The sequence below is a fragment of the Pedobacter aquae genome (genome assembly GCF_008195825.1).
Lineage (GTDB): Bacteria > Bacteroidota > Bacteroidia > Sphingobacteriales > Sphingobacteriaceae > Pseudopedobacter > Pseudopedobacter aquae.
Window position 1 is genome coordinate 2,824,863 of the sequence record NZ_CP043329.1, and the last position, 461,373, is coordinate 3,286,235.

Below are 461,373 nucleotides of genomic sequence, written 5' to 3' on the forward strand. Positions count from 1 at the left end.
AAGCTACCTCTTCATAAGGGTGCGCTTGCAACATAGCGGCTACAATTTTATGCTCTAAATGTGCAGGAATTAATACCTCTAAACGATACTCTTCCTCGGTATGTCGCTTATTTTTTTCGCCTAAAAACGGCTTAGCACTTTCATTGGCCTTATAATTCCCTTGCCCTGCTTGTTCAAAACTACACTCGGTATAATTGCCAATACTACCCGCACCAGCGGTAAACAGAGCTTCTTTTACTTGTTCTTTATGCTGCGTAGGCACAAAAACAACCAGTTTTTTTAAAAGTGCTTCTCTAGGAGCTAGTATTTGGGTATTTATTAAACCTAGCTTATCGGCTATTTTTTTATTTACACCATTGTAGACATGATCCAAATTGGTGTGGATGGCATAAATGGCAATATCATGTTTAATGGCTTTTATAACCACACGCTCTACATAATTTTTGCCATTAAATTTCTTCAGCCCTTTAAAAACGATAGGATGATGAGCAATAATGATATCACATTGCTCATCAATAGCTTCTTGCACAACGGCTTCTGTACAATCTAAACATATTAAAGCTTTTTTTATTTCTTGATGAGGATGACCAACTATTAAACCTGCATTATCATAAGCCTCCTGATAAGAAGCTGGTGCTATACTTTCTAAAAAAGTGCTAAGTTCTTTAATCTTCATAAGCACTAAGTTAGTTTTTTATGGCAAATCATCTGCAATAAAAGCTAGCGCTAATGCCTCGTAACATCAAATCAATAAAAATTACATGGCCGCCATGCCAACAAAATGACGACTTTCTAAAGCCATTTTATGGTTATACTCGTTTGCTAAGCTTTTATAATTGATTAAATCTACGATAGTACCTATAAAGCATAAACCTGCTGTAAGGAAATATAAAATGCCCATACCCATTTGGTTGGTTACAAAACGTTGTATACCTGCTATCCCAAAAAAGCCCAGAATAGTAAATAACAAAACGTGTTGCGGGTCGCGGCGTTTACCTGTATAAACCAATTCAAAGTTTCTTACTTGGTTTTCATTTAAGTCTTTCGTTATCTCTTGTATGAAGATCATTTCTTCAGTTGTAACGTTAGCTAGGTGAAAAAGGAAATTATGTTTCATTTGCTCCATTTTTTAAGGTTCAGAAAAATATGTTTTTCTAATTAGAGTATAAATGCGAACAATTATTACAACAAAAGCAAAAAAACCTAATGGATGCATTTTCCAGGATGCCGAAAACTGAAAATGTAACAGATAATAAATAGAGCGGCCTAAGCCACAGCCGGGGCAAAAACCTATCTCAAAATAGGCTAAAGGGCAAATAGAATGATGCTCTTGACTAGGATTTAAAAAGTATAAGGCAATAATTGCCGTAGAAAAAAATAAAAGCTCGAGCGGAATTTTTACTATTTGTTTAATCACTTTACAACTGCTTTGGCTTTGTCATTAATAGCAATGAGCTAGCTAAGGTAACTAAGAAACCTATAATTGCAGCACCAAAAATACGCTCCATATAATCAGAAGAAAACTCTAAGTTTAAAAAACTAAAATAAAGCGAGCTAAAAGCGCCTGCAATTAAACCACCAATAGCCATTATTTTAAAGCCTTCAAATACGCCCTCAAAAAAAGTTAAGCTATTGTTGTTTCTATTTTTAAAGCCTTTTATCCCTAAATATAAACCAATTATTGGGATAATAACAGAGGTGTATTCTAACCATCTATTATCGCTTTCTTGTACATTTTCTGGGTTTATACCTGCAAAATGCATGATGATTACCCATATAACCGAAACTACACCAATGATGATTCCTGATAGTATTGCGTTTTTCATTTTCATAATAAGATGTTTTAATGTTGAAAGGTATTGATAATTGAAGAAGCTAATTTGATGCCATTTACAGATTATAATTATGCTTTGGTATATTTGTAGCAAGAGATTGTAAAGTGAACATCAGAGAGATTTTAGAAAGATATAAGCAAGATAACCGGGTTGAGCAATTAACCCAGGCCTTACAGCAAAAGAAATCGCGTGTACATTTAAAGGGTTTAATTGGTGCTCAAGATGCTTTTATTGTGGCCGCCAATTATTTTCTTACCCATAGAAATATGGTTTTTGTACTGCCAGACAGAGAAGAAGCTAATTATTTTCAGGCCGATTTAGAGAACCTTATGGATAAAGATATTCTGCTTTTTCCATCGTCTTACCGCAAATCTTTTGATTTTACCCAAACAGATTCTGCCAATGTACTTTTAAGAGCTGAAGTATTGAACGAGCTTAACCATACACATGAGTATGGAAATTTAATTGTTACCTACCCAGAAGCATTAGCAGAAAAAGTTATTGATAGAAACGCACTTGAAAAAAACACGCTTGAAATTATCTTAAACAACAAACTCAGCATTGATTTTATCAACGAGTTTTTAATTGAATATGATTTTGAACGTACCGATTTTGTATATGAACCAGGACAGTTCTCGGTTCGTGGAGGTATTGTAGATATATTTTCTTTCTCTAACGAGTTACCTTATCGGATAGAGTTTTTTGGCGACCATGTAGAATCTATCAGAACGTTTGAAATAGAAAGTCAGCTTTCTGTAGAGCAAGTAAAATCTGTTACCATAGTTCCAAACGTACAAGCTAAATTTCTTACAGAAAGCAATATCTCTTTATTAGAATTTATTGATGACGATGCAGCTATTTGGTTTAAAGATGTGGTTTTCACTTTAGATACCATCAAAACCGGATACAAAAAAGCTACAGAACTTTGGAAAGCTTTATCAGCAAATGATAAGCAAACTAACCCAGACTGGCTAGACCCAAAGTTTTCTTTTACGGATGAAAAACTACTGGCAGACCAACTGAGCGATTTTCCTCTGATAGAATTTGGGAAGCAGTTTTTTTATCCGGCAACGCAAACAATCTTGTTTGATACTAAGCCTCAACCTTCTTTTAATAAAGATTTTAATCTGCTTATCCACAACCTAAAAGAAAACGAAAAGCAAAAAATAGAGAATTTTATCCTAACAGATTCTTCTAAACAACAAGAACGTTTATTTGCCATTATAGAAGATTTAGGCAAGCAAATTACCTTTACGCCTATCAATATATCTATCAGAGAAGGTTTTATAGATTACGAGCAAAAACTGGCTTGTTATACAGACCATCAGATATTTGACCGTTACTATAAATACAAGCTTAAAAGAGGCTATACTAAATCTCAAGCCATCACCCTTAAAGAACTTAGAGATTTAAAACCCGGAGATTTTATCACCCATATAGACCATGGTGTTGGTAAATACGGTGGCTTAGAAAAGGTTGAAGTAAACGGTAAAATACAGGAAATGATTAGGCTTATTTATGCCGATAATGATTTGCTGTATGTAAACATCAACTCTTTAAACCGCATTTCTAAATATTCTGGTAAAGATGGGCACATTCCTAAAATGAATAAATTAGGAACCGATGCTTGGGATAAACTCAAGAAAACAACAAAAAAAAAAGTTAAAGACATTGCCCGCGACTTGATAAAACTTTATGCCCTGCGTAAAGCACAAGAAGGTATGGCTTTCTCGCCCGATACTTATTTACAAAACGAACTGGAAGCTTCTTTTATTTATGAAGATACCCCAGATCAAGAAAAGGCTACCGCCGATGTGAAAAAAGACATGGAATCGCCACACCCAATGGACCGTTTAGTTTGTGGCGATGTTGGCTTTGGAAAAACAGAAGTAGCTATCAGAGCAGCTTTTAAAGCCGCTACAGATGGTAAACAGGTTGCTATTTTGGTACCTACAACCATTTTGGCTATGCAACATTACAAAACCTTTAATGAGCGTTTAAAAGATTTCCCGGTAAGGATAGATTATATCAACCGATTTAAATCTACCAAGCAAGTAAAAGATACTTTAGAAGCCTTAAAAGCCGGAAAAGTAGATATCATTATTGGCACCCATAAATTGGTGAGTAAAGATGTTAAGTTTAAAGATTTAGGCCTTTTAATTATAGATGAGGAGCAAAAATTTGGTGTTACCGTTAAAGAAAAATTAAAGCAGTTTAGAGCCAATGTAGATACGCTTACGCTAACTGCAACGCCAATTCCGCGTACTTTGCATTTTTCTTTGATGGGTGCTCGGGATTTATCTATCATCCAAACGCCACCACCAAACCGCCAACCTGTTTTAACAGAGCTACATGTTTTTAATGAGAAATTGATTAAAGAAGCTGTAGAGTTTGAGTTAGATAGAGATGGGCAGGTTTTCTTTATCCATAACCGTGTTGCAGATTTACGTCAGCTAGGTGGTTTAATACAAAAGCTGGTTCCAAAAGCAAGAATAGCTATTGCACATGGTCAGTTAGAAGGCGATAAGCTTGAAGATATCATGCTTGATTTTATTGAAGGAAAGTATGATGTTTTAGTTGCTACTACCATTATTGAGGCTGGTCTTGATGTACCAAATGCCAATACCATGTTGATTAACCATGCACACATGTTTGGTTTAAGCGATTTACATCAGATGCGTGGGCGTGTTGGCCGCTCTAACAAAAAGGCGTTTTGTTATTTGTTAAGTCCGCCTTTGTCTACCCTTACGCCAGAAGCCAGAAAGCGTTTAAGCGCCATAGAAGAGTTTTCTGATTTAGGTAGCGGATTTAACGTGGCTATGCGAGATTTAGACATCCGCGGAAGCGGAAACCTTTTAGGTGCAGAGCAAAGTGGTTTTATTGCCGAAATTGGCTTTGATATGTACCACAAAATCTTGGATGAAGCTATACAAGAACTTAAAGAAGAAGAGTTTAAAGGTTTATTTCAGGATGAAAAACCTCGTCCTTTTGTAAGCTTTACCCAAATAGAAACCGATATGGAACTGCTTATTCCTGATGAGTATGTAACCAATATCCAAGAACGTTATAATTTATATACCGAGCTTTCTAAAATGGAGAATAAAACAGCTTTAGATGCTTTTGAAAAAGAACTTCATGACCGTTTTGGACCACTACCAAGACAAGTGAAAGACCTACTCAGAACGGTAGAATTACAATGGATTGGAAAAGAAATAGGCTTAGAAAAAATCAGCTGGAAAAAAGGAACTTTAAGGGGTTATTTTATTACCGATAAACAATCTAAATATTTTGAAACCGATATGTTTGGTAGTATCCTACAATATGCGCAACAGCATCCACGTAAAGTAAACCTGAAAGAGGTTAAAAACACCTTGCGTATTGCTGTTGAAGACATCAAAAATATTGATGAAGCCATTTGGGCACTAGAGCAAATGAGAGACCCGGTAGTGATCTAGATTGACTGAATTAACGTAAATTGAGTCAGTTGATTGACTGAATTAACGTAAATTGAGTCAGTTAATTGACTGAATTAATGTTTTTTATTATCTTTGGGATATGAAAATTCAAAGATTAGCTGCTTTACAACTGGCGAAACGTATCCAGCAAAATAAAGTTTTACTGCTATTTGGTACTCGTAGGGTGGGTAAAACGCATTTATTAAAATCTATTGAAAGCTCTTTAAATATACCCTTCTTACACCTTAACGCCGAAGATACTGATACAGCAACGCTATTAGAAAATAGAAGTATTGCCAATTATAAAAGGTTATTAGGAGAGAATCGCTTATTAATTATAGATGAAGCACAAGTAATTCCAGAAATAGGCAAGATATTAAAGTTGATGATTGATGAATTTGAGGATTTAACCATTATAGCCACAGGTTCATCTGCTTTTGATTTATCAAACCAAACCGGCGAACCTTTAACAGGAAGAAGCTATACCTATTATTTATACCCTATAGCCCAAGCCGAACTTGCACAACATGAGAATATATTGCAAACAAGACAAAACCTGGAAGAAAGATTAATCTACGGCTCTTATCCTGAGATTTTCTCTTTAGATAGTCTTAAAGAAAAAGAGGAATATTTAAAAAATCTGGTAAACTCTTACCTTTTAAAAGATATTCTAAGGTTTGAGAACATCCAAAACAGTAATAAAATTTTTGATTTGATGAAACTTATCGCTTACCAAGTTGGTGCAGAAGTTTCTTTAGACGAGTTGGGTAAGCAGTTAGGCATGAGTAAAAATACCGTTGAGCGCTATTTAGACCTTTTAGCTAAAGTGCAAATCTTATTTAAATTAAGTGGTTACAGTTCTAATCTTAGAAAAGAGGTCACAAAATCCTCTAAATGGTATTTTTTTGATAATGGAATTAGAAACGCCATCATTAATGATTTTAGACCTTTAGCAATAAGGCAAGATACTGGCTTACTTTGGGAAAATTATTGTATTTACGAGCGTATTAAGATAAACCGCTACCAAAAAACAGATGCTGAGTTTTTCTTTTGGAGAACGTATGACCAGCAAGAAATAGATTTAATAGAAAAAGTAGGTCATAACATTCATGCTTTTGAGTTTAAATACAGCAACCACAAGAAGGTAAAAGTACCTGTCTTCTTTCAAAAAAATTATCCCGATGCTGAGTTTAACCTCATCCATCGGGATAATTATATAGATTTTATTGTGGCAGAACTACTTAAACCTTAAGTTCATACTTATAATGTTAGAGCTTAAACCATTGCTTCTGCTGTAGTGCCCGTAGCGTAGCTCAACCATGGTAATTCTTTGTAATTTTAATACGCCTGCCGGAGGTGCAAACCTTACACCTGCTCCAAAATAATTGCTATTAAATTTAGATAAATCGTAATCACTGGTATAAAAAGTATTAGACAGCTGATGCTGATTGATACCTGCAAAATATTCAGAAGCACTTTGCTGATAATATCTGTAAAACGGACTTACAGATGCAAATGGAGTAATTTTAACCACTGTCTCTAACTCGGCAGTACTAGAGTTTATTCCCCAATTATCTGTATAATATCTTGCAAAAGACCTAAGAACTATATGATCTCCCCAGAAATAATTTAGCCTAGCACCTATAGGTAATTTCAACCTATTATCGGGCAAAAATTCTGATTTTAATGTCCCTCTTGAACCATCTGGATTAAAGTTATTGATATCATTAAAATAAACCCTTTGGTAACGTGTAGAAAGTAAACCGCTTTGATAAGCCGGTTCAACCATAATTAAAACCTGTAAATCTTTACTGATAACCTGTGCTAAAGACAGTGCTGCACTAAAAGAATTTCGAGGGGCGTTATCGCCTTGCGTATAGCCTTCAAACCGATAATTAGACCGAAGTTCTATAGGCATAATAACCGCCCAAGTATCAAAAAAGGCCTGTAATTTTACAGAAAAATCGCGGTTTTTATCTTTGGATGATTTGGTATAATTTAAACCTCCGCCTATAGAAGTGTAATCATACTCGCCAGAGAAAGAGGCTGAAAAGCCAATGCTATTTCCTTTCTGTTCGTTTGCGATATTCCAGCTTAAAGAAGGGTAAATTCTTACATCAGAATAAGATGCTGAGGTTACGGTAGCCGGGTCTATGTTATCAGACGATGCCGAGGTATAAGTATCAAAACCTACTTCAAATGTATAAGTATGCTTTAAACCCGTTTTTCCGTAACGGGATAATTTTAAATCAAAGCTATTAGAAACATCGGTTAGTTTTTCTGTGCCAACACCACCCGTTACGGCAGAATTATTACCATCTTGACTGTAATAGCTGTTTACCAAGTTAGCCTCTTCAAACTTCAGCTTTCTTTTCTCAAAAGAAGCCTCTGATGACTTTATTTGAGCAAAACTTGCTACAATACTGAGGTAGAAAAATACAATGGTTAATGATATAAATTTCATATTTCTACCTTAATTACATCCACAACCACCACCACTTTTACCGCCATTTGCGCCAGAAGAGCCCTCGCGGTAGAGCTGAGCATTTTGTTCAAATTTTTCTGCCTTACGGGCTGATAGCTCCATCTCAGAATCATTCAATTTTATTTTCTCATAGGCCTTTACTGCCGTACATGAGCTCATTCCCGAAACATAAAATGCCGCAAGAATAAAAAGCAAAGCTATTTTTTTCATCTAACTGATATTGATATTATTAGAAGTATGCAACCTATTATCATCATCTATAACAATACAAGCCACACCTTTTAATTGGTTTATTAAATCTAAACCAACATGAACGCCCATAACCATAACTGGTGTAGCTAATGCATCGGCAAGCTCTGCTTGCGGACAAATGATACTTACGCTTTTTATCCCGCTAACGGGAAAACCAGTTTTAGGATTTATCGTGTGCGAGTATTTTCTTCCTTTTATAACAGCAAATTTTTCATAGTTACCAGAAGTAGCTATGGCCATATTACTGATGTTTAAATAAGAAAAAGCTTGTAGTTTTTGGTCGGGGTTTGCAATGGCGGCTGTCCAAGGTTTACCATCAATTTGGGCACCCCATGTTACTAAATCTCCAGAAGCGTTAACTATACCACTTTTTATGCCCAACTTTTGTAAAACTGATTTTGCTTTATCCGCCGCATAACCTTTTCCTATACCACCAAAGCCAATACGCATTCCCTTTTGCGTTAAAAAAACAGTTTGTTGGGCTTCATCTAGCATCACATTTCGGTAGTTGATTAAAGCAACTGCTTTCTTAGCCGTTTCTGCATCTGGTAAAGCCGTCATGTTTACATCAAAATTCCATAGACTTTTATCTATAGAACCATAAGTAATATCAAAAGCACCTTGTGTAATTTCCGATATTTTTAAGGCTCTTTTTATCAAATCAAAAACCTCTTTATCTACTTTAACAGGTTTAATTCCAGCAAAATCATTAATTAAATTGGTTTGACTATGAGCTTTAAAAGTGCTTAATAAATCTTCTATTCTACTTATCTCTGCAACTGCTTTTGCTATACAGTCGTAGGCTTCTTGCTCTTGGTGATGAACCACACTTATCTCAAAATGGTTACCCATTAATTTCATCTCCCTTTTAAAAACTTGGGGAGTTAGTATTTCATCCTCAGTTTTTAGCATGCTGAGTTTTATCTATCTGAGCGGTAAACTCTTGAGCATTTGCTTGGGGGAAACCATCCCATTTTTTTATGATTTTCCCTTGCTCGTCTAGCAATAGCGTAAGCGGAAAAACACCATCAGGATTATACTTTAAAGCTAAATCGTTATTTTTCTTAAGCTGTTCTGCTGGCAATTGATTTTTCTTTAAGCGAGGAAAATCTGCCCTAACAAGCACTAAATTTTCAGATGCATATTTTTGAAAGTCATTAGCTTCAAAAATCTCTTTATGCATACGGATACAAGGTCCACACCAATCAGATCCGGAAAAATTTAAAAGGATATATTTTTTTGATGCTACCGCTTTCTGCTGCGCTACATTAAAATCGTTCTCCCAAATATTTCCGAAGAAAAACATGGATATAAAGAGTGTGAGTATTAATTTCATTTTGAAAATTTTCTACCGAATTTAAGCAATAAAATGCCAACTAAAAGTGATTTTCATCACAGTAAGCATCTATTTATGAAAATTTCTTAAGAAAAAACTCTTAAAGTTGTGCCGTTTAAAGAAGTGTTATACCTTCTTAAAGCTACCGTAGCAGGCCCTAAATTTACAGCGCCATTTTCTGCAAACTGTGCCCCATGGTTTGGACATACAAAAAGTCTAGCATTTGAATTATAAGTTACTGATGTACCTTCATGCGTACAAGCTTGTGCTACAGCCAAAAAAGCTCCACTCATGCTTTTTGCTACAATGATCCGGTTGGTATAGATAAAGCCTCCATTATTATTTAAAGCGGCATTGGGTGCTGCTGTTAAATCGATAGTAAAATCTACTCCAGTTGGTGGATTGTTAGAGTTTGAAGGCCCTTCATTGTCTGATTTAGAACAACCAACGCAGCTAAAAACAACTGCCGATGCGGCGGTAAGGCCAATAGCAGATAAAAATTCTTTACGGTCCATAATATTTGGTTTTTAATTTCCTTAAAGAAACGTGAAAATTGAGCTTTGAGTTTTTAATTTTTCAAAATAATTACAATATTTTTTATAAAAAAAGCCAGTCAGCATTTTAAGCTAACTGGCTCCTTATCAAAAAGATAGTTTTAAGCTAACTTAAAAAAAGCTAAAGCATTTTTAATCCTGCTTATTGTTTCTGCTTTGCCAAGCATTAAAGCGATATCAAATACTTGCGGACCAAATTTTCCGCCTACCAACATCACCCTAAAAGGCAGCATAACTTCACCAACTTTTAAGTTTTTATCAGCAGCTAAAGCTTTAAACAAAGTCTCTAAACTAAGGCTATCTTGAAATTCAGTTTCTTCAAATTTTTCTATCAAGCTAGAGAAAAATGCTGCTTTTTCTTCGTTCCATTTCGGCTTTACAGCATCTTCATCATAAGCCGTTGGTGCAGTAAAAAAGAAAGCACTTTGCTGATAAAAATCAGGCAATAAGGTACAACGTTCTTTTACGGCATCCATAACTTTCTCTAAGTAAACATCTTCCGCAGCAATACCTTTTTCTGCTAGAAGTGGTTTTACATAAGGCAATAAATGGCTTGCTGTACTTCTCTTTATCCACTCGGCATTGTACCATTTAGCTTTCTCATAATCAAATTTAGCACCGCCTTTATGGATACGTTCTAAAGAAAACTTTGAAATCAATTCATCCAAAGAAAAAAGCTCTTGATCTGTCCCATCATTCCAACCTAGCATAGCCAAAAGGTTTATCATGGCTTCTGGCAAGAAGCCTACATCTTTAAAACCATCTGCTTTTTCCTGAGTTTTTGGGTCTATCCAATCTATAGCGTAAACAGGGAATCCTAATCTTTGACCATCACGCTTGCTTAATTTACCATGGCCATCGGGCTTTAATATCAAAGGTAAATGTGCCCATTCCGGCATATCTGCCTCCCAACCTAAATATTTCCATAATAAAATATGTACCGGGGCAGATGGTAGCCACTCCTCGCCTCTAAAAGCATGAGATATCTTCATCAGATAATCATCAACCACTACTGCTAAATGGTAAGTAGGCATACCATCGGCTTTAAGCAAAACTTTATCGTCAACATCGTTACTGTTGAAACTTACATCGCCGCGTATTAAATCGTTAAAATAAACCTGCTCATCCTTAGGCATTTTTATCCTAACCACATGTGGAGCGCCTTCTTTAATTAAACTTTCTGCCGCTTCATGAGGTATGGTTAAAGAATTTCTCATTTGCATACGATGGTTATGGTCGTACTTAAAGTTTTCTATAACCTGTCTTTTGCTTTCTAATTCTTCTGGTGTATCAAAAGCATAATAGGCATAACCGTCTTTTACCAATTGTTCTGCATAAGCCCTATAAATCTCTTTACGTTCGCTTTGTCTGTAAGGGCCATAAGCGCCACCAACATGCGGACCTTCATCTGGGTTTAATCCGCACCATTTTAAACAATTGATAATATAATCTTCTGCACCTTCAACAAAACGGGTTTGGTCTGTATCTTCAATTCTTAAAATAAACTCGCCTTGTTGTTGTTTTGCAAAAAGGTAATTAAACAAAATGGTACGCACACCACCTATATGTAAGCCTCCAGTTGGGCTTGGGGCAAATCTTACCCTAACTTTTTTATCCATAGCCTTTGAAAATTTAAGCAAATATTAATGCTTTTCTCAGAAGCCAAAGTTAAGAGATAAGCTTGTACAAACCAGCTTTTTTAATCATTAATCAGGATTTTTAAGTCCTAAACCTGGTTCATCGCTTAAAATATATTTACCGTTAAGAAAATCGGGTGTTTTAAAGGGATTATTGGTAGTCATGAAAGGCCCGTCTAAATCGGCCCAATCACATAAAGGAGCCAAAGCCGCCCCGGCTAATGTTGCCACGCTGGTTTCGCTCATGCAACCCATTAAGATTTTTAAATCATTTGCTCTTGCGATTTTTATCATCTCATAAGCTTCGTACAAACCAGCAGATTTCATCAATTTGATATTAATACCATGATAAACACCTTTAGCTTTTGCAACATCTGCTAAGCGTTGTATGGCTTCATCGCCGATAATTGGGATAGGACTGTGAGATGTAATCCAGGCATTTCCATCTATGTTGTCTTTGGGCATAGGTTGCTCTATTAACACAACACCTTGCTCTTTTAGCCAAAAAGCCATCTCTAAGCCTTCCTTTTTATCGGTCCAGCCTTGGTTAGCATCAACATACAAAGGTAAATGGGTAATATTTCTTATGGTTTGGATGATTTGCTTATCGTTCTCTCTACCTAATTTCACTTTTAATAGTTTGAAATCATATTGTAAAGCATCTTCTACTTTTTTGATAATCATTTCGGGCTCATCAATACCGATGGTGTAAGTTGTAGCTGGCATATGTTGTGGCCATGTGTCAAAAAAAGTATAACAGGGTTTTTGTGCCAACTTACCCGCCAAATCATACAAGGCAATATCAACGGCGGCTTTTATAGCTGGCATTCCGGGTGTTATATCATCCATATACTGATGAATAGCGGCAAAATCAAAAGGAAAAATAAATTTTGATAAATCTAGTTTTGACAAAAAAGAACTTGCTGTTTCTTCATTTTCACCCATATAAGGTACCATAGAAGCCTCACCAATACCTGTGTATCCTTCATGAAAAACCTCTACCAGCATGATGGGGGTACTGGTTCTAGAGAATTTAGCTATGGTAAAAGGAAATTTTAGTAAAAGATTAAAACTATTGTAACTTATTTTCATGTATTTTCGTCTAAAAATTAAATGTAAAAAATTACCTTTTAATTTAACCTTAAATGATTAAGAAATACTCTCTAAATATTGTTCTTATTCTGCTCATTACCATTATAGGCGCTTGTAGCAGTGGAAAAAAACTATTAGAACAGGGCGATTATGACAGAGCTGTTTACACTGCTGTTGACCGCTTAAAAAGCAGCCCAAGCAACAGAAAAGCCCGCCAAACCCTAGACGCAGCCTTTTCTTATGCCGTACAAAGGCATCTAAAAAGAATTGATGAAGCTAAAATGAGTACAACGCCTTTTAAATGGGAAAGTATAGCTAATGATTATAGTGCATTAAACAATTTAGCCAATACAGTTGAAAACTGTCCGGCTTGTTTAGCGCAAATTCCTAATACTAGAAAATTTATTAAAGAGCTAGATGATGCCCGTTTCTACGCGGCAGAAGAACGCTACAATGCCGGAAAAAAATTATTAGCACAAGGCACCAGAGAATCTGCCAGAGCAGCTTATGACAATTTTGACAGGGCAAACCAATTATTTCCTGAATATAAAGATGTAAGAAAACTTTTAGATGAGGCTTATTTGGCAGCCGTATTAAAAGTTATTGTTGAGCCTGTGCAGGTAAACTCTAGACTTTACCAATTGAGTAATGAGTTTTTTCAAGGTAAAATAGCAGAGTTTATGGCGGCTTATGAATACCGTAGTTTTGTTAAATTCTATAGCCCAGAAGAGGCTAAAAAAGTAAAGCTTAAAGCAGACCATTTATTAAGCTTAAGCTTTGATGATTTTGTGGTTGGCCAAACCTACGTGAAAGAGCGTGTACAAGATGTAAAAAGAGACAGTGTAAAATTAGGTGAAACCTCACAAAAAAGACCTGTTTATGGCACAGTAAAAGCGCAAGTTACTACTTTCGAGAAAACCATCAGCTCATCTGGCTTATTAGATTTTAGAATAAGAGACTTTAATAATGGCAGAATTATATCTCAAGAAAAAATGCCTGGAACTTTTATCTGGAGAGATGTTTGGGGTACCTTTAACGGCGATGAAAGAGCTTTAACAGAAGAAGAAAGAAGAATTTGCAGAAGAAGAGAAATTATGCCTCCGCCACCTCAAGATTTATTTATTGAGTTTACAAAACCTATTTACAGCCAATTAACTACCAAAATAAGAAGTTTTTATAACCGCTATTAATTTTGGTATAATTTTATATTTAAACTTGTAAAAAATTAACGCACATAAATAAACACACATATGGAATGGATTACTAATCCGGAAATCTGGATTTCACTTTTAACCTTAACAGTTTTAGAAATCGTATTAGGTATAGATAATATTGTATTTATATCTATTCTTGCTGGTAAATTACCGGTAGACCAACAAAAAAGAGCCCGCTCCATTGGCTTGGCTTTAGCCATGATTACTAGAATTTTATTGCTGCTTTCTTTAAGTTGGGTTATGTCTTTAACAGCTACACTTTTTAACCTTGCCGAATGGTTTGGCGTTAGCAATGATACTTTATTATCAAAATTTGCAATCTCTGGTAGAGATCTTATTCTACTTTTGGGGGGCTTATTCTTGATTTACAAAAGTACCACTGAAATTCATGAGAAACTAGAAGGCGATGAAGGAGACCATTCTGTAAAAAAAGTATATTCTTTTTCAGGCGTTATCATCCAAATATTAATCTTAGATATCGTATTCTCTTTAGACTCAGTTATAACTGCCGTTGGTATGGCCAATGAAATCATGGTCATGATAGCTGCTGTAACCATAGCCGTAATTGTAATGATGTTCTCTGCGGCCTCTATTTCAAATTTCGTAAATCAACATCCTACAGTAAAAATGCTAGCCTTATCTTTCTTATTACTTATAGGTTTCTCTTTAGTAGCAGAAGGTTTAGACCAGCACATCCCTAAAGGATATATTTATTTTGCAATGGCTTTCTCTGTACTGGTAGAAGTACTAAACTTAAAATCAAAGAAAAAAAGAAAACCGGTTGAGTTAAGAAATACGCCACACGAATAATTTTAAACCTCCTTTATGGAGGTTTTTTTTTGACATTCAGTTTAAAAACTTCTATCTTGATAGCTTGTTATTATACCGTCTGTTTATACAATCTGCATCCTTAACATATTCAAAATGTACAAAAAATTTAAGCTTTTACTCGTTTTGTTTAGCGTTGCTTTTATAGCATTCTCTTTCAAAACAGACTTATTTCAAGTTTCTAAGAATCTGGATATTTTCGCGTCTGTATATAAAGAACTTAATCTTAATTATGTAGATGAAGTAAATTCTGCCAAGCTTATCAGAACCAGTATTGATGCTATGCTGAATGATTTAGACCCCTATACAGAGTTTGTACCAGAATCTGAAATTGAAGATTACCGTATGAAGTATGTAAGCACCCAATATGGCGGTATTGGTGCAGCAGTTATTCATAGAGATGGACGTGTTTTTATATCAGACCCTTTTGAAGGTTACCCGGCACAAAAAGCAGATTTAAAAGCTGGCGATGAAATAATTGCTATTAATGACCAAATACTGAAAGGCAAAAATAATGAACAAGTAAGTTTATTGTTGAAAGGCCCAAAAGAAACTCCTGTTAAGTTAAAGCTAGCCAGAGATGGTAAAATTTTAGAAAAAGAAATTAAAAGAGCTGATATTAAACAACCCAATGTGAGCTATTATGGCATGATTGGTAATACAGCCTACATCAGATTAGATAAATTTCTAGAAAATTCTGCTCAAGAAGTTAAAGATGCATTGGTAGAGCTTAAGAAGAATAATCCAACAGGCTTAATCATAGATCTTAGAAATAATGGTGGTGGTATTTTACAAGAAGCTGTAAAAATTGTAAATCTGTTTGTAGGTAAAGATATTGAAGTGGTTTCTCAGAAAGGAAAAAATCCTGAAAAGAATATCAATTATAAGACCTTTTTATCGGCCATAGAGCCAGATTTACCTTTAGCCATTTTAATCAATAACAGGTCTGCATCGGCATCAGAAATTGTAGCTGGCTCTTTGCAAGATTTAGACAGAGCTGTTATTATTGGTCAGCGTAGTTTTGGAAAAGGCCTGGTGCAACAAACTTTTAATTTACCTTATAATACTTTGGTAAAAGTAACGGTGGCTAAATATTATACCTCGTCTGGAAGGTGCATCCAGGCTTTAGATTATACCCACCGTACAGAAGATGGTGTGGTAGAAAAAGTATCAGATTCTTTAATAAACGAGTATAAAACCAAAGGTGGGCGTTTAGTTTACGATGGTAGTGGTATTTACCCAGATATTCATATAGAGCCTTATAAGTTTCACCAAATAACGCAAACTTTAGTGTCTAAATACCATGTATTTGATTTTGGAAATGAGTTTGTAAAAAACAACCCTAGTATAGCAACTGCTTCAGATTTCAAATTATCTGAAACTGATTATAACACTTTTTTAACTTTTATAAAGGATAAGAATATCACCTACAAAACATCATCAGAAAGAGTTTTGGCTAACCTGAAAGAAGAAGTACAAAAAGAAAAGAAATTAAACGAAGTAAAAGCAGAAATAGAAGCTTTACAAAATACGTTAAGCAATAGTAAAAAAGTAGATTTAATAACGCACAAAGCAGAAATTATGCGAGTTTTAGAGTCTGAAATTGTACAACGTTATTATTATGAAAAAGGGCGTATTGTACAAACTTTCCAGTACGATGAAGAGATAAAAAAAGCAAAAGAGTTTTTTAACGATAAACAAAAATATAACGCTGTTTTAGCTGGTATGGGTAACTATAAAACCATTGGCAAGCCAGTAAAAGTTGTAGCTAAAGCTGATTAAAATAAAAGCGGCTAAAAATAAAATAGCCGCTTTTATCATTTATCTTTTCAATGGTTCTAATATTTCTATAGTTTTAAAGGATGTAAATTTAAAAGCCATACTTTTACTACTCTTTACTGGAATTTCATTGATAGAACCTGACACCCATTTAGGAGATAGAGCTAATAACCTTGTTATTTCCTCATCAAAACCAAAACCGCCAGGTCTTAATACTTTTATATCTGTTAAACTACCCTCTTTATCTACAACAAAATTTACTATCACCACTTTTTCTAAGTCTTTGTTTAATGCTCCTGCAGGATATTGTAAATTTTTATTTAAGAAACCCTCAAATTCTTTAGAGCCTTTAGCTGGCTCTGCCTGATTATGGTTTAATGTATAAACTACATCTAAATTTTCAGGTAAGGGAGGAATAACAAGTTTAATTTTAATATCAGGATTAGTATTTTCTAAAGAAAATACAACATTTAATCTTCTATTTACCCGAACTTTTTCTCCATTTCTAACTCCTCTTTTCCATTTCTTTGCTAAGGATAACAATCTTTTAGCTTCTTCTCCTAAGCCAGAGCCTTTTACATCTTTTACAACCAAAATATTACTTATACGTCCATCTTTCTCTATTATAAAATCTAATGAAATGGAGCCGGAGACATTATTACTTAGGGCATTCTTAGGATATTTAAGATTTTCTCTCATCAACTTTTCAAGTCCTTCTAAACCATCATCAGCATAATCTGGGTCTTCGTCTACCTGTACATAAACGTAATCTGTTTTGTTTTTAGCCTCTTTCTGCTGAAGATGAGTATCATTTGCTTTTAAGGGATAAGCAAAAGATAATAAGCATAAGCATGCTAAACATGCTATTGTTGTGGTTAATTTTTTCATAAATAGGTTTATAAATTTGTTGTTTCCAAAGAAACATATTGTTTTCTAAAATATCAATACATAATAGCTAAATTGCTTTTTTAAAAAATCTTATATGAAAATAACGTTTCATGGCGCTGCACAAACAGTTACCGGAAGTAAACATGTATTAGAGCTAGCTAATGGCAAAAAAATTCTTCTCGATTGTGGCATGTTTCAAGGGCATGGAAAACAAACCGGAGAATGGAACTTGCATTTCGGTTTTCAACCTTCTGAAATTGATTTCCTTGTCTTATCCCATGCACATATAGACCATTCTGGTTTAATACCACGCTTAGTTGCCGAAGGTTTTACTGGTGATATTATTTGCACACCTGCTACCAGAGAGCTATGTAAAATTATGCTTCAGGATGCTGCTAAAATTCAAGAATCTGACGCTAAATTCATCAATAAAAAAAGATTAAAGCTCAATAAAACTTTAGTAGAACCCCTTTATACCATGGAAGATGCTTTATTAGCACTTTCATTTTTTAAGAGGGTAAAATACAATCAGCCTTATACTTTAACGGAAGGGGTTGAACTATTATTTACCGATGCTGGACATATCTTAGGTAGTGCAGCCGTTCATTTAGACATCACAGAGAATAATAAAACCACCAAAATAACTTTTAGTGGCGATGTTGGCCGTTATAACGATTTACTATTAAAATCTCCGGCAGCTTTTAGGCAGGCAGATTATGTGATTCTAGAAAGCACCTACGGTGATAGTTTACACGATATGGCTATGCCAACAGAAGGCAGGCTTTTAGAGGTTATACAAGATACCTGTATCCAAAGAAAAGGGAAAGTTATTATCCCAGCTTTTAGCGTTGGGCGCACCCAAGAGATATTATATGCGCTTAACGGTTTAGAATTAAAAGGTGTATTGCCTAAGGTAAAATACTATGTAGATAGCCCTTTATCAGAAAAAGCTACTTTGGTGGTAAAAGCGCACCCTTGGAATTTTAACAACAAAGTACAAGAGGTCTTAAAACAAGATGATGACCCTTTTGATTTTGAGGGTTTATCTTTTATTGAAGATACCGAAGCTTCAATAGCTTTAAATGAAGACCAAACACCAATGGTTATCATTTCTGCATCGGGTATGGCCGAGGCTGGCAGGGTAAAACATCATATCAAAAACAATATTGAGAATCCAAATTGTACCATTTTATTGGTTGGTTATAGTGAGTCTGGCTCTTTAGCCGGACGTTTAAAAAGTGGGGTTAACCCGGTATCTATCTTCGGCGAATATTATCAAGTTAATGCTAAAGTTACCAGCATACAAACCATGAGCGCCCACGGAGATCAAAATGATTTAATCCGTTTTATTGAAAATCAGGATAAAAACCTCACTAAAAAAATATTTTTAGTGCATGGCGAGCCTGATACACAAGAAATTTTTAAGCAAAAATTACATGAAAAAGGCTTTCAGAACGTAGAAATACCCTATCGCCACCAAAGTTTTGAGCTTTAAGCCACAATTTGGTAAAAAATAGATTTTGAAGCTTGTTTCACTAATTGCAATTCAGGCAACAATCTTTATATTTGCGTTCCGTAAATTCAGATTTAAGACATAGTAATGAGAGTAATACAATACAGAGAAGCACTTCGTGAAGCCATGAACGAAGAAATGCGTAAAGACGATAAAATTTTCTTAATGGGCGAAGAAGTTGCCGAGTATAACGGTGCTTACAAGGTAAGTCAAGGTATGCTTGATGAATTTGGCCCGAAAAGAGTAATTGATACGCCTATTGCCGAGCTTGGTTTTGCGGGTATTGCTATTGGAGCTGCCATGAATGGCTTACGCCCAATTGTAGAATTCATGACTTTTAACTTCTCTTTAGTTGCAATAGACCAAATTATTAATGGTGCAGCTAAAATATTATCTATGTCTGGTGGCCAAATATCGGTGCCAATTGTTTTTAGAGGCCCAACTGGTAATGCTGGACAATTAGGTGCGCAACACTCTCAAAATTTCGAGAACTGGTTTGCTAACTGCCCTGGCTTAAAAGTGGTAGTTCCATCTAACCCATATGATGCAAAAGGTTTATTAAAATCATCTATTATAGATCCAGATCCAGTTATTTACATGGAGTCTGAAGTGATGTATGGCGATAAAGGCGAAGTACCAGAAGAAGAATACTATATTGAAATAGGAAAAGCAAAAGTTACCAAAGTTGGTTCTGATGTAACTATTGTTTCTTTCGGTAAAATGATGAGCAGAGCCGTACAGCCTGCCGTAGAAGCTTTAGAAAAAGAAGGTATTAATGTAGAAGTTATAGATTTAAGAACTGTTAGACCAATTGATTTTGAAACTATTTTAACTTCTGTTAAGAAAACAAACAGATTAGTTGTAGTTGAAGAAGCTTGGCCTTTGGCTTCTATTTCATCAGAAATAGCTTTCCATGTACAAAGAAATGCTTTTGATTATCTAGACGCACCAGTTTTGCGTATTACTTGTGCTGATGTTCCTTTACCTTATGCTCCAACCCTAATTGCAGCAAGCTTACCAAATGCTGAGCGTATTGTTAAAGCGGTAAAAGAAGTCATGTATATTAAAAAGTAATTTCTTTTAAGATATAAATACCAAAAAGCCGAGTTGTGAAAAACAACTCGGCTTTTTCTATGCATTTGGCTCCTAACTATTGTTTTTCCTTTAAGGTAATGATAACAACCCCATTCTTACCTTGCTCGCCATATTTATCTGTAGCACTTTTATCTTTCAAGACTTCTATTTTATCGATATTTTCTGGCTTAAGTTTTTTCATCTCTTCTTCCGATATTGCTTTTCCATCTAGCATAAATTGAGGTTTAGGATTATAGCCTGTTAGATTAAAAGAAATAGGTAAAGCAAAGCTTACTCTTACAGCTTTACCATTTTGTTGACCAGGCTCCCAATTTGGAGAAAGTTTTATAACTCTTAAAGCTTCTTCATCTAATTCTTTACTTACACCTCTTAAAATTTTAACATCACTTAAAGAGCCATCTTTTTCAACAATAAAATTAACAATAACCCTTCCTTCTCTTTTATTTGCTTTCGCTTCTGCTGGATATTGCAAGTTCCTCTGTAAAAATTCGGGGAATTTTTGAGGTCCGCCTTTAAACATCGGTAAAACATCAACATGAGTTAATGCATCTTCTTCATTTTTATAACCATACACTTTTACTTCTTTTAAAATAGGAGCGTTTAAAGCGGGTTCCTTAGCAAGCTCTTTTTTTATGGTATCCGCATTAAAAGAAGGAGCCATTTCAGCATCTTTTTGGGTAAGCTTAGGTGTATCTTTCGAATTTGCAGATAAAGGCTGTGTTGTGGTTTTATAAAGCGTAATTTCTTTAAAAGTAGGAATCAAAGTTTGAACTGATTCTTTAAATTCTATTTCACTAGTAATATTTTTTAGTGTTTTATTTTCATTGATGGTAGCAGAAGATAATATCAATGCTAATAGAAATAATGGTACAGACAAACCATACTTTAGGATGGCTGCTTTTCTTGATTTTTGTTTTTGTAACATCTGGATTCTCCTTTTTAATAAAGATTGGTTAAAAAATGTGTTGGTTAATTTATGTGGGTTTATACCGAAGCTCTCACTAAATATTAATAAAGCATATTCCTTTTTACTGCTTTCTGATTGTACAACTGCCTCATCAGCAATAAATTCATGAATTTGCTTTATAGCAACTTTATAGAAATATACTATTGGGTTAAACCAATTCATGATGCTGATGATCTCGAATAATAAAACGTCGGCAGTATGTAATTGCTTGGCATGTGTAAGCTCGTGTTTCAGGATTATATCTTTCTGCGGAAGGTTTTCATCAATCTTAATTTGATTGAAAAATGAAAATGCTTGCTGATGGCTATTTGCCTTCAAAAGCATCCACACTTTTAAAAGCCTATAAAGAAATCTTATAGCACAGCTAAGAACTCCGGCTAAGTAAATGAAAGTAATAGAAATGCTTAACGTATGGGCTTGTGTATTTAAGGGTGTAGCAAAACCTTCTGAAACTGCAATATAAACGCCAGACCATCCTTCCTCTACCTGCTCTGCAATAAAAAATTGGCGTATCCATTCTAGGTAAAACAATGGTATACCTAAAGAAAGTAAAGCCGAGCCTACCAAGTATATCCTGTTAAGCTGAAAAAAGGTTTCATTTCTTAAAAACAAGAAGTAAAATCCGTAAAACAACATCAAGTAAATATTGATTTGAATAAGATAGTTTGCCCAGTTCATCATTTATCGGTTTTAAGTTTTTCAATAAGTTTTAATATCTCATCTGCTTCTTTTAAATCAATTTTTTGCTTTTTCACAAAGAAAGAGAACATACTTTCTACCGAGTTTTCAAAATATCCGTTCAGTAGTTTGTCAGTAGCATAGTTTTTATATTCTTCTTTTGTTATTGCTGGTAAATATTGATGACTTTTACCAAAAGCTTTATGCTTAACAAAACCCTTAGTTTCTAAAATTCTGATGATGGTTGATACTGTATTATACGCCGGTTTAGGTTCTGGCAAATACGCTATCACATCTTTAACAAAGCCATGTTGTATTTCCCATATCACCTGCATAATTTGTTCTTCTGCTTTTGTAAGTTCTTTAAATTCCTTTTCCATATGATTTGCTAACGTTTAAACTAATATATAACTAATTTTTTAGTTATACAACTAAATTCTTAGTTAATACAAAACAACATTATTTAATATATTGAAAATCAATTCATTAAAATCATCATTATGATAACAGGCTTAATCATGACGGGCTTCAGAAAAATATCAGACCCATAAGATTAATACAAACAGACCCGAATAACAGCCAAAAATTTGTTTACATTTATATAAAACCAATGAAACCTGTTTGATATGCAAGAAATGAACAGACCAGTAAGAGTTTTAGTTGCCAAAGTTGGCTTAGATGGGCATGACCGCGGCGCAAAAATAATAGCCACTTCTTTAAGAGACGCCGGTATGGAGGTTATTTATACAGGCTTAAGACAAACTCCAGAAATGGTGGTAAACGCTGCCTTACAAGAAGATGTAGATGCTATAGGTGTATCCATATTATCGGGTGCGCACATGACTGTTTTTCCTAAAATCATCAATCTGATGAAAGAAAAAGGAATGGATGATGTTCTGGTAACAGGTGGTGGCATTATTCCTGATGAAGATATGCAAGCGCTCAGGAAAATAGGTGTTGGCGAGTTATTTCCGCCGGGCACCAATACCCTAGCCATTGTAAATTATATAAAAGATTGGGTTGTAACACACAGAGACTTTTAATCATGAAAAACTATCTTAACCTTCTTACAGACATACAAAACAGCATACTTTATCTAACCATAAATAGAGAAGATAAACTTAATGCACTTAATAAAGATACTTTAGCAGAAATACATGATTGTATTTTAGCTGCACTACATGATGAATCAATAAAAGGTATCATCATCACCGGAAAGGGTGAAAAAGCTTTTGTAGCTGGCGCAGATATTAAAGAATTCTCTAATTTTAATGCAGAAGAAGGCAAAAATTTAGCTAAAGAAGGGCAAGAAAAGGTTTTCGATTTAATTGCTAGCAGTAAAAAACCTGTTATTGCTGCCATGAATGGCTTCGCACTAGGTGGTGGTTTAGAATTAGCTATGGCTTGCCATATCAGAATAGCATCTCAAAATGCCAAATTAGGGCTTCCAGAAGTAAGTTTAGGATTGATTCCGGGTTATGGAGGCACCCAAAGACTAACAGAACTAGTGGGTAAAGGAAAAGCTTTCGAAATGATTTTAACTGCCGATATGATTTCTGCCGAAGATGCTGAAAAAGTAGGCTTAGTCAATTATGCGGTAGAATCAACAGATTTATTACCCAAAGCAACAGCTTTAATGCAAAAAATACTTAGTCGCTCGCCAGAAGCTATAGCAGCAGCCATAAAAGCGATAAACGCTTTTGACCACACCCAAAGTGGTTACCAAGCAGAAATTGAAGCTTTTGGAACTTGCTTCGTTACCCAAAATTTTAAAGAAGGCGTAGCTGCATTCTTAGAAAAGCGTAAACCAAATTTTCATTAATATGATTTTATATATTTTTTGAATTAATTTTCAGATAATTAAAATTAATTATGTAGAATTATTTTCCCATTTAAAATAAATATCTATATTCGCTTATAAGAATTTTACTAAAGCTTCTTATTCTGGTAAGTAAATACAGATATGAAAAAAATACTAATCGTTGATGATGAAGTTAACATTGGGTTGCTTCTCTCTAAATTCCTATCAAGGAACGGTTTTGAAATAAAGACTGCAACTTCAGGAACTTCAGCATTTGATATCCTCAGCAAAGAAACTTTTAACCTCGTACTTTGCGATTTTAGGTTAGAAGATACCGACGGACGAGAAGTATTAAAAAAAATAAAATTACTTTATCCAAGAACAGGTGTTATCATCATTACTGGTTATTCTGATATAAAATTAGCTGTAGAACTCATTAAAATGGGTGCTTACGATTATATTACTAAACCACTTTACCCTGATGAAATTCTAAACACCATCAATAAAGCTATTGAAACTCAACAAGCTTTAAATGAAGAATTAGACAACCCTTCTCCTGTTACGGAAGAAACACCTAAAACAAAAGAGGCTAAAAAAACTTCAGGAAGTTTTGATGAGTATGTTATTGGTCAAAGTTCTCCTGCTAGAGAGCTTATTAGGCAAATAGAACTTGTAGCCCCTACCAATTATAGTGTTATTTTAATTGGAGAAAGCGGAACCGGTAAAGAATCGGTAGCTAAAAGTATCCATATGAAAAGTAATAGAAGAGATAAACCTTTTATTGCTATGGATTGCGGTTCTCTAACCAAAGAGTTAGCAGGTTCTGAATTTTTCGGGCATGAGAAAGGCTCTTTCACTGGCGCATTATACACCAAAATTGGTCACTTTGAAATGGCAAATGGCGGTACTTTATTTTTAGATGAAGTAGGAAACCTGTCTTATGAAATACAAGCTGCTTTATTAAGAACTGTACAAGAAAGAAAAGTAAAAAGAATTGGCTCTACCAAAGAAATAGACCTTGATGTAAGAATAATTGTTGCTACCAATGAAAACTTAATTGATGCTATATCTAAAGGTAAATTTAGAGAAGATTTATACCACAGATTTAACGAGTTTGGTATTTACATGCCTCCATTAAGAGAGCGTGGTAAAGATATTTTAATTTTTGCCGAACACTTTTTAAATGCGGCCAATGCAGAGCTTAATCGTGATGTTAAAGGCTTTAGCGAGGAAGTAGAAGAGTGTATTCTTACCTATACTTGGCCAGGTAATGTTAGAGAGCTAAAAAATGTTATGCGTAGAGCGGTTTTACTAACCGAAGGAGATTACATCCTGCTTAAAGCTTTGCCTCTAGAAATTTCAACCTTCACCAAGTTATCAGCACTAGAAAACATTTTAGATAAACCAGCAGGTGGCGGAGAAGGCAGAAGAGAAAAAAAACTCGACCTAAAAAATGCTGCTTTAGAAGCAGAGTATGAAACTATTCTAAAAGTACTTAAGGAAGTAAATTTCAACAAAACTAAAGCTGCTAAACTGTTAAATATTGATAGGAAAACGCTTTACAACAAAATGAAAGCCATTAATCTAGAATAAATGATTACTTCTAACCTCTCATTTTTAAAATCTAGAAAAGGATTTGATATCCCTATACCCTATTTTCTTGCGGTATTTACCTTATGTATCATTCCTTTTTTGCTTTCGGTTTTACAACTCGATATAGATCTTCTTGGATATCATATCATCTCTTTTGAAAAAGCAAATGCTTTTAAAGACCTTCTTGTAGGTAAAGCATTTAATACCGCATGGATCTTATTTAGCGTTGCAACAGGCTTGTTTACTTGTATTTTAACTCTTATAGATTTTAAGGTAAAAAAAGACATTTCCGCACCTATTATTGGTATTGTCTTACTATGTACAGCTATTATAGATTTGCTACATCTCACAATTGCTTCTAATCTTATTAAGTTAGCTATCAATTATGATGACGCACTTTATATTACTTGGTTTACCAGCAGGCTATTACAAGTTACTTTCCTGATTTTAGGTACAGGCTTAATTTTAGTAGTTAAAACCAAAACCATCAGGAAAATTGAGCAGAAAGTTAAATTATTACAGGCTTTAACCCTTTTATTCGGACTTATAACTGTAGCAGCATTATATTTTTACTTACCGTAAAAACATTACCTAGTTTTTTTATTGCAAGTAATTCTTTCCTTATACATCCAACAGAATTAATTATCATAGGCTTATTCTTTTTATGGGGTTCTGTTATCATGCCTAACGTTATAAAGACATATCCTAGCATATTTTCACAACTTTTAGTTTTAAGTATGATACCTGCAATTTTTGCAGCTGTTCATATGTCTATTGCATCATTTCCTTTTGATGCTAATTATAATGTAGCGCAATTTTTAAGGCTCATCACCTATTTTATTCCCTTAACAGGAATTAGCTTAAACTATTCAAGAAGTATCTCTAAACAGCACCAAACCAATTTAAAACTCGATAGAGAAATTCAGGAAAAGAAAAAAATACAACAAAACTTAGAAAGCAGACAAAACTTACTTAAGTATGCCGAGTCTATGGCTAATATGGGTAGCTGGGAAATGCAAACTGCAACGGATAAAATGATTTGGTCTGATGCACTTTACCATGTTTTAAATTTAAATCCACACCAAACCCAACCAACTCTTGACGCTATTCTTGAGCTTTTTCAGGATGATGACAAAAACAACTTTAAACAAGCTATACAAAACTGTATAAAAACTCAGGGTTCTTTTCAGCTAGAATATCAAATTACAGATCATCAAACATCAATACAACGCTTTTTACAAATAAAAGGGCAGTATATCCAAACAGAAAATAAAATTATAGGTACCTGTCTTGATGTTACCAAACTAAAAGAAGCCACTTTTAAGCTAGAGCAAAATGAGGCTATTTTAAAAGAAGCAGAATCTATATCCCATAATGGAAGTTTTGAATGGAACCAAGGCTCTTCTTCTATCTTTTGGTCTGATGAACTTTACAGGATACACGGTTTAGACCCACAAAACATCAAATTAGATTTTGGATTTTACAAAACTTTAATCCACCCAGAAGACCTTAAAAGATGCGAATCTACGGTAGAAAAAGCCTTTGATTTGAAGCGTAACTTTGTTATAGAATACCGCATCATCAAACCAGATAAAGAAGTTAGATTCTTATATGGCACAGCAAAAATTATTATTGATAAAAAAACCGATGCCGTAAAAGTTTTAGGTACTATTCAGGATATTACAGAGCTTAAAAATACAGCCATACTTTTAGAAAAAACAGAAAGTATTTATAAAACTATTGCCAAAAATGTTCCAGATTCTGCTGTGATGATGTTTGATAAAGATTATAAATTAATCTTATTAGACGGCCCTATAGTAAAAGACTTAAACTTTAAAACACAACCACAAACCGGCATTTTCTTACCCGATTTATATCATGATGACCTTGCAGAAAAAATTAGAAAATCTCTTGATAAAGCATTCTCAGGTTTAGAAGTATCTTTTGAAAAGAAGAGAATAATCGTTTTTACAAGATAGATTACGTTCCGGTAAGAAACGTGGCGGGAGATATATTTAGTGTGATGGTTGTGAAGCATGATATTTCTGAAATAAAAGCCGCACAAAAAGATTTAGAGTCGAAGGTTGATGAGCTGAACAGGTCTAACCAAGATTTAGAACAATTTGCTTATGTAGCCTCTCACGATTTACAAGAACCATTAAGAAAAATCAGAGCTTTTGGAGACCGCCTACAAAACAAATATGCCCAAGAAATTTCCGAAGAAGGTTTAGATTATATCAAGAGAATGCAAAGTGCATCAGAAAGAATGCAAACGCTTATTGATGATTTGCTTACTTATTCTAGGGTTACCCGCGGAGATGAAGGTTTTGAAGAGGTAGATTTACATGAGCAAATACAAATGACATTAGAGAACCTTGAATTTGCTATAGAGAAAAAAGGTGCCACCATAGATATGATGGTGAACCATACCGTAAAAGCTATACCTGGGCAAATTAGACAGCTTTTCCAGAATTTATTTAGCAACGCTATCAAATTCAGCAAAGAAAATGTTGCTCCTGTAATAGAAGTAAAATCAGAAATAATAAGTGGTTCTTTATTGAATATGCCAGGGATTTATCCAAATAAAGATTACTGTGTAATTAAAATAAAGGATAATGGTATTGGTTTCGACCCACAATACGGAGATAAAATATTTGCGCTCTTCCAAAGGCTACATACCAGAAATGAATATGAAGGAACCGGTATAGGATTAGCTGTTTGTAAAAAAATAGTAGAAAAACACGATGGATTTATACAAGCCGACAGTAAACCCGGAGAAGGCACTCAATTTACCATCATTTTACCTTATCAGGCTTCATGAGTAAAAGAACCATAAATAGTGCTATTTGGATTGCCGAGGACGACCCTGATGATAGGTTGATGCTTAAAGAAGCCTTTGAGGAATTTAATTATACCAAACCTTTAGTTTTTTTTGAGGATGGAGAAAAATTATTGAAAGCCTTAAAAAGAAGCGCATCAAATGGAAACCAAATCTCATTTTATTGGATTTGAATATGCCAAAAATTAACGGACATGAAGTGCTAGCTTTTATCAAAGCTAATGAAAACACTAAAAACATACCCGTTATCATTTTCACCACTTCTAAAAGTGAGGAAGAAAAAAAGAAAGTTTAAAAATGGGTGCTCGTGATTTTATTACTAAACCCTATAAGTTTAAAGATATGCTAAAAATTACCGGAGATTTAATTAAATCATACGGATAAATGATAATAATATGAAACCTGTTAAAGTATTATTAATTGATGATGATGAGGATGATTACATCCTTACCAAGGAAATATTTAGTGATATTCCGCAAAAAGAAAAATATCAGTTAAGCTGGATTAACAACTATGAAGAAGGTATTAATGCCATGCTGAAGAGCCATTATGATATTTACTTGGTTGATTACCGCTTAGGTAAATACACTGGCATTGACTTGTTAAAAGAGGCCATTAAATCTAACGTTGGAGAACCTATCATTATCTTAACAGGAAAAGGTGATTCTAAAGTAGATGACGAAGCCTTACAAATTGGTGCGGCAGATTATCTTATCAAAGATAAAATAGACCCTTATACCATAGAACGCTCTATTCGATATGCTTTAAAACACACCTTAACTTTAAAAGCGCTAAAAGAGAGCGAAAATAAATTTAAAATTATTTTCGAGCGCTCTAAAGAACCTTTTGTTATTATAGATTCTTTTGGTGCTATTAGAGATATTAATGAAGCAGGTTTAAGATTTTTTAAATATACCAGAGAAGAACTTGAACTTATAAAAGGTGTCGATTTATACGTTAACCGTAAAGACAACGCCCAATTTGTTCAACAAATGGATGAAAAAGGCTCTGTTAATGATTTTGAAACTCAACTGATCACCAAAGAAAAAGAGGTAAGAACAGTAGCCATATCCGCTTTTTTGCAAATAGACCAACACGCTACACAAGAGCTTTATTACTGTATCATTCATGATATTACCAACAGAAAAAAGAAGAAAAAGCTATTGTAGATATTGAGAAACTAGCCGTAACAGAAAGAATTGTAAAAGGATTATCTAATGAAATAAGAAATCCTTTATCAAATATCAATTTATCTTTAGAACAGCTTAAGCTTGATTTAAATACAAGTGATGAAACCATCAATCTTTATTTAAACATCTTAAAAACCAATTTCGATAAAATAAATCTTCTAGTTTCTAATTTAGTAAGCTCTACGCAAAATAGGGAACTCCATATCCAAACCAAAGTTCTTAACCATATTTTAGAAGAGTGCATCATTAAAACTGAAGATGAATTGGTTAATAATTTTTTAAGGATAGATAAAGACTTTAACACAACAGATATTATGGTTGATGTTGATGAAGAGCAAATTATACAAGCCCTACAAAATATTTTCGTCAACGCTATAGAGGCCGGTGCTAGCTATATCTCTGTTAAAACAGCAGTTAAAAACAACGAAGTAGAAATTCTTATTTCTGATAATGGTAATGGTGTTGAACCTGAAGATCAAAAAAGAATATTTGAACCTTTCTTTAGTAATAAAGCTAAAAGTTTAGGTATGGGTTTAGCAAACACTCAAAAAATATTAATCAATCATAAAGGGAAAATAAGTTTGGATAATACCTCCATAAATGGTTCTACATTCGTAATTTCTATACCTGAAAGCAAACAGATTAATTTATGGAATTCCTTATAATTAAATTTTTTATTATTTAGCACATATAATCTAGAAATTTATTAACATTGCAAATTAAAATATTAGAGATGAGAAAAAACATTAAAAATTTTTTAGCATTATCAACGCTATTGGCATCTACCATTTTTATGGCTGTTGCTCAAGATACTAAAACTTCTACTGCAAAAACTTTTGGTGGCAGAGATCAATACAGAACTTGGTCAATAGGTGTTAATGCTGGAGCTTTAACCCCGGTTGTACTAACAGGCGGTTCAAATGACTTTATCAATTGGGATGCTAATTTTGGATATGGCTTAAGTTTAAATAAGCAAGTTGCACATTCTTTCAGCTTACAAGCTAATGCCTTCTTCGGCAATTTATCTGGTAATAACGCTGATGCACCAGGTGGTAGAGTAGGTAATTACAGATCTTTCGACACTCAAATTGGTTTTGGATTAGACTTAAGAGGCGTTGTAAACGTTGCTACTGTTGACTTCTTAAAAAGAGAAAATGCATTAAATTTTAGCGTATCTACGGGTTTAGGTTTATTAGGATATGCTCCTAGTTATGTTAACCAAACAAATGCAATTATTGATTGGAAAGGCATCTCTGGCGCTTCTGGCGATAAAGATTTTATAAAAAGTGCTTATGTACCTGTAGGTGTTGGTGCTAAATTTAAAGTTTCTGAGTTGGTAAGTTTCAACTTGGGTTATACCATGAGCTTCCTTGATGCAGACAATCTTGATGCTAACTATGGTAAAGAAAACTCAAAGGATAAATTTTCTTACACTTATGCTGGTTTAGAATTCTCTTTAGGTTCTAAAAGCAAACCAAATTTAACTTGGGCTAACCCAATTGCAACCATGTACGATGAACTTAACGATTCTAAATTACGTGAAGATGTTAATAAATTAAAGACTCGTACTTCTACTGCAGAGCAAGATGTACAAGATCTTAAAAAAGATACAGATGGAGACGGTGTTGCAGACCATTTAGACAAATGCCCTGGTACACCAGCTGGCACTAAAGTAGATGGCGCTGGTTGTGCATTAGTAATCCCTCAGGCTAAAGCAAAATAATCTTACAAAACTATCATAGAAAAGCTCCGGAATATATTTCGGAGCTTTTTTTGTATTAAAAGCTTTCATATATTTAAATATGTCAGTTTTTACTTATAAGCAAAGAAATTCCGTTGTTCTTATTGTATTATTACTTCTTGCTGCAGTAATACTGTACAGTTTAAGAGACCTATTTACCGCCTTCTTAGGTGCTATCGTTATTTATACCATTTTTAAACCTTTATACCTTTATCTGGTAAGAAAAGTAAAAACGTATGTGGCCGCAGGAATTGTAATATTATCATCATTTACCATCATCATCCTACCTTTTTTTGCGCTTAGTTATATGATTATAGATCGTGTAACATCACTTAAACAAAATCAATTTCAGTTAAAAGCTTTAATATCTAGGTTAGATGATTTTGTTGGTCTTCAGTTAAATCAGCCTCATTTGGTAGATAAATACGTTAATAAACTGTCTATATTTATTCAGGAGCTTTTTCCAACTTTCGTTGGAGGGGCATTTTTTATTTTTCTTGCGCTTACGCTGATGTATTTTGTGCTTTACTTTATGCTAGTAGAGATGGAAGCATTCGAAAATATTCTATTAAAATATGCCCCATTAAGAGAACATCATGCCAAGCAATTTGCAGAAGAACTCAAAAACACAACTTATTCTAATATATTGGGTCAAGGTTTAATAGCCTTAGTACAAGGTATGCTGGTAAGTATTTCCTTTTTTATTGTTGGGATAAACGATGCTATTTTTTGGGGAGTTCTAGGCATATTTCTATCCTTTTTACCCGTTGTTGGCGCACCACTAATAACGCTTCCCGCTGCAATTATTCTATTTTTAAATGGCGAAACAGGTCATGCTATTTTCCTTAGCATCTTCACTTTAACCATCCTTATCAATATAGATAACATCATCCGTTTTATCATCAATAAAAAAGTTGCTGATACGCATCCTATCATCACGGTAATAGGTGTTATCATTGGTATACCGATGTTTGGTTTTGTAGGTTTAGTATTTGGGCCTTTACTACTATCGTGGTTTATACACTTAGCAGCTATCTATGAAATTGATATTATAGCAACAGAGCGATTAGAAAATCATTTAGAAAACAAAAATTCAAATTCATAGCATTTCCAAAACATTTTGGCAGGATATTTTCTTGTAAAATATAGATATTCACTTTAAAAAAAATCATCATGACAGACAATTCAAAAACAGTTATAGCACTTTTAGCCGGATTAGCTGCTGGTGCTGCTTTAGGTTTATTATTCGCTCCAGAAAAAGGTTCTGATACAAGAGATAAACTTGCTGAATCTTTAAAAAACTTGGGAGATAGTATTAAAGAAAAAGCCGCCGAAGAAATTGATAATCTTACAGATTTAAAAGAAAAAATTGTAGGTAATATAAAATCTAAAATTAAGCAAACAGAAAACGAGTATGCTGATGATACAGAACATGCTTAGTTTTTAGCATCAAAATTTTTTAATGACAGACACACGTTGAGCGATGGAAGAATTAATTGAAAAAATAAAAGAGCATTTAAACACAAGAATGAAGCTTGCCAAGCTTAGCCTTGTGGAAAAAGGAGTTTTGCTCTTTGCTAATTTAATAACAGATGGTTTAGTTATCATATTTATTGTACTTGCATTCCTTTTCGTGAGTCTGGCATTTGGTTTTTACCTTTCTGAATTATTGGGTAATAGTTACGGGGGCTTCTTCTTGGTTTCTCTTTTCTATTTTTTAATGGCAGTAATTGTTTACGCTACTAAAGATAAGTATCTAGAAAAACCGATAATTAACAATATGATTAAGAAAATTTTTAAGAAACAAGAGGAGGAATAGCAGTGGAAACTCAAGTTAAAATAGAAAATCTTCAACAGTTAAGAGCTCAAATAAAAACATTACGCTTACAACAAGCAGAACAAGAACTGTATTTCTTAGAAAAGAAACAGAGTTTTCAAGATGCGATAAAATCTCCTTTTAAATTCTTAAAAAAATAGGCTCTTTCTTAGGTTTTAATGCTAAAGAACAGCAAGGTGTAGGCCCAAAAAATGCAGATTGGGTAACCTCCTTAGCAAGAATACTGGTTCCGCTAGTTCTTAATAAAACTTTGTTAAGAGGTAATGGCTTATTTTTAAAATCAGTACTTACACTTATATCGCAAAGAGCTATTAATCCTCAAAATGTTAACCAGTATAAACTGAGTAACTTGATAGACAAAGTAAGTTCTTGGATAAACTCAACTATAAAAAGCAAGAAGAAACAAGATGTTGATTATGGTATTCCGCCAGATAGCGAGACTTTTTAATAAAAAGGAGAGCTTTGATAAGCCCTCCTTTTTTTAAAATTTATATACCACCGTATTGATATTCATACCTGCACCTACCGAAGTAAATAGCACTACATCACCTTTAATAATCTCATGTCCTTGATATTTGGTTTTCAAAATCAAATCTAATAAAGTTGGAACTGTAGCTACAGAAGAGTTACCTAATTTAGCTATAGACATTGGCATCACATCTAATGGAGCATCCTCAATATCATATAGCTTAAAAAATCTTTTTAAGATAGCCTCATCCATTTTTCCGTTGGCTTGGTGTACCAATACCTTTTTTACATCATTAGGGTTTAAATTGGCTTTTTCTAAAGCTGTTTTCATTACTAAAGGAACATTCTTTAAAGCATATTCATATACCTTGCGTCCATCCATTTTCAAGAAAATATCAGTGTAAGCGTCATAATCTTCCTTACTGCTGCCTTCCATTCTTAAAAACCAAGCCTCATTTTGTGTATGCGTTTGAGCTTTATGTGATAGAATACCAACATTTTCTTCTGTTTCTAAAGCGCTTATGATAACTGCACCAGCACCATCGGCATAAATCATACTATCTCTATCATGCGGATCTATAATTCTTGATAAAGTTTCTGCACCAATAATCAGAACATTCTTAGCATCGCCAGCCTGAATATAATAATTAGCTTGTATTAAACCTTGAACCCATCCTGGGCAACCAAAAGGCAAATCATAAGCCACACAATCTGGATTTTGAATTTCTAGTTTATGCTTAATACGGCTAGCCAATGTTGGTACCATATCAGACCTGTTTGTACCGTACGAAATATCTCCAAAATTGTGTGCAACAATAATATAATCTAGAGACTCAGCATCTATCAAAGATGATTGTAAAGCATCTTGAGCAGCTAAAAAACCCAGCTCAGAAGCTGTTTGATTTGGTGCAGCATATCTTCTTTCTTCTATATCTGTTATGGTAACAAACTTTTTTATAATATCTGCATTACTACGATTGATACGTTGCCCATCTCGCTCAAAAAAATCATGATTAATAAAATCTTCATTTCTAACTACAACACCAGGTATATAGCTTCCAGTTGCAGTAATAACAGCTTTAATTGATTCGGTCATATGTAAATTTTGAACTATATACCAAATTAGTATAAAGTATCCGAATTAAGAAATGTTAATTGAAAAAGCTAATTATCAATTTGACTTAAAAGGTGTAAGATATTCCTGTATTAAATAAAAAGAAGAGTTTTCCATCCTCTGTATTATCAAAATTTTGAACTTGGTTTAAGGGCTTAATAAAATAAGGTGTAAAATTTAATTGTAGTTTTTTTATACGATAATTTAAAGGTATGGTAGCATTAAGAGCTAGTAATTGATATTTCCTTATTTCCTTTTGTTGCTCTTCTGTTACTGTTTCTGTGATAACACTTTCTGTAGGCGCTTGTGTACTACCAGGAAAGAAAGGTATTGGAGATGGCGTAGTACCGCCAGGATTAGTGATTTTTCTCTCACGTGTAGTTTGGCTGTAATAAGTTTGAAAGAAAGATTGTGTACCTGCTAATAAAGATAGGGTTGGACTTACTTTTAGGTTTTTAGCCAACTTAATATCTTTAAGCAATTCTAGGGTGTTTACCAAATCATTCTGGTTTTTTCCAAACTGATAACTTGAACCTAGAGAAACTTTAAAAAACTCAGGCTGATAATAAACTGTGGCATCTGTAGTAGCATTAAAGGCACTTAAAATAATGCTGCTGCCATCTTTAAAAAAATACTTAGTAAAAGAAAGTACCCCACCAAATTTTTTCTTCTTATCTAAAGAGAAAACATAGCCAGGCGTAATACTCAAACCATCTGCGGCAAAACTATTAGCAGCTGCATTTATGTAAGCAGCAGAGCCTATAAAAAACCTTTTGCTGATATTATATTAATATTTGGCAGCAATACAGGTACACTGCTAAAATCTTTTCTACCTGCGTATGTTAGGTTTGAAACATATTGAGCACCCACATTAAAAAAAATTTGGGGATTGCTTACAGAGTCTTGTATAGCAGATTTGCCCTCTAGGCCAGCGCCTAATAATAAAGAAAATAAACCCCAAAATTTAATACATTTAAGCATAACATAAAATAAGAGCTGCCAGAATTCTGGCAGCTCAAAATGATTATTTACGATTTACATTAACTCTAGAAGCACTTTCAGATGAAGTCTCTGTACTTACTTTTTTATTACCAACTTTTGCATTGCTTTTAGAAGAAGTATTCTTGGTTGAACTAACATTTAACTCTTTTCTAGAAGCGTTTGAATTTGTATTACTTTTTAAAGAAGTTTCATTATTTACTTCAACTGTAGCTTTAGCACCTTCTGCTCTTTCTTTAGCTTCATTAGCTTTTGCTAAACCAGCATCCCTTTTTTCAACTACCTTAGTAGATAAAGATTCGCCAGCTTTTGCGCCATTTTTAATTATTTTTTCCCCATTTATAGCAGATTGTGAAGAAGCATTTAACTCTGCCGTAGCACCAGCACTTTGCTTTGCTACTTCTGCATTTAAAGACCCTTTAGCCGCCGCATTTGCATCTACTGCCGTTTGTGCGGCTTTTTGAGCAGTTGCTTGTGTTTGCGTTGCGGTTCTGGTTGCTACTTCTGTGGTTTTTTCAACCGCTTTTTGTGTAGCCGCTTTAACACCAGATGTTGCAACTTGGCTTGCTACTTGAGTGGAAACACCAGCACCTACTTGTACTTGGGCTACTGCTACATTAGCACTTAATCCTATAACTGCTAATGCTAATAATTGAAATTGCGTTTTCATAATTCATTATTTAAGTTTAAAAATTGAGCTAGGCTCTTTAATTAACACTATATATTTGTGTAACAAAAACATATACATTCTAACTTACGCAATGCTTATGCCAATAGATTTTGAATAGCCAAAAATTCATTAAAAGCTTTACTTATTGTATATTTTTTTTATACAATTTGTATAGGAAAAAGGTCGTTAAAATAAGCTTATTTGCCTGTTATGGCTATTTTTAAAAAGATCAAGTCTTTGGGGTTTAAGCGTATTTTGGGGCATATATTTTTTAATTGCGATATTAAAAAGTCTATGAATTACTTCTGCTTCTAACCCATCTCCTGATATCCTTTTACCCCATCTAGAATCATTTAAACTTCCGCCATGGCAAGATTTTATTTGGTTTAAAACTTTTTCTGCTTTATCAGGAAAAGCTTTGAGTACCCAGTCTGTGAAAATTTCTCCTATTGCACCATTTAATCTTACAATAGTAAAAGAGGCCGCAGTTACACCATGTTCTGAAGACGCCTTAATTATATCCACAATCTCATGGCTGTTAAGTCCTGGTATAATAGGTGCAACCATTGCCCTTACTGGAATACCCTCTTTAACAAGTTTTTCCATAACTTTTAGCCTTCCCTTACCGGTAACAGTTCTTGGCTCTAACTTTAGGCGTATATCTTCATCTAAAGAAGTAATGGAAATATTTACATGCAGTAAATCATGCTTATTTAATTCTTTTAAAAGATCTAAATCCCTAAGGATAAGATTATTTTTAGTGATGATACTAACCGGATGCTTGTATTTTAGTAATACTTCTAAAAGCGACCGTGTTATTTTAAATTTTCTTTCTGCAGGCTGGTAGCAATCTGTATTTCCGGATAGTAAAATAACTTTAGGTTGGTAGTTTGGCTTATTTAATTGCTGTTCTAATAGCTTGGCAGCATCAGGCTTTATGATGATTTTACTCTCAAAATCTAAACCTGCATCAAAACCCCAATACTCATGCGAGTTTCTTGCATAGCAATAAATACAACCATGCTCGCAACCATGATATGGATTAACTGATGCTACAAAAGATAAATCTGGACTGTTGCTTTCGCTGATGATTTTTTTTGGGTATTCTTTGATGAATTCTGTCTTTATTTCATCAATAAAAGGTTCATCTAAACCTTCAATATGTTCTAAACTATATTTTAAATTTTGGAATTTATTATTGATATTTCCCTGCGCTCCACGACCTTTTAGGTAAGATTCTTCATTATTCAACATAACCTAAAAATACTAAAAATTTTAGTATTTTTAGATGGAAAATAAATTATTGATAAGAATCATCTAACAAGAAAATAAAAAGTTCTTTAGGGCCATGAGCGCCTATAACCAATGTTTTTTCTATATCAGCAGTACGACTTGCACCGGTAATAGTACTAATCATTGTTGGTAAGTTATTGCCGTATTTATCTTTTAATAATTTAAATCCGTCTTTTAAATCCATTACCAATTGTGAGGTATAAGCTATTACTACATGAAAATGCGGGTAAATACTTAATCTCCTACCAGCAGCACCTGCATTGCTTACTAATATAGAACCATTTCTGGCTATAAGTGCTTCGCATAAAGTAAAACCTACTTCTGCTAGTTCAAAATCTTTATCGCTTTCGTAAAATGGATACTCGTACTTTCTTAATAAATCTTGTAAAGGTTTTTCCCAGCAGTATATTTTACGCCACTTTTTCTCATCAGCTAAAAGCAAAATATTTTCTATGAGTTGTATTTCATCCTCACAAAAAACAAACTGACCGCTTACGTTTATAAATTGTTCGGCAAATACCACTTCTGGTACTTCATCTACCGGCGGATATAAAGGGAGATCTTCCAGGTTAGGATATGGATTATCTCTTTTCTCTAATAAAGCTTTTCTTATCTTTTTTAGTAATTTCTCTTTCGAGGTACTTTCCTTCATTTCCTATGATATAAGCTGCAAATTTAGGATATAAAAAATCCCCTGAAAATAGGGGATTTAAATTTATATTTCAGATGATTCTGATTTAAGTGGTTCTGTACTATCGCCAACAGGTTCTGGATGTATATTTTCTGCAATTACGCCTTGCTCACCACCTTCTTTACCATTTACAAATTCATCGTAAGTGGTTCTGTGGTCAAATGGTCTTTTACCTAAAATCTCTTCTAAATCACTTTGGAATAAGATTTCTTTTTCTAAAAGCTTTTGCGCCAATAGCTCTAAACCTTCTCTTTTCTCAGTAAGTAATTGCTTGGTTCTGTTGTAGATACCTTCTATCAATAACCTAACTTCAATATCAATAAGCTCAGCTGTTTTATCAGAATAAGGCTTGCTGAAATTATATTCATTATTAGGATCGTGGAAAGAAACATTACCTACTTTAGGGTTCATACCATAAATGGTAACCATGGCGTAAGCAAGTTTTGTAATACGCTCCAAATCGTTTTGTGCACCTGTAGAGATTTTATTAAAGATAATATCTTCTGCTACACGGCCACCCATAGTCATACATAAACCATCAGAAAGTTGCTCTGTAGTGTACAAGAACTGCTCTTTTGGCAAATATTGTGCATAACCTAAAGCGGCTACTCCACGTGGAACAATAGAAACTTTAACCAATGGGTCTGCATGCTCTAAGAACCAACCCGCTATAGCATGACCAGCTTCGTGGTAAGCAACAATTTTCTTTTCTTCCGGAGATATGATTTTATTTCTCTTCTCTAAACCACCAATCACACGGTCAATAGCATCTTGGAAATCTTGCATATCAATAGCTTCTTTGTTTCTTCTAGCTGCAATTAAAGCGGCTTCGTTACAAACATTGGCTATTTCTGCACCAGCAAAACCTGGAGTTTGTGCTGATAATTTTTTAGGATCTATCTCTTTAGCAAGTTTTAAAGGTTGTAAGTGTACTTTAAAAATCTGCTCTCTACCCACTAAATCTGGCTTATCAATAGAAATTTGTCTATCAAAACGACCCGGACGTAATAAAGCGCTATCTAAAACATCTGGTCTGTTGGTTGCTGCCATGATGATGATACCAGAATCGGTACCGAAACCATCCATTTCAACCAATAACTGGTTTAAGGTATTTTCACGCTCATCATTACCGCCAACCATACTATTTTTACCTCTGGCTCTACCAATAGCATCAATCTCATCAATAAAAATGATACAAGGCGCTTTCTCTTTAGCTTGTTTAAATAAATCTCTTACTCTTGATGCACCTACACCCACAAACATCTCTACAAAGTCTGAACCAGATAAAGAGAAGAAAGGTACTTGTGCTTCGCCTGCAACGGCTTTAGCCAATAAGGTTTTACCTGTACCTGGCGAGCCCACTAATAACGCCCCTTTAGGGATTTTACCACCTAAATTGGTGTATTTTTTAGGGTTTTTCAGGAAATCTACAATTTCCATAACCTCTTGTTTAGCTTCTTCTAAACCGGCAACATCGTTAAAAGTAACTGAAACCTGAGATTCTTTATCAAAAAGCGTAGCTTTTGATTTACCAATGTTGAAGATTTGACCACCAGCACCACCTCCGGCACCGCCACCCATTCTTCTCATGATAAATATCCATAATAAGGCAAAAAGAATAATAGGGAATATCACACTCCAGAACCATCCAGAAATTGGATTACTTCTAGTTTCTGGAAGAACATTCACTCTTTGGCCTTCTGGAATACCTTCTTGCGAAGCTTGTAAACGTTTCTCTAAAGCTTCAAAAGAACCATCTTTAAAGTAATACTGCGGACTAGTACCAGTTACAGAGAAATTAGAATTATCTCTAACATCTTTAAACTTGTCTTTTTTTAAACTGTCTTTTTTAATGTAAACTTCGGCAATGTAAAGGTCTTCTTGTTTGTAACCTACCAATTTATCCACATCACCGCTTCTTAGCATTTCTTGCTCGAATTTTTGGTAAGTGATTAACTTAGAATTGTTACCACTCATGAAAAACTGAACTGCTAAAATGGCTAGTATAATAATTCCGTAAATCCACATGATATTGAATTTTGGTGGTTTTGGAACTACACGTTTACCGGGAACTTTTTTTATTGATTTTTTATTTTGATCTTCTTTCATTTTCTTCTTGATAATACCTTTGTGGTTTTAGGCTCTTTGATAAAATTTAACTTCTGCGTCTCCCCATAAATCTTCTATACCGTAGAAAGCTCTTTTATCTGTTTTAAAGATGTGCACTACAACGTCAGAATAGTCTAGAATTACCCACTCGGCATGTACCAAACCTTCTTTTCTAATAGGTTCTTGACCACTTGCTTTGTAAACTTCTTCTTCTACGCTATCAGCTATAGCTCTTATTTGGGTAGATGATTCTGCATGACAAATCACAAAAAAATCTGCAACAGAACTGTGAATATTTCTAAGATCTAACCGCACTATTTCATTCCCTTTTTTTTCCTGAATTCCGTGGACTACGAAAGTAGATATATCAGTAGATGGGATTTCTATTTTATTTTTTACCATTAAAAAATTTTAGTTTTGAATTTTAATTAAAACATATTGCAAAATAACACTTTTCCATCACTATTTGTTGGACAAAATATTGTAAAATTAAAGGAGATTGATTCTACAAACAATTACCTTAAGGATTTACTTTCAAATTGCGAGCCACTTCAAGAAGGTACTGTTATAATGGCAGATACGCAATTTGCTGGAAGAGGGCAAAGGGGTAATGTTTGGCTAAGCGAAGCTGGAAAAAATCTAACCATAAGTATTCTTTTAAAACCTGTATTCTTAGCTGCATCACAACAGTTTGAACTTACAAAAGTTATTTCCTTGGGTGTTACAGATTGTTTAACGAAATTATTAGGTGAAGATTGTAAAGTTAAATGGCCCAATGATATTTATGTTAAAGACCAAAAGATAGGTGGTATTCTGATAGAAAACACCCTTAAAGGAGCTTTTTTAAAAGATAGTGTGGTGGGTATAGGCTTAAATGTTAACCAGAACATTTTTGCAGATGGGCTTAAAGCCACCTCTGTTGCTAATATTTTACAAATAGAATATCATCTTAACCAGTTATTATCAGAACTTTGTTACTATATAGAAGGTAGATACTTACAACTTAAAGCCAATAAAAAAGATTTACTTTATGCAGATTATATGAACAGGCTATTTAGGTTTAACCAGCTGTCAGACTTTATCATCAATCATGAAAAAGTGTCTGCCAGAATTATTGATGTTAACCCAAACGGCAAGCTCATCGTGAGCATAGCAGGAGATATTCAACCATTTGATTTTAAAGAAATCGCTTTCGTAATTTAATGTTACAATGACAAAAAAATTCTTATTCACCCTAAGCCTTCTGAGCTTAACCTTCATCAGCTGGGCTCAAATTTTAAAACCAGTAAGTTGGTCTTTTTCAACAGAGGCTATTAATGACAAAGAAGCTTATGTAGTTGCAACAGCTAAAATTGATAAGGGCTGGCATGTGTATTCTTTAAATATTGAAGAAGGCGGGCCTATTGCCACATCATTAACGTTAAGCCCTAGCAAAAGCTATGCGCTAGTGGGTAAAGCCACAGAAGCGCCAGAAGCTGAAAAAGCTTTTGACCCAAATTTTAACATGAACATTGCTTGGCATGAAGACCGAGCTGTTTTTAAACAAAAAGTTAAACTTAACACCCAAGAAGTAACTATAAATGGCGTTTTAGAATTTATGGTTTGTAATGATAAGCAATGTCTTCCGCCAGAGGAAATAACGTTTAAAGTTACAGCCTCATTAGCAGGTAAAGCCATTGCAAATACATTGGCAACGCCAACAACTACTCCAGCTACTGATAGCATAAGTACAGCAATATCCGCAATAACAGATAGCGCTGTTATCGATACTACTTCTCAGCAAGTTCTTGTTAATGCTATTGATATAGAACCTTTAGCACAAGAAGAGCAAAGTTTATGGGCTATCTTTTTAGCAGGTTTTATTGGTGGCTTTTTGGCTCTTATTATGCCATGTATTTTCCCTATGCTGCCTTTAACTGTTAGCTTTTTCACCAAAAAAGCAGGTAGCAGAGCAAAAGCAGTTACACAGGCTGGCTTATATGGCCTTTTTATTATTGTTATTTATGTAGTATTAGGTTTATTGGTTACTATAATTTTTGGTTCCGATGCTTTAAATGAAATGGCCAGCAATGGCATTTTCAACTTTGTATTTTTCTTGATGCTGGTGATATTTGCCATCTCTTTCTTTGGTGCATTTGAGCTTACCTTACCATCATCATGGGTAAATAAAGTTGATGAAAAATCAGATAAAGGAGGCTTAGCAGGATTATTCTTCATGGCATTTGCCTTGGCTTTAGTTTCTTTTTCTTGTACAGGCCCAATTATAGGGACTTTATTGGTACAAGCTGCCTCTATGGGAGAATTGATGGGCCCTGCCATAGGTATGTTTGGTTTCTCGCTTGCTTTAGCTATACCATTTACACTTTTTGCAGCTTTCCCATCCTTACTTAAATCTTTACCAAAATCTGGCGGATGGCTAAACAGCGTAAAAGTTGTTTTAGGTTTTATTGAGCTTGCTTTAGCCTTCAAATTCTTATCAAATGTAGATTTAGCTTACCATTGGGATATCTTAGACCGCGAAGTTTTTTTAGTACTTTGGATTGTTATTTTCGCATTATTAGGATTGTATCTTTTAGGGAAAATTAAATTCTCGCATGATAGCGATTTACCCTTTGTAAGTGTCCCTCGTTTATTTTTAAGCATTATAGTATTCTCTTTTACCCTTTACATGGTACCTGGTTTATGGGGTGCTCCACTAAAAGCCATTAGTGCTTGGTTACCGCCGCAAACCACTCAAGATTTTGACCTTTACACAAATAGCTTATCTTCGCCCTCTGAAAAAAGTAATGTAGCTAAAAAATACGCTGGCTTATTTGAAGCGCCGCATCATTTAGATGCCTTTTTTGATTATGAAGAAGGTATGGCATATGCGAAAAGTGTTAATAAACCAGTTCTTATAGATTTTACAGGACATAGCTGTGTAAATTGCCGTAAAATGGAAGCTAGTGTTTGGAGTGACCCTGAGGTATTAAACATCCTGAAAAAGGATTACGTTTTGATTTCACTTTACGTGGATGATAAAACAGCTTTACCAGAAGCAGAACAATACACTTCTACTTTTTCTGGCAAAAAAGTTAAAACTTTAGGCAATAAATGGAGCGATTTTCAAGCATCAAAATTTAAAGTAAACTCACAGCCTTATTATGTTATTGTGAATGATAAAGAAGAGCTACTTACCAAACCAGAGGCTTTTAACTTAGATATCAGTAACTATATCAGATTTCTTAATGAAGGGAAATCTAACTATCAAAACAAAAATTAAATGACAAATACCATCAAAAAAATAGGCGTTTTTACATCTGGAGGCGATTCACCAGGTATGAATGCAGCAATTAGAGCTGTAGTACGTACCGCTTTATATCATAATATAGAAGTTGTTGGTATTAGAAGAGGCTATGAGGGGATGATTAATGCCGAGTTTCAGGATATGGACCGTAAATCTGTTGCTAACATTATCCAGCGTGGCGGAACCATTTTAAAAACAGCCAGAAGTCAGGCTTTTTTAACTCCAGAAGGTAGACAGATTGCTTACAATAACCTAAAAAAAATAAATGTTGATGCTTTAGTTGCCATTGGTGGCGATGGTACTTTTACAGGTGCTAAAGTATTTGGCGAAGAGTTTGACATGCCAATTTTAGGCTTGCCAGGCACTATTGATAACGATTTATTTGGTACAGATTTTACCATTGGTTATGATACGGCTATCAATACCGTAATTAATGCGGTAGATAAAATTAGAGATACGGCAGAATCTCATGACCGTTTATTTATTGTAGAGGTAATGGGCAGAGATTGCGGTTTAATTGCACTAAGAAGCGGCATTGGTGTAGGTGCAGAATCTATTTTAATACCAGAAACTAAAACAGACATTAACGCTATTATCCATAGATTAGAGATTAGTAGAAAAGACAAATCTTCTAAAATTATTATGGTTGCCGAAGGTGATGACGCTGGTGGCGCTTTTGAAGTAGCAGAAATTATCAAAGCTCGTTTCCCTAATTATGACACCAAAGTTTCTATACTAGGGCACATCCAACGTGGCGGATCACCAACTTGTATGGATAGAGTTTTAGCAAGCCGTGTTGGCGTTGCAGCTGTTGAAGGTTTACTAAATGGCGAAAGAAGTCAAATGGTTGGTTTAATACACGGAAAAATTGCTTTTACATCTTTTGAACAAGCTATTAAACACCATGTTGAGGTAAATGAAAACCTATTAAAAATTGTAGAAGTTCTTTCTCTATAGCATAAGAAAATCATCATCAAAAAAGCCGTAAGATTGTACATCCTACGGCTTTTTTATGTTTTAAATATTTCTGTTTAGTTGGATACAAACTTTAACCCAATAATAGAACCTATAAGGGTGATGATAAAAAATATCCTCCAGAAAGTAGCAGGCTCTTTAAAGATAAAAATGCCCACCAATACAGTTCCTACAGCACCAACACCTGTCCAAACGGCGTAAGCAGTGCCAATGGGTAAAGTTTTGGTTGCCAAATACAGTAAGTACATACTGATAGATAGGCAAAGAAAAAAGCCCCCTATCCACCATAAAGCAACATTTCCTGATGTTTCTTTCGCCTTCCCTAAACAAGATGCAAAACCAACTTCAAATAAACCTGCAATAACTAATAAAAGCCAATTCATGCTTATTTTACTTTTGCTACTTTGATAAATCCTATAAAATCTGTTAGAATTTGTAAAGCCTCTAGCTGCATAAAATCAAATGTTTCTTCTTTTGCAGGTTTAGATTCGCCTTTCTTTAAAGCTGGCAAACCTCTGCTAACTCTTCTGGCATTTTCTTGCGCAAAACTTTTTTGCTCTAGGCTTTCACGTTGCTTTTTAAGTGCTTCTTCGTTTAAAGGAACAGAGTTTTCTTTATCTCTTCTTTTAAATTCTTCAATATCTTCTAACAAAAACTTAAATTCCTGACTGGTTTTCATTCTTTGTTGATGCATTGCTTTAAGCGAGCTAATATCTTTACTTAAGTCTTTAATTTTTGTGTAATTACTACTCTTAATTTCATCCCAAGGTAAGGCGGCAGGTTCTGCACTTTCGCCGTATTTATCCGCAGGGAAAATAGCCGGAAACTCGATATCTGGCGTTACACCTTTATGTTGCGTTGAGCTTCCGCTAACGCGATAAAATTTACCTGTTGTAAGGTTAATTTGACCACCTTTCTCGCCCAAATTAGGGTTTACCCTACGCATATCAATAGCAGATTGTACTGTACCCTTACCGTAGGTGGTATTACCTATTACAATACCACGACCGTAATCTTGTATAGCACCTGCAAAAATTTCTGATGCTGAGGCACTAAACCTATCTACCATTACTGCCAACGGACCATCCCATACTACACTTGGGTTATCATCGCTATCTACTTCTACTTTATTTCTTAAATCTCTAACCTGTACCACAGGGCCAGTAGTAATAAATAAGCCCGTTAAATCTATAGCTTCTACTAATGAGCCCCCACCGTTTGTTCTTAAATCTATCACTACAGCATCAACATTTTGTTGTTTTAAGCTGTCTAAAAGTAATTTCACGTCTCTTGTGGTTGATTTATAATTGGGGTCACCGGCTTGCATAGCTTTCCAATCTGCATAAAAAGCTGGAATTTCTATAATACCATATTTATAGCTTTTACCATCTCTGGTAACGGTTTTAATTGATTTTTTTGCAGATTGATCTTCTAATATAATTTTCTCTCGAACCATTTCTACAATTTTTGGCTTGGCAGACATGTCTTGCTCTTTAGACAAGATTTTCAGACGAACAATAGTACCTTTCTTACCTCTAATTAATGAAATGGCATTGTCTAATCTCCAACCAATAACATCTACAAACTCTTCATTACCTTGCGCTACACCAATAATCTTATCATCAATTTTTAATTGCTTGCTTTTATCTGCTGGGCCACCGGTAACAATGCTTTTAATGGTTACAAATTCGTTTTCTGATGATAAAGTTGCTCCAATACCTTCTAAAGATCTAGACATATCGATATTAAAATTGGCAGCGTTTGTCGGATTAAAATAACTGGTATGCGGGTCTATAGACTCGGTAAAGGCCGTCATAATTACCTGAAAAGCATCTTGATTATTGATTTTTGAAGATTGTGTAATTAAGTTCTCATAACGCTTCTTCAAAGATGATTTTATTGCCGTATCTGCTTTCTGTGTAAGTTTCAGATTTAAATAATCATACTTTACTTTTTTTATCCAATTGGCATCACTTTCTGCCATGTCTTTAAACCAAGGAGATTTTTCGCGACTAAACAAATAATCTTCTTTCTTAGTAAAATCAAAATTATTATTTAGGTTTTTGATAGAGAAAGTCATCCTTTCATTATACCTCTTTTGGTATACATTAAACATGTAAAAAGGTGCTGTTAAGTCGCCAGCTTTTAAATCATCATCAAAATTAGATCTAAACTGAGCGAACTCCGCAATATCAGCAGCTAAAAAATAATTACGATTAGGATCTAAACTTTTTAAGTAGTTATCATAAATAACACCACCTAAAGAATCATTCAAACTCAACTTTTTATAATTGAAACTGGTAACCAGCTCGGCAATTTCTTTGGTAATTAAAGCTTGCTGCTCATCAGGTTTTAGGTTGTTAGAACCCGGAACATCTTTTATAATTCTAGGTGTTGCGGTACAAGCTACGGTAGCCGCTATTAAAATCCCCGAAAAAACTCTTCTTAACATATCTTTTATCTTTTCAAATCCCGTGAGAGAAGTATTCATTACAACGTATTTTTTTGCAAAATAATGCTTTAAAGCTAAACAAAAAACATAGAATACAAAGCCTGACAATAAAAGGAAAAAACTATCATATCTACTTTAAATTTTAGCTTAAAACTGGTTAATATGCTATCTTGTACGATATTTGTTATCCATCTAAAAAAATAAAAAATTGGCTATAACAGACCCTTTAGCAGAGCGGATGCGCCCTACTTCATTAGACAGTTATACTGGGCAACAACATTTGGTTGGTCAGGGAGCTGTTTTGCGTAAAGCTTTAGAAAATGGAAATATCCCAAGCATGATATTTTGGGGTCCGCCAGGGGTAGGTAAAACTACCCTAGCTTATATCATTTCTAAAAGTTTAGATAGACCTTTTTTCTCTTTAAGCGCTATCAATTCTGGTGTTAAAGATGTGAGGGATGTGATAGAAAAAGCCGCCCAATACAAAAAAGGAGGTATTGTACCGGTTTTGTTTATTGATGAGATTCACAGGTTTTCAAAATCTCAGCAAGATTCTTTATTGGGTGCAGTAGAACGTGGCTTGGTTACTTTGGTGGGCGCTACTACAGAGAACCCTTCTTTTGAAGTCATATCGGCTTTACTTTCTAGATGCCAGGTTTATATTCTTAAAAATTTAACTGAGGATGATTTGCTTCAGCTCTTGAAAAGGGCTTTAGAAAATGATGAAATTTTAAAAACCAAACATGTTGATTTAAAAGAAACAGAAGCTTTATTTAGATTATCAGGAGGCGACGGTAGGCGACTGCTAAATGTTTTTGAATTGGTGATAAATGCTGCCGAAGATGATAAAATAAGCATCACCAATGAATTTGTATTGAAGCATGTACAACAAAACATGGCTTTGTATGATAAAACTGGCGAACAACATTATGACATCATATCGGCCTTTATCAAGTCTATCCGCGGAAGCGACCCTAACGCAGCTGTTTATTGGCTAGCCCGTATGATTGAGGGGGCGAAGACCCTTCTTTTATTGCCAGAAGATTACTGATTTTAGCCTCAGAAGATATTAGTAATGCTAATCCTAATGCTTTGTTATTGGCCAATAATTGTTTTCAAGCAGTAAATGTGATAGGCTGGCCCGAGTCTAGAATTATCCTCTCACAAACGGTTACTTATTTGGCAAGCTCGGCCAAAAGCAACGCTTCTTACGAAGCTATTGGTAAAGCACAGCAATTGGTTAAACAAACTGGAGATTTAACTGTGCCTTTACACCTCAGAAATGCACCAACTAAACTGATGAAAAACATTGGCTATGGCGAAGATTATAAATACGCCCATGCTTATGAAGGTAATTTTGCTGAGCAAGAATTTTTCCCCGAAGAGTTAAGTGGAACTACGCTTTATGACCCTCAAAACAACCCGGCAGAAATCAAGATTAAAGAACGCTTAAAAAGCTTGTGGAATAAACGCTATAAGTATTAAACATTATTGATAATTTTGCTAGCGCAAAACTGCCCGACTAGTGAAAAAGAGATTGAAAAGAAGTTACCGCGTTGCTAAATATGTTGTTTATAAACAAACCATTATAGACCCCATTGACCATTTTTGGACTTTTATAGGTGCTTTTTTGGGTATTGCTACCATAGGTTTTTTTCATAACCAAAAGTTTAACGATTTAGATAATGTTTTCCTGATAGGTTCTTTTGGTGCATCGGCGGTATTGGTTTTTGGTGCAACTAATAGTCCGTTGGCACAACCTAGAAACTTGGTTGGCGGGCATCTTTTATCAGCCGTTATAGGCGTGGTTATTTATAAACTTTTGCCAGATCAAATCTGGATTTCATCAGCCTTAGCTGTAGCCCTATCTATAGTGGCTATGCAAATGACTAAAACCATGCACCCGCCTGGTGGGGCAACGGCGTTAATTGCTATTATTGGCTCTGAAAGGATAAAAGACCTCGGTTTTAGCTATATTATTTCTCCGGTTTTAAGCGGTATTATCATTTTATTATTGATAGCCTTAATTGTTAACAACATCCCGAAAGGAAGAAATTACCCTTATAAACATTAAAATTTTAGGCTTTTTCTTCCCAAATAAGTGCCAAATGAATAATGGTTCTTACGGCTGCTTCCATATCCTGAACGCTAACCCATTCTTGCTTGCTATGGAAAGCATGTTCGCCTGCAAAAATATTTGGGCAAGGCAAACCCATAAAAGATAAACGAGAACCATCTGTACCACCTCTAATACTTTGGGCTTTAGGTTTTATCCCCGCTCTTTGGATGGCTTCTAAAGCATAATCACTCACTTTAGGATATTGTGCAATGATGTTTTTCATGTTACGATATTGCTCCTTTACTGTAAAAGTTACTTGAGCAGAAGGGTAGTTTTCTACTACTTTTAAAGAGATTTTCTTTACCAATTCCTCATACGTTAGTAGCATGCTATCATCAAAATCGCGGATAATAAATTCTATCACAGCTTCTTCAACTTCGCCTTTTATAGCTACGGGATGAATAAAACCTTGTTTACCACTGGTATGCTCAGGCGATAAATTTTTGGGTAATGCCGCTACGATATCGGCCGCTATTTTAATGGCGCTTTCCATTTTGTTTTTTGCAAAACCAGGATGAGCACTTACGCCTTGAATATGAACTGTCATGCCATCGGCAGAGAAAGTTTCATCTTCAAAAGAACCCAAAGTTTCACCATCAATGGTATAACCAAAATCAGCTTTAAGCTTAGCTAAATTTACATGGTCTACCCCCCTTCCAATTTCTTCATCGGGGGTAAATAAAACTTTAATTTCACCATGTTTAAGTTCTGGATGATTGACTAAAAAGTTAACTGCATCCATAATTTCAGCAAGGCCAGCTTTATTATCGGCACCTAGCAAAGTTTTTCCACTTGCCGTGATGATATCATTTCCAATTTGATGAGTTAAATCTGGATGTTCAGTCATTTTTAAGATAACCGAAGCATCATCAGGCAAAATAATATCTTCACCTTGATAATTTTTATGGATAATAGGTTTTACATTTTCGCCAGAGCAATCTGGAGAAGTATCCATGTGCGAGCAGAAAAATATAACCGGAACTTGCTTATCTGTATTAGAAGGGATACTGGCGTATACATAACCATTTTCATCCATTTCTGCATCTTGAAGACCTATTTCTTGTAATTCTTTAACCAATAATCTCCCAAGATTTTTCTGTTTTGCTGTAGATGGAACGGTTTCAGAATAAGGATTAGATTGTGTATCTATTTGAACGTATCTTAAAAATCGCTCTATAACTTGATAGCGTATATCCATTTTCATGATTTATATTTTGATAAGCCAATTTTTTGCAATATTTTTAACCTGATTGCAAAAAGCAGTATATCTGGTTACATTGCATAAAAGTATGATTTAAGATTCAAAACAATACTTTGAAAAAGATATTAACAATCATTTTACTTCTGAGTTCTCTTTCTGGTTTTTCCCAAGCTAACTATTTTCAGTTTGGAATAGGTTTACAAGGAGGAATTAGCACTGCTTATACTGGTTTAAGTTATGAAGGTGCTATGGTAATAAGCAATCCAGATGCAGATAAAAAATTAGGCACTAATAAATCTAGAACTTTTGGAGGCTCTTTGGATTATTATGTCACTCCGTTTATATCAGCAGGTTTGGAGTATAATATGGTACAGCTTAAAGACGGACCAGACCAATATAACAGACAATTTATTTCCGATTTCTCAAATATAGAACTAAGAGGTAATATAGCCGCTGGCCAGTTTTTTGATTATTCTTATAATCCGCTTATTTATGCTTTAAGAAATGTTAACCTTTCTTTAGGTATTGGAATGCTAAGTGGGAAAAATAATGTTGCAGAATACACAGAAACAGACAAATATCCTAGAAGACAACATGCAAATGATTTAGGTCAAAGCAAATTCAATACTGTACTAAATTTACCCATGACCATTGGCTACAGGTTTAATGTTTATGACGCTTATAATGTAGCTTTCTTACAAGTAGGCATCAATTACAAAATGGTTTTCACCTTTTCTGATGATATTGATGGTTTTAATGATAACCCAGCTATGTTCCAAAACAACTCTAAAGATGCCTACACAACTTTAGGTTTCTCTGTTAAGTATTTATTTGGACCAACAAAAATATTCTACAGGTAATTTTCATGAACATTGAAAGTTTAAGAAATTACTGCCTTAGTCTAAAAGGCACTACCGAGTCTTTCCCTTTCGGGGATGATACCTTGGTTTTTAAAATCGTAAACAAAGTATTTTTATTAGCTAGTTTAACAGAGCCTTGCAGCTTTAACGTAAAATGCGACCCAGAAAAAGCTATACAACTTAGAGAAAGTTTTAGCGAAGTTATACCCGGCTACCACATGAATAAAAAACATTGGAATACGGTTTATTACAACGGCAGCCTTTCTGATAAACAACTTACAGAAATGATAGACCATTCTTACCAATTGGTTCTAAAAAGTTTACCCAAAAAACAACAAGAAGAAATTAATAATCTTTAAATTACAGCATGTTAGATATCTTAAATGAAACGCCTGTAGCGGCCATCATATTTATTTTTACCATTGTTACCAGTATTTATGCTTTTAATAACGACGCTGTTTATGGTAAGTTTATGCTTCATCCATACAGTGTTGCAAAAGGAAAAAATTTATACCAACTTATTAGCAGTGGTTTTATCCATAAAGATTGGTCGCACCTGATATTTAACATGCTTTCTTATTATTTCTTTGCCTTTAACCTAGAAAAAATAATGGGGCATTGGCAATTTGGCTTATTGTATATGGTGAGTTTAATTTTAAGCGATTTACCAACCGTACAAAGGCATAAAGACCATTTCTGGTATAACAGCTTAGGCGCATCAGGTGCAGTTTGCGCTGTGGTTTTTAGTTTTATCGTTTTTGCGCCGCTAACCAAGATGATTATTTTCCCGCTGCCTATCCCAATACCAGCAGTTATTTATGGTTTCTTGTTTTTAATTTATACCTCGTATGCCGGTAGAAGATCTAATGATGGCATTAACCACGATGCCCATTTTTATGGTGCTATAACAGGAGTTTTAATTACCATTATTTTATACCCAAGAGCTATTGCTCATTTTATAAATAGTATATCGGCAGGTTTAGCCTCTTAAGTGAGTAAATAATAACTTGCTGCGGCAGCGCTTAATTGCATAGTAAGATTATCTAAACCATGGCTGCTAAAAGCCTCAACTAAAGTGGCTATAAAAGCACAAACCATGGCGTAAACTATTGCGCTATGCAATTGATACCCATAAAAGCGGTATATTAAAAAACAAATAAGTGCGCTTACTATAAAAATAGCTAAAGAACCTTCATAAGTTCTGGTAGCTTTTATACCAAACATACTTGGCACTTGATAAGAGTGCTTCCCCCATCTAGAGCCCACAGGTTCGCCAATAGCATCGCCCCAGCCACCTACCAAATAACCTATAAAAGCAAAACCAGGGAAAAATAAATTACTTAAAACACCGCCAATAGCTGTAGCAAATAAAGGTATGATAATGAATCTATCAGCATGAGGTTCATCTTTCTCTCTGGCTAATGCCTGATAGAAAAAACTGCTTTTACCCTTTAGAACGGCAAATATCACCCAAAGAAAAACGATAACACCCATTAAAACGGCTGCTGGCAACCCATAAAAGACTTGTAAAACGGCTGCCGCAGTAAAGATGAGGAAATGATAAATTTTACGTGAATAGGCTGTTTTGATATTGAACTTAGCTTTAAGTACAGAAACCAATAAAACAGCTAAAGCAACATAAGCAAATAGGTATAATCCCAAATGATAAATTAAATCTAATGATGGGATAAATTTTTCTATATCTGGTACATTCATAAATAGGCTATACCATTAAAGATAGAAATTATAGCTCGTTATTTTGATAAATTAATCTCTTCTGCCTTTATAAGTTCCTCATTTTCATTGAAAAGATAGCTTACTGGCCTTTCGGGATTTTTAATAATCTCTAGTAAAAGGAAATTCCAACGCTTCCAAAAATTCTCTAAAACTTGGCCGTAAGTTTTATTGTTCCATAAATCAAAAACTGGTTTTGCTTGCATGCCTCTTAAAGGCATCGCTTCTATATGAAACTCGTCTTCTACAGGCATAATATGGTATTCTGGCAACCTGTTAAACAAATAAGCCGAATAAAAAATCTTAGCACATAACTCTTCAAACTGAATAGGATGCAACTTAGCTCCTTCAATTTTCTCCCAAAGCTCTTCGTGGTATTTTTTATTAGCACCATTATCTTGTAAACAAAGGATGATACCAAAATCTTGCATTCTTAAAGAAAAAGTAAGCGTATTAATTTCATCACGATAGGAGAACTCTTCTTCGGCATTTTCTACTTCGCATATCCAGATACTCCAAGGTTTAAAGCCTTCTAATTTAACTGGCTTAATAACGGCCTGCAACATGCTGTGCAACATGCTAAACTTATGTATAAGCCCCTGCGACATGTGAAACTGCTCTCCGCTGGCTTGCTGCTGTCTTACGGCAATTTGCAATTCTTTGAAAATAATGCCATATACCGTTTTAGCAACCCACAAAAAAAGCTGTTGCTCATCTAATGCAGAAACCGCCTTATATCCATTTAAAAAAGCATTCTCAATAGTACTTTCTAATTTTTCAAAAGCCTCTGCTGTTTTTACGCTACACGGAATTTTAATATCAGCGTAGCTTACCATGCTTTCATCTAAAAGCTTAAATGGCCTTTCATCTAACTTGTATTTCCCAATAAGCCAAGGTGCAAAAACATTTAAGGTTTCTTCTGTTGAGTTGAGTTTATCCCCGCTAAGGAAACAAACAGAAGACTCAAATCGCATTCTTTGAAAAGGTTGGTACAATGGCTCTTGCATGCTGCAAAAATACAAAGCACACTTTAATTAATACTTACCCATACTAATTATTACAAAAAGCTGTTATTATTCATCATCTGTTCATACAGAATGGCTAAATTTGCGACAAATATTGTGGGTTTTGGAGGTACAGGAACAAAAATCAATTTATACATTACAATTTTCATTAGTTTGCCTAAGCTCCTTTCTCTTCTCGGCCAGCTTTAACATGCTTTTACCAGAACTACCTTCTTATTTAAGTAGCTTGGGTGGTGCAGAGTATAAAGGATTAATCATCGCCTTGTTTACCTTAACAGCCGGAATATCAAGACCTTTTAGTGGAAAATTAACAGACAAAATTGGCCGAATCCCTATTATGGCGGTGGGCTCTTTGGTTTGTTTCGTTTGCGGGTTTTTATATCCCATTTTAACTAGCGTTGCCGGATTTTTATTTCTAAGATTGATACATGGTTTCTCTACAGGTTTTAAACCTACCGCAACAGCGGCTTACGTGGCAGATTTAGTTCCCTCAACCCGATGGGGAGAAGCTATGGGTATACATGGTTTAGCTTTTAGCACAGGTATGGCTATTGGACCAGCTATTGGTAGCGCTATTACCTTGTATTATGCTATTGATATTCTATTTTACTGCTCTTCTTTATTCGCGTTACTTTCTATCCTGATTTTGTTTAATATGAAAGAAACTTTAACTACTAAAGAGGCTTTCAAGTGGACTTTCATGACCATCAATAAATCAGAAATTATAAACAAACAAGCCATGCCTGTATTTTGGGTAACGCTTTTTAGTTATGTAAGCTATGGCGCTTTAATAACGCTTATCCCCGATTGGAGTGGGCATATTGGAATCAAAAACAAAGGTTTGTTCTTTATGGTATTTACCATTGCGTCTTTATTAATGAGGTTTATTGCAGGTAAAGTTTCTGACCAATATGGCCGTAAACCAGTCTTAAGAGTTTCTATTATCTTACTTTGCGTATCGCTTACTTGGCTAGCCACATGGCAAACAACTATGGGTTTCATTACAGGTTCTATCATTTATGGTATGGCAACTGGTATGTTCTCTCCTGCTATTTCTGCTTGGGCTATTGATTTAAGTGATGATGATAAACGCGGAAAATCTGTAGCCACCATGTATATTGCCTTAGAAGCAGGTATTGGCTTGGGCGCTCTTTTTGCCGGCTGGTTTTTTAGAGATATCATCTCTAGAGTTCCCTTGGTATTTTATGGTGCTGCATTTTGTAATTTCTTAGCCTTACTTTATTTATTGGCTTATATGAAAAAGAGCGAAAAGTAATCTAACCGTCGTAATTTCCGTTATCAGTTTAAAATTATGCTTCATGCGCAACAATAATTTAAGGCTTATATTTGTTCATTGGCAAATCAAAAAAATCTTTAAGCAAAAGATATACATGAAGAAAATAATATGTTTAATAAGCTTAGCGCTGAGTTTTTCTTTACTTCAAGCACAAACTAAAGTCCCTTATATCAGTACCGTAAATGCCACTAACCGCTGGGTAGATTCTGTTTTTAAAAAACTTACCCGTAACGAGAAAATTGGTCAATTATTTATGGTAAGAGCACATACCAATTTAGGGAAAGCTTATTCAGATTCTGTTGCTAAAGTTATTGCCAAACAACATTTAGGTGGGGTAGTATTTTTTCAAGGTGGCCCAAAAAGACAGGCTTTACTAAGCAACCAATACCAAAGTTTATCTAAAAAAGTGCCTTTAATGATAGCTCAAGATGCCGAGTGGGGCTTGGGAATGCGCTTAGATAGCACTTTATCTTATCCTTATCAAATGACATTAGGCGCTATCCAAAACAATAATTTAATTTATAAAATGGGGCAAATGGTAGCCAAAGATTTAAAACGCTTAGGTGTTCATATCAATTTTGCCCCGGTTATGGATGTTAATAACAACCCTAGAAATCCGGTAATTAACTACCGCTCTTTTGGCGAAAATAAATATAACGTTGCCAATAAAAGCATTGCCTATATGAAGGGTATGCAAGATGCTGGCTTATTTACAACCGCTAAACACTTCCCAGGTCATGGCGATACTGATGTTGATTCTCATTACGATTTACCCTTATTATCTTTCAGCAAACAAAGGCTAGACTCGTTAGAAATGTATCCATTTAAACAAGCTATAGCCGCAGGTTTAAACGGTGTAATGGTAGCGCATATGAGTATCCCAGCCTTAGATAATACTAAAAATCTGCCTTCAACACTTTCTAAGCCCATCATTACCAATCTGCTTAAAAATGATTTAAACTTTAAAGGATTGGTTTTTTCTGACGCCATGGATATGAAAGGCGTAGTTAAATTTTTCCCTAATGGCGAAGCCGATGTAAAAGCTATTATAGCGGGTTTAGATGTGATAGAACTTTCTCAGGATTCTGAAAAAGCTATCCATCTCATTCGGAAATCCATCAGAAAACACCAATTAACTTGGGATGATATTGACCAAAAAGTAAAACGCATTTTGGCTGCTAAATACTGGATGAACTTACACCAATACCAAGCCGTAGACACTACAAAACTTGTGGAGGCTTTGAATAGCGCAGAATCTAAAGTTCTAGTACAAGAACTAACAGATGCTGCTGTAACAGTGTTAAAAGGTTCTGAAAACTTCCCTATTGCAACAGATTTTGTTAGGAAAATGGCTATACTAAGTATTGGGCCAAAAGACCCAACAACTTTTTCAGAAACCATGAAACGCTTTTTCCCTGATGCTACTTTATTCATCATCCCAAAAGATATCAGCCTAAAAGAATTAGAAACCGTAAAAACAGAAATAGCAAAATTTGGACAGCTTGTAATGGCTATTCACGATACCAGATTACGCCCAGCTGGCACTTTAGATTATCAAAATAATTTAAAGCTGTTTATTGCTGATATGACCAAATTTAACCCCATTACAGTAGTTTTTGCAAACCCATATACTTTAGCCGGTTTACCCGGAATAGAGCAGTCTAAAGCCTTGGTACTAGGTTATCAAAACAGTAAAGAAATGCAATCTTCTGCTGCAAGGGTCATTTTAGGAAAACTAAACGCTAAAGGGAAACTACCTGTTACCATAAATGCTTACTATAAATTTGGTGCTGGCGAGGTAAAATAAACCCTAAGCAAACATTTTGGCTTAGTTTTAATTCTTCTATACGAATGAGCCCGGGAGAAAAAATCATAAGCAATTGGTATAAGCAAAAAAAGTGGCAGCAATTTGCTTTTCAACAAGAAATGATGGATGCCTATTTAAAAGGCTATTCTGGCTTGTTAAATGCTCCAACAGGTAGTGGTAAAACTTTTGCCTTGTTTTTGCCTTTTTTGGCAGATTATATCAATCAATATCCAAACGATTACCAAAGCAGAAAAAATAATGGTTTGTTAATGTTATGGATAACACCATTGAGAGCCTTAACGAATGATATCCAAAAGGCCATGCAAACTGTGGTTGATGATTTGGGAATCCCTTGGAAAATTGCCGCCCGCACTGGCGATACCAGTAGTGCCGATAAGCAAGCCATCAAAAGGAAACCACCAGAAGTTTTATTAACCACACCAGAGAGCTTACACCTCATGCTGGCTCAAAAAGATTATCCCAAAACTTTTGAAAAAATAAATGTGGTTGTAACCGATGAATGGCATGAACTCTTAGGCACAAAACGCGGTGTACAAATGGAGTTAGGTTTAAGTAGGTTGAAAGGATTGATGTCGAGAGACGCAAGACCGAAGACCGATGATAAGCCCGGCTTTCCAACTTCTCACTTCGGTCATCAAACTTTAAAAATTTGGGGTATAAGCGCCACTATTGGTAATCTTGAAGAAGCTGCACAAGTGCTTTTAGGCGTTAACTTCCCTAAAGAGCAGCAAAAAATGGTGAAAGCTGACATTGATAAAAATCTCGTTATCACTTCTATCATCCCTCAAAACATAGAAAATTATAGTTGGAGCGGGCATATTGGCTTAAAGCTGCTTCCCGAGGTGATGGAGATCGTAGCCCAAAGCAAAACCACACTCATTTTCACCAATACCAGAGCGCAATCAGAAATATGGTATCAGGCTATATTAGATAAATATCCGGAGTATGCTGGTATCATGGCCATGCACCATGGTTCTTTAGATAACGATTTACGCAATTGGGTAGAGCAAGCTTTACATGCCGAGATTTTAAAAGTAGTGGTGTGTACTTCCAGTTTAGATTTGGGTGTAGATTTTAGACCCGTTGATACCATTATACAAATTGGTAGCCCTAAAGGAGTAGCCCGTTTTATGCAAAGAGCAGGCAGAAGTGGGCATCATCCAGGTGCAACTTCCAAAGCTTGGTTTGTGCCCACGCATTCTTTAGAATTATTAGAAGGCGCTGCACTTAAACATGCCATCAAACAAAAAACTTTTGAGAGCAGAGACCCCATTATTTTAGCTTTTGATGTTCTTATCCAATACTTGGTTACTCTGGCTGTTTCTGATGGCTTTAGAGCCGATGAAATTTATAAAGAAGTAAAAAGCACTTTCGCTTACGCTGATATTTTACCTCAGGAATTTGATGATTTGCTAGATTTTATCAGCAAAGGAGGTAAAACACTCTCCCAGTACGATGAGTATTTAAAAGTAGAATACGAAAACGGTTTGTATAAAGTAAACAACCGTAGAATAGCCATGCGACATCGTTTAAGTATGGGAACCATCACCAGCGAAATAAGCATGCGGGTAAAATTTCAAAGCGGCGGCAGTTTAGGCACTGTTGAAGAAGGCTTTATTGCTAAACTTAAAATAGGCGATAATTTTTGGTTTGCAGGCAGAAACTTAGAATTGGTGCGTGTAAAAGACATGACAGCCTATGTTAAAAAATCAACTAAAAAGAAGGGAGCTATAGCTACTTGGCTAGGGGGTAGAATGCCATTATCGTCGCAACTATCAGCTGTTTTTAGAGAGAAACTTGATGAGGTAGCCTTAGGTGTAGAAGAAGACGAAGAAATTATTGCTTTACGTCCGCTTTTTACCCAACAAAACTCTTTATCACATTTGCCTCAAAAAACCGAGTTTCTTATTGAAAAATTAGAAACCCGAGATGGACACCATTTATTCTTTTACCCTTTTGAAGGCAGGTTGGTACATGAAGGTATGGCATCTTTATTAGGTTTTAGATTATCAAAACTTAAAAATGCTAGCTTTTCTATAGCCATGAATGATTATGGTTTTGAGTTATTAACCGATGATGAAGTACTACTAGAAAAAGCCTTGGAAAACAATTTATTTAGCGATAAAAATTTAATAGACGATATACAAAACAGCCTCAATGCAAATGAAATGGCCCGCAGAAGATTTAGAGATATTGCACATATTTCTGGTTTAATTTTTACGGGTTTCCCGGGCAAGCCTATGAAAAACAAACATCTGCAATCTTCAACATCCTTATTGTTTGATGTATTTAGCGAATACGAAAAGGATAATTTATTAATTAGGCAAGCTTATAACGAGGCTTTAGCTTTCCAACTAGAAGAGTTTAGGTTAAGAGAAGCTTTACAGCGGATACAAAAACAAAAAATTGTGCTTAAAGAAATGGCACAACCTAGTCCTTTTGCTTTCCCTATTATGGTAGATAGGCTGAGAGAAAAAATGAGTACCGAGTCTTTAGAAGAAAGAGTGGCTAAAATGGTAGAAAGATTAAATTAATAAACCGTAATCATATCCAATTTATAATCTTTACCTACTCTTTTCTTTGGTTTACTTGGGTAAAACATATTTACAGTGATGATACTAGCCGGAAAAATTGCTGCCACTGCGCTAAAAGCTGTAATAGCTGGGTTTACATCTAAACTTTCTGTTAAAGCAATTGCCGAACCTCCTAAAACAGCATAGCTTAATAAAAATACGCCCAAAGTACCACCAAAATCACTTTTTTGTATGGCTGTAATATCTTTTACATTTAAAGCTAAATTATCTTTTGCGCCTTTCCTTATCTTTAGAAAAACAGTTTCTTTACTGATAGAATCTATCAAACCCCTTAAACCAGCCTCTTCACCTTTAAATTTATGCTCTAAATTTAGCTTATTTCTTGGGTAAGCTATCCTTACCATTTCACCCGCTTTTATCACAGTAGTTTTATTATTCTGGTGTGTAATCAGGATTTCATGTCTTTGAGAAAAAACTGTAGCAGAGCACATTAAAGCAAAAAGCGTTAAAAGAAGGCATTTCAAATTCATACAATAAAGGTAAAGAGAATTTTAAACGTAACACAGTAAAATAAAAAATTGATTACTAGCAAAATAGAATTTTAAATCTTACATTTGCGTCCCTTTACGTGTAAAGGGATATTGCAAAAATTTAATGTATTAAAAATGGCAACTAAAATTAGATTACAAAGACACGGTAAAAAAGGAAAACCGTTCTACTACATCGTAGTAGCAGATTCAAGAGCACCAAGAGATGGTAGATTTATTGAAAGAATAGGTTCTTACAATCCAAACACCAATCCAGCTACAATTGACTTGAATTTTGATCAAGCTGTTAAATGGGTTACTAGCGGTGCTACACCTACAGATACAGCTAAGGCTATCTTATCTTACAAAGGTGTACTTTACAAAAAACACTTAAACGGTGGTGTAATTAAAGGCGCTCTTACACAAGAGCAAGCTGATGCAAAATTTGCAGAGTGGTTACAAGGCAAAGAAGGTAAAATCGAAGCTAAAAAAGCAGGTTTAGTATCTAAAAAAGAAGAAACTAAGAAAGCTGCTTTGGTAGAAGAAGCTAAGAAAAGAGAAGCTATTGAGGCTGCAATTGCTGCTAAAAATGCTCCTGTTGAAGAAGCAGCTCCAGAAGTAGAAGAGGAAGCAGCATCAGAAGATGTAGCTGTTGAAGCTTCTGCAGAGGAAACTGAAACTCCTACAGCAGAATAATATTATTTTCTTTTAACAAGAAAGGGTGATTTGAATATTCAAATCACCCTTTCTTGTTTATGGGATACTTTGGTTATTAATTTACAAGCCTTCGCTTATATTTCTACTTAGCCTCTTCTTTAGCTTTCTTTCTAAAATAGCCTCTTAATAAAAAGTTGTGCTGTAAAGCTTCCAAATCTTCATCTAGCTTTTGGCTGCTGGTTTCTAAATTTCTCATAATTACTTTAAGCTGCTCGGCAGTTTGCTTATCATTTAACAATACACCTAAAGCATTATCATGAGCATTTAATTTTGCGGATGCTACTTTTAAATTCTCTGTAAGTTTAGAAGCTGCCGCTGCTGTTTGTTGAAACTCATTTACCGATGATTGTAATTTTGCAAATACAGCTGTATCGGTAAAAAGTTTATCGGCCAAGCCTCCTTTGGTATTCATTTTTGCAGTAAAACTATTAAGCTCTTTAGCCATTTTGTTGGTAGAAGCAGCTGTAGTCTCTAAATTAGCCACCATAGCTTTAAAATCTTTAGCAATTTGCTCATCGGCTAATAAAGCCCCGGCAGCACCTTTTCCTTCTACTAAGTTTCTAGCAAGAATCTTAAAATCTGAAGTAATATCTACCAAGTTCTTGTTATTGGTTTGAAGAGTCTTCATCATATCATCGGTAGATAAAGTTTTGTTAACCTGTAGTCTATCGCCATCCTCAACAAAAGGAAAACTAGGCGAACCTCCATCAATCACAATAATCTTGTTGCCTATCAAACCATCAGAGTTAATACTGGCTTTAGCATCTTTATGGATGTATTGGTGAGCCACTTCCTCTATACTTAAAAAAACCTGAACCTGCGAAGTTCCATAAAACTGAATTTTTTTAATGGTACCTACCTTAACGCCAGAGAACCATACGTTGTTCCCTACTTTTAACCCTTGAATATCATCAAAAACAACATTTACGGTAAAAGATTTTACGAAAGTTTTCTTCTGCCCTCCTAAAGTTAATATCCCGATAAGGAAAATGGCTAGGCCAAGAAAAATAAATATTCCAACGGTTACACCGCGTTTTCTGTCTGTTATTTCAGTCATTTTTACTCTATAAAATTATATTCATAGAAAGATTTAACTCTTTCATCATCTGTATTAAAAACTTCTTCAAAGGTGCCTACTTGGTTAAAATGGCCATCAAGAAGCATGGTTATACGATCACCTGTTTGCTTGGCACAAGTAAGATCATGGGTAATGATAATAGAACTGGTATGATACCTTTCTTGTACCTCGTTTATTAAACCATTAATTTCTAAGCATGTTATAGGGTCTAAACCAGCTGTTGGTTCATCATACAACATAATTTTAGGTTGTAATATCAAAGTACGAGCAATACCAATGCGCTTTCTTTGTCCTCCAGATAATTCAGAAGGCATTTGATTAATGGTTTGCCCTAAACTTACCGCATCTAAAACGGTTTCAACGGCATAATCTTTCTCCTTTTTAGTCAGATTTTTACGATTTCTCACCAAAGGAAATTCTAGATTCTCTCTCACCGTCATACTATCATAAAGAGCGCTATTCTGGAAAGAAAAACCTATATGTATTCTCAGTTCTTGTAATTCTTTTTCTTTTAATTGGCTTACTTCTTTACCCAAAACTTCTACCGTACCGCTATCCTGTTTCAGTAGACCCGATATAATTTTAATCAAGACAGATTTACCTGTTCCTGATTTACCTAATACCACAAGGTTTTCTCTTTCATACAAATCCAGATGAACACCTTTAAGCACATGGTAATCTCCAAAAGATTTATTTAAATCTCTGATGGTAATTACTTTATCTCTTTCTTCCGGATGCTCTATTCTGTTATTCTTATGCATTATGTACGGAATAAAAACGTGATTTGCGTTGCCAATACTTCTTCAATAAACACTAAAAACATACCAATAACTACCGATGAATTTGCTGCTTTACCTACACCTTCTGTACCTTTTGATGAGTTAAAACCTTGGTAACAACCAACCATACCAATGGTAAACCCAAAAAGGATAGCCTTTACAGTAGACGCAATAATATCAAGAAAAGTTATAGACTCTAAAGACGATGAAATAAAACCGCTAAAGCTCGTATCTTCAAACATGGCTACGTTTACAAAACTACCCAATAAACCTACCAAAGCTGTGTAAAATGTTAAAATAGGAATAGCGATAGTGGTTGCTAAAACTCTGGTTACCACTAAAAACTTAAACGGGTTGGTAGCAGAAACCTCCATAGCATCTATCTGCTCGGTTACTTTCATAGAACCTAACTCGGCACCAATACTAGAGCCCACTTTACCTGCCGATATTAAAGCGGTTAACAAAGGAGCTAATGTTCTCAATAAAGCAATACCAACCAAAGATGGCAACCATGATGTTGCCCCAAACTCTGCCAAAGATGGTCTGGATTGTTTGGTAAAAACAATACCGGTTATAAATCCTGTTAAAGATATTAAGGCTAAAGAGCGGTAACCAACTTGGTAACATTGACGCATAATTTCTTTACCCTCATAAGGCGGTAGAAGTACTTCTTTGAAGAATTTCATCACGAACTGATATACTAAATACAGTTCGTAAAACATGCTATGTAATTTTTGTACGAAACGAGATTTTGGTGCTTCCAATTATTCTAATTCAATTAAGCTGCGTAAAAGTATAGAATTATATCAAAAATGATGCTAAAGAGATGAAAACATAACAATTAAATCACAAAATATGGAAGTGTTGCTTTTAAGTTTAAGCTCAGGCACCTTTACATAAAGCCTTTGCTGATAGCTATATACACCCATTAGCGTAATTTATTTGCTAGAAATTTAGCATAGGCTAATAAATCCGGCTGTTTTTTTACTTTTGTAAGCAAAGGAAAAGATATGTCAGAGGAAAAATCATTAAATTTTATTGAAGAGATTATAGAAGAAGATCTTAGAAATGGCAAGCATGGTGGCAGAGTTTTAACACGTTTCCCTCCAGAGCCTAATGGCTATTTACATATTGGTCATGCTAAATCTATCTGCTTAAATTTTGGAATAGCCAAAAAATACAATGGCGCTACCAACCTTAGATTTGATGATACCAACCCCCTTACAGAAGATACTGAATATGTAGAAAGTATAAAGGAAGATGTAAAATGGTTAGGTTTTGATTGGAAAGAAGAGCTTTATTCTTCTGATTATTTTGACCAATTATATGATTTTGCGGTTGCCCTGATAAAAAAAGGATTAGCTTACGTAGATGATAGTACAGCAGAAGAAATTGCTGCTGGAAAAGGCACACCTACAGAAGCAGGAACTGCAAATATTTACAGAAGTAGATCTATAGAAGAAAATTTACAGCTTTTTGAAGAAATGAAAGCTGGTAAATATCCTGATGGTGCCAAAGTTTTAAGAGCTAAAATTGATTTAGCAAACCCAAACATGCACCTGCGTGACCCTTTGATGTACAGGATAAAACATGCGCATCATCATCGTACTGGTGATAAATGGTGTATTTACCCAATGTATGATTTTGCACACGGGCAATCTGATGCTATTGAGGAAATTACCCACTCTGTTTGTACACTAGAGTTTATTCCACACCGCCCATTATACGAGTGGTTTATAGCGCAATTGGATATTTTCCCATCAAAACAGTATGAATTTGCTCGTTTAAACATGAGCTATACCGTTATGAGTAAGCGAAAATTGATGCAGTTGGTAAACAACCAGATTGTTGCCGGTTGGGACGACCCGCGTATGCCTACCATTAGTGGTTTAAGAAGACGAGGTTTTACACCAGCATCTATCCGCAATTTTTGCGAAAGAATAGGCGTAGCTAAAAGAGACAACTTCATTGATTTTAGTTTGCTAGAGTTCTTTATCCGTGAAGATTTAAATAAAACATCGTGGAGAAGAATGGCTGTTCTTGACCCTATAAAAATGGTAATTACCAATTATCCTGATGGGCAAGAAGAAATTTTACACGGAGAAAATAACCCAGAAGTTGAAGGCCATGATGGTGAAAGAGCTATACCATTTAGCAAAGAGCTATGGATAGAGCGTGAAGATTTTATGGAAGAACCTCCAAAGAAATTCTTTAGACTTGGTGTAGGTTTAATGTGCCGTTTAAAAAATGCTTATATCGTACAATGTGATGATTTTGTTAAAGATGCAGATGGAAATGTAACTGAAATTCATTGTACTTATTTCCCTAACTCAAAATCTGGTGAAGATACATCAGGGTTAAAAGTAAAAGGAACCATGCATTGGGTAAGTGTAAAACACGCTAAAACTGCCGAAGTAAGGTTATATGACAGGCTATTTAAAGTAGAACAACCAGACGCTGAAGATGGTGACTTTAAAGATTATATGAATCCAGAAAGTTTAGTTGTGGTTAAAAACGCCTATATAGAACCAGATTTAACATTAGCTATTGAGCAATTACAAGAACACCCTGACAGAAGATACCAATTTATTAGAAAAGGTTATTTCTGTTTAGATAAAGAAGCTACAGCAGAACACCTCATTTTTAACAGAACTGTTGGTTTAAAAGATAGCTGGGCCAAAGAAGCCAATAAATAATCATAAAAACTAAGTATAAAGTGTGTAAATCAGCATACTTTATACTTTATACTTTATACTTTATTAATACTTCTTATACAGGTTATAAAGTATACATCTATCCCAAGTAGAAAGAATAGGAAATAAATCTGTCTTGGTAAAATGTCTTTTAAAAGCTACTATTGCGGCAGCCATATCAGTGGTATCATAACCAATTCTTTTTAAAGCAGCTTCTTCATCAAAATTTACAGGTGGTGGCATATCTGGTAAATCATACCATAAACCAAACCCATTCTTAGCTAAAACATCCCATGGAAATAATATACTTGGATCTGCCTTTCTTTTAGGTGCAATATCACCATGTCCAATAAAATTTGCTGTTGGGATATTATAATCCTTTTTAAGTTTAGCTAAAAGCAATAACAATGTATTTATTTGTGCCTCGGCAAAAGGTTCTCTACCATTATTATCTAACTCAATACCAATAGAGCAAGAATTCATATCGGTAATATTACCCCATTTACCAGCGCCAGCATGCCATGCTCTTAGCTCATCATTTAACATCTGTACTAAAAAACCATCTCTACTTATCACATAATGTGCACTTACTTGGGTGCTTTCCATGGTAAAGGTTTTAATGGTTTGCGCTAAAGAGTCTTGTGCGGTATGATGTATAATAACATAAAAAGGCTTACGAGCGCCAAAATTTACCGTAGGTATATAGGCAGATGGAATAGCATTACCTGCTGAATCTAATACCGTAGGTGCAGGGTTTACCACAATACTAGCGGTAACCTCTTCCATTTTTGCAGTTTGTATTTTTTCTGCTTGCTTGTATGGTTTTGGAGAGCAAGAGATAAATATGATGGCTGAAAAGAAAATGACTAAATACTTCATATGCTTAAAAAACGCGTAAATATAACATTTAGCTGTTTTATGTTTAATTATTTCGATTTTACTTTTTGGCAAGGTCTTAGCTTTATGCATACTTCAATAAAACCTTAAGAAAATGGAAAACAAATCAAAAATAGCAGCAGTATTGGTAGCCGGTATTGCAGCAGGAGCAGCAGCCTGGTATTTTTTAAAATCAGAAAACGGAAAGCAAAATTGGTCTTCTTTGGTAGATGGCGTTAAAGATTTTACAGACCATTTAAAAAATACAGCTTCTAAACAAGCCAGTAAAATAAATGATTTGTCTAAAGACACTTCAGATTATTTGTCTGCTAAAGCACATGAAGCTTCGCATTTCTCTGACAATACTTTAAACGAAATTTCTGCTAAAGTTGCTCAGGATTCAAAATCTTTATCTTAATGATTTTTAAAGGAGATATACTAAAATGTGTATCTCCTTTAAAATTTAAGCATAATCTTACCAATATGCTTGCTGCTTTCCATTAATTGGTGGGCTTTTATAACATCAGCGTAAGCGAAAACCTGATGAATAACTGGCTTCACTTTGTTATTTTCAAATAATGGCCATACATACTTTTCTATTTCTCTGGCTAAAAAGGCTTTAAATTCTGGTTCTCTTGCCCTTAAAGTACTTCCGGTAATTTGTAATCTCTTTTGCATTACTTTCAGAATATCTAGCTCGCCAACTCTATTTAGCATCGCATTGATATAAACTAAACGCCCTTCTACACTTAAAATATTGATATTTTTAGGCAGGTAATTCCCTCCTACCATATCTAAAACAACATTTACACCTGCTTCTTTTAGTAAAAACTCAAAATCTTGCTCTTTATAATTAATGGCAATATCAGCTCCTAAAGCTGTACAAGCATCACATTTTTCTTTAGAGCCTGCGGTAACCATTACTTTACAGCCAAATGCTTTGGCTAATTGTATGGCCATAACGCCAATTCCGCTAGAGCCGCCGTGTATCAAAACTTTTTCGCCAGCCTTTAATTTACCTAGTATAAAAAGGTTATACCAAACAGTAAAAACAGTTTCTGGTAAAGAAGCTGCTTCTAAATAGTTTAACCCTTTCGGGATGTTTAAACAATTTCCCTCTTTTGCAATTACATACTCGGCATAAGCACCGCCAGAAACTAAAGCGCAAATAGCATCTCCAATTTTATACTTGTTTACCGCTAAGCCACAAGCAACTACCTCACCTGCTAATTCTAAACCCAAAATATCAGCAACAGCCCCAGCCGGAGCTGGATACTTCCCTTGCCTTTGCATGATATCTGGTCTGTTAATACCTACAGCAGCAACTTTTATTAAAACTTCATCATCAGCCACCTGTGGTATAGCTCTTTCTTCTAAAGTTAAAACCTCTGGACCGCCGTATTGTTGGATAACTATAGCCTTCATAACATCTATAATAATGGGTTATTAGCAATAAGTTTTAATAATCTTATTGGTGTAGCCTTGCTTAGATATTCTTTAACTCCTGGATGCTCACACTGTTCCATTTCATTGATATCTGTTAAAGATATTTTATCATAAGCCATAGACCAATTTGGGAAGTAACGTTTTTTAGCTGGCCCTTCTATCACTACTTTTAAGGCTATAATTCTCTTATCTTTTTCTATGGCATTATAAATATGTTTTACAGCTGGTTTGTCTCCTTCTAGTAATTGTATAAAGGTTCCTTCAACGTAAAGAAGCTTACCTGTAACGTTATATTTAGCATTTTTCTCTCTTGCTTGCGCTAAAAGCTCATCTAAACTTGTGGTTGTAAAAGGCGTAAACTCGTAAGCAAAATAAATTAAGTAGTACATGGTTTTCAAAAATTGTAAAGGTAAAATTCTTTATAAACCCTTTTTTACACTATTTGGCTAAAAAAATAGTTCTAAAGCTCTTAAAGCATTCATTTTTATTGATGTAGCGCAAAAAAACTAAAAAAACTTATAAAAAATCATTTCCTGTGTAACAGATTAATGATTGGTTCCGTTATGTCCTATAACGTCTATCAGAAATTAAATTTTATAATGATGAGAAATTTTAGAACTATTAACAATCTTAAGCGATTGACTACAGCAAAAACTTTATTGGCAGCTGCCTTCTTGTTAACTTTAACTTCGTGTTTAAAAAACGATGATGATTATACGCCTCAACAAGTAGCTGCGGTTAGTATTTTCCATGCTTCGCCAGGTACGCAAGCTTTTAATTTTATAACAGACCGTGGCACCGGAAGCGGACCATTTACTTTTAGCCAAAGAACTTTTTACAATTTATATGCGGCGGGGCAACGCAGGATAAGCATTCGTAAAGTGGGTGGCACACAAGATACTTTAAGAACGGGAACAGTAAATCTGGAGACTGATAAATTTTACTCTATCTATGTAGTAGATGCTGCGCCAAATCCAAATTTTTTAATTATTAAAGACTCTTTAACTAGCCCGGCGGCAGGTAAGGCAAAAATCAGATTTCTTAATTTAAGTCCGGATGCTGGTGCTTTAAGCCTAACAACCGCTTCTGATAGCTTACTGTTTAACACAACGGCTTATAAAGTTCATACTGCTTTTAGTGATATTACAGGTAATAAAACCTATACTTTCAAAATTAAGAATAACGGTACTGATAAAGCTACTAGACAAAATGTAGAAATTAAGACCGGAAGAGTTTATACCATTTGGGCAAAAGGAATTGACAATACTACCAATGATACGCTTAAAACGGGCATTCAAGTGAGTGAACATTTAAGCGATTTTTAAAACCCTATTTTCTTCCTGTTTAAAGGTTACTTTAAAAAAGTAGCCTTTTTTTATGATTCCATTTTTGGGAAAGTCAAATAAAAGGTTGTTCCTTCTTGTTCTTTACTTGTAAACCAAATTTTGCCACCTTGCATTTCTGCAAATTCTTTACAAAGCATAAGCCCTAAACCTGTTCCTTTTTCTTTATGGGTTCCGTAATTTGTTTTTGTACTTAGCGTGAAAATAGCATCTTGCTCTTCTTTTTTAATTCCCATTCCTTTATCGGCCACACTTATCAAATACGCATCTTTTTCTGTAACCATATTTACGTAGATAATACCACCAGTAGGTGTAAATTTTATAGCATTATGGATAAGATTTCGCAAAATCAATTTTAGCATATCTACATCAGCATATATAGAAATTTTTTCTTCTAAAATAACCTCTAGGGTTATATCTTTTTTCTTGGCAAAACTTTTAAGAAAATTAAAGGTGAGCGTTAGCTCTTCTTCAATTAAAATATATCTTTTATTTACAATATTACCTTCCATCTGGTTTTTAGACCAATGCAGTAAATTATTAAGAAGCTCGAGAGAGTTTTTGGTTAAATCTAGCAAATCAGTCCTTATAACTTTTCTTTCTTCGTCTGTAAGTTCAACAGTATTCGCAATCTCTAAATATTGCTGAATATTTGCTAAGGGTGTACGTAAATCATGTGAAATGATAGAGAAAATTTTATCCTTTTCGTCGTTTAAAACTTTTAATGCTTCTGCCTTTTCTAAAACTATCTTTTTTTGAGCGATATAGCTTTTCTTAAGGTATAAAGTCCCTATATAAATCAAAGCTAAAGAAATTATATAGGTAGCAAACATATCCAATAACCTACTTTCTTCATTAACATAAGGGGTTACCATATCTTCGCCATAATAATATTCTAGCGTGGCAATAACAGTAACACACACCACATTAACAATTAGCCAATAAGGTAGTTTATTAAGCCTTGATATGGATAATAATAAAAATAAACTTACAGCGTAAAGTAATAGGCTAGGGCTATTTATGCCGCCATTATAAAAATAATTTACTGCAAGTATCAGGTTAATATTGATAGCAGAAATATCAATTGCAAGCGTAAACTTGTTTCTAAACCTACTGATACCATACGTTAAACATTGAATCAGAAATATTTCTAGCGTAAGTAAAAATGATGGTATGAGGTTATTAAAGTAATTGATTGGGGTAATTAAAATAAGAGCTGTAATTACAATCAAACTAAAGGAATGAAAAATTCTACTTTCTAATGAAAGATTTAAATTTTCACCTACCCACCAGCTCCAAAAAGAAGAAAATTTATCTTGTTTAATAAAATTTTGCATTAATATTTTATAAACATTATTTTTTGAAATTATTTTTTGCCAAATTTAAAAAATTAAATTTAAAAAAAGCCTAAACTCCCCATGCCGTGAGCATCATATTTCTGCTTCCTCCATCATCTCTATGTTCGCATAAGTAAATACCTTGCCAAGTACCCAAACACAATTTACCACCTGAGATAGGTATTTGTACAGATGCACCTAGCAAAGATGCTTTTATGTGTGCAGGCATATCATCAGCCCCTTCATAATCATGCAAATAATAAGGTGCATTTTCTGGCACCATGATATTAAAATGCGATTCAAAATCTTGTCGTACAGTAGGGTCGGCATTTTCATTTATCGTTAATGATGCTGATGTATGTTGCATAAAAACTTGCAACTGCCCAATTTCTATTTCCTGAATTTGTGGTAAAGCCGCTAAAACTTCTCTGGTAATTAAATGGAAACCTCTTGAAAAAGGTCTTAACCTTATTTGTTGCTGAAAAAATTTCATCCTTAAAATTATTGAAAATGTAGCAAATAAATAGCTACAAAATACCTGCCGGCTGTCAACATGTCACTAAAAAAGCATTGGTACAGCGCTTGATGAGGCTAGGTAAATCATAAAAATCAATCTAACAAACAGAGTTATGCAAGAAAAAGGAACCATTTCCATCCACACCGAGAATATTTTTCCGATTATTAAAAAATTCTTGTACTCGGATAATGAAATATTCTTGAGAGAATTAGTATCAAACGCTTCTGATGCTACACAAAAGATAAAAAGATTAGCCTCATTAGGGCAGTATAATGGCGAATTAGGAGAACTGCAAGTTGAGGTAGCTTTTGATGAGAAAAAGAAAACCATCACCATAAGTGATAATGGTTTAGGTATGACTGCCGAAGAAATAAAAAAATACATCAACCAAATTGCTTTTTCTGGCGCTACAGAATTTGTCGAGAAATTTAAAGACGCTAAAGACGCCAATGAAATTATTGGGAAATTTGGTTTAGGATTTTACTCGGCCTTTATGGTATCAGAAAAAGTAGAAATTCAGACACTTTCTTACCAAGATGGTGCAGAACCTGCTAGCTGGATTTGTGACGGAAGTACAGAGTTTGAGATTGCTAAAGGTACAAGAACCAGCCGCGGTACTGATGTGATTTTATACATCAATGCAGATTCTGAAGAATTTTTAAGCCAATACAAGCTTCAAGAAATATTAGATAAATACTTTAAGTTTTTACCAACCAAGCTTGTTTTTGGCACTAAAACAGAAAGCGAGCCAGATGGAGAAGACAAAGATGGTAAGCCACAATACAAATCTGTAGAGAAAGAAAACATCATTAACGGCGCTAAACCTATCTGGACTTTAGCACCTGCCGATTTAAAAGATGAAGATTACCTGCAATTCTATAAAGAGCTTTATCCTTTTTCTGAAGACCCGCTATTCTGGATTCATCTAAATGTTGATTACCCTTTCAATTTAACGGGCGTTTTATACTTCCCTAAACTTAAAAATGATGTAGAGTTTCAACGTAATAAAATCAAATTGTTTAGCAGACAAGTTTTTATTACCGATGAGGTAAAAGACATTGTTCCAGAGTTTTTAATGTTATTACATGGCGTTATAGACTCGCCAGATATTCCGCTAAATGTTTCTAGAAGTTTCTTACAGGCCGATGGAAATGTTAAAAAAATCAATAGCTATATCACTAAAAAAGTTGCCGAAAAATTGGCCGAGCTTTTCAAAAAAGACCGCCCAGCTTACGAGCAAAAATGGAACGATATTGGCATTTTTGTGAAATACGGAATGATAAGCGAAGAGAAATTTTACGAGAAAGCAAAAGACTTTGGCTTATTCAAAAATACCGATAACCAATACTTCACTTTAGAAGAATATAAAGAAAAAGTAAAGGCAGCACAAACAGATAAAGATGGTAATGTGGTTTATTTATACACGATAGACCCTGCCAAGCAAGACGCCTTTATACAATCTGCAAAAAAGAAAAATTACGATGTATTGTTGATGGATACCCCTATTGATAATCACTTCGTTAGCCATATAGAAAACAAGCTAGAAAAGGTTCAGTTAAAACGTGTTGATGCTGATGTTACTGATAAATTAATTGATAAAGGCGAAAAATTAGAGCATGCTTTAAGCGAAGACCAAACCAAAAAAGTTAAAGAGATATTTGAAAAAGCTATTAACAAACCGGCTTATCAAGTAAATATAGAAGCAATGAACCCAGAAGAGTTACCAGTTACCGTAACCATGGATGAGTTTATGCGTCGTATGAAAGATATGGCTGCTATGGGTGGTGGCATGAGCTTTTATGGTAACATGCCTGATAGTTATAAAGTTGCTATCAACGGAAATCATAAGCTAGTAAGTAAGATTTTACAAGCTGAAGATGAAAGTACACAAGCAGCATTAGCTAAACAAGCTTTTGATTTAGCTTTACTATCTCAAGGTTTATTAACCGGAGCAGATTTAACAGCTTTTGTAAACAGAAGTGTTTCTTTAATCTAATAGATTTCTAAATATATTATAAAAGCTTCTTTAGTAATAGGGAAGCTTTTTTATTTTCTGGTTAAGGATGTAAATTAACATGGCAGAGATTTTGTTTTACCTATTCAAATTTAACAGCCATGGAAACACAAGAAAAACATTGGGAATCTGGTCCTAACCAAGATCATTTAGATAAAAGAGTTAAAGAACAAGCAGAAAGGGCTCTTAAAGAATCAGAACGTCGTAAAGAAAATTTAGATGATAAAGGGGAAGGTAGCTATAAAGAAAAAAATGGCGATGAAGATGAGCAATATGAGGGTCTTAAGAACGAACCTAAGATAGACCAAAAGCCAACGCACCCACAAACTGAAGAATAAAAAAATCCCGGAAAAAGCTTCCGGGATTTTTCGTTTAAAAACAACTCTTATTATACATGAGTATGGTTATGTTATTTGGTTGATTTCTATTAACCTGAGTTCGATTATAAAAATAGGCTCACCTGCGAGGTTTTTTGTACTTCATATTTGATAGCCGGTTTTTTAGGAAAGAAGCTGTAAGCGATTAGTCCTGATAAAATATTAGTCAAAAAATTACCAAAAGAGCGATGTCTTGAATGCTCAATCTGGCACATATTTTTTAATTCATCATTGATGGTTTCAATCACCGAGCGCTTTCTTAGCATAATTTTATCTTTCAATTCCATTAAACAATTCTTCATATTGTTTCTGATGTTGGTAATTAGATGTAATCCGTCCACAAACAGCATGTGGGTCAGTTCTTTGGATAAGTATCCTTTATCGGCATATAGCTTACCCTTGACAGCCTGGATAAACCGTTCATTTTTAAGCGGTTCTCTGTCATCTACATTGCCTTGGGTAATGACAAAGTTTAGAATTTCACCCTTGTCATTAATAATTAGATGAAGCTTAAACCCAAAGAAATACCCCATGGTCGATTTACCTACGGTAGCAATATCCTTGAATACCCGATTGCGTTTGATACGTTTGTTCTTACATACCCGGATAGGAGTAGAATCAACAAAAGAGATCCCTGTGCATTCGCCCAGGCACATCGTTTTAAGAAAGATTGTCATGGGTAAAACGGCTGATTGCATCAGCTCTGTAAATCGATTATAGGAAACCGTTTGAGGAAATTCTGATAGCAGATGTTTCTGAACATACTGCTGGTAAAAGTGCTTCATGTTTCTAAAACTGCCCGAGTGAAAAAGAACCATTAAGGTAATGACTTCGCTATCAGACATCAGGGGCTTCCTTTTCGGAATGTTTCCTATCCTAAAAGAGCTAATATTGGCTGTAAAATGATTGCAAAACTCATCTGTTAAATAGAAAATTTCAGTAACTTTATCAATGGTAATATTCATGTTTTGTTTATCTATATACTTAAATTTCAGATACTTAAATATATAAAACACAACTGAATATTACCTCTTTATTCCTAAGATTTATTTATCATTTATCCTTTTATTATTAATCGAACTCAGGTTATTACTTTAGTAATCAGTTGCCAATTACCAGCAACTGATAAACCTTAACCATAATAACCATGAACCTAAAAAAATTATACTCCCTTTTAGTGCTGTTTTGTGTAAGTATTTCGGTTTTTGCTCAACCCATATCGCAAGATGAAAAAATGAAATGGTGGCGTGAGGCCCGTTTCGGTATGTTTATCCACTTTGGAGTTTATGCACAAATGGCCGGAGAATATAAAGGTCATCAGCAGGCTCGTGGTGGGGCCGAGTGGATTATGAACAGAATGAAAGTACCTGTTTCAGAATATAAAGAGGTTGCTAAAAAATTTAATCCGGTAAAATTTAATGCTGATGAATGGGTAAAAATGGCTAAAGATGCTGGGATGAAATATCTGATTATTACAGCTAAACATCATGATGGTTTTGCCTTATTTGATTCTAAAGCGAGTGATTGGGACATTATGGATGCAACGCCATATAAAAAAGACCTATTAAAACCCTTAGCAGAGGCCTGTAAAAAATATGGCGTAAAATTAGGCTTTTACTACTCGCAAGCCCAAGACTGGGTAAACCCAGGAGGTTCTGCGGCTAGAAAATTAATGGCAGAAGGTTGGCCTAATCCAGATAGCACAAAAATCAATAACTATACACAAGAACATGACGGCCATTGGGACCCAGCACAGGAAACCAAAACATTTGCGCAATACATTGATGAAGTTGCAGTTCCACAAGTAAAAGAATTGATGACCAACTATGGCGATATTGCTGTATTATGGTGGGATACACCCGTAAAAATGACTGATGACGCTGCCCTTAAATTACAGGAACAGTTGAAAAAACAAGCTCATATTATTACCAACGACCGTTTAAAACGCCCTAATTTCTCTGGAGATACCAAAACACCTGAACAGAAAATCCCTGATTTAAGCGAGCTAGATGGTAAAGATTGGGAAACTTGTATGACCATGAATGGTACCTGGGGTTTTAGAAATTCTGATACTAAATGGAAATCATCAGAAACCTTAATTCGTAACTTGGTTGATATTGCCTCAAAAGGAGGAAACTATTTATTAAATATAGGCCCAAAACCAGATGGTTCTTTTCCTGATGCCAGTATAGAACGCTTAAAAGATTTAGGTAATTGGATGAAAATTTATAGCGAAGCCATTTATGCTACAGAAGCCAGTCCGATACCAAGCCAAATTTGGGGTCGTGTAACCAGAAAAACACAAAACGGTAAAACTACCCTTTATCTTTCTGTATTTGAGTGGCCAAAAAATGGTGTATTAGTTATTAATGGTTTAGATCCAGAAGTGATATCAGCAGGAATGCTGCACAATGGCGAAAAACTAAAATGGGATAAAAATGGTGAGCAAGTGACGTTAAAAATACCATCTCAAGCACCGCATGCGGTAGCAAGTGTGTTAAAAGTTGAAGTAAAAGGCGAAATGAAAACTTGGTTTGAACAATCAGGAAAAGAGAAAATGAAAACGGGGGCTCTTGACTAAGTGGCTTTAAAGTGAAAAAAGTATCAAGCTGATTGGAAATTATAAAAACTTCAACTCCAATCAGCTCGATACAAAAATTTATTTAAACTTACCCATCAGGGCTTTTAGCTTATGCTGCATATCAGTTTCAGCATCTTTTTGCACAGGCTTTTTAAAACCCTCTTTAGTAACTGATTTTTGAACGATCGCTGGTTTATCTGCCTTCTTTACCGGGCTTGTATTACCCTTCATACTTAATGCTATACGTTTACGAGCAACATCAACCTCTGTAACGGTAACTTCTACCCTTTGCTGTACTTTTACAACCTCATTAGGGTTTTGTATAAACCTATCTGCCATTTGGCTTAGGTGTACCAAACCATCTTGATGAACGCCTATATCAACAAAAGCACCAAAATTTGTAATGTTGGTTACAATACCTGGTACTTTCATCCCTACCCTTAAATCTTCAATTTTATTAATCCCATCAGCAAAAGTGAAAGATTCAAATTGCTCACGTGGGTCTCGGCCCGGCTTAGCAAGCTCAGCTAAAATATCTTTTAGCGTTGGTAAGCCTACTTCATCAGAAATATACTTTTGTAGATTTATCTGCTTTCTAAGTGCATCGTTAACCAATAAATCTTCTACTTTACAGCCTAAGTCTTTAGCCATTTGCTCTACCAAAGCATAACGCTCTGGGTGTACTGCACTGGCATCTAGAGGATGTTCGGCATTTCTGATTCTTAAAAAGCCAGCTGCTTGCTCAAAAGCTTTATCACCTAAACGAGCAACTTTTTTTAATGATTCTCGGTTTTTAAAAGCCCCATGTAGGTTTCTATATTCTACAATATTTTGCGCCAATTGCGGCCCTAGGCCAGAAACATAAGCTAAAACTTGCTTAGAAGCTGTATTTAACTCTACGCCAACAGCATTTACACAACTTACAACGGTATCATCTAAAGAGGTTTGTAATTTGTTTTGGTCAACATCATGTTGATATTGCCCTACCCCGATAGATTTTGGATCTATTTTAACCAATTCTGCCAAAGGGTCCATTAATCTTCTTCCAATAGATACGGCCCCCCTTACGGTGATGTCATGATTAGGAAATTCTTCTCTGGCTACCTCAGAAGCAGAGTAAATAGAGGCTCCGCTTTCATTAACCATCACCACTTGTACATCTTTTAAACCTTGCTTACGTACAAATTCTTCTGTTTCTCTACTTGCTGTACCGTTACCAATAGCTATAGCTTCTACTTCATATTTGTTAACCAAGAAAACCAAAGTTTGCTCGGCTTCTTTTAAATTTCCGGCTCCTGTAAAAGGATAGATGGTGGTATTTTCTAGTAATTTACCTTGTTTATCTAAGCAAACTAATTTACAACCTGTTCTAAAACCTGGGTCTAAGGCTAAAACATTCTTTTGCCCCATTGGTGCCGCTAATAATAACTGACGAGCATTTTCTGCAAACACTTTTATAGCTTCCTCATCGGCTTTTTGTTTAGACAATAACCTAATCTCTGTTTCCATACCAGGCTTTAGCAATCTTTTATAACCATCTTCTATGGCTAGTTTTACTTGCTGAGATTTTGCATGGTTAGCCTTGATGAAAAGCTTCTCTAAGAGTTCTATAGCGTCTTCCTCTGGTGGCAAAATATCTAACTTCAAAACAAGTTCTTTTTCGCCCCTGCGGATAGCTAAAATACGGTGTGATGGAGCAGTTTTTAAGGGCTCTTCCCACTCAAAATAATCTTTGTATTTGATACCTTCCTCTTCTTTTCCTTTAAAAACTTCTGCTTTCAAGGTAGCTTTCTCCCAAAACAAATCTCTCATTTTAGCCCTCGCATCAGCATTTTCTGCTATCAGCTCTGCTATAATATCTCTTGCACCTTGCAAAGCATCGGCAACAGCCAAAACACCTTTTTCTTCATTGATATATTGCTCTGCTTCTGCCTCTGGGTCGTTTTTATCTTGCTCTAAAATGCTTAATGCTAGGGGCTCCAAACCTTTTTCGCGGGCAACCGATGCTTTGGTTTTACGCTTAGGTTTATAAGGCAGGTAAATATCTTCTAAAACAGCCATGGTAGCTGCTTCCATAATTTGCTTTCTTAAATCATCTGTTAATTTACCTTGCTCCTCAATAGATTTAAGAATAGCTTCTCTTCTTTTATCTAATTCTCTTAGCTGCTGTACCCTGTCTCTTATGGTAGCTACCTCAACCTCGTCTAAACTTCCGGTAAGTTCCTTACGGTATCTGGAAATGAAAGGTACAGTTGCACCTTCGTCTAATAAGGTTAAAGTTGCATCAACCTGTTTAGTACCAATACTTAATTCCTGCGCTACAAGCTGTATATGTTGGTCTCTCATGTAAATTTTATTAGTCTACGAAGTTGTAAAAAACTGTAGGTTGTGCAAAATAAAATTCCTAACAAAAAGCTATGCTTAGCGGTAAACAAGCGTATAGAAATTAATATCAAAAAAAATGGTCAGAATAAAAAAATCCTGACCACTATTGGCTTTTAACCTATTAATATCTTTTTAGTTGATGATAATCTTTCTAAAGGCTAGCTTACCTTCACTTTCTACTTTCATCAAATATATGCCTGTATTTAAGCTGCTTGTTTCAAGCTCTTGCTTTCCTTTTAAGCTCTTTTGGTTTAAAACCGATTTACCAGTCATATCAACAAGCTCTATATCATAAGTATCAGCAAAAATCACGGTTAAGGTATTTCCAGCTTCTATAGGGTTAGGATAATACGCAAAACCAGCAAACTTTGGATCCTCTTTAACAGAAGTAGAGAAGTAAGGAAAGTCATCTGAGTAGGTTTTACAGCCTGCTGCATTTGTAACTTCAACAGCATAAAGGCCTGTATTTTGAATTGGGAAAGTAGCTGTAGTAGCTCCAGAAACAGGGGTTCTATTAAAATACCATTGGTAAGTTAAACCAGCAACAGTAGGTGTAGTTAAAGCATTGCTATTTGCTGCTCTATTAATAACCGGTTTAACTGGCCTTGCAGCTGATGTTATAGTTCTCGTAACTGGAGTGCCATTACATGCTCCTCCGGTAGGAACTACTGTAATAGTAACATTTGTACTGCCAAATAAGATGGTATATTCTGTATCAGATACTCTGTTAAATGAAGCAGCACCAGTAATGGTCCAAGTGTAAGAAGTAGCACCTGTAGCACCAGTAATGCTATAAGTACTGATATTATCAAAACAACCTGATGAAGCACCAGTTATAGTTGCTGTACACTGTGCTTTTCCAGCACTGTGCAAGAAGAAAATCAAGAAAGCAGTTAGTAAATATTTCATCATAATTAGGAAATTTTCATGGTAAATATAAAAAAAATACATCGTTTATTACGTATCAATATCAATAAGGTTATAGAGACACATTCTAAAAACTATTTTTTTATTAATTTTACATAATGAAATTACCAATTGTTGCATACGGAGACCCTGTTTTAAAAAAAATCGCTACAGATATCAATCAAGATTATCCAGATTTAAATGTTTTAATTGAAAACATGTTTGAAACCATGTATGCAGCTAGTGGTGTAGGTTTAGCAGCGCCACAAATAGGTTTACCCATTAGGCTTTTGTTGTTGATGCTACACCTTTTGATGATGATGAGCCCGAATTAAGTAATTTCAAAAAGGTATTTATCAATGCCCGCATTTTAGAAGAAACTGGCGAACCTTGGAAATTTAACGAAGGCTGTTTAAGTATTCCGGATGTTAGGGAAGATGTAAGTAGAAAGCCTGAAATTGTTGTTTCTTATTACAATGAAAATTGGGAACTAAAAGAAGAAAGCTTTAAAGGCTTGGCAGCAAGAGTTATACAACACGAGTATGACCACATAGAAGGCAAGCTTTTTACAGACCGTATTAGCTTGTTGCGTAAAACGATGCTGAAAAATAAATTAGAATCTATCTCTAAAGGGGCTGTTAAAGTGGCTTATAAAATGAGATTTCCGTCTTTAAAGAAAAAAAGATAAGATTGGTGAATCTTATCTTTTGTTTCTCTCTTTATTACCTTCTGTAATTTGTTTAATAAGCGCTCCCCATGCAAATGGATTTAATAAAGGATTGGTTTGAACCATATTTTTATTGGTTAAACCAATGTGGTTGTTCTGAAAATTGAAAGACTGCATCTCTGTACCATCCCTAGGTAAAGCAACGTATAAATCTCTTAAACTTTTGCTTGATAAATTTTTCTTAGCTATTTCCAAATCATCATCGGCAAATTTCATGGTTAAGAAATCTCGCTTAAATTCATCAAAACTTGCCCAAGGAAATACCCTAACTGTAGGCAGCATGATATTGTCTGATTTCATTTTAATAACGGCTGTAAATTTCCTCTCGGTAAGATTTTTTGGTATAACTAATACCAGCTTTTTATAGCCAACAGAAGAAAACTGTATGCTATCTCCTTCATGTACTACAAAAGAGTAATAGCCTTTATAATTTGCAGAATAAGTTTTTTTCTCTGAGAGATTGTTAAGCGTTACATAAGGGACAACGGTATTACTATCAATGTCATAAATAACTCCAGAAAATTGCACCAAAGGTTTCCCCTCCTTTTGTGCAAAAGTAGCTGTAGCTAAAAGACAAAGTATGGCAATTAAGATATTCCTCATTATTTTAATAAAAATATTAAAAGCTTCTTAATTTATCTGTTAAATAGTGTTAAAGAAAAAAGCCTCTATCTTTTAACGATAAGGCTTTTTATATGTTTTAAAATAAATTGTAAAATTATTGAAGGTTTGCTGGTAATACGGCCGAAGGATCATCTATAGCGGTTAAGTTAATAGCCTCAACAGCAGTGATAGATGGAACAGCTTTTTTAACAGCTTGCTCTATACCGGCCTTTAACGTCATGATACTCATTGGGCAAGAACCACAAGAACCCAATAGTTTTAATTTAACGATATTATCATCTGTAATTTCTTCTACGGATACATTCCCACCATCGGCTTCAAGATACGGTCTTATGGTATCTAATGCTGCTTCTACTTCGTTCCTTAAATTCTCTTTCGGGTCCATTATTGATAATTTTTTATAAAAATAACAAAATCAAAAGGAAAATTATGCTTTTGCCATGTCATTTTTAATTGCCAATTGTTGTGCTACTTTTTGTGCAAGTTCTATATAGGCTTTTGCTACTAAACCCTTATCGGCTAAGATAATAGGTTCACCGCTATCGCCAGCTTCACTTACGCTTTGTACTAAAGGTAATTCGCCAAGGAAAGGGACATTATATTTTTCTGCCATTTTCTTACCGCCATCTTTACCAAAAACATAATATTTATTGTTTGGCAGCTCGGCAGGGGTAAAGTAAGACATATTTTCTACCACGCCTAAAATAGGAACGTTAATGCTATTCATCATAAACATGCCAATACCTTTAGTTGCATCAGCAACGGCTACTTGTTGTGGTGTAGTTACAATAACGGCACCAGCTATAGGGAAAGTTTGGGTAATGGTAATATGGATATCACCTGTACCGGGAGGTAAATCAACAATTAAATAATCTAATTCGCCCCAATCAGCATCGTTAAAAAGCTGCTTTACAGCGGTAGAAGCCATTGGCCCTCTCCATGGCACAGGCTGCCCTGGGTCTGTAAAAAAGCCAATTGATAATAATTTAATACCATACTTTTCAATAGGCTCTATACTGGTTTTTCCATTAACTTCACTTACATTGGGTTTTGCATCTTCTAAACCAAACATGATAGGTACAGATGGACCATATATATCAGCATCTATTAAACCTACTTTTGCCCCGGTTAAACTTAAACCAATGGCTAAATTTGCCGCCACGGTAGACTTTCCTACTCCGCCTTTACCTGATGAAACCGCGATGATATTTTTTATTTGAGCAGAAAACTGTGTTTTGGGTGTCGTTACACGACTTGTCATGTGGATGTTGAGTACCGCATCTTGACTAACGAAATGTTTAATGGCATTTCTACAAGCGTTCTCTAACATGTCTTTCATAGGACAAGCTGGTGTAGTAAGCACTACAGAGAAACTGATGTTATGGCCATCAATCACCAAGTTTTCTATCATATTAAGTGTCACCAAATCTTTCTTTAAATCTGGATCTTCTACATTTCTTAAAGCATCTAATACTTGTTCTCTAGTAAACATTGTCTTGTAATTTCTCGTAAAATTAACAAAAGGCTTATAATTAAAATTTTGTTTCGGCGCTGTTTTTGAGATAATTTGGCATCTTCAATTTTTATATCAAAAGATTTTTATACTTTTCTAAGTATTATATGAGGTTTTTTACGAGCAGATTTAAGCAATTCAAATACAAAAAAACAGTCATCATTACCCTATCAGTACTGTTTTTGGTATTTATAGCGGGTGGTGTTACAGCCTATTTAAAGCGTGAAGCTTTACTAGAAAAGGTCATTAATAAGGCGGTTAATAAGGCAAAATCTAAGTATAATTTAAATGTAAAAATTGGTTCTTACGCGTTTTCGGGCTTAAGTACTGTACATTTTAGTAATATTACCATTATACCAGAACAAAGAGATTCTTTAGCAAACATTGCTGATTTTACTGTGGGTATTAAACTTTTCCCTCTCCTTTTTGGGGATGTTAAAATATCTGAGCTAAAGCTTAACGATGCGCTTATTTCTTTGGTAAAGAAAGATAGCATCAGCAATTACGATTTCTTGTTTAAGAAAGATACCACTACAAAAACAGAGAAAAAAGAGCTAGATCTTGCAGACTTAGCCAATAAACTTATCCACCAGGCATTAGATAAAATACCTGATGATATGGCTATCCAAAACTTTAAAATAACCTTTAAAGAAGATACCACCCAACTAAGCATCTTCACAAAAACAGCCACCATTATTGATAACGACGTAAAATCTACCATCATCATCAATGATAATTTAGCCACTTGGCATGTAGATGGCACAGCAGAACCTAGCGACCAACAGCTTGATTTAAAACTGTATGCTAACAACAAAAAGGTAGAATTTCCTTACCTAGAAAATAAATATGGCTTAAAATTAAATTTTGATACCGTAAGAACGGTGATGAGTAGCGCAGAAAAATCAGGCTCTGATTTTGAGATCACTGGAAATTGGTCTGTTAAAAACTTATTAATTAACCACCCCAAAATTGCTGCTAATGATATTGTAGTACCTGATGGAAGTATAGATGCTAAATTGGTTATTGGGGAGAATAGTGTTGCGGTTGATAGCAGCTCGGTAGTGCATTTAGGTAATGCTACCCTTCATCCTTTTGTGAAACTAACTTTAGGAGCGCATAAAATTTACGAGCTTAAGCTAAAGGCAGAGGAGCAAGAGGCGCAAGAAATTTTTAATGCCTTTCCGCATGGTTTATTTGAATCTTTAGAAGGTATCCAAGTAAAAGGAAAATTAAAATATGGCCTTAATTTTTACTTGGATAGTAAAAAACCAGATGATGTAATTTTCACTTCTTCTTTAACCGCCAGCCCTGATTTTAAAATTACCAGATTTGGCAAAACCAATTTCCAGAAAATTAATAAGGACTTTGTTTATACACCTTATGAAAAAGGGAAACCTGTAAGAAATATCATCGTGGGACCGCAAAATCCAAATTTTGTGGCCATTGAAGATATTTCTCCGAATATTAAAAATGCTCTTCTAACTTCAGAAGACCCTTCATTTTACTCCCATAATGGTTTTGTTGAAGAATCTATCAGGCAATCTATTGCTACCAATTTTAAAGCAAAATCTTTTAAAAGGGGAGGTAGCACTATTTCTATGCAACTGGTGAAAAACATTTACCTCAACAGGCAAAAAACTCTAGCTCGTAAAATTGAAGAAATATTAATTGTTTGGCTGATAGAGCATGAAAATTTAAGCTCTAAAAACCGCATGTATGAGGTTTATTTGAATATTATTGAGTGGGGCAGAAATGTTTATGGTATTGGTGAAGCGGCCAACTATTATTTTGGTAAGCATCCATCGCAATTAAGCATTGGTGAGGCTATTTATTTAGCTTATATCGTACCTAAACCAAAATCTTCTTTATATGCTTGGCAATCAGACGGCAGCTTAAAATCTTATTTAAGAGGCTATTTTAACTTAATTGGCGGTTTAATGGTCAGAAGAGGCTATGCCCAACAAGACTCTAGTGTATATGGTTATTATGGCATAAGATTAAGAGAAAGTTTAAGACAACAAATAGCTCCTTCAGATACTATTCCGGATAGTTTAGCCCAGGATGATGAAAATAGCTTATTTAACCTCTTCAACATTAAAAAAGATTCTACTGTAGTACCTAAAGAGAAATTCTTGAAACAACTTTTTGAAGCTGATAAGAAAGATACTGCTTCAAAATCTCAGAGAGAAATAAGACAAGAACGCAGACAAAGAAGAAAAGAAGGCTTAAATAATTAGCTTTTTAAGCTCCTTAACTATAAAAGGGTATAATTTTTATTAATAAATAGGGTTCATATCATCATAAAACTATTTATTATGGAAAAACATACTTACCAAACTGGTATTATAGGAAACTGTTCTTACATAGCGCATGTACATAAAAACACCAATATCACTTGGTTATGCTGGCCTAGGTTTGATAGTTCTTTTGTTTTTGGAAGTATGCTTGACACTAAAAAAGGTGGAGAATTCTCCATAGCTCCTTCATCAGCATATACCTCTAAGCAATATTATTTAGAGAATACCAACATTTTGTGTACAGAAATCACGACAGAAAGTGGCAGGTATAAGGTAACCGATTTTGCACCGCGTTTTCAACAGTTTGAAAGGTATTTTAAACCTTTAATGCTGATAAGAAAGGTTCAGCTTTTAGAAGGTAATCCTCATATTAAAATAAAATGCCAACCGGTTTATGATTATGGTAAAAGTGAGCTTGAAGTTATTAGAGGTTCAAACCATATTGAATATACTGGTTGTGGCGAAAAGATAAGATTATCTACCAATGCACCGCTTTCCTATATTTTAGAAGACCAATATTTTATCCTTAAAGATACTTTATACCTTTTTTTAACTTTTGGAGAACCTTTAGAAGGCCCTATACAAACCACGGCAGATAGGTTTTTAAACCAAACTACAAGTTATTGGAGAACATGGATAAAACGTTCTTCTATTGGCGATTTTTATCAGGAGCAGGTGATAAGATCGGCCTTAGCCTTAAAAATACACCAGTATGAAGATACCGGAGCTATTATTGCTGCCAGCACTACAAGCTTACCAGAATTCCCAGGAAGTGGCCGAAATTGGGATTACAGATTTTGCTGGCTCAGAGATACTTATTATGTGATAAATGCCTTACACCATATTGGCCATTTTGAGGAAACAGAGAAATACTTTGATTATATAACAGATATTTCTTTTGAAGAAGGTTTACGCTATCAGCCGCTTTACAGTATATCCCGACAAAAAAATTTAGTTGAGAAAATTGCAGACCATTTAGAAGGCTATTTAGGAAATGGCCCGGTAAGAATTGGCAACCAAGCTTATGAGCATATACAGAATGATATTTATGGCCAAGCACTTATTTCTTTATTGCCTTTATATACCGATCATCGCTTTGTTTTTTCAGAAAGAAAAGATTCTGCTTCTTTAGTTGAGGTAGCTTTAAGAAGGATAGAGCATACCATAGATGAAGTTGACGCCGGCATTTGGGAGTTTAGAAATAGTGCTTATTTACATTGCTATAGTAACCTTTTCCAGTGGGCTGGTTGTAGCGCAGCCGCAAAAATTGCCAGAACCATCAATGATGAAGCCTTAGAAGAAAAAGCAGTTTCTTTGATGAAAAGAGCCGCAAAACATATTGAAGATTGTTATGACCCCGTTCGTAAAGTTTATACACATGCCGTTGGTAGTCCGCATTTAGATGCAAGCACCTTACAGCTGATTATGATGAACTATCTAGACCCACAATCTGAAAGAGCAAAAAACCATTTAATAGCTTTAGAAAACGAGTTAAAAACGCCAAATGGCTTATTTTATCGCTATTTACATGCCGATGATTTTGGAAAACCAGAAACAACTTTCTTGATATGTGCTTTTTGGTATGTAGAAGCGCTAGCTTGTGTTGGTAGGGTTGATGATGCCATAAGAGAGTTTGAAAAACTAATGAAATATGCTAACCACTTGATGCTCTTTAGCGAGGATGTTGATGAAGAAACGGGTAGCCAATGGGGTAATTTCCCACAAGCTTACAGTCATGTTGGTTTAATGAATGCTGCTTATAGGATTTCTAATAAATTGAATAGGCCTTTGTATTTGTGATTTTAAGGAATAATGTTACATAAAGGCTGATGAATATTTATATTTCAGGGTCTTTAGGGCTACTTTATACTTCAAGCAAGGAACAACCATTCATAAAAAACAGTCTAAACCGAAGCACATGAGCAACAATTAGTTTATTCGTTAATAGTTGATTAGGTTGTTAGTCCGAAATATCCAATATTTAGGTGTCTTTTTACTTTGTACTTTTGACTTTATACTTAAATAAAGCCTACAGCGAATATGGTTTTGCGTTCGAGTTTTCACTAACTTTTATAAAGCATTAACAAGCAAAAATAAGCGCTCCCTGTTTTTGAGTGTGGGTAAGGGATGTGCGGCAAAGGCTCCTGTGGGATTGTTCAGGACTTTATTCATTATTTTTATTCATTTTAAAAGGTATTCATGAATTCGCTAAAGCTTCATTTTGGTTCCTTTTGGTCCCTCAAAAGGAACGAGCCTCGCCGGCGATAGAGGCGGATAAATATTATCATTAAAGATTACTAAGCTAAGTGAAGCTTTTTGAAATGACATTTTCGCACAAGGCTTTCCGGCCTCATAGGCGGCCAACCCTATTTACTTTTTTCTTGATAAAAAAGTAAACAAAAAATCAAGGCTGATGAATATTTGTCGTTTCGTCTAAATAAATCTTTAGCCACAATCCTGAGTGGTGTGATTGTTTTTGCTTAATGAAAGTATTTACATCACCCGTCGGATTGTTTTCCGATAGTTCTCTATGAAAGTTTATGCAAAAGATTTATTTGCCTACACTTCCAAATCTTCATAGGCCGTCCTCGTTCTTCGGTAAATTTTGTTTAATTATTAAAGGTAGTCCCAAAATGTCTGCTCTAGGGGCTTTTTAATTTTAACTTTTGATTTTTAACTTTTTAAATCTTCCTACTTCCAGAAAGGAACAACCATTCATAAAAAACAAGCTATCCCGAAGCACATGAGCAATCCCCCAGAGCCGCAAAGGCAAAAAAACAGAAGCAGAAATTAAAAAATCTTGCACCACCAAGCCTATAGCGAATGCGGTTTTGCGTTAGAGGTTATGTGAACTTTCATAAATCACTTCCTAGCAAAAATAAGCGCTCCTTGTTTTTGAGTGAGGGTAAGGTATGTGCGGCAAAGGCTCCAGCGGGGATTGTTCAGGACTTTTGGTTCCTTTTGGTCCCTCAAAAGGAACGAGCCCCGCCGGCGATAGAGGCGGATGTTTATTGTTTTATAGAGATTGTGAATTAATTGGCTATTTCGCTCAGGGCTTTCCGGCCTCATAGGCGGCCAACCCTAGGCACTTTTTTCTTGAAAAAAAAAAGTTCCCAAAAAACGAGGAATGAGTTCATGAATGCTTAAGAAAAACCATAACCAAAAAATGAATAATTCAAGGCTGATGAATATTTGTCGTTTCGTCTAAATAAATCTTTAGCCACAATCCTGAGTGGTGTGATTGTTTTTGCATATTGAAAGCTACTACAACACCCGTCGGATTGTTTTCCGATAGTTCTCTATGAAAGTTTATGCAAAAGATTTATTTGCCTACACTTCCAAATCTTCATAGGCCACACTCGTTCTTCGGTAAATTTTGTTTAATTATTAAAGGTAGTCCCAAAATGTCTGCTCTTTAGGGGCTTTTTAATTTTAACTTTTGATTTTTAACTTATATAATACACACTCATTATTTTAAGTTTGGGATGTGCGTCAAAGGCTACTGCGGCAAGCAGTTACTACACTCTACACCACAAACTTTTTAAGAAAACTGCGTACATCTTCTACGCTATTGATGTAATAATTTGCTGCAGATACGCTGCTTCCTACTTTTATGGTGATGGCTCTTTGAGGGAGTTGCTGAAAGGTGTCTTCATCGGTATGGTCATCACCTAAAGCCATCATAAAATCAAAATCTTTATCTAGGATATAAGAAAAAGCGGCTTTTCCTTTATTGATATCACTACTTTTAATTTCTAAAACCTTGTTTCCGGCCAATACTTGTAAACCCATTTCGCGGGTAAGGTAACGTAAATTACTTTCTAGTTCATTAGCTCTTAACTCGCCCAAGCCTTTTTCTACTTTTCTAAAATGCCAGGCTAAAGAAAAACGTTTTTCTTCTATAAAAGAACCCGGTGTACGGTCTGAGTAGGCTTCTAACATAGACCTCACTTTAGTTTTCCAATTGTCAGATAAGCCGGGTATAGTTGCCCAATATTGGCCGTTTATTTTTTGCCAGGCGCCATGCTCAGCAATTAAATCAATATCTAAATGGCCAAACCATTGCTCTAGAGTTTCGTATTTTCTACCGCTAATAATGACCAGTTGATTACGAGCATCGGCATTTAAATCTTTTAAAAGTTCATACAATTCCTCATCAGGGTAAGCTTTATCAATCTCGGCTTTAAAGCCAACCAAAGTACCATCATAATCTAGAAAGAAAACCCTTTTTTGTGCTTCTTGCATTTGCTTTACAAAGGTTTCTTGTAGGTTAGCATTTACACTTTTTGCTTTTCTAATACCCTCTGCTACTTTAATATCTGCTAATTGATCCATAAATATCTTTACCCAATGGTGTATATCAAACTTGTTTACTAAATCTTTTAAAGCCAACATTCTAGATTTTTGCTCTTCTTCTGGCATTTCTATAGCTTGGATGATGGCTCGGTACATCTCGCCCAAATTATTAGGGTTAACAATAAGCGCATCGGCAAGTTCTTTAGAGGCCCCTGCCATTTCACTTAAAATAAGAACGCCCTTATCTTTTCTGCTTGCAATGTATTCTTTGCTTACTAAGTTCATCCCATCTCGCATCGGGGTAACCAAACAAATATCTGCCCGGCTGTATAAAGCCACTAAGGTTTCTACCGGAAAAGAGCGATAGAAATAATGGATAGGATGCCAAGATGATGTTCTGAAACGAGCATTGATGTTACCAACCATTTTATCAATATCATCTCTAAGCTCTTTATACTGTGCTATACTATCTCTTGATGGCACTACAATCATGTGTAAAGAGATTTTCTCTATATACTCTGGGTTATCTGTTAAAACTTTCTCAAAAGCCATGAGGCGTTGTAAAATGCCTTTGCTATAATCTAGCCTATCTACAGAAAGTATCACTTTAGAGTCTTTTAAAATCTCGTTATAATTGGCTATTTCTTCTTGTACTTTGCTGTCTTTGCTTAGGCTTTCAAATTTTTCAGCATCAATACCCATCGGGAAGGCATCAATTAAAACATTTCTATCTGCCACCTGAATGATGTTTGCTGTTGCATGAACAGGAATAGAACGTGTTGCCGAACTGGTAAAATGCCTCACATCATCGTAAGTATGAAAACCAATTAAATCAGCGCCAAGCATCCCATTTAATAATTCGGCCCGCCAAGGTATCAACCTAAAAAGCTCAAAAGATGGAAAAGGGATATGTTGAAAAAAGCCTATGGAAACATCTTTTAACTCGTCTCTTATTAATTTTGGGAGCAATAAAAGTTGGTAATCATGTATCCAGATGGTATCGCCGGGCTGTGCTATAGCCAAAACTTCTTGTTTAAATTTCTGATTTACCGCTTGATAATAATCCCAATATTTTTGCTCAAACTGGGCGTAGGTACTCATGTAATGGAAAATGGGCCAAAGTATTTCGTTAGAAAAGCCTTCGTAATAGTTCAAAATTTCTTCCTCGCTTAAAAAAACTGGTAATAGGTTTTCCTTTTGGAGAAGCGCTATTACTTGGGCTTTCTCCTCATCATCATTAATTTCTGTACCGCACCAGCCTATCCAAATATTATCGTCTTGTTTATAGACCGAGCCTAAACCAGTTGCCAAACCTCCTTCGCTCACTTTAAGGGTAAAACTGCTTTCCTCTTTAGAAATTTTTACGGGTAATCTGTTAGATACGATAATGGTTCTGCTCATAATATGAAAGGGATAAACTTTGAAAATCACTTTTAGAAAACAAAAACCATGCAAATGAAAATCACAACTGCAAATCCTCTAATTAAAATTTAGCATGACTATTGCCTATTTACCTCAAAAAACACGCATTTATGGAGAGTTTGAACACTTATTTAGGAAGAATATCGGGCTATATGCCAGACTATGTTTGGAATCTTATGGTTTTAATGGTTGCATTTTTAATGGGCTCCATCATTAAACAACTTATTCTTAAAGCCGGCAGTTATTACAAAAAAACGGATGGTTTTTCTTTCATTAAATCGGCCTTGCGATATGCTAGTAAACCTTTAAGTTTATTGCTTCCCATATTTGTTTTTAACTTGATGATTCCCTTACTAAAACTGGGGCCTGTTTTTATCAAAATCATTCATAAAAGTGTAGAAATTGCCTTTATTATTGTTTTCGCCTACTTGTTAATTAATATCATCAACATCATTCAGGATTTTATTTTACATTCTTACAGCCTACAAAAAGATGATAATTTAAGAGAAAGGCGCATTCTTACACAGCTGCAATTTATCAGGAAATTTTTTGTGGCTTTTATCATCTTACTTACCATAGCTGCGGTACTTTTTAGCTTTGAGGGGATGCGTAAAATAGGTGCTGGCTTGCTTACTGGTGTGGGTATTGGCGGTATTATTATAGGCTTTGCTGCGCAAAAATCTTTAGGAAACTTATTAGCAGGTTTTCAAATTGCTTTTACGCAACCTATCCGTATTGATGATGTTTTGGTAGTTGAAAACGAATGGGGTAAAGTAGAAGAAATTACGCTTACTTATGTGGTTTTACATATTTGGGACCACCGCCGTTTAATTTTACCTATTAATTATTTTATTGAAAAACCATTTCAAAACTGGACCAGAACCTCTTCTGATATTTTAGGAACTGTTTTCATTTATACCGATTATAATATCCCTTTAGATGCTTTAAGAGAAGAATTTATAAGATTGTTAAACCAAACAAAACTTTGGGATAAAAAGGTACAAGTGATACAAGTAACCGATGCTAAAGAGCAAACCATAGAAATTAGAGCTTTAATGAGTGCTAGCAATTCATCAAAAGCATTTGATTTGAGATGCTATATCAGAGAAAATTTAATTGATTTTATACAAAAGAATTTCCCTGATAGCTTACCAAAATTAAGAGCCAGCTTTAATGCAGAATCAGAAATCTCTCAAACTGAAAAAGCTTCATAATATCAGAAAACTGTCAAGAATTATTATAGATTATAAAATAAATGTTTAAACATGTATTTTTGTGTTATTAAATTTAAAACACATGAACGCACAAAATATTATTGATAAATTAAATTGGAGATACGCTACCAAAGCATTTGATGCTTCACGTAAATTAAGTGCAGAGCAGCTAGAACATTTATTAAGCGCTGTGCAACTTGCGCCAAGTTCTTATGGTTTACAACCTTATAAGGTATTGGTAGTTAGTAACCCTGAAGTTAGAGAAAAACTAAAAGCGGCAGCATATAACCAAACACAAATTACTGATGCTTCCGAAATTATTGTTTTTGCTACTTATAAAGACTTTAATTTATCTCATGTAGATGATTTTGCAAACAACATAGTAGCAACAAGAGGCATTACAAAGGCAGACATACAAGGTTATATTGATGTCATGAATGGTGCGGTAAGCTCTAGAGACCAACAACAATTACAAATCTGGAATACAAGACAAGCTTATATAGGCTTAGGTATTTTATTAGAAACAGCAGCTTTATTAGACATTGATGCTTGCCCTATGGAAGGTTTTAGTGTAGAACAGTTTGATGACATATTAGGTTTATCAGCTTTAAACTTAACCAGTGTTGTTGTTACTGCTGTGGGTTACCGTTCTGCAGAAGATGGCTACCAACATTACAAAAAAGTAAGAAAATCTAAAGAAGATTTATTTATTAAAATTTAAGGTTTTAAAATAGAAAAGGCGGATTAAAATCTGCCTTTTCTATTTTATATAGTTTCTGCAATATTATCTTAAAGTAAAGCCACCTCTACCCATAGTAGCGCCATCTGCATACAATAAAACTGTATAATTTCCTGGCTCAAAAGCGTTTCTATTTGTCCAATCTAAATTGAAACTTTTAGCCTCGCCGCTAAACTCTATAGCCGTTTTATAAGTGTATTGTAGCTCTTGGTTGTTAGCCATAAACATACCGCCTTCCCCAATAATTAAGTTTCCGGCTGGGTCCATCACTCGCATATAAATATCATGCATACCTTTAGTAGCAATAGGGTTGGTATTAATGGTAAATGAGATACGTATTTTTTGCGTAGAGCTTGCCTTGCTTACATCGGTTTCTCTACCGCTAGATTTTACTCTTAGAGGTATAATTTGAATGTTGCTTGCTTTTAAAGCAGCGCCTGCTTTTACTTTATTATTTAAAGAATCGTTTTGCTTAGATAAGTTCTCGGCAAATTTACTTACCGTAGTAACCGTTGTTTTCAAACTATCTCTTTCTACTGTTAAAGCTGCATTTTTTTGCTGAAGCTCATCAATATCAGTAGTGTATTTAGTAACAAAATACTTTAACTGCTTTACATCTTCGCGGGCTTTAGAAAGCTCGCCTGCAGTTAATTGTCCTCTGTTTAAAGCTTGCCTTAATTGGGCAATTTTTGCTCTAAGCTCTTCATCTTTAGCCTTTAATTCATCAGATAATTGCGTACCAGTATTGTTTGCCTGCTCAAGCTCTGTTTCTAGCTTTTCCAATTCTGTTTGTAAAGCAGTACGCTCATCACTTACTGTTACAACTCGGTTATCCGATTTATTCTTCTGCATGAATAAATAAACATTTAAGCCTACAAGGGCTACAATTACGGCAATAAGAAAGTAAATCTTATTGGTGTCTTTTTTCTTTTGTTCTTGAGTTTCCATTTTCTACTCTTTGCGTTTATTTTGGTTGTGGGTTGTTAAGCAAAAATTATTCCATCAGTATTGTTACAGCTTTTTTAAACGATAAAACGTAAAATTTCTGATTTTTCCCGATAAAATTTTTTCTAAAATAGCTTGTTTTTTCAGAACTACAAGTTTAAACATTAAAATAATGTAATCTTGCTACAGATTAAACGTTGGTAGTTTGTTATATTTACAATTTTGAATTTCAACTAATTTTCATGAACAAAATCTTAGTAGCAGCTTTATTTTTCTTCTCTTTCATAAGTATTAAAGTCCAATCTCAAATGGTATCTGGTCCTAAAAGAGAGTTTAGAGGTGTTTGGATTGCTACGGTTGTAAATATTGATTGGCCTTCAAAAGCTGGTTTAAGCACCGCTCAGCAGAAAGATGAGCTTATGAACATCCTTGATCAACATCAAAAACAAGGCTTAAATGCTGTGTTTTTTCAGGTAAGGCCAGCCTCTGATGCATTGTATGCAAAAGGTACAGAGCCATGGTCTATTTGGTTAACCGGAACACAAGGCAAAGCGCCAGAGCCTTTTTACGATCCCTTAGATTTTGCTATAAAAGAATGTCATAAAAGAGGGATGGAATTACACGCTTGGTTTAACCCCTACCGAGCAACTTTTGATAGCCAGTTTGATAAACTTCATAAAAACCATATCACCAATTTAAAACCCGATTGGTTTATTACTTATGGAGGTAAAAAATTATTTAATCCGGGTTTACCCGATGTTAGGGCATACATTACCCAAGTGATTATGAATGTGGTAAGAAATTACGATGTAGACGGAATCCATTTTGATGATTATTTCTATCCATACGGTGTAAAAGGACAAACTATTGATGATACAGAAGCTTACATTGCTTATAATAATGGGATAAAAGATATTGCCGATTGGCGAAGAGATAATGTAGACAAACTCATTAAAATGGTGAGCGATAGCATTAGAACGGAAAAGAAACATGTAAAATTTGGGATTAGCCCTTTTGGCATCTGGAAAAATAAAAAACAAGACCCAGAAGGTTCCGAAACTAACGGTGGAGATTCTTATTACGGCTTATTCGCCGATTCTAGAAAATGGGCAAAAGAAGGTTGGGTAGATTATATCAATCCGCAAATTTATTGGGCTTTTAGCACCATGGCGGCTCCTTACAATAAACTGGTAGATTGGTGGAGCAATAATGCCTACGGTAGACACCTCTATATTGGACAAGGCGCTTATCGCTTAAGCGATAATAAAGACATAGGCTGGCGAAACCCTACACAAATGCCTAGTCAGTTAATTTACAACCGCTTAAACAACAGGGTACAAGGCAGTGTGTATTTCAGCTCAAAATCTTTAAATACAAACCTCAAAGGCATATCAGACACCTTAAAAAACAACTATTATAAATATCCTTCTTTACCGCCTGTAATGCTGTGGTTAGATTCCATCTCGCCAAACCGCCCAGAAAACTTACTAGCTGTACAAACCAACAAAAGTGTTTTATTAAGTTGGAATTTACCTTCTAAAGCTAAGGATGGCGATGCTGCATATGGTTTTACCATTTACAGATTTGAAGATAACGAGCCCTTAGATATTGATAAAGCTTCGGCAATAAAAAAAGTGTTCTTTGGTGCTATTACTTCTTGGGAGGACCAAGATATTATTAAAGGAAAAAAATATACCTATGTGGTTACTGCTTTAGACCGCTTAAAGAACGAAAGCGAACATGCTATACCAGTAACTGTATCAATAAAATAATCATGGAAAGAAAAATTAGAGCTGGCCTAATGGCTTACGGAATGTCTGGCAAAGTATTTCACGCTCCGTTTTTAGATCAACATACAGGTTTTGAACTAGTTGCTATTGTAGAGCGTAGCAAAAATGAGGCTGTAAAAGATTATCCAAACATTATCCCATATAAAGAAAATGAAAGCCTTTTGGCTGATGATTCTATTGAACTTATCGTTGTAAACACGCCTAACTTCACGCATTACGAGTACGCTAAAGCTGCTTTACAAGCTGGTAAACATGTATTGATAGAAAAACCTTTATCTGTACTAAAAACAGAAGCAGAAGAGCTTTTTGCTTTGGCATTTAGAAAAAATTTACAGGTTTTTGCTTATCAAAATAGACGTTTTGATAGCGATTATTTATCTGTAAAAGAGGTTTTAGACAGCAAAAAATTAGGAAATATTGTTGAAGCCCATTTCCGTTTTGATAGATACCGCCCAGAGGTTAGTCATAAGTTTTTTAAAGAACAAGCTATGCCTGGCGCTGGTATTTTGTATGATTTGGGTGCACACATCATAGACCAGGCTATTAGTTTATTTGGTGTACCAGATGATTTTATTAAAACTTATGGCAGTAATCGCCCAGTTACAGAGGTTGATGATTACGCCCATCTGCATTTAAAATATAAAAATGGCTTAAACGTGTACATCAGTACCAGTTTATTGGTAGCAAACCCTTTACCAAGCTATGTTTTGCATGGCACTAAAGGAAGTTTCGTTAAAGACAGAACCGATGTACAAGAAGAACAATTATTGGCAGGTGTAAAGCCCTTAGATGCTAACTATGGTATAGAAAAACCAAATAGCGAGGGTGTTTTGGTTTATTTTGATGATGAAAATCAACAGTTTAAAGAATTGCTAAAAGCAAAGCAAGCAAGTTATATGCACCTGTTTGATCATGTATACGAAGCCATTGTTCATCAAAAACCATATTATGTAAAACAAAATGAGATTATAGCGCAGCTAAGCATCTTAGAAAAATAATTTTTGCGCATATAAACTTATTAGCCTATTTCAGGTTAATATTCTGAAATTCAACACTAACCAAACCAAAATATGAGAATTGCAGGAATTATTGCTTTATTATTTGTTTTCACAGAAGGTATAGCGCAAACTACCGTAAAAAGAGACCCTCAAATACAGCAAATGGTAGAAGAGGTATCTGCTCAAAACTTAGAAATACTGGTTAAAAAACTCGCTAGTTTTGGCACCAGACATACTTTAAGTGATACTACAAGTAAAACTACAGGCATAGGCGCTGCCAGAAATTGGATTAAAAGCGAGTTTGAAAAATACAGCAAAGCATCTGGCGGCAGACTAAAAGTAGATTTTGATACTTTTACCCAACCTGCCGACGGACGTAGAATAAAACAAGACGCTGTTCTTAAAAATGTTTTAGCAACCTTACCAGGCACAAATCCTAATGATCATCGGGTTTTTATCATTTCTGGTCATTATGACTCTAGAGCTTCTGATGTTAACGATGCCAAAAGCAAAGCCCCAGGCGCTGTTGATGATGCCTCTGGAACTGCTATTTCTTTAGAGCTAGCCCGCATCATGAGTAAACACCAATTTAGCGCCACTATTATTTTTATGGCTGCCGTTGGGGAAGAACAGGGTTTGTATGGTGCTGCCCATTTAGCTAAAAAATCTAAAGCAGAAGGCTGGAATATTAATGCCATGATTACCAATGATATTGTAGGAAACACTTATGGTAGCGAAACAGATTTGAAAGACAACCGCTCTGTAAGGGTTTTTAGCGAAGGTGTACCTGCTACAGAAACCAAAGAACAAGCTGCTTTAAGAACTTCTGTTGGTGGCGAAAATGATAGTCCGGCAAGACAATTTTCTCGTTATGTTAAAGAAATTGCAGAACGTTATGTAGACCAATTAGATGTTAAACTTATTTACAGAAGAGACCGCTATTTAAGAGGCGGAGACCATACGCCTTTTTCTTTAGAAGGCTTTACTGCTGTTAGGTTTACAGAAATGAATGAGAATTTTGATAGACAGCATCAAGATATTAGAACAGAAAACGGTAGAGATTATGGCGATTTACCAGAATTTGCCGATTATAATTATATCCAAAAAGTAGGTAGGATGAATTTAGCAGTATTAGCAAATATTGCTAAAGCACCCTCAGAACCTCAAAATGTGGGTATTTTAACTAGCGATTTAACAAACAAAACTACCTTAAAATGGGAAGCACCTAAAAGCGGCAATGCAGCAGGTTATTATATTTTAATGCGTGAGACTACTTCTCCTTTTTGGGAAAAGAAATTTTATGTAAGCACTACCCAGCATACTTTACCTTATTCTAAAGACAATTACTTTTTTGGTGTACAAGCTGTAGATACCGATGGGCATGAAAGTGCTATAGTATTTCCTAAACCAGTGAGGTAAAAAACATTTTTTCTATTTAAAGTAGCGGAGTCGAAGTCTCTCTTGTTTATCCTTCGACTCCACTACCATTGAAGTTTTTTAAGTATATTTCAAAATCAGGCATTCGCACAAGTCTTTCCAGCCTCTTGACCGGCCATGTCAAGTTACTTTTATTCAAAGTATTAGTTTTATGTTTTGGCCTTCATGAATGCTTCGCATGTTTCCGCAAAAAGTAACCAAACCCGAGCTAAGCGAACACATGAAAGCCTTTAAAAAAACAATAAGCTAATTGAATAAACTCTCCGCTGCGCCGCTTGCTTCTAAAGATTCTACTAGGGCTAATGCTGTAGATACCGCAACCGCCAAGGCGGAATTAGAAGTAAACGGTTATTATTACTTTGGCTCGATTTATCGAACTACTTAAAATAACGTTTTATCACCACTATTCTACTTCAAACTGTCTTTTCAATCCTCCAATTTGAATTTCAAATTCGCCAGGTTCAACAACTTTTTTATTATTGTCATTTATAAAAGCTAATTCTTCTTTTGTTATGGTAAACTTAACAGTTTTAACTTCACCTGCTTTTAAACTAATTTTCTCGAAAGCTTTTAATCGCTTTTTATCTGGTGTGATAGAAGCATATAAATCGCTCAAATAAACATCTACCACTTCTTTACCTTCTCTTGTCCCTGTATTGGTAACATCTACACTTACCTGTAATTTATCATTTTCTGTAATCTTTACAGCTGATAAACTTAAATTGCTGTATTTAAAAGTAGTATAACTTAAACCATGTCCAAATTCATATTGCGGATTATAATCAGCATCGTAATTATAAACACCTTCTACTACCGACCTACTTTCTGATGGTTTATGATTATAATTTACCAAAGAATTTGGGTATTTAGGATAGGTATAAGGCAGTTTACCCGATGGATTAACATCCCCAAAAAGGATATCAGCTAAAGCATCGCCACCAAAATTACCCGGTAAATAGGTTTGTACTATAGCAGGCATAGCGGGCTCTATTTTACTGATGATTCTTGGCCTACCTTCATTTAAAACTAAAATAATAGGTTTACCTAAAGCGGCTATTTTTTGAGCAAATTCTGTTTGTAAATCAGAAAGATATAAATCGCTTAAATTACCTGGTGTCTCGGTATAAGAGTTTTCGCCTAAGCATAAAACAACGGCATCAACATTTTTTGCTGCTTCTAATGCTTCTTGCATATTATCGGCATATTCCTCAAAGTATTTACCATCCATTTTATAGCTAAGTCCTGGAACATAAACTACCTGATGTTCTCCTATTTTATGCTTTAAAGCCTCTACAATGGTATTGTATTTTGATGCAAATTCTTCTACTTTTTCGCCTTGCCAAGAATAAGTCCAACCGCCATTTAATGTACGCATAGAATTTGCGTTTGGCCCGGTAACTAAAACCTTCATGTCTTTCCTCAGCGGAAGCGTATTATTGTTATTTTTTAATAAAGTAATAGATTCGGCTGCGGCCTGATAAGCTGCTTGCTCAAACTCCTTGCTACCAAATTTTGGATAATTCTTGTAGTGCGTAACCGGAGTTTCAAATAATCCCAATTTGTACTTCAACACTAAAATTCTAGCTACAGCTTCATCAATACGCGACTGCTTTACTTTCCCCTCTTTAACCAAGGCAATAAGGTTATCACAAAAAGTTTCATACTGATAGGCTATCATAGACATATCTATACCTGCATTAATGGCAAGCATGATAGCTTCTTTATGAGATTTTGCAATTTTATCTCTGGTATGTAGGTTTTCTATATCGCCCCAATCTGTAACAACTAAACCTTTAAAACCCAACTCTTCTCTTAGTAATTTGGTAAGTAAATTATAATTAGCATGAACGGGAACGCTATTTATCAGGCCAGAATTTATCATGATGGTATGAGCGCCAGCATCTATTGCAGCTTTAAAAGCAGGTAAATGATACTCTCTTAAAGCTTGTTCTGAGATATAAGCCGGAGTTCTATCTTTACCAGATAAAGCAATCTGATAACCTAAAAAATGCTTTAGGCAAGATGCCACATGGTAAGGGTTATTGATATCATTATCATCACCTTCATAACCTTTTATAGCCTCAATACCTAAAACAGTGGTAAGGTGTACATCTTCTCCGTAAGTTTCCCAAATACGTGGAAAGCGTGGGTCTGGACCTAAATCCAGAACCGGAGAAAAATTCCATGGGATGCCGCTGGCTCTGGTTTCATAAGCTGTTATTTGCGCTGCTTTTTTAATAAGCTCTTTATTTCTACTGGCTGCCTGCCCTATTTGCTGAGGAAACATGGTTGCACCTGCTGTGTAAGTTGTGCCATGTATAGCATCAATACCATAAATAACTGGAATGTTTAGCTTATTGCGAGCCGCTTTTTGTATCCCACTAATGATGTTGTACCAAACTTCTGGTGTTCTGGCTCTGTTGTTTGCAGTATTAAGTACCGAGCCTATTTTATACACCCCAAAAGCTTTGTCCATAGCTGCTTTATCTAAAACTACAGGTTCATCGCTGGTAAACCTATCTTTACCTTTGGTAATAACATCTAAAGTAATTTGAGCCATTTGCCCAACCTTCTCTTCTAAAGTCATTTTTGAGAGTAAAGACTGTACTTTGGTATCTAAAAGTTTATCCTCCTGAGCGTAGCTATAACAAGAGACCCCTAGCCAAAGCCAGAAGAATAATTGTGCTTTTTTCATAAAAAATTGTAAAAAGTATACTCTTTACGTTAAAACTACTGATTGTAAAGAGTATACTGTGTAAGAAGATAAGGTGTTATTTGTCTATCATTTTATAAACTCTAACATAGTCTATGTCCATAGCCGTAGGGAAAACATTAGGGTCTACCCCTTGTGCGCCACCCCAATTACCACCAACGGCAATATTGAGTAGTAAGTGGAACCTTTTATCAAAAGGCCAAGCTTTAAAACCTTGTCCGTTGTTTACAAATTCAAAAACAAGATCGTTATCAATATAACCTCTAACGGCATAAGGTGTCCAATCTACCCTATAATTGTGAAATGCTGTAGAAGCAGTTGGGATAACTTTAGAGTTTCCTTTTTGTGTATTGATGCTATGGTTAAAAGCCCCTGTATGTACGGTAATATGCACCCGGTTTTGGTCGTAACCAACATGCTCCATAATATCAATTTCACCAGAGTTTGGCCAATTTCCATAGGCAAAATCTGTAGGTAACATCCAAATTGCTGGCCATGTGCCTCTACCAGTAGGTAGTTTGGCTCTTATCTCAAACCTGCCATATAAAAAGTCGCCTTTACCTCTGGTAACCAATCTGCTAGAAGTATAAAGATTGCTTTCGCGATTTTCTTTTCTTGCAGTAATGGTTAATATACCGTTGGCGATATTTACGTTATCGCCAGCGGTATAATATTGTAACTCGTTATTACCCCAACCGCTGCCACCAATATCATAACCCCATTTTGTAGCATCAGGTTTACCACTTCCAGTAAATTCATCTGCCCAAACAGGAGACAACTCAAAAGTCCAGTTTTTGTCTTCTATAGCCTTTGGTGCTGTGGTAGGTGGTAAATCTTTCTTTTCTGTACAAGCCAAGGCCACCAGTCCGAGGCTAAATAAAACTATTCTGTCCATTCTAATCATCATCAATATTAATTAACTCTAACAAAAATAAATCAAACACTACCCCACTATTTCCATTTCCGGCTCTTAAAACCATCCTATTATCATTTATTTCTAGTATCCTGTAAACATTTTCACTAGGTCTATCGGTTATACCAATAAAAAGTTGTGCATTTACCGGAAGGTTAATTTGTGCTATACCAGCTCCACTTGGCACATTGGTAAAAGTAAAATTGGTGCTATAATTTCTTGGCGCTTGGCAACTACCAGGGTTTCCGGCCACAAAAGTTTCTGCACCAGCATTGTAAACAATAGAATTATTTTGACCGAAGGTATAGATATCATCAACTTGGCAAGGCGATAATGGACCACCACCAAAAAATCCGGTTGGGTCGCCATCATTAGGACCTACCGTAATAGGGCCTGGAACTTTGCTTGCATCTAATTTCCAAGATCTGGTAGCGCCACCTGTTAATAATAACTTCACATTATCTAAATCTGATGGTAATTGGAATTTAAACTCTATTAAATTACCATCTTGTAAAGTGCCTCTTAAAACCATTGTTTCATCGGTAATAGACCTAATCTCATAAGCATTACCCACAACTTGGTCTGTGGTGCCCATAAATGCTCTTCCACCGGTAACAGCAGGACCCAAAATTATTTTTGGTACAGTACCAGCCTTTGCTGCTAGTTTAAATGATGTAGCATTGGCAATAGCTGGCTGGCAAGAATAACCTGCTTGTACACTAAAGGTTTCACCGTTAGCATCGTATTTAAAAGTACCATCAGCTTGGAAAGTAAATTTATCATCAACTTGGCAACCTGCTGCTGGGCCTGCAAAAAATACTTGCGAAGCATCTGCTGATAAAACTTTAATAGCATCGGCGCTGCTGCTCCATGTCCATTTTTGAACGCCGCAGCTGGTCAATTTCCTAAATGTTTCATTGCTACAAGCGTCTTGTACGGTAATTACTCTTGTACTTTCGCTGCTACCGGCTTTACCTACCGAAGTAAGTTTTACCGTAAAAGTATTGCTGCTTTTATAAATGTGTACAGGGTTGGCTTCCGCCGATGGGTTACTACCATCGCCAAAATCCCATTTATAAATGAAAGCATCTTTAGAACCATTGGTAAAAGTTACTTTTTGTACAAAAGGTAAGGTATCTGGTACAGCGGTTATGGCCGCTGTAAAAGACGCTTCAGAAGGTGTGCCTTCTAATATATTATCAGACTCTTTACAAGCTGTCCAGAAGAAAGTTGTAAGAACGGCAGATAAGGTTATTAAAATATTTTTTTTCATAACATGTATCTTAAATGTTAATAATCATTTTGAGTTAAGTTTGGATTGATATCTCTCTCACTTTGCGGGATAGGCATAAACCTATGCTTAGCTGCAACATTTGTTTTACCTGCTGCCCTCATTACATCTATAAAGTAATTAGGGTTTGGATGACGCAATAAATCAAACCAACGGTGCATTTCAAAAGCAAACTCTACCCTACGTTCTTTGTAAATAGCCGCCAAATAATCAGCATCACTTAAACCAGCTGGTAGCGGATTCAAATTTGCTCTGGCTCTCACCCTATCAATATATTGCTTTCCTAAAGTTCGTCCGGCAGCCTCTGCGTAAATCAATAAGATTTCGCTATAACGCATTACCGGGATATTTTTAGACGCTGTCCAGCCACCATTATCGCCAGTTAAATTGGTAATAGGCACAAAATATTTCTTGGTGTTAAAACCATTAGGAGAGCCAATTAAAGAAGCTGGTTGTGTATAGTTTACTGCTCCTGATACAAATTTGTCGCCTGGCATCCACATGCTTGGTCTTCTTCTGGTGTCTCTAATTGTGCTAGAGTCTGCCGCATTGGTGCGCTCGTATTGGTTAAACAAATCTAAAGTTGGGATACTAAAACCATAACCAGAAGATTGTACTACGTTTTGTGCTCTTGGCCCCATAAAAGTGTTTAACACTTGTCCGCCACCAAAGAAAGTCCATTGGCCACCACCACTACGATATTGCACCTCAAATACAGATTCTTTACCATTCTCATTCTCTAATTTGAAGTTATCGCCATAATTTGCCCATAAATCATAACCGTATAAACCCGCATTATTAATAACCTCTAAAGCTTTAGCTGCGGCTTCTGTTTTATTGCCTAAGGTTAAATAAACACTAGCCAAAATACCTTTTGCAGAACCAGCGGTTGCCCTACCTTTATTAGCGCCTACATAAGTATTAGGTAAAAGCCCTTCAGCTTGTTTTAAATCGGCAATAATTTGAGCATAAACATCGGCTCTTGGAGACCTTGCTACAGTTCTTGCCTCTTCTAAAGAAATAGGATTGGTATAGAAAGGAACATCGCCAAACAACCTTACCAAATGGAAATAATAAACAGCTCTTAAAAAGTACGCCTCGCCTAAACTTCTATTTTTTATACTTTCGCTGATGCTTGGCACATTTGGAACTTTCTCTATAGCGATATTAGCTCTTTGGATGCCTAAATAACATTGCGCCCAATAGTTAGATAGGTTAGAATTAAACGGAGTTACCGTAAAATTATCAAGCTCAAGTTCTGATGCACCATCGCCACCACCGCCACCGCCAGTATCGGTATCATCACTCATGATATCTCCAAACTGCCACATTAAGTTATATAATCCTGTTAATGGCTGATAAACAGCATTTATAGCTGCAATAGCATCATTTTCTGTTTGATAAAAGTTTTCTGTAGTGATTCTATCGTTGGGATCAAGATTTAAAAATCTTTCTTACAGCTGATTAAAGTTGTTACCACAACCCCAATCATGATATATTTTAATTTTATTGTCTTCATGTTTTAATTTCTTTGAATTAAAAGCTTGCATTAATACCTAATAGGAATATTCTGGCTTGTGGGTAATAACCAATATCAACACCACCACCAACTTCTGGGTCAAACCCTGTATAATTGGTTACTGTTAATAGGTTTTGCACACTTCCGTAGATTTGCATTTTCTGGATTTTTGCAGTTCTCATCCATTTTGATGGTAAAGAATAACCCAATCTTAAGTTTTTGATACGTAGGTAAGAAGCATCTTCTACAAACCTATCAGAAACACGGTTATTTTGGTTTGGATCATTCTGGATAGCTCTTGGAATGCTGTTAGAAGTACCTTCACCTGTCCATCTGCCAATAAAATAATTAGAGTAATTACCGTTACTTACACCACTTTCTGTATACCATCTGTTAAAGTTTAGCACTTCATTTCCTTCTGCACCTTGTATAAACAAGCTCAACTCGAAATTTTTATAGGTAAAGTTGTTGGTAAAACCGTAAGTAAAAGTTGGGTTAGGATTACCAATATTGGTTCTATCCATATCGTTAATTACACCGTCTTTATTCACATCTACAAATCTAATATCGCCAGGAGCGGTACTAGTAGCTGGGTTAGTACCTGCTGTTTGTGTGGCATGAGCATCAACCTCTGCTTGGTTTTGGAAAATTCCATCGGTTTTAAAGCCATAAAAATAATTTACCGGGAAGCCTTGCTCTACTCTTAAAGAGCCACCTGGGATACGGGCAAAACCATTATTAATGGGCGATGCTAAACCTAAAGAAGTTAACTCGTTATCATAAGCAGATAATACTAAAGTAGTATTCCACTTGAAATTCTTTTTATCTACGTTTACGCTATTTAAGGTAAAATCTATACCCTTATTCACCATATCGCCTGTGTTAAAAGGAATAGGCTCATAAGTTCCTGAAGTTGTAGGAACAGGTACTCTAAACAATAGGTCTAAAGATTTTCTTTGGTATAAATCTAAGGAAGCCGTTAAACGGTTTTTATAAAACCCTAAATCTAAACCAATGTTAATTTGCTGATTTTTCTCCCATCCAATATTTGGGTTAGATAAAGCTGTTGGTGCAGCACCAGCAACTAAACCGCCACTACCTGTATTATCGCCAAAAGCATAACCAATACCACTGTTGATACCAGCCAAATAAGAGAAGCCTGGTATATCTTGGTTTCCTACTACACCAAAGCTAAATCTTAGTTTTAAATCACTTAGCCAAGTATAGTTTTTAATAAAATCCTCATCAATAGCTCTCCACGCTAAAGAGAAAGCTGGGAATATGGCGTATTTATTATCTGGACCAAAATTAGAAGAACCGTCTTGTCTTATACTAGCCTGTAAAATGTATTTCCCTTTATAATCGTAGTTTATTCTTCCTACATAAGAAAGTAACCTATTGGTGCCAAAACCATTAAAATTATAGGTTTCTGATAAATCTACAGGTCTAAAAATATTATCATTTAATACAGGGAAACCTAAAACGCTATATCCGGTTCTGCCGGCACCTAAAGTATTGAAGTTATTATCTTGAACGGTGTAACCAGCTAACAAGTTAAAACTATGGTCTTGAATTTTCTTGGTATAGTTTAAGGTAAACTCGCCCAAATAACTTGGGTTAAAATTGGTTTGGTCTGTTACGCCAGTTCTAATAATAGGACGACCACCAGTAGAAGGAATAGCTGGGTTATATCCTCTTAAGCTTTGGGTAACAAAATCTAAACCTAAGTTAGCTTTAAATGATAAGCCAGTTGCTATCTCATATTCTCCAAAAACACTTCCGGTTAATCTAAAACGGGTATTTAAAAACTGAGGAACTTCTAATTGATACACTGGGTTAGGCTCGTCAAAACCATCAATACCACCATTACCACCAGCATAAGTACCATCAGGGTTTCTTGGTCTAACGGTTGGTGGCGCTGTAAGTGCTAATAAAATAACACTGTTAAAAGCATCAAAAGTATTTGCAGGATCTTCTTTAGTACGCGAAAGCGCTAAGCTATTACCAATTTTTAACCTTTTACTAGCTTTTAAATCTCCGTTAAAACGGGCTGTAAATCTTTCAAAGCTGGTTTCCTCTATAATACCATCTTGTTGGAAATATCCGGTAGAGAAAGAATATTTAGCTTTTTCTGTACCGCCATTAATATTTACAGAAGCATTGGTCATGGCTGCACCTCTAAAAATTTCGTCTAACCAATCTGTTCCCTCGCCATATTCTTGTTGAACAGCTGTAGGGTCTGCAAGTTTTGGTAGCGGATTTAACAAACTAGCCAATCTGGCTTCGTTATTTAGGATAGCGTACTCTCTTGCATTTAGCATGGTTGGTAGGCGCCATGCTTGTTGCATACCGCGATATACATCAGCATTGATATTTACTACGCCTTCTTTTCCTCTTTTGGTAGTTATCATGATAACCCCATTAGACCCTCTAACTCCGTAAATAGAAGCTGCCGATGCGTCTTTTAAAACATCAATAGATTCTATCTCGCCTGGGCTAAAAGAGTTTAACACGTTGTCTGCCCCTTGGTCTGGTAGTGGGAAACCATCTAAAACTATTAAAGGATTATTGGTACCCGTTACAGATGATATACCACGTATTCTAATTCCGGCACCGCCTGTACCACCTGGCGCACCAGAGTTTTGTACTACTGTAACACCGGCAACCCTACCTTGTAAAGCTTGTGCTGCATCTGCTACTGGTGTTGCTGTAATTTCTCTGGATGATACAGACGAAATAGAACTAGAAACAGTAGCTTTTTGTTGGGTACCGTAACCTACTACAACAACCTCATCTAAGCTAGCATTGCTGGTTTGCAGCGTTACATTGATATTTCTATTCTTACCCACCAAAACTTCTTTTGTGGTAAAGCCTAAATAAGAAAAAACTAAGATTTGATTTTCTGAGCCAACCCGTAAAGCAAATTCTCCGCTAACATTGGTTTGAGTAGAAACAGTTTCATTTTTAATTTTGATACTAACGCCGGGTAATGCTTCGCCCTTTTCGTCAGTAACTTTTCCGGTAACGCGTAAATCTTGACCATACGTAATTGCACAGCAATACAGATAAAGCGTTAGAAAAATTAAGGTAATTTTCCCTTTCATAAAAAATTAGTTAAGTTGAATAATTTATTTAATTGGTTAATTGAGGTTAAGATTGGCACCTTAAACAACAGAACAAAAGTAATTTCAATTTGTGTACCATCATCATGATGAAGTACTATATAACCACTACAATATCCTTGAAATTAAGTTTTAGAGGTACTACAATAATACTACATCAGGGTGTTTGGCTATAAAAACATATTTGTTAAAATAGCTTTAAACACAATTTAAGGGGTTTGTATGTTTACAACTTCGTACTTCCTATTTAAAATTGAAAATAGATTTGTATCTTGATAACTATAACCTTATAAATCATACTTCATAAGCATTCATGAAGCATCTAACTTTATTTTTATTCATATTCTCTATATCTACTATAACCGAAGCTCAAATAGGGCTTCCGCAGATAAATAACTACAGTTCATCTTTTTATAAAGCAGGTACACAAAACTGGAAAATAGATCAAGACAGAAATGGCATCATGTATTTTGCCAATAATGAAGGCTTGCTCTCTTACGATGGGCGTTATTGGAAACTTTATCCTTTACCGCATAGAACCATTGTACGGTCGGTCAAAATACATCCCGATGGTAAAATTTATGTAGGTGGCCAAGATGAAATTGGCTATTTCTTTCCCAATGAGCATGGCGTTTTAAAGTTCCATTCGTTAAGAGAACTTATCCCAATGGCTGATAAGCAATTTGCTGATATCTGGAACATAGAAATCATTAACCAAGAGGTTTATTTTAGAACAAGACCTAAGATTTTTCATTTTAAAGATGGTGCTTTTAGAGTTTATAAAGCAGAAGGCGCTTTTGAGTTTATAGGCAAAGTTAAAGACCAAGTTCTAGCTCATGAAAACACTAAGGGTATATTATCTGTAAAAAATGGCGTTTGGAAAAACGTTTGCGAGCATCCAGATTTAAAGAGTGCTGTGGTTACAGCTATTCTACCTTACCAAAAAGACACTTTATTGGTTACCACCTTAAAAAACGGACTGTATCTTTTACATCAAAACCAATTATCTAAATTGGCTTCTAAAGATGATGCTATTTTTTACAAGCATCGTATTAACTGTGCTTTAGAAGTTAATAAAGACTGGTACGCCTTTAGCACTGCCTCTGCCGGTTGTTTTATCGTTGATAAAAAAGGAAATATTGTACAAAGATTTACCGTTTCTGAAGGCTTGCAAAGAAATAATATTAGAAGTATTTTTAAAGATAAAAGCCAAAACCTTTGGCTAGGACTTGATGATGGTATAGATTTTTTAACGTTTAACACCGCTATTAAATACATTTATCCAGACCCGCTAAAGCAAACTACAGGCTATGCCACCCGTATTCTTGATCATCAATTATATGTAGGAACTTCTAACGGTTTATATGTTTCGCCACTAAACCCCAATGTTAAAGATATTAGCTACAACAGCAATAAATTTAGCATCATCCCAAAGGTACAAGGGCAAGTTTGGAACTTAAATGTATTAAACAACCAGCTTTTAGTGGCCCATGAAGAAGGTACTTTTTTGGTTAAAAATAATAGCGTAAGCCAGCTTTACAATGCCCCAGGTACATGGATTTTTGAACCTACTTCCCCTTATTATCCTGCTAAAGAAATTATTGCCGGTACTTTTAACGGTCTACAACACATTGCTTATGATCAAGGGAAATTCATCAATAAAGGCACTATTAAAGGTATTGATGAGTCTTTGAGATTTTTACTTTATGATAATAGCAGCAATACTTTCTGGGCTTCTCATCCTTATCGTGGTATTTATAGGTTTAAATTATCTGATGATAAAACCAGCATCTTAAAAACTTGGATTTATGGTGCAAAAGATGGTTTACCATCTCCATTACATAATTATGTGGCAAGAATTAAAAATCGCATTGTAGTTGCCACGCTTCAAGGTATTTATGAGTTTGATGAAGCCCGTCAGAAATTCTCGCCTTCAAAGTTTTTTTCTCCTATTCTAAAAAAAACGTTTCAATATCTTAATGAAGACCAAGATGGAAACATCTGGTTTGTAAGCTATAAAAATGTTGGTGTGATAGATTTCCAAAGGAAAGAAAAGGGTAAAAATTATACCATAGTTTATTTTCCTGGGCTTACTTCTAAAGTTTTGGCTGGCTTTGAGAATATTTACATCCACAACAAAGAAAACATTTTTATTGGCTCTAATACGGGCGTTATCCATATCAATTATCCAAAATATTTAGCCAATATAAGACCCTTAAATGTTCTGCTTACGCAAGTAAAAATATCTGGTAAAACAGATAGCACCATCTTTGGAGGTTATTTTTTAAACCAAGATAAGATTGCCCAAAAACAAGATAAAAAGCAAAAACCAGTGCTTGCTTACAAGGATAATTCTTTACATTTCGAGTACTCATCTACCCTATATGAGCAGCAACAGAATATAGAATACAGCTACCAATTGAAAGGTTTTGATAAAGAATGGTCGGCATGGAGTTCTAAAAGCGAGAAAGATTACACCAATATCCCTCATGGAAACTACACCTTTAAAGTTAAAGCCAGAAACAATTTAGGAAACGAGTCTCCGGTAAGCACCTTCTCATTTACCGTAGAACCAGCTTGGTACCAAAGCAACTTATTTTATTTTATTTGCTTCTTACTTTTAGCTGTTGCGATTTATTTACTTATCCAAAGACAGAAAAAAATACACCTGAAAGAGCAAGAGTATTTAAAAAAGACCCACCAGCTAGAAATTGAGCATAACGAAAAAGAAATTGTAAAACTGCAAAACGAAAAACTTGAAGCCGATGTAAATTTCAAGAATAAAGAACTTGCCACAGCTACCATGCACCTGGTACAAAGAGGTAAATTATTAACCAAAATAAAAGAAGAGCTATTACCTATTGTAAAAGTTGAGGATGCTGAAAACGCTCCTGAAGAATTTAAGAGGATTTTAAGTTTATTGAATGAGGCTGAAAGAAACGACTCTGATTGGGAGCAGTTTGCCATACATTTTGACCATGTACATTCTAACTTTTTAACCAAGCTGAAAGAGAAATTTCCGGCTTTAAGCCCAAATGATTTAAAACTTTGCGCCTATTTAAAAATGAACTTATCATCCAAAGAAATGGCCCAACTTATGAGCATCACCATAAGAGCTGTTGAAGTAAGCAGGTATAGGTTGCGTAAAAAACTAAATGTTTCATCAGATACCAATCTGTTTGATTATTTAATGGAGGCGGCACATAGCGAATAGGCAAAGCTTTTAAAAAGAAACAAATAGCCAAAATATGCGTTAATTTATTGTTTGATTAATCTTATATAACATGAAATGTCCTACTTGTAATGTTAACCTTTTAATTACCGATAGAAGCGGTGTAGAAATAGATTATTGCCCAGAGTGCCGTGGCGTATGGCTAGACCGCGGAGAACTAGATAAAATTATAGAGCGTTCTGCCTCTTTTGAACGCCCTCCGCAGCAAAACGACAGCTATAAAACTCAACAACCAAACGATAACTATAGGACTCAACAACATCATGATTACAAACATCATGACTATAGAAAGAAAAAGAAAGACTCTTTCTTAGGCGATTTATTTGATTTCTAAAGCTTAAGATTTTCTAGAAAAATAAAAGAGCCATCTGCAAAAACAGATGGCTCTTTGTTTTACTTTAATCTCCTGTTATTTAGATAAATACATAGATTTCTCTTTGTATAACTGGATAAAATATGGGTCTTCTAAAGACTTAATGAAACGGATAGCTTCACCGGTTGATTTCATCTCAGGACCTAATTCTTTCTGAATTTCAGGGAATTTATGGTGAGAGAAAACTGGTTCTTTAATAGCATAACCTTCTAACTTTCTTTCTATGGTAAAGTCTTTTAACTTTTTAGTACCTAACATCACTTTAGTTGCGATGTTGATATAAGGTACATCATAAGCCTTAGCAATAAAAGGAACCGTTCTTGATGCTCTAGGGTTTGCCTCTATCACATAAACATCCTCATTTTTAATAGCAAATTGGATATTCATCAAACCTCTTATATCTAAAGCTCTAGCAAGTTTTTCAGTATACTCTTCCATTTTAGCAATTACTCCTGCTGATAAGTTAAACGGAGGTAGAACCGAGAATGAATCTCCTGAGTGGATACCAGCAGGCTCAATATGCTCCATTAAACCAATGATATGCACATCTTCACCATCAAAAATAGAATCTGATTCTGCCTCTTCTGCTCTGTCTAAGAAATGGTCAATTAAAACTCTGTTTCCTGGTAAATCTCCAAGTAACTTTACAACCGCTCTTTCTAAATCCTCATCGTTAATCACGATGCTCATGCCTTGGCCACCCAATACATAAGACGGACGAACCAATACCGGGTAACCTACTTCACTAGCTACTTTTATAGCTTCTTCAGCATCTTCTGCTACACCATAACGTGGATAAGGGATATTTAATTCTTTTAATAAATCAGAGAAACGACCGCGGTCTTCGGCAATGTCCATATTATCATAAGAAGTACCTATAATTTTGATACCTTTCTCATGTAACTTTTCAGCCATTTTCAATGCTGTTTGGCCACCAAGCTGCACAATTACACCTTCTGGTTTCTCTAAATCAATAATCTCTCTTACATGCTCCCAAAAAACAGGCTCGAAGTATAACTTATCTGCCATGTTAAAATCTGTAGATACCGTTTCTGGGTTACAGTTTACCATGATAGCTTCATAACCTTCTTGGCCAGCAGCAATTAAACCGTGTACACAAGAATAATCAAACTCTATACCTTGGCCAATACGGTTTGGACCAGAACCTAAAACAATGATTTTCTTTTTGTCTGATGGACGAGATTCATTTTCACCCTCGTAAGTAGAATAGTAGTATGGCGTTTGTGCCGGAAACTCTGCCGCACAAGTATCTACCATTTTATAAACTCGGTTTAAACCTAGTTCTTTTCTTCTATCGTAAACTTCATCTTCTGTTACATTACCTAAAATCCATGCAATTTGAACATCAGAGAAGCCTTTTTGCTTCACCGTAAGGAAAATATCTTTAGGGATATTGTTTAAGTTGTAGCGTTTAAGTTCTTGCTCTAAGGTTACCAATTCTTGTATTTGGTTTAAGAACCACTTATCTATTTTAGTAACTTTTCTTACTGATTCTATCGGCACACCCATTCTTAGAGCATCTTTGATAGCAAATAATCTATCCCAGCTTGGATGCTCTAGCTTGTGCATAATGTCTTCGATGTTGCGGTTTTCTCTGCCATCGGCACCTAAACCTGCTCTACCAATTTCTAAAGACTGACAAGCTTTTTGTAATGCTTCAATAAAAGAACGACCAATAGCCATGACCTCACCTACAGATTTCATTTGTAAACCAAGCTCGGTATTAGCGCCTTTAAATTTATCAAAATTCCAACGTGGAACTTTAACAATTACATAATCTATTGTAGGCTCAAAATAAGCCGAAGTTGTTTTGGTGATTTGATTTTCTAACTCGTCTAGATTGTAACCGATAGCCAATTTAGCAGCAATTTTCGCAATTGGATAACCCGTAGCTTTAGACGCTAAAGCTGATGAACGAGAAACACGTGGATTAATTTCTATCGCAATGATTTCATCGTTAGCTGGGTTTACAGAGAATTGTACGTTACAACCGCCTGCAAAATTACCAATGGCCCTCATCATTTTGATGGCTTGGTTACGCATATCTTGGTAGCAACGGTCAGAAAGTGTCATCGCAGGAGCTACGGTAATAGAATCTCCGGTATGGATACCCATAGGATCGAAGTTTTCTATAGAACAGATGATGATAACGTTATCTTTATTATCTCTCAATAACTCTAACTCATATTCTTTCCAGCCTAATACAGCTTGCTCTACCAAAACCTCATGCGTAGGCGAAGCTTGTAAACCATGAGAAAGTGCTGCATCAAAATCTTCTTTTTTATGTACGAAACCACCTCCGTAACCTCCTAAAGTATAAGAAGGACGAATTACCAAAGGGAAACCAATTTCTTGTGCCGCTTCTTTACCTTCTAAGAAAGAGTTTGCGATTTTAGATTTTGCTACCCCAATGCCAATATCAACCATTAGTTGTCTAAAGGCTTCGCGGTTTTCTGTTTTCTCTATGGCAGCAGTATCAACACCAACAATTCTTACATTATATTTTTCCCAAATACCACGCTCTTCTGCCTCTATAGCTAGGTTTAGCGCTGTTTGACCACCCATAGTAGGTAAAACCGCATCAATTTTACGTTCTTGTAAAATCTCTTCTATAGAAGCTACAGTTAAAGGTTTTAAATAAACATGGTCTGCAATAACCTTATCCGTCATGATGGTTGCCGGATTTGAGTTGATGATGGAAACCTCAATACCTTCGTCTTTTAAAGATAAAGCGGCTTGTGAACCAGCATAATCAAATTCGCAAGCTTGACCGATAATAATAGGACCAGATCCGATGATCAGGATGGATTTAATGGAAGTATCTTTTGGCATGTGCGTAAATTATTTGTGGGTTTTCTTACGCGATAAAAAAGAAAAACCCGACTTGTTTGTCGGGATGCAAAGATAGAAAAATTGTGCTTATTTATTATCTTTTTTTGTAATTTATGATGATGGTTGAATTACAAAATATAATTCTTGTATTTTCAATAGTAAGAAGACGCTTATCAAGCTAATATAACCTTTAAAATAGTATTATGATACACTAATATAAAAGTTAACTTCAAAACTTTTGTTGATGTTATTTTTAATTTTTGAATAATCAATTTAAAATGATATGCACCTCCTATAAAAAAAATATTGAAAGTTATTTATTAATCCTAATCACTTCCTTTTGTCTTCTTAACACTAATTGGTTTATCTATCCAACTCAAACTGCATACTATTTGTTTTCTTTTGGATCAGGTATAATACTTATTACAACTATTATAACTTTACTTTTCAAAAATAATAGTATAATCTATAATGCTTATGTTCTACCAATTCTACTACTAGTTTTATACTCATTTCTTCATGGAATATTGGTTAAAAATCAAGGAATCATTAGCTGGCATTATTACTATTTCACAATAGGTTGCTTTTTTATTGCTAGTTATATATTAGCATATCACAAAAGAGTTAATTTTAATACAATTGAAGTAGGTTTTATTATTTTATCGGTAATAGAAGCATTTGTTTTTTACAATTTATAGGTTATACAAAAAGTAATAGTATCTATTTAGATATTAGTGGTAGCTGGGTAAATCCTAATGTAACTGCAATGTTTATAGCACTTACTTTTCCAATTGTATTTTTAAGATATATAGAATGTTCTTCTAAGATAAAATTGCTATTTGGCTCTACTATACTAACTTAAGTTCGGGATAAGAAAGGGTAGATTAATTTAGGTTATTTTAAAATATAATTATCTGATTATAAGATAATTAAGCATATTTTATTATATTTAAGTACTTAAAGACAACATCATATGCTTACTATTGATAAAATTAATGAAATTTTCGTTAAAGTTGACGATTTCTGCAAAGAATTTGAAACTGAAATAGCTAAACACCAATTGGCGGCAGGCAATTATAAAATAAGAAACCGCAAATCTTCACTTTCAGATAGTGAAATCATAACCATTCTTATTGCCTTTCACAGTGGTCATTTTACCAATCTTAAACACTTTTATTTAGGGCATATCTTAAAGCCTCTGGCTTTGCACTGTCAAACCTGCTTAAGCTTGGGCTAGTTGTTGGTAAATCTTTTCCAAAGCGATCTTTCTTTACCAACTTTCCTAGGTTATAATTAAACATTTGTCTAATTACAACTACACTATCCAAACCGCCATCTAGTCCTCTCTTTTTAATGCTCTGCCATGAGTCCTGCGCCCAGCCCAGTGCTGTAGCCCTATTTAATTCTATAAGTAAACTTGTGTATTGTTCATCTTTCAATTGTGTTGTAGCCCCCTTTTTAGTATATATCTCAGGTTTAGATAAAGTATCTGAATTGCTTACTTTATCTCATTTGTCATACACGAAAATTCATTTAAGCTCAAGATCAACTGTTTCTGTGACTCTACATCAAGTCTCTCGTATGATTATAATGATTTATCAAATAAATTACATGTATGGTTATTAAAGTTAAAAAAGAAAAAACGTTATGAAGCACATAAAAAATAGCTATTGAGTTTCTTAAACAAACTCAATAGCTATTACTGTTGAAAACATTTATTCTTTTTTCAAAATACAGAGAATAGGAATGTAATATTCACCGCTTGGTTTATTAATTATCTCCCATTTTATTTCTGCTGCATTAATTATCGTGATTTTTGCTGTACCCGATGTATTACTAAATTGACTTATGAAGTTTACAATTATTTCTGTTTGATTATTAATAACACCGGTAATTGTTACCATATTCGGATCGTCAGGAGCATCTATTTTTTTCCCATTTTGTTGAATAGAAATATGGTTGCCAGATAAATTAAATCCGTTTTGATTTAGGTTAAGAATAAAGTCAGTACGGGATGTTGAGTCTCTCCAAACTCCTTGTAAATTTATACTTTGCGTATATGCATTCATATTAACAAAAATATGAGCGTAAGTAAAATGATTAGATTTTTCATGATTTTAGTCGCAATTAACATCGCCAGTTTTTACTTTAATTATTGACCTAAAAATTTAAAAAGCGGTTTCCTAAAAAATATATGTAGTAGAAATCGCTATTGTTTAATAAAAACCTGCACTCCTCCTTCGTCAATTACACTTAAAGAAAGATGAGTATTAGTAATTCCGTTAATTAAATAACAACTTACATCTGTATTATCGTTAATGTTGATTGTCTTTAAGTATCGTGTATGATTCTCAACTGGCACAGTTATGCCACATTGTGGAGTTGAATTAGATATGGAAAAACTACAGGTATCGGTTCCCGCACCAGTATAAATAGAATAAAGCGTACTATCATTCTTAAATTCTAATCTCCAAAGGTTATCGTTTTGTGAAACCCACGTACCTATTATTGTAGAGTCTTGTCTGATAATAGGAGACTTAAAAGTGCCAACAGTTAGGTTTTGACCCTTAAAGGAAACTAAACTTTGAGTTAGAATAAGAATTACGATGACGCTTTTTAATTTGTTTATTGAAAACCTTTTCATAAAATCATTTTTAATCATTACAGTCTATATTTATTTTTGCTAAATTATGTTTAGTTATTCTGTCACTAAGTCCATTTTTACCACCATTTACTTTTTTTGTTACAACTTCTACGCTTGTATTAGCATTTAATGATACTTTATCAAGAACTCTTTTTTGATAAAACCATAATGCACTAATAACAGCTAAAGTATGATTAGACACTAGTAAATTAGGATTATTAATTAGATTTATGTTAGGGTCATACTTCTGATTATAGTAATTCTGGAATTCTTGATAATTTGATTTACCTGTTAATTGGAATATACCTCTACCTCTAAATTTATAGCCATCACCGGAAACATTATTTCCTAATCGATTACCATATACAAAATTTGCTATTTTTTCTGGATCATTTGCATAATCATCAGGATTTTCTTTTGTAGGGTCTGTTCTTGAAAATCTGCTCGGCCAAGTATTAAGTAATCCTTGTGCTGAATAATTTAAATTCTCTGTAACCCCTAAATTGTTAAACCCACCTGTTTCATGTCCCGCTTGAGCCAAAAAATGTTGTAGTTCTTCTTTTGTATCTATTCCGAAATCCCCCATATATGTATTTAAAAGAGTATTTAACTCATTCATTGTTTGATCTGGAGCATTAGGAAATAAATTATCGAGGTCTTCTTTTGATGTGGGGCAAGGTGTGGGGCAAGAAGGCCTTCCTGTAGTACCTCCAATACAGCCACAAGGTGCCATATAAGCACCTGGTCCGTATTCAACACATGGGTTTTGGGGCTGCTCTCCACCATCATCACAAGTACCGTAATAATAACAATCATCCTCATCCTCTCCACAATCTCCAGTATTATAATTAGATGGATCAGAACATTCGTCTATTACTCCTATAAGCGTACATTCTTCTTCAAACCACTCTACCCATAATAATTCCTCATGGCATGTTCTTTCTGTCCCGCCTGGTAAATCTGGGTCATCTACTGTCTCGCATACCTCTATGTAGTGTTCTATATATTCTGTTACACAATGGTATAAACCTGTATCTTTAGTTTTTATTCCATTATCCTTTTTGGCTTTTGGCTTTTTTCTAAACTTACTAGATTTTTTTATCGATTTGCCGTCTTTTATCGTCAAAATAAAAAGTGTGTTCCCCTTTACATCTGCATATTGTATATGACCATTATAGTCTTTATCTATTTTAGTGGTAAGGTTATGACCTTATAAAAGAACTACTTGTGCTTGATAAACAAAAGACTTCAGGTAAATTCTAAAACTAATCCTCATTACCGAAGCACAAGCAGCTCTTTTCTAAACTTAGATCTAATACTTATTAGCTATGGTTTATTGGGCGGCATCATTGGCTTTTCATTTTTCCTTTGCTGTATAAGTCTAATCCGCTCTAAACTATCTTCTTTTGCTCCTCTTCTAGATTCTATAAATTTATCGTGAAATTTTGTAATAATATTTATATAATTTTTCTCTTTATTTACAATAACGTTTACAACATAGTTAGGACTAGCAAGAAGTGTTTTTAGGTCTTTACATTCTATTCCATCTTTTGCTACCAAAAAATCTCTGTATTCATTAGGAATCTTATACTTATCTAATAACTCTTTTATTGTTAAAAGTCTGGTTCCCGGCTTTATCTTCGCTAATATAACAAAATCAGCTTTAAGATTAGGATAGTTGTAACTTACCTCTTCTTTAGTTAAAATTTTTGTTCTGATTCATCCAGTCCTATCAAAAGGTCTCTTATAAAAATTGTTTTAGTTCCTGTTTGAACAATTACCCAAACATTAGCCTTATTTTTAAAAAACTCATTTTCTAGTTCTTTATTACTTATTTGTGCTGTACAGAATTGTGTTAATCCGCATAGTAATGCTAATATCATTATCTTTTTCATATCCTCAATTTATAAACTCAGGTTGTCTAATTATCGGGTTGTCTTTTTCAAAACAACCCGAATAATTGAATAACAATAACAGTTTACCCTATTGCTTTGTTAAAATAATATTGGTTGGTATATTAAAATCAGGTTCATCAGGATGTTTCAATCCTGGCATTTTCTTTACTTTCCATTGAGCTTGTAATGTACATGTATTGCCTGTTGGGTTATAACAGCCGGAGTTTAACACTTGTATTGTTACTTTACCATCAATAAACCCTCCTGCATTAGGTGTATTTACTACTGTATTATCATAGATAGTTCCACCAATCTTACAATCTATAGTCATATCTCCTGTACCTATTGCAAAAGGCCAATTATGCCCCGTATCTCCAATTCCTTTATTGGAATTATAAACAACGGAAACTTGATTGCCATTAGCATCCACAATAATTTTTTTATAATGCCCCTTGTAACCGTCTGCAACCTTCCATATATTCACTATAAATACTTCATTATTGTTTTGGTACTTCCAGATACCTGAAAGTATATCCTGTTGGCTAAATGCAATTGTTGAGTACATTAAAATTAGTAGTACTATCATTACTTTTTTCATATCCTCAATTTATAAACTCCTCATGTTTACAGAATTCGGGTTGCTTTTACAAGAACAACCCGAATTGCTTGAATTACTGCTTGGTTAAGATTACATCTGTAGGCACACTGTAGGGCGGTTCTGCAGGGTTATATAACCCTGGTCCTCTTTTTACAATCCATTTAGCTTGTAATGCACAAGAGTTTCCATTAGGGTTATAACAATTCGGGTTTAAAATTTTTATATCCAAATCACCATCAATAAACCCCCAGCATTTGGACTATATGCTACTGTATTGTCAGACAAAATTGCTCTAACTTCATGAGATGAGGATATATTTCCTGAGTATATGGTATACGGCCAATTATGGCCAGTATCACCAATCTCTTTATTGGAATTATACACAACGGAAACTTGATTGCCATTAGCATCTACAATAATTTTCTTATAATGCCCTTTGTAACCATCTGTTTCTTTCCAAATATTCACAATAAATACTTCGCTATTGTTTTGATACTTCCAAATGCCAGCTAGTATATCTTGGCTGTATGCTGTTATTGAATAAATTAAGCTTAATATTAAAATTATTACTTTTTTCATATCTTCAATGCTCAAACTTTTCAGTTTAATAAAAGTTCTAGTTGTTCTACAAAGACAACCCAAACTACTTGAATTACTGCTTTGTTAAGATAATATTTGTTGGCACACTATAAGGTGGTTCTGCAGGGTTATATAAGCCCGGTCCTCTTTTCACAATCCATTCGGCTTGTAACGCACAAGTGTTTCCATTGGGGTTATAACAATTTGGGTTTAAAATTTTAATTCTACAAAGCCCTTCAATAAACCCTCCAGCATAAGGGCTATTCGTAACTGTATTATCTTGAATTGATCCTCCAACCCTATAATCTTGGGATATTGAACCTGTGCTTATTGTAAAAGGCCAGTTATACCCAGTGTCTCCAATTTCTTTATTTGAATCATAAACAACGCTTATTTGATTTCCAGTGGCATCTACGATAACTTTTTTATAATGTCCTTCATAGCCATCTGTCACCTTCCATATATTCACAATAAATACTTCGCTATTGTTTTGATACTTCCAAATACCAGCCAGTATATCTTGGCTGTATGCGGTTATTGAATAAATTAAGCTTAATATTAAAATTATTACTTTTTTCATATCTTCAATGCTCAAACTTTTCAGTTTAATAAAAGATCGGGTTGTTCTATGAGGACAACCCGACCTGCTTGAATTACTGCTTTGTTAAGATGATATTTGTAGGCACACTATAAGGTGGTTCAGCTGGGTTATATAACCCCGGCCCTCTTTTCACCATCCATTCGGCTTGTAACGCACAAGTGTTTCCATTGGAGTTATAACAATTTGGGTTTAAAATTTTAATTCTACAAAGCCCTTCAATAAACCCTCCCGCATTAGGGCTATTTGTTACTGTATTATCATATATTGTTCCTCCTGTACTATAATCTTGACTTAAAGAGCCCGCACTTATTGTAGAAGGCCAATTATGACCCGTATCTCCAATTTCTTTATTGGAATCATACACAACAGAAACTTGATTACCATTAACATCTACAGTTATTTTTTTGTAATGTCCCCTGTAACCGTCTGTAACCTTCCAAATATTCACAATAAATACTTCGCTATTGTTTTGATACTTCCAAATGCCAGCCAGTATATCTTGGCTATATGCGGTTATTGAATAAATTAAGCTTAATAATACAATGATTACCTTTTTCATATCTTTAGTTGTTTAAAGTCAATAAATAATTAATTACAAGGAATGCGAGCGATGTCTCCATTAGATTGCTTCTCTACTTTGGTAAAGCTGTCTAAATTAGGATTAGTTTCAAAGATGGTTACACCCAGATTAGCCTCTTTTATAAAGTCTAAAAACTTACTTAGCACATTGGCATTATCTGTATCAGTTTGTTTTATCAAAGGGTCTGTCTTATGATTATAATATTTATCCCCGATTTTTTGAGCATTCTGTTGAGAACTAATCCACTTCGTTATGTTACCTCCCGAAGCAGTGCCACTATTATTCATAAAGTAAAAGAAATCCTCAAGCTTTGTTTTGTCTGTTATTGTGAGTGCATAGTTTGTTCCTTTGTATGTGGGTAAAAAAGCAACAAATTCACTGGCATCCAATTGTCCGCTGTGTGATAACATTGATAATCTTTGTAAATCACCAAAAGAAAATACTGAATAGGTTCCTCCTGCAACGTTAGAATGTGTGTGAGTGAGAGTTTTATATTTCTGTCCGCTAGGCAGGTCTGGCACCTGTACAGAAGCAGAAGCGGTAGTGCCGCTAGCCTCTTTAATGTTAGGGGTTGCCCCTTCTATAAGAGCAACACTTTTTTCATAACCTAAATTGAGGTTTTGCTGGGTGCCTAAATCTTTTGCTTTCTGCTTGTAGTTTGCATTTGCTGTTCCATTAATCATATTATTTACTTTGTCACATGGTTCAGGTGGGCATACTGCTCTTCCACTTGTCCCTCCAATACAACCACAAGGTGCTACAATAGCGGTTCCACCTACAACACCTGCACAGTCTGTTTGAGACGGCGGTGGTGGCGGTGGTGGTGGATTTCCTCCTCCACCATTATTATTACCACCTGTACCAGATTCACAAGAAGAAGGCTCCATACAACCGCAAGGAGTTATATCAAATGTGCCTCCTGGTACACCTGCACAATCAGGCAGTCCTTCATCTGGGCAGTTATACTCACATGGATATGTTGTTTGTGTACAATTTGCATCTATAACAGTACCATCGTTGCAATCTATTTGATAAGAACAGGTTTCCCAAACTTCTGAACCATCAGAATTGGTCATTAAATAAACAGGTGCGCCAGGATCCGCACAAACTTCTACCTCGGGAAATTCACCTTGTGCATAGGTTACGTTACTATAAAACTGAATGCTATTGTTTTTTAAAACAGGAGATAAACCTGTTATTAACAATAAGAATAAGATTATTTTTTCATTGGTGTAGGTTTATTGTTTAATGACTATTGATGACTTAACTATCCCATTATAACCTACCTTAAGCACATAAGAACCTGTTGCTACATTGGCTTGCAAAGTATGGCTTTGCTGCCCAGTAGGCATTTTCAAAGTTTCGGTATATAATACTCATTAAGTAAATAAAGGCTAACTCTATTTAAAAACATCAATAAAATGACTTCTTAACAGATAGCGTTTATGCGATCAATTGACAAAGACTAGAAGTATAAAGAACTCATAACTTATTTGAAGAAGTGAGTTCTTTATAATCTATTCTGATATATTAAAAATCATCTTTATATAAAGTTCAATCTGTCATAGTGACAATAATATAAGTTTATGTTTTTTCAGTTTAAAATAATACCAATATCCAAATTAAATTTATAACTATAAATACCATATCCGATCTACAGAAAAAGTTTAGGTATCATCGTTAAATGACACCTAAACTAGATATATAAGTTAAATTATTGAATACTTATTTCTGTTATAACATTTGAGTTATTGTAATTGAACACTAAGAAAGAGTCCGTTTTTAAAGCTTGATTATTAATAGAAATAAATATTTGATTGTCTTTTCTTGCTGAGAATGAAATGGGGAATAATGAATTAAGATAATTAATATTATTACCTACTTTAAAACTATTATTATTATTATAAATTATCTCAAAACTACTATCCTTAAGAATAATTACTCCCAGTTTATCATTAACAAACCAAAAACTATTTTCTAAATAATATGCTTTGAAATATTCCAAATCATCAATTTCAGATACCTGATTATTACTGGATGATGGATTTCCAAACACTGAAATGAATTGGTTTTTTTCAATAATTAAACTAGAATTATTGTTATTAACAGATTTTTTCAAAGTCATTGAATTAATGTCAATTGAATTGTATTCGTTAACTTGACATTTTACTGTTTGTTGAATAAAAACCACAAACAATATGCTATAAAATAAATTTTTCATATTTAATTAATTACAAGGTAAATTTATTGAACTCCCAAGATCATCAAATTCTGCTTCTAGGAAAAGTTCTGGATTAACTTTAATACCATTCATTTTTACTTGAACATGTACATGTGGATTTGGAACATTTTTTGCGTTGCCGGTTCTTCCACTCAAACCAATCTGAGTTTGAGAAGAAATAGAATCGCCAACAACTAAATTTGTAGAATTTAAATGTGCATACAAAATTCTTTTAATATTGCCATTTGGTAAATGTGTCTCAATCTCAACAAAATTCCCAAAATCATTTGGACCATTACTTTGACCTGGACTATGATCATTTACTATCCTAACCACCACTCCATCATCAATAGAATAAACAGGAGTATTTACTTCGGCATAGAGATCAGTACCCCAATGTGGCTTTGTTGTACCATCAATTCTTGTTCTAACATTAGCTCCGAATCTTCCTCCATTTACATTTACAGCATTTGATTTTGCAATTTTCATGTTCTTCAAGGGATTACCTTTCTTAGGTAATATATTTGGAGTTAATCCAGTAGTACCTCCTACACAATTGCAATATAAGTCAATATATGCAGTCCCACCTACAACACCTGCACAGTCTGTTTGAGACGGCGGTGGTGGCGGTGGTGGTGGATTTCCTCCTCCACCATTATTATTACCACCTGTACCAGATTCACAAGAAGAAGGCTACATACAACCGCAAGGAGTTATATCAAATGTGCCTCCTGGTACACCTGCACAATCAGGCAGTCCTTCATCTGGGCAGTTATACTCACATGGATATGTTGTTTGTGTACAATTTGCATCTATAACAGTACCATCGTTGCAATCTATTTGATAAGAACAGGTTTCCCAAACTTCTGAACCATCAGAATTAGTCATTAAATAAACAGGTGCGCCAGGATCTGCACAAACTTCTACCTCGGGAAATTCACCTTGTGCATAGGTTACGTTACTATAAAACTGAATGCTATTGTTTTTTAAAACAGGAGATAAACCTGTTATTAACAATAAGAATAAGATTATTTTTTTCATTGGTGAAGGTTTATTGTTTAATGACAATTGATGACTTAACTATCCCATTATAACCTACCTTAAGCACATAAGACCCTGTTGCTACATTGGCTTGCAAAGTATGGCTTTGTTGCCCAGTAGGCATTTTCAAAGTTTCGGTATATAATATTTTACCATCTATAGAAGTTAGAGCTATATTTAATAGGCTTTCTTTCTCTAATAAAATATTAAAGGATAAGCTATTGCTAAAAGGATTAGGATAAACCGTTAAGTTTTGGCTAATTTGTATGTCAAGTTTAGGTTGTTCAATTGTTAAGTTGGCTTTTTTTACCAAACTTACATACATAGGTTTTTCAGGCTCGTTATGGTAATTAGACCATAATTGAATATTACCGGCTAAATAGGTTGAATCTGATAAATTTAGCAATTGCAATTGAGCATTTTTAAAAACAAAATCAACTTCTTTTTTAGCACTGTAATGATCTAATTTACTATATGCTGTGTTTTCAAACAATAATGATGAATCAGTTAGTATAGCGTTTAGGCTTGTTTTAGTACCATCTTCATTCCAAAATCCTTTAATCTTCTGTTCAGCCTCATCATATTTTAATTCAATTTCTAACGCTTTTTTACCAATAACATGTTGCCCGCTCCAGTCATATTTTAAAAGATAACCACTGTAAATCCCTTCTATTTCTTTATTACTTTTTAAAGTATGCTTTACTTTTTCATAAGAGTTTTTAACTTCCATAACATTAGAAAGCTTAGTTTTTTTATTTGGATTTAGCACCTGATTATAACCATTAAATTCAGGTTCGGCTTCCATCAATTCTTCTTTAGCAAAATTATACCCTCTGTTTGCCGCATTTGAGATCCAATATTTGGCACTATCAATATTTTGTACAATACCATATCCATTTCTAAAACATAAGCCTAACAAATACATAGAACCTAAAGAGCCTTTTTTAATGCTTTTTCTAAATAATTTAATCGCTTCAGTATAGCTTTGTTGGCAACCTAAGCCCTTGTATAAGAGATAACCTTTCGCATAACTAGAGGTAACGGCATTTAATTCATCGCCTTTACTAAAACTTGCAAAAGCCAATTCAAAGTTTTGTTGCGTTCCCATTCCTTTACGGTACATAGTACCTAAATTATACCAAGCATTTGAATAACCACTTTCTGCAGCTTTTTTAAACCAATAAAAAGCTTGCTCCTGGTTTGCGTTAGTTCCTATTCCATCACTATATAAGATCGCCAATGTATTCATGGCTTTCGCATCCGTATTTTCTTGTGCGATTTGTTGATAGATTTCAAATCCTTTCTTAGGATTATAATTGTAGTGGTTTTGATCTAGATGCATTCTAGCCATACTTAAAGGGCTAATAACAGTTTTGTTTTTTTCTTGCGCTACCGAAGTAAGGGTATAAAGCATTACACAAAAAATAATTAATTTTTTCATATCTAAAGTTTTAGGTAATTATTTAAATGATAAGTAATTACCACGCAAATGAAGTTTTTGTCTCTTTTGGCTTATCTGCAACATTTCTAGCTTCATCAGCTTGCAACATTCTTAGAGCCTCTGGCTTTGCGCTGTCAAACCTGCTTAAGCTAGGGCTAGTTGTAGGTAAATCTTTTCCAAAGCGGTCTTTTTTAACCAACTTTCCTAGGTTATAATTAAACATTTGTCTAATTACAACTACGCTATCTAAACCGCCTTCAAGTCCTCTCTTTTTAATACTTTGCCATGAATCTTGTGCCCAACCTAGTGCTGTAGGTCTATTTAGTTCTATAAGTAAGCTTGTGTATTGTTCATCTTGTAGCAGTAATGGCAATACTTTTCTTTCATAGCCTCTTAAATCTAAACCAGCATCTTCAATTTTTAATTCTGCCATTTTCTTGCTGTGGTAAAGCAATGAATCTATTTGAACCTGACTTAATTTTAGTAATGATTTTGACCTAATTGCACTTGCAAACTTTGAGTTATCAGTACTCTCTAATATTTTATTACCAATTAAATTTTTATGGCTTAAGGCTTTTAGATAGGAATTACAAATAGAATCATGCTTATTAATTAAACTCACTAGATTATTCTGGGAAGCGACTGATTTATCAGTTTGTAATAGTGCTTTTTCAGTTTCTATTCTTCGGTTATAAAAAGCTTGATAGATAGTTTTGTAAGTTTTTTCGTCAAGTTTATACTTTTTACTAATTAAGGATAAGTGTGCCGTGGTTTCTTTCTTTGCGTTTTCATCTGCAAGTTGTAGATACTGGGCATTCATGTTTTTCGAAGGCACATTTTGTTGCGCCATTAGGTTAATTGGAAGCAAAGCTATGCTTGCCAATAATGTAATTACTGTTTTTTTCATGTTTAATTTTTAAAAGTTTATGTGATTAATGGTTTATTAATGTTTTTCTTTTACCACCATTGTCTTTCACCATCAGCGGTAATAGTAAATGGTCTTTCTTTACCTTGCGAATATTCAGGTACTAGCAGCATTAAAGCATTATTAGGTACATTTTTAAATAAAAGTTCGGTAGTGTTTTCAGTGGCTATTTCTTCACCAATTAATTTCCAATTGTTATCCCAATAAAACAGCTTATATTTTTTATCAATCCTAAAGAGTAGATATTTGTCTTGTTGTTTTATTGTAATGGTTCTAGTATTAATTTTATCAGGTTTTAGAATTTGTTGTTTCTGATAACCAGATGCTATTGGATAACCTGCTGGTATAACTTTATTATTGATATAGTAGGAAGGTAGAAAGACTGCTCCTTTACATAATTTTTCAAAAACCGCCTTATTGTTAAATACTCTTCCCCACCAAGTAGGCTGCCATTTAAAACCATTGAAGACACAGGCAAATGCAATTTTAGGTTTATTAAAAGATTCAAAAAGTGGAGTTTCTAAAGAAGCTGTTTGCCAATATTCAGAAGTAACATCAAGATAATTTTTCATTCGCATAAAGCCTTCTGGTATTTGATTTTGCGGTAAAATATTACTGAGGACATTCGCTTGTTTAGCATAGGTAATACGCACTACTTTTGAAGGTTCACGAGAAAAATTATCAATCTTTACATTATTGGTTGATACATCAAATGGAATAAGTTTTCCATTAATGTCATAGGTACTATTAAAAAAATGCCTGCCTGATGTAGTAGCCCACAATGGTATATGTTCTAGTGAGGCTGGATAACCTTGCGAGCGTAAAGTATAAACCATTAAATCACCTATGTCATCGCAATTACCTTTTTTTCTGTTTAAAAGTTGTATTGGTCCTAGCCTAGGTAAAGGTTCTTTTCTTTGTTCTAAATCCCAAGTATTGATGAACCAACTCCTAAAATCTGAAGCAAAATATTTAAGAGTTTCTTCTGTACTCTTGTTAGCTGCACTATCTTTAATCCAACTAAATTTGTTTTTGTAAACATCTCTCCATTGTTGAAGAGGCTCATTACTTACTCTATAAGGTAAAATATTATTACAAAACTCTTCAAATGATAGATTTTTAGCTTGCGGTAACTGCCAACTAATGAATGCATTATCTATATTATTAATAAGATAAGTAGCTTTAATGGTATCAATATCTAAATATTTAAAAGGTACAGGTTTAACTTTGCCATATTTAGGCTTAATAGCTTCAAATGCATCAACAGCAGCAAAAAAATTAGGGTAATCCATTTCATTATAATCAATTCGCTTGCCTGTACTATCTGCCCAATAATAATCTGCAGAATAGTGAATATCCATATTGATAATTAGGAAATATGCAGCCTTTAATTTTAGAGAATCGGCTTTGCTTTTGTTATAATTTAAAATAACTTTTTCAAGTTCGTTTCTATTTGCTTTTGCTTTTTGCAAAACCTCTTCAACCTCTTTTGGATAGTTGTTTTTTGTTTGTGAAAACAAAGTAATAGGTAAAATAAGAAAACACAGGTAGATAATTTTTTTCATGAAAGCTAAATGTTAATTGGTAAATATTTTAAAGATTTGATAGGTTTTGATTTGAAGCGAAAGCCGTATTTCTCTACAACTTTAAAGGCTTCATTTTGATATAATTTCGTGAGATGAGTCACTTTTAAAGGCTTCATTTTTAATATTTCTGTTGCAGTTTTATAAGCTTTATTCAACTGTTTTTCAGCCAGTAATAGTTTTAATAAATTATATTTATAATTCATTGTTTTAGGAGATAGAGAGCTAGCAAACTCATAATTCATTATTGCATCCTTTCTGTTTTTCAATTTTATATTACAGATAGCAGATTTTTCATAAATAGACGGATTGGAAGTTAATTTTTTTGCCGTTTCAAAATGAGCTAAAGCTTCTAAATATTTTTCTTGTGCTAGCAAAATGCTTCCAAAATTATTATGATAGCTTTCAGAAACCTTTAATTTTAGTTTTAAAGTCTCCACTGTTTCTTGTGCTTTTTTGTGTTTTCCTTCTTTTAAAAAGTCTGCTGCTTTCTTATTCTTTAAATGAGCCTTAGACTGATTTATGTGCCAAAAAAGGATGTAAAATGATACGATTAGTACAAAACCCAAAGCAGGTTTATCTAAGTGTTTTACGAATACCTTATTAGGTAATTTCACACTTAAAGTATTTTGACTTAGGATAGAGGCATAAAAACTAAAGAGTAAAAAGACAGGAATAGCATTTATCTCGAAATTAAATAGTGCTATTAATGAGAACATAGTAATTGCAGCATAGCTTGCATTTTGAGCTTCTAATGGTATTTTAGGTTCAGTATCTTCCTTATTTTCATATTTCCAGAAAGGTGTTGTTAATAATATAATTAACATCATAAGAAATAGTAGAAGATAAAGTAATCCACCCTCAATAGCTGTTTCGATGTAATCATTATAAGCCATTTTAACAAAATCAGCATTCTTAAGATCATCGCTCTCTATCTGCTCATTTCTTATCATCCATGCTTGTTTCAAGTTATATTCTCTCTCAAACATTCCAATTCCATAACCTTTAAATGGAGAGTCAAGAATCATTTGTGTAGAAATATTCCAAATTAGTTTTCGTCCATCGGCAGAATCTTTTTTATTCAAATACATGTATTTAACAATAGGTATCAACAAACCTATTCCTATAAAAAGCACTATTATGATATGTTTAGCCTTATAAATTTTAAATATTTTTAGAGTTAGTGTATAGAAAACGACTACCCCAAATCCAGCTCCTATTATTGCGCTACGGCATTTGAGTAATATTAGTGCAGTACAAATTAAAATTATGATTACACCTATCATTTTTCTTCTATTATTTTTATAAAAGCTGTAGATGTAGAAAACGGATGGTAAGCTAAGAGCTAAAAACATAGCTATTACATTAGGATTTTGTGATGTACCTGTAACAGTAAAATAGATGTTTTGGCTATCTAGTATTTTGAAGTATTGAAGTAAGCATATTATAGACTCGAATGTTGCAACAACACAAATTGCAAAAAAAATTATCGTAATATTTTGCCTATTTATTATATAAAATCCTACAACATAAAACATTAATGCAGATAATCTATATAAATTTTGATGCGTAAACACCTCACTAATTAATAGAGGATAAAAACACCATAAGCCAAAAACAAAGAAGGAGATATTGATAGCTGATACTTTATTGGTTTTGAAAATCAAAACCAATAAAAATAAAATTAAAGACAATACAGCACTTATCGTGAAACCATAATATGTAGATAGTGAAGAATATATGAAAAGTTTACTATCGATTAAGCATATGGCAAAAATCAACATAAGAGAAATAAAAAAGGAAACATTAGCTTTAATACTAATATTACTAATCGTAGGTTTTTTCAATTTAGGAGGTAGATTAAATTCCGCTAAACTAAAGCGGTTGAATATTTTATTTACAGATTAATTTATTATTTACAACATACACACAAATTTAATACAAAGAAATAAAAATCCATCCTGAACTATCCTGCTTTGCTTTTTACTTAACAATTAAAAAATTTAAATCATGATGATTTAATAATCAGCTTTTCTTTTGAAATACCAAAATCTTATCCCACTTTCGGGGGATAAGATTTTTATGCAAGTACTTCAAGAAATCATACAGCAGTTTAAAGCTATTGGCTACCTGGAATGGTTTGGGGTTATTACAGGCGCACTATGTGTGTATCTAGCAGCTAAAGAAAATATCCTAAATTGGCCAATTTCTATTTTAAGTGTTGTCACTTATATCTATATATTTTATGAGGCCAAACTTTATGGAGATACCATTTTACAATTCTACTTTCTTTCTACGGCTATTTACGGCTGGTATTATTGGAGTTATGGGCAAAACAAAAGCCTAAAATCTGAAAGGCCTGTCACCAAGCTCACTAAAAATGAATGGTTAATAGCTCTTAGTGTTTGGGTTATAGCCAGCTTAGTTTTTGGCTACTTATTAGCTGATTTTACCGATTCTGATGTGCCTTATATAGATGGCTTTTGTACAGCTACCAGTTTTATAGCGCAGTTTTTAATGACACGTAAAAAGTTAGAAAACTGGCTCATTTGGATATTGGTAGATGCAGTTTATATCCCTTTATACATTCATAAAGATTTAATGGCAACCGCATTACTTTACTTTGTTTTCTTGTTCATAGCTTTAAAGGGTTATTTAGATTGGAAGAAAAATTACAAAGCTTTATCAGCAGCATGAAGAAAAATATCATCAAAATAGCTATTGTAGGACCAGAGTCTACCGGGAAAAGCACCATTTCTAAAGGCTTGGCACAACATTACCAAACGCTTTGGGTGCCAGAGTATGCTCGTTATTATTGTGCAGCTTTAACAGCGCCTTGCACTTTGCAAGATGAAGTTAACATGTTTCATGGGCAAATAGCTTTAGAAGAAGCTATGGAAATGGCCTGTAATACAGGTTTATTAATTTGCGATACTACTTTCTTAACGGTTAAGATTTGGAGCGATTACCAATTAGGCGAAACTCCACAAATGGTTTTAGATGCTTTGCAAAGCCACAAATACGATTTCTATATCCTTTTAAAGAATGATATCCCTTGGGAGCCAGACCCACTAAGAGATTTTGAAGGTTTAAGCGATTATTTTATGGATGTTTGGCGTAAAGAGTTAAAAGCTTTAGATGCCAACTATGTAGAAGTTGGTGGTTTAGAGAACCGCTTGCAAAATGCTAGAGCAGCTATTGATGAATTTTTAAAAACTGTTAGAAAACACTAAAAACAAACAAAGCCTGCATGAAATTCATACAGGCTTTGTTTGTTAACAATTAAAACTTATTTGTCCTTAAAGTAATATGATGTGTGTGTACTGCTTTAAGGGATGATTAACCTTAATACTAATTTAAGAAATTTATGCCCTTACAAGCAAATCATTTAACCGATTTTATGAAAATAGTTTTCCACAATTTCTAAAATTTTAAAATATTTAATCGCGAAGCTTAATAAATAACTTTCCCGGTAGCTGTAACCAAAGAAGCTATTCTTACTGCATCAAAAATCCTCTCTTCTGTGGTACCTAACTTTATTAAAGAGTCTTCATGGGCGTTAACACACATTTCGCAACCATTAACGGCAGAGATAGATAAGCTTAACAACTCAAAAAACTCTTTTCCGGTTACGGGTTTCATCATAATTTGCATTCTGATACGAGCTGGAATTTGCGTATATTTCTCTTTTTGTGTAAAATGGCGGAAACGGTAAAAAATATTGTTTGATGCTAATAAGGAAGCACAAGAAACTGCCTCTGCCAATTCATCTGCTGTGGCGCCGTTTTGTGCAGCATAGTTTTTATAAAAATCAATTAAAATAGCATTTTGATTGTTTGCTGCCACACTTAAACCTATTAAGCCGCACTCTTTTTCTGATAAGAACTCTGATGTTAAAGTGCTGTTTAAGTTTAATTTTAAATCTCTTAAATACTTAAACTCTGTTTCATTTAATAGGGCTAATGCTTTATTATCTAAATTACTTAGGCCAAAAATAGCCAGTAACTCTTGTGTAGTCTCTTTCAAATTTTCCATGATTTTGATAATGAAATGTTTATGATGTGAAGCAACAAAAAAGCTGTTTCATAAACATAGTTTATCTCGTTTCCTTCGACTCCTTACTACTGACGTTAAAATACTTCAAAATCAGGCATTAACGCACAAGCTTTCCGGCCTCTTGACCGGCCATGTCAAGTTACTTTTTTCCGCAAAAAGTAACCAAAAACTCTCCGCTGCGCCGCTTGCTTCTAAAGGTTCTGCTAGGGCTAGTCCTGTAGATTCCGCAACCGCCAAGGCGGAATTGGGAGTAAACGGTTGTTAATGCTTAGGCTCGACTATCGAACTACCTAAAAACGTCATTTCATATTGATTTATATGAAATATCTATATAACAAGAAGTTATTAAACTTCAGAATGATACAACTAGTTGTAACAAAGCTGAGTTGGAAGCTGTCAAGAATAAAATCTTGACAAATAAGACAAAATAGTTTGTTTATGAAACAGCTCTTGAAAACCTATCTTAAGCGGTTAAAGTTTCTTGTCCTTTTTCCCAGTTACAAGGGCAAAGTTCATCGGTTTGTAAACCGTCTAACACACGTAAAACTTCTTTAACGTTACGTCCTACGTTTAAGTCGTTAACACAAACCCAACGGATAATGCCAGTAGGGTCAACAATAAAAGTTGCTCTGTAAGCTACTTTCTCATTGTCGTTAGTTAATATGCCTAAATCCTGAGCTAAAGTTTTAGAAGTATCTGCTAACATTGGAAATTTAAGTCCACGTAAATCATCGTGGTTATTTCTCCAAGCTAAGTGTACAAATTCTGAATCTGTAGATGCGCCAATTAAACGAGTTTCTCTGTCTCTAAACTCTCCGAAGCTTTTGTTAAACTCAGCAATTTCTGTCGGGCAAACAAAAGTAAAATCTTTTGGCCACCAGAACATTACTGTCCATACGTTATCATCATTCTCTAGGTAGTCTGAAGTGATGGTCTCAAATTCTTTGCCTTTTTCTAGGCTGGTTACTGCTAATTTTGAAAATGTTGGGAATTTCTCTCCTACGCCGATCATATATATATTTTTAAAATTTGAAGGCGCAAAGATAGTGCCTTAAATACCTAAAGGCAATGGTAAAAATATATATAATAACAATATAGGTATAGATAAAAGCTATAATATTTTAATGAAATTTCTTTTTGTTAATCTAGATTTTTTTATTCTCTAAACGGCTTTTTGCATCTAAAAGTAGTGTATGAAGTTTTCTCTCTAATTCCTTTTTGGGAGGTAATTCTGTCCAATAATCAGCCACCATAATACCATCCTTCTGCATATCGAGTAATTCTACTTGCTCATTACTTTTACCAGCACATAAAATTAAGCCTATTGGACTATTTTCATTTTCTTGTCGCTCATATTTATCAAGCCATTTTAGATACAGCTCCATTTGGCCCTTATATGCTGATTTGAATTTTCCTAACTTTAATTCTATGGCAACCAATCTTTGCAGTTTTCTATGGAAAAACAATAAATCTAGATAGAAATCTTCCCCATCAATAATCATCCTTTTCTGACGCTCAATAAATGCAAATCCTTTACCTAATTCTAAAATAAAAAACTCTAACTCTTTAATTATTGCGCTTTCCAAATCGTTCTCTAGATAACCATCTTTTAGACCCAAAAAATCCAGAAAATAAGGATCTTTAAAGGTGTTTTGTATTTCTGAGAAATTATCAGTTAATTGTAAACTAGCTAACTCATTACGTTCAAAAGCCTTACGTTCAATTTGATATTGTAAAGCCCTTTTGCTCCATTTCTCTTCTCTGATTTTTTGAATGTAAAAATTTCTCTGATCTTCTCCCTTCAGTGGTAAAAGTAACAGAAAATGAGACCAACTTAATTGTGTCACCAGTGGTGTCACAATTTGGTAATTTGGAAAAATATCAGCAAACTGCATCATCCTACGTACATTGCGTAAAGAATAGCTTCTTCCATATTCTTTCTCTAATGCTGATGCAATATTCTCGATAATCTTTTCTCCATACTCAGCTCGTTCATTTTTTAAAATATGATCGTTTATCTTATTGCCAATATGCCAGTAAGTAAGCGTAAGCATACTATTAACTTGCGCAACTGCTTGCTGTTTCCCTTTTTCTATGATGTAGACAATATCTTTAAAAAGTATTTGCGTTATTTGATTATTCATGATTTAATTAAATAAAACCAAGCTTATTTTATAAAAATCCCTTGCATATTTACCCCAATACTATAAGGGTTTAAATAGGTGTCAAAGATGATGGTCATCTCCTTTTTAGTGACGTAATTTTTCTCATTAAAATTGCTTTCTAACTCGTATTTCATTTTCCAGTTGGTACTTAATTCTCTATTCATATCGTATATTTCCCTTCCGGTGATGAAACTGATTAAAGAAATAGCATCTTTTAAGGTGAGCTCTTTTATAGGATTTTCTATAAACCATATCCTAGAACGTGGGTATAAGTCTGATAAAATAGCTTTAATATCTTCTGGCTTTACATGTTCTTCGGGATTAAATTTCCCTTTAGCAAAATCATGCTTCATCACATCTGTAGCGATAATTTTTTGTACCGCATTCCAAGCATATTCATTGGTATTGATATCTGTAACCGGATAAATTAAGCCTTTATAGTTAAATATCTCTCCTTGCGAAAGTCTCACATTTGCTTTTGCGGTTTCGGTATCAAAAAAAGGCCCGTAAGCAGAAAGCGCACCGCCTAGTTGTCCAATATTTACCCAAGTGGCTATATTCTTAAAATCATCTGCTTGCCAACCTACTAAGCCAGCTTGCGGAGAAACAAACATCAAATTATCAACCTCGGCACTAATGAAAACGCCCATAGGAAAATAATGTAGCATGGTACTGTCTTTACCAAAACCTGTTGCTCCGCTACTTCTGTAAAGTTTCAAAACTTGCTCGTAAGGTTTTTGAAGTTCTAGCGGGGTGTATTTACTTATGGTTTTGATATGCCCATCGCTTAATTTTACAATACCCGCTTTTAGTACTGGTGAAGCCTCGGCCTCAAAAAACGCATCTACCAATACTTCGGCTTTTATTTTTTCTATTTTACTACCATTTTTTTGGATGCTAATCTCCCAAGATTTACCCTTTTTAATCACTTTAACAATTTGCGTTTCTTTAAAGTAGCGTAAATTATTCACCTTACTTATGATACTTTCTAAAGCAATGCGTGGGTCGGTTTGTAAAGAGTCTAATTTTCTGGTATAAAGGTCTTTCCACTCTTTCCAAATACCAAAATTAAAAGCAGGTACATCCATACTAGGCGCTATGGCGCCAAGGCTAAAATTGTTGGGTTCTAGCAATATTACTTTTACACCGCTTCTGGCTGCTTGTATAGCAGTAGCCGTACCCGCAGCACTTGCTCCTAGTACTATAACATCGGTTTTATATTGTGCTAAAACCTGGGTAGACACCAGCATGAACACGATTATGATAAGTTTTTTTAGCATAAAATGATAAACGAAGATTTAACTATTAATTTTGTATGGTTAAAGCTATAAAAATTATTCTAAGCGTTAAGCTTTTAAGCCGTTTAGCTAAAGGTTGAATATAATTTGATATTTTTAACCTTTGATATATGGAAACCCAAAAATCTAAACTTTATTTTGCTTCTGATTTTCATTTAGGAGCTCCTAATGATGCCTCTAGCCGAGAGCGAGAAGCATGGATAGTGAGCTGGCTAGACCACATTAAACACGATGCCGCTGAACTATTTTTATTAGGCGATGTTTTTGATTTTTGGTTTGAATATGCCACCGCCGTACCCAAAGGCTTTATCAGGCTGCAAGGTAAACTTGCCGAGTTAAGCGATGCTGGTACGAAGATATACTTCTTTAAAGGCAACCACGACATGTGGGTGTTTGATTATTTTAAGAAGGAATTTGGTATGCAAATTATTAGCGATGAGCTATTTATAGAACGCCAAGGCAAAAAGTTTTTATTACACCACGGAGATGGCTTAGGCCCTGGCGATGTATCTTATAAGTTATTAAAGAAAATTTTTAGAAGTAAATTTTGCCAATGGCTTTTTGCTAGGTTACACCCTAATTTAGGAATTGGTATTGCCAATTATTGGAGTAGTAAAAGTAGGTTAGCTTCTTATAAAAAGGAAGGCGCTATTACCCAGCAACGTGAGGAAACTTTTATAAAGAGTTTTTATAAGCAACTAAAACATGATTATGGCAATTTTGACCATTTAGTTATGGGCCACAGGCATTTCCCTACCCAATTTAAATTGGATGAAGAAACCCATTATACCAATTTAGGAGAATGGGTAAATTACGCTTATTACGGTGTTTTTGACGGTGTGGAACTTAAATTGCTGGATTGGAAGAAGCATCATGAAAAATAAAGGTCTTTTAAAACTGCTGTTACTTTGCTGCTGTATTTTGATACTGGGATGGAAAAGTAATGCCCAAAGTTTTAAACTGATAAAACAGATAGATACCCTTGCTAAAATAGCCCGTGTAGATAATTTAGGGAATTTATTCTTGGTTACGCCTGCTAACGAGCTTATGAAGTTTAACCCTGATGGCCATTTTTTATGGAATTATACCAACAATAGTTTTGGTGATATAGACCAAATAGATATTACAGACCCTTTAAGGGTGATTTTATATTATCAGGCTTACCAACAAGTTGTAGTGCTAAACAATAATTTAAGCGAGATTAGCAGTTATTCTTTTAATAACAACCCCAACCAACAGATTGCACTGGTAGCATCGGCTAATAATAATGGTTTTTGGATTTACGACCAACTGAACCGTGAGCTTAAAAAGCTAAGTAATAATTTTATTGACGAGCTAAAAAGCGGCAATATTTACCAAAGAAATGGTATAGATATGAATGCTGTTTATATGCTAAGTAATGACCAATATGTGTTTATTAACGATGCTGGCGAAGGTGTAAGGATATTTGATAGGTTTGGTAATTACTATAAAATTGCTGTGATAAACCCTGTTAAAGCTTTTGAGGTAGAGGGCGATGAACTGATTTACCAGGAAGAAAATAAGCTATGGCGCTACAACTTCATGACTTTTAAAAAGGAAGAAATAAAACTACCGCTAACAAAAGCTGGAAGCACTTTTAGCTACCGTTTAAAGCGACTCTTCATATTAAATGAAAAAGGCTTAACTTTGTGGGCTTTAAATGCTAACTGAGTTTAATGCATTGTTTTGCGTTAGCTAAACCGGATAGCAGCGGAAACCCCACAGTGCGTGATGGGTTTAGCGCTTTGGAAAAACGAGGAGTTGCAGCGTATAGCCGGACTACCTAAACCCAAGTATTACAGGATTTGATTTTCAAAAAAAATGTTAGATAAATTAGAAGCTATAAAACTCCGCCGAGATGATGTGGAGCGGGAATTGACCAACCCAGAAGTTACGCAAGATATGAAGCGTTTTGCGCAGCTAAACCGTGAGTATAAAGAGTTGGGTTTAATTGTGGATGAGTATTATAAGTACAAAAATGTAACGAGTAATATTGATGCTAACCGTGATATTTTAGCTAACGAGAAAGACCAAGAGTTGCGTGAGATGGCTAAGGAAGAGCTAGATACTTTGGTACCTTTAAAGGATGAAATGGAGGCTAAAATTAGGTTGATGCTGGTACCTAAAGACCCAGGAGATGAGAAGGATGCTATTGTAGAGATTAGAGGTGGTACTGGTGGTGATGAGGCTGCTATTTTTGCTGGCGACTTATACCGTATGTATACCCGTTATTGCGAAGGTAGGGGTTGGCGTACAGAAACTTTAGAGGTTACAGAAGGCACCAATGGTGGCTATAAAGAGGTGATTTTTAAAGTTATTGGTGAGGATGTTTACGGGATTTTAAAATACGAATCTGGCGTACACCGGGTACAGCGTGTGCCAGATACGGAGACCCAGGGAAGGGTGCATACTTCTGCTGCATCGGTAGCGGTATTGCCAGAAGCTGAAGAAGTTGACGTGGAGATTAACCCTGCTGATGTGGAGTTACAAACATCAAGATCTGGTGGTGCTGGTGGGCAAAACGTAAACAAGGTAGAAACAAAAGTGCAGTTAACGCACAAGCCATCGGGTATTGTGGTGGTTTGCCAAATAGAGCGCTCGCAGTTGGGTAACCGTATTAGAGCGATGGAGATGTTGAGGAGTAAATTGTATGAGCGTGAGTTGGCTAAACATAATGAAGCTATTGCCAGCACACGTAAAACTATGGTATCAACCGGAGACAGATCTGCCAAAATACGCACTTATAACTACCCGCAAGGGCGTGTTACCGAGCATAGAATAGGTTTAACTTTATATAATTTACCAGCTATTATGGATGGCGATATAAAGGAAATACTTGATGCTCTGCAATTTGCAGAAAATGCTGAAAAACTGAAAGAGGGCTCTATTGCATAAATTTTAAAAAAGATTTTGCACTTCAATAGAAATACCTATATTTGCACTCCCGAACGATAAGAACGGGAAAAACGGAGTGGTAGTTCAGCTGGTTAGAATGCCTGCCTGTCACGCAGGAGGTCGCGGGTTCGAGTCCCGTCCATTCCGCAAAACCTCTTAGAGAAATCTAAGAGGTTTTTTGTTTTTATAGCATTTCCTGAAATGGGGATCAAGCGGGATCAAGCGTAAAAGTTGGGGAGGAGACATTAAGCGTATATTTTAGCTAGTCTAAAGAGGAAGAACTTGAAATTTCTTCCCTTTAAATTTTTTTGCTTTTCATAATTAACTCTAAACAGTATTCTTTTCATAATTTTTAATCGTCTATATTCTTTTTTTATTTGATTTTTTACATCTACTTATAGGCAAGCCAATCTTTATACTATCAAATTTGAAAATCTCTACAAAGGATTTTATTTTTTTTAATTAGGTTTTTATTACCTTTGATTATTATTTGAAATACGCTACAAAGTAAATGAAGGTAAAATTAGGTGATATTGCACAACTTCAGTTTGGTTTATATACCAAACCAACCGATAATGGTAATGCTGCTTACATGCAAGTGAAGTATTTTGATGATTGGGGTAATCAAACAAATGAAATTGACACTTTTATAGAAATCGACCAAAAAAATGAAACTCACCTATTAGAAGATGGTGACATTTTATTTGTCGGTAAAGGGATGAGAAATTTTGCTTGGACTTATAAATCTTCCTACGGACCAGCAATAGCATCTTCTATTTTCTTTGTAATAAAAGTAGACCAATCTAAAGTGTTGCCAGATTTTCTAACCACGCTTTTCAACACAGCTCAAACACAAGCATATTTTCAAACCATTGGTGCAGGTAGTTCTATTCCATCCATCAGAAAGTCAGAATTAGAGGTCTTTATGATACAGCTACCTACATTAGAAATGCAGCAAAAGATTATTAACATTCAAAAGCTCCATGATAAAGACATGGCGCTTTCTAGAAAAATTGTAACCGAAAAACAGAATTTATATCAAGCAGTAATTAAAAATTTAATCTATAATAATGAACAATAAACCAATTACCCAAAGCGAAATCAACAATATTGTTTGGAAAGCTTGTGACACTTTTAGAGGTGTGATAGACCCCTCACAATACAAGGACTATATCCTAACCATGCTTTTTGTGAAGTATGTATCTGATGTTTGGAAAGATAAAAAAGCTTTTTACAGTGAAAAATATAATAACGATGAAGTTAGAATACAAAGAGCTTTAAACAACGAGCGTTTTAAAGTTCCAGAAACTTGTACGTTTGATTACCTTTTTGAAAACCGTAATGAGGCCAACTTAGGCGAGTTAATCAACACAGCTCTAGAAAGTATGGAGGATGCCAACCGCAGTAAGTTAGAACGCGTTTTCAGAAACATAGATTTCAATTCAGAGTCTAACTTAGGGCAAACTAAAGACCGTAACAGAAGGTTAAAAAACCTTCTGGTTGATTTCTCTGCCTTAGATTTACAACCTTCTCACTTAGCAAATAATGATGTAATTGGCGATGCTTACGAGTACCTTATAGAAAGATTTGCTAGTGATGCTGGTAAAAAAGCAGGAGAATTTTATACGCCTTCACAGGTATCCACACTTTTAGCAAAACTATTAAACCCGCAACCTGGCGATAGAATGATTGACCCTACATGTGGTTCAGGCTCCTTACTTATTAAACTATCAAAAGAAGTAGGAAGCAATAACTTCTCTTTATACGGACAAGAAATAAACGGTAGTACTTGGGCATTAGCTAGGATGAACATGTTTTTACATGAAATTGATAATGCTACCATAGAATGGGGCGATACCTTAAACAACCCTAAATTATTAGAGGGTGATAGCTTATTGAAAGGCAACATTGTTGGTGCAAACCCCCCTTTCTCTTTAGATAAATGGGGTGCAGATAATGCTATTACAGATCAATACACTCGTTTCCATCGTGGTGTGCCACCACAAAGCAAAGGTGATTACGCTTTCATTTCTCACATGATAGCATCTACCTATCATGATACAGGTCGTGTAGGTGTAATTCTTCCTCATGGGGTTTTATTTAGAGGAAGCAGCGAAGGTAAAATAAGACAACAACTGATAGAAGAAAACCTATTAGAAGCAGTAGTAGGTTTGCCAGCAAACTTATTCTTTGGTACAGGCATACCAGCAACAATTTTAATATTTAACAGAGCGAAGGGCGAGAATACAGATGTGCTCTTTATTGATGCCAGCCAAGGTTATGAATCTGGCACCAACCAAAACCGCTTACGCATTACTGATATTAATAAAATTGTGGAAACCTATAAAGCTTTCCAACAAGCAACACCTTTAAGTACAGAACTGGGCTTAGTTATAGAAGATAAATTTGCTTACCGGGCTACACTACAAGAAATAGCAGAAAATGAGTATAACTTAAACATCCCTAGATATGTAGACACTTTTGAGGAAGAAGAAGAAGTAGATATCCCAGCTACCCAGGAAAATATTACTATTTTGAAAAAGGAACTTTTGGCAGTAGAAGGACAAATGGATAATTACTTAAAAGAATTAGGGTTTTGATATGGGCAAGCAAAAAAAGGTTGTAATTAACGTTCAAGGAACGGCAATAGGTATACTATCACAGCAAGAGCAGGATTTCATTTCTCTTACAGATATGGTCAAAAACTTTGATGGTGGTAGTGTGCTGATAGAAAATTGGTTAAAAAATAAGGACACTATTTTATTTCTTGGGGTTTGGGAGCAAATTAACAACCCTGATTTTAATTCCCTAGAATTCGAGGGAATTAAAAATGAAGCAGGCAGAAACAGTTTCTATTTATCAGCAAAAAAATGGATAGAAAAAACCAAAGCAGTGGGCCTTATTGCAAGTGCTGGTAGATACGGTGGAACATTTGCCCATAAAGATATTGCCTTTGAGTTTGGTTCATGGTTAAGCCCAGAATTTAAACTTTATCTTATTAAAGAATTTCAAAGACTTAAAGAGGATGAAAACTACAGATTATCTTTAGAATGGAATCTTAATCGTACACTTTCAAAACTCAACTATCGCATACATACAGATGCCATAAAGGCACACATCATTCCTCCGCAATTAAGCAAATTACAACAGGGTTTCGTATACGCTACAGAAGCAGATGTATTAAATGTGGCACTCTTAGGCAAAACCGCTAAGCAATGGAGAGAGGAAAACCCAGAAAAGGAAGGTAATATTAGAGATTTTGCCACCATAGAGCAATTGCTGGTACTGGCCAATTTAGAAAGCATGAATGCAGAGTTTATACGCATGAAATTACCACAAGCAGAGCGACTCATCAAATTAAACCAAATTGCCATCGCTCAATTAAAATCCTTGTCACAAAATAGGCAGGTAAAAAAATTGGATGAAAATACAAGCGTAAAGAAGAAGTTATGATTGTTATATTAAGCTTAAATCAACTTAAAATGGATGATTACTTAAAAGATTTAGGATTTTGAAACATCGGGGATACAAACATTTAATTCCATCTGATTGGGAAAACCTAACAATGGATGATTTAGTGAAATTCTCTGGTGGTAGTCAGCCTCCTCTAAGTTCTTTTGCTTATGAAGCACAGGAAGGATATGTTAGGCTAATTCAAACTAGAGATTACCGTACTGAAAAATATAAAACTTTCATAAAGAAAGAGTATGCAAATAAAACTTGTTTAGCGGATGATATAATAATAGGAAGATACGGTCCCCCAATATTTCAAATATTTAAGGGGATTGAAGGAGCATATAATGTTGCATTGGTAAAAGCTATACCAAATGAGAAAAAGCTTTTAAAAGACTATTGTTTCTATTTCCTCTCTAGGCCAGAATTAAGATTTTATCTCGAAGGATTATCTCAGCGTTCTGGTGGTCAGACTGGCATTGAAATGGATTGTTTGAAAAAATATCCTTTCCCATTACCTCCACGCCAAGAACAAAAAAAAATAGCCGAAATTTTAAGTACTTGGGATTTAGCCATAGAAAAAACTCAAAAGCTAATTAAAGAAATCAAGTTACGTAATAAGGGGCTTGCACAACGTTTGCTTACAGGAAAAAAACGCTTAAAAGGGTTTAAGGAGGAATGGGAAACAAATCCTTTAGAGTATTTCTTAGATTATACTCCACGTCCTGTTGATAAACCATTACAAAACTTTTTAGCTTTAGGCGTTAGGAGTCATGGCAAAGGCATCTTTCATAAACCAGATTTTGACCCAGATATGATTGCAATGGAAACGTTGTTCGTAGTAAAGGAGAAGGATTTGGTAGTAAACATAACTTTTGCGTGGGAACATGCAATAGCCATTGCCAGTAAAGAAGATGAAGGTGGTTTAGTTTCTCATAGATTTCCAACTTATACTTTCAAAGCAGATATAGCATCCCCAGTTTATTTTAAATTTTTAATTCTACAACCAAGTTTCAAGTATTTATTGGATTTGATTTCTCCTGGTGGTGCTGGTCGTAATAGAGTATTAAGTAAGAAAGATTTTATGAAATTAGAGATTAACTGTCCACCCTTAAAAGAACAGCTTGCAATTACTTCAGTACTTGAAACGGCAGATAATGAATTGAAATTATACGAAAACAAATTAGCAACCCTAAAAGAGCAAAAGAAAGGCTTAATGCAAAAGCTATTAACAGGGCAAATAAGAGTTAAAACAAATTAAATATCATGAGTAAAACCTTTAATTTCTATTGCGACGAAAGTACACACCTTCAAAATGATGGTATGCCATACATGATGATTGCTTACATAAGTTCTGCTCATAATCAGCTCAAGCAACATAAAGAGTATTTAAAGTATTTAAAAGCTAAGCATAAGGTAAAAGGCGAAATTAAATGGTCGAGTGTTTCGGGTGCGCATTACCCTTATTATGCAGAATTAATTGAATATTTCTTTGCTACAGATTTGGCTTTCCGTTCGGTAATTGTAAAGAAATCTCAAATAAATGAAACACTTCCTGGTTTTACTTACAACGATTTTTATTTTAAAATGTATTATCAGCTTTTACATCATAAAATTAATTTAGAATACACCTACAACATATACTTTGATATAAAAGATACCATTAGTCATAAAAAGTTAGCTGCATTAAATGATTTGTTAAAGCACAACTCTTCTATTCGTAATTTTCAATTTATGCACTCTCATGAGAGCAGCCTAATGCAATTGACAGACTTAATTATGGGAGCCATTAATTATAAATTACGTGGAGAAAATAAAGTGATAGCAAAGAATAAACTCATTGAGAAAATTGAGAGCCATTGCAAAACACCCATAACTCAATCTACACCTAAGCATGAAAATAAGTTAAATCTATTTCATATAGACCTAAAGTAATTAGCGATATGCCATTAAATTTAACTAAAACATACCCGCAGTTATTAGAACTTGTTCACATGAATGCCGCTCAGCGTAATAATTCCTTACAAGGTATTTTCGCCAGAGATATGGTAAATAATGCAGATTTTAAATTCAGAGAAAAGCAAATTCGGCCAACAAAAATAGAAGGGGAAGCCCCAATGCAAACCCTTTTTAAACACCTAACCTCTCGTGAAGATAAAGACGAAAAAGGAAATAAGTTAGGTAGCAGATCATTTGAAATGGCTCGATCAGAACGCTTGCATTGGATTAAACATCATATTGAAGAAAAAAGAATTACTAATATAGATGTTTTCAGTTTCCAAGATCGCATAGATAGAAAGGATGTAATCCGTACTTATATTTATGATTTAGAGCAAGAGTATATCATTATTTTAGAGCCACAACGTAGTGGTACAGATTATTATTTACTTACGGCATACTATTTAAATGAGCCTGGAGGTAAAAAACAAATAGAAAATAAAAGAAAAAAGAGATTAGAGGAAGTCTATTAAAACGCAAAACTCGGTACATATCTGGATGTATCGAGTTTCGAAACTCCTTTCTCCTATTATGGTAGAATGAGCAGTGCAAAGGTGCACATAGTTTTTGAGATTTGCAATACTATTATATATACACCTTTTATATTTTAATAAAAGCAATATTCACACCAAATTTTAATACAAAATGGAAGTACCATCATTTAAAGAAGACCATATTTCACAGCTTCCAGCATTAAAATTGCTGATGAATATGGGATGGAAATACCTATCTCCTGAACAAGCTTTGGCAGCCAGAGGCGGGAGAACATCTAACGTTTTGTTAGAAACTATACTAAAGCAGCAACTACAAGCCATCAATACTATTGAATATAAAAGTAAGGAGTTTACTTTTTCAGAGCTCAATATAAATAACGCTATTATATCCTTAAGAGACCTTCCTATACAAGATGGCTTTTTAGCTTCAAATAAAGCTTTTTACGAACTCATCACATTGGGTAGAAGCTTTGAGCAAACTGTATTAGGAGATAAAAAAAGTTTCTCTTTTAAGTTCATTGATTGGAAAAACCCTGCTAACAATGTTTATCATATATCAGAAGAATTTAGTGTTCTAAGGTCGTCAAGCAGCGAACATTATCGTCCTGATATTGTGCTTTTCATTAACGGCATTCCTATGGTAATTATAGAATGTAAAAGTCCTAAAATTAAAGACCCCATTAATAAATCAATAGAGCAGCATTTAAGAAATCAACAAGAAGACGGTATTCGTTCGCTTTACCAATATTCAAATTTGATATTAGGTTTAGCTACACATGATGCCAAATACGCTACCACAGCAACAGAAAAAGAATTTTGGAGCTTTTGGAAAGAACTATTTAAAACCAAAGCGGAAGAAACTGCTTGGGTAGATAATTTGCAGGCTTTAAAAAATCAGCCATTACCCTCAAATGAAAGAACCACCCTTTTTCAAGAAAGGTATAAAAATGCATGGACATACTTTAAAAATTTAGAGCAAGAACAGCAAAGTATTACAGAGCAAGACAAGTTATTGTATAGCCTTTGCCAACCCAAACGCCTTTTAGACTTGATGTTTAATTTTACTTTGTTTGATGATGGTATCAAAAAAGTAACGAGGTATCAGCAGTATTTTGCAGTTCACAATACTTTAAATAAAATAGCTTTAACTGATAATCAAGGCTTAAGAAAAGGGGGAGTGATTTGGCATACCCAAGGCAGTGGTAAATCTCTAACAATGGTAATGTTAGCACAATTAATTGCTACACATCCTAAAATAAAAAATCCGAAAATCATATTAGTAACAGACCGTGTAGATTTAGACAGTCAAATAACAGAAACATTCAAAAAATGCCAAATACCTGTTGAAAATGCACAAACAGGAAAGAATTTAGTAGAATTACTTTCGGGTACTGGCGATACGGTCATCACAACACTCATACACAAATTTGAAGCTGCGGTAAACCGAGCTAAAGAGGGTTTTGATTCACCAGATATATTTGTTTTGGTTGATGAAGGTCACAGAAGCCAATATGGTACTTTCAATATCAAAATGCAAAAGGTTTTTCCAAACGGATGCTTTATTGCATTTACAGGTACACCTTTAATGAAAAAGGAAAAGAGTACTGCAAATAGGTTTGGCGGATTGATTGATGTTTATTCTATAACTGATGCCGTTGCGGATGGTGCTGTAGTTCCTTTATTATATGAAGGAAGACACCATCTAATAGAAGTAAACGAAAAACCATTAGACAATTATTTTGACAGAGTTTCTGAACCACTTACACCTTATGGCAAAGCAGCATTAAAAAGGAAGTTTAGCTCAACAAACCAACTTAATAAAGCAGAGGAAGTAATTTATTCCAGAGCTTGGGACATATCAGACCATTATGAGCAAAATGTACAAGGTATCTTTTTTGGTAGTTTAAAAGCGAAAGGGCAGTTAGTAGCACCAAATAAAACAACAGCCATTCGTTACCGTAATTTTATAAAGGAAATAGGCAAAATAAGTTGCGAAGTCTTAATTTCTGCACCAGATGTTAGGGAGAATTATGACGATGCATTTGAGGAAAGTGATGATGTAATATTAAAATTCTGGAAAGCCATGATGGATAAATATGGCAGTTCAGAGAATTATGAAAAATCTTTAATCAACGCTTTCAAAAAACAAGACCATCCAGAAATCATCATTGTTGTTGATAAGCTCTTGACAGGTTTTGATGCGCCAAATAACTATGTGCTATACCTAACAAGGCAATTAAAAGAACACACTTTATTACAAGCAATTGCTAGGGTAAATCGTTTAGCACCAGGTAAGGAACATGGTTTAATAATAGATTACTATGGTAATTTAGAGAATTTAGATAATGCCTTAGATACTTATTCTGGAACAAATGATTATGACACTCTTGATTTGGAGGGTACTTTAACAAATATCGTTGAAGAAATTAAAAAGTTACCACAAGCGCATTCAGAAGTGTGGGATATTTTTAAAGGAGTAAAGAATAAATATGATGAACCAGCTTACGAAGAGTTATTGCAAGATGAAGCCATTCGTCATCTATTTTATGAAAAAGTATCTGCTTTTGCTCGTCTATTAAAACTAGCATTATCTAGTTATGAGTTCATTTCTAATACTCCAGAGCAACTGATTAATAAATATAAACAGGATGCTAAATTCTTTTTAGGGCTTAGAATATCTGTTAAACGTAGATACTTTGATGATTTAGAATATAAAGAATTTGAGCCACAAGTTCAGAAGCTTATTGATAAACATATCACCACAGAAGGAGAAATGCTTCGCATTACAGAATTAGTAAACATCTTCGATAAAGAACAACGTGAACTAGAGGTAGAGAAAATTTCAAGTAAAGCAGCCAAAGCAGACCACATTGCTAGCAGAACAATTAAGGCTATCAATGTTAAAATGAACGAAGACCCTATTTACTTCAAGAAGCTATCTAGGCTAATTCGTGATACAATTGATGATTACCATCAACACCGCATTTCTGAGGCAGATTATTTAAATAAAGCTAAATCATTTGAAGACCAATTTCATAATGGAAGACAAGATAACGTACCTGAAAATTTAGTGGGTAATGAAACAGGCATTGCCATTTACAATTTAGTGAATGAAATTTTTAAAGGCCATTTAAAAAGATCTGAAGATATCCAGAATATAGGTGCAAAAATAGCTGAAGAAATAGATAATGTAATTAAATCAATAGTCTTTGAAAATGGCAAACCAATCATAGACTGGATATATAAATCAGATATAGAAGGTAAAATTAGAATTGATATAGATGATTATCTTTTCGACTTAAAAGCTCACCAAGATTTAGAATTACCATTTGATTTAATTGATGAATTAGTGGAGGAAGTTTTAAAAGTAGCAAAACTGAAATATGTCTGAAATCATTTCATTACAATCATTTAAGTTTGGCTCTAAAGAAATCAATTATGAGCTTTCCTATCAAGAGCGTAAAACTTTAGGCATTAAGGTTTACCCTGATTGTAAAGTTAGAGTAATTGCACCTATTGAAACAACAGCAGAGAAATTAAAAGTAAAGCTTAAGGAAAAGGCTCCATGGATAATCAAACAGCTATCAGAGTTTTTGTCCTACCATCCATTTACACCGCCAAGGCAATTTATAAATGGCGAAACACATCTTTATTTAGGGAGGCAATACAAACTCAAAATTGAAAATGCTACTCAAAATGAAGTGAAAATCTATAGAGGGAGATTAATAGTTTTCAAAAAGGATAATGCATCTGTAGAAAATATACTAGCTGATTGGTATAGGGAAAAAGCAGCAGTTCATTTTCAGGATATTTTAGAAAAAGTATTGGTACTATTTAGAAAATACAAAATTGATTCACCAGTTCTTCAAATCAGATATATGCCTACCAGGTGGGGAAGTTGTACATCCAAGGGTAAAGTAATTTTAAATCCTGATTTGATAAAGGCTTCTAAGGGAAGTATTGAGTATGTAATTATTCATGAATTGTGTCATTTGGTACATCATAATCATACTAAAGCATTCTATAATTTACAAGAATCTATAATGCCTGACTGGAAGAAATGGAAAGAAAGACTTGAAACTAGTTTATAGGGCTGAAGAATTTTTCCTTTATGCCTTTGCCAATAAATATATCCTATTCTTGTAAAATATTGTTGAATTATAATCTTCTCTAGAACTATTCTTGTTCTAAAAAAGAATATTTTGATATGAAATTTCATCTCGTGGAAATCCCAAATTATCCACATCACATATTAGCCAATAAACAAGAAGTATTAGTCTATACAACATTATTTCAGATTTAACTTCATCTTAACTTTTAAACGCTACTTTTGGTTTTAAACAAGCTTTAGTAATACCAGTATGAAATATTTTTTAGCATTTTTATTTACACTATCATGTATTGTAAATGTTGAGGCCCAAACTCATAAAAGCCAGACCTTTGCTTTTGGTTCTTGTAACCGTCAGAACTTGCCACAGCCTTTATGGGATGTTATTTTAAAAGACCAACCCAACTTATGGATATGGCTTGGAGATAATATTTATGGAGACACGCATGATATGCTTGTTTTTAAGGAGAAATATCAAGAACAAAATGATAATCCTAATTATAAAATGTTTGCGGCTAAAGTACCCATAATTGGTACTTGGGATGACCATGATTATGGAAAAAACGATGCCGGAATAAATTATCCTCGTAAGCAAGAAAGTCAGCAATTAGCACTTGATTTTTTAAACGTACCTAAAGAAAGTCCTGTTCGCAAGCAAGCTGGTATTTATTCGTCTCATGATTATCAAGTAGGAAACAAAAATGTAAAAGTCATATTATTGGATTGCCGCTATCATCGGGACACCTTGATGAAAGACAGCAATAAGAGATACATCCCAAATTTAAAAGGAGATATTTTAGGAGAAGCGCAATGGACTTGGTTAGAAAAGCAGTTAAGCGGTAATGCTGATGCTTATGTAATTGGTTCTGGTATCCAAATTTTATCTGAAGAGCATCCTTATGAAAAATGGGCTAATTTCCCAACTGCTAAAAAAAGATTGATGGAATTGTTGGTAAAAACAAAACCTAAAGGCGTGATTTTATTGAGTGGAGATAGACATATTGGTGAATTTTCAAAAACGCAAGTAGCAGGTTTAAATTTTCCACTTTTTGATATCACTTCCAGTGGCCTCACACATTCGGCAATAAATAATAAAGGAGAGCTTAACCCGTACCGCATAGGGCCATTGGTTAATCAAAAGCACTACGGTTTATTAGAATTTAAAGATAAAGGTGAGAAGCTTGAAGTGACCATGTCTTTAAAAGGCCTTGAAATACCTGTTTATCATAAAGAGGTAGTGGAATTCTGATTCGCACTTTAAATCTTTATGATAAGCGCATTGCTTGAATCTAAGTTACAAAGGGTTAATGGAGATTATCTCAACAAGCTTTTCCTCAATGCTATGAAAACGATTTTACAAGTGTTAATGTAAAAACGCTACCCACACCAAATTCACTATCAACGCTGATATTACCTCCTTGGGCTTCAATAAAATCTTTACTGATGGCAAGTCAAATTCACCCAAGTGGTTTAAAAGCATAAATTCAGGTATGGGATATTGCTCTTTTATTTCTTTTATAAATGTAACACCATTACCATCTAGCCGTTTTTTTAAAAATACCTGCTTATCATCAGGTTATTATATAATGGATTTAAGTAGGATAACTTTTTTCTGCTTGTAAATTTATGCGTTAGCTAATTCTTAAAACTGATATCCCAGAACCAAATCAAACTGCCCACCGGTTAGGCCTTGTAAGCCTTGCGGCTCTGTACTATACATGATAGACAAGAGTAACTTCTTCTGATGTAAGAAACCAAAACCGCCTGTAAATGTCTTATTGCTATGATACATGGTATATACTTTCAACTGCTCTATACTTAGTTCTGTGGCTACATCCCATTGGTTTTCAAATCCTTTTACGCCTCGGTATGCAATTAATGGTTTTAGCATTAAACTACCATCATTTACTAAGTCTATTTTATAACTTAAAGCACTATAAAATGTAGCATAATTTACTGATGAAAACTGATTCTGACGTTTGTTATTTAAATTAAGATAGCTAAACTGAGCCTCTATTTTTTTACCTATATAAGCCACACCAAAATTTCCATCTAAATAACTCCTTTGGTTATTGTAAGCAGCAAACGCAGGGTCTAGGTTCCCATTAGAAGTTGCGTCACCTTGGTCAAATCGGTTTTGTGCCCAACTTAATGATACGCCAAATCTTAAGCTCTCTTCACCGCTTAAGTTAACTTTATAAGCATAACTACCCATTGCTTGGCTTCTTCTTAGTAACCCTGCCTTATCACTCATATAATTAAAGCCTATTGCAGCTTTTTCCGTTATTCTTCCTGAGCCTGAAAAGGACATCAACACTGGTGCGCCATCTATTTTATTCCATTGGTCGCTATAATTAGCAAATACATTTAACTTTCCGTTATAGCCTGCCATAGCCGCATTTACTAAATACGGATTTTGGTAATACTGACTTTTCATAGGGCTTATTTGTGCCGATACTTTTTCGCCCATTAGTACAGCTATCATTAACAAGATGGTTTTTATATATTTTCTCATGTTATTGTCCTCCTTATTTTATTATCGTGATGTATCCTTTTACTGGTCTGATGCTTGTATCATCAAACTTAAAGAAGTAATAGTAGGTGCCATCATCTACAGGTTGGCCATCTATTTTTCCGTCCCAATCATTTTGATAACCTCGTTTTCTATACAATACTCTTCCTCCTCTATCAACAATCATTAATTCGTGGTTCGGGTAAGTCTCAATATTCTGAACTTTCCAGACATCATTTATACCATCTCCGTTTGGCGAGAAATTATTGTCTGCAACAATCACATAATCATCTTTTACCCTTACGGTGATGGATGCCGTAGTAGCAAAACCTGAACTATTGGTGATGGTTACGGTATAGGTTGTTGTAGTACTAGGACTAGCAACTGGATTGCTGATATTATAATTGCTCAATCCTGCTCCACTCCAGCTGTAACTTTGAGCGTCTACGGCTTCTAACTTAAATTTAGAACTCAAACCCTTTCCTATCTCTGGATTTAAAGTATATGGAGTTTCTAGATTACTACCTATATCGGTTCCGGTTCCCGTAAGAATTGGTGCGGCATCTACCGTTAAGGTAAAGCTTCTGCTTATCTGGTCCACGCCGCCATTAGCTGTACCGCCATTATCTCTTACAGTTACTGTGATGGTTGCTGTTCCTATTTGCCCATTATTGATGACATAGCTGATTTGATTATTGTTAGCACTTAAGCTTTGGAATAAACTTGGATTATTGCTTGTTACCAGTGTTTGAACGCTCTGACTTGTCTCTGGTCCGGCAGTAACATTTTGTAATACTATTCTTTCTGTTACGCCTTCACGGAAGTAAATTCTTTGGTTTGCGATGGTATTAAGCGTTGGAGTTTCGTTTACATCACTTAAGTTTACTGTAAAAGTTTGATCTAAACTGAAACCAAATTGGGTGGTACTTCTTACCCTTATTTGGTAGCTTTGCTTATTTTCATAATTTAAGCTTGATGCAGTTTGTAATTGATTACCATTGATAACAAAACTTGCATTATCTGTTGAACCAGTACCCGTAACTAAACTGTAAGTAAACGTTGCATTAGGGTCATCAGAAGTGCTGCTTAAAGTTCCTGCTAAGGTCCCTGATGGCCTGTTTTCAAACAAGGTTATTGCTGCCAAACTCACACTAGTTGGTGCGCCTGGTATAACTTGTAGTATTCCATTTACATAACTGATGTTATAGTTTTGAGCCGAAGCACCTGATACCGTTATTGGGTAATTGCCTAATGGACTATTTAATACTGCCGTAGTGCTAAAGCTAGGCTGAATTATCAATACTGTTGCATCTTCTCCAGCTATAAAACCATTATAATTTGCGGTAAACACTGGGTTTGCTGTACCCACAAACTTTTGTTTATCTGCTGCTGTAATGATTAATGCTTTAGCTGTGATGTTAGCTGTGGTACTTGCAGTCGTGTTTACTGTATAATTTCCTGCATCTGTACCGCTGATGCTAATACCTGATACTGATACTGCTTTACCTGTGCCTACATTTCTATCGATAAACGTGGCTGTAGTATAAGCTGCTGTTAGTATATCACCCGATATTCTATCATCAGATAATGTAACGGTTGCTGATGTATTACCATTATACTCTTTGTTAACACCCGTTGCTGTTACCAATAAAGATTTTGCGGTGATATTAGCTGTAAAACCTGTGGTAGGTTGTGATAAGGTATAATTAGCCGCTGCTGTTCCGCCTAAAGTATAATTACTGATAATGGTGATGGCTTTTCCTGTCCCTACATTTTTATCATTGAAACTTGCTGTCGCTGTTCCGCCGATGGTAACATTATCACTACCTACTATTCCAGTAAGGCTAGCCGTTCCGGTAATGGTTGCAGCAGTATTTCTATCGTATACTTTATTTGCAATGCTTATACCTGTTACAGTTAAAGCTTTCGGATTTACCGTACTGCTTATGGTAGCTATCTTAACACTATCTGCATTTAGACTGCTTAGTGCGATGTTACCGCTGTAATTTCCTGCTGGCGTGTTAGCTGCTAGTCTGATATAAACAGGGGTACTATTTATGGTGCCTGTAGTTCCTACTGTTAGGGTAGAAGTAAAGGTTGTATTATCTGCGGAAACCTCAAAACCTGTAGGAGGAGTTACTTTAATCCCTGCTTGCATACTTGCACCTGAAACATTGAAACTAATAGCACTTGAAGGAGTGCCATAAGTGCTACTCATGGCCGTTAGCGTTCCGCTATTTGAAATAACTGGTGGGTCTATATTTTTGAAAATGGACACGAAATTTGCCCCACTGTTGGCAACAGCAAAATCTAGTCTGCCGTCTCCATCTAAATCACCAATAGCTACATTTTGAGGGCGTCTGCCTGTTGTAAAGTTCACTACCGGTGCAAGAGAAGATAAATTTATATCTCCTGGCGTTGAAGTATTTCTGTAAACTAATAGTGCATTGTTGTTATAACTTACAGAAGCAATATCAGGTTTACCGTTACCATCTAAATCACCAATTGCAATTCCATACTGTGTATTTATATTATTGAAGTTTATCTTGGTTGCAAAATTACTGCTTGTAATTGCACCATTGATATCGTTCTTTAAAACAGTCATGTATGAGTCTGCATAGAATCCTACCACGATATCAGCTTTACCATCGCTATCTATATCGCCCATGCTCACTGCAAATGGATTTCCGCTTAAAGAAATATTTACTGCTGAGGCAAAGCTTCCGCTATTAATACTTCCTACGGTGCTGGTATTTTTAAGAATAGATAAAGTTTTAGAGCTATATATAACAACAGCTAAGTCTGATTTACCATCATTATCTAAATCTCCTACAGCTAACCCTTGTGGTTGGAAACCTACGCCAAAATCTACCCTAGGGGCAAAAGAAATTACAGAACCAGCGCTTGTATTTCCGAAAACCGAAACTGAATTACTAGAAAGGTTAAGCACAGTAATGTCTAACTTTCCATCTAAATCTATATCACTAATTTTTACATTTATTGGATTTAAGCCAGTAGCTATAGTACCAACAGATGTAAAACTTGTAGTACTAAAATTACCGCTTGTTGTAGTATTTCTAAATATTTGCATATTGTTACTACCTACAACAACTAAATCCAATTTACCATCACCATCTAAATCTCCTTTAGCAATACCGGTTGAAAACCCACCATAACTAACTGGTATATCAACCTTGGTATCAAAACCACCATTTCCATTATTTCTAAATAATGAAACAAAACTAGCTCCGTTATTAGAAGCTGCCATATCTAATTTTCCGTCTCCGTCAAAGTCGCCTAAGGTTACATCAAATGTTCCATTACCAGCCGTATAATCTACTTTAGCTGCAAAATCTCCGGTGCCTAGCTTAGCTTTTGAAGGGCTGAAAATTGGATTGAAATTAAGAGGACTTTCTGCGGCTAATTTAGTTTGGGTATTTAATAAAGTAATGGCGCCATAAGTAGCACCAGACGGAACTGTTACTGTTAAACTTGTTGTTGTTGCCCCATTTACTATTCCTTTGGTTGCACCAAAGAAAACTATATTATTTGCAGATGTAGTACTAAAGTTCGTCCCTGTAATCGTTATCACATCTCCCGGCTTTGCACTTTCTGGGCTAAAACTGGTGATTGTAGGTGGAGCTGTAAAAATCACTAACTCTTTATTAGCGCCCAATGAACTTGATGCTCCTGGTGCTGCTAAAGTTAAATTAGCATCTACATTGGTAATTCCTTTTATAGTACCGTTATTTAAACTTAAAGCTGAGGTAGAAGTATAATCCAAATCTGTACTTACATCCCCGGCTTGTACGGTATAATTAAAAGTTAAGGTATCCGTACCGCTACCAGAGATATAATTAGCCCATTGGTCTACTGTACCTGTTTCTAAACGAAGCCTAGGGTTACCTGTAACATTCACTATTTTATCAAATGCAACTTTTATTGGAATGATATCACCTATCTGATAAGTACCATTAGCTGATGATGAGCTTACTAGGTTTACAATAGGAGCAATATCAGCATTACGTAAAACAGAGATAGAATTTGATGCGGTATTGCTATTGGATACCACTAAATCAAGGCGACCATCGCCATCAAAATCTGTTAAAGCTACCGAAATAGGATTAGTGCCAGTTGTGTGAATCGTCTTGTCAAAAATCAAGAATGCACTAGTGCTATTATTCTTAAAAATGTTAATCGAGCTAGCATTGATGTTAGCTACTGCTAAATCTACTTTGCCATCTCCATCTACATCACCCATGGTAAGTTCTCTCGGACTATCCATAGCAAAATAAGCTTGACCATCAGCAAAACTTAGGATATTATTTGTTCCTGTGTTTTTATAAAAGGAAACGGTATTTGAGTTGGTATTAGAAACTGCGATATCGGCCTTACCATCTTGGTCTAAATCGCCAATCGCTACAGATAGCGGGAAAGACTGTGTATCATAGCTATTATCTAAAACAAAACTTAGTGCATTAACCGAGCTTGTATTGCGATACAAGGCTAACTTACTGGCACCGAAATTGGTTATAGCTATATCTAATTTGCCATCTCCGTTTACATCTCCTAAAGCCAATGCAGAAGGATTGCTACCTGCACCCGTACTCAATGTATTTGCTGAAGCAAAAGTAATTGCTCCAACATTACTAGTATTTCTAAATATAGAAAAGCTATTATTCCCAAACTCATTGATAACTAAATCAAGTTTACCATCACCATCAAAATCTCCAATCTTTATTTGGCCTGGGTTACTTTGTGTTATATAATCTTGTTTAGCTTCAAAGCTGATAGTCCCGCTGGATCCATTATTTCTTAAGGTAGAAATGCTATTTGATGATGAATTGACAATAGCTAAATCTAGCTTACCATCACCATCAAAATCTCCAGACTGAACAGAAACTGGTGTAGTACCGGTGACAAAATCTATCTTATTAGCAAAGCTGATGCTTGTACCGTTTCCTGTGTTTCTGAAAATTGAAACTGTATTGTCTGCATTATTAATTACAGCTACATCGGGATATCCATCGCCATCAAAATCTCCAGTAGTTAAAGCTTGTGGCCTATTGCCGGTAGCAAAATCCACCTTAGGTTCAAAATCTGAATTAGTGAAAGTAAGTTTAGATGGACTGTAAATTGGGTTGAAACTTGATGGGCTTTGTGCTAACAAATTAGAACCTGTATTTAACACGCTTGTTGGTGCGTAAGTAGCACCTGTTGGTACGGTTACCGTTAAACTGGTTGCTGTTGCCGCTGTAACGGTTGCTTTTGTTGCGCCAAAGTATACTATATTATTCGCTGCTGTAGTGTTAAAGCCTGTTCCGGTTATGGTTACTACATCGCCCGGTTTGGCACTTAATGGTGTAAATGAAGTAATGGTTGGAGACGGAATCAATATCACTAAATTTTTATTTGCACCTAATGAACCAGCCGCCCCCGTTGTTGGTAGCATAAGTATAGCATCTACAGTGGTTGTTACACTTTTTATGGTGCCATCATTTAAAGCTAAAGCTGAGCTAGAGATATAATCTAAATCAGCACTTATATCTCCATTTTGTACAGTATAGTTGAAAGTTAAAGTATTGGTTCCGGTACCGGATGCATAGTTGATAATACGGTCTGTAGCACCTGTTTCTAGCGTTAATTGCGGTGTTCCTGTAACATCTACAGCTTCATTAAAAGTGATGGTAATAGGAATATTTTCTCCTAGGTAATAACTACCATCTGCTTTTGTAGAGGTAACATTGGTAATGCTTGGAGGTATTTCAGTATTTCGTAAAACAGATACTCCATTTGACTGCGAATTAGCAGTTGCAATATCTGGTTTCCCATCGCCATCCAAGTCTGCAATACTTACAGATAGTGGAGTTGAACCTACATTAACATTAACCCCTGTAGCTAAACTTGAAGTGCTTATACTACCCACCGAGCTAGTATTTCTGAAAATTGATACTGTACTAGAATTCGCATTCATAGCAGCAATATCGGGCTTACCATCTCCATCTATATCACCAATAGCTAGGGCGTATGGGCCATTACCCACACCAGTTGCAAAATCAACTTTTGTAGCAAAAGAACTAGATGATATATTTCCTGTTGAATGAGTATTTTGAAATACTGATAAACTATTGTTATTTCTATTTGCAACTATTAATTCGGGTTTCCCATCTAAATCAACATCTGTAATTGAAACAGCCCATGGTCCAAGTTCTGTATTAAAATCAACTTTAGTTGCAAATGAACTACTCGATATATTGCCACTTACATGTATATTTTGGAAAACAGAAACTGTGTTAATTGAAGCATTGGCTGTGGCAATATCTAGCTTCCCATCGCCATCTATATCTCCAACTGTAATTAACTGAGGGGAAGCACCTAAACCAATAGCAAAATCAACTTTGGCAGCAAATGAACTAGTTGTTATAGAGCCACTAGCTGCTGTATTTTGTAATACAGAAAAAGTATTATGGCCAGGGTTAGCTGTTGCTATGTCTGGCTTTCCGTCTCTATTAAAATCTCCAACAGCTACTGATGTTGGCTGCAGACCTGTAGCAAAGTCAACTTTGGCAGCAAATGAAGATGTTGTGATGCTTCCAGTAGTACTGGTATTACGAAATACCGAAACACTATGGCCTCCATAATTTGCTACAACAATATCTAACTTACCATCCCCATCAACGTCTGTAATTGAAACTGCAATTGGAAAATTCCCTGTTGTAAAATCAACTTTTGTGGCAAATGAACCAGAAGTGATACTTCCACTAGAACTTGTATTATGGAATACAGATAGGCTATTAGCTCCGTAGTTAACAACTGCCATATCTAGCTTACCATCCCCATCTAAATCTCCATTAGCAATAGAATAAGTTGCACTTCCAGCTGAAAAATCTTGCCTTGGTGAAAAATCTAATAGTGAAATCCCTGTTTTAGATGGACTAAAAGTTGGTATAAAACTTTCTCTGCTAGATGCAGCTAAACTCGTTACAGAATTTAAAACTTTAATAGGTCCAAACATAGCACCACTAGGTACTGTTACTGTTAAACTTGAGGCTGTTGCTGCGGTTACTAGTGCTTTTGTTGCACCAAAGAATACTACATTATTGGTTGCTGTGGTGTTAAAGTTAGTACCTGTTATGGTAATTACATCGCCTGGTTTGGCGCTTAAAGGACTAAAGCTAATAATTACAGGTATAGACCTTACCAAATGCGTTGCACCTGCATTATAGTCCGCAGTAAATCCGTTGGTGCCATTTCCATTGCCTAAATCATCAGTAAGATTAGTACTATTCTTTAAATCTAATCTTAATGATCCTAAACCTGAAATAGCATTTACAGTAACATCAACAGAACTTCCTGTAGTAGCACTTACACTACTGATATTCCCACTAGCCGTACCTGTTGAAGTAAGTATAAAGTCATCAACACTGATATTATTAGCGTTCTCATCAAAAGTAACACGATAAATTACAGAGCTAGCACTTTCTTGCGGTGAAGCTAGTAATGAAATACTTGTTACTTCGGGTGCTGATAAGTCAACAGCAGGACCTACCGTAAAACCATTAAAAAGGGCTCTCATTCCGGGAGATGTAATCACCACCTTATCTACATTAGAAAAGATAGCATCGGGTAATTCATTTGGTCCATAAGCAATGGTTCCTAATGGAGTAAGGCCTAAGTTAACAAGCCCAGTTGACATTGAATTTCTAAAGCCTCGAACTGTAATTGATGCCCCAAAAGTAAACCCAACTTCAGCCACTCTAAAACCATTAAAATCAAAATTACCTGATGATGATGAAATGACTAAACCATCAAATCCAGTTTGATAATTACTGGGTCCCAATCCCTCAAAAACCCCAAAACTATTGAAAGAATAATAAAATATATCTCCACCTGTAGAAACGCCCAAACCATTACTGGCGAAAATGTTAAATGTAAATCCAGAAATATCAGTAGAACCTCCTTCGCCGTCTACAGCCTCTGTTCCAAGATTGGTACCACTTGCGACTGAGAAATTTAAAGTTCCAGTTTGCGCATACAGGCAATTGCTTGTGAGTATAATAAAAATGAAGAGTAGCAATTTTTTCATAAAATTATATTGAGGGTAAATTATTTAATTCTTATATCTTGTTTCTTTATGATTGCAAAGACTATACTTTTGATAAAATTTGATTTCAACTTTTTACTGTTTAATAATTTGCTTAGTTGTTATTTTTCCTGTTCCGGTTAACCTGATATGGTAAAATCCTGTGCTAAGTTTATTGATATCTAAACTGATGCTGTTTTCTTGCTTTTGAATAGTTTGACTCATTAATATCTTACCAGTTAGGTCTATGACTTCTAATTTCTGGTAAACATCAGCCTCAAAACTTAAATTAATTAAACTGCTTGCTGGGTTAGGGTAAACTGTTAACTCTTTTGAACCAAGCGTTACATTTACAGCTCTTACACCTAAATCTGTTTGTTTACCATTATCATCATATTGTATTAATTGATAATAATTTGAACCACTAGCAGGTCTAGTGTCTGTATAATCATACTGTGCTTGTTGTGTTGAGTTTCCTGAACCGTTTACTTTAGCTATGGAACTAAAATTTTTACCATCTGTTGATTTTAAAATTTCAAAATAGCTGTTATTCGTTTCTGATGCTGTTAGCCAATTTAACTGCACTGTTCCATTAGTTTGAAGTTTGGCTTGGTAACTTATTAATGATACTGGTAAAGGAACTATATCTGCATTCCTAATAACTGAAACATTATCAGAGAATTCATTTGCAACTATTAAGTCGGGTTTGGTGTCTCCATCTATATCACCTACAATGACGTTTCTAGTTACGAGACCCGCCGTAATTTGAACTACAGAACCGAAGTTAATGCTACCAATGCTAGAAGTGTTTGGAAAAACATTCACAAAGCTATTATTAGCAGTCAACAAATCTGGTTTTCCATCGCTATCTATATCGCCTAAAGCAAAAGAATCATGAGAACCTAATAAAAAATCAACCTTTGCGGCAAAGTTGATGTTTCCGGGTGTAGAGGTATTGAGAAAACATGAAAATCTTGAATCAAAACCATAAGTTACCGCCACATCAAGTTTTGTATCTCCATCCAAATCACCAATTACCATAGAAACATCATATTCTCTGGTACGAATAAAAACTCCATTTTCAAAACTTACCACCCCATTTATAGATGTATTACGATACACGGTAAATCCCGTATCTCCTCCTAATACCAAGTCTAATAGGTTATCTCCGTCTATATCTGCCGCGGTAATATTATAGGTGTAAAGCTGCCCAACAATAGTTATAGCGCTACTAAAACTTATGCTTCCGCTTGAGGATGAGTTAGGATATACCAAAATCTCCCCATCTTTGGCAACTGCAATATCAGGTTTACCATCGCTATTAAAATCCCCAATGGTAAACCAAGAATAAAAGCTAGCGTTAACAACCAAAAATTCTTTTGCAGCAAAGCTAATGTTGCCGCTGGTTGATGTATTTCTAAATATTGAAATATTGGCACTAGCTGAATTAGATACAATTACATCGGGCTTCCCATCTCCATCTATATCGCTAATAATTACATTAATAGGAAGAACAGTGCTAAGATCAATTTTGTCAGCAAAACTGCTTGATGAAATACTTCCATTAGTTGCAGTGTTTCTTAGAACTGATATTGTATTGCCAACATAATTTGCAACCACCAAATCGGCTTTGCCGTCTCCATCTAAATCACCACTTGCCGTAAATATAGGGCTATCGCCAGCTGCAAAGTCTACTTTATCATCGGTAGTGAATACACCTGCTTTGCTAGGACTAAAAAGTGGATGGAACTTTTTTAAACTTTGGGCCGCTAAAGTTGTACCTGTATTTAAAACATTAAGATAATCGTAAGTTGCTCCCACTGGCACAGTAACCGTTAAACTAGTTGCTGTTGCCGCTGTAACAGTTGCTCTGGTAGCTCCAAAAAACACCACATTATTTGTAGTTGTGGTATTAAAGTTAGTGCCTGTTATGGTTACTGCATCTCCTGGTTTGGCGTTTAACGGGGAGAAACTGGTAATAGTTGGAGGTAGGTCCGTATTTCTCAATATAGAAATTGTATTACTCAGATAATGAGATGTAACCAAATCAGGTTTATGATCACCATCTAAATCTGCGATGACTACAGAATGAGGATTATTTCCAATGCTCAAGCTTACCGAAGAGCTAAAACTTAACATTCCGCTACTACTGGTATTACGTAACAATGAAAATGTATTTGACCCCAAAACAGGCACTATAAAGTCAGGCCTACTGTCCCCGTCTAAATCACCTATAGAGAAATATTCATGAATATTACCAGTTGTAACATCAATTTTAGGATTAAGATTAAAGTTACCGTTACTGCTGGCATTAAGAAAGACAGAAATATTACTCGAGTTACGATTGAGTATTGCTAGATCAGACTTTCCGTCTCCATCAAAGTCATCAATAGCAACCGCAATTGGTCTAGTTCCGGCAGTAAAATCAACTTTTGGATTAAAGTTAACATTACCAATACTACTTGCGTTCAGGAATACAGAAAAATTATTGGAGCCAAAATTAGTAACAGCTAAATCAAGCTTTCCGTCGGCATTTAAGTCTCCAATAGCAATAAATCTTGAGGAAGATCCTGCAACAACATCTACTTTAGGTGCAAAACTAAGACTACCAGTAGTACTGGTGTTACGAAGTATGGAAATATCGCCAGATGATTCGTTAACAACTGCTAAATCAGGCTTTCCGTCTCCATCTAAATCACCAATAGATGCTATACGAGGACTACTGCCCGTTGTAAAATCTATTTTATTATCAAATGAACCTGCATCTAACAAACCAGTTGTGCTTATATTACGAAATACCGAAATACTAGATGAACCATAGTTGGTAACTACTAAATCAGGTTTACCATCTCCATCTAAATCTCTTATCGCTACTGCAAATGGTTCATTTTCTGTTGCAAAATCTACCTTAGTTGCAAAACTGGCTGATGTGATATTTCCAATATTACTGATATTGTGATATACAGAAACCGTATTTGAATTCTTGTTAGCAACCGCCAAATCAGATTTTCCATCTCCATCCAAATCGCTAACTGCTATAAGATGAGGAGCATTACCTGCCGCTAAAACTTGCTCTGCCGCAAAATCTGCCGTTGTAATATTTGTTTTTTCAGGACTATAAATCGGATTAAAACTACCTAAGCTTTGTGTAGCTAAACCAGTGGCTGTATTTAATAAAGTTATGGGTGCAAAAGTTGCTCCAGTGGGTACCGTTACTATTAAGCTCGTAGTAGTTGCCGCTGTTACAGCTGCCTTTGTTGCTCCAAAGAAAACCACGTTATTTGTAGTTGTAGTATTGAAATTTGTCCCAGTAATTGTAACTGCATCGCCTGGTTTGGCGCTTAATGGATTAAACGAAGTAATACTAGGCACTTGTGCGCTAACATTAATGGAAGCAAATATTAAAGCGAAAAGTGAGATTAAAACTTTATTTACTTTGAATTTAAGTAAAGATTTACAAGTAAAAATTGTAATCATATAATGTTTATAAGTTAAAATAAGAGAGCTTAAAAAGCTTATTATACTTTATAGAAAACATATTAAACTTTTATGAGAGTAAAATTAGACTAAGGATTTCAATTTATGTAGCCTAAAAAGACGCGGATATAGCCCAAAAGGACAGAATTATAAATAGTTATGGAAATCAGAGCCTAAAAGCATCATTTAAATTCCACTTTTGGGCAAAAAATGACACAATTTAGCTTTCTGATATTGATTTAAGTTATGCTAAACTCTTTTTAATAGGAAAAATAGCCGTTTTATGATCTCTTATAAAAAGAAATCATATAAAATGGGTTAATTATCCAAAAAATTAGAGATTTTGATACTTATAACACCTTAAATCTATTAGTATTTGTTTTATATAACTTTATACTATACGCTTGAAGGATTAGTATGATGATAGCTTTTAAAAGCTAAAGTAAATTTACTGGCATTGTTATAACCCATGGTAAAGGCTAAATCTTTAACTTTTATCTTATCTTCTTTCAATAATTTCATCGCTAAATCCATTTGTTTAGCCCTAAACCATTTTAAAGTACTTATCCTAAACCACTGCTTAAATAAGGTTTTAACTTTTGTAGGTGAGGTATTCGTATAATTTGCTAAAAAACTAATGCCAGGAAAATCTTTCAACAAATTGTTCTCTAAATAATCGATGATTTTAATCATGATTAATTTATCTTCTTTAGAAAAATTAATATCTGTTAAATCTTTGGTTATACCATCAAAAAATTCTCCTAATAGACTTAATGATCTTGACTTAAATAAAAATTTAGCTGATTCTCCTTGACTGATGGACTTAATTCCTAAAAACAATTGTTCAATTTTATATTGGGCATCAACTACCGGATTTTTAATAAATGGGTTGTACTTTAATTCTGAACTAAATAAAACTTTAAGTGGATGGTTATCATCGAGTTTAGATATAGAAAAATTTCTCTCTAACCAATGTTCATCAAAAGAAAAGCAAATGATAAGATTGCTAGAATCTTTATAATGATAAGCATTGAGTTGTTCGCCAGGATGATAAAGTGTCCAAATTTTATCTATCATCGTATGACCATTTAAATTTCCCTTTTTATCATTTTTATCGCTGTAGCTGATGTATGATAAATTATAGAAGCCCTTGGTAACCACCTGATCTTTGTTGATGAAAGCTAAATTTGTTTTGTAATGACAATCTGAAATCATTACCCACAATCCTTCCTCAATTTCAAAATAATATAAGGCACCCTTTAGAAATAATGTATTGGTTTTTAGTACTTGTTCATTGGGGTAATGATGCATAAAAGGTAACGCTTTTACAGATTCTACCATTAATTTAGGATGCGTAAATTGGTAAGGGAACTCAAAAAATCCATTATTATACTTAAATGCTTTAGCTAGAATTTTCTTTTTCCAGTGGTTTACTATTTCAAGTATATTTTCCAAAATTTTATTAGAGAGATTAAATTAATTAGTAATATAAATAAACAAAAAAATGATTAAAATAACAAAATTGATATTGCAAACTTGAATGTTATGGCTCGTTTTTCTAAGAATATCATAGCCTCTAATAATTGGAAAGATATTAAAGCTTATTGTGAAATTCATCAAATTGAATACCTATCTACTATGGATTTCATTTATGAGGCATACCAAAGTAAAATTTTAAGTTTGGCAGAATGCGACTTGATGATATATAACCTTATCACTGCTAAACAACCAGCTAAGTTACCATGTAAAAATCTGGAAGAATACTGTAAAATGAATGGTTTAACGCTCTAGTTCCCTTAACCCTAAAAATAAGCCCTCACCTGCAAGCCTCCGGTATGAATAGTTCTTACTTCATTAGATTTTCTTCCTTCGTAGGTGAGATTAAGTTGTATGCCATTAGAAATGGTTCTTTGGAAACCTGCCGACCAGGTAAGGTTGCTACCCGGCTGTAAGCCATCTAATAATTCGTAAGCTACGGGTGTATTGTTATTTCCTTCAAACTTGTTGTTGATGAGATTGAGTTGCGCCGTAAAAGTTCCTTTTTTAAGTAGATTATATCTTACCTCAGAACCCAAACGCAGGTTTAAAGTTTCTTCGCCACCAAAGGCACTACCGTTGCTTTGCTTTCTTAGGCCCGAGTTTAGGGTGATTTTAAAATCGGTAGTAAACTGGTAGCCAAACTCCGGTTTAAACTCATAAAAACTAATGGCATAATTACGCTCTGCAAAAAGTTCTGATGTAAAATCTTTAGCCCCGTTTTTAAACTCGATACTAAAATTACTCTTTCTAATAAAGTTCCAACGCAGTCTTAAACCTTGTTCTTGCTGGTTACGACTATCAAAACCATTGGTTAGCAAAATCTTACTGGCTGTATTTTGGATATTGATATCGATGCCCCAAACAGCATTTAAGCGATTATAAAATAAGGTGTTCCTGATAAAAGAGTTTAAAGAAACCAAGTTTTGCGCATCAATATTGGTTTGGAAAGGATTAAATAAAATATTACCATCGCCAGCTAAAACTTTCTTATCTATCCTTAAAGCAGATATAGAAGAAAACTTAGCCATCAGTTTAGAAATGCCTTCTTTTTTCTTGAAGATACTTGCAGGGTTAAGCCTTAAAGTTTGGTTGATGCTGGTGAAATTAGACCTGATAAACTCGTTATTAGGCCTAAAAATACGGATGTAACGGGCTTGGTCTGGGAAGCGAGAAATCTCAAATTCGTTTAACTCTTTAATACCATTGCTGTTATAATCATTCCAAGCGTAAATACCCTGCCCAGGCTGTACTTCTAAATAAATAAATTCTCTTCGGGGTTCTTGCCCTGTACCTAGCTCATAAAAAGTATTCAGGTTTAAAAAGCCTTTAAAAGCATTCAAGTTATAATCTACCCTGCCTAAAAGCGTTTCCTCGTCTCGGTTTAAGCTATCTAATTTCAGGTAATTGATGGTACGGTAACTGGTATTTATGGTTAAGGTAGATTTCCCTTTTTTATTGAGCTCTAGTTTACCAGTAAAAGTATTGGCTTTGCTAAAAGGCGTAAGTTGGCTGCCATCGGGCATATCATCAAAACGGGTAATATAACCTAGTTGAAAGCCTGTTTTGCTATTGGACAAAGAGCGAATAAAAAAATCGTACTCTCTAAAATTGAAAGATTGTAAAGTTAATTGCTTGCTAATGCTGTTATAGGTTTTGTTAAGCTCTTCTTCATAACGGGTACCTGTTTCAAAGCTTTTAAAAGCTTTGGTTAATATGAGTTTTTGCTTAAAAAAATCGCCTTCATCTAAACCAACTTCAGACTGCAAAAGACTGGCATCATAACTAAATAGATATTTCTTGTAAGCAAATCTGGAGTTTACAGCTTGTTGTATAGCACTGTAATTGGCTCCTCTGGTAAAGCTAGATATTTGATATTTCAATTGCTTGGCATCGGTTTTAAACAAACCTAAAGAAAGGGTGGTCCAATGCTCATTTGCTTGTTCTAAATTGAGGCCTCTAAAATTAAAATCGCGGTCAAATTCTACTGGGCGATATCTTTCTAAAGGTTTAAATTGCTGGTTCACGTACTCGTAGCTAATTTGGGTGTTTAACTTTAGTCCGGTAGAATCATTCCCGGCTAAACGGTTTTGCTGACTTAAAACTACTTTGTAAGCCAAGCCCTTATTATCTGCATTTTGCAAATCAGAAAACAGGTTTACATCGTTATTACTCATCCCAACCTCGGTAAATAAACGTGTTTTTTTTGCGATTTGATAATCAGCGTTAAGCGTTAACAATTGCTGCTTTTTGGGTGTAATTAATAGGGTAACAGGTTCAAAATCTCCTTGCGGGATATTGTTAATAGGCGCTACAAATACATAAACCCTACCGTTGGCAGTACTAGCAGCATCAACCCGATAGTTACCCCGGTTTGCCCCCACAAAAGAAAAGCCTACGCGGTATTTTGCCAATTGCGGATTGGTAGAATAAACATAAACTTGGTTAAAGCCCAAAGTATCTAATCGGCGGTATAAAATCTCGTTCTCATTAAATGTAACCGAATCTATATTAGGAAATAATGCCTGATTGATATTATTACCAATACCGCTTAAAAATTGCTGCTGCTCTTGACTTAAATCTTGTAAAAAGGGGCGGTTAGGATTGTCTTGTTCTGAGTATAAGTTGAAGCCAATTTTTAGTTTTTCTGATTTAAAATCCTGATTAACATAGTATAAACTTCTGCCAAAAACCTTATCAGAATATTCAAACTCTACCACAATACGGGTAAAACGGGTAATTAACCTTTTGGTAGTAAAAGTAAGCTCTGAGGTGTTATAATCAACAACATAATCGTTATCCTGCCCTCTCAACAGCAATTGCCCATCTATAAAAACACGCTCTGTACCAGATAAAATCACAATAAATTGTTCGCCATTATTCCCGGTTAAACGGTAAGGGCCTTGGTTGCCTTCTATACCATCAAACTGGTTACGGGCCGAGCGACCTTTGGCCACCGCACCAGCTACCTGCGTATTAAAAAGCTGTCCCTTTTTATTTTTATAGCTGTTTGATACATAAGCACCTTGCGTACGTTTAAAATAATTCATGAAATAGCTATCGGGTTTACGCAACTCGTAATCGCCAGCAATTAAGGTAGTTTCTTTACGCTTTAGCTGGATAAAAACCCTATCAAAATCATTAATCTGTTGGGTATTTCCTTCTGGTTGTATGGGTAAATTATCATCAGAAATGGCGGCAGAAAACTCTATTTCATTATTGAGTTTACCAGCCAACTGCAATACCATATTAGAGTTTACAGATAAATCTTGATTGTTACCAAAACCTATACTGCGGGAAATGCTTCCGCTTTTTTCTATTCCATCAAAATTAAAAAGGGTATTGTCTTCTTGCTTTGGGCGGTAAATAAATGGATTGTTATTGATAACCGCTTCTTCTATTAAACTTGGGTTTTTACGAAAGCTTTTTTGCGTTAACAAAAGCGGAAAAGTACGGTAACTGATGGTAACAGAATCTACAGCTGGCTTCTGCTTCCAAATGAGTAAAGCATTTGGATAATCTATTTTATAAGTGCTGCTATCTATCAATTGCTCATGAAAAACTTTGAGCGTATTAGGCAGAATGCTTAGTGTATCAATAAAAATAGTATCGGCTACAGCTATTTTTTTGGATTGAAAATTACTCTTGAATTGGGCAAAACTATGCTCAGCAGTTAAAAGCAATATAAAGCCGATGAGTAGTTTCTTAATCATTTATTTACCAGAGGCAAGATAATGAAGAAAGATGTTCCTGCATTAATTTGCGTAGTAAAATAAATATTTCCGCCTATATTCTCTACAGCTTGTTTCACAAATGCCAAGCCTAAACCCGTTCCAGAGCTTTTGGTGGTGAAATTAGGTGTAAATATTTTGCTTCTTAAGTCTTCTGCTATACCTGCACCATTATCTTGTACCTTAATTTCTACCTTTTCGGTATAAATTTGGCAACTGATATTGATGATACCTGCTTTATTTTCTGGCATAGCTTCAATAGCGTTTTTAAGTAAATTATTGAAAGAGCGTAAAAGCTGGTCTCTATCTGCCTTTATCCAAAGCTTAGCAAAGTCTTCTTCCTCATAAATAATTTGTACACCTTCCATTTGTTTATAAATATGGATGGCTTGGTTTAAAACATCAACCAATTCAAAAACTTCAAGTTTTAAATCGGGCATTTTGGCAAAGTTAGAAAACTCTGATGCGATGCTGCTTAAACTATCTATCTGTTCTAAGAAAGATTTGCTAAACTTCTCAAACTTGGTGTCAAATTTTGGATCTTTCTCTTTCCAAGAGCGCTCTAACATTTGTATACCTAAACGAAGTGGCGTAAGCGGATTTTTAATTTCGTGTGCTACCTGCTTAGCCATCTCACGCCAAGCGGTTTCTCTTTCAGATTGTGCCAATTTATTAGCACTTTCTTCTAAAGCCAAAATCATTTTATTATACTCGGTAATGAGGTTACCTATCTCATCATTTCTACGCCAGAATATAGGTTTATTCTTTCTACCAATAACTGTTTTAGCCATACTTTCCTGTATCAGCGTAAGCGGCGATGTAATTTGATTGGCTACCACAAAAGCAAAGAAACCTATTGCCACAAAAACCAAAACGTAAATATTAATTAATAAGTTTAAGAAGTTTCCTATCCTTTGGTTAAACTCGTTCTGGTTAGAAAAATAAGGTAATTGCAAATAAGCAATCACATTATTACCTGCATTTTTAACAGGCATATAGGCAGATTTATAGTTTAAATTGCCAATACGCTCATCCTGTAAAAGTTCTGCTTTTTGTAATAAACGCAATTGTATTAGCGCATTGGCATCCATCCTTTTGGCTTGTATACCTAAATTGTAAATGCGGGGTTGGGTAGAGTTGATGAGGATACCGTTTACATCGTACAAATTTAAATCGGTATTGTACATTTTAGAGAATTCTGAAAAAGACATCATGTCTTCCTCTATGTTTAAAGCGGTATTTCTATATTTCACCCTGCTCTCAAAAGCTTCAACAATAATTTTAATACGCTCTTTAATCAAATCATCTTGCTGCTCTTTGTATTGAATAGATATGTAAGAGAACGTGATTAAACCCACAATTGCCAAGGAGCTGACCACAGCCATCACCAAAGCTATTTGTATACGGGTTTTATACAACATTTTGCCGCTATTGATAAATAAGCGGAATTTTAAATTACGGAAATTTAACTTGTGTGTGGTTACAAAAACCCAAATCCATTTGTAAGAAACAATCAATAAGCCAAAAACCAAAAACAAGATAAAGAAGAAAGACAAAGAGGCTATTTCTCTCCAAAAAGTATGGTACTCTTTACTAATAACAATATATTTATGAGGTGAAGGCTGATAAATCATGTGGCTATAATTGTCTTTCCTGAGGATTACAAAATCTTTAAGCTTGCCACTAAAATCTTTATTTACAAGGTCGTATATAAAATTACCGGTTTGGTAAATCAGCTTATTATTGTTGTAATAAGCATAAGAATAATCCACATAATCTTCAATAGAAATAAGCTTTCCATCTTTAAACAATTGCGGAAAAGTACCAAACTCTCTAATATCTTTAGACCTTAACTCTATCACCATAGAGCCTAGTATGGTATCTTTTTCCTTTACAGGGATGATAGCAAAGTAGTTTTGTAAACCAAAAGTATTACTTACCCTATAAAAGTTATCAGAAACCTTAATAGCGCCACTTTCTACCAGGGTTTTATAGGTGTTTAACTCTTCTTCATTTTCTTCTAAAGCACTGCCATCAGGCTTAAAAGCAAAGAGCTTAAAATCATATTCGCCCAAATATCCCGTAAGGTAATAGTTCTGAAACCTAGCGTATAAGCGCTTTCTATAGCCTTCTGGGTTTTTAAAATAGGATGATAAAATATCGTCTTTAAATATCTCTTCCTCAATTTCTGTAAACAGGATGAGGGCATGAGGGTCATCTGCCGATTCTAATTTAATAGCCAACCTTTTACGGGTTTCTAGTTCTTTGATATTCTCGTAGCGGTTTAGTTTGATAGATACCAGTGTGGCCAATATCAAGGTTATCAATACCAAAGCCGGGAAAACTACTTTACCATTATACTGGTAAACAACGCGAGCAATAATCAGTATCAGGAGAAAAATAAGCAGCAAGAAAACGGTATTCTCATCAAAAAAAGACTGGTATAAATTAAAAGCTATTAAAACCACCACCATAATAGCCGCTTTAATTTCTAACTTGATATTGATATAAGCAGAAAAAGTGATGAGTATAACAACAATTAAATAATAGGTAAGCAGGGTTAATAATAGCAAACTGATACCTAAAACGCTCCAACCGTCTAGGTTTACAATGTTGGTAACCTTAAAATTGATGTTAGAGTTAAACACCAATCCAAAAAATAAATCAGACAGTAAGTTAGAAAGTAAGGCTATAAAAAACGCCGCATAAATGATGATGGGATAACCAAACCAAGGCTTGTTAACGGGTTTAAATATCTTCTCTTTATAGCTAAACACAAATATGGTAAACCATAATGCCAGTAAAACATTCAGGCCATAATCTGCCAAAGAGGGCGAATAATAATTGGAAGCATAAATCCTCGGACTAAAAATATCCAGATTATATAAGGCATCAGGGAAATGATATTGCAACCCTACAAAACGCAGAGCAAGAAAAGCAAATAGCAAAGCCAAAGAGGCCAATATGGGCTTGCCGTGGTCTGCATAATACTTACAAACGCTATTGATAAGCAAGCATAAAGTTAGAAGGCCAATGGCCCACATCAGAATTTCTATATTGGTATAAGGGATGCTATTGATGCCTGCAATACGCTTAATAGAGAACAAATAGAGGTCTTCCAGATTTCTAATATCTGCTACATTTTTATCATTAATATCTGCAATGCCAATGGTAGGGTCTTTAATGATGCTATTGCTGCTATGATCATTTAAGAATTGGTTTTTGTAGGGATATTTATCTTTTACAAGGATATAAAAAAGGATGCTGTAGCTTTTGTCTTCTTTCTTAATAACGTCATACCAACCGTTTTGGTATTCTACAAAAGAAGCCCCTTGTTTAATGTTTAAGGCGTAGCTGGCGCTAATTTTATTATCAGACCAAAAAACCAGTTGATCATTTTTAAATACCTGAAAATATATTTGTTTTGAGGTGAAGTAGTTAATGATATCTAAAGCTTCAGACGCATTTTTATTGATACGCTCTAAGTTTTGAAAGCGTACAGAATCTGCCAGATAATCATAAATAAAAAGCTCTTTTTCGCCTAGCTTATCTGCAATATCTTGGGCTACATCTTCTAGGTTTGAAGAACGCGTTGCTGCCCATCTAGCTGTTAATGAGGTTGCAAATAAACCAATGGTAACAATTAATAAAAGCCAGCGAATTTTAGTATTTGTCTTCAATTGGATTAAAGCTTATTCATGCTAAAAACTTAAAGATAGTACAAACTTAAAAATCAAGCCAAAAAAATAACGGGAAAGTGTTTCTTTCCCGTTATTTAAATTTTTTGTTCTTTATAAGCTTGCGCTTGATGTACTTACACTTCTATCTACTTTTTTAACCAAACCTTGTAAAACATTACCCGGTCCAACCTCTACAAACTCGGTACCGCCATCTGCCAACATTTTTTGTACAGTTTGCGTCCACTTTACAGAACCTGTAAGTTGTGCAATTAAATTAGCTTTAATAGCTTCTACCTCGGTATAAGGTTTTGCATCAATATTTTGATAAACTGGGCAAATAGGTTCGTTAAATTGTGTAGCTACAATAGCTGCCTCTAACTCTACCCTTGCTGCTTCCATTAATGGCGAGTGGAAAGCACCACCAACATTTAATTTTAAAGCTCTTTTTGCTCCGGCTGCGGTTAATAATTCGCAAGCTTTATCAATACCAGCAATACTACCAGAAATAACCAATTGCCCAGGGCAGTTATAATTGGCTGGCACCACAACGTCACTTACACGCTGGCAAATATCTTCAACCGTAAAATCATCTAAACCTAAAATTGCCGCCATGGTAGATGGTTGTAACTCACAAGCTTTTTGCATGGCATTGGCTCTGGCAGCAACCAGTCTTAAACCATCTTCAAAAGATAAAGCTCCGGCTGATACTAAGGCAGAAAACTCGCCCAAAGAATGCCCAGCAACCATATCAGGCTTAAAATCATCACCTAAAACTTTAGCCAATATAACCGAGTGTAAGAAAATAGCGGGTTGTGTAACATTGGTTTGCTTTAAATCTTCATCTGTACCATTAAACATGATATCTGTGATGCTGAAACCTAAGATTTCATTTGCTTTTTCAAACAAATCTTTCGCTTGCGCTGATGTTTCATAAAGGTCTTTACCCATCCCTACAAACTGTGCCCCCTGACCAGGAAAAATATATGCTCTCATTGTGTTTTATTTGGTTTAAAATATAATTAGCATGTTTTAAAAAGGCTTCTACTCTGCTTAGCCTGACAAAACAGGGTATGTTAAAATTTTACTATTTAAGCTAAATTTGCAGCTATCAGCCTTAAAAACTCAGACCGTGTTTTTTCTATAATAAATTGTCCTGTAAAGGCCGATGTTGTAGTAACAGAATTTTGTTTTTGTATCCCACGCATACTCATACACATGTGTTTACACTCCATCACTACGGCAACACCCGCAGGTTTAAGCGTATCTTGTATACAATCTCTAATCTCGTTAGTTAACCTTTCTTGTACTTGTAACCTTCTGGCAAAAATATCTACTACTCTAGGTATTTTACTTAAGCCCACAATATGCCCGTTAGGGATGTAAGCAATATGCGCCTTACCAAAAAAGGTAACATGTGGTGCTCACACATCGAGTATACTTCTATATCTTTTACGATAACCATTTGGCTATAATCTTCCTGAAACATGGCAGAACGTAAAACCTCTGCTGCATCTAAATCATAACCGTGGGTTAAAAACTGTAAAGCTTTAGCAACACGCTCTGGCGTTTTTAGCAAGCCTTCCCTTTCTGGGTTTTCGCCTATTTCAGAAAGTATTTCTGCATAATTGGCTGCTATTTTATTGATTTTTTTACTGTTATAACGGTCTATTTTAGCATAGCCATTTTCTTCAGCAAAATCATCATGTTGGTTATCAAGACTCATACGGATGTGTTAATCGCCAAAATACTCAACGTAATTATTGGCAGTTTCATAAAGTTTTATGCTATGCAATTGCGCTCCTCTAGCAGCAATATGAGATTCTAATTGTTTCCAAATTTCTATGGCTAAAACCTCTGTAGATGCCATTTTACCTTTCATAAAATCAACATCTAAATTTAAATTTCTATGGTCTAGCTTATCAATAACATTTACTAAAATAATATCTTTTAGCTCTTTTAAATCAATCACAAAACCCGTATCAGGATTAATATTACCTTTTATAGTAACATATAAATCATAATTATGGCCATGCCAGTTAGCATTTGCGCATCTACCAAAAAGCTCTTCGTTTTTCTCTTTGCTCCAATCCTCACGGTAAAGTTTATGGGCAGCATTAAAATGCTCTTTTCTTGTAATGTAAATCATTTTTGCCTAAATAATGCGCAAATATACGCAAAGCATTTACAAGGATAAGAAACACTTTAAATCATTGTACGTAAATTTGTTGAATGAGGATACTAATTGTTGTTGCAACCTATCAAGAAATAGCGCCATTGTTTAAAAAATTAAGCATCCCCGAAAAGGGTTTAAGCTTCACTTATTTAGCTCATGAAATTGATATTGTGGTTACCGGAGTTGGCATGGTGGCTACCGCTTATGCATTAGGGAAAGCACTAGAAAACCAAACTTATAACATGGCTATAAACGCTGGTATAGCGGGTAGCTTTAGTAAACGCATAGCCATTGGCGAAGTAGTACAGGTTAAAAAGGATATTTTAGCCGAGCTTGGCGCCGAGGATGATGAAGAGTTTTTAAGCTTAGAGGAAATGCAATTGGGCGAAGTTGAATTTTTAGAACAATTACATGACAGCTTCCAAACCGATTTAAAAAAGGTAACAGCCATTACCGTGAATAAAGTGCATGGTAATGAAGACAGCATTGAAGATGTAAAAGAACGTTTGTTCCCTCAAACAGAAAGTATGGAGGGCGCAGCTTTCTTTTACGCTTGCGAAGAAGCAGGTGTGGCCGGCATGCAAGTAAGAGCCATTTCTAATTATGTAGAAAAAAGAAATAAAGCAAACTGGAACATCCCTTTAGCTGTTAAGAATTTGAATGAATGGCTAAGCCAATACTTAAATACTTTGTCTAAAAAATAAAATTGAGTAAAGTCTAAGCACTAGGCTAAGTCGTTTGTCATCTTGAGATTTAATATAAATTAATAGTATGATTATGTTTCTGTTTTGAAGTCTGGCCCAAGCATTAACAACCGTTTACGCTTAATTCCGCCTTGGCGGTTGCGGCAGCTACAGAACTAGCCTTAGCAAAACCTTTAGAAGCAAGCGGCGTAGCGGAGAGTTTTTGGGTACTTTTTGCGGAAACATGCGTAGCATTCATGAAGGCCAAAACATAAAACTAATACTTTGAATAAAAGTACCTTGACATGGCCGGTCAAGAGGCCGGAAAGCCAGTGGGTAAACGCCCGATTTTAAGGTATAAATAATGGCTTCAACTCTGCACAGCCTAAATATAATAGCATTAAAAAATACGTTCTATTTGATTGATGATTTTTAAAATACCAAACACATGAAACTAAGCTTAGGCTTCTCGCCATGCCCCAATGATACTTTTATTTTTGATGCCCTTATCCATAAAAAAATAGATACTGAAGGTTTAGATTTTGAGGTTTCTTATGATGACGTAGAAACATTAAACCAGAAAGCTTTTAACCAACAGTTGGATATTACCAAGTTAAGTTACCATGCTTTTGCTTATGCTTTAGAAAACTACGTTTTACTTGATGCTGGCAGTGCCCTAGGTTTTGGTGTAGGCCCTTTATTAATTGCCAACCAAGATTTTGATGAAAGCCTTATCCAGCAACAGCCAGAATTGCTGAAAGTTGGTATACCCGGAAAATACACCACGGCTAACTTTTTACTTGGCGTTGCTTACCCGCAATTGCAAAACAAACAAGAAATTGTATTCTCTCAAATAGAGCAGCAACTCTTAAACAAGGAAATAGATTTAGGCCTCATTATTCATGAAAACCGCTTTACCTATCATGAAAAAGGTTTAAAGAAAATCATGGATTTGGGCGATTATTGGGAGAAGACCACGCAATCAGCCATTCCTTTAGGCGGTATTGTGATTAAGCGTTCTTTACCAGATGAAGTAAAATTAAAGGTTAACCGTTTGATTAGAAAATCTGTAGAGTTTGCTTTTGCAAACCCCAAATCGGGTTTAGATTATATACGTTCTCACGCTCAGGAAATGAGCGAGGAAGTGATGTATAAACATATCTCTTTATATGTAAACCAATATTCGGTTGATTTAGGTGCAGAAGGTCGTAAGGCTATTCAGCAGCTTTTTCAAACGGCATTGGAGAAAAAAATCATCCCAAATTATAGTAAGTCTATTTTCTTAACCTGATATAGATTTTGCTTATATCCTCATCATGATTATCGCTTTTTAGTACTAGGTTATTATAGCGAAATTTGATTCATCAAAAGGATATCATGCAGCAAGAACATTACATCAGCATAGAACATATTTCTTTAGCAAAAGAAGCTAAGGCTGATGAAATGGTAGAAAAAGAAATACAAGGTATTTGGCCTTTTTCTTTTATCTGGCAAATGCTTAATGGTAACTGGTAAAAAACAGAAAATTACTATCAATAATTTAATAGATAAGTGCTTAAAGGATAGTGTTTATTCATGTGCTGAAGATGTTGTTGTGAGTGTAGAAATAAAGAGAGAGGAATCATAAACACGAAAGAGAATAATTATTGATGGTTATTGATAGGTGTTTACACCGAGAAGGGATGGTTTAAAATCATCCCTTTTTTTATAAGTCTTCTTTCAACTTCTCAAACCTTTTAATGCTTAACCTCGAGCTTATAAAAGCTGCAATAAAAGATATGGTAAACACAGTCATAAATACCAAGAAAAAGTCTGCTATTTTAAGCTTTACAGGATAAGCATCTACCAATAAATTGGCTTGCCCCATACTTATTAAACCAAACTCTTGTTGTAGTAAACAAAATGCTAAACCTGCTAAAAGGCCTAAAAAGCAGCCCAACATAGCTATCATCAAACCTTCGTAAAGAAAAATTCTACTAATCATGGTTTTAGATGCACCCAAACTATTCAAAATAGCAATATCTCTTCTTTTGTCAATCACTAGCATGGTTAAAGAACCAATAATATTAAAAATAGCGATAATGAGTATAAAGGTTAAGATGAGATAAATAGCCCATTTCTCTGAATTTAAGATTTTATAAAGCAAAGCATTTTGTTGTATTCGGTTTTTCACTATAAAGGCACTTCCCAAGTTTTTTTCTAGGTGTTTTTTAAAAGCCTCAACATTGTCTTGGTCTTTCAGAAAAATCTCTATAGCCGATACATTTCTGGATTCTTGCAATAAAGTACGGGCAGTTTCTATAGGCACAATAACCATATCGCTTTCTTCTTGCTGGGTCTGAAAAACGCCTACGGGTTGTAAGTATGCTGCCACAAATTCATCGGCAGGGGTAAATGCGCTTTGAGTACCTTTTTTGGGCGAATATATCTCTAACCTTTTTAACGGATTATTGATATTTACCCCTAAAACATATTGTACCGTAGCCCCAATAACAACCAATTGTTCTGCTGTATCTCCTAGTATAAATTCGCCCTGTACCAAAGATGAATCTAACAGGCTATTCTTCAAGAAATCTTCACTTACTCCTTTTACTTTGCCAATAAATTGTAAATCATCATACCTTAATAAAGCTTTTTCTTGCAAAACATGGGTATAAGAAAAATTTGAGCATCGCTTTCTAGCTGTTTAAAAAAAGGCGTTTGCGGGTCGAAACTTTTGCCTTTAGCAGCTTCTACTTTAAGGTGTGGCGAATAGCTATCATACATAGATAAAACCAAGCCTTCAAAACCATTAAATACCGATAAAATGATGATTAAGGCTGCACTACCAATAAATACACCCAGCATAGAAATACCAGATATCATATTGATAGCGTTGGTAGATTTCTTAGAGAATAAATACCGCTTAGCTATGTAGAATGATGCATTCACCTATTAAAAAAAGGATTATACTGTTTCTCGTAACCTATTGTAGTTTCAGGACCATGCCCCGGGTAAACTACAATATCATCTGGCAAGGTAAATACCTTATTTTGGATACTGTTGATAAGGGTTTGATAATCTCCACCGGGTAAATCTGTACGACCAATGCTCCCTCTAAACAACACATCGCCGCCTATCATAAATTTATCTGCTCTGCTTAAAAAGCAAAGGTGTGCTGGCGAATGACCGGGTGCAAAAACAAGCTCTAAACTGCTGTTTCCTAAGTTTACAAAGCCCGTTTCTGGTAAAAATACTTCTGGCTCTGGCGATAACTCGTACCTAAAACCCTGTTGTGGTGCATAAGCGGGTACTGCCTGCAAAACCGGAAGCTCGCCTTTATGAAATTGCGGCTTTAAGCCATAATTATCAAAGATGAATTTATTGCCCAAAACATGGTCTATATGACAATGGGTATTAAGGAATAAAACCGGTTTTAACCCTTCTTCTTTAATGAAATTGATGACCTCGTTTTGCTCTGCAGCGGTATACATGCCGGGGTCTATAATCACACATTCTTTAGTTTCATCGTAAAGAATGTAGCTATTTTCCTGATAAGGGTTATTTACAAAAATCTGTATCTGAATCATATTATTGCTTTATCCAAGCTGCTATATCATTAATTAAAACGGCTTCTACATTAGCCACTTGTTGGTATTGGCTTACTGTACCTTTTTCTGAAACAAAGCTAAATAAATGATTAAGCATAGGGTAAAATTTAAAGCTAACGTTCTTCTTATTTTTCAATGCTTTTTGCCATTCGTTATAATCTATAGTGCTTACCTGAAAATCATTTCCGCCTTGTATGACCAATATTTTGGTCTTCAATTTCTTTGCCGTTTCTACTTGGTTTAGGTTATTGATATCTAGCCAATAAGAAACAGGTAGGCCAAGCATAACAGAATCGGCAGGTAAAGCACCTGTTTTTAAGTTGGCTACTTGCTGTATATCTTTTAAAGCTTTGTCTAAACTGGCTTTTAAAGTTGCAGAGGTGTCTTTACTTTGCTCAAACAAGTATTTATTTTGTTCGCTAATGATATCAGTAAATTTTCTTGCTGGTGCTGCCGCTAAAATGATACCTTTTACATCTGGGTTTTGGGTGGCTATAAGTGGTGCTACCATACCACCCAAGCTATGCCCAAAAACGTAAAGCTGTGCTTTATCTATTTCTGGAAGAGTTTTAGCAAAAGCCAAAGCAGCTTCAGCATCGTCAACGGTTTCTTCTTTTAAGGTAAAAGCTTTGGTAAATTCTTTCTGATAAATGGTAGTACGTTTTACGTATCTGATGCTGGCTATCCCTTGTGATGCTAAGCCTAGCGCTAAATCTTTAAAAGGTTTTTGTGCACCAACGCTTTCATCCATATCTGCCGGACCAGAGCCATGTACCAATATCACCACAGGGAAATTTTCGCCTGTTTTTGGTTTTGTTAAGACCCCTGGAAGCTCATGTGTGCCAGATTTAATAGTGATAAATTCTTCTTTATAGCTAGCAGTATCAGCGTAAGCGGGTAATTTATAGGTTGGGATATTTGGTCGGGCGGCAATAAAAAAGCCTATCAACTTTTGGTCTTTATTAAACACAAACTGGAAAGGCTGGTTGCCTTTCTCAAAAGAACAGTTTAAAATTACAGATTGAAAATCATCCTGACTACGGTTTTCTGCACCATCAATAGAAGTTAAATTACCCATACGGGCTGTAATTTGTTTCCAAACAGCTTCTAACGTTGCTGGCGGAACTTTAGCTTTAAGACTATCGGCAAAAAAACCTTGAGCTTCTTCAAATTTGCGCTGATTTAGCCTGTCAAAAAATCGCTTGCATTGTTCATGTAGCCAATTAACCCTTGCGCAAAAGCCCCTGTGCTACATAATAGCGTTAATAGCAATAATTTAAATCTTCTCATTTATGTGTTAACGTTTAATTTTTATTATTCTTCCTCTTGCTCGTAAATTTCATCTGTAAGTTGTTGCATTTTTTTCCTGTAAGCAGGATGATCTGTTTTAAACTCTTTATACAACAACTCGTAAATTTTAAGCTTATTACCATAGTATTTGAAGAAATGCTTTGCATTTTTTTCTTCTTCTGATGGTAAAGGAGTATTCTTTAATTCCTTCAGCACAATTTCATTCTTTCTTATGACAGGAATCATCTTGGTTTCTAGCAAGACAATCCGCTCTACTTTTGTGAGCGTATCATAATCAGAAGAGTAAAAGTAAGAAGAAATAAGGTTTAAGTCGACCATCATTTTATCTTTTGATTTTCTGTAGGCTTCTAAATCATATTTAGGCATAAAAAACACCCAAGATGATACTGCCAAAAGTATCAATACATAACTTACCATCCTTATAAAATAGCGTTTAGAGCGCTCTGCTTTGGTATAAGCCCAATAAGAGAAAATCCCGAAGATGTAACCAGAAATAAAACCTCCAAAATGGGCGGCATGGTCTATCCCTTCTCCGCTTGGCCATAAAGTAATGATACTTATCAATACAGTACTTATCAAAAATGCGGTTCTGGCTTTAGCATCAAAAAAGTTTGTACTTAAATAAGCTAAGAAAACACCAAACATACCCATAATAGCTCCAGAAGCGCCAACCCCCATTTCCTCGTACCTAAAACCAATAGAGGTAATGCTTGCGCAGATGCCTGTCATGAGGTATAAACCTAAAAAATTCCATTTACCAACCCTGCCTTCTATGATAGAACCAATGTAGGCCAGAAAAATCATGTTAAAGAAAATATGACTCACAGAACCATGAGAAAAACAGGCGGTAAATAATCGCCAGTATTCTCCGTTTAAAACCAAATTACGTTCTATACCGCCATAAAGTAGCTTTCCAAAAGCTGTACTTTTTTCTTTTACATCTGATACCCCCTTTTGGTTAAGTGCAAAAACATAAGCGAAAAAGATAATACGCTGTAAAATAAAAACTAGGCAATTAACAGCTATCAATACGGGTACTACCTGATAATTTTTTCTAGGGATAAATATGGTGCCTAAATGTGTAAACTTATCTTTAGCCCCAAGCGGGGTATAAGAAAGATTTATACCCGGATGCTGGTAAAAACTATCTTTAAACCTTTGGATATTCCCTTCTATATCTGTCTGGATATGAAAGGCACAATACTCAATCTCGGTAATGAGTAATTCTATATTTTTTTCGTTTTTGCCATAATCGTATAAAAAAGCCTGATACCCCACGCATTCACTTTTAATATGCGCAATTTCATTTTCTATAACTACGGTAATCTGCTCAGAATATGATTCCCATGAAATGGGTGTATAAGCTATTAAACCTTTATCATCTGCATAGCTTACTTTCCAATTTAAATTTTCAAAAGCGTTAAAAACTATTGCTAAATACTTATCGGTTCCAAAACCATGTAATGGAACTTGTGCTGTTTTTTTAGGTGAAATGCCCCAGGCCATATCCTAATATAGAAAGCTTCTGAAAATAAAAAAAGTATTGGCTATAATTAGTATGTTCCAATACAGAAAAGACATAAAAAAACAGCGCCTTTAAGAAAAGACGCTGCTTGTAAATGTTTAGGAAAATCAGCGGTAACGCTTACTTAACCACATGATAACTAACCCCCATGTTTTGGAACATGAAAGCCCATTTATCTGCTTGTTCTTCTATAATTTTTGATGTTGGTTTACCAGCACCATGTCCGGCATTGGTCTCAATCCTGATTAAAACTGGTGCTGTACCTTTGTGGTATTCTTGTAAACGAGCAGCAAACTTAAACGAGTGTGCAGGTACCACGCGGTCATCATGGTCGGCAGTGCTAACCATAGTAGCAGGATATGCAGTACCAGCTTTTAATGCGCTATAAGGAGAATATTTATTTAGATAAGTAAACATCTCTTTAGAATCGTTAGCTGTACCATAATCATAAGCCCAACCAGCGCCAGCCGTAAATTTATGGTAGCGTAGCATATCTAACACCCCAACAGCCGGGAAAGCAACTTTAAATAAATCTGGTCTTTGTGTTATACAAGCACCTACCAATAAACCACCGTTAGAACCGCCAGAAATAGCCAAATAATCAGTTGATGTATATTTTTGGTCTATCAGGTATTGGGCAGCAGCAATAAAATCATCAAATACATTTTGCTTTTGCATCTTAGTGCCTGCAATGTGCCATTTCTCGCCATACTCGCCTCCGCCACGAAGGTTTGCTACTGCATATATACCGCCTTGCTCTAATAAAATAATATTTGCGGTGCTAAATGCCGGCGTTAGGCTGATACTAAATCCTCCGTAACCATATAAAAGCGTTGGGTTTTTACCGTTTAGCTCAACACCTTTTTTGTAAGTAATAATCATAGGTACTTTGGTACCATCTTTAGAAGTATAAAAAACTTGTTTAGACTCGTATAAAGAAGGGTCAAATTTCACCGCAGATGCTTTATAAACTTCTGATTTTCCGTTTTTAATATCATATTTAAATATCGTTGGCGGATAGATGTAAGAAGTAAAAGTATAATATAATTCCTCATCTGTTTCTTTAGCACCAAAACCAGAAGCAGTACCTACACCAGGCAGCTCAATTTCCATTTCTTTCTTACCATCCATAGTAAATTGAACCACGTAAGAAGTAGCGTCTTTAAGATAGTTAGCAAAGATTCTTCCGCCTCCTGTACTAGCATTCAATACGTTTTGAGTCTCTGGAATTAAATCTTTCCAGTTTTTAGGACTCGCATCGGCAGCATTAGCCGTTACTACTTTATAATTTGGAGCATTTAAATTGGTTTGGATGTATAGCACATCGCCTTTATTGCCAATTACTTGATGTTCGTTATCAAAATCATCAACCACCTTAACAATAGCGCTGTTAGGCTTGCTTAAATCTTGCATGTAAAGCTCGTTACCTGTGGTAGAGTTTGCAGCAGAAATGATTAAGAAGCGTTCATCTTCTGTAAGGTTTGCACCGATGTATCTTCTTGGTGTTTGGTTACCGCCAAAAAGTAAAACATCTTCTTTTTGGGAAGTGCCAAGTTTATGAAAATACAATTTATGGTATTGGGTTAAACCCGATAATTGACTTCCGGCAGCAGGTTTATCATAACTGCTGTAGTAAAAACCATCGTTTCCTTTCCAGGCTAAGCCCGAGAATTTAACATCTATCAAAGTATCGCCAACAATGGCCTTATCTTGTGTTTTAAGAACTACAACTTTACGCCAGTCTGAACCACCTTCGGATATTTGATAAGCCGCCAAACTACCATCTTTAGAAAAACTTATTCCTGCTAAAGAACTGGTTCCATCAGCAGAGAATTTGTTAGGATCTAAAAATACTTCAGGTTCTTTTCCATCAGCCTGACGATATAAAACAGCTTGATTTTGTAAACCATCGTTTTTATAGAAATAAGTATAAGCACCTTCTTTAAAAGGGGCCGAGAATTTCTCGTAATTCCAAAGTTCTGATAAACGACTTTTGATTGCCTCTTTATAAGGAATTTGCGTTAAATAGTTTTGCGTTACCTTATTTTGGGCCTGTACCCAAGCTTTGGTTTCGGCAGATAAATCATCCTCTAACCAACGGTATGGGTCTTCTACGATGGTTCCAAAATAATCGTCTTTTACGCTTTCTTTTTTAGTATCCGGATAGGCTAATACATTTATCTTTTCTGCTGGGGCTATCATATCATGTTGTTTGGTACTGTTACATGCCGAGAGTACCACGGCAGTAGCAGCAAAAAATAGATTCAATTTTTTCATTTTATTCTGTTTAGTTAGTGCGATGTATAAAATTAACGCTTGTTCTACTACAGAAAGAAATTGTTGTGTAATATGTTTGAGAGATTTTATCAAAGCATAAAACACAGTCACCATTTTTACTACTCTTCTATCAATTTATCATCCAATAGTTTAGAAGTTTTAGCTCCTAATTTCCTAAGCTGTTCTGCCCGGGTAACCAAATTGCCATTACCAGTACTTAACTTCCCTAAAGCATCTTGATAAGCCTTTTGAGATTTATCTAAGCTATCGCCAATTTTCTGAATATCGCTTACAAAACCTACAAACTTATCGTACAAAGCGCCTGCTTTTGTAGCTATATCAATGGCGTTTTTGGTTTGTTGTTCTTGTTTCCAGATAGAAGCTACCGTTTTTAAAGTAGCCAATAGGGTTGATGGTGTTACAATAACTACTTTCTTATTCCACGCAAAGTCAAACAACTCTTGGTCGTACTGTACGGCAATAGCAAAAGAAGACTCTATAGGGATAAATAACAACACAAATTCTGGAGAGTTTATCTGATATAAATCTTGATAGTTTTTATTGCTTAAACCTTGGATATGGCTTTTTATAGAGTTTACATGTAGTTTGGTTAAAGCTTCACGTTCTGTCTCTTCATCGCAATTAACCAGTTTTTCATAGGCCACTAAAGAAACTTTAGCATCTATAATGATGTGTTTATTTTCTGGCAGGTTTAATAAAATATCGGGCAGATAACGGTTTCCATCTTCGGCAATAAAACCCGCTTGTTTGCTATAATTGATACCTTCTATTAAGCCCGAGCCTTCTAAAAGTTTATCTAAAACCATCTCGCCCCAGTTACCTTGCTTTTTGTTATCACCTTTTAAAGCTTTGGTAAGGTTACTGGCATCATCTTGTATCAGTTTGGTTTGTTTTATCAACTCGTCTATAGTGCCTTTTAAGGTAAAGCGTTCGTTAGCTTCTACTTTATAAGTTTGCTCTACTTTTTGCTCAAAAGCTTTTATGTTTTCTTTCAAAGGATTTAACAAAACATCCAAATTAGCTTTGTTTACATCCGTAAATTCTTTGGTTTTCTCTTTCAGGATTTGATTAGCAACATTTTCAAATTCGGTTTTAAAGCGCTGTTGTAACTCGGCCATGTATTGTTTTTGCTCTTCTAAGCGCTGTTGTTGTGCTTTGAAAGATTCTTCTAATGTTGCAATTTTTTTACGCTCAGCATTTAAAACATCTTGAAGCTCCTTTTTATCATCTTCTAAGGTATTTATCCTCCCTAAAAGTTTAAACTCGGCATCTTGCTTTTCTTCTTTTAAGAGATTTATAACAGCAGTTTTTTCTTCTGTTAAGCTTTTCTGTTGTTGCTGACTAACCGCCAGATTAATCTTTAACTGCTCGTTTTCTGCTTTTAATTCATTCCATAAAGCATCATTGGTGTTTGATGAAGGCTTTTTTAGAAAAAGAAAAACGGCTATAAGTAATATAATGATGGCTGTGATGATATATTCCATGATTTTAGAATTTTATCAAAAATAGTAAATGAAATACTGTTTGAGGGTAAGGAGTTGAAAGTATAAAGTACAGAGTATAAAGTATAAAGATCTTCTAACCAATAACAATTACTTTACAAAAAGCTAAAAACTTCAATTTTTCTTTAATTTCAACCTTCTTTATATCAATATGGTGAAAAAATTATCTCTTTTAATTGCTCTTAGTTTAAATGGTTTCAGAATATGGGCACAAGAAAACCCAATTTCTTATACCCTTTCCTTAAATAATGCGGTACATCACGAAGCTCAAATTAGTTTAGTAATACCTAACCCGCCACAAGATAGTTTTGTAGTAAAAATGGCAAGGTCTTCGCCCGGAAGATACGCCACTCACGAGTTTGGTAAAAATGTTTACGATGTTTTGGCCTATCAAGCTGATGGAAAACAGCTAAAAATCAAACAAATTGAAGGCGATGCTTTCCAAATTTCCGGACATCAAGGTAGCGTTAAAATTACCTATACCTTATTTGGTAACCGGGTAGATGGTACTTATGTAGGCATAGATCATCGCCATGCACATTTGAATATTCCAGCTTCTTTTATGTTTGTGCCGGCATTGCAAGAAAGACCAATCGACTTAAAAATTTTACTGCCTAATAAGCAATGGCAAGTTTATACGCAATTACCTGTAGATAGTGGTATCTATAAAGCCAAAAATCTACAGTATTTTATGGATAGCCCCATAGAAATATCAGCAGCTACAATGAAAAGTTTTGATGTTTTAAATAAAGATGGTAGCGCCCAAAAAATTAAAATTGTTTACCATGGTGCTGCCGCCGATTCTACTTTGCAGGATTTAACCTCAAAAACCAAAAAAATTGTTAAAGAAGCGGAGGCTGTTTTTGGCGAGTTGCCTCAGTTTGATTTTAAAGAGTATACTTTTCTAATTGATGTTTTACCTAGTAACGCCTCAGACGGGATGGAGCACCGCAACTCAACCGTTATTCCGCAGCAAGCAGCAAATTTAGAGAGTAGTATTTCTGATGTTCTAAGCACCATCTCACACGAGTTTTTCCACGCTTGGAATGTAGAACGTATCAGACCTAAAACTTTAGAACCTTTTAATTTCGAAAAAGCCAATATGAGTGATGAGTTATGGTTTGCAGAAGGCTTTACACAATATTATGGCGAATTATTACAGGCAAGAGCTGGCGTTACCAGCATTGATGATTTTCTAAACAACCAAGGTTATTTCTTAAATAGCGTACTCAACTCGCCAGGAGCAAACCGTTACTCGCCCATAGAAATAAGCAGAAGAGCTGTTTTTGTAGATGCTGGCGTGGCTATAGATCCAACCAATAATCATAACATATATAGTTCTTATTATCTTTACGGCAATATCATCGCTTTAGCCTTAGATTTAAGCTTACAAAGCCAGTTTAATCTTTCTTTAGATGATTATATGAAACTGCTTTGGCAAAAGCATGGCAAAACAGAAATCCCATATACAGTTGCAGATTTACAACAAACTTTAGCAACACTTACCAGTGATGATTTTGCTAAAACTTTCTTCGCCAACTACATCTATGGCATACAAAAACCCAATTATAGAGCTTTGTTAGCTAAAGCCGGATACGACTTAAATCGTACCAAACCATTTGCTGCTTATGTAGGGAATCTAAGATTTAACTCCGAAAATGGGAAACTTAAATTACTTTCTTCAGCATTGTTTAACACCCCTATTTATGATGCAGGTATAGCAGCAGGCGATTATATTTTAAGTGCCGATAGTACAAACTTCTCTAAGTCTGAAGACTTTGAAGCTTTTTTGGCCACCAAAAAACCTGGCGAGCAAATTACCCTCACTTATGAAAGAGATGGAAAAGTTAAAAATACTTTACTTACCTTAACTTATAATCCAACTTTAGGCTTAAATACTTATGAAAAGCTGGGTATGGAATTAACACCAGAGATTCTTGCTTTTAGAGAGAAATGGCTCAAATCAAAATCAATAGAATAATGATAAAGAAGATAATTTATACAGTTTCTTTAGGGATGGCTTTCTCGGCTTGCCAAGCACAACCCATACCCAACGTTAAGCTTCATGTAAAAGATGTAGAGGCTCATATTAAAACGCTTTCCGCGGATGATATGCGTGGCAGAAATGCCTTGGTGAAGGAAGACATTGCTAAAGCAGCAAATTACATTGCTTATCAGTTTGAGCAGGCAGGCTTACAACCCTTTAATGGCTTAAACTACTATTTTCAGAATTTTAAGTACCAAAAACTAGATTTATATAATGTTGTAGGTGTAGTGCCCGGTAATTCTCTAAAAGATGAATATGTAATTTTTTCTGCTCATTATGATCATATCGGGCTTATTAAGCCAACGGGAAAAGATTCTATTGCCAACGGTGCAGATGATGATGCCTCTGGTGTAGCCGCAGTTTTAGAACTGGCTAAATATTTTGCGCAAAAAAAGGATAACGAAAGAACCTTAATTTTTGTGGCTTTTACAGCAGAAGAAATTGGCGGATACGGTTCTCAATTTTTCTCCAAGCAATTAAATCCCGATAAGGTGAAGGCTATGTTTAACATAGAAATGATAGGTAAAGAATCAAAATTTGGGAAGAAAAACGCTTTTATAACAGGTTTTAATCATTCTGATTTTGGGCAAATTTTACAGAAAAATTTAAAAGGTAGCGAGTTTACTTTTCATCCAGACCCATATCCAGAGCAAAACTTGTTTTACCGTTCTGATAATGCCACTTTAGCGAGATTAGGTGTGCCAGCACATACCATTTCTACCGTACAAATAGATAAAGACAATTTCTACCATACCGTAGATGATGAAATTGAAACTCTGGATGCTGAAAATGTTACAGAAACCATTAAAGCTATCATCATTAGCGCAACATCAATTATTAAAGGAGACGATACGCCAAACAGGGTATCACTAAAAAAATAAAATAGGTCATCATGAAAAATAACTTTCAGAAAATGAGTAAAATAGTTTTAGCTGTTTTATTATTCATCAGTTTTTTAAATGTAAAAGCACAATTTGGACCTGGCACACAGTGGTCGCAAGATGGCTTTACTTACTATGAAATTAATGATAAGGGTATCGTAGAAATAGATATCAGAAACCCTAAAAACGAAACCACTATTTTAAGCACAGCGGCTTTAACTCCGCCCAACGGCAAACCTTTAGACGTTAAAAGGTTTAGTTTAAGTTATGATAAAAAGAAGTTATTACTGCACACCAATACCGTAAAAGTATGGCGTTATGATACCCGTGGCGATTACTGGGTTTATGATACACAAAGCAAAAAATTGCAGCAGTTGGGTAAAGACAAACCTGTATCATCTTTAATGTTTGCTAAATTCTCTCCAGATGGTACCCGTGTAGCTTATGTAAGTAAAAACAATATTTATGTGGAGGAATTGGCTAGCGGAAGAAATAAAGCCTTAACTACCGATGGGGCTAACAAACTCATTAACGGTACTTTTGATTGGGTTTATGAAGAAGAATTTGGTTGTAGAGATGGTTTTAGATGGTCGCCAAACGGGCAATCTATAGCTTACTGGCAATTAGACGCTCGTAAAACCAAAGATTATCTGATGATTAATAATACTGATTCTTTGTATCCTTTCACCATTCCGGTAGAATATCCAGTGGTGGGCGAAGACCCTAGCCGATGCCGTATTGGTGTAGTATCATCTGGCGGCGGACCAACAAAGTGGATGGCTGTACCTGGCGATGCTGTACAGCATTATATCCCACGTATGGAATGGGCCAACAACAACAATCAGTTAATTATACAGCAATTAAACCGCAGACAAAACATCAGTAAGGTGATGCTTTGCAATGCCATAGACGGTAAAGTAAAAACCATTTATGAAGAAAAAGAAACCGCTTGGATAGATATTAAATCTAGATGGAATGATGACGACCCTACAGGTTGGGATTGGATAAAAGAAGGTAAAGAATACATTTGGGTGAGCGAGAAAGACGGATGGCGCCATATTTACAGTATTGGTTTAGATGGTAAAGAAAAATTAATCACCAAAGGAGATTACGATATCATCAATATCAGTTTAATTGATGAAAAAAACGGACTGATTTACTTTACAGCCTCGCCAGACAATGCCACAGAAACTTATCTATATCGTGTTAAAATTGATGGAAGCAGTAAAGCTGTAAGGGTTAGTCCGGCAAACCAAGCTGGCACACATGATTATGATATATCGCCAAACGGAAAAGTAGCTTTACATAGCTTTTCTAGTACGGCAAACTACCCGGTTTCACAAGTGGTAACTTTGCCAGAACACAAAATTATATCAGAAAAAGAAACTCCGGCAAGGTTTAAATCTATGAAACTACCGCAGGTAGAGTTTTTTAAAGTAAAAACAGAAGATGGTATTGAAATGGACGGCTGGATGGTAAAACCTAACAATTTTGACCCTTCAAAGAAATATCCTGTTGTATTTTATGTTTATGGCGAGCCAGCATCGCAAACCGTGGTAAACAGGTTTGGAATGGGCCTTAACCGATTATATGTAGGTAATATGGCCAATGATGGTTACATCTATATGTCTGTTGAGGGACGTGGCGCACCAGCTCCAAAAGGCAGAGAATGGCGCAAATCTATCTATAGAAATATTGGTATTTTAAACATCAGAGACCAAGCTATGGCAGCTAAAGAGATTTTAAAATGGCCTTATGTAGATAAAGATCGTATAGCTGTTTGGGGTTGGAGTGGTGGTGGCTCTTCTACCTTAAATCTTTTATTTCAATATCCTGAGATTTACAAAACCGGAATTTCTATTGCTGCCGTAGATAATCAGCTTAATTATGATAACATTTATCAGGAGCGTTATATGGGCTTATTGCCAGAAGATAAAGAGTTTTTTGTAAAAGGCTCGCCACTAGCACACGCTAGCAAATTACAAGGCAATTTATTATTGATACATGGCACTGGCGATGATAATGTGCATTATAACAATGCAGAACAAATGATAAATGAATTAATCAAACACAATAAAACCTTCCAAATGATGAGCTATCCTAACAGAAGCCATAGCATATCTGAAGGCGAGGGAACTACAAAACATTTAGCAAGTACTTTTACTAAATTCTTGAAAGAGCATTGCCCTCCGGGAGGGAAATAGTAGATTTTTATCTATAGAAAAAGCCCTTAAAGATGATTTTAAGGGCTTTTTTATGTTTTTATGATGTAGGTTTAAAAAGGTAAATCGTCATCAACAGGGTCTAAACTAAAGTTAGATGCCGCTGCTGGATTATCACTTTTATCGGCCTGAGCCGTTGTTCCGTTAGTACCATTTTCAAAATCGCTTTTTCTACCAAGCATCGTGAAATTTTCTGCTACAACTTCTGTGGTGTACTTTTTATGCCCTTCTTTATCTTCAAAAGAGCGAGTTCTTAACTTACCTTCAATATAAACCAGTTTGCCTTTTTGCAAGTATTTAGATGCAACATCGGCAAGACCACGCCACATTACAATGTTATGCCACTCGGTTTGTTCTATTCTTTTACCGTCTTTATTATAAGTTTCTGATGTAGCCAAAGGGAAACTAGCTACGGTAACATTTCCCTCTAAATGCCTAACTTCTGGGTCTTTCCCTAAGTGGCCAACTAAAATAACCTTGTTGATACCTGACATAAATCTTAATTAATTTTCTTCAATTTAAGTATTTTTTTAAAAAAGCAAAAATTAATTTAGGTTGTGCGTATTGGTCTAAGTCGTTTAAATTCAGCCATAACCATCCGTTCTCTTGCACAATTTCTTCATTAATACTATCAATTTCAATAAATGTGCTAAAAATTCTTTGATGCGTTAAAATATGTTTAATAGGAAAAGAAACAGCTTCTATTTTAGCATCTGAAGGAAACCATAACGAGTAATTAGGATGCGATTTTAACTCTGCCAGTGTAGGTTCTTGGTTAAACTCTATCATTGGGAAATCATGTAAACCAGCCCATATATCGCTGTTATCTCTTCTTTTAAGTAGGATATCATTCTCCTTCCTCACTACAAAATAAGAAAAGAAGCGCTGCTTTATCTTTAAGGTTTTAAGCTTAACCGGCAATTCACTAATTTTTTTGTGTTGATAAGCATAGCAAGAAGTTATAAAAGGACAAATGCTACAGTTAGGATTTTTGGGTTTACATTGTAAAGCACCAAACTCAATCATGGCTTGGTTATGCTCTCCGGCCAAATATGGGTTTAATAATTCATTTGCAAGCTCCTGAAACTCTTTATTCCCTTTTGGCGTGTTGATAGGTGTTTCTACACCAAAGTGCCTAGAAATCAATCTATATACATTGCCATCTACAACTGCCCGGGCTTCGTTTGCAGAAAATGATGATATTGCAGCGGCAGTATAAGCTCCAATACCTGTTAGCTTAATCAAAGAAGTATAGTCAGACGGGAAAATACCACCATGCTCTTCCATAACTTTTATGGCAGTTTTAAGCATATTTCTCCCTCTAGAGTAATATCCTAACCCTTGCCAAAGACGTAAAACCTCATCTTCAGAGGCTTCGGCAAAAGCTTTTACTGTTGGGAAACGTTCTGCAAACTTGAAATAATAAGGCATTCCTTGTTCTACCCGTGTTTGTTGGAGTATAATCTCAGAAAGCCAAATTAAATAAGCATCATGGGTATCCCGCCAAGGTAAGTCTCTCTTATTTGCTCTATACCAATGCATTAAGATGTCAGAAAATTTCATGCACAAAATTACGTTTAATGCTTTAAAAACATTAAAAAATAGCTTAGAGGTTGTATGATAGCTTGTTGATTCAAAATTTTACGTATTTATTTTCCTTTATTCAACTAAAAGCAATACTTTTGCATCCCCAAATATTAGGTAGAATTAATTAAATATAAAAAAGAACATATAGACATGACAAAGGCAGAGATAATTGCTGAAATTGCAAATAAGACAGGAATTGAGAAAGTTGATGTGCAAGAAACCGTAGAGGCATTCTTTAAAGTGGTTAAGAACTCAATGGTAAGTGGAGAAAATGTTTATGTTAGAGGTTTTGGAAGTTTTGTTGTTAAAAAGAGAGCAGAAAAAACAGCTAGAAATATTTCTAAAAATACAGCAATAATTATCCCAGAGCACTTTGTGCCAAGTTTTAAACCTGCAAAAGTATTTGTAGACAAAGTAAAATCAGGTAATAAAGCATCAGTTAAAGCTTAAAATTATGAAGACTAAACAATATATTGTAATAGGTAGTGTAGTGGTGTTGATGGGTATATTGTTGAGTCTTGATATTAAAGGCTTAGTAAAACAAGAAGATGCTTCTGAGGTTCAAGAAGGTAATACCGCTACAGCAACTTCAGGTGCTGCGGTTTCTTCGGTTTCACAAGAAAGTATCAGCGCTGCCGCGAAACAAAATATTAATGTTAGTTTAGCAGCAGAGATAGAAAAACTTGAAAAAGAGTTAAAAGGCGCTTCTGATGATGAAGCTGTAGCATTACAAAAACAGTTAGCTCAGAAATGGGAAGATGTAAATCAGCCTTTACCTGCAGCTTTTGCTTATGAAGCTATTGCTACGAAACAACCAGCCTTAGAAAACTGGTTAAAAGCAGGAGATAAATTTACTGAAGGTTATCAGAATTATAGTGATACCACTGCGATTCCGGGATTGATAGAAAAAGCGAAAAATGCCTATTCAAAAGCATTAGAGCTTAACAAAGAAAGTTTAGAAGCTCAAACCGGTTTAGGTGTAGCTTATGTTAGTGAAGGTAAAAGTCCAATGCAAGGAATACAAATGTTGCTTGCTGTGGTACAAAAAGACCCAAAAAACTTAAGCGCAAATTTGAACCTAGGCTTGTTTTCTATGAAATCTGGTCAGTTTAACAAAGCTGTAGACCGTTTTAAAACAGTTATAGCAGTTGATCCTAAGCCGGAAGCCTACTTCTATTTAGCAACCAGTTATGAAAACTTAGGGATGAAAAAAGAAGCAATAGCCGCTTACGAAAAAAGTAAAGCGCTTGCTGCAGACCCAGGTTTAACAAACTTTGTTGATAGAAAAATAAAAGAATTAAGTAATTAGATAACATAAAATTTAAGATTATGCCAAGCGGTAAAAAAAGAAAAAGACATAAAATGGCTACTCATAAACGTAAAAAACGTTTAAGAAAAAACAGACACAAGAAAAAATAATTTCTTGAACGCTTAACACGATGCTCTTTTCATAAACAAAAGAGCTTTGTGTTTTCTGTTTTCATCACATTTCCTAAAAATTTCCTTTGTAGATTAAAGTTCTATATTTGAGCTTTCTAAAAATTAGCTATTGGTAAAGGAGTTAATCATTAATTCTACCCCAATTGGGGTAACTATTGCATTACTGCAAGACAAACAACTCGTAGAATTAAACAAAGAGCAAGTCAACAACAACTATGCTGTTGGCGATATTTATCTGGGTCGCATTAAAAAATAATGCCCGGTTTAAATGCTGCTTTTGTTGATGTTGGTTACGAGAAGGATGCCTTTTTGCATTATTTGGATCTTGGTCCACAAGTACAGACTTTGTTAAAATTAACGAAGGTGGCTCGTAATGGCAATTTTAACGATTATTTGTTATCAAATTTCAAGAAAGAAACAGATATAGATAAGTCTGGTAAAATATCTACTGTATTAACTAAAAATACACTTTTACCTGTTCAAATTGCAAAAGAGCCTATTTCTACAAAAGGTCCTCGCTTAAGTTCAGACCTTTCTATTGCCGGAAGATTTGTTGTTTTAGTACCTTTTTCTGATGTTATTTCTATCTCTAAAAAGATAAAAAGTAATACAGAGCGTACAAGACTCAGAAAAATTGTGGAAGGTATAAAACCAAAAAACTTTGGGGTTATCATCAGAACAGTTTCTGAGAAAAAAGGAGTAACAGAAATACAAAAAGATATTTTAGACTTGGTTTCTAAGTGGGAGTCTTTCATGAAAAAACTTCCTTCAACAGAGCCATCTAAAAGAATTTTAGGCGAGATGGGTAGAGCATCAACCATCTTAAGAGATATACTAAATGCTGATTTTACTCATGTTCATGTAAATGACCCTGCTATTTACGAAGAAGTAAAATCTTATGTACATGAGATTTCTCCGGAGATGGAGAAAATTGTAAAGCTTTACAAAGGTAAAGAACCTATTTTCGAACATTTTGGTATCGAGAAACAAATTAAAGGTTCATTTGGTAAAACGGTAAATCTTGCTGGTGGTGCTTATTTAGTGGTAGAGCATACAGAAGCGCTACATGTTATTGATGTAAACAGCGGTAACAGAACAGCCAACCCAGAAAATCAGGAAGAAAACGCTTTACAAGTTAATAAAGAAGCAGCCAAAGAAATTGCCAGACAGCTGAGGTTAAGAGATATGGGCGGCATTGTAGTCATAGATTTTATCGACATGCACAAAGCGCCAAACAGAAAAGAACTGTTTGATTTCTTGAAGGCAGAAATGAACCACGATAGAGCTAAGCATACCATCTTACCTCCTAGTAAATTTGGTCTAGTTCAAATTACTCGTCAAAGGGTAAGACCAGAAATGAATATCGTGACGAGCGAAAAATGCCCAACTTGCGATGGTACAGGAGAAATTAAAGCCAGTATTGTTTTGCTTGATGATATAGAAAGTAACCTAGACTATATTTTAAACGAACAAGCCGAGAAAGGTATCACGCTTTGTGTGCATCCATACATAGAAGCTTTTATTAAAAAAGGTTTATTCTCTAAACAAGTGAAATGGTTCTTTAAATATAACCAATGGGTTAAGGTTAAAGCCATATCATCTTACCATTTAACAGAATTCCATTTCTTAAGCAGTAAAGAAGAAGAAATTAAGCTTTAAAATTATGGCCGATATTTTGTTTATGATGCTGTAAAAACAACATCATGAACATTAAAAGAACCTTCGGAACTATATTAACCATTTTAGGAATTATTGGCTTAATTTATACAGCAGTAAATGTTATACAGCAATCTGCTGATACCAGAAGCTTAATTGTAGTTGGTATATTGGGGGTTATATTTTTCTTTACCGGTATAAGTTTGGTGAGAACAACGGCTGATACTTCTAAATAACTAAGAAATAACCTCTTTATTTATCTTTTCTTCTACCATTTCCTTTTCCTCTGAGCTTGCTTTTTCTTCCTCATTCAAATAACTTGAAGCGGGTTTAAGCGCTAAATCTATAAACATGGGGAAATGGTCTGAGCCAGCATAAGGTAAACGTTTTATCCTATTCACCATAAATTCTTTAGAGCAAAAAATATGGTCTAGTGGAAAGCGTAAAATGTAACTCTTTGCATTAAAAGTATTAAAAAAGCCTCTTCCCTTCCTGGGGTCTAACAATTCAGAGGTTCTACAAAACAACTCTGTTGTATAACTCCAGGCAACATCATTCAAATCTCCCATCACAATTACAGGCAATTTTTGCTCCTTAGCCCATTTTCCTATCATTAGCAATTCCTTATCTCGGGCTGTAGAGCGTGGGTTTTCTTGCGGAACAGGTGGCTCGGGGTGCACACAATATAATTGGATTCTATTTCCGTCTGCTAAAATAACTTTTACACTTATGGATGGTACATCATCCTTAACCATAAAATGAACTTGAGCATCCTCTAAAGGTAGTTTAGAAAAGAAAATCATCCCGTAAGTATTCTCTAACGGACATAAAATCTGGTGAGGATAGTCCTTCTCGGTTTCAGCTTTTAGTTTATCTGTCCACCTTTGGTTGGCTTCCACAAAGCATAAAACATCAGGCTTAAATTGTTGAATCTGCTTAATGATGCTGTAATCTGTATTGTCTTGTAAGACATTAAATATCAAGATACTGATATGCGATTCTTGACCTTCAAGATTGGTTTGAATTTGCTTTTTACTTACAAGAGTAAAAGGGTAAACCAAATAGAAAAGATATAGGTTATTGATAACAGATAAACCAAGAAAGGTATAATCCCATACACCATGCTGATTAAAGAAAATGATAAACGTAAAAAACAGGAATAAACTAATCAATAACTTTTGAAAGCGAGGATACTCAAACACCCTAAATATCCAGTAATCATGTCTGACAAAGGGAATAAACGAAAAAAGGATAAATAAATATCCTAAGACAAGATTAACGGTTTTCATAAGCAGAATAGCGTAGAAATAAAAAATCCTGCTGTTGAGCAGGATTACAATATTTTAGTTTTGCATTTTATCTTTAATTGATTCTAGTAATCTTCCGCCTTTGTAGAAGTATCTCTGCCAGTAAGGCTCGTTTAAATTACTAATCATAACACCTTTGCTAGAAGATGCGTGGGCAAATTTATTATCACCAATATAAACACCTACATGGCTGATAGATTTACTTTTGATTTTAAAGAATACCAAATCTCCTTCTTTCAATTCAACCTTACTTATAGGGTTTACCATACTGAAGATATTTCTAGAATTGCTTCCAATCATGGTGTTAAAAGTCTTCTCGTATAACTGGAAAGCAAAACCAGAGCAGTCTACACCTTTTTGCGTATCTCCACCTAAACGGTAAGGGGTACCTAACCAATCATAAATAAATTGGTACATTTTGGTGTTTGATGTAGCAGATATAGCCACACCCATAACTTGCGAGAAAAACTGGCTTGCTAAATTATCAGGATCTGAAATTTCTTGTTTGGAAGCGCTATTTGAAGAGGTAGATTTAGAATTTTGGGCAATACTATTTAGCGAAAAACTAGCTAGGAGTATTAAAATCATGATTTTCTTCATTCAAATATATTTTTTAGGGTTGAACGTTTGTCTCTAACGACCTTTACAAAATATTATTTTGCAGCGGGACAAAAGTAAGCCTTATCTACTGCCTTTCCAACAATATTACTAAACTTTTAACAATTTTTAACAATAGATATGTAAAATAGTAAAAATTACTACCTTATAGGTTTTTTATTTGTTGATATATTAATAGATTTGCTTTCCTATATTAATTAGATATAATAACGAATGAGTTCAGTTGCGATAACCAAAGAAACATACCTTTACTGGTATGAATTAATGCTTCTACTAAGAAGGTTCGAAGAAAAAGCAGGGCAATTATACGGACAGCAAAAGATAAGAGGTTTTTGCCACTTATACATCGGACAAGAAGCTGTCATAGCTGGTACCATGTCTGCTACCAAAAAAGATGATAGCTTAATAACCGCTTATAGAGATCACGCTCATCCTATTGCAAAAGGAATGTCTCCAAACGCTGCTATGGCAGAGATGTACGGAAAAGCAACAGGCTGTTCTAAAGGAAAAGGTGGTTCTATGCACTTCTTCGATAAAGAAAATAAATTCTATGGTGGTCATGGTATTGTTGGAGGTCAAATTCCACTAGGTGCCGGACTTGCGTTTGCAGAACAATATTTAGGAACAGATAATGTAAATGTTTGCTATATGGGCGATGGTGCTGTACGCCAAGGCTCATTAAACGAAACATTTAACATGGCTATGCTATGGAAATTACCCGTGATATTTGTTGTTGAGAATAATGGTTATGCTATGGGTACTTCTGTAGCAAGAACATCTAACACAACAGATATCTATAAATTAGGACTTGGTTATGAAATGCCATGTGCTCCTGTTGATGGTATGGACCCTGTTGCAGTACATAACGCAATGGATGAAGCCGTTCAAAGAGCTAGAAGAGGCGAAGGACCAACTTTCTTAGAAATAAGAACATACAGATATAAAGGTCACTCTATGTCTGATCCTCAGAAATACAGAACCAAAGAAGAGGTTGAAGAATACAAAGCTAAAGACCCTATTGAAGTTGTAAAAGCTAAAATTGAAAAAGAGAAGTGGGCAGACCAAGCTTGGTTTGATGACGTAGCAGCTAAAATTAAAAATCAGATAGAAGAAGCAGTAAAATTTGCTGAAGAATCTCCTTGGCCAGATCCATCAGAATTATTTACTGATGTTTATGTACAGGAAAACTATCCATTTATCAAAGACTAAGATTTTATAACCGGATGTAGGAGCTTATCCTATATCCGGTTTCTATTTTTAAATAACCGTATTAATACTTAAAATATAATGGCTGAAGCAATAAAAATGCCTAAAATGAGCGATACCATGAGTGAAGGGGTATTAGCTAAATGGCATAAGAAAGTTGGTGATAAAATAAAAGCAGGTGATGTAGTTGCAGAAATTGAAACAGACAAAGCAACTATGGATTTTGAATCTTTCCAAGAAGGTACACTTCTATATATTGGTGTAGAGGAAGGTAATGCTGTTCCGGTTGATGCTCTTATTGCAATCATTGGCGAAGCTGGTGAAGATTATAAATCAGTATTAGAAGGTTCAGGAACTGCAAAAGCCGAAGAGCAAAAAGAAGAAGCTGCTGCGCCTGTAGCTGCTGACGAAGAAGATGTTGATGTTTCTGGTATACCTGCTGCTGTTATTCGTATGCCACTTTTAAGTGATACCATGACAGAAGGTGTTATCAATAAATGGAACTTTAAAGTTGGAGACAAAGTTAAAGCTGATGATTCTTTAGCTGATGTAGAGACTGATAAAGCTACCATGGAAGTAGTAGGTTATGAAGAAGGTACACTTTTATATATTGGTGTTGAAGAAGGTAAAGCTGCCCAAGTAAATGATATTATTGCTATTGTTGGTAAAGAAGGTACAGATATACAACCTTTATTAAAAGCAGGTAAAGGTGGTGCTGCAAAGAAAGAAAAATCTGCAGAGCCAGCTCAAGTTGCTGCTGAAGCTACAACTTCTGCTCCTGTTAAAGAGGAAGCATCATCATCAGATGATAGCAGAGTTAAAGCTTCTCCTCTAGCTAAAAAAATAGCGCAAGAGAAAGGCATTAGCTTATCAGAAATTAAAGGAAGTGCTGAAGGCGGCCGTATTGTTAAAAAAGACGTAGAAGATTATAAACCAGCTGCTAAAGCAGAAGGAGCTTCAAAAGAAGCATCAGCACCGCAAGTAGTTATTCCTACTTTTGTTGGCGAAGAGAAATTTACCGAAAAACCAATGTCGCAAATGCGTAAAGTAATTGCGAAACGTTTAGGCGAATCTTTATTCACTGCACCACACTTCTACTTAACTATCAGTATTGATATGGATGGCGCTATGGCTGCTCGTACGCAAATTAATGCAGTAGCACCAGTAAAAGTATCATTCAATGATATCGTTATCAAAGCGGTTGCGGTTGCATTAAAACAACATCCTGCTGTAAATTCTTCTTTCAGAGGAGATAAAATACGTTTTAACGAGCATACCAATATTGGTGTTGCAATGGCTGTAGAAGATGGCTTATTGGTGCCAGTAGTGCGTTTTGCAGATGGCAAGAGCTTATCTCAAATATCTGCCGAAGTTAAAGACTATGCACAAAAAGCAAAAGCTAAGAAATTACAACCATCAGACTGGGAAGGTTCTACTTTCACGGTTTCTAACTTAGGGATGTTTGGTATAGATGAATTTACATCTATCATTAACTCTCCAGACGGGGCTATTTTATCTGTTGGAGCTATACAACAAGTTCCTGTAGTTAAAAATGGTGCGGTTGTTCCAGGAAATGTCATGAAATTAACCCTAGGTTGCGACCATAGGGTAATTGATGGCGCTACCGGAGCCGCTTTCTTACAAACATTAAAAGGTTTATTAGAAGCGCCTATTAGATTATTGGCGTAATATTTTATAGAATTTTTGCTAAGACCCGTTTTGTACCTACAGGTATGGAACGGGTTTTTTTATTTCATGAAAGGGGTTACAGCTTTCATCCTAATAAAAGATTCGAATTTAAACCTTCCGGTATATTTCAATTTGTTTTCTTTATTTTGATGAAACTTAAATATTTCAAACTCATCGAATAAAACTCTTGATTCTAAGGTATTTAAAGTGATTTTACCTTTGCTGTTTTGTTTAAAAGTCATGTAAGCCTCATCTATTGATTCTAGAATATTTGCTTTTTCAATAATATATTTAGGAGTTCCTATTTTAGTTCCTTGAGTTTTCTCTCTAAGTGGTTTGATTAAATTATAGTTGAGATGTAGCAAATTATGCGTTAAAGTGTCTAAACTAAAATCTCCTGTATAAGTATCAGAGCTAAATGAAATTAAGTAATAGTTTTCTTTTACATAAACATCGTACTTATAACTATTAAAATCATTTAGAAATTTGTACGAGTCTAGTTCAAAAAGTTTATTTAATCTCCCATAAAAAGAACCATATCTTAAAAGGCTACTAAAATCATTTGTACTAAAAAAGGTGTTATTATAAAAGCTTTCCCCATTTAAATCTATAAACTTATAATTTCTATTATGTAAGGCTTTTAATTGGAAATTTCCAATTTGGTTTATCAAAATCACAGTATCTGAATTATTTCTAATAGCCTCTGCATTAATTTTTAAATTCAGAAATTCTTTAGAGAGGTTATTATTCGTTTTAGCTTTCATCTTTTGGATTAAACTGATAACAAATTCCTTAGGGTAAACTCTTACTTCTTTTAGTGATATAGGATTTTGAGCATAAGACTTTTGATTAAAAATTATTAGAATAATAATTAAAAATGCTAAAACTTTTTTCATTATAATAAATTAAATATAAAGGTGCCTACGTATGTAGGCACTTCAAATTAACTCAATCCAAACCAATCCCATTGACCATCTGGATTAGAATGACATTCATTCGTGTACTTGCGTAAAATTCTCAACCCAAAAATTTTTATTTCGAAATAATCAGTACAGCCTGTTATTTCTCCTGATACTTCTTCATAACCATAAACAGAAGTTGATAAAATGGCTAATGGTAAAATAATGCCAATTACGGCTTTTTTAGTAATTTTTAACATAAATGTAGATTTAAATTTCGCTACTCTTAACGCTTTTCGCAAGACCGCTTATGATGCTTTTACAAGTGTCATCAATATGTTTTCACTATCATTAAATTAATAAAAATAAAATAAATATTAAAATAAAATCTAAAAAAGATAATTTTAAATCTTTAAAATAATTAATTTAATCATAATTCAAAATTTATTTATTTTACTTAAATTAGAAATATTAACCACTCATCTTAACCAAAATTTAACATATAGCTTTATCAAAATAATTATATTGCACTATGAAATTACGCACCCTCGTATTTTTGAATGCATTGGCTGTTGGTATCTCTATCGGGATAGTAAATTATTACTTTCAGCATAGCTGGTATTACTTCAGTATCAGTATGGGGATATCTACCTGCGTAAGTTATTTGGTTTTTTACCTCCTGATAGAAAAATACGTTTACTCTAAAATCAAAATCATTTATAAGCTTATACACAACTTAAAATTGGGTAAAGACCTTAAAGATGCTTTGGGTGAATATGTAAGTCCGGACCCCATAAACGATGTTGAGCAAGAAGTAAAAGAATGGGCAAGAGATAAAAAAACCGAAATAGACGATTTAAAAAAGCAGGAAAAATTTAGGAGAGAATTTCTATCAAACATTTCACATGAGTTTAAAACACCACTATTTGCTATTGAAGGTTATGTGGATGCTTTACAGGATGGTGCTTTGGAAGACCCCGAGTTAGCTAAACAATTTTTAAATAAAGTATCTAGAAATGTTGAAAGACTTAGCTTTCTGATTAAAGATTTAAATGAAATATCTAAGCTAGAAAGTGGAGACATCCCAATCAATTACCAAAAATTTGATGTTACCATACTCATCAAAGAAGTTATGGAAGCGTTAGAGCTAAAAGCTCAGAAATATCACATCAGCCTAACTTTTAAAGAAAAATATCAACAACCCACCTTTGTAAATGCAGATAGGGAAAAAATTAGGCAGGTTTTAGTGAATTTGATAGATAACTCCTTTAAATATGGTAAAGAATATGGTAGTACCTCTATCACCATATTTGAGATGCATGAGCAAATTTTAATAGAAATTACCGATAACGGAATTGGTATTGAGGAGAAATACCTACCACGTTTATTTGAAAGATTTTACAGAACAGACTCCAGCAGGTCAAGACAAATTGGTGGTTCTGGCTTAGGTTTAGCTATTGTGAAGCATATTGTAGAAGCACATAACCAAACCATACATGTAAGAAGTACTACGGGCTTAGGTTCTACCTTTGGTTTTACCTTAGAAAGAGCCAAAGATTCTTTGTTACCTTTCCCATAATCTATGTTAAGTAGTAAACTAAAAATTAACAATTACTTAACATTGGGATGTTAGCTTTGTAATCTAAAGCTAATACAAGAAATGAACAATATTTTTTCTTATTTCATTCCTAAAGACAGAAAGTTTTTTCCTCTTTTCGAAAAAGCAAGTGCAAACCTTATAGACATGGCTAACCAACTGGAAGGCCTAGTAAATTCTCCGGAAGCATTAAGAGAACCTTATTACAAAAGCATAGAAAATCTTGAGCATAAAGGCGATGAAATTACTCACCAAATTTATTTAGAGCTAAGCAAAACCTTTATCACTCCTTTTGATAGAGAAGATATCCATGCTTTAGCTTCTGCTTTAGATGATATTGCAGATTATATCCATGGTTCTGCTAACAGAATGTTATTGTACAACGTTACAGAAATGACAGAGCCTATTAAGAAATTAGCTGATTTAGTGAAACAAGGTTGTGTGGATGTAGAAAAAGCGGTTAAAGAGCTTAAGAATTTAAAAAACATCCGTGTGATTACTGATTCTTGTGTAAGAATTAACAGCATAGAAAACCAAGCAGATTACGTTTTTGACAAAGCAGTAGGAGATCTTTTTGATTATGAAGATGATGCTAAAACCATCATTAAATACAAAGAGGTTTTATCGGCATTAGAAACCGCAACAGATATGTGCGAGGATGTAGCTAATGTATTAGAATCAATCTTGGTTAAAAACGCATAAGTTTATTTATTCTTAAACAAATCTAATGGTAACTACACTTCTTGTTATTGTTATTATAATGGCTATAATTTTTGACTACATCAATGGTTTCCATGATGCAGCAAACTCTATTGCTACTATAGTATCAACCAAGGTACTAACGCCTTTTCAGGCTGTACTTTGGGCAGCAACTTTTAATTTTGCTGCATATTTTTACTTTACAGATCATAAAGTAGCCAATACCATAGCTAAAACAGTTGTAGAAGACTATATAACGCTAGAGGTTATTTTAGCAGGTCTTTCTGCCGCAATAGGTTGGAATTTGTTAACCTGGTATTACGGTATCCCATCCAGTTCATCTCATACCCTTATTGGTGGTTTTGCTGGTGCTGGTATAGCACACTCTTTAATTTTAGGAGATGGTATCTTACAAGCCATTAACATCTCTCCTATCTTAAAAACAGTTTCTTTTATTGTGTTAGCTCCACTCATAGGAGCCACCATATCCATCATCATTACTTTAATCATCATCAATATAGCTCGCTACGCCAGACCTGCAACTGCAGAAAGATGGTTTAAAAGGCTTCAATTAATATCATCAGCAGCATTAAGTTTTGCTCATGGTGGTAATGATGCCCAAAAAGTTATGGGTATTATTTATGTAGCCCTAGTTGCTAGCAGCGTTTTACAAAACGGAGATACCATGCCAGAGTGGATTCCTATTGTATGTTATGCGGCTATTGCTTTAGGTACCATGAGTGGTGGTTGGAAGATTGTAAAAACCATGGGTACAAAAATCACTAAAGTTAATGCTTTAGAAGGCGTAAGTGCAGAAACTGCAGGCGCTTTAACTTTAGGTATTACCGAGCATTTTGGTATCCCGGTATCTACTACCCATACCATTACAGGTTCTATTATTGGTGTAGGTATCACTAAAAGTTTCTCTGCTGTAAAATGGGGAGTTACTTATAGCTTAATATGGGCTTGGGTTTTAACCATTCCTGTATCAGCAACTTTAGCTGGTTTAGTTTATGCCATTATCCATTATATATTTTAATAAGCATATTTTCTAAATATTAGAAAGGGAAGCAATTTTAGATTTGCTTCCCTTTTTTTATGGCTTATAGCTAACTAACTTGATGCTTTAAAGCTTTCCGCCCATAAGATTGGTTGATTTTTGATGGATTGGTTGATTAAGCTATCCACTCATAAGATTTATTTTTTTAACCACGGAGTACGCCGAGGTCACAAAACTGGGTGTCGACTTATAAAAGCTCTCTGTGAACTCTGTGTCCTTTGTGGTTAAAACAATTCTAAGTTTTTCTATAGAGAATGGACTGAACAATGAAGATGATCAAATTCCTATGATATATAAACTTTCTGCTTTTAGCCTTTAGCTTTAAAGATTGATTAAGCTTTCCACCTTCTCCGTACCATGTTCGGGTCTTGTTCGGGAAATGGCCCTATTTTTCCGAAGGTGTCACGAAGAAGCTGCGAAGAAGCCTCGAAGGAAGTATGGATAAAACGTGGATAAAAGGTGGGGTATAGGTGGGCTATACGTGGACTTGTGTTAAGAAAATTTCTTTTTGATATAGGATGTTATAGAAGAGGTTAACAAAGATATAAAAAATAGAAACTCATTAAAACTGTATCCTAATTTTTGACTTTCAATAAAAATTTACTTTATTAGAATTAAATTCTGCTTTATGAAAAATACCTATGGAATTGGATGATAATTTAGAAAATTTAATAATAGCATGATACTTTGTGCAGATACGGCCATTTTATGTTGTATTTGTGCAAGTTTATGGGATATATATACTAGTTAGCGGTAACTGTAAACAACGACCTGAATCAAAATTTAACAATAAACCAAAACAAAAAATGAAAAAACTTTTATTATTCGCTCTCCTAATCGCAATCTCTTTCCACTCTAGCGGACAAAGCGCCATCGAAAAAATAGAACTTAAAGCTAACGGATTTGTGGGAAATGACACCACTAAAAACTTTGTAGTGATAGAGCTTCCTGGGAAGAAAAAAAATGACTTATATAAAAGCACCCTTGTTTATTTAAGCTCTATGTATAAATATCCAGACAAAGTATTAACAATCGTTGACGGCGAATCAATAATTATCAACGGATTCACGGAATCTATAAAAGGAAGTCTGAGCTGGTACAAATATCTTTTCTATTATAGAATTAGCATTCAATTTAAAGACGGGAAAATAAAATTTGAACCATCAACGAGCAGTTTAACGGAAATATGGGCTGAAGGAAAAGAAAGAAAGTTCTACATATCCAGTAAAGACTCTCCTGACCCATATGATATGAATGTTGTTTACATAGTTTCAAAAGGCAATCAGATTCTAATAAATAAAGAGATAAAGTTAAGTATGGAAGAATGGGCAAATTCCTATTTAAAGCAATTGATTAAAGGAATATCTAAAAGCGACTGGTAAATATGACTAAAAAGAACAGCAACCGCTAACAACAGGTTTAATCATTTGCGGTGCGAAGTGCTATCCCTCAATGGCGCAAGAATGATGACCTAGCCAAGCGGGCAAAGGCTTCTTATGCCTTATAAAGCAGAAACTTTGACTATACACTAAATTAAAGAAATTACAAGGCACAAGTATCCAATACACAGTCTTAGGCTAAATACCTTGCGCAATCTACGGGGGCGATATCGCCCTAATAACTAAACATCCTCTGAATACCGTCATAAGTATTTTACTATAATGATTGTTATTTCAATCATTATAGTTATTTTTGTTTTAAATAACAATCAAAATAATGGAAAAGAGAAAACATGTTATTTTTCCAAAATATAATCAGCTATTGAGTCAAATGGGTGAAAATATGAAGTTAGCCAGAAAGCGTCGTAAGCTAACAACTACTCAAGTAGCTGAAAGAGCTAACATAGCTCGTTCAACTTTATATTTGATAGAGAAAGGTGATCCAAGCGTTGCCTTAGGGGCTTATTTTAATGTATTGCGTGTTTTGGGTTTACAGGAAGATATACTGAAGCTTGGAGCTGATGATATTTTTGGAAGAAAACTACAAGATCTTGAACTATTGAAATAACAAGATAATGGCACAGCAAAAATTTGATATATACGTGTTTGCTCATTGGAAAGGAATGACTGAACCTAAATTGATAGGGACATTATCGGCACATTACGCTAAAGGAAAAAAGGCATTTAGTTTTGAATATGATAATGTCTGGATAAACTCTGAACACCAACAATTAATTGATCCTGATATACAGTTTTATTCAGGGACGCAATTTCCTAACCAAAAAGAAAATTTCGGACTTTTTCTAGATAGTATGCCTGATACTTGGGGGCGTACATTGATGAAACGAAGGGCTGCACAACAAGCCAGAGAAAAAGGTGAAAGAGCACCAACCTTATATGAGATTGATTATTTACTCGGCGTTTATGATGAGAGTCGTATGGGTGCTTTACGATTCAAAATCGACTTAGAAGGTGATTTTTTAGATATCAATAAAGAAACACCTACACCACCTTGGTCATCTATTCGCCAATTACAGCATGCAGTAGACAGTATTGAAAATGATAACGAAAATAAGGATTTTAAAAAATGGTTGGCTATATTAATGGCTCCAGGTTCTTCGTTAGGCGGGGCTAGACCTAAAGCAAATATTTTGGATGAAAATGGTTGTTTGTGGATTGCAAAATTTCCTTCCAGAAATGATACCCTTGATAAAGCCGCTTGGGAATTCTTAGCTTATCAACTTGCTATACAAGCTGGTATTGATATGGCACAATGTAAATTAGAAAAATAGCAGGTAATTATCATACTTTTTTTACAAAACGTTTTGATAGGGATTATTCAGAACGTATACATTTCGCATCTGCCATGACCATGACTGGAAATAATGAAGATACTATTAGAGACAAACCCGCAAGTTATCTAGATATTGCAGAATTTATCCAAAACCATGGGGTTTATATTGAACAGAATCTCCATCAGCTTTGGCGAAGGATTGTTTTTAATATTGCCATATCTAATACAGATGATCATTTGCGTAACCACGGGTTTTTATTAACAGATAAGGGTTGGATACTTTCTCCGGCTTATGATATAAATCCGTCTATTGATAAGGATGGCTTGGCGCTTAATATTGATATGGATGATAACGCCTTGAGTATGGATTTAGCTAAAAATGTAGGTGATTTTTTTAGACTAGATAATAAGAAAATGGACGTGATCATAGATGAGGTATTAGCAAGTGTTAGTAATTGGAGGAAAATAGCATCAAATATTGGAATATCAAGGTCAGAACAAGAATTAATGCAAGCAGCATTTCTTTTTAATCATTAAATCATAATAACCCTATTAAAAGCGGGTAAAGTGCAGTATGCAGTAGATATTTTTATGATTATCAAGAAGGTATAGATTTAATAGAAATTGATGTGTTAAAGTAATGAAAGCACAAGTCAGAGAACAATCAATCAAATCTAAAACCAAGCCCCCCTTTTTTATCCCCCACCTTTAAGTGTATATTCGTGTTATGCTTTGGACACAACGTTTTTTTGCTTTGTTAGATGTTATTTGTTTAATCTTATTGGCACAGCAAGCTTATACACAATACCAATCTTTGCTATCAAACGAGGTTTTAACCAGTTTAGAATTCTTCTCTAGAACGCTATTTTTATTGGGTTGGTTTTCCTTAATTTTTTCGGCAATTTTATTGGCTATTCCTAAAAAAGCAGGACTTTGGTTGTATTATGCACAGCTCCCGCTAAGGCTTATCTTTTTTATTTTCTCTTTCGGATTTATTTCTTTACTCACCTATATTGTCAACTGGCAAATCATCACCAATATCTTGATGCCTTTAATTGTTTTTGGCGAGTTATTGAGGCTTTATTATTCTGTACAGATACACAAGGTTTATCATAAATAAAAAAATCTGTTCCCAACCACAGGAACAGATTAACCAAATAAATCAAAAAATTATCTAATAAAAGATGCAGTATGAGTGTATAAATAAAAACCAAATTTTGGACAGCCAAAACAAGCCCTAAGTTTAATGCCTATAAAAATACTTTTGTAACAAAGATGATATTTGAGCTCAGTGAAGATTTAGTTTTCCCTAATCCAGCTTATGCTGAGGACGATGGTTTACTCGCCCTAGGCGGAGATTTATCTGTTGAGCGTTTACTGCTGGCTTACAGCAATGGTATATTCCCTTGGTTTAATGATGATACTCCTATTCTTTGGTATGCCCCACACCAGCGCTTTGTATTATTTCCTGATGAAGTAAAAATCAGCAAAAGCATGAAACAAATTTTAAAACGCCAAGAGTTTCAAATATCTCTAAATAAAGCTTTCGCTGATGTTATTACCGCCTGTGCAACCATAAACCGTCATGAACAAGACGGCACCTGGATTACCAAAGATATGCAAGCTGCTTATATCAACCTTCATGAAAAAGGCTACGCACATGCCATTGAGGTTTGGAAAGATGATAAATTAGTAGGCGGCTTATATGGCGTTTTCATCAATGGTGTTTTCTGTGGCGAATCTATGTTTGCCCATGTAAGTAATGCCTCTAAAATGGCTTTGATATGGCTTTGCCAAAATTTAGAGCTTAAACTTATTGATTGTCAGGTTCATACCTCGCATCTAGAAAGTATGGGGGCTAAAATGATAGACAGAGAAAGCTATCTTAAAATCTTACAGTCTTAATTAGTTAAACCTGATACTTACTTTAAAAGTTTCTGGCTTTCCGTTAGATGAGCCTTGCCACGATGAATAGTTTTTAATCAATTCAATAGCTTTGGCATCAGCCAGTTTATTCAAACTTTTAAGGATGTTAAAATCTTTAAGCTCGCCATTAGGCATAATGGTAAACTGTACTGCAACAGCGCCTCTGGAGCCTGCTAATTTATTATTGGCCTTGATGTATTTTCTAAAATCAACCCAGCCTTTAACCGGACCAGCAATTTTATTGATTTTACTACCATAGCCTACCACAACTACTTCTGATAGTGATTTTTCATCCTCCTTTAACGTGAAGTTTACTTTATTTTGATTAGCCAGCTTTACATCCTCATCTAAAAAACCTAAATAAGAACTGTTAAGCGTTTGCCCTTGTGTGGCAGCAATAGAAAACTCGCCCTCTGCATTGCTAAGCGCTACCTCCTTAGTTTGTTGGTTGGTAATTTGTACACCAGGCAAAGGCAAGCCGTTTTCATCAACTACTTTACCAGAAACTTTAGCTCCTGAGGCTGTTTTACTTAAAGTGGCACTTTCTGGATTTTGTATAGCTACACCAGCAGCCCTTCCAGATAAAGTAGCTACAGCACCAGTAATATCTCTTTTAGCTACTGTACCATAGCCTATAACTATAACCTCGTCTAAATCTAAAGTATCTTTCTTTTGTGTTGCTTCTAGCGGGATAGGCTCTGCTATACCTTGCTCAGAAAATTTACTTTTTGGTTTTTTTATGGTGGTAACCACAGCAGGACTTTCTTCTATGATTTTAAAATTCTCATCCTCTTTTAACGTTTGAGCATCACCGTTAAGGATATTATCTTCTTCTTTCTCGCCTTGTGGCACTTTGGTTATCTCGGGCACATCCTTCATTCTGATAGCCGTATTTTCTATAGGTTGGTTCAGGTAAATACTTACAAAGCCAATAAGTAGCACAACAGAAGCCGCAATAGCCCAACTTGTATAAGCGCCTAAAAATTTTTGCTTACGCTGATGTTTCTCAATGCTTTGTTCTAAACGCTCATTTAAATCAGCTATTTCTTTCGCTTGAAGCGGATGGTTTTGAAAACCATCTAAAGCATCGGCAAGAAAAGGGTCGTCCAGTGCTCTTTGCTCTAATTGTTGCATAGAACGGCTATCCAACTCGTTAAGATGGTATTTTTGTATAAGTTCTATATCTGTTAGTTGCTTATTCACCGTTCTTTTCTATACAAATTTTTAAATTTCTTTTCCCGTTTTGGATATAGCTTTTTACTTTCTGTAACTCGTAACCTGTTAAAGTTGCAACCTCTGCATAACACTTTTGTTGTAGATAGAATAAATCTACACTTAATTTTTGCTCCTCATTAAGACTTTCTAAACAGCGTTCCATTGCTTTTAACTTTTGCTCTTTCTCTTGGCTATCTTCATGATGCAAAAAAGGTTCATTTTCCATAAGCACATCATCAAAAGAAATGGTTATGTTTTTCTGTGCCTTACGCAAAGCCATCAAACAAAAGTTTCTACAAACCACATAAAGCCAGCTTTTAAAATAGCTTATTTCGTGTGTTTTTACTTTTTGTATAAGCTCTTCAAAAATCTGGATAACGGTATCTTTACTAAGCTCCTCATCTTTGAGATATTTTAGAGCCACACCATAAACCAACGGCATATAAGGTTTATACAGCTCTCCTAAGACATTTAAGTCACCAGATTTTTTATACTGTATAATCAGTTTATGGTCTGTAGCTGTATCCAAGTTTAATAGGAGTATTAGATTTTAAATCAATAATAATAAAAATTATTCTGTCTTATGGAATTTTAGCTTTTATAACATCTCATCTAAAAAACTAAAACATGAAAACACTTACATTATTTCTGATGGTCTTTTTCCCGGTATGGGTTTGCGGCCAAATCAACACCAAAACCATAAGCGGTTATGTTTACCAAAGTTCTGATAAAACGCCACTTCCAGGCGTTGCTGTTCAGGTTAAAAACAATCCGAAACAAAGAACGCTTACCAATGCCAAGGGATATTTTAAAATTTCTATATCTTCTAACGATAAGATATTAGCGTTTAGTTTTTTAGGATTTAAAAAAAAGAAGTGGTCATCAAAAAGCAAGCCTCGCTTAAGGTTTATCTTGAGGAAGACAGCAATACCTTAGATGAAGTAGTAATTATGGGTTATGGCGCAGTAGCTAAAAGAGATTTGACAGGTGCTGTATCCGGAAAGGTTGCTGGTTTAGCGCCCCAGCATTATATAATGAATCATCATGCTCCACAAGATTTTAATACAGAATCTTACTCGGCCATTTCAGAAAATGGGTTTAAAACTTCGCTCTCCAATCCGCTATCAACTTTCTCTATTGATGTAGATGCTGCTTCTTATAGTAATATGAGGCGTTTTATCCAAAACGGACAGTTACCACCTAAAGATGCCGTACGTATAGAAGAGCTGATAAATTATTTCCAGTATCCTTATGCGGCACCTAAAGGAAAACATCCTATCCATATCCAAACAGAGATAACAACAGCACCTTGGAACAAGAAACACCAGTTAGTAAAAATCGGCTTAAAAGCCAAACAAATAGCAACGGATAATTTACCTGCCGCCAATTTGGTTTTCTTGATAGATGTTTCTGGCTCTATGCAAGGTCCTAGCAGATTGGGTTTACTAAAAACGGCTTTTAAACTATTAACAGATCAACTTCGCGAGCAAGATAAAGTTTCTATAGTGGTTTATGCTGGTGCAGCAGGCGTAGTATTACCGGCTACTTCTGGCGCTGATAAAACTAAAATTAAAGCTGCCTTAGAGCAATTAGAGGCCGGTGGCTCTACTGCTGGAGGTGCAGGTATTAAAAAAGCCTATGAAATCGCTCGCTCTCAGTTTATTAAAGGCGGCAATAACCGAGTTATTTTAGCTACCGATGGTGATTTTAACGTAGGTGCTTCTAGCGATGCTGAAATGCAACGTCTGATTGAGGAAAACCGAAATGATGGTGTGTTTTTAACTGTTTTAGGTTTTGGAATGGGCAATTTAAAAGATAGCAAGATGGAGGCTTTGGCCGATAAAGGAAATGGCAATTACGCTTATATTGATAATATGAATGAGGCCAAGAAAGTGTTGGTTAACGAGTTTGGTTCTACCCTGTTTACCATAGCCAAGGATGTTAAATTACAGGTAGAGTTTAATCCATCAAAAGTTAAAGCTTACCGTTTAATAGGTTACGAAAACAAGTTGTTAAATAAAGAAGATTTTACTGATGATACTAAAGATGCTGGCGATATGGGTGCTGGCCACTCGGTAACAGCTTTATATGAAGTTATCCCGGTAGGTGTGCAAAGCGCATTTGTGAAAAAGGATGACGATTTAAAATACCAAGAAGCAGGTAGCATCAAAAATTCGGCTGAGTTATTGACGGTTAATGTGCGTTATAAAAATCCGGGAAACGAAGAAAGTATTTTATTGAGTCACCCTTTCATAGCCGCTGATGCTTCTCTTGAAAAAACATCAACAGATTTAAAATTTGCGGCTGCTATAGCTACATTTGGAATGTATTTAAGAAATTCTGAATATTTACAAGATTTTAATTTCGCCGAATTGCTCACTTTAGCAAAAGCTGGTAAAGGCGATGATAAAGAAGGGTACCGGGCCGAGTTTATACAACTGATAGAAAATGCTCGTTTAATAAAATCATCAAAAGAATAAAACATGAAAAAAATTGCTTTAGCAGCAGCTATTACAACTACTTTTTTATTAAGCAGTTGCGAAACTTTAAACCAATATGCAGGTGCTTATGGTGGTGTACTTAACCAGGTAGTTACACCAACCCAAACCGAAATGAGTATGGGTTTAAAACAAGCCTTAGAATTTGGTACTAATTACAGTGCCGATAGATTATCTGCCAAAGATGGTTTCTTAGGCAATATGGCTGTTAAGATTTTATTTCCTGATGAAGCCAAAAAAGTAGAAAACACTTTGCGTTCTTTAGGTTTAAACCAGCTTTGCGATAATGTTATCTTGAGTTTAAACCGAGCTGCAGAAGATGCCGCAAAAGAAGCTAAGCCTATTTTTGTGGCTGCTATAAAGCAAATGACTTTTCAGGATGTAAGTAATATTTTATTAGGCCAACAAGATGCTGCTACCAATTATTTTAAAAGAACAACCAGCAGTTTATTAGCGCAAAAATTTAGACCTGTTATAGAAAGTAGCATCAATAAAGTGGGGGCTACCCGTTACTGGACGGATGTTACCACCCGGTACAATAAAATACCTTTGGTAAAACCTATACAAACAGATTTAACAGGTTATGTTACCGATAAAGCTATAGCCGGCCTATTTGTAGAAATCGCTCAAGAAGAGTTAAAAATAAGACAGCAAGCAGCAGCAAGGTCTACGCCTTTATTGCAAAAAGTTTTTGGTTACGCAGCCACTAAAAAATAAAGGGTTATGGAGTTTATCAACTGGGCAGATTTTGAAAAAGTTGAGCTAAGGGCAGGAACCATTATTGAAGTAGCACCTTTTCCGGAAGCAAAGAAACCCGCTTGGAAGGTGAAAGTAGATTTTGGTGAGCTAGGTCTTAAATGGTCTAGCGCACAAATTACTACTCACTATCAGGCAGAAGATTTAATAGGCAAACAAATTATAGGTGTGGTAAATTTTCCAAAAAAGCAAATAGGCAAGTTCATGTCTGAGTTTTTAGTTACCGGTTTCCCGGATGAAAATGGCGCTATTGTACTGGCCACAACAGAGCATAAAGTACCAAACGGAGCAAAATTGATTTAGATATGCGTTACACATTTGGCGAAGAGCCTGAAATATCTACAGACGAGTTTTACATGAAAGAAGCCTATAAGGAAGCTTTATTGGCCTTAGCGGCTGATGAAGTGCCCATTGGCGCTATTGTTGTAGCCGCTAATGGTAGAATTATTGGCAGAGGGTATAACCTTACAGAGCGTTTAAATGATGTTACAGCCCATGCAGAAATGCAAGCTTTTACAGCGGCAAGCAATGCCATGGGGGGCAAATATTTAAAAGATTGCACTTTATATGTAACCATGGAGCCTTGTGTAATGTGTGCTGGCGCTTCTTACTGGACACAAGTAAGTAAAATTGTTTTTGGAGCTTACGATACCCAAAGAGGTTTTAGCAGGGTTAGTCCTTCAATATTACACCCCAAAACTATTTTTGTAGGGGGCATTTTGCAAGAAAGCTGTGGAGATTTGGTACGTAAATTTTTTCAAGAGAAGAGAAACAAATCTTAACATTAATAAAACAAAAAATACTTGTAGTACTTTATCTTTGTAACTATTAACTCATATTGTTAAATCTTAAAATAAATAAATTATGGCTTTTGAATTACCAGCGTTACCATACGCAACTAACGCATTAGAACCACATATTGATGCTACTACAATGGAAATCCACCATGGCAAACACCATGCTGCTTACGTTACCAATTTAAACAAAGCTTTAGAAGGTAAAGAAGACGGTTCTTCTATTGAAGAAATTTGCCAAAACATTTCTGCTTACCCTGCTGCGGTAAGAAATAATGGTGGCGGTCACTACAATCACTCTTTATTTTGGGCTGTAATGGGTCCAAATGCTGGTGGCGCACCAAGTGGCGAGTTGGCTGATGCTATTAATGCAGCTTTTGGTTCTTTTGAAGATTTCAAAACTAAATTTGCTGAAGCAGGTGCTACTCGTTTTGGTTCTGGTTGGGCTTGGTTAATTGTTGCTGATGGTAAATTAGCAGTAACTTCAACTCCAAACCAAGACAACCCTTTAATGGATATTGCTGAGGTTAAAGGTACGCCAATCTTAGGTATGGATGTTTGGGAACATGCTTACTACTTAAAATATCAAAACAAACGTCCTGATTATATTGCTGCATTTTGGAATGTAGTAAACTGGGATGCTGTTGCAGAGCGTTTTGCAGCTGCAAAATAATTTGGCATTATTTTAATGCTTAAAAAGCGGGGGGAAATTCATCTCTCCGCTTTTTTATGATCTATGAAAAAATTATCCATCCCAAGCTTATTGCTTTTGTTAACCCTGTTAAGCAGTTGCGAAGCTATAGGTACTATTTTTAAAGCTGGTTATTATGTAGGTATATTTGTTGTGGTGATTATATTGGTCATCATATTTTTTATATACAACAAATTTAGAAGATGATGAAAGCTTTAGTGCTTCACGGCATAAAAGAACCCCTTAAATTAGAAGAAGTTAGCAAGCCTACACTTAACGCTGGCGAGGTATTGGTAAAGATAAAAGCAGCAGCTTTTAACCGTAGAGATTACTGGATACAACAAGGTAAATATGCAGGCTTAAAGTTCCCTATTACTTTAGGTTCTGATGGCTGTGGTGTTATAGCAGAAGTTTTTGACGATGCCAACCAACACTGGATAGGCAAAGAAGTAGTTATAAACCCTTCTTTTAACTGGGGCGATGCTCCAAATTATCAAGGAAAAGATTTTAAAATATTGGGTTTGCCAGATGATGGTACTTTTGCAGCATATGTTAAAGTACCTGTAGCACAAGTTTACGAAAAGCCTAAATATCTAAACTATATAGAAGCGGCAGCTTTCCCCTTGGCAGGATTAACCGCATACCGAGCTTTATTTACCAAAGCACAACTTCAAAAAGATGAGAAAGTACTCCTCGTTGGTATAGGTGGTGGCGCAGCTACTTTTGCTTTACTTTGGGCTATTCATGCAGGTGCTGAGGTTTATGTAACCTCTGGTTCTGATGATAAAATAGCCAAAGCAATTACACTAGGAGCAAAGGGTGGTATAAATTATAAAAGCGAAAGCTATGATACAGATTTACAAGCCTTAGCTGCCGATGGTTTTGATGTGATTATTGATAGCGCTATTGGTGAAGGTTTCGCCAAGCATTTAAACCATGTAAAACCTGGTGCTCGTTTGGTTTTCTTTGGGGCTACAGCCGGAGATTTACCTCCTCTAAATGCCCGTATCATCTTCTGGAAACAACTACAAATTATGGGCACTACTATGGGTACGGCTCAAGAATTTGAGGATATGCTGCAATTTATGACCAAACATGAAATTAAACCTGTGGTAGAAAGTGTTTTTGCTTGTGAAGATGCAGAGCAAGCTATCCGTTTAATGGATCAATCAGACCAGTTTGGAAAGATTGTTATCACATTTAACGATTAAACATTTCTACTCTCTATAGCTTTAAAAAATCCATCCCGGTAGGTGTCTCCTATCGGGATAATTTTATCTCCAATAGTAATCCGGCTACGTTCTATACTTTCAATTTTATCTAAAGCAAGAATATAAGATTTATGTACCCTGATGAATTGATGCTCTGGTAAAACATCCTCCATTTTTTTCATGCTTTGTAGGGTAATAATACGTTCTGTTTTGGTATAGATGGAGATATAATCTTTCAAACCCTCTATAAACAAAATATCATTCAAGTATATTTTTTGGATTTTATGCTCTGTTTTAACGAAAATAAAATTATTGATGGGGGCTGGAGCAGCATTAGTTTCTACAGGAAGCGGAGCAGCTACATTACATAACAATTGTTGTGCTTTTTGTGCTGCTTGGTAAAAACGCTCAAAAGCTACTGGCTTTAATAGATAATCAACCACATTAAGTTCGTAACCTTCTAAAGCATACTCTTGGTAAGCGGTAGTTAAAATAACCTTACACTTTCCGTTAGCAATTTTTAAAAACTGAATGCCTGTAAGTTCTGGCATTTGTACATCTAGGAAAACCAAATCAGCTTCGCCATTTTGTACGGCCATTAAAGCTTCAATAGGGTTTTGGTAGCTCTTAACTAAAGTAAGAAAAGGTATTTTCTCAATATAATCAGAGATTATATCAATAGCCAAAGGCTCGTCATCTACAACAAGGCAGCGTATCATGGCTATAAATTTAAATATAATTCGCAGAAATAATGCTCTTCGCCATCCTCTACGGTAAGTTTATATTGCTGTGGATAGGTGAGGTCTAAACGTCTTTTAACATTTACCATACCTATACCACCAGTTTGATCTTTGTTTTGCTTATTCTTAAGGTTACGCAAAGTAAAAAGTATAGTATTTTCAAAAAGCGATATATTGATGTAAATAGGGTTACGCTCATCTGTTGCTACACCGTGTTTAAAGGCGTTCTCCACAAAAGAGATTAAGATTAAAGGCACAATAACTTGGTCTTTAACTTCGCCCTCTACCTCTAAAACCACATGTGCCCCTTCTCTAAATCTTAGCTTTTGAAGCTCTATATAACTTTGCAGATAATTAATCTCTTTAGCCAAATTTACCCTGCTATCATTACTCTCGTAGAGCATATAGCGCATAATTTCTGATAGTTTTAGAATAGCATTTGGCGTAGCATCAGATTTTTGATAGGCCAAAGAGTAAATATTATTAAGCGAGTTGAACAAGAAGTGTGGGTTTATTTGCGATTTTAAAAAAGCCAACTCTGCCGATAAACTTTGCTTTTCTAAATCGCTTTTCTCTTTCTCGTTAAAAAACCAATCGACCGTAAATTTATAAACAGTACTTATGAAGATGAAGAAACCATTGGTTAAGAAAAAAGAAATCATGTTTGCCCAAAACTCTTCATTGGCTATTTTTTTTCCCTCTATGGTGATGTCTAAATTGCTGAGCTTAAACATATAAAAGCTTTCGGCATATTTAATCAGAGTGAAAAACACAACCACAATAAAGCAGGAGAAAAACCACCAAAAAAACTTCCTTTTATTTAATGTTGCCGGAATGATGATGTACAGGTTAACGTAAAAAATAATTACGTTAAGGATAGACATATTGATGAAGTGGATGTAAAAACCTTTGCTAGAGTTAAATCCGCCGGAAGCTACCAAGGTAAACAGGGCTATTAAAAAAGCCCATACCATGCCATGTAGCATTATTTTCTTTCTCCAGTTCATTTTCTCTAATGTCTTAAAATTATCGGTTTTTACGCCTTTTTCTAATGCTTTTTTCTACCAACGCCGATATTTTATCTACCAACGGGCATTTCCACTAAAAATGACTTTATCTAGCAAAAAGGCTATTCGTCTTTAAATATAGCGGCTTAGTATAATACTTTTTAGGAAGCTAAAAAGATGGTGAATATTTGTTTCAACAAAAAAGATAAAAACTAAATAAAATGAAAAATATATCAACCTCTGTATCGCCATTTATTATGTTAATAGTTCCTGTAGTTTTAATTTTAGGACTTTCATTAGGATTAAAACAACAAAAAACAGAAGAAGCTTTTGCAGCAGATCATAAAAGTAAAGCTACTTTATTGGTAGAGGCTAGTGTTTCTTCTTTGGTAAGTGTGATGTTAAAAAAATAAAGGCAATTGGGTTTAAGCCTTTTAATATCTTTCAAATCTGTTATATATCTCAAAATTTGGCCTTTACACACAAGGCTTTCCGGCCTCATAGGCGGCCAACCCTATTTACTTTTTTCTTGAAAAAAAGTGCCCAAAAAACGAGGAACGAGTTCATGAATGCCTAAGAAAAACCATAACCAAAAAATGAATAAATCCTGCCTACCGGCAGGCAGGCAAGGCTGATGAATATTTTGTCGTTGCGTCTAAATAAATCTTTATCCACAATCCTGAGTAGTGTGAATGGTTTTACTTGATGAAAGTATCTACGACACCCGTCGGATTGTTTCCCGATACTGCTTAATAAAAGTTTCTACAAAAGATTTATTTGACTTCGCTTCCAAATCTTCATATGCCACACTCGTTCTTCGGAAAGATTTTTTTAGTAATTAAAGTTAGTTCCTAAATATCCGACTTAAAAAAGTCTTTCTACTTTCTAATCTGTACTTTCTACTTTAAGAGGACATTTCACATTCCGCAGGATAACATAAAACCACGTCCATCCTACTAAAGAAACATCAGCCCTTGCAACTGTGGCAATAAACATCGTACTTCGTAAAGGAACAAAACAAAATTGCCTTGGCTAAAACTAAATCTTCTTATTTCTGTCAGAGTTGCGGATACGAATCTGCTAAATGGTTAGGTAAATGCCCTTCATGCCAGCAATGGAACACTTTTGTTGAAGAAGTGGTAGAGAAAAAATCTAGCGGCGTACCCGATTGGAAAAGTGCTGGAACTGCATCACACAGCAGGGTAAACAAGCCATCAAAAGTTCAAGAAATTGTATATACAGAAGAACACCGTTTGGTTACACCAGATAAAGAACTAAACCGTGTGCTTGGTGGTGGTATTGTTGGTGGTTCATTGGTATTGATAGGTGGCGAGCCGGGCATAGGTAAATCTACCTTGATGTTGCAATTGGCCCTTATTGTGCCTAAACTAAAAGTACTTTATGTATCTGGCGAGGAGAGCGAGCAGCAAATCAAGCTCAGGGCAGAGCGTATATTAGCTAAACCGGTGTCAGACTGTTATATCCTCACAGAAACATCAACACAAAATATATTTAAGCAAATAGAGCTTCTTGAGCCTAATTTGGTGATTATCGATTCTATTCAAACCTTACATTCATCACATATAGAATCTACTCCGGGAAGTGTTTCGCAGGTGAGAGAATGTACGGCAGAACTTTTACGTTTTGCTAAAGAATCATCAACACCTGTATTTTTAATTGGGCATATTACCAAAGATGGAATGATAGCCGGACCAAAAATATTAGAACACATGGTAGATACCGTTCTGCAGTTTGAAGGAGATAGACATCACGTTTACAGAATATTAAGAGCTATTAAAAACAGATTTGGCTCGGCATCAGAACTAGGTATTTATGAAATGGAAGGAACAGGGCTTAGAGAAGTTTCTAATCCTTCAGAAATACTGTTATCGCAAAGGGAAGAGCCTTTAAGTGGCGTTACCATATCGGCCACTATGGAAGGCATGCGCCCTATGCTGATAGAAACCCAGGCATTGGTAAGTACATCGCCTTACGGTACACCACAACGTTCCGCAACAGGTTTTGATACCCGCCGTATGAACATGCTTTTAGCCGTTTTAGAGAAAAGATGCGGATTTAAGTTAGGTGCAAAAGATGTTTTCTTGAATATAGCGGGCGGTATAAGGGTAGAAGATCCTAGTATAGATTTAGGCTTGGTAGCAGCAATAATTTCTTCGCATGAGGATATTCCGGTTTCTTATAAAATTTGTTTTGCTGCCGAGGTAGGTTTATCTGGAGAGATTAGAGCCGTTACCCGGATAGAGCAACGTATTGCAGAAGCCCAGAAGCTGGGTTTCGAGCAAATTTTCATCTCTAAGTACAACAAAAAAGGTCTAGATATCAGTAAGTTTAAAATCGAGATTAAAACCGTAGCCAAAGTAGAAGAAATGTTTAGCTTGTTGTTTGGATAGTTAGCTCATCGTAAAAATTTATATTTTTCTTCATCGTTAGGATTTAAATGAGGAAGAAAAAGCCCATTTTTGTTATGCATTATTCTTGTACTACCCAAGCAAGAAATCAAATAATTTAAAGATGAAAAGAATATTACTACTCTCTTTTACTGCTGTTTTTGCCATATCATGTAATTCTATATCACAAAAGGTAGAGTTAAAAGGGCCACAATTAGTTAAAGGCACAACTTATGGCGATTCTGTTTTTGATAATAACATACAAAGTTTAGAAGCTGTTAAATCTGTTGCAGAAAAATCTGGCGCTACCGAAGCTAAAATTACGGGTGTGGTTACAGAAGTTTGTCAGAAAAAAGGATGCTGGCTAAAAGTAAAATCAGCAGAAGGCGAAGATTTACATGTAACCTTTAAAAACTATGCTTTCTTTGTTCCTGAAGATATAGCTGGTAAAACAGTTGTTTTAGATGGTATTGCCAAAATAGATACCGTTTCTGTAGAAACTCAAAGACATTATGCAGAAGACGCTGGAAAATCTCAAGAAGAAATCAATAAAATAACTACTTCTAAAGTAAAACTTAGCTTTGAAGCTAAGGGAGTAGTAGTGATGTAAGGTGCTTAGTTTAGTAATAAAAACGAGGCGGTCTCAAAAATCATATTTGTCACATTGAGCGGAGTCGAAATGTTCTCTGATATGCTCAGAAAAGGCTTCGACTCCGCTCAGCTTGACACAAAGTAGTAGTTTGAGACAGCCCCGTTTTTTATTTTACGGCTGTATAGAAACAGTTCTTTCTGTTGGGTTAAAGGCATTACTAACGGTTTTACCGTTTTTATCTACCAGCTCAATCCTGATTTTTAAATTACCTGCTGGTGCGCCTTTAATAAAATAAGGTGTCCAATTATCTACTGTAAAAGAAGTATCGGCAACATTAACCTTTACTTTATAGTCTTTAGCAGAAAGTTTAGCATTGTAAACAAAGAAATCTAACAAGACATTTTTAGCATCCTGACCTTTATAATCTCCCTTTGGTCTGCTGTAAAATAGCATGGGCTCTTTAGGTGTAGGAAGCGATACAAATTTCCCATTTTCATCAATTTTAAATTTAATTAAAACAGATGCTTCTGGAGATTTTACCGATAAATGGTAAGACCTAGACAAGAAATTAAGCAAATAATGCTCGCTATTTTTAGCCAATTTAACCGTATTGGTTGGCTTGTATAAAGCTTGGTAAGGTTTATTATCTAAAATAAAATGGATGTGTTGCCCTTCAGCAGAGTTAGCACAATGCTCTTCAGGCATGTTTTCTGTTTGCTTGGTAAGCTCGTAATTCTTCACATCAAAGTTAAAAGTTACCTTCACAGAGTCGGTACCCAATGGTTCTGTAGTTATATTGCTCATGCTAAGTTTTGCATTAGGGAACTCGTTACTTTCTTTAAGCGCTTCTATACTAAGACCTTTATGGTCTTTACCGCTATGTTCTTGATGATTATGGTGTGTTTGGCTATTGGCAACTGCCAACTGAAGCATTACTGCTGTAGCAGTTAATAAGGTGTGTCTTAAATTTAATTTCATCATCGTGATTTTTATGTATGCTATTTAATATTAAAGATAAAGGGTTTAAAAACATTTATATATCAAATTTTATGCCTTGTGCTAAAGGAAGCTGTGTTGAATAATTGATGGTATTGGTTTGCCTTCTCATATAGGCTCTCCAAGCATCAGAACCAGATTCTCTACCGCCTCCGGTTTCTTTTTCACCACCAAAAGCACCGCCAATTTCTGCACCAGATGTGCCAATATTTACATTTGCAATACCACAATCAGATCCATTAACGCTTAAAAACAGCTCGGCTTCTCTTAAATTATTCGTCATGATGGCAGATGATAAGCCTTGCGGAACATCATTCTGTATAGCTATAGCTTCATCTAAACTTTTGTATTTCATGATATACAAAATAGGCGCAAAAGTTTCTGTTTTTACGATATCAAAATGAGGTTCTACTTCAGCAATACAAGGTTTAACATAACAACCCGAGGTGTAAACTTCGCCACTTAAAACTCCGCCTTCAACAATAAAATTTCCGCCTTGTGCCTTGCATTTTTCTATAGCAGCTAAATAAAGTGCTACGGCTTGCTTATCTATCAACGGACCAACATGATTTTGCTCATCCAAAGGGTTGCCAATTTTAAGTTGCCCATAGGCTTTAACGAGTTTTTCTTTAAAAGTATGGTAAACACTTTCGTGGATGATTAACCTACGGGTAGAAGTACATCTTTGTCCGGCTGTACCCACAGCACCAAATACTGCCCCTATAAGGCTCATATCTAAATCTGCTTCGGCAGATATGATGATGGCATTATTGCCTCCTAATTCTAATAAATATTTACCCAGTCTAGCAGCAACAGCCTGCGCAACCGCTTTACCCATTCTGGTAGAACCTGTTGCAGATAATAAAGCAATTTTACTATCACGAGCCAGTTTTTCTCCTAAAATGCTATCACCACATAACAAACAAGAAACACCTTCTGGTACTTTATTTTCTTCAAAAACTTTTGAGATAATTTGCTGGCAGGCAATGGCCGTTAAAGGTGTCTTTTCTGATGGTTTCCAAATACAAACATTACCGCAAACCCATGCTAGGACTGCATTCCAAGTCCAAACTGCAACCGGGAAATTAAAAGCCGAGATGATACCTACCGCACCTAAAGGATGCCACTGCTCATACATACGGTGTTGCGGTCTTTCAGAATGCATGGTTAAACCATATAATTGTCTGGATAAGCCAACAGCAAAATCACAAATATCTATCATCTCTTGTACTTCTCCCAAACCTTCTTGCAGGCTTTTTCCCATCTCATAAGAAACTAAAGTGCCTAAAGCACTTTTATGCGCTCTTAAGGCTTCTCCTATTTGTCTTACTATTTCGCCACGTTTGGGTGCTGGCCAATTTCTCCAAATTACAAAAGCCTTTTCTGCTTGTTCAACCGTTTTATCATAAACCTCTTTAGAGGCAAAACTTACTTTGGCAATCTCTTCGCCATCAACTGGTGAGAAAATACTCGTCAGGTTTTCACCGTAAAACCAATGGCTGCCTGTGCTACTCCCTTTGTTTATTTCCTTAATATTTAGCAATTGTAAAATATGCTGAATTTTGTTTTCCATGATGTGCTGTTTGATAAGGATTAAATATCGGGCTAAATTTTTGCATTCTTTAATTAACAATCATAAACTAAAATGTTTAAAAAAATATAGCTCAAAAAAGGCTTTGTATAGCATTAATTATCAATTAATTAAGATAGGAGGTGTCTATTTGTTGAAAAATAAATCCTTTAATTAATATCATAAATTATAATTTGAGAGTAATTATGTTCTGTATACTAGGCATTATCCAATACTGTACAGAAAATTACGTTCTCTATAATATTAACAGTCATGGAAGAAGAAGAATTTGACTTTGAATTTTCTGAGGATCCAAAACAATCCGTAGAGCGTTATGAGGAAATGGTTCGTAACCAGGATCAGTATTTTTTTGATGCCCACGTTTTTGAAAATATCATTGATTACTACATAGAGAAAAACGACCCTGTAAAAGCCTTACAGGTGATAGATTATGCCGTATTGCAGCATCCTTTTGCGGCAATGTTTTTAATTAAACAGGCACAATTGTATGTTTTTACAAATGAAATTGACAAAGCCTTTGCTTCTTTAGACAGAGCAGAGTTATTAGAACCCTCAGAAGGTGATATCTACCTCATTAGAGGAAACATCTACGAAAGCTTAGAACGTCATGAAGATGCTTTAGAAAATCTTTTAAAAGCATTAGAAATGGCCGAATCTAAAGATGAGGTTTTAATGCAAATTGCTTATGTATACCAAAACATGGGCGATTATGATGAGGCTGTAAATTACCTAAAACGCTGTTTAGAAAATAATATGGAAAACCAAGATGCACTTTACGAGTTGGCATTTTGTTATGATGTATTAGATAAACAAGACGAAAGCATACAGTTTTATAAGCAATATATTGATAACGAGCCTTACTCTTTTGCTGCTTGGTACAATTTGGGTAACGCTTACCATAAAATTGGCCTTTTTGAAAAAGCTATTGATGCTTACGATTATGCTATTTTAATTAAAGAAAACTTCTCATCTGCCTACTTTAACAAGGGCAATGCTTTGGTACAATTAGATAAATATGCCGAAGCTATAGAAGTTTATAAGCAAACTTTTGAATACGAACCGCCAAATGCCGATACCTATTGCGCTATTGGCGAATGTTACGAGAAGTTAGAGAAAATGGATGAAGCCCGTTCTTATTACAAAAAAGCTGTTAAAATGGATACCAAACTGGCTGATGCCTGGTATGGTATTGGCGTTACGCTTGATTTTGAAGAACGCTATTTTGAATCGCTACATTTCTATAAAAAAGCCCTTAATTTGGATGATCAAAACCCAGATTTTTGGTTCGCTATGGCTGATGCTTACTACAAGTTAAACAACTTAGAAGAATCTGTAAAGGCTTATGAAAAAGTGGTTGAGCTTAATCCTTTAGATGTAGAAGCTTGGTTAGATTATTCGTCAATAGTTTTTGAACAGAGCAATCTTAAGCTTTGTATCGAAATTATTGCAGAAGGCATTAAAAATAATCCAGATTCTGCCGAGCTTTATTACCGCCTGGTAGCCTATTTATTTGCCGATGGGCAGTATAATGAGGCTTTAACACAGTTGCAACTGGCATTAAATACAGATATAGATAAACATTATTTATTGTTTGAATATCTGCCTCAGCTGCAAGACAACAAGGTTATTATCGATATCATTAACAGATTCTCTAAATAAGATTTCAAGAATTATAAAATCAAAAGCATCTAGTTAATAGAGTTTTGAATTTTTTTTTGAATTTTTGCACCCGAATATGAATTACACACTTAAAAATATTCCTGAGCGTACGCAAAAGCCACGTGAGAAAGGATTAACCATGGTCATGGATAAAGGCTTAAGCCTTCGCCAGGTAGAAGACTTTCTGGAAGTTTCGGGTACACACACAGATATTGTTAAATTAGGATGGGCTACATCTTACGTAACCCCTAATTTAAAGGAGAAATTAAAACTTTATAAAGATGCCGGCATACCTGTTTACTTTGGCGGTACTTTATTTGAAGCTTTTATCGTAAGAGACCAGTTTGATGATTACCGTCGTGTTTTAGAACAATACGGTATGCAGTATGTAGAAGTTTCTGATGGTTCTATAGAAATAGAGCAGGATGAAAAGTGCGAATATATTAGAAAGCTAAGTAAAGATTTTACAGTTATTTCTGAAGTAGGCTCTAAAGATGCTACCAAAATTTTTGCTCCTTATAAATGGATACAACTCATGAAAACCGAAATTGAAGCCGGTTCATGGAAAGTAATTGCAGAAGCAAGAGAAGGTGGTAATGTAGGTATCTACCGCGATTCTGGAGAAGTAAGACAAGGTTTAGTTGATGAAATACTAACTCAAATACCAGAAGAAACCATCATCTGGGAAGCTCCTCAAAAAGCGCAACAAGTTTGGTTTATAGAGTTAATAGGTACTAATGTAAATTTAGGAAATATTGCTCCGGCAGAAGTTATCCCGCTAGAAACCATCAGATTAGGTTTGCGTGGCGATACATTTAGTCATTTTTTGAATAAGAAGTAAAGGATACGGTTTAAATACCGTTCCAGACAGATTGATGAAGAAATTTGGATTAATTGGCTACCCTTTAGGCCACTCTTTTTCTGAGAAATATTTTACAGAAAAATTTGAGAAATTAGGTTTAGCAGAGCATGAGTATAAGCTTTATCCGCTTCAAAATTTAAGTGATTTTCCGGCGCTACTTAAAGACGATAAAGATATTTGTGGGATAAATGTTACCATTCCGCATAAAATAGGCATCATGTATTACCTGGATGAAATAGACCCGGTGGCCAAAGAAGTTGATGCTGTAAATTGTATTAAAGTTACCCATCATCATGCTGTAGGTTCTTTATTTTCTGGCGAGTTATGCACCATGAATGCGCATAAACCAAAATTAAAAGGTTTTAATACCGATGTTTATGGTTTTGAGCAATCTTTAAAACCTATGCTAAAAAGCTACCACAAAAAAGCGCTAGTTTTAGGTAATGGTGGCGCTGCAAGAGCCGTTAAATATGTGCTAGAGAAGTTAAAGATAGATTACACTTTTGTTTCTCGTAAGCCTTATGGCAATATTATTTCTTATCAGGATTTAGGTAAAGAAGTTGTTAAAGAGCATAAAATCATCATCAATACCAGCCCGGTTGGTACGTATCCTCATATAGAAGAAGCGCCGGCTATCCCTTATGATTTTATTGATGATAAGCATTTATTTTACGATTTAATTTACAACCCCCAAGAAACCACCTTCTTAAAAAGAGGTAAAGAAAAAGGGGCTCAAATTAAAAACGGTTATGAAATGTTAGAACTACAAGCAGAGAAATCTTGGGAAATCTGGAATTCTAAATAATTATACCCTATGAGGCTATTAAATGTATGGATTTGTATAAGTTTTGCCGCATTTATACTAGCATGTAATCAGCCTCATTTTAGTCCAAAACCAAGAGGATATTTTAGGATAGAATTTCCTGAAAAGCAATATCAAACTTTTTCCTCAACTGCCCCATTTCAATTTGAGTATCCGGTATACGCCAATATGTATCCTGATAGTTCTAAAAACGCCCAACCAAATTGGTATAATTTAACGTTTCCTACCTTTAATGCTAGGTTGCATATTAGCTATTACCCTATTGTTTCTCAGCAAGAGTTTATACAACTCACAGAAGACTCAAGAAAATTAGCCTTTAAGCATACGGTTAAAGCTACCGGAATAGATGAAGCTTTAATCACCAATAAACAAGATCAAGTTTACGGCATTTATTACACTATAAGCGGTAATACAGCATCAGCCAACCAATTTTTCTTAACAGATAGTAGCCGCCATTATCTTAGGGCAGCTTTGTATTTTAACGAAAAGCCCCAGCAAGACTCTATACAACCCGTGATAGATTTTATCAAAAAAGATATGGATAAAATGATTAAGACTTTTAAGTGGAGATAGAAATTACTTTAACTTTATTAGAAATATTTGATTTCTAAAAGCAAATACAGGAAACTTAAATATCTTTAAAAGACATTAATTTATTTTTATAAAAATGTATTTGTATTATAGATTAAATTTATAGTTTAGCCTTAATAAACTTAATTTTATGAAAAAAATAATTTTTACTCTATTAACAGCGGTTTTAATTACGCTAACATTTAATCAAACTAGGGCTGCTTTTCCTGTAGCACAAAAAACAAACGATGCTTCTAAAATAATCAACACTGTTACTCCAGTAACTGTTGAAGAAAAAGTTGCTAGTACAGAAGCTGTAAAAGAAAACCTTAAAGCAGACACTAAAAAGAAGGTAAAAAAAGAAAAGAAATCTTTTGTTGAACGTGTTATGGCAGCAGGTGGTAAAAGCCAGCTTGTAGCTTTATTACTAGCGTTCTTTGTTGGTGGTTTAGGTATCCATCGTTTTTACCTAGGCTATACTTGGCAAGGCGTTGTTCAACTATTAACTTTAGGTGGTTGTGGTATTTGGTCGTTAATTGATTTTATTAGAATTATTTTAGGAGATCTTCAGCCAAAGAATGGTCCTTATGACAAAACTTTATAAGTTAAAGCATAACAAATATTTTTTAGCCGCTAAGTTAATTTGCTTAGCGGCTTTTCCTTTGTGGCTTATTTCTATTCCTAAAACATCATTTGATGACCATAGTCAAACCTTATGTCTATTTACCTTATTAACTGATATAGAGTGCTACGGTTGTGGCTTAACAAGAGCCTGTATCAGATTAATAAATTTAGATTTTGTAGGCGCTTGGAACTTTAACAAAGTTTCTTTTATAGTTTTCCCTATTTTGTGCTTCTTGCTACTTCAAGAATTCATCGTTACAAGCAAGAAATTTTTAAAGCTTATCAATCTTAAATGAAATCCATAATATCTTTTTTTTAGCTCTTTCCCTTTTCAACACCTTTTCTTATGCTGATAGTATTGAAGAAGAATATCTAGGAACTATAACTGTTAAAGGTATAGGAGACTATACCTATAAATTAAACCTATTAATAAATGGGGAGAAATTACTAGGAACATCAGTAACTAATATTGGTAATAAGGATGAAGCTGTTGTTAACATTTTAGGTTCTGTTAATCAAGAAGGGACAATAAGATTCAAAGAAACCAGTATTATTAAAACAAAAATAAAGGAAGATAAATCTATTATTTGTTTTATTGAGGCTACTTTAAATAGAAAAAATGTTGATGGTATAGATTTTCTAGAGGGTACTTTTACAGGGAGAGATAAAAGAAAAAACATTTGTGGCAGTGGAACTATTAGATTAATAAAAAAGATTTCTAATATTCAACAATTGTCTAACAGCTTTACCATTGCGAATACCACTACCTCTATAGAGAGATTATCAAATCATTTAGTTAACATTATACCATGTACTAGCAATAAAGTAAAAGTTAGAATTTTTGATAATGGTAAATTAGATGGTGATGAACTTAAAGTTATTTACAATAATAAAGTATTAAGAGAAAGAATAAACCTTAACAATGAAGGGAATATTTTTGAGCTAGAGTTAGCTCAAAACACCAATAATTTAATGCAGGTATTTGTTCTAAGTGAAGGAAATTACCCCCAAATACTGCAACTATAGAAGTTACTTCAAATAACCAGGTAAGGGTTTATCAGCTAAACTCTTTATTGAAAACCATGATTAATATCAAATTTGAATTGATAAACTAAAAAAGGGGAAAGAAATTAATCTTCCCCCTTTACTAACCTAACCCAACCAAATTTTAATTATATCCCGGATTTTGTCCGAATTCTTCTGCATTTAATAAAGCATTTAACTCTTCTTGCCTAATTGGGCGTAAGCGGTGGAAAGGTTGTACCTGCGTAATATCAGGGTTTTGTGCTTTTATAAAATCAACAAAAGCTTGTCCGTTATTAGCACCTAACATCCTCTTTAAATCAAACCAACGAAGATGCTCACCTGCCAATTCTCTTGCCCTTTCTTTCAGTATAAAATCCTCATTGATATTTGCAGCGCTGACCTGCATAGCTGATGTTTGGTTAACCGGAGTTTTTCTGGCAGCTCTGGTTCTTAAAACATTGATATAATTTGCGGCAGCACCTGGGTTATTTAACTTCCACTCCGCCTCAGCAGCTATTAAATACATTTCTGCCAAACGCATTACAATAACATCTTTAAAACCTGGCTGCGCATTAGCTGCAGTACGGTCTGGGTCTCTAAATTTCCTGAAATTAACATAATCTGCGCCTGTAATAATAGTTCCATTGGCATTGTAAACGCTATCTCTATCAATAACGATATAAGGTCTTAACCGATGATTAGGCACTACTTTTTTAGTGATTAATAAAGCGGTATCAATACCTGCCCTAATAACTCTTCCAATAACGCTTGGGTGTTTACGATGGGTAGCCGCTAATGATGCCGTCCAAGTAAAATTGGTATTTGCAATCCACATTTCCTGAAAAGAAGCATCGTAACGGCTATCTATATTTTCATTAAAATAATCTAAAAAGCTTAATGTTGGCATCAAACGTCTGCTATTTTCAAAGCCGTACTCTAAACTTTGTACCAAACCTGGTTTGCCATTATAACGAGCTTGAAAAACTTGATATAAACGGTTACCATTAAGATCATAATTAATAGTTTGGTTAGTAGAATTACTTACCACATAAAGCGCTTCCCTATTACGCTTGTTGTTAGCAGGGTTCCACATATCAGCATAATTTGCCCAAAGTTCTACTTCCAAAGCTGCTCTGTTATCAATTACGGCTTTAGCAGCGTCTCTGGCTCTGGTAAAATAGGTTTGAGCTTCTGCACCCGTTGAATAATAAGCTCTTGATAGTAAGGTTCTCGCTAAAAAGCCCATGGCAGATTTCCTGCTTGCTCTACTGTACTCATTCCCCCACGCACTTTGTAAAGGAAGGTTTGCAACTGCAAACTCTAAATCTGAAATCATGAGGTTATAAAAATCTTCAACCGGACTTCTAGTGGCTGTTAGTAATGGTGTTTTAGTTTCCTCTGTACGTAACATCACCCCTCCAAAAGTTTCAACAATATGCCAATAATAAAAAGCTCTTAAAAAGCGTAGCTCGCCCTCTCTTCTGTTTTTTTCGGTCTGGTTGGTGAAGCCAGCATTGTTAATCCGGTTTATGCCGGCATTACATATATTAATGGCTTTCCATAAGTCTCGCCATACGGCTCTTACAGGGTTTCCTTGTAAGGGTGTTAAGCCTGCATACTGTGATAATTGCCCTGCGTAAGTATTTTTATCTCGGTTAAACCATATATCAGTGCCAGATTCTGACATGAAAATACCATCTTCTCTGCCATACCAGGCTCTTTGTTCTGAGTAAGCTGCATTTACATTGGTAACAAAGCCTTCTGGGGTAGACCATACAGCATCTGCAGTTGCGCCAGAGGGATTATATTCTTCTAGTTTATTACAAGATATGCTTAAAGTAATACTTGCTGCTAAACAGCTTAATGTTAAATATCTTTTAGTTCTCATCTTTTTCCTGTTTATCATTAAAAACCAACATTTAAACCAAATACAAAAGTTCTGCTTAGTGGGCTGTTTTCTGCACCGCCACGCTCTGGATCATAATTTCTTATCAGCGGACTTCGAGCTACAGTAAGCAAGTTGTTTGCGGTAGCATAAACCCTAACACGGTTGTAAAAAGATGCTCCAGATTTTATTTTAGGTAAAGTATAGCCTAACGTTAAATTTTTAAGCTTGAAAAAAGAGCCATCAACAAAATTTAAAGCTTGGTAGCCGGTATAGCCCGGATATGAGCTTAGCGTGGTCCCTCTTCTTGGCCTAGGAAAATCATTAGTAGGGTTTTCTGGTGTCCAATAGTCTAATATTTCTGGTCCGTTTCCTGTCCCACCTGGGTTAAACCTGCCTAAAAACTCAGCATCTATAGTTTGACCATAACGGGCAATTAAGAAAACTCCTAAATCAAAGTTTTTGTAGGTGAAATTATTTTGTAAACCTGCTATCCAATTTGGTACTGTAGACCCTACATAAGTTAAATCAGAAGCATTAATTAAAAAATCACCGTTAATATCTCTAACTTTTATATCTCCCGGCTGGAAGGTATGGTTACCAACTTTATATAAAGCTGCTTCTGCTGCTTCATCTAATTGCCAGATACCTTGTTTATCAAAAGTATAAAATGAGGTGATTGGACGACCAAGTAGTAAAGAGCTTCTTTCAAAACCACTGCTAGGGAAAATATCTCTACCATCAATCAATTCAGTAATTTTCTCTCTTTTTCTATTATAAGTAAGCGTAGAAGACCACGTGAAATTTTTAGTTTGGATATTTCTACTGGTAATTTCTAGCTCAATACCATTGTTTTTAGTACTCGCAATATTTTGGGTAACATCAATCATCCCGGTAGAGAGTGGCAAAGTTCTGCTTAATAAAATGTCTGATGTACGAGCCTCATACCATTGAACGGAACCACTGATACGGTTATTAAAGAAGCCGAAATCCAAGCCAATATCTAAAGAAGCTGTTTTTTCCCAACCTAGATTAGTGTTGCCTACAGTACCCTGAAGATGAATGAATTTACAGGAACATCACCAAAACTCATATTAGATGCAGAGTTTAATGTGTTTTGTGTGCTATAAACTCCAATATTATAATTTCCACTTACGCCATAACTAGCTCTTAGTTTAAGATTATTTACCTGGCGGATGTTTTTCATGAAAGATTCCTCAAAAATATTCCATCCTATAGCTGCTGACGGGAAGAAATCCCATTTATTTCCCGGTGATAATCTGGAAGCGCCATCATACCTGCCTGATGCAGTAAATAAATATTTGCCTTTGTAACTATAATTAATCCTAGCAGCATAAGCCATATTGCTCCAACCTTCGTAAGCAGAACCTATGGACCTTGTGATAGAAGTGCTAGAAGAATTTAAATCATAAAAAAGCTGTGAGGCTAATATTTGCCCTTGTCCAGAAGCAGATAAACGATCTACATCACTTTGCTGATAACTAGTAATACCCGTTAAAACCAAATTATGGTCATTGATATTTTTGGTATAGGTTAAGATATTATCCCAGTTGATGTAACGGTTAAACGCCGTGTTTTGCGATGCCACAGAAATGCGTGGTCCGTTTTGTGCTAAAGATGTTCTATCGTTAAAAATACCTTGTCTAGAGTTATTAAAATTAGTACCAATATTAGACCTGAAATTTAATCCCTTTAAAGGAGAAACTGATACATATGCATTAGCTACAATGTTATTTCTAAGATTATTGTTTCTAGCAATAAACTCACTACGCTCATCAGCAAGCGGACTTATCGTTGTTCCATCTGGTAAAGGAAATAACCTTATAGTACCATCCTCATTAAATGGAGTACCTAAAGGGCTAATTTGTGTGGCTTGCCCTAATGGATTTTGACGGTTATTAGTTGCTGAGTAAACAATTTGTGTATTAAAACCCACTTTCATCCAATTATTAACCGTTTGGTCTAAATTTAACCTCATGTTGTAGCGGTTAAAATCATTCCCTCTTAACATGCCATCTTCTTTAAAATATCCGGCAGAACCAAATACAGATGTTTTCTCTGAACCTCCGGTGATAGAAACATTGTGACTTTGTTGTGAGCCGTCTCTAATCACTAAATCCATCCAGTCTACAAACTCTCCTGCTTGTACAGCATCTAATTCGCCCGGACCATCAAAAATAAGCTGATCATCTGTCATACCAATAGTTCTTGCGGCTTCGCGTCTAAGTTTCACATAACTTTCGCCAGTTCTTGATGCAGGAAAATCGTAAGTATTGATACCATAGTAGGCATCATAATTAACTTTAACTTTTCCGGCCGTTCCCTTTTTTGTGGTCACGATAATTACACCATTTGCACCTTGTGCACCATAAATAGCAGTTGAAGATGCGTCTTTTAACACTTCTATAGACTCAATATCATTAGGATTGATAGCATCAATACTATTTCCTTGAAAACCGTCTACAATTATAAGAGGACCATTTCTATTGCTGATATCGTCTCTATTACTGGTTATAGATCTGTTACCTCTAATCACAATGTTAGAGTTGCCTCCAGCAGCACCAGTATTTCTAACAATATCGGCCCCAGCCACTCTACCTTGTAAAGCTTCAATAGCATTATGGGTTGGTGTTCTTACAATATCTTCTGCTTTTACAGATGATACAGACCCTGTTAAATCTCTTTTTCTTACAGTTCCGTAACCAATTACAACAACTTCGTCAAGTTCAGAAGCATCGGCGGCTAAAACAATATTTACCGTAGTTTGTCCACTGTTAACAGTAATTTCTTGTTGTTTAAAACCTAAATAAGTGACCACTAATGTTGTAGCCTGTTGACCCTGAATATTGATACTAAATTTACCATCTATATTAGTTAAAGTACCATTGGTAGTCCCTTTAATGGTAACCGAAGCACCTGGTAAGGGCAAACCTTGCGCATCCACGATGGTTCCGTTAACCACATAATCAACCGCGGCGATAGATGCAGGTTTTATCACAATCATATCGTCTATCAAATCAAAAACCAAGGCTTGGTTTTGTAAGACTTGTTTCATTACTGTTTTGATATCGGCATTTTCTGCGATAACTTTTATTTTTTGTTAAGGTTAACCTGGTCTTGCCTAAAGAAAATACTGTATTTACTTTCTTTTTCAATTTTCTGAAACATCTGTTTAACAGTAATATCTATTTCATTGAGGTTAAAACTTTGAGAATACACCGCAGCATGTAGCTGCATGATACCCGCAAATACTAAAATGGTCATTAGCTTCATAGCGATAAGCATTTTTAGCCAATAAGAGTTGGCAAATAGAATTTTTCTATTTAAAAAAGTCATAATTTTGGTTTATTAGTTAATACTAGGCTTCCCCAAGCTTATAGGGTATTAGCTATATTCATTTGATTACCGGGATGTTACAAGCGTCCCGGTTTTTTATGTTCTATGTCTCTCTTCTATTTCATAAATCAGGGTTTAGGTTTTTGATGATACAATTGGTTAGTATTTTTCACAATAATGCGCTTTTCTTGAAGCGTATAGGTTATAGGGGTAGTTTCTTTGATGATTTGCAAAACAGTAAAAACATCGGCACTAGGTTTAAAAGTACCTGTGTAATAATAGCTCCCTAATTCTGGGTCTTCCAAAACAATTTCCACATTAAATCTTCTTTCTAAAGTGTTGATGATTTCTTGAAAACTGTTGTTCTCAAACATCAAAAGGTTGTTTTGCCAGCCATTGTATTCTTCTAGGTAAGCAGGTTTAACATCAGTAATCATTAAAGGCGTATGAACTTTTTTGGCTTGATGTAACTCACTTTGCTTCTTAAGATTTATTTTTAAAAGTTGGTTGGCATTGATGAATACCTTACCTTCTTCACCATCCTGTTGATTGAGTTTCCCTTCTACAGAAATCTTACCTTCTTTAACTGCGGTTTCAAAAATACCGTCTTCCTGATAAGCTTTTACATTAAAAGCTGTCCCAATATCTCTTACCGTAAAACCTGCCGCATGTATGATAAAAGGAATATCTGTTTTACTTTTGGCGATGTCAAAAAAAGCCTCCCCATCTAGGAAGACCGTTCTTTCTGTTGAGCCAAAATCTTTATTATAGCTGAGTTTTGTACCTGCATTTAGGATGACTAAAGTACCATCAGGCAACGTAATTTTTTGTGTTTTTCCACGTGGAACACTAAGCTCCTGATAAGCTATTTTAATATTTCTTTGCTGATAGATATAAGCAGACAGCGTAATAGCACATAACAAAAATATACTAGCAGCGTATTTTAGCCATGTATAAGATGTTTTTACTGGTATATTTTCTTCTACAAACCTATCGTAGGCTTTATGGGTATCTATTATGGTGTACTGTTGCGCTAATTGTTGGTGCCAATTTTCATAAAGCCTTGCAAAAGCTTTTTCTTGAGCCTCGTTTTCAGCAATCCATTGTTTTGCCAAATGCTTTTCTTCATCAGAAGCATTACCTGCAATGTATTTAATTAATATTCCTTTGATGCGATTTTCCATCCCTTATAATATGATATACAACTGTAAAAGACTTTACCCCCAAAGTGGGGATTCATTTTTTCTAGAAAAAAAATAAGGCAATGAAAGAAAGTAAGTGCTGTAGCTTAAAACGAAGTTTTTCAAGAGCAATAGTCATTTGTCTTTCTACCGTTTTAGGAGAAATATGAAGTTGTTGGGCTATCTCTTTATTCCTGAGTTCTTCAAACCGGCTAAGCTTAAAAACCTCTTTACATCTTTGAGGCAGGTTTTCTATAGCTTCTTTGATATAATATTCAAATTCTTTATAGCAGACAGGATTTTCTTCGAAAGCGGGTGTTTCAGAAAGTAAATTATTTTTTTGTAGATAGCTTACATATTCATTTTCTATCTTTTTATGTTTCAAGTAATTAAAAGCCCTGTTTTGTACCATTTTATACAAATAACCCTTAAAATCTGCATCAAATTGGTACTGCTCTTTACGCTCCCACAAAAAGCTAAAAGCATCAGAAACTATTTCTTCTGCCGCATGCAAATCGTTCACATACCTATTGGCAAAAAAGATAAGCTTAGCATAATAAGCTTTAAAAATAGCTTCAAAACCATTTGCAGTTTGCATAGTGTTAGTTAAACAAAATTCTATTTTTTCTAGGGCGATTTCTTACAGCTAAATGCTTCTTTAGCTTAAAAAAATCTTAATTGGCTTTTTACCATCAGTAAAAAATTAAAGTTATTGCTAGCTATAATAATATTTCTGTATTATCCTTTCAGAAGTTTATAGGATTTTAGCAATTGTTAATGGTAGAGCTAAATCGAAAAATTAAAGAGAACCAAACCCTAGTATTTAGCAACAGAATTGAAAATCTTTACGTAATTTTCTACAAATCATTCATCATGAATAAGAAAATTAACTACCGTAGCATCCTCGAAACCAGTGATGGCAATCTTACTAAACTGCATAATATTGTTTTAAAGGCATTAGAGGAAGAAGAATTGATATCTGAAAAATTAAAAAACAATCAGGATTTAAGTTTGGGAGAAAAAATGGCCGACGGTGTAGCTTCCTTTGGTGGTAGTTGGCGATTTATCATCCTCTTTAGCGTCATAATATTTGTTTGGATTGCTATAAATACCTTCTGGTTTCATAACCGAGGTTTTGACCCTTATCCCTTTATTTTATTAAACTTGATGCTTTCTTGTATTGCGGCCTTACAAGCGCCTATCATCATGATGAGCCAAAACAGAAAAGAAGAACGAGACAGACTAAGAGCCGAACAAGATTATATGGTGAATCTTAAAGCAGAAATTGAAATCAGAACGCTACATGATAAAATAGATTTATTGATTACCGAGCAAATGAAAAACCTATTCGACATCCAAAAGGTACAAATGGAAAGTATGGATAAACTGAGCAAAACGCTACATGAGCATCTTAAAAAATAATCCACGGACCCTATATTTAAGGCAAGACGCTATAAAAGCTAAAGCTTCATCAAAAATCCCAAAAACAAAAAAGGAGCATTCTAAAAAAATGCTCCTTTTTCTATAATCCTTTTTAAGGAAATATTAGTCTCTTCTGCCGAATAGCATCATTGCATAATACATTAAAGTAGCTAATGATGATAATGCCGCAACAACATAAGTCATGGCTGCCCACCATAAAGCGTTTTTAGCTTGGTCATGCTCTACGCTAGTTTGCATAATGCCTTTATTAGTTTGTAACCAAACTAATGCTCTTTTACTAGCATCAAACTCTACAGGTAAAGTAACAAAACTAAATACCGTTAAAATGGCTAAAGCACCTACGCCAACAGCTAAAACAATTGGGTTGTTACCAAAAGCCATCAGCATAACACCAATTAATAATACCCATTGTACCAGATTAGAAGCTACACTTACCACGGGCACCATAGCAGACCTAAATTGCAGCCAGCTATAAGCTCGGGCATGTTGCACAGCGTGGCCACACTCGTGTGCTGCTACTGCTGCTGCTGCAATGCTTCTACCGTGGTAAACATCCGGAGAAAGGTTTACAGTTCTATCTGCCGGGTTATAATGGTCTGTTAACTGGCCGTCAACAGATATAATTTCTACATCGTTTATACCGTGGTCTGCAAGCATTTTCCTAGCTATCTCGGCTCCGCTTAAGGCAGAACTCAAAGCAATTTCTGAGTATTGTTTAAACTTGCTTTTAAATCTCCATTGTACTATAAAACTTATAATAGCAATGCCTATAAAAAGTATTAATCCCATTTTCTATATATTTTGGTTTAAATTAATCAAATTGTATTCCTAAACAACATTAGAAATGTTTTTATTACAAAACGCTGAATTTTTATATTTGTTCTGCTCTAAATACCGTCAAAATTGTCTTATACTGTTAATAGAAGCAAGAAAATACCTGCCACTTTAACAGTCGGCGTCTTCTATATGCCTTTCCATGATATAATCATTCAGTATAAAATCATAATATGGAATATCTACTTCTTCGGCAATTTGAAAGCCTAGCCTTTGGTAAAAATGTAAAGCAGGATTATTTCTATTTACGTTTAAACGTAATAAAGTAGCCCCATGCACAAAAGCCTCTGCGCCAATATAATTCATGATTTGTTTGCCGGCGCCCATCCCCTGTAAAGCTGGTAAAATATACAATTTATGGATTTTACAAACCGTCTGCGAAAAAGAATAACTGCTAAATCCTACTGCTTTTTCATCCTGATAAAGGAGAATAAAAGAATGCCCTTCGGCCATTTGAGCTTTTAAAGCGTCTAATTGGTAAATCTGCGTAAGCATAAAGCTAATTTGCGCCTCACTGATATAAGCCTTATAAGTTGGCCACCAAATGTCTTGAGCCAGCTGTTGTATAAGAGGTAAATCTTGTAAAGCTGCTTTTCTAATTTCCATTATAAATCTTCAGCAATAAATATAAAAGGTTGTTGAAAAGATAAGCTATAAAAGCCATCTTTCTCTGTTTGATAATGGTTATTTGCTATCAAATTTAAACCTTTTGTGCTTAATTGCACAGCTTCCTGCAAAATGTAAATATTTTCTTGGGCTGGCTTCCACTTGCTAAACTCGGGTTTCACGGGGAAAATCTTTTTACCATCAGCAAAAACTACCAAGTCTAAATAATCAACAAAGAACAAATAATCTTTAGCTAAAAAGGTATCGGTAATGATATTTACCGATGGATATTCATGAGCCACCAGATATTTTAATACGGCTGTAGTCACATCATCATCGCCGCAAGGAATAATTTTTATATGCTCTTGAAGCGCAAAAGAAACATCTTCTTTGCTTACCACAACATCTATTTTAATTCCTAAAGAAACCACATGGTCATAAATGGGGGCATGTACAATAACGGTTGGAGACCATTCTAACAACTGCCCCAAATATTCCTCATCAAAGCCACTCATGTTTAAAATAAACAAGGCTGGTTCTTGCTTTTCGCGGATGATATGATGAGAAGACATATATTAATGTAATAGGTTATAAAATTGTTTAAAGGCTTCTGCCTGATGTGCTGCTTTATTGACTGCTGCAGATACCGCAACACCTTTAATGCCAGTTTTTAGCAAATCTGCTACATCATTTAAACCGACTCCTCCTGCTGCAATCAGAGGAAAATCAATTCCGGCTTGCTTTAAAGCGGCAACAGCTTCTGCATAACCTTGTATACCCCAATGTTGGCAATTATTGGGTTTAGTTTTGGTATGGCCAAAAGGACCACAGCCTATATAATCTGCCCCGTTTTGGATATGTTTAAGGATGGTAGCTAAATCATTGGCAGATGCGCCTAAGGTTTTATCATCACCAATTTGTGCTCTTACCAGAGAAATATCAGCATCCATATCTTCGATATGAACACCTTGTATATCTGCCTGATGCACTAAGTGAATATGGTTGGTAACGATTAAAGTTGTGCCCCAATCATCACAAATACTAGCTATTGGGTGGATTTCTGCCAGCATCTCCTCATCAGATTTAGATAAACAACGGTATTGTACCCATTTTGCACCTTGCGAACAGGCTATTTCTACCTGCGCTATATGGCTGATATGAGGTAAATCTTGTGTTAAATAATGAAAGGTATCAACAAATTTCTTCATGTTATTTTAAAGCTTCGGTAACCACATCTCCAATATTACCATTAGGTTCTTGTATGCGTAGTAAAGCAGACAGGGTAGGCGCAATATCGCTCATAGAAACCGTTCTGTTGCTGATGCCTTGTTTAATGCCCCATCCCATAAAAACCATTGGGATATGCGTATCATAAGGGTTCCAAACACCATGCGATGTTCCGGTTATGCCATAGCCTTGAAACCACGCTGGGTCTAATACAATTTGTAACTCGCCACTTCTTTTGATATGATAAGCGTTGATGATTTTCTCTCGCAACTTAGCTGGTACAGCGCCTTCGTTAACATTGGATAAATCGACCACAAAAGATACACCTTCTTGCTTTTTAAGGAAATTGATACAGTCTTTTTTAAGGTCGTCTATATCAATTTTACTAGCCTCAATAGCTTGGTAATTAAAGTTAACTTGATAATTGGTAATGGCTCTTATCAAACCTTTAGCTTGGTATTTGTTTAACAAAAGCTCGTTCAACTGCTTGCTGATGTTTTTGGTATTGAAATAGCCTGCGTTAATCTTGTTATCAATTAAAAAATTAGGATTATGCGCAGCGCCATGATCTGCACTTAAGAAAAAAGTATAATTTCCTTTGCCTACGGTATTATCCAAATAAGTCAAAAACACTGCTAAATCTTTATCTAACCTTAAATAAGTGTCTTCTATTTCTATCGAGTTTGGTCCAAACTGATGACCAATATAATCTGTACTGGATAAGCTTACGGCTAATAAATCGGTAATGTCATCGGCGCCAAGCTTTTCTTCTTTTATGGTAGCTTTTGCAAAATCTAAAGTTAAGGTATTGGCAAAAGGCGTATTTCTGATGGTGTTAAAATCAGATCCTTTTATTTGAGGTATCTGATGCGGAAAAACTGGTTTTGCTTCGCCCTTAAATTTACCTTCATACTTATTATCATCTACACTGCTTTGTACATAAGTGTTAATTGGATAAAGGGTATTCCAATCTTGTGTTAAGTATTTATCTACCAATTTTTGGCTGTTAAAAGTTTTTACCCACGCTGGTAAATCTTGCATATAATAGGTAGAACTTATCCAAGAGCCAGTTAAATCATCAAACCAATAAGCGGCATTGGCGCTATGACCTGCTGGAAGAATTCCTCCTCTATCTTTTAAAGCGATGCCAATAACTTTAGATCTGAAATTGGTAGCTAGTTTTAATTCATCACCAATGGTAGAACTTAACAGGTTTTTAGGCGACATTTTACCAGCATCTGATGTACTACCTACCGTATTTACCGTGGTATCTTCTGTACAGTACATATCATAACCACTATTTTGTTCTATCCAATTGTTAGCTGTTATACCATTTATAGCAGGTACAGAGCCTGTGTAAATACTAGCATGACCACAAGCAGTTTGTGTAGTTGCGTATCCAATATGCGCATTCTCGCAAGAAAAACCTTCTTTCAATAATCTTTTAAACCCTCCTTCTCCATAACGGGATGCATAACGATAAAGATAATCCCAACGCATTTGGTCTACTACCAAACCAACTACTAGTTTTGGACGGGCAGGGTTGCTGGCTGCTACTGTACTTTTAGCTTTTTGCTGGCTGTAGCCGTTTAAAACAATAAATAAGAGGATTAAGGTTTTAAAGATTTTCATATTTTTTCTTGTAAAAATGCGAATATTTAAAGCTTAACGTTTTAAATTAACATGATGGTATTGTAAAATTTTTAAAGCATTTAAGGTGCTGTTCTTCTACTCCCATCGTACAATTCATACTCTAACAATCTACAATCTAGTTTACCGTTGTAAAATTCTATCCTTTTAGATGCTCTTAAGCCTATTTTTTTAGCTAAATCTGGGTTTCCAGTAAAAATGTATCCATTATACCCTTTACACTCTTTCTTCATGAAATCACCAATTCTAGCGTAAGTAGCCTCTAGTTTGCTGTGTATACCTAAACGTTCGCCATACTCGGGGTTAAACATAATCACCCCCGCTTCATCCTGAGGGATTCTGGTATCGGCAAAATCGCAAGCATAAAACTCAATCAATTGGTCTACACCAGCGGTTTTAGCATTCTTTTTACTGATGTCTATAGCATCCTCAGAAATATCTGTAGCAATAATTTTTAAATCTTGATTTTTAACTACTTGGTCTTTTAGCTTTCTTCTTTCGGTAAAGAAAACCTCTTCCTCATAACCTAAAATATGCATAAAAGCATAATTCATTCTTAACAAACCAGGCGTTCTGCCTGTTGCAATTAAGGCCGCTTCTATGGCTAAAGTTCCAGAACCGCACATCGGGTTTATAAAAGGAGATTTAAAATCCCACTGTGTAGCTAAAATGGTTGAGGCTGCAAGCGCTTCTAACATGGGTGCTTTGCCAGGTATTTTCCTATAGCTGTGTTTAGCTAAAGTTTCTCCTGATGTGTCTAAAAAGATTTCTGCCTTTTCATTTTTCCAATATAAATGCACTACTGTTTTAGTGTAATCCGGACCAGAGTTTGGTCTTATTTTATGTACAGATTTAATCCTATCTGCAATAGCATCTTTAACTTTTAAATTGGCAAACAAAGGTGTGGTAATGGTAGAATTATCCACATTTGAGGTTACAGAGAAATATCCACTAAAATCTATCAATTTCTCCCACTCTATGGCGGTAACTTTTTGATACAGCTCTTCGCCATTTTCAGCATCAAATTCTTGAAGGCTGTAAAGCACCTGACTGGCGCATCTGAGGTTGAGATTCAGCCTGATACAATCATTTAAACTTACTTTAAGCTCTAGTCCTGTAGAAAAAATTCTAACAGGTTTAAAACCTAAGTTTTTCACTTCTAATTCAAGATATGGCGACAATCTTTTGTTGCAGGTTATGATAACCTTTGATGGGGTGTTGAAAACTTGATGCATAAGAATGCGCAATTTAATGATAAAAATATAGAGATTTGATTTTAGTTATTTAAAAACCCGTTGAAATGGAGATAAAAGGAAAAGTTCATGAAGTATCTGAAGTCATGAACGTTACTGATACATTTAGAAAAAGAGAGCTTGTTGTTGAATTTGCCGAAAACCCTCAGTACCCGGAATACGTAAAATTTGAAGCAATACAAGACAGGGTTTCATTAATGGATAATCTTAAAGTTGGTGATGATGTTGAGGTTGCCTTCAATTTAAAAGGAAGACCCTGGACAGATAAATCAGGTAAGAAACAATATTTCAATACTTTACAAGTTTGGAAAGTAACCGTATTAGGTGCTGATGCAGGTGCTCCTGCTCAAACACCACAATTTGCAGCACCAGTTGATATTAGTGCGGCACCAGAGGCAGATGACGATTTGCCGTTTTAAAGAGCCTATTTTCTGATTACAATGCGATAAAAAGCGGCACCGATCCCAAAGGTTGACCGCTTTTTTTATGCCTTCATCCTAAACAGTGGCATAAACTTTGATTTTCTTTTTTATACACCTATAAAAACATTTGTTATGATTATTCCCATCTTATTCGGTATTTTATTTCTCATTCTAATCATTGTATTTTTTGTAGTTAAGAAAAAAAGAAATAATAAAGACATACATCCAAATAGTTGAATTTTATCTGCTTTACGCTTGTTAAATAATGTTAAACTAGCTCTTTCTTAGAGATTTGCTATTTATATTTGATTTGAGATGAGGCGTAAAAGTATATCGGTTATTATTGGTTTAATGAGTTTCGCATTGCTGGGCGTAATGGCCATGCAGTATTATTTCTTAAAGGAATCTTATCAACTAAAAACTCAGATTTTTGATAGTGCCGTAAACGATGCCTTAAAAAGTGTAGCTTATAAATTAGAAAAAAATGAGGCCGCTACCTTTTTGGCTCAAAAAGCTGATAACGATAAAAAAATCAGAGCGCTTGATAAGCTTTCCCAAGACATGAGGCTTACGCAAAAAACCATAAAAACACTTCCTTCAGAAAAAACAAATCCCAAAGAAAATCCTTCTCTAGCCTTTATCAGACAGCTTAAAAAAATCAAGAAAAATCTGATAGTATTTTTAGGGTTAGAGATAGTATTTTAAGAAATAAATACCCTAATATCTTAGTTTACAATGGCCCTGCGCAACAAGAAGCGCCAGATAATGTGATTGCGGGTGTAAGGTTTGATTTTGAAGAAGTTACTGATGAATTTGGCGTAAGACAAAACCTAGTTAAACAGGTATATACAGAACGAGGTCCTCAGAGAAAAAAACCAAGAAGAGGTAATGTTGTAGTAGACTCTATCAAACAATATGTTATTGTAGACCCTGTCTTAGGCCCTGTTGTGCGCACCATTGGCAAGCCAAATTACTTATCAGAAATAAGTGAAACAGAGCTTGCAGCAGCAGAAAAAACCATCAACAATAAAGAAAAAGTAAAAGATGTTAAGCTTTACCTAGACTCGGTACAAAAAATCAGTAATAAAAAGAGATTTTAGACGACTTAGCTTCAGAATTTCAGCAGGCAAATGTGCCCCTACATAAACGTATTAAACCAGAACTTTTAGACTCTTTATTACTTATAGAACTGGCTAATAACGGCATCATGCTGAAATATAGCTACCAAATAAGCTCTAATAAAAACTCTAGAATTTTATTCAGAAATGCATCATATAATAACCTGGATTTTGAGCCAGAAAACACCTATAAAGCAGCCTTATTCCCTAAAGATATGGTGCGTGAGGGCGGTTATTTAATGGTAAGTTTTCCAGAGAAAAATAGTCTCATTCTCAAAAACATGAACTCTATTTTGGCTTCATCCATAGGTTTATTATTGATTTTAACCGGAAGCTTCGCTTATACCATTTTCTCTATTTTAAGGCAGAAAAAGATCTCAGAGATGAAAACAGATTTCATCAATAATATGACACACGAGTTTAAAACTCCGGTAGCCACCATCATGATAGCTAGCGAAGCTTTAAGAGACCCAGATGTTAATGAAGACCGTAAGCGGGTAAGTAAGTTAGCAGGTATCATTTACGATGAAAATATACGCCTAGGAGATCATATAGAAAGGGTTTTAAACATTGCCCGCATAGAAAAAGACGATTTAAAAATAGAACGTAAAGAAGTTAATATTCATGATTTAATTCATGCCGTTTCTGATAGCATGAGCTTACAGCTACAAAAGAAAAATGCTAAAATCAACATGAACCTTTTGGCTACAAAATCAACTATCTTAGGCGATGAGTTACACCTTTCTAATGTATTTTATAATCTTATTGATAATGCTATAAAATACAGCAAAGAAGCGCCAGAAATTACCATTAACAGCAATAATACCCATGCTGATTTTGTGATTACTGTTACCGATAACGGTATAGGTATGGGAAGAGACCAACAAAAGAAAATTTTTGAGCAATTTTACCGCATACCAACAGGTAACTTGCATGATGTAAAAGGTTTTGGACTAGGCTTAAGCTATGTGAATAATATGGTGAAAAGAATGGGCGGAACTATAAAAGTGAAAAGCGAAAAAGATAAAGGCTCTGAATTTGAGCTTAGATTTCCATTAGCGTAATATCAAGATATATGAGTGCGAAAAAGATTCTTTTAGTAGAAGACGACCCTAATTTGGGGATGATTTTAGAAGATTACCTTTCTTTAAAAGGAAAGTTTGATGTTACGCTTTGTGATGATGGAGAAGAAGGCTTAAAAGCATTTACATCTGCCGCTTATGATATTTGCATTTTAGATGTGATGATGCCTAAAAAGGATGGCTTTACATTGGCAAAAGACATCAGAAAGATAAACAAACACATACCTATTATTTTTGCTACTGCCAAAGGCATGATGGAAGATAAAACCGAAGCTTTTGGTTTAGGCGGCGATGATTATATTACCAAACCTTTTAAAATTGAGGAGCTTTTATTACGCATTAACGCACTTTTAAAAAGAGCTGGCAACCAAGAAAAAGTTGAAGAAGAGAAGCCAAAGATTTTCACCATAGGGAAATATACTTTTGATTATCAGCATCAAACCATCATCAATGGCGAAGAGCAACAAAAGTTAAGCACTAAAGAGGCAGAATTACTAAGATTATTATGTCTTAAAATGAATGATGTGTTAACCCGTGAAGAAGCCCTCTTACAAATTTGGCATGATGATAACTACTTTAACGGCCGTAGTATGGATGTTTTCTTAAGTAAATTACGTAAATACCTTAAAGAAGATAGCCGAGTAGAAATCATCAACGTACACGGAAAAGGGTATAAACTCTTGGTAAATCAATAAGTAAAAGCTAATTTCATAAGAAATAAAGTTTCCTATGAAGTTTCCTTCGCTTAAACAAATTGTTTATACGGCACTAGCAGTATTTCAAAGGTTCCCCATCCCGCTATTGTTTGCGGTTTTAGCAACCAGCTCTTTAATTGCGCTTACCGTAAAAGATCTTAACAATATTTATAACGAAGATCTCGTAAAGGGCGCTTATATAGGCAATTTAGGTCTCGCACTTACCTTAGCTTTTGCATTATTTGCAGAAAGGCGTAAACTTAAAAATTCCATTAAAATAGGCGTTAATACAGCGCTTATAGCTTTCCTGTTTTCTTTAAGTTTTATCTTAAATCCTTTTGAAAAAGCAGCACATATTTTAATTCTCCTCATTCTTGCCTTTGCTTTTCATTTATTAGTTTCTGTTGCTGCTTTTCATAAAACAGAAGATAATCAAGCTTTTTGGCAACTTAACAAGAGCTTATTTTTACGCTTCTTAACTTCTGCATTGTACAGCGCTGTATTATTTATAGGTCTTAGTATAGCTATTCTAAGCATTCAAGTTTTGTTTGATACTAAATGGAGCGAATCTATCTACCTACGCTTATGGCTTTTTATTGTGGGTATATTTAATACACTATTTTTCTTATCAGGAGTTCCTAAACCCTTAGAAACACTAGAAGAAGAACAGTCTTACCCAAAAGGACTTAAAATTTTCACGCAATATGTATTAATCCTTTAGCTAGTATTTATTTGCTTATCCTTTTAGCTTATGAAGGGAAAATCTTAGTTGAGTGGCATTTACCAAACGGCTTTGTATCTATACTGATATTAGGCTATGCTGTTTTTGGGATGCTTTCTCTATTGTTGGTTCATCCGCTTAGAAATTTAGAAGAAAACAAATGGATAAAGCTCTTTAGTAAAAGCTTCTACCTGTTTTTAATTCCTCTTATTGTTCTTTTGGTTCTTGCGGTTTATACCCGTGTCTCTGATTATGGCATAACAGAAAGTAGATATGTTTTAATCGTTCTTACCCTTTGGCTGGGCTTTATAACGCTTTATTTTCTAATTAAAGGGCAAGAACAAATCCGGATGATTCCCATCAGCCTTTGTGTAATAGCAATAATCATTTCTTTTGGACCATGGGGTTTACAAAGCATTTCAAGAAACTCGCAACAAAAAAGATTAAGCACTCTTTTAACAGCCAAGGCCGATAAAGAAAGAGACCAAGAAATTAGAAATATTGTTGATTATTTACATGATTATCATGGTATAATGGCTCTACAGCCCTTTACTAAAGCATCGCTTAGCGATATTAAAACCTTTTTTAAGAATAAGAATAAAAAGGATTCTTTAAACCAGTATCAAAGTTATCAAACAAAAGAAAACACCAAAGATTCTGTATTAAAGCTTTTAGGACTTAACCCTATGTACAACCCAAGTATGCAAGGGAATTTTCACAACTTTAGTAATATAGAAAAAGAAGTCTTAAATATAGAACAGGCCAGCGTTTTGGTCACCATAGAAAATCAATCTTCTTTTAGAGACGATGAATGCAAAGAAATAACCGCATTTGGAAAAGCTTTTAAAATTTGTAAAGAGAAAGAACAAGAGTTATACTTGGTTTCGGGTAAAGAAAAGCTTTCTTTACAGCTTTACAAACTAGGGAAGCAACTATTAAAACGAAGCTATCCTATTGCTGATAAGCAGAACAACTATTTTGAAGTTCCCAATAAAGATTTAACGCTTACCCAGCAATGGAAGGGTTTAAACATCACCACCAGAGTAGAAGAAATGGGTATAGAAGAAGAAAATCAAAAAACCACTATTACCCATTATAAAGTTTATGTACTGATAACGCCATGAACTCTATAAAAAAGAACGCATAAAAAAAGCCTTTCAGAAAATTACTGAAAGGCTTTTTTTTATTTTGAGATAATTAAACTCTTTTAGATTTGATACGAGCTGCTTTACCAGTAAGCTCACGTAAGTAGAATAATTTTGCTCTACGAACTTTACCAACATTATTAACTTCGATTTTATCGATGTTTGGAGAATTCACAGGAAATATACGCTCTACACCAACACCATTAGACATTTTTCTTACGGTAAAGGTTTCTGTAGAACCAGCACTATTTCTCTGGATAACTACACCTTGATAAACCTGAATACGCTCTTTATTTCCTTCACGAATTTTATAGTGAACGCTTATGGTATCTCCAGATTTAAATGCAGGTAACTGTTTTTTCTCTACAACCTGCTCTTCTACAAATTTTACTAAATCCATGATTTTATGCTGTTAAATTACGATTGAGATAAATACCAACCGCACCGAAATTTCGGAGTGCAATATTAGGGATAATTTTTGATAATAAAAAACATAATTAAAATTTTCCACAATTGACAGCTTATCTACATCTGAAGCCCATACTAGCTGTGGATGAACAGTTTAGCTGTTTTTTCCTTTAAAAGATGTCTTATTTATTTGAAGAATTGTGCTTTATTTCGTCTTAAAAAAAGAAAAATAATTGCTTTTTGTAGTTCATCAATTAAAAAAACTTCCATTATAGGCTTATTCTAGCAAATCTGGTCGGCGTTTTTTGGTACGTTCTAAAGCTTGTTCATAACGCCATTGTTCTATTTTAGCTTGGTCTCCACTCAATAAAATATTGGGAACTTGGTGGCCTCGCCAATCAGCCGGTCTTGAGTAAACTGGTGCGTCTAACAAGTCGCCCTGAAAAGAATCAGACAAAGCCGATGTTTCGTCTGATAAAACACCAGGTATTAATCTTACCACAGCATCAACAATTAAAGCAGCGGGTAACTCGCCACCAGAAAGCACAAAATCTCCAACAGAAATCTCTCTTGTTACAAATACATCTCTAATTCTTTGGTCTATACCTTTATAATGCCCACAAAGAATCATGATATTACCTTTAATAGAAAGCTCGTTAGCCACTTCTTGTTTAAAAGTAACGCCATCTGGTGTCATAAAGATAATCTCATCATAAACCCTGTCGGCCTGTAATTTTTCTATGCAAGCGGCAAAAGGTTCTATCTGCATAACCATACCGCTACCGCCACCGTATGGATAATCATCAATACTTTTGTGTTTATTGCTTGCGTAGTCTCTTAAATTATGAATATGAATTTCTGCCAGACCTTTTTTTTGCGCTCTTTGCATAATAGAATGCGCAAAAGGACTTTCTAGTAAAGCTGGTAAAACGGTTATGATATCAAATCTCATAGCTCATTAATCTTGAAGATAAACATCCAGCAAACCATCCGGAAGGTTAATATTTAAAACTTGCTTATCTATATCAATACCTAATATTAAATCCTCTGATAAGGGAAATAACACTTCTTTTTCTTGATACATAACCGTGGCTAGAAATTGCTGTGGGTATTCTCTTACTTCTATAATTTCTCCCAGTTCGCCATGTTGTTCATCAATAGCGGTAAAACCTTTTAAATCTTTATAAGTGAACTCTTCTTTACTTCTTTTAGGCATCAGCCTTTTAGCTAGAAAAATTTTCTTTTTTGCCAAGGGCTGTGCCTTGTCTATATGATTAATATCTTCAAATAAAAAGTAGCCCAATTGCTTTTGTGATAGTTTAAACTGCGAAACAAAATAAGGCACCATTTTACCACCAATTTCTATATAAACAGATTTAAGCTTTAATTTCTCGGGTTCATCATAACTAAATGCTACCTGAAGCTCGCCTTTTAAACCGTGGGTTTTGGTAATAAAACCTATTTCTACATAATCGCCCGTACTCATGCTTTTTATTTTATAAACTCTTGCAAAAGTAAAGTTTTTATGATGAGTTGATTTATAATCGTTTGATTAATTCAACTCTTCTGTTTTTTGATTATTATTGATGATGCCTAAAAAGATTTTATTATCCTTTTTGATGTTTCTACAATTTGCTGCTGTTGCGCAAACAGAAAGCAAAGTGGTTTTGGTTACCATAGATGGTTTACGCTGGCAAGAATTATTTAGAGGAGCAGATTCTTCGCTCATTTACAGCCGTTACAACAACCAAAAAGATTATCTATTTAAAAAATTCTGGCATAAAGATGTACATAAAAGAAGGGCGCTATTGATGCCTTTTGTATGGAGCCAGATTGTTAAAAACGGTCAAATTATAGGCAATAGAGATTTAAAAAGTTATGCGGCAGTAAGTAATCTAGCCAAGTTTTCTTACCCTGGGTATGCCGAGCTTTTTTCTGGTTTTGTGGATAGCAGTATCGTAAATAACAATAGAGTTTACAACAAAAACCAAAATGTATTAAGATGGCTAAACCAGCAAGAAGGATTTAAAAATAAAGTAGCTTCTTTTTCTTCTTGGGACGTCTTTAACTATATTCTAGATGATTCTGTTGGAGATTTTGTGATAAATGCAGGCATAGAAGATTTAGAAATTCCAGAAATGGATGAAAGCTTTAATGCATTAAATGAGATGCAGCGCTTAGCTCCTCCTTTTATATCTGATAAAGTGAGGTTGGATGTGATTACCTATCAGTTAGCTAAACAATATTTAAAGTTTTATAAGCCTAAATTCTTACATATAGGTTTTGATGAAACAGATGATATGGCACACGCTGCTGATTATAAATTTTACATAGAGCAAGCCCGTAAAAGCGATGATATGATTGCTGATTTATGGAATTATCTACAAAACGATGATTTTTATAAGAACCAAACCACTTTAGTGATTACCACAGACCATGGCCGTGGCGAGGTTCCTTTTGGAAATTGGACCAGTCATGGTAAAAGCATACCCGGCTCAGAACAGGTTTGGATAGCAGCTATAGGGCCAACTATAACCGCAAAAGGCGAAGTAAAAAATTCTGATGAAATATTTACCAAGCAAATAGCAGGTACACTGGCTAAACTATTAGGCTTAAATTTCAATAAAGACAATGTGTTTAAATAAACGAGGCGAGAAAAATCCCGCCTTGTTTTCCGCCCTCATCAATACCCCTTCTTCAATTTTCCTTTGTATGTTTTCTTAAACTTCTCGAACCTTGGAATAGAAACCGCCCTTACATAAGATTGGTTTGGGTTATGTTCTATAAAATCTTGATGGTATTCTTCTGCCCTGTAAAAGGCTTTTAAAGCCGCAAGCTCTGTAACTATTGGCTTACTAAACCTGTTGCTGCTGCTTATTTTCTTAATAGCATTCATAGCGATGGTTTTCTCCGCATCGGTTTGATAGAATAAAACCGAACGGTATGAAGAACCTCTATCTGGACCTTGCTGGTTTGGCGTTGTAGGGTCATGCGAAGAGAAAAACACTTCAACCAATTCATCGTAACTTACTACAGTAGGGTTGTAATAAACCAAAACGGTTTCTGCATGACCAGTGGTTTCTGTATTTACCAATTCATAAGTTGGGTTAACAGCGGTACCTCCGGCATAACCAGAAACGGCAGAATCTACACCAACAACAGCTTCAAAAATATGTTCTGAACACCAAAAACAGCCCGATGCAAAAGCAGCAATAGCCTTACCTTTTGGCGCCGCTAGCTTTACTGCATTATTTTTACGTACTTGTCCGTTGGTATTGCAGGCTATTATAAATAAAGCAAAAATGCTAGTGCTTAATATTTTTACAAACTTCATCATCTTACAATTTTAATCATTAACGAAATTTATGATAAAATGATTGTAAGTTTTAAGTCATGCTTTTAACCCGCCCAGCTTTCGCGGTCTAAGCTTCTAAAATGTATAGCTTCTGCTAAATGCTCTATGCCAATATCATCGCTTCCGGCAAGGTCTGCAATGGTTCTGGCTACTTTCAAAATTCTATCATAAGCTCGGGCAGATAAGCCTAACTTTTCCATAGCTGTTTTTAGCAGTTGCTGCCCGGCATCAGAAACTATGCAAATAGCTCTTACCATTTGCGGACTCATTTCTGCATTTGCGTTAATACCTTGATGCTCTTTAAACCTTTCGGTTTGCATTAAACGAGCTTTAATTACTCTTTCTCTAATCAACTCGCTAGGTTCTGATTTTCTTTCTGAAGCCAGTTCATCAAAATTTACAGGTGTAACTTCCACATGTAAATCTATACGGTCTAATAAGGGGCCACTTACTTTACTGAGATACTTTTGTACCACACCAGGACCACAAACGCATTCCTTTTCGGGATGATTGTAATAACCACATGGGCAAGGGTTCATGGCCGCTATTAACATAAAACTAGAAGGATAATCTACAGACATTCTGGCTCTAGCCACTGTAACACGCCTTTCTTCTAAAGGCTGACGCATAACTTCTAAAACGGTTCTTTTAAACTCTGGTAATTCATCCAAAAACAACACACCATTATGCGCCAAAGAGATTTCGCCAGGTTGAGGGTTGCTTCCGCCACCTACCAAAGCTACGTCTGAAACTGTATGGTGTGGAGAGCGGAATGGCCTTGTAGTAATTAAAGCATCGGAAGCCGAAAGCTTACCTGCTACCGAATGTATTTTAGTTGTTTCTAAGGCTTCGTACAAATTTAATGGCGGCAAAATGGTAGGTAAGCGTTTTGCCAACATGGTTTTACCTGCCCCTGGCGGACCAATCAGAATAGCATTATGGCCACCAGCTGCTGCAATTTCTAAAGACCTTTTGATATTTTCTTGTCCTCTTACATCGGCAAAATCAGCATCGTAATTGTTAATGGCTTTAAAAAACTCGTCTCGGGTATCCACAACAGTTAAAGGTGGTTTCTTTTGCGCTTTAAAAAAATCTACAATTTCTGAGAGATGACTTACTCCATAAACCTCTAGTTTACTTACAATGGCAGCCTCTCTAGCGTTTTGACTTGGTAAAATAAAGCCTTTGATGTTTTCTTTCTGAGCATTTATAGCGATAGGTAAAGCGCCTTTAATAGGCTTTACTTGTCCGTCTAAGGAAAGCTCGCCCATGATGAGGTAATTGCCTAAATCATCTTCATCAATTTGCCCAGAGGCAGCTAAAATGCCGGTTGCTATGGTTAAATCGTAAGCAGAGCCTTCTTTACGGATATCGGCTGGAGCCATATTTACCACAATTTTTGGCGAGGCATACGAAAACCGCTGTTTGTTAAAGCGCTTTCTATCCTCAATAAACTCTCGCGAACAGCATTATCGGGCAAACCCACAATTAAATAAGCGGCTTTACCTCCAGAAATATTAACTTCAATGGTGATGGTTTGAGCTTCTACCCCATAAACGGCGCTCCCAAATGTTTTTACAGGCATACATAAAAATTTGTCGGAAAATTAAAAAAAATTACATCATCTTCAATATCTGAGTTAAAATATGAGCAGAAGATTTTCATTTTCTAGCTAAAAGAAGGTTTGTTTTTAATTTTATCCTATAATAAAATCATTATTAAAGGGTTAAATGTTATATTTCCACTGTGCTTAATATTCCTTCATTTTTATGGATTACGCTGGCTTTTTAAAAAAGATAGACGATTTCATCAGGAAATATTACCTCAATAAAATTATTAGAGGCTTAATATGGCTATGCGCTATTTTTTTAGTCGTTTTTTTATTGGTGATTACGGCAGAATATTACAGCTATTTTAATCCGCTTACTAAAACCATTCTTTTTTATTTGTTCCTTATCAGCCAGCTTGCGTTAGCTTGGTTTCTGGTTGGTAAATACTTACTAAAATATTTAAAACTAGGCGCTTTTATTAATCACGAACAAGCATCTATCATTATAGGAAACCATTTTCCTGATGTAAAAGACAAACTGCTTAACACCTTACAACTACAGAAAGCTTTAACTGATAAGCCTGAACATGAGGCTTTAATTTTGGCCAGTATTAACCAAAGGGTTAAGCAATTACAGCCTATTCCGTTTGTATCGGCCATAAAAATTAGTGAAAACAAGAAATATCTGCGCTATGCTATTGTTCCTGCTATGGTGATGCTGGTTTTAGCTTTTACTACACCCGCCATTATTACCGATGGTACCAGCAGAATTATCAAACATAACCAACGCTTTGTTAAAAAAGCTCCTTTTAATTTCGAGGTTTTAAACAAGAACTTATCTGGTGTGCAAGGCGAAGATTTTGAGCTTCAAATTAAGCTTAGCGGAACAGAAATACCTCAGGAAGTTTATATAGAAGATGGCCTTAACAGCTTTAAATTAACACAGGAAGATATTATCCACTTTAACCATACTTTTAAAAACTTACAAGAAGATGTTAGTTTTAGGTTTAAAGCTGGCGAGTTTTATTCTGATACTTATACTTTAAAAATTAGTAAGAAACCAAGTATTTTAGGTGTTAGGCTATTTTTAACTTATCCGGCTTACCTAAAAAAGCAAAACGAAGTTTTAGAAAACCCCGGAGATATTAGCTTACCCGAAGGAACGGTTGTGAAATGGTTAATTGGTGCAGAAAACACTACTACACTAAACTTCCATTATTTAAAAAACAACATCAGGTTAACACCTCATAAAGAAAACCAGTTTAGCTATCAGCTTAAGCTAACAAAAAGTGCCTTATATAGCTTAAAGCCTCAGAACAATTGGGTTGTACAAGATGCTTTAAATTATCAGATAGAGGTTTTACCAGATGCTTTTCCACAAATTGAGGCTACAGAAAAACCCGATTCGCTGAATAGCCAAGTATTATATTTTATTGGAAAAGCTAGCGACGATTATGGTTTAAACAGCTTAAGTTTTCACTATAAGATTACATCATCTAAAGATAAAAACAGATTAGGAAAGCAGTTTAAGGCTCCAGTAAAACTTCAAAAAGGCAGTTTAGAAAGTAGTTTCTTTTATTTCTGGCCCATTAGTAATACGGGTATAAAGGCTGGTGAAGAAATTGCTTATTATTTTGAAGTTACTGATAATGATGGTGTAAACGGGCCTAAAAGCAGCAGAACAAGTCTTAAAACTTACAGGCTTTTAAGCAAAGCTGAGCTTGTAGAAAAAGTAGAGGAAAGCACCCAAAATGTTAAGCAAAAAATTTCTGATGCCATAAAGCAGGCTCAGAAAATACAAGATGAAGCCCGAAAGCTAAACCAAGAGTTGTTAAATACTAAGAGTATGGATTATACTCAGCAAAAACAAGCACAAGAATTGCTAGATAAACAACAAAAGCTAGAAGAGTTGCTTAAAGAAATAAGTAAAGAAAATCAGAAGAATTTGCTAGAGCGCAACCAGCTGGATAATAACAAAGAACTTCTAGAAAAGCAAAAACAGATACAAGATCTATTTGATAATGTATTGGATGAGAAGACTAAATCTTTATTGAAAGAAATTCAGAAAATGTTGGAGCAAAAGCTTAGTGATGTTCCTAACCAAGAGCTAAAGCAGGTGCAAAGCGACCAAAAGTCGCTAAAAAAAGAATTAGACCGTATTCTTGAGCTTTACAAGCAACTAGAGGTTGAACAAAAAATAAATCAGGCTATAGATAAACTGGAAGGCCTTACAAAAAAACAAGAGGAAAACATTACTAAACCAGATATAAATCAACAAAAAGAAATTAAAAAAGAGTTTAATACACTTAAAGAAGATTTAAAAGAAATAGCGGAAAAAAATCAGCTTTTAGAGCAGCCAGAAAATTTTGATCAACAAAAAGAACAACAACAAGCTATTGAAAAGAAACTTCAAGAGGCAGAAGAGAACTTAACGCAAAACCGCAAGCAAAAAGCCAATGAAGCGCAAAAAGATGCTGCTTCTGAAATGCAAAAAATGGCTAATGAGCTAAAAGAAATGCAAAACGAAGAAGAAGCGCAAGAAAACCAAGTTGATGCACAGGCTTTAAGGCAAATTTTACAAAACTTGTTAAAAAGCTCTTTCGACCAAGAAAAATTGATGCTTGATCTTAAGAATACCAACATTAACGACCCCAGGTTTAATGAAATTGGGCAGAAACAAAGAAATATAAAGGATAATTTAAAGCTGGTAGAAGATAGCTTATATAGTTTAAGCAAACGGGTTCCGCAAATATCGGCTACGGTAAATAAAGAGATAAGCCAAATTAACCAACAAATTGCAGAAGCTTTGCAAAACCTTACAGAACGTAAAATTGCTGAGGTAAATAGAAATCAGCAATATGCTTTAACGGCTATCAATAATTTGTCTTTAATGCTTAGCGAAGCCTTAGAACAGTTGCAAAATGCGATGAAGAATGCTAAATCTGGCGGTAAAGGAAAACCTAAACCGGGGATGTCTCAACTATCCAAGATGCAGCAGGAGCTTAATAAAAACATGCAAAAGGCAAAAGAGCAAATGCAGCAGCAAGGTATCCCACAAGGGCAAAAAGGCAATAAACAAATGAGCCAGCAGTTTTCTGAAATGGCACAGCAACAACAAATGATTAGGCAAGCTTTACAAGAGCTTAATCAACAATTGAATAAAGACGGGAAAGGTAAATTAGGGAATCTGGAAAAAATCATGAAAGACATGGAACAAACAGAAACTGATCTCGTAAACAAACGTATAACACAAGAGGCTATTAACAGGCAGCAAGACATACAAAGTAGGCTTTTAGAAGCAGAAAAAGCCGAAAGAGAAAGAGAACAGGACACGCAAAAAGAAAGTAAAGCCGGAAAACAATTTGCACCAAATTATAATTTAGTGCTTAAAGAATATGAAAAAATAAAAGAAAATGAGGCTGAAATGCTAAAAACAGTATCTCCAGCGTTAAATAATTTTTATAAGTCAAAAATTAGTGATTACTTTAAAAAATTAAATAAGAGGAAATAGTTATGAGTAATCTTTCAGGGATAATGGATAAAGGGCTCTATTCTCTTCAACTTCCTTCTAATGAGAATAGTGTGGCTGTAGTTGAAAATTTTGTTGATGATCTTGTTGCTACTTTAAATATAGGGGATGATGTTTACGCTAATTTAATGACTTGCCTTAACGAAGCGGTTACAAACGCCATTTTTCATGGTAATAAGCAAAATCCAAATAAATTGGTTTACTTAAATTTAGAAATTATCAATCAAAAAAGATTGGTTTTTACAATTGCAGACCAAGGTGAAGGTTTTAATTTTAATAACCTGCCAGACCCAACAGCACCAGAAAATTTAGAGAATTTAAGCGGTAGAGGTGTTTTTATTATGAAACAACTGGCAGACCAATGTATTTTTAATACAAAAGGTAATGAAGTAGAGCTACATTTTAAGTTCTAATCTTCATCTTTGCATAAACAAAGATTTGATGAAAAAACTGCCCATAAATTTTTTTGAAGAAGATACTACCTATGCTCTTAAACAGAAAAATGCAGTTAGAAACTGGATAAACGCTACCATAGAAGAAGAAAATCATCAGTTACGAGAACTCAATTTTATATTTTGTTCTGATCATTATTTGTTAAGCATCAATAAGCAATACTTAAACCATGATACCTTTACAGATATCATCACTTTTGATCATAGCGAGGAAAAGGGAATTATTTATGGTGATATTTTTATCAGTATTGACAGGGTAAAAGAAAATGCCAAAACCTTTAAAGTTGCTGTAAGCGATGAATTGCACAGGGTTATCATACACGGCACACTACACCTTTTGGGTTACCCCGATAAGAAAAAAGAAGAAAAGGCTAAAATGACTGAGAAAGAAGATTTTTATTTGGCTAAGAGAGCATTTATAAAGGGTTAAAGTTTTCAGTTTAACCCTTTTTTATCATTAAGCCATTGGAACCTCAATCACCAAAAGCTTGGTGTCTAAATGAGCTTTTACAACTACTGATGTTGTATCGTAAACACCAATAGCATCTCTGTTATCTAAAACATGTTCTGCCACGCTTAACTGACCCTGTAATACAAAAATATATACTCCGCTAGCATTCCCTTTTAAATCATACTGAAGCTCTTTATCAGCGTCTAAATTAGCTAAAGAGAACCAGGCATCTTGGTTAATCCAAACAGCTTGCTCGTTTTCTTGGTCAGGAGAAACAACTGTTAAAAACTGATTATGTTTATCTGCTTCCTCAAATGACTTTTGCGCATACCTAGGCGCTATGTTGTATTGCTTAGGAAAAACCCAAATCTGTAAAAATTTTACTGCTTCAGATTTACTTCCATTAAATTCTGCATGCCTGATACCTGTTCCGGCACTCATAATTTGTACATCGCCCGTTTTTATTACAGCATCGTTACCCATACTATCTTGATGGTTTAAGGAACCATAAAGCGGAATACTTACAATCTCCATATTTTCATGGCCATGCATGCCAAAACCCATTCCTGGCTCTACATAATCATCATTTAAAACCCTCAACAAGCCAAAACTCATTTTATTTGGGTCTTGATAATCGCCAAAACTGAAAGAATGGTAGCTTTTTAACCAGCTAATTTGTTTCGCTCCTCTATCAGAAGCTTTGTGTATTATCGTTTTCATCTTGAAATATTTCTAAATACTACTTGTCTTTTTATATAAAAAATTACATGTTTAAACATACAATATTTATTCCAAAGATACAAATGCGTACTTTTGCAGATTGATTTTAGATAAAATGGCTAAAAAAGCAATTATAATTGGTGCAAGCGGACTTATTGGCAGTGAATTACTGTCGGTATTATTACATGAGCCTGCTTATACTGAAGTTATTACGCTGGTAAGAAAGTCTTTAAATACCTATCATCCAAAACTTAAAGAAATAATTACAGATTTTTCTAACCTTTCGGAGATCAAAGAACACATCAAAGCAGATGTTATTTTTTCTTGTATAGGAACTACCAGAGCTAAAACACCAGATTTATCGAACTATAGAAAAATTGATCACGATATCCCTATTGAAATAGGGAAAATTGCTGTAGAAAATCAGGTTAAACAATATCATTTGGTTTCTGCATTGGGTGCTAATGCTCAATCATCAAATTTTTATAGTAAAATTAAAGGCGAAACAGAAGATGATCTAAAAGCGCTAAACATCCCTGCTATACATATTTACCAACCATCCCTTTTGAGAGGGGAAAGAAAAGAAAAACGTGTTGGAGAAAAAATAGCTTTAGTATTGATGCAAGCCATAGACCCGCTGTTAGTAGGCTCTTTAAAAAAATATAGAAGTATTAAAACATCGGTTATTGCGTTAGCCATGTATCAACAATCATTAAAAGAAGATCAGGGAATTTTTACCTATCCATCAGATATCATAAAAGAAATAGTGTGAGTATAGTATCAGCAGAACAATTAGGCCATGCCTTTAACGATTATTGGCTTTTCAGAAATTTAACTTTTGGCATACAGCAAGGACAAAGAGTAGCTTTAGTAGGTATTAATGGAGCCGGAAAATCTACCCTATTGAAATTGCTAGCAGAAAGAATATTACCTAGCGAAGGAAAAGTAGTAAAGGCAAAAGATATCAGATTTGGTTATTTAGAACAAGATCCTAAATTTAGTGCGGACGCTAGCATCAGCGATTTTATTTTTAGTTTAGATAACAGGCAGCAACAAATCATTAGAGAGTATGAAGAACTCTTGGAAGAAGAAAACCCAGACTTAGACAAAATAAACGAACTTACAGAAGAGCTCAGTAACCTTGATGCTTGGGAATATGAACATCAAATCAAAACCATTTTAGGAAGATTAGGTATTCATGATTTACATCAGAAAATATCTAACCTTTCTGGTGGACAAAAAAAGAGGTTAAGTTTAGCTAAGCTCTTGATAGATGAGCCAGATGTATACGTATTAGACGAGCCAACCAACCATTTAGATATTGATACCATAGAGTGGTTAGAGAGTTTCTTGAATACTGGTGGTAAAACTATTTTAATGGTTACCCACGATCGTTATTTTTTAGATAACGTTTGTAATGAAATTATTGAGCTAGACAATGGTCAGGTTTTTTCTTATAAAGGTAAATACGCTTATTATTTAGAAAAGAAATCGGAAAAAGATGCTTCTGACCAAGCTACTTTAGCGAAGAACAGAAACCTCTTGAAAAAAGAGTTAGAATGGATGAGAAGGCAGCCACAAGCAAGGGCTACAAAATCTAAAGCTAGAATAGATGCTTTTTATGATTTAGAAGAGCGCTCTAGAGGAAACGGCGCTAAAGAGCAAGTTAAGTTAGAAGTTAAAGTAAGCAGACAAGGAAATCAGATTCTGGAGATAGAACATATTTATAAAACATTTAACCATGTAGCTATTATTGAAGATTTTTCTTACACCTTTAAAAAGGGAGATAAAATTGGCTTAACGGGAAAGAATGGAACGGGAAAATCTACTTTCTTAAATTTGATTACCGGAGAGCTAAAAGAGGATGCTGGAACCATTAAAAAAGGCGAGACCACAGTTTTTGGGTATTACCATCAATCGGGTTTAAGCTTTCAGGAAGATGAACGTGTTATTGATGTTGTTAAGAATATTGCCGAATATATAACCTTGGCAGATGGCAGTGTGATAACAGCTTCTCAATTGCTTACACTTTTCTTATTCCCACCAAAAAAACAACATGGCTTTGTAAGCTTATTAAGTGGAGGCGAAAAGAAAAGATTACACCTCATGAAAGTATTAATTAAAAACCCAAACTTTTTAATACTGGATGAGCCCACTAATGATCTTGATATTGATACTTTAAACGTTTTAGAGGAGTTCTTAGAAAACTATCCGGGTGTTTTAATTTTAGTTTCACACGATAGATATTTGGTAGATAAATTAACCGAACAGCTTTTTATATTAGAAGGTAACGGCAAAATCAGAATCTACAACGGCAATTATTCTTCGTATAGAGAAGAACAGGAAATGCTTAAACAAATAGAAAAAGAGCAAGCCAAAAAACAACAAACAAAAATAGAGAGTCCTGCTCCTGCTAAAGAAAAAGCAAAGCTTTCTTTTAAAGAGAAGCAAGAACTGGAAAACTTAAATAAAGAAATAGAAGCTTTAGAAAACAACATCAAGAATTTAACAGATAGCTTAAATAGCATCTCTAATCCTGATGAGATTATTAAAACTTCACATTTAATCGAGGAAAAGCAAAGAGAGTTAGATAATAAATCTATGCGCTGGCTAGAATTATCTGAGCTAGCATAATAAAAAAAACCTTTATGTTCCACGTGGAACATAAAGGTAAAAAAGAAAATTGTTTCACGTGAAACATTAAATATATGTTTGAAAAATACGATGTAATTGTAGTTGGTGCGGGACACGCAGGATGCGAAGCGGCAACAGCGGCAGCAAACTTAGGGTCAAAAACACTGCTTATAACCATGAATATGGGCACTATAGCCCAAATGAGTTGTAATCCCGCTATGGGTGGTGTAGCCAAAGGGCAAATAGTAAGAGAAATAGATGCTATGGGTGGTAAATCGGGTATTATAGCTGATAAATCTACCATACAATTTAGAATGCTTAACCGCTCTAAAGGTCCCGCAATGTGGTCTCCGCGTACGCAGAATGATAGAATGCGCTTTGCAGAAGAATGGAGGTTAACCTTAGAGGGCACACCAAATTTAGATCTTTGGCAAGACATGGCAAGCGGCATTATTGTAAAAGATAATAAGGTCTGTGGTGTTAAAACATCCTTAGGAATTGAGATCATGGCAGAAGCTGTAGTCTTAACCAACGGAACTTTTTTAAACGGGGTTATCCATATTGGCGAGAAAAAAATGGGAGGCGGCAGAACAGGAGAAAAATCTGCAACTGGCATTACAGAACAATTGGTAGAAATGGGTTTTGAAGCTGGAAGAATGAAGACAGGAACACCGCCGCGGGTTGATGGTAGGTCATTAGATTATACTAAAATGGAAGAACAATGGGGTGATGAAGAAAGAGGAAAATTCTCTTTTACAGATACTCCTACTCCTACCGAACAAAGATGTTGCTGGATAACTTATACCAATAGCGAAGTACACGAAACTTTAAAACTAGGTTTTGAAAAATCACCTATGTTTACTGGAAGAATTAAAGGTTTAGGACCTAGATATTGCCCTTCCATTGAGGATAAAATTAACCGCTTTGCCGAAAGAGAAAGACATCAAATTTTTGTAGAGCCAGAAGGCTGGAACACTGTAGAAATCTATGTAAATGGTTTCTCTACATCTTTACCAGAAGACATTCAGCACAAAGCATTAAGATTAATACCTGGCTTTGAAAACGCCAAAATGTTTAGACCCGGGTATGCCATAGAATATGACTTCTTCCCTCCTACACAACTAAGTTTAACCTTAGAAACTAAATTGATAAAAAATCTATTCTTTGCTGGGCAAATAAACGGAACTACAGGATACGAAGAAGCGGCAGCACAAGGTTTTGTTGCAGGAATAAACGCACACCAAAAAGTACATGATAAACATGAATTGATACTGAAAAGATCAGAATCATACATAGGCGTTTTAATTGATGATTTGGTTACTAAAGGAACCGAAGAACCTTATAGAATGTTTACTTCCAGAGCAGAACATAGGCTACTTCTAAGACAAGATAATGCCGACGAAAGACTCTCTCCTATTGGTTACGAATTAGGCTTGATAAGTGAAGACCGTTTAAACCTAGTGAAAGAGAAAATTAAAAATGCTCAAGATATTATAGCCCTCGCAAAAGAAATTAAAATAGATAAAGAAATTGCTAACCCAATATTAGAAGAATTAGGAACAAGCAGTATCAGTCAAAGCTATAAACTACACAATCTACTTGGCAGGCCTCAGTTAGAAATGAAAGACCTTAGAAGAATGAGTAAGCATTTTGACGAGGCTTTAAATAAGTACAATAAAGAAACTATTGAGCAAGCCGAAATAAAAATCAAATACGAAAGTTATTTTGATAAAGAAATGGAGATTGTAGAGAAAATGAAAAAAATGGAAGACAGAGAAATTAATCCTGACTTTAATTATCACTCCTTAAATTCTATATCAAAAGAGGCAAGAGAAAAATTAATGAAGATAAAACCAAGAACTTTAGGTCAAGCTTCAAGAATTTCAGGAGTTTCACCATCTGACGTTTCGGTATTAATGGTTCACATGAATAAGTAATTGATTATCAGTATTTTAACATAAAAAAGTACAGATTTAAAATATTTGATATAAACGACTTTTTTAAATTTTTAATGATAATATTCATAAAAATGATAAAATGTCTTAAATCGCATAAAAATGCTTTTAAATAAAAAGGTGGTAAAAAATATACATTTCATCGTTCTATCTTGGATGATTTTACTTATCCAAGCTTGTGCAAGTATGCAAACACCACAAGGCGGACCAAAAGATGAGCAAGCACCAAAGGTTTTAAAAGAAACACCAAAAAATTTATCAACCAACTTTATCAATAAAAAAATACTGATTGAATTTGATGAATATTTTAAACTAAATAATGAGTTTACGGAAATTGCGATTTCGCCAGCACAAGAAAACCCTCCTGTTTTTAAAATAAAACAAAAAAGTTTAGAGATAGAACTGAAAGATACTTTAGAAGCTAATACTACTTACACGATAAACTTTGGTAATGCTATTACAGATGTAAACGAAAGTAATAAACTTCTAAATTACAGTTACGTATTTTCTACAGGCCCACAAATAGATTCTTTACAAATTTCTGGTAAGGTTTTAAATTCAGATGATAACTTGCCATTTAAAGGAGCTACAGTTTTTATTTTTCCCATAGAGCGAGATACCTTATTTGGTAAAAAAAGACCTGCTATTTTTACAACTACAGATTCATCTGGCGTATTTGCTATCAAAAACTTAAAAGAAGCAACTTATAAAATATATGCACTTAAAGAAGAATCTGGAGATAGGATTTACAACTCGCCTAAAGAAGAAATAGCATTTTTAGGTAATCCCTTAACACTCAATAAAGATACGGCTAACATCGTCTTAAAACTGTTTAAAGAAGTACCAGAGAAATTTAGGGTATTAGATAAAAAAATAGAATCTGATGGAAGAATAACCCTTATTTTTAATAAAGCTATTAAAAAGCCATCTATCAGATTTTTAGATAATACGATTAAAAATCCCATCATATCATATTCAAAAAACGCCGATACAACTTTAATCTGGTTAAGAGAAATAACTTTTGATTCGCTTAAACTAGCCGTAAGTGAAAACAATAAAGTTCTGGACACCATTAAGTTAACCAGAAACAAAAAAGATAATTATACCAGAACAATAAAGTTTGAAAATAACCTGATATCAGGAAAAATTAAACCTGGTACATCTTTAGAACTTAGCTCTAACCTGCCTTTAGCTAGTATTAATAAATCTTTAGTACAAGTACTGGTTGACTCTGTGGCACAAACCAATTTTAGCTTTGATATCATTGATGCTAATAATAGGGTTGTACGAGTTAATTATCCTTGGCGGATAAAGAAAAGATATAGTCTGGTATTTAAAGAAAATGCAATTACAGATATTTACGGAACAAAAAATAAAGAAATAAGCCTTGATATTGAGTTGGATGAAATAGAAAATTACGGCAACTTAACGCTTAACGTAGACAGAGCAGATACAAGTAAAAATTATATTGTTCAGTTATTAAACGAGAAAAAACAAGTTTTAAAAGAGACACCCCTTAATGCTAATTCTCTATTAAGTTATAACACCATTAGCAACGGCAAATATTATGTTAAGGTGGTAGAAGACCTCAATAAAAACGAGCTCTATGATACTGGAAATGTTAAAAATAACATCCAACCAGAAAAAGTATGGCTTTATGATAAAGAATTGATTATCAGACCTAATTGGGACAGAGAAGAGAAAATAACAATTCCTAAAGAGTTTCCTTAAACCAACTAGAGTACAAAATATAATTATTTGGTAATTTATCTAATAAAGCCCTTTGCTTATCTGTTAAGGGCTTTATTTTTTTAGCTGGCATTCCGGCATATAAATAACCAGATTCACACAGCATATTCTCTAAAACCACAGCTCCGGCCGCAATAATTACATACTCTTCAACCACAGCATTATCCATAACTATAGCGCCCATACCTACCAAGACTTTGTCTTTTAAAGTACAACCATGTACCAAAGCATTATGCCCAATAGAAACTTGATTACCAATAGTAGTAGATGCTTTTAAATAAGTTGCATGAATTACAGCACCATCTTGAATATTGGTATCATGACCAATGGTGATGCTGTTCACATCGCCACGTATAACTGCATTAAACCAAACTGAGCAATTATTACCCATTTTAACATCTCCAACGATGGTAGCATTTGGTGCAATAAAACAATCGTTACCCCATTTGGGTAATTTTCCTAAAACTGGCAATATCAATGGTTCCATTATAATACGGTATCTTTTAGTTCTTTTGCATGCTGAGGATAATCTGTTGTATAATGTAATCCTCTACTTTCTTTACGCTCTGTAGCTGACTTTATGACAATGTAGGAAACTTGTATTAAATTTCTTAATTCGCACAATTTAACAGAAAGTTTAGTTCTCTTATAAAACTCTTCCGTTTCTTCATATAAAAGTCGCAACCTTCTCATGGCTCTTTCTAATCTAAAATCAGAACGAACAATACCCACATAGTCGCTCATCATCTTCTGCATCTCGCGGATATTATGGGTTACCAAAATATCTTCATTAGAAAGTTGTGTGTTTTGATCATTCCAATCTGGAATATGAGTAGGAACATTAAACTCATTTAACCTATCCTTAGCATCTAAATAAATCCTATGAGAATAAACCAATGCCTCCAATAAAGAGTTAGAAGCCAAACGATTAGCACCATGCAAACCAGTAGAAGTAACCTCGCCACAAGCATATAAACCTTTAATAGATGAGCGTCCAAATTCATCAACTAAAACACCACCACACATATAATGGCAAGCGGGCGTAACAGGTATCATATCTTTTGTCATATCTATCCCAATAGATAAACACTTAGCGTAGATATTTGGAAAATGAGAAAGTAAATCTTCTTTTTTACGATGTCTGATATCCAAATAAACAAAATCATCACCAGACTTTTTCATCTCTGCATCAATAGCTCTTGCTACAATATCCCGAGGAGCTAAAGAACCACGCTCATCATATTCATACATAAATTCATCCCCATTTCTTCTTTTTAAAACACCTCCAAAACCTCTTACAGCCTCTGAAATTAAAAAAGAAGGATACTCGCCAGGATTATACAATGCAGTAGGATGAAATTGTATGAACTCCATATTTCTAACTTTAGCCTTAGCCCTGTAAGCCATAGCAATACCATCACCAGTTGCTATGGTTGGGTTTGTGGTAGAACTATAAATATGGCCAGCACCGCCAGCAGCTAATACCGTAATTTTTGATGTAATTTTTTCTATAGTATTATCGGCAGTATTTAGAGCATAAATTCCGTAACATTCAATATTATCAGAATGTCTGTTAACAAACTCACCTGTATGATGTTGGGTAATTAAATCGACCGCAAAATAATGCGTAAGTATTTCTATATTAGGGTTTTGATGTATTTCTTCTAATAAAGAACGTTCTATTTCGAAACCTGTAATATCCTTATAATGTAATACACGATGTTCTGAATGCCCACCTTCTTTAGCTAAATCATAAAATCCTGTTTTATCTTTATCAAACTTAGCTCCGTATTCAATAATTTCAGAAATTCTATCTGGACCTTCAGTAACAACAATCTCTACAATGTTCTTATCGCACAAACCATCACCAGCAATTAAGGTATCATTAATATGTTTTTCAAAAGAATCTTCTTTATTATCCACAACTACAGCAACACCACCTTGTGCATACTTCGTGTTAGATTCGTCTTCATTAGATTTTGTAACTATCAGAACTTTACCATGCTTTGCAGCCTTAAGGGCAAAACTTAAACCAGCAATACCAGATCCTATAACCAGGAAATCAACATTTCTCATATTAAAATGGCTATGTTTTAAACAAGCCTTTGTTTTATGTGTATAAAAGTATAAAAGATGTTAGTTTAATGTATGTAATAAATCAAAAGTATTTGAAAATGTTAACAAAGTAGCTAAAACTAAAAATCTACATTAACTTATCACTTACTTACTAGTAACAAATCAACATTTATTAACGTTTTAAAAATACTTAATATTAAACAGAATAATTATATAATATTTTTGTTGCTAATTATAAGAATACTGATAATCAATTAGATAAATACTTATAAATGTTAATAAATTGTTAGTATTATTAAAGTAAGTCAAAAATCAATATTAATCTCTTTAAAGATATACACCAAACTAACACCTTAATAAACAATAAGAATTTTATATATAAATAATTAGTTATTATTAGAAAGTGGAGAAACCATTATTTTGAAATTTATACCTTTGGATAAGGAAAAAAAATGAACGTACTAGAAGAGATTAACATAAAAGGTTTTGTTGATGAGTATATTGACCCAACCTTAGACTTATTCGCAGAAATAGAGCGATTAAAAAAAGAAAAAAATGCAGTAATTCTTGCACATTACTATCAAGATGCTGATATACAAGATATTGCAGATTATATTGGTGATAGTTTAGGCTTATCTCAAGAAGCTGCTAAAACAGATGCTGCCATTATTGTTTTTGCTGGTGTACATTTTATGGCAGAAACAGCCAAAATATTATCGCCAAATAAAAAAGTATTATTACCAGACAGTAAAGCAGGTTGTTCTTTATCTGATAGCTGTCCGCCGCACTTATTTAAGAAATTTAAAGAGAAATATCCAGACCATTTAGTTATTACTTATGTAAACTGTACGGCAGAATTAAAAGCTTTAAGTGATATTGTTTGTACATCTAGCAATGCAGTACAAATTGTAGAAAGCTTACCAAAAGATCAGAAAATCATTTTCGGGCCTGATAAAAATTTGGGTGCTTACGTGATGAAGAAAACAGGTAGAGATATGGTTTTATGGAATGGTGCTTGTATGGTTCATGAGATTTTTGCTCATGAAAAAATTACCAAATTAAAGGAGCGCCATCCGCAAGCTAAATTTATTGCACACCCAGAATGTGAAGATCATATTTTAGCTATGGCCGATTATATTGGCTCTACTACTGGTTTATTAAATTATACCATTAAGAATGAAGCAAAAGAGTTTATTGTAGCTACAGAATCAGGAATTATCCATCAAATGGCTAAAGCAAATCCTGATAAAACTTTTATTCCGGCACCACCAAACAATACTTGTGCTTGTAATGATTGTCCGCATATGAAGCGTAATACTTTAGAAAAACTGTATTTATGTTTAAAAAACGAATTACCTGAAGTAGATGTTCCACGTGAAATTATAGAAAGAGCAAGACTGCCCATTGAAAGAATGCTAGATATATCAGCCAAATTAGGTCTTTAAAAAAATAAAATGGCGTCAATAGCAGAAATGTTATTAACGCTTTCTCTCTACATTAAACTAAAATGATGAAAATCTTGAAATTATTCATGCTATCTGCTATAGTTTTGATGGTTTCATGTATATCTAAAAAAGAGTATAATCAAGCTTTAAGTATTAAACATCCTGTTGAAGCATTAAAAAAAGATTATCAAATTCTAAAAACATCTTTAATAGAAGCACATCCTGGTATTTATTGGTATATAGATGCTGCTGTTTTAAATCATAAGTTTGATAGTGTTGAAAACCTGCTGCATAAACCTTTAACTTCTTTAGAGTTTTATAGATACGTTGCTCCATTAATAACAGAAATTAAATGCGGACATACACGTTTGGTTTATCCTAATAAGAAATACACTGTAGCAGAAAAACATATATTAAAAGCAAAAGGAGTTCATCCTTTTAATCAGTTTAAAATAGCTTTAGATGATGATAAAGTTTGGATTAAATCTGTAAGAGATTCTTCAAATCATAGGCTTAAACCTAAAATGCAAATCTTAAGTATTGATGGTTATCCTATAGATAGTATCGTTAAAAAAGCAAATCAATTATTTAGTTCTGATGGTTTTAATAAAACTTTATATCCGTATATCGTAGAAAATAATTTTGGTTATTACTATCAATTAAACTTTATAAAAAGCGATAGCATCCAATTAAAAATTAAAGAAGATACACTGGTAAAAAATATCACTTTAGGGTTTAATAAAATTAAATCATCATCAAAGAAAGTAAACAAAAAACTAGCTTATTTAGGTAAAGATGCTGATGGTAAACCCATATTAAATTTAAAAATAGATAGCCTAAACAAAATAGCTACTTTAAAAGTTGGTAGCTTTAGTTTTGAGCAAGCTAATTTTAGTAAGTTTTATAGGCAATCATTTAAAAAGCTTAAAGAACAAGAAATTAACAGTTTAATTCTTGATTTAAGAGGAAATACAGGCGGAAAATTAAGTGCTTGCAATAAATTATTTAAGTATTTATATGATAAAGCAGCCATATTTAACCAAAGGGTTGAGGTTAAAGAAAGGTATATATCTACCCGTAAATATTTCCAAAATTCATGGTTTTATAACTTCCCTTTTCCACATTTAACCATAAAAAAAGATACAGCTGGTTTTTATACGGCTTTAAGAACTCATAAAGCTTTAAACCCAAAAAAGAACGTTTACAAAAATGATTTATATGTATTGATAAACGGCTTATCATACTCTGCAACTTCTTTATTGGCAGCAAACTTACAAGGTGTAAAACGAGGAATTTTTATTGGCGAAGAAACTGGTGGCGCTTATAACCAATGTACAGCAGGAACAATACCGTATGTTAACCTACCAAATACTAAACTAAAATTGCGTTTACCTTTAAAAGTTATCAAACCAAATACCTCACAAAATATAGTTGGGAGAGGTGTTTTTCCTCAGTATGAAGTAATTAACACTTTCGTGGATGAGCTAAATGGTAAAGATTATCAGCTAGAAAAAGCCTTACAACTGATAAAGACCAGGTAAAACTTAATGAGTAATTTTTTGCACTTTTGTATCTCAAAAAGAATTTAAGCATGTTCGAGAATACGCAGAAGACAGAAATAGCAAATTTAGGAGAGTTTGGTTTAATAGACCATTTAACAAAAAATATAAAATTAAACCTTGATACCACTATTAAAGGCGCTGGTGATGACGCAGCTGTTCTAGATTTTAAAGATAAAAAAACCTTAATTTCTACCGATTTACTTCTAGAAAACATACATTTTGATTTAGCTTTTACACCTTTAAAACACTTGGGTTATAAAGCTATCCAAGTTAACTTAAGTGATATTTATGCCATGAATGGGATGGCATCTCATGTTACCGTATCATTAGGATTTTCTAGTAAATTTCCATTAGAAGCTATAGAAGAATTATATGCTGGTATGTTACTGGCTTGTGATAAATATCAAATTGATTTAATTGGCGGAGACACCACTTCTTCCAGACAGGGTTTAGTTATCAGCGTTACCAGTATCGGTTATGCTGATGAAAGTGATATTGTTTACCGTAATGGCGCACAAGAAGGAGATTTAATTTGCGTTTCTGGCGATTTAGGTGGCGCTTATGTAGGTTTACAATTGTTAGAAAGAGAGAAACAAGTTTTTTTAGCAAATCCTAAAATTCAGCCCGATTTAGAAGGTAAAGATTATATCATAGAACGCCAGTTAAAACCAGAAGCAAGATTAGATATTGTTGATTTATTGAAGAAGATGGAAATTAAACCAACTTCTATGATAGATATATCAGACGGTTTAGCTTCCGAAGTATTACATATTACCAAACAATCTAAAAAAGGTTGTAAGTTGTATGAAGAAAAATTTCCTATAGACCCACAAACTGTAGAAATGGCTCGCGATTTTGGTTTAGATCCAACCGTGTGTGCTTTAAATGGCGGAGAAGATTATGAACTATTATTTACCATAAAACAAGCAGATTACGACCGCTTAAAACACGATGTTGATATTTCTGTCATTGGTTATATCACAGAAGAAAACGCTGGTAATTACTTAATCACTCGGTCTGGAAATGCACATGAATTAAAAGCTCAAGGTTGGAACGCTTTTAAATCTACAGAAAGCTAATGATGTTTATTAGAAAAGGTTCTTTAGCAGATAAAGAAGCACTTTTTAATTTGTATCTGGATGTTTCTAAAAAACAAAATGGCATCGCCAGAGCGCCAGAAGAAATTGATATCCTTTTTATTGATGATGTTTTTAACAATATCATTAAAAAAGAAGGTTTATTATTCTTAGGTGAAGAAAGAACAACAGAAAAAGTTATTGCTGCAATTCATGCTCATAAATACGGTATAGGAATATTTGATCATGTTTTAACCCATTTAACCATTTTGGTACATCGAGATTATCAACATCAGGGATTAGGGACTGAACTTTTTCAAAGGTTTTTAAGTGAAATAGAAAAACACCGACCAGATATTAAAAGAGTAGAGCTAGAATCAAGAGCATCTAACAAAAAAGCCTTAAGAATTTATCAAAAAATGGGTTTTAAACATGAGGGCGTCTTGCATCAAAAAACAAGAAATATAGACGGCTCTTTTGAGGATAGTTATGTTTTTGCTTGGGAGAATAAAAACTTCTTGTACTAATTTTCTTCCTCTGGTTTAAACATCAAAAGGTTTAACAAATTAGGGTTAAAAACTTCATTAGCAATTTCTAAAATTTCTGATGCGCTAACAGCATTTAATTTAGCAAATACCTCTTCTAAAGAATCTACCCTATTAAAATCTATTAAACTTTTTGCCATAGAAATTAAAACACCCATGCGGTTTTCTTCTCCTAAAGCAATTTGGCCAATAAATTTTTGTTTAGCTTGTTGTAACTGTACTACACCTAATTTTTGTTCTCTTACTTTTTTTAGTTCTTTATGTACAAGTTTTAAAGCTTTATTTGCCTTCTCTTCATCGGTACCAAAATAAATAGAGAAAATACCAGAATCACTAAAAGCGGTATAATTAGACTCAATAGTATAAGCAATGCCGTACTTTTCTCTTATTTCTAAATTTAACCTCGAGCTCATTCCGTTACCACCAAGAAGATTATTTAACAGTAATAAACCATGTTTTTTATCATCATGAAAAGAATAAGCATGGCTACCTAAAATACAATGTGTTTGGTTTATAGGTTTAGTAATGATAAGTTCTTGTTTAGGATTAGGAATTGGTTTTAAACGCTGTTTTTCTTTTTTATTCTCTGGGATGATACCAAAATATTTATCGCATAAAGCCCAAACTCTGCCTGCTTTATAATTTCCGCTAATAGCGAAAACTATTTCATGTGTGTTATAAGTTCTAGCTATAAAATTTAAAATATCTGTTTTTTTGAAAGCAGACACAGAATCTTTAGTTCCTAAAATATTTTCGCCTAAAGTATTTCCTTTAAATAACAAGCTTTCAAAGTCATCATTTATAGCTTCCTCTGGTTGGTCTTCATAGCTTAATATTTCATCAATAATAACGCCTTTTTCTTTTTCCATTTCTACTTCCGGAAACGTAGAAAAAAAGGCAATATCTTGTAATAAGTCTATAGAGCGCTCTAAATGTTCATGTAAAAATGAAGCATGTAAGCAAGTATATTCTTTAGTTGTGTAAGCGTTTAAATCTGCCCCTACAACTTCTAAACGATTTAAAATTTGGTTGGTATTACGTTTTTTAGTGCCTTTAAATAGTAAATGCTCAATAAAATGAGCTAAACCTGGTTTACCTTCTTCTTCATCTCTTGCTCCAGCATTAATAATTAAGCAACAATGCCCAATAGGCGAAACCGTTGGTTTCAATAATATCCTAATGCCGTTTTTTAATCTGTAAACTTCGTGATCCATAAAAGAGTCACAAAGATAATTAATAAATAGAGCAATTGATTTTTAAAATAAAAGAGCATTTGAAATTTCAAATGCTCTTTAGCACTTAATTAGATTGTGGAGGAGTAGTTGTAGTGCCACCTCCGCCGCTACCACCATTTGGTGTAGTTGAAGTAGTGTCTGTTGTGGTACCAGTTCCGTTCATTCCGCCAGTGCCAGATTGGTTTGTAGTACCTGTTGTTCCTGTAGAATCTGTAGTGCTTGTTGAGTCTTTGGTAGAGCTACATCCTGTAGCCACGGCTCCAACAATTGCAAAGCCCATAACCATTTTAAAAAATTTGTTTTTCATATCTTCATTAATTTTAATAGATATGAATGCTAGGCTAATTTAATGCCAATTAGATAAAATGGTATAAGAAAACGGCCTCTCCAGTAAAAGCAGCTTTCTTTTGGTCTTTAATTTCTAAGGTTATGCCAATGGTTGCTTTTGTAACACCACGTAAATTGGCAATATCAACCAATGTAACCACCAATCTTACTTCGCTATTTACTGTTACAGCTTGTGCAAAACGCAATTTTTCTATCCCATAATTAATTTCCATTTTCAGGTTTTGGATATCAACAATTTGTTTCCATAAGTATGGGATTAAAGATAAAGTAAGATAACCATGAGCAATAGTTGCTTTAAACGGACTTTCTGTTTTTACCCTTTCTGTATCGGTATGTATCCATTGATGGTCTAAAGTAGCATCAGAGAATAAGTTTATTTGCTCTTGGGTGATGGTATGATAATCAGAAAAACCTAGTTCTTTTCCTAAATGAGACGCAAACTCGTCGTGGCTCTTAATTACTAACATGGTATAAATTTTAGATAAATAAAATTTGAATATACAGATTATATAAAATCTAATAGATGAATTATAAAACAATAATAAATGCATTTTTAAAATTAAATTTGTTGAAACAAGCCACATGATGAATTTAACCATAGACGATAAAACCTTCGAGCCTTTTATAGACGCTAACATGATAGAAAAGCGTGTGCGCTTATTAGGTATACAAATGAATGTTGATTATGAAGAGAAGGTTCCTATTTTTATTGGGGTTTTAAATGGCAGCTTTTTATTCATGGCAGATTTGATGAAGGAAATCAACATCAGTTGTGAAATGGCTTTTGTAAAAGTTTCTTCTTACCATGGCGAAACACAATCTTCAGGTAACATCATAGAAGAGTATCCTTTAAGTGTAGATATAGAAAATAGAGATATTATTCTGGTTGAGGATATTATAGATACCGGAAGAACCTTGAATTATTTGATAGAAAAGTTTAAAACTAAAAATCCGGCAAGCATTAAAGTTGCCAGTTTACTACTAAAACCAGAAGCCTTACAAGTTAAAATAGACGAGATAGCATACATAGGTTTTGAAATAGCTAACGACTTTGTGGTAGGTTATGGTTTAGATTATAAAGGACTAGGAAGAAACACGAAGGATATTTATAGGTTGTGTAGTGATTTATAATGGAAGAACTCTTATTCTCATTTTATAATCGTCTATAATAATCATTGCGCCTTTCTCTAACCAATTATTATACTCTTTTATAGTAGGGATAACTTTTTCACTTAAATGTTTAACAGTTACATTCTGAGTCCTAACCTGTATAACGCTTGGTTTTTCAGCTTTATTTAAGGCTAATGCTGTACCAAAATCTAAATCATGGGTAAAAATTATATAATTATTATCCTTGGCCCACTTTATCAATTCTACATCTTGAGCATCGAACTTTCCAACACTAGACCAATGTACAGCGTGTATATTTTTTAAATTGAACTCATCAACCCAATGAGGCGATAAATTCATATCAATTAAAATTTTCATGCAGTAGCTAGAGGAGCTTCAAATTCTTCAGAACGCCATGCAGCATAAGCAAGAGCCTCTTTTAAATCCTCTTCAACTAAGTAAGGATACATTTCCAAAACATCTTTAAAAGAAAGGCCAGACGCTAAAAGACCAATAAGTGTACCTACAGTAACCCTTAAACCTTTAATGCATGGCTTTCCGCCCATAACATTAGGATCTAAAACTATTCTTGTTAGTTTTTTCATTTGCTGATATTTTCATTTGATAAGTAAATATACGAAATATAAAATTGCTCAAAACCCTCCTCAAACTCTTATATTTTCACTTTAGAGGCTCTAATAAAGCAAACACTTTCATAAGATTTTTTATCTTCGTGTCCTACATTAAAATAAATCAAAGAAAATGCATAGAACTCATACGTGTGGCGAATTAACGATTGCCGATTTGGGAACTCAGGTTGTGTTAAGTGGTTGGGTACAAAAATCCAGAGACTTAGGAGGCATGACTTTTATTGATGTTAGAGATAGATACGGTATTACCCAATTGGTTTTTAATGCTGATGATAATGCCGAAATGAGAGCAAAAGCCCGCGAATTAGGAAGAGAGTTTGTGATAAAAGTAAGCGGTACGGTTATAGAAAGAACCAGTAAAAATCCTAAAATAGCCACCGGAGATATTGAAATTAAAGTTTCTGAGTTAGAAATTTTAAACGCTGCAAAGCTCCCTCCTTTCATGATAGAAGATGAAACCGATGGTGGAGACGAGCTAAGAATGAAATATCGTTACCTAGATTTAAGAAGAAATCCGGTACGTAATAATTTAGTACTGCGTCACAAAATGGCTCAGGAAATCAGAAAATATTTAGATGCGCAAAACTTTTTAGAAGTAGAAACACCTGTTTTAATAAAATCTACACCAGAAGGCGCCAGAGATTTTGTGGTACCAAGTCGTATGAACCCAGGCGAGTTTTATGCCTTGCCTCAATCTCCGCAAACCTTTAAGCAATTATTAATGGTTTCTGGTTTTGATAGGTATTTCCAAATTGTAAAATGTTTTAGAGATGAGGATTTAAGAGCCGATAGACAGCCTGAGTTTACCCAAATAGACTGTGAAATGGCATTTATCGAGCAAGAAGATATCCTAAATTTATTTGAAGGCTTGGTACGCCACATGTTTAAAAACGTAAAAAATCTGGATATTCAAGATTTCCCAAGAATGTCTTATGATGATGCTATGCGTTTGTATGGTTCTGATAAGCCAGATACCCGTTTTGGGATGCAGTTTGTGAGCCTCACCCCGACCCTCTCCGAAGGAGAGGGAGAAGACCTAGTTAAGGGCAAAGGTTTTCCAGTTTTTGATAATGCAGGTTTAGTTGTTGGTATCAATGCGAAAGGTTGCGCTTCTTATACACGTAAGCAAATAGATGAATTAACAGACTTTGTTAAACGTCCGCAAATTGGCGCTACAGGCTTAATTTACATGCGCCATAACGAGGATGGTACTTTAAAATCATCAGTAGATAAATTCTTTAACGAAGAAGAATTACAAAAATGGTCGGTAGCATTTGCTACAGAACCTGGCGATTTAGTATTAATTCTTGCTGGAGAAAACCCTGATAAAGTACGTAAACAGTTAAACGAGTTACGTTTAGAAATGGGTAACCGTTTAGGTTTAAGAGATAAAAATAAATTTGCACCACTTTGGGTATTAGATTTTCCTTTATTAGAGTGGGACGAAGAAACAGAGCGTTACCACGCCATGCACCATCCTTTTACATCGCCAAAACCAGACGATATTGCTAAATTAGATACAGACCCAGCAGCTGTTAGAGCCAATGCTTACGATTTGGTTATTAACGGTACCGAAATTGGTGGTGGTTCTATCCGTATACACGATAGAGCGTTACAATCACTCATGTTTAAGCATTTAGGCTTTAGCCCAGAAGAAGCTCAAAAACAATTTGGTTTTTTAATGGAAGCCTTTGAGTATGGCGCACCTCCGCATGGTGGTATTGCTTTTGGTTTTGATAGATTGGTATCCATCTTTGCAGGTTTAGACACTATACGTGATGTTATTGCATTCCCTAAAAATAACTCGGGAAGAGATGTCATGATAGATTCTCCTTCTACCATAGATGATAAACAAAAGGTAGAATTACATATCAAAACAACAGTATAAAACTAGAGTGCCCCCAAAAAGTTAGACACTTTCTTGAGGGCATTTTTATGATAAAGAAAAATCCTATTAAAACTTAGCGCTTAAGCTTAGCAAGAAATTAGTTCCAGCTTGCGGGTAGTAATAATTTTCTGTGATTAAGTTATTATCTAGAATATATCCAAAAGTATATCCGTTACTTTCAAACTTTTCGTTAAAGATATTATTAACCAATAAACTTAGGTTTACATTTTTAACACCTCTAAAATTAAGATTATGACTCAATCTTAAATCGTTAACAAAGAAAGCATCTAATTTGCGAGCATTATTACTGGTATTATCTAAATATTGATCACTTACATATTTGGTTAACAAAGCAATTTCCAAAGCTTTAATAGGTTTGTAAGCAAACTCATTAGAGGCAATAAAAGAAGGCGAAAAGGCAATATCCGTATTGGTGTATTGGTTTTCTCTTTGTCCCAGATAATCAAAACTAGCATCGTAAACATCAAAAAACTCGCTAAACCTTTTAATTCTATTTTGGCTTAAAGTGGCTGTGGTTGCCCAACTTAGCTGATTAGATATTTGCCATTTAGCGTCAAACTCGGCACCTATACGGTAGCTTCTATCAACATTATCTCTTACATAAGCGCCAACATCATTTACCTCGCCCGTTAAAATCAATTGGTCTTTGTAAAACATCCCGTAAAGGTTAAAACCTGCTGTTACATTTTTTCTTAGGTAACGATAGCCTATTTCTACGTTATCTAATCTTTCTGCCAAGGGTCTGCTGCCTGGCGTAGACTCGGTATAATCATCTCTATTAGGTTCTTTGTTGGCCCTAGCAAAAGATGCATAAACATTACTTATTTTATCTATTTGATAGGTTAAACCCAATTTTGGATTGAAAAAGTTTAGGATATCCCTTTGCTGTACATTATTGCCTGCATTATTAAAACCTAAGAAAGAGTAATTTACTCTTCTGTATTGTAAATCGGTATAAATACTAAAATTATTGAGACTGTAAGTTGCTTTACCAAAAACGTTAAAGTCTGTTTTAGTAGCATCGTTATCATAATAACGTTGTTTGTTATTGTCTAGCTGGGCAAATCTGGCCCAAATAACTTCGCCAAAATGTGCTCCTTTGTATTCATTATAAGCACCGCCTAAAGTAAAATCTAAAGCTTTACTTGGCTTATAATTTAAAGAATAAGTTAATCCGTAAAAATCATTATCTAACCAACGGCGTCTTATTAAATCTGTTTTATCAATAGTTTCTGCACCAATCAGAAAAGGCGCAAAACCATAATCTTCAAAATCTTCTTGATGTTTAAACTCTTCATAATAACCTCTACCACGTGTATAATGTAAAGCTCCGTTAAAAGATAACTGGCTATTTATTTCTTTTGCATATAGCAATTGATAATGGTCTTGCTGATAATTATCAGTCTGATTATCATACAAATAACTATTATACTTACGTGGATTTGAGTTAAAAAGATTTAAAGAATCTTGCTGTGTAAAATAAGTTGAACCTAGATTATTAAAATAATGCGTTAATAAATCTGCTTGGCTTCCTCTTAATTTAGCCTCCGGTACACCGTACCAAGATTGGTAAGTTTGCTCGGCCCCAGAAAATACATTGGCTCTTAAAATACTTGATTTGCCATAATAAGCCCCAGAAACGTAAAAAGACTTTAAATCAGAAAATCCTCTATCAATAAAACCATCAGATTTAATTCTTGATAAACGACCATCAATACTAAACTTACCATTGATAAGACCTGTACCCACTTTTAAAGTATTTTTAATGGTCCCGAAAGAACCAATAGAATTATTAACCTCGGCAAAAGCAGAATCGTAACGGGTTGAGGTTTGGATATTTAAGCTTGCACCAAAAGCTCCCGCTCCGTTGGTAGAAGTTCCAACACCTCTCTGTATTTGGATATTATCTACTGATGAAGCAAAATCTGGTAAGTTTACCCAAAAAGTACCTTGGCTTTCGGTATCATTATAAGGAATACCGTTAATCGTAACGTTGATACGTGTGGCATCAGAACCACGAATACGGATACCTGTATAGCCAATACCCGCACCTGCATCTGATGTTACCACAACAGATGGCGTTTGGTTAAGTAGGAAAGGTAAATCTTGTCCTAAATTATTCTTTTCAATATCGGCTTTGCTTAAGTTTTTATAGGTAGTTGCCGAGTTTGCCGATGCTCTGGTAGCACTTACAATAACCTCATCAGCCAAAAACAAAGCTTTCTCTAAAGCTAAATCAACTTGTGTATCGTCTTTTATGCTGATGGCTTTTACTAAGGGCTTGAAACCTAAAAAAGTAATCTGCACTTGGTAATTTCCGTTTCTTAGTTTATTGAAGCTAAAACTTCCATTTGCATCAGTTTGGGTTTGTAAATTGTAATCTAATAAAGTAACCGTTGCACCTGCCATGGCTTCTTTAGTGGCAGCATCGGTTATTTTACCTTTTAAAATAGCATTTTGGGCAGCCACCCACAATGGAGCAGCAATTGCCATAAGAACTGTTAATGTAAATTTTCTCAATGTTATCAATTTAAAAATTAAACAAAAGCAGCTAGGGGCTACACTACTCAAAAAAATTATTGTTTTACCTATTCCCTACGCCGGCATTATCCGGATCAGGTGTTTAGAAAGACGAGAGGTTTTACCTTTTTATCTTTCTAATGGGTTTAATCTCAGCCTGTATTTGTGCATGCTTATCATTTTAGCAATACAAGGCACCCCTAATGATGGCGCAAATATACATCTTATTTACTAGCAGCAAAAGTTTTAAAATTTATGCGTAACAAAACTTATATTTAGCAATCAAAAGCTTTAGAATAACACTAACAATATGAAAATTAACCACTACGCTATTGTGCTAACTTTAGGTATGGCAGTTTATGCTTGTAGCCCAAAAGTAGCAGGAGACAACAACAAGCAGGAAAAAGCTAACGCAGCTGCTACAATTCCTGTAGACAGTAATGTCATCATTAAAAAATTACCCAACGGTTTAACTTATTATATCAGAAAAAATGTGGAGCCTAAAAATAGGGCCGAGCTTTATTTGGTGAACAAGGTTGGTTCTATATTAGAAAACGATGACCAACTAGGCTTAGCCCATTTTACAGAGCATATGGCCTTTAACGGTACAAGAGATTTCCCTAAAAATGATTTAATAAGTTATTTACAGAAAGCTGGCGTTAGGTTTGGTGCCGATTTAAACGCCTATACCGGTTTCAACCAAACGGTTTATCAATTACCACTTCCAACAGATAGTACCGAGGTATTTAAAAAAGGCTTTGATATTTTAGCCAACTGGGCTGGTCATGTAACATTTGAGGATAAAGAGATAGACCAAGAACGTGGTGTTATTATTGAAGAAGACCGCCAGCGTGGTAAAAATGCTCAAGAAAGAATGAGCAAGCAATTGCTACCTGTATTACTAGCAAATTCTAAATATGCAGAGCGCTTACCTATTGGTAAAGTTGATGTGCTACAATCTTTCAAGTACGAAACCATCAAGGCTTTTTACAAGGATTGGTATCGCCCTAACCTACAAGCAATTATTGCTGTTGGAGATTTTGATGTAGCCGAGGTTGAAAAACTCATCATTGAAAACTTCTCTGATTTAAAAAATCCTGAAAAAGAAAGAACAAGAGAAGAATTTACCATCCCTGGAAATAAAGAACCTTTGGTGAAAATTATTACCGACCCTGAGTTTCCTTACAACGTAGCCGCTATTACGGTAAAACATCAAGAAGTAGTAGAAAGAACGGAAAATGAGCTCATCACCAGAATAAAAACCAGCATGATTAACAGCATGCTTGGAAACCGTTTAACAGAAATTGTACAAAAAGGGAATGCACCTTTCATTTTTGCACAAAGTAATTATAGCGCTTTCCAAGGTGGTTTAGTAAACTTAGATGCCTTTAATACTGTAGCCGTTTCTAAAGATGCAGCAGGTTTAAAAGCTGCGGTACAAGCTGTGGTTGCAGAAAACGTTAGAATGAAAAAATTTGGTTTCACCCAAACAGAATTGGATAGGGTAAAAACCAATATCATGACTGGGGTAGAGAAACAATTTAAAGAAAAAGACAAAACTAAGTCGACAAATTTTGTACAACTTTATGTACAAAACTTTTTAAAAGGACAAGCCATTCCATCTGTAGATTATACTTACAATTTCTACAAGAAAAATCTAGATAAAATTAGCTTAGAAGATGTAAATAAACTGGCGGCTACTTTCTTTACAGAAGAGAATTTAATTGCCATTTTACAAGCTCCCGAAAAAGAAAAGGCCAACTTACCTACAGAGGCTGATTATATAAGTTGGATTAAAACCGCTGGGGCGGATGTACAGCCTTATGTAGACCAAGTGGTTAACAAACCATTAATGGCTAAAAAACCTAACGCTGGTACCATTACTGCTGAAAATAAAATAGCCGAGCTTAATGTTACTGCGTTAACTTTATCTAACGGGGTTAAAGTAATTTTAAAACCTACAGATTTTAAAAACGACCAGATTATTTTTGCTGCAACCAGTAAAGGTGGTACTTCTTTAGCTAGCGATGATATTTTCCGCTCGGCAGAAATGGCAGACCAATTGGTAAATTCTTCTGGTATTGCCGAGTTTGATGAGAGCCAACTAGGTAAATTACTAACCGGAAAAGTAGTTGGCGTTAGTCCGTCTATTAGCAATTACAGAGAAGGCTTAAGTGGTTCATCATCACCAAAAGATTTTGAAACAGCTTTACAGTTAACTCATTTATATTTTACAGCTCCTAGAAAAGACGAAAAAGTTTTAAAAACGCAATTAGAAGAAATGAAAGCGGTTTTAGCAAACCGCGAATCGCAACCTACTGCGGTTTATCAAGATACTTTAACTGCCGTGATGAACGCTTACAAAAAAAGAGCACAGTCTATTAAAATTAACGAGTTAGACCAAATTACTGCTGATAAAGCTTTAAACTTCTATAAAGAGCGTTTTGCAAATGCTGGCGACTTTACCTTTACTTTCGTGGGTAATTTCAAGGTTGATGAAATTAAACCTTTGCTTGCACAATACTTAGGAAGTTTACCAGCTAACAATAACAAAGAAAACTTTAAAGATTTAGGTTTAGAGCCTCTTAAAGGCGATATCACTAAAAAAGTTTACAAAGGTTTAGAAGATAAAGCCACAGTAGCTTTAATTTATCATGGAGATTATAACTATTCTGATGAAGAAAACCTTCAATTAGACGCCTTAAAAGCCATTTTAGATATTAAGATTACTGAGCGCTTGAGAGAAAAAGAAAGTGGCGTTTATAGCCCAAGAGTTGGTATCAGCTATAACGATGAGCCTAAAGAAAAATACACCATCAGTATTAACTTTAGTTGTGCTACGGCTAATGTTGATAAGCTTATTGCAGCTGCCATTGATGAGGTTAACAAGCTAAAACAAAACGGCGCTACGGCAGAAGATATCCAGAAGTTTAATGCCGAAGAAAGAAGACAACTAGAAATTCAGTTAAGAGATAATGGTTTTTGGTTGGGATACTTACAAAACGCTTATGCTAGCGGAGAAGACCCTAAAAAGGTTCTTACTTATTTAGATACCTTAAAACAAGTAAGCATAAACAGTACTAAAGCTAGTGCAGCTAAGTACTTTAACCAAAGTAACTTTGTTAGGATGATTTTACTTCCTGAAAAGAAATAAGAGTAGCACAAAAAGAAGGGGAGCGATTTTAAAATTGCTCCCCTTTTTTATGAAATATCGAGTATTAAGGCTATCTCCTTAAATATAATATTTAGCTACAACATGAGCCAGAACTCACAACCGGCAACTTTAAACTAACAAAGATTTACAATACCTCTAACAGCACTTCTAACTTCATACCTCTAGAGCCTTTTAGTAAGATAAGCTGGTTTTTTAAAGGATTTTCTATAAGATATTCCTTACAAGCATCAGCAGTTTTGAAAAACTGATAAGGATATTTATCCTTTAACTCATAAAAATACTCGCCCACTAAATACACTCCCTTAAATTGATGTTCTTGTATTTTATCGGCAATAGCCGTATGCTCTGCTAAAGTTTCATCGCCTAGCTCAAACATATCACCTAAAATTAAGGCTTTATCGGTAGCTTCTAGTTTCACCAAATTATCAATAGCTACTTGCATGCTACTTGGGTTGGCATTATAAAAATCGCCAATTACCGTATTTCTACTGGTTGCAATAACCTGCGAGCGATTGTTTTGAGGCGCATAAACAGCTATCCCACGATTAATTTCTTCGGCTTTTAAGCCTAACTTTAATCCAATAGCAATAGCGGCTAAAATATTCTCGAAATTATAAGTACCTGTTAATTGAGATTTAACCTTAAAAGTTTCGCCATTATGCTGCCACTCTACCTCTAAAAAAGGATTGTTAGCCAGCAACTTACCATTAACCAAGCCCTTACCAGATGAGCCGTAAAAGATAGTTTCCTTAAACTTTTTATGTTTAAGCATATCCTGCAAGTGTAGGTTATCCTCATTCACAAAAACGGTTCCGCCTGCTTCCTCTAAGAAAGTATAAAGCTCTCCTTTGCCTTTTTTTACACCTTCAAAACCACCAAAACCTTCTAAATGTGCCTTCCCTACATTGGTGATTAAACCAAAATCGGGCTGGCAAATTTCACTCAACATGGCAATTTCTTGTTGATGATTGGCTCCCATTTCTACTATGGCCAATTCTTTATCTTGAGTAATAGCAAGCAAAGTTAAGGGTACGCCAATATGGTTGTTTAAATTCCCTAGCGTGGCGTAAGTATTATATTTTTGAGCTAAAACAGCATTTATCAACTCCTTTGTAGTGGTTTTACCGTTAGAGCCTGTTAAACCAATAACGGGTATTTTAAGCGCTTTTCTGTGGTGTGTTGCTAAATACTGCAAAGTCTTAAGCACATCATCCACTAAAATAAACTTATCGCCTTTTACAACATTTATATCATCAACTACAGCAAATGCTGCCCCTTGCTTTAAGGCTTCTTCTGCAAACTGGTTAGCATCAAACTTATCTCCTTTTAAAGCAAAAAATAAACATCCCGAACTTATTTTTCTAGTATCAGTACATACAATGGGGTGTTTAAGATATATATCGTAAATCTCTGAAATGCTCATGCTATTAATTTTCTACAATATTAAGTTTTATTGCTCATTTTTTATATTTTGAGCTTCATTAGCTTAGTCATCATGGACTCTTTTATTGAGGAAAAAATTTTCGAAAAGATAGATTTTACAATAGCTGGATTTGAAAAAGCCTCCTATGAATATTGTAAATTCATTAATTGTAATTTTGAAGGACTTAACCTATTTGGTTATAAGTTTTTAGATTGTTCTTTTAAAGACTGTAACCTCAGCATGGTAAAGCTTCCTCAAACTGCTTTTAGAAATATTCATTTTGATGCTTGCAAACTCTTAGGTTTAAAATTTGAAGATTGTAATACTTTTGGTTTAGCCTTTTCTTTTACAGATTGTAATTTAAATCATTCGTCATTCTTCAGTTTAAAAATCAAAAGCACAAAATTTATCAATTGTAGCTTACAAGAAGTAGATTTTTCTGATGCTGATTTAAGTGCTGCCTATTTTACCAACTGCAATTTATCAAAAACTACTTTTAGCAATACCAATTTAGAGAAATCCGATTTAAGTTCTGCTTATAACTTTAGTATCAATCCAGAACTTAATAAATTAAAAAAAGCTAAATTCTCCATGCACAATTTAAGTGGTTTGCTTCAGCAGTATCAGATTGAAATTGTTTAGGTTTAGTTTAACTGACTTTTTTTATAAGAAAAAGTGCCTAGGGTTGGCCTACTATGAGGCTGGAAAAGCTTGTATGATACAACCCATTAATTCAAATATCTTAAAATAATAATCCGCCTCTATCGCCGGCGGGGCTCGTTCCTTTTGAGGGACCAAAAGGAACCAAAAGTCCTGAACAATCCCCGCTGGAGCCTTTGCCGCACAAAGCTCTCCCACACTCAAAAACAGTGAGCGCTTATTTTTGCTAGCAAGCGGTTTATGAACGTTAGTGCAAGCTCGAACACAAAACCGCATACGCTATAGGCTTGGTTGTGCAAGATTTTTTAATTTCTGCTGCTGTTTTTTCGTTTTTCCGGCTCTTGGGGATTGCTCATGCGCTTCGGGATAGGCTGTTTTTTTATGAATGGTTGCTCTTTTCTGGGAGTATAAAGTAAAAAGTACAGAGTAGAAAGTAGAAAGACCCCAAAAAGCGGATATTTAGAGACTTCCAATAATATTAAATAAAACTTTTCCAAAGAACGAAGATGGCCTATGAAGATTTGGATGTGTAGGCAAATAAATCTTTTGCATAAACTTTCACAGAGAACTATCGGAAAACAATCCTACGGGTGTTGTAGAAACCTTCATCAAATAAAACCATTCACACCACTCAGGATTGTGGATAAAGATTTATTTAGACGAAACGACAAATATTTATCAGCCTTGATTTTTGTTTCTTTTCATCAAGGAAAAGAAAGAAGCCGCTACCCGGCTAGGGTAAGACAGCCTTGTGCGAAATGGCCAAAAAACATCCTTATCCAGCTAAAACAAAAAAGGGATGCATTAAACATCCCTCTTCTCTAAAATACAAAAAAATTATTTCAATTTTGAAGCAGCAGCCTCATCTATAAACCATTGTAAATCTCCATTTACAGGGTTTATCAACTGTGCCGGATATTTTGTAATATCTTTTTCATCCTCTAAAACAGATTTTATAGCATCCGCTTTAGCGTTACCAAAAGTTAAAAAAGCAATGTTTTTAGCTTTGTTAATTAGAGGTGCTGTCATGCTAATTCTGTAAACCGCTTTATCTTGCAGGTAAACATCTTTCACCAATTCTTCGTCTATCCAAAGCACAGAAGTGCCTGGGAATAAAGAAGCCGTATGAGCATCATCACCTAAGCCTAATAATACCAAATCAAAAACAGGCTCTCCTTTAAAATGCTGCGAAATACATTTCTCATAACTTAAAGCCGCACTGGCAGGGTCTAAGCCTGTATCTACTTTAAAAATTTGGCTTTCGCCGATGCTTAAAGGAGCAAATAAAGCTTTATAAGCCATTAAGTAATTACTATCCGGATGGTCATGTGCTACATAACGTTCATCACCAAAAAAGAAATAAACTTTTTCCCAAGCAATCTTATTTTTTAAAGTATCGTTAGCCAAAAGCTCAAACAATTTCTTTGGCGAGCTTCCGCCAGAAAGGGAAACATTAAAGCTCCCATTTTGCTGAATAGCCTCATTCGCTACTGCGATGAAATAATCTGCTATAGCAACAATAGCCTCATCAGCATCTTTAAATATATTCAGTTTCATTACTTTTTATCTTTTTTGTTTTTTACAGGCATGGTAAACCAATGGAAACCATCTTTAGCTATTAAAGCCTCTGCAATTTCTGGGCCCCAACTATCTGCCGCGTAATTAGGGAAATTGATGCTTTTTCTAGACTCCCAGTTTTCTACCACAGGCATTAACAATTCCCAAGCAGCCTCTATCTGGTCGGCCCTCATGAAAAGTGTTTGGTCGCCCTCCATCACATCTAACAATAAAGTTTCGTAAGCTTCAGGAGATTCTGCCGGATAAGTACCATCATAATTAAACACCATATCCACAGGGTTTAAAATCATATCTAAACCAGGTCTTTTAGCTTGTACCTGCAACCTGATGCTCATTTCTGGCTGAATACTGATGATTAACCTATTTTGTTGCCAACTTTCTGATGCCTCAATTGGGAAAATTGGATGCGGAACATCTTTAAATTGTATGCTGATAACCGATGCTTTTTGATGCATACGCTTACCTGTTCTTACATAAAAAGGTACATTTTGCCAACGCCAGTTATCAATAAAGAATTTTAAAGCAGCAAAAGTTTCGGTATTAGAATTAGGGTCTACGCCTTTTTCTTCACGGTAGCCTAAAACTTCTTCACCAGCCACCCAGCCACTAGCGTACTGCCCTCTTACGGTATTATGTTTAACTTCTTCATGACCAAATTTTCTAATGGCTCTTAAAACATCAACTCTACGGTTACGTACTTCATCAGCGTTAAAGCTTACTGGTGGCTCCATAGCTACTAAGCATAAAACTTGTAAAATATGGTTTTGCACCATGTCTTTTAAAGCGCCAGAACCATCGTAATAGCCACCACGGTCTTCTACGCCAATATCTTCTGTAACAGAAATTTGAACGTGTTCTATATAATTTCTATTCCAAATAGGTTCAAACAAAGCATTTGCAAACCTAAAAGCCATCATATTCTGAACCGTTTCTTTACCTAAATAATGGTCTATACGGTAAATCTGGGTTTCATCAAATAAAGATTGTAAGAGTTTGTTTAGTTCTTTGGCCGAGTCTAAATCGTGTCCAAAAGGTTTTTCTATAACAATTCTATTTCTTTGTTCTTTATTTTCGATGTTAATAGTGGCAACACCCTTAGAAATGATAGGGAAAAACTGTGGCGCTACAGATAAATAATGAATGATGTTAGATTCTTCGCCCCACTCCTGATCTTTTTCTTTGATGATAGCCTCTAAATCCTGATATGTTTTGTCTTTTTTAGCATCAGATTGTAAGTATTGGATACAAGAAGAAAACACTTTCCACTTTGCAGCATCAGCTTTTCCGCTTCTAGAAAACTTATTGATACCATCTAATAAAATTTCTCTGAATTTTTGGTTATCATAATCTGTTCTTCCCAAGCCTACAATGGTAAACTTTGCTGGCATGTAGCCATCTAAGTATAAATTATACAGTGCTGGTATTAGTTTTCTGGCGGCAAGGTCTCCGGTTCCACCAAAAATGGTAAATACTGTTGGTTTGGGTTTAATGTTTGTGGTTTTCATCGTTTTATTATAGGTTGGTGATACCTATTTTGTTTAGTTAAGTTTTATTTAGGGATTTACCGATTGTACGCAAAAATCATCATCTTTTTGCCACATGAAAGCGCCTCCTTTTATTCCGTCTCTGTTACGAGCAATTTTTATATTATCGTCTAGTTTGAAAGTTATTTTTTTAGCATTTCCGCCACTAAGGTAAAGTTTATCGTAATTAATTACGGTTTTAAATGTCTTTAAAACATCTTTTACATTTTTATTCCACTCTTCTAGGCCATCCTCAATTAAAGCATCGTCACCAATAAATTTATCGTAAGTAAGATTTTTTCTAACTGGCAAATGCGCCAATTCTAGATGCGGGAGTAAACTCCCATCCATAAACAAAGCGGTACCAAAGCCGGTTCCTAAAGTAATAACCATTTCTAAGCCTTCGCCAGATATTAAGCCAAAACCCTGCATATCAGCATCATTAAGTAACCTTACGGGCTTTTTTAGTTCTTTTGCAATAAGGAGAGCCAAATTGCAACCCGCCCATAATGGAGTGCCTAAGTTAGGCGCTGTAGCGATAATGCCTTTTTTTACATAACCAGGGAAACCAACGGATATTTTATCGAAAGAAGGAAAATTAGCAGTAAGCTTCTTAATGGCTTTGATAACATTTTCTGGACTTGCTTTTTCCGGAGTAGGAACTTTTTGATATTCTACCAACATCTCTCCGGAGGTATTTAAGACAGTTGCTTTAATACTTGTTCCGCCAATATCAATAGCTAAAATGTGTTCTTGTTTCATAGAATTATCATGATTATTTAATCAATTATTGCATTTAATAATTCTGTTGCTAAGCTAAACATTATTCAATCATTTAGAAGCTTATGGCTTAAATGCTAAAGTATATGACATTTACAACACAAAACAGGCCACTAGCTATAGCTGATGAACAAAATCTTGCATGGCTTTACCTGGGTTGGCAGTTTTCATAAAATTCTCTCCAATTAAAAAACCATTGAAGCCTGCTTTTTTTAATATTTTGATGGTCTCTGGACTATCGATAGCACTTTCAGAAACTTTTAAAAATTCTGATGGAATAGTTTGCGCCAATTGTAATGAGGTATCTATAGAAACTGTAAAATCTTTTAAATTTCTATTGTTTACCCCAACAACATCTATGTATGGATTTAAACTAAAATCAAGCTCTTCCTGGCTATGGACTTCTAAAAGCGTACTTAAACCTAAAGATTTAGCCAATTTTGCAAAAGCAGTTATTTCTTCTTTGGTTAAACAAGCAGCTATCAGTAAAATAATATCAGCACCAATAGCTTTGGCTTCTATAATCTGATATTCATCTACCATAAAATCTTTACGCAAAATAGGGATGTTGTTTACCGCTCTTGCAGCCATTAAATCATCATCATGCCCCATAAAAAATCACGATCTGTTAAAACAGATAAAGCCGATGCGCCTGCCTGATTATAACCTGTAGTAACTTCTTCTACCGTAACTTGGTTGTTAATGATTCCTTTAGATGGCGATTTCCTTTTAAACTCGGCAATAATACCCGTACGTTCTGGATGCGTTAAGAAGTCTTTTAAGCTATAAGTTTCACGTGAAAAAGCAGCTCTTTTTTCTAAATCGGCGATACTGGTTTTAGCTTTACAAGCGGCAACTTCTTCCTTTTTGCGTAAAACAATTTTATCTAAAATATTCATGTAAGCTATTAATGAGATAACCAATTATTAATCATTTCTTTTCCATACTCGGTTAAAACCGATTCTGGATGAAACTGAACTCCTCTAACATCTAAAGTTTTATGCTTCAGGGCCATGGCAACACCATGCTCATCTACCGCAGTAATTTCTAAATCGGCAGGTAAATTTTCTGATTTTACTGCCCAAGAATGGTATCTACCCACTTTAAATTGTGTTGGTAAACCTTCAAAGGTAGCGTCTTTTGCAGTTACTTGAATTTGTGTAGCAGTACCATGTACAGGCTTGCTCAGGTTGTACAACTCGCCACCAAAAACTTCGGCAATGGCTTGCTGACCTAAACAAACGCCCATGATACTTTTTTTGGCCGCATAATTTTTAATAACCTCTAAAAGCAAACCAGCCTCTGAGGGTATACCAGGCCCTGGTGATAATAAAATTTTATCAAACTGTTCTACATCTTCCAATTTAAATTTATCGTTTCTCCAAACGGTAGCATCATGCCCCAACTCATGAAGTAAATGCACCAAATTATAGGTAAACGAGTCGTAATTATCAATAACAAGAATCTTCATAACTTAAATTTCTTTAGCCATAAAAATGGCTTTTCTTAACGCTGCAATTTTATTATTTACTTCATTCAACTCACTTTCTGCATCAGAATCTGCAACAATACCTGCGCCTGCTTGGTAGTGTAATCGCTTGTCTTTGCTCAAGAAAGACCTAATCATGATGGCGTGGTTAAAATCTCCGTTAAAACCTAAAAAACCTATGGCACCACTATAAAAACTGCGTTTTATATTTTCATTTTCATCGATGATTTCCATGGCTCTGTATTTAGGTGCACCGCTAAGCGTACCTGCCGGGAAGGTATCGGCCACAATTTTAAAAGAATTGACACCTTCTTTTAAAGTCCCGCTAACTTTAGAAACTAAATGGATTAAATGCGAGTAAAATTGGGCTTCTTTATAAGCCTTAACCTCTACATTTTTGCAATGTCTGCTTAAATCATTGCGGGCTAAATCAACCAACATCACATGCTCTGATGACTCTTTCGGGTCGTTCATCAATTTCTCTGCAATGGCTTTATCTTCTATATCATTTCCAGATCTTTTAAAAGTTCCGGCAATTGGGAAGATACTTGCAACTCGGTTTTTAATCGTTAATTGGGCTTCTGGCGATGAACCAAAAATTTTAAAACTTCCGTAATCAAAATAAAAAAGGTAAGGAGATGGGTTGATGGATCTTAAAGCTCTGTAAACGTTAAATTCATCACCCCTAAATGGCGTTTGAAAAGCTCTCGATGGTACAATTTGAAAAACATCACCTCTGTAAATGTGCTTTTTCATTTTTTCTACCAAAGCTTTAAACTCCTCGTCTTTTAGGTTTGATGTTTCCTCACCATCTACATAAAACTTATACTCGGGAAAGTTTTTGTTTTTGATAAGGTATTCTATCTTTTCTAAACCTGTGCTTTCTTTATCAAAATCTGTTTCGTTTTTGATGATGTAAAGCTCGTTTTTGAAGTGGTCTATAGCAATAATATACCTGTAAACATGGTATTGCATGGTTGGTATAGAACGGTCTTTTCTAGTATCAGCTTTAAGCTGGATATCTTCAAAATAAGTAACCGCTTCATGCGTAAAATAGCCAAATAAACCGTCGGTTATGAACTTCAAACTAGGGTCGGCATTACTTTCAAAACTATTTCTAAAAGCACTAACCTCATCTACCAAATTAAAGGTGCCTTTTTCTTTTCTGATGAATTTATCATCTGGGAAAGTGGCTGTAAAAACATCATTTTCTAGTTTAATACCAGCTATAGGGTCACAACAAACATAGCTCATGCTATTTTCTTTGCTATGGTAATCAGAGCTTTCTAACAATAAGGTGTTTGGGAAAACATCTCTTAACCTTAAATATATACTTACTGGCGTGGTAGTATCTGCCAGTAATTTATGATGAACGATGTTGATTTTATATTTTTCCATTTTTATGCTTTTACCTGATGAAACAAAAAAACCCGACAGTTTAGCGTCGGGTTTTGATATTTGTTTAGGTTTGGGTTGAAATTCAATTTTTCTTCAAATACAATAACCGATGCTACATATGACTGTACCACCACCACTTTAAAGTATTTGTTTTCATTTTCATTGTGCAGCAAAAATATAAAGAAATTTGAATTACAGAATTTTTTCTTCAAAAAAAGGATTTACCCAACCTTACATATTCCACCAAGGGTTTCTATCTTTCATGGTGAAGATAGCCGCTAAAATAATCAGCAATGCAATAGAGTAGAAAACCCCAATAGCTTTGTGTTTTGCTTTTGCTTCTACAGCTTTTTTAGATTTAGAGTGCCCTACGGTTATTAAAACAATGGCAATAATCATCATGCTGATGTGTTCTACATTCCAGTATCTGGTTACAGGATTACTCATTTGAGAGAAATCTACGCTTGGGCTCATGAAATACAATACCAAACCTAAAACCAATTGTATGTGTGCCGATATCAAAGTAAATAAATTGATTTTTCTATTTCCCTCTGTATATGGCTTGCTGCCTGCTGTTAAAGATTGAACAATGGCAACTAAAATTAAAATTAAGACAACGTATCTTAATAAAGAGTGGGTGTGTACTAATCCGGTATACATATTTAATTTTTTTAACTACCAAATATAAGACAATAAACGTGTTAATTGTTTTTAAATTTACTGCTAAAATAAAATCAGCTACCTTTATAAATAAGACATTTTTATGGAAGAAAATCCTTGGCAAATATTAGAAAGCAAAGCTATTTACGATAATCCTTGGATTGAGATTACCGAGCATCAGGTAATAAACCCAACTGGTGGAAAAGGCATTTATGGCGAGGTACATTTTAAAAATTACGCCATAGGCATTATTGCTTTAGATGATGATGATCAAATATGGTTGGTAGGCCAATACAGGTTTCCATTAAAAGCTTACAGCTGGGAAATACCAGAAGGTGGCGGACCATTAAATACCAATCCATTAGCATCCGCAAAAAGAGAATTGCTAGAAGAAACAGGTTTAGTTGCCCAACACTGGGAAGAACTTTTACGCATGCACCTTTCTAATTCTGTTTCTGATGAATTAGCAATTATTTATCTGGCTCGAGATTTTGAACAGTTTGAAGCACAACCAGAAGAAACAGAAGAACTTGTTGTAAAAAAGTTCATTTTGAAGAAGCTTACCAAATGGTTTTACGTGGCGAAATTACAGATTCTATGAGTGTTGCAGCCATTTTAAGATTAAAATTGATTAAAGCCAAATTGTAATGCGCAATCTCTTTCTTCTATTTATACTCGTGATTTTATGCTCTTGTAGCTTACAAAAAAGCAATCAACAAGTACTTTTAAAAGAAGATTTTTCAAATCTGGATACCAATAAAATCTGGTTGCTTAAAAGCCATACTTTTACAAATAATTTAGCTGTTTTTAATCCGGATAATATCCAAAATAAAAATCTTTTAGCGCTAAAGCTTAATCAAACAGATAGTAGTAAAACATCTTCTAAAAGCTTTGAGGGTGCAGAAATTAGAACTCGAAGAAAATACAAATACGGCAATTTTAAAGTTCTTTTAAAAGCTCCAAAAGGTAGTGGCATTGTATCTGGCTTTTTCTTGTACTTTCCGCATAGCTCAAAATTTAAAGAAATAGATTTTGAGTTTTTGGGAAAAGATACCTGCAAAGTTTACCTCAACCATTGGACAAATAAACAAGATAATGGCAAAGCCGTGGATATTCCTTTTGCTTTCCAAAATGAATTTCATGAATACCATTTAGAATGGAGAAAAAAATCTATCGTCTGGTATATGGATGGAAAAGAGCTTTACAGAACTCAGAATTTTATCCCCAAAAGAAGTATGCATTTGGTTTTTAACATTTGGATAAGCAAACATGAAAGTTGGGTGGGTAACTTAGATGAAAGCGCTTTGCCAGCTTTTTTTCAAATAAAACAGGTTGAAATAAGTAAATAAGGCATTTTTCTTAATTTAAATTAATACCCTAAATTTGATTTTTTATAAAATAAGATGAATAAATTATTTGGCTATTTGTTAAGCCCTATCCATTACTTTGTTTTTTTCTTAGCACTCGTAATTTTTCAGCCTATACAATGGTTATGTTTAAAATGGGGTGGTTATAGCGCTCACAAAAAATCTGTTGATATTTTAAATTTCTTTTTGGTAAGCTCCTATTATCTATTGGGAATAAGAGTGAGCTTTTATAACCCTCAAAACCTCCCTACAAACAGACCCATTATTTTTGTAGCCAACCACCAAAGTATGTATGATATACCTCCTTTAATTTGGTTTTTAAGAAAGTATCATGCAAAATTTATCTCCAAAATAGAGCTTACCAAAGGTATCCCCTCTATATCATTTAACTTAAAATATGGTGGCGGTGCTAATATAGATAGGAAAGACTCTAAACAATCTATCATTGAAATAGCCCGACTTGGCGAAAGGATGAAGAAAAATACTTGGGGAGCAGTTATTTTCCCGGAAGGTACCAGAAGCAAAAACGGAACAATGAAAGATTTTCAAATTGGTGGTATTGCCACACTATTAAAGAAAGCACCTGATGCTTTAATTGTACCTATTGCAATAGAAAATTCTTGGAAGGTTGTACAACACGGCTCTTTTCCTTTAAATGCGTTTGAGCACATCAAATTTACGATTCTTAACCCTATTGAGCCTAAAGAAATACCACTTGAAGAAACCATAATCAAGGCACAAAATGTTATTAAACAGATTGTTGAAAAAAAATAATTTTATAAAAGGTCTTTAAACGAAAAAAGTCTTCAAACGGGGAGAATGAAGACCTTTTATACTAACCAATTATAAACCTGTTACAAATATAGGTTTATTATCATAATCTCAAACAACGTTAACATTATTTAACATTTTGATAATACAGTAATAAAAATGTTGCATAAATAAAAAAGCCCTCGTCCGGTTGGAGAGGGCAATTAGGCTATAGTTGGATAGTTTAATATTTAAATATACGTATTTTTATAAAAGTTGCAATATTTTATTAAAAAAAGTTACAAAAATTATGAAATTATCATTTTAAATTTTTTAAAAAGTATTTATTATAACTTTTTATTGCTAAAAATATAATGTCTTTCTGGCGTGATGCATTGATTTAAGGGAATATCAAACTCATCTGCTACTAGTTTTTCTTCTATAGGCGGAAATAGAGATAAGCCAATTTTTAAAGCATCTTTTTTACAAGTACTTAAAAACCTATCGTAAAATCCGCCACCGTAACCAATTCTATTGCCGGATGCATCAAAAGCCAAAAGCGGAACAAAAACAACATCTATTATATCACTTGAGATGATATGCCCATAAACAGGCTCTGGAATATGGTATTCGTTTTTACGTAAAACTGTTTGATAATGATCAAAAACTACATTTTCTAGTTTTGACTCTTTAAAATTAGTTCTCGGGATAACAATTTTTAAATTGGGGTATTGATGTTTAAAAAAGGAAAGTATCTCAAACGTATCTACTTCGTTATTTTCTTTTATAGGTAAAAAGATGTGCACATATTGGTAAGCAGACCAATCTATGGATTTTATACGTTCTAAAATTTTATCATTTAAATCCCAAAATTCTGATTTACTGAGGCTTAAGCGCTTTAACCTCATTTTATTTCGAATTTCCTTTTTCAAATTAAGCGTGGATATTTTAAAGCACTAATATAAAGATTAGAAACAAAAAACGGCCTCTGTTTCAAAGAAACGAGACCGTTATCAACCTAAACCTAAATATGAAAATCTTAATTTTTTACTCTTTCTATGTAGCTACCAGTTGCGGTATCAACCTTTACTTTATCACCTTGATTGATAAATAAAGGCACTCTAATTTCTACACCTGTTTCAACGGTTGCTAATTTGGTAGCATTTGTTGAGGTATCGCCTTTTACAGCTGGCTCTGTATAAGTGATTTCTAACTCTACAGAATGTGGCGCCTGCGCCATAATAGGTTCTTCGCTTTCAAAAGCGATGATAACATTCATACCTTCTTTTAAGAAACGGGCAGCATCACCAAATAAGAATTTAGGAATATTAAATTGCTCATAAGTGCGATTATCCATCACCACAAAAAAATCAGCATCATCATATAAATACTGATAGTCATTGGTTTCAACACGGCAAATTTCAACCTCTTCATCAGTACGGAAACGATATTCAACCAATTTACCTGTTTTTACGTTACGCATTTTAGCTTGATAAAATGCTCTTAAGTTACCTGGTGTACGATGAATAAATTCTTCAACTGCAACTAAATCACCGTTAAATCTTAAGATATTACCGTTTTTAATTTCTGATGCTTTTGCCATGTTTGAATGCTTAATTTTGGGTGTGCAAAGGTATAATTAAATAATTTATATATCAATAATAATGCTGTGTTTCTGTTTTTTGTATGGTCTTTACTTATAATCTGCTAAGTATAACTGGTTTTTACAAAAAGAATATTCTTGGGCTTGGTTAGAACCAATTAACACCAATCTGTTTTCGGTATAGCTCTTTATCATCTCCTGGTACCAGTTGCTCCCTTGCTCGTCTAAATTAGAAGTTGGTTCATCTAGTATAAGAATAGGTGTATCTGATAAAAATGCTAAAGCCAATTTTACCCTTTGTTTCATCCCTGATGAAAAATATTTTACTGCCTTATTTTTATTAGCTACCATGTTTAAGATGGCAATAACCTCATCATCAGATTGATGTAAGAAGCGTTTTTTGAAAGAGAAATGAAACTTTATAATTTCTTGAAGTGTAAAATCTTCTATCAATTCTAAATAGGGCGCTGCTATACTTACGCTATTGAAAATATCATCAACCTCTATGGGGTTGCCTAAATTATCTTTATAACTGATGATGCCAGCGCTAGGAGCTAAGGAACCGGAAATAATTTGCAATAGGGTTGATTTACCAGAACCGTTAATTCCTAACAAAGCATAGGCATTACCAGAAGAAAAGGTATAGTTGATTTCTTTAAAAATCCACTCGCGGTTAAAGCGCCTGCTTACTTTGTTAAGAATAATCTCCATAAAGAGATTTTAAGAGTTTCCGAAGCCTTTCATGACCCCTCTGTTAGAGTTTCTGATGAAATTAATAATCTCATCACGCTCTTCTGTTGGTTTAAAATCAGCCTCTATAATGTCTAAAGCTTTAGTTACATTATTATGCTTAACAAAAAGTACACGATAAATTTCTTGTATTTCGTTAATTTTTTCTGATGTAAATCCTCTTCTTCTTAAACCCACAGAGTTGATACCGGTATAAGAAAGTGGTTCACGAGCAACTTTTACATAAGGCGGTATATCTTTACGCACCAAAGAACCTCCGGTAACGAAAGCGTGAGAGCCTACCTTACAAAATTGGTGTATAGCTACCATACCTGCTAGTACCACATTATCGCCAATGGTAATATGCCCGGCAAGAGTTGTATTGTTAGAAAAAATGCAATTATCACCAACTTCACAGTCATGCGCTACGTGGCAATAAGCCATTAATAAGCAGTTATTTCCTACTCTTGTCTCCCATTTATCATTAGTGCCACGGTTAATGGTTACATACTCTCTAATGGTTGTATTATCACCTATCACAGCTAAAGTTTCTTCGCCAGCGTATTTTAAATCTTGTGGGATTGCAGAAATAACAGCTCCAGGGAAAATTTTGCAATTTTTACCAATTCTAGCGCCATCCATGATGGTAACATTAGAACCTATCCAGGTTCCCTCGCCAATTTCTACGTTTTTGTGTATAACCGCAAAAGGGTCTATAACTACACTGTTAGCAATTTTTGCCTGTGGGTGTATATAAGCTAATGGTTGTATCATGAAGGTGTATTGGTTTCTCTAACTTTACTAATTTGAGCCATCATTTCGGCTTCTACCACAACTGTTTCGCCCACCATACCAATACCTTTCATTTGTGCAATGCCCCTTCTAATAGGTTCCATTAAATCACATCTAAAAACTATCGTATCGCCAGGTAAAACCTGTGCTCTAAATCTTACTTTATCTATTTTTAAGAAATAAGTAAGGTAATTTTCTGGATCTTCTACAGTACTTAATACTAAGATACCTCCAGTTTGTGCCATGGCTTCTATTTGAACAACACCAGGTAAAACAGGTGCACCAGGAAAGTGTCCTTTAAAGAACTCTTCATTCATGGTTACATTTTTAACCCCTACAACATGTGTTTTGGTAAGTTCTAATATTTTATCGATGAATAAAAACGGTTGTCTGTGTGGCAAAATCTCCATGATTTTGGTAATATCATAAAGAGGTTTTGCTTGTGGATCATAAACATGATGCGTTTTTTTCTTCTTATCTTTTTTGATAGCTGCTTTAATTTTTTTGGCAAAAGCTACGTTTGCAGCATGCCCCGGACGAGCCGCCATGATATGCCCTTTGATAGGCGTACCAATTAAAGCTAAATCGCCAATCATATCTAATAATTTATGACGGGCAGGTTCATTCTGGTAGCGTAATTCTATATTATTTAGAATACCTTCTCTGGCAACTTTTATCTCATCACGGTTAAAAGCTGTGGCTAATTCTTTTAATTCGCTTTCTTCTATTTCGTGGTCTACAATAACAATAGCGTTATTAATGTCTCCGCCTTTAATAAGGTTATGCTTTAAAAGCATTTTAAGCTCGTGTAAAAAAACAAAAGTTCTGCAAGAAGCAATCTCATCATTAAACTCGGCTATACTTGAAATGGTTGCATGTTGACTGCCTAATACAGGAGAGTTATAATCTACCATACAGGTAAATCTATAATCATCTAAAGGCATGGCCACCATTTCTACTTTTCTATCATCCTCAGAATAATGGATATTATGCGGGATATGATAGTATTCTCTATCAGCATCTTGCTCTACAAAACCTACCGACTCTAAAGCTTTTACAAATTCTATAGAACTACCATCTAAAATAGGAACTTCTATTCCGTCTAGTTCTATCATCACATTATCAACATCGCAACCCACTAAAGAGGCTAAAACATGTTCTGTGGTGCTTACACTTGCTCCGTTTTGAGATAAAGTAGTGCTTCTTGATGTATCTGTAACGTTATCAACGTCTGCGTCTATAATAGGTTGTCCTGGTAAATCAACTCTTTTAAACTTGTATCCATGATTCTCCGGAGCTGGCTTAAAAGTTAAGGTAACTTTTGCACCAGTATGTAATCCTACTCCGCTTACGCTAATATCTGATTTAATAGTTCTTTGCCTAAGATTCATACTGTAGTGTTATTTATTAATGGAATTATCCTGAAGTTCTTTAAGCATACGCTGTAAATCTTCTATTTTTTTCTCCATTTCTGGAAGTCTTTGGATAATTACCTGAGACCGCATATAATTTTGATAGGTGGTTGCTGGTGCACCGCCCCATTTTCTATTCTCTTCTTCTATGGATTTATTGATACCCGATTTTGCTTGTATTTGCGTACCCTTGGCTAAAGTAATGTGCCCAACAATACCAACCTGCCCACCAACAATACAATTTTCACCAATTTTGGTGCTGCCAGAAACTCCCGTTTGCGAAGCAATTACGGTATTTGAGCCAATTTCTGCATTGTGTGCAATTTGTATCAGGTTATCTAATTTAACCCCTTTACGGATAATGGTAGAACCCATAGTTGCTCTATCTATACAAGTATTGGCGCCAACTTCAACCCAATCTTCTATAACAACATTACCAATTTGGCTTATTTTATGGTAAGAGCCATCTGCTTGTGGAGCAAAACCAAAACCATCGCTGCCTATAACGGCATTGCTATGGATAATGACATTGTTCCCTATAATACAATCATGATAAACTTTTACGCCTGAAAATAAAGTTGTAGAAGCGCCTACTTCTACATTATCTCCTAAAAAAGAATGAGGATAAATTTTTGCCCCATCGCCAACTTTTGCATTAGCACCTATATAAGTAAAAGCACCAATAAAAACATCTTTTCCTACAACGGCATCTGGATGAATAAAGGAAGGTTCTTCTATACCTACTTTATTTAGTTTAAGGGTATTGTATTTCTCTAGCAAAACAGAGAAACTACTGTAAGCATCATTAACCCTAATAACGGTAGCCTTAACCGGCTGGGTTAACTCTAAATCTTTATTTATAATTACCACAGAAGCTTGGGTAGTATAAAGATGAGACTCATACTTTGGGTTAGCTAAAAAAGAAAGGCTACCTTCATTGGCTTCTTCAATTTTTGCTAACTTAAAAACTATTGCGTCTGGATTACCTTCTATGGTTCCATTTAGCAATAAACTAACCTCTTTTGCGGTAAATTGCATTTGGCAAAATTAACTGATAATATGAAATGAACAAATTGTTAGGTTAAAATACAAGGTAGCAAAGTTATACTTTTAAATAACAAAGGAAATTTTTGTTACCACCTTTGATAAAGCCTCTAAGTTAGAATTATCAGAAACTGCCGCTATATCTTCTATTTGCCCGCTTTTTAACAAAACTTTTATGCTACCACTGCCTACTTTATAGGCCATATTGTTGATGGTATCACTAAAAATAAAATATTCAGATTCTTCATCACTAATAGCCAATTTAGCTATAATATGTGCTTTTATTTTAGCAACCTTAGCAGCATCTGGCAAAGAATTATCTATTTCTACTTTATAAAGATTTCTTTGGATAAGATTTTTACATAGGGTACTTAAAATAAAATCATCATGATTTTGCCATACTTTTACTGCGGCCATCATATCATGGTCGTCTAATTTTGCAAAGAAAGAAAGATGCTCACTATCCTTGGTAAAATCATCAGCAAGTATATCATGATATAAAAAATGACTTAAAGCTGGCGTTGCAAAAAGCTTTACATCGGCCTTAGCCAATGCTCTTGCTCTTTTTAAAATCTTAACCAATAATTGCTCTGCCGCCACCACAGTTTTATGTAAATAAACCTGCCAATACATCAGCCTACGAGCTATCAAAAATTTCTCTATAGAATAAATGCCTTTTTCTTCTACCACCAAAGAGCCATCTTTAACGTTTAGGAGTTTAATGATACGGTCTGAGCTTACCATACCCTCAGTTACACCACTAAAAAAACTATCGCGGTTTAAGTAATCTAAGCGGTCTAAATCTAACTGCCCAGAAATGAGTTGTGATAAAAACTTTTTAGGATAATTATTATTGAAAATGTCCAAAGCCATGTCTAACCTACCATGAAACTCTTGGTTTAAACGCGACATAAACAAGCGGCTGATACGCTCGTGTGAAACGTTTTGAACCAAAGAATGCTCTAAAGCATGGGAAAAAGGACCATGGCCAATATCATGCAATAAAATAGCAATACAAGCCGCTTCTTCTTCTTCCGGAGTAATTACATGGCCTTTAGTTTGCAAATGTTCTACCGCTAATTGCATTAAGTGCATAGCGCCTAATGCATGATGAAAGCGTGTATGTAAAGCCCCTGGATATACCAAATGTGTCATCCCTAATTGCTTAATATATCTTAAGCGCTGGAAATAGGGGTGCTCTATCAAATCAAAAATTAAATCTGTTTTGATGCTGATAAAACCGTAAACCGGATCGTTGATAATTTTATTCTTATTCAAAGGAAATTATATAAGGCACAAATTTTGTTATTTTTATTGATGCTGTATGCATTAATATACAATATTTACAGCATTTTTATATTTTAATTGATAATAGAAACTAAAGATATGCAAACAGCCAATATTTTATGGGCAGATGACGAAATAGATCTTTTAAAACCACACATTTTATTTCTTAACGAAAAAGGATACCATATTGATACCGCAACCAACGGAAATGATGCTTTAGAAATTTTTAAATCGAAAGATTTTGATCTGGTTTTTTTAGATGAGAATATGCCTGGCTTAACTGGCTTAGAGACTTTAACTTCTATCAAAAGCACCAATCCGGATATTCCGGTGGTTATGATTACCAAAAGTGAAGAAGAATACTTAATGGAAGATGCCATTGGCGCAACCATTGATGATTATTTGATAAAACCTGTAAACCCAAAACAGATACTGCTAACCATTAAAAAGTTAATAGATAATAAACGTTTAATTAGCGAAAAAACTTCTATGGCCTACCAGCAAGATTTTAGAACGCTTGGTATGACCTTGAACGATAATTTAAACTTTCAGGAGTGGATTGATGTATACAAAAAGCTACTGTTTTGGGAAATTAAACTAGAAAAACTAGAAGATGCCGGTATGCATGAAATTTTAACCATGCAAAAAGCAGAAGCTAACGCCCAGTTTTGCAAGTTTGTAGAGAAAAATTACGCTACTTGGATAAACGACCAAGATAACGGACCAACATTTTCGCATCAGTTATTTAAAAAGAAGGTTTTCCCGGCTTTAAGCGAACATATTCCTACTTTTTTTATTGTGATTGATAACCTGCGTTACGACCAATGGAAGGTTATAAACCCTTTAATTGCAGAATATTTTAGGTTAGAAGAAGAGGATAGCTATTTCAGTATCTTGCCAACAGCAACACAATATGCCAGAAACGCCATTTTCTCTGGCTTGCTGCCTTTAGATATGGAAAAACGTTTTCCAAACTTATGGCAAAATGACGAGGATGAAGGCGGTAAAAATTTGCATGAAGAAGAGTTTTTAAAAGACCAAATTAAACGCTTACTCCGTAAAGATATTAAATTCTCTTACCATAAAATATTAAATCAAGACCAAGGGAAAGATTTAAACGATTCTTTAACTAACCTGATGGACAATGATTTAAATGCCATTGTGTACAATTTTGTGGATATGCTTTCGCATGCTCGTACAGATATGCAAATGATTAAAGAATTGGCTAATGACGATGCCGCTTACCGTTCTTTAACCTTGAGCTGGTTTGAGCACTCGCCACTGTTAGACCTTTTGAAAAAACTTTCGCAAAAGAAAGTGAAAGTAATGATTACTACAGACCATGGTACCATTAGGGTAAAACACCCAAGTAAAGTTATTGGCGATAGAAATACCAACACCAACTTGCGCTATAAACAAGGCAAAAACTTAAACTATAACAGCAAAGAAGTATACCACGTAAAAAACCCACATGAGATACACTTACCAAAATTGCATCTAAGTTCTAGCTTTATTTTTGCTAAAGAAGACAGCTATTTTGTGTATCAAAATAACTATAACCAATTTGTTAACTTTTATAACGAAACGTTCCAACACGGCGGCATTTCTTTAGAAGAAATGATAATTCCGTTTGTAACATATAAGAATAAATAAATTATCGCTTATTTTTACGATATGCAAATAAGCGTTAAAAGTTTATCAGAACTTACAGAAGCAGCAAAACAAATTATAGAAGCTGCCGGCGAAGAGAAAATTTTTACTTTTTATGGGGATATGGGAGCCGGAAAAACAACTTTGATAAACCATTTATGCCAGCAATTAGGAGTAGAAGAGCATACTTCTAGTCCTACTTTTTCTATTGTGAACGAGTATAAAGGCAGTCATAACACCATTTATCATTTTGATTTTTACCGTATCAAAAATGAAAGTGAAGCTTTTGATTTAGGTTATGAAGACTACTTTTACTCTGGACATTATTGTATGATAGAATGGCCAGAAAAAATAGCCGATTTGATTCCGTACCACCACATAAGAATTAAAATTTATCCTGTTACAGAAACAGAAAGATTAATAGATATCCAGAAAATATCCTGATATGAGTTCAACCCTGATGAGCGGTTTTTCTGAAGTGGCCAAACAGGCCCTTTACCAGCCCCAAGAGGCTATGGCCGAAATAAAAAGCAAAAAAAACCAACTCTTTATTGGTATCCCAAAAGAAACTTCTTTCCAAGAAAATAGGATAGCTTTATCACCATTATCGGTAGCGTTGCTGGTAAATAATGGTCATAAAGTAGTTATAGAAGCAGGTGCGGGCTTAGCTGCAAATTTTTCTGATAAAGATTATTGTGAACAAGGTGCCCATATTGTTTATGATACCAAAGAAGTTTACCGGGCAGATATCATTTTAAAAATTGCGCCTCCAACAAAAAGCGATATAGAAATGATGAAGCATTCGCAGATTATTTTTTCTGCGCTGCAAATGGCTACCATCAACAAAGAAGATATACAGGCTTTAATGGCCAAAAAAATTACCGCTTTAGCTTTTGAATATATCAGAGATGATGGAAATGTATTAAGCGTAGTGCGGGCGATGAGCGAAATTGTAGGTGCAACCTCTATTTTAATAGCTGCCGAATATTTAAGCAATGTTTATGGCGGCAAAGGCTTAATGCTTGGTGGCGTTACCGGAGTGCCGCCAACAGAAATTGTGATTTTAGGTGCTGGTACTGTAGGCGAATATGCCGCCCGTACAGCTATTGGCTTAGGTGCCGAGGTTAAAGTTTTTGATTCTTCTTTATACCGATTAAGACGACTTCAAAATAATATTGGTAGTAGGGTTTTTACATCTGTTATACAACCTATTGTGTTAGAAAAGGCTATCAGAACTTGTGATGTGGCCATTGGTGCTATAAGAGCTTCACATGGCAGAAGCCCATGTATTGTAAGCGAAGAAACCGTGGCTAAAATGAAACCCAATTCTGTTATTATAGACGTAAGTATAGACCAAGGTGGTTGTTTTGAAACATCTGAAGTTACCAACCATAAAAACCCGGTGTTTAGAAAATACGATGTGATACATTATTGTGTGCCCAATATAGCATCAAGAGTGAGTAGAACAGCAACTTATGCCCTTACCAATATTTTTACGCCAATTTTAATAGATATTGGAGATTTAGGCGGTATCAATAACCTCATTTGGGAAAAACACGGTATTAGAAATGCTGTTTATATCTTTCAAGGTTCTATGACTAATAAAGATTTAGCAGAACGTTTTAATTTACCTGTTAAGGATTTAGATTTACTGCTGGTTTCTAATCGATAAAAAAGAGGCTTATTTTTTGCAATCATTCCTCAAAAATCAGGAATGATGAAGAAAATTATTGCAAAAGCTAAATTCATTTTTAAAATCATTATCAAAAGTTTTAATGCCTTTATGGCCGATAAAGGCTTAAAACTTAGTGCATCTCTATCTTACTACACCATATTTTCTTTGGGTCCCATGCTGGTAGTTTTACTTTCTGTAGCTGGCTTTTTTTATCAGGAGAAACAGGTTTTACAGGAAAAAGTATTTGAAGAAATCCAAGGTTTTATTGGTAGCCAAGCTGCTTTACAAGTACAATCACTTTTAAAAAATCTTGCTCTTTCTGGAGATAGTGTAGTAGCCATAATTATTGGTGTTATAACTTTATTGATAGGTGCTACAGGTATTTTTATAGAAATACAAGACTCTATCAATCAAATATGGAAAGTAAAAGCTGTACCCAAAAAAGGTTGGCTTAAATTATTAAAAGACAGGTTTTTGTCGCTATCTATGGTGGGTAGTTTAGGCTTTTTACTCATTGTTTCACTCATCATCAACGGGATGGTTTCTGCTGTAAGTACCGTTTTAAGCAATTATTTACCAGAAAATATCTTGTTTTTGTTTGATGTAGTTAACCTCATGATTACTTTTTTGGTCCTTGTTTTCCTATTTAGCATCATTTACAAAGTTTTACCCGACGCAGAAATTCCTTGGAGAGGTGTTAGAACAGGAGCTATTTTCACATCTCTACTTTTTATGTTAGGCGAATATCTGATAAGACTTTATATAGGATATACAGCTGTAGGCTCTGTTTACGGTGCGGCAGGCACCTTGGTGGTTATTGCCGTTTGGGTTTACTATTCGGCCGCCATTTTATTTTTTGGTGCCGAGTTTACTAAAGTTTATGCAGAAGAAAAAGGCGAACGGATAAAGCCATCATCGCATGCTGTTTATATTAAAATGATAGAGGAAGAACAGCATGTTAAGTACATCCCTAAAGAAGAAGAAAACTAAATATTACTGCTATGATGTAATTTACCAAAATGCTTGATTTGAGATTTTACTTTATCTCCTTTAATTTTTAATTGGATGATAAAATCGTAATCTTCTTCTTGTAATTCTTTTAAGGATAATTTTGCCCCTAAAGCTTCAGCTATTTTAATAACCGTATTGCTGTGGCCAACAACTAATATCTTTTTACCTACCAATTCTTGCTTTATTCTTTTAGCTAAAAAGGCAGTATCATGCGCATCATAAAACTCTATGCCTAAATCTAAATACTTTGCTAAAGGTGCGGCAGTTTCTTGGTTTCTTTTATAAGGAGTTGTAAAAATATGCTCAATTTTTTCTTTTCCCAGATAAGTTTTTAAATCCTCTGCTCTTTGTTTACCTAACTCATTTAAAGATGGGTCTTGATTTTTCTTATCCTGCGTTTGTTTTTCGGCATGTCTTACGATATAAACCGTGGTATTATGTTGCGCAAAAGCTTGCTGAATCAAGCAAAACCAACCTATAAAAAGTAGAAACTTTTTCATATTAATAGTTTAGGTGTATAAAAGTTAAGATTTGCTCAACATCGTTACGTACGGCTGATACTGGCGCAATAAAATTATTATTGAGATAAGAGAAAGCGTATTTCTTGCCCGATTTGCCTACCAAATAGCCCACTAAGTTATAATTGTTAGATAAACTGCCCGATTTTGCAAAAACAAAGCTCTTGGTACTTGTTTTAAACATATTCTTTAAAGTTCCGCTTTTGTTACCAGCGGCTAATAAATCAAAAAGTTTATCATCGTTATTTACTTTTTGTCTTAATTTTTCTAAGATTTTAATACCAAATGCTGGGCTTATTAAATTTAATCTGGATAATCCAGAACCATCTACCCAGTTACAGCTATTTTTAGCTATATCAGTAAAAAGCTCTTGTTGTGCTTTTTGGATGATAAGATTTGCATCCATATTTAATTGTTGTTGCGCAGCATAGTTTAGTAAAAGTTGTTCTGCTAAAAAATTATCGCTGCTTTGCAGCATTTTTTTGAAGACAGAATCAGCCTTAGCGTTATAGATAATTTTAGCATCAGCTGGCACTGGTTGCCACGGTAAAGTACTAACAGATGATGTGATTAAACCTGTAGCCAATAAAGTATCGGTTAACAAGCTTTCTTTGATATTGCTATTAAAGCTAATAGGAATAAGCTGTTTATATCCCGGATTTAGTTGCTCTGGAACAAAAATATTATTGTTATAGAGATTTCTTTTGATGCTTTTTAATGACTTCTGAACGCTTTTTTCGCTGTAATAAAGTGATGCTAAATCTGGCAACATGCTAAAACTTCCATCTAAATTTTGGCTACAGGTTACCATATTTTTATACATAGGGAAATCTGTAATTTCTGCTTGATAACTTTCGTTATAATCATCCCAAAACCAACCTTTACCAAATTTTTCGCCCTTATATCGTCCGCTTACCAGATAAATATTTTTGCCCGAGTTTTTCAAAAAGTCAAAAGCGGGCTGGTGCTTAAAATCTGGATTCAAGAAAGTTGGGTCGGCCATGGGCCATATCATTAAAGAATCACCTTTGATGGTATATTGGTAACTAGGTACAGAATCTGCCATGAAATGCAGGCCTGTATAAAAATTAAGTAATTTGGTGGTTGATGCAGCTGTAAAAGGCATATCAGCATTTAGTTCATAAATAACTTGATTTTTGTCTAAATCTTTTAATACAAAACCAATATGATGGTTTTTTTGCGCTAGTAAATCAAATTGATGATCTATTTGTTGATTACTATTGGTTACAGATTTTTTAGCTGTACACGCTGTTATAAAAGCACATAGAAACAAAACGTATATCACTCTAATCATATTGAAAGAAGGCTTATCATAAAAATTCATCATCATATTAAAAAAAGCTTGCCATCCATAAATCATTAGCTTTTAATTATTAAATTGCTTATTACCAATGATACCCATTTTAAACTTAAAGCTTTTAGTAATATTTATAATTGCTTTTTTCTCATTTATCGAGCCAAATTATGCTCATGATGCATTTGGTTTCAAAGGTAAAAGAAAAAAAGAACAACTGCCTTTTACAAAAGCTAGCGGCTTAATTGTTATCAAAACTTATATCAACCAAAAAGGACCATTTAATTTTATCTTAGATTCTGGCGTGGGTTTAATGGTTATTACAGATCCAGATTTAAAAGACTCGCTAAAGCTTAACTCGCTCAGAAAAATAAAAATATCTGGTTTAGGAGAAATAGAAGAACTTTCTGCTTATTTAGCGCCTTCTTTAAAAGTAAATATTGGCAGTACAGAGGCTATAAGTTTAGGCGCTGCCATTTTAGAAAAAGATTTGCTCAATCTATCTCAACATGCAGGCATCCCCATTCATGGTTTAATTGGGTATGATTTTTTTAACAGTTTCACCATCAAGATATACCACCAAGCCGGATACTTAACTCTTCTTCAAAAAAGTATCAAGCCCAAGCTTAAAAATGGTTTTAAAATCCCTATCACCATAGAGAAAAACAAACCTTATTGCCAAGCTACGGTACAACTTAGAGATAGCACTTACCAACTCAAATTGATAATTGATAGCGGCGCTGGGCATACTTTAGCCTTAGAATCTTTAAACGGATTTAATTTCCCCATCCCATCAGAAAATTTAAAAACAATTTTAGGAATAGGTTTAGGAGGTAAAATTAATGGTTCTATTGCTCGTGTAAACGAGTTTACTTTACAGGATTTAAAGTTTCAAAATCTGATTACATCGTTTCCGCTTTATAATGATGTAGCTGCTAAAATCTTAACTGTACCCCGCAGCGGAAGTATAGGAAACAGGCTTCTAAAGCATTTTAACGTCATTTTTAATTATCACGAAGGCTATATTTATCTTAAAAGAATAAGCAAAAATTTTCCAGATTTAGAGCATGATATGAGCGGAATGGATATAGTTGCCGGCGGCGATAGTTTTAACCGTTATATTATTAACCGTATTGATGAAAACTCGCCGGCTACAGCAGCAGAACTTTTAGTAGGCGATGAAATTATTGCCATTAATTTTAAACCTACACGCTTAATGACTTTAGATGAAATTACAGAAATATTAAGATCAAGAAGTGGCCGTGGTGTTTTGTTAGATGTGGTTAGAGGACAAGAATTCTATAGAGCTGTTATTGAATTGAAAAGGAGAATTTAACCTTCTAAATGTATGATAAAAGTGGTGCCTTTATTAACCTCGCTATGAACACTTATTTTTGAACCCATTTCTAAAACATGGGTATGTACTAAATATAATCCAACGCCTTTAGCATCGGGGTGGTTATGAAAGGTTTGGTACATTTTAAAAATTCTATCCTTAACTTTCTCGGCATCAAAACCCAAACCATTATCTTCTATAATCATCTGCTTACGGCCATCAACTACTTTGGTATAGATATTTATAACCGGATGTTCATCTGCCTTAGCGTATTTAATAGCGTTGGTGATGAGGTTTAAAAAAATACTTTCTAAATAGGTTTTGTTAAAATCTATAGCCGAAAAAGCACTAAAATCTATATTCACTTTGGCTTTAGCCTGATGTAGTAAATGTTGTATGGAGCCTAAAACATTGTTTAAAACTTGGTCTAGTGCAAGTTCTTCTTTAGCTGCTGTAATTCCATCCTGTGCTTTTAAATCTTGCAAATAACTATCCAACATTGTTTTTAACTGATGGGTAGAGGATTCTAAAAGCTGTATTAATTGCTTGGTTTCTTCATCTTCTATTTTATGGGTATCTAGAAGCCTAAACAACGCAATTAAATTATTTACTGGCGAGCGTAAATCATGCGAGGTAGTTCTTGCAAAATGTTTAAGATCTTGGTTAACCTTAGAAATCTCGGTTAAAAGACGATTTTTTTCTTCTTCTAATTTCTTCTTAGCAGTGATGTTTTTAGCAATTGCATATATGTTATCTTGATCATTTACGATGATAGATGTCCAAGAAAGCCAAATAATGTTTCCGCTTTGGGTGATATATCTATTTTCAAAATTTAGTAGCCTTCTACCTTCTTTTAATCCATCTCTGGCTGTTGTTGTAACCAATCTATCATCAGGATGAATAAAGCTAGAGATAGGATTAGCCATTAATTCTTCCTGAGAATATTCTAATAAGGCAGAAACGGCAGGATTAATTTTTTTAAAATATCCGTCAAAGCCTGCTATACAAAGTAAATCTGGTGTATTGTGAAAAAAAGTATCTAACTGTAAAAAGTTATCCCATTGTTTATGGGTAATACTTACAAAACTTTCGTTTTCCTGCATTTTAAAACCGCTTTCCATAAATGCGTTAACTTAAATTTCAATAAATATAGTTTATTATACTAATTATTAAAAAATAAGCTAAAAAAATTAAGTTATCTTGATACAAAACAACAATTTAAAAAAATTTTCATTTTGGCTGTAACATTCTTCTAAAAGCTACAGTCTTAGAGATATAAAACTTAAAAATTAACCTTAAAAAAATTTAATCATGAAAACTAAAAACTTTTTAACTGCAATTGTTTGTTTTGTTCTTTTAAGTGTATCTACACTGGTAATGGCAGATGAGAAAAACATCGATAAAAAAAGCATGAGCTTTAGCATTGGAACTTACATTGATGTATTAAAATCTGGATACAGCGCAGATTACGCTTCTATCATTGCTTATGATGCTAAATTCAACATCAACAGAAACGGTAATACGGTTACCCACTACAAAACAGAAGAGTTAAAATTCAACAACAATAAAAATAATGCTGCAACACAGAACTGCAATGTTTCTTATAAAGTTATAACGGCAAGTGATAATTATGCGCTGGTAACAGTAAGCATGCAATACGAGAATTTTACTAGAGAAAATATTGTTAGCTTATCAAAAATTAAAGATTCTTGGAAAATTACAGAAGTAAACTCTGTATTTAAATAACAGTAAATAAAAAAGATGTGTGTAAATCCTGGGCTAACAAGTCTGGGATTTTTTGTTTCTAACAAAATACTAAGGCATAGCTTTTGAATAATGAAACCTAAACATTGCCTATGCTTCTTCATCAATACAAAACGGTACGTCAACTATCAGAAGAAATTTGTTTGCCATTAGAAACAGAAGACTACGTTGTACAACCCATTATTGATGTAAGCCCGCCGAAATGGCATTTAGGCCATAGCACTTGGTTTTTCGAGACTTTTGTTTTAAAACCATACTTGCCCAACTATCAAGAATTTAACCCGCAATACAATTTTGTTTTTAATAGCTATTACGAAACTTTGGGGGCCAGAGTCATCAGAACAGACCGCGGAAATTTAAGCAGACCAACAGTAAGCCAAGTTTACCAATACCGCAAACATGTTGATGAAGCTATGCATGAACTTTTGCAGCAAAACCTCGCAGATGAAACTATAGAAATCCTTATCCTGGGTTTAAACCACGAGCAACAACACCAAGAGCTATTATGGTATGATATCAAATACATATTAGGGCATAATCCCTTATTTCCCGCTTACGCTGATGAACATATAGAAAACAGAATTTTTACTATTGTCCAGCAAGCAGATTGGCATTACTTTCCCGAAGGATTGTATAAAATTGGTTATCAAGAAGATGGTTTTTGTTTTGATAACGAATTAGCTCCACATCAGGTTTATTTACAGCCTTTTTCTTTGGCAACAGATTTAGTGAGCAACCAAGAATATTTAAATTTTATGGAAACTGGCGGCTATCAAGATTTTAGATTTTGGCATCAAGAAGGTTGGGATTGGGTTTGTAAAAATCAAATTAAAGCACCGCTATACTGGCACAACATCAATAATCAATGGCAAACTTATACTTTAAGTGGTTTAAAAAATATTCATCTACACCGCCCAGTTATGCATATCAGCTATTACGAAGCTGCGGCCTATGCCGCTTGGAGAGGCTGCCGTTTGGCTACAGAGTTTGAATGGGAAGCGGCCTCGGCAAAACTTAACTGGGGCCAACTTTGGGAATGGACAGAAAGTGCTTATCTGCCTTATCCGGGCTTTAGCAAAGCACCAGGTGCTATAGGCGAGTATAATGGCAAATTTATGGTAAATCAAAAGGTTTTAAAAGGTGCTTCTGTAGCAACTGCTGCTGGGCATCAAAGAAAAAGCTATCGTAATTTCTTTCATCCGCATTTGCGTTGGCATTATAATGGTATAAGGCTGGCAAAGTAATTTACCTATGGACACTTTTTTACAAGATGTATTATCGGGTTTAAACGCCACACCTAAAACGCTGCAATCAAAATATTTTTATGATGAGGCTGGAGACATATTATTTCAAAAAATTATGTCATCACCAGAATATTACCTCACCAATTGCGAAATGGAAATTTTCACTACTCAAACCCAAGCTTTAGCAAAAGCCATTAAAAATGGTTTTGATAGTTTTGATTTGGTTGAGCTAGGTGCCGGTGATGCTAGTAAATCTGTATATCTCATAAAGGAATTAAGTAAACAAGACGTTAACTTTACTTATATGCCTATTGATATTTCTTCGCATGTTATTAAGCTTTTAGAAGAAAATTTACCTAAACAAGTACAACACCTTCAAATAAAGGGCTTAAAAGGCGAGTATTTTGAAATGCTTGAAAAAGCAACGCAGATATCAAGCAAAAGAAAAGCAGTTTTATTTATGGGCGCAAACATTGGAAATATGCCAGCCTCAGAAGCAATAACTTTCTGCAAAAAGCTAAGAGGCTTATTAAATAAAGAAGATTTATTGCTCATAGGTTTTGACCTTAAAAAGCATCCAAAAATTATAAGACAAGCCTATCATGATGCAAATGGTTATACCAGAGATTTTAATTTAAATCTCCTCAAACGTATCAATAAAGAATTAGGGGCAAATTTTAATATTGATGCTTTTGAGCATTACCCTTCTTACGACCCCGCTACAGGTTCTTGCAAAAGTTATCTCATCAGCTTAAAAAAGCAAAGTATTATTATAGCAAATACAACCATAAATTTTCATGAGCATGAATATATCGCCATGGAAATTTCTCAGAAATACGATTTAGAAGAAACAGAAAATATGGCTAGACAAGCTGACTTTAAACCCGTAAAACATTTCTTTGATGAGAAAAAGTGGTTTGTAGACAGTATTTGGGAATGTATTTAATATCACACTGATTTAATATTGAAATAATATTGATCCTTTACTTTTACATCAGTTTAAGTCTTGATACTTCTTGTATCACACTCTAAATTTGTTTAGGTTTAAGAGTCGTTCATCCAGTTTAGAGCGACTCTTTTTTTTTATTATCCTTTAGCCTTAATAAGTTATAAGTAAAATAATTATTAGTACCTTTTGCTATTCTTTTAAAAAGTTTGAAAACAGCATGAATAGCCAAAAAAAAATAACACTATATTATTTTATCTTAGGTATTTCATGGATATATTTTAGTGATAGGGCACTAGATTATTTTTTTAAAGACCATGTTCTATGCGATAACAATTGGGCCAATACCATTAAAGGCTTATTGTTTGTTACCATAACCAGCTTATTACTTTATAAACTTATCAACAAATATTTTGATAAGCTAAGCAAGTCTGAAAAGGATTATCGAAATATGTTTGATGCCAATCCTAACCCCATGTATATCTACGATTTAAAAAGTTTAAAATTTATAGAGGTTAACAAAGCTGCAATAAAAAATTATGGTTATAGCAAACAAGAATTTTTATCAAAAACAGTTTTAGATATAAGACCAGATACTGAAAAAGAAAGATTGTTAAGTGATATTTTATCATCTCCAAAAAGAATTTCATACGATGAGCCTTGGATACACATTTTAAAAAATGGCGAACAAATAAAGGTTAATGTACATGCGTATGAGATTAATTACAAAGGAAAATCAGCCCGTTTGGTTTTAGCTGTAGATATTTCTGAGCAACTCCTCATAAAAGAACAATTAAAGCAACAACAAGAAAAGTTACAAGCTCAAAATATTAAGCTTTTGCAAAGTTTAGAAACCATAGAACTACATAAAAATAAACTTTCTAGCACACAAAAAATAGCAAAAATAGCGGGGTGGGAGTTTAATATGGAAACAGAAACTTTAGTGCCCAACTCTGGCTTTTTAGAAGTATTAAACTTAGATAAAGAAGAGGGTGCTTGTCTAAAAATTTTAAAAACCTACATTTTAGAAAAGGACAAACAAAAATTTGAACATTTTATTAGTTCTTTCAATATTGGCATTACCGTTAATGAATGTGTTGTAAGATTTAAAAAAGAAAAAGAACTAAGATATATCTTATTTGCCGCTACCTTAAAAGATCCTAAAAAGCAAAAAAATGCTGTAGAAGGCTATATTAAAGACGTAACAGAGATAACACTTAAAGACCAGCTCATCCATAAAACTTTAGAGCGCTTTGAACAATTGGCCCTCTCTACCAATGATGCGCTTTATGAATGGGACATTGAAAGCTCTGTCATCAGGTTAACCGGAAATATAGATTCTATTATGGGCTATGGTGTTAAAGAAGCCATACATCCAGAAAAGTGGTGGGTAGATCGCATGCACCCTACTGATTTTATAGAGAATGACAACCTTTTTAGGGAAGCCGTTGAACAAAGGCAGCAAACACTTAAAAGAAAATACAGATTTAAAACGCTAAATGGGGTTTATAAACTCATTTATGATCAATCCATCATCAAATATAACGCTCAAAACGAAGTTGAAAAAGTTATTGGCTCTATACAAGATGTTGAAGAACTCACCAAAATTAATCAGGAAAATAAAAGGTTGTTAGATATTATCAGCAAAGTAAACAACTTCATTATCATTACCGATGTAAATGGATTTATAGACTGGGTTAACCCTGCCTTTACGGAGTTGACTGAATATACGCTAGAAGAAGTAAAAGGTAAAAAGCCAGGGCTTTTGTTGCAAGGACCAGAAAGTAATAAAGAAGTCATCATGAGGATGTCTACAGCGCTTAAAGAGAAGAACCACTTCACAGAAGAGATAATTAACTATTCTAAGTCTGGTAGAAAATACTGGTTAAAAATAGATTGTAACCCTATTTATGATGATAATCATCATCATGTTGGGTTTATTGCCATAGAAAGTGAAATAACCGAGCGAAAATTAAGGGAGGTTAAAATTGAAAAACAAAACGAGATTTTGAAAAAAACTGCTTTATTTAATTCTCATGAAGTAAGAAGGCCTTTAGCATCTATATTAGGTATCATAGAATTATTAAAGTACGAAAACTCAGAATCTACAAAAAACCAGTTAATAAAATTATTAGAGAAATGTAGCGAAGAGCTGGATACCGCCATTAGAAACTCTATAAGCTTAACAGAATTTAACGAAGAACAGCCTCTTAATTAAATGGCTATTGTTCCTTTAAAAACTTGTATTGCTGGGCCTTCTAAAAAGATATGACGATAGTGTTCGCCATCATAATCAAATTTGATGTTTAAATCTCCGCCTAAAACTTTAATAGGTGTTGATATATGACCAGTTAAATTTTTATGCTTTGCCATGGCTAATGCAACCGCTGTAACTCCGGTTCCGCAAGCGTAAGTTTCATCTTCTACACCTCTTTCATAGGTTCTTACAAAAAGATAATCTTGCTTATCCTCAACAAAATTAACATTTATACCTTCTTGGTTATAGGTTTCATTATACCTGATAATTCTACCTTCCTCAAAAACATTTTTTTTAGCTATATCTGATGTTTCTAAACGTACAAAATGCGGAGAGCCTGTATTTATTACATAATCATGGCCATCCATTTTTACTACGTCAACATCAATCATTTGTAAGCTTACCCAATCTCCTTCTGCTGAAATTTTTGCATAATGCGGACCATCAACTGCCAAAAAATCAGTCTCTTGATTAATGATTCCTAAAAATTTAGCAAAAGCTACAATACATCTCCCGCCATTGCCACACATACTACTTGGTTGGCCGTCTGCATTATAATAAACCATCTCAAAATCGTAACCTTCTTTTTCTTCAAGGAACATGATACCATCTCCGCCAACGCCAAACCTTCTATCGCATATTTTTGCTAGTAATGTGGGGTTATGATGGTTAAAACCCAGCTTTCTGTTATCAACAATAACAAAATCATTACCCGCACCTTGGTATTTATAAAAGTTTAATTCCATGATAATGCAAACATCGGTAAATAATAAATGTTGTGCAACCTATAAGGAAGGGCTAAAATGTTGTTAATTTTTATAATTCATATTTAAAGTTTTAACATTTTTTAACATCAAAATAAACAACATATACTTGCAAGCTACGTCTTAATGGTATTATTTTTGAAATTAGGTTAAAGACAAAAATTAGAAAGCATGACAAACAATATGAAGAAAATTGGGATGAGTCTCCTTACGGCTTTTGTTGGCGGAGCAATTGCTGTAGGTGCTTATAAATTACTGGAAGATAAATCTTTCCAAGGTATGGGGCTTGATGAAAGACAAAAGGTTTATTTCGCAAACAACCCAGGTTCAGAAATTATATCTTCAACTGGCGCATTAGATTTTACACAAGCTGCGGCGGCTGTTTCGCCGGGTGTGGTTCACGTAAGAACTACTTATAACCGTACGGCTTCATCTGGCGGTTCTTCAGATCCATTTGGAGATATGTTTGAAGATTTCTTTGGAAGAAGAGGTCGCCCACAATCTAACACCCCGGCAATGGGTAAAGGTTCTGGTGTTATTGTTACTGGCGATGGTTACATCATGACCAACAATCACGTAGTAGAAGATGCAGACAAAATTGAAGTTATTTTAACAGATAAAAGAGTTTTACAAGCTAAAGTTATCGGTCGCGATAAAAATACCGATTTAGCTTTGATAAAAATTGATGCTAATGATTTGCCTATTGTTAAGCTAGGCAATTCTGACGATGTTAGGGTAGGAGAATGGGTATTAGCCGTAGGTTATCCACTTACTTTAGAATCAACCGTAACGGCTGGTATTGTAAGTGCAAAAGCAAGATCTATTGGAATTTTAGCTCAAGATCAAATCAATCCGAGAGATTATGATCCAGAAAATCCTCCGGTTAACTCTTCTATAGAATCATTTATCCAAACAGATGCGGTAATTAATAGAGGAAATAGTGGCGGTGCTTTAGTAAATACAAAAGGCGAGCTTATAGGTATAAACTCTGCTATTGCTTCGCGTTCTGGCGTTTATGAAGGTTATGGTTTCGCCATCCCAGTTAATTTAGCTAAAAAAGTAATGGATGACTTTATCAAATACGGTGAAGTTAAACGTGGCTTTATTGGTGTAACTTTTCAAGAGCTTAACGCCGATGTTGCCCAAAGTTTAAAAATTAAAGAAATAAACGGTTTATATGTGTCTTCAACTGTAGATGGTGGCGCAGCTGCTAGTGCAGGAATTAAAAAAGGCGATATTATCAAAAAATTAAATGGTGATAACGTGATTACTTCTTCCGAATTACAAGAGAAAATTGGCAGAATGCGCCCCGGAGATAAAGTACAATTAACCGTTTTAAGAGAGGGTGATTTAAAAACTTTTAACCTTACTTTAAAAGGAGCAGAAGCTAACAAACTAGCCGCTAATAATTCTTCTATTGCTTCAACAGAAATCATGAACACCTTAGGTGCAACTTTTACTCCTTTAAAAGATGCTGATAAGAAAAAATATGGTGTAAGCTCTGGTGTTATAGTAAATAGTGTAGCCCCAGGTAAAGCCTTTGATATGTATGAAGTACCAAAAGGAACTATTATAACAGGTATTAATGGTAGAGGCGTTAATAATACAGATCAAGTTAATGCTGCTTTAAGCGCAACCAAAAACAATATGCTCTCTATCCAGGGCATTACTCCAGATGGTGGTCAGTTCCGCTTTACTTTCCCTGTAAAATAATTTTTGATAATATATATATTAAATAGAAAGTCCTGAAGAAATTCTTCAGGACTTTCTATTTTTGTAACTATGCTAAACCAGCTTTACCAAGTTAAAATTGCCGAAGAAGATTTAATATTGTTACCAGAAAAAGCAGTTTTATTCCCTCAATATAAAACATTGTTACTGGCTGATGTACATTTAGGTAAAGGTGGGCATTTCAGAAAATCAGGAATTCCTATACCTAAACAACTGGCACAAGAAGATTTAGCAACCCTATCAGACCTGATAGACAAACACCAACCAGAAACTATTATTTTTTTGGGAGATTTATTTCATAGTGATTTTAATCAAGATTGGGAGTGGTTTAGGCTTTGGCGAGAGCTACATCAACACCTAAAATTGATTTTAGTTAAAGGCAATCATGATATTTTGCCAGATTCTTTGTATCAAGAGCTTAATATTAAAGTTATTCACGAGTATAAACTAGGCTCTTTACTACTCTTGCATGATTTACCTAAAGAAAAACCCAACAACTTTATACTTTACGGACATTTGCATCCCGGAATTACCATTTCTGGCAAAGGAAAACAAAAAATTAGCCTGCCTTGTTTTTATTTCAGAGAAAGCAGTGGTATTTTACCAGCATTTGGTAAGTTTACAGGGAAATACACTTTAAAAAACACCGAAGACGCAGAAATTTTTGCTGTTGGGGGCTCAAAAATCTTTAAAGTGTAGAATAAAAATTTAATACACACGTTTGCCTTTAATAATTTATTAACTATTTTAACGATTATTTATGGATTATTTGATGAAATGTGCTTTTCAATGAATTATTTTCATTCTTGAAAATGAAAAAAATTAGAATGGTTCTAAATAAGTATTTATATTTTAAATAGTCAAAACCATTTCTAATTTTCAGCATTTAATAAATACTTTTGCAAACAAAAAAACCTTAAATACAATATAATGAGCAATTTTTCTAAAACTTTTTCCTCAACCTTAGGGAAGAAACTGATCATGTGTTTAACCGGTTTATTTTTATGTTCTTTCCTACTCATCCACTTAATTGGAAATTTCCAGTTATTTAAAGACGATGCCGGATTAGCATTTAATGAATACGCTTATTTCATGACCAATTTCCCACCCATCAAGGTTGTATCGTACTTACTTTATCTTTCCATTTTGGTACACACCATTTGGGCTATCATGCTAACGCAAAAAAACAAAGCTGCTCGTCCTATTTCTTATGCAAAAAAAGGTGGTAACGGCAGTATTTGGTCATCAAGAAACATGGGTATTTTAGGTACCATGATTTTTGTCTTCATAGCGGTACACATGAGCAATTTCTGGTATAATTACCATTGGGGTACTACACCTTACATAGAGTATCGTACAGATTTAAACACAGGCGTTACACAAGTTAAAGAACTTACCGAGGCTGAGTTTACTGGTCATTTATCTTATGTAGATAATGGTGTACAAATCATTAAAGCGAAAGATTTATACAAAGCGGTTGCTTTTTCTTTCCAACAACTTTGGATAGTGGCATTATACGTTGCTGCAATGGCGGCACTTGCTTTCCACTTATTACATGGTTTCCAAAGTGCCTTCCAAACCTTAGGATGGAACCACAGTAAATATAAACCTTTGATAAACTTTCTTGGGGTTTGGGTGTTTTCAGTATTAGTCCCAATAGGGTTTGCTGCAATGCCTTTATATTTCTTTTTTAAATAAGTAGATAACACAGGAATACATGCATATTCCTTATAAAATAGATAAAGATGAAGTTAGATGCAAAAATTCCAGAAGGCCCAATAGCCGAAAAATGGAGTAAACACAAATTCAATCTAAAACTGGTAAACCCTGCAAACAAACGTAAATACGATGTTATCGTAGTAGGTACAGGTTTAGCAGGTGCATCAGCTGCTGCCTCATTGGCAGAGTTAGGCTACAATGTAAAAGCTTTTTGTTTCCAAGATAGCCCAAGAAGAGCGCATTCTATTGCGGCTCAAGGTGGTATCAATGCGGCAAAAAATTACCGTAATGATGGAGACTCTATTCACCGTTTATTTTATGACACCATAAAAGGTGGAGATTATAGGGCTAGAGAAGCAAACGTTTACCGTTTAGCAGAAGTTTCAGTTAATATTATTGATCAATGCGTGGCTCAAGGTGTTCCTTTTGCTCGTGAATATGGTGGTTTACTAGACAACCGTTCTTTTGGCGGGGCACAAGTATCCAGAACGTTTTACGCTCGTGGACAAACCGGACAGCAGTTACTTTTAGGCGCATACTCTGCACTTAACCGTCAAATTAATGAGGGTAAAGTAAAGATGTATACCCGCTCAGAAATGTTAGACTTAGTGGTGGTAGACGGTAAAGCCCAAGGTATAGTAACACGTAATTTGGTTAATGGTAAAATAGAAACACATGCAGCACATGCAGTACTTTTATGTACTGGTGGCTACGGAAACGTATTCTATTTATCAACCAACGCTATGGGTTCTAACGTTACAGCGGCATGGAGAGCACACAAACGTGGTGCATTCTTTGGTAACCCTTGCTATACGCAAATTCACCCAACTTGTATCCCGGTAACGGGAGACCACCAGTCTAAGCTTACGCTGATGTCTGAGTCATTAAGAAATGATGGTAGAGTTTGGGTTCCTAAAACTGTTGAGCTTTCGCAAAAATTAAATAGCGGAGAGATAAAGGCTAAAGACATTAAAGAAGAGGATAGAGATTATTTCTTAGAGCGCAAATATCCATCGTTTGGTAACTTGGTTCCGCGTGATGTGGCTTCAAGAAATGCTAAACAAGTTTGTGATGAAGGGCGTGGTGTAGGAAAATCAGGCTTAGCCGTATTCTTAGACTTCTCTGATTCTATCAATAGGTTAGGAAAAGACAGTGTTGCAGCTAAATACGGAAACTTATTTGATATGTATTATCAAATTACTGATGAGAACCCGTATGAGCAGCCTATGAGAATTTACCCTGCGGTACACTATACCATGGGTGGTCTTTGGGTTGATTATAACTTAATGACATCTGTACCGGGCTTATATGCTTTAGGAGAAGCCAACTTCTCTGACCACGGTGCTAACCGTTTAGGTGCATCTGCATTAATGCAAGGTTTAGCTGATGGTTATTTCGTAATCCCTTACACTGTGGGTGATTATTTAGCAACCATAGGCCCAGCTCCTATCAATGCTAACCATCCTGCTTTTGAGCAAACCAAGAAAGAAGTTGAAGAAAACATCAAAACCTTACTTTCTTTAAGAGGAAACAAAACGGTTGATGAGTACCATAGAGATTTAGGAAAAATCATGTGGGAATACTGTGGCATGTCTCGTAGCGAGGAAGGCTTGAAAAAAGCTAAGAAACTTATTTCTGATTTAAAAGAAGACTTCTGGAAAAATGCCATTGTGTTAGGTGAAGGCGAAGAAGTAAATCAATCATTAGAAAAAGCTGGTCGTGTAGCAGATTTTATCGAGCTAGGCGAGCTTATGGTAGACGATGCTTTAAACCGTAACGAGTCTTGCGGTGGACACTTCAGAGAAGAGTATCAAACACCAGAAGGCGAGGCTTTAAGAAACGATGATGATTACGCTTATGTAGCAGCATGGGAGTATAAAGGCCAAAACCAACCAGAAGAATTACATAAAGAAGAGTTGGTATTTGAGAATGTTAAATTAACACAACGTAGTTATAAATAGTAGAAAGTAAAAAGTAGAAAGTAAAAAGTAAGAAGACTTTAAATAGTCTAGATACTTGATACTCAATACTCAATACTCAATACTCAATACTAAAAATATATGAGTGGACATATGAATCTGACGTTAAAAGTTTGGCGTCAAAAAAATAGTCAAACCCCAGGAAAGTTTGTTACTTATAAGGCAGAAGAAATATCTCCTGATATGTCTTTCTTGGAAATGCTAGATGTGGTTAATGAGAAATTGGTTAAAACTCAAGAAGACCCCATTCAATTTGATCATGATTGCCGCGAAGGTATTTGCGGTATGTGTTCTTTAATGATTAATGGCGAACCACATGGCCCTAAAAGAGCAACTACTACTTGCCAACTTCACATGCGTAGCTTTAATGATGGCGAAACTATCGTTATTGAGCCCTGGAGAGCTGCTGCTTTTCCTGTAGTTAAAGATTTAGCGGTAGACAGAGGTGCTTTTGATAGAATACAACAAGCAGGCGGTTATGTTTCTGTTGGTACTGGTGGTGTACCAGATGCTAACGAGATTTTAATTCCTAAAACTATTGCTGACGAAGCATTTAACTCTGCAACTTGTATAGGTTGTGGTGCTTGCGTTGCAGCGTGTAAAAATGCTTCCGCTATGCTATTTGTTTCTGCTAAAGTTTCTCAGTACGCCATGTTGCCACAAGGACAAACAGAGCGTTATGAGAGAGCTAAAGCAATGGTAAGCCAAATGGATGATGAAGGTTTTGGAAGCTGTACCAATACGTATGCTTGCGAAGCACAATGCCCTAAAGAAATTAAAGTAACCAATATTGCTCGTATGAACAGAGAGTACTTTAATGCTGAGTTTATTAAAGGGTAAGACTTATAAATTTTATATTGAAAGGCTGTCTTTTTGAAAGATGGCCTTTTTTGTTTTTAGGGTTTTTGGAATATAGTGATAAGGACCAATTTAATTTAAGAATAAAAGAGTTGGTGATTAAATTTAATTCGTTGTTTTTATATTTAACAATAGAGGATAATTTTTCTGGATTTTCTTCTATTTTAGACCAAAATATATGCTGAAATTATACTAGCAAAGCTCTAAGAAAATCTATAACTGAAAAACATATCTTAACCAACTGAAAAAATATAAATAGTAATGAATTTAAAAGAACTGAAACCCAGAAAGGCGCTTAATAAAGCCTTCTTAAAAGTAAAACCTAACAGGACTGAAATTGAAGGTTTCAAGACGAATCTTATTACTTTACTTGACAGAACAAACGATACAGAAAGCGAAGAGTTTCATAAAAATTTAATCTCAGACTTTTTTAAGAAGACTTATTACGACCCAAACCATTTTATAAATACCAAAGGTAGGAATGACCTTGTTATACATAACGGGCCCAACGCAAACACAACAGTTGGTGTAATTATAGAAGCTAAAAAACCAACTAATAAAGTAGAAATGATAAGTACCAAAAAACTGAATGCTAAAGCTTTTCAGGAATTGGTTTTATATTATTTACGAGAAAGAATTACCCATAAAAATCTTGAAATAAAACACTTAGTAGCTACAAATATTAACGAATGGTTCATTTTTGATGAGCATCTTTTTGAAAGGCTTTTTGCCCAAAACAAATTATTTGTTAAACAATTTGAAAACTTTGAAGCTAGCAAGAAATCAACAGATGTGTTTTATAAAGAAATTGCCGAGCCGTTTATAGAAAGTATCACTTCTGAAATTGAATTTACCTACTTCAATATTCAGGATTATCAAAAACCTTTGCGCAATAACGATAAAGCAGATGATAATGCGCTGATTGCTTTATTCAAATTACTTTCACCAGAGCATCTTTTAAAACTTCCGTTTACCAACGATAGTAACAGCCTTGACAAAAGATTTTATAGTGAGCTACTGCATATCATCGGTTTAACCGAAACCAAAGAAGGAAGCAAAAAACTAATTGAACGAAACAAAGAAGGAGAACGCAATACAGGAACTATTCTTGAAGATGCCATCATTCAGCTTGATAGCTTAGACAAACTTAGCAGATTAGAAAAACCAAACCAGTTTGGTAATACACAGCAAGAAAGACTTTTTAATGTTGCCTTAGAGCTTTCTATCACTTGGATAAACAGAATTTTGTTTTTGAAGTTGCTAGAAGCCCAACTGATAACGTATAATAAAGGCGATAAATCCTTTTCTTTTCTAAGTCTTGAAAAGATTAAAAACTATGATGATCTAAATAGCTTATTTTTTCAGGTATTGGCCCGTAAGTACGACCAGCGTAATGAAGATGTTAAAAAGGAGTTTGAAAAAATACCTTATCTTAATTCTTCACTTTTTGAGCCCACCGATATTGAGCAGATTACTTTATTTATCAGTAATCTGAAAGATGATAAAACCATACCCATTTTTTCGCAAACGGTACTAAAAGACCAGCAAGGGAAAAAACGCATTGGAAACATAGCTACCCTCCAATATTTATTTGAGTTTTTAGATGCCTATGAATTTGGAGCAGAAGGCAGCGAAGAAATACAAGAAGACAATAAAACACTGATTAACGCTTCTGTTCTTGGCTTAATTTTCGAGAAAATAAATGGTTACAAAGATGGTTCGTTTTTTACGCCTGGCTTTATTACCATGTATATGTGCCGTGAAACCATTAGGAAAGCCGTTGTACAGAAATTTAACGATACCAAACAATGGAACTGCACAACACTTGAAGAACTTTACGATAAAATTGAAGACCGCAAAGAAGCCAATGAGATTGTAGATAGTATTAAAATTTGTGACCCCGCTGTTGGTTCTGGGCACTTTTTAGTTTCGGCACTTAATGAAATGATTGCCGTTAAAAACGACTTGAAAATTCTACAAGACCGTGATGAAAAACGCCTGAAAGAATATCAAGTAGAAGTAGTAAATGATGAGCTGATAGTAACCGACGAAGAAGGAGAACTTTTTGAGTATAACCCCAACAATAAAGAAAGTCAACGCATACAAGAAACGCTTTTTCATGAAAAGCAAAGCATTATAGAAAAATGCCTTTTTGGGGTAGATATTAACCCCAACTCGGTTAAAATATGCCGTTTACGTTTGTGGATAGAGCTTTTGAAAAATGCCTATTATAAAACCGACATAGCCCATGGTTTAAACCGTGGGCTATGGGAATTAGAAACCCTACCCAATATTGACATCAACATCAAATGCGGAAACTCTTTAGTAAGCCGTTTTGCTATTGATGCCGACTTGAAACAAGCCTTAAAGAAAAGCAAGTGGAATATAGATAGCTACCGTATAGCAGTAGACACTTACCGTAATGCCGAAAATAAAGAGCAGAAAAGGGAAATGGAGAAATTGATATTAGAGATAAAGCAAAATTTTTCTTCTGAAATACGAATGAATAGCCCACTTAAAAAACGTTTAGATAAACTAGCGAGTGAACTGTATCATCGTTTTACAGGAACATTTCTTTTTGAACCCGAAACCCCTTATGGAAAGGCAAATAAAAACATTGAGAAAAAACGGAAGGCAGAACAACAAAAAATTGAAAAAGAAATAGAGGAAATAAGTTCAAAAATTGAAGAAATAAAAGCCAACAAGATTTTTGAAAACGCTTTTGAATGGCGTTTTGAATTTCCTGAAGTGCTAAATGATGATGGCGATTTTGTGGGCTTTGATGTGGTTATTGGTAATCCGCCTTATATAAGACAAGAAGAGTTTTCTGAATTAAAACCTTATCTAAAAAATCGATTTGAAATATTTCATTCTTTAGCTGATTTGCTCACATACTTTGTAGAGCTAAGTCATAATATTCTTAGAAGCAACGGAACATTCCAATTTATTATTTCAGGTAAATTCACAAGAGCTGGTTATGGAAATTTGATGCGTAAGTTTTTATCTGAAAAAACAGAAATGACTCATTTCATTGACTTTGGTGGTAAACCAATTTTTGATGAAGCTACCGTAGACGCCGCCATTATTGGTTTTATTAAAAAACAGCCAAGCGATGAAGGCAAACTTGTTTTTAAAGAAGTTTTAAAAGAGGATAACGTTTCGTTAGATTTTGATAACTACATTAAAATCAATGCTGCTGAATTTCCCGCTGTTGCATTAACAGAGGAGGTATGGAGTTTCGATAATCCAAAATGGCTTTCCATTATTCAAAAGATTAATACAAACGGCGCTCCGTTAAGTGAATGGGATATAACAATAAACTTTGGGATAAAAACTGGCTACAACGAAGCATTTATTATTGATGAAGCAAAGAAAAACGAACTAATTGAAGCTGACCCAAAGTCAGGAGAAATTATTACCCCATTACTTAGAGGAAGAGACATTCAGAAATATGTTGCTGGTGATATTGTAAATTGGGTTATCGGGACTTTTCCAAGCAAGAAAATTGATATTGAAAATTATACTGCAATAAAAGACTATTTATTATCATTTGGAAAAACGATACATCAAACAGGAGAGAAAGGTTCGCGAAAAAAAACATCTCATAAATGGTTTGAAACACAAGATAATATTGCGTTTTGGCAAGATTTTGAAAAGCCTAAATTAGTCTGGAAACGAATTGGCTCAATCCTACGCTTTTGCTATGATGAAAGTGGAGCATACTGCCTAGATAGCACTTGTATTGCAACTGGCTCAAAAGTGAAATTTTTAGCCGCAGTTTTAAATTCAAAAATATGTAACAAAGAACTTTTTAGACTTTCACCAAAAACAGGTACAGGTGATTTAATAATTAGTGTACAAGCATTAAATCCATTAAGAATTCCAATACCTAATGAAAAGCAAGACAAAGAAATTTGTGATTTGCTTGATAAAATTATTGAAACAAAAAAACAAAACCCATCCGCCGACACTACCGATTTAGAAAACCAAATAGACCAATTGGTTTATCAGCTTTACGAGTTGACAGAGGATGAGATAAAAATTGTGGAGGGAAATGGATAAATCCATTAATTAAACATAAATACCTATCATAGCCTACGGTTTAAACCATGGGCTATAAATTATGAGAACAATACAATAACCGTTTCAACGGTTTATTATAACAAGTATAAAAGAATTGAATATGCCGCATTCTTTCAATAAAATATGGATACACGCCATTTGGTCTACCAAAAATAGATTACCATTAATTGAATTAACGGTAGAACAAAGAATATATTCATTTATCTCAGAGCAATTTCGTGAGCAAAGCTGCCCTGTAAGAGTCATTAATGGAATGCCGGACCATATCCATTGTTTATTTTTACTAAATCCACAAAAATCAATCGCAGATGTAATTAAACAGATAAAAGGAAGCAGCTCGCATTTTATTAATCAAAACAATCTAATTATTGAAAAATTTGCTTGGCAAACCGGTTATGCTGCATATTCCGTTTCAGAATCTGTTGTTGACAAAGTTTTACATTACATAAAAAACCAAAAACAACATCACAAAAAGAAAACTTTTGAGCAGGAATATGATGAGTTTTTGAAATTATATGGGCTTGATAATGATTGAAACATCATTGAACCATTTTAGCCTAAGGTTTAAAACATAGATGTATATAGAACATCATAAAAAATGGTTAAAACCATTAACGAAATATCATAGGACCATCATAGCCCACGGTTTAAACCGTGGGCTATATTACACGGGCCAACCTAATTAGAATTGTAAATGGCGATTGACACTTTACAAACATTGGAGATTATTGAAGTGATGGAAAACTTCCTTACAAAAAAAGACCTCCTGAACATATCAGAAACCAATTAGATATTGGGTACAAAATTGAAGATCAAAGCATTATTGTTTTTGAAATTAGACCTCAATGGAACAAACCCGAAATTATTCTTGAACATCCGTTTGCAAAGACAACATTTGTAAAAGCAAAAAATAACTGGAAAGTGTTTTGGATGAAGGCCGATTTGAAATGGCATAGTTATTCTCCTAACCCAACAGTAAAGTATTTACAAGATTTTACGAAACTTGTTGAGGAAGACAAACATCATTGTTTTTTTGGATAAATTCATAACAATGGCATTATCATCATAGCCCAGGGTTTTAACTGGGCTATGATGATAACCGTCTAAAAAACAAAGCCTCTCCAAAAAATATGAAGAGGCTTTGATTATTTATTAACGATTAAAATTAATTCAGTTTAAAAGGGGCAATCAATGCAAATTTTGGGATTAAAACGGTTAAAGCTTCATCATCTACCAATCTACGCATTTCATAGCTGCCATGCATAGTGCCCATATCTGTTTGTAAATTACAACCAGAAACATATTCATGCATGCCTCCTGGCTCTATAATGGGCTGTTGCCCTACAACACCTTCTCCTTCTACCTCTCTTTTTGTGCCATTAGAATCAAAAATATTCCAATGTCTGCTCATGAGCTGTACGCTATAATGACTTAGATTTTCTATCCTAATTTTATAAGCGAACATGAAATGCTCATTAGCCGGATTTGAGTATTCTGGCTGGTAGGTGGTTTCAACAGAAACTTTTACTCCGTCGGTTATTTGCGCTACCATTTCTTTAATTTTTTAACAATTTAGAGATTATAAACATAAAATCAAAAATCAGACCGCTACTGTATCAAATTTGTTTCTAATTTCATATAGTACGTCTTCTATATCTTCTACGCGTTCTAAGCTTACCAGTTTCATTCTATATTCTTTAAAATTTGGTATGCCTTTAAAATAGTTAGCGTAGTGCCTTCTCATTTCAAAAATACCTGTTTTTGGCCCTTTCCATTCGATAGACTTTTTCAAATGCGTAGTACAAACATCCACCCTTTCATTAAGGGTTGGCCCATCTAGGTAAGTACCTGTCTCAAAGAAATGTTTTATTTCTCTGAAAATCCACGGGTAACCAATGGCTGCTCTGCCAATCATAATTCCGTCTACCTCATATTCTAGGCGCCAATTGGCTGCTTTTTCAGGAGAATCAACATCGCCATTACCAAAAATAGGAATTTGTATTCTCGGGTTTCTTTTTATTTCTCTAATCAATGTCCAATCGGCAACGCCTTTATACATTTGAGAACGCGTACGACCATGTATGGTTAAAGCTTTAATACCCACATCTTGCAAGCGTTCTGCTACTTCATAAACGTTTTTGGTATTATCATCCCAACCTAAACGGGTTTTCACTGTAACAGGTAAATGCGTAGCCTTAACAACAGCGGCTGTCATGGCCACCATTTTATCTATATCTTGTAATAAACTTGCACCAGCCCCACGACAAGCCACATTTTTTACAGGACAACCGTAATTGATATCAATTAGGTCTGGTTTTGCTTGTGTAGCTATTTCTGTAGCTTCACGCATGTGCTCTATATCGCTACCAAAAATCTGTATCCCGATAGGGCGCTCATACTCAAAAACATCTAATTTTTGTCTGCTTTTGGCAGCATCTCTTATCAAACCCTCCGAGGAAATAAACTCTGTATACATCATATCTGCTCCGTTTTGTTTACAAACAAAACGAAATGGTGGGTCGCTCACGTCTTCCATCGGCGCAAGCAACAATGGAAAATCACCTAAATCTATATTTCCTATTTTAACAGACATTTAAAAATCAAATCATTAAATTGAACGCAAATTTACTAAATATCCTTAATTATGAGTGACATGCAAAAGTCAACACATCAACACCCAGCTCTACAATTAATTTATTTACTACTTTATGTTATTGCTGGTGGACTTGTATTTAGCGTTATTGGCATTATTATCTATAGCTTAACCGGTAACAATTGCTCTATACTTTTAACTGGTGATGAAAGCAATATGGATATCAATTTCATCAGAACGATACAAATTTCTAGCTCTTTAGGCATTTTTATTGCCGGCCCATTAACTTTTGCTTTGGCAACCAAGCAACCTATAAAATCTTATTATCACTTTTATAATCCGCTTAAAACACCCCAATTACTCATTATTGTTACAGCCATTATGGTTTTAGGGTTACCCTTTCTTGAATTGATAAACGCCGCAAACCAAAAAATGGTTTTACCAGATTTTTTAAAAGGTTTAGAACAATGGATGCGAGAAAAAGAGCAACAAGCAGCCGTTTTAACTAAACAGCTTTTGGTGATGAAAAGCTTTAGCGATTATTTATTTAACCTTTTGATGATAGCTGTAATACCCGCTATAGGCGAAGAACTTTTATTTAGAGGTTCTTTACAAAATATATTTTATAAATGGTTTTATAACCCACATGTTGCCATTTGGATAAGTGCAATTATTTTCAGTGCTATACATGTACAGTTTTTTGGCTTTTTCCCTAGGATGCTTTTGGGTGTACTTTTTGGATACTTTTTATGGTGGGGTAAAAGCCTCTGGTTAGCTATTTGGGCTCATTTTCTTAATAATGGTTTAGCCGTTACCATGGCCTATGTGCTACAATTACAAGGTAAAAGTATTGATGAAATTGAGAGAACAGACACATTTCAAATATGGGGATATTTATTAAGTGCGATAATTACCTTAGTTTTGTTCATCAAGTTTTATCAAGACAGTAAAAAGAACAATCAAATAGATATTTATGAATAGTACTTGGGTAAAAATTTATACTTCACATCAGTTTATGAAATCTGAAATAGTGAGGCAAGTACTAGTTGATCATGAAATAGAAGCTGTTTTGATGAATAAACAAGACACCGCCTATAAATTTGGCGAGGTTGAGGTTTATATTCACCAATCTAACTTTGATAAAGCTTTAGAAATTATTATCCAAAACGACCTTTAATTTAAAAATTCCCTAAATATTATGAAGACCAGAGCTATAACTGGAGTTATTTTTATCCTTATCATGCTATGCTCCATATTTTTAGGGCCTTATATTTTTACAGGATTTTATATTTTCCTAAGTTTAATTTGCTTGATGGAGTTCTTTTCCCTAGTTAAAACTACCGGAATAAGACCACACAGATCTATCGGATACATAGCTGCGCTTATTATTTTTGCTTCTGTTGCTGGCAGATATTTTATACAGTTTGAAACCAAATGGTTATTAATTAATATCCCCTTATTTTTTGGGATTTTTGTAAGAGAACTTTATAAAAAATCTAAAATCCCGTTTAGTAACATTGCTTATACTTTTTTGGGGCTGCTTTACACTATTGTACCTTTTATTTTTTCCACAGTATTGCCTTTATTTCTGGCTCTTATAATTATCAATTGGCTTTAGGTTTCTTTCTGATGCTTTGGGCTAACGATACCGGAGCATATATTTTTGGTGTTAAGTTTGGTAAAAAACGTCTTTTTGAGAGGCATTCTCCAAAGAAATCTTGGGAAGGCTTTTTTGGCGGTGTTGCTACAAGTATAGCTGTGGCATGTATTCTGGCACAATACTTTACTACATATAATTTATTACACTGGGTAACCATGGCAACGCTTATTTCTTGCTTTGGTACGATGGGAGATTTGGTAGAATCTATGTTTAAAAGAAGTATAGAAATTAAAGATTCTGGAAAAATATTACCCGGCCACGGCGGTTTGTTAGACCGCTTTGACGGTTTACTACTTTCTGCCCCTGTTGTTTTCGTTTACATATATTTGATTACTTATTAGTAGTTTTGATAAAAATTTAAAAAAATGACCATCCACAAAGAAGGATATACCTCTATTGCATTAACTGTACTATTTGTTTTTGTTACTAATGCCCTTATCAATTATTACCTACCACAAGTAACTTGGTTTGTTTGGCTATGGTACTTAGTATCGCTATTCTTATTCATTACCGTTTTACAGTTCTTTAGAAATCCGGTGGTGAGTTTAACTCTAGGAGAAAACCAAATTATTTGCCCGGCAGACGGTAAAGTTGTAGTGATAGAAGAAGCACAAGAGAACGAGTACTTTAAAGATAAAAGACTTCAGATATCTGTTTTTATGTCGCCCATTAATGTACATGTAAACAGAAACCCAATAAGCGGTATTGTAAAATTCTTTAAATACCACCCTGGAAAATATTTGGTTGCTTGGGATCCTAAATCTTCTACAGATAACGAACGCACTACGGTTGTTGTTGAAAACAGTAATGGCGTACCTGTGTTATTTAGACAAATAGCTGGTGCTTTGGCTCGTAGAATTGTTTGGTATGTAAAAGAGGGCGACCAAGTAGAGCAAGGCAAAGAGTTTGGTTTTATAAAATTTGGCTCTAGGGTTGATGTTTTTTTACCTGTAGGAACCCAAGTTAATGTAAACCTTGGAGATAAGGTTAAAGGCGGTGTTACCGTTTTAGCTACGCTTTCTTAAGAAAAATCTCTACAGGTTTTTTGTTTTAGATTTTGATATGACAGATAAACCTGTAATTTTTTTTGATGGTGTTTGCAACCTCTGTAATGGTTTTGTGCAGTTTATCATCAAGCATGATAAATATGCAAAATTTAGATTTGCTGCTTTACAGTCTGATTTTGCTAAACAAGAACTTTTAACAAAAGATATTTCTGTAAAAGAACTAAGCTCGGTAATATTGCTCACAGAAAAGGGTGTTTTTACCAAATCTACTGCTGCTTTAAAAATAGCATCGCAATTAAATGGCTTTTGGAAAGCTGCTTGTATCTTCATCATCATCCCTAAATTTATAAGAGATTTTGTTTACGATATTATTGCTAAAAACCGTTATAAATGGTTTGGAAAGGATGACCATTGTATGGTTCCTACACCGGAGTTAAAAGATAGGTTTTTAGCTTAATTTGGATTTTTTTCTGAGAAGATAATCGGCAGTTAAAAGCATCATGATGATATCAAAAAACAAGAAAGCTTGGATAGCCGTTCTAGAAAAGCCTTCGCCAATTTTAAAAGCATCATAGTTCAAACTAAAATCAAAATAACCGCTTGAGGCAGACCAATTGGTTTGAGCGATAGCTACAGCCATAATAAAGCCCAGTATCAATATAAAAGATGCCGCTATACCGTAAATTATTCTTTTATCAACTTGTGCTTTTAGTGATAGTGGTTGCGCTTGTAGTCTTATTTTATCCATCACCTGAAAGGTAAAACCCATAGAAGGCTCTTCCAAATCTGTTAGTTTAAGATTTTCATCAAAACTTAAAATTTCTTGATAAAGATTTTGAAAAGCAATATCTTCTTGTAGCAATCGCTCTATTTCTAAAGCCTCTTCCTGGCTACATAAACCATCTATATAATTCCAAATTTTTTCTTCTGCACTTTTCATATTAAGTCCTCCGCTTCGCTTTTTAAAAGTTGTTCTAGCTTAATTTTAAGTCGGCCTCTAGCCCTGTGTAACTTAACCTTGGCTGTGTTAGCTTCTATACCCATTATCTGAGCTATCTCTTCTAAAGATTGCTCGCCTTTATAAAATAAGGTAATGATACTGGTATCATCTGGCAACAAACTTTCTATAGCTAAATTTAAATAATAATCTCTTGATTTCCGCTCGGTATTTAAATCTGGTGTTGCCTCATGACTATCCAAAACGTTTTGATGGTTTTCATCATCAATAGAAAGAACATCAACCTGCTTTTTTCTTAAATAAGTCATGGCGGTAGTATAAACTATACTATAAAGCCAAGTTGTAAACTTCCCTTTTCTTTCGTAACCAGCTAAATACTTAAACGCTTTCACAAAGCAATCTTGAGCTACTTCCTCAGCATCTTCTCTTCCCTTGGTAAATCTTAACGCCAAGGTAAAAACATAGCGTTGGTAGCGTTTAACCAAAAGCGCATAGGCTTGTTGGTCTCCGGCTAATACCGCGTCTATAATAGCTATGTCTGTTAGTTCTTGTTGCATGTGTTGATGCTAAGACAAGCCTTGTAAGCTTTAGGTTACAGGTAAATTAAAATATCTTTGAAAAATAAGCATCATAAAAATTTTAATTTGGTGTAACCTCTTTAAAAACGATGTAGTCTTAGCTTCCAAACAATAAGATTTAACAAAATTATTAAAACATTAAATACAAGATTATGAACAATGCAGACATCTTAATTCCGCTTACCATATTTATAGGAAGCTTTGCGGTAATTTTTGGTTGGAGATACTTAACCAATAAAGAAAGAATGGCTTTGATAGAAAGAGGGTTAAACCCGATACCAGAAAAGCCAGAATCAAAATCTAACTATTATTTAAAGCTAGCTTTATTGTTAATGGGTGCTGGTTTAGGTTTATTCTTAGCTTTTGTTTTAGATAGAACTGTTTTTGTTAACAACGTTAACGAGTGGGGAAATACTGAAAATGAGGCTGTTTACTTCTCTTTAATTACACTTTTTGGTGGTTTGGGTTTGTTTATTTCTTATATGATAGATAAAGAAGAGAAGCAACAAAAATTATAAGCTATTTAACAGCAGCAGGAACTACAGCTACTGTTAACCTGCTGATGCAGCTCATTTTGCCTCTTTCATCGTAAATTTTTATATCCCAAATATGTGTTTTTGCGCCAATATGTATTGGCGTACAAACACCTTTTACATAACCCGATTTAACAGGACGTAAATGGTTGGCATTTACTTCTAAACCCACACCCATTTTCTCATCGGGATTTAAAACCAGGTTGCTAGCTACGCTTCCTAATGTTTCTGCAAGCACTACAGAAGCGCCTCCATGTAAAATACCTACCGGTTGGCGGGTACGTTCATCAACCGGCATGGTAGCTTCTAAAAAGTTATCGCCAATATGGGTAAAACTAATCCCTAGCAAAGCCCCAATATGATTTTTTGGCCTGCTGTTTAATTCTTCTGGAGTATAACTTTTAAACCAAATCATTTCAAATACTTTTCTTTTAATACCCTAAAATGATGCTCTATATGGCCTGCCATAATAAATAATAAAGCACCAACACTTACTTCTCTTTCGCTTGCTACACCTTTTTTCTTATAATCTTCTTCTGTTAATGATTTAAAAAAATAGAGGTTAGCCTGTCTCATGATTAATAACTCATCAACCAAATCATTAAAAGAACGTTTGCTTACATCTATATTTTGCATGTAAAAATCCTGATCAAAACCTGGCAGAGGTGTAAAATCATTTCTTGAGAAACGCATGGCCCGGTAAGCCATCACCCTTTCTGTATCTATTAAATGGGCAACAACTTCTTTAATGGTCCATTTACCATCAGCGTAAGCGTAATCATGTTTTTCTGCAGGTATTTCTGCCAAAAAATCATCAACCTCATTTAATTGGTTTTTTAACTTTCTAAGGATGTTTTGGCCAGATACCAATTTGATGTATCCTTCGTAATATGGAGCGTATTCGTTACTAAATGGTTGGTACATAATTTATGCTGCTTTTAAGTATAATTCTAAATGTGGTGCCCTTACCCAGTTCAGACTCTTTTACAAAAACCTGCCCGCCGTGGTAGTTTTCTATCATTCTTTTAGTTAATGATAAGCCCAAACCCCAGCCTCTCTTTCTGGTAGTAAAGCCTGGTTGAAAAACGGTGTCAAATTTAGAGCGTGGGATACCTTTACCTGTATCTGTGATGTCTATAATAATTTGTTCTTTAACAATATTTTCTTGGATATTGATGCTGATGATACCTTTCCCATCAATAGCGTTTACTGCATTTTTAAGGATGTTTTCAATCACCCAATCAAACAAAGGGACGTTAATAAGGGCTTCTAGCTGCTCGTCTCCGTTAACCTCAAAAGTAATTTTATCTGATACCCTAACCCTAAAATAATCAACAAAATCTTTAACAACATCATAAACAGAATGACTGCTTAAGATAGGCTTAGAACCGATTTTAGAAAATCTATCGGCCACAACCTCTAGTCTTCTAACATCATTTTCCATTTCTAGTATCAAAGAATCATCGGCTTTAAACCTTTCTTTTAAAAGCTCTACCCATGCCATTAAAGAGGATATGGGTGTGCCCAGTTGATGCGCTGTTTCTTTAGCTAAACCAACCCAAACTTGGTTTTGTTCTGATTTTCTTGCCGAATTAAAAGCAAAGTATGCCAGCATCAGAAAAACAGCTATTAAACTGAGTTGGATGTAAGGGAAAACCTTAAGTTGATTGAGCAAATCGCTATCCTTATAGTAAATAAGATTCTTTTTTCCATAAAACTCTACCGGGATGGGATTGTGCTGGTTTTTCATTTCCCGTAGCTCTTTTAAAAAATACTTTGGGTCGTATTTTTTATTGCTTTCAATTTCAAAATATGTTTTAGCCGTGTCTAAACCTTGGTAGGTAATGATAGAGTCTTTTTCACTGGTAACAATTGCGGGTACAGGTAAGCTATCCCTTATGGTGAAAAGGAAATTCATCATCTCATCGTTATCTGTTTCAAACATTCGCTTAAGACTTTGCGCCCAAAGCTCGGCCCGGGTACGTTCTGATTTTGCAATGTTTTGCACCAAAAAATCAGTATACCAAAGTGATGAAACAGCAATAACTATTGCGAAAAAAAGTAGGAGATATTTCCAGCGACGTTTTCTTTCGTAAGGATTCATATTTATACCAAATTACAAAAACGCCTTAAAATTGGTTCTCTTATTTATCAAAAAGATTTGTTATGGAAAAAAGCGCCTCAAGAGCGCTTTTTAGGATTTTTATTTTTAAGCTTTTCTTCTGCCTTAAGTTTCATTTCTTCTCGTACCTGCTTCATCAACTTAATTTTATAATATAAGCTTAAGCCAAATGCCGCTAATAAAAGTAAGGGTAAGAAATAATTACCAGCCTTAAAAGCCATTACAGCTCCTATGGCAGAGCATATAATGATTAAGTTTAAAATAACGTTAAATAATACCTTTTTAAACATGATTAATATACTTTCATGCCAGGTTCAATTTCTGCAGCCCAAGCTAAAATACCGCCTTTTAAATTATAAAGGTTGGCATAACCTAGGTTTTGCAATTGGTTTAAAGCAGCAGCACTTCTGGCGCCACTACGGCATTGAATAACTACAGGAATATCTTTTGATATTTTATCGGCCTCTAATAAAACGCTAGCTAGCGGAATATTTTCTCCCTCTATATTAGACATTTCATATTCAAAAGGCTCACGAACATCAATTAATTGAAATTCCTTGCCTTCATCTCTCCATTTTTTTAGCTCTGCTACTGTTATCTCGTTCATAATAAAATACTTTATGCTTATCAAAAATAGTAAAAATAGCAGGTTTTAAAACTTAATAATTAAAGTTTACCTTTTATCAACTATATGCTGTAACATGCTTATACCTAAACATGTCTTATAAGCGTTTATAGCTTGTTTATTTTGAGCATAAATTTTGCTGTAATAGAAAAACATTTTTTATTGATCATGATAAGATGAAAAAAATAACCGATTTCTTTTGGTTTTGCTCTGGCGCACACATAGAAACACTTAAAAAATATCCTACAGAACATAATAAATATGTTGGTATCGGTGCAACCATATTCTTTACTGCCTTATTTGCTTCTTTATCTGGCGGTTACGCTATGTATTTTGTTTTTTCTGGGAGTAGTGCCGCTGTTTTATTTGCGATGTTATTTGGTGTTATTTGGGGCTTAGCCATTTTTAATATGGACCGCTACATTGTTGCTAGTATTAAGAAAACAGGTGGCTCTAACCAACAAATTTATCAAGCTTTACCTAGGATATTATTAGCCATCATGATTGGTATAGTGATATCAAGACCTTTAGAGCTGAAAATTTTTGATAAAGAAATTAGGCAAAAGCTTAAAACCAGCTATTTAAACGGACAGCGTTCTAAAATTGATACTTTAAACAGAGCCTTCTCGGATAAATATAGTATTGAGCTTGCGAAGTTTGAGGAATTAAAATCAGAGAAAGATTCTTTAGAGAAAGATATCAACCGCTCCAGATATATTTTAAATCAAGAAGTTTTTGGCGATAAAACCAACCAAACCAGTGGTGTAACGGGCTTTGGCACTTATGCCAAGCAAAAAGAAGCTATTATAAACCAAAAAGAAGCCCGCTTAATACAAGTAAGAAATGATATACAGCGTATAGACGATATCATTAACCGGCGTAAAGAAATGGAGGGCTTAAATAGCACTTTACTTTTTAACGAAAAACAACTGGATAGTTTAGCTAATGTTGCTGGCTTTGCCGATAGGAATTATGCGCTTGGGCAGCTTTCTTTTAACCCTGATGGTAGCAGAGATGTAGATACTTATTTGGCAATATCTTTTATATCTTTCCTGTTTGTGCTTTTAGAATGTTTACCAGTTTTTGTGAAATTGATGTCTGATAAAGGCCCTTATGATGTTGCCCTACAAAACATAGAAAGCGTAGCTATTCACAACAGCGAAAAGGAAAAAGACCACAAAATTGTAGTTACCGATAATACCTTGGACACTTTAAACAATGCCGAAATAGACAAAAAGAAAATCTTGATAGAACGAAGGGTGAAAAAGGATTTAGAAGATTTTAGCTAAAAGAAAAAGGAGAACCGCTTATAGGGTGCCCCCAAAAAGTTAGACACTTTCTCTTCTTGAAAAAGATTAAACAAAAAAGAGAGACCATTTTAAAAACAGTCTCTCTTCATTTATAACATCAGCAGATAATTACCTACCCATACCACCAGGCATATTCTTCATCATTTTCTGCATTTTAGACATGGCCGATGGGTCTGAGAATTGCTTCATCACTTTACGCATATCCTCAAACTGCTTAATTAATTTATTTACTTCTGTAATATCGTTGCCAGAACCTTTAGCAATTCTTATTCTTCTGCTTTGGTTAATAGTATCCGGATTTTCACGCTCGTAAGGTGTCATAGAAGTAATGATAGATTCTATACCTTTAAAGGCATTATCATCTATATCAACATTCTTCATCATTTTACCAACGCCGGGTATCATGCCCATCAAATCTTTAATGTTACCCATTTTTTTGATTTGCTGTATTTGACCTAAAAAATCATTAAAATCAAATTTATTTTTCCTGATTTTCTTTTGAAGCGCTGCTGCTTCTTTCTCGTCAAACTGTTGTTGTGCTCTTTCTACTAAAGATACCACATCACCCATTCCTAAGATACGAGACGCCATCCTCTCTGGATAGAAAACATCTAGCGCATCCATTTTCTCGCCTGTACCTACAAATTTAATAGGTTTGTTTACTACAGATTTGATAGAAAGGGCTGCTCCACCACGAGTGTCACCATCTAATTTGGTTAAAACAACTCCGGTAAAATCTAAACGATCATTAAATACCTTAGCCGTGTTTACCGCATCTTGCCCGGTCATGGCATCCACTACAAATAGTATTTCTTGTGGGTTGGTTGCTCTTTTAACTTCAGCAATTTCATCCATCAAGGCATCATCTAAAGTTAAACGACCAGCAGTATCTATGATGATAACGTTATTGCCGTTTTTCTTACCATGTGCAATACCTTCTAAGGCAATAGCAACTGGGTCTTTAGATTCACGATTGGTATAAACCTCGGCATTTACTTGCCCAGCTAAAACCTCTAATTGGTCTATAGCGGCTGGTCTGTAAACATCACCGGCAACCAATAATGGTTTTTTATTTTTTTGAGTTTTAAGGAAATTTGCAAGCTTTCCGGTAAAAGTAGTTTTACCAGCACCGTTCAGTCCGGCAATTAAAATTATGGTTGGATTAGCTTTTAAATCAAGCTCTGTAACCTGACCGCCCATAAGGTTAGTCAGCTCATCATTCATGATTTTGGTTAGTAACTGGCCAGGTGAAATAGCTGTTAAAACGTTTTGCCCTAAAGCTTTTTGCTTAACCTCGTCAGTAAATGATTTTGCAGTTTTATAGTTAACATCGGCATCTAAAAGAGCTTTTCTTATCTCTTTCATGGTTTCTGCCACGTTAATTTCGGTAATGCTTCCTTGTCCTTTTAAGACTTTAAAAGCGCCTTCAAGCTTCTCCTGTAGATTGTCAAACATTTGCTAACCTTTTTTATTTTTTGGATTACAAAGTTATCATTTTGAGGATAAAAAGCACTTTCATTTTATATCTTTTATAATACTTTGCTTTGAAAAAATTTTTTTAAAAATTACTGTAACAAAGCCAGCCTAAGTTTCGTCTTATAATTAGTAAAATAAACCGTTCTGTAAATCGTTATGACAATTATAAACTTGATATAAATAAATGTTAAAGTTTGTTAAAAAGATTGTAAAGAAGTTTTTACAAATGGCTTTTTTTAGTACTTTTACCTTAAATTCAAGGTGTTAAAGAGATATTCTAATATCATGATATAAACCTGATTTACAGGTTAAAAGATCTTTATTTCGTTCCTGCAATTTAGAAATAGAGTTAGTTAGTTAGTGTTATGCAGAATTAATGCCCCGGAACGTGGGGCATTTTTTTATGGTGTAAATTTATATACTAAACCCAATGCTAAAGACTGGCTAGATTGTATCTGACCACTAAAATCATCATCATACAAAGCTGTACCAGCAACGGTAACATTAACTAAACGATTAACCTTTGCAGTTAAGGTCACATCCAGCCTTTGGTCTATATTATTTAAACGCTCGTAATTGGCAAATAATAAGTACCTCGATTTTAAATTGATATTGGTAGCTATATCCTTATCGAAATTTACAACCGCCTGAAAAGCAAGCTCATTTCTAAAGTTTTTGCCAATAGGAACACCAAAATTTCTTGGATTATTTCTATACAAAGTAGTATCTAACATAAAAGTTTGACGGGCAGTACCTGTGCCTAAACGTACACTGAAAAATTTCTCTGGCTTATACTCAAAACCAAAAGACTCTGTTAAATAACCGGGCGACATAAATCTGGAGATAGGGCGTCTGGTTTCTTCTCCGGTTGCTTTATCTTTAGAATAGGTATATCCAAGGTCAAACTGAGATTCAAAACTTATAGAACCAAAGAAATTCCAGTTTTCTGATAATCTAAACGCTGCTTTATTATCCCAAAAAATACGGTCGTTGGTTTTACGCTCCATTTGGTCTTTATTTTTGAGCTTACCATATTGTAAAATAACTTCAGAAATAAAGTTTTTACCATCTTTATTATACTCAGCTTTATAATTTAACAAAGTACTTAAAGAAATAGAGTTTACCCCACCACTACTCCAATTATCACTAAAAGCAGCTTGGTTTAAATTAAGACCAAAAGAGCCTGTTGTTTTCCAATAATTAACCTTTCTTTTAATTAGATAAAAAGGTAAATCTTGTTTTTTGATGTAAAAGAAAGGCAATCTGCTGGTTAATATATTTTTTTTGGGATATATAGGAGATATTTTAATGGTATCTGTTTCAAAATCAAGTAATTGTGCTTTGGTTTTTGTGCTTAATGAAATAATAGCTAGTAAGGAAATGATGCCAATTTTGATAAACTTCATACCACAAAGAACGTAATTTTGATATTTATATTAAGTTTTTATTGTTTTTTCTGATAGAAATTGGCTTTTAAGAGTACAAAAAAGCTAGGAATTTCCGCTTTTTGATATAGTCTAAATGCATATCGTACTTGTAAGCTTCTTGCTCAAAAATAATTTGTAAATAGGCTTTATGATGTTGCCTGTAATACAGCAAATTAACAAGGTAATTGATAATGTAAAACAAGTAAAAAGGTAAAATAAGCAGTTCTATCTGTTGTTTAAAATGGATTAATTCATGATTGATAAGTTGCTGATTACTTAAGTTATGTTTTGCTTTAACCAGAATGAAAGGGTATAAAGCCATAGCATTTACATGAAGCCAAGGGCAATGTATAGTTTTATGCCACATTCTTATTCTATTTTGATAGGTTCTAGGTAAGATAAGTCTTCTAGGTAAGGATATTTTAGAAAGCGGATATAAGCTATTTTGATGTAAGAAATCAAATCATATTCTGATGCTCCTAAAACAAAAAAGTAAGAAGGTCTGTAATTAAGCATAAAAACCTCTAATTTTCCTCCTCTTAAACCTGTTGTTTTAGTAACTAGGGCTTTTGTGAAACGTTCATCAATAAAATTATTGACATAATCTCGTTCCATAATTTCCTGTAATTTTCTAGCGTTTTTACCCTCTCTGGAGAAAGCACTCCATAAAGCATCAACACTTAAGCCTACGCCGCCATTATTGCCAAAGGCTAATAAATCTTTATTGTTTCCAATTCTATTGAGGGTACTAAACTGTTTTCGCAATTCCTCATAGCGTTTTCTTGCACTTAAAACCGAGTCTTGTACCAAAACTTCTGCTAGGGGAATGGCTAATCTTTTAAGGTTAAAAATAAGCGTTGGCCGTGATGGGTTGAATATTAAAGTGTCTGGTTTATAGCCAAATAACGATGCTGTTATTTTATCGCCGGTGGATACACTCAACTTAAACTCGCCTTTAGTAGTGTTAAAAATAGAAGTGCCAGTTGTTCTGTTGCTAATTTTTACTCGGGTAAGTCTAAATTTAGTATCGCTATCAAACACAATACCTTCTGCTTCAATAGATTGTGCTAAAGAGCCTTTTACAAATAGCATAAAGCTAAAAATGAAGAAAAAACTTACTCTTAGTCTCAATGTTTTATTTCTTTATGATAAGGCTTTGGCCAATTTTAATATTATTATCACTTAAATTGTTAAGTAACATTAAATCATCAACCGTAAGGCCAAAACGTTTAGAAACATTGTATAGTGTATCTCCCGTTTGCACTACATATTTATTGCCTTCTATTAAAACCGGGGCATTGGTAGTTCTTTCTTTTTGAGTTTCTTTAGGTATATTTTTATTGATATCTGCCAAAACACGGTCTTCTCTTTTAATCTTTTCGTATCGTCCTTCCCAGCTATCGTATTGGGTAAGGTTATAGCGCTCTATAATACCAATTAAAAGTTGCGGATATTTTGGATTGGTAGCATAACCTGCTTGTTTTAATCCGTAAGCCCAGCCTTCGTAATCATTTTTATCTAACTCAAATAAAGGTGCATAACGTTTACGTTTTAAAAATTCAGAATGGTCTTTAAAACTTTCTTCGGGGTTGTGGTAAACCCTAAAGCAATCGTCTTTTTTATCATCATCCTTATAATAACCTTTACCTTTCCAATCGCTGGTACATTTAATACCAAAATGGTTATTGGCATATTTAGCTAAATCGCTATTTCCTGTTCCAGATTCTAAGATAGCTTGTGCTAAGGTAATACTAGCTGGTATACCATACTTATTCATAGATGTAATGGCAATATTTTTAAATCTTTCTATGTAAGAAGCGGCGTTATAGCTTGTATAATTACCACTTGTTTTCTTATCAGCAGTTTTTTCTATTTGCTTATTTTGTTTGTGGTAGCTTTGTGTTTTAGGAGAGCAAGCCTGAAAAATCGTTATACAACAAACAACTAGTAGAGCAGCATAAAGGTTAAGTCTTTTCATTTTCTATTTCTTTCTGATGATGAATAAGCCATCTCTAACAGGTAAAATAAGTTTTTCAACGCGTTGGTCTTTAGCTATTTCATCATTAAAATTAATAATATTGCTGGTATCTTTATCTTCTTTTTGCGCTACTACTTTACCACTCCATAAAACATTATCAACAATAATTAACCCACCAGGTTTTACTTGGTTAAAAACCAAGTGATAATAATTAAGGTTGTTTTTCTTATCAGCATCAATAAATACCATGTCAAAAGTTTCTTTAAGCGTAGGTACTATCTCCATAGCATTACCAATGCGATAATCAATTTTATCCGCGTAAGCAGATTGAGCAAAATAACCTCTTACTCTATCTTCCAACTCTTCGTTAATATCAAGTGTAATAATTTTACCATCTTCTACCAGTCCTTCAGCAAAGCATAACGTAGCATAACCTGTAAAAGTGCCAATCTCTAGTATATTTTTGGGACATACGAGTTTAGTTAACAAGCTAATTACCCTGCCTTGGTAATGGCCAGACACCATTCTGGGCATTAAAACTTTAAGATTGGTTTCCCGGTCTATATGTTTTAAAAGCTCTGGTTCTGGTTCGCAATACTGTTTTAGGTAAAGCTTTAAGCTTTCGTTAAGAAGTTCCATGGGGGCTAATTTAAGTATTTATGATGGCTTCTATTTCTTCCTAATTTAGAAGCGTTTCATTAAAAAAGCGATTGCTGCTCCATATAAGATTGCAAAATAATGGTAGCAGAAATGGTATCAACCAAAGCTTTGTTATGTTTAGCTTTTTTACTCATACCACTTTGGGCAATTACAGCAGAGGCCATTTTAGAGGTAAAGCGCTCATCTACCATGACTACCTTAATATCAGGAAAATTCTTTTTCAACAAATTTACAAAAGCATGAACCAATGGTGCAGATTGCGATGCACTACCATCCATTTGTTTGGGTTGGCCAACAATAAAAGCCTCTACCTGCTCTGTTTGTAAATAGGTTTTTAAAAAGCTGATGATATCTTTAGGATGTATGGTAGTTAAGCCATTAGCAATCATTTGCATGGGGTCTGTAACGGCTATTCCTAAACGTTTACTTCCATAATCAAAAGCCATTAATCTTGCCATTTTTTGGTATTTAGTATTGAGATATGCGTATAGCGTACCAAATTTAAAGCAAATGTAATCTCTTTTAGTCTAAAGTAAACAGTGATTTCGCAATACGATGTACGCAAATCTCAATACTTATTTTTATTTTGCAGCAATGCAGTTTAAAGATATTGTAGGACAAGAAACAGTTAAGGCTCATCTAATTAAAACAGTTAAAGATGGTCGTATAAGTCATGCTCAATTATTTTTAGGCCCAGAGGGCTCTGGTAGTTTGGCTTTAGCGCTTGCTTATGCACAATATATTTGTTGCGAGCAGCCTTTAGAAAACGATTCTTGTGGCGAATGTTCATCATGTAGAAAGTACCAAAAGCTGGTTCACCCAGATTTACATTTTTCTTATCCTTTTTTTGCAAAGCATAAAGAAGATACTGCACTTACTTTTGTGGAAGAGTGGCGAGCTAGCTTTTTGCAAAATCCTTATTTAGGTTTAGATGAATGGCGCAATCATTTAAGTGCCGATAATAAACAAGCAAACATAAATATTGCCGAGTGCCACAGCATCATCCAAAAGCTAAGTTTAAAACCTTTTGAGGCCGAGTATAAGGTTTTGATTATGTGGTTACCCGAGTATCTGGAGAAAGAAGGTAACGCTTTACTCAAAATTATTGAAGAGCCTGCACAAAAAACTTTGTTTTTATTGGTAGCTCAAAATCAAGAGCAAATTTTAAATACCATCATATCAAGAACGCAAATTGTTAAGATACCAAAGCAAAGTAATGAAGACGTTTGTAAATTTTTGGTAGAAAAACATCATTTAAGCGAAGAAAAAGCCATGCAGCTTGCCTACCTAAGCAATGGAAACTTACAAGCAGCGTTAACTTTCATGACACATGAGGAGAATGATTATCATGATTTACTGAGCAATTGGTTAAGAGCATGCTATGGCAACCAAGGCTTAAGATTGGTTGCTTTTGTTGATGATGATTTTTCTAAGATGGGCCGAGAGAATCAGAAGAATTTGCTGCGTTATGGCATTAATTTAATGCGAGAGTGCATGCTATTTTTGGCAGAAACACCAGGTTTAATACATTTATCTGCAAAAGAATTAGAATTTATTAGTAATTTTTCGAAAATTTTAAACCTGGCAAAAGCAGAAGCTATTGCAAACGAGTTAGAAAAAGCTCATTATCATATAGAAAGAAATGCAAATCCGAAGATATTATTTTTAGATGTATCTTTGAATTTGGTTAAAATATTAAAGTTTAATACGCTCCCTGCGGGGACTCAACATATATTATAAATTATGGGATGTGGAAGTTGCTCTTCAGGCGGAGGATGTACGCCTGGTGGCTGCAAAAGTAATGGCTCTTGTTTAACAGACGGGGGTTGCAGCAAATTAGATGTTTACGATTGGCTTTCCGATATGGATATGCCATCTTCATATAAACCTTTTAACTACGTAGAAGTAAGATTTAAAGGTTCCAGAAAAGATTTTTATCGTAATGAGGAAAATATTTATCTGGAGGCGGGCGAGCTGATAGCGGTTGAAACCACTACCGGAGGCTATGATATTGGCCATGTTACCCTTACCGGAGAATTGGTAAGAATACAAATGAACCGTAAAAGGGTTACCGAGGAAAAAGCACCTTTAAAAATCTTAAGAAAAGCTACACCACAGGATGTAGATAAATGGAAAAGCGCAAAAGAGCGTGAGTATGAAACCATGCACAAAGCAAGAACTATTGCTTTAGAATTGGGCTTGGCCATGAAACTTTCTGATGTAGAATATCAAGGAGATAAATCAAAAGCTACTTTCTTTTACACTGCCGATGGTAGGGTAGATTTTAGAGAACTCATTAAAAAACTAGCAGAGTCTTTTAGGGTAAGGATAGAAATGCGGCAGATTGGTATGCGCCAAGAAGCCAGCAGATTAGGTGGTATTGGCTCATGCGGAAGAGAGCTTTGCTGCTCTACCTGGTTAACAGATTTTAAAACTGTTTCTACAGCTGCTGCTCGTTACCAAAACTTATCTTTAAATACCTTAAAACTGGCTGGGCAATGTGGTAAATTAAAATGTTGCCTTAACTACGAGCTAGATTCTTACATGGATGCTTTAAAGCATATCCCCGATAATGTAGAAAAATTACGTACCGAAAAAGGCGAAGCCCGTTTGCAAAAGACCGATATCTTTAAGAAACTGATGTGGTTTAGCTATTATGGTGAAGATAATACGTGGATTCCTTTAGAAATAGATAGGGTTAAGGAAATTCAGGAAATGAATAAAAAGGGTTTAAAACCCGATGACTTAAAAGACCATGCTGCTGTTTTAGAAGAATTGGTTAAAACCGAGAAATCTTTTGATTATGAAAACGTTGTTGGGCAAGATAGCTTAACCAGGTTAGACGAAAAATCTAGAAATAGAAAGAAGAATAATCGTAATAAATCAAAAAACAGAAACCAAAACGGTGGTCCTGATGCTAGAAATAACAATCAGCAAAATACGCCAGTAGCGCCACAGCAAGCTAAACCGCAACAGGCACAACCTAAGCCACAAGAGCCAGGAGCTGTTGGAGAAAATAAACCTAAAAAGAATAAGTTTAAAAAGAGGAGAAATCCTAACCAAGATAAAAAGCCAGACCAACAAGGATGAGAAATAGTTTAAAAGGCCTTATCATACTTTTAGCATTGTTTATGCAAGCTTGCACAGACAATGCTATTATAGATACTTTTGAAGCTACCAAAAACGGAAATTGGTCTTACGATAAACCTTTAAGAGCACAAGTTGATATTCAGGATACTAATATGCCGTATCATATTTATATTAATTTTAGGCATACCGATGATTATAAATACACCAATGTATGGGTTAGGGTAAGTTTTACAGATCCGGATAACAAAAAAACCGTTCAAAGAGAAGAATTTCAACTAGCTAAACCAGATGGCGAGTGGCTAGGCAAAGGCTCTGGTAACTTATATACCTACCAGCTTATTTTTAAAGAAAATTATCGTTTCCCTAAAAAGGGGAAATACAGTTTTGTTATAGAGCAAAACATGAGAGACAACCCATTAAAAGCCGTTTCTGATATTGGCTTAAGAATAGAACCTGCACATTAAAAAATCCATCATGAATAAAATCATTTTAGCCTGCTTATTTGCTTTTTTAGCGATTAACGTTACAGCCCAAGACAAGAAAACTGTTACTTTAGATTATTTCTATAATAATGAATATCAAACTAAAGAGGGTAAAACCAATCGTTTTCATTATACCTGGGAAGATAAAGCGATGACAGGTTACTCTAAATGGGGAGAAATGTTTAAGCAACAAGGTGCTGCTCTTAAGAGTTTAACTGTTGCGCCAACTACAGCAAATTTAGCTGGTACTGATGTTTATATCATTACAGACCCTGATACTAAAAAGGAAACAGCAAAACCTAATTTTGTTGAGAAAGAGGCTATAAAAGCGATAAAAAAATGGGTTAAAACTGGTGGTACTTTGGTTTTATTAGCCAATGATTCTATCAACTGCGAGCTTCCGCATTTTAATAAACTAGCCAATACTTTTGGTATCCATTTTAATGATAAAATAAGAAACGCGGTTGAGAAAGATTTATCTGTAGGTTTAATTGTGCCAGAAGCAGGAAATGAAATTTTTAAAACAGCTAAGAATTTATTCCTTAAGGGGATATCAACCATCAGCGTAAGCAAAAACGCAAAAGCTTTAATTACTGATAAAGGCGACGTAATTATAGCAACTGCCAAATATGGAAAAGGTAAAGTATTTGCCGCTGGCGACCCTTGGATTTATAATGAATATATAGATAACGATATCCTGAATACTTATAAAGGAAACACCATCGTTTTTGAAAATAATAAAGCTGCACAAGAGTTAACAACTTGGTTGTTGTTAGACTAAAATTAGCCTATATGGATTTGTAAAGCAGAGGTTTTTTATGAGAGCCTCTGCTTTTTTATTATCCTACAATTTCTTTAATATCTTCTTCTGATAAAGATTTAATGAAGCTTTCTTCTGTAGTAATTAAAGATTGGGCTACGGTAAGTTTTCGGTTTTGTAATGCTACAATTTTCTCTTCTACCGTATTTCTGGTGATAAATTTATAGATGAAAACATTCTTAGTTTGCCCAATACGGTGTGTACGGTCTATGGCTTGTTGCTCTACAGCAGGGTTCCACCAAGGGTCTAGAATAAAAACATAATCAGCCTCTGTTAAGTTTAAACCAACGCCACCAGCTTTTATAGAAATTAAGAATATTTGGATGTCTTGGTCTTGCTTAAATTCTTCTACAACTTTTCCACGGTTTGCGGTAGAACCATCTAAATAAGAGTATTTCACCTTTTTATCATCAAAATATTGCTTGTAAAGTTCTAACTGTTTTACAAATTGCGAGAATACCAATACTTTATGGCCAGCTTCAACAACACTGTTTAGTTTATGAACAACGTCTTTAAACTTGCTTGATTCTCCTTCATATTCAGCATCTACCAAAGCCGGGTGATTAGCAATTTGCCTTAGTTTGGTAAGACCTTGTAAAATTTGAATAGGCGATTTAGAGAAAGTACCATCTTCTAAAGATTTCATCAACTCGTTACGGTATTCTGATTTCGTTTTCTCATAAAAATCGGCCTGTTCTACGGTCATTTCGCTATAAAACAAACTTTCTGTTTTTGGCGGGAGCTCTGTAGCTACTTGCTCTTTGGTACGGCGCATCACAAAAGGTTTTATCAAAACCTGAAGCTTTTGTGCTTTTTCCTCGTCTTTCTTTTTCTCTATAGGCTGCACAAATTCTTGCTGGAAAAACGTTTGGGAGCCCAGTAAACCTGGGTTGATGAAAGACATCTGCGTCCATAAATCGTTAACCGTATTTTCTACCGGCGTACCAGAAAGAATAAGTTTATATTTTGATTTGAGTTGCTTAACCGCTTTAAAAGATTTTGATGATGGGTTTTTGATGTTCTGGCTTTCATCTAAAATAATATAGTTGAAATACATCTCTTTAATAACATCAACATCTAAACGGCTGATACCGTAAGTGGTAATTACCAAATCGTACTGACTAAAAATACTAATATCTTTCTCTCTATTAGTACCCGTATGTGTACAAATTTTAAGTTGTGGTGTAAAGCGTTTTGCTTCGTTAATCCAGTTATAAATTAAAGAAGTGGGCATAATCAATAAAGAAGTGGTATGTATGCCCAAGGCTTGTTGCTCTTCTTTAGCTTTTTGTAATAAGGCCAAAGTTTGTACAGTTTTACCCAAGCCCATATCATCAGCCAAGCAGCCGCCAAAATTATATTTCTGAAGAAAATGGAACCAGTTGTAGCCAGCTTTTTGGTAAGGTCTTAAAGTCCCATTAAAATTTACAGGCTCGGTAACTTCTTCAATAAACTCAAAATCTGCTAGGCGTTGCAGTTTTCTATCCATGGTAACGCTAGCCAAATCGCTATTAGCAAAATCATGAACCAAACCTACATGTAGTTTCTTAAGTCTTAAACTTTCTGTACCATCTGTAAAAGAAAGCAAATTTCCGTATTGCGAAAACCATTTTTCTGGGATGATAGCAATCTCGCCATTAGGCAAAATAAACTCTCTTTTTTTATTGAGGATATGATTTCTAAGCTGAATAAAAGGGATTTTATAAATACCAAATTGCACAATAGCGTTAATATCAAACCAATCATTCTTTTCCTGAATTTCTAAATCGATTTTACTGTTACCAATCACATATTTTTTGGCGCTACTATCTTGTTCAAACTCAAAACCCTTCGCTATAAGGTCTTCATGATGCTCGCTTATCCAATCAAAAACAGAAAAAGATAAATCAGTTTCATCATGCTGATGCGCTACTTGCAAATGCACAAAAAGGTTGCTATTGGTTTTAAGGCCTAAAGCTAAAAGCTCGTCTAACTTATTTTTCTCCCATGATAAGGAGCGTTTAATACGATGAAAGATATAATCATCATCAATTTTCTCCATCCTTACGGTTACTTGCCTATCGCTGCCGGCGGCAAAAACATAATCGGCATATTTAAAATAAAGCTGTATTTCTGATACACCTTCTGGCACATAAACCACTTTAAGAATAGGCTTAGCGTCGTATTTTTCTGTATTGATGGTGAAGCCTTCTGCGTAAACGTGGTATTTTTCTATCAGTGGGGCAACAAATTTCTCGAAATAAGTAGTTTCTGATGATTTTGGTATAGAGATATATCTTTTATTAAGAAAAGGCTGTAGTTTTTTTCCTTCCAAACCTTGGTCAAAATGATAAAGCATATTATCTAACAACAACAAAGCGGGTTGGTTGGTAATAACCTGCGCATCTTTAAACATAAAATCAATCCTTAAACCCTGATACTTGATGGTTGGGAAATAGCGGGTTTCAATCTCATTACGTCTAAAATGAAAAAGGATGGTTGCAGCTTCTTCTGCCAAGTGCAATTGCTTCTCCACAGGCCAACCTTCTTTACCCATTAAGTAAATTTCCTTATCACGGATAAGTGTCAAAGCCTCGGTAAGTTTCTTTTCTATCTTTGGGCGTACGGTATCACTAAACTTATCATCCCAATTCTTGGTAAAAAACTCTAAGGGCCTAATGGTTTTTTTGTAATACTTTTTGATGATGTTGTTTTGCTCAATCTCCTCTAGTAATTTAATCAGCTTGATATCGGTAGCATCAATAATAGGAGAAAATTCTTTGGCTGTATTAGAAAAAATACGTTGGTAAGTGAGAGAAAAGCCACCGTTTTGATTTAATTGCACCACATGAGGCTCTATTAAAAAACCTAAAAAATCATGTTTGGCTAATGAATAAACCAGTTTACAGGGTTTATCGCTTTCTACTCTTAACATCTTGGAACCGGATAAAAATTTTAAGAAGGTAGCACTAGAAAAAATTCTAAATTATAAAGAGATTTTGGCATTAAGAAATAAATAATTTTTTATGCTAAATTGCTGTACTATTACAAAAAATAGCTTAAACCAATTAAACCATAATTAGTCTTACTTTATAGAGGGATTTTATCCAAAAAGATGAATCATTTTAAACTGGTATTGTATTTATGCAGTGTATTATGCTTTGCTGCCATAGGAAATGCTGTGGCCCAAGGTTCATCTAATAAAGGGACAGATTTTTGGGTAGCTTATGCGGGGCATATTGATGGATTAGGCTCTAGATTAACTCTTTTTATTACTTCACAAACCAATGCAACAGTAAACATCAATGCGGGGGGGGTAATTTACCTCCGGTAACGGTTTTGGCTAACCAAGCTGTTCCGGTTTATATCAATCCTAATACCTATAATACGTATGTTGGGGGCTCAGATATTATTTATCAAGACAGAGGGATACATGTAACATCTGATGTTCCTATAGTTTTATATTCGCATATTTCTAGAAGTGCTAGGTCTGCGGCAACATTGGTTTTACCTACAAAGGCATTAGGTAATGAGTATATTGCTATGGCTTATGATCAAATAGCTAATAACGCCAATAATTTTAGAGTTTCGCAATTTACTTTAGTGGCTGTTGAGGATAGTACACAAGTAGAAATTTCGCCTGTTGCTACTATTTATAATAGTCCTAGGATTGGTACAACTACATTTCAAATAAGATTAGATAAAGGAGATGTTTATCAGTACCAATCCACAACCGATGTAACTGGTGTAAGGATTAAAACTATTGGTAATTGTAAGCCTTTAGCTGTTTTTTCTGGAAGTACTCAAAACGGTTTCTGCAGTACTTCTGCGAGTTCAAACCTTTCAGGTGATAATCTCTATCAGCAGCTCTTCCCTATATCGGCTTGGGGCAAAAATTATGTTACCGCACCATTTTATAATGCGCAGAATGGCGCACAAGATATCATTAGAATTTATGTAAATGAGGATGATACTCAAATTTCTGTGAATGGTTCAACCACACAAGCAGGTAATACAGTTCTTCAAAATCCTTATTCAAAGGGCAGTATCATTACTTTTTACGGAAGCATACCATTTGTAATTAAAGGCTCTAAACCTATAAGTTTAGCGCAGTTACAAGTAACCCAAGTATGCAATCCTAATAATATCGGTACATTAAGGTTTCCAGGTGATCCAGAAATGACGATTTTAAACCCGATAGAGCAAACGCTATCTGATGTTACCCTATATTCTGCTGTAAGTGTACCAGTAGTTGCCCCAACAAATATTATAGCTCATTATTTAAATATCATTCTTAAAACAGTAGATATACCAAGTTTAAGGGTAGACGGCGCTGTACCTCCTGGTAACTTTGTTGCTATTGATAGCGAGTATAGTTATATAACAGTAGATGTTACAGCTTCTTCTGCTACAAATCCGGCACACCGGATTGTTTGTAATGGGGGCTTTGTTGCTATCGCCTATGGTTATGGAAATGTGGAATCTTACGCCTATTTAGCCGGCTCTGATTTAAAAAATTTAAATGCTAATATTTCTTTTTTCCCTCCGGGAAGTACAAATTCAACATCTAATTTATGTATTGGGGAAAATTATTATGTTAAGTTAAAACTTCCCTATCCAACCAACAGGATTATTTGGGATTTAAAAAACGGTCAAAAAAGAGATACCATAAACCCAATAGCAGCATCGCAAACAGAGGTGGTAAACGGTATAACCAGTTATTTTTATGATTACGAAATAGCTGCTAGTGAAATTAATGCTAGTGGGATGTATAATTTAAAAGCCATAGTATTAAACCCAGCTCCAGCCAGCTGCAATGCAGAAGAAGAAATATTAACCGAATTTGAAGTCTTTAATCCGCCAACGGCATCTTTTACTTATAATAATAAGCTTTGTCCAGAATCTCCTATTGCTTTTACGCCTATAAGCGATGGCAAGGGGAATCCTGTAAACAAATGGCTTTGGGATTTTGGCGATGGCAATATCTCAACTTTGCAAAATCCAAATCATGCTTATACCACACCAGGAGATAAAATTGTTTCGCTATCTGTAGCTATAGATAAGGGCTGTTGGTCTACTATTTTTAAAGATACCATCCATATAAAAGCATTTCCTAACCCCGATTTTAATTTTTCTAGCACAACATGTGTAAATAAAGAAATTCAGTTTTCTGATATTTCTACAGCAACAGAGCAAACTATAACTTCATGGTTATGGAATTTTGGTGATGGTAATACCTCTACCTTACAAAACCCCAAACATGTGTTTACTACTGTTGGAGATTTTACGGTAACACTAACTGTTACTACAGATAATGCTTGTATAAAAGCTATCAGTAAAGTTGTCAAGATTAACCCTTTACCGATTGTAGATTTTATTACGCCAGATTTTTGTTTAAGTGATGCTTTAGCAACTTTTATCAATACAAGTACCATTGCCGACAATAGCAATATGTCTTATGCTTGGGATTTTGGCGACCCGGCCTCTGGCTCTTTCAATACATCGGTACAAAAAGACGGAACGCATAGTTATAGCGCACAAGGTGTTTACAGAGTAAAATTAACAGCTACTTCATTAGTTACAGGCTGCCAAACTGTTTTAGAAAAAGATTTTACTGTAAATGGTAGTACTCCTGTACCCAGATTTAATGTTTTAAATGATGCCGCTTTATGTATTAACCAAGCCGTTGTTTTTGAAGATGTAGCGCTGGTAGATTTTGGCGAAATCACAAAAATAGAATGGTATTGGGATTATGATCAAAACCCATCTTTAAAATTTGTTGATGAAACACCCGCTTTAAGAAATACTGCCGAGAAAAGGAAATACAGCTATACTTACCCCATATTTTATGCTCCGTTAACCAAGCAAGTTAAGGTAAGGATGGTGGTTTATTCTGGCATCTCTTGCTCTGGTTATTTGGATAAAATCATCACGCTTAAAGCGATTCCACAAGTAAATTTTATACTCCCGCCAACTTGTTTGCCTCAAGGTAAAGCTGCCTTTACCAATAATACTACTATTAACGGAGTAGATGATCCGGCTATAAGTTATGTATGGAATTTTGGAGATGGAAATACATCAACACAAAAAAATCCTACTCACCAGTATGCAGCGGCTGGTAATTATCCGGTAATCTTAACAGCAACTTTTAATGGTTGTAGCAAATCAGACACTTTAACTTTTAATGTGATAGCTGCCATACCCGATGTAAATTTTGAAGTCATCAACAGTAATAATTTGTGTAGTAACCAGCCTGTGGTATTTAAAGATTTATCTGCTATCAGTTTTGGGAATATCACAAAGATAGAATGGTTCTTTAATGAATCTACAGAAATTAATAATCCAAACTACTATCGAGTTGTAAATGTGCCAGCCTCAGGGGCTGAGTATAGTTTTAGTTATCCGGTATTTCATAGTCCGCTTACAAAAAATATAACTGTTAAGCTTAAAACTTATTCTGGAACTTGTGTATCCGAGAAAATCATGAATATTACGCTTAAAGCGGTTCCTCAAATTTCTTTTACACCTATGCCAGAAGTTTGCCAAGAGCAAGCTGATTTTAGCATTACTCAAGCAAAAGAAAATAGTGGTTTTGCGGGTAGCGCAACTTTTACAGGAAGAGGCGTTAGTCCTGATGGAATGTTTTCACCATCATCGGCTGGTCCTGGCGAACATCAAATCACTTATACTTTTACAGGGACTAATGCTTGTGTAGAAGTTTTAAGCCAGAGCATAAAAGTTAATCCAACGCCTATCATCAGCGCAGGCGAAAACCAAACTATATTAATTGGTGGTAATGCGGTTTTAAATGCTCTTGCATCTGGGGATGGTTTAACATATAGCTGGTCTCCGGCTACGGGTCTTAGTAATCCTTCTGCATTAAACCCTATTGCTAATCCTACAGATGATATTACTTATACCTTAACGGTTAATAGCGCCTCGGGCTGTGTTGCCACAGATGAAGTATTTATTAAAGTTTTACAAAAACCAGAAATTCCTAATGTATTTACCCCTAATGGGGATGGTACAAACGATAGATGGGAAATTAAATACTTAGACAGTTATCCTTCTGTACAGGTAAATGTTTACAATAGATACGGAAAAGTTGTTTATCAAAGTAATAATTACAGCCAAGCTTGGGATGGTAGATTTAATGGGGAAGATTTACCAGTTGGTGCTTATTATTACATCATCAATATTGAAGAACGAAATTTAAAATATTCTGGGTCGGTTATGATTGTGAGGTAGTGCAGGGAAAAAGAAGAAGATATTGGATTTTTATTTTGCTCGTTATGATGAGTAATGGTCTTGCTAATGCCCAGCAAAAACCTCAGTATACGCAGTATATTCTTAATAATTATATCATTAACCCGGCAGTAACAGGCATAGAAAATTATGTTGATGTAAAATTTGCCAACCGTAAACAATGGGCTGGTTTACAAGACGCCCCAGAAAGCAGCTACCTAAGTGTACATTTCCCGCTAGGCAAGAAAGATGAAAGGGTAACACCTACTTCTTTTGATATGACGGGCGAGAGCTTTTATGTTTATAGGTACCAGTACGAGTATATGACATCGGCACCGCACCATGGTTTAGGCTTTGTTGCAGCTACAGATAAGGCAGGTGCACTAAAACAAAGTAATTTTAACATCAATTACGCTTATCATTTAGGTTTATCAACGCATGTAAATTTAGCCGTTGGCGTAAGTGTAGGTTTATCTAACAGCAATATCAATTTTGATGATTTAAAACCGGGCGAAGTGGCAGACCAAGCTTTAGGAAACGGCCAAGTAAGTAGACTTAAACCTGATGTTAATGTTGGTGTTTGGCTTTATTCGCCCACTTATTTTGCTGGTGCATCTATACAGCAGGTACTGCCTCAAAGCATTGTTTTTAATGATGATAATACTTATAAAGAGGCAATCACTGTGCCTCATTATTTTGTAACCGCGGGTTATAAATTTTGGTTTGATGATTATTATACCTTTATACCTTCTGTCATGTTAAAATGGCTAACACCTCTAAAGCCCACACTAGACTATAATGTAAAGTTCACTTTTAAAGATAAATTATGGCTTGGTGGTAGTTACAGAAAAGACGACGCCTTTTCTGGGATGTTAGGCTTTAATATATCTTCTTTGGTAAACATCAGTTATGCTTATGATATTACCACTTCTCCACTAAATTCTGTCTCAAAAGGTACTCAAGAAATTATGATTGGACTAACACTTAACAATAAATACAAAGTGTTACAACCCACAAGATTCTGGTAAACAGGTAATTTAGAGACAATTTTACGCAAACGTTTTATGGTTATTTAAAGAAATAAAATTAACAATTTAAGCCTTTACATAATCTAATTGTTGGTTATTATCATTTTTTACGATAGATAATTTCTTTTCTTTTAATATCTCCCTTAGCTTTTTCTTTCTCATGCTGTATTTTGATTTTTAGGCTATTGCTTGATAGTCAAGCAAAAACAGATATTAGTATAACCAATTGTAACACAAATAATACTCATATTTTAAACTAAAAGTCCTCTTGAAAAAGGGGAAGAAAGGAGGCTGGAAAATATATCTAAATGACAAATAATCTAATTTAACAAAACTCCAATTAAACAATAAAAACCATACGAAATTAACATGAAAAATAATTTAAATTCTATCCTAAGCTTTTCAATAAAAAAGCTTCTTTATTAACGATAGTTGCAGTATCTACCCTAGTTGTAGCCTGTAAAAAAGATGCGAAAGAAACATCTGTAGAAACATTAAGTGCAAATGCAGGAAGTAAAAATGCAATTGCTGTAGCAGCGGCAGAAAGTGGTTCTGGTTGGTCAGAACTAACCTCTACCGTAGAAGCTAACCAAAGAGTGCATTTAGAAAATTTTGAAGGGAACGGCCTAAAGACAAGATCTTGGAATGCTGGGGCCGCGTGGTATTTAAATGCTGCCGAAAGCACATCAGGAAGTTCTTATGGCTCTAATAATGTTGCAAGCTATACTTACAGCGCTAGTAATAACAAAAGACATACTTTTACCTTACATAAGGCCCCAGGTAACCGCTCAGAAATTAGAATTCAGGATAATTACGATGTAGGAGATATACGCCAATTTGAAGGTGATATTACTATTAACAGTAGCGTTTTTGCTAGTAATGCAGTTTTTCAAATATGGGGTGGTATTGTAATAAATGGAAGTCAAAGAGCTACTTTATTACAAATTAGAGGTGATGGATCTGTAAATGGAGGACAATTAAGAGTTGTGCCAAATGGTGTAACAAACGAGGTTGGTAATCGTACTATAGCTACAGGTTTATTAGCTAAATCAACACCAACAAAAATAAATGTAGTACACTTTCAAGAGATTGCATCAAGACCGGGACGTATAGTCATATATGTGGATGGTAATCAAGTATATTCATGTGAAGAAAACCAAAAACCTACTAATGGCGATGGAACTAATTACATGAAATATGGTAATTATGGTAGAGAAGATGAAGATGCTAATGAAACAAATTCTGTTGTTACATGGTCTAATGTTAGATATTGGGAAATACCAAAAGTAACAGTACGTCAAGGATGCAATTACACAGGATGGAGCGCTAGTTTAAGTGTTGGTGATTATACTTTATCTCAATTACAGGCTTTAGGTTTTGTTAATGATGATGCATCATCTATTGTAGTACCTGCTGGTTTAAGAGTAAGGGTTTACACTGATAATAATTTTGCTGGTACTACAGCAAGTTATACTTCAAGTCAAAGTTGCTTAAATTCTACTTTTAACGATAGAATTTCTTCTATTAGAGTAGAACAGATACCTTAAATAAATTTTCTATTTCAATAAAAGGGCAGCATTTTTATAGCTGCCCTTTTATGATTTATGATTTTTTTTCAATACTGTCCTAAACGTTTATGAAAACATCAAAAGTAACGCAATAGCTTAAAATTTATGAGATAAAAATAGATTTCAGAAAAGAACCCCTTGAATAACTTGTTTATCTTTTAGCTCATCGGGTTCTTCAAAAGGCCTATCGAGCCAATTCTGTAGATTTATTTTCACAAATATGTTAAGTCTGATAAATGCGATAAGGTTGGAGAGCTGCCATCCATATTTAGCCATTGCTTTAAGTGCTTTAAGGATGAGGATGGTAATTAGCGCTGTCCATATCTGTATCATCACGGCATTTTCTGTGGTTCCGATAAATGATTTGATATGCAGGTTCTGTTTTATCTCTCTAAAAAAGATTTCAATCTGCCATCTGCTTTTATAAAGCTCACTGATGGTGTTTGCTGTCCAATACATTTGATTGGTAATAATTTCTATAGTTTGTTCATTTTTATCATCCCAAACAGCCACTCTTCTTAAGTTTTTGGGATAGCTGTCCTTTGATTTTGCGGTTTTAAGCTCAATAATCTCGTCAATCAGGATATTCTTATGCCTGTTCTCCGGCAATATATTTTCCTTAACTGTAGTATATTGGAGGTTTTCTTTATGTCTGATCACAAAAAATACGCCGTTGCTGTCCCAAACATTCAGCAGGGCAAAGTCATTATAGAATCGGTCTGCAACAATAACACTTCCTTTGTGTAAAGGCACATCATAAGCTCCTTTGTTATCCGCAGTTTTGCCGTTGGTAATATTGACATATGCTGGTAGATTGCCATCATAATCAAGCAGAGTATGCAGTTTAACCGCTCCTTTAGCTGTTTTGTACCTGGCCCAATCAAATAGAGAAAGACACAGACTGATAGTAGTGGAGTCTAACAGGAAGATTTTGGACTTAATCCTGAACTTTATTTGTTTAAAGCCTGCCTGCTGTCCCAAACTTTCTAACAGTATGAAATAATAGGACTTGAAGATGTTATAGTCCCTGTGCTTGTTCTGATAGCTTACACTAGATTTAGATGGAGCTTTTTGAATACCTAAATGATTGAGGTTGCCAGTAGCTGAACGAAGACCGTTACTAATATCACGTACCGATTGGCTTTTGGCAAACTGGCAGAACAACATCGATACTAGATGTGTCCAGCTTGTATAACCTTTATTATGTTTGTCGCTCTGAGATGTAGATACCAGTTTGTTGAACTTTGAACGCTCAAGTTTTGATATGATTTGGGAGAATAGTGTTACATTTACCATTGAGAAAGGGTTTGTTTTTTTGCACCTCAAAGGTAACGATGAGTTAAAACTTTCCTTTCTCTTTTTTTATTCGTTTAGGACGCTATTGATTTTTTTTAGTTCTTACATGTAGTTTAGATACAAAATAGATGCTTATTAAAGTTATGGCGATACTTATATAACCTGTTATATCATAGTTTAAGATAACATTATCGGCTCTTTTAACTACAATTAAACCCGATATAACTGATGCTAAACCCACAAAAATTTGTTGTACCGATGAGTTAATGCTCATGAAGCTTCCTCTTCTCTCGCTACTTACCACATTACTTACCATAGCTTGTGCAGGTATCATGCGCCCCGTAGACACCACAAACCAAAATCCTGTGATACATAAAACTTGGTAAAATGGAAAATCTGGAAGATTGGTAACCAAAGCAATAGGTATGGTGGTAATTAAAGCCATCATGATAAATAACCTATGCTTGCCAATTTTATCTGCTAGCTTACCCAAAAAAGGAGAGCTTACTAGTGTTAAAGCACCTCCTACCATATAAATCATGGGGGTTTGTACTTTGCTGAAGCCTTTATTGAACTCCATAAAAGGGTTTAAAAATGGGATAATCATAAAATGGCCCAGCATAATAGTTGCAGATAATGCAAGAGCCAACATTTGGTTTTTATCTTGAGCAATATCTTTTATCAACCTTAAAGGACTAACTTTTTCTCCTCCAGCAAGTTTAATATGCGTGTCCATTTTAGGCAGATACTTCATTAAAAATGGTATCAGTATGATGCCCAAACCTGCAACAAAGAAGAAAGGCCCATGCCAGTTGAAAATGTTGGCCAAGTACAAAGAAAACGGAACGCCAAAAACCGATGCTACTGAGAAAGCGGCCATAATAACACCCATAGCGGTTCCTCTTCTTTCATAAGGGATTAAATCTGCCACGATAGATAAAACTTGAGCGCCTATTAAGCCGCCAAATATGCCTGCAACAACCCTAGAAATTAATAATAAACTATAAGTTGGAGATATTGCACAACAAAAAGTACCTATTAAAAACCCGATATATGCTAAAATCAAAACCTGCTTCCGGTCATATTTATCAACAAAAAAAGCAGCTAAAAAGCCTGATATGCCAGCGCTAAAAGTATAAGCGGCAACCAACATAGAGAATTGCTGAGAAGAAATATTAAAATACGGCATCAGGTAGTTGCCTAAAGGCATCATAATCATGAAATCAAGAATATGAGTGAAGTTTAAAGCCGCAAGTAATAATAAAATAACCCTTTCTCTGCTGTTCATGTGTATGTGTTTTAGACAATATTAACCATCTACGTTTAAAACAGTTGCAAATGTTTCAGTATTTCATTGTAATTTGTTCTTTACGTTGGCGCTAATATTTAATATATTTAGATAGTAGTATTGAAAAAAGGAAATCTAAACCAAGTAAACCCATTATCATGAAAAGTAAAATTCTATTTGTTTTAAGTCTTCTTTTTGGACTTATGTTTATTAACGCTGGACTTAATAAGTTTTTTAACTATATGCCTATGCCAGAAGATATGCCAGAGGCCATGGTAAAACTCATTGCTGCTTACACAACCATAGTTTGGCTAATGCCCTTGGTTGCTGTAGTAGAAATTATTGGTGGTGTTCTAATCATCATCCCTAGGTTTAGAGCTTTAGCAGCTATTATGGTATTACCCATTACAGTTGGTATTTTACTTACGCATATTTTTAATGAACCATCGGGTTTACCCATAGCCATAGCTTTTTTTGCTGTAAATATTTGGTTATTATTTGAGTATAGGGAGAAGTATATGCCCTTGGTTAAATAGTTATAAGGCGTTGATCGATTTTAAAAAAAGCCTCCATAATAACTACAGAGGCTTTTTGGTTTACAAAAAACAGTTAATTTTACTGTCCTTGTCCTAATGAGAATCCTGCTTTGCCATCAAAGTGGTAAAGGTTTTCTGTTTTGATAACTTCAATATCATGCGCAATAGCTCTTGCTAAAAGCTCAACAATTTCTTTATTGTTTAAGCTATCTTTTTGGCTTTGAAATCTGCATCTCCAATGGTCTGTACAAAAGGTTTCTTTAAAACCTTCTGGCCATACTTTAATACCTCTGTTGGTAATCATCTTCAAATAAACCTGCTCATTTTCTAGCTGTTTAAGTTTAGCGGCTAATTCATCAGGGTTAAGACCTTTCCAGTCTACAAAAACATCAACTCCAACAAGTTCTTTTTTTGCAGGCGTTCTTCGCTGATATTTTGGTAGGCTTAAAGCCGAACTATTGGCATAATTAACCGGGTTGAATACCTTAGGCTTTTGCTCTAAATTTTCTATTACAGCATCCGCAAACTCTTTAGTTCCTACTTTTTTCTTGCTCACCCCTTCTACATAAATATCTGGCGTATGTGTGCCTTCTTCAATAGTTTTTAACCAAGCATTATGTACTTTCTCGGCAACATCTGTTTGCCCAATATGGTTCAACATCATCACGGCACCTTGTAATAAGCCCGATGGATTTGCAATGTTTTTACCTTTAATATCTGGAGCTGTACCATGTATGGCTTCAAACATAGCGCATTCTTCGCCTATGTTAGATGAACCTGCTAAACCTACAGAGCCTGTTATTTGTGCTGCAATGTCTGATATAATGTCACCATAAAGGTTTTGCATCACTATCACATCAAAATCTTCAGGAGAATCTGCAACTTTAGCGGCGCCAATATCAACAATCCAGTGTTCGTTTTTAATTTCTGGATATTCAGCAGCTATTTCATTAAACACTTGATGAAATAATCCATCAGTTTGTTTCATGATATTGTCTTTAGAAAAGCAAGTTACTTTCTTTCTATTTTGTTGTTTTGCATATTCAAAAGCGTAACGAATAATTTTCTCACATCCTGGTCTGCTTATCAGCTTTAAGCATTGTACAACTTCATCTGTTTGTTGATGCTCTATACCTGCATATAAATCCTCTTCGTTCTCTCTGATGATAACCAAATCCATTTTAGGGTGTTTGGTACTTACAAAGGGATGTAAACTTACACAAGGGCGTACGTTTGCATATAATCCTAAAAATTTTCTGGTACTAACGTTTAAGCTTTTGTAGCCACCACCTTGCGGAGTAGTAATTGGCGCTTTTAAAAAAACCTTGTTTGTACGTACGATATCCCAAGATGCTGAAGAAATACCCGAAGTATTCCCTGAAAGATAAACTTGTTCACCAATAAGAATTTCCTCAACCTCAATACGGGCACCAGCAGCCATTATAATTTTAAGTGTGGCATCCATAATCTCTGGGCCAATTCCGTCTCCTTTTGCGATAGTTATTTTTTTCATGATGCTTATGAATTTGTAAAACAGTGCAAATTTGGCTAATCTAATTCATTAATTATTATTTATATAAGATATGATATCTATAAGAGTTTTTTATGTTTTTAAATGTAATCTTGAACAGAAATCCACATCTCCGGCAACGATTGCATAGATTTTCATCTCGGCTGTTGATTTTTTAGAAATATTAATCCTTAAATTCAAATAACCAAAAACTATATTAAACATGCATCGCAGAAAATTTATTCGTCAAACTGGCTCTGCTATGGCCGCAACTTTAATAGCCGATACTTTATTGGCAAGCACTTTAAATGCACCTAAAAAAAAGGTTGCCTTAGTTGGTACCGGTGTTAGAGGCATTAGTATGTGGGGTACTTCAGTCATCAAAGAATTTAAGGATTCGGTAGAATATGTTGGCTTATGCGATATCAACCCGGGTAGGGTTAAAACAGCACAACAATTAATGGATTTGAGCTGTCCAACCTATACCAATCTGGATAAAATGCTACAAGAAACCAAGCCCGATATTTTAATTGTTACCACGATGGATAGCACCCATCATGAGCAAATTGTGAAAGGATTAGAAGCTGGAGCGGATATTATTACAGAAAAGCCCATGACAACCGATGAAGATAAATGCCAAATCATTTTAGATGCCGAGAAGAGAACAGGTAAAAAGGTTCATGTAACTTTTAACTATCGCTACTCGCCTCATCGTCAGAAAATATACGAGCTCATCAATAAAGGAGAAATTGGTAAAGTTACCTCAGTAGATTTTCATTGGTATTTAGATACTTCCCATGGGGCAGATTATTTTAGAAGATGGCATCGTAAAAGAGAATTTGGAGGCTCTTTATTGGTACATAAATCTACCCATCATTTTGATTTATTAAACTGGTGGCTAAACTCAGACCCGGTAGAGGTTTTTGCTTACGGTTCTTTAGAGTTTTATGGTAAAAATGGTCCGTTTAGGTCTAGCAATTGCAGACCTTGTCCGCATAAAAACGAGTGTAAGTTTTATTTTGATATGACTAAAAACGACCGTTTAATGAAACTCTATGCCGAAAATGAAAAGTACGATGGCTACTTAAGAGATGGTTGCGTTTTTAGAGAAGATATAGACATTTTTGATAAAATGGCTGTACAAATTAAATATGCAAATAATGTACAGGTGAGTTATTCTTTAACTGCTTATTCTCCTTATGAAGGTTACCGAATATCATTTAACGGCACAAAAGGAAAAATTGATACTTGGATACACGAAAGTCAGCCTTGGCCAAAAGAAAAATATGACGAAATACAAATCACCAAAAACTTTGGTGAAACAGCATACATTAGAATAGATAATACCGAAGCGGGACATGGCGGTGGAGATATCCGTCTAAGAAAACAACTCTTTAACCCAGGAGCAGACCCATTTAAGCAAGCGGCCGGAAGTAGAGATGGCGCTATGTCTTGCCTAACAGGTGTAGCGGCCAGAAAAAGTATAGATACTGGAATGCCCGTAAAAATAAAAGATTTGTCTTCTATAGTTCCGCATCCTACCAGAGGGAATAGTTAAACATCTCAAATATGAACAAGGTCTTCTTTATTAAAAGGAGACTTTGTTTTTTTATTATGGTTAATAGATGTTTTTACTACCAAATTATTGAAATTGGATATTTTTCAAATTGAGTATCTCTGGTAATAATTTTTAGATTTTCTGAGATTGCTTGCGAAATAAGTATTCTATCAAATGGGTCTCTATGGCAGAGTTCTAAATCTAGAATTCCAGTAGTATGTTCAAAAGTTAATGGTAGAATTTCAAATCCGGTTTTTATGGCCTGTATCAGCAGCTCTTTAGAAGGAACGCCAAGTTCCAATTTTTTGAGACTTATTTTTATAGAAATTTCCCAGAATGAAGCAATGCTAATGTATTTAAGTTGATTGGTGTCTTCTATTATGGCTTTAGCTTTTATAGACAGCTCTTCGCTGCCACTGTAAGAACCATAAAAAGGTATGTTTATCTAGTAAGTAAGACATTACATATACTCTTTAAAATCATCAATTGGGGCATCAAAATCATTTGAAATCTTGATTTTACCTTTTAATTCTCCGAATTTAGGAACTATACTTTCCTTGTTTTTTTTCTTATTTTTTCAATTAAGAAATCAATAAAATCATTCGCCTCAGATTTTAATTCTGGAGACAAAGTTTCTAGTTTGGCATATAAGGTTAAACTTGTCATCGTAAGTTACTTTTTGTACAAATTTTTATTACCTATTATAATATTAAAACACTGTAACCCAAATTTAAGCAATAATTTCTATTCCTTCTTGAGTTAAAGGGCTAGACTTTGTTTTTAGCTTCTCTTCAAATATCAGTTTATGTGTTAGCAATCCTAAAATACCTCGAAATGGCTTGCTTATTGTATCTTTGTAAAAAATATGGCAAGAAAGAAATTTTATGATACCGCACCAAAGCCCGAAAGAGCTGTTTTAGTGGGTATAATTACCCCCGGAACCACAGAAATGCAGCAAAAAGAATACCTTGAAGAGCTTGCTTTTTTGGTTGATACAGCCGGTGGGATAACAGAAAAAGTATTTACCCAAAGAATGCAAAAGCCAGATAGGGCAACTTTTGTAGGTACAGGTAAACTAGAAGAGATACAAACTTATTTAAAGGCAGAAGAGATTGATATTGTTGTTTTTGATGATGAGCTTTCGCCGATGCAATTGCGTAACATAGAAAACGAGTTAAAAGTTAAAGTGCTTGATAGAAGTAACTTAATCTTAGATATTTTTGCCAGAAGAGCCCAAACTTTTCAAGCTAAAACCCAGGTAGAACTAGCTCAATTACAATATTTATTACCTCGCTTAACGCGGATGTGGACCCACTTAGAGAGACAAAAAGGTGGTATTGGTATGCGTGGTCCTGGTGAAACGCAGATAGAGAGCGATAGAAGGATGATTAAAGAAAAAATATCCTTACTAAAAGACCGCCTAAAAGAAATTGATAAGCAAAATGAAACCCAACGTAAAAATCGTAAAGAGTTGGTGCGTGTGGCCTTGGTAGGTTATACCAACGTGGGTAAATCTACCATCATGAATATGCTTTCGAAATCTGAGGTATTTGCAGAAAACAAACTATTTGCAACTTTAGATACCACCGTTAGAAAAGTAGTATTAGAGAACGTACCTTTCTTAATGTCAGATACGGTAGGTTTCATCAGAAAACTGCCACACCATTTAATAGAATGTTTTAAATCTACTTTAGATGAAGTGCGTGAGGCTGATATTTTAATGCATGTGGTAGATATTTCGCATCCAAATTTTGAAGATCATATGCAAACCGTAAATGAAACTTTAAAAGATTTAGGTGCTATTGATAAAGAAACCATCACGGTTTTTAATAAAATTGATGCTTATAACCCTATAGAAGTAGAACAAGATTGGGAAGTAGAGGATGAAGAAAAACCAACCATGGGTTTAGCAGAATTTAAAAATAGCTGGATGGCTAAAAATAGCAGTCCGGCGGTATTTATATCGGCAACAGCCAAAGAAAATGTAGACGAGTTAAGGGATGTTATTTACCACAGAGTGAAAGCGGTAAATGAAAAAATTTATCCCTACAATAATTTCCTATATTAGAAATAGTATAGCGCTTTTTAGCTGATGATGAGCTGGGTAAAACCAAACAAAAATTAAGAAAACATGGAATCGAAAAGACAACAAAAATTTGCAAGAGTAATACAGAAAGATTTAGGGGAGATTTTCCAAAGAGATGCAGCTGCTTTTTTACCTGGCGTAATGATTACGGTAACAAAAGTTAGAGCCACTGCCGATTTAGGCATGGCCCGTGTTTTCTTAAGTTTTTTTAATGCTCCAAATCCAAATTTAGCCATTAGCACTATCAAAACGCATGCGTCAGAAATCAGATATTTATTAGGAAAGAAAATTAAAGATCAGGTTAGAGGTATCCCTCAGCTAGATTTTTTTTTAGACGATACCAATGAATATGTGGATAGAATGGATAAAATATTCAGTAAAATAAGTAAAGAAGAAGATTCAGAATAAAAGTCTGGGATGCTTACCAATGCTGATAAAATTAACGAGCTACTAAAAGCTCATCAAAAGGATTTCTATCCGCTGGTTAAGTACAACCATAAAACAGATTTTTTACTTCTTGATTTCACTGCTGCAAATAACCATTTAACAGCATCTTTATTAGGCAATACCGCTTTATTTGCAAAATATATAGATGAAACTTTAGCCAATGCCAATGCCATTTATGGTATAGGGGGTTATTTTGAGCATCGTACAGTTTATGCTAGAAGTAATCATTTTGGTACAGATGAAAATGAAGCCAGAAGACTTCATTTAGGTTTAGATATTTGGGCACCTCAAGGCACTCCAGTTTATAATTTTATGGATGCTAAGGTGCATAGCTTTGCCTTTAACAATAATTTTGGAGATTACGGTGCTACCATTATCCTCGAATACCAATTGGAAGGATTTACTTTTTATGGGCTTTATGGCCATTTGTCTTTAAAGGATATTCAACAAATAGCAGAAAACAAAGAGATAGTAAAAGGGCAAGTTATAGGCTATATGGGCAGTTTTGAAGAAAACGGATTTTGGCCTTCACATGTGCATTTCCAACTAATGTGTAGTATGGATGATAAAAAAGGAGATTATCCAGGTGTGGTACGTTTTGCAGATAAAGAGCAGTGGCTAACTAAAATTCCCGACCCCAATTTGGTTTTCTCTTTTTAACAACAATTTTTATTTTTTAAACGTTATATAAGTATGATTTTGAATTACTTACATATCATATTGGTTTTACTGAGCTCTTTTTTTGTTGCCGATGTACCAACGTTTAAAGGTGGTACCAATGCGCTAGAAAATTTCATCAATGAAAATATGAAATACCCTGATTTTTCTAAATCAAACTGTATTGAAGGAAAAATTTTTGTGAAATTTCAGTTAGATGAACAAGGAAATGTAGTAAACCCACAAGTAGAGCAAGGCTTAGGTATAGATTTAGACGATGAAGCCATCAGACTGATAAAACTAACGAGTGGTAAATGGCAAAATCCGCAAGGTGGAACAAGTTTGGTTATACCTGTAAGCTTTAGCTTACAGAATTTTAAATGCGAAAATGTAACTGCGGCAAGTATAAAAGAAGCTATAAATTACTATAAAATTAGAAAAGGTTTAGAAAGCTCGGTCATCAACTACTACAAAAATAAAGAGCAAATTAAAACCAATAAGCAAGACGAGGCTGTAATGAAACAGCTTAAAGAAGAGTTAGGTTTAGAAGAAGAAATAAAAGATTAAACCGTCTTATTATTCATCACTTTAGCTATTAAAGCTGTTTTGGTATTTACACCTAATTTGATATAAATATTCTTTAAATGATGATTAACAGTACTTGCTTTTATGTTAAGTTGTTCTGCTGTTTCTTTATGGCTTAAGCCATTAACAATACATTTGGTAATGTCTTTTTCGCGGCCTGTAAGCACTTTTAAGATTATTTCTTCCTGTTTTTTGGTATGGTTAAAATGTTCAATCAGTTTTTTAGCAACATTTGGAGATATGGCAGAGCCATCATTCTCATAATTAGCTAAAGAAGATTTAATGTCGTGTAAAGACATGCCCTTAACCAAATATCCACTTGCACCGTTTTCTAAAGCCGTAATGATATGGCTATTGCTGCTGTAAGCAGTTAGCATCACAATAATAGCTTTAGGGAAACACTCTTTTAATATTTTAATACCATCTATACCAGAAGTACCCGGAAGATTAATGTCTAATAAAATAATATCAGGTTGTATATGTTCTTTTTTATCGAAATTTCTTAAAAAATCGTCTACACTAGGGAAACCAAAACTTAAGGTATAATTATCCTGAAGCTGGAAAAATTCTGAGTAATTATTTAGCAGCTTCTCGTTATCCTCAATAATACCTATAGAAATGTTTTTGGTCATGGAAAAATTCATCTTTACGAATAAATTTAAGCAATAAAAATTTTAATTAATAGGTGCATTTGATTTTTGTTTTAGCAATAACAAAAGATTCATCTTCCGTTAAAGTAAACATACAATCAAATAAAGAACATAACTTTTTAATGATAAAAATTCCAAGGCCAAAACCTTGAGAACCGTTTAAAGAATTATTCACCTCCATAAACATTTCATTAGGGTTAAACTTAATTTTAAGCTGGCCCTCATTAATTATTTCAATAAATAAGTCTTCTTTCTCTAATTTGAAATTTACAGTAATAGTAGATTTTGGACTCGAGAATTTGATAGCATTATCTATTTGTTCTTCAAAAATGGTAAATAGATAAGAATAAGGAATATTCACCTTAAGGGTATTGATAATAGGGTCTGTTAAAAGATTATATTGTATATCTTCTCCCCTGCTTTTACTTCTAGCAGTAGTATTTATATGCTTAACTAAATTGTCTTGCATTTGGTTAAGATATACGAATTCAGCAACTTTTGGCTTGGTAACATTTAACAAATTAAAGAAAACAAGCAGTTTTTGCTTTGTTGTAGTTAGCCTATCGGCAGATGTCATGATAGCTTCTAGATATTGTCTCATCTCTTCTTTATCAAGACTATCTAAATTTTCTAATAATAAAGCTGTTAAGCCTACTATACCGTTTAAGGGCGTATTTAACTCGTGACTAAGAATTTTAGGAAAATTGGCAAGCTTATTATTAAGTTCTTTAAATAATCTGGATTTGCTTTTTTCGGCCTTTTCTAATCTTGAATTAACAGAAGCAGCTAATTGCTTCATGGTAAATGGTTTAATAAGGTAGTCATCGGCCCCAAATCCATGCTATTTCTAACATCAGATTTTTCTGCATGAGCACTTAAAAAAACAAATGGTATTTCAGCAGTGGTGTCGTTTTCTTTTAGCTTACCAATAATGTCATGACCAGATAAGCCTGGTAAAGAAATATCACATAAGATTAAATCAGGTATCTCTCTGTTAATTGCTTCCAGAGCAAGCATACCTTCACTAAAGCCTTCAACATTAAAAGAGTTAAGAGAAAGAAAATCAACTATATTTTCTCTAATAAGTTCATCGTCTTCTATAACCACAATTTTTTTAAGCATAATCTACTTTATTAAATACGCTCTTTATAAATTTCTGTGCTACCTGAAAAGGCTTACTAAAAACATGTATTCTTTTCTTTTAACAAGTAGTTTTTCTATGGTACTTTTTAACAAAGAAAATTGGGTTGGCTTAAAAAATATTTTACTAACCCCTAAGAGGAAAAGCTCATTTACATTAGCATTTAAAACTCCAGTGAGTACAATTACAGGGGTTAAGTTAAAGACAGTGTTTGCCCTGATGGTATTAATGATGTCATAGCCATCTCCATCTGGTAAATTAAGGTCGCAAATAATTAAATCGGGTTTATTTTCCTTCAAGCCTACTTCTGCCCTTTTTAAAGTTCTATACACATCTACATGATAATCATTGATGACCAATAGGTGCTTTAGATTTTCTGATAAATGATAATTGTCATCAATAATAGCAATGTTAACTTTTTTCATGCTTAATAGGGTAATTTTACAGTGAAGGAGGAGCCTACGTTTTCTTCAGAAATAACGCTTACTTCTCCTTTATGCAGTTCAACAAAATATTTTACTAGTATTAATCCTAGCCCAGTTCCATTAATATTTCCTACGTTTGAAGCTCTTTTAAATGGTTGAAAAAGGAGTTTTATATCATCTTTTGGAAAACCAATTCCATAATCTCTAACAGTAACTTCTACATCTTTACTATGAAAGTTTATAGTAAGTTCTGGAGATTTTTGCGAGTCTTTTGTGTATTTGATAGCATTACTTAGTAAATTAGTGAAAACATGTTCCATAAGTTTCCAATCCATTTTTACTTTTCTTGGTGTACCTTTCACAAATAACTTGATGATGTTGTTTTCTGCAATATTGATATTATTACTAGAGAAGGTTGATAAATTGGCAACAAAGTCAACTTCTTCAACATCTAGCTCTATTTTTCCTGATTCTATTTTACCTAAAATCAGTACATCATTCATCAGTTCGCCAATTTTTATAATTTGGTCTTTAATTCTTGAGTAATGCTTGGTGCTTTTTTCTTTTAAACCAGCATCTATATTTTGATTGATGATTTCTAAGAGCTCAACACTTGATAAAATACCCGCTAGCGGAGTTCTTACCTCATGCGATACCATATTAACAAATTTAGACTTTAATTCATTTAGCTCTTTTTCTTTCGTAATAAGCTGTAGTAATTTGTCTTTCTCTTTATTTTGCTCATCAACATCACTTATAGTGCCCCAGAAAGACTTTACTTTTTTATCTATACTGAAATTTTTAGAGAAGTAAGCTTCTACCCATTTTGGTTGTTTCTGAGTTTTTATTTGGAAGTTTAAATTAAGCTCGGTTTTTTCATTATCATGAAGGAAATCCTGTAAGGTTTGTTTAAAGGAAGTATCTTTTACATAAGTTGTAAGCGCATTACCCATACAAGATCTAACACTAAAACCTGTAATTTTTTCCCAAGCGGGGTTAATATCCACAAATTTACCTTCGTAATCTGCAGTAAAAACTACTTTCTTGAAATTATCTATCAAGAATTTACTTTTTAGCTCTGTTTCTAGAATTTGTAAGTCTTTCTTTTTAATCTCGGTAATATCAATGCCGTAACCTACAACAAATTCTACATTGTCTGCTTTGGTAATATATGGATGAAATATGCGTAAAATAACTTTTTTGTCACCATCAGGTTTTGTAAATTCATCCTCCCAATAAACATCCTCTCTGTTTATTAGTGCTTTTTGGAAGTTCTTACGTCTTTCATCTGCAATATGTGCCGGTTTATTTTTTAAAGTACAATAATCATAATCAGTCTTACCAATCATCCATTGTCTAAACTCATCATCTTGTACGGCACTTTTGTTTAAGAACATATAGGTGTGCTGCGGGCTAAAAATGGCAATATCAGCGGGTAAAGAATCTAGAATATGTAAAAAGAAGTCACTTTGCTTTTTTACTTGTAATTCGTGATTTTTTTTGATAGTTACATTGCTGTAACACCAACTGTGGCCTGCAAATGCGTCATTAACATAGTATGGAATATAATTAAGTTCAACAAATTTGCCATTTACCAGTTCAAACTCGTAAGGCCCGCTTTTAAATTTTTCTGATATACATTTTTTTATTGTTTGAACAAAGTATTCTTGGTTTTTAAAAGCTTGTTTAACTTGTTCAGCAAGTACTTCACAATCTAAACCTACTAAATCTTCTGGCTTAGCATCCATGCCAAAAATTTTAATTAATTCTTGGTTTGCAGAATGTATGCAGCGTTTACCATCTTCTATTAATATTCCATAAGGTATATTTTGTAAGAATATAACTTGCCTGATCTAAATGATGTTGGTTAGATGAAGTACTCATAACAATCTGTTTAAAAGTTCTTTAAACTCCATTAATCCAATAGGTTTTGATAGAAAATATTTAACACCTAAGTCTTGACTAATTACGCGTTCATCTAAGTTTGCAGCAGATACAATAACTATAGGCGGCGTACTTAAATTAAGCGCTTTAATTTGTCTAATAGCCTCTAAACCATCCATTTCCGGCATGTAAACATCCATCAAAATAAGATCGTATTGAGCTTCTTTAAATTTCTCAACAGCTTCTAACCCGTTTTCGGCTATCACTACATTGAAATTTAGGGGCACTAAAATTTTTTTCAATAATAAAACGTTTATTGAGTCGTCTTCAGCTATTAAAATTGTTTTAGGTACTCTGTTCTTTTTTAAAAGCTCTTCATTAATATTTTGATTCTGCATAACTCAAAAAATTCTCTCACAATATAATTAGGGACATACTTTGTACCAATTACGAATTACTATATAATTATTTTATAAAATATCCCTTATTATAGGGGTGTTTTTATTATTCAAAGTAGGTTTTTAGGGGCTTAAATAAGATGATGAAAGTTGCTTTTTAACATCATATTTATCACTAATTACTTGTATTTTAAGTATTTTAAATAAAAAACTTGGTTTTGTTATTATATCCCTAACTTTTATGTTAATCTTATTGTTTGCTATGCTTTGCTAAAAATTCATGAGTTAAAGAATTTTTATCCCTCAAACATGGCATTAAAAACTCTTAATAGGAGGAAATCAAAACTCGAAGACTTCTTTCATTTTATATAATGTGAGGTTAAGTTGTTTTAGCAGCAGTAAAATTAAATATAGCTTTTTTTAAGCATCTTTTCTTATCTCTCATCCCTTAATTTAAGGAGTATACTGGAACTACGTAAAATAGTTGCTTTAGTTCAAAAAAAAGCAGCTCTAAAAAAAGAATTTTTTTATATCCCTAATTTAGGGGATGCTGGGCCTTTTTATATCTTTTAACTTAGCATTATAAAGCAAAAGCGATTTATATTGTTTATCAGCTTTACTTAAATTGAAATGATATTGTATCTAAAGTGCGAGGCTTCTGATACAGAACAATATATCAAACTAAGTTAATCTTAGTGAAAGAAACATGCCAGATAGTGTGGCCTGTAGTTTAAAATGAGAGTAGGCCTTGTCGATGTGAATCGGCAAGGTTTTTTAGATTTTGGATGTAAGTTCTTTAATATTTTTTAGCAAATCATCTGTAAGAAAAGGTTTTTTAATATAACAATTAGCTCCTCTGCTTAGTCCCTCTTTCACATCTTCTGGGTCTACTTTTGCGGTTAACAAAATAATAGGGATATGAGCTAAATTCGTTTGCTTAATTTTAGAAACAAAATCTAATCCGTTTAAATTAGGCATCATTACATCACAGAGAATAATGTCTGGTTCTACCTCAAGAGCTTTGGCAAAACCATCTAAGCCATCTACTGCAGCGTGTACTTCATAATCGTAAAGCTCGAGTATTTCAATAAGATTCTCTCTTAATCGAAATTCATCCTCGATAAGCAAAATTTTTGACATAAGTTGGCAACTAAAATAAGCTTGTATAAAATGCCAAAATGAGAGTGAAGGCGAATTTACACTTAAATCTATATAATTTTAATTAATAAAAATAATTTTAGATGACACATAAAAGTAATTTAAACCAATCTAAAGAGATGCTTCCATTACAATTTCTATTACAGTCATCGAACGTTTTTTTATATTCTGGCTTTAATAACGAAAGTGCTATAGATAAAGTTTTAGCCTTACTAGGTGATTATTTAGACGTAAAGGGTTTATATATTTATAAAAACATTTATGATGCTGATGAACTTAAGAATTTTGCATACACCTATAAATGGGTAGCGCATAATAAACAGCATAATTATGATTTAGCTTTTAAAGATGCGGATTGGAGCTCTTTAATTAACCTAGAAAGCGCTTTAAAAACTGGCTTACCTTTTCTAAGAAATCAAAAACCTGATTATAAAATTGCAGAAAAAGAATTGGTGACTTTATTTGGAGATCATAGCGTTATGCTATTGCCAATTCTTACACAGGAAAATTTTTGGGGTTTTATAGTAGCAGATTTTTCTACTGATTTAGAGCATATAAGTGATGCTGATATCATTGCCTTACAAACTTTTTGTATGAATTTTGGCTCTTTTGTAGGCCAGCAGAGTATTTTAAAAGATTGTAAAGAACAACAAGTTAAGTTAAAACAACTCACTCTATTCTACGAAAACATCATCAACCATATACCAGCTTATATTTCTGTAATAGACAAAAATCAGAAGTATTTGTATTTAAGTGATAATTGTGTTTCTAACGATGAAACTAAAAATTGGTTGCTAGGTAAAACAGATTATGATTATTGTAAGCATCGAGAAAAACCTATCCAGTTAGCACAAGACCGCGAGAAGCTTTTCCGTAAAGTTCTTAAGGATAAGCAACCAGCATCCATCAAAGAGAAATTTCTAACAAAAGACGGAGTTAAATATCAGTTAAGAATGTTGACTCCTGTTTACGATGAGCAACAAAGATTACTGTATGTAATTGGTTTTGGTGCAGATGTATCAGAGTTAAAAGAAAAAGAAGAAATAATTGCAAAACAGTATTTAGCCATTGATAATTCCTCTGTAGGGATTGCTTTGCTAGATGAAAATGGCAACTACTCTTTCATGAATCAATACCATGCAGAAGTATTTGGTTATACACCAGAAGAGTTGATGGGCCAAAGTTGGCAAATTATTTATGAGCAAGACGAGATAGATAAGATAAGCTCAGAATACTTTCCTATTTTAATGAAAGAAGGTAAATGGAGTGGCGAGACCCTTGGCATTAGAAAAGATAAAACTAAGATTCTCCAAGAGATTTCTTTAGCAGCTTTTGAAGACGGCGGTTTAGTTTGTATTACGAGGGATGTTACACATGTAAAAGAAGAGCTTATAAAAGTACAAAACTTAAATAACCAATTTGAGTTAGCGCTAGAAGCGGCAAAATTAGGTATGTGGACATTAGATGTAAACTCTGGTTCTATTATACATAACGACAACTTCTTGAAAATGCTTGGCTTTTCTAGAGAAGACCTTACTGATGTTAACTTAAACCTGATGCTTAGCTTGGTTCACCCAGATGATCGTGATAATGTTAGAGCAAATATTTTTAGCCATGTGGAGAATTATAAAAGAAATCCAAATGATTTATTTAGGGTTGAAGTTCGTATTCTTAATAAGGAAGGTAAATACATTTGGTTGTTAGCTATAGGCAAAGTTTTCCAAAATAATGCTGCTGGTACAGCACCAGAAATGACTGGTTTTATTATGGATATTACAGCAACTAAAGAAGCTGAAATTGAACTAACCAAAGCACTCACTAAAGAAAGAGAGCTTAACGAGTTAAAATCTAGGTTTGTTACTTTGGCATCGCATGAATTTAGAACACCTTTAGCTACTATAAGATTAGCGGTAGAATTATGCCAGGCTGTGCTCAATAAAGAAAATGCTTCAGAAAAATTAAGTAGTTACCCAAAAATAAATAACAAATTAGATAGTATTATTTTAGATGTAGATAGAATCACAGATTTGATGTCTGATATCTTAACTATGGGTAAGATTGAAGCCAAAAAAGTTCCTTTCAACCCGGTAACATTATCCATAAGTGAATTTCTAGAAAACTATATCCATCATGATGCTCATAGAATTTTAAATGGAAGAACTTTAATTAAACAATTCAGTAATAAAAAGGATAAAGTAAATATAGATACTAAATTATTTGTTCAGGTATTAGAAAATACCCTTAGCAATGCTAAAAAGTATTCTCCAGATGATGCTCCAATAGAAGTTAAACTTTATGATAGCCAAGATCATGTGGTGATTGAAGTTAAGGATTATGGAATGGGAATAGCAGAGGATGAAATGCCGCATTTATTTGAATCTTTTTTCCGTTCTAAAAATGTAGAAAATATAGCAGGTACAGGTTTAGGAATGCCTATTATGAAGCTATTTGTTGAAACCAATAAAGGAGAAATAAAAGTAGAAAGTAAGCTTCATGAAGGTACAGCAGTTAAAATTTATTTACCAGTAAGCTAAAAGAATTTAAAGTGCTATTAAACAAATAAGAGCCGATGCGCAGCATCGGCTCTTTTCATATGATTAAAGCAGTATTTTATAATCCAAATGCTACTTTTACTTGATCAACAAAATCTAGTTTCTCCCAAGTAAATAGTTCTACTTCAATGGTTTTTCTTCTCCGTTAGCACCAGTAAAAGTTTTCTTAACAACTTCATTTTTACGCCCCATGTGGCCATAAGCAGCAGTTTCTGCGTAAATTGGGTTTCTCAACTTTAAGCGTTGCTCAATAAAGTAAGGGCGCATATCAAAAACCTGCGCTACTTTTTTAGCAATCTCGCCATCAGTTAAATCAACTTTTGCAGTACCATGTGTATTGATAAAAATACCACAAGGCTCTGCCACGCCAATAGCATAAGATACTTGTACCAAAACTTCATCTGCTACACCTGCAGCAACAAGGTTTTTAGCAATATGACGCGTTGCATAAGCAGCAGAACGGTCTACCTTAGAAGGGTCTTTTCCAGAGAAAGCGCCACCACCATGTGCGCCTTTACCGCCATAAGTATCAACAATAATTTTTCTTCCTGTTAAGCCAGTATCGCCATGTGGGCCACCAATAACAAACTTACCTGTAGGGTTTATATGATATTTAATTTGAGTGTTAAATAAAGCTTGAAGCTCAGCTTTTAACTGCTTTTGCACTCTCGGAATCAAAATATGAATCATATCCGATTTAATTTTTGCCAGCATAGCCTCATCCTTATCAAAATCATCATGCTGGGTAGAAATCACAATACTATCAATTCTTATTGGTTGATGATGGTCATCATACTCAATAGTTACTTGAGATTTAGCATCCGGACGCAAATAAGTAATTTCCTTATTTTCTCTTCTTAAAGCAGCAAGTTCTATTAATAGTTTATGCGCAATGTCTAAAGCCAAAGGCATGTAATTTTCTGTTTCATTGGTAGCATAACCAAACATCATACCTTGGTCTCCTGCACCTTGTTCCTCTGGTTTAGAGCGGTCTACCCCTTGGTTAATATCTTGAGATTGCTCATGAATAGCAGAAAGTATACCGCAAGAATTGGCTTCAAACATGTATTCAGATTTGGTATAACCAATCTTTCTAATCACATCGCGAGCAATTCTTTGAACATCTAAATAAGTTTTAGATTTTACCTCACCAGCCAATACCACCTGACCTGTAGTAACTAATGTTTCACAAGCTACTTTTGATTCTTTATCAAAAGCTAAAAAGTTATCAATTAAAGCGTCTGAAATTTGATCCGCAACTTTATCCGGATGACCTTCAGAAACAGATTCTGATGTAAATAAATAAGGCATATTAAATAAAATTTAATTTCAAAAAAATTGGGAATAGAAGAAAGACTGCTGATGGTAAAAGCAATTTTGGCTTTAGCACTTTTTAATGTGGTTGCAATCCTGGCTTTAGAAGCGTCTCAAATCATTCCACTTGAAGGCACAAAGGTATAACAATTTTTATTTTTTTAGAAATTAGAATTACTTTGCATGCATGTACTTAATTAGGTTAAAGTTTTGAGAAGCAGGATTCTTTTTATTGTAAATCCTATTTCAGGAGGGCAGGTTAAAACCTTTATGCCATCACTGATAGATCAATATCTGGATGATAGTTTATATGATGCCGAGATTATTTTTACGGAGTATGCCGGGCATGCAACTAAAATTGCAGAAGAAGCAGTTGCAGCAAACATAGATATTGTAGCATGTGTTGGTGGCGATGGTACTATTAATGAAGTAGCGTCGGCTTTAGAATCGTCTGGTAAAACCATGGCTATTGTCCCTTGTGGCTCTGGCAATGGTTTGGCTCGTACCTTACAAATTCCGCTTGATAATCGTAAGGCAATACAAAGACTTAATACGGCTAAAACTTGTAAAATAGACTCTGGAACTTTTAACGAACGAAAATTCTTCAATATGGCAGGTATTGGTTTTGATGCTCATATAAGTGCATTATTTGCTGAAGATAAAAACAGAGGTTTTAAAGGATATATACAATCTACATTTAAAGAAATAGCGCAATACCAAGCACAAGAGTATGAAATTAATGTTGATGGAAAGATTTATACAGAAAAAGCCTTTATGATTAGTATAGCCAATTCATCACAATACGGTAATAACGCACACATATCTCCATTTGCATCTTTAAATGATGGTTTATTAGATGTTTGCATTATAAAACCATTTCCAGTATACAAGTTTCCTTTATTAGCCTACCGTATGTTTACTAAATTGGCTCATCAATCTAATTATGTTGATATTTATAAAGGTAGAAATATTAAAATCACTAGAGCTACGGAAGGCCCCGTTCATATAGATGGAGAACCTTTATTTTTTCCAAAAGAGATAACAATAGGTGTTAAACCTTTATCGTTAACTTTATTAGTTTAAGCGCATGAACCATAAAAAGTCAAAAAAATTTAACAGCTTCGATGGGATAGTCTTCTCAACCAATCCAGATCATGTATATGAAGCTCCTGATGAAGATAAAGAAGAAAAGCTTGAAAATAAACATCAGGATTTAAGAGTGCAATTAGATAAGAAACAAAGAGGCGGTAAAGCCGTAACTTTAATTACAGGTTTTGTAGGTGATTTTGATGATTTAACAGCGCTTGGTAAAATGCTAAAAACCAAATGTGGCGTTGGCGGAACAGTAAAAGATGGAGAGATTTTAGTACAAGGAGACTTCAGACAAAAAATAATTGATATTCTTTTAAAAGAAGGCTATAAAGTGAAAAAAATTGGCGGATAGGCCTAAAAAATTACAAGTTTCAACACTAATTATTTAAAAAATTAGCAACTTCTTAATTATAGCAAGCTAAAAGGGCTTCTATTTGGCTATTTTCTATATGAAGTCAATGTTAATTTTTTGTTCATAATTTGCATTTTTAAATAAAAATAGTTTTAATTGCATTTGCATTGTCCTCACGAGGGCAATTTTTTTTTAAAATTGCGTTAATAGAAATCCAGAATCTGCTGAAGAAGTTTAACAAAATTTTAATTGTAAATGATGTGGCAAAAGATTTGATATTAAAGGATAAATGATAAATTTGTTATTCATCATACAAAAAGAAACCAAGTAACACACATAAAAATTAATTCAAAAACTAAAAATTAAAACAAAAATGGCAAACGCACCAAAACCAAGTACAGCTAAGAAAGAGAAATCAGGCGGTTCAAGTATTTTCGCAGGATTAGCTATCGTTATTTGTATAGTTATTGCATGGGGACTTTATTTATTTGTGATGGGAAATCCAGCAAACTTTGAAGGAGGAGACCCGGCTAATCACCCACTTCCAGGAAATTATTTCGGTATGGTTTACAAAGGTGGGGTAGTTGTACCTTTCCTAATGGGTATGTTTTTAATGGTAATCGTGTTTTCTATTGAGCGTTTCTTTGTAATTAGCAAAGCAGCAGGAAATGGAAACGTAGATGCTTTTGTTAAAAAAGTACAACAATTTCTTGCTTCTAATAATGTAGAAAGTGCAATTTCTGAGTGCGACAAACAAAAAGGATCTGTTGCAGCGGTAATTAAATCAGGACTTTTAAAATACAAAGAAGTAGAAATGGATTCTTCTATGGATACAGAACAAAAATGTTTAGCAATCCAAAAAGATATTGAAGAAGCTACTTCATTAGAAATGCCAATGTTAGAGCAAAACTTAACTGTAATTGCAACATTAGTATCAATTGGTACACTTGCTGGTCTATTAGGAACAGTTGTGGGTATGATTAAAGCTTTCGGTGCGTTGGCAACTTCTGGTGCTCCGGATCAAGCGGCTTTAGCAAACGGTATATCTGAGGCGTTAATTAATACAGCTACTGGTATTGGTACTTCTACTTTAGCTATTATTTCTTACAACTTCTTTACTTCTAAAATTGATAGCTTAACTTACTCAATTGACGAAGCAGGTTTCTCAATTGTACAAACTTACGCTGCAACTCATAAATAATAAATTAGTGATACACGCTTTTAAATTCTAAAAGCAATGGTATTAATAAAGTAAAACACTAATTATTTAAATTTAAGAAGATGCCAAAAGTAAAAATTAAAAGAAAGAGTACCGCGATAGATATGACCGCCATGTGTGATGTGGCGTTCCTATTGCTTACTTTCTTTATATTGACGGCAACAGCCAGACAGCCGGAACCACTTCCGGTAGACACCCCTTCTTCTACGGTAACTATTAAGTTACCAGATAGCGATATCTCTATGCTTACAGTAGGACAAGGAAAAGTGTTTTTTGGAGTTGTTGGCCAAGATGTAAGGATGAGAGCTCTAGAGAGAATGGCTGAAGAGTATAAAGTTACTTTCACCGAAGAAGAGAAAAAGCGTTTTGCGCTTGTTGAATCTTTTGGTGTACCTATGGCTAATTTAAAGGAATATATTGCTTTAAATGGCGCCGAGCGTAATAACTTAAACCAGCCAGGAATCCCTACAGACTCTACAAATAACGAGTTACACCAGTGGATTTTACAGGCCAGATATGCTACAAAAGAGCTTCATGGTCAAGAATTAAGATTCACTATCAAAGGAGATTCTAATGAAGAATATCCTACGATAAGAAAAGTAGTAGACATACTACAAAAGCAAAACATTAACAAATTTAGTTTAGTAACTTCTTTAGAAGGCCTTAACTAATAAAAATTTACAGCAATGGCAGAATTAGATACCTCCGGCGGGGGTGGCGGTAAAGGTAAAAAGGTAAGAAGTAAAAAAATGTCAACCAGAGTAGATTTAACTGCGATGGTGGATTTAGCTTTCTTATTAATTACCTTCTTCATGTTAACCACTACCCTTGCTAAACCACAGGCAATGGATATGTTCATGCCAGATAAGGACGATGAACAGAAAGATGAATTACCTGTAAAAGCTTCTAGAACCATGACAGTTCTTTTAGGATCAGACGATAAAATTGTTTGGTACATGGGCGTTATGGGTTCTACCGCACCAACAGTGGATAACTTTGGAAAAAGCGGAATTCGTCAAGCTTTTATCGATAACAACAAAAAGGTTTTAGCCCAAACTGGAGATCCTAAAAAAGGATTAATGGTAATTTTAAAACCTACGGATAAGTCTAATTATAAGAACTTCGTTGATCTTTTAGATGAAATCAAAATCGCTGGTGTTCCTTCTTATGGTATTGTAAATAAGATAGAGCCAGAGGAATTGAATTTGATGAAAGAGCAGGGAGCTTTTAAAGACTAAAATATCATTGTAATTAACACGTTATTAATTAAAAAAGGAAAACATTATGTCTAAATTGGACATCCTAAATCAGAATTGGATAGACATAGTTTTTGAAGGTAGAAACAAAGAATACGGAGCTTATCAGCTTCGTAAAGACAATGCTAAAAATACCAACAAAGCTGTGATCATAGGAGGATTGTTTTTTATCCTTGCTATTTCTTCTCCAATCATCATAAAGTTGTTAAGCAGCAATGGTGACGAAGAAGATAAAGTATTCCAACAAACAGAGGTAGTACTTGCTACACCTCCGCCAATTGACAAAAAGGCACCACCTCCGCCACCTCCGGTAGAGCCACCTCCACCCAAAGTGGATCAGGTAAGGTTCCCGCCTCCAGTTGTAAAACCGGATGATCAGGTAGTAGAGGAAGAGCCACCAACCATTAAAGATTTGGAAAAAGCAGATCCAGGACAAAAAACTTTAAAAGGTAACCCTGATGCTGATATTCAAATTGAAAACCCAACTTTTGGTGACGGACCAGTTAACCAAAAAGTAACGGAGGATAGCAATGAAATCTTCACTAACGTGGAGCAACTTCCTAGATTCCCAGGTGGCGATGCAGCATTCGGTAATTTCTTAAGAAAGAACTTAATGTATCCTGCGGTTGCTCGTGAGAATAATATACAAGGAAGAGTAATTGTAAACTTCGTTGTGGAGAAAGATGGTTCTCTAACCGATATTAAAGTATTAAGAGGTTTAGAGGGTGGTTTAAATGAAGAAGCCATCAGAGTATTAAAGAGGACTCCTAAATGGGAGCCAGGAATTCAAAACGGACGTCCAGTACGTGTATCGTTTACCATTCCAATCTTGTTCCAATTAAGTGAATAATGGAATATCAAAAATTTAGAGATAGACAGAAATCGCCCACAAAGCGATTTCTGTTCATTTTAGGCCTAACCATGTTTGGCGTATATTTCGCTTTGGGCTTAATGATTATATTTTGGGATAATTTTCCCTTATTAATTGGGGTTGATAAAGTTTGGAAAATAGCTTTTGCAGTTCTCTTAATTGTTTATTCATTTTTCAGATTTGTAAGGTTGATTAGGCAACAGCAATATGAATAGTTTATCTAAAGCTTTAGCGCTTCTTTTATTATTTTTTTCTATCGGCTGCCAGCAAAGAACGCCAGAATCTCAAGGCGAAGAAAATTATACTTTTGGTACAGCACAGATATTAGCTGATGAATCTCTTTATACCATTATAGATGATGAGCATCAAATATTCTCTAACCAGTATAAGAGAGCTCAAATTAAAATGGTTTATAAACCTTTAAAAGAGGTTTTAGATTTATTTGTGAATGATAGTATCGCCATTGCTGTTCTTCCAAGAGAACTTAAAGCAAATGAGGCTCAATACTTTGAGGATAAAAAAATCAAGATTAGAGCAACTAAATTTGCTACTGATGGCATTGCAATTATTACAGGTAAAAGCAATATAGATAGCTTAATTACCTTAGATGAGCTTAAAGCTATTTTGTCAGGAAAGTCTAATAATAATATTGATTTAGTATTTGATAACCCCAAGTCTAGTACAGTAGAATACCTCATGGAACTTGCCGCAATAAGCAAATTGCCAGAAAATAACGTATACGCACTAAAATCTAGTAAAGAAGTTATTCGGTACGTTAAAAATAATCCTAATGCTATAGGCGTTTTAAGTGTAAGTTGGTTAAAAAGACCAACACCAGATTTGGTAGAGGATATAGAAAAAATTAAATTTATGGCGGTTAAGGATAAAAAGGGCAAATATCAATTACCAACACAAAGTAATCTAAAAACTGGTTCTTATCCTTTGATAAGAGATTTGTATTTAATAGATTGCCAAGGTAAAGCTGGTTTAGGTACAGGTTTTGCAGCCTTCTTAGCTAGCGATATAGGCCAAAGAATTATTTTAAAAGCGGGTATAGCACCAGATTCTTTACCGTCTAGGCAAATAAATGTATATAATTAGAATAGGAACCATAAATTAAAAACGAAGATCATGAACATGAATAAGAGAGTTGCGATCGGAGTCATAGGTTTGTTAACGTGGGGAACGGTAACTATGGCTCAGAGTTTACAAGATGCCCGCAAGGCTGTTACTGCAGAGCAGTTTCAAAAAGCAAAATCAATTTTTAATAACTTAATTACTACTCAAGCTACCAATGCCGAGAATTATTATTATTTCGGTGATTTGTACTTACAATTAAATAATCCGGATTCGGCAAAAATCATTTTTAATAAAGGTATTGCTGCCAATCCCAAATTTTCTTTAAACTACATAGGTTTAGGCGCTACAGATCTTTTTGCAAAAAATGTATCGGCAGCACTGGCAAATTTTGCAAAAGCAACTGCCGATATGAAAAAGAAGGACTATAAAGAGTTCATCTATATTGGTAAAGCTTATACCTATGAAGGCTCACAAGATTTAGACAAAGCTTTTGAGTGGTTTAATAAAGCCAAAGAAAATGGCGAAAAAGACCCAGAGTTACACATTGCTATGGCTAATGCGTACAAAGCTCAAAAGAAAAATAGTGAAGCCGCTGATGCTTACAGAGCTGCAAAAGGCTATCAGGCAGATTTGCTAATTGTTGATGTTAATGTTGGTGAAATCTGGACTCAGGCCTATAATTTTGAGTTAGCAGAAACAACTTTAAACGGAGTTATCCAGAAAGACGCAAATTTTGGTCCGGCATACAGGGCTTTAGCAGAAAACTATTACCGTTGGGCTTCTCAGTTTCCGGCTAAAAGACCAGAGCTTTTACCTAAAGCAAAGGATATGTACTCAAAATATCTTGATTTAACAGATCGTTCTTCAGATTCAAGATATAGATATTTAATATTCTTATTAAACGCTACAGACTGGGCTACTTTAGAAAAAGAAGCTAAAAGCTTTATTAGCCAGTATGGTACAAATCCAGAATATAAATTAGCCGAGAGATTTTTAGGCTACGCTGCTGCAGAAAACGGTAATAGCGATTTGGCTATAGAAACGCTTTCTAAGTTTCAAAACTCAGTTGATAAAAGCAGATTAATTGCTACTGATTATGTTTTCTTAGGAAGAGCATACCAAAGTAAAAAGCAAGATTCATTAGCTATAGGAAGCTATTTAAAAGCTTATGAATTAGATACAACCAATTCAGAGGTTCTTGGTATTATTGCTAAAGCATATTTTGTTGCAAAGAAATACGGTAAAGCAGCAGAGTTTTATGAGAAAATTTCTAAAAGACCAAATGCATCTTTTACAGATTGGTTTTATTTAGGATACTCTAACTATTTCTACTATGCTATAGAATTAGCTAACAAACAACCACAAGACGCTGTACAAATAAAGAAAACCTTATTGGTAGCAGACAGCGCCTTTACTTATGTGGCAGAAAAAGCTAAAAATGCTGATGCTTATTTGTATTTAGCGAGAGTTGAATATTATTTAGACCCAACAGATACTGAGCAAAAAGGCGTTAAAGCTTACGATAAGTATATCGAACTTACTTTGGCTAAGCAAACGGCTACTCCGCCTGTAGCTTTAACAGAGCGTGATAAAACCAATTTAGTAGAAGCATATTCTTATAATGGCGGTTATTACATCACTAAAGATAAAGCTAAAGCCAAAGAATATTTTGATAAGGCATTGGCAATAGATCCAGGAAATGCAAAAATTCAGGATGCTTTAAAAGCTTTAAAAGCATCATAATAAAAAATAAAAAGGGGATAGCTTAAAACTATCCCTTTTTCAATTTGTATTTATCATTATATTTGCGCCAAAATAAAGAATAATGAGTGCTCCGGTAGATTATCTTCCTATTATCATGCAACTTTTAGTTGCTTTAGGCTTTGTTGCTTTAACCATGGGTATTACACACCTTATTGGTCCTAAGCGAAAAACAACAGACATTAAATTAACAGCGTTTGAATCTGGTATTGAAGTAGTGGGTAATGCTCGTCAGCCTTTCTCTATTAAATACTTTGTTGTGGCTATACTTTTTGTACTTTTTGATGTCGAGGTTATTTTCATGTATCCATGGGCGGTAAACTTTAGAGAATTTGGTCTTAACGGTCTAATTGAAATGTTTATTTTCATGGGAACATTGCTTTTAGGCTTCATTTATGTGTTAAAAAAGAAAGCCCTAGAGTGGGATTAAGTAGAATTATTCTAAATAAGCATAATGGGCTTCGTTTAGTTTAAATCTTAATAAATTTGCGGCTTACTGAAACATCAGTGGGCCTTTTTAGTTTTCTAAGAAAAGGATACAGTTATGAGTGAAATTAATATTGTTGAAGCACCTGCAGGAGTAGAAGGATCAGGATTCTTTGCTACTTCACTAGATAAAGTAATTGGTCTGGCTCGTTCTCACTCGTTGTGGCCTCTACCTTTTGCTACATCTTGTTGTGGAATCGAGTTTATGGCAACCATGGGCTCTCATTATGATTTTTCTAGATTTGGATCAGAAAGACCTTCTTTTTCTCCTCGTCAAGCAGATTTATTAATGGTAATGGGTACCATTGCAAAGAAGATGGCTCCTGTTTTAAAGCAGGTTTATATACAAATGGCAGAGCCACGTTGGGTAATATCGGTAGGCGCTTGTGCATCTAGCGGTGGTATTTTTGATACTTATTCTGTCTTACAAGGAATAGATGAAATTATACCGGTAGACGTTTATGTACCTGGCTGTCCGCCAAGGCCAGAAGCTATCATTGATGGTTTCAACAAAATACAGGAGTTGGTTAAAAATGAATCTTTAAGAAGAAGAAATTCTCCTGAGTACGCACAATTATTAGCTAAATACGGAATCCAGTAATGGGCAAGATTTCAAATCAGCACTTGATAGAAAAACTAACAGCTAAGTATGGCGAGCAAATCTCTGCCATTTCTGAGCCTTATGGTTTATTAACTTTTGAAGCTACAAGACCAGTAATTTCAGAACTTCTAGCATTTTTAAAAAATGATGAAGAACTAAAATTTAACTACTTAACTGATATTACAGCTATTCATTATCCTGAAAAGGAAAATGCTTTAGGTGTAATTTATCATTTACATAGCTTTTACAACAATGTAAGAATTAGGATAAAAGTGTTTCTTCCTGTTTCAGACCCAACAATTCCTACGGCATCTGTGTTATGGGATGGGGCCAATTGGATGGAACGTGAAACTTTTGACTTTTTTGGAATCCAGTTTACCGGTCATCCAGATTTAAGAAGAATCTTAAATGTAGATGATATGACGGTATTCCCAATGAGAAGAGAGTATCCTTTAGAAGACCCTAACAGGGTAGATAAAAAAGATTATTTTTTTGGACGATAAGCTAAATCATGAGCAATTTTATTACAGAAATAACTCCGAACCGTCCGGTATATACAGATAACGACCCACAAGGTGAGCTAACAACACTTAACCTTGGGCCAACACACCCTGCAACACATGGTGTTTTCCAGAACGTGTTACAGATGGATGGAGAACGTATCGTAAGCGGTGTTTCCACCATAGGTTATATCCATAGGGCTTTTGAAAAAATTGCAGAGCATCGCCCTTTTTATCAAATCACCACCCTTACCGATAGATTAAACTACTGCTCATCTCCTATCAATAATATGGGGTGGCACATGACAGTTGAAAAGCTTTTAGATATTAAAACACCTAAAAGAGTAGACTACATGAGGGTTATCGTGATGGAGCTAAGCCGTATTGCAGACCATTTAATATGTAACGGTATTTTGGGTGTTGATACAGGCGCTTTCTCTGGTTTCTTATACTTGATGGAAGAGCGTGAACATATTTACGAAATTTTTGAGGAAGTATGTGGTGCCCGTTTAACTACCAATATTGGTAGAATAGGCGGTTTTGAGCGTGATTTTAATGAAATTACCTTCCAAAAAATTAAGAAGTTTATTAAAAACTTCCCTCCTATTTTAAAAGAATTTGAAGCGCTGTTTAATCGTAACAGAATATTTATTGAAAGAACATCGGGTGTTGGTGCAGTAAGCCCAGAAGTAGCTATGAGTTATAGCTGGAGTGGACCAATTTTAAGAGCTACCGGTGTTGATTATGATGTTCGTGTGAACGAGCCTTATGCTTCTTATGAAGATTTTGATTTTGAGATTCCGGTAGGCACCACAGGTGATGTTTATGACAGATTCATTTTACGAAATGAAGAAATGTGGCAGTCTCTAAGAATTATAGAGCAAGCATTAGAGAAAATAGAGAAAGAGCCAAAAGGTGTTTTCCATGCTGATGTTCCAGAATTTTACTTGCCACCAAAAGAGCAGGTTTATAACAATATGGAGGCTTTAATTTATCACTTTAAAATAGTGATGGGTGAGGTAGAAACTCCAAAAACAGAAGTTTATCATGCTGTAGAAGGGGGTAACGGCGAGCTTGGTTTTTATTTAGTAAATGATGGAGGAAGAACTCCTTACCGTTTACATTTCCGTAGACCAAGTTTTATAAATTACCAAATGTATGCCCCTATGAGTGGTGGCATGCTGCTGTCTGATGCAATTATTAACATGTCTAGTTTAAACATTATAGCGGGAGAGTTAGATGCTTAGAGTTGAAGAAGTACAATCGGTAGAATTTTCATCAGCATTGATTTTAAAGTTTGATGAAATTGTTAGCCGTTATCCGGAAGGAAAAAGTAAATCTGCTTTACTACCAATTTTACATGAAGTACAAGCGGTTTATGGTTGGTTAAGTTCAGCCGCCATGGATAAAGTAGCAGAATATCTACAGATACAGTCTATAGAAGTATATGAGGTTGCTACCTTCTATACGATGTTTTTCTTAAAGCCTCAAGGTAAATTTGTTTTGGAGGTTTGCCGTACAGGACCTTGCTGTCTAGTTGGTGCAGAAAAAATTATGGATTATATAGGTGATAAACTAGGAGTAAAAGAAGGGGAAGTTACTGCCGATGGTTTATTTAGCTATCGTGGGGTAGAGTGTTTAGCCGCTTGTGGTTATGCTCCGGTTTTACAAATTGGTCCAGAGTATACATTCTACGAGAATTTAACTCCAGAATCTGTAGATCAGTTAATTGAAAATTTGAAAAATAAATAGATTGAGTATTGGGATATGAGATTTGAGACTTTCATGGTCGTTCAAGTTTCATGATCACAAATAATATAAGGTTCAAAATGATGTGAGATTAGGTTGTGGGAATTTTATTTCTCAATACTCAATACTCACATCTCATAGCTAATAAAAGATGGGTCGTAAACTATTACTTGAGCATATTAACGTACCTGGTATCAACACTTTTCAGGTTTATAAAGAAAAGGGTGGATATAGAGCGGTAGAAAAAGCCCTTAAAACCATGTCTTCAGACGATATGGTGGAAGAGGTAAAGAAATCGGGATTACGTGGACGTGGAGGAGCAGGTTTCCCTACCGGGATGAAATGGAGCTTTTTGGCTAAGCCAGAAGGTGTGCCTCGTTATTTAGTTTGTAATGCTGATGAATCAGAACCTGGAACTTTTAAGGATAGGTATTTGATGACACATATTCCTCATGCTTTAATTGAGGGGATGATAGTTGGTAGTTACGCTCTAGGTGCAAACACTAGTTATATCTACGTACGTGGCGAAATGATGCCGCAAATAAGAATCTTAGAGAAAGCCATTGCAGAAGCAAAAGCAGCTGGTTTTTTAGGTAAAAATATATTAGGTTCTGGTTACGATTTAGAGATTTACGTACAGCCAGGTGGCGGTGCTTATATTTGCGGTGAAGAAACTGCTTTGTTAGAATCTTTAGAAGGTAAAAGAGGAAACCCAAGAATTAAACCTCCTTTTCCGGCAATTGCAGGTTTATATGGCTGCCCAACCGTAGTAAATAACGTTGAATCTATTGCGGCTACAGTGCCTATTGTAAATGAAGGTGGCGAAGAGTATGCTAAAATTGGTATTGGAAGATCAACAGGTACTAAATTAATTTCGGCATCGGGTAATATTAATAAGCCGGGTGTTTATGAAATTGAGTTAGGCTTATCTGTAGAAGATTTTATTTATTCTGATGAGTATTGCGGAGGCATAGCTAACGGTAAGAGATTAAAAGCAGTTGTTGCTGGTGGTTCATCAGTACCTATCTTGCCTGCTAACTTAATCTTAAATTTAGCTAATGGCGATAAACGTTTAATGTCTTACGAGTCTTTATCAGAAGGTGGTTTTGCTACAGGAACCATGTTGGGTTCTGGCGGTTTTGTAGTTTTAGATGAAGACCAATGTATCGTAAGAAATACTTGGAACTTTAGTCGTTTCTACCACCACGAGTCTTGCGGACAGTGTTCTCCTTGCCGTGAAGGTACAGGTTGGATGGAAAAAGTTTTACACCGTTTAGAATACGGACATGGTAAAATGAGTGATATTGACCTTTTAGTAGATGTTTCTAAAAAGATAGAAGGTAATACCATTTGCCCGCTAGGTGATGCAGCAGCTTGGCCAGTAGCTAGTGCTATTCGTCATTTTAGGGATGAGTTTGAATGGCATGTTAAAGAGCCAAAATTAGCTTTAGAAAAAAATTATGGATTAGCCCATTATGCTGATCCTATAAAAGTAGCAGAAGAAGTAAGTGTGAATTAAAAATTAAAAAATAAAAATTCAAAAGCTTGTCAAAGCCATATGATATAAAAGAAAGAACATTCCAATTTTCAAAAGATTTAATCTTCTTTATCAAAGAAACAAATACAGATAGAACATATAATTCTATTATAGATCAGGTACTAAGAAGTGGTACATCTGTAGGAGCAAATGTTGAAGAAGGGAAGTCTGGAAGTTCAAAAAATGATTTTAAAAAGTTTTATATCATAGCTCTTAAATCTGCCAATGAAACGAAATATTGGCTTAGATTATTGAAAGAGACAAACATAATTGAAACTGAAAGTATTAAAAGAGTAGATATATTAATAAATGAAATCAATGAAATCTCCAAAATTATAGCAACTATAGTTATTAATATGGGTAAGTGATTTTTGATTTTTTAATTTTGATTTTTTAATTAAAGATAGTGTCTGATAAAATTAAAGTTACGATAGACGGAATTCCCGTTGAAGTAGAGCCAGGAACCTCTATTCTAAATGCTGCAAGGCAGATAGGTGGAGATATAGTGCCTCCGGCAATGTGTTATTACTCTAAATTAGAGGGTAGTGGAGGTAAGTGCCGTACTTGTTTGGTTAAGGTGAGCAAAGGTTCTGAAAAAGACCCTAGGCCTATGCCTAAGCTGGTAGCAAGTTGCAGAACTACTGTGATGGATGGTATGGAGGTGCAGAATATTACTTCGCCTGAGGTAATTGAAGCCAGAAAAGGCGTGGTAGAAATGCTATTGATTAATCACCCTTTGGATTGCCCTATTTGCGACCAAGCTGGTGAATGTCATTTGCAAGATTTAAGCTATGAGCATGGTGCGGCTACTACACGTTATGAGTTTGACAGAAGAACTTTTGATAGGGTAGATATTGGCGATAAAATTCAACTTCACATGAACCGTTGTATTTTATGTTACCGTTGTGTGTTTACAGCCGACCAAATTACCAATAACCGCGTTCACGGAGTTTTAGGTAGAGGAGATCATGCAGAAATTTCTACTTACATAGAGAAAGCTATTGATAATGATTTCTCTGGTAATGTGATAGATGTTTGCCCTGTAGGCGCTTTAACAGATAAAACTTTCCGCTTTAAAAATAGGGTTTGGTTTACAAAACCTGTGGAAGCACACAGAGATTGTCCTACTTGTTCAGGTAAAGTTACTTTGTGGTACAAAGGCGAAGAGGTGTTAAGAGTAACAGCAAGAAAAGATGTTTATGGCGAGGTAGAAGAGTTTATCTGTAATACTTGTCGTTTTGATAAGAAAAGCACAAATGATTGGGTAATTGAAGGACCAAGACAGGTATCAAGACAATCGGTTATCAACTCAAACCATTACGATACTTTACAACCTTTACCGGTAATTAAGAAAAATCCGGAGTTGATGGAAGCAAATAAGGAACAATTCGAAAGAGCAACTAAATTTTAATGGAACTAGAATTTTTAATAGAAAAGACAGCTTTAGTTTTAGTATTATTTGTACTAACGCTAACTATTGCGGCTTATTCTACTTGGGCAGAGCGTAAAGTTGCTGCTTGGTTACAAGATAGAGTTGGGCCAAACAGAGCTGGACCATTTGGTTTATTACAACCTTTGGCAGATGGTGGAAAAATGTTCTTTAAAGAAGAGATTATCCCTTCTGGGGCAAATAAATATTTATTTATTGCTGGGCCCTCTTTAGCACTATTAGTATCTTTTTTAGGTACAGCGGTTATCCCTTTTGGGCAGAATATTGAAATATTTGGAAGGGTTGTTCCTTTGCAGGTAACAGATATTAACGTTGGTATTTTATACATTTTTGGCGTGGTCTCTTTAGGTGTTTATGGTATCATGATTGGTGGGTGGGCATCTAATAACAAGTATTCTTTAATGGGGGCTATACGTGGTGCATCACAAAATATCAGTTATGAAATTGCGATGGGACTTTCCATCATTGCACTTTTAATGGTAACCAATACACTTTCATTTAAAGAAATTGCAGCACAACAACACGGCTGGCACTGGAATGTTATTTACCAACCTTTAGGTTTTTTAATATTCTTGATTTGTGCTTTTGCAGAAACCAACCGTGTTCCTTTTGATTTACCAGAGTGCGAGACTGAATTAATTGGAGGATACCAAACAGAATACTCGGCTTTTAAAATGGGAGCTTACATGTTTGCAGAATACATCAACATGTTTGTGTCTTCTGTAGTGATGGCAGTTTTATATTTTGGGGGCTATAACTATCCGGGTATGGATGCCGTTAACCAAGCTTTAGGCCCAACATGGGGTCCGTTGATTGGTGTTGGCGTCATGTTCTTTAAAATTATTGCTTTCATTTTCTTCTTCATGTGGGTGCGTTGGACAGTACCGCGTTTCCGTTATGATCAGTTAATGGATTTGGGATGGAAAGTGTTAATTCCACTAGCCATAGCCAATATTGTAATTACAGCAATTGTAATTGTAGGATTTGATTTATTTAATAAACTATAGGATTTAATACCCTTTTAGGGATTAATGGAGGATTCATGGAATCATTAAGTGGTAGAAAAAAAGTATTAGAACAAAAGCCAATGAATTTTTGGGAGCGTATGTACCTTCCAGCAATTTTCAAAGGTATGGCTATTACTTTTAGTCATATGTTTAAGAAAAAAGAAACCATACACTATCCAGAGCAGGAAAGAGAGTTTTCTGAAAATTGGAGAGGTATGCATTCTTTAAAAAGGGATGAACACGGCAGAGAACGTTGTACGGCTTGTGGATTATGTGCCTTATCTTGCCCTGCAGAAGCTATTACCATGATTTCTGCTGAAAGAGAAAAAGGCGAAGAGCATCTTTACAGAGAGGAAAAATATGCAGCAGTTTATGAAATTAATATGCTACGTTGTATTTTCTGCGGTTTGTGTGAAGAGGCTTGCCCTAAAGAGGCTATCTATTTAGATGGGCCAATTGTTCCTTCAGATTATTTACGTAAAGATTTTATATACGGTAAAGATAAATTAGTAGAAAAACCACTTAAAGAAATTGAGGCAGAGAAAGCCATTTCAAGATAAGCGGTATTTAATGATATAATTAAATCAAAAATTTTACCTTTGCCCCATTTAAAGGCAAATTACAATCATAAACAAATGAGTTTATTTTACGTTGTTGCGTTTCTGTCTATAATCTTCGCTCTGCTCGTGATTTTTACAAAAAATCCGGTTCATAGCGTTTTGTACCTGATAGCAACTTTCTTCACCTTTACCATTCACTACATTATTTTAAATGCCCAATTTCTAGCAGTAGTGAATTTCATTGTTTACATGGGAGCAATTATGGTATTATTCCTATTTGTTTTGATGTTGATGAACTTAAATACGGATACAGAGCCCATGAAGTCTACCTTATTGAAGGTAGTTGGTGCTATTGCCGGAGGCTGCTTACTGGTAACTTTGATAGGTTCTATGAAAACCTTATCAACAGCAAGTACTACAACCATGGATAATACCGGAATTGGTTTAGTAGAAAATTTGGGTAAAGTATTATTCAGTGATTTCTTACTTCCGTTCGAGTTAAGCTCTATCCTATTGCTAGCCGCAATGGTAGGAGCTGTATTGTTAGCTAAAAAAGAAAATAAAACCGCATAATGGAAAATATAAGCTCAACCATTCAGGCAGTTCCACTTAATCATTATATTTTATTAAGTGCCATTATCTTCACCATAGGTGTGATAGGTGTATTGGTTAGAAGAAATGCGATTATCATCTTCATGTCGGTAGAATTGATGCTAAATGCCGTAAACTTATTATTGGCAGCATTTTCATCATACAGTGGCGATGCATCAGGGCAGGTATTCGTTTTCTTTATTATGGCCCTTGCTGCCGCAGAAGTTGCGGTAGGCTTGGCAATTATAGTCATGGTATATCGTAATACCAGCTCTATAGATATTAATATTCTTAACAGGTTAAAGTGGTAATTTTATAATAAGGATGATAGATTTAGTTTGGTTAATTCCTTTGTTGCCTTTTATAGGTTTCTTAATAAACGGATTGGGTAGAAACGTTTTACCTAAACCTTTAATTGGTACTATTGCCAGTTTAGCGGTTATAGGTTCTTTTGCAATAAGCTTAAGTATATTTTTAACTTTTGATGCTGCTCAACCTCAGGTTATCCACCTTTTTGATTGGATAAACGTTGGCACTTTAAGTATTCCTTTTGCTTTCCAGATAGATCAGCTAAGCATCATGATGTTGCTGATTATCACAGGTATAGGGTCTTTAATACATATATATTCAGCTGGTTATATGAGCCATGATGCTGGTTTCGGTAAGTTTTTCGCTTATTTAAATCTGTTTGTATTCTTCATGCTATTGTTAGTAATGGGGTCAAACTATGTCATCATGTTTATTGGCTGGGAAGGTGTAGGTTTATGTTCTTACCTATTAATTGGTTTTTGGTATGCTAATGGCGCTTACGCTGATGCAGCTAAGAAAGCTTTTATCATGAACCGTATTGGAGATTTAGGTTTTTTACTAGGTGTATTCTTAATCATCAGCACTTTTGGAAGTGTAAGTTTTACAGAAATCTTCCCTAAAGCAGCAGGTATGGTATCTGGCGATGCTACCTTAGTTTTAATTACCATCTTACTATTTATAGGTGCAACAGGTAAATCTGCACAATTACCATTATTTACTTGGTTACCAGATGCGATGGCTGGTCCAACGCCAGTTTCTGCTTTAATACACGCTGCAACTATGGTAACGGCTGGTATTTATATGATAGCAAGGTCTAATATCTTATTTGCTTTATCTCCGGTAACTTTAGATATTATTGCAGTTGTAGGTTTATTAACTGCAGTAGTAGCCGCATTTATTGCCTTAACACAAACTGATATTAAAAAAGTATTGGCATATTCAACCGTTTCACAGTTGGGCTATATGTTCTTAGGTTTAGGTGTTGGTGCTTTTACTGGCGCATTTTTCCATGTATTAACGCATGCTTTCTTTAAGGCTTTATTGTTCTTAGGCGCTGGTTCTGTTATTCATGCTATGAGTAATGAGCAAGACATGCGTAACATGGGTGGTTTACGTAAAAAACTTCCTATTACCTTTTTAACCATGTTAATTGGTACAATTGCCATTGCAGGTTTACCACCGTTTGCGGGTTTCTTCTCTAAAGATGAAATTTTAGCACATGTTTATGAGCATAATAAATTATTATGGGTTATAGGTTTATTTGGTGCTTTCTTAACCGCAGCTTATATGTTTAGGATGATGTTCTTAACCTTCTGGGGTAACTTCCGAGGAACAGAAGATCAAAAGCATCATTTGCATGAGTCGCCAGTATCAATGACTTTCCCATTAATTGTTCTCGCTATTTTATCTATGGTTGGTGGTTTTATGGGGGTTCCTCACGCATTAGGTGGTCATCATTGGTTAAATGAATACTTAAGCCCTGTATTAGCGGCTACTAACAATATTTTACCAGCATTAAGTTTAGACCACGCAACAGAATATATGTTGATGGGAATTTCTGTAGGTGGGGTAATTATCTCTATCATTATTGCTTACGTTAAATATGTAAGTAAAGGATACGTACCAAAAGAAGAAGAACTACAGTCTGGTATTAATAAATTGTCTTACAATAAATTGTATTTAGATGAGCTTTACACAGCTATCATACAAAAACCTTTAGACGCTTTATCTGCATTTTTCTTTAAAGTGGTTGATAAATCTGGTATAGATGGTTTGGTAAACGGTTTGGGTAAAGTATCTATAGAGGCAAGTAAAACATTAAGGCTTTTACAAACCGGAAATGTTGGTTTCTACATTTTTGCCATGGTGATAGGTATTGTTGCCGTATTAGTTTACAGTTTTATAATTATTTGAGCTTAGCGATTACAGATAGATGAACTTATTATTATTAATTTTCTTCCCCTTGGTGGGAGCGCTTGTAACCCTGCTAAATGGCAAGTTTGCTAAACAATCGGCTTTCATAAGCTCTTTGGTAACTCTAGCTTTTGCTTTGCTTTTATTGGGAGATTTTGTTCCAGATGCAAGCAGTCAATTCGCAGTTAATTATCCATGGATTCCTGCATTAGGAATTAATTTTGCAATTGCTATAGATGGTATCAGTATGCCTTTGGTGCTTTTAACCACAGGTCTTTTTCCATTAATTATACTTTCAAGTTTTGGTAGAAATATCAGCCAAGCATCTTTTTATGCACTAACCCTGTTTATGCAATTTGGCTTATTATTGGTTTTTACTGCAACAGATGCCTTTTTATTTTATGTAGGTTGGGAAGTTGCCTTAATACCTATTTATTTTATTTGTGCATTATGGGGTGGTGAGAACAGGATAAAAGTAAACATGAAGTTTTTTGTTTACACCATTGCTGGTTCTTTGTTTATGCTTTTAGGTATCATTTACTTGCATTTACAAACAGCAGATAACTCTTTCTCCATAGCGTCTTTTTACAATCTAAATTTAGATGCAGCAACACAAGGATGGTTATTCTGGTGTTTTTTCTTAGCATTTGCTATTAAAATGCCGATTTTTCCTTTCCATACTTGGCAGCCCGACACCTATACAGAAGCACCTACAACTGGCACCATGTTATTATCGGGTATCATGTTGAAGATGGGTATTTACGGCGTTATCAGATGGTTAATACCAGTTACTCCTTTAGGCTTTTTAACTTGGGGTCATTTAGCATTGATATTATCCATTATAGGAATTGTTTACGCCTCTATTATCGCCTTTACGCAAAAAGATGTTAAACGTTTAATCGCATATTCATCTATTGGCCACGTAGGTTTAATTGCTGCAGGTATTTTTGTTTGGAATGTACAAGGCTTACAAGGTGCAATGATACAAATGATTAATCACGGTATCAACGTAGTAGGTATGTTTTTAATTGCGGATATTCTTATCGATAGGTTAAAAACAAGAGAAATTGCTACTATGGGTGGTATTGCTAAAGTAGCGCCAAAATTTGCTATTGCGTTTTTAATTATTGTTTTGGGTACCGTAGCTTTACCATTAACCAACGGTTTTATTGGTGAGTTTTTGCTGCTTCATGGTGTTTATCAATTTAATATTTGGTATGCAGCTATTGCAGGTTTAACCATTATTTTTGGTGCAGTTTACATGTTGAGGATGTATAAAGCCGTTATGCAAGGAGAAACCAATGAAACTACAGCATCTTTTAAAGACATCAACGGTTCAGAATTTTTAGTGTTAGCAGTGGTTTGCCTTTTAATTATTGTAATTGGCGTTTACCCTAATGCACTTCTTCATATTTCAGAAGCATCAGTAGAAAATCTGATCAATCAGGTAAATAGTAAATTAGCATTTTAATCATAGGAATGAGTACTTTAATAGTAATATCTATATTAGCCATAATAGTTCTTTATTTAGGATTATTTAAAGCAAAACAAGCTTTATTGCCTGTAAGTGTATTAGGTCTTGTTGCTGCTTTGGCATTAGCTATCATGGAGTGGAATTCTAATGCTGCTCCTATTTTTAGTGGCATGATGCATTTTGATAATTTTGCTGTAGCTTTTTCTTCTATCTGTATCATCACTACCATTTTGGTTTTCTTATTATCGAAAAACTATTTCGAAAAAATCAGTGAAAACGTAGCAGAATATTATACCCTAATATTGTTTGCTTTAAGCGGTATCATTGTGATGGTATCTTACCATAACCTATCTATGCTTTTTGTGGGTTTAGAGATTATGTCTGTAAGTTTATATATTCTAGCAGGTATTAAAAGAAAAGATTTTGCTTCTAATGAAGCAGCTTTAAAATATTTCCTAATGGGAGCTTTCTCTACAGGTTTCTTATTATTTGGTATTGCTTTAATATATGGCGCTTCAAAATCTTTTGATTTAGCTGTTATAGCGCAGTATGTGATAGACCACCCAACAGGCATTGATCCAATTTTCTATGTAGGTTTAGTTTTAATGATTGTAGGTTTATGTTTTAAAGTAGGCGCTGCACCTTTCCACTTCTGGACACCAGATGTTTACGAAGGCGCACCAACTTTAATTACAGCTTTCATGTCTACGGTAGTTAAAATTGCAGGTTTCGCAGCATTTCTAAGATTATTTAGCATTTGTTTTGCTCCGTTACAAGACTTCTGGATGCCTACCCTTTTGGTGATTACCATTCTAACTTTATTTGTGGGTAATATTACAGCACTTTATCAAACCAACTTTAAGAGGATGTTAGCTTTCTCTAGTATCTCACATGCTGGTTATATGCTTTTTGCAATAGTTGCTTTAGGTGCTGCATCAACAAACGCCATTTTTATATATGCTGCTGCTTATGCAGTTTCTTCTATAACCGCTTTTGCAGTATTAATGTTAGTGAAGGCTAAAACAGGTGGAGAGAATTTTGAAGATTTTAATGGATTAGCAAAATCTAATCCTTTCTTAGCTTTTACTTTAACTGTAGCTATGTTATCTTTTGCTGGTATACCTTTAACAGCCGGATTTATAGGAAAGTTCTTTGTTTTTAATGTTGCTTTAACTCAATATCATACTTGGTTAGTGGCTATAGCAGTTGTAAATGCCATTATTGGGGTGTTTTATTACTTTAAAGTTATTGTTGCCATGTACTTTAAAGACAACCAAACAAAGCAAATTGCTACACCAGCTTATTTTAATTTTGTGTTAGGCGTAAGTTTGATTATAACACTTGTTTTAGGTATTTATCCAGGTTTCATTACTAATTTATTTTAATGCCATAGCTATACTGCAATAATATTTGTAGTTTTATGGCAATACTATGCATGAATATTGGGAATATTTAACAAATCTGGCAGACGCTCAGCAAATCATACATAAAGGTGGCTTCTACCTCATCATGTTTGTAGTATTTGCGGAGACTGGTCTTTTCTTTGGTTTTTTCTTGCCGGGTGATTATTTGCTTTTTTTGGCAGGTATGTTTGTTGCAACCCAAAAATTAGATGTTGGTATTACCACCATGATTATTGGCTTAATAGCAGCAGCCATTGCAGGTAATTTTGTTGGCTACTGGTTTGGCTACCGTACAGGGCCTGTTTTATATAATCGGCAAGATTCTTTCTTTTTCAAAAAGAAATATCTGGTAGCAGCAGAAGAGTATTATAAAAAGCAAGGAGCCTTTACTTTAATTATTGGCAGATTTGTACCTATTGTAAGAACATTTGCACCCATTTTTGCCGGTATTGTGAAGTTAGATTTTAAAAAGTTTGCTTTTTACAATATTTTAGGTGCATTCTTTTGGATAACTTCTTTAACCTTATTAGGGTATTTTCTGGGAATGAAATTTGAGAAGGAAGTAAATCAATATTTAAGCTATATCATATTAGGATTTATTGTGATTACCACGATACCGTTAATCACAACGTTTTTTAAAAAGAGTTTTAACAAATAAATACACATAAATTTTAAACTTTCAATGGCCGATAATCATCCGTGGCACTCAATCCCTCCAGGAGAGGATTCACCGAATACAGTTACAGCAATTATAGAGATTCCTAAAGGTTCTAAAGCGAAGTACGAAATAGATAAAGACTCTGGTTTATTAAAATTAGACCGTATTCTTTTTTCATCTGTAATGTATCCTGCAAACTACGGATTCATCCCGCAAACGTATTGCGATGACCATGACCCACTTGATATTCTAGTTCTTTGCTCCGCAGATGTATATCCTATGTCTATTATAGAAGCCAAAGTTGTAGGTGTGATGCACATGGTAGATAATGGTGAGCAAGATGATAAAATTATCGCGGTAGCTAAAAATGATATGTCTGTTAATTATATTAATGATTTATCTGAGCTGCCTCCGCATACCATGAAAGAAATTGTTCGTTTCTTCCAAGATTATAAAGCTTTAGAAGAAAAGAATGTAACCATAGAGCACCTTCTTGGTAAGAGATATGCTTATAAAGTGATAGAAGAAAGTATAGAACTTTATAAAAAAACATTTAATAAATAATCTTTATGGACCCCGATTTTGAAATAAGCGGTTTTCAGATTTTTCTGACCCTGTTTTTAGTTTTACTAAATGGTTTTTTTGTTGCAGCAGAGTTTGCAATAGTTAAAGTTAGGGGTTCACAAATAGAGATTAAAGCTAAAACAGGCAGCAGGGTAGCCGGCATTGCGAAACACATGACATCGCATTTAGATGGCTACCTTGCCGCTACACAGCTAGGTATTACCCTTGCATCATTAGGTTTAGGTTGGGTTGGCGAGGAAGTGATGTCTAACATCGTTCTTAAAACACTAGGGTTTTTCTCTTTACCTATTTCTGATGCTGTAGCTACTAATTTGGGGCATATCTTAGCCTTCTTAGTCATCACCATATTACATATTGTTTTTGGCGAGTTAGCGCCTAAAACGCTAGCTATACAAAGGCCGGTAAATACAACCATGGCTATTGCATTGCCACTACAGTTCTTTTACCTGGTGTTTAAGCCCTTTATTTATGTTTTAAATGGTTTTGCTAATGTTATCTTAAGATTAGTAGGTATTAACACCGCCAATGCGCATGAGGCCATACATTCATCAGAAGAGTTACAATATTTACTAGATCAGGGTAAGGAATCTGGTGCTTTAGATAAAGCCGAACATGAATTGATTAAAAATGTTTTTGATTTTAATGAGCGTGTAGTTAAAAACATCATGGTTCCTAGAACCAAAATTTCTGCTATTGATATTACCTCAACCCCAGAAGAGGTTTTAAATACCATCATTGCGGAGGGTTATTCTCGTGTTCCTGTTTATGATGATACCATAGATAAAATTATAGGTATTGTACACGCTAAAGATATTTTGTCTTTGGTGGTAAGGAAAGAAAGCTTTAACCTGCAAGACATCCTAAGAAAGCCTTTATTTGTTCCAGAATCTAAAAAAATAAACGATTTAATGGCAGAACTGAAGCTTAAAAGAATTCAGATTGCTATTGTTTTAGATGAGTTTGGTGGCACCGCCGGTATGGTAACCTTAGAAGATATTGTGGAAGAACTTGTAGGTGAGATTCAGGATGAGTACGATGAAGAAAAGCCTATTGTAGAGAAAGTTTCTGAAACAGAATTTATCGTAACAGCATCTGCTACGGTTTATGATGTTAACGAGTTTTTACCTCACGATTTACCAGAAGACGAAGATTACGATACCATTGTTGGTTTGGTGAGCGAAATTTTTGAAAAAATACCAGAAGTAGGAGAAACCAAAGAATTTAATGGGTATAATTTCACCATCTTGAAAAAGGTTGGTCAAAATATAGAAGCTGTTAAATTAGAACTTTTACTTCCTGAAGACCAAGTGGTTAATAATCATTAATCAAGATGCATATTTTCTATACTCCTGATATTGATAGCACTCAATATACTTTAAGTGAGGAAGAGAGTAAACATTGCTCTAGAGTTTTACGCTTACAGAAAAAAAACCTTGTTCATTTGGTAGATGGAAAAGGCGGACTTTTTGTAGCTGAGATTTTGGACGACCATCCTAAAAGAACCGTTCTTCAGGTTTTAGATACGCAATTAGAATATCAAAAAAGAAATCATCATCTACATATTGCCATAGCGCCAACAAAAAATATGGATAGGTTAGAGTGGTTTCTAGAGAAAGCAACAGAAATAGGTATTGATGAAATTACGCCTATTATTTGCGAGCGCTCTGAAAGAAAAGAAGTGAAAACAGAAAGGTTGGAAAAAGTTGTTGTTGCAGCTATGAAGCAATCTTTAAAAGCTTATATACCCAAAATTAATGAGCCTATCACCATCCAAAAATTGATAGCTAAAGCCGATGATGGTTTTAAATATATTGCGCATTGCCTACCTCAAGATAAACAAGAAATAAAAGATTCTTTTAAAGAACATCAATCTTATACCATCTTGATAGGCCCCGAGGGCGATTTCTCTGAAATAGAAATAAATAATGCTTTGCAAAGTGGATTTCTTCCCATAACTTTAGGAAACAGCAGGCTTAGAACAGAAACCGCTGCATTACAGGCATGCTTCGAAATCAATTATTTAAACAGATAGGATATAAAGTAGAAAGTAGAAAGTACAGAGTAGAAAGTACTGGGTGTAAAGTAGAAAGTACATGTTTTAAGGTGCTTTTGGTTTTTTTTGTAGTTTTTCTTACAGCTTTTAAAATTGATGATGCTTCCTTTAAAATAGCCAAAGTAAAATATAACGGTGGTGGAGATTGGTATGCCAACCGAACAGCCTTACCTAATTTAATAGCCTACTTTAACAGCATTTTTTCTGCTAAAATTGCCCCTCAAGACGCTGTGGTAGAAGTTGGCAGTCAGGAACTTTTTAATTACCCTTTTGTTTACCTCACCGGGCATGGTAATATTTCTTTTACTGATGCTGAAGCCAAGAATTTACGAAACTATTTAATAGCTGGAGGGTTCTTACATCTTGATGATAACTATGGTTTAGATAAATTCATCAGAGTACAAATGAAAAAAGTTTTTCCAGAATTAGCTTTTCAGGAGTTGCCTTCATCACATCCTATTTATCATCAGAAATTTAAATTTCCGCAGGGTTTACCAAAAATTCACGAGCATGATAATAAAAGGCCGCAGGGTTTAGCTTTGATATATAAAGGTCGTATAGTTTGTTTTTATTCTTACGAGAGCGATTTAGGTAATGGCTGGGAAGATTTTGGCACTTATCCAGAAGACACCAAAGAGCGCAGAGAACAGGCTTTAAAAATGGGTGTAAATTTATTACAATACGTCTTAACCAATTGATATGTATACTTTAAAATCGGAACATCAACATTATAAAATTGAAGAACGTGAGGGAAAGCTTTACCTGAATGATGTTTCACTAGATTTAGATATGAGTGATTTGGGTAATCAGCATTTTCATGTTATAGAAAACCATAAATCATTTGAAGCCGAATTGCTGGAGCTCAATAAAGAAGAGAAATATGTATTGATTAAGGTTAATAGTAACGTTTACAGATTTGATGTAAGTGACCAGTATGATATCTTACTTAAAGAAATGGGCTTAGATAAGCTCAACCAACACATCGTTAAAGAATTAAAAGCGCCTATGCCAGGTTTGGTGCTACAAGTAATGGTACAGGCTGGCGATGAAATTAAAAAAGGCGATAATTTATTAGTTTTAGAAGCCATGAAGATGGAAAATATTTTAAAAGCTCCGGCTGATGCTACTGTAAAATCTATACTCATAAAAGCTGGAGATAAAGTAGAGAAAAACCAAGTACTTATTCAGTTTGCTTAAGCTTTACTGTTGTTGCATCTGCTGCATTTCTAAAAATCTTCTGTAAGAATTACCATCAAACTGTGTGTTATTGATGCTGTCTTCTTTGGTTTCATCTTCCTTTACGATGGGGTCATTCTCATAAGAAACAATAACTTTTACTTCCAAAGTATGGTGTGAGGTGCCTTTATAAGTGCCTTTTACAGGGCTAACATCAATAAAATTTCTTCCCGTGGCTAATCTTACATGGTTTTCTTCAACAATACAGTTATTGGTTGGGTCTAAACCTAGCCAACCATAATCAGGAATATAAGCTTCTACCCAAGCATGGGTTGCCCCTTCGCCACGCATACCGTTTCTGTTAGGGCAAATGTAACCACTAACGTACCGAGCTGGAATATTTACATAACGTAACATCACCAATAGAATATGGGCAAAATCTTGGCATACGCCTGATTTTAATTTCCATATCTCATCTACAGTTGTTTCTACAGATGTAATGCCTTTGATATATTTAAAGTTCTCGAAAACGTAAGTACAATATTTCTTAGCCACTTCTACGGGAGAGAATGCAAACTGTTCATCGGGTTTGATAATAGCTTTTAACTCTTCCTCGGCTTCAAAATGCTCTTGCTTTAAGAAGTTGATGTATGGGATTTGGTATTTAAGCTCATGAAGCATTTTCCATTGTTCAGAAGTAAAAATATTAGCCTCTGGTGCAGCTTTCTTTTTTACTAATACAATGGTAGATGACTCAATAACCAGTTCATTATGCATTTCTACATTGGTAAAGGTGCCAACTGTATTTTCATAATAATCTGTAAAGGTTTCTACCTTAGGGTCATTACTGATGTTGATTTGATGTTGAATAACCTCTTGATCATCATCTTTAATAGGATAAAGCATAATCTGGTTAGCACTATCATGCACCGGATGATCGTATTTGTATGTTGTAATATGCTTTATCGTAAATTTAGACATGCTATTAGAAATGTGGAGCTAAAAATGAATCAATTTTTAAATATTCTATAATTAATTTATCAACAGCAATTAGTTGAAAGCGAAATAGTAATGACTTAAAGCATCTCCTATAGCAAAAAGCTCTCCTTTTATTTTTTTTAAATATTCTTTTAATCCCATGGCTTCTAAGTCTTTTAAATCAGAATATTCTAGGCTACAGCCCAATTTACCAATCATATAACTCATGGTTTTATAACTCTCTTTGTTTTTATCGCCTTTAATGGTTTCAAAAGATTGTTTTAGCCTTTTGGTGGTATAAATGATAGAACGTGGGAAATTCTCGTTCCAAACAATTTGGTGAATGATATTTCTTGATTCTAATGAGGAGCGATAACTTTTTAAGAAAATTTCATATCCGGATATGGATAATAAAAGATATTTCCAATAAGTAGGATCTGTAGCTTCATCTAAAGAATATTCAAGTTCTCTAAATTTAACATCCAGAATATCTACAGATTGTATGGCTCTTTCTAAAAACTTGCCCATGTTCATGAAATAATAGCCTTCTCCGCGGGGCATAGTAATTTCTGTACTGCCGTAATAGTACATACCTTGCTTAATGAGGTTGTCTAAAACAGAAATAGGATCATCAAAACATAAAGCAGCAGCTAGTTTATCCTCACGCATCATGTGGTAATAATCATTTAAGCATTGCCAAAGCTCTTTGGTTACATTATCTTGTACAGAGCGGGCATTCTCTCTGGCTTTACTCACAATATTGATAACAGAATTATGGTTGTTTTTATCTGTAACCATATATTTTAAAACGTCCCTTCCGTTGTATTTTAAAGTTTCTATGGTATCATCATCCAGATTACTAAATATTTTTAATACGGGTCTCCAGCTAAAATCAGAACTACCATCTTGCGAGTAGGCATAATTTATTCTTAACATTCTCAGGATACCATCAGAACGCTCCATGTACCTAGACATCCAATACAAAGAATCGGCAACTCTACTTAACATATTTACTTAGCTTTTATTGATTTAAACATTTAACACCCAAGTGTCTTTACTACCACCACCTTGCGAAGAATTTACTACCAAAGAACCTTCTTTTAAGGCAACTCTGGTTAAACCACCCGGTACAATATCTATCCCTGATGGTCCGCATAAAGCAAAAGGCCTTAAATCAACCCTTCTGGGTTGTAGCTTCTCATTGATATAACAGGGAACAGAGGATAAGCTAACAATAGGCTGTGCTATAAACTGTCTTGGGTTTTGTAGAACCACTTTTTTATAATCTTCTAATTCTTGCGGTGTGGCAGCATTACCTATAATCATCCCATATCCGCCAGACTCGTTGGTTTTCTTAATCACCATATTTTCTATGTTTTTGAAAACGTGGTCTCTTTCATCAGCGTCAGCTAAATGGTAAGTAGGAACGTTTTTAAGAATAGGCTCTTCGTTTAAATAATATCTAATCATATCTGGTACATGAATGTAGGTGGCTTTATCATCGGCAACGCCATTTCCTGGGGCATTTACTATGGCAACATGGCCTTTACGGTAGGCAGACATTAAGCCGGCTACACCTAACAAACTTCCAGGGTTAAAAACCAAAGGGTCTAAAAACTCATCATCAACCCTGCGGTAAATCACATCAACACGTTGTAAACCCGAGGTTGTTTTCATGAAAACCCGGTGATTATCTACCACTAAATCTTTCCCTTCTACCAATTCTATCCCCATTAAACGGGCTAGGGTAGAGTGCTCAAAATAAGCCGAGTTGTATATACCTGGTGTAAGCATTACGATATTGGGGTTAGCATTATGCCTTGGTGATAAAGCAGCTAGGTTTTTATACAGTAATTGAGGGTAATGTGTAACAGAACGAACCAAATTTTGAGGGATGATATCAGGGAAAATCCTTTTGGTGATTTCTCTATTCTCTAGCATATACGAAACCCCTGATGGTGTACGTAAGTTATCTTCTAAAACATAAAAAGTACCATCAGCATCGCGGATAATATCTATACCTGCTATATGAACAAAAAGCTCATGAGGGACTTGTAGATTATGCATTTCTCTGAGGTAATGCGGACAGGAGAAAACCATCTCCATAGGAATGATTTTATCTTTTAAAATGAACTGATTAGAATAAACATCATTCAAAAATAAGTTTAAAGCTTTTAGTCTTTGTTTAATGCCTTTTTCTATATAAGCCCACTCGGCGGCGTCTATAATACGCGGAATAACATCAAAAGGGAAAATTTGCTCTACACCTTCGCCGCTAGCATAAACGGTAAAAGTGATGCCTTGACTCATGAATAAGCGCCTTGCCATTTCTTCTTTTCGGGTAAGTTCGGCAACTGGCAGATCCTGCAAAAAGCTGTATAATTTTTTATATGGTGTTCTTACCTCATTTTTATTATACATTTCATCCCAAATTTTCTCTATATAAGGGTAGTTTTTAAAAACTGATGCTGAAACCATAAAATTCAATTATATTTTCCTTAATTTTTTTAGTTTATAACTGTAAATGTTATAAAAATTAAGTAATTATATGTAAAATATTTTATTAAAAGTATTATTTGTATAAAATATTTTGATTTTTATGGTTTTTTTAATGTTAAAAATGCTCTAAAACAAAAAAAACCTGCTCATATTGAACAGGTTTTTCAATTAAATAAGGTTTTTTTATTTATTCTCTGCAATAAATGCTTTGTTTAAGGAGATATACTCTTCATTTTTGATCTCTTCAGCAATTTTAACACCTTCTTCGGCAGTTAAAAGTGCTGCTTTTTTATCTCCTAATTTTAATTGGATTTTAGCTTTCCATAATTTTACCCATGGTGCTTTACCCATTGTTTTTTCTGCTTCGTTAACCCAAGTTAAAGCTTGTTTTAAATCTTTATTATAAGTGTAATAGTAGATTGCAGCTGGGAAATAAGGTTTTTTATCGCCTTTCATAGCTGCATCTATATTAGCCATAGCTTTGGTATCAAAATCTGTTGTGAAAGGAACGCTTACCAAAGTATTATCCCAAACCAATTGTAAATCCATACTGCCGGCTTGTACATTGGCAAATTGTATGGTAAAGCTTTCTACTTTTTGTGCAGTTTTAGCAGGTTTAACTTTAACTCTTAAAAAGTCATCAGCTTCCTTATAAGCGTAAGAACCCCATTGTTCTGTAGTTTTACTTAAAATAATAGTCCACTCTGCTTCGCCAGGAATGGTAAATAATGCGTAGTTGCCAGCAGGTACTGTTTTACCAGCTAGTTTTACCTCATCAGAAAAAGTTAATACAGTAGCAGAGTTTGCTCCTGTACGCCATACTTTGCCATAAGGAACCAAAGCACCAAAAACTTTACGCTCTTTAACATTTGGTCTTGCATAGCTTAATTTAACTTTACCTAAGCCAAATTCTTGTTCAACAGTTTGTGTTGTACTTGGCTGAGGTAGAAAACCACTTTGTGCGCTTGCCGAGAAAGACAAGTATAATAGCCCAAGGGCTAGGGTAATTCTTTTCATCATGTTTTCTGTATTTTAAAATTTATGTGAAATTAAACATCTATTAGCTTATGGCTGTTTTGTTATTGTAAAATTAAATATCAGCATCCTCTGCTTGTATTTGTTCTAATATGCCGTCTGTTTGTTTAAAGTTGCTTCTTACAAAATGGCACCACTCGCAATCTTTTTTACCACAGCCCGTATTAAACTCGTAGCTTAAGATTTTTGAATAAACGCTGGTAATTTGGTTTTTAACGGTTTCTACATCTTCTGCAACAATCATTACCTTTTCTTTATGATATTCGCCATCGCTAATAGGTTCAATAAAATCAAACTCGGTACTTAGCACTTGCCAATCTTTTGTTCTATCGTTATCAATTAAAATACGATAAAATACGGCTTGTCGCCAGTAATCGCCGCCATGTGGTTCTTCTTCTGATGGCTTATTAAATTTAGGTTTTGCGTTTTTGAATTTCCCAGTTTTATAATCAACCACATTTACCATTTTACCATTAAATTCAATCTTATCCAGATTACCGGTAATAGGCACACCTTCAATCTCCACATTTCTGATTTTACGCTCGGTTACCACAACTTTATTCCATTTACTGATATTTTGCTCGTAGTAATCTGGTAATATTTTGTAGCCATATTCCATCCTCAGCTTAAAATCTTCTCTGGTGAAAGAGTCTTTGTTACGGTTCATCCACCAAGAAAAATCATTCATAAAATCATCGGTAGCTAAGAAGGTTTCATTGTTTTCATGCATTTTAATAAATGCCCTGTTTAGCGCATGGTGTACCGCCTGCCCAAAAGTTGCTGCCGGGCTTTTGCCTGATGGCACTCTTATCAAATTCTGGAAATAGAATTTTAGTGGGCAAGCCAAGTAGTTGTTTAAATGCGTTACCGATAGAGTGTAATTTTGTAGCAATAAATCAATATAATTTTTATCAATTAAAGTTACCTGAGGTTTTTCTGCTTCGCTAAATTGGGTAGCATAAAAATCTATCATTTCTTCCTCGGTAACAGCTTGTTTATGCTCTTGATAATGCCCTGTACTAATGATTTCACTTATAAATTGCGAAGCTTCCTGCTCTTTACCACTGCTGTTAAGCTTTGGATAGGTTACAAATAAAGAATGTTTAGCTCGGGTTAGTGCTACGTAAAACAACCTTCTAGATTCTTCGGTATTTTCTTGTTCAGCATCGCTAGATGATGCACCTTCCTTAAATAAAGTATCAGGGTAAGAGAAACCAAAGTTACGGCCTTTGCTATCCCATATTTTTTTGCTGCATCCTAATAAGAAAACATACTCAAATTCTAAACCTTTAGAGCCGTGGGCGGTCATGAAATTAACACCTTCTGCAGAGAATATGTGTTGGTTAAAGGCTATACTGATGTTGTTTTTCTTCATTAAATCAATCAGCTCTATAAACTCGGCAACTTTTAACTCAGGGTTTTTACGGTTCTCATCTTTTAAGAAATTGAAGAAATTAGTTAGAATTTGCATGTACCAGCCTTTATCTGGCTGTTTCATGATATAGGTTAAAATACCCATTTTGGTGATGATGGCCTGAAAAAGTTGCTGTAAAGTAAGGCTAGCAGCTGCTTTAAGCAGATATTCTATATCCTCAATTAAGCGTTTCATTTCTGGGCGGTCTACGGCATCAAACAAACCGGGCTGCTTAGGCTCTCTAAGCTCTGTAATGTATCTGCGTAGCGATGTTTTATCAACCTTTTCGTTAAAATTGGCTTTATAAACAGCTATACTAGCTTTGGCAATATCAATAGGTTGGATATTAAAAAAATCATAATGTAAGATTTCAAAAAGCTTTTCATCACCACTATAAGACGAGTCTAGCTCCATAGATAAATACCTAAGAATGGTAATGATTTTCTCTGTAAAAGGTAGCGTAAGAATATCAATTTTTCTTTTGGTATTGATACCGATTTTCTTTTTATCTAAATAGGTTACCATAGCTTCTGCTTGGCTATGGTTGCGATAGATAACCGCTATTGCTGAAGCTTTTGTGCCATTTTTGATGAGTGATTCTATCTGATGCGCTATCCAAACGCTTTCCTGCTCAGGGTTTTCAAAACTTAAAATCTGTGGACGAACTTGTAAACCAACAATATCTGGATGTGATGATTTTAGCTCTTTATTTAAGTTAAGCTCCCGTGTTAAACGGATAAAATTATTCTCGATTAAGCTTCTAGACATGTCTAGAATATGTTGGGTAGATCTATAATTATTCAACAAGACTACCGTTTTTAGGCTGCTTACATAATCGCCAGCAAAATCTAAGATATTTTTGAGGTTGGCACCTTGAAACCTAAAGATAGATTGATCATCATCGCCCACAACAAAAACGTTAGGTACTTCCCAATAGCTGATGAGTTGTTTTAATAATTGGTTTTGCGAGCCGCTTGTATCCTGATATTCATCAACCAAAATATACTGGTAACGCTCTTGGTAAAGCAAAAGTAAATCTGGATTTTCTTGAAAAGCCTTTATCACCCATAAAATCATGTCGTCATAATCATAACGGCTTTTTTTATCCATTTTTTGAAGATAAACCGGGTAAAGCATCACAGCGGCTTTTAGTTTATCCATTTTCTCTACGGCATCATCGTATTTCTTTTGCTTTAAATCGCCAACTTTTATACCTGCTTTTGCGTTGGCTTTTTTATAGATAAACTCATCGCGAGTTTTAATATCTTCTAGATAATTTTCTATGGCTGCAATAACAATGTCCACCGACCAGTTTTCTCGTTTCATGGTAGAAAAGAGGTCTTTTAACCTTGGGGCATCATAGTAAATATCGCCAGTAAACCTTTTCAGGATGTGGTTAGCAGGTAATTCATCAATAATTTCCCTGAAAAGTAAAGCCGATTCTAAATCTGATAAAGGTTCTAAATTAAGCTTACCAAAGTAATCGAGGTTTTCTTGTATAATCTCATTACAAAAAGCATGGAAAGTAAATATGTTTACCCGGTAAGCATCAGGGCCAATAAATTTAAACAAACGCTGACGCATGTTTACCGCACCAGCATCGGTATAGGTTAAGCATAAAATTTCATTAGCCTGTGCATCAGTATCTAATAAAATTTTTCCTATACGGGCAGCTAAAATTTGTGTTTTTCCTGTTCCTGGGCCTGCAATTACCAGAACTGGGCCTTCTAACTGCTCTACAGCTTGCAGCTGTTTTTCATTAAGTTGTGCTATTGCTTTAGAAAAATCTTCGCTTAGTTTTTTTTGTGGATGCATGTTTTAAAGGTATAAAAATCTTACATAAGTTTATCGGCGAAAGCCAAATGCCTAACCCTCTTTCGGCAACAAAAGCATCAAGCTTTCCAAGCTATCTGCTTCCTCTTTTTTCTTATCTGTACGCCAGCGCAAAATTCTTGGGAAACGTAAGGCTACGCCAGATTTATGTCGGCTAGATTTATTAATACCCTCAAAACCTATTTCAAAAACAAGTTCTGGTTTAACGGTTCTAACAGGGCCAAATTTTTCTAAGGTATTTCTTTTGATAAAATAATCTATTTGGTTAATTTCTTTATCGGTTAAACCGGAGTATGCTTTGGCAAAAGGAACCAGTTTATCGCCATCCCAAACGGCAAAAGTATAATCGGTATATAAATCGGCCCGACGGCCATGTCCTTTTTGGGCATAAATTAAAACAGCATCAATAGCTAAAGGGTCTATTTTCCATTTCCACCAATCGCCACGTTTTCTGCCCACTTGGTAGCTGGCAGCTTTTCTTTTCAGCATTAAACCTTCGGCTAGTTTAGCCCTAGATTGTTCTCTTACAACGGCTAGTTCATCCCAACTTTGTGCATGCACCAACTCAGAAATTCTGAAAATTTCTGGATGAAGGCTATCCTCTTGCAGCTTTTCTAAAAGCAATCTTCTATCGCTTTGGCTTTTATTTCTGATAGCTATACCCTCAAGCTCTAAAATATCATAAGCAATAAAAGCAACGGGGTTTTCTTGTAACAACTTTTTAGATAGGGTTTTACGCCCAATACGCGTTTGCAAAATATTAAAAGGTAAAGGTTGGTTGTTTTTAAAAGCTAAAATCTCGCCATCTAGTACTGTTCCATCGGGTAGGTTTTGGATAAAACGATGCAGTTCTGGAAATTTATCGGTAGCTAAATCTTCACCTCTACTCCAAATAAATATTTCACCTTTTCTGTGAATAATTTGTGCCCTGATACCGTCCCATTTCCATTCTACTTGCCATTGGGAGATGGGGCCTAAACTGCTTTCTATTTCTAAAGCTGTTTTTTGTAGGTCTGAAGTTTCTTGTATAGGATAAGCCAGAAAAAATGGATAAGGCCGTGAGTTATCTGTGGAGGCATCCTCGGCAGCTATCAGTTGCTGAAAAGTAAATTCATCAGGGTTCCAGTTACCCATAATACGGTGGGTGATGGTTGCGGTATCTAGTTGGGCAATATCGGCCAAAGCCTTGACCACCAAATTTTGCGATACGCCAACTCTAAAGCCACCCGTAAGAATTTTAATGAACACAAATTTCTCTTGTTGGTCCATGGTATCCCAAGCGGCTAATAGCCAACTTTTCTTTTCTTCCTCGGTTTTATCTTTTAGATCTTTTATTTCTGTAATCCATTGGCTTAACGTTTTATCTTGCTGATTGCTGGGCAGCGGCAATAACAGCGAAATGGTTTCTGCTAAATCGCCCACCACATCATAACTTTCTCTAAACAACCAATCTGGGGTTTTACTTTGTTCTAAAGCCCAGTCTTTTAACTGGGTACTATTAATTTGGCGTTTTGGTTTTCTGCCAGTAAATAAAGCCAACATATTTATTTTATCTTCATCAGAAACCTGTAAAAGGTATTCTTTTAAGATTTTTATCCGCTCGTTGGTTTTGTTAGTTTCATCTAGAGCTAGGAAGAGGTTAGCGAAATTTTTCATGCTTCACCTCCTTTTTCTTCTTCTAAGCTTTCATCGCCGTATAAAGTGTTGGCTTCATGCGCATCGTAACCAATTTCTCTTAAATACCTGCTAAAACTTGCTGTATAACCATGGGTAAGGTAAACGCTTTCGCAGGATGTAGCTTCTATAGCTTGAATGAGGCCATGCCAATCTGCATGGTCTGATAATACAAAACCTCTATCTGCCGCCCTTCTTCTTTTTGCACCTCTTATAGCCATCCAGCCAGAGCAATAGCCAAAGGAGTAAGGATTTAATTTTTTCATCCAAGGAGTGCCAACGGCAGAAGGCGGACATAAAACCAAATTACCTTTGATTTCTTCTTTAGTAGTGCTGGCGGTAATTTTATAGGTTTCTTTTAAGGAGATACCATTTTTTATTAAAGCATCATGCGTGTTTTGGATAACGCCGTGGGTGTAAACTTTACCAATATCGAGGTTTAGATTTTGGAGAATACGTTGTGCTTTGCCTAAAGAGTAGCCTACCAAAACGGATGTTTTTCCTTGTTGATGATTTTCATGCCACCAATCATTTATACCCATAAAAATCTCTTGTTGAGGTTTCCAGGTGTAAACAGGCATCCCAAACGTACACTCTGATATGAAAGAATGGCATTTTACAGGTTCAAAAGGGGTAGAAATGCCATCATCTTCAAGTTTATAATCTCCAGAAACTACCCAAACTTCGCCTTCATATTCTACCCTTACCTGTGCCGAGCCAATGATATGACCAGCAGGATGAAGTGATATTTTTACCCCATTTCTAATGATGCTTTGGTTATAAGCAATAGTTTCTAAAGAGATATCGCCTAAGCGGTATTTTAAAATTTCTTTTGATAAATGATGAGCCAAATAGTGTTTATTACCCCAGCGGGCATGGTCGCTATGGGCATGAGTAATAACTGCATAGTTAACCGGTTTCCAAGGATCGATATAAAAATCTCCTTGCTGGCAGTAAATACCAAATTGGTTAAACTCTAAAAGCGGTTTTTTACTCATACAAAGGTGATAACCTAAAATTGAGCCATTTAGTTCTGCTGAAAAGAAAATTATTAGATATTGATGATCTCTTTCTTCTTTTTAGATTTCATTCTTTTAGGTACGCTTTCTAGTATTTCTTCTTCTAAGGCATCAATAGTTCTTTTTTTGATGTAGTTGGCGTGTGTTACGATGCTGATTTCTCTGCTAGGTTCTGGACTTTTAAAATATCTTATTTTATCTAATTGTTTAACAGAGAAGTGTTGCAAAGAAAGCTCAGGCAGAATGGTAATACCATCATTTAAATCTACCATCCTGATTAAAGTTTCTATACTACCGGTATTGTATTCTAAATTTTGCAGACTGGCTTTTTTATGTTTACAGATATTGAGTACTTGGTTGCGCATGCAATGGCCTTCGTTTAAAAGCCATAAATCATCCATATCTAAATCTCCGGCTTGTAAAGATTTCTTTTTATAAACCGGGCTGGTTTTAGAAACATAGCTCACAAAGTTTTCATAATAGATAGGGCGCTCGGTTAAGCTGCTTTCATCTAAAGGTGTAGCCAATATGCCACAGTCTAACAAGTTATTTTTAAGCTTTTGGATAATGGTTTCTGTGGTAAGTTCTGATATAGATAATTTTACTTTAGGATATTTTTCTCTGAAACTACCAATAACTTTAGGGAGCAAATAAGGCGCTACAGTTGGTATAACCCCAATTCTGAGTTCGCCGCTTATTTCCCCTTTACGTTCGTTAATAACTTCATTTATTTTATAGCTCTCTTGTAATACCCTTCTAGCTTGGTTAATAACCTCTACCCCAATTTCCGTTGGAACAACAGGCTGGCGGGTTCTATCAAAAAGCTTTACACCTAGTGTTTCTTCAAGTTTTTGAACCTGCATACTTAAAGTAGGTTGCGTTACAAAACATTTCTCTGCCGCCATAACGAAGCTTCTATAAGTATCAACGGCAACGATATATTCTAATTGAACTATTGTCATGCCTAAATATAGATAAAAACTATAGAACTAGTAGCGTGGTAACCAGAATTATAATAGGTCTATATCCCTTATTTAAGGTATATAAGCAATCCCTCCTGAAGGGATATTTGCCTTGTTTTTAACAATTCAAAAATTAAAAAAATTAATTTTTAATAGAACAATATTCTATTTAACGTTCAAGCTTTGTTGAAAGGCATTAATTTAATTAAAAAATCTAACAGATGAGATTCTTTTCAAATCTTAAATACACACTTTTTATAAGTGCTTTTTTATTGTCATTAAGGCTAATGGCGCAAACAACCACAGAGGTTAGTGTGCCGTTTAATAATGGAGCAATAGGTGTTCAAGGAACAAATCCGCAAAAATTAAATAATTTGCAAAACTTTCAGACACTCCTATTAAGTAAGGCTTATTTTATTCAAAACTCAAGTACTAGTCAGTTTTTTTTGCAAGGAAATGATATTCCTGGTACGCTACGATTGATTACTAATACCAATCAAATTCTAGACATTCAAGGTGCTATTGTTTGGAGAGAGGCTAATAATCCTAACTTTATTGGCTTTGTACCAAGTCCTGCTAGTACGTTTTCTATTAATCTAAATGCTTTTGGTGGAGCTAATTATGTTATAACACAAAATTCTAATTTTGCCCTTCAATTTAATAACAAAACTTTCAGCTTCATTAATGGAAGTAATCTAGATGGAAATGCTGCAATGTCATCCGTCTTAAGTGATTTAAATGCCTATTTAGCAACCACAAACAGCTTAAAACCAAGTGGCCCTGTTACAGTATTGTCTCAAACAACCTCAAGTACTACGCCTACTATTACAGGTGTTGCAACTTTAGCGGCAGGACAAAGTTTAACGGTAGTTGTTAATAATGTGTTATATAGCGCCTCAAATGGACTTGTTGTAAATAATGGAAATTGGTCTCTTGCTATTCCTAGTGCACTTCCATTAGGCACATATTCTGTTACAGCTACCATCACAAATACTGATGGATATATATTAAGTGATGTAACCTCTAATGAGCTTGTTATTACCGCTCCATCAACAGAAATAACTGTTTCAGACATTTCTGTAACAGAAAGTAATGGTTACGGTATTTTCACAGTGCAAGGGCCCGCAAATTCTTTTGTGTCTTTGTTTTTGAATGATGGTACGGCTAGGGGCTTAGGTGTGGATTATGGCGCAATAGCATCACAAACTACTTTAGGTCTATCTAGTTTGGAGGTTTCTAGAGATAATGGTGCAACATGGACTGTTTACAAAGATTTTATACAGTTACCTAGTTCATTTGCCTTAAAAGTAAGAACGCCAATTAATGATGACAATATTGCTGAAGTTGCAGAAACTTTTAGGTTAGTAGTAAAACCTATTGCTGTAAATTTAGCTACTACAGATTTGTATGATGTTAATTATAATACTATTAATTTATCAGGGCTTACGCTGATATCAGGTGCGGCAGAAGCTGTAAATGCAGTTTACGGAAAAACCAATGCCATTACCATAAACTCACAAGCAATTGACGTAAGAGTCACAATTGTAGGAAGATCAAACATTGGAACGGCTGCTGACGATTTTGTGTTTGATGAAGACGCTACCAATAATACCAGATTTCAATCAGAATTAAATTCTACAAACAGTGCGGGTAGTTTTATCGATTATAGAATTCAATTTTTTAGATCGGGAACAACTACGCCAGTCGCCTTAACCAATTTTTTTGTAACCGGTGTAGATGTAGATGGCGCTAGTTTATCAGTAAGAGAATACATAGAGCTTAGTAACTTTAGTAGCTATACGGTTAATAATCCAACAGGTCTTACTGTAGGTGTTTCTCCCGCTAACCCAAACAACACAAGATTTACAGGTTTAAGCAATAGCTTAAGTGGTATTGTGTTTGAAAATACAGCATCGTTTATTGCAAATTATCAAAGCCCATTAACAGAATTAAATTTTAGAAAAGGTATAACCGGGGCCGTAGCTACGGCAAGGCAGTTTTCTGTTAGTTTTGGAGAAGCAATTGGCACATTTACAAATCCATCACAAACAGCTAATGATGATTCTAAAATTTCTACTGCAACTATTACAGATAATGATGCAGATGCAACAAAGTCTACCATTGCGGCAAATCCTATAGCTATAACAGCTAATGGTATAAGTACCTCAACTATTACAGTTCAGTTAAAAGATATTTCAGGTAATAACCTAACAACTTCTGGGGTACAGTTGTGGTGACTACCTCAGCAGGGTCTCTTGGTACAGTTGTTAACAACAATAATGGAACTTACACAGTTACATTAACCAGCGGAACTTCAGTTACAACAGCAACATTGGGTTTCACTATTAATGGTACAACAGCTACTGGAGCTAATAGCACTACTACTGTAGGCTTTACAGCTAAAGCGGCATCAAGTATTGTGGTAACAGGTTCACAAACTTTTAATTTTACAGGGTCTCCGCAAGGTCCAAATACTTCTACAGTAACAGGTTCAACCGGTGCTGTAACTTATACGTATAGCGGTACTGGAAGTACAGTTTATGGTCCAACTAGTACAGCGCCTACAAATGTAGGTACTTATCAAGTTGTTGCTGTTTTAAATTCTGATAACAATTTTCTTAGCGCTACCTCAGCCCCGTTCACTTTCGCTATCACTATAGTAGATACTGATGGTGACGGTATTCCGGACGGACAAGAATTAACAGACGGCACAGATCCAAGAAATCCAGATAGCGATGGCGATGGCGTAAGCGATGGTGTTGAGAAAACAGATGGTACCAGCGGTACAAATGGATGTGATTATAAGTCAACAAGCCAAGTAATAGCCAATGTGAGCACAGCATGGAGAGCATTAGATTGCGATAATGATGGTGTAACCAACGGACAAGAATTAACAGACGGCACAGACCCAAGAAATCCAGATAGCGATGGCGATGGGGTAAGCGATGGTGTTGAGAAAACAGATGGTACTAGCGGTACAAATGGATGTGATTATAAGTTAACAAGCCAAGTAATAGCCAATGTAAGCACAGCATGGAGAGCATTAGATTGCGATAATGATGGTGTAACCAACGGACAAGAATTAACAGACGGCACAGACCCAAGAAATCCAGATAGCGATGGCGATGGCGTAAGCGATGGTGTTGAGAAAACAGATGGTACCAGCGGTACAAATGGATGTGATTATAAGCCAACAAGCCAAGTAATAGCCAATGTAAGCACAGCATGGAGAGCATTAGATTGCGATAATGATGGTGTAACCAACGGACAAGAATTAACAGACGGCGCAGACCCAAGAAATCCAGATAGCGATGGCGATGGCGTAAGCGATGGTGTTGAGAAAACAGATGGTACTAGCGGTACAAATGGATGTGATTATAAGTTAACAAGCCAAGTAATAGCCAATGTAAGCACAGCATGGAGAGCATTAGATTGCGATAATGATGGTGTAAATAATGGTCAAGAAATATTAAATGGAACTAGCCCATTAGTAGCTCCACCATTAAACTTACGTTACAACAATACACCACAAACGGTGATATGTAATGCGGCTATGGTTGCAATGGTACCTACTTCAAGTGGTACAGCAATAACCTTATACACGATATCTCCAAGTTTACCTTCGGGTTTAAGCATTAACCCAACAACAGGCGAGATAACAGGAGTTTTAACAGCTACATTATCGGGCAGTCAAACATATACGGTAACGGGGAGTAATCCAGGAGGTTCAACGACGGCACAGGTGACATTAATTTTCAACAGTGCGCCAACGAATATTGGATTAAGCCCATCGGCTATTTACGAGAACAATGCAGCAGGCGTAAATATTGGAAGTTTAAGCAGTACGGATATAGATCCAGGAGATACGCATACTTACACATTAGTGTCAGGTTCAGGATCAGATGATAATGCAAACTTCAGCATAGTAGGTAATACCATCAGAACCAATACAGTATTTAACTACAATACCAAAAACAGCTATACTGTAAGAATCAGAAGCACAGATGCGGGTGGTTTAAGTTTCGAAAAAGTATTTGTGATTAGCGTGTTGAAATCACCAGATGCAACAGCAACAGGTACCTTAACAGGCAGCAATGATATAGTTGGATCAGGAAAGAATGTAACGATAAGTAAAGGCTATAGTTCACAACTGAATGTAACAGGTTCAGGTCTGGTAAGTTATAGCTGGTCACCATCAACAGGCTTAAGCGCTACTAATATTGCTAATCCGGTAGCGAGCCCATCAGTCACCACTACTTATGCAGTAACGGTAACCAATAGCTTGGGCTTAAGTACGGTAGTTTATGTAACGGTAACCGTACTAGAAGACTATAGCCTAACCCCAGGTAATTTAGTAACCCCAAATAACGATGGCTTTAATGATACGTGGGTGATAGCGAATATCCAGAGCTATCCAGATAATGAGGTAACGATAATAGACAAAGCAGGAAGAGTAGTATACAGCAAGAAAGGATACACGAATGATTGGAACGGACAGTTCAACGGTCAGGAGTTAGTAAGCGGGACGTATTACTACATCATCAATTTTGGAAAAGGAATCAATCCAAAAAGAGGGTTCATTACTGTAATTAGATAATGATAAAAAGAAGCAATCGAATGAGAAGAATAAATATACAGTTAGTAATGTTGATGATGACCTTACTAAGCGCATTAAGTTTACAAGGACAGATCAACCCATTAGGGTCACAGTATTTCCAGAACCGTTATTTGGCAAACCCAGCCATGGCCGGAATAGAGGGAGGCTTAAACGTAAATATAGGCTACAGAAATCAGTGGCAAAAGATGCCGGGCTCTCCAAAGAATACATCAATGACGGTAGATTATAGAGCCAACAAAGTAGGCGTTGGTGTAAACTTTTATAAAGACCAAGCAGGCTTATTAACGAGCAATACATACAAAGGAACCTTTTCCTACCATATGCCAGTAAGCAGCAGAGGTGATGAGTTACACTTTGGCTTATCTGTAGGCTTGAGTAATGACCGCTTAGATAATGGAGGTATTGTTGGCAATACGGCAGACCCATTAGCGGCGCAGTTTAATGATATAGGTATGGATTTTCAGGGCGACTTTGGAATGGCTTATACTGCAGATAAGTTAACGGTGGAAGGGGCATGGAATAACCTGAGAGATAAGCTACAAAATGATAGAAGCGATGATGTCAACTATAACACGTTTTACACCTCTATATCTTATGAGTTTGAGGTACAAGACTGGAAGTTATATCCAAAGGCAGTGTACAGAGGTGTAAATAACTACAAGAATATATTGGATATAGGCGCAGAGGTAAAGACGGGAAATGAGGATTTAGGGGTATTGGGGATGTACCATACGAATAAGAGTTTCAGTTTGGGCGTAAGCTATGAGCATAAGAAGCAATGGGAGTTTATGTTTTTCTACAACGACCCAACAGCAGTATTAGAGAACTACTCAAACGGAAGCTTTGAGTTAGGCTTAAGGGTGAAGTTAGAGAAGAGAAAGAAATAAAAGGTGAATATTTATATGTAAAAAAGGTCCTAACTGCTAGATTAGGACCTTTTTTATGACTCAAAATCTGCTTACTCTACCGTAACTGATTTTGCTAAATTTCTAGGTTGGTCTACATTACAACCTCTCATTACCGCTATATGGTAAGATAATAGTTGTAATGGAATGGTAGCAATTAAAGGTAAGAAAGCCTCATCTGCATGTGGTATTTCAATGGTATAATCAGCCATATTTTTAACGTCTGTGTCTCCTTCAGTAACAATAGCAATCACAATACCTTTTCTAGCTTTTACTTCTTGGATATTAGAGATAACCTTCTCGTAAGAAGAATTTTTAGTAGCAATAACAATAACTGGCATTTCTGCATCAATTAAAGCAATAGGGCCATGTTTCATCTCTGCTGCAGGATAACCCTCTGCATGGATATAAGAAATCTCTTTCAATTTTAATGCACCTTCTAAAGCTACTGGGAAACCACTTCCTCTTCCTAAGAAAAGGCAGTTTCTAGAATCTTTAAGCTCTTCAGCGATTTTAACAATTAAATCATTTGCTTTAAGTGCTTTTTCTACAAGCGTAGGAATACTTTCCAATTCTGTAAGTAATTCTACCAATTTACCCGTAGTTACAGTACCCTTAATTTGCGCTACATAAAAAGCAATTAAAGTAAGTACAGTTACCTGTGCTGTAAATGCTTTGGTAGAAGCCACCCCAATTTCTGGTCCGGCGTGGGTATAAACCCCAGCATGTGTTAATCTAGGGATAGAAGAACCTACCACATTACAAATACCAAAAATAGTTGCTCCCCTTTCTTTAGCAAGCTCAATAGCTGCCATAGTATCTGCTGTCTCTCCAGATTGTGAAATTGCAATCACAATATCTTTTTCAGAGATGATGGGGTTTCTATATCTAAATTCAGATGCGTATTCAACTTCAACAGGAACTCTAGCAAATTCTTCAATCAGATATTCTCCAACCAAACCCGCATGCCAAGAAGTTCCGCAAGCTACAATGATGATACGGTCTGCATTTTTAAATTTCTCTTCGTATTGTTTTAAACCACTTAGCTGTAATTTACCCTCGTTAGGATAAATTCTACCTCTCATGCTATCTTTAATAGAGCGTGGTTGCTCATAAATTTCTTTCAGCATGAAGTGGTCATACCCACCTTTTTCAAGCATCTCTAGTTTAAGTTCTAGCTCATGTATGTAAGGGGTTTGAACAATATTATCAATACTTTTTATCAAAAGCTCATCTCTTTTTAAATAAGCAATTTCATTATCGTTTAGGTAGATAACATTTTTGGTGTACTCAACAATCGGTGTAGCATCAGAAGCAATAAAATATTCTTTATCTCCAACACCAATAACCATAGGGCTACCTTTACGGGCTGCAATTAATTGGTCTGGTTGCTCCTTATCCATAATCACGATAGCAAAAGCGCCAATGACCTCGTGTAAAGCTACCCTAACGGCTTCTTGCAAATCCAAGTTTCCGTTTTTCTGGATATCTTCAATTAAATGGATTAAAACCTCAGTATCGGTATCACTTTTAAAAGTATGACCACGAGAAATTAATTCTTCTTTAATAGGGCCATAATTTTCTATAATACCATTATGTATAATAGCTAGTTTTTCATTACCAGATTGGTGTGGATGCGAGTTTCTATCGTTTGGCTCGCCGTGGGTAGCCCAGCGGGTGTGACCCATTCCTACACTTCCTGATAAATCACTAGAAGCAGCAAAATCTTCTAGATCTTTAACCTTACCTGCTTTTTTATAGATGTTAAGTTCTTTTTTTGGATTGATTAAGGCAACTCCTGCGCTATCGTATCCGCGATACTCTAAGCGATGTAAACCTTTGATAACGATTGGATAGGCTTCTCTGTTGCCTATGTAGCCAACTATTCCACACATAGAAAAAATATTTTGTATTTAGGGGGGCTAAACTACAAAATATTTTTTCTTTAAACGCATGTTGTTTTTATCTATTAGCGTTGGTCTGTATAATAAACCTTTAATTTAGTTTTTATACCTGTTGTATTATTACCACCACCAACTATAGCTCTTTGGATAATATCTAATCTATTTGATTGACCTACTATATCGTAAGCACTAATAAAAGTACCATAATCTATACCGCCATTTACTAAATCTTGTATATGGGTAGTTACGTTAAGACTGTAGGTCTTCTTTGTTGTGTTGTAAAATCCATCAATAAAGCCAAGGCCTAAAGTGTTTAAAGAGGAATTTTCGTCTGGCAAAAACTGTGGCTGGTCTGCAATATCCCATTTATGAATTCTTATAAGTGGAATAGGTTTTAAAGGCGCATCGCTACCATTTTCTAGCGTGAAAATAAGTTCCGCTTTATTGATAACGATATTACGACCTAAGCTTTTTAATCTGGTGATATAAGGAAATTTCAATCTCACTTTAGTACCTGCTAAAGCTTTTAAATACAAAACAGGGTTGCTAACAGCTGTGCTACTTAATGCAGTAGCCACTGGCGTACCAGAAAAATTCCAAGCTAATTCTGTTGCAGCACTTCCAAAATTCCCATTGATAGGGAATGATTGTGAAGTTGTATCTGTACCTCCTGTGGCATTGCTTGTACGGTAAAATATATCTACCCTAGCGCCACTCTCTCCGCTTCCGGTAGTGTTAAATAACATTAGAGCACCTTTATCAGCAGCTATGCTTGATTGGTCTAAAGAAACATGTAAGCCTTTAAAATAATCGGCGAAAGCCTTATTAGATGCTAAGTTGGTTGCTCCGGCATTAATAATTTGGGTGTTAATAAAAGTATTATTTAAAGGAATTCTAAGTTGTGGAATAACTCTTTTAATAGTGTCTGCTCTTCCTACCCTTATATCTCTTATGATGATACTGTCTCTGTAAGAAGGTTTAAAAACTTTTGAACCTACAACATCTGGCTTTTTAAGCCACAATTTACTGCTGGTAAAGGTTCTGCCGTCTTCAAAATATAAAAGCTCATCTAGCTGTCTTACTTGTGCCGTATAATTGGTACTATCGCCATAGCTGGCACCACCATAAGGAAGTACTAAAACCGCAGAATCTATAATAGGATTAGTTCCAAATGTTACAGTGGCAGAAGGCAAAGTTAAAGCTAAGGCCAAATTAGCCGTAGTTTTACCAAACTGAGGATCGTCTAAATAACCTAAAACGTTTCTCGAGTTTTGATTGGTAATAATCTCATCTTCTCTTAAAAGTTTGGTATGGATGGTGCTGGTATCTACAACTTTAGCATTCAAAAGTAGATCTGGATTAACATCTAAACCAATGATAGAGGGGTCTTGGCATCCGCCCAAAATAAAAAGACTTATCAACAGGGTTAATAAGCCTAAATTTTTAAATCTCATATGATCTTTTAAAATAATATTATGCTACTGATATCAGTATATCAGACGCTACTTCCTGATAAAAATTGTAATAATTCTCTAAATCTAATGTAGAATTATAATCTAAAGTAGGTTTGTCAGAATTTTTAACAAAATTTAACACCTCATCATGTATGGTTTCTGCGCCAAATACCACTGCATCAGCATAATCTATTGCAGCTTTATCTAAAGCAACGCTAGAAGCATCAGCATAATTTACGGTATCTGCTTCTTGCATACCTTTCATAACTGCTTTTTTAGCAAAATCAGCACCTAAAGTTTCATTGAAACTATGTGGGTATAAAGAGTAAACTATTTTTGAATCTTTAAAAGTAGGGTCGTCTTTATAAATCGTTTTTAAATAAGCAGGTACTAAAGAAGTCATCCAGCCATGGCAATGAACGATATCTGGAGACCAGCCTAATTTTTTAACCGTTTCTAAAGCGCCTTTGCAAAAGAATATAGTGCGTTCATCGTTATCGGCATAAAACTTTCCTTTTCCATCATTAAATACATGTTTACGTTGGAAATAATCTTCATTATCTAGAAAGTAAACCTGCATTCTTGCAGAAGGTATAGATGCAACTTTTATAATAAGAGGATTGTCGTTTTCTCCAATAACAATATTCATCCCTGATAAACGGATTACCTCGTGTAGTCTGTTTCTTCTTTCATTGATGTTGCCAAAACGCGGCATAAGAATTCTTATCTCGAATCCTTTATCTTGCATGGCTTGTGGTAGTTGTCTTGTGATTTCAGAAATTTTTGTAATCTCCAGAAATGGTGACATTTCATGAGTGATAAACAAAAGCTTGGTTTTTCCCATCTCCTAATCTTTGTTAAGTTTTTGTTAAGAAGTGATTTTTAGAACTGCAAATATAATCATTATCTGGTAAATTATCAACGATTTACGTAAATGCTTTTGTTTATTATAAACTATTTCACAATTTTAGCCCCAAATTTTTATTTCTTTGAAAAGAATAACTCGCAAAGAAGATTTAACTTCTTTACTACTTCAATATAAACAGGAAGGTAAGCGCATAGGATTAGTGCCAACCATGGGCGCTTTGCATCAGGGACATCTCTCTCTTGTTCAGCAATCTTTAAAGTATACCGATGTTACCGTAGCGTCTATATTCGTAAATCCAACGCAGTTTAATAATAAGACAGATTTATTGAAATATCCTAAGCCTATAGCAGAGGATATTGCTAAGCTAGAGCAAGCCGGTTGTCATATCCTTTTTCACCCCGAGGTTGATGAAATGTACCCCGAAGTAGATGAGCCTTGGGAGTACGAAGTAGGCGAGCTAGACCTTTTACTGGAAGGCGAATTTAGACCTGGTCATTACAAAGGTGTAACCCAAATTGTTTATAAGCTTTTCAAAACGGCTATCCCAGATGTTGCGTTCTTTGGACAAAAAGATTATCAACAGTTTTTGGTCATCAAGAAAATGGTTAACGATCTTCATTTACCCATCCAATTAAAAAGTTGCGACATTATAAGAGAAGCAGATGGTTTGGCGATGAGCTCTAGAAACATCCACTTAAACCCCGAAGAAAGACTTGCTGCTTTAAGCTTAAGCAAAGCGCTACTTTTTATCAAGGATAATTACAATTTATTGTCTATAGACGAGTTAAAACAACAAGCTAACAAATTTTTTACAGGCTCTAATTTATTGAATCTAGAATATTTGAGGATTTGTAATCCTGATAATTTGTATGATTTACAAGAAAAAGGACCAGCTATCGCCTTAATTGCTTGCTTTGTAGGTACAACCCGGCTCATAGATAATATGATGTTAGCCTAACATTTTTTCTAAAATTCTATACTAACTTTGTGTTATGATTATTGAAGTCTTAAAATCTAAAATTCATAGAGCTAAAGTAACGCAATCCGAACTTAATTATGTTGGAAGTATTACTATTGATGAAGATTTAATTGATGCTGCCAATATGATACCTAATGAAAAAGTGCAGGTGGTAAACAATAATAACGGAGCTCGTTTTGAAACCTATATCATTAAAGGCGAAAGAGGTAGCGGTACCATTTGCTTAAATGGATCATGTGCCAGATTAGCCCAAGTTGGTGATATCATCATCATTGTTTCTTATGCCCATATGGAAATGGAAGAAGCTAAGAAATATCAACCTGTATTGGTTTTTCCTGATGAAAATAACCGACTGATTAAATAGCTTTTAAAGTATATAGTAGAAAGTATAAAGAGCCTGAATCATTGATATTCGGGCTTTTTCTTTTATGGATGATACCTAGTTATAATTTAGGAGGATACACTCTTATCATTTTTAATACTTAAAACTCGAAAACGATATAAAGTCTTCATTTTACTCAAATTCCTTTTCTCTAAGCCATAACCCTATCAAATTGTAATTTTTTTGATTTATTTTACTATGCTTGCATAATAATTATTATCTTGTAATGATTAAACCTATGGCTACAAGCCAATACTCTTATTTTGTTAACATTAGAATGTTTTAATTATGCATTTTCAATTATCAGAAGAACATATCATGATTCAGCAGGCGGCAAGAGATTTTGCTCAAAACGAGTTAAAGCCTGGCGTTATAGAAAGAGATGAGCATCAAAAATTTCCGACAGAACAGATAAAAAAAATGGCCGAATTAGGTTTTATGGGGATGATGGTAAGTCCTGAATACGACGGAGCAGGTATGGATACTATTTCTTATGTTTTGGTGATGGAAGAATTATCTAAAATAGATGCCTCTGCCTCTGTGGTGATGTCGGTTAACAACTCTTTAGTTTGCTACGGCTTAGAAAAGTTTGGTACTCAAGAACAGAAAGAGAAATACCTGAAGCCCTTAGCCAGAGGAGAAGTCATAGGTGCATTTTGCTTATCAGAACCTGAAGCTGGTTCTGATGCTACCTCGCAACATACCACAGCTATAGATATGGGCGATCATTATCTGCTAAACGGAACCAAAAATTGGATCACCAACGGAAGTTCTGCCTCTACCTATTTAGTGATGGCACAAACAGATGCTAGCAAAGGCAGTCATGGTATTAATGCCTTAATTGTAGAAAAAGGAATGGAAGGCTTCACCATTGGTCCAAAAGAAAATAAATTGGGTATTAGAGGTTCTGATACCCATTCTTTAATGTTTAGTGATGTTAAAGTACCTAAAGCCAATCGGATAGGTGAAGATGGTTTAGGTTTTAAATTTGCCATGCAAACCTTAGACGGCGGCAGAATTGGTATTGCAGCTCAGGCTTTAGGTATTGCTTCTGGTGCTTTTGAGTTAGCTACACAATACGCCAAAGAGCGTAAAACCTTTGGTAAACCCATCGCCAACCATCAGGCAATAGCCTTTAAATTGGCCGATATGGCTACCCAAATAGAAGCGGCCCGTTTAATGGTTTTGAAAGCAGCTTGGTTAAAAGATAGCGGCCAATCTTACGCACAAGCCAGCGCAATGGCCAAATTATATGCTTCTGAGGTAGCTATGCAAACCACTATAGAAGCAGTGCAAATACACGGCGGTTACGGTTTTGTTAAAGAGTATCATGTAGAACGCTTAATGCGTGATGCCAAAATAACGCAGATTTACGAAGGCACTTCTGAAATACAAAAAGTAGTTATTTCCAGAGAGGTGTTAAGGTAATAGGAGATTTAAAGTTTTTTTCTTGCGCTCGTTTGCAACGAGTGCTTCATCTGGTTCCACGATCGACACCTAACCCATTTGCAAGGTATCCTCCTCTTGGAGGAGGTGCAGGAGGAGGAAACTAGGACAACAAGTTTTTTCTTGCGCTCGTTTGCAACGAGTGCTTCATCTGGTTTCACGATTGTATCGTTGGTGATGGTCATCATGATAACCATTATAGCCACGGGTTTAAACCCGTGGCTATGAAATTAAACAAGTATAGGGCTATATTCTTGTATTACTACTTAACATTCCTGAAAGCGTAGCAATACCTTGTTCAATAAAAGCACAAGGCGCAGTTCTTGTTCCGCCCTAACTTGATATTCCATTTTGGAATATCAAGTTTTTTAAATTCCTCCTCTTAAAGTTGAAAGATGGAATCTTCTAGGAAACGTTTGATATTTCTTTTACTCCTTTATTAAGATTTCCTGTTTGTCACGCTCATAAAGACAAAAAACCTTTTAAACACGACTTAAATACAAGCTAAGCTCCTCCCTCTTTGATTCTCCCTCCAAAGGGAGACACTAGCGGCATACTTACAAACGTGATGAATCTTTATACGCTGTACTTTTTACTTTCTACTTTTAAAAATCCACCATGCAAGGTATCAACCTTTAGATGATGGTTTAAAGTCTTCCACTTTCCGCCTTCCACACCTTCTTCGTACCATGTTCGGTACTTGTTCGGGAAATACCCCCATTTTTCAGAAGGTGTCTGGGAGAAGCTCAGGAGAAGTCTAGAAGGTGTTATGGATAAAACGTGGATAAAAGGTGGAGTATAGGTGGGCTATACGTGGACTTAATGTTAATAAATTTTTAGATTTTATGGATTTTTTTTACTTTAGGTTAATCAAATCTATTGAAAAATTGGCAGAACAAAAAGGATTATTTCGATTTTCTGGAAAATTAGGAAATACCGTGGGTTATACCCGAGGTAAAAAGTATGTACAGCGCTCCAAACCTGCTTCTTACCAAGCAAGTGAGGAAAGTATCAAGAGCAGTTTAGAATTTGGCTATGGTAGCAAAGCTTGTGTATTACTTAAAGAAGCATTCAAGCCTTTGTTATTAAAAAGTTTTAAGGGAACCTTACACAACCGTTTAGCAGAAGTATTAAGGGCCGTTATCAGAAGTGGTCCTTTGGCCATAAAAGGTAAAAGAAAAATTTTTGATGGCGATGTTTCTCGCTTAAAAGCTTTTGAGTTTAATGCCAATATTCCATTTCATAAGCTTTGTAGTAAGTTGCCGCAAGTCAGTTTATCGGCAACAGAAGTTTATTTAAAATTAGATACCATCGTATGGCAAGAGCATATTCAAGCACCAGCATCTGCAACGCAGGTAAAAATAGGTTTGGTATGTTCTTTCGTTAACTTTAATGATGATAGTTATAACTCTATCCTTGTTGGTGCGATTAAAATTAAATCTGGTGAAACTTTAAAAGGTGCAAGTTTAAGTATACCTATACCACAAGAGGAAGAAATGGCTATGATTATAGTAGCTAATATCTATTTCGAATCAACAAATTATGGAGCTGAGTATATAATGGGCGGCAAGAAATTTGAGGCTGCCCGTATCATAGAAGCTGTACATTTTAAAGATGGGAAGCCCTACGTATTTATTCAGGAAGATATACCTAACCCTGTAAAACTTATAGATCAGGTTAAACCTGATGTATTTTGGGATATTGAGGAATAGCCAAAATCATAGTGCTATAAGTTATATGATAGCACTAAAGAATGATTTTAGTGTACGTCCGCTGTTAGCCTATAGAGGAGTAAAAGGATACGATAACCAGTATGATATAGCCGCAGAGTGGGGCTTAGAAGATTTGAAGTTTTACACGATGTACCATAGCAATAAGAGTTTTTCGGGAGGCTTAGGCTATACCTATAAGAATCAGTTAAACATAGCTACGATGTACAATTCAGAGCCAGTAGCTGTAAGAGGTTTTAGTGGTGGTGTATTTGATATCGTGGTTGGTTATAGGTTTAACAAGAAGTTCTAAAATAAAAAAGCGTATAGAAATATATGGAAATCAGCCTCAAGCATTAGCTTGGGGCTTTTTTATTTAACAGCCAATTATTCATAAATTTGAACCTTATCAAAGCCAATGAAAAACAAAATTGGCTTGAATCATGTAATGCTTTACAGACATAAAAACATCATGAATATTAAAAATCTCATTTATAGCATTCTTACCTTTTTTGTTTTACTTACAGTAGCTTGTCAAACCACAAATACTACCTTAAATAGGGGTATTTGGAGAGGTGCTTTAATTCATGAAACGGGTGCCGAAGTGCCTTTTAATTTCGAATTGAAAGATAGCTTAGGCAAATGGCAAATGTTTATCATGAATGGTCAAGAGCAATTTAAAGTAGATGATATAAGCCGCGAGAACGATTCTATCTTTATTAAAATGCCACTTTATGATTCTGAAATTAAGGGCATTATTACAGATAATAAAATAGAAGGCTATTGGGTAAAACACTTGGCAGATAAAGACGTAAAGATGGATTTTGTAGCCCAATATGGGGTAAATTGGAGGTTTAAAGATCAACTTGAACCAGCTACACAAAATATTACAGGCAAATGGGCAACTATATTTACCAACCTAGAAGGTAAAGATACTACCCTTGCCATTGGGAACTTTAAACAAGAAGGTAATCTAGTAAGTGGTTCTTTTCTTACACCAACCGGAGATTACAGGTATTTAGATGGTGTTTTAGATGGCGATGAGCTGAGTTTATCAACTTTTGATGGTGGCTTTGCCTTTTTATTTACAGCAAAAGTAAGTGGCGAAACCCTAAGTGAGGGTAAGTTTTATTCGGGTTTTTCTTCGCAAGAATTATTTACCGCTAAAAAGGATGAAAACGCTACACTACCAGACGCTTACAGTTTAACCTATCTAAAACCGGGTTTTGAGAAGGTAGATTTTGCCTTCCCAGACATGAATAAAAAGCCAGTAAGCTTAAAAGATGAGGAGTTTAAAAACAAAGTCGTTATTCTGCAATTATTAGGTTCTTGGTGTCCTAATTGTATGGATGAAACTGCTTTTTTAAGTAATTATATCCGCCAAAATAATTTTGATGATGTAAAGGTTTTAGGCTTGGCTTATGAGCGAACTGCAGATTTTGATAAATCTAAAGCAAACTTGCAAAAAGTTATCAATCGTTTTCAAGTACCTTACCCATTCTTAATTACCGGATATACCAATAAAAAAGGCGAACCTGCTAAAAGTTTACCCATGCTAAATGCTGTTATGGCCTTCCCTACCATGATTGTGATAGATAAACAAGGGAAAGTTAGAAATATACATACCGGGTTTAACGGACCCGGAACCGGCAAATATTATGAAGACTTTGTAAAAGAGTTTGAAACACTCATTAGTACCTTAAGAAAAGAATGATTTTGAATTTCATCCATAAATGCTGCTTTTTTCTACTTGCGGCATTTTTTTTATCTGCCTGTGGAAAAATACATTTTATAGAATTTGAGCCTATTTATGTACATGCTCATAAAGCTGGTGCTAAAGTTTATCACGCAAGTTATACCCAAAAAATTGATATTCTTCATACAGATTTAGACGTTTCTTTTAACTGGGATAGCGCTTTTGTGTATGGCGAAGCTCGTATTGAAGCCCAAGCCTATTTTTACGCTACAGATTCTCTAGTTCTAGATGCTAAAGGCTTTAAAATACATCAGATTCAACAACAAATTCATGAGCAGTGGCAAGCAGTATCTTATACTTATGCTGATCATAAAATCACCATCCGCTTAAATAAGACCTATCAGGCAAAAGAACCATTCGTGATTAAGATTAATTATACCGCAGCACCTCGTAAGTTAAGGGTTGGCCGAGATATTTTTTCTGCCGATGATAGAGGCTTGTACTTCATCCAAACAAAAGGAAAAAAACAAATTTGGACACAAGGAGAAACGGAAAATAATTCTTGCTGGTTTCCGACGATAGAAAATCCGGCTGAGAAGATGACGCATCAATTCAATATCCGAGTAGAAGATAAATACAAGACACTTTCTAATGGCTTTTTAAAAGAAAGCATCAAACATACAGATGGTACCCGTACAGATGCTTGGTTGATGCAACAGCCCCATGCGGTGTACTTAAGTATGTTGGCCGTTGGCGAGTTTGAAATTACGGATGATACATGGAATGATATTCCGCTTCGGTACTATACAGAAAAGGCTTACGCAGCTACCGCAAAAAAGGTTTTTGGGAATACACCAGCCATGCTTGATTTTTTCTCTAAACAGTTGAACTATCCTTACCCTTGGCCAAAATACGACCAAATTGTGGTACGTAATTTTGTAAGCGGAGCTATGGAAAATACTACAGCATCGGTGTTTTATAACGGACTTAACCTTACAGCAGCACAACATGAAGATTATAATCAGGATGATATTATAGCACATGAACTTTATCACCATTGGTTTGGAAATTTAGTTACTACAGAATCATGGTCTAATTTGCCTTTAAACGAGTCTTTTGCAACTTATGGAGAGTATTTGTGGCGAGAATTTAAAAATGGAAAAGAAGATGCAGATGAACATCTTAACCAAATGGCGCAAACTTATTTCAATTATGCTGAAAACCGAGATGCAGATGTTATCAGGTTTAATTATGCTGATAAGGAGCAGATGTTTGATGCCATATCCTACCAAAAAGGAGCTATTATTTTACATAACCTGAGGACTTTAGTTGGTGATGAAGCCTTTTTCGCATCCTTAAATTTATACCTCACTCAAAATGCTTACCAAGCGGTAGAAATTCATCATTTAAGATTGGCTTTTGAAGAAGTAACAGGTAAAGATTTAAACTGGTATTTTCAACAATGGTTTTTAGCTAAAGGATATCCAGAACTAAAAATCATGAAAAATTATGATGCGCAAAATCAGCAATTGATGATTGAGGTAGAGCAATTACAAGACACAACATCTGCACCGGTATATCAGCTTCCTATAACTGTAAAAACTGTTTTTAAAGGTAAGCCAAATTACCATGATATTCTTGTAAGCGATGTAAAACAGCGTTTTATGATTCCTGTTTCAGCAACTCCTGATTATATTAAATTTGATGTCCGCAACAATTTACTTATTAAAAAGCAGGAAGATAAAAGTGAAAAAGATTATGAAAATCAGTTTTTATATGCTGATAATTATTTAGATAAACTTGAGGCTATTTCCTATTTCGAAAACCATAAAACAGCCATTCCGGCTGTAAATATCTTTCAAAAAGCGCTTGCAGATACTGCCTGGCCTATCATCTTAAAAGGTTTAGAAAACTATAAGTTATATACGCAAGATTTCAAAAATCAAAATTTAACAAGGGTGAAAGATTTAGCCGTAAAACATCCAAAATCACTTGTAAGAGCAGAGGCAGTTAAAGTGCTTAAAAGACATTATTCAAAAGCAGATTATAAGGAGGTGCTTTCTAAAATTAAAGAAGATGTATCAGCTTTAGTTCATAAAGCTTTGTATTAATCATCTTTTTTAAAGCCCCCGAACACCATTTTAATAACAGCCAGAACCAAAGCAAATAATAAAGCCGATAAAAAGCCAGAAGTATTAAAGCTAGTCATCACTTCATCAACCAGTAAAACCATTAAAACGGTAATGATGAAAGACATCAGCCCCAGCGTAAGAAAATTAATGGGGAAAGTAAAAATCCTTAAGATAAAACCAATAGTAGCATTAGCTAAAGCGATTAATATACCAGCTAAAACCGCTGATAAATAACCATCCACACTCACTCCTGGAATTAAAAATGCAGCAATAGCTACCGCTAAGCCCATCAATAAAATTTCTATTATTAAACTCATCACAAAAGATTTTAATCCTAATCTAACAAAATTTAAGCCATTTGGGTAGGTTTTTAGTGATTAGTTGGTTAGGTTGTTAGTCAATAGTTGGTTAGTTGGTTAGTTTGTTAGTGATTAGTTGGTTAGGTTGTTAGTCAATAGTTGGGTAGGCCCGATAGCTATCGGGAGTTGGTCCTAAATATGGGTCAAAGGATTTCTAGTAAATGAGATGTGATTTTAATATGTCCACTGTTAGCCTTTTTACTTCCGCTTTTCGCTTTCCGCCTTTAATCAAGCCACTTGATAATCAAAATTTTAAAATCTGAAAAATTTTATTACATTTGCAGTGTTGAAAAAAGAGGGGGCTAATATTGTCCCCTCTTTTCATTTATCCAAAAACTATTGTCATGGGTGTTGAACAGAGAGTTAGAGCTTTAGCAGAAGAAAAAATAGCAGACAGACCTGATTTATTTATTGTTGAAATTAAAGTCATCAATAACACCAAAGTTATTATTCTTTTAGATGGCGATAATGGTGTAGGAATACACGATTGCGCTTTGGTAAGCAGACACGTTGGTTACCATTTAGAAGAAGAAAATTTGCTAGACCACGCCTACAATTTAGAAGTAAGTTCGCCTGGTTTAGATACACCTTTAATTTTGGATAGGCAGTTTGCTAAAAACATAGGTAGAAATGTAACCGTAAAACACCTTAACGGTGATAAAGTGGAAGGCACTTTACTATCGGCAGATGAAGAAAGCATAACGGTAGCACATCAAGTAAAAGCTAAAGGTGCAAAAACCAAAAAAGCAGAACTTGTAGAAAGTAAAATTTTAAAAAATAGTATCGCTGAAGTAAAAGTAAGCGTATCTTTTAAATAGTAGCATTAATAAAATATTGATGAGAATAAAATGAATAGCATTAACTTAATTGATTCATTTCAGGAGTTTAAAGACTTCAAAAATATCGACAGACCAACCGTTATCAGCGTGTTGGAAGAAGTGTTTCGCAGTATGCTGCGTAAGCGTTTTGGTACCGATGAGAATTGTGATGTGATTGTGAATCCTGATAATGGGGATTTGGAGATTTGGAGAACTAGAACCGTTATGGAAGATGGTTTCTCTGAAGATGATGACCTGGAAATAGAATTGGCAGATGCACATAAAATTGATGCTGATTTAGAAGTTGGTGATGATTTTATCGAGCAAATCACTTTAGAAAGCTTTGGAAGAAGAGCTATTTTAGCTGCTCGTCAGACTTTAGTATCTAAAATTTTAGAATTAGAGAAAGATGAGATCTTCAAAAACTATAAAGATAGAATTGGTGAGATTGTAACTGGCGAGGTTTATCAGGTTTGGAAAAAAGAAACTTTAGTTTTGGATGATGAGGGTAACGAGTTGATTTTACCTAAAACAGAACAAATTCCTGCAGATTATTTCAAAAAAGGCGATACCGTTAGAGCGGTAGTGCTTAAAGTTGAAATGTTAAACAGCAATCCAAGAATCATCATTTCAAGAACAGCTCCTGCATTCTTACAAAGATTATTTGAGCTTGAAGTTCCTGAGATTTTTGATGGCTTAATTACCATTAAAAACATCGTTCGCGAGCCAGGAGAAAGAGCAAAAGTTGCAGTAGAATCTTATGATGACCGTATAGATCCAGTAGGAGCTTGCGTAGGTATGAAAGGTTCTCGTATACATGGTATTGTTCGTGAATTGAAAAACGAAAATATCGATGTTATCAACTTCACCAATAACATCTCTTTATACATCCAAAGAGCTTTATCGCCAGCAAAAATATCATCTATTAAATTAGATGACGAAACCATGAGAGCAGCCGTTTACTTGAAACCAGACCAGGTTTCTTTAGCTATCGGACGTGGCGGACATAACATAAAATTGGCAGGTAAATTGACGGGCTACGAAATAGATGTTTACCGCGAATCATCAGAAGAAGACGAAGACGTAGACTTAGAAGAATTCTCTGATGAAATTGACGGCTGGATTATAGACGAATTTAGAAAAGTTGGTTTAGATACAGCTAAGAGTGTATTAGCACTTAATGTAAATGAATTAGTGAAACGTACTGATTTAGAAGAGGAAACTATCGAAGAAGTACTAGAAATTTTAAGAGCAGAGTTCGAATAATTTTAGATTTGCATTAAGTAAACGTACTTTTGTTTTAAAATTAGAATAGAAAGATCATAATAGATGTCAGAAGACAAAAAGTTAGGAATATTAAAAGTTGCAAAAGAACTAAACATCGGTATTGGTACGATAGCTGATTTTTTAGGTACTAAAGGTTTCTCTGTAGAAGCCAAACCTAATACAAAGCTAACCGATGAGATGTACGGAGCTCTTTTAAAAGAATATCAGGGAGATAAAATCCTGAGAGAAGAAGCTAAAAACATTGTTATTGGCAAGATCCGTCGTGATGACGCTACTCAGGTGAATGAAAAACCAGAATCTACTGAAAGACAAGAATCTCAGGACTCAGACAATGAAATCCTGATAAAGAATACAGGTTCAGCAGTTCCGGTTTCACAAGAGACTGAGAAAGTAGAAGCTCCAAAAGCGGAGCCTGCGCCAAATACTGGCGGTGTAAAAATTATTGGTAAAATAGACCTTGATAGTTTAAATTCTAAAACTCGTCCTGACAAGAGGAAAGAAGAAGTAAAACCGCAGGCAGCGGCACCTCAAGAAGTTAAAAAACCTGATGCACCACAACCAGTACCGGCTCCAGAGCCAGTTGCTGAGGTTGTAAAACCTGTTTTAGAAGTTAAACCAGAGCCTAAAGTTGAGGTTAAAGCAGAACCAGTTGCAGAGCTTGTAAAACCTGTGGAAGAGGTTAAACCAGAGCCCAACGTGGAGGTTAAACCAGAGCCTAAAGCAGAAGTTAAACCAGAGCCAGTTGCTCCTAAGGCAGAAGAAATTAAACCAGAGCTTAAAGCTGAGGTTAAACCAGAGCCAGTTATAGAGCCTGTAAAGCCTGCTCAAGAAGAGCCTGTTGATGATGAAGTAATTAGAGCTAAAGCTCAGCAATTAAGCGGACCTAAAATTATTGGTAAAATACAACTACCTGTTAATAAGAAAAAAGATCAGCCTGTTGCATCTTCATCAAACCCTAACACGGCAGATAATAAGAGAAAACGTAAGCGTAAGCCTGCACCAGGTGGCCAGCAAAATAGGCCAGGTGGCGGCGCTCCAAATACCAACCCAGGAGGAGGGCAACCTGCTACGGGTGGTGGTTACCAAGGTAACCGTCCACAAGGTGGAGGCCCAGGACAGGGAGGTCAGAACAGACCTGCTTCAGGCGGACAAGATAATAAAGGCGGAAGACCACCACACAAAAGAGGTCAGCCTTTACCACCTAAGGTAGAGCCTACAGAAAAGGAAATCCAAGACCAAATTAAAGCTACTTTAGCCCGTTTAAGCGGTGCCGGTAAATCTGGTAAGTTTGCACAACGTTCTAAATTGCGTGGGCAGAAGAGAGATAGAGCATCAGCAAATGCCGAAGAAGCAGCATTAGAACAAGAATTACAATCTAAATATTGAAAGTAACAGAATTTGTTACTGCCAATGAGTTAGCTAACATGATGGATGTTTCTGTTACAGAAGTTATCTCTACATGTATGAGCTTAGGAATGTTTGTATCTATTAACCAAAGGTTAGATGCAGAAGCCTTAACCATTGTTGCTGATGAGTTTGGATATGAAGTTCAGTTTGTAAGTGCAGAGGAAGAAGAGTTTAATTTAGAAGAAGAAGATACAGAAGAAGCCTTAATCCCTCGTTCTCCAATTGTTACCGTAATGGGTCACGTAGACCACGGTAAAACATCTTTGTTAGACTTTGTGCGTAAAGCCAATGTTATTGCAGGTGAAGCCGGTGGTATTACGCAGCACATTGGTGCATACGAAGTAGTAGTAGAGGGCGATAAGAAAATTACTTTCTTAGATACACCGGGTCACGAAGCGTTTACCGCAATGAGGGCTCGTGGTGCTAAAGTAACAGACGTAGCTATTATTGTAATTGCTGCGGATGATAGCGTGATGCCTCAAACCATTGAAGCAATAAACCATGCACAAGCGGCAAGTCTTCCAATTGTATTTGCGTTTAATAAAATAGATAAGCCAGGTGCTAATACCGATAAGATAAGAGAACAACTAGCTGCTATGAATATTTTAGTAGAAGAATGGGGTGGTAAATACCAAACTCAGGAAATTTCTGCTAAATCTGGCTTAAACATAGATAAGCTATTAGAAAAAGTATTGTTAGAGGCAGAATTATTAGACTTAAAAGCTAATCCTAATAAGAGAGCTGTAGGTACAGTAATTGAAGCACAATTAGATAAAGGTAGAGGTTATGTAGCTACAGTTTTAGTAGAAGCAGGTACTTTAAGAGTTGGAGATCCGATATTAGCAGGTTCTTACAGCGGACGTGTTAAAGCGTTATATAATGAGCGTGGTAATCGTGTAGAAAAAGCTGGTCCAGCGGCACCAGTTCAAGTATTAGGTTTCCAAGGTGCACCACAAGCAGGTGATAAGTTTAACGGTGTAGAAAGCGAACCAGAAGCTCGTGATATTGCAAACAAACGTTTACAATTACAACGTGAGCAAGGTTTAAGAACCCAGAAACACATTACACTGGATGAAATTGGTCGTCGTTTAGCTATTGGTAACTTTAAAGAGCTTAACATCATCATCAAAGGTGACGTGGATGGTTCTGTTGAAGCATTATCAGACTCTTTACAAAAATTATCAACCGAGGAGATACAAGTTAAAATTGTACACAAAGCAGTTGGTCAGATATCAGAATCTGATGTATTATTAGCTACTGCATCTGATGCTATTATCATTGGTTTCCAAGTTCGTCCATCAGCAGGAGCTCGTAAGTTAGCAGAGGCAGAAGAAATAGATGTAAGATTATATTCTATTATCTACAAAGCTATTGATGAGATTAAAGCTGCTATGGAAGGTATGTTGGCACCAGAATTTGAAGAGAAAATTGTGGCTAATGTAGAAATCAGAGAGACCTTCAAAATCACGAAAGTGGGAACAATTGCAGGTTGTATGGTTCTAGATGGTACCATCAACAGGAACAGCAAAATCAGAATCATACGTGAGGGTGTAGTTGTTTACACTGGCGAGTTAGACTCTTTAAAACGCTTTAAAGACGATGTTAAAGAAGTTAACCGTGGTTATGAGTGTGGTTTAAATATCAAGAACTTTAATGATATTAAAGTAGGAGATATCGTAGAAGCTTACGAACAAGTAGAAGTGAAAAGGAAGTTGTAATTTCCTTTTTTAAATATTAAAATTTAAAGAGGCTGTCTCAAATTACCATTTTGTGTCAGGCTGAGCGGAGTCGAAGCCTTTTCTAAGCATATCAGAGAACATTTCGACTCCGCTCAATGTGACAGATACTATTTTTGAGACAGCCTCTTTTTTTATGCCTGATTTATTATTTCTTTTAGTTTTAGTTCGAGGTTGGAGATAGTTTGTATGATATATTCTGCCGCGGTATCTTGGAAAGGATTTTGAGAAATAAAATCTAGATACAATTTAGGGTCTTTATGAAGTCTTTCTACATCTTCAGATAGTGTGTTTTTAAACTCATCAAAGAAAATGATGCTGGATGGCTTGAATATATTGGGCTCGGGTTTTTGTGCACTACCCCAATAAATAGGGATGCAGCCTGCAGCAAAAGACTCAAATAATTTCTCGGTGGTATAACTCTCCTGATTTGTATTCTCTGGACAGATATTAAATTTATAGTTTTCTAAGAATTTAACCTTATTATTGGCAAATTCGGTTTGCAATCTAGCTGTATTATTAAATAATTTGCCAGCGCAATCAACGGTTTCTATAGGATTAAGGGTATTAACTATTTTCTTTCTGATTCCATTCTCATCATGCCTAGCAATTAGACTACAAAATTTTTCACGTACTATAGGCTTGTTGTTTTTGTAATAGTTTAACTGCTTAAGTTTTTCTTTTGCCTTTTCTAAATCAACGGTGGGTTCAAAAAAGTCGAGTATCCATAAGGGTAACCTGAAATATTTTTCGTGTTGCAAATCATCAAAACCTAATGCTAAATCAACCTCAGGTAAGCAATAGTCATGATATTTTTTGAAGCGTGACATAGTTTCGCCTGAGAAAAAGATATTAATTGCTGCTTTTTGCTTTTTTAAGACATATCTAGGGCCAAAAACCGAGAAAAAATTAATGCTTTTATTCTTCGGATTTAGGTTTCTATCAACGATGAATTTCTGTAACCAAAAATTATTATAGTCTTCTATCTCCCAAAAATTGTAGAAACTTATGGTTGAATTTCTAAATATCTTCTTTTCCTTTAGATATTTTTTATGCCGTTTAGCTAGTAAAAGAAAGTATTTCATGCCTTTCTAATGATTAGTAAATTCTTGCATGTTAATAAGCTTCTTATAAAGACCCTTATGTTGGGTTAGCTCTTGATGAGTGCCTTTTTCTATGATTTTCCCATTTTCTAACACTATAATTTCATCGGCATTTTGTATGGTACTTAGCCTATGAGCTATAATAATGGTTGTTCTATTTGCCATTAGATGGATTAATGCCTCTTGAACTAGTTTTTCTGATTCTGTATCTAATGATGATGTTGCTTCATCTAATAGCATGATTGGCGGATTTCCTAAAACTGCTCTTGCAATACAAATTCTTTGTTTTTGACCGCCTGATAGTTTAATTCCTCTATCACCAACATTTGTTTGATAACCCTTATCTGTTTTCGAAATAAACTCGTGAGCGTTGGCAATTTTTGCGGCCTCTTCTACTTGTTCTAAAGTAAATCCTTGGCGCCCAAAAATGATATTGTTTGCAATGGTATCATTAAACAGGATAGATTCTTGGTTAACAATACCCATTAAGTTTCTTAAAGAATATTGAGTTATATTTTTTATATCCTTACCATCTATAGATATTTTACCTTTTTGAGGGTCTATAAAACGTGGAATCAAATCTAATAAGGTAGATTTTCCAGCACCAGAGGGGCCAACAAGGGCAATCGTTTTTCCTCTAGAAATTTGTAAGCTTAATTGATTTAAAACGTGTTTTTCTCCGTAAAAAAAGTCAACTTCTTCAAAGTTAATAGCATGTTTAAACTCAGCAATTTCAGTAGCATCTTCATCATCAGTAATGATGGATGGAGTATCAATAAGCTCTAATACGCGTTCACCAGCAGCTATGCCTTGGTAAATATTACTGAAAGATTCAGAAATAGCTTTTGCAGGACGTAATAATTGAGAGAAAGCACCAATATAAGTAATAAACCCTGCTGCAGTAATATTAGAATCGTTTTCAAAAACTAAAGACCCCCCATAAATTAAAATTCCTGATAAGGTAAGTACACCTAAAAACTCTGAAACTGGAGAGGCCAATTGTTGTCTTTTGGCGATAGATTTATTAATGTTGGAATAGTAATTATTTTCTTTATTAAATTTCTCTTGAGTGTAACCCGTTGCATTAAAAGCTTTGATAATACGCATTCCACTGATAGCTTCATCAACCAAACTCACCATGATACCAAAAGAGCTTTGCGCTTCTGTAGCTTGTGCTTTTAGTCTTTTTACAATTTGAGCTATTACTAAACCAGATACTGGTAATAGCAAAAGGGTGAAAAATGTAAGTTTAGCTGATATAGAAAAAAGTAAAATTAGATAGCCAATAATGAGTAAGGGTTCTTTAACAATCACCTGTAAAGTGTTGGTAACAGAGTACTGAACAACTTGTACATCCGAAGTTATTTTAGAAATGATATCACCTTTTCTTTCATTATTAAAAAAATGGATGTGTAGGTTGGTTACCTTTTCAAATACATTTTTTCGTAGATTTTTTAAGGTATGAATTCTTAGGTTCTCTATAACTCTTTGAGAGAAATACCTAGATATATTACTTATAAAAACACAAGTAACCAATACCGCAGCAACAAATATTAAGGCTCCTTTATGGCCGTAAGTAACAGTAAACTGGTTTAAATAGAAGTTGAAAAGATGTGATAAATATTCAAAAGTAAAATCAAATTCTGGAAATTGGTTATTTTCTAAGTTTTTGGTAGGGTCTTGATTAAATAAAACATTTAAAACAGGTATAAGCAAAGAAAAAACAATTGTATTGAAAATGGCATACAAAACCGTGGAAATAGAATATGGAATTGCAAATTTGCTTAGAGGTTTTGCAAAACTTAGAATCCGAAAATAGATTTTCATAAAATTAATTAGCTAAAAATTGTATCCATTAGGAATAGTCTTGGTTTTCTCCCTAATGGTATCATAATATACAGAGAGATTTTGGCTCTCATTATTCCTTTCATTTAAATGGTGATATAAGTGAAAACATGTTGCTGCCATTTTTAATTGTCTTCTATAAACACCATTGTTTACTAGTCTGGCAGCTAGTTCTATATCTTCATGCCCCATCCTGTTAAATTATTATTATAACCATTAACAGCAATAAAGTCTTTTTTCCAGAAAGCAAAATTACAACCTCTAAGGTTATTTGTTCGTGTTTTACTTCCAAAAAATAAAAAGGCCAATTTTGGTAATCTAGTAGCGTTAATTTTTGATTTGACTACGCTACGCATCAAGGAGAAGTTTAATTCTTTTTCTTTTAAAATTTGCTGCGTAAAATTACTAGGAAGCATAGCCCTACTTCCTTTAATAAAGAAATTCTCTTTCGCAAAATGTAAATGATCTGCAATAAAATTGGGGTGTAATAACATGTCTCCATCAATTTGTATGATATAATCATGGCTAACCTCTTTAATAGCATTATTCATGATTAAGGTTTTTCTGAAACCTTTATCTTCATGCCAAACATGTTTTATGTTAAGCTTATTTTTAAAAGCATTTATAACCTCCGCTGTTTGTGGTTTTGAGCCATCATCAGCAATTACCACTTCCGTTGGTATGATGGTTTGTTGCACAATACTTGTTAAAACCAGCTCAAGTGCCTCGGGCCAATTATAGGTTGATACAAGAAGAGAACAAGTACCTAAAGCCATTGTGCTAGATGTATTGATTAATGCCTCGTTCACAAAATGCGGTTTTATTTTGAATAGCCAATTTGAAAATCTTCATATTATTTTCTAATGTTTTTTAGAATTTTCTTTATGCCATATATGATACACGATACCACCTAGTTTAAGGAATCTTTTCTTTATGCCAATATTTAATAATCTTGTGATAAATTCCTTGTCTTCTGGGCCCCATCCAAGAAATTCTTCATTATATCCATTCACTTTTATGGCATCAGCTCTCCAGTAAGCCATATTACAACCATGAATTTCATAAAGCTCATCTCCTTTCATCTTATAGTTGTATTCAAAGAAGCGCCATAAATATGGGAATCTTATTGCACTAAATTTATTGCTTACACCTTTATCTAGATAGCTAACACTTTTTAGCTCGTTATTTAATAATTTTATGGAAGTGCTTTGGTCTAAATAAATTCTACTAGCTCTAACAAATGAATTAAGCTTGGCAAAATGTAAATGGTCTTTTACAAAATTTTTATCCAGATATAAATCTCCATCAATTTGTATGATGTAATCAAAAGCTGCAACAGCAAGGGCTTTATTTCTTATCTCTGATAGTTTAAAACCTTCATCGGGTTGCCAAACGTGTTTTATTGGAATAGGGCAGTTTATCTTAAAGCTTTCAATAAGTTGCTTGGTTTCATCTTTAGATCCATCATCTGCAATGATAATCTCATTTGGCTTAATAGTTTGTTTAAATATACTTTTCAAGCAAACCGAAAGCGCATCCGGCCAATTATATGTAGAAATTATTAAAGAACACTTTGGTAAAATTTTCATAAAAAAAGAGCATTTAATAAATCCAATGTCATTGTAAATGATTAAAAGTCATTAATAGGGCTAAGTTAAATACTGTCTTAGCTATTATTTTTATAATTTAATTTTAAAAATAGTGAATAAATTCACATTTGATGATTTACTCCCTCGTGGAAGTTTATCAGCATCATCTTTACTTTATCTTATTATAGTTTTTGTATTCAAAAGGCCTATATCCGGTTCGCTCTTCTATCCATTTCAATAAACGCCTTCTAAAATTTAACTTTTTCTTTACCACTGTGGGGTCATAAGAGAATTCCCAATTGGTATTCGTAATTCTTTTCTGAATTGCTACAGGGTGACTGGCATTAAATTTTACCAACTCATCTGCATTACCATAATCAAAGCTTTCTGCTTTTGGTATATGGGTTTCAATCCATTCATCATCACGGTAAAATTTATTAAAGTTTCTTACCTTATTATTTAACCCTTGTGGCGGTTTAACCCATCCATAATGATAAATATAAGCATCAATTTCTTTTACCTTTATTTTTCTATCCTCGTATCTAAACCCTTGTGCATCTCTATAAGAATGTATGCCTTTTAGATTTTTGATGATTCTTATTTCTTTTCTGTACCAGCGTCTGGATGTAGCTATATAATCATAAGAACCGTAAAAATGTAGGTACTTAAATAGTAAGCCTTCAATGTTTTTATCAGGCAAACATAGTTGCATTTCTTTTTTATGGTTTCATGGTATTTTTCATGCACAACCTCATCACCTTGGATATAAAACGCCCAATCTGCATCTGGAGATATAGCTTCAAAAGCTTTATCTGTTTCTAATGCAAAAGTTTTACCGCCTTCTCTTAGGCTATCATCCCAAACGGTATTAATAATTTTTATTTTGGGCGATGCTATAGCTTGTAATAATTGTAAAGTATCATCGGTAGAATTACCATGAGCAATAATAAATTCATCACAAAGTGGTAAAATGGAAGTAATAGCCTCTACTATCGGATAATCATTAACTACAGCATTTCTAATAAAGGTAAAGCCAGCTACTTTCATCTTTCTGATAAAGTTTTGATTTTAATATTCGTGAATAAAAGTAACAAAAATACGATGCTAATACCACTTATCTGCCTTTCCATGCTATTATCTGTAAACATATGGAAGATAATGGGAATTATAAATGCTAATGATAGGCTGTTTCGGTTTATTTCTCTCCATAAGAGTATGAACCCAAATACGAAAATCAAAAAGCTAAAAATTACTCCATAAGAGGCTAAATAATATAAGTATTGGTTATGGACAAAAACTCTGTTTTGAGGGATTAGCCAATAAGAGTTTTGTGCGTATTGATTATCCATTTCTTGCTCTAAATCTGCAGGAGCAACACCAGTAAAAACATTTTTTTAACGATTTCTAAAGCACATTTATTAGCAGCCCAACGCTGGCTTATAGAATAGTAATTAGGATTTTTATTTTCTATTATATTATCAATATCGTTTTTTGTGAAGATAACTTTTTGTTTAATGGCAGGCACTTTTTGATAAATTACTATCAACGCTAAAAACAATATTAAAAAGTAACCTATATATCTATGGTTCTTGGTTTTAATAGCTTGTCTGCAAACAAGAATTAGCGCTATCATAAGTAAGCAACTTATAGTAAAACGTTGAGCCACTACAATTAATCCGATAGCTAATAAGCATAAACAAGCTATCATTAACCATTTTTTATATAATTTAGATGGATTTAGAAGTGATATCCATAAAGCTATAAACGCAATGCTATAGAGTAAGCTAAGTTCTGTATGGTAGGGGCCCAACACAGAACGTATATTTCCACCTCTTGCGATAATTTCTTTATAAAGTGGCTGATGAGATAATACCCACCCTAAATCTACACTGATGCACAGAACTCCACAAAGGCCAAAAAATAAAACTAAACGTCTAATTGTTGCCTCTTGCGGTGTTTTAGCGAAAGTAAAAACTAAGGGCAATAGCCATAAAAAGCTATTTTTAAAAAGGATGTCTAACCACAAGGCTTTATCGCTGGTATTCCAAAAACTTAAACAAATTAAAATATATAGTCCTATAAAAAAGTAATGCTTTAGCTTTATAGGGTTTGGTTTTTGATGTTGATAAAAGTTGAATATGGCAATCAAAAGCATCAAAACAAGAGAAATAGATAAAACCGCTCTAGAAAAAAACAATCCAAAGATGAGTAAAAAACAAGTTGCCTCTAAAGCATGTTCTTTTAATAAAGAATAAATGCTTGCTTTAGCCATCTTGCTCATTTTAAATTGATATTTTTACTTGAAACACGACCAAAGTTAAACTAATGTTAGACAAGGCAAAAAAACTATTAGCAAGTATTCATTCTGGAGATGTTAAATCTCTTGCCAGAGCTTTAACTATCGTAGAAAATGATTTAGCTGGGGCTGATGATATTTTGAAATCTTTACATCCACAACAAACTCCGGTTATTGGCGTAACAGGTCCGCCGGGGGCTGGTAAAAGCACTTTATTAAATAGTTTGCTTGGTAATTTAGCAAAAAAAGGTAAAAGGATAGCAATTTTAGCGGTAGACCCCACTTCGCCATTTAGTTTTGGTTCTTTGTTAGGAGACCGTATACGGATGAAAGATCAATTCAATCATCCAAATATTTTTATACGTTCTTTAGCTACCAGAGGTGCTTTAGGAGGCTTGTCTGGCAAAACAATAGAAATGACTGATGTTTTAAAAGCGGCTCATTTCGATTTTATTTTTGTAGAAACCGTTGGTGTTGGGCAGTCTGAAGTTGAAATTGCTGGCCTGGCAGATTTAACTATGGTAGTTCTGGTTCCAGAATCTGGTGATGAAATACAGCATATCAAATCGGGCTTAATGGAAATTGCTGATGTTTTTATCGTCAATAAATCAGACAGGCCAGACGCTCAATTATTTACTATAGGACTTAACAAATTAATTAGGGAAAAGCATCAGCAAATAAAAGTTTTCAATACCGTAGCCGATAAGGGGACAGGCGTTTTAGAGCTTGCCGATGAAATTTTGGCTTTTAAACCTCATGCTGGGCTTAAGAAAATAGAATTGCTTACCCAGAAAGCTTGGCAGCTGATTCAGCATTACAGAATGAGAGATATTCAAAAAAATAAGCTTCAGCAAAAAATTACCGAAGCTTATCATCCTCATTTTAATATTTATCAGTTTATAGAAACTTTTATGCGTTCATCATAGCTTCTATTTCTTCTGCTTCTATGGGGATATGCGCCATTAAATCTACTGGGCCGTTTGCAGTTACTAAAATATCGTTCTCTAGCCTGATGCCTAAATTTTCTTCCAAAATATAAATTCCTGGTTCGCAGGTTAAAATATTACCAGCTTCAAATGGCTTATACCTGTCAGAAATATCATGAACATCTAAACCTAAATGATGCGATGTGCCATGCATGAAATATTTTTTGTAGGCCGGTACAGCCGGATTTTGTTTAGCCACATCATGTTTGTCTAGTAAACCAAGCTTTATCAATTCGTTGGTCATAATTTTACCTACCTCTTCATGATATTCGTTCCAAATGGTGCCAGGTACCAACATCTTTTTTGCTTCTTTAAAAACATGTAAAACAGCATTATAAACATCTTTTTGGCGTTTGGTAAAACGGCCGTTAACCGGAATAGATCTGCTTAAATCTGCATTATAGTTGGCGTATTCTGCTGCAAAGTCAAATAATATAACATCACCATCTTTACAAGGTTGGTTATTATCATTATAATGAAGGATACAAGCATTTCTTCCGGAAGCTATAATAGGCTCGTAAGCATGGCCTGTTGCGCCTTGCTTGATAAACTCATGAATAATTTCTGCCTCAATCTCATACTCCATTACTCCCGGCTTAACAAATTTTAATACCCTGTTAAAGGCATCTCCGGTAATGTTACATGCTTTTTGTGTGATAGTAATTTCTGTATCAGATTTTACCATCCTTAAATTGCGCATAATAGGCGCAACACGTTGGTAATGATGTAAAGGATATTTCGATTTTAAATCCTCAATAAACCTCAAATCACGATAAGGTACATGATTTGCGTAACGATCATTCTCATTAGTATTGAGGTAAATATGGTCTGCATAATGGATAATGGCCGATAAAATATTCCAAAAATCATCTAACCAATAAATGTTTTTAATGCCAGAAACACGTTGAGCTTCTTCTTTTGTATACTTATGGCCTTCCCAAATAGCGATATGCTCATTTGTTTGTCTTAAAAAAAGGACTTCTTTGTACAAAGGATTAGGACAATCTGGAAAAAGTAACAAAATTGTTTGCTCTTGGTCTATTCCAGATAGGTAGTATAAGTCTGGATTCTGCTTAAATTTATATAATTGATCCCCACTTCTGGTATATTCGTCGTTTGAATTAAAAATGGCTAAGCTGCTTTTTTTTAGTTGCTTAGCTAGATTATTGCGGTTTAAAACAAATAAATCCGCGTTTTCTGTAATGTATTTCATGAAACTAATTTAAGAAACCCTATTTTAAATCGTCCGTATAAACTTTAGATATTAAAAAATATTTTGGAATGAAGTTTGATAAGTTGCTCATGTCAAACTTAAAATTTATTTTTACGACAAATTACAATTAAAATTGTTTAACCTTTAAAAAAAATGATTATGAATTATTCTACATTGAAGAAAACGGTCGCTTTATCATTAGCAACTGCTTTCGCTGTAGCGGCACATGCGCAGGTTACTCCTGCTACTACGTCGTCGTCTGCAAAAACTTTCGGAGGGAGAGGCCAGTACAGAACTTGGACTTTTGGTGTTAACGCTGGTGGTTCTTTACCTTTAAGCATTATTGGCGGTACTAATGATTTCGGTAAAAACGTTGAATTCGGTGAGCATACTATGGGTTTTTACTATGGTATCTCTGTAAGAAAGCAATTAGCGCACTCTTTTGGCTTACAAGGTAACTTAAGCAGAGGTAATGTTATTGCTTATAACAAAGGTGTTGGTACTTTCATACCAGGTGATGCAAGAGCATTTAGTACTGCAAAAACAGAAGTACAATACGATATTAATTTAAGTGGAGTTGTTAACGTAGCAACAGTAGATTTCTTAAGAAGAGAGAATGCAGTTAATTTCTACGTTTCTGCTGGTTACGGTTTAATCGCTTTTAACCCAACTTTATATACTACTTACGCTGGTGGCGATGGTACTCCTGCAGTAAACAACAAAGGTTTATATGGTGATGAAGGTTCTAATGACTACATCAGACAAGCTTACATTCCTGTAGGTGCTGGTGTTAAATTCAAACTATCTGACCGTGTTGCTTTAGATTTTGGTTATGATACTAAATTTATTGATGGAGATAACTTTGACGGTGTTTATGCTGGTGGTACTTCAAAAGATAAATTCTCTGTTGTACGTGGTGGTTTAGAATTCTCTTTAGGTTCTAAAGCTAAACCAGATTTAAACTGGGTTAATCCAATTGCAATGATGTATGATGAATTGAAAGATCCTACATTACGTCAAGAAGTTGAAGCTTTAAAAGGTCGTGTTACTAACGTTGAGCAATCTGTTCAAGATCTTAAAAAAGATTCTGATGGTGACGGTGTTGCTGATCACTTAGACAAATGCCCTAACACACCTGCTGGTGCTAAAGTTGATGGTGCTGGTTGCGAGTTAGATACTGACGGTGACGGTGTGCCAGATTGGAAAGATGATTGTCCTACTGAAAAAGGTACTGCAGAATTAAACGGTTGTCCTGAAATGGGTTCAGCTACTATGTCTGGTGTTGATAATATTCAATTCGAGTATAACTCATCAGTTTTAAGAACTTCTGCTTACCCTACATTAGATAAAATCTCTTCTGCTTTAAGAGCTAATAAAACTCAAGGTCTTCAATTAGATGGTCACGCTTCTGAAGAAGGTACTGATGCTTATAACATGCAATTATCTGTTGATAGAGCTAATGCAGTTAAAACTTATTTAGTTAACTCTGGTGTAGATGCAAAAAGAATTTCTACAAAAGGTTACGGTGAAAGCCGCCCTATTGCATCTAATGCAACTGAAGAAGGACGTGTTAAAAACCGTCGTGTTGAATTCAGACAGAAATAATTAAAACAAATTTTAAGAAAAGGGAGTTCTTGCAAAAGGACTCCCTTTTTTATTTTATAAATTTGTATTATGTTATATTTCTTTAGAAAGAAAGACCCTAACAGGCCAGATAATTTTAATCTGAGAGTTATGCACTGGATAAACAAAACAGCTATCATTGTTTTTTTATTAGGCTTAATTTGGAAACTGTTAGATTGGTTTGTTTTGCATTAAGAGACAACCATTTAAAATTTAAATAATGAAAAAAATCATCAATACGCCTTTGGCGCCAGCGCCAATAGGCCCTTATAGTCAGGCTGTATTAGCTGGCAATACCTTATATGTTTCTGGTCAGATAGCCCTACATCCAGATAGTGGTCAAATTATAGACGGTACTTTAGAGTTAGAAACCAAACAAGTAATGTCTAACCTGAAGGCGGTTTTAGAAGCAGCAGAGATGGATTTTAGCCATGTAGTAAAACCTCTATTTTTTTAAGTGATATGTCTTATTTTGCTCAAGTAAATGAAATTTACGGGCAATATTTTACTGGAAATTACCCGGCAAGAGAAACTGTGGCGGTTAAAACATTACCTAAAAATGTTAATGTAGAAATATCTGTTATTGCCGTTAAAGCTTAATGAGCTTAAAATTAAAATGTTTTTTAGCGGCATTATCTGCAAATATTATTTGGGGTTTTGTAGCTGTTCCAATAAGGTTTGTACAGAACTACGAGGCAGAGCAAATACTTTTTTGTAGAATTATAGCTTCTTTAATTATCTGCTGGTTATTTATTGCTTGTTTCCAGAGAAAGCAGTTAAGGGTTGATATCAATACCTTAACATCAGCTCCAAAAAAAGAAAGAAAAACCTTAATTCTCTTATTGCTTACCTCTGGTGTTTTAATCACTTTTAATTGGTACGCTTTCATTTATGTTATCAATCATGTGAGCCTTAACTCTGCAGCTTTTGCTTACATGATTTGCCCTTTGATAACAGCTTTATCTGGCTTTATGATTTTAAAAGAGGATATCAATAACCAAAAAATTGTAGGAATTATGATAGCACTTATAAGTGTGCTTATTCTTGCAACGGGCTCATTACATGAAGTTCTATGGTCTATCATCACCGCAAGTTTTTATGCATTTTATTTAATTGTACAAAGGGTTATCAAAGCATTTAATAAGATTAATATGCTGGGTTTGCAATTAATTATTGCTTTTATAGTGATTTTACCTTTATACCTCAATTTAGGATTAAGCCTTCCTACTAACTTAAACTTTTGGTTTGATATTATCATTATAGCCGTTTTATTTACTTTGATACCTCTATTTTTAAGTTTATTTGCTTTAGGCGGTTTACCTTCTTCTACGGTTGGGATTATTATATATATTAATCCGGTTATTGCATTTGGTGTAGCATTTTTATATTTTCATGAGGGTATTACTTTAATTCAGGGATTTGCATATTTATTACTAGTAATTGCAGTCATCATATTTAATTGGAAAATATTATCGGGTACAATACGTAAATTAGCGACAAGAGAAGCTACAGATTTTGAATGATCAATTATTTAAAACTCCTATAGAGTATCTAAAAGGTGTTGGTCCGCAAAGGGCAGAAATTCTTAAAAAGGAAGCAGCAATTTTCAAATATGAAGATTTACTATCCTATTATCCTTTTAGATATATTGATAGAACGCAGTTTTATAAAGTAGCAGAAGCAACCCCAGATTTAGCACATGTTCAAATATTAGTAAGGCTAAAGTCTTTTGAGGTCATCGGCGAAAAGCAAAGTAAAAGATTAATAGCCAAAGCTTATGATGATAGTGCCGAGATAGAATTGGTATGGTTTCAAGGAATTAGATGGGTAGAGAAAAACCTGAAATTAAATCAGGTTTATATCATTTTCGGGAAACTCAATCATTTCAATGGTAAAGCGCAAATGGCTCATCCAGAAATGGAGCTTTTTTCTAAGGAAAATGTAACCAAGGGCAATTTAAGCTTACAGCCTGTTTATTCATCAACAGAAAAGTTAAAACAATTTTCATTAGACACGAAGGGCATACAAAAGCTAACGGCTAATGTGTTAGAGCAATTGGCCGATAAAATAGAGGATGTTTTACCGCATTACATCCTACAGAAATACAAATTAAACTCACACAAAGAAGCTTTACTACACATACATTTCCCTACTGATAGCAAATCTTTAAAAAGAGCCCAAACAACCTTAAAATTTGAAGAGCTATTCTTTATTCAGCTAAAAATGTTGAGGAGTAAGCTATTAAGAACCTATAAGTTTAAAGGTAACGTGTTTAGCCAAGTTGGCGATAAGTTCAATTATTTTTACGAGAACCTATTACCATTTTCTTTAACTAATGCACAAAAGAGAGTGATTAAAGAGATAAGATCTGATACCCAAAAAGGTATTCAGATGAATAGATTGGTGCAAGGCGATGTTGGTTCTGGTAAAACAGTAGTTGCTTTAATGAGCATGCTTTTAGCTATTGATAATGGCTATCAAGCTTGTTTAATGGCGCCAACAGAAATTTTAGCAACGCAGCACTACCACTCTTTAAAAGCCTTGTTAAAGGATGATTTTGTAGAAATAGCTTTATTAACAGGCTCAACTAAAAAGAAAGAGCGTAAAGTACTTTTTGAAAAGTTAGCCAGCGGAGATTTAGCTATTTTAATTGGTACGCATGCTTTAATAGAGGATACCGTACAGTTCAAAAATTTAGGATTGGTTGTGATAGATGAGCAGCATCGTTTTGGTGTAGAGCAAAGAGCTAAACTCTGGCGTAAAAATGTGATACCGCCTCACGTTTTGGTAATGACAGCTACACCCATACCTCGTACCCTAGCCATGACTTTGTATGGAGATTTAGATGTATCCATGATTGATGAGTTACCTGCGGGTAGAAAACCTATAGAAACCATTCATCTCTATGAAACACAACGCCTGAGAATGTTTGGCTTGATGAAGCGAGAAATTGCCCTAGGCAGGCAAGTGTATATGGTTTATCCGCTTATTCAGGAAAGTGCTAAACTAGATTTAAAAAATTTAATGGATGGTTTAGAGGTAATGGCCAGAGAGTTTCCATTGCCACAATATAAATTTAGCGTTGTGCATGGGCAATTAACTGCAAAGGATAAAGAATATGAAATGCAGCGCTTTGTAAAGGGAGAAACCCAAATTATGGTAGCTACTACAGTTATTGAAGTTGGGGTAAATGTGCCTAATGCTTCTGTCATGATTATTGAAAATGCGGAGCGCTTTGGATTATCACAACTGCATCAATTAAGAGGAAGAGTGGGAAGAGGGGCAGAACAATCTTACTGTGTGTTGATGTCTGGCGTAAAACTAAGTAAAGAGGCAAAAATAAGATTAGAGACTATGGTAAGAACCAATGATGGTTTTGAAATCTCAGAAATTGATTTACAATTACGTGGTCCGGGAGATATAGAAGGAACTCAACAAAGTGGTATTTTAGACCTTAAATTGGCTGATATTTCTCAAGATCAACAAATACTGCAAGAAGCTAGAAAAACAGTGATAGAAATTTTTGAGGAAGACCCAGACTTAAATTTAGAAAAACATCAGACCTTAAAAAAGTTCTTCTCTGTAAAGAGAAACGGAATCTCATTAGATAAAATATCTTAAAATTATAAATAGACAACATTGGCAGCTACTTCAAACGACCCCTACATAGCACTAAAATTTCCAGAATTTAGGTATTTCTTAGGGATGAGATTTTTCTTTACCATAGGTTATCAGATACAAGCCGTAGTATTGGGTTGGTATGTTTATAATATTACCAAAGACCCGCTTTCCTTGGGTTTAATAGGTTTAGCAGAAGCTATTCCTTCTATTGGCATTGCTTTATATGGCGGTTATGTGGCAGACAAATCAGACAAAGCGGTTTTAATAAAATGGGTGGTTGGTTTAATGGTTTTAGCGTCTTTTGCTTTATATGTTGTAACCACACCCAGTATTGTTGCATTATTAGGAACCTCCAAAGTTATTACTGCTATTTACAGTATCATTTTTATAGTTGGTATTGCAAGAGGTTTCTTCTCGCCAGCAGCTTTTTCTTTAATGGCGCAAATTATACCACGAGAGCATTATCCAAATTCTTCTACCTGGAATAGCTCTATTTGGCAAATTGCAGCTATTGTAGGGCCTGCTTTGGGAGGTTTATTATACGGCTTTATAGGTGTGCATACTACCTTATTAATTATTGTTGCAAGTATTTCTATTTCTTTTTTTGGCACCTTTTTCTTTAAAAGTGTACCGCCTACTTATGTACGTAAAACCAGTATTTACGAAAGTTTATCAGAAGGTTTAAAGTTTGTTTTTAAAACCAAAATGCTTGTTGGCGCCTTAAGTTTAGATTTGTTTTCGGTGTTTTTTGGTGGTGCTGTAGCTTTAATTCCGGTAATTGCAAGCGAGGTTTTAAAAGTAGGCGCTCAAGAGTTTGGCATGATGAGGGCTGCACCCGCTTTAGGCGCTGTTTTAACCATGTTAATGATGACCCGTTTCTCTCCCATGGGCAAACCTTGGCGCAATCTTTTGTTTGCTGTAGCTGGTTTTGGAATATCAATTATAGGCTATGGTTTATCAAGAAATTTATACCTCACGCTTTTCTTTTTGTTTTTAGAAGGCGCTTTTGATAGTGTAAGCGTCATTATTCGCTCTACCATTTTACAATTGCTTACGCCTGATGAAATGCGAGGCAGGGTATCAGCGGTTAATGCCATGTTTATAGGCTCTTCAAATGAGATTGGTCAGTTTGAATCTGGTTTAACAGCAAAATTGATGGGCACTGTACCAGCCGTTTTATTTGGTGGGAGCATGACTTTAGTAGTAGCGGCTGTTACCTGGATGAAGACTCAAAAACTTATTCCCAAAACTTTACATGATATTAGCAAGGGTGAAGAAAATTTGTAATAAAATCATCCAACATCTATCTTATTAAATAAATATATGAGAATAGCTTTACTAATTTCTTTTTTACTTCTTTCTGGACTTGTGTCTGCACAAAGCATAACCATAAAAGGTAGAGTTAGTGATGGGCAAGGAGCCCCTATTCCCTTTGCTACTGTTTACCTTAAAAATTCTACCGTAGGTACATCAGCCAATAGTGAAGGCGAATATGCGCTAAAATTAACAACAGGTAAAAAGGAAATTATTTTTAGGGCAGTGGGCTATAAGCTGCTTGAAAAGTCTTTAGAACTATCTACCAACTTAAATCTCAATATTACCTTAGAAAGCGAAATTTATCAATTAAAAGATGTTGTGGTAAAAGCTGGTGGTGAAGACCCTGCTTATGCTATCATCAGAAAAGCCATCAAAGAAAGAAAAAAGCATCTTAAAGAAAATGATGCCTATACAGCAGAAGTTTATATTAAAGGCTTGCAAAAATTACTAAAAGCACCTAAAAAGTTTTTAGGTAGAGATATTGATAAACTAGCAAAGCAGGCAGGACTAGATTCTAACAGAACGGGAATAGTTTACCTCTCAGAATCGCAATCTAAACTTAGCTATAAAGCCCCTGAATATAAAGAGGAAATGCTATCCTCTAAGGTATCTGGCAGTAACCGAGCCTTCAGCTTTAACCGGGCTAGCGATATGAATATTAATTTCTATGAGAACTTACAAAGCCTGGGCGATTTAAGTAATAGACCATTTATTTCTCCTATCGCAGATAATGCACTTTTTTATTATGATTACAAATTGCTTGGTTCTTCATTTGAAAATGGCCAGGAAATAAACAAAATTCAATTGATACCTAAAAGAGGCTATGACCCAGCTTTTAAAGGTTATATCTACATTATAGAAAACAGTTGGCGCATTTATAGTTTAGATGTTTTGATGACTAAAGAGTCGAACATTAAAATTTTAGATAGCTTAAAAATTAGTCAGCAATACTATACTGTAAATAAAAATAAATGGATGCCTGCTTCTGTAAAATACGAGTTTACAGGCGGTTTATTAGGTTTTAGATTTGGTGGATATTTTATAGCTCTTTATAGTAATTATAATTTGAACCCCAATTTCAAAGAAAAGGAGTTTAAAGAAGTACTAAAAATCACGAAAGAAGTTAATCAAAAAGACACCAGCTATTGGGCTCAGGTACGCCCGGTTCCGCTTACTGTGGATGAAGAAAAAGATTATCAGAAAAAGGATAGCTTGGCAAGAAAAAGAGAATCAAAACCTTATTTAGATTCTTTAGACAGCGTAAACAATAAATTTAAATGGAAATCCTTTTTATTGATGGGAGGCTATAACCCACGCAATCGTTTTAAGAACGAATTTTATAGCTTCAATTCTCTGCTAGGTTCTTTTTCATACAATACGGTAGAAGGTTTTGTGATGAATTATGAGGCAGGCTACAGAAAGAAAATTGATACCCTAAATAACCGTTACCTTGGCGTAAGTGGTAAATTGCGTTATGGGTTTTCTAACAAGCTTTTTAATGCTAGTATGAAAGCCAATATTCCTGTTCTTACCAGTGCTACTTTAGCTCTAGGCTTAGGGTCTGATGTAGTTGACTTAAACAACCGCGGTTCTGTTAAACCTTTGTATAATAGCATCAGTAGTTTGTTTTACGAGCGTAACCTCTCTAAATTTTATCAAAAAAGATTTGTTAATGCCAGTTTATCAGGAAGAATTATAGGTGGTTTAAGAGGGCAGGTTTATAGCGAATGGGCTAATAAAAAATGGCTGCCTAATACTTCTTCATATACCATTATAGATAAGGATAACCGAGATTTTACCTCTAATAATCCTTTTATGCCTTTGGCAGATGTGCCCTTATTTCCTGCATATCAATCATTGAAAATTGGTTTAGGCTTATCTTATAACTTTAGTAATAAATACGTAAGCTATCCTAGTGGCAGGTATTATAATCAAACTCTATATCCAACTTTAGCGCTTAACTACACTAAAGGTATGAAGGGTGTTTTTGCCTCCGATGTTGATTATGATTTAATAGAGCTAAGTTTATCCAAAAACGATGTAAAAACCGGCTTCTACGGCAGCTTTAATTTTTATATTGGAGCCGGTAAGTTTATCAATAATAGGGCTGTTTTTTACCCAGATCTAAAGCACTTTAGAGGAAACCAAATTAGAGTTTTTGAAGAAACTGGAAATACTTTTATGTTCTTAGACTATTACACTCATAGTACATCAAACCAATATATAGAAGGGCATTTTGAGCATAATTTTTCTGGATTTTTTACCAACAAAATTCCGCTCATTAGAAAGCTGAGGTTAAAAGAGCTTATAGGTGTTAATTATCTAACCACCTCAACATTACAAAATTATCATGAGCTATTTGTTGGCCTACAATATTTGAATATTAAGGCTTATGTGGGTAAATCTTTTATTGGCAATCGAGAATCACAATCTGGTTTGAGATTAGCTATCGGTTTATAAAACCAACGCTTAAGCTAATGGCATAAAAGACCCTTAAAATTTCTTACGAGCAGCAACAGGCTTAGCCCAAAAGAAATAAATGATAGCGCCAAGAAGTGGTATCAGAATTACAATTAATAACCAAACCAATTTGAGGTTGGCAGACAAGTTCTCGTTAAAGAAAATATCTTTAGCGGTTACCAAAGCCACCAATAAAGGGAAAAAGAACAAACCAGCAAGCAGCATAAAATAGCCGGTTTGTGATAGTTGTAATAATACAGATAACATCATGAGCTATATTTTAGTCATCAATACACAAAATTAAACAAAAGCTTTATCGTTTAGCCTTTTTTCGCCAATTTGTTGTCTCCACATGGCATAGTACAAGCCTTTTTCAGCTAATAAATGTTCATGTTTACCAACCTCAACAATATGGCCACGCTCTAAAACAAAAATCCTATCGGCATGCATAATGGTTGATAAACGGTGGGCAATTAAAATGGTTATTCTTTCCTTTCCTCCAGATACATCTCTGATGGTTTCTGTAATCTCTTCTTCTGTAATGGAGTCTAGCGCTGATGTTGCCTCATCAAAAACTAAAATATCTGGCTGTCTTAAAAGCGCTCTGGCGATAGATAATCTTTGCTTCTCGCCACCAGAAACTTTAACACCACCTTCGCCAATAACGGTATTTAAACCAGCATCGGCCCTAGCCAATAAAGACTGGCAAGCAGCTTTTTGTAAAACCTGCATACAAGCTTCATCCGTTGCGTTTGGACTCACAAAAAGTAAATTCTCTCTTATAGTACCAGAAAAAAGCTGAGTATCTTGAGTTACAAAACCAATACGCTCTCGCAGCTCATCCAAATCTATTTCATTACTATGGATGCCGTTATAATTTACCTCGCCTTCTTGTGGCTGGTATAGCCCAACCAGTAATTTTACCAAAGTAGTTTTACCAGAGCCAGAAGGGCCAACAAATGCAATAGTTTCTCCTTTTTTTACGCTAAAGCTGATGTTGTGCAAAGCCGGAGCCAAGGCGGTTAAATGCTGAAAGCTTAAATTTTTAAGCTCTAACTCATGAATTGGGCCGGTATGTTTCGGGTGCAAAGGTTTAACCTCTTTTGGTGTGTTTAAGGTTTTTTGGAAATTATTTAAGGATGCTTCTGCCTCCCTATAAGTTAAAATGATATTACCAAACTCTTGTAATGGGCCAAATAAGAAGAAAGAGTAAAACAAAAATGTAAAGTACTGCCCTGCCGATATATCATTTTTAAAGATGAGCAAGAGTAAAATTACCACCATACTGCTTCTAACGAGGTTTACGGTTGTGCCTTGTAAAAAGCTCATGCTACGTACATATTTTACTTTTTTAAGCTCAAGGTCTAGAATTTTATAAGTGGTATTGTTTAATCTGTTAATCTCTTGGTTGGCTAAACCTAAGCTTTTAACCAGTTCTATATTTCTTAAAGATTCTGTTGTAGCGCCAGCCAAAGAGGTAGTAGCACCAACAATTTTCTTCTGTATGGTTTTTATTTTTTTACTCAAAAACCAACTCACTACAAATATTAAAGGTATAGAAGCAAAATAAACTAGCGTAACTTTATAGCTTACAGTTAAAGAGTAAATAATCACAAAAACCATCCCTACCAAACTTGTAAATAAGATATTGATAAAAGCGATGATAAACTTTTCAGAATCTGTACGCACTTTTTGTAAGATACCTAAGGTTTCTCCGCTACGTTGGTCTTCAAAAGTTTGATAAGGTAATTGTAGTGAGTGTGCTAAGCCATCAGCATACATTTTAGCACCCAATTTCTGGGTAATGATGTTAGCAAAATAATCCTGAAAGTTTTTAGCAATACGAGATACCATAGCCGCACCAACAGCCAAACCTACCAGTTTTAAAACACCTAAAGTGAATTCAGACTCTGTTAAATCATCCTTTTTATTGATGAAATTATCTACAATTTTACCAGTAATATGAGGGTCTATTAAAGAGAAACATTGGTTAATAGCGGCAAATAATAGTGCTAAACCTATTAAACCTTTATATCCTTTTAAATACTGAATAAGAATTTTCATGAAACAACGCTACAATACTTCGCAAATATAGAATTGATTCATGGCTAATGTCTCATTTGCCAGTAATATTTAAAAGCGTTTAACTGACATTTATTTGTAGCGTAAAAGTTACAGCTATTATTTAAAGGTGTTTAAACTTAAATCAAAAAAAATAGTCCTTATTTTGCACAAACTCACCTAAACGTATAAATGAAAAAATTTTTCATCAGTATTGCATTTACCTTAATTTGCTTACAAGCCTTAGCACAAAGGCAGCCTTTAACAGTCTCGGGCCAGTTAAAAGATTCAACAGGAGTTACTGTCATTGGGGCTTCTGTAAAATTGGTATCAACTTTAGATACGGTTTTAACTACATCAGATTTAGACGGAAATTTCACCTTCAGAAACATTAAATCTCCGGTTTTTACGCTTTCTATTTCAGCTTTAGGTTATAAAGCTATGACCAAGAGTTATACTTTAGAACGCCAAAGAGGGCAACAAGTATTAACATTGGGCAATATCATATTAGCAACCGATAGCAGACAGCTGGGCGAAATAGTAGTTGATGGTACGCCTGATGTATTGGTTAAAGAAGATACCTTACAATATAAAGCAGACAGATATAAGCTAAAAGAAAACGCCTTAGCAGAAGATTTATTAAAGAAATTGCCTGGTGTAGAGGTTGATAGAGAAGGTAATGTTACCGCACAAGGTAAAGCTATTACCAGAGTACGCGTAAACGGAAAAGATTTTTTTGGTGGCGATGTTAAAACCGCAACACAACAAATTCCGGCAGATTTACTAGAAAACGTCCAGGTTATTGATGATTATGGCGATAGAGCTAACCTAACAGGGGTAAGGGATGGCGAGCCAGAAAGAATCTTAAATTTCACCATAAGACCCGATAGAAATAAAGGTTATATCACCAGAGGAACCGTAGGTGCAGGTAATTTAGATCGTTACCAAGCATCGGTTTTTGCTGCTAATTTTAATAATGCCAGACAAATATCAGCGTTAGCAAATTTAAATAATACCAATGCAAATATTTTCAGTTTAACGCAAGGTACTGGCGGTGGCGGTGGTAGAGGCGGTCGTGGTGGTTTTGGCGGCGGCAATGCAGATGGTTTAACCAACATTAGATCATTAGGTTTAAACTTTCGTGATGAGTGGAGCAAGAAAGTAACCGCTTATGGTAGCTACAGTATTGCTTCTAGAGATAACAATACTTTTAATAGGTCTTTTCAACAGATACTTGATGCCAATACAGTAGTACAAAACTTGGATTCTGGCAATGTAGATAATGGCAACCTAAGTCATAGGTTTGATTTTAATATCGAGTATAAAATAGATTCTTTAAACTATTTAAAAATTACGCCAAGGTTTAGCTATGCAACAGGCGATGAGGTAGATATCTCAACATTCTCTATCAATAATGACAATAATCTTTTCTCTAACGGTCGTATCAATGATTTTAGCGATTCAAGATCTCCTAATTTTAGTACTGCTATTTTATTTAATCATAGGTTTAGAAAGGCTCAAAGAAATTTGGCTTTAACCGCAGATATTAGCACCAACTCAAACTTAAGAAATCAAGAAACAGAGAATTTTAATTTTTTGGCAGCTAATCCAAATGATTTAGAATATCAGCGACAGCTTATAGAAAATGATAATGGAAATGATAACCTAAGATTGGGCTTTTCTTATAACGAGCCTTTATCTAAAACAGCAGGTTTAGAGTTCAATTATGAATACAACTATAACAACATAAAAAATAACAGAACGGTATTATCTACCCAAATACAAAATGCAACACCTTTAGTTGATGAAGATTTAAGTAACGAATACGAATTTCAGTTTGTTACCAACAGGTTTGGGCTAAATTATCGGGTAAGACAGGCTAAGTACAACTATTCTATAGGAATGGGTGTGCAGCCATCAGTTTTAACAGGTAATGCCATTACTTTAGACACTACCTTTAAAACTAAAGTGGTAAATATTTTCCCTACCGGAAGGTTTAACTATAAATTCTCTAGAACAAAAGAGCTTACCGTAAGCTATAGTGGCAGAAGTAACCAGCCTAGTTATAATCAATTACAACCAGTAACAGATAATTCAAATCCGCAATTTCCGGTAAAGGGTAATCCAGAGTTGGAGGCCGAGTTTAACAATAGTTTCAATATTAGGTTCAATAATTTTAATGCAGAGTCTGGCAGAACATTCTTTACAAATATTTCTTACAATTTTACTCAAGACAAAATTGTAACCAATACCGTTAGGATACAGAATTCTGCTATTGGGGCTTTGCAAGAAAGACAGTATTTAAATGCTAATGGTTTTTATGCAATAAATGGCTTTTATTTCTTCTCTAAAGCATTTAACGAGAAAAAATATACCTTAGGTTTAAGAGGGTCTGCTAATTATAATAATCAGGTTTCTTTTATCAATAGCCAAAGAAATATTGCAAGAAACACGGTTTTAAGTCAGCGTTTACAACTGCAAATACAACCAAAAGAGTGGTTAGAAATTGTACCAGCAGCAAGTTTTAGCTACAACCTTAATGATAATACCCTGAATGAAAGAGCAAATGCAAAAGTTAACACTTGGAGCTTTAGCTTTGATAGCAAGATTTATTTCACCAAAACATTTTTAATAGGTACACAGGCTGATAAAAACCTAAATAGCGGCTTTAATAGTGTTAGCGTAAATCCTTTCATCATTAACGCTTATCTAGAAAAACAATTCTTTAAAGGCAAAACAGGTGCGCTCAGGTTATCAGCATTTGATTTATTAGATGAAAACGTTGGTGTTAGCAATACTGTAAATGAAAACATTCGGGTAGAAAGAGAAAGCAACCGTTTGGCACAATATTTCATGCTTACGTTCACCATGCGTATCAATAAATTTGCTGGAAGAAATAATTTAGAACCCGAAATGGGAGAAGGACAAAGAAGATGGAGAGGGCCAAGTAATTAAAAGGCCAGGTTTTATAAAAGCAAAAGAGGTCTGATTTTTAAAAATCAGACCTCTTTTTTTTCTTAAAGCCTATTGTTTTCTATATTAATTAAACCTTTTTTAAGGGTAAAAACCACATATTCCCTATTTCTATGTAGTCTTTCTTGCAGATGATTGATGAGGTCATCCTCTTTACCAGGTGCAAAAACAAGGTCATCATCTGTTAAATGATTATATTTTCTTTTTAGCTTTATTTTTAGCCTATCCCAATCTTTTATAGCTATTGTAATCTCTGCCATGGTTTTATATTTGATACAAAAATAGAATAATGTACTTAATTGTAAAGGGATTTCCCTATCATTATTTATTATTAGAAACAATAATTTGGTCCAATTTGTGTTAATGTTAAGAACAAATTAAAAAATGAACATGAAAAAAATACTATTCTTGAGCTTATTTGCCATGTTGTGCGCAAGTAGTTCATTTGCTCAGTTTAATTTAGGGATAAAAGGGGGCTTAAATTACTCCACTATTAAAGCAGAAGATCAACAATTTGATGAGTCTGGAATTCTAGGGTATCAATTAGGTTTATGGTCTAGAATTGGTGGTAATTTCTACTTACAACCAGAACTTTACATAGGCTCTAAAGGTGCCGATTTTAAATTCCAAACCGCAGGAAGTACTGTAGTACAAAGTGGCGAAGCCAGATTTACAACTTTAGATGTTCCTTTATTATTAGGGGCTAAAATAGGTGGCGATAAACTGAACTTTAGGTTGATGGCGGGGCCAGCTTTTCAGTTTAATTTAAACACAGATGACGATGCTTTCTCACAAGCCATTAACCCAGATTTTTATAGATACAGAGATTTTGTAACCAACCTACAAGCTGGTGCTGGTGTTGATATTGGAAACCTATCGGTTGATTTAAGATACGAAACCAGCTTGCAAGACATCAATAAAAATGACGGATTAAGCCAAAGTTTATTACACCTAAGCTTAGGGTTCAAGATTTTTTAATTATAAATGATAAGACTTAAAAAGCCGATTTTGGAACCAAAATCGGCTTTTTCTATTCCGGAAAGCTCAGTTTTCCCATACTAATTTTGGGTAACTTTTCTTGATTTGGGAAGTCATAGTCATCAGGCTGGCCACACAAAGTTTCATTAGCCAATAAAGCAAATAATAAAGCCTCTTTAGCATCGGGGTTTACACCCAAAATCTCTTGCATGCTTATAAAAGTAATACCCGGCAAATGATGCATTAAGCGTTCTACCAAAAGTGGATTATGCATGCCGCCGCCACTCATCAACATTTCTATTTTTCCGCTTACGCTGATGTTCTCCTGAATAGCTTTAGCAATACCTAAGGCGGTAAATTCGCATAAGGTTGCCAAAACATCTTCTTCTTTTAAATGGATGGTATTACTTTTTTGTTGCGCCTCATTTAAATACACCAAATTAAAATGCTCTGGTCCGGTGCTTTTTGGAATGGGTGTTGTAAAAAAATCATCAGCTAATAAAGCCTCTAATAAATCATGATTTAAGCTTCCTTTTTTAGCGTATTTAGCATCCTCATCAAAATACAAATTGAATTTTTGCATCATGAAATGGTCTAATATTGTATTTCCAGGACCAACATCGGTAGAGAAAATATTTTCCGACTTTCTTTTAGCCGGTAAATAAGTAAAATTAGCTATACCGCCAATATTCAATAAAATCCTATCTATTTCTTCATCAGCAAAAAGCAAATAATCACCATAAACAGCAAGCGGAGCGCCTTCTCCACCTGCTGCAATACTTTTTTGTCTGAAATCACTTAGCGTGATAATACCTGTTAAATGTGCGAGATGGTCGCCATCGCCTATTTGTAAAGTAGCATCGGGATAATTGTTAAGCTGATGCTTGATTTTGGGTGCATGGTAAACCGTTTGACCATGACTAGCAATAGCATCTATATCAGTTGCTGTATAAGCCCACTTTTTTAAAGTGTGGTTTATAATTTCAGCATGTTGCCTAGCTATTTGTGCATTTAGCAAGCATAGCAATTCTAAATCGACCGTTTTTTTAGAGAAAACTTGTTTAATAGCTTCTTTAAAGGAGCTTTCATAAGGGTAAGTTTCAAAATGTAAGATTTCTACCCTTGTACCTAAGCCAGCACCTTTAAATTTGCATAAAGCGATGTCTAAGCCGTCTAAAGACGTTCCAGACATGAGGCCAAGAATAATTCTCTCTTCTTTTTGAGCAATTTTGAAAAGCTTCTCTAAATTTTTATTCATCTTAATAACTCATGCTTACAATTTTGGCAACATCTGCCGGCGTGATAGATTTATGCTCACCCAAGGCTTTCCAGCCTCTTGTATTAAATCTTTCCTCAATACTTTCTGCGGTACCTTCGTAAGTTTCTGTATATTCAGAAAGTTTGGTTTTTATGTCCAAAGAATGGAAAAATTCTTCTGTTTTAGCAATAGCCTGTGTAGCTTTCTCTTCTACAGAACCTTCCTGGATATTCCAAACGCGTTCTGCGTATTGGGCTAATTTTTCTTTTTTCTGTGCTAAATGGTAGCGGTAATGGCTGGGTGCAATAATAGCTAAAGTTCTGGCATGGTCAATTCCGTATAAAGCAGTAAGTTCATGCCCTATGGCATGTACAGCCCAATCTGTTGGTACACCTTTTTGTATTAAACCATTTAGAGCCATGGTACAACACCACATAAAATCTGCCGCAGCGGTATAATCAGCTGGGTTTGCCATTACTTTTGGAGCAACTTCTATTAAAGTTTGCATAATGCTTTCAGCAAATCTGTCTTGTAAGCAAGCGCCAATAGGGTAAGTCATGTATTGTTCTAAAACGTGTGTATAAGCATCGGTTATACCGTTTGCAATTTGCCTTTGCGGGATAGATTTAATTACCTCGGGGTCTAAAATAGAAAAAGCAGGAAACAAGCCTGGGCCGCCCATTGCTAGTTTTTCTTTTGTTTCTGCTCTTGATATAACCGAACCAGAATTCATCTCAGAGCCTGTAGCAGGCAAAGTTAAAACAGTACCAAATGGCAAGGCAACTTCTGTTCTGATACCATGGGCTAAAATATGCCAAGGTTCTTCGCCTTCATATAAAGCGGCAGATGCAAGAAATTTAACACCATCTATCACAGAGCCTCCGCCAACAGCTAGTATATAATTGATGTTTTCTTTTTTAATGATAGCTAAAGCTTCCAGCAAGATGGCATATTCTGGGTTTGCTGGCACCCCACCAAACTCTATTATTTCAAAACCTTTTAAAGCTTGGGTAACTTGCTCATATA

The 461,373-nt window shown here is 34.8% G+C and carries 413 protein-coding genes, 1 tRNA gene and 13 pseudogenes (2 of these 427 running past the window's edge); 226 read left to right on the forward strand and 201 right to left on the reverse strand.

The window, feature by feature from the left end; genetic code table 11:
* The 4 genes from FYC62_RS12385 to FYC62_RS12400 all read right to left on the reverse strand — a co-directional run.
* Positions 1-676, reverse strand: partial view of a Nif3-like dinuclear metal center hexameric protein gene (locus FYC62_RS12385; RefSeq protein WP_149075158.1) — the 5' portion only. 422 nt of this gene lie to the left of the window's left edge; 676 of the gene's 1,098 nt are visible here — the first part of the coding sequence; the start codon lies at positions 674-676; the stop codon falls past the left edge of the window.
* Positions 677-757: 81 nt separating this feature from the next.
* On the reverse strand, positions 758-1,117 hold the full coding sequence (locus FYC62_RS12390) for a TM2 domain-containing protein (protein WP_039451033.1): 360 nt from the start codon (positions 1,115-1,117) through the stop codon (positions 758-760).
* A gap of 12 nt (positions 1,118-1,129) precedes the next feature.
* Entirely contained in the window at positions 1,130-1,417 is a 288-nt protein-coding gene (locus FYC62_RS12395) for a DUF2752 domain-containing protein (RefSeq protein ID WP_237612925.1), read from the reverse strand.
* A 1-nt stretch (position 1,418) separates the two neighbouring features.
* Positions 1,419-1,832 (reverse strand): DUF4199 domain-containing protein, encoded by a 414-nt coding sequence (locus FYC62_RS12400; protein ID WP_149075159.1) that lies wholly within the window; start codon positions 1,830-1,832, stop codon positions 1,419-1,421.
* A gap of 107 nt (positions 1,833-1,939) precedes the next feature.
* Between FYC62_RS12400 and mfd the strand changes: the two genes are divergently transcribed.
* Together mfd and FYC62_RS12410 are read left to right on the forward strand one after the other, a co-directional pair.
* The gene (gene mfd / locus FYC62_RS12405; protein ID WP_149075160.1) at positions 1,940-5,290 is read left to right on the forward strand and encodes a transcription-repair coupling factor; all 3,351 of its coding nucleotides are present in this window, start codon (positions 1,940-1,942) and stop codon (positions 5,288-5,290) included.
* 100 nt (positions 5,291-5,390) lie between these two features.
* Complete coding sequence (locus FYC62_RS12410) at positions 5,391-6,542, forward strand: ATP-binding protein (RefSeq protein ID WP_149075161.1); 1,152 nt, start codon at positions 5,391-5,393, stop codon at positions 6,540-6,542.
* Here FYC62_RS12410 and FYC62_RS12415 read toward each other — a convergent pair.
* From FYC62_RS12415 to FYC62_RS12445, 7 genes are all read right to left on the reverse strand, one after another.
* A complete protein-coding gene (locus FYC62_RS12415) occupies positions 6,528-7,754 on the reverse strand; it encodes a DUF3570 domain-containing protein (protein ID WP_149075162.1) in 1,227 nt (408 codons plus the stop codon). The two genes, FYC62_RS12410 and FYC62_RS12415, sit on opposite strands and share 15 nt — an antisense overlap.
* Before the next feature lie 9 nt (positions 7,755-7,763).
* Positions 7,764-7,985, reverse strand: a complete 222-nt coding sequence (locus FYC62_RS12420) for a DUF4266 domain-containing protein (protein ID WP_039450936.1) — start codon at positions 7,983-7,985, stop codon at positions 7,764-7,766.
* Positions 7,986-8,939, reverse strand: coding sequence for an FAD:protein FMN transferase (locus FYC62_RS12425; RefSeq protein WP_240534723.1), 954 nt, complete (start codon positions 8,937-8,939; stop codon positions 7,986-7,988).
* Positions 8,926-9,363 carry a thioredoxin family protein gene (locus FYC62_RS12430; protein WP_039450934.1) on the reverse strand — a complete coding sequence of 146 codons (438 nt, stop codon included), beginning with the start codon at positions 9,361-9,363 and terminating at the stop codon, positions 8,926-8,928. The genes FYC62_RS12425 and FYC62_RS12430 overlap by 14 nt, the downstream gene beginning before the upstream one ends.
* An 86-nt stretch (positions 9,364-9,449) precedes the next feature.
* Entirely contained in the window at positions 9,450-9,878 is a 429-nt protein-coding gene (locus tag FYC62_RS12435; RefSeq protein WP_149075163.1) for a QcrA and Rieske domain-containing protein, read from the reverse strand.
* A 140-nt stretch (positions 9,879-10,018) separates the two neighbouring features.
* Positions 10,019-11,536 carry a glutamate--tRNA ligase gene (gltX, locus tag FYC62_RS12440; RefSeq protein WP_149075164.1) on the reverse strand — a complete coding sequence of 506 codons (1,518 nt, stop codon included), beginning with the start codon at positions 11,534-11,536 and terminating at the stop codon, positions 10,019-10,021.
* 87 nt (positions 11,537-11,623) lie between these two features.
* Positions 11,624-12,646 (reverse strand): dipeptide epimerase, encoded by a 1,023-nt coding sequence (locus FYC62_RS12445; RefSeq protein ID WP_149075165.1) that lies wholly within the window; start codon positions 12,644-12,646, stop codon positions 11,624-11,626.
* Between the two features lie 53 nt (positions 12,647-12,699).
* Between FYC62_RS12445 and FYC62_RS12450 the strand changes: the two genes are divergently transcribed.
* The 3 genes from FYC62_RS12450 (at position 12,700) to FYC62_RS12460 (ending at position 16,470) form a co-directional block, all read left to right on the forward strand.
* Positions 12,700-13,836 carry a hypothetical protein gene (locus tag FYC62_RS12450; protein WP_149075166.1) on the forward strand — a complete coding sequence of 379 codons (1,137 nt, stop codon included), beginning with the start codon at positions 12,700-12,702 and terminating at the stop codon, positions 13,834-13,836.
* Positions 13,837-13,896: 60 nt separating this feature from the next.
* Positions 13,897-14,670 carry a TerC family protein gene (locus FYC62_RS12455; RefSeq protein WP_149075167.1) on the forward strand — a complete coding sequence of 258 codons (774 nt, stop codon included), beginning with the start codon at positions 13,897-13,899 and terminating at the stop codon, positions 14,668-14,670.
* 114 nt (positions 14,671-14,784) lie between these two features.
* A complete protein-coding gene (locus tag FYC62_RS12460) occupies positions 14,785-16,470 on the forward strand; it encodes a S41 family peptidase (RefSeq protein WP_149075168.1) in 1,686 nt (561 codons plus the stop codon).
* A gap of 39 nt (positions 16,471-16,509) precedes the next feature.
* On the opposite strand, the gene FYC62_RS12465 is transcribed toward FYC62_RS12460, so the two are convergent.
* Positions 16,510-17,355 carry an energy transducer TonB gene (locus FYC62_RS12465; RefSeq protein WP_149075169.1) on the reverse strand — a complete coding sequence of 282 codons (846 nt, stop codon included), beginning with the start codon at positions 17,353-17,355 and terminating at the stop codon, positions 16,510-16,512.
* Positions 17,356-17,449: 94 nt separating this feature from the next.
* Between FYC62_RS12465 and FYC62_RS12470 the strand changes: the two genes are divergently transcribed.
* Together FYC62_RS12470 and FYC62_RS12475 are read left to right on the forward strand one after the other, a co-directional pair.
* The gene (locus tag FYC62_RS12470; RefSeq protein WP_149075170.1) at positions 17,450-18,850 is read left to right on the forward strand and encodes an MBL fold metallo-hydrolase RNA specificity domain-containing protein; all 1,401 of its coding nucleotides are present in this window, start codon (positions 17,450-17,452) and stop codon (positions 18,848-18,850) included.
* A gap of 105 nt (positions 18,851-18,955) precedes the next feature.
* Complete coding sequence (locus FYC62_RS12475; protein WP_039450916.1) at positions 18,956-19,942, forward strand: pyruvate dehydrogenase complex E1 component subunit beta; 987 nt, start codon at positions 18,956-18,958, stop codon at positions 19,940-19,942.
* Between the two features lie 76 nt (positions 19,943-20,018).
* Here FYC62_RS12475 and FYC62_RS12480 read toward each other — a convergent pair whose 3' ends face one another.
* Together FYC62_RS12480 and FYC62_RS12485 are read right to left on the reverse strand one after the other, a co-directional pair.
* On the reverse strand, positions 20,019-21,611 hold the full coding sequence (locus FYC62_RS12480) for a M56 family metallopeptidase (protein ID WP_149075171.1): 1,593 nt from the start codon (positions 21,609-21,611) through the stop codon (positions 20,019-20,021).
* Positions 21,608-21,988 (reverse strand): BlaI/MecI/CopY family transcriptional regulator, encoded by a 381-nt coding sequence (locus FYC62_RS12485; protein ID WP_149075172.1) that lies wholly within the window; start codon positions 21,986-21,988, stop codon positions 21,608-21,610. Before FYC62_RS12485 ends, FYC62_RS12480 begins: the two co-directional genes overlap by 4 nt.
* A 246-nt stretch (positions 21,989-22,234) precedes the next feature.
* Here FYC62_RS12485 and FYC62_RS12490 point away from each other — a divergent pair, with 246 nt between their 5' ends.
* The 16 genes from FYC62_RS12490 (at position 22,235) to FYC62_RS12560 (ending at position 33,057) form a co-directional block, all read left to right on the forward strand.
* Positions 22,235-22,651, forward strand: a complete 417-nt coding sequence (locus FYC62_RS12490) for a cobalamin B12-binding domain-containing protein (RefSeq protein ID WP_240534724.1) — start codon at positions 22,235-22,237, stop codon at positions 22,649-22,651.
* A 2-nt stretch (positions 22,652-22,653) separates the two neighbouring features.
* Positions 22,654-23,430: an enoyl-CoA hydratase/isomerase family protein gene (locus FYC62_RS12495; protein WP_149075173.1), complete on the forward strand. Its 777-nt coding sequence runs from the start codon at positions 22,654-22,656 to the stop codon at positions 23,428-23,430.
* A gap of 141 nt (positions 23,431-23,571) precedes the next feature.
* Positions 23,572-25,002: a sigma-54-dependent transcriptional regulator gene (locus FYC62_RS12500; RefSeq protein WP_149075174.1), complete on the forward strand. Its 1,431-nt coding sequence runs from the start codon at positions 23,572-23,574 to the stop codon at positions 25,000-25,002.
* Positions 25,003-25,584 (forward strand): hypothetical protein, encoded by a 582-nt coding sequence (locus FYC62_RS12505; RefSeq protein ID WP_149075175.1) that lies wholly within the window; start codon positions 25,003-25,005, stop codon positions 25,582-25,584.
* Positions 25,585-25,739: 155 nt separating this feature from the next.
* Positions 25,740-26,981 (forward strand): PAS domain-containing protein, encoded by a 1,242-nt coding sequence (locus FYC62_RS12510; RefSeq protein WP_168199442.1) that lies wholly within the window; start codon positions 25,740-25,742, stop codon positions 26,979-26,981.
* 20 nt (positions 26,982-27,001) lie between these two features.
* The gene (locus tag FYC62_RS12515) at positions 27,002-27,823 is read left to right on the forward strand and encodes a sensor histidine kinase (protein WP_149075177.1); all 822 of its coding nucleotides are present in this window, start codon (positions 27,002-27,004) and stop codon (positions 27,821-27,823) included.
* On the forward strand, positions 27,820-28,014 hold the full coding sequence (locus tag FYC62_RS12520) for a response regulator (protein ID WP_149075178.1): 195 nt from the start codon (positions 27,820-27,822) through the stop codon (positions 28,012-28,014). Before FYC62_RS12515 ends, FYC62_RS12520 begins: the two co-directional genes overlap by 4 nt.
* A complete protein-coding gene (locus tag FYC62_RS12525; protein WP_240534725.1) occupies positions 28,011-28,136 on the forward strand; it encodes a response regulator in 126 nt (41 codons plus the stop codon). The genes FYC62_RS12520 and FYC62_RS12525 overlap by 4 nt, the downstream gene beginning before the upstream one ends.
* Before the next feature lie 100 nt (positions 28,137-28,236).
* On the forward strand, positions 28,237-29,010 hold the full coding sequence (locus FYC62_RS12530; protein WP_149075180.1) for a response regulator: 774 nt from the start codon (positions 28,237-28,239) through the stop codon (positions 29,008-29,010).
* A gap of 284 nt (positions 29,011-29,294) precedes the next feature.
* Complete coding sequence (locus FYC62_RS12535) at positions 29,295-29,696, forward strand: sensor histidine kinase (protein WP_149075181.1); 402 nt, start codon at positions 29,295-29,297, stop codon at positions 29,694-29,696.
* Between the two features lie 68 nt (positions 29,697-29,764).
* Positions 29,765-30,754 (forward strand): OmpA family protein, encoded by a 990-nt coding sequence (locus tag FYC62_RS12540; protein WP_149075182.1) that lies wholly within the window; start codon positions 29,765-29,767, stop codon positions 30,752-30,754.
* A gap of 79 nt (positions 30,755-30,833) precedes the next feature.
* The gene (locus tag FYC62_RS12545) at positions 30,834-31,877 is read left to right on the forward strand and encodes an AI-2E family transporter (RefSeq protein WP_149075183.1); all 1,044 of its coding nucleotides are present in this window, start codon (positions 30,834-30,836) and stop codon (positions 31,875-31,877) included.
* A gap of 68 nt (positions 31,878-31,945) precedes the next feature.
* Entirely contained in the window at positions 31,946-32,212 is a 267-nt protein-coding gene (locus FYC62_RS12550) for a YtxH domain-containing protein (RefSeq protein WP_039450900.1), read from the forward strand.
* Between the two features lie 43 nt (positions 32,213-32,255).
* A complete protein-coding gene (locus tag FYC62_RS12555; protein ID WP_039450897.1) occupies positions 32,256-32,591 on the forward strand; it encodes a phage holin family protein in 336 nt (111 codons plus the stop codon).
* A gap of 2 nt (positions 32,592-32,593) precedes the next feature.
* A complete protein-coding gene (locus FYC62_RS17150) occupies positions 32,594-32,749 on the forward strand; it encodes a hypothetical protein (protein ID WP_168199443.1) in 156 nt (51 codons plus the stop codon).
* Between the two features lie 110 nt (positions 32,750-32,859).
* Positions 32,860-33,057, forward strand: coding sequence for a hypothetical protein (locus FYC62_RS12560; RefSeq protein WP_149075184.1), 198 nt, complete (start codon positions 32,860-32,862; stop codon positions 33,055-33,057).
* 33 nt (positions 33,058-33,090) lie between these two features.
* Here FYC62_RS12560 and FYC62_RS12565 read toward each other — a convergent pair whose 3' ends face one another.
* The 7 genes from FYC62_RS12565 to rsfS all read right to left on the reverse strand — a co-directional run bounded on the left by FYC62_RS12565 (position 33,091) and on the right by rsfS (position 40,355).
* Positions 33,091-34,173 (reverse strand): 3-oxoacyl-ACP synthase III family protein, encoded by a 1,083-nt coding sequence (locus FYC62_RS12565; protein WP_149075185.1) that lies wholly within the window; start codon positions 34,171-34,173, stop codon positions 33,091-33,093.
* A gap of 85 nt (positions 34,174-34,258) precedes the next feature.
* On the reverse strand, positions 34,259-34,900 hold the full coding sequence (locus FYC62_RS12570) for a hypothetical protein (protein ID WP_149075186.1): 642 nt from the start codon (positions 34,898-34,900) through the stop codon (positions 34,259-34,261).
* A gap of 315 nt (positions 34,901-35,215) precedes the next feature.
* Entirely contained in the window at positions 35,216-35,860 is a 645-nt protein-coding gene (locus FYC62_RS12575) for a hypothetical protein (protein WP_149075187.1), read from the reverse strand.
* Between the two features lie 186 nt (positions 35,861-36,046).
* The gene (locus FYC62_RS12580) at positions 36,047-37,114 is read right to left on the reverse strand and encodes a PA0069 family radical SAM protein (protein WP_149075188.1); all 1,068 of its coding nucleotides are present in this window, start codon (positions 37,112-37,114) and stop codon (positions 36,047-36,049) included.
* Positions 37,115-37,160: 46 nt separating this feature from the next.
* Positions 37,161-37,805, reverse strand: a complete 645-nt coding sequence (locus FYC62_RS12585; protein WP_149075189.1) for a LutC/YkgG family protein — start codon at positions 37,803-37,805, stop codon at positions 37,161-37,163.
* Between the two features lie 63 nt (positions 37,806-37,868).
* Entirely contained in the window at positions 37,869-39,953 is a 2,085-nt protein-coding gene (gene ftsH / locus FYC62_RS12590; RefSeq protein WP_149075190.1) for an ATP-dependent zinc metalloprotease FtsH, read from the reverse strand.
* Positions 39,954-39,980: 27 nt separating this feature from the next.
* On the reverse strand, positions 39,981-40,355 hold the full coding sequence (gene rsfS / locus FYC62_RS12595; RefSeq protein ID WP_149075191.1) for a ribosome silencing factor: 375 nt from the start codon (positions 40,353-40,355) through the stop codon (positions 39,981-39,983).
* A 36-nt stretch (positions 40,356-40,391) separates the two neighbouring features.
* Here rsfS and FYC62_RS12600 point away from each other — a divergent pair, with 36 nt between their 5' ends.
* Genes FYC62_RS12600 through pfkA form a run of 3 tightly spaced genes read left to right on the forward strand, consistent with a single transcriptional unit; the run spans position 40,392 to position 44,196 of the window.
* Positions 40,392-41,156, forward strand: coding sequence for a biotin--[acetyl-CoA-carboxylase] ligase (locus FYC62_RS12600; RefSeq protein WP_149075192.1), 765 nt, complete (start codon positions 40,392-40,394; stop codon positions 41,154-41,156).
* Positions 41,157-41,163: 7 nt separating this feature from the next.
* On the forward strand, positions 41,164-43,215 hold the full coding sequence (locus FYC62_RS12605) for a protein-disulfide reductase DsbD family protein (protein WP_149075193.1): 2,052 nt from the start codon (positions 41,164-41,166) through the stop codon (positions 43,213-43,215).
* On the forward strand, positions 43,216-44,196 hold the full coding sequence (gene pfkA / locus FYC62_RS12610) for a 6-phosphofructokinase (protein WP_149075194.1): 981 nt from the start codon (positions 43,216-43,218) through the stop codon (positions 44,194-44,196). It abuts the gene before it with no gap.
* 74 nt (positions 44,197-44,270) lie between these two features.
* On the opposite strand, the gene FYC62_RS12615 is transcribed toward pfkA, so the two are convergent.
* A complete protein-coding gene (locus tag FYC62_RS12615) occupies positions 44,271-44,597 on the reverse strand; it encodes a DMT family transporter (protein ID WP_039450869.1) in 327 nt (108 codons plus the stop codon).
* A 2-nt stretch (positions 44,598-44,599) separates the two neighbouring features.
* Positions 44,600-46,705 (reverse strand): carboxy terminal-processing peptidase, encoded by a 2,106-nt coding sequence (locus tag FYC62_RS12620; protein ID WP_240534726.1) that lies wholly within the window; start codon positions 46,703-46,705, stop codon positions 44,600-44,602.
* Between the two features lie 169 nt (positions 46,706-46,874).
* Between FYC62_RS12620 and FYC62_RS12625 the strand changes: the two are divergent.
* Positions 46,875-48,151, forward strand: a pseudogene (locus FYC62_RS12625) (replication-associated recombination protein A).
* A gap of 40 nt (positions 48,152-48,191) precedes the next feature.
* The gene (locus FYC62_RS12630) at positions 48,192-48,740 is read left to right on the forward strand and encodes an HPP family protein (protein WP_149075195.1); all 549 of its coding nucleotides are present in this window, start codon (positions 48,192-48,194) and stop codon (positions 48,738-48,740) included.
* 4 nt (positions 48,741-48,744) lie between these two features.
* Here the strand turns inward: FYC62_RS12630 and pepT are convergent, their stop codons facing one another.
* A complete protein-coding gene (gene pepT / locus FYC62_RS12635) occupies positions 48,745-49,983 on the reverse strand; it encodes a peptidase T (RefSeq protein ID WP_149075918.1) in 1,239 nt (412 codons plus the stop codon).
* A gap of 116 nt (positions 49,984-50,099) precedes the next feature.
* On the opposite strand from pepT, the gene FYC62_RS12640 reads away from it, so the two are divergent.
* From FYC62_RS12640 to FYC62_RS12650, 3 genes are read left to right on the forward strand one after another with little or no spacing between them, the layout of a single operon-like run.
* Positions 50,100-50,846 carry a hypothetical protein gene (locus FYC62_RS12640; RefSeq protein WP_149075196.1) on the forward strand — a complete coding sequence of 249 codons (747 nt, stop codon included), beginning with the start codon at positions 50,100-50,102 and terminating at the stop codon, positions 50,844-50,846.
* A gap of 5 nt (positions 50,847-50,851) precedes the next feature.
* Complete coding sequence (locus tag FYC62_RS12645; RefSeq protein ID WP_039450864.1) at positions 50,852-51,205, forward strand: MmcQ/YjbR family DNA-binding protein; 354 nt, start codon at positions 50,852-50,854, stop codon at positions 51,203-51,205.
* Positions 51,206-51,213: 8 nt separating this feature from the next.
* Positions 51,214-51,837 (forward strand): rhomboid family intramembrane serine protease, encoded by a 624-nt coding sequence (locus FYC62_RS12650; RefSeq protein WP_039450862.1) that lies wholly within the window; start codon positions 51,214-51,216, stop codon positions 51,835-51,837.
* On the opposite strand, the gene FYC62_RS12655 is transcribed toward FYC62_RS12650, so the two are convergent.
* Both FYC62_RS12655 and FYC62_RS12660 read right to left on the reverse strand, forming a co-directional pair.
* Positions 51,834-52,562: a diacylglycerol/polyprenol kinase family protein gene (locus FYC62_RS12655; protein ID WP_149075197.1), complete on the reverse strand. Its 729-nt coding sequence runs from the start codon at positions 52,560-52,562 to the stop codon at positions 51,834-51,836. The two genes, FYC62_RS12650 and FYC62_RS12655, sit on opposite strands and share 4 nt — an antisense overlap.
* A 38-nt stretch (positions 52,563-52,600) precedes the next feature.
* On the reverse strand, positions 52,601-53,587 hold the full coding sequence (locus FYC62_RS12660; protein WP_149075198.1) for a hypothetical protein: 987 nt from the start codon (positions 53,585-53,587) through the stop codon (positions 52,601-52,603).
* A 208-nt stretch (positions 53,588-53,795) separates the two neighbouring features.
* On the opposite strand from FYC62_RS12660, the gene FYC62_RS12665 reads away from it, so the two are divergent.
* From FYC62_RS12665 to FYC62_RS12675, 3 genes are all read left to right on the forward strand, one after another.
* Positions 53,796-54,881: an MFS transporter gene (locus FYC62_RS12665; RefSeq protein ID WP_240534727.1), complete on the forward strand. Its 1,086-nt coding sequence runs from the start codon at positions 53,796-53,798 to the stop codon at positions 54,879-54,881.
* Between the two features lie 115 nt (positions 54,882-54,996).
* Positions 54,997-56,709, forward strand: a complete 1,713-nt coding sequence (locus tag FYC62_RS12670; protein WP_149075200.1) for a glycoside hydrolase family 3 protein — start codon at positions 54,997-54,999, stop codon at positions 56,707-56,709.
* A gap of 44 nt (positions 56,710-56,753) precedes the next feature.
* Entirely contained in the window at positions 56,754-59,264 is a 2,511-nt protein-coding gene (locus tag FYC62_RS12675; RefSeq protein ID WP_149075201.1) for a ligase-associated DNA damage response DEXH box helicase, read from the forward strand.
* On the opposite strand, the gene FYC62_RS12680 is transcribed toward FYC62_RS12675, so the two are convergent.
* Entirely contained in the window at positions 59,261-59,794 is a 534-nt protein-coding gene (locus FYC62_RS12680) for a hypothetical protein (protein WP_149075202.1), read from the reverse strand. The two genes, FYC62_RS12675 and FYC62_RS12680, sit on opposite strands and share 4 nt — an antisense overlap.
* A gap of 135 nt (positions 59,795-59,929) precedes the next feature.
* On the opposite strand from FYC62_RS12680, the gene FYC62_RS12685 reads away from it, so the two are divergent.
* Positions 59,930-60,487: a 30S ribosomal protein S16 gene (locus FYC62_RS12685; protein WP_149075203.1), complete on the forward strand. Its 558-nt coding sequence runs from the start codon at positions 59,930-59,932 to the stop codon at positions 60,485-60,487.
* Positions 60,488-60,590: 103 nt separating this feature from the next.
* Here the strand turns inward: FYC62_RS12685 and FYC62_RS12690 are convergent, their stop codons facing one another.
* From FYC62_RS12690 to FYC62_RS12700, 3 genes are read right to left on the reverse strand one after another with little or no spacing between them, the layout of a single operon-like run.
* Positions 60,591-61,565 carry an MlaD family protein gene (locus FYC62_RS12690; RefSeq protein ID WP_149075204.1) on the reverse strand — a complete coding sequence of 325 codons (975 nt, stop codon included), beginning with the start codon at positions 61,563-61,565 and terminating at the stop codon, positions 60,591-60,593.
* Between the two features lie 2 nt (positions 61,566-61,567).
* Positions 61,568-62,347: an ABC transporter ATP-binding protein gene (locus tag FYC62_RS12695; RefSeq protein WP_039450847.1), complete on the reverse strand. Its 780-nt coding sequence runs from the start codon at positions 62,345-62,347 to the stop codon at positions 61,568-61,570.
* Positions 62,347-63,087, reverse strand: a complete 741-nt coding sequence (locus FYC62_RS12700; RefSeq protein ID WP_052176854.1) for an MlaE family ABC transporter permease — start codon at positions 63,085-63,087, stop codon at positions 62,347-62,349. Before FYC62_RS12700 ends, FYC62_RS12695 begins: the two co-directional genes overlap by 1 nt.
* A gap of 288 nt (positions 63,088-63,375) precedes the next feature.
* Here FYC62_RS12700 and FYC62_RS12705 point away from each other — a divergent pair, with 288 nt between their 5' ends.
* Positions 63,376-65,061: a glutamine--tRNA ligase/YqeY domain fusion protein gene (locus FYC62_RS12705; protein WP_149075205.1), complete on the forward strand. Its 1,686-nt coding sequence runs from the start codon at positions 63,376-63,378 to the stop codon at positions 65,059-65,061.
* Positions 65,062-65,124: 63 nt separating this feature from the next.
* Here FYC62_RS12705 and FYC62_RS12710 read toward each other — a convergent pair whose 3' ends face one another.
* Positions 65,125-65,937 (reverse strand): N-acetylmuramoyl-L-alanine amidase, encoded by an 813-nt coding sequence (locus FYC62_RS12710; RefSeq protein WP_149075206.1) that lies wholly within the window; start codon positions 65,935-65,937, stop codon positions 65,125-65,127.
* A gap of 112 nt (positions 65,938-66,049) precedes the next feature.
* Between FYC62_RS12710 and FYC62_RS12715 the strand changes: the two genes are divergently transcribed.
* Entirely contained in the window at positions 66,050-66,352 is a 303-nt protein-coding gene (locus FYC62_RS12715; protein WP_149075207.1) for a YtxH domain-containing protein, read from the forward strand.
* Between the two features lie 38 nt (positions 66,353-66,390).
* Here FYC62_RS12715 and FYC62_RS12720 read toward each other — a convergent pair whose 3' ends face one another.
* Together FYC62_RS12720 and FYC62_RS12725 are read right to left on the reverse strand one after the other, a co-directional pair.
* Positions 66,391-67,359: an NAD(P)H-quinone oxidoreductase gene (locus FYC62_RS12720; protein ID WP_149075208.1), complete on the reverse strand. Its 969-nt coding sequence runs from the start codon at positions 67,357-67,359 to the stop codon at positions 66,391-66,393.
* 5 nt (positions 67,360-67,364) lie between these two features.
* The gene (locus FYC62_RS12725) at positions 67,365-67,769 is read right to left on the reverse strand and encodes a BLUF domain-containing protein (protein ID WP_149075209.1); all 405 of its coding nucleotides are present in this window, start codon (positions 67,767-67,769) and stop codon (positions 67,365-67,367) included.
* A 213-nt stretch (positions 67,770-67,982) separates the two neighbouring features.
* Here FYC62_RS12725 and FYC62_RS12730 point away from each other — a divergent pair, with 213 nt between their 5' ends.
* Complete coding sequence (locus tag FYC62_RS12730; RefSeq protein WP_168199444.1) at positions 67,983-68,705, forward strand: DUF4397 domain-containing protein; 723 nt, start codon at positions 67,983-67,985, stop codon at positions 68,703-68,705.
* A gap of 50 nt (positions 68,706-68,755) precedes the next feature.
* Here the strand turns inward: FYC62_RS12730 and FYC62_RS12735 are convergent, their stop codons facing one another.
* Both FYC62_RS12735 and FYC62_RS12740 read right to left on the reverse strand, forming a co-directional pair.
* Complete coding sequence (locus tag FYC62_RS12735; RefSeq protein WP_149075211.1) at positions 68,756-70,060, reverse strand: sensor histidine kinase; 1,305 nt, start codon at positions 70,058-70,060, stop codon at positions 68,756-68,758.
* A gap of 70 nt (positions 70,061-70,130) precedes the next feature.
* Complete coding sequence (locus FYC62_RS12740) at positions 70,131-70,553, reverse strand: secondary thiamine-phosphate synthase enzyme YjbQ (protein ID WP_039450820.1); 423 nt, start codon at positions 70,551-70,553, stop codon at positions 70,131-70,133.
* 136 nt (positions 70,554-70,689) lie between these two features.
* Here FYC62_RS12740 and htpG point away from each other — a divergent pair, with 136 nt between their 5' ends.
* Both htpG and FYC62_RS12750 read left to right on the forward strand, forming a co-directional pair.
* Positions 70,690-72,573, forward strand: coding sequence for a molecular chaperone HtpG (htpG, locus tag FYC62_RS12745; protein ID WP_149075212.1), 1,884 nt, complete (start codon positions 70,690-70,692; stop codon positions 72,571-72,573).
* 119 nt (positions 72,574-72,692) lie between these two features.
* Positions 72,693-72,929, forward strand: coding sequence for a hypothetical protein (locus FYC62_RS12750; RefSeq protein ID WP_039450816.1), 237 nt, complete (start codon positions 72,693-72,695; stop codon positions 72,927-72,929).
* 104 nt (positions 72,930-73,033) lie between these two features.
* Here FYC62_RS12750 and FYC62_RS12755 read toward each other — a convergent pair whose 3' ends face one another.
* The gene (locus FYC62_RS12755) at positions 73,034-73,933 is read right to left on the reverse strand and encodes an IS982 family transposase (RefSeq protein WP_149073919.1); all 900 of its coding nucleotides are present in this window, start codon (positions 73,931-73,933) and stop codon (positions 73,034-73,036) included.
* A gap of 182 nt (positions 73,934-74,115) precedes the next feature.
* Between FYC62_RS12755 and FYC62_RS12760 the strand changes: the two genes are divergently transcribed.
* Positions 74,116-75,549, forward strand: coding sequence for an alpha-L-fucosidase (locus tag FYC62_RS12760; protein WP_149075213.1), 1,434 nt, complete (start codon positions 74,116-74,118; stop codon positions 75,547-75,549).
* 78 nt (positions 75,550-75,627) lie between these two features.
* Here the strand turns inward: FYC62_RS12760 and FYC62_RS12765 are convergent, their stop codons facing one another.
* Together FYC62_RS12765 and FYC62_RS12770 are read right to left on the reverse strand one after the other, a co-directional pair.
* Complete coding sequence (locus tag FYC62_RS12765) at positions 75,628-77,895, reverse strand: Tex family protein (RefSeq protein WP_149075214.1); 2,268 nt, start codon at positions 77,893-77,895, stop codon at positions 75,628-75,630.
* 171 nt (positions 77,896-78,066) lie between these two features.
* On the reverse strand, positions 78,067-78,846 hold the full coding sequence (locus FYC62_RS12770) for a T9SS type A sorting domain-containing protein (protein WP_168199445.1): 780 nt from the start codon (positions 78,844-78,846) through the stop codon (positions 78,067-78,069).
* Between the two features lie 113 nt (positions 78,847-78,959).
* On the opposite strand from FYC62_RS12770, the pseudogene def reads away from it, so the two are divergent.
* Positions 78,960-79,528: pseudogene (gene def, locus FYC62_RS12775) on the forward strand (peptide deformylase).
* A 12-nt stretch (positions 79,529-79,540) separates the two neighbouring features.
* Here def and FYC62_RS12780 read toward each other — a convergent pair.
* The 3 genes from FYC62_RS12780 to FYC62_RS12790 all read right to left on the reverse strand — a co-directional run bounded on the left by FYC62_RS12780 (position 79,541) and on the right by FYC62_RS12790 (position 81,683).
* The gene (locus FYC62_RS12780; RefSeq protein ID WP_039450804.1) at positions 79,541-80,170 is read right to left on the reverse strand and encodes a peptidase associated/transthyretin-like domain-containing protein; all 630 of its coding nucleotides are present in this window, start codon (positions 80,168-80,170) and stop codon (positions 79,541-79,543) included.
* Positions 80,171-80,285: 115 nt separating this feature from the next.
* Entirely contained in the window at positions 80,286-80,576 is a 291-nt protein-coding gene (locus FYC62_RS12785) for a NifU family protein (RefSeq protein WP_039450803.1), read from the reverse strand.
* 42 nt (positions 80,577-80,618) lie between these two features.
* Positions 80,619-81,683, reverse strand: a complete 1,065-nt coding sequence (locus tag FYC62_RS12790) for an Mrp/NBP35 family ATP-binding protein (RefSeq protein ID WP_149075216.1) — start codon at positions 81,681-81,683, stop codon at positions 80,619-80,621.
* A gap of 128 nt (positions 81,684-81,811) precedes the next feature.
* Between FYC62_RS12790 and FYC62_RS12795 the strand changes: the two genes are divergently transcribed.
* The gene (locus FYC62_RS12795) at positions 81,812-83,941 is read left to right on the forward strand and encodes a biosynthetic peptidoglycan transglycosylase (protein WP_149075217.1); all 2,130 of its coding nucleotides are present in this window, start codon (positions 81,812-81,814) and stop codon (positions 83,939-83,941) included.
* 78 nt (positions 83,942-84,019) lie between these two features.
* Positions 84,020-85,801, forward strand: coding sequence for a glycoside hydrolase family 15 protein (locus FYC62_RS12800; RefSeq protein ID WP_149075218.1), 1,782 nt, complete (start codon positions 84,020-84,022; stop codon positions 85,799-85,801).
* Positions 85,802-87,526: 1,725 nt separating this feature from the next.
* Here the strand turns inward: FYC62_RS12800 and FYC62_RS12805 are convergent.
* A complete protein-coding gene (locus FYC62_RS12805; RefSeq protein ID WP_149075219.1) occupies positions 87,527-89,698 on the reverse strand; it encodes a bifunctional alpha,alpha-trehalose-phosphate synthase (UDP-forming)/trehalose-phosphatase in 2,172 nt (723 codons plus the stop codon).
* Between the two features lie 131 nt (positions 89,699-89,829).
* Between FYC62_RS12805 and FYC62_RS12810 the strand changes: the two genes are divergently transcribed.
* Both FYC62_RS12810 and FYC62_RS12815 read left to right on the forward strand, forming a co-directional pair.
* Positions 89,830-90,933: a mechanosensitive ion channel family protein gene (locus FYC62_RS12810; RefSeq protein ID WP_205943721.1), complete on the forward strand. Its 1,104-nt coding sequence runs from the start codon at positions 89,830-89,832 to the stop codon at positions 90,931-90,933.
* Between the two features lie 82 nt (positions 90,934-91,015).
* On the forward strand, positions 91,016-91,654 hold the full coding sequence (locus FYC62_RS12815; RefSeq protein ID WP_039454672.1) for an NAD(P)H-dependent oxidoreductase: 639 nt from the start codon (positions 91,016-91,018) through the stop codon (positions 91,652-91,654).
* A gap of 63 nt (positions 91,655-91,717) precedes the next feature.
* Here the strand turns inward: FYC62_RS12815 and FYC62_RS12820 are convergent, their stop codons facing one another.
* The gene (locus tag FYC62_RS12820; protein WP_149075220.1) at positions 91,718-92,620 is read right to left on the reverse strand and encodes a hypothetical protein; all 903 of its coding nucleotides are present in this window, start codon (positions 92,618-92,620) and stop codon (positions 91,718-91,720) included.
* A 239-nt stretch (positions 92,621-92,859) separates the two neighbouring features.
* Here FYC62_RS12820 and FYC62_RS12825 point away from each other — a divergent pair, with 239 nt between their 5' ends.
* The 3 genes from FYC62_RS12825 (at position 92,860) to FYC62_RS12835 (ending at position 96,824) form a co-directional block, all read left to right on the forward strand.
* Positions 92,860-94,389, forward strand: coding sequence for a glycoside hydrolase family 10 protein (locus FYC62_RS12825; RefSeq protein WP_149075221.1), 1,530 nt, complete (start codon positions 92,860-92,862; stop codon positions 94,387-94,389).
* A gap of 2 nt (positions 94,390-94,391) precedes the next feature.
* Positions 94,392-95,405, forward strand: a complete 1,014-nt coding sequence (locus FYC62_RS12830) for a Gfo/Idh/MocA family protein (RefSeq protein ID WP_205943722.1) — start codon at positions 94,392-94,394, stop codon at positions 95,403-95,405.
* Between the two features lie 72 nt (positions 95,406-95,477).
* The gene (locus FYC62_RS12835; protein ID WP_205943723.1) at positions 95,478-96,824 is read left to right on the forward strand and encodes a M20/M25/M40 family metallo-hydrolase; all 1,347 of its coding nucleotides are present in this window, start codon (positions 95,478-95,480) and stop codon (positions 96,822-96,824) included.
* A gap of 421 nt (positions 96,825-97,245) precedes the next feature.
* Here FYC62_RS12835 and FYC62_RS12840 read toward each other — a convergent pair whose 3' ends face one another.
* The 5 genes from FYC62_RS12840 to FYC62_RS12860 all read right to left on the reverse strand — a co-directional run bounded on the left by FYC62_RS12840 (position 97,246) and on the right by FYC62_RS12860 (position 106,382).
* Complete coding sequence (locus FYC62_RS12840) at positions 97,246-99,537, reverse strand: glycoside hydrolase family 3 N-terminal domain-containing protein (RefSeq protein WP_149075223.1); 2,292 nt, start codon at positions 99,535-99,537, stop codon at positions 97,246-97,248.
* 76 nt (positions 99,538-99,613) lie between these two features.
* The gene (locus tag FYC62_RS12845; RefSeq protein ID WP_240534728.1) at positions 99,614-100,462 is read right to left on the reverse strand and encodes a glycoside hydrolase family 16 protein; all 849 of its coding nucleotides are present in this window, start codon (positions 100,460-100,462) and stop codon (positions 99,614-99,616) included.
* Complete coding sequence (locus tag FYC62_RS17855) at positions 100,452-101,741, reverse strand: PKD domain-containing protein (RefSeq protein WP_149075224.1); 1,290 nt, start codon at positions 101,739-101,741, stop codon at positions 100,452-100,454. Before FYC62_RS17855 ends, FYC62_RS12845 begins: the two co-directional genes overlap by 11 nt.
* 17 nt (positions 101,742-101,758) lie before the next feature.
* On the reverse strand, positions 101,759-103,180 hold the full coding sequence (locus tag FYC62_RS12855) for a RagB/SusD family nutrient uptake outer membrane protein (RefSeq protein WP_262713592.1): 1,422 nt from the start codon (positions 103,178-103,180) through the stop codon (positions 101,759-101,761).
* Between the two features lie 115 nt (positions 103,181-103,295).
* The gene (locus tag FYC62_RS12860) at positions 103,296-106,382 is read right to left on the reverse strand and encodes a SusC/RagA family TonB-linked outer membrane protein (RefSeq protein ID WP_149075226.1); all 3,087 of its coding nucleotides are present in this window, start codon (positions 106,380-106,382) and stop codon (positions 103,296-103,298) included.
* Positions 106,383-106,713: 331 nt separating this feature from the next.
* Here FYC62_RS12860 and FYC62_RS12865 point away from each other — a divergent pair, with 331 nt between their 5' ends.
* A complete protein-coding gene (locus tag FYC62_RS12865; RefSeq protein ID WP_149075227.1) occupies positions 106,714-109,614 on the forward strand; it encodes a triple tyrosine motif-containing protein in 2,901 nt (966 codons plus the stop codon).
* A 70-nt stretch (positions 109,615-109,684) separates the two neighbouring features.
* Entirely contained in the window at positions 109,685-109,966 is a 282-nt protein-coding gene (locus tag FYC62_RS12870) for a TFIIB-type zinc ribbon-containing protein (RefSeq protein ID WP_039454681.1), read from the forward strand.
* A 75-nt stretch (positions 109,967-110,041) separates the two neighbouring features.
* Here the strand turns inward: FYC62_RS12870 and carB are convergent, their stop codons facing one another.
* Positions 110,042-112,858: a carbamoyl-phosphate synthase large subunit gene (carB, locus tag FYC62_RS12875; protein WP_149075228.1), complete on the reverse strand. Its 2,817-nt coding sequence runs from the start codon at positions 112,856-112,858 to the stop codon at positions 110,042-110,044.
* Positions 112,859-113,831: 973 nt separating this feature from the next.
* Between carB and FYC62_RS18250 the strand changes: the two are divergent.
* Positions 113,832-114,053, forward strand: a pseudogene (locus tag FYC62_RS18250) (IS982 family transposase); the annotation flags it as partial.
* Here the strand turns inward: FYC62_RS18250 and FYC62_RS17155 are convergent.
* The 18 genes from FYC62_RS17155 to FYC62_RS12965 all read right to left on the reverse strand — a co-directional run bounded on the left by FYC62_RS17155 (position 114,022) and on the right by FYC62_RS12965 (position 128,660).
* Complete coding sequence (locus tag FYC62_RS17155; protein ID WP_168199446.1) at positions 114,022-114,297, reverse strand: hypothetical protein; 276 nt, start codon at positions 114,295-114,297, stop codon at positions 114,022-114,024. The pseudogene FYC62_RS18250 and the gene FYC62_RS17155 overlap by 32 nt on opposite strands.
* 276 nt (positions 114,298-114,573) lie before the next feature.
* On the reverse strand, positions 114,574-114,927 hold the full coding sequence (locus FYC62_RS12885; RefSeq protein WP_149075229.1) for a hypothetical protein: 354 nt from the start codon (positions 114,925-114,927) through the stop codon (positions 114,574-114,576).
* A 140-nt stretch (positions 114,928-115,067) separates the two neighbouring features.
* Positions 115,068-115,520, reverse strand: coding sequence for a hypothetical protein (locus tag FYC62_RS12890; RefSeq protein ID WP_149075230.1), 453 nt, complete (start codon positions 115,518-115,520; stop codon positions 115,068-115,070).
* Complete coding sequence (locus FYC62_RS12895) at positions 115,513-116,628, reverse strand: glycoside hydrolase family 19 protein (RefSeq protein WP_149075231.1); 1,116 nt, start codon at positions 116,626-116,628, stop codon at positions 115,513-115,515. The genes FYC62_RS12890 and FYC62_RS12895 overlap by 8 nt, the downstream gene beginning before the upstream one ends.
* A 200-nt stretch (positions 116,629-116,828) precedes the next feature.
* On the reverse strand, positions 116,829-117,062 hold the full coding sequence (locus FYC62_RS12900; protein WP_149075232.1) for a hypothetical protein: 234 nt from the start codon (positions 117,060-117,062) through the stop codon (positions 116,829-116,831).
* Positions 117,063-117,202: 140 nt separating this feature from the next.
* Positions 117,203-117,397, reverse strand: a complete 195-nt coding sequence (locus FYC62_RS12905) for a hypothetical protein (RefSeq protein ID WP_149075233.1) — start codon at positions 117,395-117,397, stop codon at positions 117,203-117,205.
* An 88-nt stretch (positions 117,398-117,485) separates the two neighbouring features.
* The gene (locus tag FYC62_RS12910; protein WP_149075234.1) at positions 117,486-117,995 is read right to left on the reverse strand and encodes a hypothetical protein; all 510 of its coding nucleotides are present in this window, start codon (positions 117,993-117,995) and stop codon (positions 117,486-117,488) included.
* A gap of 219 nt (positions 117,996-118,214) precedes the next feature.
* Positions 118,215-118,574, reverse strand: a complete 360-nt coding sequence (locus FYC62_RS12915; RefSeq protein WP_149075235.1) for a hypothetical protein — start codon at positions 118,572-118,574, stop codon at positions 118,215-118,217.
* A 73-nt stretch (positions 118,575-118,647) separates the two neighbouring features.
* The gene (locus FYC62_RS12920) at positions 118,648-119,154 is read right to left on the reverse strand and encodes a hypothetical protein (RefSeq protein WP_168199447.1); all 507 of its coding nucleotides are present in this window, start codon (positions 119,152-119,154) and stop codon (positions 118,648-118,650) included.
* A gap of 73 nt (positions 119,155-119,227) precedes the next feature.
* Positions 119,228-119,734, reverse strand: coding sequence for a hypothetical protein (locus tag FYC62_RS12925; RefSeq protein ID WP_149075237.1), 507 nt, complete (start codon positions 119,732-119,734; stop codon positions 119,228-119,230).
* Between the two features lie 29 nt (positions 119,735-119,763).
* Positions 119,764-120,960 carry a hypothetical protein gene (locus FYC62_RS12930; protein ID WP_149075238.1) on the reverse strand — a complete coding sequence of 399 codons (1,197 nt, stop codon included), beginning with the start codon at positions 120,958-120,960 and terminating at the stop codon, positions 119,764-119,766.
* Positions 120,961-121,469: 509 nt separating this feature from the next.
* Entirely contained in the window at positions 121,470-121,976 is a 507-nt protein-coding gene (locus tag FYC62_RS12935) for a hypothetical protein (protein WP_149075239.1), read from the reverse strand.
* A 6-nt stretch (positions 121,977-121,982) separates the two neighbouring features.
* Positions 121,983-122,465, reverse strand: a complete 483-nt coding sequence (locus FYC62_RS12940; protein WP_149075240.1) for a M23 family metallopeptidase — start codon at positions 122,463-122,465, stop codon at positions 121,983-121,985.
* A gap of 204 nt (positions 122,466-122,669) precedes the next feature.
* Complete coding sequence (locus FYC62_RS12945) at positions 122,670-123,017, reverse strand: hypothetical protein (protein WP_149075241.1); 348 nt, start codon at positions 123,015-123,017, stop codon at positions 122,670-122,672.
* A 10-nt stretch (positions 123,018-123,027) separates the two neighbouring features.
* The gene (locus tag FYC62_RS12950; protein WP_149075242.1) at positions 123,028-124,458 is read right to left on the reverse strand and encodes a T9SS type A sorting domain-containing protein; all 1,431 of its coding nucleotides are present in this window, start codon (positions 124,456-124,458) and stop codon (positions 123,028-123,030) included.
* Between the two features lie 37 nt (positions 124,459-124,495).
* Positions 124,496-125,365 (reverse strand): hypothetical protein, encoded by an 870-nt coding sequence (locus tag FYC62_RS12955; RefSeq protein WP_149075243.1) that lies wholly within the window; start codon positions 125,363-125,365, stop codon positions 124,496-124,498.
* A 50-nt stretch (positions 125,366-125,415) separates the two neighbouring features.
* Positions 125,416-126,948, reverse strand: a complete 1,533-nt coding sequence (locus FYC62_RS12960) for a transglutaminase domain-containing protein (protein ID WP_149075244.1) — start codon at positions 126,946-126,948, stop codon at positions 125,416-125,418.
* 5 nt (positions 126,949-126,953) lie between these two features.
* Entirely contained in the window at positions 126,954-128,660 is a 1,707-nt protein-coding gene (locus FYC62_RS12965; RefSeq protein WP_168199448.1) for an O-antigen ligase family protein, read from the reverse strand.
* Positions 128,661-129,048: 388 nt separating this feature from the next.
* Between FYC62_RS12965 and pnuC the strand changes: the two genes are divergently transcribed.
* Both pnuC and FYC62_RS12975 read left to right on the forward strand, forming a co-directional pair.
* Positions 129,049-129,663: a nicotinamide riboside transporter PnuC gene (gene pnuC / locus FYC62_RS12970; RefSeq protein ID WP_149075246.1), complete on the forward strand. Its 615-nt coding sequence runs from the start codon at positions 129,049-129,051 to the stop codon at positions 129,661-129,663.
* Positions 129,660-130,199, forward strand: coding sequence for an AAA family ATPase (locus tag FYC62_RS12975; protein WP_149075247.1), 540 nt, complete (start codon positions 129,660-129,662; stop codon positions 130,197-130,199). The genes pnuC and FYC62_RS12975 overlap by 4 nt, the downstream gene beginning before the upstream one ends.
* Positions 130,200-130,419: 220 nt before the next feature.
* Here the strand turns inward: FYC62_RS12975 and FYC62_RS12980 are convergent, their stop codons facing one another.
* The 4 genes from FYC62_RS12980 to FYC62_RS12995 all read right to left on the reverse strand — a co-directional run bounded on the left by FYC62_RS12980 (position 130,420) and on the right by FYC62_RS12995 (position 134,467).
* A complete protein-coding gene (locus FYC62_RS12980) occupies positions 130,420-131,001 on the reverse strand; it encodes a carboxymuconolactone decarboxylase family protein (protein WP_039454935.1) in 582 nt (193 codons plus the stop codon).
* Between the two features lie 484 nt (positions 131,002-131,485).
* Positions 131,486-132,034 carry a peroxiredoxin gene (locus FYC62_RS12985; RefSeq protein ID WP_039454932.1) on the reverse strand — a complete coding sequence of 183 codons (549 nt, stop codon included), beginning with the start codon at positions 132,032-132,034 and terminating at the stop codon, positions 131,486-131,488.
* 133 nt (positions 132,035-132,167) lie between these two features.
* Positions 132,168-133,166 carry a PDDEXK nuclease domain-containing protein gene (locus tag FYC62_RS12990; protein WP_039454929.1) on the reverse strand — a complete coding sequence of 333 codons (999 nt, stop codon included), beginning with the start codon at positions 133,164-133,166 and terminating at the stop codon, positions 132,168-132,170.
* Between the two features lie 23 nt (positions 133,167-133,189).
* Complete coding sequence (locus tag FYC62_RS12995) at positions 133,190-134,467, reverse strand: FAD-dependent oxidoreductase (protein ID WP_081987710.1); 1,278 nt, start codon at positions 134,465-134,467, stop codon at positions 133,190-133,192.
* A 128-nt stretch (positions 134,468-134,595) separates the two neighbouring features.
* Here FYC62_RS12995 and FYC62_RS13000 point away from each other — a divergent pair, with 128 nt between their 5' ends.
* The 13 genes from FYC62_RS13000 to FYC62_RS13060 all read left to right on the forward strand — a co-directional run bounded on the left by FYC62_RS13000 (position 134,596) and on the right by FYC62_RS13060 (position 148,703).
* Positions 134,596-135,369 (forward strand): UDP-2,3-diacylglucosamine diphosphatase, encoded by a 774-nt coding sequence (locus tag FYC62_RS13000; protein ID WP_149075248.1) that lies wholly within the window; start codon positions 134,596-134,598, stop codon positions 135,367-135,369.
* Complete coding sequence (locus FYC62_RS13005) at positions 135,359-136,177, forward strand: hypothetical protein (protein WP_039454919.1); 819 nt, start codon at positions 135,359-135,361, stop codon at positions 136,175-136,177. The genes FYC62_RS13000 and FYC62_RS13005 overlap by 11 nt, the downstream gene beginning before the upstream one ends.
* Positions 136,178-136,327: 150 nt before the next feature.
* Entirely contained in the window at positions 136,328-137,401 is a 1,074-nt protein-coding gene (prfA, locus tag FYC62_RS13010) for a peptide chain release factor 1 (RefSeq protein ID WP_039454915.1), read from the forward strand.
* 73 nt (positions 137,402-137,474) lie between these two features.
* Positions 137,475-137,548, forward strand: a tRNA-Asp gene (locus tag FYC62_RS13015).
* A gap of 364 nt (positions 137,549-137,912) precedes the next feature.
* The gene (locus FYC62_RS13020) at positions 137,913-138,482 is read left to right on the forward strand and encodes a restriction endonuclease subunit S (protein WP_149075249.1); all 570 of its coding nucleotides are present in this window, start codon (positions 137,913-137,915) and stop codon (positions 138,480-138,482) included.
* Positions 138,472-140,001, forward strand: coding sequence for a type I restriction-modification system subunit M (locus tag FYC62_RS13025; protein ID WP_149075250.1), 1,530 nt, complete (start codon positions 138,472-138,474; stop codon positions 139,999-140,001). Before FYC62_RS13020 ends, FYC62_RS13025 begins: the two co-directional genes overlap by 11 nt.
* Before the next feature lies 1 nt (position 140,002).
* Positions 140,003-140,854, forward strand: coding sequence for a KilA-N domain-containing protein (locus tag FYC62_RS13030; protein WP_149075251.1), 852 nt, complete (start codon positions 140,003-140,005; stop codon positions 140,852-140,854).
* 58 nt (positions 140,855-140,912) lie between these two features.
* A complete protein-coding gene (locus FYC62_RS13035) occupies positions 140,913-142,115 on the forward strand; it encodes a restriction endonuclease subunit S (RefSeq protein WP_262713566.1) in 1,203 nt (400 codons plus the stop codon).
* A gap of 5 nt (positions 142,116-142,120) precedes the next feature.
* Entirely contained in the window at positions 142,121-142,789 is a 669-nt protein-coding gene (locus FYC62_RS13040; RefSeq protein WP_149075253.1) for a DUF3800 domain-containing protein, read from the forward strand.
* 8 nt (positions 142,790-142,797) lie between these two features.
* On the forward strand, positions 142,798-143,325 hold the full coding sequence (locus tag FYC62_RS13045; protein ID WP_149075254.1) for a hypothetical protein: 528 nt from the start codon (positions 142,798-142,800) through the stop codon (positions 143,323-143,325).
* A gap of 172 nt (positions 143,326-143,497) precedes the next feature.
* Positions 143,498-146,737 carry a type I restriction endonuclease subunit R gene (locus FYC62_RS13050; protein WP_149075255.1) on the forward strand — a complete coding sequence of 1,080 codons (3,240 nt, stop codon included), beginning with the start codon at positions 143,498-143,500 and terminating at the stop codon, positions 146,735-146,737.
* Positions 146,730-147,437, forward strand: coding sequence for a M48 family metallopeptidase (locus FYC62_RS13055; protein ID WP_149075256.1), 708 nt, complete (start codon positions 146,730-146,732; stop codon positions 147,435-147,437). The genes FYC62_RS13050 and FYC62_RS13055 overlap by 8 nt, the downstream gene beginning before the upstream one ends.
* A 270-nt stretch (positions 147,438-147,707) precedes the next feature.
* Positions 147,708-148,703 carry an alkaline phosphatase D family protein gene (locus FYC62_RS13060; RefSeq protein WP_149075257.1) on the forward strand — a complete coding sequence of 332 codons (996 nt, stop codon included), beginning with the start codon at positions 147,708-147,710 and terminating at the stop codon, positions 148,701-148,703.
* Between the two features lie 393 nt (positions 148,704-149,096).
* Here the strand turns inward: FYC62_RS13060 and FYC62_RS13065 are convergent, their stop codons facing one another.
* The 4 genes from FYC62_RS13065 to FYC62_RS13080 all read right to left on the reverse strand — a co-directional run bounded on the left by FYC62_RS13065 (position 149,097) and on the right by FYC62_RS13080 (position 162,981).
* The gene (locus tag FYC62_RS13065; protein WP_081659234.1) at positions 149,097-149,969 is read right to left on the reverse strand and encodes a PorP/SprF family type IX secretion system membrane protein; all 873 of its coding nucleotides are present in this window, start codon (positions 149,967-149,969) and stop codon (positions 149,097-149,099) included.
* Positions 149,970-149,982: 13 nt separating this feature from the next.
* Positions 149,983-158,052, reverse strand: coding sequence for an FG-GAP-like repeat-containing protein (locus FYC62_RS13070; protein WP_149075258.1), 8,070 nt, complete (start codon positions 158,050-158,052; stop codon positions 149,983-149,985).
* Between the two features lie 93 nt (positions 158,053-158,145).
* Positions 158,146-161,526, reverse strand: a complete 3,381-nt coding sequence (locus FYC62_RS13075) for a T9SS type A sorting domain-containing protein (RefSeq protein ID WP_149075259.1) — start codon at positions 161,524-161,526, stop codon at positions 158,146-158,148.
* 396 nt (positions 161,527-161,922) lie between these two features.
* Positions 161,923-162,981 (reverse strand): helix-turn-helix domain-containing protein, encoded by a 1,059-nt coding sequence (locus FYC62_RS13080; RefSeq protein WP_149075260.1) that lies wholly within the window; start codon positions 162,979-162,981, stop codon positions 161,923-161,925.
* A 90-nt stretch (positions 162,982-163,071) separates the two neighbouring features.
* Here FYC62_RS13080 and FYC62_RS13085 point away from each other — a divergent pair, with 90 nt between their 5' ends.
* Positions 163,072-163,317, forward strand: coding sequence for a hypothetical protein (locus tag FYC62_RS13085; RefSeq protein ID WP_149075261.1), 246 nt, complete (start codon positions 163,072-163,074; stop codon positions 163,315-163,317).
* An 11-nt stretch (positions 163,318-163,328) separates the two neighbouring features.
* Here the strand turns inward: FYC62_RS13085 and FYC62_RS13090 are convergent, their stop codons facing one another.
* The 5 genes and pseudogenes from FYC62_RS13090 to FYC62_RS13110 form a co-directional block, all read right to left on the reverse strand.
* Complete coding sequence (locus tag FYC62_RS13090) at positions 163,329-166,775, reverse strand: hypothetical protein (protein WP_149075262.1); 3,447 nt, start codon at positions 166,773-166,775, stop codon at positions 163,329-163,331.
* Positions 166,772-170,473: a sensor histidine kinase gene (locus FYC62_RS13095; protein WP_149075263.1), complete on the reverse strand. Its 3,702-nt coding sequence runs from the start codon at positions 170,471-170,473 to the stop codon at positions 166,772-166,774. The genes FYC62_RS13090 and FYC62_RS13095 overlap by 4 nt, the downstream gene beginning before the upstream one ends.
* 111 nt (positions 170,474-170,584) lie before the next feature.
* Entirely contained in the window at positions 170,585-171,466 is an 882-nt protein-coding gene (gene fabD, locus FYC62_RS13100) for an ACP S-malonyltransferase (protein ID WP_149075264.1), read from the reverse strand.
* Between the two features lie 95 nt (positions 171,467-171,561).
* Positions 171,562-172,196, reverse strand: a pseudogene (folE, locus tag FYC62_RS13105) (GTP cyclohydrolase I FolE).
* Between the two features lie 9 nt (positions 172,197-172,205).
* Positions 172,206-172,619, reverse strand: a complete 414-nt coding sequence (locus FYC62_RS13110; protein ID WP_026903902.1) for a 6-pyruvoyl trahydropterin synthase family protein — start codon at positions 172,617-172,619, stop codon at positions 172,206-172,208.
* Between the two features lie 83 nt (positions 172,620-172,702).
* Here FYC62_RS13110 and mqnB point away from each other — a divergent pair, with 83 nt between their 5' ends.
* Positions 172,703-173,350: a futalosine hydrolase gene (mqnB, locus tag FYC62_RS13115; protein ID WP_149075265.1), complete on the forward strand. Its 648-nt coding sequence runs from the start codon at positions 172,703-172,705 to the stop codon at positions 173,348-173,350.
* A gap of 103 nt (positions 173,351-173,453) precedes the next feature.
* Here mqnB and FYC62_RS17860 read toward each other — a convergent pair whose 3' ends face one another.
* Complete coding sequence (locus FYC62_RS17860; RefSeq protein WP_262713567.1) at positions 173,454-173,588, reverse strand: hypothetical protein; 135 nt, start codon at positions 173,586-173,588, stop codon at positions 173,454-173,456.
* 189 nt (positions 173,589-173,777) lie between these two features.
* Here FYC62_RS17860 and FYC62_RS13120 point away from each other — a divergent pair, with 189 nt between their 5' ends.
* Together FYC62_RS13120 and FYC62_RS17160 are read left to right on the forward strand one after the other, a co-directional pair.
* A complete protein-coding gene (locus FYC62_RS13120; protein ID WP_149075266.1) occupies positions 173,778-174,620 on the forward strand; it encodes a menaquinone biosynthesis family protein in 843 nt (280 codons plus the stop codon).
* An 86-nt stretch (positions 174,621-174,706) separates the two neighbouring features.
* Complete coding sequence (locus tag FYC62_RS17160) at positions 174,707-174,844, forward strand: hypothetical protein (RefSeq protein ID WP_161792145.1); 138 nt, start codon at positions 174,707-174,709, stop codon at positions 174,842-174,844.
* 190 nt (positions 174,845-175,034) lie between these two features.
* On the opposite strand, the gene FYC62_RS13125 is transcribed toward FYC62_RS17160, so the two are convergent.
* The 8 genes and pseudogenes from FYC62_RS13125 to rmuC all read right to left on the reverse strand — a co-directional run bounded on the left by FYC62_RS13125 (position 175,035) and on the right by rmuC (position 183,537).
* A complete protein-coding gene (locus tag FYC62_RS13125) occupies positions 175,035-175,973 on the reverse strand; it encodes an ABC transporter permease (RefSeq protein ID WP_317131492.1) in 939 nt (312 codons plus the stop codon).
* Positions 175,952-176,260 (reverse strand): hypothetical protein, encoded by a 309-nt coding sequence (locus FYC62_RS18040; RefSeq protein ID WP_317131493.1) that lies wholly within the window; start codon positions 176,258-176,260, stop codon positions 175,952-175,954. Before FYC62_RS18040 ends, FYC62_RS13125 begins: the two co-directional genes overlap by 22 nt.
* Positions 176,257-176,898 (reverse strand): MBL fold metallo-hydrolase, encoded by a 642-nt coding sequence (locus FYC62_RS13130; protein ID WP_149075267.1) that lies wholly within the window; start codon positions 176,896-176,898, stop codon positions 176,257-176,259. The genes FYC62_RS18040 and FYC62_RS13130 overlap by 4 nt, the downstream gene beginning before the upstream one ends.
* A gap of 1 nt (position 176,899) precedes the next feature.
* Complete coding sequence (locus FYC62_RS17665) at positions 176,900-177,889, reverse strand: alpha/beta hydrolase family protein (protein WP_317131547.1); 990 nt, start codon at positions 177,887-177,889, stop codon at positions 176,900-176,902.
* A gap of 27 nt (positions 177,890-177,916) precedes the next feature.
* Positions 177,917-178,060, reverse strand: a pseudogene (locus FYC62_RS17670) (DUF3887 domain-containing protein); the annotation flags it as partial.
* 173 nt (positions 178,061-178,233) lie between these two features.
* Positions 178,234-179,736 (reverse strand): rhomboid family intramembrane serine protease, encoded by a 1,503-nt coding sequence (locus FYC62_RS13140; RefSeq protein WP_039454118.1) that lies wholly within the window; start codon positions 179,734-179,736, stop codon positions 178,234-178,236.
* Between the two features lie 139 nt (positions 179,737-179,875).
* The gene (locus tag FYC62_RS13145; RefSeq protein ID WP_240534899.1) at positions 179,876-181,957 is read right to left on the reverse strand and encodes a prolyl oligopeptidase family serine peptidase; all 2,082 of its coding nucleotides are present in this window, start codon (positions 181,955-181,957) and stop codon (positions 179,876-179,878) included.
* 194 nt (positions 181,958-182,151) lie between these two features.
* Positions 182,152-183,537, reverse strand: coding sequence for a DNA recombination protein RmuC (gene rmuC, locus FYC62_RS13150; RefSeq protein WP_149075269.1), 1,386 nt, complete (start codon positions 183,535-183,537; stop codon positions 182,152-182,154).
* A gap of 169 nt (positions 183,538-183,706) precedes the next feature.
* Between rmuC and FYC62_RS13155 the strand changes: the two genes are divergently transcribed.
* Genes FYC62_RS13155 through FYC62_RS13165 form a run of 3 tightly spaced genes read left to right on the forward strand, consistent with a single transcriptional unit; the run spans position 183,707 to position 188,687 of the window.
* Entirely contained in the window at positions 183,707-185,536 is a 1,830-nt protein-coding gene (locus FYC62_RS13155) for a M61 family metallopeptidase (protein ID WP_149075270.1), read from the forward strand.
* Positions 185,536-186,483 carry a M20/M25/M40 family metallo-hydrolase gene (locus tag FYC62_RS13160; protein WP_149075271.1) on the forward strand — a complete coding sequence of 316 codons (948 nt, stop codon included), beginning with the start codon at positions 185,536-185,538 and terminating at the stop codon, positions 186,481-186,483. Before FYC62_RS13155 ends, FYC62_RS13160 begins: the two co-directional genes overlap by 1 nt.
* Before the next feature lie 11 nt (positions 186,484-186,494).
* On the forward strand, positions 186,495-188,687 hold the full coding sequence (locus FYC62_RS13165) for a S9 family peptidase (RefSeq protein WP_240534729.1): 2,193 nt from the start codon (positions 186,495-186,497) through the stop codon (positions 188,685-188,687).
* A 71-nt stretch (positions 188,688-188,758) separates the two neighbouring features.
* On the opposite strand, the gene FYC62_RS13170 is transcribed toward FYC62_RS13165, so the two are convergent.
* On the reverse strand, positions 188,759-189,199 hold the full coding sequence (locus FYC62_RS13170; protein WP_039454101.1) for a single-stranded DNA-binding protein: 441 nt from the start codon (positions 189,197-189,199) through the stop codon (positions 188,759-188,761).
* A gap of 19 nt (positions 189,200-189,218) precedes the next feature.
* Entirely contained in the window at positions 189,219-190,268 is a 1,050-nt protein-coding gene (mutY, locus tag FYC62_RS13175; RefSeq protein ID WP_039454100.1) for an A/G-specific adenine glycosylase, read from the reverse strand.
* Positions 190,269-190,442: 174 nt separating this feature from the next.
* Between mutY and FYC62_RS13180 the strand changes: the two genes are divergently transcribed.
* The 4 genes and pseudogenes from FYC62_RS13180 to FYC62_RS13195 all read left to right on the forward strand — a co-directional run bounded on the left by FYC62_RS13180 (position 190,443) and on the right by FYC62_RS13195 (position 193,624).
* Complete coding sequence (locus tag FYC62_RS13180) at positions 190,443-190,742, forward strand: HU family DNA-binding protein (protein ID WP_026902835.1); 300 nt, start codon at positions 190,443-190,445, stop codon at positions 190,740-190,742.
* Between the two features lie 4 nt (positions 190,743-190,746).
* Positions 190,747-191,601, forward strand: coding sequence for a tetratricopeptide repeat protein (locus FYC62_RS13185; protein ID WP_205943724.1), 855 nt, complete (start codon positions 190,747-190,749; stop codon positions 191,599-191,601).
* Positions 191,602-191,841: 240 nt separating this feature from the next.
* Positions 191,842-193,391: pseudogene (locus FYC62_RS13190) on the forward strand (Rne/Rng family ribonuclease).
* A gap of 44 nt (positions 193,392-193,435) precedes the next feature.
* Positions 193,436-193,624: a hypothetical protein gene (locus FYC62_RS13195; protein WP_039454090.1), complete on the forward strand. Its 189-nt coding sequence runs from the start codon at positions 193,436-193,438 to the stop codon at positions 193,622-193,624.
* Here FYC62_RS13195 and FYC62_RS13200 read toward each other — a convergent pair whose 3' ends face one another.
* Positions 193,625-194,560, reverse strand: a complete 936-nt coding sequence (locus FYC62_RS13200) for an endonuclease/exonuclease/phosphatase family protein (RefSeq protein WP_240534730.1) — start codon at positions 194,558-194,560, stop codon at positions 193,625-193,627.
* A 171-nt stretch (positions 194,561-194,731) separates the two neighbouring features.
* Positions 194,732-195,295 (reverse strand): C40 family peptidase, encoded by a 564-nt coding sequence (locus FYC62_RS13205; RefSeq protein ID WP_149075274.1) that lies wholly within the window; start codon positions 195,293-195,295, stop codon positions 194,732-194,734.
* 231 nt (positions 195,296-195,526) lie between these two features.
* Between FYC62_RS13205 and pdhA the strand changes: the two genes are divergently transcribed.
* Entirely contained in the window at positions 195,527-196,522 is a 996-nt protein-coding gene (gene pdhA, locus FYC62_RS13210; RefSeq protein WP_039454083.1) for a pyruvate dehydrogenase (acetyl-transferring) E1 component subunit alpha, read from the forward strand.
* A gap of 78 nt (positions 196,523-196,600) precedes the next feature.
* Complete coding sequence (locus FYC62_RS13215; RefSeq protein ID WP_149075275.1) at positions 196,601-198,208, forward strand: pyruvate dehydrogenase complex dihydrolipoamide acetyltransferase; 1,608 nt, start codon at positions 196,601-196,603, stop codon at positions 198,206-198,208.
* A 59-nt stretch (positions 198,209-198,267) separates the two neighbouring features.
* On the opposite strand, the gene FYC62_RS13220 is transcribed toward FYC62_RS13215, so the two are convergent.
* Positions 198,268-199,104 carry a hypothetical protein gene (locus FYC62_RS13220; RefSeq protein WP_149075276.1) on the reverse strand — a complete coding sequence of 279 codons (837 nt, stop codon included), beginning with the start codon at positions 199,102-199,104 and terminating at the stop codon, positions 198,268-198,270.
* 47 nt (positions 199,105-199,151) lie between these two features.
* Positions 199,152-199,367: a hypothetical protein gene (locus tag FYC62_RS13225; RefSeq protein WP_149075277.1), complete on the reverse strand. Its 216-nt coding sequence runs from the start codon at positions 199,365-199,367 to the stop codon at positions 199,152-199,154.
* A gap of 272 nt (positions 199,368-199,639) precedes the next feature.
* Here FYC62_RS13225 and FYC62_RS13230 point away from each other — a divergent pair, with 272 nt between their 5' ends.
* The 9 genes from FYC62_RS13230 (at position 199,640) to aat (ending at position 207,101) form a co-directional block, all read left to right on the forward strand.
* Entirely contained in the window at positions 199,640-200,686 is a 1,047-nt protein-coding gene (locus FYC62_RS13230; RefSeq protein WP_149075278.1) for a sensor histidine kinase, read from the forward strand.
* Between the two features lie 81 nt (positions 200,687-200,767).
* Positions 200,768-201,406, forward strand: a complete 639-nt coding sequence (locus FYC62_RS13235) for a DUF47 domain-containing protein (protein WP_149075279.1) — start codon at positions 200,768-200,770, stop codon at positions 201,404-201,406.
* Positions 201,407-201,431: 25 nt separating this feature from the next.
* Entirely contained in the window at positions 201,432-202,442 is a 1,011-nt protein-coding gene (locus FYC62_RS13240; protein ID WP_149075280.1) for an inorganic phosphate transporter, read from the forward strand.
* An 827-nt stretch (positions 202,443-203,269) separates the two neighbouring features.
* Positions 203,270-203,845, forward strand: a complete 576-nt coding sequence (locus FYC62_RS13245; protein ID WP_149075281.1) for a DUF4468 domain-containing protein — start codon at positions 203,270-203,272, stop codon at positions 203,843-203,845.
* A gap of 334 nt (positions 203,846-204,179) precedes the next feature.
* Positions 204,180-204,470 (forward strand): helix-turn-helix transcriptional regulator, encoded by a 291-nt coding sequence (locus tag FYC62_RS13250; protein WP_149075282.1) that lies wholly within the window; start codon positions 204,180-204,182, stop codon positions 204,468-204,470.
* A gap of 7 nt (positions 204,471-204,477) precedes the next feature.
* On the forward strand, positions 204,478-205,194 hold the full coding sequence (locus FYC62_RS17865) for a type II toxin-antitoxin system HipA family toxin (RefSeq protein ID WP_262713568.1): 717 nt from the start codon (positions 204,478-204,480) through the stop codon (positions 205,192-205,194).
* A 56-nt stretch (positions 205,195-205,250) separates the two neighbouring features.
* Positions 205,251-205,733 (forward strand): type II toxin-antitoxin system HipA family toxin, encoded by a 483-nt coding sequence (locus tag FYC62_RS17870; RefSeq protein ID WP_262713593.1) that lies wholly within the window; start codon positions 205,251-205,253, stop codon positions 205,731-205,733.
* A 190-nt stretch (positions 205,734-205,923) separates the two neighbouring features.
* Entirely contained in the window at positions 205,924-206,316 is a 393-nt protein-coding gene (locus tag FYC62_RS13260; RefSeq protein ID WP_149075283.1) for a hypothetical protein, read from the forward strand.
* Between the two features lie 155 nt (positions 206,317-206,471).
* The gene (gene aat / locus FYC62_RS13265) at positions 206,472-207,101 is read left to right on the forward strand and encodes a leucyl/phenylalanyl-tRNA--protein transferase (RefSeq protein WP_149075284.1); all 630 of its coding nucleotides are present in this window, start codon (positions 206,472-206,474) and stop codon (positions 207,099-207,101) included.
* Here the strand turns inward: aat and FYC62_RS13270 are convergent, their stop codons facing one another.
* Positions 207,102-208,325, reverse strand: a complete 1,224-nt coding sequence (locus FYC62_RS13270; protein WP_149075285.1) for a TonB family protein — start codon at positions 208,323-208,325, stop codon at positions 207,102-207,104. It abuts the gene before it with no gap.
* Positions 208,318-208,866, reverse strand: a complete 549-nt coding sequence (locus FYC62_RS13275; protein ID WP_240534731.1) for an RNA polymerase sigma factor — start codon at positions 208,864-208,866, stop codon at positions 208,318-208,320. Before FYC62_RS13275 ends, FYC62_RS13270 begins: the two co-directional genes overlap by 8 nt.
* Before the next feature lie 98 nt (positions 208,867-208,964).
* Between FYC62_RS13275 and FYC62_RS17680 the strand changes: the two genes are divergently transcribed.
* The 7 genes from FYC62_RS17680 (at position 208,965) to FYC62_RS13310 (ending at position 214,287) form a co-directional block, all read left to right on the forward strand.
* Entirely contained in the window at positions 208,965-209,273 is a 309-nt protein-coding gene (locus FYC62_RS17680; protein WP_240534732.1) for a carboxypeptidase-like regulatory domain-containing protein, read from the forward strand.
* Positions 209,213-210,817, forward strand: coding sequence for a vWA domain-containing protein (locus FYC62_RS13280; protein WP_240534733.1), 1,605 nt, complete (start codon positions 209,213-209,215; stop codon positions 210,815-210,817). Before FYC62_RS17680 ends, FYC62_RS13280 begins: the two co-directional genes overlap by 61 nt.
* A gap of 3 nt (positions 210,818-210,820) precedes the next feature.
* On the forward strand, positions 210,821-211,552 hold the full coding sequence (locus tag FYC62_RS13285) for a DUF4197 domain-containing protein (RefSeq protein WP_039454039.1): 732 nt from the start codon (positions 210,821-210,823) through the stop codon (positions 211,550-211,552).
* A 6-nt stretch (positions 211,553-211,558) separates the two neighbouring features.
* The gene (locus FYC62_RS13290; protein WP_039454037.1) at positions 211,559-211,894 is read left to right on the forward strand and encodes a tRNA-binding protein; all 336 of its coding nucleotides are present in this window, start codon (positions 211,559-211,561) and stop codon (positions 211,892-211,894) included.
* A 2-nt stretch (positions 211,895-211,896) separates the two neighbouring features.
* The gene (locus tag FYC62_RS13295; RefSeq protein WP_039454035.1) at positions 211,897-212,373 is read left to right on the forward strand and encodes a nucleoside deaminase; all 477 of its coding nucleotides are present in this window, start codon (positions 211,897-211,899) and stop codon (positions 212,371-212,373) included.
* Positions 212,374-212,455: 82 nt separating this feature from the next.
* Positions 212,456-213,058: a superoxide dismutase gene (locus tag FYC62_RS13300; RefSeq protein WP_149075286.1), complete on the forward strand. Its 603-nt coding sequence runs from the start codon at positions 212,456-212,458 to the stop codon at positions 213,056-213,058.
* A gap of 221 nt (positions 213,059-213,279) precedes the next feature.
* A complete protein-coding gene (locus FYC62_RS13310) occupies positions 213,280-214,287 on the forward strand; it encodes a zinc-binding dehydrogenase (RefSeq protein ID WP_240534734.1) in 1,008 nt (335 codons plus the stop codon).
* Here the strand turns inward: FYC62_RS13310 and FYC62_RS13315 are convergent.
* Complete coding sequence (locus FYC62_RS13315) at positions 214,284-215,006, reverse strand: LytR/AlgR family response regulator transcription factor (protein WP_149075287.1); 723 nt, start codon at positions 215,004-215,006, stop codon at positions 214,284-214,286. The genes FYC62_RS13310 and FYC62_RS13315 overlap by 4 nt on opposite strands.
* Positions 215,007-215,008: 2 nt before the next feature.
* The gene (locus tag FYC62_RS13320) at positions 215,009-216,034 is read right to left on the reverse strand and encodes a sensor histidine kinase (protein ID WP_039454019.1); all 1,026 of its coding nucleotides are present in this window, start codon (positions 216,032-216,034) and stop codon (positions 215,009-215,011) included.
* 221 nt (positions 216,035-216,255) lie between these two features.
* On the opposite strand from FYC62_RS13320, the gene FYC62_RS13325 reads away from it, so the two are divergent.
* The 3 genes from FYC62_RS13325 to FYC62_RS13335 all read left to right on the forward strand — a co-directional run bounded on the left by FYC62_RS13325 (position 216,256) and on the right by FYC62_RS13335 (position 219,052).
* On the forward strand, positions 216,256-216,447 hold the full coding sequence (locus tag FYC62_RS13325) for a hypothetical protein (protein WP_149075288.1): 192 nt from the start codon (positions 216,256-216,258) through the stop codon (positions 216,445-216,447).
* 615 nt (positions 216,448-217,062) lie between these two features.
* Positions 217,063-218,445 (forward strand): DNA repair protein RadA, encoded by a 1,383-nt coding sequence (radA, locus tag FYC62_RS13330; RefSeq protein ID WP_149075289.1) that lies wholly within the window; start codon positions 217,063-217,065, stop codon positions 218,443-218,445.
* 121 nt (positions 218,446-218,566) lie between these two features.
* Positions 218,567-219,052 (forward strand): DUF4920 domain-containing protein, encoded by a 486-nt coding sequence (locus FYC62_RS13335; RefSeq protein WP_149075290.1) that lies wholly within the window; start codon positions 218,567-218,569, stop codon positions 219,050-219,052.
* 153 nt (positions 219,053-219,205) lie between these two features.
* On the opposite strand, the gene FYC62_RS13340 is transcribed toward FYC62_RS13335, so the two are convergent.
* Together FYC62_RS13340 and amaB are read right to left on the reverse strand one after the other, a co-directional pair.
* On the reverse strand, positions 219,206-220,015 hold the full coding sequence (locus FYC62_RS13340) for a hypothetical protein (protein WP_149075291.1): 810 nt from the start codon (positions 220,013-220,015) through the stop codon (positions 219,206-219,208).
* A gap of 52 nt (positions 220,016-220,067) precedes the next feature.
* Positions 220,068-221,603 carry an L-piperidine-6-carboxylate dehydrogenase gene (gene amaB / locus FYC62_RS13345; protein ID WP_149075292.1) on the reverse strand — a complete coding sequence of 512 codons (1,536 nt, stop codon included), beginning with the start codon at positions 221,601-221,603 and terminating at the stop codon, positions 220,068-220,070.
* A gap of 270 nt (positions 221,604-221,873) precedes the next feature.
* On the opposite strand from amaB, the gene FYC62_RS13350 reads away from it, so the two are divergent.
* The 7 genes from FYC62_RS13350 (at position 221,874) to FYC62_RS13380 (ending at position 227,185) form a co-directional block, all read left to right on the forward strand.
* The gene (locus tag FYC62_RS13350) at positions 221,874-223,280 is read left to right on the forward strand and encodes a tetratricopeptide repeat protein (protein ID WP_039454797.1); all 1,407 of its coding nucleotides are present in this window, start codon (positions 221,874-221,876) and stop codon (positions 223,278-223,280) included.
* 76 nt (positions 223,281-223,356) lie between these two features.
* Positions 223,357-224,121 (forward strand): phosphosulfolactate synthase, encoded by a 765-nt coding sequence (locus FYC62_RS13355; protein ID WP_039454795.1) that lies wholly within the window; start codon positions 223,357-223,359, stop codon positions 224,119-224,121.
* A gap of 34 nt (positions 224,122-224,155) precedes the next feature.
* A complete protein-coding gene (locus FYC62_RS13360) occupies positions 224,156-224,947 on the forward strand; it encodes a shikimate dehydrogenase family protein (protein ID WP_149075293.1) in 792 nt (263 codons plus the stop codon).
* A 9-nt stretch (positions 224,948-224,956) separates the two neighbouring features.
* Positions 224,957-225,538 (forward strand): gliding motility lipoprotein GldD, encoded by a 582-nt coding sequence (gene gldD / locus FYC62_RS13365; RefSeq protein WP_039454791.1) that lies wholly within the window; start codon positions 224,957-224,959, stop codon positions 225,536-225,538.
* Between the two features lie 148 nt (positions 225,539-225,686).
* Positions 225,687-226,139 carry a TM2 domain-containing protein gene (locus FYC62_RS17340; RefSeq protein ID WP_205943725.1) on the forward strand — a complete coding sequence of 151 codons (453 nt, stop codon included), beginning with the start codon at positions 225,687-225,689 and terminating at the stop codon, positions 226,137-226,139.
* A complete protein-coding gene (locus tag FYC62_RS13375) occupies positions 226,123-226,455 on the forward strand; it encodes a DUF2752 domain-containing protein (RefSeq protein ID WP_168199449.1) in 333 nt (110 codons plus the stop codon). Before FYC62_RS17340 ends, FYC62_RS13375 begins: the two co-directional genes overlap by 17 nt.
* Positions 226,456-226,891: 436 nt before the next feature.
* Positions 226,892-227,185 carry a hypothetical protein gene (locus tag FYC62_RS13380; protein WP_149075295.1) on the forward strand — a complete coding sequence of 98 codons (294 nt, stop codon included), beginning with the start codon at positions 226,892-226,894 and terminating at the stop codon, positions 227,183-227,185.
* A 142-nt stretch (positions 227,186-227,327) separates the two neighbouring features.
* Here the strand turns inward: FYC62_RS13380 and FYC62_RS13385 are convergent, their stop codons facing one another.
* The 6 genes from FYC62_RS13385 to FYC62_RS13410 form a co-directional block, all read right to left on the reverse strand.
* Positions 227,328-229,073 (reverse strand): RagB/SusD family nutrient uptake outer membrane protein, encoded by a 1,746-nt coding sequence (locus FYC62_RS13385; protein WP_168199450.1) that lies wholly within the window; start codon positions 229,071-229,073, stop codon positions 227,328-227,330.
* Between the two features lie 17 nt (positions 229,074-229,090).
* A complete protein-coding gene (locus tag FYC62_RS13390) occupies positions 229,091-230,065 on the reverse strand; it encodes a SusC/RagA family TonB-linked outer membrane protein (protein WP_240534735.1) in 975 nt (324 codons plus the stop codon).
* A gap of 47 nt (positions 230,066-230,112) precedes the next feature.
* A complete protein-coding gene (locus FYC62_RS13395; protein ID WP_149075298.1) occupies positions 230,113-232,146 on the reverse strand; it encodes a SusC/RagA family TonB-linked outer membrane protein in 2,034 nt (677 codons plus the stop codon).
* Positions 232,147-232,181: 35 nt separating this feature from the next.
* Positions 232,182-232,427 (reverse strand): hypothetical protein, encoded by a 246-nt coding sequence (locus FYC62_RS13400; RefSeq protein WP_149075299.1) that lies wholly within the window; start codon positions 232,425-232,427, stop codon positions 232,182-232,184.
* Between the two features lie 128 nt (positions 232,428-232,555).
* Entirely contained in the window at positions 232,556-233,611 is a 1,056-nt protein-coding gene (locus tag FYC62_RS13405; protein ID WP_149075300.1) for a FecR family protein, read from the reverse strand.
* A gap of 61 nt (positions 233,612-233,672) precedes the next feature.
* Complete coding sequence (locus tag FYC62_RS13410; RefSeq protein ID WP_149075301.1) at positions 233,673-234,206, reverse strand: RNA polymerase sigma-70 factor; 534 nt, start codon at positions 234,204-234,206, stop codon at positions 233,673-233,675.
* A gap of 275 nt (positions 234,207-234,481) precedes the next feature.
* Here FYC62_RS13410 and FYC62_RS13415 point away from each other — a divergent pair, with 275 nt between their 5' ends.
* Entirely contained in the window at positions 234,482-235,030 is a 549-nt protein-coding gene (locus tag FYC62_RS13415) for a DUF1003 domain-containing protein (RefSeq protein ID WP_240534736.1), read from the forward strand.
* Positions 235,031-235,153: 123 nt separating this feature from the next.
* On the opposite strand, the gene FYC62_RS13420 is transcribed toward FYC62_RS13415, so the two are convergent.
* The 6 genes from FYC62_RS13420 to FYC62_RS13445 all read right to left on the reverse strand — a co-directional run bounded on the left by FYC62_RS13420 (position 235,154) and on the right by FYC62_RS13445 (position 240,603).
* The gene (locus FYC62_RS13420; RefSeq protein ID WP_149075302.1) at positions 235,154-235,840 is read right to left on the reverse strand and encodes a zinc metallopeptidase; all 687 of its coding nucleotides are present in this window, start codon (positions 235,838-235,840) and stop codon (positions 235,154-235,156) included.
* A 156-nt stretch (positions 235,841-235,996) separates the two neighbouring features.
* Entirely contained in the window at positions 235,997-236,491 is a 495-nt protein-coding gene (locus FYC62_RS13425) for a GNAT family N-acetyltransferase (protein WP_149075303.1), read from the reverse strand.
* Positions 236,491-237,063, reverse strand: a complete 573-nt coding sequence (locus FYC62_RS13430) for a thiamine pyrophosphokinase (RefSeq protein WP_149075304.1) — start codon at positions 237,061-237,063, stop codon at positions 236,491-236,493. The genes FYC62_RS13425 and FYC62_RS13430 overlap by 1 nt, the downstream gene beginning before the upstream one ends.
* A gap of 3 nt (positions 237,064-237,066) precedes the next feature.
* Positions 237,067-237,699: a thiamine phosphate synthase gene (locus FYC62_RS13435; RefSeq protein WP_149075305.1), complete on the reverse strand. Its 633-nt coding sequence runs from the start codon at positions 237,697-237,699 to the stop codon at positions 237,067-237,069.
* Position 237,700: 1 nt separating this feature from the next.
* Positions 237,701-239,350: an alkaline phosphatase PafA gene (pafA, locus tag FYC62_RS13440; RefSeq protein ID WP_149075306.1), complete on the reverse strand. Its 1,650-nt coding sequence runs from the start codon at positions 239,348-239,350 to the stop codon at positions 237,701-237,703.
* A gap of 80 nt (positions 239,351-239,430) precedes the next feature.
* Positions 239,431-240,603, reverse strand: coding sequence for a THUMP domain-containing class I SAM-dependent RNA methyltransferase (locus FYC62_RS13445; RefSeq protein ID WP_149075307.1), 1,173 nt, complete (start codon positions 240,601-240,603; stop codon positions 239,431-239,433).
* A 65-nt stretch (positions 240,604-240,668) separates the two neighbouring features.
* Here FYC62_RS13445 and FYC62_RS13450 point away from each other — a divergent pair, with 65 nt between their 5' ends.
* The 7 genes from FYC62_RS13450 (at position 240,669) to FYC62_RS18050 (ending at position 245,783) form a co-directional block, all read left to right on the forward strand.
* Entirely contained in the window at positions 240,669-241,040 is a 372-nt protein-coding gene (locus FYC62_RS13450) for a DUF3127 domain-containing protein (RefSeq protein ID WP_039453871.1), read from the forward strand.
* 318 nt (positions 241,041-241,358) lie between these two features.
* Positions 241,359-241,748: a hypothetical protein gene (locus FYC62_RS17685; protein WP_240534737.1), complete on the forward strand. Its 390-nt coding sequence runs from the start codon at positions 241,359-241,361 to the stop codon at positions 241,746-241,748.
* Between the two features lie 62 nt (positions 241,749-241,810).
* Complete coding sequence (locus tag FYC62_RS17690) at positions 241,811-242,143, forward strand: hypothetical protein (RefSeq protein WP_240534738.1); 333 nt, start codon at positions 241,811-241,813, stop codon at positions 242,141-242,143.
* A gap of 32 nt (positions 242,144-242,175) precedes the next feature.
* A complete protein-coding gene (locus FYC62_RS17695; RefSeq protein ID WP_240534739.1) occupies positions 242,176-243,225 on the forward strand; it encodes a sensor histidine kinase in 1,050 nt (349 codons plus the stop codon).
* Between the two features lie 11 nt (positions 243,226-243,236).
* Complete coding sequence (locus FYC62_RS13460; RefSeq protein ID WP_149075308.1) at positions 243,237-243,938, forward strand: response regulator transcription factor; 702 nt, start codon at positions 243,237-243,239, stop codon at positions 243,936-243,938.
* 34 nt (positions 243,939-243,972) lie between these two features.
* The gene (locus tag FYC62_RS18045) at positions 243,973-244,659 is read left to right on the forward strand and encodes a DUF4153 domain-containing protein (protein WP_149075309.1); all 687 of its coding nucleotides are present in this window, start codon (positions 243,973-243,975) and stop codon (positions 244,657-244,659) included.
* Between the two features lie 11 nt (positions 244,660-244,670).
* Positions 244,671-245,783 (forward strand): DUF4153 domain-containing protein, encoded by a 1,113-nt coding sequence (locus FYC62_RS18050; RefSeq protein WP_168199451.1) that lies wholly within the window; start codon positions 244,671-244,673, stop codon positions 245,781-245,783.
* A gap of 73 nt (positions 245,784-245,856) precedes the next feature.
* On the opposite strand, the gene rplS is transcribed toward FYC62_RS18050, so the two are convergent.
* The 3 genes from rplS to rimM all read right to left on the reverse strand — a co-directional run bounded on the left by rplS (position 245,857) and on the right by rimM (position 247,698).
* Entirely contained in the window at positions 245,857-246,204 is a 348-nt protein-coding gene (rplS, locus tag FYC62_RS13475; protein ID WP_026904215.1) for a 50S ribosomal protein L19, read from the reverse strand.
* A gap of 285 nt (positions 246,205-246,489) precedes the next feature.
* Positions 246,490-247,164, reverse strand: coding sequence for a tRNA (guanosine(37)-N1)-methyltransferase TrmD (gene trmD, locus FYC62_RS13480; RefSeq protein ID WP_149075311.1), 675 nt, complete (start codon positions 247,162-247,164; stop codon positions 246,490-246,492).
* A gap of 6 nt (positions 247,165-247,170) precedes the next feature.
* The gene (rimM, locus tag FYC62_RS13485; RefSeq protein ID WP_039453862.1) at positions 247,171-247,698 is read right to left on the reverse strand and encodes a ribosome maturation factor RimM; all 528 of its coding nucleotides are present in this window, start codon (positions 247,696-247,698) and stop codon (positions 247,171-247,173) included.
* Positions 247,699-247,801: 103 nt separating this feature from the next.
* Between rimM and FYC62_RS13490 the strand changes: the two genes are divergently transcribed.
* Positions 247,802-248,857 carry an alkaline phosphatase family protein gene (locus FYC62_RS13490; protein WP_168199452.1) on the forward strand — a complete coding sequence of 352 codons (1,056 nt, stop codon included), beginning with the start codon at positions 247,802-247,804 and terminating at the stop codon, positions 248,855-248,857.
* 38 nt (positions 248,858-248,895) lie between these two features.
* Here the strand turns inward: FYC62_RS13490 and msrA are convergent, their stop codons facing one another.
* Both msrA and FYC62_RS13500 read right to left on the reverse strand, forming a co-directional pair.
* Positions 248,896-249,549, reverse strand: a complete 654-nt coding sequence (msrA, locus tag FYC62_RS13495) for a peptide-methionine (S)-S-oxide reductase MsrA (RefSeq protein ID WP_149075313.1) — start codon at positions 249,547-249,549, stop codon at positions 248,896-248,898.
* A 62-nt stretch (positions 249,550-249,611) separates the two neighbouring features.
* A pseudogene (locus FYC62_RS13500) lies at positions 249,612-251,152 on the reverse strand (YifB family Mg chelatase-like AAA ATPase).
* Between the two features lie 184 nt (positions 251,153-251,336).
* On the opposite strand from FYC62_RS13500, the gene FYC62_RS13505 reads away from it, so the two are divergent.
* From FYC62_RS13505 to ybeY, 3 genes are read left to right on the forward strand one after another with little or no spacing between them, the layout of a single operon-like run.
* On the forward strand, positions 251,337-254,627 hold the full coding sequence (locus tag FYC62_RS13505) for a DUF4175 family protein (RefSeq protein WP_149075314.1): 3,291 nt from the start codon (positions 251,337-251,339) through the stop codon (positions 254,625-254,627).
* A 2-nt stretch (positions 254,628-254,629) separates the two neighbouring features.
* Positions 254,630-255,058 (forward strand): ATP-binding protein, encoded by a 429-nt coding sequence (locus FYC62_RS13510; RefSeq protein WP_240534740.1) that lies wholly within the window; start codon positions 254,630-254,632, stop codon positions 255,056-255,058.
* Between the two features lie 28 nt (positions 255,059-255,086).
* The gene (gene ybeY, locus FYC62_RS13515) at positions 255,087-255,527 is read left to right on the forward strand and encodes an rRNA maturation RNase YbeY (protein ID WP_149075315.1); all 441 of its coding nucleotides are present in this window, start codon (positions 255,087-255,089) and stop codon (positions 255,525-255,527) included.
* A gap of 27 nt (positions 255,528-255,554) precedes the next feature.
* Here the strand turns inward: ybeY and FYC62_RS13520 are convergent, their stop codons facing one another.
* Positions 255,555-256,268, reverse strand: a complete 714-nt coding sequence (locus FYC62_RS13520; RefSeq protein ID WP_149075316.1) for a pirin family protein — start codon at positions 256,266-256,268, stop codon at positions 255,555-255,557.
* Positions 256,269-256,383: 115 nt separating this feature from the next.
* Between FYC62_RS13520 and FYC62_RS13525 the strand changes: the two genes are divergently transcribed.
* The 4 genes from FYC62_RS13525 (at position 256,384) to FYC62_RS13540 (ending at position 262,588) form a co-directional block, all read left to right on the forward strand.
* On the forward strand, positions 256,384-257,040 hold the full coding sequence (locus FYC62_RS13525; protein WP_149075317.1) for an NAD(P)H-binding protein: 657 nt from the start codon (positions 256,384-256,386) through the stop codon (positions 257,038-257,040).
* Entirely contained in the window at positions 257,037-258,902 is a 1,866-nt protein-coding gene (locus tag FYC62_RS13530) for an ABC transporter ATP-binding protein (RefSeq protein WP_149075318.1), read from the forward strand. The genes FYC62_RS13525 and FYC62_RS13530 overlap by 4 nt, the downstream gene beginning before the upstream one ends.
* Positions 258,903-258,976: 74 nt before the next feature.
* On the forward strand, positions 258,977-260,839 hold the full coding sequence (gene mnmG / locus FYC62_RS13535; RefSeq protein WP_149075319.1) for a tRNA uridine-5-carboxymethylaminomethyl(34) synthesis enzyme MnmG: 1,863 nt from the start codon (positions 258,977-258,979) through the stop codon (positions 260,837-260,839).
* Positions 260,840-261,013: 174 nt separating this feature from the next.
* A complete protein-coding gene (locus FYC62_RS13540) occupies positions 261,014-262,588 on the forward strand; it encodes an Ig-like domain-containing protein (RefSeq protein ID WP_240534741.1) in 1,575 nt (524 codons plus the stop codon).
* On the opposite strand, the gene FYC62_RS13545 is transcribed toward FYC62_RS13540, so the two are convergent.
* Both FYC62_RS13545 and nadB read right to left on the reverse strand, forming a co-directional pair.
* Positions 262,572-263,093 (reverse strand): gamma carbonic anhydrase family protein, encoded by a 522-nt coding sequence (locus FYC62_RS13545; protein ID WP_149075321.1) that lies wholly within the window; start codon positions 263,091-263,093, stop codon positions 262,572-262,574. The genes FYC62_RS13540 and FYC62_RS13545 overlap by 17 nt on opposite strands.
* Complete coding sequence (gene nadB / locus FYC62_RS13550; protein WP_149075322.1) at positions 263,093-264,682, reverse strand: L-aspartate oxidase; 1,590 nt, start codon at positions 264,680-264,682, stop codon at positions 263,093-263,095. The genes FYC62_RS13545 and nadB overlap by 1 nt, the downstream gene beginning before the upstream one ends.
* A gap of 452 nt (positions 264,683-265,134) precedes the next feature.
* On the opposite strand from nadB, the gene nadA reads away from it, so the two are divergent.
* The 4 genes from nadA (at position 265,135) to FYC62_RS13570 (ending at position 269,292) form a co-directional block, all read left to right on the forward strand.
* Positions 265,135-266,127 (forward strand): quinolinate synthase NadA, encoded by a 993-nt coding sequence (gene nadA / locus FYC62_RS13555; protein ID WP_149075323.1) that lies wholly within the window; start codon positions 265,135-265,137, stop codon positions 266,125-266,127.
* Between the two features lie 62 nt (positions 266,128-266,189).
* Positions 266,190-267,668: a S41 family peptidase gene (locus FYC62_RS13560; RefSeq protein ID WP_149075324.1), complete on the forward strand. Its 1,479-nt coding sequence runs from the start codon at positions 266,190-266,192 to the stop codon at positions 267,666-267,668.
* A 50-nt stretch (positions 267,669-267,718) separates the two neighbouring features.
* Positions 267,719-268,768 carry a thiamine-phosphate kinase gene (thiL, locus tag FYC62_RS13565; protein ID WP_149075325.1) on the forward strand — a complete coding sequence of 350 codons (1,050 nt, stop codon included), beginning with the start codon at positions 267,719-267,721 and terminating at the stop codon, positions 268,766-268,768.
* Positions 268,768-269,292: a GNAT family N-acetyltransferase gene (locus FYC62_RS13570; protein ID WP_149075326.1), complete on the forward strand. Its 525-nt coding sequence runs from the start codon at positions 268,768-268,770 to the stop codon at positions 269,290-269,292. The genes thiL and FYC62_RS13570 overlap by 1 nt, the downstream gene beginning before the upstream one ends.
* On the opposite strand, the gene FYC62_RS13575 is transcribed toward FYC62_RS13570, so the two are convergent.
* From FYC62_RS13575 to FYC62_RS13585, 3 genes are all read right to left on the reverse strand, one after another.
* Positions 269,289-270,524, reverse strand: a complete 1,236-nt coding sequence (locus tag FYC62_RS13575; RefSeq protein WP_149075327.1) for a M16 family metallopeptidase — start codon at positions 270,522-270,524, stop codon at positions 269,289-269,291. The genes FYC62_RS13570 and FYC62_RS13575 overlap by 4 nt on opposite strands.
* Before the next feature lie 85 nt (positions 270,525-270,609).
* On the reverse strand, positions 270,610-270,852 hold the full coding sequence (locus FYC62_RS13580) for a hypothetical protein (protein WP_149075328.1): 243 nt from the start codon (positions 270,850-270,852) through the stop codon (positions 270,610-270,612).
* A 49-nt stretch (positions 270,853-270,901) separates the two neighbouring features.
* Positions 270,902-271,360 (reverse strand): MaoC family dehydratase, encoded by a 459-nt coding sequence (locus FYC62_RS13585; protein WP_039453886.1) that lies wholly within the window; start codon positions 271,358-271,360, stop codon positions 270,902-270,904.
* Positions 271,361-271,478: 118 nt separating this feature from the next.
* On the opposite strand from FYC62_RS13585, the gene hpt reads away from it, so the two are divergent.
* Complete coding sequence (hpt, locus tag FYC62_RS13590) at positions 271,479-272,024, forward strand: hypoxanthine phosphoribosyltransferase (protein ID WP_149075929.1); 546 nt, start codon at positions 271,479-271,481, stop codon at positions 272,022-272,024.
* On the opposite strand, the gene FYC62_RS13595 is transcribed toward hpt, so the two are convergent.
* A complete protein-coding gene (locus tag FYC62_RS13595) occupies positions 272,019-272,363 on the reverse strand; it encodes a DUF5615 family PIN-like protein (RefSeq protein ID WP_240534742.1) in 345 nt (114 codons plus the stop codon). The genes hpt and FYC62_RS13595 overlap by 6 nt on opposite strands.
* A gap of 14 nt (positions 272,364-272,377) precedes the next feature.
* Positions 272,378-272,608 carry a DUF433 domain-containing protein gene (locus FYC62_RS13600; protein WP_039452289.1) on the reverse strand — a complete coding sequence of 77 codons (231 nt, stop codon included), beginning with the start codon at positions 272,606-272,608 and terminating at the stop codon, positions 272,378-272,380.
* Positions 272,609-272,765: 157 nt separating this feature from the next.
* Between FYC62_RS13600 and aspS the strand changes: the two genes are divergently transcribed.
* On the forward strand, positions 272,766-274,541 hold the full coding sequence (gene aspS / locus FYC62_RS13605; RefSeq protein ID WP_149075330.1) for an aspartate--tRNA ligase: 1,776 nt from the start codon (positions 272,766-272,768) through the stop codon (positions 274,539-274,541).
* A gap of 66 nt (positions 274,542-274,607) precedes the next feature.
* Here the strand turns inward: aspS and FYC62_RS13610 are convergent, their stop codons facing one another.
* Positions 274,608-277,055: a TonB-dependent receptor gene (locus FYC62_RS13610; RefSeq protein ID WP_149075331.1), complete on the reverse strand. Its 2,448-nt coding sequence runs from the start codon at positions 277,053-277,055 to the stop codon at positions 274,608-274,610.
* Between the two features lie 337 nt (positions 277,056-277,392).
* Here FYC62_RS13610 and FYC62_RS13615 point away from each other — a divergent pair, with 337 nt between their 5' ends.
* The gene (locus FYC62_RS13615; protein ID WP_149075332.1) at positions 277,393-280,236 is read left to right on the forward strand and encodes a M16 family metallopeptidase; all 2,844 of its coding nucleotides are present in this window, start codon (positions 277,393-277,395) and stop codon (positions 280,234-280,236) included.
* 145 nt (positions 280,237-280,381) lie between these two features.
* Here FYC62_RS13615 and FYC62_RS13620 read toward each other — a convergent pair whose 3' ends face one another.
* Positions 280,382-281,680 (reverse strand): UDP-N-acetylmuramoyl-tripeptide--D-alanyl-D-alanine ligase, encoded by a 1,299-nt coding sequence (locus FYC62_RS13620; protein WP_149075333.1) that lies wholly within the window; start codon positions 281,678-281,680, stop codon positions 280,382-280,384.
* Positions 281,681-281,752: 72 nt separating this feature from the next.
* Here FYC62_RS13620 and FYC62_RS13625 point away from each other — a divergent pair, with 72 nt between their 5' ends.
* On the forward strand, positions 281,753-282,322 hold the full coding sequence (locus FYC62_RS13625) for a pentapeptide repeat-containing protein (RefSeq protein WP_240534743.1): 570 nt from the start codon (positions 281,753-281,755) through the stop codon (positions 282,320-282,322).
* An 855-nt stretch (positions 282,323-283,177) separates the two neighbouring features.
* On the opposite strand, the gene pgl is transcribed toward FYC62_RS13625, so the two are convergent.
* The 7 genes and pseudogenes from pgl to FYC62_RS13660 all read right to left on the reverse strand — a co-directional run bounded on the left by pgl (position 283,178) and on the right by FYC62_RS13660 (position 289,768).
* On the reverse strand, positions 283,178-283,897 hold the full coding sequence (pgl, locus tag FYC62_RS13630) for a 6-phosphogluconolactonase (protein WP_149075334.1): 720 nt from the start codon (positions 283,895-283,897) through the stop codon (positions 283,178-283,180).
* Complete coding sequence (zwf, locus tag FYC62_RS13635) at positions 283,897-285,423, reverse strand: glucose-6-phosphate dehydrogenase (protein WP_149075335.1); 1,527 nt, start codon at positions 285,421-285,423, stop codon at positions 283,897-283,899. Before zwf ends, pgl begins: the two co-directional genes overlap by 1 nt.
* Before the next feature lie 48 nt (positions 285,424-285,471).
* On the reverse strand, positions 285,472-286,203 hold the full coding sequence (locus FYC62_RS13640) for an ROK family protein (RefSeq protein ID WP_149075336.1): 732 nt from the start codon (positions 286,201-286,203) through the stop codon (positions 285,472-285,474).
* Positions 286,204-286,338: 135 nt separating this feature from the next.
* A pseudogene (gene trpC, locus FYC62_RS13645) lies at positions 286,339-287,120 on the reverse strand (indole-3-glycerol phosphate synthase TrpC).
* An 8-nt stretch (positions 287,121-287,128) separates the two neighbouring features.
* Complete coding sequence (locus FYC62_RS13650; protein WP_149075337.1) at positions 287,129-287,692, reverse strand: anthranilate synthase component II; 564 nt, start codon at positions 287,690-287,692, stop codon at positions 287,129-287,131.
* Between the two features lie 3 nt (positions 287,693-287,695).
* A complete protein-coding gene (locus tag FYC62_RS13655) occupies positions 287,696-289,108 on the reverse strand; it encodes an anthranilate synthase component I family protein (protein WP_149075338.1) in 1,413 nt (470 codons plus the stop codon).
* A gap of 231 nt (positions 289,109-289,339) precedes the next feature.
* The gene (locus tag FYC62_RS13660; protein WP_039452318.1) at positions 289,340-289,768 is read right to left on the reverse strand and encodes a hypothetical protein; all 429 of its coding nucleotides are present in this window, start codon (positions 289,766-289,768) and stop codon (positions 289,340-289,342) included.
* Between the two features lie 103 nt (positions 289,769-289,871).
* Here FYC62_RS13660 and FYC62_RS13665 point away from each other — a divergent pair, with 103 nt between their 5' ends.
* The 3 genes from FYC62_RS13665 to FYC62_RS13675 are packed head-to-tail and all read left to right on the forward strand — an operon-like array spanning position 289,872 to position 291,909.
* Positions 289,872-290,369 (forward strand): NUDIX hydrolase, encoded by a 498-nt coding sequence (locus tag FYC62_RS13665; RefSeq protein ID WP_317131494.1) that lies wholly within the window; start codon positions 289,872-289,874, stop codon positions 290,367-290,369.
* A gap of 46 nt (positions 290,370-290,415) precedes the next feature.
* A complete protein-coding gene (locus FYC62_RS13670) occupies positions 290,416-291,117 on the forward strand; it encodes a family 16 glycosylhydrolase (protein ID WP_149075339.1) in 702 nt (233 codons plus the stop codon).
* 54 nt (positions 291,118-291,171) lie between these two features.
* On the forward strand, positions 291,172-291,909 hold the full coding sequence (locus FYC62_RS13675) for a lysophospholipid acyltransferase family protein (RefSeq protein ID WP_039452321.1): 738 nt from the start codon (positions 291,172-291,174) through the stop codon (positions 291,907-291,909).
* Positions 291,910-292,232: 323 nt separating this feature from the next.
* On the opposite strand, the gene FYC62_RS13680 is transcribed toward FYC62_RS13675, so the two are convergent.
* The 7 genes from FYC62_RS13680 to FYC62_RS13710 form a co-directional block, all read right to left on the reverse strand.
* A complete protein-coding gene (locus FYC62_RS13680; protein WP_149075340.1) occupies positions 292,233-292,817 on the reverse strand; it encodes a 5-formyltetrahydrofolate cyclo-ligase in 585 nt (194 codons plus the stop codon).
* 107 nt (positions 292,818-292,924) lie between these two features.
* Positions 292,925-293,488 (reverse strand): elongation factor P, encoded by a 564-nt coding sequence (gene efp / locus FYC62_RS13685; protein WP_149075341.1) that lies wholly within the window; start codon positions 293,486-293,488, stop codon positions 292,925-292,927.
* Between the two features lie 90 nt (positions 293,489-293,578).
* Positions 293,579-294,199: an ABC transporter ATP-binding protein gene (locus FYC62_RS13690; protein ID WP_149075342.1), complete on the reverse strand. Its 621-nt coding sequence runs from the start codon at positions 294,197-294,199 to the stop codon at positions 293,579-293,581.
* A gap of 9 nt (positions 294,200-294,208) precedes the next feature.
* Positions 294,209-294,991 (reverse strand): acyl-ACP--UDP-N-acetylglucosamine O-acyltransferase, encoded by a 783-nt coding sequence (gene lpxA, locus FYC62_RS13695; RefSeq protein WP_039452326.1) that lies wholly within the window; start codon positions 294,989-294,991, stop codon positions 294,209-294,211.
* Complete coding sequence (locus FYC62_RS13700; RefSeq protein WP_039452328.1) at positions 294,988-296,400, reverse strand: bifunctional UDP-3-O-[3-hydroxymyristoyl] N-acetylglucosamine deacetylase/3-hydroxyacyl-ACP dehydratase; 1,413 nt, start codon at positions 296,398-296,400, stop codon at positions 294,988-294,990. Before FYC62_RS13700 ends, lpxA begins: the two co-directional genes overlap by 4 nt.
* 9 nt (positions 296,401-296,409) lie before the next feature.
* Complete coding sequence (gene lpxD, locus FYC62_RS13705) at positions 296,410-297,459, reverse strand: UDP-3-O-(3-hydroxymyristoyl)glucosamine N-acyltransferase (RefSeq protein ID WP_149075343.1); 1,050 nt, start codon at positions 297,457-297,459, stop codon at positions 296,410-296,412.
* 72 nt (positions 297,460-297,531) lie between these two features.
* Positions 297,532-298,743, reverse strand: coding sequence for an HD domain-containing protein (locus tag FYC62_RS13710; protein ID WP_149075344.1), 1,212 nt, complete (start codon positions 298,741-298,743; stop codon positions 297,532-297,534).
* 108 nt (positions 298,744-298,851) lie between these two features.
* Here FYC62_RS13710 and porX point away from each other — a divergent pair, with 108 nt between their 5' ends.
* The 4 genes from porX to FYC62_RS13730 are packed head-to-tail and all read left to right on the forward strand — an operon-like array spanning position 298,852 to position 303,067.
* On the forward strand, positions 298,852-300,405 hold the full coding sequence (gene porX, locus FYC62_RS13715; RefSeq protein ID WP_149075345.1) for a T9SS response regulator signal transducer PorX: 1,554 nt from the start codon (positions 298,852-298,854) through the stop codon (positions 300,403-300,405).
* Positions 300,406-300,426: 21 nt separating this feature from the next.
* Positions 300,427-300,846: a tRNA (adenosine(37)-N6)-threonylcarbamoyltransferase complex ATPase subunit type 1 TsaE gene (gene tsaE / locus FYC62_RS13720; protein ID WP_149075346.1), complete on the forward strand. Its 420-nt coding sequence runs from the start codon at positions 300,427-300,429 to the stop codon at positions 300,844-300,846.
* A 1-nt stretch (position 300,847) separates the two neighbouring features.
* Positions 300,848-302,074 (forward strand): alanine dehydrogenase, encoded by a 1,227-nt coding sequence (locus tag FYC62_RS13725; RefSeq protein ID WP_205943726.1) that lies wholly within the window; start codon positions 300,848-300,850, stop codon positions 302,072-302,074.
* Positions 302,075-302,116: 42 nt separating this feature from the next.
* Positions 302,117-303,067 carry a YihY/virulence factor BrkB family protein gene (locus FYC62_RS13730; RefSeq protein ID WP_237612938.1) on the forward strand — a complete coding sequence of 317 codons (951 nt, stop codon included), beginning with the start codon at positions 302,117-302,119 and terminating at the stop codon, positions 303,065-303,067.
* Here the strand turns inward: FYC62_RS13730 and FYC62_RS13735 are convergent.
* Positions 303,064-303,588, reverse strand: coding sequence for a SixA phosphatase family protein (locus tag FYC62_RS13735; RefSeq protein ID WP_149075347.1), 525 nt, complete (start codon positions 303,586-303,588; stop codon positions 303,064-303,066). The genes FYC62_RS13730 and FYC62_RS13735 overlap by 4 nt on opposite strands.
* A gap of 1 nt (position 303,589) precedes the next feature.
* On the reverse strand, positions 303,590-304,957 hold the full coding sequence (locus FYC62_RS13740; protein ID WP_168199453.1) for a D-alanyl-D-alanine carboxypeptidase: 1,368 nt from the start codon (positions 304,955-304,957) through the stop codon (positions 303,590-303,592).
* A 61-nt stretch (positions 304,958-305,018) separates the two neighbouring features.
* Here FYC62_RS13740 and FYC62_RS13745 point away from each other — a divergent pair, with 61 nt between their 5' ends.
* Positions 305,019-306,257, forward strand: coding sequence for an aspartyl protease family protein (locus tag FYC62_RS13745; protein ID WP_149075349.1), 1,239 nt, complete (start codon positions 305,019-305,021; stop codon positions 306,255-306,257).
* Here the strand turns inward: FYC62_RS13745 and FYC62_RS13750 are convergent.
* Positions 306,254-307,378, reverse strand: a complete 1,125-nt coding sequence (locus FYC62_RS13750) for a sensor histidine kinase (RefSeq protein WP_205943727.1) — start codon at positions 307,376-307,378, stop codon at positions 306,254-306,256. The genes FYC62_RS13745 and FYC62_RS13750 overlap by 4 nt on opposite strands.
* A gap of 190 nt (positions 307,379-307,568) precedes the next feature.
* Here FYC62_RS13750 and FYC62_RS13755 point away from each other — a divergent pair, with 190 nt between their 5' ends.
* From FYC62_RS13755 to FYC62_RS13770, 4 genes are all read left to right on the forward strand, one after another.
* Positions 307,569-308,003, forward strand: a complete 435-nt coding sequence (locus tag FYC62_RS13755) for a nuclear transport factor 2 family protein (RefSeq protein WP_149075350.1) — start codon at positions 307,569-307,571, stop codon at positions 308,001-308,003.
* Between the two features lie 110 nt (positions 308,004-308,113).
* The gene (gene egtB, locus FYC62_RS13760) at positions 308,114-309,265 is read left to right on the forward strand and encodes an ergothioneine biosynthesis protein EgtB (RefSeq protein ID WP_149075351.1); all 1,152 of its coding nucleotides are present in this window, start codon (positions 308,114-308,116) and stop codon (positions 309,263-309,265) included.
* A 7-nt stretch (positions 309,266-309,272) separates the two neighbouring features.
* The gene (locus tag FYC62_RS13765) at positions 309,273-310,211 is read left to right on the forward strand and encodes an L-histidine N(alpha)-methyltransferase (RefSeq protein ID WP_149075352.1); all 939 of its coding nucleotides are present in this window, start codon (positions 309,273-309,275) and stop codon (positions 310,209-310,211) included.
* Positions 310,212-310,431: 220 nt separating this feature from the next.
* Positions 310,432-312,429 (forward strand): PAS domain S-box protein, encoded by a 1,998-nt coding sequence (locus tag FYC62_RS13770; protein ID WP_149075353.1) that lies wholly within the window; start codon positions 310,432-310,434, stop codon positions 312,427-312,429.
* Here FYC62_RS13770 and dapF read toward each other — a convergent pair.
* Positions 312,426-313,214 (reverse strand): diaminopimelate epimerase, encoded by a 789-nt coding sequence (dapF, locus tag FYC62_RS13775; RefSeq protein ID WP_205943728.1) that lies wholly within the window; start codon positions 313,212-313,214, stop codon positions 312,426-312,428. The two genes, FYC62_RS13770 and dapF, sit on opposite strands and share 4 nt — an antisense overlap.
* Before the next feature lie 189 nt (positions 313,215-313,403).
* Here dapF and FYC62_RS13780 point away from each other — a divergent pair, with 189 nt between their 5' ends.
* The 8 genes from FYC62_RS13780 to FYC62_RS18255 all read left to right on the forward strand — a co-directional run bounded on the left by FYC62_RS13780 (position 313,404) and on the right by FYC62_RS18255 (position 324,643).
* On the forward strand, positions 313,404-314,945 hold the full coding sequence (locus FYC62_RS13780) for a Do family serine endopeptidase (RefSeq protein ID WP_149075355.1): 1,542 nt from the start codon (positions 313,404-313,406) through the stop codon (positions 314,943-314,945).
* 69 nt (positions 314,946-315,014) lie between these two features.
* Entirely contained in the window at positions 315,015-315,662 is a 648-nt protein-coding gene (gene pdeM, locus FYC62_RS13785; RefSeq protein WP_149075356.1) for a ligase-associated DNA damage response endonuclease PdeM, read from the forward strand.
* A 231-nt stretch (positions 315,663-315,893) separates the two neighbouring features.
* Positions 315,894-316,661 (forward strand): succinate dehydrogenase cytochrome b subunit, encoded by a 768-nt coding sequence (locus FYC62_RS13790; RefSeq protein ID WP_039452352.1) that lies wholly within the window; start codon positions 315,894-315,896, stop codon positions 316,659-316,661.
* Between the two features lie 47 nt (positions 316,662-316,708).
* A complete protein-coding gene (locus FYC62_RS13795; RefSeq protein ID WP_039452355.1) occupies positions 316,709-318,643 on the forward strand; it encodes a fumarate reductase/succinate dehydrogenase flavoprotein subunit in 1,935 nt (644 codons plus the stop codon).
* A 99-nt stretch (positions 318,644-318,742) separates the two neighbouring features.
* The gene (locus FYC62_RS13800) at positions 318,743-319,501 is read left to right on the forward strand and encodes a succinate dehydrogenase/fumarate reductase iron-sulfur subunit (RefSeq protein WP_205943729.1); all 759 of its coding nucleotides are present in this window, start codon (positions 318,743-318,745) and stop codon (positions 319,499-319,501) included.
* A 279-nt stretch (positions 319,502-319,780) separates the two neighbouring features.
* A complete protein-coding gene (locus tag FYC62_RS13805) occupies positions 319,781-323,581 on the forward strand; it encodes a class I SAM-dependent DNA methyltransferase (RefSeq protein WP_149075358.1) in 3,801 nt (1,266 codons plus the stop codon).
* Between the two features lie 121 nt (positions 323,582-323,702).
* Positions 323,703-324,137, forward strand: coding sequence for an IS200/IS605 family transposase (gene tnpA, locus FYC62_RS13810; protein ID WP_149075359.1), 435 nt, complete (start codon positions 323,703-323,705; stop codon positions 324,135-324,137).
* Positions 324,138-324,406: 269 nt separating this feature from the next.
* Positions 324,407-324,643, forward strand: a complete 237-nt coding sequence (locus FYC62_RS18255) for a DUF3024 domain-containing protein (protein WP_449406391.1) — start codon at positions 324,407-324,409, stop codon at positions 324,641-324,643.
* 124 nt (positions 324,644-324,767) lie between these two features.
* Here FYC62_RS18255 and apaG read toward each other — a convergent pair whose 3' ends face one another.
* Positions 324,768-325,154: a Co2+/Mg2+ efflux protein ApaG gene (apaG, locus tag FYC62_RS13820; protein ID WP_026904256.1), complete on the reverse strand. Its 387-nt coding sequence runs from the start codon at positions 325,152-325,154 to the stop codon at positions 324,768-324,770.
* 48 nt (positions 325,155-325,202) lie between these two features.
* Positions 325,203-326,195 (reverse strand): tRNA dihydrouridine synthase DusB, encoded by a 993-nt coding sequence (dusB, locus tag FYC62_RS13825; RefSeq protein WP_149075360.1) that lies wholly within the window; start codon positions 326,193-326,195, stop codon positions 325,203-325,205.
* 60 nt (positions 326,196-326,255) lie between these two features.
* On the opposite strand from dusB, the gene FYC62_RS13830 reads away from it, so the two are divergent.
* From FYC62_RS13830 to FYC62_RS13850, 6 genes are all read left to right on the forward strand, one after another.
* Entirely contained in the window at positions 326,256-327,176 is a 921-nt protein-coding gene (locus FYC62_RS13830) for a CPBP family intramembrane glutamic endopeptidase (protein WP_161792134.1), read from the forward strand.
* Positions 327,169-327,372 carry a putative signal transducing protein gene (locus FYC62_RS13835; protein ID WP_039452370.1) on the forward strand — a complete coding sequence of 68 codons (204 nt, stop codon included), beginning with the start codon at positions 327,169-327,171 and terminating at the stop codon, positions 327,370-327,372. Before FYC62_RS13830 ends, FYC62_RS13835 begins: the two co-directional genes overlap by 8 nt.
* Positions 327,373-327,435: 63 nt before the next feature.
* On the forward strand, positions 327,436-327,813 hold the full coding sequence (locus FYC62_RS18055; protein ID WP_317131548.1) for a hypothetical protein: 378 nt from the start codon (positions 327,436-327,438) through the stop codon (positions 327,811-327,813).
* Entirely contained in the window at positions 327,804-328,196 is a 393-nt protein-coding gene (locus FYC62_RS18060) for a phosphatidate cytidylyltransferase (protein WP_317131495.1), read from the forward strand. Before FYC62_RS18055 ends, FYC62_RS18060 begins: the two co-directional genes overlap by 10 nt.
* A gap of 24 nt (positions 328,197-328,220) precedes the next feature.
* Positions 328,221-328,880, forward strand: coding sequence for a phosphatidylserine decarboxylase family protein (locus FYC62_RS13845; protein WP_039452375.1), 660 nt, complete (start codon positions 328,221-328,223; stop codon positions 328,878-328,880).
* Positions 328,881-328,917: 37 nt separating this feature from the next.
* A complete protein-coding gene (locus FYC62_RS13850) occupies positions 328,918-329,319 on the forward strand; it encodes a thiol-disulfide oxidoreductase DCC family protein (RefSeq protein WP_149075361.1) in 402 nt (133 codons plus the stop codon).
* Here the strand turns inward: FYC62_RS13850 and FYC62_RS13855 are convergent.
* Entirely contained in the window at positions 329,311-329,802 is a 492-nt protein-coding gene (locus tag FYC62_RS13855; RefSeq protein ID WP_149075362.1) for an anti-sigma factor, read from the reverse strand. The genes FYC62_RS13850 and FYC62_RS13855 overlap by 9 nt on opposite strands.
* Positions 329,799-330,377: an RNA polymerase sigma factor gene (locus FYC62_RS13860; RefSeq protein ID WP_039452385.1), complete on the reverse strand. Its 579-nt coding sequence runs from the start codon at positions 330,375-330,377 to the stop codon at positions 329,799-329,801. Before FYC62_RS13860 ends, FYC62_RS13855 begins: the two co-directional genes overlap by 4 nt.
* A gap of 173 nt (positions 330,378-330,550) precedes the next feature.
* Between FYC62_RS13860 and FYC62_RS13865 the strand changes: the two genes are divergently transcribed.
* The gene (locus FYC62_RS13865) at positions 330,551-330,916 is read left to right on the forward strand and encodes a DUF6249 domain-containing protein (RefSeq protein ID WP_149075363.1); all 366 of its coding nucleotides are present in this window, start codon (positions 330,551-330,553) and stop codon (positions 330,914-330,916) included.
* Between the two features lies 1 nt (position 330,917).
* Here FYC62_RS13865 and FYC62_RS13870 read toward each other — a convergent pair whose 3' ends face one another.
* The 5 genes from FYC62_RS13870 to FYC62_RS13890 form a co-directional block, all read right to left on the reverse strand.
* Positions 330,918-331,346 (reverse strand): hotdog fold thioesterase, encoded by a 429-nt coding sequence (locus FYC62_RS13870; RefSeq protein ID WP_149075364.1) that lies wholly within the window; start codon positions 331,344-331,346, stop codon positions 330,918-330,920.
* Complete coding sequence (locus tag FYC62_RS13875; protein WP_149075365.1) at positions 331,343-331,855, reverse strand: DinB family protein; 513 nt, start codon at positions 331,853-331,855, stop codon at positions 331,343-331,345. Before FYC62_RS13875 ends, FYC62_RS13870 begins: the two co-directional genes overlap by 4 nt.
* Positions 331,839-333,035, reverse strand: coding sequence for a sensor histidine kinase (locus FYC62_RS13880; protein ID WP_039452394.1), 1,197 nt, complete (start codon positions 333,033-333,035; stop codon positions 331,839-331,841). Before FYC62_RS13880 ends, FYC62_RS13875 begins: the two co-directional genes overlap by 17 nt.
* A gap of 77 nt (positions 333,036-333,112) precedes the next feature.
* A complete protein-coding gene (locus FYC62_RS13885; protein WP_039452395.1) occupies positions 333,113-333,343 on the reverse strand; it encodes a DUF6358 family protein in 231 nt (76 codons plus the stop codon).
* 2 nt (positions 333,344-333,345) lie between these two features.
* The gene (locus FYC62_RS13890; RefSeq protein WP_149075366.1) at positions 333,346-333,660 is read right to left on the reverse strand and encodes a rhodanese-like domain-containing protein; all 315 of its coding nucleotides are present in this window, start codon (positions 333,658-333,660) and stop codon (positions 333,346-333,348) included.
* Between the two features lie 194 nt (positions 333,661-333,854).
* Between FYC62_RS13890 and FYC62_RS13895 the strand changes: the two genes are divergently transcribed.
* Positions 333,855-334,967: a DUF4407 domain-containing protein gene (locus FYC62_RS13895; RefSeq protein WP_149075367.1), complete on the forward strand. Its 1,113-nt coding sequence runs from the start codon at positions 333,855-333,857 to the stop codon at positions 334,965-334,967.
* A gap of 129 nt (positions 334,968-335,096) precedes the next feature.
* Here the strand turns inward: FYC62_RS13895 and ffh are convergent, their stop codons facing one another.
* The 7 genes from ffh to ruvX all read right to left on the reverse strand — a co-directional run bounded on the left by ffh (position 335,097) and on the right by ruvX (position 340,987).
* Positions 335,097-336,443: a signal recognition particle protein gene (gene ffh / locus FYC62_RS13900; protein ID WP_149075368.1), complete on the reverse strand. Its 1,347-nt coding sequence runs from the start codon at positions 336,441-336,443 to the stop codon at positions 335,097-335,099.
* Positions 336,444-336,865: 422 nt separating this feature from the next.
* Positions 336,866-337,870, reverse strand: a complete 1,005-nt coding sequence (locus FYC62_RS13905; protein WP_149075369.1) for a DUF3078 domain-containing protein — start codon at positions 337,868-337,870, stop codon at positions 336,866-336,868.
* A gap of 67 nt (positions 337,871-337,937) precedes the next feature.
* Positions 337,938-338,258, reverse strand: a complete 321-nt coding sequence (locus FYC62_RS13910; RefSeq protein WP_039452406.1) for a hypothetical protein — start codon at positions 338,256-338,258, stop codon at positions 337,938-337,940.
* Positions 338,259-338,260: 2 nt separating this feature from the next.
* Entirely contained in the window at positions 338,261-338,983 is a 723-nt protein-coding gene (locus tag FYC62_RS13915; protein WP_149075370.1) for a hypothetical protein, read from the reverse strand.
* 43 nt (positions 338,984-339,026) lie between these two features.
* The gene (locus tag FYC62_RS13920) at positions 339,027-339,869 is read right to left on the reverse strand and encodes a glucosaminidase domain-containing protein (protein WP_149075371.1); all 843 of its coding nucleotides are present in this window, start codon (positions 339,867-339,869) and stop codon (positions 339,027-339,029) included.
* 3 nt (positions 339,870-339,872) lie between these two features.
* Positions 339,873-340,508, reverse strand: coding sequence for an O-methyltransferase (locus tag FYC62_RS13925; protein WP_149075372.1), 636 nt, complete (start codon positions 340,506-340,508; stop codon positions 339,873-339,875).
* A 59-nt stretch (positions 340,509-340,567) separates the two neighbouring features.
* On the reverse strand, positions 340,568-340,987 hold the full coding sequence (ruvX, locus tag FYC62_RS13930) for a Holliday junction resolvase RuvX (RefSeq protein WP_149075373.1): 420 nt from the start codon (positions 340,985-340,987) through the stop codon (positions 340,568-340,570).
* Between the two features lie 136 nt (positions 340,988-341,123).
* Here ruvX and FYC62_RS13935 point away from each other — a divergent pair, with 136 nt between their 5' ends.
* Genes FYC62_RS13935 through FYC62_RS13950 form a run of 4 tightly spaced genes read left to right on the forward strand, consistent with a single transcriptional unit; the run spans position 341,124 to position 344,882 of the window.
* On the forward strand, positions 341,124-342,269 hold the full coding sequence (locus tag FYC62_RS13935) for a DNA polymerase III subunit (RefSeq protein ID WP_039452452.1): 1,146 nt from the start codon (positions 341,124-341,126) through the stop codon (positions 342,267-342,269).
* A 3-nt stretch (positions 342,270-342,272) separates the two neighbouring features.
* Positions 342,273-343,619 (forward strand): PSP1 domain-containing protein, encoded by a 1,347-nt coding sequence (locus FYC62_RS13940; RefSeq protein ID WP_149075374.1) that lies wholly within the window; start codon positions 342,273-342,275, stop codon positions 343,617-343,619.
* On the forward strand, positions 343,616-344,083 hold the full coding sequence (locus tag FYC62_RS13945) for a gliding motility lipoprotein GldH (RefSeq protein ID WP_149075375.1): 468 nt from the start codon (positions 343,616-343,618) through the stop codon (positions 344,081-344,083). The genes FYC62_RS13940 and FYC62_RS13945 overlap by 4 nt, the downstream gene beginning before the upstream one ends.
* A gap of 10 nt (positions 344,084-344,093) precedes the next feature.
* Positions 344,094-344,882 (forward strand): DUF4350 domain-containing protein, encoded by a 789-nt coding sequence (locus FYC62_RS13950; RefSeq protein ID WP_149075376.1) that lies wholly within the window; start codon positions 344,094-344,096, stop codon positions 344,880-344,882.
* Positions 344,883-344,940: 58 nt separating this feature from the next.
* Here FYC62_RS13950 and FYC62_RS13955 read toward each other — a convergent pair whose 3' ends face one another.
* The gene (locus FYC62_RS13955; protein ID WP_149075377.1) at positions 344,941-347,835 is read right to left on the reverse strand and encodes a DEAD/DEAH box helicase; all 2,895 of its coding nucleotides are present in this window, start codon (positions 347,833-347,835) and stop codon (positions 344,941-344,943) included.
* Between the two features lie 180 nt (positions 347,836-348,015).
* Between FYC62_RS13955 and FYC62_RS13960 the strand changes: the two genes are divergently transcribed.
* From FYC62_RS13960 to FYC62_RS13975, 4 genes are all read left to right on the forward strand, one after another.
* Positions 348,016-348,234: a hypothetical protein gene (locus FYC62_RS13960; RefSeq protein WP_149075378.1), complete on the forward strand. Its 219-nt coding sequence runs from the start codon at positions 348,016-348,018 to the stop codon at positions 348,232-348,234.
* Positions 348,235-348,239: 5 nt separating this feature from the next.
* Positions 348,240-352,148, forward strand: a complete 3,909-nt coding sequence (locus FYC62_RS13965; protein WP_149075379.1) for a PKD domain-containing protein — start codon at positions 348,240-348,242, stop codon at positions 352,146-352,148.
* Positions 352,148-353,173, forward strand: coding sequence for a PorP/SprF family type IX secretion system membrane protein (locus tag FYC62_RS13970; protein ID WP_262713569.1), 1,026 nt, complete (start codon positions 352,148-352,150; stop codon positions 353,171-353,173). Before FYC62_RS13965 ends, FYC62_RS13970 begins: the two co-directional genes overlap by 1 nt.
* Positions 353,174-353,769: 596 nt before the next feature.
* Positions 353,770-354,720 (forward strand): peptidase inhibitor family I36 protein, encoded by a 951-nt coding sequence (locus tag FYC62_RS13975; protein WP_149075381.1) that lies wholly within the window; start codon positions 353,770-353,772, stop codon positions 354,718-354,720.
* 144 nt (positions 354,721-354,864) lie between these two features.
* On the opposite strand, the gene FYC62_RS13980 is transcribed toward FYC62_RS13975, so the two are convergent.
* Together FYC62_RS13980 and FYC62_RS13985 are read right to left on the reverse strand one after the other, a co-directional pair.
* Positions 354,865-356,037: an IS4 family transposase gene (locus FYC62_RS13980; RefSeq protein ID WP_149073853.1), complete on the reverse strand. Its 1,173-nt coding sequence runs from the start codon at positions 356,035-356,037 to the stop codon at positions 354,865-354,867.
* An 82-nt stretch (positions 356,038-356,119) separates the two neighbouring features.
* The gene (locus tag FYC62_RS13985) at positions 356,120-357,325 is read right to left on the reverse strand and encodes an MFS transporter (RefSeq protein WP_149075382.1); all 1,206 of its coding nucleotides are present in this window, start codon (positions 357,323-357,325) and stop codon (positions 356,120-356,122) included.
* A gap of 158 nt (positions 357,326-357,483) precedes the next feature.
* On the opposite strand from FYC62_RS13985, the gene FYC62_RS13990 reads away from it, so the two are divergent.
* On the forward strand, positions 357,484-357,861 hold the full coding sequence (locus FYC62_RS13990) for a DoxX family protein (RefSeq protein ID WP_149075383.1): 378 nt from the start codon (positions 357,484-357,486) through the stop codon (positions 357,859-357,861).
* 79 nt (positions 357,862-357,940) lie between these two features.
* On the opposite strand, the gene FYC62_RS13995 is transcribed toward FYC62_RS13990, so the two are convergent.
* On the reverse strand, positions 357,941-359,374 hold the full coding sequence (locus FYC62_RS13995) for an NADP-dependent isocitrate dehydrogenase (RefSeq protein WP_149075384.1): 1,434 nt from the start codon (positions 359,372-359,374) through the stop codon (positions 357,941-357,943).
* A 220-nt stretch (positions 359,375-359,594) separates the two neighbouring features.
* Here FYC62_RS13995 and FYC62_RS14000 point away from each other — a divergent pair, with 220 nt between their 5' ends.
* Positions 359,595-360,929, forward strand: a complete 1,335-nt coding sequence (locus FYC62_RS14000; protein WP_149075385.1) for a Gfo/Idh/MocA family protein — start codon at positions 359,595-359,597, stop codon at positions 360,927-360,929.
* 76 nt (positions 360,930-361,005) lie between these two features.
* On the opposite strand, the gene FYC62_RS14005 is transcribed toward FYC62_RS14000, so the two are convergent.
* Both FYC62_RS14005 and vapB read right to left on the reverse strand, forming a co-directional pair.
* Positions 361,006-361,374, reverse strand: coding sequence for a type II toxin-antitoxin system VapC family toxin (locus tag FYC62_RS14005; RefSeq protein ID WP_149075386.1), 369 nt, complete (start codon positions 361,372-361,374; stop codon positions 361,006-361,008).
* 15 nt (positions 361,375-361,389) lie between these two features.
* Positions 361,390-361,595, reverse strand: a pseudogene (vapB, locus tag FYC62_RS18200) (type II toxin-antitoxin system VapB family antitoxin).
* A 199-nt stretch (positions 361,596-361,794) separates the two neighbouring features.
* Here vapB and hflX point away from each other — a divergent pair.
* The 4 genes from hflX to FYC62_RS14035 all read left to right on the forward strand — a co-directional run bounded on the left by hflX (position 361,795) and on the right by FYC62_RS14035 (position 364,686).
* Positions 361,795-362,997: a GTPase HflX gene (gene hflX / locus FYC62_RS14020; protein WP_149075388.1), complete on the forward strand. Its 1,203-nt coding sequence runs from the start codon at positions 361,795-361,797 to the stop codon at positions 362,995-362,997.
* 63 nt (positions 362,998-363,060) lie between these two features.
* Positions 363,061-363,423: a ribosome-binding factor A gene (locus FYC62_RS14025; RefSeq protein WP_039454628.1), complete on the forward strand. Its 363-nt coding sequence runs from the start codon at positions 363,061-363,063 to the stop codon at positions 363,421-363,423.
* Positions 363,424-363,432: 9 nt separating this feature from the next.
* On the forward strand, positions 363,433-364,122 hold the full coding sequence (locus FYC62_RS14030) for a peptidoglycan DD-metalloendopeptidase family protein (RefSeq protein ID WP_149075389.1): 690 nt from the start codon (positions 363,433-363,435) through the stop codon (positions 364,120-364,122).
* Between the two features lie 33 nt (positions 364,123-364,155).
* Complete coding sequence (locus FYC62_RS14035) at positions 364,156-364,686, forward strand: TonB family protein (protein WP_149075390.1); 531 nt, start codon at positions 364,156-364,158, stop codon at positions 364,684-364,686.
* Here FYC62_RS14035 and FYC62_RS14040 read toward each other — a convergent pair.
* The 7 genes from FYC62_RS14040 to FYC62_RS14070 form a co-directional block, all read right to left on the reverse strand.
* A complete protein-coding gene (locus FYC62_RS14040; protein ID WP_168199454.1) occupies positions 364,683-365,336 on the reverse strand; it encodes a response regulator in 654 nt (217 codons plus the stop codon). The two genes, FYC62_RS14035 and FYC62_RS14040, sit on opposite strands and share 4 nt — an antisense overlap.
* 46 nt (positions 365,337-365,382) lie before the next feature.
* On the reverse strand, positions 365,383-366,153 hold the full coding sequence (locus FYC62_RS14045; protein ID WP_149075392.1) for a sensor histidine kinase: 771 nt from the start codon (positions 366,151-366,153) through the stop codon (positions 365,383-365,385).
* Positions 366,150-366,476, reverse strand: a complete 327-nt coding sequence (locus FYC62_RS14050; protein WP_149075393.1) for a response regulator — start codon at positions 366,474-366,476, stop codon at positions 366,150-366,152. The genes FYC62_RS14045 and FYC62_RS14050 overlap by 4 nt, the downstream gene beginning before the upstream one ends.
* A gap of 39 nt (positions 366,477-366,515) precedes the next feature.
* Positions 366,516-366,920 (reverse strand): response regulator, encoded by a 405-nt coding sequence (locus FYC62_RS14055; RefSeq protein WP_149075394.1) that lies wholly within the window; start codon positions 366,918-366,920, stop codon positions 366,516-366,518.
* A 2-nt stretch (positions 366,921-366,922) separates the two neighbouring features.
* Complete coding sequence (locus FYC62_RS14060; protein WP_317131549.1) at positions 366,923-368,746, reverse strand: sensor histidine kinase; 1,824 nt, start codon at positions 368,744-368,746, stop codon at positions 366,923-366,925.
* Between the two features lie 54 nt (positions 368,747-368,800).
* Positions 368,801-369,202 (reverse strand): response regulator, encoded by a 402-nt coding sequence (locus FYC62_RS14065; protein WP_039455298.1) that lies wholly within the window; start codon positions 369,200-369,202, stop codon positions 368,801-368,803.
* Positions 369,203-369,976: 774 nt separating this feature from the next.
* Positions 369,977-370,342, reverse strand: coding sequence for a response regulator transcription factor (locus FYC62_RS14070; RefSeq protein ID WP_149075396.1), 366 nt, complete (start codon positions 370,340-370,342; stop codon positions 369,977-369,979).
* A gap of 101 nt (positions 370,343-370,443) precedes the next feature.
* Between FYC62_RS14070 and FYC62_RS14075 the strand changes: the two genes are divergently transcribed.
* Entirely contained in the window at positions 370,444-372,894 is a 2,451-nt protein-coding gene (locus FYC62_RS14075) for a sensor histidine kinase (protein WP_149075397.1), read from the forward strand.
* Positions 372,895-372,970: 76 nt separating this feature from the next.
* Here FYC62_RS14075 and metK read toward each other — a convergent pair.
* Positions 372,971-374,223, reverse strand: a pseudogene (gene metK / locus FYC62_RS14080) (methionine adenosyltransferase).
* A 27-nt stretch (positions 374,224-374,250) separates the two neighbouring features.
* Here metK and FYC62_RS17875 point away from each other — a divergent pair.
* From FYC62_RS17875 to FYC62_RS14230, 30 genes are all read left to right on the forward strand, one after another.
* On the forward strand, positions 374,251-374,373 hold the full coding sequence (locus FYC62_RS17875; RefSeq protein WP_262713570.1) for a hypothetical protein: 123 nt from the start codon (positions 374,251-374,253) through the stop codon (positions 374,371-374,373).
* A gap of 63 nt (positions 374,374-374,436) precedes the next feature.
* Positions 374,437-375,309: a diacylglycerol/lipid kinase family protein gene (locus FYC62_RS14085; protein ID WP_149075398.1), complete on the forward strand. Its 873-nt coding sequence runs from the start codon at positions 374,437-374,439 to the stop codon at positions 375,307-375,309.
* 4 nt (positions 375,310-375,313) lie between these two features.
* Complete coding sequence (locus FYC62_RS14090) at positions 375,314-375,670, forward strand: translation initiation factor (protein ID WP_149075399.1); 357 nt, start codon at positions 375,314-375,316, stop codon at positions 375,668-375,670.
* A 373-nt stretch (positions 375,671-376,043) separates the two neighbouring features.
* Positions 376,044-376,871: a MotA/TolQ/ExbB proton channel family protein gene (locus FYC62_RS14095; RefSeq protein WP_149075400.1), complete on the forward strand. Its 828-nt coding sequence runs from the start codon at positions 376,044-376,046 to the stop codon at positions 376,869-376,871.
* Between the two features lie 80 nt (positions 376,872-376,951).
* A complete protein-coding gene (locus tag FYC62_RS14100; RefSeq protein ID WP_149075401.1) occupies positions 376,952-377,560 on the forward strand; it encodes an ExbD/TolR family protein in 609 nt (202 codons plus the stop codon).
* Between the two features lie 15 nt (positions 377,561-377,575).
* On the forward strand, positions 377,576-378,127 hold the full coding sequence (locus FYC62_RS14105; RefSeq protein WP_149075402.1) for an ExbD/TolR family protein: 552 nt from the start codon (positions 377,576-377,578) through the stop codon (positions 378,125-378,127).
* Positions 378,128-378,173: 46 nt separating this feature from the next.
* Complete coding sequence (locus FYC62_RS14110) at positions 378,174-378,995, forward strand: energy transducer TonB (RefSeq protein ID WP_149075403.1); 822 nt, start codon at positions 378,174-378,176, stop codon at positions 378,993-378,995.
* Positions 378,996-379,223: 228 nt separating this feature from the next.
* Entirely contained in the window at positions 379,224-380,117 is an 894-nt protein-coding gene (locus tag FYC62_RS14120; RefSeq protein WP_149075404.1) for a PstS family phosphate ABC transporter substrate-binding protein, read from the forward strand.
* A 93-nt stretch (positions 380,118-380,210) separates the two neighbouring features.
* On the forward strand, positions 380,211-381,839 hold the full coding sequence (locus FYC62_RS14125) for a tetratricopeptide repeat protein (RefSeq protein WP_240534745.1): 1,629 nt from the start codon (positions 380,211-380,213) through the stop codon (positions 381,837-381,839).
* A gap of 82 nt (positions 381,840-381,921) precedes the next feature.
* On the forward strand, positions 381,922-382,287 hold the full coding sequence (locus FYC62_RS14130; protein ID WP_039453985.1) for an NADH-quinone oxidoreductase subunit A: 366 nt from the start codon (positions 381,922-381,924) through the stop codon (positions 382,285-382,287).
* Between the two features lie 114 nt (positions 382,288-382,401).
* Entirely contained in the window at positions 382,402-382,944 is a 543-nt protein-coding gene (locus FYC62_RS14135; RefSeq protein WP_026902761.1) for an NADH-quinone oxidoreductase subunit B, read from the forward strand.
* Positions 382,944-383,447 carry an NADH-quinone oxidoreductase subunit C gene (locus FYC62_RS14140; RefSeq protein ID WP_149075406.1) on the forward strand — a complete coding sequence of 168 codons (504 nt, stop codon included), beginning with the start codon at positions 382,944-382,946 and terminating at the stop codon, positions 383,445-383,447. The genes FYC62_RS14135 and FYC62_RS14140 overlap by 1 nt, the downstream gene beginning before the upstream one ends.
* Positions 383,448-383,455: 8 nt before the next feature.
* Entirely contained in the window at positions 383,456-384,691 is a 1,236-nt protein-coding gene (locus FYC62_RS14145) for an NADH-quinone oxidoreductase subunit D (RefSeq protein ID WP_205943730.1), read from the forward strand.
* Positions 384,684-385,196, forward strand: coding sequence for an NADH-quinone oxidoreductase subunit NuoE family protein (locus FYC62_RS14150; protein ID WP_149075407.1), 513 nt, complete (start codon positions 384,684-384,686; stop codon positions 385,194-385,196). The genes FYC62_RS14145 and FYC62_RS14150 overlap by 8 nt, the downstream gene beginning before the upstream one ends.
* A gap of 148 nt (positions 385,197-385,344) precedes the next feature.
* The gene (gene nuoF, locus FYC62_RS14155) at positions 385,345-386,712 is read left to right on the forward strand and encodes an NADH-quinone oxidoreductase subunit NuoF (protein ID WP_149075408.1); all 1,368 of its coding nucleotides are present in this window, start codon (positions 385,345-385,347) and stop codon (positions 386,710-386,712) included.
* 26 nt (positions 386,713-386,738) lie between these two features.
* Entirely contained in the window at positions 386,739-387,098 is a 360-nt protein-coding gene (locus FYC62_RS14160) for a four helix bundle protein (protein WP_149075409.1), read from the forward strand.
* Between the two features lie 38 nt (positions 387,099-387,136).
* Positions 387,137-388,141 carry a 2Fe-2S iron-sulfur cluster-binding protein gene (locus FYC62_RS14165; protein WP_039453971.1) on the forward strand — a complete coding sequence of 335 codons (1,005 nt, stop codon included), beginning with the start codon at positions 387,137-387,139 and terminating at the stop codon, positions 388,139-388,141.
* On the forward strand, positions 388,141-389,187 hold the full coding sequence (gene nuoH, locus FYC62_RS14170; protein WP_039453965.1) for an NADH-quinone oxidoreductase subunit NuoH: 1,047 nt from the start codon (positions 388,141-388,143) through the stop codon (positions 389,185-389,187). The genes FYC62_RS14165 and nuoH overlap by 1 nt, the downstream gene beginning before the upstream one ends.
* Before the next feature lie 35 nt (positions 389,188-389,222).
* Complete coding sequence (locus FYC62_RS14175; protein WP_039453955.1) at positions 389,223-389,747, forward strand: NuoI/complex I 23 kDa subunit family protein; 525 nt, start codon at positions 389,223-389,225, stop codon at positions 389,745-389,747.
* A 75-nt stretch (positions 389,748-389,822) separates the two neighbouring features.
* The gene (locus FYC62_RS14180) at positions 389,823-390,320 is read left to right on the forward strand and encodes an NADH-quinone oxidoreductase subunit J family protein (RefSeq protein ID WP_039453952.1); all 498 of its coding nucleotides are present in this window, start codon (positions 389,823-389,825) and stop codon (positions 390,318-390,320) included.
* On the forward strand, positions 390,320-390,649 hold the full coding sequence (gene nuoK / locus FYC62_RS14185) for an NADH-quinone oxidoreductase subunit NuoK (RefSeq protein ID WP_039453950.1): 330 nt from the start codon (positions 390,320-390,322) through the stop codon (positions 390,647-390,649). Before FYC62_RS14180 ends, nuoK begins: the two co-directional genes overlap by 1 nt.
* A 13-nt stretch (positions 390,650-390,662) precedes the next feature.
* Positions 390,663-392,561 carry an NADH-quinone oxidoreductase subunit L gene (gene nuoL / locus FYC62_RS14190; protein WP_149075410.1) on the forward strand — a complete coding sequence of 633 codons (1,899 nt, stop codon included), beginning with the start codon at positions 390,663-390,665 and terminating at the stop codon, positions 392,559-392,561.
* Positions 392,562-392,580: 19 nt separating this feature from the next.
* Positions 392,581-394,032 (forward strand): complex I subunit 4 family protein, encoded by a 1,452-nt coding sequence (locus tag FYC62_RS14195; RefSeq protein WP_149075411.1) that lies wholly within the window; start codon positions 392,581-392,583, stop codon positions 394,030-394,032.
* 8 nt (positions 394,033-394,040) lie between these two features.
* Positions 394,041-395,420 (forward strand): NADH-quinone oxidoreductase subunit N, encoded by a 1,380-nt coding sequence (locus FYC62_RS14200; protein ID WP_149075412.1) that lies wholly within the window; start codon positions 394,041-394,043, stop codon positions 395,418-395,420.
* Positions 395,421-395,466: 46 nt separating this feature from the next.
* A complete protein-coding gene (locus tag FYC62_RS14205) occupies positions 395,467-396,096 on the forward strand; it encodes a DedA family protein (RefSeq protein ID WP_149075413.1) in 630 nt (209 codons plus the stop codon).
* A 24-nt stretch (positions 396,097-396,120) separates the two neighbouring features.
* Positions 396,121-396,660 carry an inorganic diphosphatase gene (locus FYC62_RS14210; protein ID WP_026902747.1) on the forward strand — a complete coding sequence of 180 codons (540 nt, stop codon included), beginning with the start codon at positions 396,121-396,123 and terminating at the stop codon, positions 396,658-396,660.
* Positions 396,661-396,665: 5 nt separating this feature from the next.
* Positions 396,666-398,006, forward strand: a complete 1,341-nt coding sequence (locus FYC62_RS14215; RefSeq protein WP_149075414.1) for a hemolysin family protein — start codon at positions 396,666-396,668, stop codon at positions 398,004-398,006.
* A 5-nt stretch (positions 398,007-398,011) separates the two neighbouring features.
* Positions 398,012-398,713 (forward strand): 16S rRNA (uracil(1498)-N(3))-methyltransferase, encoded by a 702-nt coding sequence (locus tag FYC62_RS14220; protein ID WP_149075415.1) that lies wholly within the window; start codon positions 398,012-398,014, stop codon positions 398,711-398,713.
* Complete coding sequence (locus FYC62_RS14225; protein WP_149075416.1) at positions 398,683-399,432, forward strand: DUF4159 domain-containing protein; 750 nt, start codon at positions 398,683-398,685, stop codon at positions 399,430-399,432. Before FYC62_RS14220 ends, FYC62_RS14225 begins: the two co-directional genes overlap by 31 nt.
* Position 399,433: 1 nt before the next feature.
* Positions 399,434-399,931, forward strand: coding sequence for an acetyl-CoA carboxylase biotin carboxyl carrier protein subunit (locus FYC62_RS14230; RefSeq protein ID WP_149075417.1), 498 nt, complete (start codon positions 399,434-399,436; stop codon positions 399,929-399,931).
* A 3-nt stretch (positions 399,932-399,934) separates the two neighbouring features.
* Here the strand turns inward: FYC62_RS14230 and FYC62_RS14235 are convergent, their stop codons facing one another.
* The 8 genes from FYC62_RS14235 to FYC62_RS14270 form a co-directional block, all read right to left on the reverse strand.
* On the reverse strand, positions 399,935-400,891 hold the full coding sequence (locus FYC62_RS14235; RefSeq protein WP_039453920.1) for a transglutaminase family protein: 957 nt from the start codon (positions 400,889-400,891) through the stop codon (positions 399,935-399,937).
* Between the two features lie 69 nt (positions 400,892-400,960).
* Entirely contained in the window at positions 400,961-401,896 is a 936-nt protein-coding gene (locus FYC62_RS14240; RefSeq protein WP_039453918.1) for an alpha-E domain-containing protein, read from the reverse strand.
* 21 nt (positions 401,897-401,917) lie between these two features.
* Positions 401,918-403,366 (reverse strand): circularly permuted type 2 ATP-grasp protein, encoded by a 1,449-nt coding sequence (locus FYC62_RS14245; protein ID WP_149075418.1) that lies wholly within the window; start codon positions 403,364-403,366, stop codon positions 401,918-401,920.
* 204 nt (positions 403,367-403,570) lie between these two features.
* Positions 403,571-404,407, reverse strand: coding sequence for a DUF2911 domain-containing protein (locus FYC62_RS14250; RefSeq protein ID WP_039453917.1), 837 nt, complete (start codon positions 404,405-404,407; stop codon positions 403,571-403,573).
* Between the two features lie 70 nt (positions 404,408-404,477).
* The gene (locus FYC62_RS14255; RefSeq protein ID WP_149075419.1) at positions 404,478-407,651 is read right to left on the reverse strand and encodes an ATP-dependent helicase; all 3,174 of its coding nucleotides are present in this window, start codon (positions 407,649-407,651) and stop codon (positions 404,478-404,480) included.
* Between the two features lie 51 nt (positions 407,652-407,702).
* A complete protein-coding gene (locus tag FYC62_RS14260; protein WP_149075420.1) occupies positions 407,703-409,325 on the reverse strand; it encodes an ATP-dependent DNA ligase in 1,623 nt (540 codons plus the stop codon).
* The gene (locus tag FYC62_RS14265) at positions 409,322-410,341 is read right to left on the reverse strand and encodes a ligase-associated DNA damage response exonuclease (RefSeq protein ID WP_149075421.1); all 1,020 of its coding nucleotides are present in this window, start codon (positions 410,339-410,341) and stop codon (positions 409,322-409,324) included. Before FYC62_RS14265 ends, FYC62_RS14260 begins: the two co-directional genes overlap by 4 nt.
* 53 nt (positions 410,342-410,394) lie before the next feature.
* The gene (locus FYC62_RS14270) at positions 410,395-411,324 is read right to left on the reverse strand and encodes a hydrogen peroxide-inducible genes activator (protein WP_026902736.1); all 930 of its coding nucleotides are present in this window, start codon (positions 411,322-411,324) and stop codon (positions 410,395-410,397) included.
* Between the two features lie 713 nt (positions 411,325-412,037).
* Between FYC62_RS14270 and FYC62_RS14275 the strand changes: the two are divergent.
* The 3 genes and pseudogenes from FYC62_RS14275 to FYC62_RS14285 form a co-directional block, all read left to right on the forward strand.
* Positions 412,038-414,103, forward strand: a pseudogene (locus FYC62_RS14275) (invasin domain 3-containing protein); the annotation flags it as partial.
* A 51-nt stretch (positions 414,104-414,154) separates the two neighbouring features.
* Entirely contained in the window at positions 414,155-415,921 is a 1,767-nt protein-coding gene (locus FYC62_RS14280) for a T9SS type B sorting domain-containing protein (protein WP_394348906.1), read from the forward strand.
* 20 nt (positions 415,922-415,941) lie between these two features.
* A complete protein-coding gene (locus tag FYC62_RS14285; RefSeq protein ID WP_168199456.1) occupies positions 415,942-416,829 on the forward strand; it encodes a PorP/SprF family type IX secretion system membrane protein in 888 nt (295 codons plus the stop codon).
* Positions 416,830-416,900: 71 nt separating this feature from the next.
* Here FYC62_RS14285 and glmS read toward each other — a convergent pair whose 3' ends face one another.
* The 3 genes from glmS to FYC62_RS14300 all read right to left on the reverse strand — a co-directional run bounded on the left by glmS (position 416,901) and on the right by FYC62_RS14300 (position 421,049).
* Entirely contained in the window at positions 416,901-418,742 is a 1,842-nt protein-coding gene (gene glmS, locus FYC62_RS14290; protein WP_149075425.1) for a glutamine--fructose-6-phosphate transaminase (isomerizing), read from the reverse strand.
* Positions 418,743-418,816: 74 nt separating this feature from the next.
* Positions 418,817-420,205, reverse strand: a complete 1,389-nt coding sequence (locus FYC62_RS14295; protein ID WP_149075426.1) for a DUF4270 domain-containing protein — start codon at positions 420,203-420,205, stop codon at positions 418,817-418,819.
* 19 nt (positions 420,206-420,224) lie between these two features.
* On the reverse strand, positions 420,225-421,049 hold the full coding sequence (locus tag FYC62_RS14300; protein ID WP_039452003.1) for a glycogen/starch synthase: 825 nt from the start codon (positions 421,047-421,049) through the stop codon (positions 420,225-420,227).
* 145 nt (positions 421,050-421,194) lie between these two features.
* On the opposite strand from FYC62_RS14300, the gene panC reads away from it, so the two are divergent.
* The 7 genes from panC (at position 421,195) to FYC62_RS14335 (ending at position 429,396) form a co-directional block, all read left to right on the forward strand.
* Complete coding sequence (panC, locus tag FYC62_RS14305) at positions 421,195-422,031, forward strand: pantoate--beta-alanine ligase (protein WP_149075427.1); 837 nt, start codon at positions 421,195-421,197, stop codon at positions 422,029-422,031.
* A gap of 34 nt (positions 422,032-422,065) precedes the next feature.
* On the forward strand, positions 422,066-422,416 hold the full coding sequence (gene panD / locus FYC62_RS14310; protein WP_039451998.1) for an aspartate 1-decarboxylase: 351 nt from the start codon (positions 422,066-422,068) through the stop codon (positions 422,414-422,416).
* 306 nt (positions 422,417-422,722) lie between these two features.
* Positions 422,723-423,862 (forward strand): acyl-CoA dehydrogenase, encoded by a 1,140-nt coding sequence (locus FYC62_RS14315; RefSeq protein WP_149075428.1) that lies wholly within the window; start codon positions 422,723-422,725, stop codon positions 423,860-423,862.
* Positions 423,863-424,725: 863 nt separating this feature from the next.
* Positions 424,726-425,592, forward strand: a complete 867-nt coding sequence (locus tag FYC62_RS14320; RefSeq protein ID WP_149075429.1) for a hypothetical protein — start codon at positions 424,726-424,728, stop codon at positions 425,590-425,592.
* Positions 425,593-425,617: 25 nt separating this feature from the next.
* Positions 425,618-425,902, forward strand: a complete 285-nt coding sequence (locus FYC62_RS14325; protein WP_240534746.1) for a type IX secretion system membrane protein PorP/SprF — start codon at positions 425,618-425,620, stop codon at positions 425,900-425,902.
* A gap of 105 nt (positions 425,903-426,007) precedes the next feature.
* The gene (locus FYC62_RS14330) at positions 426,008-427,303 is read left to right on the forward strand and encodes a TlpA disulfide reductase family protein (RefSeq protein WP_240534747.1); all 1,296 of its coding nucleotides are present in this window, start codon (positions 426,008-426,010) and stop codon (positions 427,301-427,303) included.
* Positions 427,300-429,396 carry a M1 family metallopeptidase gene (locus tag FYC62_RS14335; protein ID WP_149075431.1) on the forward strand — a complete coding sequence of 699 codons (2,097 nt, stop codon included), beginning with the start codon at positions 427,300-427,302 and terminating at the stop codon, positions 429,394-429,396. Before FYC62_RS14330 ends, FYC62_RS14335 begins: the two co-directional genes overlap by 4 nt.
* On the opposite strand, the gene FYC62_RS14340 is transcribed toward FYC62_RS14335, so the two are convergent.
* Positions 429,393-429,734 (reverse strand): phage holin family protein, encoded by a 342-nt coding sequence (locus tag FYC62_RS14340; RefSeq protein WP_026905325.1) that lies wholly within the window; start codon positions 429,732-429,734, stop codon positions 429,393-429,395. The two genes, FYC62_RS14335 and FYC62_RS14340, sit on opposite strands and share 4 nt — an antisense overlap.
* A 386-nt stretch (positions 429,735-430,120) precedes the next feature.
* Between FYC62_RS14340 and rimP the strand changes: the two genes are divergently transcribed.
* The 3 genes and pseudogenes from rimP to infB all read left to right on the forward strand — a co-directional run bounded on the left by rimP (position 430,121) and on the right by infB (position 435,006).
* Positions 430,121-430,594 carry a ribosome assembly cofactor RimP gene (gene rimP / locus FYC62_RS14345; RefSeq protein WP_039451969.1) on the forward strand — a complete coding sequence of 158 codons (474 nt, stop codon included), beginning with the start codon at positions 430,121-430,123 and terminating at the stop codon, positions 430,592-430,594.
* Positions 430,595-430,624: 30 nt separating this feature from the next.
* Positions 430,625-431,860 carry a transcription termination factor NusA gene (gene nusA, locus FYC62_RS14350; protein WP_039451966.1) on the forward strand — a complete coding sequence of 412 codons (1,236 nt, stop codon included), beginning with the start codon at positions 430,625-430,627 and terminating at the stop codon, positions 431,858-431,860.
* A 63-nt stretch (positions 431,861-431,923) separates the two neighbouring features.
* Positions 431,924-435,006, forward strand: a pseudogene (gene infB / locus FYC62_RS14355) (translation initiation factor IF-2).
* A 152-nt stretch (positions 435,007-435,158) separates the two neighbouring features.
* On the opposite strand, the gene FYC62_RS14360 reads toward infB, so the two are convergent.
* From FYC62_RS14360 to FYC62_RS14390, 7 genes are all read right to left on the reverse strand, one after another.
* Positions 435,159-436,109 (reverse strand): glycosyltransferase family 10 domain-containing protein, encoded by a 951-nt coding sequence (locus FYC62_RS14360; protein ID WP_039451961.1) that lies wholly within the window; start codon positions 436,107-436,109, stop codon positions 435,159-435,161.
* Positions 436,110-436,115: 6 nt separating this feature from the next.
* Positions 436,116-437,954: an ABC transporter ATP-binding protein gene (locus FYC62_RS14365; protein WP_149075432.1), complete on the reverse strand. Its 1,839-nt coding sequence runs from the start codon at positions 437,952-437,954 to the stop codon at positions 436,116-436,118.
* A 191-nt stretch (positions 437,955-438,145) separates the two neighbouring features.
* Positions 438,146-438,781 (reverse strand): glycosyltransferase family 2 protein, encoded by a 636-nt coding sequence (locus FYC62_RS14370; protein ID WP_205943731.1) that lies wholly within the window; start codon positions 438,779-438,781, stop codon positions 438,146-438,148.
* Between the two features lie 51 nt (positions 438,782-438,832).
* On the reverse strand, positions 438,833-439,492 hold the full coding sequence (locus FYC62_RS14375) for a glycosyltransferase family 2 protein (protein WP_240534748.1): 660 nt from the start codon (positions 439,490-439,492) through the stop codon (positions 438,833-438,835).
* 238 nt (positions 439,493-439,730) lie between these two features.
* Positions 439,731-440,261 (reverse strand): hypothetical protein, encoded by a 531-nt coding sequence (locus FYC62_RS17705; protein WP_240534749.1) that lies wholly within the window; start codon positions 440,259-440,261, stop codon positions 439,731-439,733.
* Positions 440,192-440,608 (reverse strand): glycosyltransferase family protein, encoded by a 417-nt coding sequence (locus FYC62_RS17710; RefSeq protein WP_240534750.1) that lies wholly within the window; start codon positions 440,606-440,608, stop codon positions 440,192-440,194. Before FYC62_RS17710 ends, FYC62_RS17705 begins: the two co-directional genes overlap by 70 nt.
* A gap of 310 nt (positions 440,609-440,918) precedes the next feature.
* Positions 440,919-441,833 (reverse strand): hypothetical protein, encoded by a 915-nt coding sequence (locus tag FYC62_RS14390; protein WP_149075434.1) that lies wholly within the window; start codon positions 441,831-441,833, stop codon positions 440,919-440,921.
* A gap of 53 nt (positions 441,834-441,886) precedes the next feature.
* On the opposite strand from FYC62_RS14390, the gene meaB reads away from it, so the two are divergent.
* The gene (gene meaB / locus FYC62_RS14395) at positions 441,887-442,783 is read left to right on the forward strand and encodes a methylmalonyl Co-A mutase-associated GTPase MeaB (protein ID WP_149075435.1); all 897 of its coding nucleotides are present in this window, start codon (positions 441,887-441,889) and stop codon (positions 442,781-442,783) included.
* On the opposite strand, the gene FYC62_RS14400 is transcribed toward meaB, so the two are convergent.
* Positions 442,767-444,056, reverse strand: a complete 1,290-nt coding sequence (locus FYC62_RS14400; protein WP_149075436.1) for an aminopeptidase P family protein — start codon at positions 444,054-444,056, stop codon at positions 442,767-442,769. The genes meaB and FYC62_RS14400 overlap by 17 nt on opposite strands.
* Positions 444,057-444,215: 159 nt before the next feature.
* Between FYC62_RS14400 and FYC62_RS14405 the strand changes: the two genes are divergently transcribed.
* The 7 genes and pseudogenes from FYC62_RS14405 to FYC62_RS14430 all read left to right on the forward strand — a co-directional run bounded on the left by FYC62_RS14405 (position 444,216) and on the right by FYC62_RS14430 (position 453,077).
* A complete protein-coding gene (locus tag FYC62_RS14405; protein ID WP_149075437.1) occupies positions 444,216-445,661 on the forward strand; it encodes an OmpA family protein in 1,446 nt (481 codons plus the stop codon).
* 69 nt (positions 445,662-445,730) lie between these two features.
* On the forward strand, positions 445,731-445,874 hold the full coding sequence (locus FYC62_RS18065; RefSeq protein ID WP_317131496.1) for a DUF6728 family protein: 144 nt from the start codon (positions 445,731-445,733) through the stop codon (positions 445,872-445,874).
* 25 nt (positions 445,875-445,899) lie between these two features.
* Positions 445,900-446,279, forward strand: a pseudogene (locus FYC62_RS14410) (RidA family protein).
* Positions 446,279-447,202 carry an EamA family transporter gene (locus FYC62_RS14415; protein ID WP_149075438.1) on the forward strand — a complete coding sequence of 308 codons (924 nt, stop codon included), beginning with the start codon at positions 446,279-446,281 and terminating at the stop codon, positions 447,200-447,202. Before FYC62_RS14410 ends, FYC62_RS14415 begins: the two are co-directional and overlap by 1 nt.
* Entirely contained in the window at positions 447,195-449,300 is a 2,106-nt protein-coding gene (recG, locus tag FYC62_RS14420) for an ATP-dependent DNA helicase RecG (RefSeq protein WP_149075439.1), read from the forward strand. Before FYC62_RS14415 ends, recG begins: the two co-directional genes overlap by 8 nt.
* Positions 449,301-449,318: 18 nt before the next feature.
* Positions 449,319-450,587, forward strand: a complete 1,269-nt coding sequence (locus FYC62_RS14425) for an MFS transporter (RefSeq protein ID WP_240534751.1) — start codon at positions 449,319-449,321, stop codon at positions 450,585-450,587.
* Between the two features lie 36 nt (positions 450,588-450,623).
* On the forward strand, positions 450,624-453,077 hold the full coding sequence (locus FYC62_RS14430) for a DUF5686 and carboxypeptidase regulatory-like domain-containing protein (protein WP_149075440.1): 2,454 nt from the start codon (positions 450,624-450,626) through the stop codon (positions 453,075-453,077).
* Between the two features lie 33 nt (positions 453,078-453,110).
* Here FYC62_RS14430 and FYC62_RS14435 read toward each other — a convergent pair whose 3' ends face one another.
* Together FYC62_RS14435 and FYC62_RS14440 are read right to left on the reverse strand one after the other, a co-directional pair.
* Positions 453,111-453,347 carry a PLDc N-terminal domain-containing protein gene (locus tag FYC62_RS14435; protein ID WP_081987637.1) on the reverse strand — a complete coding sequence of 79 codons (237 nt, stop codon included), beginning with the start codon at positions 453,345-453,347 and terminating at the stop codon, positions 453,111-453,113.
* 30 nt (positions 453,348-453,377) lie between these two features.
* Entirely contained in the window at positions 453,378-455,141 is a 1,764-nt protein-coding gene (locus tag FYC62_RS14440; protein ID WP_149075441.1) for an ABC transporter ATP-binding protein, read from the reverse strand.
* 189 nt (positions 455,142-455,330) lie between these two features.
* Between FYC62_RS14440 and FYC62_RS14445 the strand changes: the two genes are divergently transcribed.
* The gene (locus FYC62_RS14445; RefSeq protein WP_149075442.1) at positions 455,331-458,093 is read left to right on the forward strand and encodes a TonB-dependent receptor; all 2,763 of its coding nucleotides are present in this window, start codon (positions 455,331-455,333) and stop codon (positions 458,091-458,093) included.
* A gap of 62 nt (positions 458,094-458,155) precedes the next feature.
* Here the strand turns inward: FYC62_RS14445 and FYC62_RS14450 are convergent, their stop codons facing one another.
* Positions 458,156-458,371 carry a CsbD family protein gene (locus FYC62_RS14450; RefSeq protein WP_039451927.1) on the reverse strand — a complete coding sequence of 72 codons (216 nt, stop codon included), beginning with the start codon at positions 458,369-458,371 and terminating at the stop codon, positions 458,156-458,158.
* 130 nt (positions 458,372-458,501) lie between these two features.
* Between FYC62_RS14450 and FYC62_RS14455 the strand changes: the two genes are divergently transcribed.
* Positions 458,502-459,089 carry a porin family protein gene (locus FYC62_RS14455; protein ID WP_149075443.1) on the forward strand — a complete coding sequence of 196 codons (588 nt, stop codon included), beginning with the start codon at positions 458,502-458,504 and terminating at the stop codon, positions 459,087-459,089.
* Positions 459,090-459,141: 52 nt separating this feature from the next.
* Here the strand turns inward: FYC62_RS14455 and FYC62_RS14460 are convergent, their stop codons facing one another.
* Together FYC62_RS14460 and FYC62_RS14465 are read right to left on the reverse strand one after the other, a co-directional pair.
* Positions 459,142-460,347: an anhydro-N-acetylmuramic acid kinase gene (locus tag FYC62_RS14460; RefSeq protein WP_149075444.1), complete on the reverse strand. Its 1,206-nt coding sequence runs from the start codon at positions 460,345-460,347 to the stop codon at positions 459,142-459,144.
* Between the two features lies 1 nt (position 460,348).
* Positions 460,349-461,373: the 3' portion of an iron-containing alcohol dehydrogenase gene (locus FYC62_RS14465; protein WP_149075445.1), read on the reverse strand. The gene runs 136 nt beyond the window's last position; only the last 1,025 of its 1,161 coding nucleotides appear in the window; its start codon lies beyond the right edge, outside the window — the gene reads right to left on this strand; the stop codon is at positions 460,349-460,351.

What these genes read in the sequence shown, in the direction of transcription:
- FYC62_RS12390 (WP_039451033.1), bottom strand. Translation starts at nt 1,117, where the DNA reads ATGAAACATAATTTCCTTTTTCACCTAGCTAACGTTACAACTGAAGAA.
- FYC62_RS12400 (WP_149075159.1), bottom strand. Translation starts at nt 1,832, where the DNA reads ATGAAAATGAAAAACGCAATACTATCAGGAATCATCATTGGTGTAGTT.
- FYC62_RS12410 (WP_149075161.1), top strand. Translation starts at nt 5,391, where the DNA reads ATGAAAATTCAAAGATTAGCTGCTTTACAACTGGCGAAACGTATCCAG.
- FYC62_RS12415 (WP_149075162.1), bottom strand. Translation starts at nt 7,754, where the DNA reads ATGAAATTTATATCATTAACCATTGTATTTTTCTACCTCAGTATTGTA.
- FYC62_RS12420 (WP_039450936.1), bottom strand. Translation starts at nt 7,985, where the DNA reads ATGAAAAAAATAGCTTTGCTTTTTATTCTTGCGGCATTTTATGTTTCG.
- FYC62_RS12425 (WP_240534723.1), bottom strand. Translation starts at nt 8,939, where the DNA reads ATGCTAAAAACTGAGGATGAAATACTAACTCCCCAAGTTTTTAAAAGG.
- FYC62_RS12430 (WP_039450934.1), bottom strand. Translation starts at nt 9,363, where the DNA reads ATGAAATTAATACTCACACTCTTTATATCCATGTTTTTCTTCGGAAAT.
- FYC62_RS12435 (WP_149075163.1), bottom strand. Translation starts at nt 9,878, where the DNA reads ATGGACCGTAAAGAATTTTTATCTGCTATTGGCCTTACCGCCGCATCG.
- gltX (WP_149075164.1), bottom strand. Translation starts at nt 11,536, where the DNA reads ATGGATAAAAAAGTTAGGGTAAGATTTGCCCCAAGCCCAACTGGAGGC.
- FYC62_RS12445 (WP_149075165.1), bottom strand. Translation starts at nt 12,646, where the DNA reads ATGAAAATAAGTTACAATAGTTTTAATCTTTTACTAAAATTTCCTTTT.
- FYC62_RS12450 (WP_149075166.1), top strand. Translation starts at nt 12,700, where the DNA reads ATGATTAAGAAATACTCTCTAAATATTGTTCTTATTCTGCTCATTACC.
- FYC62_RS12455 (WP_149075167.1), top strand. Translation starts at nt 13,897, where the DNA reads ATGGAATGGATTACTAATCCGGAAATCTGGATTTCACTTTTAACCTTA.
- FYC62_RS12460 (WP_149075168.1), top strand. Translation starts at nt 14,785, where the DNA reads ATGTACAAAAAATTTAAGCTTTTACTCGTTTTGTTTAGCGTTGCTTTT.
- FYC62_RS12465 (WP_149075169.1), bottom strand. Translation starts at nt 17,355, where the DNA reads ATGAAAAAATTAACCACAACAATAGCATGTTTAGCATGCTTATGCTTA.
- FYC62_RS12470 (WP_149075170.1), top strand. Translation starts at nt 17,450, where the DNA reads ATGAAAATAACGTTTCATGGCGCTGCACAAACAGTTACCGGAAGTAAA.
- FYC62_RS12475 (WP_039450916.1), top strand. Translation starts at nt 18,956, where the DNA reads ATGAGAGTAATACAATACAGAGAAGCACTTCGTGAAGCCATGAACGAA.
- FYC62_RS12480 (WP_149075171.1), bottom strand. Translation starts at nt 21,611, where the DNA reads ATGATGAACTGGGCAAACTATCTTATTCAAATCAATATTTACTTGATG.
- FYC62_RS12485 (WP_149075172.1), bottom strand. Translation starts at nt 21,988, where the DNA reads ATGGAAAAGGAATTTAAAGAACTTACAAAAGCAGAAGAACAAATTATG.
- FYC62_RS12490 (WP_240534724.1), top strand. Translation starts at nt 22,235, where the DNA reads ATGCAAGAAATGAACAGACCAGTAAGAGTTTTAGTTGCCAAAGTTGGC.
- FYC62_RS12495 (WP_149075173.1), top strand. Translation starts at nt 22,654, where the DNA reads ATGAAAAACTATCTTAACCTTCTTACAGACATACAAAACAGCATACTT.
- FYC62_RS12500 (WP_149075174.1), top strand. Translation starts at nt 23,572, where the DNA reads ATGAAAAAAATACTAATCGTTGATGATGAAGTTAACATTGGGTTGCTT.
- FYC62_RS12505 (WP_149075175.1), top strand. Translation starts at nt 25,003, where the DNA reads ATGATTACTTCTAACCTCTCATTTTTAAAATCTAGAAAAGGATTTGAT.
- FYC62_RS12510 (WP_168199442.1), top strand. Translation starts at nt 25,740, where the DNA reads ATGATACCTGCAATTTTTGCAGCTGTTCATATGTCTATTGCATCATTT.
- FYC62_RS12520 (WP_149075178.1), top strand. Translation starts at nt 27,820, where the DNA reads ATGAGTAAAAGAACCATAAATAGTGCTATTTGGATTGCCGAGGACGAC.
- FYC62_RS12530 (WP_149075180.1), top strand. Translation starts at nt 28,237, where the DNA reads ATGAAACCTGTTAAAGTATTATTAATTGATGATGATGAGGATGATTAC.
- FYC62_RS12540 (WP_149075182.1), top strand. Translation starts at nt 29,765, where the DNA reads ATGAGAAAAAACATTAAAAATTTTTTAGCATTATCAACGCTATTGGCA.
- FYC62_RS12545 (WP_149075183.1), top strand. Translation starts at nt 30,834, where the DNA reads ATGTCAGTTTTTACTTATAAGCAAAGAAATTCCGTTGTTCTTATTGTA.
- FYC62_RS12550 (WP_039450900.1), top strand. Translation starts at nt 31,946, where the DNA reads ATGACAGACAATTCAAAAACAGTTATAGCACTTTTAGCCGGATTAGCT.
- FYC62_RS12555 (WP_039450897.1), top strand. Translation starts at nt 32,256, where the DNA reads ATGGAAGAATTAATTGAAAAAATAAAAGAGCATTTAAACACAAGAATG.
- FYC62_RS12565 (WP_149075185.1), bottom strand. Translation starts at nt 34,173, where the DNA reads ATGACCGAATCAATTAAAGCTGTTATTACTGCAACTGGAAGCTATATA.
- FYC62_RS12575 (WP_149075187.1), bottom strand. Translation starts at nt 35,860, where the DNA reads ATGAAAACGCAATTTCAATTATTAGCATTAGCAGTTATAGGATTAAGT.
- FYC62_RS12580 (WP_149075188.1), bottom strand. Translation starts at nt 37,114, where the DNA reads ATGTTGAATAATGAAGAATCTTACCTAAAAGGTCGTGGAGCGCAGGGA.
- FYC62_RS12585 (WP_149075189.1), bottom strand. Translation starts at nt 37,805, where the DNA reads ATGAAGGAAAGTACCTCGAAAGAGAAATTACTAAAAAAGATAAGAAAA.
- ftsH (WP_149075190.1), bottom strand. Translation starts at nt 39,953, where the DNA reads ATGAAAGAAGATCAAAATAAAAAATCAATAAAAAAAGTTCCCGGTAAA.
- rsfS (WP_149075191.1), bottom strand. Translation starts at nt 40,355, where the DNA reads ATGGTAAAAAATAAAATAGAAATCCCATCTACTGATATATCTACTTTC.
- FYC62_RS12605 (WP_149075193.1), top strand. Translation starts at nt 41,164, where the DNA reads ATGACAAAAAAATTCTTATTCACCCTAAGCCTTCTGAGCTTAACCTTC.
- pfkA (WP_149075194.1), top strand. Translation starts at nt 43,216, where the DNA reads ATGACAAATACCATCAAAAAAATAGGCGTTTTTACATCTGGAGGCGAT.
- FYC62_RS12615 (WP_039450869.1), bottom strand. Translation starts at nt 44,597, where the DNA reads ATGAATTGGCTTTTATTAGTTATTGCAGGTTTATTTGAAGTTGGTTTT.
- FYC62_RS12620 (WP_240534726.1), bottom strand. Translation starts at nt 46,705, where the DNA reads ATGAATACTTCTCTCACGGGATTTGAAAAGATAAAAGATATGTTAAGA.
- pepT (WP_149075918.1), bottom strand. Translation starts at nt 49,983, where the DNA reads ATGGATATACGCTATCAAGTTATAGAGCGATTTTTAAGATACGTTCAA.
- FYC62_RS12645 (WP_039450864.1), top strand. Translation starts at nt 50,852, where the DNA reads ATGAACATTGAAAGTTTAAGAAATTACTGCCTTAGTCTAAAAGGCACT.
- FYC62_RS12650 (WP_039450862.1), top strand. Translation starts at nt 51,214, where the DNA reads ATGTTAGATATCTTAAATGAAACGCCTGTAGCGGCCATCATATTTATT.
- FYC62_RS12655 (WP_149075197.1), bottom strand. Translation starts at nt 52,562, where the DNA reads ATGAATGTACCAGATATAGAAAAATTTATCCCATCATTAGATTTAATT.
- FYC62_RS12660 (WP_149075198.1), bottom strand. Translation starts at nt 53,587, where the DNA reads ATGCAAGAGCCATTGTACCAACCTTTTCAAAGAATGCGATTTGAGTCT.
- FYC62_RS12665 (WP_240534727.1), top strand. Translation starts at nt 53,796, where the DNA reads ATGCTTTTACCAGAACTACCTTCTTATTTAAGTAGCTTGGGTGGTGCA.
- FYC62_RS12670 (WP_149075200.1), top strand. Translation starts at nt 54,997, where the DNA reads ATGAAGAAAATAATATGTTTAATAAGCTTAGCGCTGAGTTTTTCTTTA.
- FYC62_RS12675 (WP_149075201.1), top strand. Translation starts at nt 56,754, where the DNA reads ATGAGCCCGGGAGAAAAAATCATAAGCAATTGGTATAAGCAAAAAAAG.
- FYC62_RS12680 (WP_149075202.1), bottom strand. Translation starts at nt 59,794, where the DNA reads ATGAATTTGAAATGCCTTCTTTTAACGCTTTTTGCTTTAATGTGCTCT.
- FYC62_RS12685 (WP_149075203.1), top strand. Translation starts at nt 59,930, where the DNA reads ATGGCAACTAAAATTAGATTACAAAGACACGGTAAAAAAGGAAAACCG.
- FYC62_RS12690 (WP_149075204.1), bottom strand. Translation starts at nt 61,565, where the DNA reads ATGACTGAAATAACAGACAGAAAACGCGGTGTAACCGTTGGAATATTT.
- FYC62_RS12695 (WP_039450847.1), bottom strand. Translation starts at nt 62,347, where the DNA reads ATGCATAAGAATAACAGAATAGAGCATCCGGAAGAAAGAGATAAAGTA.
- FYC62_RS12700 (WP_052176854.1), bottom strand. Translation starts at nt 63,087, where the DNA reads ATGTTTTACGAACTGTATTTAGTATATCAGTTCGTGATGAAATTCTTC.
- FYC62_RS12705 (WP_149075205.1), top strand. Translation starts at nt 63,376, where the DNA reads ATGTCAGAGGAAAAATCATTAAATTTTATTGAAGAGATTATAGAAGAA.
- FYC62_RS12710 (WP_149075206.1), bottom strand. Translation starts at nt 65,937, where the DNA reads ATGAAGTATTTAGTCATTTTCTTTTCAGCCATCATATTTATCTCTTGC.
- FYC62_RS12715 (WP_149075207.1), top strand. Translation starts at nt 66,050, where the DNA reads ATGGAAAACAAATCAAAAATAGCAGCAGTATTGGTAGCCGGTATTGCA.
- FYC62_RS12720 (WP_149075208.1), bottom strand. Translation starts at nt 67,359, where the DNA reads ATGAAGGCTATAGTTATCCAACAATACGGCGGTCCAGAGGTTTTAACT.
- FYC62_RS12725 (WP_149075209.1), bottom strand. Translation starts at nt 67,769, where the DNA reads ATGTACTACTTAATTTATTTTGCTTACGAGTTTACGCCTTTTACAACC.
- FYC62_RS12730 (WP_168199444.1), top strand. Translation starts at nt 67,983, where the DNA reads ATGAGAAATTTTAGAACTATTAACAATCTTAAGCGATTGACTACAGCA.
- FYC62_RS12735 (WP_149075211.1), bottom strand. Translation starts at nt 70,060, where the DNA reads ATGCAAAATTTTATTAAACAAGATAAATTTTCTTCTTTTTGGAGCTGG.
- FYC62_RS12740 (WP_039450820.1), bottom strand. Translation starts at nt 70,553, where the DNA reads ATGAAATTTTTTCAGCAACAAATAAGGTTAAGACCTTTTTCAAGAGGT.
- htpG (WP_149075212.1), top strand. Translation starts at nt 70,690, where the DNA reads ATGCAAGAAAAAGGAACCATTTCCATCCACACCGAGAATATTTTTCCG.
- FYC62_RS12750 (WP_039450816.1), top strand. Translation starts at nt 72,693, where the DNA reads ATGGAAACACAAGAAAAACATTGGGAATCTGGTCCTAACCAAGATCAT.
- FYC62_RS12755 (WP_149073919.1), bottom strand. Translation starts at nt 73,933, where the DNA reads ATGAATATTACCATTGATAAAGTTACTGAAATTTTCTATTTAACAGAT.
- FYC62_RS12760 (WP_149075213.1), top strand. Translation starts at nt 74,116, where the DNA reads ATGAACCTAAAAAAATTATACTCCCTTTTAGTGCTGTTTTGTGTAAGT.
- FYC62_RS12765 (WP_149075214.1), bottom strand. Translation starts at nt 77,895, where the DNA reads ATGAGAGACCAACATATACAGCTTGTAGCGCAGGAATTAAGTATTGGT.
- FYC62_RS12770 (WP_168199445.1), bottom strand. Translation starts at nt 78,846, where the DNA reads ATGATGAAATATTTACTAACTGCTTTCTTGATTTTCTTCTTGCACAGT.
- FYC62_RS12780 (WP_039450804.1), bottom strand. Translation starts at nt 80,170, where the DNA reads ATGAGGAATATCTTAATTGCCATACTTTGTCTTTTAGCTACAGCTACT.
- FYC62_RS12785 (WP_039450803.1), bottom strand. Translation starts at nt 80,576, where the DNA reads ATGGACCCGAAAGAGAATTTAAGGAACGAAGTAGAAGCAGCATTAGAT.
- FYC62_RS12790 (WP_149075216.1), bottom strand. Translation starts at nt 81,683, where the DNA reads ATGTTTACTAGAGAACAAGTATTAGATGCTTTAAGAAATGTAGAAGAT.
- FYC62_RS12795 (WP_149075217.1), top strand. Translation starts at nt 81,812, where the DNA reads ATGAGGTTTTTTACGAGCAGATTTAAGCAATTCAAATACAAAAAAACA.
- FYC62_RS12800 (WP_149075218.1), top strand. Translation starts at nt 84,020, where the DNA reads ATGGAAAAACATACTTACCAAACTGGTATTATAGGAAACTGTTCTTAC.
- FYC62_RS12805 (WP_149075219.1), bottom strand. Translation starts at nt 89,698, where the DNA reads ATGAGCAGAACCATTATCGTATCTAACAGATTACCCGTAAAAATTTCT.
- FYC62_RS12810 (WP_205943721.1), top strand. Translation starts at nt 89,830, where the DNA reads ATGGAGAGTTTGAACACTTATTTAGGAAGAATATCGGGCTATATGCCA.
- FYC62_RS12815 (WP_039454672.1), top strand. Translation starts at nt 91,016, where the DNA reads ATGAACGCACAAAATATTATTGATAAATTAAATTGGAGATACGCTACC.
- FYC62_RS12820 (WP_149075220.1), bottom strand. Translation starts at nt 92,620, where the DNA reads ATGGAAACTCAAGAACAAAAGAAAAAAGACACCAATAAGATTTACTTT.
- FYC62_RS12825 (WP_149075221.1), top strand. Translation starts at nt 92,860, where the DNA reads ATGAACAAAATCTTAGTAGCAGCTTTATTTTTCTTCTCTTTCATAAGT.
- FYC62_RS12830 (WP_205943722.1), top strand. Translation starts at nt 94,392, where the DNA reads ATGGAAAGAAAAATTAGAGCTGGCCTAATGGCTTACGGAATGTCTGGC.
- FYC62_RS12835 (WP_205943723.1), top strand. Translation starts at nt 95,478, where the DNA reads ATGAGAATTGCAGGAATTATTGCTTTATTATTTGTTTTCACAGAAGGT.
- FYC62_RS12840 (WP_149075223.1), bottom strand. Translation starts at nt 99,537, where the DNA reads ATGAAAAAAGCACAATTATTCTTCTGGCTTTGGCTAGGGGTCTCTTGT.
- FYC62_RS12845 (WP_240534728.1), bottom strand. Translation starts at nt 100,462, where the DNA reads ATGATGATTAGAATGGACAGAATAGTTTTATTTAGCCTCGGACTGGTG.
- FYC62_RS17855 (WP_149075224.1), bottom strand. Translation starts at nt 101,741, where the DNA reads ATGAAAAAAAATATTTTAATAACCTTATCTGCCGTTCTTACAACTTTC.
- FYC62_RS12860 (WP_149075226.1), bottom strand. Translation starts at nt 106,382, where the DNA reads ATGAAAGGGAAAATTACCTTAATTTTTCTAACGCTTTATCTGTATTGC.
- FYC62_RS12865 (WP_149075227.1), top strand. Translation starts at nt 106,714, where the DNA reads ATGAAGCATCTAACTTTATTTTTATTCATATTCTCTATATCTACTATA.
- FYC62_RS12870 (WP_039454681.1), top strand. Translation starts at nt 109,685, where the DNA reads ATGAAATGTCCTACTTGTAATGTTAACCTTTTAATTACCGATAGAAGC.
- carB (WP_149075228.1), bottom strand. Translation starts at nt 112,858, where the DNA reads ATGCCAAAAGATACTTCCATTAAATCCATCCTGATCATCGGATCTGGT.
- FYC62_RS12885 (WP_149075229.1), bottom strand. Translation starts at nt 114,927, where the DNA reads ATGAATGCATATACGCAAAGTATAAATTTACAAGGAGTTTGGAGAGAC.
- FYC62_RS12890 (WP_149075230.1), bottom strand. Translation starts at nt 115,520, where the DNA reads ATGATTAAAAATGATTTTATGAAAAGGTTTTCAATAAACAAATTAAAA.
- FYC62_RS12905 (WP_149075233.1), bottom strand. Translation starts at nt 117,397, where the DNA reads ATGAAAAAGATAATGATATTAGCATTACTATGCGGATTAACACAATTC.
- FYC62_RS12910 (WP_149075234.1), bottom strand. Translation starts at nt 117,995, where the DNA reads ATGAAAAAAGTAATGATAGTACTACTAATTTTAATGTACTCAACAATT.
- FYC62_RS12915 (WP_149075235.1), bottom strand. Translation starts at nt 118,574, where the DNA reads ATGAAAAAAGTAATAATTTTAATATTAAGCTTAATTTATTCAATAACA.
- FYC62_RS12920 (WP_168199447.1), bottom strand. Translation starts at nt 119,154, where the DNA reads ATGAAAAAAGTAATAATTTTAATATTAAGCTTAATTTATTCAATAACC.
- FYC62_RS12925 (WP_149075237.1), bottom strand. Translation starts at nt 119,734, where the DNA reads ATGAAAAAGGTAATCATTGTATTATTAAGCTTAATTTATTCAATAACC.
- FYC62_RS12935 (WP_149075239.1), bottom strand. Translation starts at nt 121,976, where the DNA reads ATGAAAAATTTATTTTATAGCATATTGTTTGTGGTTTTTATTCAACAA.
- FYC62_RS12940 (WP_149075240.1), bottom strand. Translation starts at nt 122,465, where the DNA reads ATGAAAATTGCAAAATCAAATGCTGTAAATGTAAATGGAGGAAGATTC.
- FYC62_RS12945 (WP_149075241.1), bottom strand. Translation starts at nt 123,017, where the DNA reads ATGAAAAAAATAATCTTATTCTTATTGTTAATAACAGGTTTATCTCCT.
- FYC62_RS12950 (WP_149075242.1), bottom strand. Translation starts at nt 124,458, where the DNA reads ATGAAAAAATTAATTATTTTTTGTGTAATGCTTTATACCCTTACTTCG.
- FYC62_RS12955 (WP_149075243.1), bottom strand. Translation starts at nt 125,365, where the DNA reads ATGAAAAAAACAGTAATTACATTATTGGCAAGCATAGCTTTGCTTCCA.
- FYC62_RS12960 (WP_149075244.1), bottom strand. Translation starts at nt 126,948, where the DNA reads ATGAAAAAAATTATCTACCTGTGTTTTCTTATTTTACCTATTACTTTG.
- pnuC (WP_149075246.1), top strand. Translation starts at nt 129,049, where the DNA reads ATGCAAGTACTTCAAGAAATCATACAGCAGTTTAAAGCTATTGGCTAC.
- FYC62_RS12975 (WP_149075247.1), top strand. Translation starts at nt 129,660, where the DNA reads ATGAAGAAAAATATCATCAAAATAGCTATTGTAGGACCAGAGTCTACC.
- FYC62_RS12980 (WP_039454935.1), bottom strand. Translation starts at nt 131,001, where the DNA reads ATGGAAAATTTGAAAGAGACTACACAAGAGTTACTGGCTATTTTTGGC.
- FYC62_RS12985 (WP_039454932.1), bottom strand. Translation starts at nt 132,034, where the DNA reads ATGATCGGCGTAGGAGAGAAATTCCCAACATTTTCAAAATTAGCAGTA.
- FYC62_RS12990 (WP_039454929.1), bottom strand. Translation starts at nt 133,166, where the DNA reads ATGAATAATCAAATAACGCAAATACTTTTTAAAGATATTGTCTACATC.
- FYC62_RS12995 (WP_081987710.1), bottom strand. Translation starts at nt 134,467, where the DNA reads ATGCTAAAAAAACTTATCATAATCGTGTTCATGCTGGTGTCTACCCAG.
- FYC62_RS13000 (WP_149075248.1), top strand. Translation starts at nt 134,596, where the DNA reads ATGGAAACCCAAAAATCTAAACTTTATTTTGCTTCTGATTTTCATTTA.
- FYC62_RS13005 (WP_039454919.1), top strand. Translation starts at nt 135,359, where the DNA reads ATGAAAAATAAAGGTCTTTTAAAACTGCTGTTACTTTGCTGCTGTATT.
- prfA (WP_039454915.1), top strand. Translation starts at nt 136,328, where the DNA reads ATGTTAGATAAATTAGAAGCTATAAAACTCCGCCGAGATGATGTGGAG.
- FYC62_RS13020 (WP_149075249.1), top strand. Translation starts at nt 137,913, where the DNA reads ATGAAGGTAAAATTAGGTGATATTGCACAACTTCAGTTTGGTTTATAT.
- FYC62_RS13025 (WP_149075250.1), top strand. Translation starts at nt 138,472, where the DNA reads ATGAACAATAAACCAATTACCCAAAGCGAAATCAACAATATTGTTTGG.
- FYC62_RS13030 (WP_149075251.1), top strand. Translation starts at nt 140,003, where the DNA reads ATGGGCAAGCAAAAAAAGGTTGTAATTAACGTTCAAGGAACGGCAATA.
- FYC62_RS13040 (WP_149075253.1), top strand. Translation starts at nt 142,121, where the DNA reads ATGAGTAAAACCTTTAATTTCTATTGCGACGAAAGTACACACCTTCAA.
- FYC62_RS13045 (WP_149075254.1), top strand. Translation starts at nt 142,798, where the DNA reads ATGCCATTAAATTTAACTAAAACATACCCGCAGTTATTAGAACTTGTT.
- FYC62_RS13050 (WP_149075255.1), top strand. Translation starts at nt 143,498, where the DNA reads ATGGAAGTACCATCATTTAAAGAAGACCATATTTCACAGCTTCCAGCA.
- FYC62_RS13055 (WP_149075256.1), top strand. Translation starts at nt 146,730, where the DNA reads ATGTCTGAAATCATTTCATTACAATCATTTAAGTTTGGCTCTAAAGAA.
- FYC62_RS13060 (WP_149075257.1), top strand. Translation starts at nt 147,708, where the DNA reads ATGAAATATTTTTTAGCATTTTTATTTACACTATCATGTATTGTAAAT.
- FYC62_RS13065 (WP_081659234.1), bottom strand. Translation starts at nt 149,969, where the DNA reads ATGAGAAAATATATAAAAACCATCTTGTTAATGATAGCTGTACTAATG.
- FYC62_RS13070 (WP_149075258.1), bottom strand. Translation starts at nt 158,052, where the DNA reads ATGAAAAAATTGCTACTCTTCATTTTTATTATACTCACAAGCAATTGC.
- FYC62_RS13075 (WP_149075259.1), bottom strand. Translation starts at nt 161,526, where the DNA reads ATGATTACAATTTTTACTTGTAAATCTTTACTTAAATTCAAAGTAAAT.
- FYC62_RS13085 (WP_149075261.1), top strand. Translation starts at nt 163,072, where the DNA reads ATGGCTCGTTTTTCTAAGAATATCATAGCCTCTAATAATTGGAAAGAT.
- FYC62_RS13090 (WP_149075262.1), bottom strand. Translation starts at nt 166,775, where the DNA reads ATGATTAAGAAACTACTCATCGGCTTTATATTGCTTTTAACTGCTGAG.
- fabD (WP_149075264.1), bottom strand. Translation starts at nt 171,466, where the DNA reads ATGAGAGCATATATTTTTCCTGGTCAGGGGGCACAGTTTGTAGGGATG.
- FYC62_RS13110 (WP_026903902.1), bottom strand. Translation starts at nt 172,619, where the DNA reads ATGATTTACATTACAAGAAAAGAGCATTTTAATGCTGCCCATAAACTT.
- mqnB (WP_149075265.1), top strand. Translation starts at nt 172,703, where the DNA reads ATGAGGATACTAATTGTTGTTGCAACCTATCAAGAAATAGCGCCATTG.
- FYC62_RS17860 (WP_262713567.1), bottom strand. Translation starts at nt 173,588, where the DNA reads ATGAATGCTACGCATGTTTCCGCAAAAAGTACCCAAAAACTCTCCGCT.
- FYC62_RS13120 (WP_149075266.1), top strand. Translation starts at nt 173,778, where the DNA reads ATGAAACTAAGCTTAGGCTTCTCGCCATGCCCCAATGATACTTTTATT.
- FYC62_RS17160 (WP_161792145.1), top strand. Translation starts at nt 174,707, where the DNA reads ATGCAGCAAGAACATTACATCAGCATAGAACATATTTCTTTAGCAAAA.
- FYC62_RS13130 (WP_149075267.1), bottom strand. Translation starts at nt 176,898, where the DNA reads ATGATTCAGATACAGATTTTTGTAAATAACCCTTATCAGGAAAATAGC.
- FYC62_RS13140 (WP_039454118.1), bottom strand. Translation starts at nt 179,736, where the DNA reads ATGGCCTGGGGCATTTCACCTAAAAAAACAGCACAAGTTCCATTACAT.
- FYC62_RS13145 (WP_240534899.1), bottom strand. Translation starts at nt 181,957, where the DNA reads ATGATAGCCCCAGCAGAAAAGATAAATGTATTAGCCTATCCGGATACT.
- rmuC (WP_149075269.1), bottom strand. Translation starts at nt 183,537, where the DNA reads ATGGAATATATCATCACAGCCATCATTATATTACTTATAGCCGTTTTT.
- FYC62_RS13155 (WP_149075270.1), top strand. Translation starts at nt 183,707, where the DNA reads ATGGTGAAAAAATTATCTCTTTTAATTGCTCTTAGTTTAAATGGTTTC.
- FYC62_RS13160 (WP_149075271.1), top strand. Translation starts at nt 185,536, where the DNA reads ATGATAAAGAAGATAATTTATACAGTTTCTTTAGGGATGGCTTTCTCG.
- FYC62_RS13165 (WP_240534729.1), top strand. Translation starts at nt 186,495, where the DNA reads ATGAAAAATAACTTTCAGAAAATGAGTAAAATAGTTTTAGCTGTTTTA.
- FYC62_RS13170 (WP_039454101.1), bottom strand. Translation starts at nt 189,199, where the DNA reads ATGTCAGGTATCAACAAGGTTATTTTAGTTGGCCACTTAGGGAAAGAC.
- mutY (WP_039454100.1), bottom strand. Translation starts at nt 190,268, where the DNA reads ATGAAATTTTCTGACATCTTAATGCATTGGTATAGAGCAAATAAGAGA.
- FYC62_RS13180 (WP_026902835.1), top strand. Translation starts at nt 190,443, where the DNA reads ATGACAAAGGCAGAGATAATTGCTGAAATTGCAAATAAGACAGGAATT.
- FYC62_RS13185 (WP_205943724.1), top strand. Translation starts at nt 190,747, where the DNA reads ATGAAGACTAAACAATATATTGTAATAGGTAGTGTAGTGGTGTTGATG.
- FYC62_RS13195 (WP_039454090.1), top strand. Translation starts at nt 193,436, where the DNA reads ATGAACATTAAAAGAACCTTCGGAACTATATTAACCATTTTAGGAATT.
- FYC62_RS13205 (WP_149075274.1), bottom strand. Translation starts at nt 195,295, where the DNA reads ATGAAGAAAATCATGATTTTAATACTCCTAGCTAGTTTTTCGCTAAAT.
- pdhA (WP_039454083.1), top strand. Translation starts at nt 195,527, where the DNA reads ATGAGTTCAGTTGCGATAACCAAAGAAACATACCTTTACTGGTATGAA.
- FYC62_RS13215 (WP_149075275.1), top strand. Translation starts at nt 196,601, where the DNA reads ATGGCTGAAGCAATAAAAATGCCTAAAATGAGCGATACCATGAGTGAA.
- FYC62_RS13220 (WP_149075276.1), bottom strand. Translation starts at nt 199,104, where the DNA reads ATGAAAAAAGTTTTAGCATTTTTAATTATTATTCTAATAATTTTTAAT.
- FYC62_RS13225 (WP_149075277.1), bottom strand. Translation starts at nt 199,367, where the DNA reads ATGTTAAAAATTACTAAAAAAGCCGTAATTGGCATTATTTTACCATTA.
- FYC62_RS13230 (WP_149075278.1), top strand. Translation starts at nt 199,640, where the DNA reads ATGAAATTACGCACCCTCGTATTTTTGAATGCATTGGCTGTTGGTATC.
- FYC62_RS13235 (WP_149075279.1), top strand. Translation starts at nt 200,768, where the DNA reads ATGAACAATATTTTTTCTTATTTCATTCCTAAAGACAGAAAGTTTTTT.
- FYC62_RS13240 (WP_149075280.1), top strand. Translation starts at nt 201,432, where the DNA reads ATGGTAACTACACTTCTTGTTATTGTTATTATAATGGCTATAATTTTT.
- FYC62_RS13245 (WP_149075281.1), top strand. Translation starts at nt 203,270, where the DNA reads ATGAAAAAACTTTTATTATTCGCTCTCCTAATCGCAATCTCTTTCCAC.
- FYC62_RS13250 (WP_149075282.1), top strand. Translation starts at nt 204,180, where the DNA reads ATGGAAAAGAGAAAACATGTTATTTTTCCAAAATATAATCAGCTATTG.
- FYC62_RS17865 (WP_262713568.1), top strand. Translation starts at nt 204,478, where the DNA reads ATGGCACAGCAAAAATTTGATATATACGTGTTTGCTCATTGGAAAGGA.
- FYC62_RS13260 (WP_149075283.1), top strand. Translation starts at nt 205,924, where the DNA reads ATGCTTTGGACACAACGTTTTTTTGCTTTGTTAGATGTTATTTGTTTA.
- aat (WP_149075284.1), top strand. Translation starts at nt 206,472, where the DNA reads ATGATATTTGAGCTCAGTGAAGATTTAGTTTTCCCTAATCCAGCTTAT.
- FYC62_RS17680 (WP_240534732.1), top strand. Translation starts at nt 208,965, where the DNA reads ATGAAAACACTTACATTATTTCTGATGGTCTTTTTCCCGGTATGGGTT.
- FYC62_RS13285 (WP_039454039.1), top strand. Translation starts at nt 210,821, where the DNA reads ATGAAAAAAATTGCTTTAGCAGCAGCTATTACAACTACTTTTTTATTA.
- FYC62_RS13290 (WP_039454037.1), top strand. Translation starts at nt 211,559, where the DNA reads ATGGAGTTTATCAACTGGGCAGATTTTGAAAAAGTTGAGCTAAGGGCA.
- FYC62_RS13295 (WP_039454035.1), top strand. Translation starts at nt 211,897, where the DNA reads ATGCGTTACACATTTGGCGAAGAGCCTGAAATATCTACAGACGAGTTT.
- FYC62_RS13300 (WP_149075286.1), top strand. Translation starts at nt 212,456, where the DNA reads ATGGCTTTTGAATTACCAGCGTTACCATACGCAACTAACGCATTAGAA.
- FYC62_RS13310 (WP_240534734.1), top strand. Translation starts at nt 213,280, where the DNA reads ATGATGAAAGCTTTAGTGCTTCACGGCATAAAAGAACCCCTTAAATTA.
- FYC62_RS13315 (WP_149075287.1), bottom strand. Translation starts at nt 215,006, where the DNA reads ATGATACGCTGCCTTGTTGTAGATGACGAGCCTTTGGCTATTGATATA.
- FYC62_RS13320 (WP_039454019.1), bottom strand. Translation starts at nt 216,034, where the DNA reads ATGAACTGGAGAAAGAAAATAATGCTACATGGCATGGTATGGGCTTTT.
- FYC62_RS13325 (WP_149075288.1), top strand. Translation starts at nt 216,256, where the DNA reads ATGAAAAATATATCAACCTCTGTATCGCCATTTATTATGTTAATAGTT.
- FYC62_RS13335 (WP_149075290.1), top strand. Translation starts at nt 218,567, where the DNA reads ATGAAAAGAATATTACTACTCTCTTTTACTGCTGTTTTTGCCATATCA.
- FYC62_RS13340 (WP_149075291.1), bottom strand. Translation starts at nt 220,015, where the DNA reads ATGATGAAATTAAATTTAAGACACACCTTATTAACTGCTACAGCAGTA.
- amaB (WP_149075292.1), bottom strand. Translation starts at nt 221,603, where the DNA reads ATGGAAAACAAAATTCAGCATATTTTACAATTGCTAAATATTAAGGAA.
- FYC62_RS13350 (WP_039454797.1), top strand. Translation starts at nt 221,874, where the DNA reads ATGGAAGAAGAAGAATTTGACTTTGAATTTTCTGAGGATCCAAAACAA.
- FYC62_RS13355 (WP_039454795.1), top strand. Translation starts at nt 223,357, where the DNA reads ATGAATTACACACTTAAAAATATTCCTGAGCGTACGCAAAAGCCACGT.
- FYC62_RS13360 (WP_149075293.1), top strand. Translation starts at nt 224,156, where the DNA reads ATGAAGAAATTTGGATTAATTGGCTACCCTTTAGGCCACTCTTTTTCT.
- gldD (WP_039454791.1), top strand. Translation starts at nt 224,957, where the DNA reads ATGAGGCTATTAAATGTATGGATTTGTATAAGTTTTGCCGCATTTATA.
- FYC62_RS17340 (WP_205943725.1), top strand. Translation starts at nt 225,687, where the DNA reads ATGAAAAAAATAATTTTTACTCTATTAACAGCGGTTTTAATTACGCTA.
- FYC62_RS13375 (WP_168199449.1), top strand. Translation starts at nt 226,123, where the DNA reads ATGACAAAACTTTATAAGTTAAAGCATAACAAATATTTTTTAGCCGCT.
- FYC62_RS13385 (WP_168199450.1), bottom strand. Translation starts at nt 229,073, where the DNA reads ATGAGAACTAAAAGATATTTAACATTAAGCTGTTTAGCAGCAAGTATT.
- FYC62_RS13395 (WP_149075298.1), bottom strand. Translation starts at nt 232,146, where the DNA reads ATGAAACAAGTCTTACAAAACCAAGCCTTGGTTTTTGATTTGATAGAC.
- FYC62_RS13400 (WP_149075299.1), bottom strand. Translation starts at nt 232,427, where the DNA reads ATGACTTTTTTAAATAGAAAAATTCTATTTGCCAACTCTTATTGGCTA.
- FYC62_RS13405 (WP_149075300.1), bottom strand. Translation starts at nt 233,611, where the DNA reads ATGGAAAATCGCATCAAAGGAATATTAATTAAATACATTGCAGGTAAT.
- FYC62_RS13410 (WP_149075301.1), bottom strand. Translation starts at nt 234,206, where the DNA reads ATGCAAACTGCAAATGGTTTTGAAGCTATTTTTAAAGCTTATTATGCT.
- FYC62_RS13415 (WP_240534736.1), top strand. Translation starts at nt 234,482, where the DNA reads ATGAATAAGAAAATTAACTACCGTAGCATCCTCGAAACCAGTGATGGC.
- FYC62_RS13420 (WP_149075302.1), bottom strand. Translation starts at nt 235,840, where the DNA reads ATGGGATTAATACTTTTTATAGGCATTGCTATTATAAGTTTTATAGTA.
- FYC62_RS13425 (WP_149075303.1), bottom strand. Translation starts at nt 236,491, where the DNA reads ATGGAAATTAGAAAAGCAGCTTTACAAGATTTACCTCTTATACAACAG.
- FYC62_RS13430 (WP_149075304.1), bottom strand. Translation starts at nt 237,063, where the DNA reads ATGTCTTCTCATCATATCATCCGCGAAAAGCAAGAACCAGCCTTGTTT.
- FYC62_RS13435 (WP_149075305.1), bottom strand. Translation starts at nt 237,699, where the DNA reads ATGAAGAAATTTGTTGATACCTTTCATTATTTAACACAAGATTTACCT.
- pafA (WP_149075306.1), bottom strand. Translation starts at nt 239,350, where the DNA reads ATGAAAATCTTTAAAACCTTAATCCTCTTATTTATTGTTTTAAACGGC.
- FYC62_RS13445 (WP_149075307.1), bottom strand. Translation starts at nt 240,603, where the DNA reads ATGCATCAAGTTTTCAACACCCCATCAAAGGTTATCATAACCTGCAAC.
- FYC62_RS13450 (WP_039453871.1), top strand. Translation starts at nt 240,669, where the DNA reads ATGGAGATAAAAGGAAAAGTTCATGAAGTATCTGAAGTCATGAACGTT.
- FYC62_RS17685 (WP_240534737.1), top strand. Translation starts at nt 241,359, where the DNA reads ATGAGGCGTAAAAGTATATCGGTTATTATTGGTTTAATGAGTTTCGCA.
- FYC62_RS13460 (WP_149075308.1), top strand. Translation starts at nt 243,237, where the DNA reads ATGAGTGCGAAAAAGATTCTTTTAGTAGAAGACGACCCTAATTTGGGG.
- FYC62_RS18045 (WP_149075309.1), top strand. Translation starts at nt 243,973, where the DNA reads ATGAAGTTTCCTTCGCTTAAACAAATTGTTTATACGGCACTAGCAGTA.
- rplS (WP_026904215.1), bottom strand. Translation starts at nt 246,204, where the DNA reads ATGGATTTAGTAAAATTTGTAGAAGAGCAGGTTGTAGAGAAAAAACAG.
- trmD (WP_149075311.1), bottom strand. Translation starts at nt 247,164, where the DNA reads ATGAGATTTGATATCATAACCGTTTTACCAGCTTTACTAGAAAGTCCT.
- rimM (WP_039453862.1), bottom strand. Translation starts at nt 247,698, where the DNA reads ATGAGTACGGGCGATTATGTAGAAATAGGTTTTATTACCAAAACCCAC.
- FYC62_RS13490 (WP_168199452.1), top strand. Translation starts at nt 247,802, where the DNA reads ATGCCTAAAAAGATTTTATTATCCTTTTTGATGTTTCTACAATTTGCT.
- msrA (WP_149075313.1), bottom strand. Translation starts at nt 249,549, where the DNA reads ATGATGAAGTTTGTAAAAATATTAAGCACTAGCATTTTTGCTTTATTT.
- FYC62_RS13505 (WP_149075314.1), top strand. Translation starts at nt 251,337, where the DNA reads ATGGATTACGCTGGCTTTTTAAAAAAGATAGACGATTTCATCAGGAAA.
- FYC62_RS13510 (WP_240534740.1), top strand. Translation starts at nt 254,630, where the DNA reads ATGAGTAATCTTTCAGGGATAATGGATAAAGGGCTCTATTCTCTTCAA.
- ybeY (WP_149075315.1), top strand. Translation starts at nt 255,087, where the DNA reads ATGAAAAAACTGCCCATAAATTTTTTTGAAGAAGATACTACCTATGCT.
- FYC62_RS13520 (WP_149075316.1), bottom strand. Translation starts at nt 256,268, where the DNA reads ATGAAAACGATAATACACAAAGCTTCTGATAGAGGAGCGAAACAAATT.
- FYC62_RS13525 (WP_149075317.1), top strand. Translation starts at nt 256,384, where the DNA reads ATGGCTAAAAAAGCAATTATAATTGGTGCAAGCGGACTTATTGGCAGT.
- mnmG (WP_149075319.1), top strand. Translation starts at nt 258,977, where the DNA reads ATGTTTGAAAAATACGATGTAATTGTAGTTGGTGCGGGACACGCAGGA.
- FYC62_RS13540 (WP_240534741.1), top strand. Translation starts at nt 261,014, where the DNA reads ATGATTTTACTTATCCAAGCTTGTGCAAGTATGCAAACACCACAAGGC.
- FYC62_RS13545 (WP_149075321.1), bottom strand. Translation starts at nt 263,093, where the DNA reads ATGGAACCATTGATATTGCCAGTTTTAGGAAAATTACCCAAATGGGGT.
- nadB (WP_149075322.1), bottom strand. Translation starts at nt 264,682, where the DNA reads ATGAGAAATGTTGATTTCCTGGTTATAGGATCTGGTATTGCTGGTTTA.
- nadA (WP_149075323.1), top strand. Translation starts at nt 265,135, where the DNA reads ATGAACGTACTAGAAGAGATTAACATAAAAGGTTTTGTTGATGAGTAT.
- FYC62_RS13560 (WP_149075324.1), top strand. Translation starts at nt 266,190, where the DNA reads ATGATGAAAATCTTGAAATTATTCATGCTATCTGCTATAGTTTTGATG.
- thiL (WP_149075325.1), top strand. Translation starts at nt 267,719, where the DNA reads ATGTTCGAGAATACGCAGAAGACAGAAATAGCAAATTTAGGAGAGTTT.
- FYC62_RS13570 (WP_149075326.1), top strand. Translation starts at nt 268,768, where the DNA reads ATGATGTTTATTAGAAAAGGTTCTTTAGCAGATAAAGAAGCACTTTTT.
- FYC62_RS13575 (WP_149075327.1), bottom strand. Translation starts at nt 270,524, where the DNA reads ATGGATCACGAAGTTTACAGATTAAAAAACGGCATTAGGATATTATTG.
- FYC62_RS13580 (WP_149075328.1), bottom strand. Translation starts at nt 270,852, where the DNA reads ATGAAAAACAAATTTTTTAAAATGGTTATGGGCTTTGCAATTGTTGGA.
- FYC62_RS13585 (WP_039453886.1), bottom strand. Translation starts at nt 271,360, where the DNA reads ATGTTAGTAATTAAGAGCCACGACGAGTTTGCGTCTCATTTAGGAAAA.
- hpt (WP_149075929.1), top strand. Translation starts at nt 271,479, where the DNA reads ATGAATTTAACCATAGACGATAAAACCTTCGAGCCTTTTATAGACGCT.
- FYC62_RS13595 (WP_240534742.1), bottom strand. Translation starts at nt 272,363, where the DNA reads ATGAATTTATCGCCTCATTGGGTTGATGAGTTCAATTTAAAAAATATA.
- FYC62_RS13600 (WP_039452289.1), bottom strand. Translation starts at nt 272,608, where the DNA reads ATGAAAAAACTAACAAGAATAGTTTTAGATCCTAATGTTATGGGCGGA.
- aspS (WP_149075330.1), top strand. Translation starts at nt 272,766, where the DNA reads ATGCATAGAACTCATACGTGTGGCGAATTAACGATTGCCGATTTGGGA.
- FYC62_RS13610 (WP_149075331.1), bottom strand. Translation starts at nt 277,055, where the DNA reads ATGGCAATTGCTGCTCCATTGTGGGTGGCTGCCCAAAATGCTATTTTA.
- FYC62_RS13615 (WP_149075332.1), top strand. Translation starts at nt 277,393, where the DNA reads ATGAAAATTAACCACTACGCTATTGTGCTAACTTTAGGTATGGCAGTT.
- FYC62_RS13620 (WP_149075333.1), bottom strand. Translation starts at nt 281,680, where the DNA reads ATGAGCATTTCAGAGATTTACGATATATATCTTAAACACCCCATTGTA.
- FYC62_RS13625 (WP_240534743.1), top strand. Translation starts at nt 281,753, where the DNA reads ATGGACTCTTTTATTGAGGAAAAAATTTTCGAAAAGATAGATTTTACA.
- pgl (WP_149075334.1), bottom strand. Translation starts at nt 283,897, where the DNA reads ATGAAACTGAATATATTTAAAGATGCTGATGAGGCTATTGTTGCTATA.
- zwf (WP_149075335.1), bottom strand. Translation starts at nt 285,423, where the DNA reads ATGAAAACCACAAACATTAAACCCAAACCAACAGTATTTACCATTTTT.
- FYC62_RS13640 (WP_149075336.1), bottom strand. Translation starts at nt 286,203, where the DNA reads ATGAAACAAGAACACATTTTAGCTATTGATATTGGCGGAACAAGTATT.
- FYC62_RS13650 (WP_149075337.1), bottom strand. Translation starts at nt 287,692, where the DNA reads ATGAAGATTCTTGTTATTGATAATTACGACTCGTTTACCTATAATTTG.
- FYC62_RS13655 (WP_149075338.1), bottom strand. Translation starts at nt 289,108, where the DNA reads ATGGAAAAATATAAAATCAACATCGTTCATCATAAATTACTGGCAGAT.
- FYC62_RS13660 (WP_039452318.1), bottom strand. Translation starts at nt 289,768, where the DNA reads ATGTATACCGGATTAGTACACACCCACTCTTTATTAAGATACGTTGTC.
- FYC62_RS13665 (WP_317131494.1), top strand. Translation starts at nt 289,872, where the DNA reads ATGGAAGAAAATCCTTGGCAAATATTAGAAAGCAAAGCTATTTACGAT.
- FYC62_RS13670 (WP_149075339.1), top strand. Translation starts at nt 290,416, where the DNA reads ATGCGCAATCTCTTTCTTCTATTTATACTCGTGATTTTATGCTCTTGT.
- FYC62_RS13675 (WP_039452321.1), top strand. Translation starts at nt 291,172, where the DNA reads ATGAATAAATTATTTGGCTATTTGTTAAGCCCTATCCATTACTTTGTT.
- efp (WP_149075341.1), bottom strand. Translation starts at nt 293,488, where the DNA reads ATGGCAAAAGCATCAGAAATTAAAAACGGTAATATCTTAAGATTTAAC.
- FYC62_RS13690 (WP_149075342.1), bottom strand. Translation starts at nt 294,199, where the DNA reads ATGGAGATTATTCTTAACAAAGTAAGCAGGCGCTTTAACCGCGAGTGG.
- lpxA (WP_039452326.1), bottom strand. Translation starts at nt 294,991, where the DNA reads ATGATACAACCATTAGCTTATATACACCCACAGGCAAAAATTGCTAAC.
- FYC62_RS13700 (WP_039452328.1), bottom strand. Translation starts at nt 296,400, where the DNA reads ATGAATCTTAGGCAAAGAACTATTAAATCAGATATTAGCGTAAGCGGA.
- lpxD (WP_149075343.1), bottom strand. Translation starts at nt 297,459, where the DNA reads ATGCAATTTACCGCAAAAGAGGTTAGTTTATTGCTAAATGGAACCATA.
- porX (WP_149075345.1), top strand. Translation starts at nt 298,852, where the DNA reads ATGCAAACAGCCAATATTTTATGGGCAGATGACGAAATAGATCTTTTA.
- tsaE (WP_149075346.1), top strand. Translation starts at nt 300,427, where the DNA reads ATGCAAATAAGCGTTAAAAGTTTATCAGAACTTACAGAAGCAGCAAAA.
- FYC62_RS13725 (WP_205943726.1), top strand. Translation starts at nt 300,848, where the DNA reads ATGAGTTCAACCCTGATGAGCGGTTTTTCTGAAGTGGCCAAACAGGCC.
- FYC62_RS13730 (WP_237612938.1), top strand. Translation starts at nt 302,117, where the DNA reads ATGATGAAGAAAATTATTGCAAAAGCTAAATTCATTTTTAAAATCATT.
- FYC62_RS13735 (WP_149075347.1), bottom strand. Translation starts at nt 303,588, where the DNA reads ATGAAAAAGTTTCTACTTTTTATAGGTTGGTTTTGCTTGATTCAGCAA.
- FYC62_RS13740 (WP_168199453.1), bottom strand. Translation starts at nt 304,957, where the DNA reads ATGATGATGAATTTTTATGATAAGCCTTCTTTCAATATGATTAGAGTG.
- FYC62_RS13745 (WP_149075349.1), top strand. Translation starts at nt 305,019, where the DNA reads ATGATACCCATTTTAAACTTAAAGCTTTTAGTAATATTTATAATTGCT.
- FYC62_RS13750 (WP_205943727.1), bottom strand. Translation starts at nt 307,378, where the DNA reads ATGGAAAGCGGTTTTAAAATGCAGGAAAACGAAAGTTTTGTAAGTATT.
- FYC62_RS13755 (WP_149075350.1), top strand. Translation starts at nt 307,569, where the DNA reads ATGAAAACTAAAAACTTTTTAACTGCAATTGTTTGTTTTGTTCTTTTA.
- egtB (WP_149075351.1), top strand. Translation starts at nt 308,114, where the DNA reads ATGCTTCTTCATCAATACAAAACGGTACGTCAACTATCAGAAGAAATT.
- FYC62_RS13765 (WP_149075352.1), top strand. Translation starts at nt 309,273, where the DNA reads ATGGACACTTTTTTACAAGATGTATTATCGGGTTTAAACGCCACACCT.
- FYC62_RS13770 (WP_149075353.1), top strand. Translation starts at nt 310,432, where the DNA reads ATGAATAGCCAAAAAAAAATAACACTATATTATTTTATCTTAGGTATT.
- dapF (WP_205943728.1), bottom strand. Translation starts at nt 313,214, where the DNA reads ATGGAATTAAACTTTTATAAATACCAAGGTGCGGGTAATGATTTTGTT.
- FYC62_RS13780 (WP_149075355.1), top strand. Translation starts at nt 313,404, where the DNA reads ATGACAAACAATATGAAGAAAATTGGGATGAGTCTCCTTACGGCTTTT.
- pdeM (WP_149075356.1), top strand. Translation starts at nt 315,015, where the DNA reads ATGCTAAACCAGCTTTACCAAGTTAAAATTGCCGAAGAAGATTTAATA.
- FYC62_RS13790 (WP_039452352.1), top strand. Translation starts at nt 315,894, where the DNA reads ATGAGCAATTTTTCTAAAACTTTTTCCTCAACCTTAGGGAAGAAACTG.
- FYC62_RS13795 (WP_039452355.1), top strand. Translation starts at nt 316,709, where the DNA reads ATGAAGTTAGATGCAAAAATTCCAGAAGGCCCAATAGCCGAAAAATGG.
- FYC62_RS13800 (WP_205943729.1), top strand. Translation starts at nt 318,743, where the DNA reads ATGAGTGGACATATGAATCTGACGTTAAAAGTTTGGCGTCAAAAAAAT.
- FYC62_RS13805 (WP_149075358.1), top strand. Translation starts at nt 319,781, where the DNA reads ATGAATTTAAAAGAACTGAAACCCAGAAAGGCGCTTAATAAAGCCTTC.
- tnpA (WP_149075359.1), top strand. Translation starts at nt 323,703, where the DNA reads ATGCCGCATTCTTTCAATAAAATATGGATACACGCCATTTGGTCTACC.
- apaG (WP_026904256.1), bottom strand. Translation starts at nt 325,154, where the DNA reads ATGGTAGCGCAAATAACCGACGGAGTAAAAGTTTCTGTTGAAACCACC.
- dusB (WP_149075360.1), bottom strand. Translation starts at nt 326,195, where the DNA reads ATGTCTGTTAAAATAGGAAATATAGATTTAGGTGATTTTCCATTGTTG.
- FYC62_RS13830 (WP_161792134.1), top strand. Translation starts at nt 326,256, where the DNA reads ATGCAAAAGTCAACACATCAACACCCAGCTCTACAATTAATTTATTTA.
- FYC62_RS13835 (WP_039452370.1), top strand. Translation starts at nt 327,169, where the DNA reads ATGAATAGTACTTGGGTAAAAATTTATACTTCACATCAGTTTATGAAA.
- FYC62_RS18055 (WP_317131548.1), top strand. Translation starts at nt 327,436, where the DNA reads ATGCTATGCTCCATATTTTTAGGGCCTTATATTTTTACAGGATTTTAT.
- FYC62_RS13845 (WP_039452375.1), top strand. Translation starts at nt 328,221, where the DNA reads ATGACCATCCACAAAGAAGGATATACCTCTATTGCATTAACTGTACTA.
- FYC62_RS13850 (WP_149075361.1), top strand. Translation starts at nt 328,918, where the DNA reads ATGACAGATAAACCTGTAATTTTTTTTGATGGTGTTTGCAACCTCTGT.
- FYC62_RS13855 (WP_149075362.1), bottom strand. Translation starts at nt 329,802, where the DNA reads ATGAAAAGTGCAGAAGAAAAAATTTGGAATTATATAGATGGTTTATGT.
- FYC62_RS13860 (WP_039452385.1), bottom strand. Translation starts at nt 330,377, where the DNA reads ATGCAACAAGAACTAACAGACATAGCTATTATAGACGCGGTATTAGCC.
- FYC62_RS13865 (WP_149075363.1), top strand. Translation starts at nt 330,551, where the DNA reads ATGAACAATGCAGACATCTTAATTCCGCTTACCATATTTATAGGAAGC.
- FYC62_RS13870 (WP_149075364.1), bottom strand. Translation starts at nt 331,346, where the DNA reads ATGATTTGGTTTAAAAGTTATACTCCAGAAGAATTAAACAGCAGGCCA.
- FYC62_RS13875 (WP_149075365.1), bottom strand. Translation starts at nt 331,855, where the DNA reads ATGTACCAACCATTTAGTAACGAATACGCTCCATATTACGAAGGATAC.
- FYC62_RS13880 (WP_039452394.1), bottom strand. Translation starts at nt 333,035, where the DNA reads ATGAATCCTTACGAAAGAAAACGTCGCTGGAAATATCTCCTACTTTTT.
- FYC62_RS13885 (WP_039452395.1), bottom strand. Translation starts at nt 333,343, where the DNA reads ATGTTTAAAAAGGTATTATTTAACGTTATTTTAAACTTAATCATTATA.
- FYC62_RS13890 (WP_149075366.1), bottom strand. Translation starts at nt 333,660, where the DNA reads ATGAACGAGATAACAGTAGCAGAGCTAAAAAAATGGAGAGATGAAGGC.
- FYC62_RS13895 (WP_149075367.1), top strand. Translation starts at nt 333,855, where the DNA reads ATGAAAAAAATAACCGATTTCTTTTGGTTTTGCTCTGGCGCACACATA.
- ffh (WP_149075368.1), bottom strand. Translation starts at nt 336,443, where the DNA reads ATGTTTGACAATCTACAGGAGAAGCTTGAAGGCGCTTTTAAAGTCTTA.
- FYC62_RS13905 (WP_149075369.1), bottom strand. Translation starts at nt 337,870, where the DNA reads ATGAAGTTTATCAAAATTGGCATCATTTCCTTACTAGCTATTATTTCA.
- FYC62_RS13910 (WP_039452406.1), bottom strand. Translation starts at nt 338,258, where the DNA reads ATGTGGCATAAAACTATACATTGCCCTTGGCTTCATGTAAATGCTATG.
- FYC62_RS13915 (WP_149075370.1), bottom strand. Translation starts at nt 338,983, where the DNA reads ATGCTATTTGTAAAAGGCTCTTTAGCACAATCTATTGAAGCAGAAGGT.
- FYC62_RS13920 (WP_149075371.1), bottom strand. Translation starts at nt 339,869, where the DNA reads ATGAAAAGACTTAACCTTTATGCTGCTCTACTAGTTGTTTGTTGTATA.
- FYC62_RS13925 (WP_149075372.1), bottom strand. Translation starts at nt 340,508, where the DNA reads ATGGAACTTCTTAACGAAAGCTTAAAGCTTTACCTAAAACAGTATTGC.
- ruvX (WP_149075373.1), bottom strand. Translation starts at nt 340,987, where the DNA reads ATGGCAAGATTAATGGCTTTTGATTATGGAAGTAAACGTTTAGGAATA.
- FYC62_RS13935 (WP_039452452.1), top strand. Translation starts at nt 341,124, where the DNA reads ATGCAGTTTAAAGATATTGTAGGACAAGAAACAGTTAAGGCTCATCTA.
- FYC62_RS13940 (WP_149075374.1), top strand. Translation starts at nt 342,273, where the DNA reads ATGGGATGTGGAAGTTGCTCTTCAGGCGGAGGATGTACGCCTGGTGGC.
- FYC62_RS13945 (WP_149075375.1), top strand. Translation starts at nt 343,616, where the DNA reads ATGAGAAATAGTTTAAAAGGCCTTATCATACTTTTAGCATTGTTTATG.
- FYC62_RS13950 (WP_149075376.1), top strand. Translation starts at nt 344,094, where the DNA reads ATGAATAAAATCATTTTAGCCTGCTTATTTGCTTTTTTAGCGATTAAC.
- FYC62_RS13955 (WP_149075377.1), bottom strand. Translation starts at nt 347,835, where the DNA reads ATGTTAAGAGTAGAAAGCGATAAACCCTGTAAACTGGTTTATTCATTA.
- FYC62_RS13960 (WP_149075378.1), top strand. Translation starts at nt 348,016, where the DNA reads ATGAATCATTTTAAACTGGTATTGTATTTATGCAGTGTATTATGCTTT.
- FYC62_RS13980 (WP_149073853.1), bottom strand. Translation starts at nt 356,037, where the DNA reads ATGGTAAATGTAACACTATTCTCCCAAATCATATCAAAACTTGAGCGT.
- FYC62_RS13985 (WP_149075382.1), bottom strand. Translation starts at nt 357,325, where the DNA reads ATGAACAGCAGAGAAAGGGTTATTTTATTATTACTTGCGGCTTTAAAC.
- FYC62_RS13990 (WP_149075383.1), top strand. Translation starts at nt 357,484, where the DNA reads ATGAAAAGTAAAATTCTATTTGTTTTAAGTCTTCTTTTTGGACTTATG.
- FYC62_RS13995 (WP_149075384.1), bottom strand. Translation starts at nt 359,374, where the DNA reads ATGAAAAAAATAACTATCGCAAAAGGAGACGGAATTGGCCCAGAGATT.
- FYC62_RS14000 (WP_149075385.1), top strand. Translation starts at nt 359,595, where the DNA reads ATGCATCGCAGAAAATTTATTCGTCAAACTGGCTCTGCTATGGCCGCA.
- hflX (WP_149075388.1), top strand. Translation starts at nt 361,795, where the DNA reads ATGGCAAGAAAGAAATTTTATGATACCGCACCAAAGCCCGAAAGAGCT.
- FYC62_RS14025 (WP_039454628.1), top strand. Translation starts at nt 363,061, where the DNA reads ATGGAATCGAAAAGACAACAAAAATTTGCAAGAGTAATACAGAAAGAT.
- FYC62_RS14030 (WP_149075389.1), top strand. Translation starts at nt 363,433, where the DNA reads ATGCTTACCAATGCTGATAAAATTAACGAGCTACTAAAAGCTCATCAA.
- FYC62_RS14035 (WP_149075390.1), top strand. Translation starts at nt 364,156, where the DNA reads ATGATTTTGAATTACTTACATATCATATTGGTTTTACTGAGCTCTTTT.
- FYC62_RS14040 (WP_168199454.1), bottom strand. Translation starts at nt 365,336, where the DNA reads ATGACCAAAAACATTTCTATAGGTATTATTGAGGATAACGAGAAGCTG.
- FYC62_RS14045 (WP_149075392.1), bottom strand. Translation starts at nt 366,153, where the DNA reads ATGAAGCAATTAGCTGCTTCTGTTAATTCAAGATTAGAAAAGGCCGAA.
- FYC62_RS14050 (WP_149075393.1), bottom strand. Translation starts at nt 366,476, where the DNA reads ATGCTTAAAAAAATTGTGGTTATAGAAGACGATGAACTTATTAGAGAA.
- FYC62_RS14055 (WP_149075394.1), bottom strand. Translation starts at nt 366,920, where the DNA reads ATGAAAAAAGTTAACATTGCTATTATTGATGACAATTATCATTTATCA.
- FYC62_RS14065 (WP_039455298.1), bottom strand. Translation starts at nt 369,202, where the DNA reads ATGCAGAATCAAAATATTAATGAAGAGCTTTTAAAAAAGAACAGAGTA.
- FYC62_RS14070 (WP_149075396.1), bottom strand. Translation starts at nt 370,342, where the DNA reads ATGTCAAAAATTTTGCTTATCGAGGATGAATTTCGATTAAGAGAGAAT.
- FYC62_RS14075 (WP_149075397.1), top strand. Translation starts at nt 370,444, where the DNA reads ATGACACATAAAAGTAATTTAAACCAATCTAAAGAGATGCTTCCATTA.
- FYC62_RS14090 (WP_149075399.1), top strand. Translation starts at nt 375,314, where the DNA reads ATGAACCATAAAAAGTCAAAAAAATTTAACAGCTTCGATGGGATAGTC.
- FYC62_RS14095 (WP_149075400.1), top strand. Translation starts at nt 376,044, where the DNA reads ATGGCAAACGCACCAAAACCAAGTACAGCTAAGAAAGAGAAATCAGGC.
- FYC62_RS14100 (WP_149075401.1), top strand. Translation starts at nt 376,952, where the DNA reads ATGCCAAAAGTAAAAATTAAAAGAAAGAGTACCGCGATAGATATGACC.
- FYC62_RS14105 (WP_149075402.1), top strand. Translation starts at nt 377,576, where the DNA reads ATGGCAGAATTAGATACCTCCGGCGGGGGTGGCGGTAAAGGTAAAAAG.
- FYC62_RS14110 (WP_149075403.1), top strand. Translation starts at nt 378,174, where the DNA reads ATGTCTAAATTGGACATCCTAAATCAGAATTGGATAGACATAGTTTTT.
- FYC62_RS14120 (WP_149075404.1), top strand. Translation starts at nt 379,224, where the DNA reads ATGAATAGTTTATCTAAAGCTTTAGCGCTTCTTTTATTATTTTTTTCT.
- FYC62_RS14125 (WP_240534745.1), top strand. Translation starts at nt 380,211, where the DNA reads ATGGCTCAGAGTTTACAAGATGCCCGCAAGGCTGTTACTGCAGAGCAG.
- FYC62_RS14130 (WP_039453985.1), top strand. Translation starts at nt 381,922, where the DNA reads ATGAGTGCTCCGGTAGATTATCTTCCTATTATCATGCAACTTTTAGTT.
- FYC62_RS14135 (WP_026902761.1), top strand. Translation starts at nt 382,402, where the DNA reads ATGAGTGAAATTAATATTGTTGAAGCACCTGCAGGAGTAGAAGGATCA.
- FYC62_RS14140 (WP_149075406.1), top strand. Translation starts at nt 382,944, where the DNA reads ATGGGCAAGATTTCAAATCAGCACTTGATAGAAAAACTAACAGCTAAG.
- FYC62_RS14145 (WP_205943730.1), top strand. Translation starts at nt 383,456, where the DNA reads ATGAGCAATTTTATTACAGAAATAACTCCGAACCGTCCGGTATATACA.
- FYC62_RS14150 (WP_149075407.1), top strand. Translation starts at nt 384,684, where the DNA reads ATGCTTAGAGTTGAAGAAGTACAATCGGTAGAATTTTCATCAGCATTG.
- nuoF (WP_149075408.1), top strand. Translation starts at nt 385,345, where the DNA reads ATGGGTCGTAAACTATTACTTGAGCATATTAACGTACCTGGTATCAAC.
- nuoH (WP_039453965.1), top strand. Translation starts at nt 388,141, where the DNA reads ATGGAACTAGAATTTTTAATAGAAAAGACAGCTTTAGTTTTAGTATTA.
- FYC62_RS14175 (WP_039453955.1), top strand. Translation starts at nt 389,223, where the DNA reads ATGGAATCATTAAGTGGTAGAAAAAAAGTATTAGAACAAAAGCCAATG.
- FYC62_RS14180 (WP_039453952.1), top strand. Translation starts at nt 389,823, where the DNA reads ATGAGTTTATTTTACGTTGTTGCGTTTCTGTCTATAATCTTCGCTCTG.
- nuoK (WP_039453950.1), top strand. Translation starts at nt 390,320, where the DNA reads ATGGAAAATATAAGCTCAACCATTCAGGCAGTTCCACTTAATCATTAT.
- nuoL (WP_149075410.1), top strand. Translation starts at nt 390,663, where the DNA reads ATGATAGATTTAGTTTGGTTAATTCCTTTGTTGCCTTTTATAGGTTTC.
- FYC62_RS14195 (WP_149075411.1), top strand. Translation starts at nt 392,581, where the DNA reads ATGAACTTATTATTATTAATTTTCTTCCCCTTGGTGGGAGCGCTTGTA.
- FYC62_RS14200 (WP_149075412.1), top strand. Translation starts at nt 394,041, where the DNA reads ATGAGTACTTTAATAGTAATATCTATATTAGCCATAATAGTTCTTTAT.
- FYC62_RS14205 (WP_149075413.1), top strand. Translation starts at nt 395,467, where the DNA reads ATGCATGAATATTGGGAATATTTAACAAATCTGGCAGACGCTCAGCAA.
- FYC62_RS14210 (WP_026902747.1), top strand. Translation starts at nt 396,121, where the DNA reads ATGGCCGATAATCATCCGTGGCACTCAATCCCTCCAGGAGAGGATTCA.
- FYC62_RS14215 (WP_149075414.1), top strand. Translation starts at nt 396,666, where the DNA reads ATGGACCCCGATTTTGAAATAAGCGGTTTTCAGATTTTTCTGACCCTG.
- FYC62_RS14220 (WP_149075415.1), top strand. Translation starts at nt 398,012, where the DNA reads ATGCATATTTTCTATACTCCTGATATTGATAGCACTCAATATACTTTA.
- FYC62_RS14225 (WP_149075416.1), top strand. Translation starts at nt 398,683, where the DNA reads ATGCTTCGAAATCAATTATTTAAACAGATAGGATATAAAGTAGAAAGT.
- FYC62_RS14230 (WP_149075417.1), top strand. Translation starts at nt 399,434, where the DNA reads ATGTATACTTTAAAATCGGAACATCAACATTATAAAATTGAAGAACGT.
- FYC62_RS14235 (WP_039453920.1), bottom strand. Translation starts at nt 400,891, where the DNA reads ATGTCTAAATTTACGATAAAGCATATTACAACATACAAATACGATCAT.
- FYC62_RS14240 (WP_039453918.1), bottom strand. Translation starts at nt 401,896, where the DNA reads ATGTTAAGTAGAGTTGCCGATTCTTTGTATTGGATGTCTAGGTACATG.
- FYC62_RS14245 (WP_149075418.1), bottom strand. Translation starts at nt 403,366, where the DNA reads ATGGTTTCAGCATCAGTTTTTAAAAACTACCCTTATATAGAGAAAATT.
- FYC62_RS14250 (WP_039453917.1), bottom strand. Translation starts at nt 404,407, where the DNA reads ATGATGAAAAGAATTACCCTAGCCCTTGGGCTATTATACTTGTCTTTC.
- FYC62_RS14255 (WP_149075419.1), bottom strand. Translation starts at nt 407,651, where the DNA reads ATGCATCCACAAAAAAAACTAAGCGAAGATTTTTCTAAAGCAATAGCA.
- FYC62_RS14260 (WP_149075420.1), bottom strand. Translation starts at nt 409,325, where the DNA reads ATGAAAAATTTCGCTAACCTCTTCCTAGCTCTAGATGAAACTAACAAA.
- FYC62_RS14265 (WP_149075421.1), bottom strand. Translation starts at nt 410,341, where the DNA reads ATGAGTAAAAAACCGCTTTTAGAGTTTAACCAATTTGGTATTTACTGC.
- FYC62_RS14270 (WP_026902736.1), bottom strand. Translation starts at nt 411,324, where the DNA reads ATGACAATAGTTCAATTAGAATATATCGTTGCCGTTGATACTTATAGA.
- FYC62_RS14285 (WP_168199456.1), top strand. Translation starts at nt 415,942, where the DNA reads ATGAGAAGAATAAATATACAGTTAGTAATGTTGATGATGACCTTACTA.
- glmS (WP_149075425.1), bottom strand. Translation starts at nt 418,742, where the DNA reads ATGTGTGGAATAGTTGGCTACATAGGCAACAGAGAAGCCTATCCAATC.
- FYC62_RS14295 (WP_149075426.1), bottom strand. Translation starts at nt 420,205, where the DNA reads ATGAGATTTAAAAATTTAGGCTTATTAACCCTGTTGATAAGTCTTTTT.
- FYC62_RS14300 (WP_039452003.1), bottom strand. Translation starts at nt 421,049, where the DNA reads ATGGGAAAAACCAAGCTTTTGTTTATCACTCATGAAATGTCACCATTT.
- panD (WP_039451998.1), top strand. Translation starts at nt 422,066, where the DNA reads ATGATTATTGAAGTCTTAAAATCTAAAATTCATAGAGCTAAAGTAACG.
- FYC62_RS14315 (WP_149075428.1), top strand. Translation starts at nt 422,723, where the DNA reads ATGCATTTTCAATTATCAGAAGAACATATCATGATTCAGCAGGCGGCA.
- FYC62_RS14320 (WP_149075429.1), top strand. Translation starts at nt 424,726, where the DNA reads ATGGATTTTTTTTACTTTAGGTTAATCAAATCTATTGAAAAATTGGCA.
- FYC62_RS14325 (WP_240534746.1), top strand. Translation starts at nt 425,618, where the DNA reads ATGATAGCACTAAAGAATGATTTTAGTGTACGTCCGCTGTTAGCCTAT.
- FYC62_RS14330 (WP_240534747.1), top strand. Translation starts at nt 426,008, where the DNA reads ATGAAAAACAAAATTGGCTTGAATCATGTAATGCTTTACAGACATAAA.
- FYC62_RS14335 (WP_149075431.1), top strand. Translation starts at nt 427,300, where the DNA reads ATGATTTTGAATTTCATCCATAAATGCTGCTTTTTTCTACTTGCGGCA.
- FYC62_RS14340 (WP_026905325.1), bottom strand. Translation starts at nt 429,734, where the DNA reads ATGAGTTTAATAATAGAAATTTTATTGATGGGCTTAGCGGTAGCTATT.
- rimP (WP_039451969.1), top strand. Translation starts at nt 430,121, where the DNA reads ATGGGTGTTGAACAGAGAGTTAGAGCTTTAGCAGAAGAAAAAATAGCA.
- nusA (WP_039451966.1), top strand. Translation starts at nt 430,625, where the DNA reads ATGAATAGCATTAACTTAATTGATTCATTTCAGGAGTTTAAAGACTTC.
- FYC62_RS14360 (WP_039451961.1), bottom strand. Translation starts at nt 436,109, where the DNA reads ATGAAATACTTTCTTTTACTAGCTAAACGGCATAAAAAATATCTAAAG.
- FYC62_RS14365 (WP_149075432.1), bottom strand. Translation starts at nt 437,954, where the DNA reads ATGAAAATCTATTTTCGGATTCTAAGTTTTGCAAAACCTCTAAGCAAA.
- FYC62_RS17710 (WP_240534750.1), bottom strand. Translation starts at nt 440,608, where the DNA reads ATGAAAGTAGCTGGCTTTACCTTTATTAGAAATGCTGTAGTTAATGAT.
- FYC62_RS14390 (WP_149075434.1), bottom strand. Translation starts at nt 441,833, where the DNA reads ATGGCTAAAGCAAGCATTTATTCTTTATTAAAAGAACATGCTTTAGAG.
- meaB (WP_149075435.1), top strand. Translation starts at nt 441,887, where the DNA reads ATGTTAGACAAGGCAAAAAAACTATTAGCAAGTATTCATTCTGGAGAT.
- FYC62_RS14400 (WP_149075436.1), bottom strand. Translation starts at nt 444,056, where the DNA reads ATGAAATACATTACAGAAAACGCGGATTTATTTGTTTTAAACCGCAAT.
- FYC62_RS14405 (WP_149075437.1), top strand. Translation starts at nt 444,216, where the DNA reads ATGAATTATTCTACATTGAAGAAAACGGTCGCTTTATCATTAGCAACT.
- FYC62_RS18065 (WP_317131496.1), top strand. Translation starts at nt 445,731, where the DNA reads ATGTTATATTTCTTTAGAAAGAAAGACCCTAACAGGCCAGATAATTTT.
- FYC62_RS14415 (WP_149075438.1), top strand. Translation starts at nt 446,279, where the DNA reads ATGAGCTTAAAATTAAAATGTTTTTTAGCGGCATTATCTGCAAATATT.
- FYC62_RS14430 (WP_149075440.1), top strand. Translation starts at nt 450,624, where the DNA reads ATGAGAATAGCTTTACTAATTTCTTTTTTACTTCTTTCTGGACTTGTG.
- FYC62_RS14435 (WP_081987637.1), bottom strand. Translation starts at nt 453,347, where the DNA reads ATGATGTTATCTGTATTATTACAACTATCACAAACCGGCTATTTTATG.
- FYC62_RS14440 (WP_149075441.1), bottom strand. Translation starts at nt 455,141, where the DNA reads ATGAAAATTCTTATTCAGTATTTAAAAGGATATAAAGGTTTAATAGGT.
- FYC62_RS14445 (WP_149075442.1), top strand. Translation starts at nt 455,331, where the DNA reads ATGAAAAAATTTTTCATCAGTATTGCATTTACCTTAATTTGCTTACAA.
- FYC62_RS14450 (WP_039451927.1), bottom strand. Translation starts at nt 458,371, where the DNA reads ATGGCAGAGATTACAATAGCTATAAAAGATTGGGATAGGCTAAAAATA.
- FYC62_RS14455 (WP_149075443.1), top strand. Translation starts at nt 458,502, where the DNA reads ATGAAAAAAATACTATTCTTGAGCTTATTTGCCATGTTGTGCGCAAGT.
- FYC62_RS14460 (WP_149075444.1), bottom strand. Translation starts at nt 460,347, where the DNA reads ATGAATAAAAATTTAGAGAAGCTTTTCAAAATTGCTCAAAAAGAAGAG.